At 57.1% G+C, this 461,373-nt stretch carries 416 protein-coding genes, 4 tRNA genes, 1 other RNA gene, 2 pseudogenes and 2 riboswitches (2 of these 425 only partly in view); of the genes and pseudogenes, 232 read left to right on the top strand and 191 right to left on the bottom strand.

All coding sequences use genetic code 11. The features are described 5' to 3' along the window. Nucleotides 1–751, top strand: the end of a protein-coding gene (locus TU76_RS04780; protein ID WP_019823928.1) for a PTS fructose-like transporter subunit IIB. It extends 989 nt beyond the left edge of the window; 751 of the gene's 1,740 nt are visible here — the last part of the coding sequence; its start codon lies beyond the left edge, outside the window; it ends in the stop codon at nt 749–751. A 138-nt stretch (nt 752–889) separates the two neighbouring features. Here TU76_RS04780 and TU76_RS04775 read toward each other — a convergent pair whose 3' ends face one another. Together TU76_RS04775 and TU76_RS04770 are read right to left on the bottom strand one after the other, a co-directional pair. Then, a complete protein-coding gene (locus TU76_RS04775; RefSeq protein ID WP_048351173.1) occupies nt 890–3,424 on the bottom strand; it encodes a PepSY domain-containing protein in 2,535 nt (844 codons plus the stop codon). A 114-nt stretch (nt 3,425–3,538) separates the two neighbouring features. Next, a complete protein-coding gene (locus TU76_RS04770) occupies nt 3,539–5,839 on the bottom strand; it encodes a TonB-dependent receptor (protein WP_048351172.1) in 2,301 nt (766 codons plus the stop codon). A gap of 217 nt (nt 5,840–6,056) precedes the next feature. Between TU76_RS04770 and TU76_RS04765 the strand changes: the two genes are divergently transcribed. The 4 genes from TU76_RS04765 (at nt 6,057) to TU76_RS04750 (ending at nt 9,957) form a co-directional block, all read left to right on the top strand. Next, a complete protein-coding gene (locus tag TU76_RS04765) occupies nt 6,057–6,737 on the top strand; it encodes a Fe2+-dependent dioxygenase (protein ID WP_019823925.1) in 681 nt (226 codons plus the stop codon). Between the two features lie 3 nt (nt 6,738–6,740). After that, nucleotides 6,741–7,502 carry a tetratricopeptide repeat protein gene (locus TU76_RS04760; protein WP_048351171.1) on the top strand — a complete coding sequence of 254 codons (762 nt, stop codon included), beginning with the start codon at nt 6,741–6,743 and terminating at the stop codon, nt 7,500–7,502. 329 nt (nt 7,503–7,831) lie between these two features. After that, nucleotides 7,832–8,926 carry an alpha-xenorhabdolysin family binary toxin subunit A gene (locus TU76_RS04755; protein WP_231984155.1) on the top strand — a complete coding sequence of 365 codons (1,095 nt, stop codon included), beginning with the start codon at nt 7,832–7,834 and terminating at the stop codon, nt 8,924–8,926. 17 nt (nt 8,927–8,943) lie between these two features. Further along, on the top strand, nt 8,944–9,957 hold the full coding sequence (locus TU76_RS04750) for an alpha-xenorhabdolysin family binary toxin subunit B (RefSeq protein ID WP_048351170.1): 1,014 nt from the start codon (nt 8,944–8,946) through the stop codon (nt 9,955–9,957). A gap of 44 nt (nt 9,958–10,001) precedes the next feature. Here TU76_RS04750 and TU76_RS04745 read toward each other — a convergent pair whose 3' ends face one another. The 5 genes from TU76_RS04745 to TU76_RS04725 form a co-directional block, all read right to left on the bottom strand. Then, complete coding sequence (locus TU76_RS04745; protein ID WP_019823918.1) at nt 10,002–11,165, bottom strand: type III PLP-dependent enzyme; 1,164 nt, start codon at nt 11,163–11,165, stop codon at nt 10,002–10,004. Between the two features lie 493 nt (nt 11,166–11,658). Next, nucleotides 11,659–12,816 carry an osmoprotectant ABC transporter ATP-binding protein OsmV gene (locus tag TU76_RS04740; protein ID WP_019823916.1) on the bottom strand — a complete coding sequence of 386 codons (1,158 nt, stop codon included), beginning with the start codon at nt 12,814–12,816 and terminating at the stop codon, nt 11,659–11,661. Further along, nucleotides 12,813–13,466: an ABC transporter permease gene (locus TU76_RS04735; RefSeq protein WP_019823915.1), complete on the bottom strand. Its 654-nt coding sequence runs from the start codon at nt 13,464–13,466 to the stop codon at nt 12,813–12,815. The genes TU76_RS04740 and TU76_RS04735 overlap by 4 nt, the downstream gene beginning before the upstream one ends. Nucleotides 13,467–13,475: 9 nt before the next feature. Beyond that, complete coding sequence (locus TU76_RS04730) at nt 13,476–14,369, bottom strand: glycine betaine ABC transporter substrate-binding protein (protein WP_019823912.1); 894 nt, start codon at nt 14,367–14,369, stop codon at nt 13,476–13,478. Nucleotides 14,370–14,394: 25 nt separating this feature from the next. After that, nucleotides 14,395–15,111 carry an ABC transporter permease gene (locus TU76_RS04725; RefSeq protein ID WP_019823910.1) on the bottom strand — a complete coding sequence of 239 codons (717 nt, stop codon included), beginning with the start codon at nt 15,109–15,111 and terminating at the stop codon, nt 14,395–14,397. Nucleotides 15,112–15,448: 337 nt separating this feature from the next. On the opposite strand from TU76_RS04725, the gene TU76_RS04720 reads away from it, so the two are divergent. The 5 genes from TU76_RS04720 to TU76_RS04705 all read left to right on the top strand — a co-directional run bounded on the left by TU76_RS04720 (nt 15,449) and on the right by TU76_RS04705 (nt 20,480). Then, nucleotides 15,449–17,032 (top strand): peptide chain release factor 3, encoded by a 1,584-nt coding sequence (locus TU76_RS04720; protein WP_019823908.1) that lies wholly within the window; start codon nt 15,449–15,451, stop codon nt 17,030–17,032. Nucleotides 17,033–17,392: 360 nt separating this feature from the next. Further along, the gene (locus tag TU76_RS24595) at nt 17,393–17,653 is read left to right on the top strand and encodes a hypothetical protein (RefSeq protein WP_082136499.1); all 261 of its coding nucleotides are present in this window, start codon (nt 17,393–17,395) and stop codon (nt 17,651–17,653) included. 57 nt (nt 17,654–17,710) lie between these two features. After that, nucleotides 17,711–19,642 (top strand): S-type pyocin domain-containing protein, encoded by a 1,932-nt coding sequence (locus TU76_RS04715; RefSeq protein WP_239660158.1) that lies wholly within the window; start codon nt 17,711–17,713, stop codon nt 19,640–19,642. Nucleotide 19,643: 1 nt separating this feature from the next. Beyond that, nucleotides 19,644–19,901: a bacteriocin immunity protein gene (locus TU76_RS04710; protein WP_046809757.1), complete on the top strand. Its 258-nt coding sequence runs from the start codon at nt 19,644–19,646 to the stop codon at nt 19,899–19,901. A gap of 276 nt (nt 19,902–20,177) precedes the next feature. Further along, nucleotides 20,178–20,480 (top strand): hypothetical protein, encoded by a 303-nt coding sequence (locus TU76_RS04705; RefSeq protein WP_048351169.1) that lies wholly within the window; start codon nt 20,178–20,180, stop codon nt 20,478–20,480. A 44-nt stretch (nt 20,481–20,524) separates the two neighbouring features. Here TU76_RS04705 and TU76_RS04700 read toward each other — a convergent pair whose 3' ends face one another. The 9 genes from TU76_RS04700 to TU76_RS04660 all read right to left on the bottom strand — a co-directional run bounded on the left by TU76_RS04700 (nt 20,525) and on the right by TU76_RS04660 (nt 32,447). After that, nucleotides 20,525–21,499: a peptide ABC transporter ATP-binding protein gene (locus TU76_RS04700; RefSeq protein ID WP_019823900.1), complete on the bottom strand. Its 975-nt coding sequence runs from the start codon at nt 21,497–21,499 to the stop codon at nt 20,525–20,527. Further along, nucleotides 21,499–22,467: an ABC transporter ATP-binding protein gene (locus TU76_RS04695; protein ID WP_048351168.1), complete on the bottom strand. Its 969-nt coding sequence runs from the start codon at nt 22,465–22,467 to the stop codon at nt 21,499–21,501. The genes TU76_RS04700 and TU76_RS04695 overlap by 1 nt, the downstream gene beginning before the upstream one ends. A 10-nt stretch (nt 22,468–22,477) precedes the next feature. Further along, on the bottom strand, nt 22,478–23,389 hold the full coding sequence (locus tag TU76_RS04690; RefSeq protein ID WP_019823896.1) for an ABC transporter permease subunit: 912 nt from the start codon (nt 23,387–23,389) through the stop codon (nt 22,478–22,480). A gap of 10 nt (nt 23,390–23,399) precedes the next feature. Then, nucleotides 23,400–24,410, bottom strand: a complete 1,011-nt coding sequence (locus tag TU76_RS04685; protein ID WP_019823894.1) for an ABC transporter permease subunit — start codon at nt 24,408–24,410, stop codon at nt 23,400–23,402. Between the two features lie 75 nt (nt 24,411–24,485). Continuing rightward, a complete protein-coding gene (locus TU76_RS04680) occupies nt 24,486–26,081 on the bottom strand; it encodes an ABC transporter substrate-binding protein (protein ID WP_048351167.1) in 1,596 nt (531 codons plus the stop codon). A gap of 88 nt (nt 26,082–26,169) precedes the next feature. Then, nucleotides 26,170–27,534 (bottom strand): OprD family porin, encoded by a 1,365-nt coding sequence (locus TU76_RS04675; protein ID WP_048351166.1) that lies wholly within the window; start codon nt 27,532–27,534, stop codon nt 26,170–26,172. A 256-nt stretch (nt 27,535–27,790) separates the two neighbouring features. Then, on the bottom strand, nt 27,791–29,389 hold the full coding sequence (locus TU76_RS04670) for an ABC transporter substrate-binding protein (RefSeq protein WP_019823888.1): 1,599 nt from the start codon (nt 29,387–29,389) through the stop codon (nt 27,791–27,793). Between the two features lie 299 nt (nt 29,390–29,688). Further along, a complete protein-coding gene (locus TU76_RS04665) occupies nt 29,689–31,314 on the bottom strand; it encodes an ABC transporter substrate-binding protein (RefSeq protein WP_048351165.1) in 1,626 nt (541 codons plus the stop codon). A 416-nt stretch (nt 31,315–31,730) separates the two neighbouring features. Then, nucleotides 31,731–32,447, bottom strand: coding sequence for an SIMPL domain-containing protein (locus tag TU76_RS04660; RefSeq protein ID WP_019823885.1), 717 nt, complete (start codon nt 32,445–32,447; stop codon nt 31,731–31,733). A 328-nt stretch (nt 32,448–32,775) separates the two neighbouring features. Here TU76_RS04660 and TU76_RS04655 point away from each other — a divergent pair, with 328 nt between their 5' ends. From TU76_RS04655 to TU76_RS04635, 5 genes are all read left to right on the top strand, one after another. Then, the gene (locus tag TU76_RS04655) at nt 32,776–34,038 is read left to right on the top strand and encodes an ATP-binding protein (RefSeq protein WP_019823884.1); all 1,263 of its coding nucleotides are present in this window, start codon (nt 32,776–32,778) and stop codon (nt 34,036–34,038) included. Continuing rightward, a complete protein-coding gene (locus TU76_RS04650) occupies nt 34,031–34,591 on the top strand; it encodes a response regulator transcription factor (protein WP_019823883.1) in 561 nt (186 codons plus the stop codon). Before TU76_RS04655 ends, TU76_RS04650 begins: the two co-directional genes overlap by 8 nt. A 100-nt stretch (nt 34,592–34,691) precedes the next feature. Continuing rightward, nucleotides 34,692–35,186, top strand: coding sequence for a hypothetical protein (locus TU76_RS04645; RefSeq protein ID WP_046809753.1), 495 nt, complete (start codon nt 34,692–34,694; stop codon nt 35,184–35,186). A gap of 50 nt (nt 35,187–35,236) precedes the next feature. Then, on the top strand, nt 35,237–35,524 hold the full coding sequence (locus TU76_RS04640; RefSeq protein ID WP_019823879.1) for a PA4642 family protein: 288 nt from the start codon (nt 35,237–35,239) through the stop codon (nt 35,522–35,524). 240 nt (nt 35,525–35,764) lie between these two features. Then, the gene (locus TU76_RS04635; protein ID WP_019823877.1) at nt 35,765–36,205 is read left to right on the top strand and encodes a hypothetical protein; all 441 of its coding nucleotides are present in this window, start codon (nt 35,765–35,767) and stop codon (nt 36,203–36,205) included. A gap of 86 nt (nt 36,206–36,291) precedes the next feature. On the opposite strand, the gene mqo is transcribed toward TU76_RS04635, so the two are convergent. Then, nucleotides 36,292–37,800, bottom strand: a complete 1,509-nt coding sequence (mqo, locus tag TU76_RS04630; protein WP_048351164.1) for a malate dehydrogenase (quinone) — start codon at nt 37,798–37,800, stop codon at nt 36,292–36,294. 693 nt (nt 37,801–38,493) lie between these two features. Further along, complete coding sequence (locus tag TU76_RS04625) at nt 38,494–38,727, bottom strand: hypothetical protein (protein WP_019823873.1); 234 nt, start codon at nt 38,725–38,727, stop codon at nt 38,494–38,496. 156 nt (nt 38,728–38,883) lie between these two features. Here TU76_RS04625 and TU76_RS04620 point away from each other — a divergent pair, with 156 nt between their 5' ends. Next, entirely contained in the window at nt 38,884–39,468 is a 585-nt protein-coding gene (locus TU76_RS04620) for a YajG family lipoprotein (RefSeq protein WP_048351163.1), read from the top strand. A 56-nt stretch (nt 39,469–39,524) separates the two neighbouring features. Here TU76_RS04620 and TU76_RS04615 read toward each other — a convergent pair whose 3' ends face one another. Together TU76_RS04615 and TU76_RS04610 are read right to left on the bottom strand one after the other, a co-directional pair. Beyond that, nucleotides 39,525–39,731 carry a hypothetical protein gene (locus tag TU76_RS04615; protein WP_019823869.1) on the bottom strand — a complete coding sequence of 69 codons (207 nt, stop codon included), beginning with the start codon at nt 39,729–39,731 and terminating at the stop codon, nt 39,525–39,527. 180 nt (nt 39,732–39,911) lie between these two features. Beyond that, nucleotides 39,912–41,078: a 1-acyl-sn-glycerol-3-phosphate acyltransferase gene (locus TU76_RS04610; RefSeq protein ID WP_037031942.1), complete on the bottom strand. Its 1,167-nt coding sequence runs from the start codon at nt 41,076–41,078 to the stop codon at nt 39,912–39,914. Nucleotides 41,079–41,182: 104 nt separating this feature from the next. On the opposite strand from TU76_RS04610, the gene TU76_RS04605 reads away from it, so the two are divergent. The 4 genes from TU76_RS04605 to TU76_RS04590 are packed head-to-tail and all read left to right on the top strand — an operon-like array spanning nt 41,183 to nt 43,169. Then, entirely contained in the window at nt 41,183–41,365 is a 183-nt protein-coding gene (locus TU76_RS04605; RefSeq protein ID WP_019823864.1) for a CPXCG motif-containing cysteine-rich protein, read from the top strand. Between the two features lie 12 nt (nt 41,366–41,377). Then, on the top strand, nt 41,378–41,638 hold the full coding sequence (locus tag TU76_RS04600) for a putative signal transducing protein (protein WP_037032031.1): 261 nt from the start codon (nt 41,378–41,380) through the stop codon (nt 41,636–41,638). Between the two features lie 51 nt (nt 41,639–41,689). Beyond that, nucleotides 41,690–42,316 carry an SOS response-associated peptidase gene (locus TU76_RS04595; protein WP_048351162.1) on the top strand — a complete coding sequence of 209 codons (627 nt, stop codon included), beginning with the start codon at nt 41,690–41,692 and terminating at the stop codon, nt 42,314–42,316. A gap of 34 nt (nt 42,317–42,350) precedes the next feature. Next, the gene (locus TU76_RS04590; protein ID WP_019823857.1) at nt 42,351–43,169 is read left to right on the top strand and encodes a M48 family metallopeptidase; all 819 of its coding nucleotides are present in this window, start codon (nt 42,351–42,353) and stop codon (nt 43,167–43,169) included. 105 nt (nt 43,170–43,274) lie between these two features. Here TU76_RS04590 and TU76_RS04585 read toward each other — a convergent pair whose 3' ends face one another. From TU76_RS04585 to TU76_RS04575, 3 genes are all read right to left on the bottom strand, one after another. Further along, nucleotides 43,275–43,859 (bottom strand): TMEM165/GDT1 family protein, encoded by a 585-nt coding sequence (locus TU76_RS04585; RefSeq protein WP_019823855.1) that lies wholly within the window; start codon nt 43,857–43,859, stop codon nt 43,275–43,277. Between the two features lie 90 nt (nt 43,860–43,949). Next, nucleotides 43,950–44,071, bottom strand: a riboswitch (yybP-ykoY riboswitch). Nucleotides 44,072–44,120: 49 nt separating this feature from the next. Next, nucleotides 44,121–45,119 (bottom strand): class I SAM-dependent methyltransferase, encoded by a 999-nt coding sequence (locus tag TU76_RS04580; RefSeq protein WP_019823853.1) that lies wholly within the window; start codon nt 45,117–45,119, stop codon nt 44,121–44,123. A 30-nt stretch (nt 45,120–45,149) separates the two neighbouring features. Further along, nucleotides 45,150–46,115 carry a 2-hydroxyacid dehydrogenase gene (locus TU76_RS04575; RefSeq protein WP_019823851.1) on the bottom strand — a complete coding sequence of 322 codons (966 nt, stop codon included), beginning with the start codon at nt 46,113–46,115 and terminating at the stop codon, nt 45,150–45,152. 80 nt (nt 46,116–46,195) lie between these two features. Here TU76_RS04575 and TU76_RS04570 point away from each other — a divergent pair, with 80 nt between their 5' ends. The 3 genes from TU76_RS04570 (at nt 46,196) to TU76_RS04560 (ending at nt 49,623) form a co-directional block, all read left to right on the top strand. Next, nucleotides 46,196–46,825: a LysE family translocator gene (locus TU76_RS04570; RefSeq protein ID WP_019823850.1), complete on the top strand. Its 630-nt coding sequence runs from the start codon at nt 46,196–46,198 to the stop codon at nt 46,823–46,825. A gap of 163 nt (nt 46,826–46,988) precedes the next feature. After that, nucleotides 46,989–48,746 carry a DUF1302 domain-containing protein gene (locus tag TU76_RS04565; protein ID WP_048351161.1) on the top strand — a complete coding sequence of 586 codons (1,758 nt, stop codon included), beginning with the start codon at nt 46,989–46,991 and terminating at the stop codon, nt 48,744–48,746. Nucleotides 48,747–48,900: 154 nt separating this feature from the next. Continuing rightward, nucleotides 48,901–49,623, top strand: a complete 723-nt coding sequence (locus tag TU76_RS04560; RefSeq protein WP_019823846.1) for a YiaD family glycine zipper/OmpA-like lipoprotein — start codon at nt 48,901–48,903, stop codon at nt 49,621–49,623. A 102-nt stretch (nt 49,624–49,725) separates the two neighbouring features. On the opposite strand, the gene TU76_RS04555 is transcribed toward TU76_RS04560, so the two are convergent. Next, a complete protein-coding gene (locus TU76_RS04555) occupies nt 49,726–50,160 on the bottom strand; it encodes a Z-ring associated ZapG family protein (protein ID WP_019823844.1) in 435 nt (144 codons plus the stop codon). 139 nt (nt 50,161–50,299) lie between these two features. Here TU76_RS04555 and TU76_RS04550 point away from each other — a divergent pair, with 139 nt between their 5' ends. The 3 genes from TU76_RS04550 to zapE all read left to right on the top strand — a co-directional run bounded on the left by TU76_RS04550 (nt 50,300) and on the right by zapE (nt 53,501). Then, a complete protein-coding gene (locus TU76_RS04550; RefSeq protein WP_019823843.1) occupies nt 50,300–50,935 on the top strand; it encodes an alpha/beta hydrolase in 636 nt (211 codons plus the stop codon). A 24-nt stretch (nt 50,936–50,959) separates the two neighbouring features. Next, nucleotides 50,960–52,315 carry a tryptophan--tRNA ligase gene (locus TU76_RS04545; protein ID WP_048351160.1) on the top strand — a complete coding sequence of 452 codons (1,356 nt, stop codon included), beginning with the start codon at nt 50,960–50,962 and terminating at the stop codon, nt 52,313–52,315. A 91-nt stretch (nt 52,316–52,406) separates the two neighbouring features. Next, nucleotides 52,407–53,501, top strand: coding sequence for a cell division protein ZapE (zapE, locus tag TU76_RS04540; RefSeq protein ID WP_048351159.1), 1,095 nt, complete (start codon nt 52,407–52,409; stop codon nt 53,499–53,501). A gap of 93 nt (nt 53,502–53,594) precedes the next feature. Here the strand turns inward: zapE and TU76_RS04535 are convergent, their stop codons facing one another. Next, on the bottom strand, nt 53,595–54,530 hold the full coding sequence (locus tag TU76_RS04535) for a GlxA family transcriptional regulator (protein WP_173667415.1): 936 nt from the start codon (nt 54,528–54,530) through the stop codon (nt 53,595–53,597). Nucleotides 54,531–54,855: 325 nt separating this feature from the next. Beyond that, nucleotides 54,856–55,896 (bottom strand): NADP(H)-dependent aldo-keto reductase, encoded by a 1,041-nt coding sequence (locus tag TU76_RS04530; protein WP_019823838.1) that lies wholly within the window; start codon nt 55,894–55,896, stop codon nt 54,856–54,858. 246 nt (nt 55,897–56,142) lie between these two features. Here TU76_RS04530 and rplM point away from each other — a divergent pair, with 246 nt between their 5' ends. The 7 genes from rplM (at nt 56,143) to TU76_RS04495 (ending at nt 61,049) form a co-directional block, all read left to right on the top strand. After that, the gene (gene rplM, locus TU76_RS04525) at nt 56,143–56,571 is read left to right on the top strand and encodes a 50S ribosomal protein L13 (RefSeq protein ID WP_007917032.1); all 429 of its coding nucleotides are present in this window, start codon (nt 56,143–56,145) and stop codon (nt 56,569–56,571) included. 14 nt (nt 56,572–56,585) lie between these two features. Beyond that, the gene (gene rpsI / locus TU76_RS04520; RefSeq protein ID WP_003216038.1) at nt 56,586–56,978 is read left to right on the top strand and encodes a 30S ribosomal protein S9; all 393 of its coding nucleotides are present in this window, start codon (nt 56,586–56,588) and stop codon (nt 56,976–56,978) included. Nucleotides 56,979–57,231: 253 nt separating this feature from the next. Next, nucleotides 57,232–57,825, top strand: a complete 594-nt coding sequence (gene petA, locus TU76_RS04515; protein WP_019823829.1) for a ubiquinol-cytochrome c reductase iron-sulfur subunit — start codon at nt 57,232–57,234, stop codon at nt 57,823–57,825. Further along, nucleotides 57,825–59,036 carry a cytochrome b gene (locus TU76_RS04510; RefSeq protein ID WP_019823828.1) on the top strand — a complete coding sequence of 404 codons (1,212 nt, stop codon included), beginning with the start codon at nt 57,825–57,827 and terminating at the stop codon, nt 59,034–59,036. The genes petA and TU76_RS04510 overlap by 1 nt, the downstream gene beginning before the upstream one ends. Further along, nucleotides 59,036–59,815, top strand: a complete 780-nt coding sequence (locus TU76_RS04505) for a cytochrome c1 (RefSeq protein ID WP_048351158.1) — start codon at nt 59,036–59,038, stop codon at nt 59,813–59,815. Before TU76_RS04510 ends, TU76_RS04505 begins: the two co-directional genes overlap by 1 nt. A 186-nt stretch (nt 59,816–60,001) precedes the next feature. Then, nucleotides 60,002–60,619 (top strand): glutathione S-transferase N-terminal domain-containing protein, encoded by a 618-nt coding sequence (locus TU76_RS04500; protein ID WP_048351157.1) that lies wholly within the window; start codon nt 60,002–60,004, stop codon nt 60,617–60,619. A gap of 16 nt (nt 60,620–60,635) precedes the next feature. Then, nucleotides 60,636–61,049, top strand: a complete 414-nt coding sequence (locus TU76_RS04495) for a ClpXP protease specificity-enhancing factor (protein ID WP_048351156.1) — start codon at nt 60,636–60,638, stop codon at nt 61,047–61,049. A 54-nt stretch (nt 61,050–61,103) separates the two neighbouring features. Here the strand turns inward: TU76_RS04495 and TU76_RS04490 are convergent, their stop codons facing one another. The 4 genes from TU76_RS04490 to TU76_RS04475 all read right to left on the bottom strand — a co-directional run bounded on the left by TU76_RS04490 (nt 61,104) and on the right by TU76_RS04475 (nt 64,548). Further along, nucleotides 61,104–61,685: a BON domain-containing protein gene (locus tag TU76_RS04490; RefSeq protein WP_019823820.1), complete on the bottom strand. Its 582-nt coding sequence runs from the start codon at nt 61,683–61,685 to the stop codon at nt 61,104–61,106. Further along, nucleotides 61,682–62,275: a phosphoheptose isomerase gene (locus tag TU76_RS04485; RefSeq protein WP_048351155.1), complete on the bottom strand. Its 594-nt coding sequence runs from the start codon at nt 62,273–62,275 to the stop codon at nt 61,682–61,684. Before TU76_RS04485 ends, TU76_RS04490 begins: the two co-directional genes overlap by 4 nt. Before the next feature lie 135 nt (nt 62,276–62,410). Further along, nucleotides 62,411–62,776, bottom strand: a complete 366-nt coding sequence (locus TU76_RS04480; protein ID WP_048351154.1) for a YraN family protein — start codon at nt 62,774–62,776, stop codon at nt 62,411–62,413. After that, a complete protein-coding gene (locus TU76_RS04475; RefSeq protein ID WP_048351153.1) occupies nt 62,776–64,548 on the bottom strand; it encodes a penicillin-binding protein activator in 1,773 nt (590 codons plus the stop codon). Before TU76_RS04475 ends, TU76_RS04480 begins: the two co-directional genes overlap by 1 nt. 235 nt (nt 64,549–64,783) lie before the next feature. Between TU76_RS04475 and rsmI the strand changes: the two genes are divergently transcribed. The 18 genes from rsmI to lpxC all read left to right on the top strand — a co-directional run bounded on the left by rsmI (nt 64,784) and on the right by lpxC (nt 84,308). Continuing rightward, a complete protein-coding gene (rsmI, locus tag TU76_RS04470; RefSeq protein WP_037032029.1) occupies nt 64,784–65,638 on the top strand; it encodes a 16S rRNA (cytidine(1402)-2'-O)-methyltransferase in 855 nt (284 codons plus the stop codon). A 140-nt stretch (nt 65,639–65,778) separates the two neighbouring features. Further along, nucleotides 65,779–66,132, top strand: an RNA gene (rnpB, locus tag TU76_RS24450) — RNase P RNA component class A. Nucleotides 66,133–66,487: 355 nt separating this feature from the next. After that, nucleotides 66,488–66,943: a division/cell wall cluster transcriptional repressor MraZ gene (gene mraZ / locus TU76_RS04465; protein WP_019408593.1), complete on the top strand. Its 456-nt coding sequence runs from the start codon at nt 66,488–66,490 to the stop codon at nt 66,941–66,943. Continuing rightward, the gene (gene rsmH / locus TU76_RS04460) at nt 66,940–67,887 is read left to right on the top strand and encodes a 16S rRNA (cytosine(1402)-N(4))-methyltransferase RsmH (protein ID WP_019823810.1); all 948 of its coding nucleotides are present in this window, start codon (nt 66,940–66,942) and stop codon (nt 67,885–67,887) included. Before mraZ ends, rsmH begins: the two co-directional genes overlap by 4 nt. Next, nucleotides 67,884–68,177: a cell division protein FtsL gene (gene ftsL, locus TU76_RS04455; RefSeq protein ID WP_019823808.1), complete on the top strand. Its 294-nt coding sequence runs from the start codon at nt 67,884–67,886 to the stop codon at nt 68,175–68,177. Before rsmH ends, ftsL begins: the two co-directional genes overlap by 4 nt. After that, nucleotides 68,174–69,916 (top strand): peptidoglycan D,D-transpeptidase FtsI family protein, encoded by a 1,743-nt coding sequence (locus tag TU76_RS04450; RefSeq protein ID WP_019823807.1) that lies wholly within the window; start codon nt 68,174–68,176, stop codon nt 69,914–69,916. Before ftsL ends, TU76_RS04450 begins: the two co-directional genes overlap by 4 nt. After that, entirely contained in the window at nt 69,916–71,379 is a 1,464-nt protein-coding gene (locus TU76_RS04445) for a UDP-N-acetylmuramoyl-L-alanyl-D-glutamate--2,6-diaminopimelate ligase (RefSeq protein ID WP_048351152.1), read from the top strand. The genes TU76_RS04450 and TU76_RS04445 overlap by 1 nt, the downstream gene beginning before the upstream one ends. Then, the gene (locus TU76_RS04440) at nt 71,372–72,739 is read left to right on the top strand and encodes a UDP-N-acetylmuramoyl-tripeptide--D-alanyl-D-alanine ligase (protein ID WP_048351151.1); all 1,368 of its coding nucleotides are present in this window, start codon (nt 71,372–71,374) and stop codon (nt 72,737–72,739) included. Before TU76_RS04445 ends, TU76_RS04440 begins: the two co-directional genes overlap by 8 nt. After that, nucleotides 72,739–73,821: a phospho-N-acetylmuramoyl-pentapeptide-transferase gene (gene mraY, locus TU76_RS04435; RefSeq protein ID WP_019823801.1), complete on the top strand. Its 1,083-nt coding sequence runs from the start codon at nt 72,739–72,741 to the stop codon at nt 73,819–73,821. The genes TU76_RS04440 and mraY overlap by 1 nt, the downstream gene beginning before the upstream one ends. A gap of 5 nt (nt 73,822–73,826) precedes the next feature. After that, nucleotides 73,827–75,173 (top strand): UDP-N-acetylmuramoyl-L-alanine--D-glutamate ligase, encoded by a 1,347-nt coding sequence (gene murD / locus TU76_RS04430; RefSeq protein WP_019823799.1) that lies wholly within the window; start codon nt 73,827–73,829, stop codon nt 75,171–75,173. After that, nucleotides 75,170–76,384 carry a putative lipid II flippase FtsW gene (ftsW, locus tag TU76_RS04425; protein WP_019823797.1) on the top strand — a complete coding sequence of 405 codons (1,215 nt, stop codon included), beginning with the start codon at nt 75,170–75,172 and terminating at the stop codon, nt 76,382–76,384. Before murD ends, ftsW begins: the two co-directional genes overlap by 4 nt. Next, the gene (gene murG / locus TU76_RS04420; RefSeq protein ID WP_019823794.1) at nt 76,374–77,444 is read left to right on the top strand and encodes an undecaprenyldiphospho-muramoylpentapeptide beta-N-acetylglucosaminyltransferase; all 1,071 of its coding nucleotides are present in this window, start codon (nt 76,374–76,376) and stop codon (nt 77,442–77,444) included. Before ftsW ends, murG begins: the two co-directional genes overlap by 11 nt. After that, nucleotides 77,437–78,897, top strand: coding sequence for a UDP-N-acetylmuramate--L-alanine ligase (gene murC / locus TU76_RS04415; RefSeq protein WP_019823792.1), 1,461 nt, complete (start codon nt 77,437–77,439; stop codon nt 78,895–78,897). The genes murG and murC overlap by 8 nt, the downstream gene beginning before the upstream one ends. Next, complete coding sequence (locus TU76_RS04410) at nt 78,894–79,850, top strand: D-alanine--D-alanine ligase (protein WP_046809740.1); 957 nt, start codon at nt 78,894–78,896, stop codon at nt 79,848–79,850. Before murC ends, TU76_RS04410 begins: the two co-directional genes overlap by 4 nt. 4 nt (nt 79,851–79,854) lie before the next feature. After that, nucleotides 79,855–80,721 carry a cell division protein FtsQ/DivIB gene (locus TU76_RS04405; protein WP_019823789.1) on the top strand — a complete coding sequence of 289 codons (867 nt, stop codon included), beginning with the start codon at nt 79,855–79,857 and terminating at the stop codon, nt 80,719–80,721. A 15-nt stretch (nt 80,722–80,736) separates the two neighbouring features. After that, nucleotides 80,737–81,996, top strand: a complete 1,260-nt coding sequence (ftsA, locus tag TU76_RS04400; protein WP_019823787.1) for a cell division protein FtsA — start codon at nt 80,737–80,739, stop codon at nt 81,994–81,996. Nucleotides 81,997–82,069: 73 nt separating this feature from the next. Continuing rightward, on the top strand, nt 82,070–83,284 hold the full coding sequence (gene ftsZ, locus TU76_RS04395) for a cell division protein FtsZ (protein WP_019823786.1): 1,215 nt from the start codon (nt 82,070–82,072) through the stop codon (nt 83,282–83,284). A 112-nt stretch (nt 83,285–83,396) separates the two neighbouring features. Next, entirely contained in the window at nt 83,397–84,308 is a 912-nt protein-coding gene (gene lpxC, locus TU76_RS04390; protein ID WP_019823785.1) for a UDP-3-O-acyl-N-acetylglucosamine deacetylase, read from the top strand. 78 nt (nt 84,309–84,386) lie between these two features. Here the strand turns inward: lpxC and TU76_RS04385 are convergent, their stop codons facing one another. The 8 genes from TU76_RS04385 to TU76_RS04350 all read right to left on the bottom strand — a co-directional run bounded on the left by TU76_RS04385 (nt 84,387) and on the right by TU76_RS04350 (nt 95,283). Beyond that, nucleotides 84,387–85,865 carry a sensor domain-containing diguanylate cyclase gene (locus TU76_RS04385; protein ID WP_088500087.1) on the bottom strand — a complete coding sequence of 493 codons (1,479 nt, stop codon included), beginning with the start codon at nt 85,863–85,865 and terminating at the stop codon, nt 84,387–84,389. Nucleotides 85,866–85,996: 131 nt separating this feature from the next. Next, nucleotides 85,997–87,316, bottom strand: coding sequence for an OprD family porin (locus TU76_RS04380; protein ID WP_048351149.1), 1,320 nt, complete (start codon nt 87,314–87,316; stop codon nt 85,997–85,999). A gap of 190 nt (nt 87,317–87,506) precedes the next feature. Further along, on the bottom strand, nt 87,507–87,713 hold the full coding sequence (locus TU76_RS04375) for a hypothetical protein (protein WP_235428601.1): 207 nt from the start codon (nt 87,711–87,713) through the stop codon (nt 87,507–87,509). 354 nt (nt 87,714–88,067) lie between these two features. Further along, nucleotides 88,068–88,727 carry a hypothetical protein gene (locus TU76_RS04370; protein WP_019823778.1) on the bottom strand — a complete coding sequence of 220 codons (660 nt, stop codon included), beginning with the start codon at nt 88,725–88,727 and terminating at the stop codon, nt 88,068–88,070. A gap of 254 nt (nt 88,728–88,981) precedes the next feature. Then, entirely contained in the window at nt 88,982–90,370 is a 1,389-nt protein-coding gene (locus tag TU76_RS04365; protein WP_019823775.1) for a heavy metal sensor histidine kinase, read from the bottom strand. Next, entirely contained in the window at nt 90,363–91,037 is a 675-nt protein-coding gene (locus tag TU76_RS04360) for a heavy metal response regulator transcription factor (protein ID WP_019823773.1), read from the bottom strand. Before TU76_RS04360 ends, TU76_RS04365 begins: the two co-directional genes overlap by 8 nt. An 8-nt stretch (nt 91,038–91,045) precedes the next feature. Next, on the bottom strand, nt 91,046–94,141 hold the full coding sequence (locus TU76_RS04355) for a multidrug efflux RND transporter permease subunit (protein ID WP_019823772.1): 3,096 nt from the start codon (nt 94,139–94,141) through the stop codon (nt 91,046–91,048). Beyond that, nucleotides 94,138–95,283, bottom strand: coding sequence for an efflux RND transporter periplasmic adaptor subunit (locus TU76_RS04350; protein ID WP_019823770.1), 1,146 nt, complete (start codon nt 95,281–95,283; stop codon nt 94,138–94,140). Before TU76_RS04350 ends, TU76_RS04355 begins: the two co-directional genes overlap by 4 nt. A 253-nt stretch (nt 95,284–95,536) precedes the next feature. On the opposite strand from TU76_RS04350, the gene TU76_RS04345 reads away from it, so the two are divergent. Continuing rightward, nucleotides 95,537–95,782, top strand: coding sequence for a hypothetical protein (locus TU76_RS04345; RefSeq protein WP_019823768.1), 246 nt, complete (start codon nt 95,537–95,539; stop codon nt 95,780–95,782). A gap of 1 nt (nt 95,783) precedes the next feature. Here the strand turns inward: TU76_RS04345 and TU76_RS04340 are convergent, their stop codons facing one another. The 3 genes from TU76_RS04340 to norR all read right to left on the bottom strand — a co-directional run bounded on the left by TU76_RS04340 (nt 95,784) and on the right by norR (nt 98,784). Continuing rightward, complete coding sequence (locus TU76_RS04340; RefSeq protein WP_048351148.1) at nt 95,784–96,257, bottom strand: GNAT family N-acetyltransferase; 474 nt, start codon at nt 96,255–96,257, stop codon at nt 95,784–95,786. Between the two features lie 5 nt (nt 96,258–96,262). Further along, a complete protein-coding gene (locus tag TU76_RS04335) occupies nt 96,263–97,162 on the bottom strand; it encodes a chemotaxis protein (protein WP_019823765.1) in 900 nt (299 codons plus the stop codon). A 77-nt stretch (nt 97,163–97,239) separates the two neighbouring features. Next, complete coding sequence (gene norR, locus TU76_RS04330) at nt 97,240–98,784, bottom strand: nitric oxide reductase transcriptional regulator NorR (RefSeq protein WP_048351147.1); 1,545 nt, start codon at nt 98,782–98,784, stop codon at nt 97,240–97,242. A gap of 153 nt (nt 98,785–98,937) precedes the next feature. On the opposite strand from norR, the gene hmpA reads away from it, so the two are divergent. The 14 genes and pseudogenes from hmpA (at nt 98,938) to TU76_RS04260 (ending at nt 112,529) form a co-directional block, all read left to right on the top strand. Continuing rightward, on the top strand, nt 98,938–100,110 hold the full coding sequence (gene hmpA / locus TU76_RS04325) for an NO-inducible flavohemoprotein (protein ID WP_019823762.1): 1,173 nt from the start codon (nt 98,938–98,940) through the stop codon (nt 100,108–100,110). A 117-nt stretch (nt 100,111–100,227) separates the two neighbouring features. Continuing rightward, the gene (locus tag TU76_RS04320) at nt 100,228–100,737 is read left to right on the top strand and encodes a disulfide bond formation protein B (protein ID WP_048351146.1); all 510 of its coding nucleotides are present in this window, start codon (nt 100,228–100,230) and stop codon (nt 100,735–100,737) included. 810 nt (nt 100,738–101,547) lie between these two features. Further along, the gene (gene cyoA / locus TU76_RS04310; protein WP_019823755.1) at nt 101,548–102,486 is read left to right on the top strand and encodes a ubiquinol oxidase subunit II; all 939 of its coding nucleotides are present in this window, start codon (nt 101,548–101,550) and stop codon (nt 102,484–102,486) included. Nucleotides 102,487–102,489: 3 nt separating this feature from the next. After that, nucleotides 102,490–104,514 carry a cytochrome o ubiquinol oxidase subunit I gene (cyoB, locus tag TU76_RS04305; protein ID WP_019823753.1) on the top strand — a complete coding sequence of 675 codons (2,025 nt, stop codon included), beginning with the start codon at nt 102,490–102,492 and terminating at the stop codon, nt 104,512–104,514. Nucleotides 104,515–104,517: 3 nt separating this feature from the next. Then, nucleotides 104,518–105,141, top strand: a complete 624-nt coding sequence (locus TU76_RS04300) for a cytochrome o ubiquinol oxidase subunit III (RefSeq protein ID WP_037031938.1) — start codon at nt 104,518–104,520, stop codon at nt 105,139–105,141. Beyond that, nucleotides 105,141–105,467, top strand: a complete 327-nt coding sequence (gene cyoD, locus TU76_RS04295; RefSeq protein ID WP_016779556.1) for a cytochrome o ubiquinol oxidase subunit IV — start codon at nt 105,141–105,143, stop codon at nt 105,465–105,467. Before TU76_RS04300 ends, cyoD begins: the two co-directional genes overlap by 1 nt. A gap of 11 nt (nt 105,468–105,478) precedes the next feature. Further along, nucleotides 105,479–106,366 carry a heme o synthase gene (gene cyoE / locus TU76_RS04290; RefSeq protein WP_048351145.1) on the top strand — a complete coding sequence of 296 codons (888 nt, stop codon included), beginning with the start codon at nt 105,479–105,481 and terminating at the stop codon, nt 106,364–106,366. A 118-nt stretch (nt 106,367–106,484) separates the two neighbouring features. Then, nucleotides 106,485–106,755 (top strand): annotated as a pseudogene (locus TU76_RS25570) (IS110 family transposase); the annotation flags it as partial. Nucleotides 106,756–107,188: 433 nt separating this feature from the next. Further along, complete coding sequence (locus tag TU76_RS04280) at nt 107,189–107,656, top strand: hypothetical protein (protein ID WP_019823747.1); 468 nt, start codon at nt 107,189–107,191, stop codon at nt 107,654–107,656. Between the two features lie 262 nt (nt 107,657–107,918). Further along, the gene (locus tag TU76_RS04275; RefSeq protein WP_048351144.1) at nt 107,919–108,617 is read left to right on the top strand and encodes an ABC transporter ATP-binding protein; all 699 of its coding nucleotides are present in this window, start codon (nt 107,919–107,921) and stop codon (nt 108,615–108,617) included. Beyond that, the gene (locus TU76_RS04270) at nt 108,614–109,810 is read left to right on the top strand and encodes an ABC transporter permease (RefSeq protein ID WP_403211834.1); all 1,197 of its coding nucleotides are present in this window, start codon (nt 108,614–108,616) and stop codon (nt 109,808–109,810) included. The genes TU76_RS04275 and TU76_RS04270 overlap by 4 nt, the downstream gene beginning before the upstream one ends. Further along, a complete protein-coding gene (locus TU76_RS04265; RefSeq protein WP_269457742.1) occupies nt 109,803–111,026 on the top strand; it encodes a TolC family protein in 1,224 nt (407 codons plus the stop codon). Before TU76_RS04270 ends, TU76_RS04265 begins: the two co-directional genes overlap by 8 nt. A 38-nt stretch (nt 111,027–111,064) precedes the next feature. Next, nucleotides 111,065–111,280 (top strand): hypothetical protein, encoded by a 216-nt coding sequence (locus TU76_RS25740; protein WP_269457743.1) that lies wholly within the window; start codon nt 111,065–111,067, stop codon nt 111,278–111,280. After that, the gene (locus TU76_RS04260; protein WP_019823740.1) at nt 111,267–112,529 is read left to right on the top strand and encodes an efflux RND transporter periplasmic adaptor subunit; all 1,263 of its coding nucleotides are present in this window, start codon (nt 111,267–111,269) and stop codon (nt 112,527–112,529) included. The genes TU76_RS25740 and TU76_RS04260 overlap by 14 nt, the downstream gene beginning before the upstream one ends. 53 nt (nt 112,530–112,582) lie before the next feature. Here the strand turns inward: TU76_RS04260 and TU76_RS04255 are convergent, their stop codons facing one another. Both TU76_RS04255 and kdgR read right to left on the bottom strand, forming a co-directional pair. Beyond that, nucleotides 112,583–113,392: a hypothetical protein gene (locus tag TU76_RS04255; RefSeq protein ID WP_048351143.1), complete on the bottom strand. Its 810-nt coding sequence runs from the start codon at nt 113,390–113,392 to the stop codon at nt 112,583–112,585. Between the two features lie 160 nt (nt 113,393–113,552). Next, a complete protein-coding gene (gene kdgR, locus TU76_RS04250) occupies nt 113,553–114,332 on the bottom strand; it encodes a DNA-binding transcriptional regulator KdgR (RefSeq protein WP_019823736.1) in 780 nt (259 codons plus the stop codon). 212 nt (nt 114,333–114,544) lie between these two features. On the opposite strand from kdgR, the gene TU76_RS04245 reads away from it, so the two are divergent. From TU76_RS04245 to uxuA, 6 genes are all read left to right on the top strand, one after another. Then, nucleotides 114,545–115,546: a sugar kinase gene (locus TU76_RS04245; RefSeq protein ID WP_048351142.1), complete on the top strand. Its 1,002-nt coding sequence runs from the start codon at nt 114,545–114,547 to the stop codon at nt 115,544–115,546. A 4-nt stretch (nt 115,547–115,550) separates the two neighbouring features. Continuing rightward, complete coding sequence (manD, locus tag TU76_RS04240) at nt 115,551–116,762, top strand: D-mannonate dehydratase ManD (RefSeq protein ID WP_019823733.1); 1,212 nt, start codon at nt 115,551–115,553, stop codon at nt 116,760–116,762. Between the two features lie 78 nt (nt 116,763–116,840). Beyond that, nucleotides 116,841–117,875, top strand: coding sequence for a Zn-dependent oxidoreductase (locus tag TU76_RS04235; protein WP_019823731.1), 1,035 nt, complete (start codon nt 116,841–116,843; stop codon nt 117,873–117,875). 207 nt (nt 117,876–118,082) lie between these two features. Then, a complete protein-coding gene (locus tag TU76_RS04230) occupies nt 118,083–119,363 on the top strand; it encodes an MFS transporter (protein ID WP_019823729.1) in 1,281 nt (426 codons plus the stop codon). An 11-nt stretch (nt 119,364–119,374) separates the two neighbouring features. After that, the gene (locus TU76_RS04225) at nt 119,375–120,832 is read left to right on the top strand and encodes a mannitol dehydrogenase family protein (RefSeq protein ID WP_048351141.1); all 1,458 of its coding nucleotides are present in this window, start codon (nt 119,375–119,377) and stop codon (nt 120,830–120,832) included. 17 nt (nt 120,833–120,849) lie between these two features. Next, a complete protein-coding gene (uxuA, locus tag TU76_RS04220; RefSeq protein WP_019823725.1) occupies nt 120,850–122,025 on the top strand; it encodes a mannonate dehydratase in 1,176 nt (391 codons plus the stop codon). Between the two features lie 157 nt (nt 122,026–122,182). Here the strand turns inward: uxuA and TU76_RS04215 are convergent, their stop codons facing one another. Continuing rightward, nucleotides 122,183–123,070: an SDR family oxidoreductase gene (locus TU76_RS04215; protein WP_019823723.1), complete on the bottom strand. Its 888-nt coding sequence runs from the start codon at nt 123,068–123,070 to the stop codon at nt 122,183–122,185. Between the two features lie 118 nt (nt 123,071–123,188). Here TU76_RS04215 and TU76_RS04210 point away from each other — a divergent pair, with 118 nt between their 5' ends. After that, complete coding sequence (locus TU76_RS04210) at nt 123,189–124,103, top strand: LysR family transcriptional regulator (protein WP_048351140.1); 915 nt, start codon at nt 123,189–123,191, stop codon at nt 124,101–124,103. Between the two features lie 51 nt (nt 124,104–124,154). Here the strand turns inward: TU76_RS04210 and TU76_RS04205 are convergent, their stop codons facing one another. Continuing rightward, a complete protein-coding gene (locus TU76_RS04205; protein ID WP_019823719.1) occupies nt 124,155–124,607 on the bottom strand; it encodes an Lrp/AsnC family transcriptional regulator in 453 nt (150 codons plus the stop codon). A 168-nt stretch (nt 124,608–124,775) separates the two neighbouring features. Between TU76_RS04205 and TU76_RS04200 the strand changes: the two genes are divergently transcribed. From TU76_RS04200 to TU76_RS04190, 3 genes are all read left to right on the top strand, one after another. Then, nucleotides 124,776–125,393, top strand: a complete 618-nt coding sequence (locus TU76_RS04200; RefSeq protein WP_019823718.1) for a LysE family translocator — start codon at nt 124,776–124,778, stop codon at nt 125,391–125,393. A gap of 29 nt (nt 125,394–125,422) precedes the next feature. Next, on the top strand, nt 125,423–125,983 hold the full coding sequence (locus TU76_RS04195) for a DUF924 family protein (RefSeq protein ID WP_019823716.1): 561 nt from the start codon (nt 125,423–125,425) through the stop codon (nt 125,981–125,983). A 105-nt stretch (nt 125,984–126,088) separates the two neighbouring features. Beyond that, nucleotides 126,089–126,478: a c-type cytochrome gene (locus tag TU76_RS04190; RefSeq protein ID WP_019823714.1), complete on the top strand. Its 390-nt coding sequence runs from the start codon at nt 126,089–126,091 to the stop codon at nt 126,476–126,478. Here TU76_RS04190 and TU76_RS04185 read toward each other — a convergent pair whose 3' ends face one another. Further along, nucleotides 126,479–126,808: a hypothetical protein gene (locus TU76_RS04185; RefSeq protein WP_019823712.1), complete on the bottom strand. Its 330-nt coding sequence runs from the start codon at nt 126,806–126,808 to the stop codon at nt 126,479–126,481. 145 nt (nt 126,809–126,953) lie between these two features. Between TU76_RS04185 and TU76_RS04180 the strand changes: the two genes are divergently transcribed. Then, nucleotides 126,954–127,325 (top strand): hypothetical protein, encoded by a 372-nt coding sequence (locus TU76_RS04180; protein WP_037031935.1) that lies wholly within the window; start codon nt 126,954–126,956, stop codon nt 127,323–127,325. 84 nt (nt 127,326–127,409) lie between these two features. Here TU76_RS04180 and TU76_RS04175 read toward each other — a convergent pair whose 3' ends face one another. From TU76_RS04175 to TU76_RS25830, 5 genes and pseudogenes are all read right to left on the bottom strand, one after another. Further along, nucleotides 127,410–128,006: a LysE family translocator gene (locus TU76_RS04175; protein ID WP_048351139.1), complete on the bottom strand. Its 597-nt coding sequence runs from the start codon at nt 128,004–128,006 to the stop codon at nt 127,410–127,412. Between the two features lie 51 nt (nt 128,007–128,057). Beyond that, a complete protein-coding gene (locus TU76_RS04170) occupies nt 128,058–128,894 on the bottom strand; it encodes an AraC family transcriptional regulator (protein ID WP_019823704.1) in 837 nt (278 codons plus the stop codon). Between the two features lie 382 nt (nt 128,895–129,276). Continuing rightward, the gene (locus TU76_RS25835; RefSeq protein WP_082136498.1) at nt 129,277–129,945 is read right to left on the bottom strand and encodes a class I SAM-dependent methyltransferase; all 669 of its coding nucleotides are present in this window, start codon (nt 129,943–129,945) and stop codon (nt 129,277–129,279) included. A gap of 14 nt (nt 129,946–129,959) precedes the next feature. After that, complete coding sequence (locus TU76_RS24445) at nt 129,960–130,625, bottom strand: hypothetical protein (protein WP_053070208.1); 666 nt, start codon at nt 130,623–130,625, stop codon at nt 129,960–129,962. Between the two features lie 1,104 nt (nt 130,626–131,729). Next, nucleotides 131,730–131,855: pseudogene (locus tag TU76_RS25830) on the bottom strand (IS3 family transposase); the annotation flags it as partial. 468 nt (nt 131,856–132,323) lie between these two features. Here TU76_RS25830 and TU76_RS04160 point away from each other — a divergent pair. The 4 genes from TU76_RS04160 to TU76_RS04145 are packed head-to-tail and all read left to right on the top strand — an operon-like array spanning nt 132,324 to nt 136,975. Further along, nucleotides 132,324–133,376, top strand: coding sequence for a DNA cytosine methyltransferase (locus TU76_RS04160; RefSeq protein ID WP_048351138.1), 1,053 nt, complete (start codon nt 132,324–132,326; stop codon nt 133,374–133,376). A 17-nt stretch (nt 133,377–133,393) separates the two neighbouring features. Further along, nucleotides 133,394–134,389 (top strand): HD domain-containing protein, encoded by a 996-nt coding sequence (locus tag TU76_RS25350; protein ID WP_048351137.1) that lies wholly within the window; start codon nt 133,394–133,396, stop codon nt 134,387–134,389. After that, nucleotides 134,386–136,095, top strand: coding sequence for an ORC-CDC6 family AAA ATPase (locus TU76_RS04150; RefSeq protein WP_048351136.1), 1,710 nt, complete (start codon nt 134,386–134,388; stop codon nt 136,093–136,095). The genes TU76_RS25350 and TU76_RS04150 overlap by 4 nt, the downstream gene beginning before the upstream one ends. Continuing rightward, nucleotides 136,088–136,975, top strand: a complete 888-nt coding sequence (locus TU76_RS04145; protein ID WP_048351135.1) for a hypothetical protein — start codon at nt 136,088–136,090, stop codon at nt 136,973–136,975. The genes TU76_RS04150 and TU76_RS04145 overlap by 8 nt, the downstream gene beginning before the upstream one ends. A gap of 945 nt (nt 136,976–137,920) precedes the next feature. On the opposite strand, the gene TU76_RS04140 is transcribed toward TU76_RS04145, so the two are convergent. The 9 genes from TU76_RS04140 to TU76_RS04105 form a co-directional block, all read right to left on the bottom strand. Continuing rightward, complete coding sequence (locus TU76_RS04140; RefSeq protein WP_048351134.1) at nt 137,921–138,109, bottom strand: hypothetical protein; 189 nt, start codon at nt 138,107–138,109, stop codon at nt 137,921–137,923. A gap of 62 nt (nt 138,110–138,171) precedes the next feature. Continuing rightward, nucleotides 138,172–139,152, bottom strand: coding sequence for a chromosome segregation protein SMC (locus tag TU76_RS04135; protein ID WP_403211856.1), 981 nt, complete (start codon nt 139,150–139,152; stop codon nt 138,172–138,174). A gap of 92 nt (nt 139,153–139,244) precedes the next feature. Next, entirely contained in the window at nt 139,245–142,127 is a 2,883-nt protein-coding gene (locus TU76_RS04130; protein WP_048351133.1) for a DUF927 domain-containing protein, read from the bottom strand. Further along, the gene (locus tag TU76_RS04125) at nt 142,124–142,408 is read right to left on the bottom strand and encodes a hypothetical protein (RefSeq protein WP_048351132.1); all 285 of its coding nucleotides are present in this window, start codon (nt 142,406–142,408) and stop codon (nt 142,124–142,126) included. Before TU76_RS04125 ends, TU76_RS04130 begins: the two co-directional genes overlap by 4 nt. A 531-nt stretch (nt 142,409–142,939) precedes the next feature. Next, the gene (locus TU76_RS04120) at nt 142,940–143,239 is read right to left on the bottom strand and encodes a hypothetical protein (protein ID WP_048351131.1); all 300 of its coding nucleotides are present in this window, start codon (nt 143,237–143,239) and stop codon (nt 142,940–142,942) included. A 2-nt stretch (nt 143,240–143,241) separates the two neighbouring features. Then, a complete protein-coding gene (locus TU76_RS24580) occupies nt 143,242–143,508 on the bottom strand; it encodes a helix-turn-helix transcriptional regulator (protein WP_048351130.1) in 267 nt (88 codons plus the stop codon). 77 nt (nt 143,509–143,585) lie between these two features. Continuing rightward, the gene (locus TU76_RS04115) at nt 143,586–144,512 is read right to left on the bottom strand and encodes a hypothetical protein (protein WP_048351129.1); all 927 of its coding nucleotides are present in this window, start codon (nt 144,510–144,512) and stop codon (nt 143,586–143,588) included. Between the two features lie 244 nt (nt 144,513–144,756). Then, nucleotides 144,757–145,998, bottom strand: coding sequence for a tyrosine-type recombinase/integrase (locus TU76_RS04110; RefSeq protein ID WP_048351128.1), 1,242 nt, complete (start codon nt 145,996–145,998; stop codon nt 144,757–144,759). Between the two features lie 164 nt (nt 145,999–146,162). Then, nucleotides 146,163–146,247 (bottom strand) — tRNA-Leu (locus TU76_RS04105). 106 nt (nt 146,248–146,353) lie between these two features. Between TU76_RS04105 and queA the strand changes: the two genes are divergently transcribed. From queA to TU76_RS04075, 6 genes are all read left to right on the top strand, one after another. Beyond that, nucleotides 146,354–147,415: a tRNA preQ1(34) S-adenosylmethionine ribosyltransferase-isomerase QueA gene (gene queA / locus TU76_RS04100; protein WP_019823702.1), complete on the top strand. Its 1,062-nt coding sequence runs from the start codon at nt 146,354–146,356 to the stop codon at nt 147,413–147,415. 11 nt (nt 147,416–147,426) lie between these two features. Beyond that, complete coding sequence (gene tgt, locus TU76_RS04095; protein ID WP_019823700.1) at nt 147,427–148,542, top strand: tRNA guanosine(34) transglycosylase Tgt; 1,116 nt, start codon at nt 147,427–147,429, stop codon at nt 148,540–148,542. A gap of 42 nt (nt 148,543–148,584) precedes the next feature. After that, on the top strand, nt 148,585–148,923 hold the full coding sequence (yajC, locus tag TU76_RS04090) for a preprotein translocase subunit YajC (protein WP_019823699.1): 339 nt from the start codon (nt 148,585–148,587) through the stop codon (nt 148,921–148,923). A gap of 66 nt (nt 148,924–148,989) precedes the next feature. Then, nucleotides 148,990–150,858: a protein translocase subunit SecD gene (gene secD / locus TU76_RS04085; RefSeq protein WP_019823697.1), complete on the top strand. Its 1,869-nt coding sequence runs from the start codon at nt 148,990–148,992 to the stop codon at nt 150,856–150,858. 9 nt (nt 150,859–150,867) lie between these two features. Beyond that, nucleotides 150,868–151,782, top strand: coding sequence for a protein translocase subunit SecF (gene secF / locus TU76_RS04080; protein WP_019823695.1), 915 nt, complete (start codon nt 150,868–150,870; stop codon nt 151,780–151,782). Between the two features lie 121 nt (nt 151,783–151,903). Next, nucleotides 151,904–152,431 (top strand): glycine zipper 2TM domain-containing protein, encoded by a 528-nt coding sequence (locus tag TU76_RS04075; protein WP_019823693.1) that lies wholly within the window; start codon nt 151,904–151,906, stop codon nt 152,429–152,431. Between the two features lie 120 nt (nt 152,432–152,551). On the opposite strand, the gene suhB is transcribed toward TU76_RS04075, so the two are convergent. Further along, nucleotides 152,552–153,367, bottom strand: coding sequence for a type III secretion system regulator SuhB (gene suhB / locus TU76_RS04070; RefSeq protein WP_019823692.1), 816 nt, complete (start codon nt 153,365–153,367; stop codon nt 152,552–152,554). Nucleotides 153,368–153,511: 144 nt separating this feature from the next. Between suhB and trmJ the strand changes: the two genes are divergently transcribed. The 21 genes from trmJ (at nt 153,512) to TU76_RS03965 (ending at nt 172,303) form a co-directional block, all read left to right on the top strand. Then, entirely contained in the window at nt 153,512–154,282 is a 771-nt protein-coding gene (gene trmJ / locus TU76_RS04065) for a tRNA (cytosine(32)/uridine(32)-2'-O)-methyltransferase TrmJ (protein ID WP_019823690.1), read from the top strand. Nucleotides 154,283–154,284: 2 nt separating this feature from the next. Continuing rightward, entirely contained in the window at nt 154,285–155,061 is a 777-nt protein-coding gene (gene cysE, locus TU76_RS04060) for a serine O-acetyltransferase (RefSeq protein ID WP_046809818.1), read from the top strand. Nucleotides 155,062–155,311: 250 nt separating this feature from the next. After that, a complete protein-coding gene (gene iscR / locus TU76_RS04055) occupies nt 155,312–155,803 on the top strand; it encodes a Fe-S cluster assembly transcriptional regulator IscR (RefSeq protein WP_019823686.1) in 492 nt (163 codons plus the stop codon). Between the two features lie 49 nt (nt 155,804–155,852). After that, nucleotides 155,853–157,067 carry an IscS subfamily cysteine desulfurase gene (locus tag TU76_RS04050; RefSeq protein WP_019823684.1) on the top strand — a complete coding sequence of 405 codons (1,215 nt, stop codon included), beginning with the start codon at nt 155,853–155,855 and terminating at the stop codon, nt 157,065–157,067. A 97-nt stretch (nt 157,068–157,164) separates the two neighbouring features. Next, on the top strand, nt 157,165–157,551 hold the full coding sequence (gene iscU, locus TU76_RS04045) for a Fe-S cluster assembly scaffold IscU (protein ID WP_003443374.1): 387 nt from the start codon (nt 157,165–157,167) through the stop codon (nt 157,549–157,551). A gap of 68 nt (nt 157,552–157,619) precedes the next feature. After that, nucleotides 157,620–157,943 (top strand): iron-sulfur cluster assembly protein IscA, encoded by a 324-nt coding sequence (iscA, locus tag TU76_RS04040; RefSeq protein WP_016779604.1) that lies wholly within the window; start codon nt 157,620–157,622, stop codon nt 157,941–157,943. An 8-nt stretch (nt 157,944–157,951) separates the two neighbouring features. Then, on the top strand, nt 157,952–158,473 hold the full coding sequence (hscB, locus tag TU76_RS04035; protein WP_046809958.1) for a co-chaperone HscB: 522 nt from the start codon (nt 157,952–157,954) through the stop codon (nt 158,471–158,473). Nucleotides 158,474–158,523: 50 nt separating this feature from the next. Next, nucleotides 158,524–160,386 (top strand): Fe-S protein assembly chaperone HscA, encoded by a 1,863-nt coding sequence (hscA, locus tag TU76_RS04030; RefSeq protein ID WP_019823676.1) that lies wholly within the window; start codon nt 158,524–158,526, stop codon nt 160,384–160,386. A 3-nt stretch (nt 160,387–160,389) separates the two neighbouring features. Further along, the gene (gene fdx, locus TU76_RS04025; protein ID WP_019823675.1) at nt 160,390–160,731 is read left to right on the top strand and encodes an ISC system 2Fe-2S type ferredoxin; all 342 of its coding nucleotides are present in this window, start codon (nt 160,390–160,392) and stop codon (nt 160,729–160,731) included. 12 nt (nt 160,732–160,743) lie between these two features. Next, entirely contained in the window at nt 160,744–160,944 is a 201-nt protein-coding gene (iscX, locus tag TU76_RS04020; protein WP_016779607.1) for a Fe-S cluster assembly protein IscX, read from the top strand. Between the two features lie 94 nt (nt 160,945–161,038). Next, nucleotides 161,039–161,464 carry a nucleoside-diphosphate kinase gene (gene ndk / locus TU76_RS04015; RefSeq protein WP_003443361.1) on the top strand — a complete coding sequence of 142 codons (426 nt, stop codon included), beginning with the start codon at nt 161,039–161,041 and terminating at the stop codon, nt 161,462–161,464. A gap of 28 nt (nt 161,465–161,492) precedes the next feature. Next, complete coding sequence (gene rlmN / locus TU76_RS04010) at nt 161,493–162,641, top strand: dual-specificity RNA methyltransferase RlmN (RefSeq protein ID WP_019823669.1); 1,149 nt, start codon at nt 161,493–161,495, stop codon at nt 162,639–162,641. Nucleotides 162,642–162,653: 12 nt separating this feature from the next. Beyond that, nucleotides 162,654–163,412, top strand: coding sequence for a type IV pilus biogenesis/stability protein PilW (pilW, locus tag TU76_RS04005; RefSeq protein WP_048351127.1), 759 nt, complete (start codon nt 162,654–162,656; stop codon nt 163,410–163,412). Beyond that, nucleotides 163,412–164,392, top strand: coding sequence for a RodZ domain-containing protein (locus TU76_RS04000; RefSeq protein WP_048351126.1), 981 nt, complete (start codon nt 163,412–163,414; stop codon nt 164,390–164,392). Before pilW ends, TU76_RS04000 begins: the two co-directional genes overlap by 1 nt. Nucleotides 164,393–164,395: 3 nt before the next feature. Further along, nucleotides 164,396–165,505, top strand: a complete 1,110-nt coding sequence (gene ispG / locus TU76_RS03995; RefSeq protein ID WP_048351125.1) for a flavodoxin-dependent (E)-4-hydroxy-3-methylbut-2-enyl-diphosphate synthase — start codon at nt 164,396–164,398, stop codon at nt 165,503–165,505. A 22-nt stretch (nt 165,506–165,527) separates the two neighbouring features. Next, a complete protein-coding gene (hisS, locus tag TU76_RS03990) occupies nt 165,528–166,817 on the top strand; it encodes a histidine--tRNA ligase (RefSeq protein WP_019823662.1) in 1,290 nt (429 codons plus the stop codon). 41 nt (nt 166,818–166,858) lie between these two features. Then, complete coding sequence (locus TU76_RS03985; protein ID WP_019823660.1) at nt 166,859–167,500, top strand: tetratricopeptide repeat protein; 642 nt, start codon at nt 166,859–166,861, stop codon at nt 167,498–167,500. Next, entirely contained in the window at nt 167,493–168,644 is a 1,152-nt protein-coding gene (gene bamB / locus TU76_RS03980) for an outer membrane protein assembly factor BamB (protein ID WP_019823658.1), read from the top strand. Before TU76_RS03985 ends, bamB begins: the two co-directional genes overlap by 8 nt. A gap of 138 nt (nt 168,645–168,782) precedes the next feature. After that, nucleotides 168,783–170,252, top strand: coding sequence for a ribosome biogenesis GTPase Der (gene der, locus TU76_RS03975; protein ID WP_019823656.1), 1,470 nt, complete (start codon nt 168,783–168,785; stop codon nt 170,250–170,252). A 123-nt stretch (nt 170,253–170,375) separates the two neighbouring features. After that, nucleotides 170,376–171,524 carry a pyridoxal phosphate-dependent aminotransferase gene (locus tag TU76_RS03970; RefSeq protein ID WP_048351124.1) on the top strand — a complete coding sequence of 383 codons (1,149 nt, stop codon included), beginning with the start codon at nt 170,376–170,378 and terminating at the stop codon, nt 171,522–171,524. Next, complete coding sequence (locus TU76_RS03965; RefSeq protein WP_048351123.1) at nt 171,512–172,303, top strand: amidohydrolase; 792 nt, start codon at nt 171,512–171,514, stop codon at nt 172,301–172,303. The genes TU76_RS03970 and TU76_RS03965 overlap by 13 nt, the downstream gene beginning before the upstream one ends. Nucleotides 172,304–172,462: 159 nt before the next feature. On the opposite strand, the gene leuA is transcribed toward TU76_RS03965, so the two are convergent. Next, nucleotides 172,463–174,142, bottom strand: coding sequence for a 2-isopropylmalate synthase (leuA, locus tag TU76_RS03960; RefSeq protein WP_048351122.1), 1,680 nt, complete (start codon nt 174,140–174,142; stop codon nt 172,463–172,465). Nucleotides 174,143–174,722: 580 nt separating this feature from the next. On the opposite strand from leuA, the gene TU76_RS03955 reads away from it, so the two are divergent. From TU76_RS03955 to TU76_RS03930, 6 genes are all read left to right on the top strand, one after another. Further along, nucleotides 174,723–175,484, top strand: coding sequence for a hypothetical protein (locus tag TU76_RS03955; protein WP_048351121.1), 762 nt, complete (start codon nt 174,723–174,725; stop codon nt 175,482–175,484). 62 nt (nt 175,485–175,546) lie between these two features. Beyond that, nucleotides 175,547–176,083 (top strand): CS1 type fimbrial major subunit, encoded by a 537-nt coding sequence (locus TU76_RS03950; protein ID WP_048351120.1) that lies wholly within the window; start codon nt 175,547–175,549, stop codon nt 176,081–176,083. Between the two features lie 147 nt (nt 176,084–176,230). Beyond that, nucleotides 176,231–178,738 carry a TcfC E-set like domain-containing protein gene (locus tag TU76_RS03945; RefSeq protein ID WP_048351119.1) on the top strand — a complete coding sequence of 836 codons (2,508 nt, stop codon included), beginning with the start codon at nt 176,231–176,233 and terminating at the stop codon, nt 178,736–178,738. Between the two features lie 97 nt (nt 178,739–178,835). After that, complete coding sequence (locus TU76_RS03940) at nt 178,836–180,110, top strand: hypothetical protein (protein WP_048654669.1); 1,275 nt, start codon at nt 178,836–178,838, stop codon at nt 180,108–180,110. Nucleotides 180,111–180,414: 304 nt separating this feature from the next. Next, nucleotides 180,415–181,233 (top strand): winged helix-turn-helix domain-containing protein, encoded by an 819-nt coding sequence (locus tag TU76_RS03935; protein WP_019823642.1) that lies wholly within the window; start codon nt 180,415–180,417, stop codon nt 181,231–181,233. Next, nucleotides 181,230–181,751, top strand: coding sequence for a hypothetical protein (locus TU76_RS03930; protein WP_048351117.1), 522 nt, complete (start codon nt 181,230–181,232; stop codon nt 181,749–181,751). Before TU76_RS03935 ends, TU76_RS03930 begins: the two co-directional genes overlap by 4 nt. Here the strand turns inward: TU76_RS03930 and TU76_RS03925 are convergent. Beyond that, complete coding sequence (locus tag TU76_RS03925; RefSeq protein ID WP_048351116.1) at nt 181,748–182,572, bottom strand: peptidoglycan DD-metalloendopeptidase family protein; 825 nt, start codon at nt 182,570–182,572, stop codon at nt 181,748–181,750. The genes TU76_RS03930 and TU76_RS03925 overlap by 4 nt on opposite strands. Nucleotides 182,573–182,575: 3 nt before the next feature. Next, complete coding sequence (gene xseA / locus TU76_RS03920) at nt 182,576–183,955, bottom strand: exodeoxyribonuclease VII large subunit (RefSeq protein WP_037032027.1); 1,380 nt, start codon at nt 183,953–183,955, stop codon at nt 182,576–182,578. Nucleotides 183,956–184,036: 81 nt separating this feature from the next. On the opposite strand from xseA, the gene TU76_RS03915 reads away from it, so the two are divergent. From TU76_RS03915 to guaA, 4 genes are all read left to right on the top strand, one after another. Then, nucleotides 184,037–184,783, top strand: a complete 747-nt coding sequence (locus TU76_RS03915; protein ID WP_046809949.1) for a sulfite exporter TauE/SafE family protein — start codon at nt 184,037–184,039, stop codon at nt 184,781–184,783. 158 nt (nt 184,784–184,941) lie between these two features. Beyond that, nucleotides 184,942–185,490, top strand: a complete 549-nt coding sequence (locus TU76_RS03910) for a hypothetical protein (protein WP_019823634.1) — start codon at nt 184,942–184,944, stop codon at nt 185,488–185,490. A 283-nt stretch (nt 185,491–185,773) separates the two neighbouring features. Then, nucleotides 185,774–187,243, top strand: a complete 1,470-nt coding sequence (gene guaB, locus TU76_RS03905; RefSeq protein WP_048351115.1) for an IMP dehydrogenase — start codon at nt 185,774–185,776, stop codon at nt 187,241–187,243. A gap of 103 nt (nt 187,244–187,346) precedes the next feature. Next, nucleotides 187,347–188,924 (top strand): glutamine-hydrolyzing GMP synthase, encoded by a 1,578-nt coding sequence (guaA, locus tag TU76_RS03900; RefSeq protein ID WP_019823631.1) that lies wholly within the window; start codon nt 187,347–187,349, stop codon nt 188,922–188,924. A gap of 391 nt (nt 188,925–189,315) precedes the next feature. On the opposite strand, the gene TU76_RS03895 is transcribed toward guaA, so the two are convergent. Genes TU76_RS03895 through TU76_RS03880 form a run of 4 tightly spaced genes read right to left on the bottom strand, consistent with a single transcriptional unit; the run spans nt 189,316 to nt 190,897 of the window. Further along, nucleotides 189,316–189,858, bottom strand: coding sequence for a hypothetical protein (locus TU76_RS03895; RefSeq protein ID WP_048351114.1), 543 nt, complete (start codon nt 189,856–189,858; stop codon nt 189,316–189,318). Between the two features lie 24 nt (nt 189,859–189,882). Continuing rightward, entirely contained in the window at nt 189,883–190,209 is a 327-nt protein-coding gene (locus tag TU76_RS03890) for a hypothetical protein (protein WP_048351113.1), read from the bottom strand. Nucleotides 190,210–190,233: 24 nt separating this feature from the next. Continuing rightward, nucleotides 190,234–190,545, bottom strand: coding sequence for a hypothetical protein (locus TU76_RS03885; RefSeq protein WP_088500086.1), 312 nt, complete (start codon nt 190,543–190,545; stop codon nt 190,234–190,236). Between the two features lie 40 nt (nt 190,546–190,585). Beyond that, nucleotides 190,586–190,897 carry a hypothetical protein gene (locus tag TU76_RS03880; protein WP_048351112.1) on the bottom strand — a complete coding sequence of 104 codons (312 nt, stop codon included), beginning with the start codon at nt 190,895–190,897 and terminating at the stop codon, nt 190,586–190,588. 125 nt (nt 190,898–191,022) lie between these two features. On the opposite strand from TU76_RS03880, the gene TU76_RS03875 reads away from it, so the two are divergent. After that, on the top strand, nt 191,023–191,580 hold the full coding sequence (locus TU76_RS03875) for a hypothetical protein (RefSeq protein WP_048351111.1): 558 nt from the start codon (nt 191,023–191,025) through the stop codon (nt 191,578–191,580). A 419-nt stretch (nt 191,581–191,999) separates the two neighbouring features. Next, nucleotides 192,000–192,656, top strand: coding sequence for a trypsin-like peptidase domain-containing protein (locus TU76_RS03870; RefSeq protein WP_048351110.1), 657 nt, complete (start codon nt 192,000–192,002; stop codon nt 192,654–192,656). 128 nt (nt 192,657–192,784) lie between these two features. Here TU76_RS03870 and treR read toward each other — a convergent pair whose 3' ends face one another. After that, nucleotides 192,785–193,489, bottom strand: a complete 705-nt coding sequence (gene treR / locus TU76_RS03865) for a trehalose operon repressor (RefSeq protein ID WP_019823622.1) — start codon at nt 193,487–193,489, stop codon at nt 192,785–192,787. Nucleotides 193,490–193,696: 207 nt separating this feature from the next. Between treR and treP the strand changes: the two genes are divergently transcribed. The 7 genes from treP to tadA all read left to right on the top strand — a co-directional run bounded on the left by treP (nt 193,697) and on the right by tadA (nt 203,111). Continuing rightward, nucleotides 193,697–195,139, top strand: coding sequence for a PTS system trehalose-specific EIIBC component (treP, locus tag TU76_RS03860; RefSeq protein WP_019823621.1), 1,443 nt, complete (start codon nt 193,697–193,699; stop codon nt 195,137–195,139). Nucleotides 195,140–195,240: 101 nt separating this feature from the next. After that, nucleotides 195,241–196,884, top strand: coding sequence for an alpha,alpha-phosphotrehalase (gene treC, locus TU76_RS03855; RefSeq protein ID WP_048351109.1), 1,644 nt, complete (start codon nt 195,241–195,243; stop codon nt 196,882–196,884). A 112-nt stretch (nt 196,885–196,996) separates the two neighbouring features. Then, nucleotides 196,997–198,220: a maltoporin gene (locus TU76_RS03850; protein ID WP_019823619.1), complete on the top strand. Its 1,224-nt coding sequence runs from the start codon at nt 196,997–196,999 to the stop codon at nt 198,218–198,220. Nucleotides 198,221–198,279: 59 nt separating this feature from the next. Next, complete coding sequence (gene ptsP / locus TU76_RS03845) at nt 198,280–200,811, top strand: phosphoenolpyruvate--protein phosphotransferase (protein WP_048351108.1); 2,532 nt, start codon at nt 198,280–198,282, stop codon at nt 200,809–200,811. A gap of 2 nt (nt 200,812–200,813) precedes the next feature. Further along, nucleotides 200,814–201,089 carry a PTS sugar transporter subunit IIB gene (locus tag TU76_RS03840; protein WP_048351107.1) on the top strand — a complete coding sequence of 92 codons (276 nt, stop codon included), beginning with the start codon at nt 200,814–200,816 and terminating at the stop codon, nt 201,087–201,089. Nucleotides 201,090–201,237: 148 nt separating this feature from the next. Then, complete coding sequence (locus TU76_RS03835) at nt 201,238–202,614, top strand: multicopper oxidase family protein (RefSeq protein WP_019823616.1); 1,377 nt, start codon at nt 201,238–201,240, stop codon at nt 202,612–202,614. Beyond that, nucleotides 202,614–203,111, top strand: a complete 498-nt coding sequence (tadA, locus tag TU76_RS03830; protein ID WP_019823615.1) for a tRNA adenosine(34) deaminase TadA — start codon at nt 202,614–202,616, stop codon at nt 203,109–203,111. Before TU76_RS03835 ends, tadA begins: the two co-directional genes overlap by 1 nt. Before the next feature lie 806 nt (nt 203,112–203,917). On the opposite strand, the gene cmoB is transcribed toward tadA, so the two are convergent. The 6 genes from cmoB to lon form a co-directional block, all read right to left on the bottom strand. Beyond that, nucleotides 203,918–204,874, bottom strand: a complete 957-nt coding sequence (cmoB, locus tag TU76_RS03825) for a tRNA 5-methoxyuridine(34)/uridine 5-oxyacetic acid(34) synthase CmoB (protein WP_019823614.1) — start codon at nt 204,872–204,874, stop codon at nt 203,918–203,920. Next, a complete protein-coding gene (gene cmoA / locus TU76_RS03820) occupies nt 204,871–205,614 on the bottom strand; it encodes a carboxy-S-adenosyl-L-methionine synthase CmoA (protein ID WP_019823612.1) in 744 nt (247 codons plus the stop codon). The genes cmoB and cmoA overlap by 4 nt, the downstream gene beginning before the upstream one ends. 84 nt (nt 205,615–205,698) lie before the next feature. Then, a complete protein-coding gene (locus TU76_RS03815; RefSeq protein WP_048351106.1) occupies nt 205,699–206,334 on the bottom strand; it encodes a lysoplasmalogenase in 636 nt (211 codons plus the stop codon). A 1-nt stretch (nt 206,335) separates the two neighbouring features. Continuing rightward, nucleotides 206,336–206,728, bottom strand: coding sequence for a protease inhibitor I42 family protein (locus TU76_RS03810; RefSeq protein WP_019823610.1), 393 nt, complete (start codon nt 206,726–206,728; stop codon nt 206,336–206,338). Between the two features lie 75 nt (nt 206,729–206,803). Next, nucleotides 206,804–207,298, bottom strand: a complete 495-nt coding sequence (locus TU76_RS03805) for a hypothetical protein (RefSeq protein ID WP_046810674.1) — start codon at nt 207,296–207,298, stop codon at nt 206,804–206,806. Between the two features lie 243 nt (nt 207,299–207,541). Continuing rightward, a complete protein-coding gene (lon, locus tag TU76_RS03800) occupies nt 207,542–209,971 on the bottom strand; it encodes an endopeptidase La (protein ID WP_019823608.1) in 2,430 nt (809 codons plus the stop codon). 1,109 nt (nt 209,972–211,080) lie between these two features. On the opposite strand from lon, the gene TU76_RS03795 reads away from it, so the two are divergent. Next, nucleotides 211,081–211,428, top strand: a complete 348-nt coding sequence (locus TU76_RS03795) for a DUF6124 family protein (protein WP_046810687.1) — start codon at nt 211,081–211,083, stop codon at nt 211,426–211,428. Nucleotides 211,429–211,566: 138 nt separating this feature from the next. Here TU76_RS03795 and TU76_RS03790 read toward each other — a convergent pair whose 3' ends face one another. From TU76_RS03790 to TU76_RS03780, 3 genes are all read right to left on the bottom strand, one after another. After that, nucleotides 211,567–213,981 (bottom strand): glucose/quinate/shikimate family membrane-bound PQQ-dependent dehydrogenase, encoded by a 2,415-nt coding sequence (locus TU76_RS03790; protein ID WP_019823603.1) that lies wholly within the window; start codon nt 213,979–213,981, stop codon nt 211,567–211,569. Nucleotides 213,982–214,111: 130 nt separating this feature from the next. After that, nucleotides 214,112–215,476: a carbohydrate porin gene (locus TU76_RS03785; protein WP_037031927.1), complete on the bottom strand. Its 1,365-nt coding sequence runs from the start codon at nt 215,474–215,476 to the stop codon at nt 214,112–214,114. 629 nt (nt 215,477–216,105) lie between these two features. Continuing rightward, entirely contained in the window at nt 216,106–218,142 is a 2,037-nt protein-coding gene (locus TU76_RS03780; RefSeq protein WP_048351105.1) for a TonB-dependent receptor, read from the bottom strand. Nucleotides 218,143–218,361: 219 nt separating this feature from the next. Between TU76_RS03780 and TU76_RS03775 the strand changes: the two genes are divergently transcribed. Then, nucleotides 218,362–218,592, top strand: a complete 231-nt coding sequence (locus tag TU76_RS03775) for a VF530 family protein (protein WP_019823597.1) — start codon at nt 218,362–218,364, stop codon at nt 218,590–218,592. Between the two features lie 7 nt (nt 218,593–218,599). After that, entirely contained in the window at nt 218,600–219,235 is a 636-nt protein-coding gene (locus TU76_RS03770; protein ID WP_048351104.1) for a Pr6Pr family membrane protein, read from the top strand. 116 nt (nt 219,236–219,351) lie between these two features. On the opposite strand, the gene TU76_RS03765 is transcribed toward TU76_RS03770, so the two are convergent. From TU76_RS03765 to TU76_RS03755, 3 genes are all read right to left on the bottom strand, one after another. Further along, nucleotides 219,352–220,137 carry a siderophore-interacting protein gene (locus TU76_RS03765; protein WP_019823594.1) on the bottom strand — a complete coding sequence of 262 codons (786 nt, stop codon included), beginning with the start codon at nt 220,135–220,137 and terminating at the stop codon, nt 219,352–219,354. Further along, nucleotides 220,134–220,712: a PadR family transcriptional regulator gene (locus tag TU76_RS03760; protein WP_019823592.1), complete on the bottom strand. Its 579-nt coding sequence runs from the start codon at nt 220,710–220,712 to the stop codon at nt 220,134–220,136. Before TU76_RS03760 ends, TU76_RS03765 begins: the two co-directional genes overlap by 4 nt. Before the next feature lie 349 nt (nt 220,713–221,061). Continuing rightward, nucleotides 221,062–224,172 (bottom strand): transglycosylase domain-containing protein, encoded by a 3,111-nt coding sequence (locus TU76_RS03755; protein WP_048351103.1) that lies wholly within the window; start codon nt 224,170–224,172, stop codon nt 221,062–221,064. Between the two features lie 373 nt (nt 224,173–224,545). On the opposite strand from TU76_RS03755, the gene TU76_RS03750 reads away from it, so the two are divergent. Next, nucleotides 224,546–225,958, top strand: coding sequence for an amino acid permease (locus TU76_RS03750; protein WP_048351102.1), 1,413 nt, complete (start codon nt 224,546–224,548; stop codon nt 225,956–225,958). A gap of 101 nt (nt 225,959–226,059) precedes the next feature. Here the strand turns inward: TU76_RS03750 and TU76_RS03745 are convergent, their stop codons facing one another. The 4 genes from TU76_RS03745 to TU76_RS03730 all read right to left on the bottom strand — a co-directional run bounded on the left by TU76_RS03745 (nt 226,060) and on the right by TU76_RS03730 (nt 234,465). After that, on the bottom strand, nt 226,060–227,160 hold the full coding sequence (locus TU76_RS03745; protein WP_173667419.1) for an OpgC family protein: 1,101 nt from the start codon (nt 227,158–227,160) through the stop codon (nt 226,060–226,062). A gap of 163 nt (nt 227,161–227,323) precedes the next feature. Further along, nucleotides 227,324–232,324 carry a dermonecrotic toxin domain-containing protein gene (locus tag TU76_RS03740; RefSeq protein WP_048351100.1) on the bottom strand — a complete coding sequence of 1,667 codons (5,001 nt, stop codon included), beginning with the start codon at nt 232,322–232,324 and terminating at the stop codon, nt 227,324–227,326. Between the two features lie 215 nt (nt 232,325–232,539). Further along, the gene (locus TU76_RS03735; protein WP_019823587.1) at nt 232,540–232,824 is read right to left on the bottom strand and encodes a putative quinol monooxygenase; all 285 of its coding nucleotides are present in this window, start codon (nt 232,822–232,824) and stop codon (nt 232,540–232,542) included. 21 nt (nt 232,825–232,845) lie between these two features. Next, nucleotides 232,846–234,465, bottom strand: a complete 1,620-nt coding sequence (locus tag TU76_RS03730) for an FMN-binding glutamate synthase family protein (RefSeq protein WP_019823586.1) — start codon at nt 234,463–234,465, stop codon at nt 232,846–232,848. 303 nt (nt 234,466–234,768) lie between these two features. Here TU76_RS03730 and TU76_RS03725 point away from each other — a divergent pair, with 303 nt between their 5' ends. From TU76_RS03725 to TU76_RS03715, 3 genes are read left to right on the top strand one after another with little or no spacing between them, the layout of a single operon-like run. After that, a complete protein-coding gene (locus TU76_RS03725) occupies nt 234,769–235,218 on the top strand; it encodes an NUDIX hydrolase (RefSeq protein ID WP_019823584.1) in 450 nt (149 codons plus the stop codon). Next, on the top strand, nt 235,215–235,853 hold the full coding sequence (locus tag TU76_RS03720; protein WP_046808780.1) for a LysE family translocator: 639 nt from the start codon (nt 235,215–235,217) through the stop codon (nt 235,851–235,853). The genes TU76_RS03725 and TU76_RS03720 overlap by 4 nt, the downstream gene beginning before the upstream one ends. 12 nt (nt 235,854–235,865) lie before the next feature. Beyond that, nucleotides 235,866–236,378 (top strand): GNAT family N-acetyltransferase, encoded by a 513-nt coding sequence (locus TU76_RS03715; protein ID WP_046808781.1) that lies wholly within the window; start codon nt 235,866–235,868, stop codon nt 236,376–236,378. A 62-nt stretch (nt 236,379–236,440) separates the two neighbouring features. On the opposite strand, the gene metR is transcribed toward TU76_RS03715, so the two are convergent. Next, nucleotides 236,441–237,358 (bottom strand): transcriptional regulator MetR, encoded by a 918-nt coding sequence (gene metR, locus TU76_RS03710; RefSeq protein ID WP_019823578.1) that lies wholly within the window; start codon nt 237,356–237,358, stop codon nt 236,441–236,443. Between the two features lie 107 nt (nt 237,359–237,465). Here metR and metE point away from each other — a divergent pair, with 107 nt between their 5' ends. The 3 genes from metE (at nt 237,466) to TU76_RS03695 (ending at nt 246,976) form a co-directional block, all read left to right on the top strand. Then, a complete protein-coding gene (gene metE / locus TU76_RS03705) occupies nt 237,466–239,784 on the top strand; it encodes a 5-methyltetrahydropteroyltriglutamate--homocysteine S-methyltransferase (protein WP_019823576.1) in 2,319 nt (772 codons plus the stop codon). A gap of 305 nt (nt 239,785–240,089) precedes the next feature. After that, the gene (locus tag TU76_RS03700; RefSeq protein WP_048351099.1) at nt 240,090–242,951 is read left to right on the top strand and encodes a Tc toxin subunit A; all 2,862 of its coding nucleotides are present in this window, start codon (nt 240,090–240,092) and stop codon (nt 242,949–242,951) included. Nucleotides 242,952–242,965: 14 nt separating this feature from the next. Next, the gene (locus tag TU76_RS03695) at nt 242,966–246,976 is read left to right on the top strand and encodes a Tc toxin subunit A-related protein (protein ID WP_048654668.1); all 4,011 of its coding nucleotides are present in this window, start codon (nt 242,966–242,968) and stop codon (nt 246,974–246,976) included. 69 nt (nt 246,977–247,045) lie between these two features. Here TU76_RS03695 and TU76_RS03690 read toward each other — a convergent pair whose 3' ends face one another. The 11 genes from TU76_RS03690 to TU76_RS03640 all read right to left on the bottom strand — a co-directional run bounded on the left by TU76_RS03690 (nt 247,046) and on the right by TU76_RS03640 (nt 259,489). Continuing rightward, nucleotides 247,046–247,372 (bottom strand): GlpM family protein, encoded by a 327-nt coding sequence (locus TU76_RS03690; RefSeq protein ID WP_193388247.1) that lies wholly within the window; start codon nt 247,370–247,372, stop codon nt 247,046–247,048. Between the two features lie 8 nt (nt 247,373–247,380). Next, nucleotides 247,381–248,706 (bottom strand): two-component response regulator AauR, encoded by a 1,326-nt coding sequence (gene aauR / locus TU76_RS03685; RefSeq protein WP_019823570.1) that lies wholly within the window; start codon nt 248,704–248,706, stop codon nt 247,381–247,383. Continuing rightward, nucleotides 248,703–250,607, bottom strand: a complete 1,905-nt coding sequence (gene aauS / locus TU76_RS03680; protein ID WP_048351097.1) for a two-component sensor histidine kinase AauS — start codon at nt 250,605–250,607, stop codon at nt 248,703–248,705. Before aauS ends, aauR begins: the two co-directional genes overlap by 4 nt. A 158-nt stretch (nt 250,608–250,765) precedes the next feature. Then, on the bottom strand, nt 250,766–251,500 hold the full coding sequence (locus TU76_RS03675; RefSeq protein WP_048351096.1) for an amino acid ABC transporter ATP-binding protein: 735 nt from the start codon (nt 251,498–251,500) through the stop codon (nt 250,766–250,768). After that, nucleotides 251,497–252,171 (bottom strand): amino acid ABC transporter permease, encoded by a 675-nt coding sequence (locus TU76_RS03670; RefSeq protein WP_019823564.1) that lies wholly within the window; start codon nt 252,169–252,171, stop codon nt 251,497–251,499. Before TU76_RS03670 ends, TU76_RS03675 begins: the two co-directional genes overlap by 4 nt. After that, nucleotides 252,171–252,917: an amino acid ABC transporter permease gene (locus TU76_RS03665; RefSeq protein WP_019823562.1), complete on the bottom strand. Its 747-nt coding sequence runs from the start codon at nt 252,915–252,917 to the stop codon at nt 252,171–252,173. The genes TU76_RS03670 and TU76_RS03665 overlap by 1 nt, the downstream gene beginning before the upstream one ends. 203 nt (nt 252,918–253,120) lie before the next feature. Then, nucleotides 253,121–254,050, bottom strand: coding sequence for a glutamate/aspartate ABC transporter substrate-binding protein (locus tag TU76_RS03660; RefSeq protein ID WP_019823560.1), 930 nt, complete (start codon nt 254,048–254,050; stop codon nt 253,121–253,123). A 385-nt stretch (nt 254,051–254,435) separates the two neighbouring features. After that, on the bottom strand, nt 254,436–255,974 hold the full coding sequence (glpD, locus tag TU76_RS03655) for a glycerol-3-phosphate dehydrogenase (RefSeq protein WP_048351095.1): 1,539 nt from the start codon (nt 255,972–255,974) through the stop codon (nt 254,436–254,438). Nucleotides 255,975–256,150: 176 nt separating this feature from the next. Continuing rightward, nucleotides 256,151–256,906 carry a DeoR family transcriptional regulator gene (locus tag TU76_RS03650; protein WP_019823558.1) on the bottom strand — a complete coding sequence of 252 codons (756 nt, stop codon included), beginning with the start codon at nt 256,904–256,906 and terminating at the stop codon, nt 256,151–256,153. Nucleotides 256,907–257,042: 136 nt separating this feature from the next. Continuing rightward, entirely contained in the window at nt 257,043–258,548 is a 1,506-nt protein-coding gene (gene glpK, locus TU76_RS03645; RefSeq protein ID WP_019823557.1) for a glycerol kinase GlpK, read from the bottom strand. A gap of 89 nt (nt 258,549–258,637) precedes the next feature. After that, nucleotides 258,638–259,489, bottom strand: coding sequence for an MIP/aquaporin family protein (locus tag TU76_RS03640; RefSeq protein WP_048351094.1), 852 nt, complete (start codon nt 259,487–259,489; stop codon nt 258,638–258,640). 369 nt (nt 259,490–259,858) lie between these two features. Here TU76_RS03640 and ybaK point away from each other — a divergent pair, with 369 nt between their 5' ends. Next, the gene (gene ybaK / locus TU76_RS03635) at nt 259,859–260,329 is read left to right on the top strand and encodes a Cys-tRNA(Pro) deacylase (RefSeq protein WP_019823553.1); all 471 of its coding nucleotides are present in this window, start codon (nt 259,859–259,861) and stop codon (nt 260,327–260,329) included. 32 nt (nt 260,330–260,361) lie between these two features. Here ybaK and TU76_RS03630 read toward each other — a convergent pair whose 3' ends face one another. Beyond that, nucleotides 260,362–261,471, bottom strand: a complete 1,110-nt coding sequence (locus tag TU76_RS03630; protein ID WP_048351093.1) for an ABC transporter ATP-binding protein — start codon at nt 261,469–261,471, stop codon at nt 260,362–260,364. Beyond that, the gene (gene argF / locus TU76_RS03625; protein WP_019823550.1) at nt 261,468–262,388 is read right to left on the bottom strand and encodes an ornithine carbamoyltransferase; all 921 of its coding nucleotides are present in this window, start codon (nt 262,386–262,388) and stop codon (nt 261,468–261,470) included. Before argF ends, TU76_RS03630 begins: the two co-directional genes overlap by 4 nt. A gap of 505 nt (nt 262,389–262,893) precedes the next feature. Here argF and grxD point away from each other — a divergent pair. Further along, the gene (gene grxD / locus TU76_RS03620) at nt 262,894–263,235 is read left to right on the top strand and encodes a Grx4 family monothiol glutaredoxin (RefSeq protein WP_016779691.1); all 342 of its coding nucleotides are present in this window, start codon (nt 262,894–262,896) and stop codon (nt 263,233–263,235) included. 90 nt (nt 263,236–263,325) lie between these two features. Here the strand turns inward: grxD and bfr are convergent, their stop codons facing one another. Together bfr and TU76_RS24565 are read right to left on the bottom strand one after the other, a co-directional pair. After that, a complete protein-coding gene (bfr, locus tag TU76_RS03615; protein ID WP_019823548.1) occupies nt 263,326–263,796 on the bottom strand; it encodes a bacterioferritin in 471 nt (156 codons plus the stop codon). Nucleotides 263,797–263,994: 198 nt separating this feature from the next. Continuing rightward, nucleotides 263,995–264,213 carry a bacterioferritin-associated ferredoxin gene (locus tag TU76_RS24565; protein WP_019823547.1) on the bottom strand — a complete coding sequence of 73 codons (219 nt, stop codon included), beginning with the start codon at nt 264,211–264,213 and terminating at the stop codon, nt 263,995–263,997. A 283-nt stretch (nt 264,214–264,496) separates the two neighbouring features. Between TU76_RS24565 and TU76_RS03610 the strand changes: the two genes are divergently transcribed. Further along, complete coding sequence (locus TU76_RS03610; protein WP_019823544.1) at nt 264,497–265,099, top strand: peroxiredoxin; 603 nt, start codon at nt 264,497–264,499, stop codon at nt 265,097–265,099. A 77-nt stretch (nt 265,100–265,176) separates the two neighbouring features. Here TU76_RS03610 and rnt read toward each other — a convergent pair whose 3' ends face one another. Continuing rightward, the gene (rnt, locus tag TU76_RS03605; protein ID WP_019823542.1) at nt 265,177–265,851 is read right to left on the bottom strand and encodes a ribonuclease T; all 675 of its coding nucleotides are present in this window, start codon (nt 265,849–265,851) and stop codon (nt 265,177–265,179) included. Further along, nucleotides 265,848–266,894 (bottom strand): dihydroorotase, encoded by a 1,047-nt coding sequence (gene pyrC, locus TU76_RS03600; RefSeq protein ID WP_019823540.1) that lies wholly within the window; start codon nt 266,892–266,894, stop codon nt 265,848–265,850. The genes rnt and pyrC overlap by 4 nt, the downstream gene beginning before the upstream one ends. Before the next feature lie 155 nt (nt 266,895–267,049). Between pyrC and TU76_RS03595 the strand changes: the two genes are divergently transcribed. Then, nucleotides 267,050–267,955 carry a flagellar protein MotY gene (locus tag TU76_RS03595; RefSeq protein ID WP_019823539.1) on the top strand — a complete coding sequence of 302 codons (906 nt, stop codon included), beginning with the start codon at nt 267,050–267,052 and terminating at the stop codon, nt 267,953–267,955. A gap of 127 nt (nt 267,956–268,082) precedes the next feature. Beyond that, nucleotides 268,083–269,300: an argininosuccinate synthase gene (locus tag TU76_RS03590; protein ID WP_019823538.1), complete on the top strand. Its 1,218-nt coding sequence runs from the start codon at nt 268,083–268,085 to the stop codon at nt 269,298–269,300. Between the two features lie 74 nt (nt 269,301–269,374). Here TU76_RS03590 and TU76_RS24440 read toward each other — a convergent pair whose 3' ends face one another. Next, nucleotides 269,375–270,133, bottom strand: coding sequence for a hypothetical protein (locus TU76_RS24440; RefSeq protein ID WP_053070207.1), 759 nt, complete (start codon nt 270,131–270,133; stop codon nt 269,375–269,377). Nucleotides 270,134–271,077: 944 nt separating this feature from the next. Here TU76_RS24440 and TU76_RS03580 point away from each other — a divergent pair. Next, on the top strand, nt 271,078–271,704 hold the full coding sequence (locus TU76_RS03580) for a response regulator transcription factor (protein ID WP_019823536.1): 627 nt from the start codon (nt 271,078–271,080) through the stop codon (nt 271,702–271,704). 84 nt (nt 271,705–271,788) lie between these two features. Here TU76_RS03580 and TU76_RS03575 read toward each other — a convergent pair whose 3' ends face one another. From TU76_RS03575 to metG, 4 genes are all read right to left on the bottom strand, one after another. After that, on the bottom strand, nt 271,789–271,971 hold the full coding sequence (locus TU76_RS03575) for a PA3496 family putative envelope integrity protein (protein WP_019823535.1): 183 nt from the start codon (nt 271,969–271,971) through the stop codon (nt 271,789–271,791). Between the two features lie 106 nt (nt 271,972–272,077). Beyond that, nucleotides 272,078–272,716, bottom strand: coding sequence for an endonuclease III (nth, locus tag TU76_RS03570; protein WP_019823533.1), 639 nt, complete (start codon nt 272,714–272,716; stop codon nt 272,078–272,080). Between the two features lie 67 nt (nt 272,717–272,783). Beyond that, nucleotides 272,784–273,776 (bottom strand): electron transport complex subunit RsxB, encoded by a 993-nt coding sequence (gene rsxB, locus TU76_RS03565; protein WP_048351092.1) that lies wholly within the window; start codon nt 273,774–273,776, stop codon nt 272,784–272,786. A 201-nt stretch (nt 273,777–273,977) separates the two neighbouring features. Next, nucleotides 273,978–276,029: a methionine--tRNA ligase gene (gene metG / locus TU76_RS03560; RefSeq protein ID WP_019823529.1), complete on the bottom strand. Its 2,052-nt coding sequence runs from the start codon at nt 276,027–276,029 to the stop codon at nt 273,978–273,980. A gap of 181 nt (nt 276,030–276,210) precedes the next feature. Between metG and apbC the strand changes: the two genes are divergently transcribed. Continuing rightward, nucleotides 276,211–277,305 (top strand): iron-sulfur cluster carrier protein ApbC, encoded by a 1,095-nt coding sequence (gene apbC / locus TU76_RS03555; RefSeq protein ID WP_046809586.1) that lies wholly within the window; start codon nt 276,211–276,213, stop codon nt 277,303–277,305. Nucleotides 277,306–277,545: 240 nt separating this feature from the next. On the opposite strand, the gene TU76_RS03550 is transcribed toward apbC, so the two are convergent. After that, nucleotides 277,546–277,755 (bottom strand): cold-shock protein, encoded by a 210-nt coding sequence (locus TU76_RS03550; RefSeq protein WP_002554837.1) that lies wholly within the window; start codon nt 277,753–277,755, stop codon nt 277,546–277,548. Nucleotides 277,756–278,107: 352 nt separating this feature from the next. Between TU76_RS03550 and dcd the strand changes: the two genes are divergently transcribed. Both dcd and TU76_RS03540 read left to right on the top strand, forming a co-directional pair. After that, nucleotides 278,108–278,674: a dCTP deaminase gene (dcd, locus tag TU76_RS03545; RefSeq protein WP_048351091.1), complete on the top strand. Its 567-nt coding sequence runs from the start codon at nt 278,108–278,110 to the stop codon at nt 278,672–278,674. A gap of 93 nt (nt 278,675–278,767) precedes the next feature. Then, nucleotides 278,768–278,974 carry a hypothetical protein gene (locus TU76_RS03540; RefSeq protein WP_019823521.1) on the top strand — a complete coding sequence of 69 codons (207 nt, stop codon included), beginning with the start codon at nt 278,768–278,770 and terminating at the stop codon, nt 278,972–278,974. Between the two features lie 27 nt (nt 278,975–279,001). Here TU76_RS03540 and TU76_RS03535 read toward each other — a convergent pair whose 3' ends face one another. The 7 genes from TU76_RS03535 to TU76_RS03505 form a co-directional block, all read right to left on the bottom strand. After that, nucleotides 279,002–280,123: a succinylglutamate desuccinylase/aspartoacylase family protein gene (locus tag TU76_RS03535; RefSeq protein ID WP_048351090.1), complete on the bottom strand. Its 1,122-nt coding sequence runs from the start codon at nt 280,121–280,123 to the stop codon at nt 279,002–279,004. Nucleotides 280,124–280,300: 177 nt separating this feature from the next. Next, nucleotides 280,301–282,763, bottom strand: coding sequence for a penicillin acylase family protein (locus TU76_RS03530; protein WP_048351089.1), 2,463 nt, complete (start codon nt 282,761–282,763; stop codon nt 280,301–280,303). Between the two features lie 220 nt (nt 282,764–282,983). Continuing rightward, entirely contained in the window at nt 282,984–283,625 is a 642-nt protein-coding gene (locus TU76_RS03525; RefSeq protein WP_019823516.1) for a glutathione S-transferase N-terminal domain-containing protein, read from the bottom strand. A 201-nt stretch (nt 283,626–283,826) separates the two neighbouring features. Continuing rightward, a complete protein-coding gene (locus TU76_RS24560; protein WP_019823514.1) occupies nt 283,827–284,036 on the bottom strand; it encodes an SEC-C metal-binding domain-containing protein in 210 nt (69 codons plus the stop codon). Nucleotides 284,037–284,043: 7 nt separating this feature from the next. Further along, a complete protein-coding gene (locus TU76_RS03515) occupies nt 284,044–284,529 on the bottom strand; it encodes an LEA/WHy family protein (protein WP_037031919.1) in 486 nt (161 codons plus the stop codon). 33 nt (nt 284,530–284,562) lie between these two features. Further along, on the bottom strand, nt 284,563–285,039 hold the full coding sequence (locus tag TU76_RS03510; protein WP_048351088.1) for a YchJ family protein: 477 nt from the start codon (nt 285,037–285,039) through the stop codon (nt 284,563–284,565). 4 nt (nt 285,040–285,043) lie between these two features. Then, the gene (locus TU76_RS03505) at nt 285,044–285,541 is read right to left on the bottom strand and encodes a DUF6231 family protein (RefSeq protein WP_019823508.1); all 498 of its coding nucleotides are present in this window, start codon (nt 285,539–285,541) and stop codon (nt 285,044–285,046) included. Between the two features lie 157 nt (nt 285,542–285,698). Between TU76_RS03505 and TU76_RS03500 the strand changes: the two genes are divergently transcribed. From TU76_RS03500 to TU76_RS03490, 3 genes are all read left to right on the top strand, one after another. Continuing rightward, nucleotides 285,699–286,403, top strand: coding sequence for a PA1041 family peptidoglycan-binding anchor lipoprotein (locus TU76_RS03500; protein WP_048351087.1), 705 nt, complete (start codon nt 285,699–285,701; stop codon nt 286,401–286,403). A gap of 138 nt (nt 286,404–286,541) precedes the next feature. Then, nucleotides 286,542–286,817 carry a DUF1145 domain-containing protein gene (locus TU76_RS03495; RefSeq protein ID WP_019823504.1) on the top strand — a complete coding sequence of 92 codons (276 nt, stop codon included), beginning with the start codon at nt 286,542–286,544 and terminating at the stop codon, nt 286,815–286,817. Next, nucleotides 286,810–287,568, top strand: a complete 759-nt coding sequence (locus tag TU76_RS03490; protein WP_019823502.1) for a hypothetical protein — start codon at nt 286,810–286,812, stop codon at nt 287,566–287,568. The genes TU76_RS03495 and TU76_RS03490 overlap by 8 nt, the downstream gene beginning before the upstream one ends. 121 nt (nt 287,569–287,689) lie before the next feature. Here TU76_RS03490 and TU76_RS03485 read toward each other — a convergent pair whose 3' ends face one another. Then, nucleotides 287,690–288,154 (bottom strand): CopD family protein, encoded by a 465-nt coding sequence (locus TU76_RS03485; RefSeq protein WP_019823500.1) that lies wholly within the window; start codon nt 288,152–288,154, stop codon nt 287,690–287,692. Nucleotides 288,155–288,252: 98 nt separating this feature from the next. Between TU76_RS03485 and dinG the strand changes: the two genes are divergently transcribed. The 6 genes from dinG to TU76_RS03455 all read left to right on the top strand — a co-directional run bounded on the left by dinG (nt 288,253) and on the right by TU76_RS03455 (nt 296,821). Next, nucleotides 288,253–290,397, top strand: a complete 2,145-nt coding sequence (gene dinG, locus TU76_RS03480; protein ID WP_019823498.1) for an ATP-dependent DNA helicase DinG — start codon at nt 288,253–288,255, stop codon at nt 290,395–290,397. A 95-nt stretch (nt 290,398–290,492) separates the two neighbouring features. Continuing rightward, entirely contained in the window at nt 290,493–292,844 is a 2,352-nt protein-coding gene (locus tag TU76_RS03475; protein WP_048351086.1) for a beta-galactosidase, read from the top strand. A gap of 234 nt (nt 292,845–293,078) precedes the next feature. Continuing rightward, the gene (locus tag TU76_RS03470; RefSeq protein WP_048351266.1) at nt 293,079–294,224 is read left to right on the top strand and encodes a serine hydrolase domain-containing protein; all 1,146 of its coding nucleotides are present in this window, start codon (nt 293,079–293,081) and stop codon (nt 294,222–294,224) included. A gap of 108 nt (nt 294,225–294,332) precedes the next feature. After that, entirely contained in the window at nt 294,333–295,493 is a 1,161-nt protein-coding gene (locus TU76_RS03465) for an OmpA family protein (protein WP_019823492.1), read from the top strand. A gap of 23 nt (nt 295,494–295,516) precedes the next feature. Beyond that, nucleotides 295,517–296,164, top strand: coding sequence for a pyridoxamine 5'-phosphate oxidase (gene pdxH / locus TU76_RS03460; RefSeq protein WP_048351085.1), 648 nt, complete (start codon nt 295,517–295,519; stop codon nt 296,162–296,164). Nucleotides 296,165–296,356: 192 nt separating this feature from the next. Further along, complete coding sequence (locus TU76_RS03455; RefSeq protein WP_019823488.1) at nt 296,357–296,821, top strand: outer membrane lipoprotein; 465 nt, start codon at nt 296,357–296,359, stop codon at nt 296,819–296,821. 75 nt (nt 296,822–296,896) lie between these two features. Here the strand turns inward: TU76_RS03455 and TU76_RS03450 are convergent, their stop codons facing one another. Together TU76_RS03450 and nhaA are read right to left on the bottom strand one after the other, a co-directional pair. Next, nucleotides 296,897–297,496: a hypothetical protein gene (locus TU76_RS03450; RefSeq protein WP_082136495.1), complete on the bottom strand. Its 600-nt coding sequence runs from the start codon at nt 297,494–297,496 to the stop codon at nt 296,897–296,899. Nucleotides 297,497–297,591: 95 nt separating this feature from the next. Next, nucleotides 297,592–298,773 (bottom strand): Na+/H+ antiporter NhaA, encoded by a 1,182-nt coding sequence (gene nhaA, locus TU76_RS03445; protein WP_048351084.1) that lies wholly within the window; start codon nt 298,771–298,773, stop codon nt 297,592–297,594. 250 nt (nt 298,774–299,023) lie between these two features. Between nhaA and TU76_RS03440 the strand changes: the two genes are divergently transcribed. Next, on the top strand, nt 299,024–300,118 hold the full coding sequence (locus TU76_RS03440; protein WP_046809845.1) for a PLP-dependent cysteine synthase family protein: 1,095 nt from the start codon (nt 299,024–299,026) through the stop codon (nt 300,116–300,118). Nucleotides 300,119–300,175: 57 nt separating this feature from the next. Here the strand turns inward: TU76_RS03440 and TU76_RS03435 are convergent, their stop codons facing one another. The 3 genes from TU76_RS03435 to TU76_RS03425 form a co-directional block, all read right to left on the bottom strand. Beyond that, nucleotides 300,176–301,786, bottom strand: a complete 1,611-nt coding sequence (locus tag TU76_RS03435) for an NAD(P)/FAD-dependent oxidoreductase (RefSeq protein WP_048351083.1) — start codon at nt 301,784–301,786, stop codon at nt 300,176–300,178. A 90-nt stretch (nt 301,787–301,876) separates the two neighbouring features. Next, the gene (locus tag TU76_RS03430; RefSeq protein WP_037032015.1) at nt 301,877–302,548 is read right to left on the bottom strand and encodes a COG3650 family protein; all 672 of its coding nucleotides are present in this window, start codon (nt 302,546–302,548) and stop codon (nt 301,877–301,879) included. A 170-nt stretch (nt 302,549–302,718) separates the two neighbouring features. After that, nucleotides 302,719–303,318, bottom strand: a complete 600-nt coding sequence (locus TU76_RS03425) for a short chain dehydrogenase (protein WP_048351082.1) — start codon at nt 303,316–303,318, stop codon at nt 302,719–302,721. Nucleotides 303,319–303,422: 104 nt separating this feature from the next. On the opposite strand from TU76_RS03425, the gene TU76_RS03420 reads away from it, so the two are divergent. Continuing rightward, entirely contained in the window at nt 303,423–304,331 is a 909-nt protein-coding gene (locus TU76_RS03420; RefSeq protein ID WP_019823474.1) for a LysR family transcriptional regulator, read from the top strand. Here TU76_RS03420 and TU76_RS03415 read toward each other — a convergent pair. From TU76_RS03415 to TU76_RS03375, 9 genes are all read right to left on the bottom strand, one after another. After that, nucleotides 304,328–304,819, bottom strand: coding sequence for a DoxX family protein (locus TU76_RS03415; protein WP_019823471.1), 492 nt, complete (start codon nt 304,817–304,819; stop codon nt 304,328–304,330). The two genes, TU76_RS03420 and TU76_RS03415, sit on opposite strands and share 4 nt — an antisense overlap. Further along, nucleotides 304,816–305,589, bottom strand: coding sequence for an HvfC/BufC N-terminal domain-containing protein (locus TU76_RS03410; protein ID WP_048351081.1), 774 nt, complete (start codon nt 305,587–305,589; stop codon nt 304,816–304,818). Before TU76_RS03410 ends, TU76_RS03415 begins: the two co-directional genes overlap by 4 nt. Then, on the bottom strand, nt 305,586–306,467 hold the full coding sequence (gene bufB / locus TU76_RS03405; RefSeq protein WP_048351080.1) for an MNIO family bufferin maturase: 882 nt from the start codon (nt 306,465–306,467) through the stop codon (nt 305,586–305,588). The genes TU76_RS03410 and bufB overlap by 4 nt, the downstream gene beginning before the upstream one ends. An 18-nt stretch (nt 306,468–306,485) precedes the next feature. Further along, a complete protein-coding gene (locus TU76_RS03400) occupies nt 306,486–306,788 on the bottom strand; it encodes a BufA1 family periplasmic bufferin-type metallophore (protein WP_048351079.1) in 303 nt (100 codons plus the stop codon). A 1,029-nt stretch (nt 306,789–307,817) separates the two neighbouring features. Beyond that, nucleotides 307,818–308,519, bottom strand: coding sequence for an ABC transporter ATP-binding protein (locus tag TU76_RS03395; RefSeq protein WP_019827885.1), 702 nt, complete (start codon nt 308,517–308,519; stop codon nt 307,818–307,820). Nucleotide 308,520: 1 nt separating this feature from the next. Continuing rightward, the gene (gene livG / locus TU76_RS03390; RefSeq protein WP_019827884.1) at nt 308,521–309,288 is read right to left on the bottom strand and encodes a high-affinity branched-chain amino acid ABC transporter ATP-binding protein LivG; all 768 of its coding nucleotides are present in this window, start codon (nt 309,286–309,288) and stop codon (nt 308,521–308,523) included. After that, nucleotides 309,285–310,541, bottom strand: a complete 1,257-nt coding sequence (locus TU76_RS03385; protein ID WP_019827883.1) for a high-affinity branched-chain amino acid ABC transporter permease LivM — start codon at nt 310,539–310,541, stop codon at nt 309,285–309,287. Before TU76_RS03385 ends, livG begins: the two co-directional genes overlap by 4 nt. Further along, nucleotides 310,538–311,461, bottom strand: coding sequence for a high-affinity branched-chain amino acid ABC transporter permease LivH (gene livH / locus TU76_RS03380; protein ID WP_016779736.1), 924 nt, complete (start codon nt 311,459–311,461; stop codon nt 310,538–310,540). Before livH ends, TU76_RS03385 begins: the two co-directional genes overlap by 4 nt. A gap of 249 nt (nt 311,462–311,710) precedes the next feature. Then, on the bottom strand, nt 311,711–312,838 hold the full coding sequence (locus tag TU76_RS03375; RefSeq protein WP_088500085.1) for a branched-chain amino acid ABC transporter substrate-binding protein: 1,128 nt from the start codon (nt 312,836–312,838) through the stop codon (nt 311,711–311,713). Between the two features lie 360 nt (nt 312,839–313,198). Between TU76_RS03375 and TU76_RS03370 the strand changes: the two genes are divergently transcribed. Next, nucleotides 313,199–313,504, top strand: coding sequence for a DUF2288 domain-containing protein (locus TU76_RS03370; RefSeq protein WP_019827881.1), 306 nt, complete (start codon nt 313,199–313,201; stop codon nt 313,502–313,504). Nucleotides 313,505–313,659: 155 nt separating this feature from the next. Here the strand turns inward: TU76_RS03370 and TU76_RS03365 are convergent, their stop codons facing one another. Together TU76_RS03365 and rapA are read right to left on the bottom strand one after the other, a co-directional pair. Then, on the bottom strand, nt 313,660–315,672 hold the full coding sequence (locus tag TU76_RS03365) for a bifunctional diguanylate cyclase/phosphodiesterase (RefSeq protein ID WP_048351078.1): 2,013 nt from the start codon (nt 315,670–315,672) through the stop codon (nt 313,660–313,662). 306 nt (nt 315,673–315,978) lie between these two features. Further along, nucleotides 315,979–318,825: an RNA polymerase-associated protein RapA gene (gene rapA / locus TU76_RS03355; RefSeq protein WP_019827879.1), complete on the bottom strand. Its 2,847-nt coding sequence runs from the start codon at nt 318,823–318,825 to the stop codon at nt 315,979–315,981. 174 nt (nt 318,826–318,999) lie between these two features. Between rapA and TU76_RS03350 the strand changes: the two genes are divergently transcribed. The 3 genes from TU76_RS03350 to ccoM all read left to right on the top strand — a co-directional run bounded on the left by TU76_RS03350 (nt 319,000) and on the right by ccoM (nt 319,816). After that, nucleotides 319,000–319,317 carry a hypothetical protein gene (locus TU76_RS03350; RefSeq protein WP_046809438.1) on the top strand — a complete coding sequence of 106 codons (318 nt, stop codon included), beginning with the start codon at nt 319,000–319,002 and terminating at the stop codon, nt 319,315–319,317. A 77-nt stretch (nt 319,318–319,394) separates the two neighbouring features. Further along, complete coding sequence (locus tag TU76_RS25375; protein WP_019827877.1) at nt 319,395–319,556, top strand: hypothetical protein; 162 nt, start codon at nt 319,395–319,397, stop codon at nt 319,554–319,556. 149 nt (nt 319,557–319,705) lie between these two features. Then, the gene (gene ccoM / locus TU76_RS25790) at nt 319,706–319,816 is read left to right on the top strand and encodes a cytochrome c oxidase subunit CcoM (RefSeq protein ID WP_016779744.1); all 111 of its coding nucleotides are present in this window, start codon (nt 319,706–319,708) and stop codon (nt 319,814–319,816) included. Between the two features lie 264 nt (nt 319,817–320,080). On the opposite strand, the gene TU76_RS03340 is transcribed toward ccoM, so the two are convergent. Then, nucleotides 320,081–321,553 carry an inorganic phosphate transporter gene (locus tag TU76_RS03340; RefSeq protein WP_019827876.1) on the bottom strand — a complete coding sequence of 491 codons (1,473 nt, stop codon included), beginning with the start codon at nt 321,551–321,553 and terminating at the stop codon, nt 320,081–320,083. 353 nt (nt 321,554–321,906) lie between these two features. Further along, nucleotides 321,907–322,107 carry a hypothetical protein gene (locus TU76_RS03335; protein WP_019827875.1) on the bottom strand — a complete coding sequence of 67 codons (201 nt, stop codon included), beginning with the start codon at nt 322,105–322,107 and terminating at the stop codon, nt 321,907–321,909. A 673-nt stretch (nt 322,108–322,780) separates the two neighbouring features. Between TU76_RS03335 and pcaR the strand changes: the two genes are divergently transcribed. From pcaR to pcaC, 9 genes are all read left to right on the top strand, one after another. Further along, nucleotides 322,781–323,623 carry a pca regulon transcriptional regulator PcaR gene (pcaR, locus tag TU76_RS03330; RefSeq protein WP_048351076.1) on the top strand — a complete coding sequence of 281 codons (843 nt, stop codon included), beginning with the start codon at nt 322,781–322,783 and terminating at the stop codon, nt 323,621–323,623. A gap of 298 nt (nt 323,624–323,921) precedes the next feature. Beyond that, nucleotides 323,922–325,268 (top strand): 4-hydroxybenzoate transporter PcaK, encoded by a 1,347-nt coding sequence (gene pcaK, locus TU76_RS03325; RefSeq protein ID WP_046809436.1) that lies wholly within the window; start codon nt 323,922–323,924, stop codon nt 325,266–325,268. A 156-nt stretch (nt 325,269–325,424) separates the two neighbouring features. After that, nucleotides 325,425–326,282 (top strand): CoA transferase subunit A, encoded by an 858-nt coding sequence (locus TU76_RS03320; protein WP_019827872.1) that lies wholly within the window; start codon nt 325,425–325,427, stop codon nt 326,280–326,282. Continuing rightward, nucleotides 326,279–327,061 carry a CoA-transferase subunit beta gene (locus TU76_RS03315; protein WP_173667421.1) on the top strand — a complete coding sequence of 261 codons (783 nt, stop codon included), beginning with the start codon at nt 326,279–326,281 and terminating at the stop codon, nt 327,059–327,061. Before TU76_RS03320 ends, TU76_RS03315 begins: the two co-directional genes overlap by 4 nt. Further along, on the top strand, nt 327,058–328,263 hold the full coding sequence (gene pcaF / locus TU76_RS03310; protein WP_173667389.1) for a 3-oxoadipyl-CoA thiolase: 1,206 nt from the start codon (nt 327,058–327,060) through the stop codon (nt 328,261–328,263). Before TU76_RS03315 ends, pcaF begins: the two co-directional genes overlap by 4 nt. A gap of 194 nt (nt 328,264–328,457) precedes the next feature. Continuing rightward, on the top strand, nt 328,458–329,750 hold the full coding sequence (locus TU76_RS03305; RefSeq protein WP_019827869.1) for an MFS family transporter: 1,293 nt from the start codon (nt 328,458–328,460) through the stop codon (nt 329,748–329,750). A 47-nt stretch (nt 329,751–329,797) separates the two neighbouring features. Beyond that, nucleotides 329,798–331,150 (top strand): 3-carboxy-cis,cis-muconate cycloisomerase, encoded by a 1,353-nt coding sequence (locus TU76_RS03300; protein ID WP_019827868.1) that lies wholly within the window; start codon nt 329,798–329,800, stop codon nt 331,148–331,150. A gap of 11 nt (nt 331,151–331,161) precedes the next feature. Then, complete coding sequence (pcaD, locus tag TU76_RS03295) at nt 331,162–331,953, top strand: 3-oxoadipate enol-lactonase (RefSeq protein ID WP_019827867.1); 792 nt, start codon at nt 331,162–331,164, stop codon at nt 331,951–331,953. Nucleotides 331,954–331,963: 10 nt separating this feature from the next. Continuing rightward, the gene (gene pcaC, locus TU76_RS03290; RefSeq protein ID WP_019827866.1) at nt 331,964–332,356 is read left to right on the top strand and encodes a 4-carboxymuconolactone decarboxylase; all 393 of its coding nucleotides are present in this window, start codon (nt 331,964–331,966) and stop codon (nt 332,354–332,356) included. 150 nt (nt 332,357–332,506) lie between these two features. On the opposite strand, the gene TU76_RS03285 is transcribed toward pcaC, so the two are convergent. From TU76_RS03285 to TU76_RS03275, 3 genes are read right to left on the bottom strand one after another with little or no spacing between them, the layout of a single operon-like run. Then, nucleotides 332,507–333,958 carry an AdeC/AdeK/OprM family multidrug efflux complex outer membrane factor gene (locus TU76_RS03285; RefSeq protein WP_019827865.1) on the bottom strand — a complete coding sequence of 484 codons (1,452 nt, stop codon included), beginning with the start codon at nt 333,956–333,958 and terminating at the stop codon, nt 332,507–332,509. Further along, nucleotides 333,955–337,110: an efflux RND transporter permease subunit gene (locus tag TU76_RS03280; protein ID WP_048351074.1), complete on the bottom strand. Its 3,156-nt coding sequence runs from the start codon at nt 337,108–337,110 to the stop codon at nt 333,955–333,957. The genes TU76_RS03285 and TU76_RS03280 overlap by 4 nt, the downstream gene beginning before the upstream one ends. Before the next feature lie 3 nt (nt 337,111–337,113). Then, the gene (locus TU76_RS03275; RefSeq protein WP_019827863.1) at nt 337,114–338,265 is read right to left on the bottom strand and encodes an efflux RND transporter periplasmic adaptor subunit; all 1,152 of its coding nucleotides are present in this window, start codon (nt 338,263–338,265) and stop codon (nt 337,114–337,116) included. A gap of 265 nt (nt 338,266–338,530) precedes the next feature. On the opposite strand from TU76_RS03275, the gene TU76_RS03270 reads away from it, so the two are divergent. The 3 genes from TU76_RS03270 to TU76_RS03260 all read left to right on the top strand — a co-directional run bounded on the left by TU76_RS03270 (nt 338,531) and on the right by TU76_RS03260 (nt 340,910). Further along, nucleotides 338,531–339,187 (top strand): TetR family transcriptional regulator, encoded by a 657-nt coding sequence (locus tag TU76_RS03270; protein WP_019827862.1) that lies wholly within the window; start codon nt 338,531–338,533, stop codon nt 339,185–339,187. 392 nt (nt 339,188–339,579) lie between these two features. Next, nucleotides 339,580–340,278, top strand: coding sequence for a CoA transferase subunit A (locus tag TU76_RS03265; protein ID WP_019827861.1), 699 nt, complete (start codon nt 339,580–339,582; stop codon nt 340,276–340,278). A gap of 2 nt (nt 340,279–340,280) precedes the next feature. Further along, on the top strand, nt 340,281–340,910 hold the full coding sequence (locus TU76_RS03260) for a CoA transferase subunit B (RefSeq protein ID WP_046809434.1): 630 nt from the start codon (nt 340,281–340,283) through the stop codon (nt 340,908–340,910). A 247-nt stretch (nt 340,911–341,157) separates the two neighbouring features. Here the strand turns inward: TU76_RS03260 and fdxA are convergent, their stop codons facing one another. After that, nucleotides 341,158–341,481, bottom strand: coding sequence for a ferredoxin FdxA (gene fdxA, locus TU76_RS03255; protein ID WP_003443045.1), 324 nt, complete (start codon nt 341,479–341,481; stop codon nt 341,158–341,160). Nucleotides 341,482–341,610: 129 nt separating this feature from the next. Beyond that, nucleotides 341,611–344,190, bottom strand: a complete 2,580-nt coding sequence (gene mutS, locus TU76_RS03250; protein WP_048351073.1) for a DNA mismatch repair protein MutS — start codon at nt 344,188–344,190, stop codon at nt 341,611–341,613. A 189-nt stretch (nt 344,191–344,379) separates the two neighbouring features. On the opposite strand from mutS, the gene TU76_RS03245 reads away from it, so the two are divergent. The 5 genes from TU76_RS03245 (at nt 344,380) to recX (ending at nt 347,956) form a co-directional block, all read left to right on the top strand. Then, the gene (locus TU76_RS03245; RefSeq protein WP_082113404.1) at nt 344,380–345,114 is read left to right on the top strand and encodes a LexA family transcriptional regulator; all 735 of its coding nucleotides are present in this window, start codon (nt 344,380–344,382) and stop codon (nt 345,112–345,114) included. A 276-nt stretch (nt 345,115–345,390) separates the two neighbouring features. Beyond that, a complete protein-coding gene (locus tag TU76_RS03240) occupies nt 345,391–345,735 on the top strand; it encodes a phage holin family protein (protein ID WP_019827857.1) in 345 nt (114 codons plus the stop codon). A 54-nt stretch (nt 345,736–345,789) separates the two neighbouring features. Continuing rightward, a complete protein-coding gene (locus TU76_RS03235) occupies nt 345,790–346,290 on the top strand; it encodes a CinA family protein (protein ID WP_046809433.1) in 501 nt (166 codons plus the stop codon). 83 nt (nt 346,291–346,373) lie between these two features. Continuing rightward, entirely contained in the window at nt 346,374–347,480 is a 1,107-nt protein-coding gene (gene recA / locus TU76_RS03230) for a recombinase RecA (RefSeq protein WP_019827855.1), read from the top strand. A gap of 8 nt (nt 347,481–347,488) precedes the next feature. Continuing rightward, nucleotides 347,489–347,956 (top strand): recombination regulator RecX, encoded by a 468-nt coding sequence (gene recX / locus TU76_RS03225; protein WP_048351072.1) that lies wholly within the window; start codon nt 347,489–347,491, stop codon nt 347,954–347,956. A gap of 70 nt (nt 347,957–348,026) precedes the next feature. Here the strand turns inward: recX and TU76_RS03220 are convergent, their stop codons facing one another. Together TU76_RS03220 and TU76_RS03215 are read right to left on the bottom strand one after the other, a co-directional pair. Then, nucleotides 348,027–349,142 (bottom strand): LOG family protein, encoded by a 1,116-nt coding sequence (locus TU76_RS03220; protein WP_048351071.1) that lies wholly within the window; start codon nt 349,140–349,142, stop codon nt 348,027–348,029. 230 nt (nt 349,143–349,372) lie between these two features. After that, nucleotides 349,373–349,783, bottom strand: coding sequence for a PA3611 family quorum-sensing-regulated virulence factor (locus TU76_RS03215; RefSeq protein ID WP_019827851.1), 411 nt, complete (start codon nt 349,781–349,783; stop codon nt 349,373–349,375). A 220-nt stretch (nt 349,784–350,003) separates the two neighbouring features. Here TU76_RS03215 and TU76_RS03210 point away from each other — a divergent pair, with 220 nt between their 5' ends. The 3 genes from TU76_RS03210 (at nt 350,004) to TU76_RS03200 (ending at nt 352,151) form a co-directional block, all read left to right on the top strand. Then, the gene (locus TU76_RS03210; RefSeq protein ID WP_019827850.1) at nt 350,004–350,759 is read left to right on the top strand and encodes a tRNA-uridine aminocarboxypropyltransferase; all 756 of its coding nucleotides are present in this window, start codon (nt 350,004–350,006) and stop codon (nt 350,757–350,759) included. Between the two features lie 303 nt (nt 350,760–351,062). Then, nucleotides 351,063–351,713 carry a response regulator transcription factor ErdR gene (erdR, locus tag TU76_RS03205; protein WP_019827849.1) on the top strand — a complete coding sequence of 217 codons (651 nt, stop codon included), beginning with the start codon at nt 351,063–351,065 and terminating at the stop codon, nt 351,711–351,713. A gap of 75 nt (nt 351,714–351,788) precedes the next feature. Further along, nucleotides 351,789–352,151: a diacylglycerol kinase gene (locus tag TU76_RS03200; RefSeq protein ID WP_019827848.1), complete on the top strand. Its 363-nt coding sequence runs from the start codon at nt 351,789–351,791 to the stop codon at nt 352,149–352,151. Here TU76_RS03200 and TU76_RS03195 read toward each other — a convergent pair. Then, nucleotides 352,148–353,074, bottom strand: coding sequence for a LysR family transcriptional regulator (locus TU76_RS03195; protein WP_019827847.1), 927 nt, complete (start codon nt 353,072–353,074; stop codon nt 352,148–352,150). The genes TU76_RS03200 and TU76_RS03195 overlap by 4 nt on opposite strands. 117 nt (nt 353,075–353,191) lie before the next feature. Between TU76_RS03195 and fpr the strand changes: the two genes are divergently transcribed. Then, a complete protein-coding gene (gene fpr / locus TU76_RS03190) occupies nt 353,192–353,971 on the top strand; it encodes a ferredoxin-NADP reductase (protein WP_019827846.1) in 780 nt (259 codons plus the stop codon). 119 nt (nt 353,972–354,090) lie between these two features. On the opposite strand, the gene tsaA is transcribed toward fpr, so the two are convergent. The 5 genes from tsaA to rimO form a co-directional block, all read right to left on the bottom strand. Further along, a complete protein-coding gene (tsaA, locus tag TU76_RS03185) occupies nt 354,091–354,786 on the bottom strand; it encodes a tRNA (N6-threonylcarbamoyladenosine(37)-N6)-methyltransferase TrmO (protein ID WP_046809431.1) in 696 nt (231 codons plus the stop codon). Nucleotides 354,787–354,920: 134 nt separating this feature from the next. Next, nucleotides 354,921–355,382, bottom strand: coding sequence for a YehS family protein (locus TU76_RS03180; protein WP_019827842.1), 462 nt, complete (start codon nt 355,380–355,382; stop codon nt 354,921–354,923). 70 nt (nt 355,383–355,452) lie between these two features. After that, nucleotides 355,453–356,163, bottom strand: coding sequence for an rRNA pseudouridine synthase (locus TU76_RS03175; protein WP_019827841.1), 711 nt, complete (start codon nt 356,161–356,163; stop codon nt 355,453–355,455). 71 nt (nt 356,164–356,234) lie between these two features. After that, nucleotides 356,235–356,699 (bottom strand): GNAT family N-acetyltransferase, encoded by a 465-nt coding sequence (locus TU76_RS03170; protein WP_019827839.1) that lies wholly within the window; start codon nt 356,697–356,699, stop codon nt 356,235–356,237. A gap of 104 nt (nt 356,700–356,803) precedes the next feature. Then, the gene (rimO, locus tag TU76_RS03165; RefSeq protein ID WP_019827838.1) at nt 356,804–358,141 is read right to left on the bottom strand and encodes a 30S ribosomal protein S12 methylthiotransferase RimO; all 1,338 of its coding nucleotides are present in this window, start codon (nt 358,139–358,141) and stop codon (nt 356,804–356,806) included. 353 nt (nt 358,142–358,494) lie between these two features. On the opposite strand from rimO, the gene TU76_RS03160 reads away from it, so the two are divergent. Then, nucleotides 358,495–360,396 carry a potassium transporter Kup gene (locus TU76_RS03160; RefSeq protein ID WP_019827837.1) on the top strand — a complete coding sequence of 634 codons (1,902 nt, stop codon included), beginning with the start codon at nt 358,495–358,497 and terminating at the stop codon, nt 360,394–360,396. Between the two features lie 167 nt (nt 360,397–360,563). Here TU76_RS03160 and TU76_RS03155 read toward each other — a convergent pair whose 3' ends face one another. From TU76_RS03155 to TU76_RS03135, 5 genes are all read right to left on the bottom strand, one after another. After that, a complete protein-coding gene (locus TU76_RS03155) occupies nt 360,564–361,844 on the bottom strand; it encodes a virulence factor family protein (protein WP_048351070.1) in 1,281 nt (426 codons plus the stop codon). After that, nucleotides 361,844–364,486 carry a bifunctional lysylphosphatidylglycerol flippase/synthetase MprF gene (mprF, locus tag TU76_RS03150; RefSeq protein ID WP_048351069.1) on the bottom strand — a complete coding sequence of 881 codons (2,643 nt, stop codon included), beginning with the start codon at nt 364,484–364,486 and terminating at the stop codon, nt 361,844–361,846. Before mprF ends, TU76_RS03155 begins: the two co-directional genes overlap by 1 nt. 259 nt (nt 364,487–364,745) lie before the next feature. Beyond that, nucleotides 364,746–364,822: transfer RNA gene (locus TU76_RS03145), tRNA-Met, on the bottom strand. Nucleotides 364,823–364,984: 162 nt separating this feature from the next. Further along, nucleotides 364,985–365,061, bottom strand: a tRNA-Met gene (locus tag TU76_RS03140). Between the two features lie 321 nt (nt 365,062–365,382). Further along, nucleotides 365,383–365,459: transfer RNA gene (locus TU76_RS03135), tRNA-Met, on the bottom strand. Between the two features lie 289 nt (nt 365,460–365,748). Between TU76_RS03135 and dinB the strand changes: the two genes are divergently transcribed. Continuing rightward, nucleotides 365,749–366,810 carry a DNA polymerase IV gene (gene dinB / locus TU76_RS03130; RefSeq protein ID WP_048351068.1) on the top strand — a complete coding sequence of 354 codons (1,062 nt, stop codon included), beginning with the start codon at nt 365,749–365,751 and terminating at the stop codon, nt 366,808–366,810. 116 nt (nt 366,811–366,926) lie between these two features. Here the strand turns inward: dinB and TU76_RS03125 are convergent, their stop codons facing one another. The 4 genes from TU76_RS03125 to TU76_RS03110 form a co-directional block, all read right to left on the bottom strand. Beyond that, nucleotides 366,927–367,880 (bottom strand): hypothetical protein, encoded by a 954-nt coding sequence (locus tag TU76_RS03125; protein ID WP_019827830.1) that lies wholly within the window; start codon nt 367,878–367,880, stop codon nt 366,927–366,929. 17 nt (nt 367,881–367,897) lie between these two features. Continuing rightward, the gene (locus TU76_RS03120) at nt 367,898–369,613 is read right to left on the bottom strand and encodes a proline--tRNA ligase (RefSeq protein ID WP_048351067.1); all 1,716 of its coding nucleotides are present in this window, start codon (nt 369,611–369,613) and stop codon (nt 367,898–367,900) included. Nucleotides 369,614–369,717: 104 nt separating this feature from the next. Continuing rightward, on the bottom strand, nt 369,718–371,262 hold the full coding sequence (locus tag TU76_RS03115; protein ID WP_019827826.1) for an AmpG family muropeptide MFS transporter: 1,545 nt from the start codon (nt 371,260–371,262) through the stop codon (nt 369,718–369,720). A gap of 42 nt (nt 371,263–371,304) precedes the next feature. Then, a complete protein-coding gene (locus TU76_RS03110; RefSeq protein WP_019827825.1) occupies nt 371,305–371,658 on the bottom strand; it encodes an MGMT family protein in 354 nt (117 codons plus the stop codon). 151 nt (nt 371,659–371,809) lie between these two features. On the opposite strand from TU76_RS03110, the gene TU76_RS03105 reads away from it, so the two are divergent. Continuing rightward, entirely contained in the window at nt 371,810–372,823 is a 1,014-nt protein-coding gene (locus TU76_RS03105; RefSeq protein ID WP_019827824.1) for a DUF481 domain-containing protein, read from the top strand. 67 nt (nt 372,824–372,890) lie between these two features. Here TU76_RS03105 and TU76_RS03100 read toward each other — a convergent pair whose 3' ends face one another. Next, complete coding sequence (locus tag TU76_RS03100; RefSeq protein ID WP_046808918.1) at nt 372,891–373,649, bottom strand: SDR family oxidoreductase; 759 nt, start codon at nt 373,647–373,649, stop codon at nt 372,891–372,893. A 53-nt stretch (nt 373,650–373,702) separates the two neighbouring features. On the opposite strand from TU76_RS03100, the gene TU76_RS03095 reads away from it, so the two are divergent. From TU76_RS03095 to groL, 4 genes are all read left to right on the top strand, one after another. Continuing rightward, the gene (locus tag TU76_RS03095; RefSeq protein ID WP_046808917.1) at nt 373,703–374,428 is read left to right on the top strand and encodes a HugZ family pyridoxamine 5'-phosphate oxidase; all 726 of its coding nucleotides are present in this window, start codon (nt 373,703–373,705) and stop codon (nt 374,426–374,428) included. Nucleotides 374,429–374,499: 71 nt separating this feature from the next. Then, nucleotides 374,500–374,973 carry an FxsA family protein gene (locus tag TU76_RS03090; protein WP_019827818.1) on the top strand — a complete coding sequence of 158 codons (474 nt, stop codon included), beginning with the start codon at nt 374,500–374,502 and terminating at the stop codon, nt 374,971–374,973. Nucleotides 374,974–375,215: 242 nt separating this feature from the next. Further along, the gene (locus TU76_RS03085; RefSeq protein ID WP_019827816.1) at nt 375,216–375,509 is read left to right on the top strand and encodes a co-chaperone GroES; all 294 of its coding nucleotides are present in this window, start codon (nt 375,216–375,218) and stop codon (nt 375,507–375,509) included. A gap of 49 nt (nt 375,510–375,558) precedes the next feature. Next, a complete protein-coding gene (groL, locus tag TU76_RS03080) occupies nt 375,559–377,202 on the top strand; it encodes a chaperonin GroEL (protein WP_019827814.1) in 1,644 nt (547 codons plus the stop codon). Nucleotides 377,203–377,460: 258 nt separating this feature from the next. Here groL and TU76_RS03075 read toward each other — a convergent pair whose 3' ends face one another. After that, nucleotides 377,461–379,383, bottom strand: coding sequence for an LTA synthase family protein (locus TU76_RS03075; RefSeq protein ID WP_048351066.1), 1,923 nt, complete (start codon nt 379,381–379,383; stop codon nt 377,461–377,463). Nucleotides 379,384–379,584: 201 nt separating this feature from the next. Here TU76_RS03075 and colR point away from each other — a divergent pair, with 201 nt between their 5' ends. The 5 genes from colR to TU76_RS25565 all read left to right on the top strand — a co-directional run bounded on the left by colR (nt 379,585) and on the right by TU76_RS25565 (nt 383,357). Continuing rightward, nucleotides 379,585–380,268: a two-component system response regulator ColR gene (colR, locus tag TU76_RS03070; protein WP_019827811.1), complete on the top strand. Its 684-nt coding sequence runs from the start codon at nt 379,585–379,587 to the stop codon at nt 380,266–380,268. Then, a complete protein-coding gene (locus TU76_RS03065) occupies nt 380,258–381,538 on the top strand; it encodes a sensor histidine kinase (protein ID WP_019827810.1) in 1,281 nt (426 codons plus the stop codon). The genes colR and TU76_RS03065 overlap by 11 nt, the downstream gene beginning before the upstream one ends. A 197-nt stretch (nt 381,539–381,735) precedes the next feature. After that, the gene (locus TU76_RS03060) at nt 381,736–382,416 is read left to right on the top strand and encodes a class I SAM-dependent methyltransferase (RefSeq protein ID WP_048351065.1); all 681 of its coding nucleotides are present in this window, start codon (nt 381,736–381,738) and stop codon (nt 382,414–382,416) included. A gap of 3 nt (nt 382,417–382,419) precedes the next feature. Continuing rightward, nucleotides 382,420–383,136, top strand: coding sequence for a lipopolysaccharide kinase InaA family protein (locus tag TU76_RS03055; RefSeq protein ID WP_019827807.1), 717 nt, complete (start codon nt 382,420–382,422; stop codon nt 383,134–383,136). Next, nucleotides 383,136–383,357 carry a hypothetical protein gene (locus TU76_RS25565; RefSeq protein WP_019827805.1) on the top strand — a complete coding sequence of 74 codons (222 nt, stop codon included), beginning with the start codon at nt 383,136–383,138 and terminating at the stop codon, nt 383,355–383,357. The genes TU76_RS03055 and TU76_RS25565 overlap by 1 nt, the downstream gene beginning before the upstream one ends. A 72-nt stretch (nt 383,358–383,429) precedes the next feature. Here the strand turns inward: TU76_RS25565 and TU76_RS03045 are convergent, their stop codons facing one another. The 7 genes from TU76_RS03045 to TU76_RS03015 form a co-directional block, all read right to left on the bottom strand. Beyond that, the gene (locus TU76_RS03045; protein WP_019827803.1) at nt 383,430–384,527 is read right to left on the bottom strand and encodes a DUF1513 domain-containing protein; all 1,098 of its coding nucleotides are present in this window, start codon (nt 384,525–384,527) and stop codon (nt 383,430–383,432) included. Nucleotides 384,528–384,540: 13 nt separating this feature from the next. Beyond that, nucleotides 384,541–385,605: an imelysin family protein gene (locus TU76_RS03040; RefSeq protein ID WP_048351064.1), complete on the bottom strand. Its 1,065-nt coding sequence runs from the start codon at nt 385,603–385,605 to the stop codon at nt 384,541–384,543. A gap of 26 nt (nt 385,606–385,631) precedes the next feature. Next, a complete protein-coding gene (locus TU76_RS03035; RefSeq protein WP_048351063.1) occupies nt 385,632–387,059 on the bottom strand; it encodes a di-heme oxidoreductase family protein in 1,428 nt (475 codons plus the stop codon). A 191-nt stretch (nt 387,060–387,250) separates the two neighbouring features. Further along, entirely contained in the window at nt 387,251–388,597 is a 1,347-nt protein-coding gene (locus tag TU76_RS03030; protein WP_019827798.1) for an imelysin family protein, read from the bottom strand. 161 nt (nt 388,598–388,758) lie between these two features. After that, nucleotides 388,759–390,810 carry a putative bifunctional diguanylate cyclase/phosphodiesterase gene (locus TU76_RS03025; RefSeq protein WP_019827797.1) on the bottom strand — a complete coding sequence of 684 codons (2,052 nt, stop codon included), beginning with the start codon at nt 390,808–390,810 and terminating at the stop codon, nt 388,759–388,761. Nucleotides 390,811–391,067: 257 nt separating this feature from the next. Then, complete coding sequence (locus TU76_RS03020; protein ID WP_019827796.1) at nt 391,068–391,664, bottom strand: superoxide dismutase; 597 nt, start codon at nt 391,662–391,664, stop codon at nt 391,068–391,070. Between the two features lie 216 nt (nt 391,665–391,880). Beyond that, entirely contained in the window at nt 391,881–392,483 is a 603-nt protein-coding gene (locus tag TU76_RS03015) for a LysE/ArgO family amino acid transporter (RefSeq protein ID WP_019827792.1), read from the bottom strand. A gap of 109 nt (nt 392,484–392,592) precedes the next feature. On the opposite strand from TU76_RS03015, the gene TU76_RS03010 reads away from it, so the two are divergent. The 3 genes from TU76_RS03010 (at nt 392,593) to TU76_RS03000 (ending at nt 395,661) form a co-directional block, all read left to right on the top strand. Then, nucleotides 392,593–393,507 (top strand): LysR family transcriptional regulator ArgP, encoded by a 915-nt coding sequence (locus TU76_RS03010; protein ID WP_019827791.1) that lies wholly within the window; start codon nt 392,593–392,595, stop codon nt 393,505–393,507. Between the two features lie 297 nt (nt 393,508–393,804). Next, nucleotides 393,805–394,803 (top strand): NAD-dependent epimerase/dehydratase family protein, encoded by a 999-nt coding sequence (locus tag TU76_RS03005; protein WP_048351062.1) that lies wholly within the window; start codon nt 393,805–393,807, stop codon nt 394,801–394,803. Between the two features lie 36 nt (nt 394,804–394,839). Continuing rightward, nucleotides 394,840–395,661, top strand: coding sequence for a hypothetical protein (locus TU76_RS03000; protein WP_019827789.1), 822 nt, complete (start codon nt 394,840–394,842; stop codon nt 395,659–395,661). Nucleotides 395,662–395,676: 15 nt separating this feature from the next. On the opposite strand, the gene TU76_RS02995 is transcribed toward TU76_RS03000, so the two are convergent. Beyond that, nucleotides 395,677–397,194, bottom strand: a complete 1,518-nt coding sequence (locus TU76_RS02995) for an MDR family MFS transporter (protein WP_048351061.1) — start codon at nt 397,192–397,194, stop codon at nt 395,677–395,679. Nucleotides 397,195–397,253: 59 nt separating this feature from the next. Continuing rightward, a complete protein-coding gene (gene pobA, locus TU76_RS02990) occupies nt 397,254–398,438 on the bottom strand; it encodes a 4-hydroxybenzoate 3-monooxygenase (protein ID WP_019827787.1) in 1,185 nt (394 codons plus the stop codon). Nucleotides 398,439–398,612: 174 nt separating this feature from the next. Between pobA and TU76_RS02985 the strand changes: the two genes are divergently transcribed. Further along, on the top strand, nt 398,613–399,494 hold the full coding sequence (locus TU76_RS02985) for a helix-turn-helix domain-containing protein (RefSeq protein ID WP_048351060.1): 882 nt from the start codon (nt 398,613–398,615) through the stop codon (nt 399,492–399,494). Between the two features lie 315 nt (nt 399,495–399,809). Here TU76_RS02985 and TU76_RS02980 read toward each other — a convergent pair whose 3' ends face one another. Continuing rightward, a complete protein-coding gene (locus tag TU76_RS02980; protein WP_048351059.1) occupies nt 399,810–400,715 on the bottom strand; it encodes a LysR family transcriptional regulator in 906 nt (301 codons plus the stop codon). 112 nt (nt 400,716–400,827) lie between these two features. Between TU76_RS02980 and TU76_RS02975 the strand changes: the two genes are divergently transcribed. Together TU76_RS02975 and TU76_RS02970 are read left to right on the top strand one after the other, a co-directional pair. Next, on the top strand, nt 400,828–401,709 hold the full coding sequence (locus tag TU76_RS02975; RefSeq protein ID WP_019827782.1) for an MBL fold metallo-hydrolase: 882 nt from the start codon (nt 400,828–400,830) through the stop codon (nt 401,707–401,709). A gap of 46 nt (nt 401,710–401,755) precedes the next feature. Further along, complete coding sequence (locus TU76_RS02970) at nt 401,756–402,370, top strand: NAD(P)-dependent oxidoreductase (protein ID WP_019827781.1); 615 nt, start codon at nt 401,756–401,758, stop codon at nt 402,368–402,370. A gap of 1 nt (nt 402,371) precedes the next feature. Here the strand turns inward: TU76_RS02970 and TU76_RS02965 are convergent, their stop codons facing one another. After that, nucleotides 402,372–403,262 carry a LysR substrate-binding domain-containing protein gene (locus TU76_RS02965; protein WP_046808906.1) on the bottom strand — a complete coding sequence of 297 codons (891 nt, stop codon included), beginning with the start codon at nt 403,260–403,262 and terminating at the stop codon, nt 402,372–402,374. Between the two features lie 112 nt (nt 403,263–403,374). Between TU76_RS02965 and TU76_RS02960 the strand changes: the two genes are divergently transcribed. Continuing rightward, nucleotides 403,375–405,006, top strand: coding sequence for a 5-guanidino-2-oxopentanoate decarboxylase (locus TU76_RS02960; RefSeq protein ID WP_048351058.1), 1,632 nt, complete (start codon nt 403,375–403,377; stop codon nt 405,004–405,006). Here the strand turns inward: TU76_RS02960 and TU76_RS02955 are convergent. After that, nucleotides 405,001–405,930: an AraC family transcriptional regulator gene (locus TU76_RS02955; protein ID WP_019827776.1), complete on the bottom strand. Its 930-nt coding sequence runs from the start codon at nt 405,928–405,930 to the stop codon at nt 405,001–405,003. The genes TU76_RS02960 and TU76_RS02955 overlap by 6 nt on opposite strands. Before the next feature lie 318 nt (nt 405,931–406,248). On the opposite strand from TU76_RS02955, the gene TU76_RS02950 reads away from it, so the two are divergent. Next, nucleotides 406,249–406,563, top strand: coding sequence for an antibiotic biosynthesis monooxygenase family protein (locus TU76_RS02950; protein ID WP_019827774.1), 315 nt, complete (start codon nt 406,249–406,251; stop codon nt 406,561–406,563). A 34-nt stretch (nt 406,564–406,597) separates the two neighbouring features. Next, nucleotides 406,598–406,831: a hypothetical protein gene (locus tag TU76_RS02945; protein ID WP_019827772.1), complete on the top strand. Its 234-nt coding sequence runs from the start codon at nt 406,598–406,600 to the stop codon at nt 406,829–406,831. Between the two features lie 53 nt (nt 406,832–406,884). Here TU76_RS02945 and TU76_RS02940 read toward each other — a convergent pair whose 3' ends face one another. From TU76_RS02940 to TU76_RS02915, 5 genes are all read right to left on the bottom strand, one after another. Beyond that, complete coding sequence (locus TU76_RS02940) at nt 406,885–407,505, bottom strand: flavin reductase family protein (protein ID WP_019827771.1); 621 nt, start codon at nt 407,503–407,505, stop codon at nt 406,885–406,887. Nucleotides 407,506–407,655: 150 nt separating this feature from the next. Then, on the bottom strand, nt 407,656–408,108 hold the full coding sequence (locus TU76_RS02935; RefSeq protein WP_048351057.1) for a hypothetical protein: 453 nt from the start codon (nt 408,106–408,108) through the stop codon (nt 407,656–407,658). A gap of 345 nt (nt 408,109–408,453) precedes the next feature. Next, complete coding sequence (locus tag TU76_RS02930; RefSeq protein ID WP_019827769.1) at nt 408,454–409,776, bottom strand: MFS transporter; 1,323 nt, start codon at nt 409,774–409,776, stop codon at nt 408,454–408,456. A 298-nt stretch (nt 409,777–410,074) separates the two neighbouring features. Then, nucleotides 410,075–411,409, bottom strand: coding sequence for a sigma-54-dependent transcriptional regulator (locus TU76_RS02920; RefSeq protein WP_019827768.1), 1,335 nt, complete (start codon nt 411,407–411,409; stop codon nt 410,075–410,077). A gap of 3 nt (nt 411,410–411,412) precedes the next feature. Further along, nucleotides 411,413–413,167, bottom strand: a complete 1,755-nt coding sequence (locus TU76_RS02915) for a sensor histidine kinase (RefSeq protein WP_048351055.1) — start codon at nt 413,165–413,167, stop codon at nt 411,413–411,415. A gap of 146 nt (nt 413,168–413,313) precedes the next feature. On the opposite strand from TU76_RS02915, the gene TU76_RS02910 reads away from it, so the two are divergent. Further along, complete coding sequence (locus TU76_RS02910) at nt 413,314–419,922, top strand: NEL-type E3 ubiquitin ligase domain-containing protein (protein ID WP_048351054.1); 6,609 nt, start codon at nt 413,314–413,316, stop codon at nt 419,920–419,922. An 11-nt stretch (nt 419,923–419,933) separates the two neighbouring features. Here the strand turns inward: TU76_RS02910 and TU76_RS02905 are convergent, their stop codons facing one another. After that, a complete protein-coding gene (locus TU76_RS02905) occupies nt 419,934–420,677 on the bottom strand; it encodes a 4'-phosphopantetheinyl transferase family protein (protein ID WP_019827762.1) in 744 nt (247 codons plus the stop codon). 135 nt (nt 420,678–420,812) lie between these two features. Here TU76_RS02905 and TU76_RS02900 point away from each other — a divergent pair, with 135 nt between their 5' ends. From TU76_RS02900 to TU76_RS02890, 3 genes are all read left to right on the top strand, one after another. Further along, nucleotides 420,813–421,490: a response regulator gene (locus TU76_RS02900; RefSeq protein ID WP_019827760.1), complete on the top strand. Its 678-nt coding sequence runs from the start codon at nt 420,813–420,815 to the stop codon at nt 421,488–421,490. Continuing rightward, the gene (locus TU76_RS02895) at nt 421,487–422,830 is read left to right on the top strand and encodes an ATP-binding protein (protein WP_019827759.1); all 1,344 of its coding nucleotides are present in this window, start codon (nt 421,487–421,489) and stop codon (nt 422,828–422,830) included. The genes TU76_RS02900 and TU76_RS02895 overlap by 4 nt, the downstream gene beginning before the upstream one ends. A gap of 347 nt (nt 422,831–423,177) precedes the next feature. Next, nucleotides 423,178–424,512: a dicarboxylate/amino acid:cation symporter gene (locus TU76_RS02890; RefSeq protein ID WP_019827758.1), complete on the top strand. Its 1,335-nt coding sequence runs from the start codon at nt 423,178–423,180 to the stop codon at nt 424,510–424,512. Nucleotides 424,513–424,561: 49 nt separating this feature from the next. Here the strand turns inward: TU76_RS02890 and TU76_RS02885 are convergent, their stop codons facing one another. Together TU76_RS02885 and TU76_RS02880 are read right to left on the bottom strand one after the other, a co-directional pair. Continuing rightward, nucleotides 424,562–425,056, bottom strand: a complete 495-nt coding sequence (locus tag TU76_RS02885) for a SprT family zinc-dependent metalloprotease (RefSeq protein ID WP_046808898.1) — start codon at nt 425,054–425,056, stop codon at nt 424,562–424,564. Nucleotides 425,057–425,223: 167 nt separating this feature from the next. Beyond that, entirely contained in the window at nt 425,224–425,826 is a 603-nt protein-coding gene (locus TU76_RS02880) for a Yip1 family protein (RefSeq protein WP_019827754.1), read from the bottom strand. 264 nt (nt 425,827–426,090) lie between these two features. Here TU76_RS02880 and ttcA point away from each other — a divergent pair, with 264 nt between their 5' ends. Both ttcA and TU76_RS02870 read left to right on the top strand, forming a co-directional pair. After that, the gene (ttcA, locus tag TU76_RS02875) at nt 426,091–426,915 is read left to right on the top strand and encodes a tRNA 2-thiocytidine(32) synthetase TtcA (RefSeq protein WP_019827753.1); all 825 of its coding nucleotides are present in this window, start codon (nt 426,091–426,093) and stop codon (nt 426,913–426,915) included. 19 nt (nt 426,916–426,934) lie between these two features. Further along, a complete protein-coding gene (locus TU76_RS02870) occupies nt 426,935–427,606 on the top strand; it encodes a DNA-3-methyladenine glycosylase I (protein WP_048351053.1) in 672 nt (223 codons plus the stop codon). 60 nt (nt 427,607–427,666) lie between these two features. Here the strand turns inward: TU76_RS02870 and TU76_RS02865 are convergent, their stop codons facing one another. From TU76_RS02865 to arsC, 3 genes are read right to left on the bottom strand one after another with little or no spacing between them, the layout of a single operon-like run. Then, nucleotides 427,667–428,080: a DUF2069 domain-containing protein gene (locus TU76_RS02865; RefSeq protein WP_019827750.1), complete on the bottom strand. Its 414-nt coding sequence runs from the start codon at nt 428,078–428,080 to the stop codon at nt 427,667–427,669. Continuing rightward, complete coding sequence (gene wrbA / locus TU76_RS02860) at nt 428,073–428,678, bottom strand: NAD(P)H:quinone oxidoreductase (protein WP_046808897.1); 606 nt, start codon at nt 428,676–428,678, stop codon at nt 428,073–428,075. Before wrbA ends, TU76_RS02865 begins: the two co-directional genes overlap by 8 nt. Then, nucleotides 428,675–429,028, bottom strand: coding sequence for an arsenate reductase (glutaredoxin) (gene arsC, locus TU76_RS02855; RefSeq protein ID WP_019827748.1), 354 nt, complete (start codon nt 429,026–429,028; stop codon nt 428,675–428,677). Before arsC ends, wrbA begins: the two co-directional genes overlap by 4 nt. A gap of 126 nt (nt 429,029–429,154) precedes the next feature. Between arsC and TU76_RS02850 the strand changes: the two genes are divergently transcribed. Then, nucleotides 429,155–429,616: a TlpA disulfide reductase family protein gene (locus tag TU76_RS02850; RefSeq protein WP_019827747.1), complete on the top strand. Its 462-nt coding sequence runs from the start codon at nt 429,155–429,157 to the stop codon at nt 429,614–429,616. Nucleotides 429,617–429,728: 112 nt separating this feature from the next. Here the strand turns inward: TU76_RS02850 and TU76_RS02845 are convergent, their stop codons facing one another. From TU76_RS02845 to TU76_RS02830, 4 genes are all read right to left on the bottom strand, one after another. After that, entirely contained in the window at nt 429,729–430,127 is a 399-nt protein-coding gene (locus TU76_RS02845; protein ID WP_019827745.1) for an META domain-containing protein, read from the bottom strand. After that, nucleotides 430,124–430,561 carry a hypothetical protein gene (locus TU76_RS02840; protein WP_019827744.1) on the bottom strand — a complete coding sequence of 146 codons (438 nt, stop codon included), beginning with the start codon at nt 430,559–430,561 and terminating at the stop codon, nt 430,124–430,126. The genes TU76_RS02845 and TU76_RS02840 overlap by 4 nt, the downstream gene beginning before the upstream one ends. Nucleotides 430,562–430,612: 51 nt before the next feature. After that, a complete protein-coding gene (locus TU76_RS02835; RefSeq protein WP_019827743.1) occupies nt 430,613–431,602 on the bottom strand; it encodes a 2-hydroxyacid dehydrogenase in 990 nt (329 codons plus the stop codon). A 62-nt stretch (nt 431,603–431,664) separates the two neighbouring features. Continuing rightward, nucleotides 431,665–434,430 carry a response regulator gene (locus tag TU76_RS02830; RefSeq protein WP_019827742.1) on the bottom strand — a complete coding sequence of 922 codons (2,766 nt, stop codon included), beginning with the start codon at nt 434,428–434,430 and terminating at the stop codon, nt 431,665–431,667. A gap of 204 nt (nt 434,431–434,634) precedes the next feature. Between TU76_RS02830 and TU76_RS02825 the strand changes: the two genes are divergently transcribed. The 7 genes from TU76_RS02825 to TU76_RS02795 all read left to right on the top strand — a co-directional run bounded on the left by TU76_RS02825 (nt 434,635) and on the right by TU76_RS02795 (nt 443,036). Further along, nucleotides 434,635–435,363 (top strand): response regulator transcription factor, encoded by a 729-nt coding sequence (locus TU76_RS02825; RefSeq protein WP_019827741.1) that lies wholly within the window; start codon nt 434,635–434,637, stop codon nt 435,361–435,363. Further along, nucleotides 435,353–436,705 carry a sensor histidine kinase gene (locus TU76_RS02820; protein ID WP_048351052.1) on the top strand — a complete coding sequence of 451 codons (1,353 nt, stop codon included), beginning with the start codon at nt 435,353–435,355 and terminating at the stop codon, nt 436,703–436,705. Before TU76_RS02825 ends, TU76_RS02820 begins: the two co-directional genes overlap by 11 nt. 174 nt (nt 436,706–436,879) lie before the next feature. Continuing rightward, nucleotides 436,880–437,782, top strand: coding sequence for a cysteine synthase CysM (gene cysM / locus TU76_RS02815; RefSeq protein ID WP_048351051.1), 903 nt, complete (start codon nt 436,880–436,882; stop codon nt 437,780–437,782). After that, nucleotides 437,782–439,134 carry a 23S rRNA (uracil(1939)-C(5))-methyltransferase RlmD gene (gene rlmD / locus TU76_RS02810; protein WP_019827738.1) on the top strand — a complete coding sequence of 451 codons (1,353 nt, stop codon included), beginning with the start codon at nt 437,782–437,784 and terminating at the stop codon, nt 439,132–439,134. Before cysM ends, rlmD begins: the two co-directional genes overlap by 1 nt. A gap of 119 nt (nt 439,135–439,253) precedes the next feature. Continuing rightward, a complete protein-coding gene (gene relA, locus TU76_RS02805) occupies nt 439,254–441,506 on the top strand; it encodes a GTP diphosphokinase (protein WP_019827736.1) in 2,253 nt (750 codons plus the stop codon). A 128-nt stretch (nt 441,507–441,634) separates the two neighbouring features. Further along, nucleotides 441,635–442,468: a nucleoside triphosphate pyrophosphohydrolase gene (gene mazG / locus TU76_RS02800; RefSeq protein ID WP_019827735.1), complete on the top strand. Its 834-nt coding sequence runs from the start codon at nt 441,635–441,637 to the stop codon at nt 442,466–442,468. A 22-nt stretch (nt 442,469–442,490) separates the two neighbouring features. After that, on the top strand, nt 442,491–443,036 hold the full coding sequence (locus TU76_RS02795) for a DUF2058 domain-containing protein (protein WP_019827734.1): 546 nt from the start codon (nt 442,491–442,493) through the stop codon (nt 443,034–443,036). Nucleotides 443,037–443,176: 140 nt separating this feature from the next. On the opposite strand, the gene TU76_RS02790 is transcribed toward TU76_RS02795, so the two are convergent. The 4 genes from TU76_RS02790 to purM all read right to left on the bottom strand — a co-directional run bounded on the left by TU76_RS02790 (nt 443,177) and on the right by purM (nt 446,042). Continuing rightward, a complete protein-coding gene (locus TU76_RS02790; protein ID WP_019827733.1) occupies nt 443,177–443,359 on the bottom strand; it encodes a hypothetical protein in 183 nt (60 codons plus the stop codon). A 252-nt stretch (nt 443,360–443,611) separates the two neighbouring features. Beyond that, the gene (locus tag TU76_RS02785; RefSeq protein WP_019827731.1) at nt 443,612–444,325 is read right to left on the bottom strand and encodes a DUF3108 domain-containing protein; all 714 of its coding nucleotides are present in this window, start codon (nt 444,323–444,325) and stop codon (nt 443,612–443,614) included. A gap of 8 nt (nt 444,326–444,333) precedes the next feature. Beyond that, complete coding sequence (gene purN / locus TU76_RS02780) at nt 444,334–444,984, bottom strand: phosphoribosylglycinamide formyltransferase (protein WP_048351050.1); 651 nt, start codon at nt 444,982–444,984, stop codon at nt 444,334–444,336. Continuing rightward, the gene (gene purM, locus TU76_RS02775; RefSeq protein WP_019827729.1) at nt 444,984–446,042 is read right to left on the bottom strand and encodes a phosphoribosylformylglycinamidine cyclo-ligase; all 1,059 of its coding nucleotides are present in this window, start codon (nt 446,040–446,042) and stop codon (nt 444,984–444,986) included. The genes purN and purM overlap by 1 nt, the downstream gene beginning before the upstream one ends. A gap of 382 nt (nt 446,043–446,424) precedes the next feature. Between purM and TU76_RS02770 the strand changes: the two genes are divergently transcribed. The 5 genes from TU76_RS02770 to TU76_RS02750 all read left to right on the top strand — a co-directional run bounded on the left by TU76_RS02770 (nt 446,425) and on the right by TU76_RS02750 (nt 451,035). Then, on the top strand, nt 446,425–447,459 hold the full coding sequence (locus TU76_RS02770; protein ID WP_048351049.1) for a DUF2066 domain-containing protein: 1,035 nt from the start codon (nt 446,425–446,427) through the stop codon (nt 447,457–447,459). A 35-nt stretch (nt 447,460–447,494) separates the two neighbouring features. Further along, nucleotides 447,495–448,568, top strand: coding sequence for an AI-2E family transporter (locus TU76_RS02765; protein WP_046808892.1), 1,074 nt, complete (start codon nt 447,495–447,497; stop codon nt 448,566–448,568). A gap of 226 nt (nt 448,569–448,794) precedes the next feature. Further along, nucleotides 448,795–449,499: a DnaA regulatory inactivator Hda gene (hda, locus tag TU76_RS02760; protein ID WP_019827725.1), complete on the top strand. Its 705-nt coding sequence runs from the start codon at nt 448,795–448,797 to the stop codon at nt 449,497–449,499. Between the two features lie 224 nt (nt 449,500–449,723). Then, nucleotides 449,724–450,350 (top strand): C40 family peptidase, encoded by a 627-nt coding sequence (locus tag TU76_RS02755; RefSeq protein WP_019827724.1) that lies wholly within the window; start codon nt 449,724–449,726, stop codon nt 450,348–450,350. 145 nt (nt 450,351–450,495) lie between these two features. Further along, the gene (locus TU76_RS02750; RefSeq protein ID WP_019827723.1) at nt 450,496–451,035 is read left to right on the top strand and encodes a C40 family peptidase; all 540 of its coding nucleotides are present in this window, start codon (nt 450,496–450,498) and stop codon (nt 451,033–451,035) included. Between the two features lie 111 nt (nt 451,036–451,146). Here TU76_RS02750 and TU76_RS02745 read toward each other — a convergent pair whose 3' ends face one another. Then, nucleotides 451,147–452,466 (bottom strand): PQQ-dependent sugar dehydrogenase, encoded by a 1,320-nt coding sequence (locus tag TU76_RS02745; RefSeq protein ID WP_048351048.1) that lies wholly within the window; start codon nt 452,464–452,466, stop codon nt 451,147–451,149. A gap of 127 nt (nt 452,467–452,593) precedes the next feature. Next, nucleotides 452,594–452,838, top strand: a riboswitch (cobalamin riboswitch). A gap of 82 nt (nt 452,839–452,920) precedes the next feature. Here TU76_RS02745 and cobO point away from each other — a divergent pair. The 10 genes from cobO to TU76_RS02695 all read left to right on the top strand — a co-directional run. After that, nucleotides 452,921–453,532 carry a cob(I)yrinic acid a,c-diamide adenosyltransferase gene (gene cobO, locus TU76_RS02740; protein ID WP_048351047.1) on the top strand — a complete coding sequence of 204 codons (612 nt, stop codon included), beginning with the start codon at nt 452,921–452,923 and terminating at the stop codon, nt 453,530–453,532. Between the two features lie 10 nt (nt 453,533–453,542). Beyond that, on the top strand, nt 453,543–454,856 hold the full coding sequence (locus TU76_RS02735; protein ID WP_019827719.1) for a cobyrinic acid a,c-diamide synthase CobB: 1,314 nt from the start codon (nt 453,543–453,545) through the stop codon (nt 454,854–454,856). Then, nucleotides 454,853–455,503 (top strand): 5,6-dimethylbenzimidazole synthase, encoded by a 651-nt coding sequence (gene bluB / locus TU76_RS02730; RefSeq protein WP_019827718.1) that lies wholly within the window; start codon nt 454,853–454,855, stop codon nt 455,501–455,503. Before TU76_RS02735 ends, bluB begins: the two co-directional genes overlap by 4 nt. Next, nucleotides 455,500–456,408 (top strand): adenosylcobinamide-phosphate synthase CbiB, encoded by a 909-nt coding sequence (cbiB, locus tag TU76_RS02725; protein WP_046808889.1) that lies wholly within the window; start codon nt 455,500–455,502, stop codon nt 456,406–456,408. Before bluB ends, cbiB begins: the two co-directional genes overlap by 4 nt. Further along, complete coding sequence (gene cobD, locus TU76_RS02720; RefSeq protein ID WP_019827714.1) at nt 456,401–457,393, top strand: threonine-phosphate decarboxylase CobD; 993 nt, start codon at nt 456,401–456,403, stop codon at nt 457,391–457,393. The genes cbiB and cobD overlap by 8 nt, the downstream gene beginning before the upstream one ends. Continuing rightward, the gene (locus TU76_RS02715; protein ID WP_048351046.1) at nt 457,390–458,841 is read left to right on the top strand and encodes a cobyric acid synthase; all 1,452 of its coding nucleotides are present in this window, start codon (nt 457,390–457,392) and stop codon (nt 458,839–458,841) included. Before cobD ends, TU76_RS02715 begins: the two co-directional genes overlap by 4 nt. An 84-nt stretch (nt 458,842–458,925) precedes the next feature. Then, complete coding sequence (gene cobU / locus TU76_RS02710; protein ID WP_019827710.1) at nt 458,926–459,447, top strand: bifunctional adenosylcobinamide kinase/adenosylcobinamide-phosphate guanylyltransferase; 522 nt, start codon at nt 458,926–458,928, stop codon at nt 459,445–459,447. Continuing rightward, nucleotides 459,444–460,499, top strand: a complete 1,056-nt coding sequence (gene cobT / locus TU76_RS02705; protein ID WP_048351045.1) for a nicotinate-nucleotide--dimethylbenzimidazole phosphoribosyltransferase — start codon at nt 459,444–459,446, stop codon at nt 460,497–460,499. Before cobU ends, cobT begins: the two co-directional genes overlap by 4 nt. Beyond that, nucleotides 460,496–461,074 carry an alpha-ribazole phosphatase family protein gene (cobC, locus tag TU76_RS02700; RefSeq protein ID WP_048351044.1) on the top strand — a complete coding sequence of 193 codons (579 nt, stop codon included), beginning with the start codon at nt 460,496–460,498 and terminating at the stop codon, nt 461,072–461,074. Before cobT ends, cobC begins: the two co-directional genes overlap by 4 nt. Then, nucleotides 461,074–461,373: the start of an adenosylcobinamide-GDP ribazoletransferase gene (locus TU76_RS02695; protein ID WP_048351043.1), read on the top strand. Its footprint extends 438 nt past the window's final position; the window shows 300 of its 738 coding nt (coding positions 1–300); the start codon lies at nt 461,074–461,076; its stop codon lies off the right edge, out of view. The genes cobC and TU76_RS02695 overlap by 1 nt, the downstream gene beginning before the upstream one ends.

The raw sequence follows: 461,373 nt of genomic DNA, 5'->3' as shown, positions 1-461,373 counted from the left end.
CGGCGGGATCATCGCCGGATTTATCGCGGGCTACTGCGCCAAGGCGATCAACCGCTACCTGCAATTGCCGCAAAGCCTTGAAGCGCTGAAGCCGATTCTGATCATCCCGTTGTTCGCCAGCCTGTTTACCGGCCTGGTGATGATCTACGTGGTGGGCAAGCCGGTTGCCGGGATGCTTGAGGGGCTGACCCACTTCCTCGACAGCATGGGCACCACCAACGCCATTCTATTGGGTGTGTTGCTGGGCGGGATGATGTGTGTCGATCTTGGCGGGCCTATCAACAAGGCGGCGTATGCGTTTTCGGTAGGGCTGCTGGCTTCCCAGAGTTATGCACCGATGGCAGCGACTATGGCCGCAGGTATGGTGCCGCCAATCGGCCTGGGTATCGCGACCTTCCTGGCGCGACGCAAATTCGCCCAGACCGAGCGTGAGGCTGGCAAAGCGGCGCTAGTGTTGGGGCTGTGTTTTATTTCTGAAGGTGCGATCCCGTTTGCGGCCAAAGATCCGCTGCGGGTCATCCCGGCGAGCATCCTGGGTGGCGCGTTGACGGGCGCATTGTCGATGTACTTCGGCTGCAAACTGATGGCACCGCACGGCGGCTTGTTCGTGTTGCTGATCCCGAATGCGATCAACCATGCGCTGCTGTACTTGCTGGCAATTGTGGCGGGTAGCCTGGTGACTGCAGTGGTGTATGCGGTGATCAAACGGCCGGAGCCAGTGGAAATGGCGCTGGAGACAGCCAAGGCGTAGTTGCCCGGTAGCCAATACCTTGTGGGAGCGGGCTTGCTCGCGATGCACTTGATGCAGTTGATCTGATTCACCGCATTGAGCCTTTCGCGAGCAAGCCCGCTCCCACAGGAGTCGGGCTAGTAACCCGAGAGAAAACCTCTAGTACACATCGCGGCGATAGCGCCCTTGCTCGATCAGCAACTCCACCGCTTCAGCCCCCAGCATATCGATCAGCGCCTGATCCACGCCCGCTGCCATCCCCTGCAAACTGCCGCAGATATAAATCGCGGCGCCGTCTGCCAGCCACTGGCGTACTTCATCGCCAGACTCACGCAAGCGATCCTGCACATAGACCTTCTGTGCCTGATCCCGGGAAAATGCCAGATCCAGTCGAGCCAGATCACCACTGGCCAACCAGCCTTGCAGTTCATCGCGGCAGTAAAAGTCGTGTTCGGCGTTACGCTCGCCAAAGAACAACCAATTGCGCTGCTGTCCTTGGGCGATCCGTGCCTTAAGCAAGCTGCGCAGCCCTGCCAGACCGGTGCCATTACCGAGCAGAATCAGCGGCACGGGTTCGGCGGGCAGATGAAAGCTGCTGTTGCGCCGCACACGCAGGTTGATCGCCGAGCCGATGGCGGCATGTTCCGTCAGCCAGCCCGAACCAATCCCCAGGCTGCCATCTGCATGCCGCTCCTGGCGCACGATCAATTGCAGTGAGCCATCCTCAGGGATTGAGGCAATGGAGTACTCGCGCATGTTCAGCGGGACTAATGCGTCGACCAGCGCCTGGGCGTGCATGCCCACCAGGTGAGCGCGGTTTTCCGGCAGTTGGCGGCCAGCCAGTGCCTGGGCCAGGGTTTCTTGCAGGCCGTCGAGTTGCACCGGGGAGTTGGCCGAAAGGCCCAGGCCGTCAAGGAAGTGCTCGACGGCCCATGTGGACTGCCTTGGCATGACTTCTACCAAATCACCGGCCTGCCAGGAGGCGTTCCCATCGGGTGGGGTGAGCGCCAACAGATAAACCCCCGAACCGCTGCTGCCGGGGTTGAGCAGTTCGCGCTGATCAAGGCTCCAGTTGTTGTAGCTCGGTGCCTGCCAGTTGGCGCTCGGCGCGCCGCCGGTGAGCTGGCTGAGCTGTTGCTGCCACTGATGAAGTGCCTCGGCATCACCGCTGTCGACCTGCACCGGGCTAAACAGCGCTTGGGCCCCACGCTCGCTCAGCCATTGCTGGACCCGGGTGGCAAAACCACAAAAGTTCGGGTATTGGCGGTCGCCCAGCGCGAGCACGGAATACTTGAGCGTGTTCAGCCCCAGAGGCTGGCCGAGGATTTTGCGTTCAAAACCACGGGCGCTGTCGGGCGCTTCGCCATCGCCAAAGGTGCTGACCACAAACAGGGCGTTGCTCGCCTGTTGCAAGTCGTCTTCGTTGAGCGCCCCCAAGGGCTGAACCCGCACCGGCAGACCGGCCGCCTGCAGTTGTCCGGCAGTCTGCCAGGCCAATTGCTCGGCAAAGCCGCTTTGGCTGGCAAAGCCGATCAGCCATGACGGCGCATCGTTGCTGACTGCGGCAAACCCCTGGCGTGCCTGTTTGATCTGGCGTTTTTTACGGCGACGGTCCAGGTACAACAACCAGCCGGTAATAAAGAACAGCGGCATGGTCAGGCTGGCGATGGTCACCAGGATGCGGCCGGTCAGGCCCCAGTAGCTGCCCACATGGAGCGCGTAGATGCTGCTGAGCAATTGCGCCTTGTAGCTTTTGTCTTCGAAGCGATCGTGTTTTTTCACCGCGCCGGTGGCGGGATCGACAGTGATCTGGTTAAACGCACGCTCGTGGGGCGAACTGTTGAGCAGGTAAAACACCGTTGCCGGCTGCCCTGCCACAGGGGGCATGCGCACGTTGTACAGGCTCAGGTCCGGCCCGGCGGCTTTTTGGATGCTGGCCCAGATGGCGTCGTAGTCGGCAACCGGAGCAGGTCCCGCAGGCCCTGGTTGGCCACGGCCGCCTTTGCGCTGCTGGCTGTTGGGTGAGTCGGAAAACAGCTTTTGCAGGCCCTTGTTGTACCACTCGTAGGACCATGACAAACCGGTCAGTGCGGCCAGCAGATAAAAGATCATGCACCAGGTACCAGCGACCGCGTGCAGGTCCCAGTTAAAGCTGCGGCCTTTTTTCGCCCAGTCCAGTGTCAGCCAGGCCCGCCAGTTCAGCGCCTTGCGCGGCCAGCGCAAGTAGAGGCCAGACAGGCAGAAGAAAATCAGCATCAAGGTGCAAGCGCCGGTGATCTGGCGACCGGTTTGGCCCATGGCCAGAAAGCGGTGCAGTTGCAGCATCAGGTCGAAAAAGCCCTGGCCGCTGGCCTCGCCCCGATAGGCGCCGGTGTAAGGGTCGACATAGCGCAGCTGCCCACGTCGCTCACCCGGTGGCGGGGTGAAGAAAATCCGCGCAGCCGTGCCGCTGTCCACACCCACCCACAGCATTGAAACTTGTTTGCCTTCAGTGGCCTCGACCCTGCGCACCAGCTCGGCGGGAGGCAGCACGCCGCTGTCGAGTTTCTCGACCTTGAGTACCGAAGGGTTGAGCAAGTTCAGCAACTCGTCCTGGAACGACACCGTGGCGCCGGTGATCCCCATCAGGGCCAGCACCAGCCCTGCGGTGATCCCGAAAAACCAGTGCAGCTGAAAAAGTGTTTTCTTAAACACGACGACCGCCTTGCTTGCTCAATTGAATGCTTCAGGATTTGTAGCCGCTGACGAGGCTACACACAAAAGCCCCGACCATCAGATGGGCGGGGCTCTGTACAACTCAGCTTCGGATTAGAAGTGGAAGCTGGTGGTCAACAAGGCTGTACGGCCCGCCGCCTGGCTGGCGAAGTGCGACGCATAGGCTTTGTCGTAGTAGGTCTTGTCGGTCAGGTTCTGCACGTTCAGTTGCAGGTCGATATTTTTGGTCAGCTTGTAGCTGGCCATCGCGTCGAAGCGGGTGTAAGCCGGGACGTAAACGGTGTTGGCGGTGTCGCCGAACACTTCATCCACATAGAACGCTCCGCCACCAACGGTCAGCTTTGGCATCACTTCATAAGTTGTCCACAGGCTGAAGCTGTTTTTCGGCGTGTTCGGCATTTCGTTGCCTTTGTCCGACAAGGCAGTGGTGTTGATGCTGCCGTTGCGGTTGCCTTTTTTACCTGGATCAACCAGCTCGCTTTTCAGGTAACTGTAGCCTGCAAACACCTGCCATTTTTCAGTGATCTTGCCGCTGGCCGACAACTCCAGACCGTCAACGCGGGACTCACCGGCGTTTTCGTAGGTGAAGGAGTCAGTCAGGACGCGAGTGTTTTTCTTCTCGGTACGAAATACCGCCGCCGTCAGCGACAGGCGATCCTGGAACACATCCCACTTGGTACCCAGCTCGTAGTTAACGGTTTCTTCCGGCTTCAGGTCGCTGGTAATAGTGCTGCCAGGAGCAATCAGGCCGTTGCCTTCAACGCCTTCACCCACAATGCCGCCCGGAGGCGAAGCAGAAGTCGCGTAGGAAACGTATACGCTGCCGTTATCCAGCGGCTTCCAGACCAGACCGGTCTGCCAGTTGAAGAAGTTGCTGTCGTTGGAGGCTTTAGTGCGGCCTGTTGCAGCGTTGGTGTTGGCGGTGGTACTGAACGAGTCATAACGCAGACCCGCGTTCAACAGCCATTTTGGATCAAGTTCGATCGTATCGAAAACGTAAGCGGCCTTGGTCACGCCAACGGTGTTGGTGCCGTAGTAGTTGCGATTTTCAGTACCGGTCCACACGTCGTTTGGATTCGGGTTGGACAGTGAGGTGCACTGGCCACCGCTGTTGCCGACTTTGTCCGGTGTGCAATTAGGATTGCTGTTCGGGGAGACGGTGTAGCTGCTGGCCCGGGTTTCTTCACGGGTGAATTCGACACCTGTGGAATAGGTGTTCTTGAAGCCCATGACCTGGAAGTTACCAAACAGATCGGTCTGGTTAGTGGTGGTTTCTGTGGTCGAAACACGAGTGTTGGCCCGACGCCACACGGTGCCAAACTGGTTAACGTTGTGCTGGCTGTCATCCGGCTGGGTCAGGATGTAATCCTGGCCAGTGTTGCCGTGACGGAAGGTGTTCTTCAGTGTCATCGCGTCGCTGAAGTCATGCTCGAACGAGATGGTGCTGATATCGACGCGGGTTTTGCGGAAGTCACGATCTTTCAAACCGTAAAAGTTGCGGCTGTCGCCACCATCGTCTGGCTTGTCGTGAGCATGAACAGCTGTTTTGGAGCTGTTGCTGTAGCCATATGGAATGCCCGAATCTGGCAGGTCGTTGCTTTCCAGGTGGTAGTAACTGACGTTCAGGCGGTTTTCTGTGCCCAGGCCGAAGGTCAGCGATGGCGCAACGCCCCAGCGGTCGTAGTTGACCGAGTCGCGGCCAGCGACATTTTGCTCGTGGCTCATCAGGTTCAGACGGAACGCTGCTGTGTCCAGAAACTGGCGGTTTACATCCACGGTATAGCGGCGGGTCTGGTCGGAGCCGTAGGTGAAGCCACCGTTGAGGAAGTCACCCATTTTAGGGGTCTTGCTCACCATGTTCAGGCTACCGCCTGCCGAGCCACGACCACCAAAGGAGGAGTTCGGGCCTTTGCTGACTTCGATCGACTCGATGTCGAAAATTTCGCGGGTCTGGCCGCCAGCGTCGCGCACGCCGTCCAGGTACATATCGGCCTGAGCGTCAAAACCACGAATGAATGGACGGTCGCCCTGTGGGTTGCCGCCTTCGCCTGCGCCGAAAGTGATGCCCGGCACGGTGCGCAATGCGTCTTGCAACGAGGTAGCTGCGGTGTCCTGCAGCACTTGCTGAGGGATAACAGTGACGGAACGCGGGGTATCGATCAGGGGAGCGGTGTACTTGGACGAGCTGGCTTTCTCAACCTGATAAGACTGCTCGGTCTGCTCGCCAGTAACGGTGGTCGCGCCAAGGGAAATACTGTTGCTCTGTGCCTTGCTCTCAGTGCTTTCAGCGGCCTGAGCCATATGGGCTGCAGAGGACGCGGTAATAGCAACACCGATGGCCGAAGCCAGCAAGCGTGGTGAGCTGACGGGTATTTTTAATTGTTGGCGCGACATTTTAAGATCCCTTCCCCCAGAATTTGAGCCGCGAAATATAGTGCAAACAATTCTGGCTATCAATTGAGAGGTATTACTATTTGCGCTAAATTTACAATCTTTACAATTTGCCTTTACGGTTTTTTCACACTCGTTCGTCTATGGGCGCACAGCAGCGTTTTACACATCCAATAAGAATCAATAACATTGCCATCCCTCTGATATCAGGTGTCGCGTCATGTTGCTGCATATTCCCGGCTTGTTCTCTCGCGAAGAGGTGCAGCGCATCCGTGAGGCGCTGCAGCAAACTGAATGGGCTGACGGCAAAATCACCGCCGGTTTTCAATCCGCGAAAGCCAAGCACAATCTGCAATTGCCCGACGACCATCCGCTCGCCAAGGAGATTGGCGCAGCGATGATGGACCGACTATGGAAAAACCCGCTGTTCATGTCGGCTGCGTTACCGCACAAGGTCTTTCCGCCGTTGGTGAACTGCTACACCGGGGGCGGCAGTTTTGATTTTCATATCGATAACGCCGTGCGTCAGCCCAAGGGCAGCCCCGAGCGGGTGCGTACCGATCTCTCGGCAACCCTGTTTTTCAGCAATCCCGAGGACTATGACGGCGGTGAGCTGGTGATTCAGGACACTTACGGTGTGCAGCAAGTCAAACTGCCCGCTGGTGATATGGTGCTGTACCCCGGCACCAGCTTGCACAAAGTCAATGCGGTTACCCGGGGAGCACGTTTTGCGTCGTTTTTCTGGACTCAAAGCCTGGTACGCGAAGACAGCCAGCGCACTTTGCTGTTTGAAATGGATGGCGCGATCCAGCAACTGACCCGCGATGTACCCGATCATCCATCCCTCATCCAGCTCACGGGCACCTATCACAACCTGTTGCGTCGCTGGGCCGAGGTCTAAGTCATGAGCTTTCAATTACGCCGCGAAGAAGTGCTCGACGGTGACCAGCTACGCGCCATGCTGGCTGAAAACCCGGCGAAAGCGGCCCAGGCCATTCTGATAGCGGCCAAGCAAGGCATCGTCGACGGCCAGGCCTTGCTGGGGCAGATCTTGCTCGATGGCCAGGGCATCGCGCGCGACCCGGTGCTGGCCAAACGCTGGTTTCAAATCGCAGCCAATAGCGGCCACCTGATGGCCCGCAACATGCTCGGCCGGTGCTGGGAACATGGCTGGGGCGGCCCAGTGGATTGCACGCTGGCCAGCCTGGAATATCGGCAAGCAGCAGAAGCTGGTCTGGATTGGGCGCTCTACAACTACGCCAACTTGCTGGCTACCGGTCGCGGTGTGGCGCAAGACCAGAGCACGGCGTTCAAGTTGTATGGGGCGGCAGCACAGGCGGGCCACGCCAAATCGATGAATCTTCTTGGGCGTTATCTAGAAGAGGGTGTGTATTGCCCTGCTGATAAAAAGGCAGCGTGCTTCTGGTACGAACGCTCAGCCATGGGCGGTGATTTTCGTGGCCAGTTCAGCCATGCCTCGGTACTGGCAGAGTCCGGAAACATTGACGAAGCGCTGGTCTGGTTTGAGCGTGCTTTGGCGGCAGGCAATCTGAACTTCTTGCGAGTCAGTTACCTGGCCCTGCTTGAGGCCCTAGAGCCTCGTGTCAGAGCACTGAGCGACCTGTGGCAAGCGCGTATAAATTCGCTCCTGAACAGTAACGACTGAGACTAATTACACCGCTGCGGGCAATACTCGTACGCGGTGTTTTAGCATGTCCGTGTGGGCGGTAGTTTGTTTGGGTACGTATTCTTTTATATTTTGTGTCGTTGTCTTACGTCTTGTCGAGTCGTGGTCCAGTTGATTAATAACCTTTGAAGATTGATTCTGTTTTAGCAGGATAATTATTTAAAGGGAATTAATATGCAAAGTGATAATCACGCGCGTGTTGAAAGTAGTGAAGAGGCCAGGCCGCTTGAAGAAATGACGTCGTTGGAGGCGGCCATTTATTTGCCGTCGCAGTATATCCAGGTGCTGGCGGGAGAAAAAATGCGGCGGTGTCAAAGGATGAGTTGGGGTTTATTATACGGCGCAGTGATATACACAGTGTCCGCGCCTATGTGCGTGAATCGCGAACGTTACCCGTCGATTACAACAAGATCGTTGCGTGGTTCGGGGCCAATACGCAAGGGGTGCCCGGGCTGGAACCTGCCAGCATTCAGTCGTTTCATCAGCGGGTCGTCCAGCACGCTGGAACTTGGTCGGCGCTGGAACGTGATACTAAAGAACTCAGCCGGCAACTTAACCGGTTCTCGGACAGTTTTATTACGACGGCCAACGGCATTATTGAACTGATCAATAAAATTGAGTTCGAGCGTTTCCTCACGGGTACGCTGAATGAGTTGACCGAGGCAGAAGAAGCCGAGTTGAAGTTGATTGTTCTGAACTCGACAGAGCTTACAGCGGTTCGTATTGTCAGGGAGTACGTGCTACTGATCAAAAAAGACACCGACGCCTATATCAAAAAAGCCACGGCCGTCGGTGCCTTGGCGGCCGAGTTTGAACGGGTGTTGTCAGACGAATTGATTCACGAAGTCAACAGCAAACTTGATGCGTACGCCAAGAGAGGCCACTCCAGAGAGCGCGAAGCGTTAGTGGCGCGTATAAAGCAACTGGACAGCGAAATCGAACAGTTGATCAAGGACTATAAGTCTCAGGTGTTGTATGGCCATTCAGGGATTTTCCTGGGGCCTATCGGATTGGCCATCACCGGTGGGATATTTGGTGTTAAAGCCGAAGCGACACGCGCCCGAAAAAACCAACTGATTGCCGAGCGTGAGATCGCAAGGTTAAGCAGCCAGGAGCAAGAGAGGCTGGCCACGGTGCTGGATGCCACTCAGCAGCGTTTTACCGATCTGCGCAGCCGTATGCTCGGTGCCGAGCAGGGGGCCAAGCAGTTGGCGCAAGTATGGAGCTACATCGCCAAATACCTCGACGAGGCCGCCTACCAGTTGGAGGGCGTGGATGATCTTGCCCGGTTGCACCGGTTCAAACTTGATTTTTCACAACTGTTGAATCCCTGGACGCGTGTTAAAGATTACAGCGTGCAGATATCCAATGCGTTTAATGAAATTATCGATGGGCGTCTTTGAGTAAAGGGACTGACTTCATGAATAGGGATATTGAACTGATGGTTTATGAAAATCCGGATATGCCGGGTGTGTTTGCCGGGCTGAGAAAATTCAATGCGGTGGCGGTTAATCGTGACTACGATTTTATTCCCTCTCTGCAAGAGCGTTTGAGTCTGGCGGCCAGAACGTTGAGTCAGGGGGTGCGCACGATTGTCGATCAAATACGTCATCTTGATGTGGTCGTTGAAAGTTCGGGGCTCGACGCACTGCTGGAGCAATGGGCTGCCATTCAGGCGCACACGCAATTAACTGCCGACATACACTCTGCTGCGATCACAACACTTAATGACACTTGTGCTCAGCGGATAAGCAGAATCGTAAGTGCTGTCGGCACAGCCAAAGAGCACGTGCTGCTGCGGATCGATGAGGGGCGAGGATTAAACTTGGATCACTACTCTGATCCCTTGCTGGCTTATGACGTGGCCCGACTCGAAGCGTTGGAGCAGCAGGCTCTCATACTGCAGATAGAAGAAGACAAACTGCGTGGGGACAAACAAGTCATAGACGCCGCAGTCACTCTTCTTCAAACCCGAACATGGCTGGATCATGTCAGGGACTTGCTGCCGAGCGCTGAACAGATTCAGGCGCTTGTAACTTCAGCGCTGGTAGGAAAGGCGGAGGCGGATGTGGTGGTGGCTGCCATTGAACGCGTTACGCTGTACCTGGGCTTTTTTGACGGCGGTTATCGTTTGTTTGCCCTGACCGAGGCACGCAATAAAATAACCGACAAGTTATCTGACGTGCGAATGCTGAAAAGCAAAAACATGACAGATGCACGAGGATTAAAAGAGCGTGCAGAAAAGATAAGACGCCACGCGGAGTTGGTTGAGGCCAGGACGTATTGGGTTGACAACATGAAGCGAGTTGCCCGGGGGCTTGGGGAGTTTATCGCCCGGGTGCATTCAACGGCTGAAGTGAATGAGCACTTGATACAGCAGGTATCGGCAGAGCTGGCAGGGTTTCAGCGTTTCTTGCGGCAGATCAGTCGCTAGGCGGTAATGACAGCCCCCCGACCACTAGGCCGGGGGGCTTTTTTTTACAGGTAGAAAGACTTCAGCGGCGGGAAGCCATTGAACTCAACGGCGCTGTAGCTGGTGGTGTAGGCACCGGTCGACAACCAGTACAGACGATCACCGATTGCCAGGTTCAATGGCAGGCCGTACTTGTAGTTTTCGTACATGATGTCGGCGCTATCGCAGGTTGGGCCGGCAATCACGACTTCTTCCATTTCGCCTTTCTTTTCAGTCCAGATCGGAAACTTGATGGCTTCGTCCATGGTTTCGATCAGGCCCGAGAATTTGCCCACGTCGGTGTAAACCCAGCGCTCCACGGCGGTGCGGGATTTACGCGCTACCAGTACCACTTCACTGACCAGAATGCCGGCGTTGGCAATCAGTGAACGGCCCGGCTCCAGAATGATTTCTGGCAGGTCGTCACCGAAGTCTTCCTTCAGGAAGCGAATGATTTCTTCTGCGTAGGTTTCCAGGCTGTTGGTGCGGGTGATGTAGTTGGCCGGGAAGCCGCCGCCCATGTTGATCAGCTTGAGAACGATGCCGTCTTCTTCTTTCAGGCGCTCGAAGATCACTTTGACCTTGGCAATGGCCGCATCCCACACGCTGATGTCGCGTTGCTGGGAGCCCACATGGAACGAGATGCCGTAAGGCACCAGGCCCAGGTCACGGGCCAGGATCAGCAAGTCCATGGCCATATCGGTCTGGCAGCCAAATTTTCGCGACAAAGGCCAGTCAGCCGTCGTCGAGCCTTCAGTCAGAATGCGTACGTAGATTTTCGAGCCCGGAGCGGCTTTGGCGATGTTGCGCAGGTCAGCTTCAGAGTCGGTGGAGAACAGGCGCACGCCTTTCTCGTAGAAATAGCGAATGTCTTTGGATTTTTTGATGGTGTTGCCGTAGCTGATGCGATCCGGGCCAACGCCTTGGGCCATCACTTTGTCCAGCTCGTAGATCGAAGCGATGTCGAAGTTCGAGCCCTTGTCGCGCAGCAGATCAATGATTTCGACGGCAGGGTTGGCTTTGACTGCGTAGTACACCTTGGCAAACTCGAAGCCTGCACGCAGGTCATCGTAAGCCTTGCTGATCATGGCAGTGTCGATCACCACGAACGGGGTTTCCTGGGTGTCAGCGAAGGCCTTCATTTTGTTGAAGGTATCGCGCGCGTAATAGTCTTCGACCTTGATCGACATGCTGAGGGACTCCTAGTGGCAAACGTCATAAATAAATGGGCGCAACTGAACATCCTCCGTATCCCCACTTTGGTTCGCCTACTTCCCAAGGCATGTCCGCCGAAAGCAAATAAGGTAAATGGACCTTGCTGTCTCGTCGTCAGTACTTGAGCCGGATGGATCGTTTCCAGCATGGATGTTCGGCGCGAACTTTAGGGCGTGAGTGCGTTGAGATCAACAAAAAATGTCGCGTTTTTGTACGCGTTCGTCGTGGGCACACTGACAGCTATTTAAGTAACCGACCTTTGTGACACTGGGGAGTTCGCACGCAGCGCTTTTACGGGGGCCGCAAGGGCGGGTAAACAGAGTGACTGAGTCGCCAGTGTCGCGAGCAAGCCCGCTCCCACAGGGGCTTTCGTCCTTGTGGGAGCGTGGCTTGCCCGCGGTGGCATCAGCGCGGTCAAGCAGAGTAATCGAGTCGCCAGTATCGCGAGCAAGCCCGCTCCAGCAGCTCTTAAGCCAGCGCGATATCGGCCGGGGATACAATGCTGGTCTTGGCACCACGGGAGCGGCCCGAGCTCAGGTAAGCTGCAATCGACTCTTGCGTCACTTCACCCTGGAACACACGCTCGGGGTCCATTACCGGCAACCACGAACGGTTGAACTCATACATGCGTGACAGCAGGATGCGCAAATGCTCATCCGATGCAGCAGTGGCGGTGAACTCGCGCAGGTACTGGCCGCACGTACCGGTCTGGCGGTGCAAGTCTCGACGACGCACATAGCCCAGGGCCTTGTTGTCGGCGCAGGTCACGACGACATAACGACGGTCGAGTTCGTCCATCAGTTCCAGTGCTTCAGCCACTGGCGTTTCAGGGCTGACCGACGGCGCGTTGTCCGCTGCGTCTTCTGCCTTGACCAGCAGCAGGCGCTTGAGCGTGCTGTCCTGGCCCACGAAGTTGCTGACAAAATCATCGGCCGGGTGGGCGAGCAGGGTGTCCGGATGATCCATCTGCAACAACTTGCCGCCACGGAAGATCGCAATTTTGTCGCCCAGCTTGATGGCTTCGTCGATGTCATGGCTGACCATGATTACGGTCTTGTTCAGTGCCCGCTGCATCTCGAAGAATTCGTTCTGGATCATCTCGCGGTTGATCGGGTCAACGGCGCCAAAGGGTTCGTCCATTAATAGCAGCGGTGCGTCAGCGGCCAAGGCGCGAATCACCCCGATCCGTTGCTGCTGACCGCCCGACAACTCTCGCGGATAACGGTTGAGATACTGCTTGGGTTCAAGCTTGATCATGCTCATCAGTTCGCGGGCACGGTCATGGCACTTTTGCTTGTCCCAGCCCAGCAGGCGCGGAACGACGGTGATGTTTTCCTCGATGGTCATGTTCGGGAACAGACCGATCTGCTGGATCACATAACCGATATTGCGGCGCAGGGTCACCGGATCGAGGTCGGTGGTGTCTTCGCCATTGATCAGGATCTTGCCGGACGTAGGCTTGATCAGGCGGTTGATCATTTTCAGCGTGGTGCTTTTACCGCAACCCGAAGGCCCGAGGAACACACAGATTTCGCCTTCGTTGACGGTCAGGCTTACCGAGTCCACGGCTTTTACGTCTTTGCCGTTGCTTTGGAACGTTTTGCTGAGGTTTTGAAGTTCGATCATTTGAGCAGTCCTTTTGGAGTCAGCGAGCGTTGCAGCCATTGCAGAAGCAGGTCAGCGATGATGGCCAGAATACTGACCAACACGGCGCCGACGATCAGCATCGACATGTCGCTACGGCTGATTGCAGCAAGAATAAGTACACCCAGACCGCCAGCACCGATGGTGGCGGCGATGGTCATGACACCGATGTTCATCACCACGGCGGTGCGCACGCCGGCGAGAATCACAGGTACCGCAATGGGCAGTTCAACCATGCGCAGGCGCTGGCCGAAGGTCATGCCGATGCCCCGTGCCGCTTCGCGAATACCCGGCTCAACACCGGTGAGGGCGAGGAAGGTGTTGCGCATGATGGGCAGCAGTGAATACAGGAACACGGCAGTGATGGCCGGCATCGGGCCCAGGCCCTGGCCGAACTTGGAGTAAAACGGCAGCAGCAGGCCAAACAGGGCAATGGATGGAATGGTCAGCAGCACCGTGGCGCTGGCTTGCAGGGGGCCGGCCAGTGTCGGGAAGCGTGTCATCAGCACACCCAACGGCACGCCGATCAGGATCGCCAGAATCACGGCGATGCCGACCAGGCTGATGTGTTGCAAGGTCAGATGCAGGACCAGCGACCAGTCCATATGGGAAAAGGCGTTTAAAAATTCCATGTCTTTTCCTTAGTTGAGTGGATGCTGGCGCAGGAAATCTGCGGCCACCGTGGAAGGGCTTTCGTGGTTCACGTCGACCCGCGCGTTGAGCTGGCGCATGGTTTCGTCGTCAAACAGTTCAGCCAGCGGCTTGAGCAGCGCTTCCAGATCCGGGTGGGCATCAAGGTAGGCTTTGCTCACGACGGGTGCGGCGGTGTAGTCCGGGAAGTAATGCAGGTCATCGTCCAGCAGCTTGAGGTTGAAGGCACTCAAGCGACCGTCAGTGGTGTACACCAGACCGGCAAACACCTGACCGTTTTTCAAGGCCGTGTAGACCAGGCCCGCGTCCATTTGACGAATGTTGCGGCGCGTCAGGTCCATGTCGTAGAGCTCGACCATGCCCAGCAAACCGTCAGAGCGGTTGGCGAACTCGGTATCCAGTGCCACCAGCTCGTTCTGGTTATCAGGTTCACGCAGCACTTTATTCAGATCGCTGATGCTGTTGACGTCAGGGAACTGCTTGGCCACGTTTTCTGGCAACGCCAGGGCATAGGTGTTGCTGAACTTGGACGGGTGCAGCCAGACCAGTCCCTTTTTCGCGTCGAGTTCTTTAACCCGGTCGAAGGATTGCTGGCTATCGAGTTTTTCAGTCACGTGGTTGTAAGCCACCAGTGACACCCCGGTGTACTCCCAGATCAAGTCCAGTTGCCCGGATTCCTGGGCACTGCGCGCCAGGCTACTGCCCAGTCCACCTGTCACTTGAGTGTTGTAGCCCTTGCTTTTGAGGTATTGCGCGGTGATTTCAGCGAGCAGGGTTTGCTCGGTAAACACCCGCGCCCCAATGCGAATCAAGGGTTTTTCAGCGGCTTGGACAATTCCTGCACACAGCAGGATGCAGCCTAATAAGAAGCTAATTTTTTTCATGGGTATTCCTTTGCTCAGCCAGACCTTAAACAGGTCGCAGACCGCGTTCCAACCACCGGCGGCTGATCAGTATCACCAGTCCGTCGAGCAGCAATGCCAGCAGCGCAGTACAGGCGGCGCCGAGGATCAGTTGCGGCTGATTGTTAAGGGCAATGCCGGGGAAAATCAGGCTGCCCAGGCTATTGGCGCCGATCAGGAACGCCAGGGGTGCCGTACCGACGTTGATCGCCAGTGCGACCCGTACACCGCCCATGATGATGGGCACGGCGTTGGGCAATTCGACTCTCCACAGCACTTGGCGCGGGGTCATGCCGATGCCGACGGCAGCTTCCTTGAGCGAACCCTGTACGTTTTTCAAGCCTTCATAGGTGTTGCGCACGATGGGCAGCAACGAGGCGAGAAACAGGGCGAAGATGGCAGGACCGCTACCAATCCCCAGAAAGCCCAGGGCAATGGCCAGTACGGCCAACGGAGGGACGGTGTTGCCGATGTTGAAGACTTGCATGAAGCGTTCCGCACGTCCGGCCATACTCGGTCGGCTGAGGAAAATGCCAGCGGGTATCCCTACCAGGAGGGCGGCGAGCATTGAAGCGAGTACCAGGTACAGATGGGCTTGCAGGTAGAACAACAAATCATCTTGATAGTGTTCGATAGTGCTGATGCCGATCCAGTGGACCAACAGGGCCAGGAGCGCGATAACAACCGCACCTCCAATAAGCCCTTTTCCATAGCGATTTGCCACAGACGGACTCCTTTTTTTCAGTCGGCGAACACATCGTCGCGTGGCATTACCATTCCTGGCTGCCGACAATGTGTTCGCGAAGAGCAACAGGTGGTGGCGAAAAGCGCCCTCATCACCTGTCATTAGCGCAGCCTCGTCAGGCTAACTTGCTGATATTTCAGCCCCTGACGGTTTGTCGTATCAGGAGAGTGGACGCCTCCACTGCTCAAAAGGTTCACATTATTTACGGCACATTGCCACCCTTGTCCGACGAGCCAAGGTACCAACGGTGGCTGTAACTACCGGTTTTAGGCTATAATCCGCGCCCTTTTTTGAATCAATCGTCAGGCGATTTCCCATGACCAACCAGGCCGCCGAAGTCGCGAAACGCCGCACTTTCGCCATTATTTCCCACCCCGATGCGGGTAAGACCACCATCACCGAAAAGCTCTTGCTGATGGGTAAGGCGATTGCTGTCGCCGGTACGGTGAAATCGCGAAAGTCCGACCGCCATGCCACCTCCGACTGGATGGAAATGGAGAAGCAACGGGGTATTTCGATTACCACGTCGGTCATGCAGTTCCCGTATCGCGACCACATGATCAACCTGCTCGACACCCCGGGCCACGAAGATTTCTCCGAAGACACCTACCGCACACTGACCGCGGTCGACTCGGCCCTGATGGTGCTCGATGGCGGTAAGGGCGTTGAGCCACGGACCATCGCCCTGATGGACGTCTGCCGTCTGCGTGACACGCCCATCGTCAGCTTTATCAACAAACTCGACCGCGACATTCGTGATCCGATCGAGCTGCTGGACGAGATCGAGGCAGTCTTGAAAATCAAGGCGGCGCCGATCACCTGGCCGATTGGTTGCTACCGTGACTTCAAGGGTGTTTACCACCTGGCAGACGACTACATCATCGTCTACACCGCCGGTCACGGTCATGAGCGCACCGAAACCAAAATCATCGAAAAACTCGATTCCGATGAAGCCCGCGCCCACTTGGGTGACGAGTACCAGCGCTTCGTCGATCAACTGGAACTGGTTCAGGGCGCCTGCCATGAATTCAACCAGCAGGAGTTCCTCGATGGCCAGCTGACGCCGGTGTTCTTCGGTACGGCATTGGGCAACTTTGGTGTCGACCACGTGCTCGATGCCGTCGTGAATTGGGCGCCCAAGCCATTGGCCCGCGTTGCCAACGAGCGCACGGTTGAGCCGGTAGAGGAGAAATTCACCGGTTTCGTGTTCAAGATCCAGGCAAACATGGACCCAAAACACCGCGACCGTATCGCCTTTATGCGCATTTGCTCGGGCAAGTACGAAAAGGGCATGAAAATGCGCCACGTGCGTACCGGCAAGGACGTACGAATCGGCGACGCGTTGACCTTCTTCTCCTCGGAGCGTGAACAGCTCGAAGAAGCGTTTGCGGGCGACATCATCGGTTTGCACAACCACGGCACCATCCAGATCGGTGACACCTTTACCGAAGGCGAGAGCCTGAGCTTTACCGGTATCCCGCACTTCGCCCCGGAATTGTTCCGTCGCGTTCGTCTGCGCGATCCGCTCAAGTCCAAGCAACTGCGTCAGGGTCTGCAGCAGTTGGCCGAAGAGGGCGCCACTCAGGTGTTCTTCCCGGAGCGCAGCAACGACATCATCCTGGGCGCTGTGGGTGTGTTGCAGTTCGATGTGGTCGCGAGCCGCTTGAAAGGCGAATACAAAGTGGAATGCTCCTACGAGCCGATCACCGTTTGGTCGGCACGCTGGATCGATTGCAGCGATAAGAAAAAGCTCGAAGAGTTCAAGATCAAGGCTGTGGAAAACCTGGCCATTGATGGCGGTGGTCACCTGACCTACCTGGCGCCGACACGCGTCAACCTGGCGTTGATGGAAGAGCGCTGGCCGGATGTGAAGTTCCGTGCGACCCGTGAGCACCACTAAGCGCTAAGGCGTCTGGTTGAAAAAAAGCGAAGCCCTTGGGCTTCGCTTTTTTTATGGCCGCGGCTCTGTAGATACGCTGTTTTAGGTCAAGCCCTTTTGTGGGAGCGAGCCTGCTCGCGAACGACCTTCGCGAGCAGGCTCGCTCCCACAATTGTCGTTTTCCAAGGCCCTGCGGTCCTTATCGCAGCCTGCGGCAGCGTCTACAAAGTTATAGGAAGTTTCTCTCGCTGTTTAAAGATGCCTGCTTTGGGATTGAGGTGTATCTCTTAAATTTGTGTGCAGAACACTCGTAAATACACTCATTGGTCTTATCAAGAGAGCGTGTTTTGTAAGTGTTTACAATGAGAGGAGTTCATATTAATGCCTAATGAAGTGGATAAATACTTGGGGCCTCACAGAAAAATTGGTCCCGGTTCATACGAATTGGCGCCCTATCCCATTGTGGGGAAATGGGAATCTGAAATTAAGTTTGGTGGTGGGTACAACACATGGGGATTGAACGAAGGGTCGCGTAGAGGAGAGGGAGGACCGAGCAATATCCGTGAAGTTGCAAAGCCCAATGTTGTAGCGGAACTCATGAATGAACAAATCCATAATCAGGCGGCCATTGATCACGACTAGGGTGCGCGATTCAATAGTCTCTTAGGTGATATTGCTCGGGAGCTGCAAGAAAAAAAATTGCTGGCCAGCGGTGCTCAGGCTCTGGGGGCTGCGGAGTCAGCGGTAACAGATCAACACGTTACCTTGGAACTTATTGAGTCCAAGAGGCAACAGTCCATAGCCCTTGCGCCTGAGATATACGGGCTTTATGGCCAAAGTCCTTATTTTTTAATGACATTGCTGTCGAGCAATAAAATAAACGATTTTTTTAACAGTAATAACGGCAACAACCCTCGTGAAGTGCTTATGGCGCTGTTCGCCCAGTTTGATCATGTTTATCAGTCGGCTATGGAGCTCAAAGCGCTTTCGCTTTCCACCACTTTTCTTGCGGGCAAGCTTGCTGATTTGGCGCTGCAAGTAGAGCACGTGCAGGGGGCTGCCAATGACGCAGTTGCTTATCAGCGAATGGACATCATCACCCGTGAACAGGATATTCATGCTCAGCAACTGCCGGAGTTTCTCCACATAGAGTTTGCCACTGCTGCGGGCTCTGTGAAGGGTATGACTGCTTCTGAAGCGTTGAACCATTTCACGCAGACGCTAGAGGGCATGGCCGCGTCTAAAATCGCCGAAATCAATCCTGTTTATGCGCCCCCGCCAATCAGCAGGGGCGGAATCACATTTCACTATCCTGCAGAGAACCCGAAAATCAAGGCCCCCTTGAGCAAGCCCGAGTTGGAGGCGCTCAACGAGTTGGTATCCTTGCAAACCCATACTAAGTTGGGGGTTAAGTGGCTGAGTTATCACGATGCTTTACTGAAGACGGAGTCAGCCAGGTATCTCACGTTAACCGCAAATGCTTTTGGCAGTTTGGCTGAGCGGGCAAGGCAGGCTGAACACACTATCCGTATAGCCAATACGTTTCGTGCCCCAGGCGCCTCGTCAGCGACAAGCCCCCTGTTTATGACTTCAGCGGGAACCGTCGCGGTTATTGATGCAGCGGCAGTTACCCTGCAAGCGGCTATCCGCTCTGCAGTTGCTGCGTTGGGAAGCTTGGCGGCGGGTACGGCTTCGGGGCTTTTGGTCGGTGTGTCTGCTTTGGTGTATTCGCCCAAGCTGGCTAATGGGGAGCTGCCTGAGCGTTATGCTTTTAGCATGCCGTTGTCGGACCTGGCTCCTGCGCTCGGTCAGGATTTATCGGCTGTCGCTGCCGCCAGTGGCACTGTTGATCTGCCTGTGCGTATCAGTTCAAAAACAGCTGCCGATGGGCAATCAGAAGTTTTCGTCGCTAAAACCGATGACGTAACTGTTCCGTCGAAAGTCAGGGTGGTGGTTGCCACGTTTAGCCCTGAGCAGAACGTATATAGCGTCACGACTGATGACGTGCCAGCGAGAACTTTGACATGGACACCTATCGTCGATCCGGGGAACAGCTCAACCACTTCCCCCGCTGAGCAACCTGCGCCAACGGTCTACACTGGCGCCACGGTAACGCCGGTTGTGGGCAGGATTGACGCTTTTCCAGGGCTTGCTGAAGCCGGCTTTGATGACTTCATCACGGTATTCCCGGCGGGCTCCGGTCTACCGCCGCTGTATGTGATGTTCAGAGACCCCCGGGAGGATGCCGGGGTGGCAACGGGTGTGGGGCAACCGGTGACTGGAATCTGGTTAGGGGATGCGGCGCAAGGTGAAGGGGCTCCCGTTCCGTCGCAGATTGCCGATCAGCTTCGAGGCAGGGAGTTTAAGAACTTCAGGGCGTTTCGAGAGGCGTTTTGGAGGGCTGCAGCCAATGATCCTGAACTTGCAAAGCAATTTATAAGCAACAATATTTCTGAAATGAAAAAAGGGCGCTCTCCATTTGTTCGAAAGGGAGATCGGGTTGGAGGAAAAATAAAATTCGAGCTTCACCACGTCACTCATGTGTCAAAAGGTGGTCAGGTGTTCGATATTGATAACGTACGGATTGTAACGCCAAAGCGACACGGCCAAATACACACGGAGGACAAGTGATATGAGCTTTAAAAAATTGGAAGATTACACAGAGGCGGAATTTTTGCTTTTTCTCAAAAAAATCTGCGATGCAGGTTTTCTAACTGAAAAAGAGCAAGTGGATGCTGTTTTAGAGTTTGAGTCTGTGACAGAACATCCAGATGGGTCCGATTTGATTTATTACGCGCCGTCTGATCAAGAAGCTACTCCAGAAGCAATTCTTGGCAAAATTAAAGAGTGGCGAGCCGCCAACGGTAAGCCCGGCTTCAAATCTGCTTAATTGCTCTTTATCAGGCTCAGCCATTCAGTATTCTTGAATGGCTGAGCTTTTTATTGGCTAAACCTCCGTGAGGATTAACTTGATTTGATGACCTAACGCTCACTTCCCAGGTAGTGAATACACGGCTACAAGGGGGAGAAGCCCCGCCACAAAGTATCGATAAACGCGGCTGCGTAACTCCGAATGGGTATATCGCAACCTGCGTGTTTCTGGAAAAGCTGAAGGGGGCGAACTAGGTTTAAAGGGTGTTTTTCCCACAACAGGATGGAAATCGCCATGAAGCTTTTTCAACGCATTGTGTTGTTGCTCAAAGTGCTGGTGTTGCTGGCGGTGAGTGCTTCTGCGGCATGGGCGAGCAATCCGCTGAGCAGTGCCGGGGCAGGATTTTCGGCAACAGGCGTGCCGGGGCCGACGATTCATGCGCTCTACAAATCGGACTCGGAGCCGGGTGATCAGGGGCAGGGCGGCAGTTCGGGGGATGACGACCAGACCGATGGTGACGGCGGCGCGGATGGCGGTAGCAGCGGTGATAACGGCGATGACGGTGAAGAGGGCGATGAAGGCGATAGCCAGGCGTAGTTTTTTGAACGGTGGGAGCGAGCAAGCCCGCTCCCACATAAGCGTCAGTCAGTTAGAAACTGCTCCGCGTGGTGGCAGGCGACCTGGCGGTTGTCGAGCAGGCGCAAGGCCGGTTCGTCAGTGCTGCACACCTGGGTCGCGTACGGGCAGCGCTTGTGGAAAGCACAGCCTGATGGCGGATTCAGCGGGTTGGGCAGTTCGCCAACAATCTTGATCTTCGGCTTGTCCGGATCCGGGTGGATGGTCGGGGTCGCCGAAAGCAATGCCTGGGTGTAGGGGTGCAACGGGCGGGTATAGATCTCTTCCTTGGGACCCATTTCTACCGGGCGACCCAGGTACATCACCAATACCGTGTCCGCCACATGCCGCACCACTGCCAGGTTGTGCGAGATGAACACATACGCAGTGTTGAATTCCTGCTGCAGGTCCATGAACAGGTTGAGCACTTGCGCCTGGATCGATACGTCCAGCGCAGACGTCGGTTCGTCCGCCACCAGCACTTTGGGTTGCAGCATCATGGCCCGTGCCAGGGCAATCCGCTGGCGCTGGCCACCCGAGAACATGTGCGGATAGCGATGGTAATGCTCAGGGCGCAAACCGACCTGCTTCATCATGGCCTGCACTTTTTCGCGACGTTCGCTGGCGCTCAGGTTGGTGTTGATCAGCAGCGGCTCAGCCAGTTGATCACCCACTTTTTGCCGCGGGTTGAGCGAGGCGTATGGGCTCTGGAACACCATCTGCACGTCTTTGCGCAGTTGCTTGCGCTCGGCCTTGTTGGCCCCCGTGACTTCTTGACCGGCAATTTTCAATGAGCCGGAGGATGGCTCTTCGATCAGGGTCAGGGCGCGGGCCAGGGTGGACTTGCCACAGCCAGATTCACCCACCACGGCCAGGGTTTTGCCGGCTTCAAGTTCAAACGACACACCGTTGAGTGCGCGCACCAGTGCATGGCCTTTGAACAGGCCGCGGGATACTTCGTAGTGACGGGTTAGGTCGCGGGCGGTAAGAACAACAGTCATTACGCCACCTCCTGATTCAAGGGGAAGAAGCAGCGCACCTGGCTGTGAGCCTTTTGCTCCAGCACAGGACGTTGTTGACGGCATTGTTCTTGTACGTAGGGGCAGCGCGGCGACAACAGGCAGCCTTGAGGCCGGTCGTAACGCCCCGGCACGATGCCGGGCAAGGTGGCCAGGCGTGCGGCGCCCATGCTGTGTTCCGGGATCGCGGCCAGCAGGGCTTCGCTGTACGGGTGCGCCGGTACGTCAAACAGCCCCGGCACGTTGCCGACTTCAACCGCTTGGCCGGCGTACATCACGCACACTCGCTGGGCGGTTTCGGCGACCACGGCCAGGTCGTGAGTGATCAGTACCAGGCCCATGTTTTGCTCGCGCTGCAGGTTGAGCAGCAACTCCATGATCTGGGCCTGGATGGTCACGTCAAGCGCGGTGGTCGGTTCGTCAGCGATCAGCAGTTTGGGTTCGCCTGCAATGGCCATGGCAATGGCCACGCGTTGGCTCATGCCGCCCGACAACTGGTGCGGGTAAGCGTCCATGCGGCTGGCGGCGCCAGGGATTTCGACTTTTTCCAGCAGCTCGATGGCCCGTTTGCGGGCTTCTTTTTTCGACATCTTCAGGTGCAGGCGCAGCACCTCTTCAATCTGGAAACCCACGGTGTAGCTGGGGTTCAGCGCGGGCATCGGGTCTTGAAAGACCATTGCCATGTCTTTACCGACGATTTGCCGGCGTTGACGGGCGCTGAGGGTCAGCATGTTCTTGCCGTCGAAGTTCAGCGCGTCGGCGGTCACGATGCCGGGGTGCTCGATCAGGCCCATCAGCGCCATCATGGTGACCGATTTGCCGGAACCCGATTCGCCAACAATGGCCAGAACTTCGCCTTTATCCACAGACAGACTCAGGCCATCAACCACCGGCACGGCCGTTGAGTCGCCAAAGCGGACGTTGAGATTCTTGATTTCTAACAGTGACATGGGAATCTCCTCAGGCGGCGTTCTTGAGTTTCGGGTCCAGCGCATCGCGCAGACCGTCGCCCATCAGGTTGATTGCCAGCACGCTGAGCAAAATGGTCAAGCCGGGCAGGCTTACGACCCACCACGCACGTTCGATGTAGTCACGGGCTGATGCCAGCATGGTGCCCCACTCAGGGGTTGGCGGTTGTACGCCAAGGCCCAGGAAACCCAATGCCGCAGCATCGAGAATCGCCGAGGAGAAGCTCAAGGTGGCCTGAACGATCAACGGTGCCATGCAGTTGGGCAGCACGGTGATGAACATCAGGCGTGGCAAGCTGGCGCCGGCCAGGCGGGCAGCGGTCACGTAGTCGCGGTTCAGTTCGCCCATGACGGCGGCACGGGTCAGTCGCACATAAGAGGGTAACGAAACCACGGCAATGGCGATGACGGTGTTGATCAGGCCAGGGCCGAGGATGGCAACAATCGCCACGGCCAGCAGCAAGGACGGCAGGGCCAGCATGATGTCCATCAACCGCATGATGCCAGGGCCGAGGATGCGCGGGAAAAATCCGGCAAACAGACCCAGGATCACGCCCGGGATCAGGGAGATCACCACGGACGACAAACCGATCAGCAGCGACAGGCGCGAACCTTCAATCAAACGTGACAGCAGGTCACGGCCCAGTTCGTCGGTCCCGAGCAGAAACTGCCACTGACCGCCTTCAAGCCAGACCGGTGGGGTCAGCAGGAAGTCGCGGTATTGCTCACTCGGGTTATGGGGGGCAACCCACGGCGCAAAGATCGCGCAGAACACGATGATGCTCATGAAGATCAGGCCCGCTACGGCGCCCTTGTTTCTGGAGAAGGCATGCCAGAATTCTTTGTAAGGCGATGGATAAAGCAGGCTTTGATCCAGTTCGGTAGTGCTTGGAGAAGTGCTCATGGTCAGGATCTCAGCGCTGGTGACGGATGCGTGGGTTGGCAAAGCCGTAGAGGATGTCCACTACGAAGTTGACCAGAATCACCAGGCAGGCGATTAGCAGGATGCCGTTTTGCACCACGGGATAGTCCCGGGCACCGATGGCTTCGATCAGCCATTTACCGATACCGGGCCACGAGAAGATGGTTTCGGTCAGCACGGCACCGGCCAGCAGGGTACCGACTTGCAGGCCGACCACGGTCAGTACCGGGATCAGGGCGTTGCGCAGGCCGTGCACGAACACCACGCGAGCCGGGGACAGGCCTTTGGCGCGGGCGGTGCGGATGTAGTCTTCGCGCAGCACTTCGAGCATCGATGAACGGGTCATCCGCGCGATTACAGCCAGCGGGATGGTGCCCAGCACAATGGCCGGCAGAATCATGTGGTGCAGTGCATCCCAGAAAGCTTCGGGCTGGTCGCTGAGCAGGGTGTCGATCAGCATGAAGCCGGTCTTGGGCTCTATGTCGTACAAGAGATCGATACGTCCGGACACGGGCGTCCACCCCAGGCCTACGGAGAAGAACATGATCAGGATCAGGCCCCACCAGAAGATCGGCATCGAATAACCCGCCAGGGAGATACCCATCACCCCATGGTCAAACAATGAGCCTCGCTTGAGTGCTGCGATAACCCCGGCCAGCAACCCAAGGATACCGGCGAACAGTAACGCGGCGGCGGCCAGCTCTAGAGTGGCGGGGAACAGTGCCGCGAACTCGCTCCACACGCTTTCGCGGGTGCGCAATGACTCGCCAAGATCACCATGGGCGAGCTTGGTGACGTAGTCGATGTACTGCTCATAAAGGGGCTTGTTCAGACCCAGGCGCTCCATGGCCTGAGCGTGCATTTCAGGGTCTACCCGACGCTCACCCATCATGACTTCGACCGGGTCACCCGGGATCATGCGAATGAGTGCAAAGGTGAGCAAGGTGATGCCGAAGAAGGTGGGTATCAACAACCCTACTCGGCGGGCAATAAAACTAAACATCGTGTGGTGTTCCTTATCAGCCGGTTAGGCAAGTCCGCCAGGGTTCAGGTAAACCCTGGCGGGTTTTTTATTGTTCTACTTCACCTGGGTTGTGGCGAAGTTGTTGTTGGTCAGTGGACTCAGCGTATAGCCCTCGACATTTTTGCGCATCGCAGTAAACAGCATAGGATGGGCCACGTTTATCCAGGGTTGATCCTGATTAAAAATCATCTGTGCCTGTTGATAGAGTTCTGCGCGTTGTGAGGGTTCAGTGATGCTGCGCGCCCGGGTGATCAAGGCTTCGAAATCCTTGTTGCACCAGCGTGCATAGTTTTCGCCGTTCTTGGCCGCCTCGCAGCTGAGCAGCGGGGTCAGGAAGTTATCCGGATCCCCGTTATCGCCCCCCCATCCGGTAGAGACCAGATCATGCTCGCCACTTTTGGCGCGCTTGAGCATTTCGCCCCATTCCATGACCCGGATATCCAGTTTTAGGCCGATCTTCTGCAGGTCCGACTGCAGCAACTGCGCGCCCAGCATCGGGTTAGGGTTGGTCGGGCCGCCACCGTTACGGGTAAACAGAGTCAGTACGGTGCCCTCGGGCACACCGGCTTCCTTGAGCAGCGCCCGCGCCTTGTCCAGGTCCCGGGGCGGGTTCTGGATGCGGGTGTTGTAGCCAAGCATGGTGGGCGGGTACGGGTTGATCGCTATCAGCGCATTGCCTTCGCCGTGCACGGTGTTGAGGTACGTCTGCTTGTCGAAGGCCATGTCGATGGCTTTGCGCACGCGTACATCGCCCAGGTACTTGTGGCTGGAGTTGATGGCGATATAGCTGGTCATGAGGGCCGCCAGTTCATCGACCTTGAGGTTAGGGTCTTTGCGGATGTTTTTGACGTCATCGGGTTTGGGGTACAGCGCGATCTGGCATTCGTTGGCCTTGAGTTTTTGCAGGCGTACGTTGCTGTCGGTGGTGATGGCGAAAATCAGCGCATCGCTCGGTGGCTTGCCGCGGAAGTAGTCCGGATTGGCCTTGAAGCGTACCTGGGCATCTTTGTTGTAGCGCACGAAGATAAACGGGCCGGTGCCGATGGGCTTGTTGTTCAGGTCTGCTGTTTTGCCTGACTTGAGCAACTGGTCGGCGTACTCAGCGGAGTAGATGGACGTGAAGGGCATCGCCACGTCACGCAAGAACGGCGCTTCAGGGTGGTTGAGGGTGATTTTTACCGTCAGATCGTCAATTTTCTCGACGCTTTTGAGCAGGTCTTTGAAGCCCATGCTTTCAAAGTAGGGATAACCGACCAGCGAAAGTGCGTGCCACGGGTGATTCGGGTCCAGCTGGCGCTGAAAACTCCAGACCACATCGTCGGCATTCAGGGTTCGCGTCGGTTTGAAATATTCGGTGGTGTGAAACTTAACGCCGGGGCGCAGGTAAAAGGTGTATTCAAGCCCGTCGGGGCTGATGTCCCAGCGTTCCGCCAGGGCTGGCTCCACATCCGTCGTGCCGGGTGCAAAGTCGGCCAGGCGGTTGAGTATGGTTTCAGCCGATGCATCGGCGGTGACGGCAGCGGTGAATTGGGCGATGTCGAACCCTTCAGGGCTGGCTTCAGTGCAGACCACCAGGTTCTTGGCGCACACACTGACCGTTGTGCTCAGCAGCGCCACGGCCAGGGCGGTGCGTAGTGGAAGTCTTTTCATATCAACCCTCTCCAGAATGGGGTAAGCCTGCGTAACGACTACGGCTGATTCGTCGAATCAGCCGCGATCTTTGGGTGTGTTATGGGCGTTACAGAATGTTGAATGGAATGGTGGTCACCAGGCGGAACTCGTTGATGTTGCCGTCAGACTGGTTTTTGCTGGCACGGTGCGTGGTGTAAGTGGCGCGAATCGCGGTGGCTTTCAGTGGGCCGCTCTGAACTGCATACGACGTGCCAATGCTGTATCCGGAGTGATCTTCGCCGTCCATGTTCTTCACGTCGTAAGCGGTGCCTTTGTAATTGGTACCGTCAATGTCCCAGCCACGAGCGTGGTAAGCGTTGAACTTCAGGCCCGGAATACCGTACTGCGCCATGTTGATGCTGTAGGCCAGTTGCAGCGACTTTTCGTTCGGGCCGTTGAAGTCCGAGAGCAGGGAGTTGGCCAGGTAGATACCGTTGGTTTCGTGCAGGTAATCGAAGTATTCGTCGCCGCTGACTTGCTGATACGACAGTGTCACGGTATGAGCCAGATGACTCAGGCCGAAGGCCAGGCTGAAGGTGTCGTTGTTAATGTTGCCCAGGGCCTTGCTGCCGGTGTCGAGGGTCTTGTAGTAGTTGAAGTTAGTGTTCAGGCCGAGCGTGGCGTTGTCGCCCATGTCGTGCACTGCACCGAAGTAGTACTGGTTCCAGAAGTCTTCAACGTGGGTCGCGTAAAGCGTGGTTTTCAGGCTTTTAAACGGCTGGTAGTTGAGGCCTGCAACGCTGGCGCGATCGGTTTCGACGCCGGTGGCGCCGTACTCGCTGCGGAACTTGCTCAGGCTTGCTTCTGTACGTGGGGATACGCGGTCAAAGGAGCCTGCATCGAAGGACAAGTTGTTGAACTCTTCGCTGTGCAAGCCCACCCCTTGAAAGCTTGAAGGCAGTGCACGGTTACCGATCACATCGATGGTCGGGCTGCTGAAGTTCTGTCGGCCTACGGTCAGCGTGGTGTTGGAGATGCGGGCGCTGAGATTGGCCAGGCCCAGCTTGCTCCACTGGCCGACCGCATCGCCATCGCTGTGGGTCAGGGTCCGGTTGTTGGGACCGGCAATGTCCTTGGCGTCACGGTCCAGTGCCACGGCGTTGTAAGCCGCTACCTGGGTGCTGAAACCGACAGTGCCTTCGGTGAAGCCCGAGGTGTAGTTGAGGATCGTGCCCTGTACCCAGTTGATCCGGCGCGGGGTGGATTCACGGGTGCCGTGGTTGTTGTAGCTGAAGCGATCATCGCGACGCTTGAGTTCATTGGCGTACCAGTTGCGGGTAGTGCCGCCCAGCGTCTGCTCTTCGACAAAACCCTTGGTTTCGCTTTGAGCGCTGGTTGCCTTCAGTTCGGTAGGCATGAACTCATCGGCATTTGCCATCGCGGCGAGGCTGCTGATGGACAAGGCTAGTAACGTGCTGCTGGTGACTTTCATGGTTGGGGCTCCTTTGGTTTCTTTTTTATTGCCGGTCTTTATTTGTTTTGACTCGGCTGTTGTGAAACGTCTTAAAGCATTGCAAACGTTTGCTTGGTACACGATTGGCGAAGCTAGAGCGGGCCACCGGTTAAGTGACCTGCTGATGCAACGGTGTTGTTTGTGGACTCTGGTGTGGGAGCGAGCCTGCTCGCGATGCTCTTGAAAACTTCGCGAGCAGGCTCGCTCCCACAGTGGCACTGTTCTATTGGTGTGTTTAGTCGTTGAGGCTGACGCCCGAGAAGGCGTTGCGCCCGAAGGGGCTGACCGTGAATCCTTCGACCTTGGCACTCAGTGGCTGGTTGACCGTGGAGTGCGCAATGGGAGTGATCGGCACCTGTTGCTTGAGCAACTGCTGGGCCTGTTTGTAGAGCACGGTGCGTTGATCGCGGTCGGTCACGATCTTGGCGTTCTTGACCAGCGTGTCGTACTCCTTGTTACACCACATGGAGTAGTTGTTACCGCCAATCGCGTCGCAGCTGTAGAGCGTGCCGAGCCAGTTGTCCGGGTCACCGTTGTCGCCAGTCCAGCCAATCAGGCTGATGTCATGCTCACCGTTTTTGGTGCGTTTGATGTACTCGCCCCATTCATAGCTGACGATCTTGACCTTGAGCCCGATCTTGGCCCAGTCCGACTGAAGCATCTCGGCCATGAGCTTGGCGTTCGGGTTGTAAGGGCGCTGTACGGGCATGGCCCACAGGGTGATTTCAGTGCCGTCCTTGACCCCGGCTGCCTTGAGCAGTTCTTTGGCTTTTTCGGGATTGTAGGCGGTGTCGGTGATGGTCTCGTCGTAGGACCACTGCGTTGGCGGCATGGCGTTGACCGCTTTCTGGCCAGCGCCCTGATAGACGGCCTTGAGGATCTCGTCCTTGTTGACGGCCATGTCCAGCGCCTGGCGAACCTGCAACTGATCAAGCGGTTTGTGCTGCACGTTGTAGGCGATATAGCCGAGGTTGAAGCCTGGCTTTTCGATGACCTGCAATTTCGGGTCGGCCTTGAGGCCGGCAACGTCGGCAGGCCGCGGGTTCAGCGAGACCTGGCACTCGTTTTTACGCAGCTTTTGCATGCGCGCCGAGGCGTCGACGCTGATTGAGAAGATCAGGTTGTCGAGCTTGACCTGGCTTGGGTCCCAGTAGTCCTTGTTGGCGGCGTAACGGATGTTGGAGTCTTTTTGATAGCGCTGGAACACGTATGGGCCGGTGCCGACGGGTTTCTGGTTGATATCGCTGGGCTTGCCGGTCTTGAGCAACTGATCGGCGTACTCGGCCGACAGGATGGCGGCGAAGCTCATGGCCAGGTTTTGAATAAAGGCGGCGTCGACCGAGTTGAGTTTCATGACCACGGTCTGCGGGTCGGTTTTTTCGACGCTGGCGATGTTCTTGTCCAGGCTCATCCCGGTGAAATACGGGAATTCGGTCGGGTAGGCCTTACGGAACGGGTGGTCGGGGTTGAGCATGCGGTTGAAGGTGAAGAGCACGTCATCGGCGTTGAAGTTGCGGGTAGGGGTGAACCACTTGGTTGTGTGGAACTTCACATCGTCGCGCAGGTGGAACGTCCAGGTCAGGCCGTCTTCAGACACATCCCAGCTTTTTGCCAGTGCCGGGCCTGCGGCGGTGCCGCCTTTTTCGAATTCGGCGAGGCGGTTGTAAATAGGTTCGGCCGCGTCGTTATCGGTAGCTGTGGTGTACTGCGCGGTATCAAAACCGGCCGGGCTGCCTTCGGAGCAAAACACCAGGCTGTTGGCAGCGTTTGCGATCGGGCTGCCGGCAAGTACGCCGGCGCTGAGTAACACAGATAAAACCAGAGGGTTGCGCATGGCGTTCCCTATCCTTTTCTTGTTTTTGAGTCCTGAGCGCGTGCCCTGGGTAAAGGCGTGCGGTTCAGGGCGTCGATTTCATCAGCTACGATGCCGCACCCGGCGCAATAGACTGTTTGGATGACGACGTTATGGCGTCGGTCCACAGCAGTAAATGCGTCAGGCCTGACAAACTTGTAGGAATTGTCTTGGCGTCCTATAGCCTCTGATGTAGTCAGAAGTGGCTTTAGGCTGTAGGTGATTTCCACCGTCCTGGTAGATGAGTGAATGCGACCTTGTAGCCGCATTCACCGGTCCTTTTATTTGCCGACGCTGACCCCGTAGAAGGAGTTCAGGCCAAACGGGCTGATCTTGAAATCCTCTACGTTCTTGCGCATGGGTTGATACACCGTCGAGTGTGCGATGGGTGTCATCGGAACCTGGCTTTTGAGTCGCTGCTGCGCCTGTTGATACAGTTTTGTGCGCTCAGCAACATCGGTGGTGGCCTTGGCGGCCTTCACCAGCTTGTCGAACTCGGGGTCACACCACTTGGAGAAGTTGTTGCCTTCCAGTGAGTCGCAGCCGAACAGGGTGCCGAGCCAGTTGTCCGGGTCACCGTTGTCGCCGCTCCAGCCAATCAGCATCGCGCCGTTCTCACCGCCCTTGGAACGCTTGATGTACTCGCCCCATTCGTAGCTCATGATCTTGGCCTTGAGGCCGATCTTGCTCCAGTCCGACTGGAGCATTTCAGCCATCAGCTTGGCATTGGGGTTGTACGGGCGCTGAACCGGCATGGCCCACAGGGTGATTTCGGTGCCTTCCTTGATCCCTGCTTCCTTGAGCAGTTCCTTGGCTTTTACCGGGTCGAACGGTGCGTCCTTGATGCTGGTGTCATAGGACCATTGGGTCGGCGGCATGGCGCCAACGGCCAGCTGGCCTGCGCCCTGATACACCGAGTCGATGATTTGCTGCTTGTTGACCGACATGTCCATTGCCTGACGGACCTTGAGCTGGGCCATCGGGTTGGGTTCGTTGCTGCCCTTGATCTTGTCCATCACGTTGTAGGCGATGTAACCCAGGTTGAAGCCTGCCTGGTGGGGCATCTTCAGGTTCGGGTCTTCGCCAAGGGCCTTGAGGTCAGCCGGGCGCGGGAAGAGGGTGACCTGGCACTCGTTCTTCTTGAGCTTCTGGATGCGCACCGACGGGTCGGTGGTGATGGCGAAGATCAGGTTGTCGATCTTGACGTCTTCAGGCTTCCAGTAGTCCTTGTTGCCGGTGTAACGGATGTTTGAGTCTTTCTGGTAGCTCTTGAATACAAACGGTCCGGTGCCGATCGGCTTCTGGTTGATATCGGCAGGCTTGCCTTCCTTGAGCAGTTTGTCGGCGTACTCGGCGGACTGGATGGAGGCGAAGCTCATGGCCAGGTTTTGGATAAACGCGGCATCGACCGTGTTCAGAGTGAAGCGAACGGTCTTGTCATCGATCTTTTCCACCTTGGCGATGTTTTTATCCATGCCCATGTCGGTGAAATAAGGGAATTCGGTGGGGTAGGCCTTACGGAACGGCTGGTTGATGTCGAGCATGCGGTTGAAGGTGAAGAGCACGTCGTCGGCATTGAAGTCGCGGGTTGGCTTGAAGTACGGCGTGGTGTGGAACTTGACGCCATCACGCAGATGGAAGGTCCACGTCAGGTTGTCGGGCGAGACATCCCAGCTGGTTGCCAGGCCCGGCTCAACCTTGGTGCCGCCACGTTCAAACTGGCTCAGGCGGTTGAACATGGTTTCGGCCGACGCATCGAAGTCAGTACCGGTGGTGTACTGGCCCGGGTCAAAACCCGCCGGGCTGCCTTCAGAACAGAACACCAGGTTGGTCGCTGCGTGGGCGAAAGGTGCGCTTGCCAGCAGGCTGGCGCCTACTAAAAACGGAATGACCGCGTGTTTGAACATGGTGGCCTCATGATTTTTGTCATTTTTGGTTTGAGGGCGACCTTGTGAGTCGACCCGGCGATACTTATGCACAGCCTATACCCAATGCAATATGTGTAGGCGGCTGAAGTTTGAAAATGTGGAACGATCGTACAAGAATGTCGCTTATCTATAAGTTATGACGCATTTGATCGTTTGCGTCCGGCTTTTAGACTCATTTTCTTACGTGCTTTGGAGCCTTAAGCGTTGCGCATGCACTGTTTTGGTACAGCGTTGTTACTTATCTAGACTCTCGCCTTGGAAAGATGTAAGCCGGTGCTGACAGCGCCTGTAGGCCTATGCCTTTTAATATTAGGACCGTCTGTAGGTGTTTTCCGAATGGCATAAAAAAACCCCTGAAACCTCAAGGCTTCAGGGGTTTGTAGGACGTTTAAGGCTTATTGCATCTGTACTTCAATCACGCCATCGGCGCTCATGCTGACTTCGCTGGTGCCGGCTTCGACTTCTGGCGTTGGTGCAGAGTCCATCGCAGGCGCTGCGGCTTTCATCATCATCTCGCTACGCATGTAAGGCTGCGGGTAACCATTGGTGTTGAGGTTCAGGTTGACGATTTTGTAACCCTTGCCGCCCAGTGCGTCGGTGGCCATTTGAGCGCGAGCCTTGAACGCGTCTACGGCATCCTTGAGGAGCGCGTCTTCGCTGGTTTTACGAGTGGCTTTGGCGACGGTGAATTGCATGCTGCCCATTTTCAGGGTTTGCATCAGATCACCGGTGAGCTTGGACAATGCAGCGAAATCGGTGCTTTCCAGGCGCAATTCGGCGCGCTCGCGCCAGCCGGTGATCTTCTGGGTTTTATTGTCGTAAATCGGGTAGCTGTTGCGGTTGCCTTGACGCAAGGTCACTTCCTTGACGGACTTGGCCTGGCCGATGGCCTTGTTCATGGAGGTGGTGATTTCTGCGGCCAGCTTGGCGGCATCAGTGTTTTGCGCTTCGGTGTACAGCGTCACGATCATCAAGTCGCGGGGGACTTCCTGGCTCGCTTCGGCGCGTAGGGAAATCTGGTTGTAATGAATGTCTTCGGCCAGAGCGGGCAGGCTGGCCAGTGCACCGATGCTCAGGGTCAAAAGGGCCGCGGTGCGTTGAATGTTGGACATGGAAGCTCCTTGAATGAGGACAATAATGGCTATATGACTCTAATTAGCGGCCATCAGTTCGCCCGATTACATTTTCGATACATTTGGCGGCTACTTCTTTGTCCACTGTGGGAGCGGGCTTGCTCGCGAAGCAGGCACCAGGGTCTGTCAGCCAGACCGCATCGAAGCCATCGCGAGCAAGCCCGCTCCCACACAGTTTGCCCAGATGCAGGCCATTAGCCGCTTTTTCACAAAAAACACTGTGGCTCTTTGCCGCACTTTTGCCTGTGGGGCCGCCCGCTTGGTTATACTCTCGGCGATCCGCCTGGAGCGCTCATCAGGAGAGCTCATGCTCGCCCCCGTTCAGTTATTGTCCGCGACTCGCCAGAATCTCTGGCGTCTTACGTTTATCCGCATGTTGGTACTGGCCGCGCAAGCAGGTTCGGTTGGCTTTGCCTACCTGTTCAACTTGCTGCCGTTGCCCTGGTTTCAGCTGAGTATCACCCTTGGGTTTTCAATGCTGTTGTGCGCGTTTACCGCCATCCGGTTGCGCACAACCTGGCCCGTGACTGAGCTTGAGTATGCGCTGCAACTGGCCTGTGACCTGTTTATCCACAGCGCCTTGTTGTACTTCTCGGGTGGCTCGGCCAATCCCTTTGTTTCGTATTACCTGGTGCCGCTGACCATCGCCGCGGTCACGTTGCCCTGGCGCTATTCGCTGGTGTTGACCGGCATCGCGCTGGCGCTCTATACCCTGTTGTTGATGCAGTTTTACCCCATAGACACCGTGCCGTTTTTCCGCGAAAAACTGCAGATCTACGGAATGTGGCTGAGTTTTGCCCTGTCAGCGGCAGTGATTACGTTTTTCGCTGCCAAGATGGGTGAAGAACTGCGCCGTCAGGAAGAACTGCGTGCGCTGCGTCGTGAAGAAGGCCTGCGCGACCAGCAATTGCTGGCGGTGGCAACGCAAGCGGCCGGTGCGGCCCATGAGTTGGGCACGCCGTTGTCGACCATGAGTGTGCTGCTTAAAGAGATGCGCCGCGATCACCAGGACCCTGAGCTGCAAGATGATCTGAGCGTGCTCCAGGATCAGGTCAAGTTGTGCAAGGAAACCCTGCAGCAGTTGGTGCGTGCCGCTGAGGCCAATCGTCGGTTGGCGATTGAGGTCCAGGACGTCACCCAGTGGCTGGATGAAGCCTTGAATCGCTGGCACTTGATGCGCCCTGAAGCCACTTACCGCTTTCAGTGCCTGGGCCACGGCCCTGTTCCGCGCCTGGCGCCGCCTCCGGACTTGACCCAGGCATTGCTCAATTTGCTCAACAATGCAGCCGATGCCTGCCCTGAAGGGCTGGAAGTCTGCCTGGACTGGGATGCAGTTGATCTGACCATCAGTATTCGTGACCACGGTCCGGGTGTACCGTTGGCCATCGCCGAGCAAATCGGCAAACCCTTTTTTACCACCAAGGGCAAAGGCTTCGGTCTGGGCCTATTCTTGAGCAAGGCCAGCGTGACCCGCGCTGGCGGCTCGGTAAAACTCTACAGTCATGAGGATGGCGGAACGCTCACAGAGCTGCGCCTGCCACGTGTCGCCCGAGGAAATGAAAATGAGTGAAGAAATTCAGGTCGAAGGCGAAGAGCTGCCGCATTTGTTGTTGGTAGATGACGACGCCACTTTTACCCGTGTAATGGCGCGTGCCATGAGCCGTCGCGGTTTTCGCGTAAGCACCGCGGGTTCTGCCGAAGAAGGGCTGATTCTGGCTCAACAGGATCTGCCCGATTATGCGGCGCTGGATCTGAAAATGGACGGTGACTCAGGCCTGGTCCTGCTGCCCAAGCTGCTTGAGCTCGATCCCGAGATGCGAGTGGTGATCCTCACCGGTTATTCGAGCATCGCCACCGCCGTCGAGGCGATCAAGCGCGGCGCCTGCAACTACCTGTGCAAGCCTGCGGATGCCGATGACGTGCTCGCCGCCTTGCTGTCCCAGCATGCCGACCTTGAAACCCTGGTGCCGGACAACCCGATGTCGGTTGACCGCTTGCAGTGGGAGCATATCCAGCGTGTGCTGGGTGAGCATGAAGGCAATATCTCGGCCACTGCCCGTGCCTTGGGCATGCACCGTCGTACCCTGCAGCGCAAATTGCAAAAGCGTCCGGTCCGGCGCTAAGCCATTTGTAGTGAATGAGGCTAGTGGGGATGTCATGCCTGGGCTGCGGGGCGTTCTGGCACCGTGCTAGAGTGCGGCACCCCGCTTTTTGGAACCCGACATGAGCCTTCTGATTCGTAGTGCTGCGTTGAGCCTGCTGCTGGCCAGCTTGCCTTTGGCGGCAGCCCCTGTTGCTACACCGCTGCTGCATGGGCAGTTTCTGCCTGCGGATGATCTGCAAGTGCGCAGCGAGGTGCCCGAGCAACAGCAATTGATGCTGGTGACATCCTATTCGGTGGTGGTGGGGAGCCAGCGTCAATCCAATCAGCAACCGATCCCGGTGACCTCGCCTTTATTGGTGCGCTTGAAAGGCAAGCCCATGAGCCAAGGTGCGACGGTGCGCCAGGTGCTGATTTCGTTTGATGGCGAAAGTAAAAGCCTGAAAAAGCCCGTGTTTGACAGTAAAACGCGGACTTTGAGCCTTTCGTATCCGCTGTCCCAATACCGCGTCGTGATTGATTTGTTGCGCAACGACACGGTCTATTGCCAGTTTTTGACCTATGCCAATGGCCATATCTGGGCCGACTTGCACACCGGTAGCGTGCGCGCACGTTGAGCCTTGGGTAAACTGCGGGCCCGTGAAGTATCAGCAGGCTGGAGCCGGACATGCGTAAAGACAAGAAGCAGTTGATTGGTGACGAGATCGGCGACGAGCAGATCAAGTTGTTCCTGGATTTCGAGCCCGTGGACGCAACCTCGCCCTCGCTGCACAAACTGATCAAAGCCTATCGTGGCCTGCGTATCGATGACTTTGGGCGCTTCCTGACGTTCTTCAAGGAAGCCGGTTTTGACCTGGATGGCAAAGACGAGCACGGCCAGACCTTTGTCGACATCATCAAGGATCAGCGCAACGCCGACGAGTACATCGAACTGATTGACCAGGCTCGCGGTTGATTAGCCTGTAGGAGCGGGCTTGCTCGTGATTCTGGCGCCTCGGTCTTCAAGTTGAACCGCGTCGATTTCATCGCAAGCTAGCTCGCTCCCATTTAAAGCACTAACCCTCTCCTGATTAAAGATTGATCCCACACCACGCATGGGTTTTGCGGCGGGGAGCTTTTGTGTGGGCGATCAATACTCAAGGCTCAACTGCTCACAAGGGCTATGGGCAGGCCGCTCAGGGAAGGGGGTCGAACAATGAATCATTTATTCACGTGTTTCAGTGCGCTGTTTTTTGCAATCGTCAGTGGCTGGGCATTGGCTGGCGATGAGGTGCTGGAGGTTGAGATCTTCAATGCCACGGCTCAGGCGATTGTTCCGGGCAAGGATTTTTCGTGGCTTGAAGCGCCCGACGCTACCGGCCATGATTTTGTAATCGAGCCGCACTCCAGCCTGGAGTTGCTGTACTACTTGCCCACGTCCCGTGGTGCGGATCTGTTCACCTATCAGCAAGGTGAGCAGGCGTGCCTGTTCGGCTTCGGCCATCTCACGCCGGGGGGTGGTAACCTCGACCGCTGGGCTCAGGCCAGGTCGATTGGGTCAGTCCCCATTAGCTGTGCCGCTGAGCTGATTGCAGTCCCCGACGACGATGAATATTCGCTCAACGGCGGCTCGCGGGTGTTATTCACCATGGGCTGATGCTGCGGGATGGAACCACAAAAAAGCCCCTCGGCCTGAAGCAGGACGAGGGGCTTTTTTTGACGCCTCAAGACGTCGGTGGTGCGTTACGCGATGCTGGTGTTGGCGCTCTGTGGCTCAACCAGTTCCAGCAACTCGGAGTTGCGGGTGCTGATTTCGCGGTACAGCTGGGCGTCGGTCTCGAGAACGTGTTCCCGTGCCGGGAAGATTTCCTTGAGTTTGGTCGCCCACTCGCCAGTGGCTTTCTGCGGGAAGCAACGCTCGATCAGGTCCAGCATGATCGAAACGGTGACCGAAGCGCCCGGAGAGGCACCCAGCAGGGCGGCCAACGAACCGTCCTTGGCCGCAACCAGTTCGGTACCGAACTGCAATACGCCGCCTTTTTTCGGGTCTTTCTTGATGATCTGAACCCGTTGACCGGCAATCTCAAGACGCCAGTCTTCGGCTTTGGCCTGCGGATAGAAACGACGCAGGGAGTCCAGGCGTTGTTCCATCGATTGGCGCACTTCGCTGACCAGGTACTTGGTCAGGTCCATGTTGTCGCGAGCAACGGCGAGCATTGGCCCGATATTACCCAGTCGGATCGACATCGGCAGGTCAAGGAACGAGCCGTGCTTGAGGAACTTGGTGGTGAAGCCGGCATAAGGTCCGAACAGCAGGGACTTTTTGCCATCGACCACACGGGTGTCCAGGTGCGGCACCGACATCGGTGGCGACCCGACTGCGGCCTGGCTGTAAACCTTGGCCTGGTGCAGCTTGACCACTTCAGGGTTGTCGCAACGCAGCCACTGGCCACTGACCGGGAAGCCGCCATAACCTTTGCTTTCTTCGATGCCCGAAGCTTGCAGCAGCGGCAAGGCCGCACCACCTGCACCCAGGAACACGAACTTGGCATCAACGTAGCGGGTATTGCCGCTGTTGGTGTCTTTGATGCTCACCGTCCAGCCGCTGCCATTGCGCTTGAGGCCCGTGACCTTTTTGCTGTACTTGATCTGGGTGTCTGCTGCGCTGGCCAAATGCTTGAGCAACTGCTGGGTCAGGGCGCCGAAGTTCACGTCAGTACCCTGCAGTACACGGGTGGCCGAGATCTGCTGGTCCGCAGGGCGGCCCGGCATCATCAGGGGCATCCACTCGGTCATTTTGGCTTTGTCTTCGGTGTATTCCATGTCTGAAAACGCATGGTGCTTGCTCAGCACTTCAAAACGTTTTTTCAGGAAGGACACGCCTTTTTCGCCTTCAACGTAGCTCAGGTGAGGTACCGGGCTGATGAAGGATTTGCACGAACCGAAAGTCCCTTTTTGTGCCAGATAGGCCCAAAACTGCTTCGACACCTCGAACTGGGCATTGATATGCACAGCTTTTTTGATGTCGATCGAACCATCAGCCGCCTGCGGCGTGTAGTTCAGCTCACAAAGGCCAGCGTGACCGGTACCTGCGTTGTTCCACGGGTTGGAACTCTCCGCAGCACCTGAGTCCATCTGCTCAACAACTTCCAGCTTGACGCCGGGGTCGAGCTCTTTGAGCAGTACGGCGAGGGTGGCACTCATGATGCCCGCTCCAACCAGTACTACGTCGACTGCTTCGTTATGCGCCATTAACGCGTCTCCAAAATCTACGGCACCAAATTGACGGCATAGCTGCCAGGTGTTCCGAGGCGGGTTCTGATTTGCCTCGGGTCACTCATGGCCGGGATCGCCATGTCCGATTCTTCGCAATTTCTTGCAACTTTAGCGGACGCCACCAACCGGGCCTTCAAGGTTCATATGAACGCATTTCAGTACTCGGGAGGCAATTCGACTTAAGGTCTAGAGCGTCCGTTTGTGCAACCAAATCCGTAAGCGGACAGGCTTCAGTCTTGTGCTGTGGAGCCGACTTCGATCCTGCTTGGTGGGGTAATTTCAGACGCTAATGGTGCATGTTCAGACGCAAAACTTTTCATTTGCTCGCCACACTCTTGTGAAGTTGTGAAACCCGTTTTTTTTCACGCTCTCTTGAAGACGTGAACCTCAAAAAAGGGCTACCGCACGCCGGGTACCGAACCCAGTGACCGAGCGTTATGGCAGCTCTGGCAGACCCTGTAAAAAGTGGGGATACGCAATAAAACGCAAGCGCACCTGCTTCACATGGTCTGTGTGGGCGGCTCTCTGTGGGCGGTGCGGGGGAGCTAATACAAGCGCATTAGCGATGCTGCGAGGCCCGATCAGGAGACGTCCTTATAATCGGGGGGAGATTGTAGCGAAGAAACGCGGGCAATTGATCCTGTTAAATGACTTTTATTGGTGCGTTGGTCAAAGTCCCAGCAGGGGTTGCACTGCTGAACGTGGTGCGGACGAGGCAATACGGGCGCTGGCGGGTAGTACCTGGTGCAACCAGTTGAGGCGGATTTCTTCGATTTCGACCCAGCTGTCGCCGACCGGCGGTTGTTTGCATTGCTTGAATGCCTGGCAGCGACCCGTCGGGTCGAGGCGGGCGAAGCAGCGGTTAGGGCGATTCAGGCCCAGCAACGATAAGAACCTGTTCATGGCAGCACCTGTTGAGTCAGTCAGTCAGACAATGCCCTGTTGACGTGACATCACGATGTAATGGCGATGACAGGGTGGTGACAGCATGCGGCTAGTTCGCAGGCGCACAGCACCCTATACTGACGGCCTGTTTTACCCAGTCCTGGAGAGATGAGCATGTTGCAACGCCTGTTGTTCGGTTTGATTACTGTGACCAGTTTGACTCTGGTCGGCTGCGCCCACAGCCCGCAACAACTCAGCCCGCAACCCAAGCTGACCACCCAGCTTGCGCCAGTGGGTCGTGGCCAGCCGGTAGTGGTGCGTGTGGTCGACGGTCGTCCTTCGCCAACCCTGGGCACCCGTGGTGGCATGTACCCCGAGACCAGTGCAATCAGCGTCAGCAGTGCCGACCTGATTCCCAAGCTACAAGCCCAGGCTGAAGCCGCCGTGCGTTTGCTGGGCTACACGCCTACATCCAATGCGATGAATGCCCCGACGTTGACCGTGACCCTGGCCGAACTGAAGTACCAGTCGCCCAAGGACACCATGTACGTGACCGAAGCGACCATTGGCGCAACCTTCCGCTCCGATGTGAAGAACGGTGGCCGTACTTACAGCGGTCGTTATGGCGCCTCCCTTGATCAGCGCTTCGGCATGGCGCCCAATCAGGAAACCAACACCAAGCTGGTGAGCGATGTGCTCAGTGACGCACTGACCCGTGTGTTCAAGGATCCCTCCATCGGTCGTTTGCTCGGCGAGTAAATGCTGCAAAACAAAAAGCCCGAACTCAGTGAGTTCGGGCTTTTTTGTGTCTGGCTTCAGGCCGCTTCGGCATACAGCTCAAGGCGGCTGACGCCGGTGAGCAAGTCCAGTTCAGGCAAATCGGCATGGGTATGGCCGCTCAAGGCGCAATAGACCAGCCAGTGGCGATCCTGAACGTTAAAGGCCAAGCCCTCGATCAGTGCCTGTTGTTCGTCGCTGGGAGCGATGAGGTAAAGGCGGTCCTGGTTTTCTGCGTGCAACATGACAAGCTCCGTGTCGGTGTCGAGGGGCCACAGAGTGGCCTCTCTTCATGACGATACGGTGACAGCAGAAATTAAGCATTGCTGTGGGAGCGAGCCTGGTCGCGATGCGGGCGGCTCAGTTTGTCGGTGCATCGAGTCGATGCAATCGCGACCAGGCTCGCTCCCACGGGTCTTATCGGGTTACAGGGGCAGCCCGGCCTTGACCCGATACTGATTACGTACCGGCATCGCATATTGCAGCACCAGGTACGGGCGGTGTTCGGCCGGGCAGGCGTCCAGGCGGCGTTGCCATTCCTGTTGTGCCTTGGCCAGTTCTTCGGCGCTGAATACCTCGGCAGCCGTTGGTACTTGCAACTCGGGCTCGGCATCAGCCCACTGCGCATACGCCAGGTAGTGCGCAGGGAACAGGCGGTAACCGCTGAGGATATGGCGATCCATTTCCGTGGCCAGCAATTTGCTGTCCTCGAAAAGCTCGGTAATGGGCGCGGCAAAGTTCACGTGTACGCGACCTTTGTAACCGGTAATGCCGTTGGCGATACTGGTGTCGTCTTCGCCCGGCGCCTTGCTGTATGTGCCCGTGGTTGCGCGGATATACAGCTCTCGAGCTTTGGCCTGATCGCAGGGGTCGTATTCGTAGCTGATCGAAACCGGGGTCAGGTTCAGAGACTGAATGACCTCGGCGAACGGCTCGCTTTTACGGCTCATGTGAAACATTTTCAGGATCGCCGAGTCGGTGCGGTCATCGCCGTCCTTGGCCCGGCCTTCAGCCTGGGCAATCCAGATTGACTGGCAGTCCGTGCGGATCGAGTGATTGATGTAAGCCGACAGCAGTTGATAAGCAGCAAGCTTTTCACGGCGCCCGGTGATCGAGCGGTGAACGATGAAGCTTTTGTTCAGGCGCATCAAATCGCTGACAAAGGGCTTTTGGAGCAGGTTGTCGCCAATGGCGATACGGGGTGTTGGCAGGCCCGCGTGATAAACCGCGTAGTTGACGAAAGCCGGGTCCATCACGATGTCGCGGTGGTTGGCCAAAAACAGATAGGCACTACCCGTCTTCAACTGTTCAACGCCGGTATAGGTCACACCATCAGTGGCATGCTCGATGGTGCGGTCGACGTAAACCTCGACCTTGTCTTGCAAAGTGGCGACGGAGGTCACGCTCGCGAACTCTTTACGCAGACGATGGGCTATAAGTGGTTTTAACAGCCAGCCGAAAGCGCCTGCCAGGCGCGGGAAGCGAAAGTGGGTCAGGATATCTAGAAACGCCTTGTCGCTGAGCAACCGGGCCAGCACTGCTGGGACTTCGGCGTCGTCGTAAGGTCGGATGGTATCGAATTCGCCCATCATGCTCTCTTGTTGGAAACGGCTAGGGTTGGTACGCAGGGCAGGGCAAAAAAATAGCCCTGCTAATAGACAGGCGATTATACGCACAAGTCACTCAGGAGACCGCGATGCTTGAAACTGAGCACTATGAATGCCCTTATTGTGGCGAGCAGGCAGAAGCTGTACTCGACCTATCCGGTGGCGATCAAAGCTACATTGAAGACTGCCCGGTGTGTTGCCGGCCCATTATGTTTCATCTACAGACCGACGGTCGGGAATGGATGCTCGATGTTCATACCGAAAATGAGTAGCGAGTGAAGCTCATGCAGCGCATCTACGAGCCGGAAAACCTGATGGAAGCCGAGCTGTTGCTGGGCATGCTTGCCAGTGAAGGGGTGGAAGCGCGGCTGGAGGGGCGCGACCTGATCGGGGCAACGGGCGAATTACCCGTGTTCGGTCTGCTGGGCTTGGCGGTTGCCAATGATCGCGCGCAATACGCGCGAGAGTTGATCGATGCGTACAATGCCGCGTCACCGGTGGCGGGTGATGAGCCCGAGAGTTTCCCCGATGTGCTGGATTGCTGAAGCCAGCGACGGTTTTTTCACTGCTTTATAGAAGAAGAGTTGTGCTGCCCCATGTGTGGACGTTTTGCCCTGTTTCGCTGGAATCCTGCGTTTGCAGCCTTGCCCGGTTTCCCCGCTGATCAGCAGGCCCAGTGGAATATTTCGCCCAATGACGCGGTGTTGATCCAACGGGTGGGTGCCGAGCCTGGCCAGCGCGAACTGGCACGGGCGCGCTGGGGGCTGACCCCGGCCTGGCTGACCGATCTGTCACGCACTCCTGCCCATGCCCGGGCTGAAACCGTGGCCGAGCAGCCTATGTTTCGCGACGCCTTGCGCCAGCGGCGCTGCCTGATCCCGGCCAACGGTTTTTACGAATGGCGCGGCACCACCCGCAAACGTCCCTATTGGCTGACACCGGGGGAGGGGGCTTCGCTGTTTTTTGCCGGTATCTGGGAGGCGTACCCGGTTGAGGGGCATGTGTGGTTGAGTACCGCGGTGATCACCCAGGCAGCGGCCAGTCAGCGTCGGCCGTTGATTCTGGATGAAGCGGGTCAGCAAGCCTGGCTTGATCCAGAAACGCCGCTTCATGTATTACAGGCGCTGCTTGCCAGCCCGCAGATGCCGTTGCGTGAACGACCGTTGGCCAATCTGGTCAATGATCCCAAACTCAATGCACCCGAGTGCCTGACGCCGGGTTGAGATACGATGCGCACCCTCTTTATGGAGATAGTTGATGGGTAAGTTAGCGGTAGTGTGCGCGATGGGCGCCGGGTTGTTGCTCGGCGGTTGCCAGGCGGTGAATACCACCAGTGGTGGGGCGGTCGGCGTTGAGCGCAAGCAGTATATGTTCAGCATGTTGTCGAGCCAGCAAGTTGACCAGATGTATGCGCAGTCGTACCAGCAGACAGTGAGCGAGGCGAGCACCAAGGGTGCACTGGACAAGACCAGTGCCAACGCCAAGCGCCTGCAGGCAATTGCCAACCGACTGATTGCCCAGGCCCCGGCCTTTCGCCCGGATTCCGCGCAATGGAACTGGGAAGTCAATCTGATCAAGAGTGATGAGCTCAACGCCAACTGCGGTCCTGGCGGCAAGATCATCTTTTACAGCGGGATCATCGATCAGCTCAAACTCAGTGATGATGAAATCGCCGCGATCATGGGCCATGAAATTGCCCACGCTTTGCGTGAGCACGGGCGTGAATCCATGTCCAAGGCTTACGGCATCGAAATCGCCAAGCAAGGCGCCGGTGCATTGTTGGGGTTGGGGCAAGACAGCCTTGGGCTGGCCGACACGGTGGTGAATTACAGCCTGACCTTGCCCAACAGTCGCAGCAATGAAAACGAAGCAGACTTGATCGGCCTGGAGCTGGCAGCGCGTGCGGGTTACAACCCGAATGCGGCCATTACCCTGTGGCAGAAAATGGCCCAGCAATCACAGGATGGACCGCCTGAATTCATGAGCACTCACCCGGCCTCCAGCAGTCGTATTACGGCGCTGCAAGCAGCCATCCCCAAGGTAATGCCGCTTTATCAGCAGGCCCCGAAATCGTAACCCCCTCGTGGGCGCGGGCTTGCTCGCGATTGGATCGCTGCGGTCTGACACTTAAACCGCGTTGCTGCCATCGCGAGCAAGACCGCTCCCACACTCAAAAGCGGGCTACACCCAGCCGCTGATCTGCATTGCCTTGTACACCGCCACGATGGCCAGTACGACGAACGCGGCAGCTGCCAGGCGTCGAATCAGGGTCAGCGGCAGTTTGTCAGCCGCAAAGTTACCCGCCAATACCACCGGTACGTTGGCAATCAGCATGCCCAGGGTGGTACCGATAATCACCAGCCACAGATCCGGGTATTGCGCAGCTAGCATCACGGTCGCGACTTGGGTCTTGTCGCCGATTTCGGCAATGAAAAACGTGATCAGAGTGGTAACGAAAGGTCCGTACTTGCGCGCGGTGCTGGCTTCGTCGTCATCCATCTTGTCGGGCACGAGGGTCCACAACGCAGTAGCGGTAAAGCTTGCAGCAAGGATCCAGTGCAGCATGGCGTCACTGAAGAAGGTGCTGAACCAGGCGCCTACGGCACCGGCCGCCGCATGGTTGGCCAGCGTCGCGACCACGATGCCGGCAATAATCGGCCAGGGTTTGCGAAAGCGTGCGGCGAGAATGAGGGCAAGCAGCTGCGTCTTGTCGCCGATTTCGGCTAAGGCAACAATTGCGGTAGGAACGAGTAAGGAGTCGAGCATCATCAGGTAGCTTCCAGGGGCGGGTCGACACGGCTATGACACGTACAGCCTTCCCGCCCCGGGTAAGGTGTTCGTGTCATAGGTCTTGTCAAACCCCGGTCCGTCTGTGCGGACACCTGGGTCGCATACGCCATGGTCTGTTGACCAAGTATGTTGACGTATGCCGGACGAGCGTGGCGCTCGTGGGAGACTACTCCCCTAGGACGGAGCGGATTCTGCCTAGGCAAATCCGATCCGGCAAGCCCTTATTTCACAATGTGTTCAACGGCGCTTGGCGCTGTAAATCCGGAAACCCTGACCTTCAGCCTTGACCGCGCAGGCACCGAAATGCTCTTCGATCAGCGGTTGGTAACGCAGGAAGCTGTTGGCAACAATCCGAAGTTCGCCGCCTGTTTTCAGATGTTTGACTGCTTTTTGCAGCAAGTTTTCAGTGGCGTGGTAATCGGTGTGCACCCCGACATGGAACGGCGGATTGCTCAGAATCGAGTTCAAGCCCATGGGCGCGGCATCGATGCCGTTGCCTGTAATCACTTCGCCTTCCAGGCCGTTGGCGGCAAGGGTCAGACGGCTGCTGGCCGTGGCGAAGGCATCCACGTCGAGCAAGGTGACAGTGTTATGCGGGTAGCGCCGTTTGACCGCAGCGCCGAGCACGCCTGCGCCACAGCCGAAGTCCAGCACGTGACCGCTGGGCAGTTTGTCCAGATGCTCAAGCAGCAAGGCGCTGCCGCGATCCAGGCGCCCGTGGCTGAACACGCCCGGCAGGCTGACGACCTTTAGCGGGCCTTCAGCCAGCGGCAGTTCGTAATGGTGCGCGAGGTCTTCAAGTACCGGCACGCTCGGAGCGTTATCCACAGTCACTTGCCACAACTGGCAGTGCCGCGCGCTGTCGAGCTTGCGCGGCTTGCCGAACGGGATCAGCTGTTTGGAGGCGCCTTCAATGCCGCCCTTTTTTTCGCCAACCAGAAACACATCGGCATTGGGTAAGCGAGCGGCCACGGCCTTGAGCACGTAGTCGCTCAGTTCCTTGGACTTGGGCAGAAACACCACGGCAGTGTCGAATGCCCGTTCGGGGATTTCGACACCAAACTGCACACGACCTTCAAAGCGGGCGTCGAGTACGGCCTGGTCGCCGGCGTGCCAGCACCAGCCGTGTGCATCGGGCAATTCGCCGAGTAGTTCGTCAGCCGGCAAGCCGACTAACAGCACCGAACCCTGAAAGTATTCAGGCTGACGAAGCAGTACTTCACTGCGCGGATCCATAATCTGCTCCTCAAAAAGGGGCGCAGTCTATCAACTGACGACCCGCAGCGCTGTACCGTTAAAGAACGCTTCGGCGTTTTGCGCCAGTTGGCCGACGATACGCTGCCGGGCCTCGCGGCTGCCCCACGCGCTGTGCGGGGTAATGATCAGGCGCGGGATGTCGGCTGCCAGCAGCACGTTGCCGTCGCGGGGAGGCTCGACGCTCAGCACGTCGGTCGCCGCGCCGCCCAGATGGCCGCTGCGCAGCGCGTCGGCCAGAGCCTGTTCGTCGATGATGCCACCGCGTGCGGTGTTGATCACAAAGGCCCCGGGCTTGAGCAGTGCCAGCTCCCGGGCGCCGATAAAATTGCGTGTGTGCTCGGTGAGCGGGCAGTGGAAGGTCAGGGCGTCGACCTGAGGCAGCAGCTCGTCCAGGGTCAGGCGGTCGGCGTGGGCCGGGCGGCCGGGGATCTGACCGATCAATACGCGCATGCCGAAGGCTTCGGCCAGTCTGGCCACTGCGCTGCCCAGTTCACCATGACCGAACAGACCCAAGGTCTTGCCTTCCAGCTCCACAATCGGAAAGTCCAGCAGGCAAAACTGTTTGGCTTCCTGCCACTGACCGTCGGTGACGGCTTTTTGATAGTCGATCAGGCGTGTGGCCATTGCCAGCAGCAGGGCAAGGGTGTGCTGTGCCACGGATGGCGTACCGTAGCCCTGGCAGTTGGCAACGGTGATCCCTTGAGCGCGGGCGGCCTCAAGGTCTACGTTGTTGGTGCCGGTGGCCGCCACCAGAATCAGCTTGAGGTCCGGGCAGGCGGCGAGAGTGTGGGCGTTGAGTTGGACTTTGTTGCTGATGGCTACACTGGCGCCTTGCAGGCGTTCGATCACATTCGCGGGGGTAGTGTCCGACCACACCTGCAGATCGCCGAAGCTGCGACGCAGCGGGCCCAGGTCGAGGTCGCCCAGATCCAGTGACGTGTAATCAAGGAATACGGCGCGCTGAGTGTTAGTCATCAACTGTACCTTTTGTGCTGTGAAATGAAGGCGTAATGTGGCGAGCCTAACAGAAGAAACAATTTGTAATGGAGCCGTACATGTACTGGACAGAATTTTTGACCGTTGCCCTGATTCACCTGCTGGCGGTGGCCAGCCCCGGGCCGGATTTTGCCGTGGTGGTACGCGAGAGCGTGACCCACGGTCGCCGCGCCGGTATTTTTACCGCCTTCGGTGTAGGCACGGCGATTTTCGTCCATGTCGGTTATTCGCTGTTAGGTATCGGGATTATTGTGTCGCAGTCGATTGTGCTGTTTAACGCGCTGAAGTGGCTGGCTGCGGCTTACCTGCTGTACATCGGCTTCAAGGCGCTGCGGGCCAAACCGGCCGATCCGGCCGCACTGGCCGCCGCGTTGCCGGTGGGTGAGCGTACGGCTCGCGGTGCGTTCACTTCGGGCTTTGTGACTAATGGCCTGAACCCCAAGGCGACACTGTTTTTCCTGTCGTTGTTCACCGTGGTGATCAACCCGCATACGCCGCTGTCGATCCAGGCTGGCTACGGCGTGTACCTGGCGGTCGCCACCGGGCTGTGGTTTTGCATGGTCGCCATGCTGTTCAGCCATCAGCGCGTACGCACCGGCTTTGCCCGCATGGGGCATTGGTTTGATCGCACCATGGGGGCGGTACTGGTGGCGCTGGGCATAAAGTTGGCGTTTACCGAGATGCATTGATCCCTATGCGTAGTCGCTGCCGCAGGCTGCGAGCTTTTGATCTGATAGCGATTAAAAGCTCGCAGCCTGCGGCAGCGACTACGGGAGTGGGAGTGTTCTTGTCAAAATCTGGATTTGCTTCATCCTTGCGGGCTTATTGCAGTGTGCCCACGGAGAAGTATCGATGTCCTCAGTCAACCGGTCCTGGCGCCGCGCCAAGCTGGCGCTGGCAGTCAGCCTCGCGTCGACGTCCGCCTGGGGCGTGAGCTTCAATGTCGGCCCGGTCGAGGGCCAGATCGATTCCGAGTTGTCCATCGGTGCCAGTTGGTCCACCGCCAAGGCCGACCGTAACTTGATTGGCGCCAACAATGGCGGCAAGGGGCAATCCGAAATCTCGGATGATGGCCGCCTCAACTTCAAGCGCGGCGAAACCTTCTCCAAGCTATTTACCGGCATGCACGCACTGGAGCTGAAGTACGGCGACAGCGGCCTGTATGTGCGCGGCAAGTATTGGTACGACTTTGAGCTGCAGGACGACAGCCGGCCCTTCAAACCCGTCAGCGACAGCGGGCGCAAAGCCAGTGCGCAATCGGCCGGGGCGCAACTGCTGGATGCCTTCGTGTACCACAACTATGAGATCGCCGATCAGCCCGGCGCGGCGCGCCTGGGCAAGCAAGTGGTCAGTTGGGGCGAGGGCGTGTTTATCGGCGGCGGGATCAATGCGATCAACCCCACTGACGTGTCGGCTTATCGGCGGCCGGGCACTGAATACAAAGACGGTCTGGTGCCGGTCAACCTGTTTTATATCTCGCAAAATCTGACTGACAATCTGTCGGCTGAAGCTTTTTATCAGCTGGATTGGGAGCAGTCGCAAGCAGATAACTGCGGGACGTTTTTCTCCCAATCCGATGTGATGGCTGACGGGTGCAGCGGCAATTACCGGGTGATGAGCAAACGCTCGGCGTTAGATGTGGCAGACCTTGCGGCGCTCACGGGTGCGGGTGTCGACGTAAACGGCGAGGGCGTGCTGGTGCGTCGTGGCGCTGATCGCAATGCGCGCAACGGTGGTCAGTTTGGCGTGGCCATGCATTATGTGTTTGAACCGCTGGACACCGAGTTTGGCGCCTACTTCATGAATTATCACAGCCGGGACCCGATCCTCAGTGCGGGCGCTGCGCCGCAGTCGGCCTACAACGCTGCGGCAGGTGCGGGCGGGCTGGGGTCGATGATCGTTGCCGGCAACTCCAGCTACTACGTCGAATACCCCGAAGACATCCACTTGTATGGCTTGAGCTTCGCTACCAGGTTATCCACAGGCACGGCCTGGAAAGGCGAGCTGAGCTATCGTCCCAATGCGCCGGTGCAACTCAACAGCAACGATTTGCTGTACGCCAACATCACGTTGCTGCCTGGACTTGCAAGCGCATCGCCATTGACCGTGACTCCCGGCGCGGATGTACAGGGCTATCGGCGTAAGGAAATCACCCAGTTCCAGACGTCCCTCAGCCATGTTTTCGACAACGCCATGGGTGCCAATCGCCTGACCGTGACCGGCGAGGTAGGGGTCACCTACGTGGGCGGGCTGGATAGCTCATCAGACTTGCGTTATGGCCGTGATCCGGTGTTCGGTTCAGACGGCCATGACGGCTTCACCACCGCCACTTCCTGGGGCTATCGTGGTCGGGCGGTGTGGGAGTACAACAGTGTTTTACCCGGTGTGAACCTGAAGCCCAATCTGGGCTGGTCCCATGACATCAGCGGCTATTCCCCTGGTCCCAATGCCAACTTCGAAGAGGGCCGCAAAGCCATCTCCGTTGGCCTGGACGGCGAATACCAAAACACCTACACCAGCAGTCTGTCGTACACCAACTTCTTTGGCGGGCGCTACAACACGCTCAGTGACCGCGACTTTGTGGCGCTGACGGTGGGGGTGAAGTTCTAAGTCGGAGTTTGTGAGGTGGCGATCGGGCGACTATGGTTTGCGTAGTGCAAATGTCAGCGACCAAAGGAATTTTTACAGCGGGTCGTGTTCTAACGCCCACAAAGGTCCAATGCCAACGGCCTTTGCCCCAGAAAGATTGATCAGGAGCTTCACCATGTTCATTTCGCGTCGTTTGATTGTTGCTGCAAGTGCGGTTGCCTTGCTGGCCGGCTGCGCTTCGCCTAACCCGTATAACAACCAGGGCCAGGCGTCTTCCGGGACGGGCATGAGTAAAACCGCCACCTACGGTGGTCTTGGGGCATTGGCTGGTGCTGTAGCCGGTGCTGCCATCGACCACAACAACCGTGGCAAGGGTGCGCTGATCGGCGCCGCTGTGGCGGGTCTGGGTGCTGCAGGTTATGGCTACTACGCTGACAAGCAAGAGGCGGCACTGCGTGCAAGCATGGCCAATACCGGCGTAGAGGTTCAGCGTCAGGGCGATAACATCACTCTGGTGATGCCGGGCAACATTACCTTTGCCACCAACTCCGCCAACATCGCCCCAAGTTTCTATCAGCCACTGAACAACCTGGCGAACTCGTTGAAGCAGTTCAACAACCAAAACCAGATTCAGATCGTGGGTTATACCGACAGCACCGGTAACTACAACTACAACATGCAGCTCTCGCAGCAGCGTGCGCAGAGCGTGGCGACCTACCTGACGTCCCAGGGTGTGAGCGGTCAGTACCTGTCAGTACGTGGCGCCGGCCCGGCCGACCCGATTGCCAGTAACGCAACAGCTGACGGTCGCGCGCAAAACCGCCGCGTTCAAGTCACGCTGGCGCCGATCCCTGGCATGCAATACCAGCAGCCAGGTCAGGTGCAGCAGTACCCGTAAAGGCAAGGCACTTCGTAGCAGCTGCTACGGGTTAGTCACCAGCCATACAAAAAAAGCCCCGCGATCCTTGCAGATCGCGGGGCTTTTTATTGGGCGTGACGTTTACTTTTTCAGGCCGTAATGCTCATCGAGCATACCCGGGCCATTGGGGCTCTTTGGGGCGTAATCCAATGGCGGCTCAGTACTGTGCGGCGGAGTGATGCGCTCGCGATGCGGTTGTGGCACATCGGAGTGCAGAGCAGCCAGCAGGCGTTGGCGAGTTTGCTCGTCCAGGGCCAAACGGTTGGCGCCCTCGGCGAGGTGTTCTTGCACGTCCTGATAGCTCTGAGTGAGCTTTTTGACCAGATTGGCGGTGGTGTTGAAGTGGGTCACCACTTCACTTTGGTAACTGTCAAAACGTTCCTGGATGTCGTCGAGCTGACGCTGCGTACGGTTAGGCACGGCATTTGGCAGTAGACGAGCAACCAGAAAACCAATGGCGACACCGGCAACCAGGGCGAGAGTCGGCAACAACCAAATCAAGAGCGAGTGTTCCACGAGTCCTTCCTCTATAAACGGCTTTGCTTTACGTTAACGGCTCGGACCTGCGCTGTATACCGCGATGCACTCGCAAATATGTCAGACAGAATCTATCAGCTAGACGAGTCGACCCAATTTGAGGTCACGGAGTTCCTTCTTGCTTACCCGCGAAACCCCCGTAGTAATTGATGGCCCGGTCGGCCAACTGGAAGCCTTGTACCTTGATTCTGCTGAGCCACAGGGCCTTGCGCTGCTGTGCCACCCCAATCCGGTGCAGGGCGGAACAATGATGAATAAAGTGGTTTCGACCCTGCAGCGCACTGCCCGCGATGCTGGCCTGATTACCTTGCGATTTAATTACCGTGGCGTCGGCACGAGCGCTGGCAGTCATGACATGGGCACCGGCGAAGTCGACGATGCACTGGCTGCGGCTCATTGGTTGCGCGCCAAACACCCTGAATTGCCAATCACCTTGCTCGGCTTTTCGTTTGGCGGCTTTGTTGCAGCCAGCCTGGGTGGCCGGCTTGAGGCCGAGGGCGAGCATTTGTCGAGGGTGATCATGGTCGCCCCGGCGGTGATGCGTCTGCGCGACGAAGATGCCTTGCCCCACAACTGCCCGCTAACGGTTATCCAGCCCGAAACCGATGAAGTGATCGATCCGCAGCTGGTCTATAACTGGTCAAACGACCTGTCGCGCCCCCATGAGCTGCTGAAAGTGGCAGAATGCGGACACTTTTTTCACGGCAAGCTGCCCGAGCTCAAAGAGTTGGTAGCGCCACGCCTTTCGAATTGATTGCAGCCTGATAAGCGATTACCCATGACCACTCGTACTCGTATCCTCACCGGTATCACCACCACCGGTACGCCGCACCTGGGCAACTACGCCGGGGCCATTCGCCCTGCGATCGTGGCCAGTCGCGACCCCAATGCCGACTCGTTCTACTTTCTGGCCGACTACCACGCCCTGATCAAATGCGATGACCCGCTGCGCATTCAGCGCTCGCGTCAGGAAATCGCGGCGACCTGGCTGGCGGCCGGTCTTGATGTAGATCGTGTGACGTTCTATCGCCAGTCAGATATCCCGGAAATCCCGGAACTGACCTGGTTGCTGACCTGTGTGGCGGCCAAGGGGCTGCTCAACCGGGCTCATGCCTACAAGGCTTCGGTCGACAAGAATCTGGAAAATGGCGAAGACCCGGATGCGGGCATCACCATGGGGCTGTACAGCTACCCGGTGTTGATGGCCGCAGACATCTTGATGTTCAACGCCAACAAGGTGCCGGTCGGTCGCGACCAGATCCAGCACGTTGAAATGGCCCGGGACATTGGCCAGCGTTTTAACCACTTGTTCGGCAATGGCAAAGAGTTTTTCGCCATGCCTGAAGCGCTGATCGAAGAAAGCGTGGCTACCTTGCCAGGCCTCGATGGTCGCAAGATGTCCAAAAGCTACGACAACACCATTCCGTTGTTCAGCAGCGCCAAAGACATGAAAAGCGCTATTTCGCGCATCGTCACTGATTCCCGTGCGCCGGGCGAGGCGAAAGATCCGGACAACTCGCACCTGTTCACCCTGTACCAGGCATTCTCCACGCCTGAGCAGGCGGCAGAGTTGCGCAGTGAGCTATTGCAGGGCCTTGGCTGGGGCGAGGCGAAAGAGCGTCTGTTCAAGCTGCTGGACGCCGAACTGGGTGAATCCCGCGAGCGTTATCACGACTTGATGTCACGACCTGCCGACATGGAAGACATTCTTCTGGCAGGCGCACAAAAAGCGCGTCAAACCGCGAGTCCATTCCTGGCGCAATTGCGTGAGGCGGTGGGTCTGCGATCGTTTGTCAGCGTGGCTCAAACCGCCGCTGCCAGCAAAAAGAAGGCCGCCAAGGGCCCTCGCTTTGTAAGTTTTCGCGACGAAGACGGCAGTTTCCGTTTCCGCCTGCTCGCCGCCGATGGCGAGCAACTGTTGTTGTCGCGCAATTTTGCCGATGGCAAAGCCGCGGGTCAGGTCACCAAGCAACTGCAATCCGGTGAGCCACTGGATGTGCGCAGTGACGAGCTGAGCTTCAGCGTCTGGCTGGGTGACGCCTGTGTGGCCGACAGCCCGGCGTTTGCCGACAGCGTGGCGCGTGATGCGGCTATCGAAGCACTGCGACTGGCGCTATTGCCCGCGCAAGACTGAGAAAGTGCGACGTTTCGTCTCAGGTTTGATTGCCATTCTTAAGGGCCGTCGCTACAGTGTCGGCCCGTTTTTGTTGCCTTGCTAACGAATTATGACGCCTCTAGAACGATATCAAGTTGATCTGAAACGCCCGGACTTCTTTCACGATGCCGCACAGGAAAACGCCGTGCGCCATCTGCAGCGCCTGTACGACGACCTGGTGGCTGCTTCGCAGAGCAAGCCGGGTCTGTTCGGCAAGCTGTTCGGCAAAAAAGAGCAGGCGCCGGTCAAAGGCCTCTATTTCTGGGGAGGCGTGGGCCGGGGCAAGACTTATCTGGTCGATACGTTCTTCGACGCGTTGCCGTTCAAGCAGAAGATGCGCACTCACTTCCACCGCTTCATGAAGCGCGTGCATGAAGAGATGCGTACCCTCAGTGGCGAAAAGAACCCGCTGACCATCATCGCCAAGCGCTTCTCTGATGAGGCGCGGGTGATTTGCTTTGATGAATTCTTTGTGTCGGACATTACCGATGCAATGATCCTCGGCACCTTGATGGAAGAGCTGTTCAAAAACGGCGTTACCCTGGTCGCGACGTCGAACATCGTGCCGGACGGTTTGTACAAGGACGGCTTGCAACGTGCGCGTTTCTTGCCTGCTATTGCACTGATCAAGCAGAACACCGAGATCGTCAACGTCGACAGCGGCGTCGACTACCGTCTGCGCCATCTGGAGCAGGCTGAGCTGTTCCACTTTCCGCTGGATGAAGCCTCCGAGAAGAGTTTGCGCGAAAGCTTTAAAGCGCTGACGCACAACTCTACCCGGGCGATTGAAGGCGATGACTTGATCATCGAAAACCGCACCATTCGCGCTCTTCGCACTTGTGATGACGTGGCCTGGTTCGATTTTCGCGAGTTGTGCGACGGCCCGCGTAGCCAGAATGACTACATTGAGCTGGGTAAAATCTTCAACGCTGTGATCATCAGCGGTGTAGAGCAGATGGACGTTAAAACCGACGATATCGCCCGACGCTTTATCAACATGGTCGATGAGTTTTATGACCGCAACGTAAAGCTGATCATCTCGGCTGAAGTTGAGCTCAAGGACTTGTACACCGGCGGGCGCCTGAACTTCGAGTTCCAGCGCACTCTCAGCCGTTTGCTGGAAATGCAGTCTCACGAATACCTGACCAGGGCGCACAAACCCTAGTCGAGAAAAAGGCCTGCATTGCAGGCCTTTTTTTTACCCTCCTGAATCTGGAGGGCGTCTTCAGCATCAGGCTGTCACAGTCATGGCCGGAATTTAAGCGACTTGTTTTACGCCCGCCTGCAGGAACTGCTGCCGATACTGGTTCGGTGACAGCTCGGTGTGCTGGCGAAACAGTCGCGCAAAGAAACTCGCGTCGTCATAGCCCACGTCGTAGCTGATGGTCTTGATGCTTTTGCGCGAGGCCGAGAGCAGTCCCTTTGCGGTTTCTATGCGCAGGCGTTGCAGGTAATGCAAGGGCTTGTCGCCCGTTGCGAGCTGAAAACGGCGCATGAAATTGCGGATACTCATGCCGTGATCGCGAGCGACGTCTTCAAAGCGAAACTTGTCGGCAAAGTGATCTTCGAGCCATTGCTGAATTTGCAGAATGATCACGTCCTGATGCAGTTTTTGGCCGCCAAAACCAATGCGCCCCGGGGTGTAGTTGCGCTGCACCTCGTAAAGAATGTCCCGGGCCACGGCCTGGGCAATATTGGCGCCGCAGAAACGCTCGATCATGTAGATATAGAGGTCGCAGGCAGAGGTCGGCCCGCCGGCGCAGTAGAGATTGTCTGCGTCAGTGAGGTGCTTGTCCTGATTGAGGTGAACCTCAGGGTAGCGCTGGGCAAACGTGTCGAAAAAGCGCCAGTACGTGGTTGCTTCCTTGCCATCCAGCAGCCCGGCTTCTGCGAGCCAGAATACCCCGGTGGCCTCCGCGCACAGGACTGCGCCGCGAGCATGCTGCTCGCGCAGCCACGGCAGGACTTGCGGGTAGCGCTGGCAGATTGTGTCGAAGTCTTCCCCGAAGGCCGGAAGGATGATGATGTCGGAGTCCTCCAGGCCGCCATCGACGGGGAGTACCACATTGCTGAAGCTGACTGCGGGTTGGCCGTCAGGGCTCACCAGTCGCGTTTCGAAGGTGGGGGTCAGGCCCCGGCCTAATTGCTTGCCATGACGCAGGCTGGCGAGATGAAAGAAGTCCTTGGCGTGCATCAGGGTCGAGGCGAATACCCGATCGATGGCCAGGATGCTGACGCGCCTCAGGGGCGTGGAGCGTTGAGTAGACATAGACATATTTTGATTATTCTTATAGGTGAAATTGGTCAACTTACGGCTGGATCGTCTTATTTTTTTCCCTGTGTGTCTAGGGGGAGGTTACGCCGCCCCTGTAGCAGCTGCCGCAGGCTGCGTCCGGCAGCGTAGCCGTCGTAAGGTCTGAGGTTGCGCACTGACAGTTAGTCGGCGCTCTCAGGTTTACGATTGCTTGGAAATCGGACGTCGCCTTCTGCAACTGCTACGAAAACGGTTTACAGCAGGATCAAGGCGCCGGGTTTGGCTGCTCCTTGTGAATCGCTTCGATGCCGGCCAGTACTTCATCCGATAATTTCAGGTCGTGGCTGGCGATATTGCTTTTGAGTTGCTCCATCGACGTCGCCCCAATGATGTTGCTGGTGACGAACGGTTGCTGGGTGACGTAAGCCAGTGCCATCTGGGCCGGGTCCAGGCCGTGTTCGCGGGCCAGGGCCACATAACGCTCGCTGGCAGCCACGGCCTGCGGGTTTGAATAGCGCGAGAAGCGGCTGTAGAGGCTCAGGCGGCCTTTAGGCGGCTGGGCACCGCCACTGTACTTGCCCGACAGCATGCCGAACGCCAGGGGCGAGTAGGCGAGCAGGCCGCATTGTTCGCGAATGGCAATTTCGGCCAGGCCCACTTCAAAGCTGCGGTTGAGCAAGTTGTAGGGGTTCTGGATCGATACGGCGCGTGGCCAGCCACGGCTTTCGGCCAACTGCAGAAACTTCATCGTGGCCCATGGCGTTTCGTTGGACAGGCCTATGTGGCGGATCTTGCCAGCCTTGACCTGTTCGTCGAGTGCCTCAAGAGTGTCTTCCAGGGGGGTGAAGTCCTCGTCGGCGTTGTGCTTGTAGCCCAGCTGACCGAAAAAGTTGGTACTGCGTTCAGGCCAGTGCAGTTGGTAGAGATCGATCCAGTCGGTTTGCAGGCGTTTGAGGCTGGCGTCCAGGGCTTGCACGATGTGAGTACGGTTGTGTTTCAGGTTGCCGTCGCGGATGTAGTCGATGCCGTTGCCGGGGCCAGCGATCTTGCTTGCCAGGATCCAGTCGGCACGATCGCCGCGTTCCTTGAACCAGTTGCCGATGTAGCGCTCGGTGCTGGCGTAGGTTTCGGCCTTTGGCGGCACCGGATACATCTCGGCGGTGTCGATAAAGTTGATGCCGGCATTTTTCGCGTATTCGATCTGCTCGAAGGCTTCAGCCTGGGTGTTCTGCTCGCCCCAGGTCATGGTCCCGAGGGCGATTTCGCTTACTTTCAGTTCGGTCCGGCCTAGCTTGCGGTAATCCATCGTGTGCTCCTTCGGGTAAACAAACATAAAAGCAGGTTGTAATTTTTTGCGCAATCTGGATAATTGCCGACCTCTTTCTGCAGTGGAAGTGATGCGCCGCCTGCCGAAGAATCTTGCCGTTGAACGGACGCGCTGACCCGAGCCCCCGATAGCGTCTGTATCCGGCTGCCTTTGACTTGTCAAAGTACGCACTATTCAGTAAGATCTGCCGTCTAATTTACAGGGCGGCCCCTGAGGCTATAAAGAATGAAAACTTTTACTGCTAAACCAGAAACAGTAAAGCGCGACTGGTTTGTCGTCGACGCTGCTGGTCAGACCCTGGGTCGTCTGGCCACCGAGATCGCGAGCCGTCTGCGTGGCAAGCACAAGCCGGAATACACTCCGCACGTTGACACCGGTGACTACATCGTTGTTATCAATGCTGAGCAGATCCGTGTTACTGGTGCTAAAACCACTGACAAGATGTACTACTCTCACTCCGGTTTCCCGGGCGGGATTAAGTCGATCAACTTCGAAAAGCTGATCGCCAAAGCTCCTGAGCGCGTGATCGAGACCGCGGTTAAAGGCATGCTGCCTAAAAACCCACTGGGTCGCGACATGTACCGTAAGCTGAAAGTCTATGCGGGCGCTGCTCACCCTCATACTGCTCAGCAGCCCCAAGAACTGAAGTTTTAACGGAATAGTTCATTATGTCGGCGACTCAAAACTACGGCACTGGCCGTCGTAAAACCGCAACCGCTCGCGTTTTCCTGCGTCCGGGTACCGGTAACATCTCGATCAACAACCGCACTCTGGAGAATTTCTTCGGTCGCGAAACTGCCCGCATGGTAGTTCGTCAGCCGTTGGAACTGACTGAGACTGTCGAGAAATTCGACATCTACGTCACCGTGATCGGTGGTGGTGTAAGTGGTCAAGCTGGCGCAATCCGCCACGGTATCACTCGCGCACTGATGCAGTACGACGAAACCCTGCGTGGCGCTCTGCGCAAAGCTGGCTTCGTAACTCGCGATGCTCGTGAAGTTGAACGTAAGAAAGTCGGTCTGCGTAAAGCGCGTAAGCGTCCGCAGTACTCGAAGCGTTAATTCGCAGCTTCGTTCAAAAAAGCCCAGTCTCCTTCGGAGCTGGGCTTTTTTTATGGGTGATGAATTATTGGTGTGACAACTTGCCACATCCAGCAAACGCCTATACTACAAGGCTTGTAGCCGCCCGAGAGCGGTAATTACCTTGTCAGAGTAGGGGCTTTTCATTACCATTCTGCAAAATTTTTATAAGTTCAGATGCAAATTTAGTAGATGCCTGATTTAACAGGCCACAAAGCTGATGGGAGAGGACTGAATGAGCAATGACGGCGTAAATGTCGGCCGGCGTCGCTTCCTCGTAGCAGCCACATCCGTGGTGGGTGCTGCAGGAGCGGTGGGGGCGGCGGTCCCGTTCGTGGGGTCGTGGTTTCCCAGTGCCAAGGCGAAAGCCGCTGGCGCACCGGTGAAAGTGAATATTGCAAAGGTCGAGCCAGGTCAGCAAATGATTGCTGAATGGCGTGGTCAGCCGGTATTCATCGTACGTCGCACCGAGGAAATCCTGGCAAATCTGAAGAAGATTGAAGGGCAGCTTGCTGACCCTGATTCCAAGCAATCTGATCAGCCTGCTTATGTGAATCCGGAGTTGCGGTCGATCAAGCCAGAGATTCTGTTGTTGATCGGTATTTGCACCCACTTGGGTTGCTCGCCTACGTTCCGTCCTGAGGTCGCGCCCGTTGATCTTGGCAAGGATTGGGTAGGTGGTTATTTCTGCCCTTGTCATGGTTCGCACTATGATCTGGCCGGCCGTGTTTACAAGTCGCAGCCAGCCCCGCTGAACCTGCCAGTACCGCCCTACTATTATGAGTCGGACAACATTGTTGTCGTTGGCCTCGATGGGGAGAACGCGTAATGAGCAAGTTCATGGATTGGGTAGACGCCCGCTTCCCTGCAACCAAAATGTGGGAAGATCACCTCAGCAAGTATTACGCCCCGAAGAACTTCAACTTCTTCTATTTCTTTGGCTCCCTCGCATTGCTCGTTCTGGTTAACCAGATCGTTACCGGCGTGTGGCTGACCATGAGTTACACGCCGTCGGCAGAAGAAGCTTTTGCTTCTGTCGAATACATCATGCGTGACGTCGAATACGGCTCCATCTTGCGTTACCTGCACTCTACGGGTGCATCGGCGTTCTTTGTTGTCGTCTATCTGCACATGTTCCGCGGCTTGCTCTACGGCTCCTACCAGAAGCCCCGTGAGCTGGTGTGGCTGTTCGGCATGATGATTTATCTGGCCCTGATGGCAGAAGCCTTCATGGGCTATTTGTTGCCTTGGGGTCAAATGTCCTACTGGGGCGCCCAGGTAATCATCTCGCTGTTTGGCGCGATTCCGGTTATCGGAAACGACCTGACCCAGTGGATCCGTGGTGACTACCTGATCTCCGGGATTACCCTGAACCGCTTCTTCGCCCTGCACGTAGTGGCCTTGCCGATCGTGATTCTGGGGTTGGTGGTGTTGCACATTCTGGCGCTGCACGAAGTCGGGTCCAACAACCCGGACGGCGTGGACATCAAGAAACACAAAGACGAAAACGGCATACCGCTGGACGGCATTCCCTTCCATCCGTACTACACCGTGAAAGATATCGTCGGCGTTGTGGTGTTCCTGTTTATCTTCTGCTCGATTGTGTTCTTCTTCCCGGAAATGGGTGGTTACTTCCTGGAAAAACCGAACTTTGAACAGGCCAACGCCTTTAAAACGCCGGAGCACATTGCACCTGTCTGGTACTTCACGCCGTTCTACGCGATCTTGCGTGCGATTCCGGACAAACTGCTTGGCGTAATTGCCATGGGTGCCGCGATTGCGATGTTGTTCGTGCTGCCCTGGCTTGACCGCAGTCCTGTGAAGTCCATGCGCTACAAAGGCTGGATGAGCAAGGTGTGGCTGTGGGTGTTCTGCATCTCCTTCGTGATTCTGGGTGTGTTGGGTGTATTGGCACCGACCCCGGGCCGCACGCTGCTGTCGCAGGTCTGTACGTTCCTGTACTTCGCCTACTTCATTCTGATGCCGTTCTACACCAGACTTGAGAAGACCAAACCGGTTCCGGAAAGGGTGACTGGCTGATGAAAAAGCTATTTGCTGTATTGATGCTCGCAGTTATGCCTGTGTTCTCCTTTGCGGCTGAACAAGGTGTGCAGCTCGACAAGGTCGACATCGATGTTTCTGACAAGGCTGCCATGCAGGATGGCGCGCGCACGTTCGCCAACTACTGCATGGGCTGTCACAGTGCCAAGTTCCAGCGTTACGAGCGCGTGGCAGACGACCTGGGTATTCCCCATGACGTCATGCTCGACAATCTGGTGTTCACCGGTGCCAAGATTGGCGACCACATGAACATCGGCATGCAGCCAGCTGATGCCAAGGCCTGGTTCGGTGCTGCACCGCCAGACCTGACTCTTGTTGCTCGTGTTCGTGGTACTGACTGGCTGTATAGCTACCTGCGCGCTTTCTACGAAGACCCGTCTCGCCCTTGGGGTGTGAACAACAAGGTTTTCCCGAACGTGGGTATGCCTAACGTTCTGGCGCCGCTGCAAGGGCGTCAGGTTGTGGGTTGCAAGCAAGTACAGATCGTCGAAGACGGCAAGAAGCAGTATGATCCGCTCACCGGCACGCCTTTGACGCATGAAGCGTGCGACCAGCTGACAGTGCTGCCTAAAACCGGCGCGCTGACTGAAGAGCAGTTCGATGAGAAGATCAAGAATCTTGTGACCTTCCTGTCCTACTCGGCCAATCCGGTGAAGCTGGAGCATCAGCGCATCGGTACTTACGTGCTGATCTACCTGGCTTTCCTCTTTGTATTCGCTTATCTGCTCAAGCGCGAATACTGGAAGGATGTGCACTGATATAGTTACACGCAATGCTGTTAATCGTGCGCGCCCGAGGGTGTCTCTGAAAAGGTAACAGTGCAGGACGGGTGGCAAGCGGGGTCTAGCGACTCTGTTTGCCCAGGTTCTGCGGTTATCAGAGGCGTTCCTTGGGCGCGTTCGTTTTTCTGCTCCCGATAATTTCAACAAGCGAGGAGGACCGCCATGGGCGTGACCAATCGGTTGGCCTGTTACTCCGACCCCGCCGACCACTATTCCCATCGAGTACGTATTGTGCTCGCAGAGAAAGGTGTCAGCGCCGAGATCATCAGTGTGGAGGCGGGCCGTCAGCCGCCGAAGCTGATCGAAGTGAACCCTTACGGCAGCCTGCCAACCCTGGTCGATCGTGACCTGGCGTTGTGGGAGTCGACTGTGGTGATGGAATATCTGGATGAGCGTTACCCGCATCCTCCGCTGTTACCGGTTTATCCGGTTGCGCGGGCCAATAGCCGTCTGCTGATTCATCGTATTCAGCGTGACTGGTGTGCTTTGGTTGACTTGATCCTTGATTCGCGGACCAAGGAGCCGGCACGTGTAGTGGCTCGTAAAGAGTTGCGCGAGAGCTTGACGGGTGTTTCTGCATTATTTGCCGACAAACCTTTTTTCCTCAGCGATGAGCAAAGTCTGGTCGACTGCTGCCTATTGCCGATACTCTGGCGCTTGCCTATTTTGGGTATTGAATTGCCGCGGCCAGCCAAGCCGCTGCTCGACTATATGGAGCGCCAATTTGCGCGTGAGGCTTTCCAGGCAAGTTTGTCTGGTGTCGAACGCGACATGCGCTAAAGCTTAGGAGCCCTCGATGAATTCAAGTCGACCTTATCTGGTGCGTGCGCTCTATGAGTGGATCGTTGATAACGACTGCACTCCGCACATGCTGGTTAACTCTGACTACCCGAAGGTGCAAGTGCCTGCGGGTTTTGCCAGTGACGGGCAGATTGTCCTGAATGTTTCGCCAACCGCCGTGCGTCAATTGCACATGGACAACGAAGCAGTAAGCTTTGAAGGGCGTTTTGGTGGTGTACCGCACACGTTGTACGTGCCTATCCCTGCAATCATGGGTGTTTACGCCCGCGAGAACGGCCAGGGTATGGTGTTCGACCTGGAAGAGCCTCTTGAGGCTGATGACGAGGTTGAGCCGGATGACGATGGGCCGCCACCAGGATCTGAGCCGCCTCGACCTACGGGTCGGCCAAGCCTGAAAGTGGTGAAGTAATAAAAAAGGCGACCTGAGAAGGTCGCCTTTTTTGTGTCTGGCAGTTGGGTGCTGTCAGTCGATGTACTCGAACAGTTTGACGATTTTTTGTACGCCAGAAACACTCTGCACCAGGCTGGTAGCGCGGGCTGCTTCCTGCTTGGTCACCAGGCCGAGCATGTAGACGATGCCGTTTTCCGTGACGATTTTGATCCGCGAGCCGGGAATCGCGTTGTCGGTCAGCATTTGGGTCTTGATCTTGGTGGTCAGCCAGGCGTCGTTGTTCCGCGCCAGGATCGAAGACGGTGCCATGACTTGCAACTCGTTGTTGACCTTCTTCACGCGTTGAACGGCGGCGGCAGCTTGCTCGGCCTGGGCCTTCAGGTCGGCGCGCGGGGTTTGGCCGGCCAGCAGCACGATGCCGTTGTAACTGGTGACAACGATATGCGAGCCGGTGTCCAGATCCGGATTGGCCTTGGCCACGTTCACGGCTACCTTGGTTTCAATCAGGGAGTCGTCGATTTTGCTGCCGAAGGTGCGGGTGCCGCGATCATCCTCAATAGGCTTGTCGCGGGTGGCGGTCAGTACCGAGCTGCAACCGGCAGTCAGACCAAGACACAGGGTCAGGGCTATCAGGCCAAGGCGATTAAAAGTCATTCTTCACTCCCGAACAGTTGGCTGTCGATCAGATCGCACAAGCAGTGGATCGCCAGCAGGTGGACTTCTTGAATTCGTGCGGTGACATTGGAAGGTACGCGAATCTCTACGTCCTCGGGCAGCAGTAGTGAGGCCATGCCGCCGCCATCACGGCCAGTCATTGCGACTACGACCATCTCGCGATCGTGGGCAGCTTGAATGGCCTGGATGATATTGGCCGAATTGCCGCTGGTTGAAATAGCCAGCAGCACATCGCCGGGTTGGCCGAGTGCGCGGATCTGCTTGGAGAAAATCTCGTTGAAGCTGTAATCGTTGGCGATCGAAGTGATCGTCGAAGTGTCGGTGGTCAGTGCAATCGCGGGCAGGCTGGGCCGCTCGCGTTCAAAGCGGTTGAGCAGCTCGGATGAAAAGTGCTGGGCGTCACCTGCCGACCCGCCATTGCCGCACGAAAGCATTTTGCCCTCGTTGAGCAGGGCATTGACCATCACCTGGCTGGCTAGCTCGATGTGAGGGGCAAGCACTTCCATCGCCTGCTGCTTGGTGTCGATGCTGGCTTGGAAAAGCTGGCGAATCCGGGATTGCATGTCCATCTATGTGACCTTAAGTAGGGCGGCTGGTCGGGCGTTATCCAGGTGTTCCTGAGTGACTTCCCGGCACAAGAATGTGCAGCCAGCAAAGCAAAGCAAAATCGTTCAAAAAAGGGTGCTGGAATCGGTCTGGCAGCGTTATTGGCTGTCAAAGGCATTCCGTAGCCAGTTCAATTGGGGTGTTGCGCTGTCCATTGTCACCACGTCAAATCGGCACGGGTGATTGGCCCAGCGTGTCTCCCGCTGCAAAAAATGCTGGGCGGCAAGTATCAGCTTTTGGCACTTGCGTGCGTCAATGCTGGCCAGAGCGCCACCCCATTGCGTGTGTTGTCGGTAACGAACTTCGACGAATACTACTGTATCGCCGTCAAGCATGACCAGATCCAGCTCGCCGCGCTTGCATGACCAGTTTTGCGCCAGCAGGCGCAAACCCTGTTGCTCAAGATGCCGCAGCGCCAAGCGCTCGGCATCCTTGCCAATGTGTTGGCTTGAGCGCTCGGGCATCAGTTTGGGGTAGCAGGCAGGCGTTGAGGCTGGCCATTGATGAACTCGGCCCATGGCAGCTGACGCTCGACACGCTGTGCCGGGCTCATGCTCAGGCTGCCGGAAAAGCCGTCGATCCGGCTGTCGGGCAGTGCCTTCAACTGACCCAGGCTCGGTGCCAGGCGATAGGCGTCGATACCCATAGCGTATAGGCGTCCCAGGCTACCGCCTGCTTGTGGCCATTGTGCGGTCACTTGTTGACGCAGCGGGTTGGACGGATCGAGCAGCCAGGGTGTTTCACAAAAGCGGATGCCGTTCATGTCGTTGTACTGGTTCTGGTCGCCACTGGCGCTGAATACGTGGGAGGTCGCGTAAACAGGGAGGTCACCAGCGTACTGATAGTTCAGGGTCGGTTTGATCTGCTGGGCTTGCTGAGGGGTGGCGGCCAGGAAGATAAATTCCATGTCCTGTCGGCGCGTAGGTTGTGCGGAGCCACCGCCTTTACGCAATTGCACCAGGTCTGCGACTTGCTGGGCCAGTGCTACGGGCTTATCGATATGTTCTATGCCAACGATGGTGCCGCCGTGGGCTTCCCACTCCTGGCGAAACGCCTTGAGTACACGGTCGCCCCATTCGCCGACTGGCACCATTGCGCCAGCGCGGGTCAGGCCATCGGCACGTGCACGTCGAGCTACTTCGCGGGCTTCATCTTCAGCTGCCAGGCCAAACTGGAACAGTTGTGCAGGACCTTGAGCGCCCTCGCTGTAGTTCAGGGCCAGTGTGGTGATCGGCAATTGCGGGCGAGCACTGAGTTGCTTGACCAGGTTTTTTTCCAGTGGTCCGACCACCAGTTGCACGCCGTCGGCTTGGGCCTGGCGATAGAAGTCGTCCAGCGAGGTCAGGCGCGAGCTGTTATAGAACTGAATGTTTGGCGGGTTCTGGCCTGCTTGTTGGGCCTGATAGTGAGCAGCCATGAAGCCATCACGCAGTGCTTTGCTCACAGAAGCCAGTTGGCCGTCCTGTGGCAGTAGTAATGCAATTTTGGTCAGGGGCTGGCTGGCCAGTTCCTTGAGCTTGATCAGTGGTGCCGGCAGTTGGATGGCAGCAGGGTGGGCAGGGTTTTGTGCGCGCCATTGATCGATAGCGTTTTGCTGATCCTGCAGGGTACTCGCGCTCTTGACGGCCAGGGCCAGAGACATCCAGCCGCTCAGTACATCGTTGCTCTGGGCGTGCAGTTGATCGACCGGCAAGGCGGCCACCAGTGCCCAAATGGCTTCGTTGTTGCTACTGGCGGCGTCGCCGGTCAGGTTCGGGCTCATGGCTGCGCGTTCACGGGCCGCTGCCAGCGTCTGGCCATCAGCTTCGAGGGCGAGGGCGTGGACGGTATGGGTACGCACCTGCAGGTCGGCTGGCAGTTGGCCGAGGATCGACGTGCTTGGGTGGTTCAAGGCCGCTAACGCTGCTTTGTGGTCATTGCGGCTCATCGCCAGCTCGGCTGCCAGGGTGTTGGCAAAAACTTGCTGGGCAGGTTTGAGTTGATCCAGTGCAACCAACCCCAGAATCTGTGCCGCGCGCGCCGTATTTTGCTGGCGCTGGGCAAGGTCGGCTGCCGACAGGCGCAGCAGGGCGGCCTTTTCCGGATTTGTGGTTTCGGATGCCTGCTGGAGCAATTGCTCAAGACTGGCGTCCGGGGTCCGTGGAAGTTCGCCAAGGCTGGACGAGGGCGAGCTAGCGCAAGCCGCCAACAGGGCAGCGAGGCAGAGGGCAGTGAACAGCCGCAGGCAAGCGATCATGTAGTGTTCCTGATACTCGATCAAATGAGTGGGGAAGTGTACCCAAGCACTGGCCGGGGCGCGATGTTAGAGGCAATAAAGCCTGAATTTAGATGCTATCTGTACGTTGTGGAGGTGAAAGTTTCCCCACTTGGCGGTTTGCGGCCTGCAGGGTGGGTGCGTTCATGAGGGCTCTACGCGCTACAATGGCGGCTTTAACTCTTATGAGGTGTGCGTTTTGACTGCTCCAGGTGATTTGAATTCCGTTCTTGGCTCACTTTATGTGGTGGCCACGCCCATCGGTAACCTGGACGACATCAGTGCGCGCGCGCTCAAGGTCTTGCGTGACGTGTCACTGATTGCGGCCGAAGACACGCGCCACTCCCTGCGCCTGCTGCAGCATTTTGGTATTTCAACGCCGCTGGGCGCCTGTCACGAACATAACGAGCGTGATGAAGGCAGCCGCTTTATTCAGCGTTTGCTGGCCGGTGAAGATGTCGCATTGATTTCTGATGCGGGTACGCCGCTGATCTCCGACCCGGGTTATCACTTGGTGCGTCAGGCGCGAGCGGCTGGCGTCAGGGTTGTGCCGGTGCCGGGTGCCTGCGCCTTGATCGCGGCCCTGTCTGCGGCGGGGCTGCCTTCTGATCGCTTTATTTTTGAAGGGTTCCTGCCTGCCAAGGCTGTCGGGCGTCGTTCGCGTCTGGAATTATTAAAAGAAGAGCCCCGCACGCTGATCTTTTACGAGGCGCCGCACCGGATTCTTGAGTGCCTGCAAGATCTTGAGCTGGTATTTGGGTCAGAGCGCCCGGCATTGCTGGCGCGCGAGCTGACCAAGACATTCGAAACACTCAAGGGTTTGCCCCTGTCCGAGTTGCGTGCATTTGTTGAAGGCGACAGTAATCAACAGCGCGGCGAATGTGTTGTGCTGGTTGCGGGCTGGACCGCGCCAGAAACAGATGAAGTGGTCAGTAGTGAGGCGATGCGTATTCTCGACTTGCTGCTTAAAGAAATGCCACTCAAGCGTGCGGCTGCACTTGCCGCTGAAATAACCGGTGAACGCAAAAACGTCTTGTACCAAGTTGCACTTGAAAAGCAGAAAGCAGAGTAACAATTGATATCAGGTGATGGCGTTTTGATGTCTTTGCATGTATTGCCCCGTGACTAAAGGCCGCAACTCAGGCAATTCAACCTGCCTTGCGGCGTTTAACGCTTGTTCTATACGCTCTGTACAGTTAATCTTCGCCCCGGAGAGTCGATTGGACAGTCGCTGCCTTCTATGAAAATTAGGGGGGGGAGGAAAGTCCGGGCTCCATAGGGCGAAGTGCCAGGTAATGCCTGGGAGGCGTGAGCCTACGGAAAGTGCCACAGAAAATAACCGCCTAAGCGCTTCGGCGCCGGTAAGGGTGAAAAGGTGCGGTAAGAGCGCACCGCACGACTGGCAACAGTTCGTGGCTAGGTAAACCCCACTTGGAGCAAGACCAAATAGGGTTCCAAGGCGTGGCCCGCGCTGGAACCGGGTAGGTTGCTAAAGATGTCCAGTGATGGCCATCGTAGACGAATGACTGTTCACGACAGAACCCGGCTTACAGATCGACTCTCCACCTTTTTTTCTTCTGCTTGCCCTGCAGGCAGAATGCTATATCAGACAGCGCTTAATCCCCCGCCGACATTTCCAAGATTAATTCCCGACGTAATGCCGAAAAGTTCTTACTCTTAACAAACTACTTTAAGTTTGAAGTCCAGGGCTTTGAATTCGCTGCGCCTTGCTCGTCAAAAAAACCTTCCGCTTACTGCTCTACGTCTATTTACCCTCCTAAATCTCAGTTATGTAAGGGTTTTCCTGTGGGTCGCTCCTTGACGGTGTGGTGGGCGCATTCCTATAGTGTGCATAAGTGGTGGAAAGTGGCATAAAGTGGGTTTTCTAGACGTAAAACGCTAATATTTGGAGATGCGACCAGTGTTTCGCGGAGCCAACGCAATCAGTCTCGATGCCAAGGGCCGTCTCGCAATGCCGAGCCGGTACCGTGACGAGCTGATTTCGCGAAGTTCCGGGCAGCTGATCGTGACCATCGATGCGGTAGATCCCTGCTTATGTGTGTACCCCCTTGATGAGTGGGAATTGATTGAAACCAAGCTACGGGCGTTGCCTTCGTTGCGTGAAGAAAACCGCCGCTTGCAACGTCTGTTGATTGGTAATGCCGTCGATCTTGAACTCGATGGCAGTGGTCGTTTTCTGGTGCCGCCGCGTTTGCGTGAATATGCCAAGTTGGATAAGCGCGCGATGTTGGTAGGCCAGCTAAACAAGTTTCAACTGTGGGACGAGGATGCCTGGGAAGCTGTTTCTGCCGCTGACCTTGCAGCCATTCAACAACCGGGCGCGATGCCTGACGAACTGCGTGATTTAATCCTGTGACTATAGATAGCGGCTTCAACCACATCACCGTACTGCTCGACGAAGCCGTAGAGGCTCTCGCCGTACGTCCTGATGGATGCTATCTGGATGGCACCTTCGGTCGCGGCGGACATAGCCGCCTGATACTCCAGAAGCTTGGCCCTGAGGGGCAATTGCTCGGGTTTGATAAAGATCCACAGGCGATTGCCACCGGGCAAGCGCTAGCGGCCGAAGACGGCCGCTTTGTTATTGTGCAGCGCAGTTTTGCTGAAATGGGATCCGAAATTGCCGATCGCGGTCTGGCCGGTAAGGTTGACGGTGTCCTGCTCGATTTGGGTGTGTCTTCACCGCAACTTGACGATCCGGAGCGCGGCTTCAGCTTCATGAATGACGGCCCTCTGGACATGCGCATGGATCCGGACCGCGGCATCAGTGCTGCCGAGTTCGTTAACACAGCATCCCAGGAAGAAATCGCCCGCGTCTTCAAGGAATATGGCGAAGAGCGCTTTTCCGGTCGCATGGCTCGCGCAGTTGTAGAGCGTCGAGATATCAAGCCGTTTGAGCGCACCGGCGATCTGGCTGAAGTGTTGAAAGTGGCCAATCCGGCCTGGGAAAAGGGCAAGCACCCTGCAACCCGTACTTTCCAGGGTTTGCGTATTCACGTGAACAACGAACTGGGCGACCTTGAAGCAGGTCTTGAGGCTGCACTGGAATCCCTGGCAATCGGCGGCCGTCTGGTGGTGATCAGCTTTCACTCCCTGGAAGACCGTATCGTCAAATTGTTCATGCGCAAACTGGTCAAGGGCGAACCCGACAACCTGCCGCGCGGCTTGCCCGTTCAGCACGTTGCTTTTGTTCCGAAAATCAAAATTCACGGCAAAGCCCAGACCGCGTCCGATGCCGAACTCAAAGCCAATCCACGCTCGCGCAGCGCTGTAATGCGCGTCGCGGAGAAGCTTCGTTGAACAAGCTCTTCGCCAAACCACTTCCCGGCGGAAGTTTTTTCATGCTGCTGCTGTTTATTGGCGTCCTGGTTTCGGCTGTGGGCGTTTCTTACAGCGCCCACTGGAACCGCCAGTTGCTCAACACCCTATACGGTGAACTGAGTGTGCGTGACAAGGCACAGGCGGAATGGGGGCGTTTGATTCTCGAGCAAAGCACCTGGACCGCCCATAGCCGTATCGAAACACTGGCCAGCGAACAACTGAAAATGCGCATTCCTGGCGCAGCAGAAGTTCGAATGGTGGCGCCATGATCAAACTCGAGGGCGCGCTCTATCCGTGGCGTTTTCGTGTGGTGCTGGCATTGCTGGCACTGCTGGTAGGCGCGATCGCGTGCCAGATCGTTTACCTGCAAGTGATCGACCATGACTTTCTCAAGGGGCAGGGCGATGCGCGCAGCTTGCGACATATCCCGATCCCTGCTCACCGTGGCCTGATTACCGATCGCAATGGTGAGCCGCTGGCCGTTAGTACGCCGGTGACCACCCTGTGGGCCAACGCCAAGGAAATGCAGGTTGCCAAAGACCGTTGGCCAGCCTTGGCGCACGCGCTCGGGCAAGACCCTAAAGTGCTGACGGCGCGTCTGGAACAGCAAGCCAATAAAGAATTTATCTACCTGGTCCGGGGCCTCACCCCTGAGCAGGGCCAGGTTGTGCTCGACCTCAAGGTGCCGGGCGTTTATGGCATTGAAGAGTTCCGCCGTTTTTACCCTGCCGGTGAAGTTACGGCCCACATGGTCGGCTTTACCGATATCGACGATAAAGGTCGTGAAGGCGTTGAGCTGGCCTATGACGAATGGCTGGCCGGAGTTCCGGGCAAGCGGCAGGTGATCAAGGACAGGCGCGGGCGTCTGATCAAAGATGTGCAAGTGACCAAAAACGCCAAGGCAGGTAAGACCTTGGCGTTGTCGATTGACCTGCGCCTGCAGTATCTGGCCAACCGCGAACTGCGCAATGCGCTGGTCGAGAACGGCGCCAAGGCCGGTAGCCTGGTGATCATGGATGTGAAGACCGGCGAGATTCTAGCGATGGTCAACCAGCCTACCTACAACCCCAACAACCGTCGCAACCTGCAACCGGCGATGATGCGTAACCGCGCCATGATCGACGTGTTCGAGCCGGGCTCGACGGTCAAGCCGATCTCCATGAGTGCTGCGCTGGAAACCGGGCGCTGGAAGCCTACTGATAAGGTTGAGGTTTATCCGGGCACCCTGCAGTTGGGCAAGTACACCATTCGTGACGTATCCCGTTCCGAAGGTCCGGTCCTCGACCTGACCGGCATTCTGATCAACTCCAGTAACGTGGGCATGAGCAAGGTTGCCTTCGATATCGGTGGCGAAGCGATCTTCCGCCAGATGGCCAAGATGGGCCTGGGGCAAGACACCGGCCTGGGCTTTCCGGGTGAGCGCGTCGGCAACCTGCCTAACTACCGCGAGTGGCGCAAGGCTGAAACCGCGACCCTCTCTTATGGCTACGGCGTGTCCGTAACGGCGATCCAGCTGGTCCATGCGTTCTCGGCATTGGCCAACAACGGCAAGCTTGCTCCGCTGACGCTGCTAAAAACCGACCGCCCGCCCGAGTCTGCGCAGGTCATGCCTGAGCAAGTCGCCAAAACGGTGCAGGGCATGCTCCAGGAAGTGATCGAAAACCCTCGCGGTGTATGGCGTGCCAAGGTGCCGGCGTATCACGTTGGCGGCAAGTCGGGTACAGCGCGTAAAACATCTTCGGGCGGCGTCAAAGGCTACGCAGTGAACTCTTATCGTTCCCTGTTCGCCGGCTTCGGCCCCATGAGCGACCCGCGTTACGCGATCGTTGTAGTGATCGATGAACCGAGCAAGGCGGGCTACTTCGGTGGTCTGGTTTCCGCTCCGGTATTCAGCAAAGTCATGTCCGGCACGCTGCGTCTGATGAACGTGACCCCGGATAACCTGCCGACGGCAGCGGAGCAACAAGCAGCCGCAGCCGCGGCAGCAGCCAAAGGAGGGCGCGGCTAATGTCCCTGAGCCTGAACAAGATTTTTCCTCATGCCGGCCACGATCTGCTTATTCGTGAGCTGACTCTGGACAGCCGCAATGTACGCGCAGGTGATCTGTTCCTTGCGGTGCCCGGCGGCAAGCTCGATGGTCGTGAGCACATCGCTGACGCGTTGAAGCGCGGCGCGGCTGCCGTAGCCTATGAAGTGCAGGGTGCAGACGTACTGCCCATCTCTTCTGTTCCCTTGATTCCGGTCAAAGGTCTGGCGGCTCAGCTGTCCGATATCGCCGGGCGCTTTTATGGTGAGCCGAGTCGTCATCTCAACCTGGTCGGCGTGACCGGTACCAACGGTAAAACCAGCGTCACTCAGTTGGTGGCGCAAGCGCTGGATCTGTTGGGGCAGCACTGCGGCATCGTCGGCACGCTGGGCACGGGCTTTTATGGCGCGCTGCAAAGCGGTCGCCACACCACGCCGGACCCGATTGCCGTACAAGCCATGTTGGCCGACCTGAAAAAGGCCGGTGCCAAGGCCGTCGCAATGGAAGTCTCTTCCCATGGCCTGGATCAGGGTCGTGTCAGCGCATTGGCGTTCGACGTTGCCGTGCTGACAAACCTGTCCCGTGACCACCTGGATTATCACGGCACTATGGAGGCTTATGCTGCCGCCAAGGCCAAGCTGTTTGCCTGGCCGGATCTGCGTTGCCGCGTACTGAACCTGGACGATGAGTTCGGTCGCCAACTGGCCGCTGAAAAGCATGGTTCGCGCCTGATTAGCTACAGCCTTGAGGACAGCAGTGCCACTCTGTACTGCCGTGATGCGACCTTTGATGATGACGGTGTCCGCGCCACCGTGGTGACGGCTCAAGGCGAGCACCTCCTGCGCAGTTCCTTGCTCGGGCGTTTCAATTTGAGCAACGTGTTGGCCGCTGTTGGCGCCTTGCTTGGGTTGGATTACGCACTGGACGAAATTCTGGCCGTGCTGCCGAAGCTGGAAGGTCCGGTCGGGCGCATGCAGCGTCTGGGTGGCGGCACCAAACCGTTGGTGGTGGTCGATTACGCCCACACCCCGGATGCGCTGGAAAAAGTATTGCTGGCGCTGCGTCCCCACGCCAAAGGCCAATTGCTGTGCCTGTTCGGCTGCGGCGGCGATCGAGATCGCGGCAAGCGGCCGTTGATGGCGCACGTGGTTGAGCGTTTGGCTGATGGTGTTCTGGTCACCGACGACAATCCGCGTACAGAAGCACCGACGCAAATCTTTGACGACATTCGTGCTGGTTTTGTAGCACCGCAGAACGTCACCTTTGTAGCCGGTCGCGGTGATGCAATCGCTCAAGTCATTGCCAACGCCCACGCTGAAGACGTGATCGTGCTGGCCGGTAAAGGTCATGAGGACTATCAGGAAATCAATGGCGAGCGTCATGATTTCTCTGATCTGGTCGAAGCCGAAAAAGCCCTGAGTATCTGGGAGGTGGCCAATGATTAAACCTCTGTTGCTGAGTGAAGTGGCTACTGTTCTGCAGGGGCGTCTGGTTGAAGCGGACTGCCGCTTCAGTGGTGTCAGCATCGACAGCCGGGCGATTACGAAAGGTCAGTTGTTTATTGCCCTGACCGGTCCGCGCTTTGATGGTCATGATTACCTGAATGAAGTAGCTGCCAAAGGCGCCGTTGCCGCCCTGGTCGAGCGCGAAGTACCTGAGTCAGCACTGCCTCAACTGGTGGTCAAAGACACGCGAGAAGCACTGGGTCAGTTGGGCGCGCTCAATCGTGCCGGCTATGACAAACCGGTCGCGGCCATTACCGGCTCCAGTGGCAAGACCACCGTCAAAGAAATGCTCGCCTGCATCCTGCGTACCCGTGGTCCGGTACTGGCGACCAAAGGCAACCTGAACAACGATCTGGGCGTGCCGCTGACGCTGCTCGAACTGAGCGCCGAACACACAGCAGCGGTCATTGAGTTGGGTGCTTCTCGTGTTGGCGAAATCGCCTACAGCGTGGCCTTGACCAAGCCTCATGTTGCCGTGCTCAACAATGCAGGCACAGCCCATGTGGGTGAGTTCGGCGGGCCGGAAAAAATCGTCGAGGCCAAAGGCGAGATTATTGAAGGGCTGGATGCCAATGGCATCGCCGTTCTGAATCTGGATGACAAGGCATTCGCCATCTGGAAGAACCGTGCAGCAGGGCGCAAAGTGCTGAGCTTTGCCCTGGAAAACCCCCAGGCCGACTTCCATGCCAGCGATCTGACCCGTGACGCACGGGGTTGCCCGGGCTTCACATTGCACAGCCCGCTGGGCGCCGAAACGGTTCAACTCAATCTGCTGGGCAACCATAACGTGGCCAACGCATTGGCGGCCGCAGCCGCAGCTCATGCCCTAGGTGTCTCGCTATTTGGCATCAAAACCGGCCTCGAAGCCGTGTTGCCAGTGAAAGGCCGGGCAGTTGCCCAATTGACTGCCGATGGCCTGCGAATTATTGATGATACTTACAACGCAAACCCCACCTCAATGTGCGCTGCCGTTGATATACTCGCCGCCTTTTCCGGCCGCACCGTCCTGGTGCTCGGAGATATTGGCGAACTGGGTGAGTGGGCGGAGCAAGGACATCGTGAAGTAGGCGCTTATGCCGCCGACAAAGTTTCAGCGCTCTATGCGGTGGGACCCATGATGGCTCATGCCGTCACAGCATTTGGACACCAGGCTCGTCACTTCGCCAATCAGGCTGACCTGATCAAGGCGCTTCGCGCTGAGCACGAAACAAACACCACTATTTTGATCAAGGGCTCGCGCAGCGCAGCGATGGAAAACGTCGTTGCGGCTTTGTGCGGTTCCAGCGGGGAGAAACATTAATGCTGCTGCTGCTAGCGGAGTATCTGCAACAGTTCTACAAAGGCTTCGCGGTCTTCCAGTACCTGTCCCTGCGCGGGATTTTCGGGGTGCTGACCGCGCTGACCTTGTCGCTGTGCCTGGGGCCGTGGATGATCCGCACCCTGCAAAACCGTCAGATCGGCCAATCGGTCCGTAACGACGGCCCGCAATCCCATTTGTCCAAATCCGGCACCCCAACTATGGGTGGCGCGTTGATTCTGTCGGCAATCACCATCAGTACCCTGTTGTGGGCTGACCTGAGCAACCGCTATGTGTGGGTTGTGATGATCGTGACCCTGCTGTTCGGCGCCATTGGCTGGGTCGACGACTATCGCAAGGTCATCGAGAAAAACTCCCGTGGCCTACCGAGCCGCTGGAAGTACTTCTGGCAGTCGGTGTTTGGTCTGGGCGCTGCGATCTTTCTGTATGCGACGGCGCCAAGCGCGGTCGAAACCACACTGATCCTGCCAATCCTCAAGGACGCCAGCATCCCGCTGGGTATCGGCTTTGTTGTACTGACCTACTTTGTGATCGTAGGGTCTAGCAACGCGGTCAACCTGACTGACGGCCTTGATGGTCTGGCGATCATGCCTACGGTGATGGTGGGCGGTGCGCTGGGTATCTTCTGCTACCTGTCGGGCAACGTTAAATTTGCCGACTACCTGCTGATCCCGTATGTCCCGGGCGCTGGTGAGTTAATCGTTTTCTGCGGCGCGCTGATTGGTGCCGGTCTCGGATTTTTGTGGTTCAACACCTACCCGGCACAAGTGTTCATGGGTGACGTCGGCGCGCTGGCGCTGGGCGCGGCCCTGGGCACTATCGCCGTGATCGTGCGTCAGGAAATCGTGCTGTTCATCATGGGCGGTGTGTTCGTGATGGAAACCCTGTCCGTGGTGATCCAGGTAGCGTCTTTCAAGTTGACCGGCAAGCGGGTGTTCCGCATGGCGCCGATTCATCACCACTTTGAACTTAAAGGCTGGCCCGAGCCTCGCGTGATCGTCCGTTTCTGGATTATCACCGTGATCCTCGTGTTGATCGGTCTTGCCACGCTGAAGCTGAGGTAGAACCTGTGTCTCTGATCGCTTCTGACCACTTCCGCATCGTTGTCGGCCTCGGCAAGAGCGGCATGTCCCTGGTGCGCTTTCTGGCGCAGCGGGGCGTGTCGTTTGCTGTGGCAGACACGCGGGAAAATCCACCGGAACTGGCCACGCTGCGCCGTGACTACCCGCAAGTGGAAGTGCGTTGTGGCGAACTGGATGTCGAATTCCTGTGCCGTGCCGACGAACTGTATGTGAGCCCCGGCCTGGCACTTGCGACTCCGGCCCTGCAGGCGGCGGCGGCCCGTGGCGTGAAACTGTCGGGCGATATCGACCTGTTCGCGCGTAACGCAAAGGCGCCCATCGTTGCAATCAGCGGCTCCAACGCCAAAAGCACTGTGACCACCCTGGTCGGTGAAATGGCGGCGGCAGCCGGCAAGCGCGTTGCGGTCGGTGGCAATCTCGGCACGCCTGCGCTGGATCTTCTGAACGATGACGTCGAGCTGTACGTGATGGAGCTGTCGAGCTTCCAGCTGGAAACCACCAACCAGCTGGGTGCTGAAGTGGCCACCGTGCTCAATGTCAGCGAAGACCATATGGATCGCTACAGCGGCCTGCCGGCGTATCACCTGGCCAAACACCGGATTTTCCGTGGTGCCAGGCAAGTCGTGGTCAATCGTCAGGATGCGCTGACGCGTCCGCTGATGAGTGAAGGTCAGCCGTGCTGGACCTTCGGCCTGGGTGCGCCGGATTTCAAGGCTTTTGGCCTGCGTGAAGAAAACGGCGAAAAATACCTCGCGTTCGAATTTCAAAACCTGATGCCCGTTCGCGAATTGAAGGTGCGTGGTGCTCACAACCAGGCCAATGCCCTCGCTGCATTGGCTCTGGGCCACGCAGTGGGCTTGCCGTTCGATGCCATGCTGCAAAGCCTGCGTCATTTCACCGGCCTTGAGCATCGCTGCCAATGGGTACGCGAGCTTGATGGCGTGAGCTACTACAACGACTCCAAAGCTACCAACGTCGGTGCGGCACTGGCTGCCATCGACGGCTTGGGCATGGACATGGACGGCAAGCTGATCCTGATCGCTGGCGGCGACGGCAAGGGGGCAGACTTCAGCGGCCTGCGTGACTCAGTCGCCAAGTACTGCCGCGCAGTTGTGCTGATGGGTCGTGATGCAGAGTTGATCGCAGAGGCGGTGGGCAATTCGGTGCCTTTAGTGCGCGTCAGTTCGCTGGACGAAGCAATCGAGCAAAGCCGTGCGTTGGCCCAGCCAGGCGATGCTGTGCTGCTGTCGCCCGCCTGCGCCAGTTTTGACATGTTCAAAAATTACGAAGACCGCGGCCAGTTGTTCGCCCGCGCCGTGGAGGTGCTGGCATGATTTTCGGCATCCTCAAACCTTACCCTTCGCCGCTGATCACGGGCCGTGGCATCGACCTCGACTTCCCGTTGCTGGCCGGTTGCCTCGCGTTGCTAGGCCTTGGGCTGGTGATGATTACTTCGGCATCGTCCGAAGTTGCCGCCTTGCAGTCAGGTAACACCCTGTACCACATGATCCGCCACCTGTTTTACATCGTCCTCGGCCTTGGCGCGTGCATCCTGACCTTGATGGTGCCGATCGCGACATGGCAACGCCTGGGCTGGTTGTTGCTGATCGGTGCGTTTGGTTTGTTGGTGATGGTGCTGATCCCGGGTATCGGGCGTGAAGTGAACGGTTCCATGCGCTGGATCGGCTTCAGCTTCTTTAACGTACAGCCTTCAGAAATCGCCAAGGTCTTCGTGGTGATCTACCTCGCGGGCTATCTGGTGCGCCAGCAGAAGGAAGTCCGTGAAAGCTGGATGGGCTTCTTCAAACCATTCATCGTTTTGCTGCCGATGGCGGGCCTGCTGCTGATGGAACCGGACTTCGGTGCCACCGTTGTCATGATGGGCGCGGCGGCTGCCATGTTGTTCCTGGGTGGTGTTGGCCTGTTCCGCTTCGCCCTGATGGTGGCACTGGCGGTGGGTGCAGTGTTTGTCCTGGTACAGGCCCAGCCTTACCGGATGGCGCGTTTGATCACCTTTACCGACCCGTGGTCCGACCAGTTCGGTTCCGGCTACCAACTGACCCAGGCCCTGATCGCGTTCGGTCGCGGAGAGTGGCTTGGCGTTGGTTTGGGTAACAGTGTGCAGAAGCAGTTCTACCTGCCTGAAGCGCACACCGACTTCGTGTTCTCGGTCTTGGCTGAAGAATTGGGCGTAGTCGGCTCGCTGTTGACCTTGGCCCTGTTCGTATTCGTTTGCGTGCGCGGCATGTACATAGGCATGTGGGCCGAGCGCGCCAAGCAGTATTTCTCGGCTTATATGGCCTACGGCTTGTCGTTCCTGTGGATCGGTCAGTTCCTGATCAATATCGGGGTAAACGTCGGTTTGCTGCCAACCAAGGGTCTGACCTTGCCATTCCTCAGTTATGGCGGCAGCTCGCTGGTGATTTGCTGTGTGTGCATGGGCTTGTTGCTGCGCATCGAGTGGGAGAGTCGTACCCACTTGGGCAGCGAAGAGACCGATTTCAAAGAAAGCGACTTCGATGAGGAGCCGACCCATGGGCGCTAATGTGCTGATCATGGCCGGCGGCACCGGCGGCCACGTGTTCCCGGCGCTGGCGTGTGCGCGCGAGTTCGAAGCACGTGGTTATACCGTGCACTGGCTCGGTACTCCCCGTGGCATCGAGAATGAACTGGTTGAGCCTGCGGGCTTCAAACTGCACCTGATCAATGTCGCGGGCTTGCGTGGCAAGAGCAAACTGTCGCTGTTAAAAGCACCGTTTGTGTTGCTCAAAGCGCTGTTTCAGGCACGCAAAATCATTCGCCAGCTCAAGCCGGTGTGTGTGCTGGGTTTTGGCGGCTATGTGACAGGGCCTGGTGGTTTGGCCGCGAAAACCTGTGGTGTGCCAGTGATCATTCACGAGCAGAACGCGGTAGCCGGTACGGCCAATCGTCTGCTGGTGCCGATGACCCGTCGTGTCTGCGAAGCCTTCCCTGAAACCTTCTCCGCCTCGGACAAACTGCGTACCACCGGCAACCCGGTACGTCCTGAACTGTTCACGCTTGCGCCACGGGCCGCACTGGAAGGGCGCAAGGCGCGCCTGCTGGTGCTGGGTGGCAGCCTGGGTGCCGAACCCCTGAACAAATTGTTGCCTGAAGCCTTGGCCAAAGTACCGGCTGACATTCGTCCTGAAGTGTTTCATCAGGCAGGCAAACAGCATGGCCAGATTACAGCCGAGCGCTATAACGCGGTCGGTGTCGAAGCTGACGTACAACCGTTTATCAAAGACATGGCCCACGCCTATGGCTGGGCCGACCTGGTGGTTTGTCGCGCAGGCGCGCTGACCGTCAGTGAACTGGCTGCGGCCGGTCTGCCTTCGCTGCTGGTGCCATTGCCCCACGCGATTGACGACCATCAGAGCCGTAACGCCGACTTTTTGGCACGCGAGGGCGCAGCCTTCCTGATGCCGCAAGCGACAACTGGCGCAGCCGAACTGGCTGCACGCCTGACAGAGGTTTTGATGCAACCGGAACGACTCAACAGCATGGCGGCCAATGCCCGCCGACTGGCCAAACCTGATGCGACCCGCAACGTTGTAGATATCTGCCTGGAGGTGGCCAATGGTTGAGAATCAAAAAGCTATGCCACAACCCGAGATGCGTCGTATCCGTCGTATCCACTTTGTCGGTATCGGCGGTGTGGGCATGTGCGGCATTGCCGAGGTGCTGCTGAACCTGGGCTATGAAGTGTCGGGTTCAGACTTGAATGCATCGCCTGTGACCGAGCGTCTTGAATCGTTCGGCGCACACATCTACATCGGCCATCGTGCCGAGAACGCTGCCACCGCCGATGTACTGGTGGTGTCGAGCGCGGTGAACACGTCGAACCCTGAAGTGGCGAGTGCACTGGAACGCCGCATTCCTGTAGTGCCGCGGGCCGAGATGCTGGCTGAGCTGATGCGCTATCGCCACGGCATTGCCGTCGCCGGGACCCACGGCAAGACCACCACCACCAGCCTGCTGGCCTCGGTGTTCGCGGCCGGTGGCCTGGACCCGACGTTCGTGATTGGTGGTCGACTGAATGCAGCCGGCACCAATGCACAACTGGGCACCAGCCGTTACCTGATTGCTGAAGCAGATGAGAGCGATGCCAGCTTCCTGCACTTGCAGCCGATGGTTGCTGTGGTCACCAACATCGACGCCGACCATATGGCGACCTACGAAGGCGACTTCAACAAACTGAAGAAAACCTTCGTCGAGTTCCTGCACAACCTGCCGTTCTACGGTTTGGCCGTGCTGTGCCTGGACGATCCTGTAGTGCGTGAAATCCTCCCGCTGGTCAAGCGTCCGACCGTAACGTACGGCTTCAGTGAAGCTGCGGACGTGCGTGCGATCAATGTTCGCCAGCAAGGCATGCAAACTTTCTTCACCGTGTTGCGCCCGGACCGCGAGCCGCTTGACGTGTCGGTGAACATGCCCGGCAACCACAACGTGCTTAACGCCCTGGCGACCATCTGCATTGCCTCCGATGAAGGCATCAGTGATGAGGCCATCGTTCAGGGGCTGTCGGGCTTTGAGGGTGTAGGTCGTCGCTTCCAGGTGTACGGCGAGCTGCCTGTTGAAGGCGGCAGTGTGATGCTGGTCGATGATTACGGCCACCACCCGACCGAAGTCGCAGCCGTGATCAAGGCCGTACGCGGCGGCTGGCCGGAACGTCGTCTTGTGATGGTTTATCAGCCGCACCGTTTCAGCCGTACCCGTGACCTGTATGACGATTTCGTCCAGGTGCTGGCCGATGCCAACGTGCTGCTGTTGATGGAAGTTTACCCGGCCGGTGAAGAGCCGATTCCGGGCGCTGACAGCCGTCAGCTGTGCCACAGCATCCGCCAGCGCGGTCAATTGGACCCGATCTACATCGAGCGCGGCGTTGAGCTGGCGCCGATCGTCAAGCCGCTGCTGCGCGCTGGCGACATTCTGTTGTGCCAAGGGGCGGGCGATATCGGCCGTCTGGCACCGCAACTTATTAAAAGCCCGCTGTTCGCCGGTGCTGTTGTTGCTACCAGTGAAGGAAAGTTGAAATGACTGCTGCCTACGCCAACCTGTTCTCGACCATTGCCCCTGCCGACTTCGGCCGTGTGGCCGTGCTGTTCGGCGGCAAAAGCGCTGAGCGTGAAGTCTCGTTGAAATCGGGCAATGCCGTACTGGGTGCGCTGCAAAGCGCCGGTGTGGATGCCTTCGGTATCGATGTGGGCGATGACTTCATCACCCGTATCACCCGCGAAAAGATCGACCGTGCGTTCATCATTCTTCACGGCCGTGGCGGTGAAGACGGCAGCATGCAAGGCCTGCTGGAGTGCCTGGGCATTCCTTACACCGGCAGTGGCATCCTCGCCTCAGCCCTGGCAATGGACAAGCTGCGCACCAAGCAGGTGTGGCACAGCCTGGGTATTCCAACCCCACGTCACGCCGTGTTGAGCAGCGAAGCCGATTGTATTTGTGCAGCCAAGGAACTGAGCTTCCCTTTGATCGTCAAACCGGCACATGAAGGTTCAAGTATCGGTATGGCCAAAGTGAATAATGTTGACGAGTTGATCGTCGCTTGGGCCGATGCCAGCAAGTACGACTCGCAAGTGTTGGTTGAGCAATGGATCAGTGGTCCCGAGTTCACCATCGCCACCCTGCGTGACCAGGTGTTGCCTCCGATTGCCCTGGGTACGCCGCATACCTTTTACGACTACGACGCCAAGTACGTGGCCAACGATACCCAGTATCGGATCCCGTGCGGCCTCGACAGTGCCAAGGAACAAGAGCTCATGGACCTCACGGCGAAAGCCTGCGAGGCGATCGGTATTGCCGGTTGGGGCCGCCTGGACGTTATGCAGGACACCGCTGGCCAGTTCTGGCTACTGGAAGTCAACACCGCGCCGGGCATGACCGATCACAGTCTGGTGCCGATGGCGGCCAAGGCTGCGGGTCTGGATTTCCAACAGTTGGTGCTGTCGATTCTGGCGGCAAGCTTAGAGGCGCGGGGTTAAGTCCATGCAAGGTGCATCGCTTCGTCATCAACCACCCGCTCCCGGCCGCAAGCCGGTGCCGCGTGGCGCCAGCCGGATGGTGGCGAAAGAGCCGATGTCGGTGCGTTTGCCAAAAGCCAATTTTGGCTTTTTGAAAGCCTTGTTCTGGCCGGTACTGCTGGTGGCGTTGGGTTATGGCACCTACGAAGGTGCACAACGCTTGATGCCGTATGCGGATCGGCCGATCACCAATGTCAACGTGCAGGGTGATTTGACTTACATCAGCCAGCAAGCCGTGCAGCAGCGCATCGCCCCTTATGTGGCGGCGAGTTTCTTCACGGTAGACCTGGCAGGCATGCGCACCGAACTTGAGCAAATGCCATGGATCGCACACGCCGAGGTTCGGCGTGTGTGGCCCGACCAGGTGGTGATTCGCCTTGAAGAGCAACTGCCGGTTGCCCGCTGGGGGGATGAAGCATTGCTGAACAATCAGGGCCAGGCATTCACGCCGCGTGAGCTGGCCAACTATGAGCATTTGCCGCAGTTGTTTGGTCCCCAACGGGCTCAGCAGCAAGTGATGCAGCAGTATCAGGTGTTGAGCCAGATGCTGCGTCCGATGGGCTTTTCAATTGCCCGGTTGGAATTGCGTGAGCGCGGTAGCTGGTTCCTGACCACCGGAGCCGGCAGTGCAGGACCTGGAATCGAGTTGCTGTTGGGGCGCGATCACCTGGTGGAAAAAATGCGTCGCTTCATAGCCATCTATGAAAAAACGCTGAAAGAACAGATTACAAACATAGCGCGCATCGATTTGCGTTATGCCAACGGATTGGCCGTCGGCTGGCGGGAACCTGTGGCACCCACGATAGCCCAACCCGCTGTCGCGAAGAATTAAGAAGAGGCAGGACCCATGGCAAACGTGCAAAGCGGAAAAATGATCGTCGGTCTCGATATCGGCACCTCCAAGGTGGTGGCGCTGGTGGGCGAGGTCGGTGAAGACGGCACGATCGAAATCGTCGGTATTGGCACGCATCCGTCCCGGGGCCTGAAGAAAGGCGTGGTGGTGAACATCGAGTCCACCGTGCAATCGATCCAGCGCGCCATCGAAGAAGCGCAGCTGATGGCCGGTTGCCGGATTCACTCGGCGTTTGTCGGCGTTGCCGGCAACCACATCCGCAGCCTGAACTCCCACGGCATCGTGGCGATTCGGGATCGCGAAGTCAGCTCGGCCGACCTTGAGCGTGTTCTCGACGCCGCACAAGCCGTCGCGATCCCGGCTGACCAGCGTGTACTGCATACCCTGGCGCAGGACTACGTGATCGATAACCAGGAGGGCGTTCGTGAGCCACTGGGCATGTCGGGCGTGCGTCTGGAAGCCAAGGTTCACGTAGTGACGTGCGCCGTGAATGCCGCACAGAACATCGAGAAATGCGTGCGCCGCTGTGGTCTTGAGGTGGACGACATCATCCTCGAGCAACTGGCGTCGGCTTACTCGGTGCTGACCGATGATGAAAAAGAATTGGGCGTTTGCCTGGTCGATATCGGCGGCGGCACCACTGACATCGCGATCTTCACCGAAGGCGCGATTCGCCACACGGCAGTGATCCCAATTGCGGGTGATCAGGTGACCAACGACATCGCGATGGCGCTGCGTACACCGACCCAATATGCCGAAGAAATCAAGATTCGCTACGCCTGTGCACTGGCCAAACTGGCTGGCGCCGGCGAAACCATCAAGGTGCCGAGCGTAGGCGATCGCCCACCGCGCGAGCTGTCGCGTCAGGCGTTGGCCGAAGTGGTCGAGCCGCGTTACGACGAACTGTTCACCCTGATTCAGGCTGAGCTGCGTCGCAGCGGCTACGAAGATTTGATCCCGGCGGGCATCGTGTTGACCGGTGGTACTTCAAAGATGGAAGGCGCGGTCGAACTGGCCGAAGAGATCTTCCACATGCCGGTCCGCCTGGGCGTGCCGCACAGCTTCAAGGGCTTGACCGACGTTGTGCGTAATCCGATTTACTCCACCGCTGTGGGCTTGTTGCTGTACGGGCTGCAAAAGCAGTCAGACGGTATTTCCATGTCGGGTATCAGCAACCGCGACAACTACAGCAGTGACGAACAAAAAGCCCCTGTGTTTGAGCGCCTGAAGCGCTGGGTGCAGGGCAACTTTTAAAGCTTGAGCTGTAAAAAGATTCAAAGCGGTAGAAGTAGGCGAAAAAAACTAGAGAACTGAAAGGAGAGGGACCATGTTCGAACTCGTAGACAACATCCCGCAAAGCCCGGTAATTAAAGTTATCGGTGTTGGTGGCGGCGGTGGCAATGCTGTTAACCACATGGTTAAGAGCAACATCGAAGGCGTGGAATTCATCTGCGCCAACACTGACGCGCAAGCGCTGAAAAGCATCGGTGCGCGCACGATCCTGCAATTGGGCACTGGTGTGACCAAGGGCCTGGGTGCCGGCGCAAATCCAGAGGTAGGCCGTCAGGCCGCTCTGGAAGACCGCGAGCGCATCGCTGAAGTGTTGCAGGGCACCAATATGGTGTTCATCACCACGGGCATGGGCGGTGGTACCGGTACCGGTGCTGCGCCGATCATTGCCGAAGTGGCCAAGGAAATGGGGATTCTCACCGTTGCGGTGGTGACTCGTCCGTTCCCGTTCGAAGGTCGCAAGCGCATGCAGATCGCTGACGAAGGTATTCGTCTGCTGTCCGAAAGCGTCGATTCGTTGATCACGATTCCGAACGAAAAACTGCTGACCATCCTCGGCAAGGACGCAAGCCTGCTGTCGGCTTTCGCCAAGGCCGATGACGTGCTGGCCGGTGCCGTGCGCGGTATTTCCGACATCATCAAGCGTCCGGGCATGATCAACGTCGACTTTGCCGACGTGCGTACCGTGATGAGCGAAATGGGCATGGCAATGATGGGCACTGGCTGCGCCAGCGGTCCGAACCGTGCACGTGAAGCGACCGAAGCGGCTATCCGCAACCCGTTGCTTGAAGACGTAAACCTGGAAGGCGCTCGCGGCATCCTGGTCAACATCACCGCCGGTCCTGACCTGTCCCTGGGTGAGTACTCCGACGTGGGTAGCATCATCGAAGCCTTTGCTTCCGAGCACGCGATGGTGAAGGTCGGTACCGTTATCGATCCGGACATGCGCGACGAACTGCATGTGACCGTGGTTGCTACCGGTCTGGGCGCAAAAATCGAGAAGCCGGTCAAGGTCATCGACAACAGCGTTCAAGCCTCGTACGCAGCTTCTGCGGCACACAACGCACCTGCTCGTCAGGAAGCGCGTACCGAGCGTCAGGAACAACCGGTGGTTAACTACCGTGATCTGGACCGCCCGACCGTGATGCGTAACCAGGCACAGCAAGGCGCGACGACCGCTGCCAAGCTCAATCCTCAAGACGATCTGGATTACCTGGACATCCCGGCTTTCCTTCGTCGACAGGCTGATTAATGAAATCAATCAGGGCTATTAAGGTGATTGGTATTCAGCAAAGGCTCGGTCTGCTATTATCCCCAGCCTTTGTTGATACCTATTCGCAATTTGCGCTGAAGCGGCCAATGCCATGATTAAGCAACGCACCCTGAAAAATATTATCCGTGCCACAGGTGTCGGCCTGCACTCCGGTGAGAAGGTCTACCTGACCCTCAAGCCTGCCCCTGTGGACACCGGCATCGTGTTTTGTCGTGCAGACCTTGACCCTGTTGTGCAGATCCCTGCCCGCGCGGAAAACGTCGGCGAGACAACGATGTCGACCACGTTGGTTAACGGCGATGTAAAAGTAGACACGGTAGAGCACTTGCTCTCGGCCATGGCTGGCCTGGGGATCGATAACGCCTACGTCGAACTCTCCGCGTCTGAAGTCCCGATTATGGACGGTAGCGCCGGACCTTTCGTGTTCCTGATTCAATCTGCCGGCCTGGAAGAACAGGACGCGCCGAAGAAGTTCATCCGTATCCTGCGTGAAGTGACAGTGGAAGACGGCGACAAGCGCGCCACTTTCGTCCCTTTCGAAGGGTTCAAGGTGAGCTTCGAGATCGATTTCGATCACCCGGTTTTCCGTAACCGTACCCAAAGTGCAACCGTAGACTTCTCAAGCACTTCGTTTGTTAAAGAAGTCAGCCGCGCACGTACTTTTGGTTTCATGAGTGATATCGAGTACCTGCGCAAGCACAATCTCGCACTCGGCGGTAGCGTAGAAAACGCGATCGTGGTCGACGCGGATGGAGTACTAAACGAAGACGGCCTTCGCTATGAAGACGAATTCGTGAAGCACAAGATCCTCGACGCAATTGGCGATCTTTACCTGTTGGGCAATAGCCTGATCGGTGAATTCAAAGGCTTCAAGTCTGGCCATGCACTGAACAACCAGCTGATTCGCAAGCTGCTTGAGCAGACCGATGCGTGGGAAGTCGTGACCTTTGAAGATGCCAGCACTGCACCGATCTCGTACATGCGTCCGGTTGCGGCAGTTTAAGTAAAACTTCTTTCTCTAGTTTTTGAAGGCCACCTCCGGGTGGTCTTTTTTTTGTTTGTGATTTAACCACGCCATGCTCTATTCCGTGGGTTTTGGTTTAAGTGCATTGAGCCCGGTTTCATTGATATCCATTACCCGGTTTCTACCGCGCTTCTTGGCTTGATAAAGCGCTTTATCGGCAGTGCTGATCAGTTCTTCCTGAACGTCGCCTGGTTTGGCATAGCGAGTACAGGCACCCAGACTGACAGTGAGCTTGTTCGTTGCGGTGTTGGCCGGTTGCATGTGTTCCACGGCGCTGCGAATTTTTTCAGCCAGCAGGCGAGTGCCCGCAGCGTCTGTCTCCGTCAGGACAACCGCAAACTCTTCTCCTCCATAGCGGGCCGCCAGATCAGCGGGGCGGCGCACATGGGCATTGATTGCCTGTGCGACCCGACGCAAGGCTTCATCGCCTGCCTGATGGCCGTAGCTGTCGTTGAAGGCCTTGAAGTGATCGATATCAATCATGATCAATGACAGGGGGGCGCCTGAGCGTTGAGCGCGTCGCCATTCCAGATCCAGTGTTTTATCCAGCATGCGTCGATTGGCCAGCCCGGTAAGCGGATCGGTGGAGGCTAGGGTTGCAAGCTCTCGTTCTGCGCGTTGACGCAGGCCTAGTTCGCGAACCAGTAGCCAGGTAAGCCAGAGTAAGCCCAGGCAGAGCAGCAGCGTTGCGCTACCGATCAACAAGGCTGTGTGCTGCCAATTACTGAAAATGTGCTCGGTTGACAAGGCCACCACGACCACCATGGGCAGCTCGCTGACTTGGGCGAAGTTGTAAAGACGCTCCAGGTTGTAGGCACCGGACATAGCGGTAAAGCTGCCATAACGCTCTGTGAGAAAACGCAAAAAGATCGGCGTTTGGCTGAGGTCCTGACCGGTGTAAAACTTGGTAGTCGCAGGAGACTGAATCAGCAGGATACCGTCCGTGCTGATGAGGCTGATGTTGCCTGTAGGTCCAAGGTCCAGCCCGCGGAACAGATTTTGAAAGTAGCTCAATTTCATCTGGGCAACGGCGACGCCGCCAAACGTGCCGTCCGGAGCCGTAATTCGGCGGCTCAAAATCAGGTTCCAGTCATTGGGTATCCCGCTGACGAGCAGGGGGCGACTGATGAAGAGTTCATCGCTTTTTGCTTTGAGGTGCGCCCTGAACCAAGGCTGCTGAAGAGCGTTGTCCAGCAAGGATACCGTCGGCCGAGAGCTGGCAATCAGTTTGCCTTCGGCATCGAGTACAAAGAACCCTGCGTTGGAAGGCGCTTCAATGGCTCTGTCGAAGAGCACCGACTTTTGAGTCTGTGGCGAAAGAGGGGCCAGTGCCTGGCTTTGCATCAGTTTGATCAGGTTGCTCAGGGAGGTGTCGTAGATCGAGAACGTGTTACGAATATCCCGGCTGATCAACTGCACAATGTTCAACGCCGCGCGTGCGGCGTCTTCTTCGGTATTGCGGAACTCCCTGACCAGCAAATAGCCAACGATGCTGAGGATGGCCAGCACCGAGAGGGCGCTGGCCCCGACCAGCATGCGTCGAGTGATGATGTGTGAACGCGGGGAGAATGGAATGGCCTTGCCCTCACAGATACGATTCGTGCCCTGCCATAAGGTGATTCCTTACAGAGATAAGGCCAGCTAAAAGCTGGCCTTATGGTCAAGGATTAAAACACATCAATAGGATAGTCGACGATTACCCGGTACTCATCGACATCGTTGTCGACGCTCTGGTAAGCCGTGTTACCGCGGTTGGTTGCCCAGCGCAGGCTTACTGCCAGATCCTTGGCCTTGCCTTCCTGAAGTACGTACTTGACCCCCAGATCGCGCTCCCAGTGATGGGCATTCTTGCCTGCGGGGTTGTACCAGTTGCTGTAGCCGATGCTGTTGGCGTCAGCCTTGGTCAAATCCAGCTCGCCGCGTGAGTAGGAAGCACTGGTCGTCAGACCTGGAATACCGAGCCCGGCAAAGTCATATTCGTATTGCAGCTTCCAGGAGCGTTCGTTGGGGCCGTTGAAGTCCGAATATTGCTGCGAGTTGTCGAGGTAAACGCTGTCACCCTGATAGAGGTAGTCAAAAGGCGTGTTGCCGTTGACCCGCTGGTAGACCGCCGTCACCTTGTGTCCGTCGACTCCGACCGCGAAGTGCAGGCTGAAAGTGTTGTTGTCGATATCCCCCAGCAGCGCCTTACCGGTGTCCTGGGTGTGATAGAAATGCAGGCCGGGATTAAGGCTGATGCTCTCGGTCAGCGCATAGGTGTAATCCAGGTCGTAGTAGTACTGGTTCCAGATATCCTGCAGCTGGGCCGCATATAAATTGCTGGTAATCCCAGGCACACCGCTCCAGGACGTACCGGCCCAGGTGATGTGCTTGCTGCTCTGATCGCCAAGGTCGCCGTAGGTGGTTGTCAGACGGCGCATGCCACTCTGGTTGTAGGGCTTTTCAAAGCTGACCTGGCCGCCTTCGAACATCCAGCCATCGAAGCTGTGATTGGTCAGGCTGACACCGCGAAAGGTCTGCGGCAGCATGCGAGTTTCGCCGCCGGCAATCACCGGGTTGGTCAAAAACAGATCGCCTGCCTTGAGTTCGGTATCAAATGCCCGAATTTTCAATGCCGCACCGGCAGACGAGAAGGATGTGGGGGCTTTGCCGTTACCATCACTGACCGGCAGGATGCTGCTGCCGTCCGTGCCGCCACCGCCGTCGAGCTTGAGCCCAAGCAGGGCGTAGGCATCAAGGCCGAAGCCGACCGTGCCCTGAGTGAAGCCCGACTCAAATTTACCGACGAAACCTTGGCCCCATTCCTTGCTGTCATCGGCATGGGGGCTGCGGATATCGTGGTTCATGTAGTAGTTGCGGGCGTTAATTTTGAGGCTTGAGCCTTCGATAAAGCCGTCTTTTGAGGCGTCGTCAGCGGCATGGGTGAAAGTGGGGATCGTTGCAGCCAGGGCAATGAATAACGGACTGAGTTTTAGTGAGTACTTCACCAGTGAGTTGCTCCTTGAGAGTGGCGGCAGTTGTTATTTTGATCAAAGAAACTGTGCTTGCTTGATCGCACTCCAGAGAGGCAGTGCTTTTTTTTAAACAAAAAAAAGCCGCTATCATAGCGGCTTTTGAAACAATCAGTCACATGCATGGCATATGGCTGACTGGGTCGGGAAGTTTGAAAGTGTTGGATCAACTGTCTTTTGCTTCATCCGAAACGCTGGCTTTGGCCTGCTTTTGCTGGGGCTTGGCGTCGTTTTGTTGACGTGCCGTCAGCTCTGCCTGGTTCTGCTCAAAAGAAGCTGCGCGTGCCGCATTTTGTGCGACGAATGCAGGGGATTCTTCCGCCATGGCCAAAGGCGACAACAACAAAGACGACAAAACGAAAACGCTAGCCATACCCATACTGCTGGACATTTCAAAGACCTTCTTGCTTAGCAAGTGCTGTGTGATGGCCTAAATCTATAGCGGTGCGAGGTGGCGAAAAAGCCATGTTTTGGACAAGGACTTTTGCGTTTCAAGTAACAAACCGGGAGATGAGCGAGCTAGACACATCAAGCCGCGAGAACTGAGCAGGGTGGCAATCCTTTTGACGTCAAAGGTTGCAGCCTTGCTCAGCTCCTGCGGGGATGGATGACACAGATGCACCGTCATTGCGTCACGCGCCGGGCAATGTGTACTGGGGCTCAATACGATGGTCAACGCGCGTTAAGATTGAATTACGCCTGAAAGAATGACGTGCTCAGGACGCAGTTACACGACTGTAAACTTGATCGTGGCTAGCGAAACCTCATGGTTCAGGCGCGAATCCCATAATGAGGCATAGACCGTATTGACTCCCGGAAAAGCCGGGTTGGCCCACGTGGTAACTTCAAAGTTAGGGAATGCTGCGCCCATACCAAGGCCAGGACCTCCGGGTCGCTCATACCGAACAGTGTAGAAGTGGGCTTCCTCAGGTCGAATACCTGTTGTTTTTACTTTAAGCGTTATTGAAGCCTCTTTTATATATTCGCTGTTGTGAGGAGGTGAAACAGTCTCGATTTTTGGGGTGGTTGGAATAATGGCTCTAACAGGAATTGTTTTGGAAGTTGTAAGGTTAAGGTAGGTGGCTTTCATGGTTAAAGAAAAGCTTTTTGTCACGGGCCCTGTGATAAGACAGTTTCGAGCGCTGGTATTGGTGATGTTGAAGTTCGGCATGTGCGGGCTGGTGCTCATGCTCCAGTAAACGACCCCCTCGTACACGGTGTTGCCGTTGGCATCCTGAACCAGTGAGGGCGTCCGGATAGTGCATCCTGTATTGATGGGGGTGTCAGTGTCGCCGCTACCGCCGATTAAAATCCGGGTCGCGGGTCCTGCTAACACGTGGGTATCATTGTTTTTGGTGAAGTCGTCACTGCTATTGAAGTCATTCATGAGAACTACCTGTTCAGGAAAGTTAAGTGTGTTGGGTAGCGGACTTAAATTAAGGGCAGTTGTGTTGGGTATTTATTACTTGTCGCAGGGGGAGTATGAGGAGGGGGGGTTAAGTCGTCTACTGTCATAATTAGCAGGTGTGATTATGATGCTGGGTATTTATTGTGCGTGAAAAGTTATGGTAGTTCTAAGGTGTATGTGTTTAATGTGTTTACGGAAGGGGTGTTATTGTTTGATGTTGTGTTTATAGGTGTTTACATCTGGGGCTCGGGGAGTGTCAGTCCAAATATATTTCTACCGTGTTGGCTGCGTACAAACACGTCGCCGCCGTGCATGTGTGCAATCGCTTTAACAATGGCCAGCCCCAATCCGTGATTGGCGCCACTGTTATAGCGGGCCGCATCAACGCGATAAAAGCGCTCGAACAGGCGAGGTAAATGTTCTTGGGCTATCGGCTCGCCAGGATTGCTGATACTGATGGTCACCTGATCCTCCGTACGACTGATCTGTACGTCAATCGATTGCCCGGCCTCGGTGTGCTGCACAGCATTGCTCAGCAAGTTGATCAGTGCCCTGCGCAGATGGGCTTTTTCGATATTGACCTGAGCATCGCCGCTCACCCTCACATCAACCTGCGCGTCCTCAAGAATGAACTCCAGATAATCCAGGGTCGTGGCCACTTCATCTGCCAGGGACGCCCGGGTCAGTTTGCTCGCCTTGCTCCCCTGATCGGCGCTGGCCAGAAACAGCATGTCATTGATGATACTGCGCAGGCGCTCCAGTTCTTCGAGGTTGGATTGCAACACCTCAAAGTAGTGCTCGGCCGAACGCCCCCGCGTCAGTGCAACCTGGGTTTGGCCAATCAGGTTGGTCAGGGGTGAGCGCAGTTCATGGGCCACGTCGGCATTGAACGACTCCAGCCGCGTATAGGCCAACTCGACGCGTTCGAGGGTTGCGTTGAAGGCGCTGACCAGTTGCTCCAGTTCCGGAGCCATGGGTGCGAGGTGCAAGCGTCCAGACAACCGTGGGGGAGCCAGTTTTTGCGCGGCCTCAGACAAAATGTTCAACGGCTTGAGGCCGATCCTTGCCACCCAATAGCCGAGCAGTGAGGCCAGCAGAACACCAATAGCCGCCAAGCTGATTAACGCGATCAGCAAGTGGTGCTGGGTCTGACGAAAGGTTTGCGTATCGATGGCTATTAAAAAGCGCATCGCCGGGCGTTGTTCCTTGGCCGGGATCTGGCTGATCAGCACGTTGAAAGGATAAGCCTGACCAGGCAGCTGCAGGTCCCGAACACCGGTCGGGCCTTGGGCGAACTCGCGTACGGCGGCTTCGGGGTTGCCGTATTCATAGAGCGGGTCCGAACTGATTGCCCAGAATCGGATGCGTTTGTCTTCTTCGCTGAGCAACTTAAGCTTGGCGCTGATTTTGGCCCAGTGTTCGGGCGTGCCGTAACGATTTACGGAAGACTCCAGCACGCTGTAACGCGCATCCAGTTCTGCTTCCGGCAGACGGCTAATACTTTTGTCGACCTGCTGATACAGCGCACCGCCGATCAGCACAAACACCAGCAGCGCCACGAGGGCAAACATTGCACTCAGGCGCAGGGCGATCGAATTCAGGGTGCTGAGTCGCTTAAACACCACGCCGCTCCAGCACGTAACCCATGCCGCGAATGGTGTGCAGCAGCTTGTGCTCGAAGGGGCCGTCGAGCTTGGCCCGCAAACGCTTAATGGCGACTTCGACCACGTTGGCGTCGCTGTCGAAGTTGATGTCCCAGACCATCTCGGCGATGGCCGTCTTGGAAAGAATCTCACCCTGGCGCCGCGCCAGTACGCTGAGCAGCGAAAACTCCTTGGCGGTCAGATCCAGTCGGGCTCCGGCGCGACTGGCCTTGCGGCTGATCAGGTCTATCCACAGGTCATCCACGGTCACCTGCACGGGTTCATGACCGCCGCTGCGACGGGTCAGGGCTTGCAGGCGGGCCACCAGCTCCAGAAACGAAAACGGCTTGCCCAGGTAATCGTCGGCACCTTCGCGCAGCCCGCGAATCCGGTCTTCGACCCGCTCGCGGGCGGTCAGCATGATCACTGGCGTTTGCTTGCGCGCCCGCAAGGCACGCAGCACGCCAAAACCGTCGAGGCCGGGCAGCATCACATCGAGCACGATCACCGCGTAGTCGCTCTCCATCGCCAGGTGCAGGCCTTCGATCCCGTCGCGGGCCACATCCACCGTGTACCCTTGCTCGGTCAGGCCGCGGTGCAGGTAGTCGGCGGTTTTTTCTTCGTCTTCGATAATCAGAACGCGCATGACCCGCCTCAGTGATTCGTCGCCAGCACACTGGCGGATTTGGAGCGATGGAACATCCGCTCAAGCCACAAGTATATGACCGGCGTGGTAAACAGGGTCAGTGCCTGGCTCACCAGTAGCCCGCCAACCACGGCGATCCCCAGTGGCTGGCGCAGTTCGGCACCGGTGCCGTAGCCGAGCATCAGCGGCAGGGCACCCAGCAAAGCGGCGAGGGTGGTCATGATGATGGGCCTGAACCGCGTAATGCACGCCTGGTAGATGGCCTCTTCGGGGCTCAAACCGCGGTTGCGCTGGGCGTCGAGGGCAAAGTCGATCATCAGGATGCCATTTTTCTTGACGATACCGATCAGCAGCACCAGCCCTATCAGCGCCATGATCGAAAAGTCCTGGCCGCATATCCACAGCATCAATAGCGCCCCGACCCCTGCCGATGGCAGGGTCGAAATGATTGTCAGCGGGTGCACAAAGCTCTCATAGAGCACCCCCAGAATGATGTAAACCGCGACCAGTGCCGCCAGGATTAGCCACGGCTGGCTGGACAGCGAGCTCTGAAACGCTTGCGCAGCCCCCTGGAAGTTGCCGCTGATGGTGCTCGGCATGCCGATTTCATTTTTAGCCTGATTAAGCATCAACACGGCATCGCCCAAGGCCACGCCGGGCGCGAGGTTGAATGACAGGTTGGCTGCCGGGAACATACCGTCATGGCTGATCGAGAGCGGCCCGCTGGTAGGTGCATCAACCTTTGCCAGGGCCGACAGCGGCACCATTTCCCCGGTCAACGGCGAGCGCAGGTAGAAGTAGTTCAGGCTCTCAGCTTTGCCACGCTGCTGCGCGTCCACCTCCAGAATCACGTTGTACTGGTTGGTTTCGGTCTGAAACTCATTGACCTGCCGCTGGCCAAACGCGTCGTACAGCGCCTCATCGACATCGGTGGCAGTGAGGCCGAAGCGGGCTGCCGCGTTCCGGTCGATACTGATATGGGTGATGCTGCCGCCCAGTTGCAGGTCGTTGGACACGTCGCGAAACGCCGGGTTGGCGCGCAGCTTTTCAGTCAGGCGCTGGGTCCAGGTGGTGAGCGTCGGGCCGTCGTTGCTTTTGAGCACGTATTGATACTGGCTGCGGCTTGGCCCCGAACTGAGGTTGATGTCCTGGCCTGCGCGCAGGTACAGCACGATGCCTGGTATCTTGGCCAGTTGCGGGCGAATCCGGTCGATAAATTCGCTGGCCGACACATCGCGGTTTTTCCGGTCTTTAAGGGCAATCCAGAAGCGGCCGTTGGCGATGGTCTGGTTGCTGCCGGTCACGCCCACGGAGTGGGAAAAAGCCTGGACCGCAGGGTCGTTACTGATGATGCTGGCCAGCGCCAGGTGCTTTTGGGTCATGTCCGGGAATGAAATGTCGGACGCCGCTTCGCTGGTGCCGAGCACGAAGCCGGTGTCCTGTACCGGGAAGAACCCTTTGGGGATTAGCACGTACCCGACGATGGCCATGGCCAGCGTCACGCCGAAAATCCCCAGCATCAACCGCTGGTGCGCCAGTGCGCGTTTCAAGCCTTTTTCGTACCACGCCAGCAAGCGCTCGCCAAAGCCCGGCCTGGCGTCTGGCGTGTGCACCGGTGAACGCATAAACAGCGCGGCCAGCGTCGGGGCGAGGGTCAGTGACACCACGACTGAAATCAGGATGGTCGAGGTTGCGGTCAGGGCGAACTCCTTGAACAGCCGTCCGACCACGCCGCCCATGAACAGCAGCGGAATGAACGCGGCCACCAGCGAGAAGCTGATGGAAACCACGGTAAAACCAATCTCGCTGGAACCCTTGATCGCGGCGTCGCGCATGCTTTCGCCGGCTTCGAGATGACGGTGAATGTTCTCCACCACCACAATCGCATCGTCGACCACAAACCCTACGGCCACCACAATCGCCACCAGCGTCAGGTTGTTGAGGCTGAAGCCCAGCACATACATCAGGGCAAAACTGGCAATCAGCGAAACCCCGAGGACCGCCGACACAATCAGCGTGGCGGACCATTGGCGCAAAAACAGCGCCATCACCGCGACTACCAGCAGCACGGCAATCAGCAAGGTGATTTCAACTTCATGCAAGGATGCGCGAATGGTTTTGGTGCGGTCACTGAGCACGGTCACTTCAACCGAGGCCGGCAACATGGCTTGCAATCCGGGCAGGGCGGCCTGAATTCGGTCCACGGTTTCAACGATGTTCGCCCCCGGCTGACGTGATATCACCAGGTTGAGCCCCGGCTGATGCCCGGACCAGGCTTGTACGTAATCGTTTTCTGCACCGTTGACCACCCGTGCTACGTCGCGCAGCTGCACGGGGGCGCCGTCCTTGTACGAGACGATCAGTTGGCCGTACTCATCCGCGTCAAACAACTGATCGTTGGTCGACAGGGTAGAAATGCTCGACGGGCCGTACAGCGCGCCCTTGGCTAGATTGAGGCTGGTTTGCTGGATGGCCAGGCGAATATCGGCCAGGGTCAGGCCAATGGCGGCCAGCTTGTCGGCGGAGGCCTGGACCCTGATCGCCGGGCGTTGCTGGCCGGTGATGTTGATCAGGCCCACGCCATCAATCTGGCTGATCTGCCGGGCCAACAGGGTTTCGACATAATCGCTGAGTTCGGTGCCGGGCATGTGCATTGAACTGATGCTCAGAATCAGCACCGGGCTGTCGGCCGGGTTGACCTTCTTCCAGGTCGGCAGGGTCGGCATATCCTTGGGTAACTTGCCGGAGGCGGTGTTGATCGCCGCCTGGACTTCTTGTGCCGCGGTGTCGATGCTTTTGCTCAGGGTGAATTGCAGGGTCAGGGTGGTCGAGCCCAGCGCACTACTGGAGGTCATTTGGGTCATGCCGGGGATGGCGCTGAACTGCACCTCCAGCGGGGTTGCCACCGATGAGGCCATGGTGTCCGGGCTGGCGCCCGGTAGCTGTGCCGACACTTGAATGGTCGGGAACTCGGCTTCGGGCAAGGGGGCGACAGGCAGGCGTGGAAAGGCGATCAGCCCCACGAGCACCAGGGCGAACGTCAGCAGCACCGTGGCGACGGGGTGATCGACGCACCAGGCGGACAGCGAGCGGCTGTTGGTCATGGCTGCACCTGAGCGGCCGTTGGCTCACTCAGTATTTCAATGCGCGAACCTGGCTTGAGCCGCGACTGACCATCGCTGACCAGCGTGTCGCCCGGGTTAACGCCGGTGATGATGCTCTGCTCGGTGTCTTGATAGACCAACTGCACGGGGACTGTCTCGACGGTGTCGACCAGCACCCGGTAAACAAAGTAGTTGTCCAGCCCGCGCTGCACCACCTGAGGCGGCACCACCAGCGCGTTCTTCGCCAGCCCTGACTGGATCTGGACATTGACCAGTTGGCCGGGCCACAGGGTTTGCTTGGGATTGTCGAAACGGGCTTTAACCTTGATCGTGCCAGTGGTTGCCGAGACCTGATTGTCGATCAGACTCAAGCGGCCTTCACCCAGAGGCATGCCGCTGCTGTCGGCGTTACCGATAAAAGCTTTGACCCGGGCCGGGTCTTTGGCCGTGAGCAAGTCGTGCAGCAGGGGGAGCTGATGTTGAGGCAGCGAAAACTCGACGGCGATGGGGTCGATCTGGGTGACGGAAAACAGCCCTTGGGTATCGCTGACCCGCAGGAAGTTGCCCGCATCCACCGTACGAATCCCTACACGGCCGGTGACCGGGGAGCGTATTTGCGTATACGACAACTGCACCTGCGCCGCGGTAATTGCCGCCTGATTGCCAAGCGCCGAGGCTTTGAGCTGATTGACCAGTGCTTGTTGTTGATCGAGGGTTTGTTTGGACACGCCGTTGTCCACGCTCAATACCTGGTAGCGCTTGAGATCGGCCAGTGCCACTTGCAGTTGTGCCTGATTCTGCCCCAGTTGGGCCTTGGCCTGGTCAAGGCTGGCCTTGATCGAGCGGTCATCCAGGGTCGCCAGGAGGTCGCCAGTCTTGACCTCCTGGCCTTCGGCGACCCGTATGTCGGTGAGGATGCCGTCGATTTGGGGACGGATCATCACGCTGTGCAGCGATAACACCGCGCCAATCCCGCTGACATAGCGCGCTACATCTTGCTGCAGTACTTGAACAACCCGGACTGGCACCGCCGCGCCACCCGTGGACTTGCTGGGTGCGGGGCGGTTGAGCCACAAGGCAGTACCACCGATCAGGGCAACGACGAGGGTGCCCAGCATGATTTTTTTAGTTGTGGTGGGCATGCCGGATAGACGCCATGTGCGTGGAGTGAGGGCTGATCAATCAGTTATAGCGTGTAGACCCGGTCAGTACGGTGACGGCTAACTGACATTGCTGACAGTTAGCACTGAGTAAAACATCCGGCAGGTCATTTTTGTGGGAGCGGGCAGATTGATGATTTTTACGACCAGTGAGTGCAACGCACAGGGGGCGCACAGGTATACTGCGCGGCATTGCGCCACTTGGCCTGACTTTTTACCGTATTTCGGAGCTTTCATGACTACCCCTACACAAACGACGGCTCCTGATGCCCCGGACACTGAACTGGTTGAAAATGAAACCACTCTGGAGACCCCGAAAAAACCGGTCATCCCAGCGTTCACTTTCCCTTTCAAGCCTTCCGAGTTTGCCAAGGCCAAGTCCCAGGGCAAGGCGTACTACCAGAAAAGCGGCCTCGGCGGCCACGACACAACCCCTGGCGCACCGCCACACGGCACCCGTAAAACCATGGGCAAGCGCTGATCTATAGCTCGATGCGCTGCACCTGAACCATCCCGGCCCGCTCGTACAAACGACGGGCCGTGGTGTTGCCCTCCATGACCTTCAGGTCAACGCAGGCCTCACCGCGTTGTGCGTACACCGCAAACACTCGCGCCAGCAACGCCTGGCCAATGCCTTGCCCTTGATGTCCGGCATGCACCACCAAATCCTTCAGATAAGCGCTGGTCCAGCCTTGCGCGACGCCCACCACCACGCCTGAACGCAGTGCGATCAAGCACAACTGCGGGTCGAATTCGGCGTCGTGCAGCAGGCTGTGGCGCCACTCCTCGAGCGAATCAACAGTGCCACTGCCATCGCTGTAACCCTGGCTGAGCAAGGTATGCACCGGTTGCATCAGCTCCTCGCTCAGGGCCACAACGCTTAAATCGGCAGGCCAGCAAGCGGCTGCCAACGGGCGAGTCAGGTCTTTGCGCAGTAACAGGCAGTACTCGCTCATGTGTCTCAGTAACCTTGCTCGGCAACCGTGCGAGCCGCCAGGATCAAGCACTGCGTCAGCTCGGGCGAAGAGAATTTGGTCAACACCGCATTGGCTCCGGCCAGGCGCGCTTTTTCGCTGTTCATCGAGCTGTTCAACGAGGTGTGCAGCAGCACGTACAGGTGCGCAAAGTCAGGGGTGTCACGCACGGTGCGGGTGAAGGCATAACCGTCCATTTCCGACATCTCGATATCGGACACCAGCACATTGATCTGGTCCGGTGTGCCTTGCAGTTCCAGCAGGCGCTCGATGGCTTCCTTGGCGCTGCGCGCCGTGTGGCAGTGCAGGCCCAGATTGCGCAGGGTAATGACCGATTGCTGCAACGCCACCTGGCTGTCGTCGACCACCAGTATTCGAGCGTTGGCCAGCAGCCTGGATTCTTCCCTGCTGAGGTTTTGCTCTGCGCCTTCGACTTTTGCCGGAGCGATACCGTGGATCACTTTTTCGATATCCAGCACCTGCACCAGCACGCCGTCGACCTGGGTTACGCCAGTGATATACGAGCGTTTGCCGGAGCCATAGGGCGGTGGGCGAATATCCGTACTCAGGCAGTGCACGATTTTGCTCACGGCCTGTACATGCAGGCCCTGCTTGGAGCGGCTGACATCGGTCACGATCAGGCAGCCGCCATCAGGATCGAGCAACGGCTGCTCGCCGATGGCCCGACTAAGGTCAATCACCGACAACGCCGTGCCACGCAACACCGCAATGCCTTTTACATTGGGGTGCGACTCGGGCATTTTGGTCAGCGGCGGACAGGGGATGATTTCACTGACCTTGAGCAGGTTGATCGCCAACAACTTGCCGCTGCGCAGAGTGAAGAGCAGAAGCGAAAGTGAATCTGCGCGGGCATTGTTCGATGACATAAAAACCTTCTGTGGTGGGAGCGATACAGCGTTATCGACCTTAACCGGGCGGGCTTTAATTTGTGGGAGCGGCAGGTTTACTTCAGGCCCAGTCGTTTGGCCATGCGCCCCAGGTTCGCCCGGTCCAGGCCCAATTCCCGCGCAGCGCTGGCCCAGTTGTGCTGATGGCGTTCAAGGCAGGCGCTGATCAGCTGGCGCTGGTAGTTATCAGTGGCCAGACGCAAATCGCCGATGGGCTGCTGTACATTCAGGGGCTCAATTGCCGCAGCGCTTGGGGGGGTGGTTGGCAAGTCCAGGTCTGCCGCCGTCAGGGTCAAAATGCGCGGTCGCGTGGTGCAACTGCCCAAGGCTTTAAGGGCGCTGCGGCCGATCAAATGCTCCAGTTCGCGCACGTTACCCGGCCAGGAATATTGCACCAGAGCGGCTTGCGCATCGGGACTCAGGCGTAAGCTGCCAAGGCCCATGCGCGAGCGGTTTTGCTCCAGAAAAAAACCGCTCAACAACAGCACATCACGCCCGCGTTCACGCAATGCCGGCACTCTGATCGGATACACACTCAACCGGTGATAAAAGTCTGCACGCAGGCGACCGCTGCGCACTTCTTCAGCCAGGTCGCGGTTGGTGGCCGCGATCAGCCGCACGTCGACCTGATGCTCCTGATCCGAGCCCAGGCGCTGTAACTGCCCGCTTTGCAGCACCCGCAGCAACTTGGCCTGCACGGTCAGGGACAGCTCGCCCACTTCATCCAGAAACAGGGTGCCACCGTTGGCCAGTTCGAATTTTCCGCGCCGGTCATTGGTTGCCCCGGTGAAGGCGCCGCGCACATGACCGAACAGCTCGCTTTCAACCAGGGTGTCGGGCAGGGCGGCGCAGTTCAGGCTGATCAGCGGTTTATCCGCCCGTGGCGAGGCCGCGTGAATGGCCTGTGCCACCAGTTCCTTGCCGACACCGGTCTCGCCGGTGATCAGTACTGTCAGATCACTGCCGCCCACCAAGGCGATTTCTTCAAGCAGGCGCTTGTGAATCTTGCTCTGACCGATCAGTTCTTTATTGGGTGAACCGTTGGCCTGTCGATAAAGCTCGGCTTTCTGCTGTTCGTCCTCCACCCGCAATGCCAGGCGTTCGATGCGTTGGGCCACGTTGACCGTAGCGGCGGCCAGGCTGGCAAAGGCCTGCAGGTCGTCCAGTTCGATCGGCTCAAAGCGTTTTGGGTCCAGGGCGTCGAGCGTCAGCAGCCCCCAGGGGCGCTCGTCGACAAACAGCGGGCAGCCCATGCAGTCGTGGACTTCCAGGTGCTCGGCGAGTCCGTCTACCAACCCGTCATACGGGTCTGGCAGCTCGCAATTGCTAGGGAATCGGGTAGGGCCGGGGCTCGCGAGCAGCGCTTCAAAGCGCGGGTGCTCGCTGACCTTGAAGCGTCGCCCGAGGGTATCGAGGCTCAAGCCATCGACCGCCAGCGGCACCAGCCATTCGCCGTCCAGCCGCAGCAGGGCGGCGGCATCGCAGGGGAGCAGGGCGCGCAAGGCGTGCAGCAAGCGTCGATAGCGCTCGCTCTCGGGCAGGTCGCGGGACAAGTCAGCCACAAGTGGCAACAGGGTGGTGAGTAGCAGTTTTGCAGTCATTTTGACCTCGTATAGTCTTTATGACTATAAATGAGTATGAGTCAAAATGACTATATATTCTTTAAAGTATTGATTTTAAAGGATTTAAATGTTGGCACGAAAGCTGATAGGTAAAGAGTAATTGTTAAAGCCTACGTGCCCAGGAGTTACCTTATGCTTACTGCTCAGGATCGTGCCATCGTTAAATCCACCGTACCCTTGCTGGAAAGCGGCGGTGAGGCGCTGATCACTCATTTCTATCGCATGATGTTGTCCGAATACCCGCAGGTGCGCTCGCTGTTCAACCAGGCCAACCAGGCCAGTGGTGATCAGCCCCGTGCACTGGCCAACGGTGTACTGATGTATGCGCGGCACATCGACCAGCTCGACCAGTTGGGCGATTTGGTTGCCAAGATCATCAACAAGCATGTTGCGCTGCAAATCCTGCCGGAGCATTACCCGATTGTCGGCAGTTGTTTGCTGCGGGCGATTGAGGAAGTGCTGGGCAGCGATATCGCTACCCCTCAAGTGTTGAGTGCCTGGGGTGCGGCCTATAACCAGCTGGCCGATATCCTGATCGGTGCCGAAGCCGCCATTTACGACGAAAAAGCAGCTGCCCCAGGCGGCTGGCGCGGCGGGCGAGCGTTCAAGCTGGCGGCCAAGATCCAGGAAAGCGCTGAGATCACCTCGTTTTACTTCCGTCCGGTCGATCAGCAGCCAATCCTTGATTTTGCTCCGGGTCAGTACATCGGCCTCAAGCTGATGATTGATGGTCAAGAAGTCCGTCGTAACTATTCACTTTCTGCGCTGGCTCAGGTCGGTCGTTACCGCATCAGCGTCAAGCGCGAGAGCGGCGGGGTTGTTTCCACTTTCCTGCACGACCGGATGAACGTGGGCGACACCCTGGAACTGTTCCCGCCAGCGGGCGACTTCACGCTGACCGACAGCGAAAAACCGCTGGTGCTGATCAGCGGTGGCGTGGGTATTACGCCGACCCTGGCAATGCTTGAGGCAGCGTTGGCGACACAGCGTGCGATTCACTTTATCCACTGTGCCCGCAATGCCGATGTGCACGCCTTCCGCACCTGGGTAGATGAACTGGCCGATCAGCACCCTCAATTGAAGCGTTTTTACTGCTACGACGAGCAGGGCGAATCTGCAAATCATGTAGGGCTTTTGACTGAGGAAGTGCTGGCGCAATGGTTACCGCAAGAGCGCGACCTGGATGCTTATTTCCTGGGGCCCAAAGGCTTCATGGGGGCGGTCAAACGTCACCTCAAAGCACTGGGTGTGCCTGAGAAGCAAAGCCGCTACGAGTTCTTCGGCCCGGCGGCAGAGCTGAAGTAACCTTAATCCCCCATTAATCCCCTTGCGAGACCTTCCCGGTAACGTTCAGATACATCCAGGCATCAGGTCTGGGTGTAAACTGCGCGGCTTACACACAATCAGGCTAAGGGACGCGGGATGACGAATGACATGTTGCAACTGGGCCGGGAGAAGCGCTTCCTGGTTCTGCTCGGGCTGATTTGCCTGGCGCTGATCGGCGGCGCCCTCTATATGCAGATCGTGCTTGGCGAGGCGCCTTGCCCGCTGTGTATCCTGCAGCGCTATGCCCTGCTGCTGATCGCGATCTTTGCCTTTATCGGCGCCGCGATGCCTACCCGGCGCAGCCTTACGGTGCTTGAAGTGCTGGTGGTGCTGAGCGCCATTGGTGGGATCGCCGCTGCCGGACGTCACGTCTACATCCTGGCCAACCCGGCAGTCAGCTGCGGTCTTGACGCGTTGCAGCCGATTGTCGATGGCTTGCCACTGGCGGCGATCTTCCCGCTGGGGTTTCAGGTGGACGGCTTTTGCTCAACCCCTTACCCCCCCGTGCTCGGCCTGTCGCTGGCGCAGTGGGCACTCGCGGCCTTTGTGATGACTGCCGTGCTGGTGCCTCTGGGCATTTACCGCAACCGTCAAAAAGCCAACTAAGCAAAGCGTTAAATTTGCCATGAGTCGCCTCGTTCTTCCTCTGGATGTGCGGGGCGTTTTTTTGTCCGCGCGCAAATGTAAAGAGGGTGTTAACCGGGGGTGGAAAAAGGGTGCGCAACACTGCGACATATTGTCACGGAGCGTTTGTCGCAGGGCGTGTCTTCATCTGACAGACGGTCTTTCAAACGTATGACTTCGTGTAACGGCTCTGAGACGTTTTGACGCTGATGACGGGGTTGAAAAGTACGTGGCGAGACTCAACGCAAATCGGCTGTAGCCCTTTTTATTTGGGCGTTCAGGAGGGGTAGGGGTGTGGTTGTCGTGCGCTAAAAAGGGGCGCTGAAATCGAGGGGTAATGGCGTGCTACAGCCACGAGCAAGGGGGGTGTCAAAGCGCGGGGCGTAATAATAGGTAGGGATTGTTACCTAGGCCGAGAAGAATTATTTCCGGATGAGACATGGTTTATAGAGAGCTACCTAACTACAATCGCCCGCACTGAACGTCCAGCCTGCTCATCCCTGAGCCCAAGCGGGAAGTTGAAGGCCGACTGGGTTGTTCAATACAGGCGTCCCATGCGACTCCCAGGTACTGGCAACCCTTCTAAGTTCCGCACCAAATGGAATTGGTCTGTGACAAGGCCATTGACCACGTATCGAATAAGAAATCACTGCTAACCCGGAATTTGCCCGTTCGCCTGATGGTGATAGAGCAGGCTTTTATTCAATTCCGGAAAAGAGCCAACCCTTGGCAGGGCGAAGTGTTGGCGAAAAAAACCAACTGCATTGTGCAAGCTGTTTTAGAGGTCGTGAGATGACTAAAAAAAGGTACCCCAGACTCCTTGGCTTATTGCCACTTTTCGGCATGTTGCTGCTGGGAGGTTGCAAGTGGACGCTGCTGGATCCAGTGGGGCAGGTCGGGGTCGAAGAGCGTAATCTGATCATCACCGCTACGTTGCTGATGCTTCTGGTCGTAGTGCCGGTCATCATTATGACCCTGGTCTTCGCGTGGAAATATCGTGCGTCGAACACCAGCGCTACCTACACGCCGAAGTGGTCGCACTCCACCAAGATCGAAGTTGTGATCTGGACCGTGCCGATTTTGATCATCATCGCCCTTGGCGTGATCACCTACAAATCGACCCACGCGCTGGACCCGTATCGTCCGCTCGAATCTGACGTCAAGCCGATTACCATCGAAGTGGTGGCTATGGACTGGAAGTGGCTGTTCATCTACCCGGAACAGGGTATCGCCACCGTCAACAAGATCGTGTTCCCGGCCAACACACCGGTCAATTTCCGTATCACTTCTGACACGGTCATGAACTCGTTCTTCATTCCGGGCCTGGGCGGTCAGATCTACGCCATGGCCGGTATGCAGACCAAGCTTCACCTGATTGCCAACCGCAACGCTGAAATGGAAGGCATCTCTGCCAACTACAGCGGCGCTGGTTTCACCGGCATGAAATTCAAAGCGATCGCGACTTCTCAGGCTGAATTCGATGCCTGGGTAAGTGAAGTCAAAGCATCACCTAAACAGCTTGAACAAGCTGAATACGAAGCCTTGAGCAAACCAAGCCAGAACAATCCCGTTGAGCTGTTCTCCTCGTACACACCGAACCTGTTTCAGAAAATCGTCGACAAGTACGAAGGTATGACTCCAGGCAAGCCGGTCAAGCACGAGAAGAAAGAAGTGGCCGGGATCGATGGGGTGGACACAAGTTCGCATTCAGCTGCCGGGGCAGAGGAGTAAACGATGTTTGGTAAATTAAGTTGGGAAGCGGTCCCGTTCCACGAGCCGATTGTCATGGTCACCATTGCCATGATCGCGCTCGGTGGTCTGGCGCTGTTTGCGGCAATCACCTACTTCAAGAAGTGGACTTACCTGTGGACCGAATGGCTAACGTCAGTCGACCACAAGAAAATCGGCGTGATGTACATCATCGTTGCCATGATCATGCTGCTGCGCGGCTTTGCCGATGCCGTCATGATGCGTACCCAGTTGGCCATGGCCACCGAGGGTTCGCCTGGCTACCTGCCGCCTGAGCACTATGACCAGATCTTCACCGCTCACGGTGTGATCATGATCATCTTCATGGCGATGCCATTCTTCACCGGCCTGATGAACCTTGCAGTGCCGCTGCAGATCGGCGCACGTGACGTTGCTTATCCGTTCCTGAACTCCCTGAGCTTCTGGCTGCTGGTGTCCGGCGTTGTGCTGGTCAACCTGTCCCTGGGCGTCGGCGAATTCGCCAAGACCGGCTGGGTTGCTTATCCGCCGCTGTCGGGCTTGCAGTACAGCCCTGGCGTGGGGATGGACTACTACATCTGGGCACTCCAGCTATCGGGGTTAGGTACGACGTTAACCGGGGTTAACTTCCTGGCGACCGTACTGAAGATGCGTGCTCCTGGCATGAAGCTGATGGACATGCCGATCTTCACCTGGACCTGCACCTGGGCAAACGTCCTGATCGTGGCTTCGTTCCCGATCCTGACCGCTACCCTGGCACTGCTGACACTTGACCGTTACATGGATTTCCACATTTTCACCAATGAACTTGGTGGCAATCCAATGATGTACGTCAACCTGTTCTGGGCGTGGGGTCACCCTGAGGTGTACATCCTCATTCTTCCGGCGTTCGGTATCTTCTCCGAAGTTATCTCCACGTTCACCGGCAAGCGTCTGTTCGGTCACCACTCGATGGTCTACGCCTCCGGCGCGATCTCGGTGCTGGGCTTCATGGTTTGGCTGCACCACTTCTTCACCATGGGTTCGGGTGCAAGCGTCAACGCCTTCTTCGGTCTGGCGACGATGCTGATTTCGATCCCGACGGGGGTCAAGCTATTCAACTGGCTGTTCACCATCTACCAGGGCCGTCTGCGCTTCACCAGCCAGGTTCTGTGGACCCTGGGCTTTATGGTGACCTTCGCTATCGGCGGCATGACCGGCGTACTGCTGGCCATCCCGGGTGCTGACTTCGTACTGCACAACAGCCTGTTCGTAATTGCTCACTTCCATAACGTGATCATCGGCGGCGCGGTATTCGGTTACATCGCAGGCTTCAGCTTCTACTTCCCTAAAGCGTTCGGCTTCAAACTGAACGAGAAGTGGGGCAAGGCAGCGTTCTGGTTCTGGTGCGTCGGCTTCTTCGTAGCCTTCATGCCGCTCTACGCGCTGGGCTTCATGGGTATGACCCGTCGTCTGAACGCCAGCACCAACCCTGAGTGGGTGCCTTACCTGTACGTTGCCCTGTTCGGCGCAGCACTGATTGCAATCGGTATTGCCTGCCAACTGATCCAGTTGTACGTCAGCGTACGTGACCGCAAGCTGCCAGAGAACGCCTGCGAGCACGGCGATCCGTGGAATGGCCACACCCTGGAATGGTCGACTTCGTCGCCACCTCCGTTCTACAACTTTGCTGTAGTGCCACGGGTCGACACCATCGACGCGTTCACCGAAGCCAAGGAAAACGGTACTGCGTACAAGGCCCCGGCCAAGTACTCGCCGATCCACATGCCTAACAACACCGCAACCGGTGTGTACATGGGTGCTTTGTTGACCGTGTTCGGTTTCGCAATGATCTGGCACATCTGGTGGTTGGCCATCGTTGGTCTGGTCGGCACTGTCGTGGTCTTCGTTGCCCACGCTGCCCGTGATGACCAAGGCTACATGGTGCCGGTTGAGACCATCGAGCGTATCGAGGCTGAGCAGCACAAGCGTCTGGTAGCCGCAAAAGCAATCCCGGCTTCCCGTGTTGAAACCAAGTTGGAACAGGCTTAAACCATGTCGAACTTAGCGACCACTGCTGGACACGCTCATGGTCACGACCATGAGCACGAGGAACACCACGACGCGGGCGAGACAACCATATTTGGTTTCTGGCTCTACCTGATGACCGACTGCATATTGTTCGCGTCGATCTTCGCGGTATATGCAGTTCTGGTTAACAACGTAGCGGGTGGCCCGTCGGGCCACGACATCTTCGAGCTGCCATACGTACTGGGTGAAACTGCCCTGTTGCTGTTCAGTTCGATCACCTACGGCTTCGCCATGCTGGCGTTGTTCAAGGGCAAAAAGCAGCAGGTGCTGTTCTGGCTGGGCATGACCTTCCTGCTCGGTGCAGGCTTCATCGCCATGGAAATCAACGAGTTCCACCTGTTGATCTCCGAAGGCTACGGCCCTAGCCGTTCGGGCTTCCTGTCCGGGTTCTTCACCCTGGTGGGTACCCACGGTCTGCACGTGACCAGCGGTCTGATCTGGATGGCGATCATGATGTATCAGGTGCAGAAAAACGGCCTGACTTCGACCAACAAGACCCGCCTGAGCTGCCTGAGCCTGTTCTGGCACTTCCTGGACGTGGTCTGGATCTGCGTATTCACCGTTGTTTACCTGATGGGGACTTTGTAATGGCTAACGCACATTCCGACGGCGCCAATCACGGTAGCGTGAAGTCCTATGCAATCGGCTTCATCCTGTCGGTGATCCTGACCGTTATTCCGTTTGGGCTGGTGATGTACCCATCGCTGCCTAAATTCACCACGCTGGCGATCGTGCTGTTGTTCGCCGTGGTGCAAGTTGTAGTTCACCTGGTGTACTTCCTGCACCTGGACCGCTCGCCTGCTCAACGCAACAACGTCACGGCGCTGGTATTCGCGGCCCTGGTTATTGTGCTGCTGGTGGGCTTGTCCCTGTGGATCATGTTCAGCATCCACACTGAAATGATGGCGAAGTGAGGTAAGACCCGATGTCCTTTAAGCACTTTATCCAAATCACCAAGCCGGGGATCATTTTCGGTAACGTGCTTTCTGTGGCAGGTGGGTTTTTCCTGGCCTCGAAGGGGCATTTCGATCTTGCCCTGTTCCTGGCCGCGGTAATCGGCACCTCCTTGGTGGTAGCGTCCGGTTGTGTGTTTAACAACTGCATCGACCGCGACATCGACATCAAGATGGACCGCACCAAGAACCGCGTACTGGTTCAAGGCCTGATCTCCCTCAAGGTGGCGCTGATTTACGCCACCTTGCTGGGGGTCGCCGGCCTTGCCCTGCTATATCGCGTAGCCAACCCGCTGGCGGCTCTGTTCGCGGCGATCGGCTTTGTGATCTACGTCGGTCTGTACAGCCTGTACTTCAAGCGCAAGTCGGTTCACGGCACGCTGATTGGCAGTCTGTCGGGTGCAATGCCACCGGTTATCGGCTACGTCGCAGTGAGCAACAGCTTCGACATGGCCGCACTGACCCTGCTGGTGATGTTCAGCCTGTGGCAGATGCCGCATTCCTACGCCATCGCGATCTTCCGCTTCAACGATTACCTGGCCGCATCGATTCCGGTGTTGCCCGTGAAGCGCGGGATCAAGGTTGCCAAGAAGCACATCCTGCTCTACATCCTCGCGTTCCTGATCGCGACCCTGATGCTCACCCTCGGCGGTTACGCCGGTATGAGCTACATGGCCGTGGCTGCCGCGATGGGCATGTACTGGCTGTACATGGCGTGGACGGGCTACAAGGCCGTCGACGACAAGGTCTGGGCACGCAAGCTGTTCGTGTTCTCGATCTTCACCATTACCGCACTGAGCGTCATGATGTCCCTGGATTTCAAAGCGCCCGCCGAGTTGCTGCTGACTTACGCGCACTAAGATAGCCAGACTGAAAAACCCCGCCTTCGAGAGGAGCGCCGGTTAATCAGGTGGTCACCCCCAACACCCTGTGAAGGCTTCGCTTTCACAGGGTGTTTTGTTTTCGGTGGCCATCATCATGAGCGAGTCCGCACTGATCGGTATCGATCTGGGCAAACATACTGTGCGCCTTCACGGCCAGGACAAGTCGGGCCGCGAGGTGTTTCGCAAAAAATGCTCCCGAGCGCAGATGATGCGGTTTTCGGCAACATGCCGCGCTGCGTCGTGGTGTTGAGGTCTCGCGTTCCTCGATGCTTTTAGTTGCGCCCCAAACCGAATCCCGGCAAACCCTCTCCGTGCTGCACCGTAGGCGCGAGTCGCTGGTGCACGAGCGTCCCCCAACGGCTAATCACTCCAATGTAGTGGCGTGAGCCTTGGCCAATAAGCTGGCGCGTATCGCCTGGGCGATAGCGGCCCAACCTACGCAATACGAAACGGGGGCAGTCCATTTTAAGCGGGCGCGATAGCCCTTAAATGCGCCAACGAAGCTCATCTCCCAAGTCGTTCAAAGCCCAGTTGTTCTGGTATAGGTTGCGCCGAAAAGACCCGCTGAAGCCTCGACGATCGTCGAGCTGTCATTTGGCGAGCAAACCACCACGGTGAAATAGCGGTCTTCCGATCCTGGGGGGGCGCCGCTTTGTCCGTGGACTTGCCGTGGTTTTTTGCCCTACATACCGGCCAGATTTTGCTTGCATATATCCATACGGTGAGATGATCAAATTGACGTTCTTAGTTTCAGTCTAGGAACTAAGTAAATTACAACTATAAATTAAGGTGCGCATGATGATTGATCGATCTTTTAGGTTGGCCCTGGTTGCTTGTACGCTTGCGAGCAGCGCTATGTTTGTAAGTGTTTCTGCGAGTGCTAATTCTAATTTGATAACCAAAGAATTTGCGGTTGGTTGTAACGGTGGTGATTTTGGTGGGCGTGCGACTGGTGTATATACTATAGACCCGAAAACACGTGCCATTTCGGCGCATATACAAAAGTACAAAATCTTCAGGTTTGACAATAAGAGTGCTGGTAATAAAGCCAATCTTAATATGGGTATGAGCCATTCGAATACTACCACGGCTATGAGTGTTTACTCGGCGGATAACTTGAGGCAGGACGACACTTGGCGTAGTGTGTCTTTGAGCAGGTGGTTGCATCAGGTTCCAGGCTATCCGGTTAGTGTTGGTGTTGAGTTTGTTTTTGATAAGTCTGGGAAGGACCCGAAGTGTAAGGCTTCTACAGTACTTGCTCAGTAAGTTGTTTATGTTTGTGCGGGCAGTGTTGATGGCTGTCTGCGGATAGTGTAGTGGCTGCGCGCTCTTGTCGGTGTAAAGTCACCCGCAGGTGCGCGCGGTTTGAAAAGTAAGATTCCTCGCTGTTCTTATGTGTGTCTAAAGAGATTGCTTGATGTTCAAAAGGTAGTGATTGCGTTCTCCTGTCATGCAGTTGTCGTATTCGCGTGCTCTCCCTCTCCTGGGCTAACAACGAGTCACTGTTTTTAAAGGGTTAAGGGTTGTCATGGATAATTTGATATGTATTTCTATGAAAGGTATCAGTAAAAGTTACCGTCATGACGCAAAGACCCTCCAGGTTTTAAAACATGTCAATTTTCAGGTGGGTGTGGGAGAAACATGCGCTATTGTTGGGCCGTCTGGCTCAGGTAAAAGTACGCTTCTAAGCATTATCGGTTTGCTGGATTTTCCTGATGAGGGCGACTATCTACTGATGGGGCATTCAGTTGCAAATGCTCAGAGTGATGAGCTGGCAATGCTTAGAAAGTCAGAAATAGGATTTGTTTTTCAGCATTATAATTTAATTGCCCGTTTGAGTGTTCTGGAGAATGTGGCCTTACCGCTCCGTTATAGGGGGGTTGATCGTGCGAGCGCTCTAGAACAAGCCATGCAGATGTTAGGCAGGGTTGGAATGGCGGATCGTGCCCGCTTCAAATCTGCCGATTTGTCAGGGGGGCAAAAGCAACGAGTGGCGATTGCACGCGCGCTCATAGGTCAACCCTCCTTGATTCTTGCCGATGAACCGACGGGTAGCCTGGACAGTGAAACTGCCCGTGAAATACTTGAGTTATTGTTGTCGATACAAAAAGAACAACGGGTCACGTTGTTGATTGTGACCCACGACAATCAAGTTGCGCATCTGATGCAAAAAAAAATCAGGGTGCGGGGTGGCAGGGTTGAGGAGATGGGAGCATCCGTCCTTTGAGTACGTTAATAATGCTCCCATTGAATCAGGCTATTGAAGATGCACTTGACAGTTTCCGTACATTGTCCAGACGTTCGGCCTTGGCGCTTCTGGGTATCGTAATAGGCAGCGCCTCCATTGTTGCGATCATCAATATCGGGCACAACGCGGGACTCGATGCTGCCTCTATATTTCAGGGTATGGGGACCGATACGTTAGTCGCACAGTTGCCGGATAAAGAGGATGCGCAGGTGTCGTTGCTCTCTATAGATGCTGCGAAAATCGAGGGGTTGGATCTCCCTGGGCTGCAGATAACACCGACAGTATTCGCCTCCATCAGCCTGGTGTTTAATAATCGTTCAGTCAATGCCCGCCTTGTCGGGACCGAGTCTTCTTTATTTAATGTGATCGCGCTGTCGTTACTTAAGGGGCGATTCCTGCATGAGTTTGATTTTGAAGAAAACGTTGTTGTTCTCGGTCATCAAGTAGCCGTCTCATTGAGTGAGGGAGGTTCTAGAATCCAAGTAGGTGATTGGCTTAATATCAATAACTACTTGTTTAAGGTTGTGGGTATTTTGAAATCGAAGACGAACTCGATGGTCAGTCCTGTTGTTGTCGACGATTCGGTCTTTATACCGTTGCATGCTATTTCCCGAGTAGAAAGCCAGACCGCGCTGCGTGATCTGATTGTCCGTGTTCCTCCCCCGCTCAATATTGAAATCGCTGCCCTGCGGTTACATGATCAGTTGGCCCGTACTTTTGAATTTCGTTCAGTTCAAATAATGGTTCCACAACAGATAATCGAGGGTATGAACCGCCAAAATAGAACGTTCCATTATCTGTTGATAGCACTCGGTGCTATTGCTCTGGTGGGCGGCGGTGTGGCGGTTATGAATGTTATGTATATGAACGTTTCCGAGCGACGTGTTGAAATCGGTTTGCGGATGGCTATTGGCGCTCGCCGCCAGGACATACGCAATCTGTTTCTAATCGAAGCGCTCGCGCTCAGTACGCTGGGTGCTGTGTTGGGTGCGGGCGTGGGTATAGCGCTGGCCTGGCTGTATGCCGTGATATCGGGGTGGGCATTTGAGTTGGCGATGCTGTCCATCCCGTTGGGCGTTTTAAGCACGTTACTGGTCGGCGTTTTCTTTGGGTTGAAACCTGCAATTGCGGCTTCGCGCCTTACGCCTGTAGAGGCGCTCCGTGATGATTAAATTAGCGGTTGTTACAAGCGCTGCGTGCTGTGTTTTGATCCTGTCGAAACAGCTGGCAGCCGCCCCTGCTCGAGTCGACGCCGGCGTGCCGCACCAGAGCGAGTTGCGCAGTGACTTGTTGAGTCAGCACTCCATCGATCTGTCCCTGGCTGAAGCTGTTTCGTTGGGCCTACGCCGCAACTACAGCATCCGCAGCCTCAAGCTCCAGCGTTTGCGGGAGAAGTTCGATTTGCTCGTGGCAGATGACCTGTTCAACCCAAAACTCAAGCTCAGTGGTACTCACCGGCTATCCAGGGGCAGCGTCGACAGCAGTCGCTCTACTGGCATTACGCCCAAGGTGAGCCTGCTGGGTGAGTATGGGACCAACATTGATCTGAGCTGGAACCAGCAGCTCAATGCCACGAAAAATTCGGGTGACATGAGCAGTGATGGCCTGGGGCTGACGTTGACTCAACCGTTGCTCAGGGGGGCAGGTAAAGAAGTCACGACGGCACCCTTGCGCCTGGCCAAATTGACCGAGCAAGTCAACCAGTTGAATGTGAAGGCGAGCGTATCCAAAACCGTGTACGACATCATCGCGGCCTACCGTACGCTGATGAAATCCCAGACTCAGGTAACGCTTGCTATGGAGGCGCTTGGTCGGGCCGTCTCGCTGCTCAATATCAACAAACAGCTGATTGGTGCGGGTCGAGTAGCGGAGTTTGACGTTGTCCAGATAGAGGCGGATATCGCGACACAGGAGTTGGCGGTAGAAGAGGCGAAAAATCAGTTGGCGGCGAGTCGATTAGTGATGCTCAAGCTGTTGGCACTCGATCTGGAGACGCCTGTGCGTGCCAGTGACACCCTGCAAGTGACTCGGCTTGATATTGATCAGGCGACTGCGCTGAAAGTGGCGCAGGCCAGGCAGCCGCAATACCTGGCGACGCTGTTACAGAGCGAACAGGCATCGATCAACCTGTTGGTCGCGCAAGACCGGGGGCGTTGGGATGTGTCGTTGGTGGCAGGCGTCAATCAGCAACGGGACAATCACAGCATCAATGGCTCCAATCGGACGTGGGACAGTTACACAGGTCTGAAGCTGGAGATTCCTATTGGAGATATCAGCATCCGCCAGGCCAAGGTCAATGCCCATACTCTGGTTGAGCAGCAGCAGTTGTATCAGGAGGAGGCGCTTATCGATTTGAAGCGTCAGATCACCGATTCCGTTGGGGCCTGAACACTCTTTGGCGTCAGCTTGAAATTTCCCAGCGGGTCATGGACCTGTCCAGGCGCAAGCTGTCCATCGAGAACGACAAGTTGAATGCTGGCCGATCCAGCAACTTTCAAATCATCAGTTTTGAAGCCGACTTACGTGCGGCTGAAGATGCCAATTTGAGCGCGAAGATTTCATATCTGGATGCCAGAGCCCAGCTGGATGTGCTGCTGGGCGTGATGCTGGAGAGCTGGGAGATATCACTTGAGAGTTTTTGATCGGTCCAATGCCCTGGCGGGGCGCTGGAAGTATTTTGCAGCTTTGGGCCTGCTGCTGACCTTGGCCTTGGTTTTGCTCCTGCCGGCGACCCCGGACGGCCCCGTTACCTGGGTGGCGGTCAGTAGTCAGAAGCTGGAGCATGAAATCGGCCTGGTCGGCAAAATCGAACCGGTTGAGACAACCATCATCACTGCTCCTTTTGAAGGTTTTGCCTTGGCCAATGAGTTGCGGCCCGGTATGCAGGTCGAACAGGGGCAGGCATTACTGTCGCTCGATACGGCGCTGCTAGAAATCAAGGTCAGGGATGCTCTGGCCAACAAACTGAAAATGCAGCAGGCCATTGAAGTCTACGAGGCATGGGCGACGGGGCAGCAGATGATGCGAGCCAGGCAAGCGCTCAGAGTGGCCGAACTGTATGCGGGCAGTCTTGAACTTGAGCTTTCTCAGGTCGAGGAGCTGTATCAAAAAGGTATTGTTCCGCGTAACGAGCGCGATGCCTTGAAGCAGCAACATAACCTGCAGTCGCTTGAGCTGACGGCTGCCAAAAGCGAGCTCAAGCATGTGCAGGCAGCCGGCAAGGGTGAGGCCAGAACCATTGCCGATATGGAGTACCAGAATGCATCCATCGCCCATCAACAGCTAAGCGCCTTGCTGGAGCACAAGACGCTCCATGCTCCGTTTTCGGGTGTTGTGTTGTCCCTTGGGGCGCCGCAGTCGACAGCGGGCGAAGCGGGGGGGCTGCACCGGGGCGTTCTTTTGGCTACAGGTCAGCAACTCATCAAGCTGGGCAACATGAAAGGTCTCAAGGTTGTTACCCAAGTGGCGGAGTCGGACGTGAACAAATTTGTCCTGAACCAGGACGTAGCTATAGCCGGCGATGGCTTTTCGGGGCGGCAACTCAGTGGTTACGTCAGCGCCATCAGTCAGTTGGCCGTTCAGGATGACAACGCTGGTAGTGCTGCCAGATTCCCGGTCACCATCACCGTAAATGCCCCCGAGGATGGCGACTTCAAAAATGTCCGGTTGGGCATGAGTGTGCACATGACCATCGTGACATACCGCAACGAGAACAGTTTCATCATCCCACACGCAGCCGTGGAACAGGCCGGTGATGCCATGTTCGTAGAGCACCGTGAAAACCTGGACGCGCCAGTGGTGCGGCGCGAGGTCACGATTGGCCAATCCACTGCCCAGGGGGTTGAGGTGTTCGGGCTGAACTCCGGGTTTGTGAGTGTGAGAAGCCTGTGAGAACACAGCGCTTCACACGGCCCCTTTTGGGAGCGGGCTTGCTCGCGATGGCATCACTCGGAATCTGACGTCGCAGGGGTCTTGAGTCCGGCTTTCCAGGGCGAGTACTCGATTCTATGGAATGCGCTGCCTATCCCTCTGGCGTTGGGTTCAAAGCCCGGCATGGTGCTCAGGTTCATTTGCTTGCAGCGCTGGACCAGGCTGGCAAGTAAGGTATCGTCCTGCTTGAACTCAGCGGGACGCAGGGCATGGGGATCCAGACTGGCCGCACATTCCAGCACCTTGCCTGTGCTGTCGCTCATCATCATGAGCGTGGCGACACCGATGCTGTCGATGGGCAGCGGGGCAAGCAAGTGCTTGAACAGAAAATCGTTTTGCGCCTTGTCCAGCAACGCTGCCGCGCGTTGTTCGCGGTCCTCGGCACTGAGCCCGGTGAGGGGATAAACCGCGACCGGAGCGACGACTTTAGCCGTCCTGGTCCTCGAATTGATCAGTGACGAAGGCAGTTCGGGGAACACCGCCGTCCAGCATATTGACACCAGATCGGTCGCCAGTGTGCGGTTGTAGGGGTAGATCCGGTTATCCAGCTTCGTGTTGGGTTGAGTGTCGCAACCAATGATGCGGTTCTTGTCATCAACGGTCATTACCAGGTTGAAGCTGCCATTGCGGCCCTGGGCGTTAGCCAGATCAGCCTCTCGGGCAAGCACCTTGCTGATCAGCTTTTCATAAACCCCGCGTTGCAGGGCCTGCTCCTTTTCCTGGGCAGGGGTGAGCCTGGACGGTTTGTCCGGCGCGCGGGTGCTGGATTGGCAGCCGGCCACCAGGAGGGCGGCAAGGACGAGGGAGAATGAGGGTTTTAACATGACGATCCTTGTGCGAGAGGCAGGCCGGGTAGAGTCCTTGCCGACTTTTAAACGGCGTGCAGTTTATCGCATTCAAGGAGCTTGTTGCAGTTGGGTTTTATTCGCGTTAGAGGCAAGTGCTGCACTTTCCTGCGCAGCGCAGCAGCCCCTTGCTTCACCCTTACGGATGCCAGCCCAACTGACTTGAAACCTGCTGCGAAGCCACCATCAGCTGTTTCACATAGTCCTGTTTCAGTTCTTCGCGAAAGCGAAAGCACGGGAACGACACGCTCATGCCGCCAATCACATGGCCGAAACGGTCGCGGATGGGGGCTGCGAGACAACGCATGTTGTCTTCGAATTCTTCATGGTCTTCGCCATAACCCTGCTCGCGAACCAGCGCCAGTTCCTGCAGGTAGGCGTCGATGCTGGTGAGGGTGTTGGCGGTGCGCCGCTCGAAGCTTTCTTCACGCAGGAGCGCAAGCAGTTCGTCTTCTTCCAGCCAGGCCAGCAGTACCTTGCCGATGCCGGTGCAGTACAACGGCGCCCGGCGCCCGATGCGCGAGTACATGCGCAAGTTGTATTTGGAGTCGATCTTGTGCACGTAGACGATGCTGCCTTCGTCGAGGATGCCCAGGTGCACGGTCTCGCCAGTCAGTTCGTTGATGCGGCGCATGCCAGGTTCGGCTTCGCGCACGATATCCAGATGGGGCAGGGCCTGGGCCCCCAGCTCGAACAGCCGCACGCTCAGGCGGTAGCGGTCTTCCGCATCCTGAACCACATAACCACGCGCCTTGAGTGACTGCAAAAAGCGATAGACCGTGCTCTTTGACATGTCCAGCTTCTGTGCAATTTCGGAAACGCCACTCTCTTCCGGGTGTTCGGCCAGGGCTTCAAGCACAGCCATGGTCCGGCCGACGGCAGAGACGAGTTCGTTGTTCTGGGTGGTGCTGTTGTCCATGAAGGCTCCAACGCAATTTAAAAAAACAAGGATATACCGTAGAGAATCGAAACGCTGTTTCATTTTTCTTGACGGTGTTCGGATTTTGATTAAACTCGGCCTCAAGCGAAAAAATGAAACGCCGTTCCAAAAATAATAATCAGCTCGATGCACTGTCACTCTCAGGTGCCTGTGTCGACGCAAAGCGACCCATAAAAACAAGGCGCGCAGAGATGACGGTAACCCTCGGGCATTGCCCACAGGCCAATTTGACCCAGCCCCTGCGGGTGGCACTGGTGGGCGAGTGCATGATCGAGATGCGCGGCCAGCCGGGTGCCGTGTTCAGTCAGACGTTCGGTGGGGACACGCTCAATGCGGGGGTCTACCTCTCTCGTCTGGGCAAGGGCAACGGGATTGTTGCCGACTATGTAACCGCCATCGGCGCGGACTCTTTTAGCGATGCCATGCGCCAGCTCTGGCGTGACGAAGGTGTCGGCGATCAGCATGTGCGGGTGATCAAGGACGCGCTGCCCGGTCTGTATTTCATCCAGACCGATGACCAGGGCGAACGCCGCTTCTCTTACTGGCGTGGCGAAGCTGCCGCACGGCGGGTTTTCGACGGGCCTGAAGCAAGCGCCGTTCTGCGCGCCTTGGCCGACTACGACTATGTGTACCTGAGCGGTATCAGCCTAGCGATCCTCACCACCGAAGGCCGTGAACGCCTGATGCAGGCTTTGAGCCTGGCCCGCGAGGGCGGCACGCGCATTGTCTTCGACAACAACTACCGACCCCACTTGTGGCCCGATGCGCCTTCAGCGCGCAAGGCTTACAGCGACATGCTGCGCCTGACGGACCTGGCCTTGATCACCTGGGATGACGATGCCGTGCTGTTCGGTTATGCCGATCAAGAAGAGCTGTTTCGCGCTTATGAGCAGTTCGGTGTGAGCGAAGTTGCCCTCAAGCGTGGCCCTGCCTCGTGCTTGATCCAGTGTTCGACAGGCCGTTTCGAGGTACCCGCTGAGCAGGTGCAGCACATTGTCGACACCACGGCAGCGGGCGACTCCTTCAGCGCGGCCTATCTAGCCTGCCGCTTGCAAGGTGGTACCCCGCAGCGCGCTGCACGCTGGGGCCACATGCTGGCTGCCGAGGTGGTTCAGCATCCCGGCGCGCTGATCCCCGGAGTCGCCATGCCAAGCCTGAACATGCCTGAATTCTCTTCTGTCGCCGAGGCCTGAACCCATGAAAATTGTTGAAGCACGCGTGATTGTTACCTGCCCGGGTCGCAACATGATCACCCTGAAAATTGTCACTGACTCCGGTGTCTACGGCATCGGCGATGCCACCTTGAATGGTCGCGAAATGGCGGTCGTTGCCTACCTCGAAGAACACGTGCTGCCAGCGCTGATCGGACGCGATGCCCAGCGCATCGAGGACATCTGGCAATACCTGTACCGCGGTGCCTACTGGCGCCGTGGCCCGGTGACCATGACCGCGATAGCCGCGGTGGACGTTGCGCTGTGGGACATCAAGGCCAAGGCCGCCAATATGCCTCTCTACCAGTTGCTCGGTGGCAAGAGTCGCGAGCGGGTGATGGTCTACGGACACGCTACAGGCAAGGACATCGAAGGGTGCCTGGCCGAAGTCGCCCGCCACGTGGAACTGGGTTACAAGGCGGTGCGCGTGCAGTGCGGGATTCCGGGCATTGCCACTACCTATGGTGTGGCCAAGCGCAGCGGTGAACGTTACGAACCGGCCGACAGCGACCTGCCCGCCGAACATGTATGGGACACCGCCAAGTACCTCAACCATGCCCCCAAGCTGTTCGCCGCCGTGCGCGAACGCTTTGGCGATGACTTGCATATCCTGCATGACGTTCACCACCGCCTCACGCCGATTGAAGCCGGGCGTCTGGGTAAAGCCGTGGAGCCGTTCAATCTGTTCTGGCTGGAAGACTGCACCCCGGCCGAGAACCAGGAAGCCTTTCGCCTGATCCGCCAGCACACCACCACCCCGCTGGCAGTAGGCGAGGTGTTCAACTCGATTCATGATTGCCGCGAGCTGATTCAAGAGCAGTTGATCGACTATATCCGCGCCACTCTGGTTCATGCGGGCGGCATCACGCATGTGCGGCGTATCGCCGATTTTGCAGCGCTCTACCAAGTGCGTACCGGCTTTCATGGCGCCACCGATCTGTCGCCGGTCACCATGGGTGCGGCGCTGCATTTCGATACCTGGGTGCCCAATTTCGGGATCCAGGAGCACATGCCCCACGACCCGCTGACTGACGAAGTATTCCCTCACGCCTACCGCTTTGAAGACGGTCATTTCACGCCCGGAGAAACCCCGGGGCATGGCGTGGATATCAACGAAGAACTGGCTGCCAAGTACCCCTACAAACGCGCCAGCCTGCCGGTCAATCGCCTTGAAGACGGCACGCTCTGGCACTGGTAGACACCGCTTAAAAGCTTTTTTGTACGACTGTGAATAACTATAAAAAACCGGGCGTCATGTCCTGGCAGGAGTTACCCGATGAAAGCGTTTCAAGTAAGAGCTCCCTTTGAATTCGGCCTGGCCCAGGTCGATGTCCCGCAACTGGCGCGCAACGAGGTCCGGGTTGAGGTGGCCTATGCGGGTATCTGTGGCTCGGACCTGCACATCATTCACGGGCAGAACGCCTTCGTGCGCTTTCCTCGGGTAACCGGCCATGAATTCTCCGGCGTTGTGAGCGAAGTGGGCGCGGACGTGGAGCAGATCACGGTCGGCGACCGCGTGTGTGTCGACCCGGTGATCAGCTGTGGCACCTGCTACCCCTGCCGGATCAACCGCCCCAACGTCTGCACCGGGCTGCAAGTGATTGGCGTACACCGCGACGGCGGTTTCAGTGAGCAGGTCTGTGTGCCGGCGAGCAATGTCCATCGTCTGCCTGACGCCATGTCGCTCAGCCATGCCGCGCTGGTGGAACCGTACTCCATCGCCCTCAACGTACTGGACCGCATGCAGCCCCACCCTGGCGACAGCCTGTTGATCTATGGCGCTGGCGTGATCGGCCTGACCCTGGTGCAAATGGCTCGGGCGCTGGGCCTGACCGACATTACCGTGACCGATGTAATTGACGAACGCCTGGATACTGCCCGCGCGTTGGGTGCCAGTCGCACCCTCAATGGCAAGGACGTGGACGTCGAGGCCACGATGCGTGAACTGACCCACGGTGAAGGCGTGCCGCTGATTGTCGATGCTGCCTGCATACCGGCACTGATGCCGCAAATGGTACGCATCGCCTCACCGGCGGGGCGTATCGGCCTGCTGGGTTTCAGCACCACGCCAACCGACTTGATTCAGCTGGAAATGATCAAGAAAGAACTGACGCTGGTAGGGTCCCGTCTTAACAACCGCAAGTTCGCCCGGGTGATTGAACTGATCGCCAGCGGCAAGTTGCAGGTTCAGGAAATGATCAGCCACCGCGTCCAGTTTGATGAGATGCCGCAAGCCATTGCGCTGATCGAAAACCACCCCGAGCAGACCCGCAAGGTGTTGGTGCAACTGAGCGCCAAGGATATTTCGTAGCCGTTGCCGCAGGCTACGTTCGGTTGCGCAGCAATCGTAAATCCAGAGTCCTTGGTTTGCCTGACACACCAGTGAACCTGACCTTGCGACAGCTTCGCTGCCGGACGCAGCTTGCGTCAGCTGCTACGAGTTTTGCGCACCGCAAAAAGTTACACGTGCCCCATGCCGGGCACCCTCACCGAATAAAACAACAAGCGGGAGGTTCCAATGTTTGGTCAAGGTCGTACGTTAGTCATCATCATGCTGTTCCTGGCAGGCGTTATTAACTACCTGGATCGCTCGGCATTGTCCGTAGCCGCCCCCTTCATCCAGAAAGACTACGGTCTGACCACGGGTGAAATGGGCATGATCTTCAGTAGTTTTTTTGTCGGCTATGCCGCATTCAACTTTATCGGCGGCTGGGCAGCTGACCGCTACGGCGCAAAAACCACGCTGCTGCTGGCCATGGTGCTGTGGTCGCTGTTCAGTGGTCTGACGGTATTGACCGTCGGCTTCATGTCGCTGGTGTTTATCCGCATTCTGTTCGGCATGGGTGAAGGCCCGTTGAGCGTGACCACCAGCAAGATGGTCAACAACTGGTACACGCCCAAGCAGCGAGCGCGGGCAATTGGTACCTCCATGTCGGGTACCCCCTTGGGTGGCGCAATTTCCGGACCGGTAGTGGGCTTTATCGCCATCAGCTACGGCTGGAAAGTGTCGTTCATCATCATCATGTTGGTGGGCCTGGTGTGGGCTGCCGTCTGGTACAAGTTCGTCAAGGACAAGCCTGAAGGCAAGATTGCCGAAGAGATTGCGCAAGGCGAAGGCAATAGCCAGCTGGCCTCGCAACCGGTTCATCCGCTGCGCTACTACCTCAAGCAGCCGACCGTGTTATTCACCTCGCTGGCGTTCTTTTCGTACAACTACACGCTGTTCTTCTTTCTGACCTGGTTCCCTAGCTACCTGACAATGGCCCATGGCCTGAACGTTAAAGAGATGAGTATCGCCACGGTTATTCCATGGTTGCTGGGCTTCCTGGGCCTGGCACTGGGCGGCTTCATTTCCGACTTCGTGTTCAAGAAGACCGGGCGGATGATGTTTTCGCGCAAAGTGGTACTGGTCACCTGCCTGTTGGCATGCGCGCTTTGCATCGGTTTTGCCGGGGTCGTCAAAACCCTGTATCCGGCAGTGGCGCTGGTGGCTCTGGCGGTGTTCTTTCTATACCTCACCGGCGCCATCTATTGGGCAATTATCCAGGACACGGTACCGGCCGCACGGGTGGGTGGTGTGAGTGGCTTCATGCACTTTCTGGCCAATACCTCGGGCATCATCGGCCCGACCCTGACCGGCTTTCTGGTGCAGTTTACCGGCTCGTTCACCAGCGCGTTCCTGTTGGCGGGGTTGCTGACCATCATCGGTGCGGTGTGTGTCGCACGCTATGTCAAACCGTTGCCAGTGGTCGATGAATCCGACAGCGCCCAGCCACGTTCGGCCCTGAGCCATTCCTGAGGAGAAGGTTGATGCCCGTCGTTCAGCGTGTCCCCTCGGTGGCAACTGCAGCCGAAATCGGAATCGTGCATTTGGGCCTGGGAGCGTTTCATCGCGCTCATCAGGCGGTTTATTTGCAGCGCCATCTCAATCGCCACGGTGAAAGCCCGTGGGGAGTGTACAGCGCCAACCTGCGTTCCAATCGCGCGCTGGTCGAGCAACTGCGCGAGCAGCAATGCCGCTATTCGGTGGCCGAGTACCGTGACCGTGAACAGGTAACGTTGCGCGACATCACCGTGTTGCGTGAGGCGCTGTACGCAGGTGATGGCGGTGAAGAGCTGCAACTGCTGTTGCAGCGCATGGCCGACCCGCGCACCCGGATCGTGACCCTGACGGTGACTGAAAAAGGCTATTACCTTAGCCCGACCACGGGGCAGTTGCGCCTGCAAGACCCGGCGATTGTCCATGATCTGGCAAACCCTCAGGCGCCGCGTACAGCACCCGGCATTGTGCTGGAGGCCTTGCGCCGCCGGTATGAGGCGGGCATTCCGGCGTTTACCGTGTTGTGCTGCGACAACATGCCCGACAACGGCCAGCGCACCCGTCAGGCAGTGAGTGGCCTGGCCGCAGCGCGAGACCCTGAGCTGGCGCAGTGGGTTGAGCAGCAGGTGGCGTTTCCAGGGTGCATGGTCGACCGCATCGTCCCGGCGATGGATGCGCAGGCGTTCACCCGGCTGGAGGAGCAACTCGACTGTCATGACCGTGCGGCAGTGGTGTGCGAAAGCTTCAGTCAGTGGGTGATCGAGGACCATTTCCCGCTCGGGCGCCCCGACTGGGAAGTGGAGGGTGTGCAGATGGTGGCGGACGTGCGTCCGTTCGAAACCATGAAGCTGCGCATGCTTAACGGCAGTCATTCACTGCTGGCGTACATCGGCTTGCTCGCGGGGCATGAAACGGTGTTCGACGCGATCAGCGACCCGGATCTGGCGCGTTGCATCCGCCATTACATGGCCCGGGAGGCTGCGCCAACACTGGATATGCCGCCTCAGATTGATGTGGCGGGCTATGCACGCGACCTGTGCGCGCGTTTTGCCAACGACAGCTTGCAGCATCGCCTGCGACAGATCGCCATGGACGGTTCACAAAAATTGCCGCAGCGCTGGTTGCAGGGTGCGCAACAACTGCTCGACGCGGGACGCAGTATTGACTGTGTCGCGTTGGGCATCGCGGCCTGGATTCACTACTGCACGCAGCCCTTGCCGGGTGCTGAACCCCATGGGGTCGACGATCCGCTGAGCGCCACTTTCGCCGATATTGCCGGTCGTTTTGAGGGGGCGCAGCGGGTCGACGCCTTTCTCGAACTGGATCAGGTATTCCCGATCGTGTTGTCAGCACAACCCGCCTTTCGCGATGCGGTTCAGCGTGCTTATAGCGCACTGGAACACACTGGCATGGGCGTTCATCTAAAAACTTTTGCAGCACACAACTAACAAAAAGGGAGATAGACATGGAACAGACTTGGCGTTGGTTTGGCCCCAAAGACCCGATTTCACTGGCTGATGTGCGCCAGACCGGGGCGACCGGGATTGTCACCGCGTTGCACGAAATCCCCAATGGCCAGGTGTGGCCGGTGGACGCGATTGCGGCACGCAAGCAGATGATTGAGGCGGCCGGTTTGACCTGGTCGGTGGTAGAAAGCATCCCGGTTCATGAAGACATCAAGCGCGGTTGCGGGCGCCGTGACGAGTACATCGCCAACTACCAGCAAAGTGTGCGCAACCTGGCGAGCTGTGGCATTGATATCGTTTGCTACAACTTCATGCCGGTGCTGGACTGGACCCGTACAGACCTGGCCTGGGAGATGGAAGATGGCGGCTGGGCACTGCGGTTTGATCAGACCGCATTTGCAGCCTTCGACCTGTTTATCCTTCAGCGTCCTGGCGCACAGGCCGAGTACAGCGCCGAAGATACCCTGCAAGCCAAGGCCTACTTCGACAACCTGACACCGGCCCAGAGCGAGAAGCTGGTCAACACGTTGATTGCCGGTCTGCCGGGTGCCGAAGAGCATTACACCCTTGAGGATTTTCGTGCCCTGCTGCGCACCTACGCCGACATCGACGAAGCGAAGTTGCGTGAGCATCTGGGGCACTTTTTACGTGAAGTGATCCCGGTCGCTGAAGAGTCGGGTGTGCGCATGGCAATCCATCCGGACGACCCTCCGCGGGCATTGCTGGGACTGCCGCGTATTCTGTCTACCGCCGCTGACGCGCAATGGTTGCTGGATGCCGCGCCAAGCCCGGCCAACGGCCTGACCTTCTGCACGGGCTCCTACGGTGTGCGTGAAGACAATGACCTGGTGGCAATGGCCAAGCAATTTGCGCCCTTCATTTACTTCACTCACTTGCGCTCGACCCGTCGCGAGGCGGATCCGCGCAGCTTCCACGAAGCGCACCACCTGGGGGGTGACGTAGACATGGTCGGAGTGATTGGTGCGCTGGTTGCAGAGGACCTGCGACGTGAACGCGAAGGCGGGCCGCGCTTGCCATTGCGTCCGGACCACGGCCATCAGTTGCTGGACGACCAGCACCGCAAGAGTAATCCGGGCTACTCCCTGATCGGTCGCCTCAAAGGGTTGGCCGAAATACGCGGTGTCGAGCTGGCGATGCGTCAACAGCTGGCGTGACCTCACTACCGTGGGAGCGAGCCTCAAGAACGGGAGAGCTTGCGTAAGCTTCCACGGTCGCGTGTACCGGTTCTGCGGCCGCTTCGTCGCAGTGGCGCACCATCCCGAACGCAGCCTCGTTCTATTCGTCAGCGGCAGCGGTGGAGGCGTTCGGGTATCAATACTCAAAAACCTTGCGGTGCTTCTGCACAAAATCTTCCCAGCGGACCGGCTGGCGGCCTGTTATTTCGAAGAAGTTGTCGAAGGTCTCATCAACCCCGGGAATCTGCCCTGCAGCCATGCGTGTGAAGTTGTCCTTTACACAGCTCATGTAAGCCATTTCTGCTCCGGCTGCGCGCATGTTGTCCAAAAATACCTGCGGTGACTGGGCGTTGTAGCTGAAGGGTTGGCCCAGCAGGCGGGTCATGATGGCTGCGATGTCGCCATAAGATTGCACGTCGTAGCCCAGTCGGTAGGTCTGGCCCGCATGTTTGCTCGGGTTAAGCAGTGCTTGTGCCGCTACTCGGGCAACGTCTTCGCCGTCTACCCAACTGAACGGTGTATCACCGGTGTATTGCTCGATGACCCCGGATTTTACGGCCTGGGTGCCATCGTAGCTGAGCAGGTTTTGCATAAAGCACTCAGGGCGCAAGTGGGTGAACGAGAAGCCCGACCACTCAATGTAGCGCTCCACAAACTGGTGCCAGGCCCAATGGCCGATGGTGGTGTCGTCACGTCCGCAGGCGCCCAGATGCACTATGTGCTGTACGCCGGATTTTTTCGCCTGGTCGAGAAACGCCTTGCTCTGGCGCAGCATGTCCACGGTGTAGCCGGTGACAAGCAGAGCGCGATCGATACCTTCCAGCGCCGGGGCCAGGGTCTCTTCTTTATCGAAGTCCAGGATGACGGTGCGAATGCCCTGGGCTTCAAAGGGCTGAGCCTTGGCCGGGGAGCGTACAGCTGCGACCAGCGTGATGGTGTCGTCAGCCATCAGGTTGCGCAGGGTATCGCCGCCGATCTGGCCGGTGGCGCCGGTGATTAAAACGGTGGGTTTGTGCGAGGTCATAAATACGCCTGATGCTTGAGTAAGGACTAGGTGCGAAAGCTTACTGGGGAAATGAAAGCGTATTTACGATACATTTTATCGAATCAGATGAACTGAATTCACCAATGGCGGGGCGTGCATGTTTTCTTCCGAGCGCTTGAAGGGTATCGATGTGTTTGTCTGCGTCGCGGACTCAGGCAGTTTCCGGGCGGCTTCCGAGCGCTTGAACCTGACCGCTTCGGCGATCAGCAAGGCCATTGCCCGGCTAGAAAACAGGCTTGGGGTCCGCTTGTTTGAGCGCTCCACCCGACGCCTGGCATTGACCGATGCCGGAACGGCCTTCTATCGAACCTGTACTGGGGTGTTGGCCGAGCTGGAAGAGGCCGAGCTCGCCATGCAGCCTGACAATGCCGAGCCCCAAGGCCGGATCCGCATCGACTTGCCTGCGGCCTTTGGACGTTTGCAGGCGTTGCCGGTGATTTTGCAGTTTGTTCAGAAGCATGCCCTGCTGCTGCCGCACATTTCGTTTTCGGACCGTTTTATCGATCCGATCGAAGAGGGAGTGGACATCGTCGTGCGGGTGGGTGGGCCTGATATCTGGCCTGTTGGGTTGGAGCATCGGTTTCTGGGCCGTGAGCGGCATGTGTTCTGCGCCGCGCCAGCCTATCTGGAAAGCTGCGGGACGCCCCAGACTGATCGCGATCTGGAGCATCATCAGTGCGTTGCCTACGGTCGGGCCGACGGCACGGTCAGCCCGTGGTGTTTTTCCGGCAGTCGACCGGGTGAGACCGAGCGTCGGGTGATGGCTGCCAAGTACATTGTGGGGGATGGTGAAGGGCAGGTGATGACGGTGCTGGCGGGGTGCGGCATTGCCCAGTTGCCCACTTGGCTGATCAAGCAGCATTTGGCCGATGGCTCTTTGATCGAAGTGCTGCCACACCTGGCAAGCGAAGGGTTGGCAATCAATCTGGTGTGGCCAAAAAGCCGTCAGGGCTTGCCCAAGGTCAGCGCGTTGTTGGATGCCCTCGCCGCCGGGTTGATACCGTTGGTGTAAGTGTGGATGTTTGGCCTGAATTGCCCTTTCGCACGCTGTGGGATGCCGTTGTTACAACGGCAGCATGCGGTCTTGAATGACCCGCTTCATCACCAGCGTGGAGGTGAGGCGCTGAACGTTGGGCAGCGAGGTCAGACGCTCATCATATAGCTGCTGGAAGGCCGGCAGGTCGGCTGCGACCACATGCAGCAGATAGTCCGGATCGCCGAACAAGCGTTGAGCATCGACGATTTGTGAGGTTTCGATCACGGCAGTTTCAAAGTCAGTAATCGCCTGGCGGGTCACTTCACGCAGGGTCACGAACACCATCGCGGAAAAATTCAGCCCTAACTCGCTGGGCGCCAACAGGGCCCGATAGCCCAGGATCACGCCTGAGTCTTCCAGTGCCCGCACCCGGCGATGACAGGGCGAGAGGCTAAGACCCACTCGTTCTGCCAGTTCCGTAACCGAAAGTCGGCCATCGGCTTGCAGCTGCGCAAGAATCTTTCTGTCAATTCGATCCATGTGGAAGAACCTTCCCTTGTCATGGCGGCTGGTTGGGATAAACGAAAGATAATCCTACCAGCATTTCCTTATTCTTCTTTTGCTCGCTGGCGCTTTTAACGGTGGCAGAGGCAGGGAGCTGCGGCGCCTTAATAACCAACGTGATTCCAGCGAAGAAAGGAAAGTCCTTTGACTCTGAGCGTCTTGGCCGCTTTTTGGGCGGTGTCTTTTTTGTTCATCATCACTCCCGGCGCAGATTGGGCTTACGCGATTTCTGCGGGCATGCGCGGGCGGCTGGTGACGCCTGCGGTGGCTGGCATGTTGTCCGGACACTTGCTGGCCACGGTGATTGTGGCGGCGGGTGTGGGCGGGCTGGTGGCGCGCAACCCGATGGTCCTCACCGCCCTGACGGTTGCCGGGGCCATGTATTTGCTCTGGCTGGGTGTGTGCATGCTCAGGGACCCTGCGACGCCTCAGTCCGGGGAGGGGCAGGTGTCTGATTCGTGGTCGCGCTGGGCGTGGAAGGGGTTGTGTGTGAGCGGCCTGAACCCCAAGGTGCTGCTGTTGTTTCTTGCCCTGTTGCCGCAATTCACTGACCCGCTTTCAACCTGGTCGATACCCACGCAGATCATTGCCCTGGGTGCACTGCATGCGGTCAGTTGTGCCGTGGTGTATCTCATGGTCGGGTTCAGTGCCCAGGCCGTGTTGCGGACCCGGCCTGGGGCTGCGAAAAACGTCAGCCGGTTGTCCGGCGCGGTGATGGTCTTGATTGCAGTGGTGCTGCTGGCGGAGCAGGCCTACAGTTGAAGCTTGGTCCACTACGTGAGGAAGAAGCCGTGGCAACGAGCAGCAGCGATCAGCAAGCAACGCCCCAAGCGGTCATTGAGTTCTGGAAACAGGCGGGGCCCAAGCATTGGTTCGCCAAGGATGAAGCGTTCGACACCGTTTTTCGCGAGACTTTCTACGTCGCCCACTTTCAGGCCGCCAGGCGCGAGCTAGAACACTGGATGGAGCAGCCCGAAGGTGCGCTGGCGTTGCTGTTGCTGCTTGATCAGTACCCACGCAATTCGTTTCGTGCAACGGCGCACATGTTTGCCACCGACCCGCTGGCACGCTTCTACGCACGTCAGATGATCGATGCCGGCATGGACCAGGAGATTGATGGGTCCTTGCGCATGTTTTGTTATTTGCCGTTTGAGCATTCGGAAAGCAGTGAAGATCAGGAGCTGTCACTGCAACTGCATCACGCGCTTGATCCAAGCGCTTCGGAATGGGCGCAAGAGCACGCCGATATCATCCGCAGATTTGGGCGCTTTCCCCATCGCAATGACGTTTTGGGACGCGAGACCACCGAGCAGGAGCGCAGGTTTTTGAACGATGGCGGGTTTGCGGGTTAAGTGCCGGGCATCCAGGGCCCTGAGGTGTGCGGCTAGGGAAAGGCTCGGCAAGCAGGCATAATCGGCGCCTGCGCCTGAACCCCCTTACTTGATTCGGAGTCACCCATGAAGCCCCAAGCCTTGCTGCCCTTGGCCCTGTTCCTCACTGCCGGATTGTTCAGCACCGGGGCCGCGGCGGCGGGTGATGCACAAGCGGGCGGCAAACTGTTCACCAAAACCTGTGGTGGTTGTCACAGCATCGGGGAAAACGCCCGGAACGGTTTTGGCCCGCACCTCAATGGCGTGATAGGTCGGCTGGCCGGGACCAGCGCCGACTACCAGTACTCCGACGCCATGAAGAACTCCGGCGTGGTGTGGACGCGGGAAAAACTCGCGGCGTATATCGAGGCACCCAAAAAGGTCGTGAGCGGTACGCGGATGATTTTCTGGGGGATCAGCGATCCTGAGAAAATCGAGAACCTGCTGGCCTACATCGAGACATTTCAGGGGCAGTGATTACTGCACGTCTTTCAAGTAGTCCTTGAGCGTCAGCAGCGCAGGGTGCATCTGTTCCAGGGTTTGGGCATTCGTGAATTCGCCGGACAGCCTCAGCAACTCTCGCCCCATGGGCGTCTGCGCACCGCCCAGGGCATCAAGCGCCAGATCCAGACATCGGCCGACTTTGAGCTGGATGGCGTTGATATCGCCGTTGCGCAGTTCAAAGGCAAAGACGTCGCGCTGGTAGTCGCTCATGGCCGGATCGTCACGCAATATAGGGCTTGAACCTTCGCACTCATACGCCAGTTTGAGTGAGTAAAGGGCGACTGCTTCCAGTGGCAATTGCATCGAAAAGTTCCTGTGCTGTGATGCCGGGCGGCGATCATCGCTGTTCTGCAGGTGAAAAAAAGGCTTTGAAATGGCCGGGGCGGGTTTCCAGTATTTATGACAGACCGATGGTACCCTCCGGATATTTCAGGGACGGAGCAAGATGATGCGAAAGATGGCATCAGCCGCAGTGGTTGCAACGGGTTTGCTCGCAGCGAGTGGAGCGTGGGCCTGGACAATGAAGGAGGGCACGATCCAGTTCAGTAACGGCGAAGTGTCTTATTGCCAGAGTTGGGCACTGGATGCGGTTTCCATCATGCTAGGTCGCCAGGAAAACAGGCCCCCTACGTTTGTTTACGATGAATACTATGAGCCTTCGGATGCAACCAGGCAGATGCGCGATGTGTTTGAGCGCGATGCCGAGACGTACCCGATAGAAGAGACAGAAGAAAAGAAATTGGCGGCCGCAGAGAAGTTCGGCAATAACGTCAAGGGTCGTTGCTTCAAGGCCTATATCGAGCGCGTTCCGCAATCCTGAGGGCAATGCTCCTCGGCGGTGCTGCAGGTATTGATATGCCCCGTTGGCCGGGTTAACACATGTTGGAGCCCGGCCACACACGACCTACACCAACACGGTCAGCCAGGCGGACACCAGCAGCAAAAAAGCCAGAGCATGGTTCATGCGTTTGAAGGCCTTGGGTGAGCCGAACGCCCGGGCACTGCCTACGCCGAGCAACGCCCATACGGTCATGCACGGCAAGGACACCAGCAGAAAGGCCAGCGACAACACCAGCAGCCGTACGGTCTTTTCGCTGTCACCGGTAAACACGCTCACCACCGCGACCGCCATCATCCAGACTTTGGGATTGACCAATTGCAGTGTGGCTGCACCGAACACACTGAGACCATCGTCCTGCGAGGCGGTCGGACCCAGGGACGGCGGCGCGCTTTTAAAAATCTGCCACGCCAGCCAACTCAACCAGAGCACCCCGGCCCAGGCCATTGCCTGCTGCACACGAGGAAACTGCAGCAGGGTTTCGCCCGCCCCGAGCCCGACGGCAAGCACAATCAGCGTCGCCGTCATGCATGCGCCAAAAATGATGGGCAGCGTGGCAACCAGTCCACGTCGCGAGCTGTGGCTCAACACCAGAATATTGGTGGGGCCCGGGGTTATCGAGGCCACGAACGCAAACAGCAAAAAGGGCAGCAACGATTCCATGGCTCAAACTCCTTGATCAAAAAGGAAGCCATGGTCGCGAGTCAGCAGCAATCAGTCTGGAAGGTTTGAGCAGCGCTTGCGGTAATCCGCTGGCGTGAGTTGGTAGGCGCGACGGAACCAGCGCCCCATATGGCTTTGATCGGCGAACCCGAGGGCGCTGGCCACCTGCACCGGCGACTCGCCCCGCGCCAGCAACTGCCGCGCCTTGGCCAGGCGCAGCTGAATCAAATAGGCATGAGGCGCCAGCCCAAAAGCGGCCTTGAAAGCGCGCGTCAGGCGAAAGCGATCCACCCCACAGGTTTGCGCCAGATCATCCAGCCCGATGTCCTCGCAGACATGGGCATGCAGATAGTCACGCGCCACTTGCGCCACCAATGGCTGGCGCGGATCAAAGGACTGCCGTTTGCGCCAATCAAGGTGGCAAGTGAGTGCCCCCAGCAAGGTATCGATAGTGGTTTGGCGCACAATGCGCAAGTCGCTTTCATGGAGCGCGTGGAACGCTCGTGAAATGGCAGTGGCCAGGCCCGGATCCTGACTCAGCGTATCGGCAAACCCCGGCTGACTGTTGGTTGGTGCGTGCTCGAACAAAGCGTGCAACTCCCGCTCAAGCCAGTGCGGGTCGAGGTAAAGCATGGAATAAGTAAAGCCTTCCTCGGTCGGCGCATGCCCGTCGTGGATCTCACCTGGCTCCAGCATGAAAACCTTGCCCGGCGTACTGAGATGGCGAGCGCGTCGGCAATTGAACTGCTGCACGCCCTGCTCGGTGACCCCCACCAGAAAACTGTCATGCCAGTGCGGATCGTAGGCATGCCCTTTAAAATGGGCACGAATCGATTCAATTCCGGTATCGGCATCCTGGGATAACTCAATCCAGTTGCGTTTATTCACGGAACGCTCCAGAGGGTGGTGATTCAGCTTTGAGCTGTGCGATCGACTAAATTACCGCGCTTTGGAAGACGGCGTTTAGAAGATTTGTGCGGGGTGAGGGTGAGCTAAAAGAGGAGGAGGGGATGAGAAGCGGAGGGCAAATGTCAGGCACAAAAAAACCGGCTCAGTGGCCGGTTTCTCTGTGCTGCAAGTCCTGGTAGAGACTTGCAGGTACTGCTATATGGTGCCCGAGGGAGACTCGTGTGTTCTACATAAACCGTGGCTTGTAGCGATATTCTGAATGATGGGATACATGTGGGGATACACGCTTTTAGACGCTTCAAAGCGTAATCCCAAACGATTATAAATCCAATATTCAGTTTCTTGCCGTGGATGCTTGTGTCTACGGTTCGCTGAAAAGGGCTTCCGACGGTGATCGAGCCTCCACAAAAGTGCTCTCCCCTACACACCAAGACTTAACAATTTCAAAGCCGTGTTCAAGAAGCAGGTCTTGTGTGACTGCCTTATTGAAAATCCCATAATAAGAAGTGGATTTTTTATTGCTGTATATATATCCATTCAAATGTTTTTGGCCAGATTCGAATTTTTTAAAGTATGAGCTTCGGTGTTGGTTGATAAATACAGCGATCCCATCAATGGAGAGTAGTTTTTTTATAGTTAATATTACGCTGTTGAGAGTGTCTTTGCATGGGATCGCAGAGAGAACGTTTGTGCATGTTATTAGGCTGTAGAGTTCTTGGTGATTCTGGATTGTTTCGAACGGTATCGTTTTGCAGTTTGGATAGTTTTTCGACACGAATTCAGTTACTGATGTTTGTTCGCCTCTTATTACTTGTCTTCGAGAAAGTTGGATTTGAGAGTCTACAAAAGTAACGGTCGTAGCTATTTTTGTTAGTGTGTCCGAGTATCTTAGTTTTCCACAACCAAAGTCCAGTGCTGAGTTAGTTTTGCCGCTATAAAGCAAGTAGTCATCTACTGGCTTGGATTTTTGCGTATGTGGCTTTGCGGCGTTCTCTGAACGAATGTGGTTGCCATTGACTAGATATCTCATGAGTTACATCCTTGTTATTTGAAGTATTTTTTAATGGCTTTTACAGGTATTTGGTTGGCTTGGTCTATGGATTTTTTAACAGTCACAAAATACCACTGTGCGAGCGTGACTACTGACAGTGCAGCTAGGTATAGCCACAGTCCAGTAAATGACTTGTCTCTGTCGATGAACTCAAGGGCGCAGATGGTGGTTAGAACAACGAAGATGTGCTCAAAAAAAATCCAGAAAAACATGGCGTATCGCCAGAAAAGCTGAACGTAATGCTGATCAATTTTCTTCGCTTCTGGATAGTACAGTTTGTTCATGGCTAACTTTATCTCGGCGCGGTTCAGCTGTTTGTTTATATTCGCACTTTTAAGCATTGGCGTTATTATAAAAAATTTGTCCCAGATGTACCTGGTGCCTAGCAGTGTTGAGATTTTATTATGGATCTCAAAGAAACTGCTTAAAAAAGTTGCTAGAAGTGCTGCAGCTAACGGTATTGCGCCGAATGAGACTACCCAATCCATGAGCTCCTTGTAGTCTTTCATTGGTGGTATTAGTGACTCTGGAATAATGATTTTTGGGATTATCTCAACGTAGCGAAGAACAAAGAAAAATATAAGTGTCGTGAAAAATGTTCCTTTGTTTAGCCCTTCAAGCATTTCGTTGTAGTTATTAGGTGATTTAATCGTCAGCATTAGTTGTTTCCGATCAATAGCTGGTGAAGGAAGTTTTTTTGTTAGCAGCTTTTAAAAGTCGATGCTGTTTCTGCTATTTTTATGGTCGATGCCTAATCAGGCATTGTTGGCACAATGCCACTGTAGCACGTGACGTCGTGCGCTTGCGTAATTACTCAGCGGATACAGCTTGAACCGTAGATGCTGCAATGTCATTTGGTAGTAGCTATGGAAGAAATTGATCTGAGTGGTGCGGGGACCCTGGAGGCAGCAACATCATACGGGGGCGGAAACCCGCGGTATATTTTTAGCAGCAGGGCACCCAGCTTATTGAAATTTCAATCGTTGAAATTGAAAGTTATTGAAGAAAAGAGGAGAGGGGGACTTGGCACACCGCAGGGCACCTGATTTGTTGCTGATAGTGAACACCTAGGTGAGTCAGCTGGGTCAACCGGTCAAGGTTGGTCAACAAACTTTGAAACCCAGCCACTAACGATTTCGTGCGGGTTTCCTGCCCCGTGCCTGCTTGAAATGCCCAGGGGCCCCAGCGGTTCCTGAGCCATAGTGCAAATGCACTGGTGAACCAGCAGTTCCCTCGGTTCACCTGTTCACTAAGCTGTGCACTTTTCTTCTAACACAATCACGCGGGTTTCCTGCCCCGTACCTCGCAATAAGCCCTAGGGGCCCTCCGGTACTTTTGACGCGTCGTTAAGGGCCTCTGCTCCTATCGCTGAAGGCACCACCGATTGGGGGGGCTAGGGGATATTCTCTGGAAAGCAATGTTACGAGTGTTACGAGTGTTACATATTTGTATATGTGGTTGATTTTAAAGGTTTTTTGTTAGTTACACTGCTCTGGCTCTCATTGATAGAGAAGTGTTACAAGGTCTGCTTGTGTTACATGTGATTTCCCCTAGGAGTTAGTCACAATTGACTCGCAAGCCTCTCTAGGCCAGAGGCAGCAACCTGTAGCAACTAGTTCCAGACACTACGTTACATTTTTTTCACCTGAGCGGAGTTAGCCCACCGCTGAGTGGATGAGGCCTTATGGTGTGCGGTGCATAAAATATGGACTGTTGTGCCGTTGGACCTGCGAAGCCGACATGTAACCCTTTGCAGGTTTCTACTCGGTTTTCAAGCTCCTAAAGATACGCTCCATCGGCGATTTTTCGTAGCAATTGTCCCGCCGACTCATGCTCTGGTGTATGCGATACCGTTGGAGACGCTAGCGAAACTGACGGCTGCCATAATCGCCCCCTAAAACAGTTGTCCTGAGGCTTCCCTCTTTGATCACAGACCATCCCTGAGCCTTTATCAGCAAGTCTGCGAACGGTTCTCTTGGTTACGCTCAGCCCATTACCCGGCGCGCATAGAGATCCATGGCCACGGCTAGGTAGCGTTTTTGTTGGTGTGAGAGCTAGGTTATTCTCGGATTAACACCAGTTCTGACCTCAGATCGCTAAAGGCTCTGCAATAAGACATCTGATGACGATGTGGTCGTGGCCAAAATGTAAGACTCAGGTTGCTGACTCCGCTGGCCAAGAGCGCTTGCGACCGCGGGGCACCAACTCTGCCTGCTAGGTCCGACTTCCTAAGCGTCGGTGATGCACCTGTCGTCTGGAGGTGTTTCTGTCCCTAACTGGCTTGAGATTGATCGGAAATAACTGCTTGTTGCAAAGAAATATGGTAGCGTCAACCAATTTTTTGAACGAGAAAATAAATGCAGGCCGTAGATATATTTTCCGGTGCCGGGGGCATGTCAGTAGGGGCAGCGCTTGCAGGTATAGATGTAAAGTACGCAATCGAAAATGATCCGCATGCGGCCGCTACTTATCGCTTGAACCACCCAGAAACAGTAGTTTTGAATCAAGACATTCGCAAAGTTGGCATTTCAGATTTGCCGGACCTAAGTGATGAGCCATTAATCCTTTTCGGGGGGCCTCCTTGCCAAGGTTTTTCAACGTCAAATCAGAAGACCAGGACTGCGAATAATGAGAATAACTGGTTGTTTTTAGAGTATATGCGATTTGTTAAAGCTCTGGAGCCAGAGTGGGTGGTGTTTGAGAACGTTAAGGGGCTTAAAGAGACCGAGGGCGGTGTTTTTTTAAGGAGTATTCAGGATTCGTTTAAAAAGTTAAATTATAAAACCTCTACGTTTATATTGAATGCAACAGAGTACGGCGTTCCTCAGAAGAGAGAGCGCTTATTCGTTATAGGATCAAAAAAGGGTAAGGTTCTCGATAAGCCGCTGATAAAACACAGTAAAGTCGTTACCGTAGATGAGGCTATAGGGGATCTTCCTTTTTTAGAGAATGGCGCTAGTATAAATATATTGCCGTATCGAACACATGCTCACTCGGAATTTTCTGAGCTAATGCGTGGCGGATTGAGTAGTTGTGCCAATCACTTGATAACAAGAAATGCACAACATATTTTGGCAAGATATCCTCATGTGCCGCAGGGAGGGAATTGGGAAAATATACCTGATGAACTAATGCTAAATTACGCTGATAAATCCAGGTGTCACACGGGGATTTATCACCGGCTTTATTCGGATAGACCTTCAATAGTAGTCGGGAACTTTCGAAAAAATATGCTGATCCATCCATGGCAGCATCGAGGCTTGTCGATTAGAGAGGCAGCAAGGCTTCAATCATTCCCTGACCACTATGAGTTTCAAGGGACTATCGGCTTTCAACAGCAACAAGTAGGTAATGCTGTGCCTCCCTTGCTGGCCCAAGCTGTTTTTCAACATATCACTATGTCAATTTGACCCTGGACGCTTAAAAAATGTGGGAATCATCCAAGATCGAAGATGAGCTCAAACTACGATTAGAGAGCCAAGGAAGCAATGGCGATGCGTTGTGGGGTAGGTATATTTCTGCACGGACGCTGCTAGTAGGGCAAATTCTTCCTTGGATAAGAACAAAAGAACCAAATCTTACGGATCATGGCCCGGACCATATTCGTAACGTCCTAGATAATGCTTACCATTTGCTTGGTGATGCTGAACGTCTAAATACTGAAGAACTTTATATTTTATGCCAGTCGATTTTATTTCATGATGTTGGGAATATCTTCGGCAGGAAAAAACATAATTTAAATATAAACTCGGTGTATGGAGAGGTGTTTAATAAGCTTTGGCTGAATCGACAGGAAATGGCCTTGGTCGTTTCGATTGGTCGCAGCCATAGTGGAAAAAGTACAGATGGCACGAATGATACACTAAGAGATTTAAAAGATGCTTTTATATTTGGTAGCAAAATAAGAGTCCAGAATTTAGCAGCAATTCTACGTTTTGCAGATGAACTCGCGGAAGGGCCACAACGAACCTCCTCGTATATGATTGAATCTGCAATGTTCTCCGATGATTCAATAATTCATCATCAGTATGCGGAAATTACTTCCGTGAGCATTGACTTGGGTGGTGGACGAGTGGCCCTGACATATCATGTGGATATTGAGAGGGTCGACTTTAAAGATTCGGATAGCTTAAAGCAGTTTTGTGACTTGATAAGGTATATATACTCGAGAATCCATAAACTTGATAGTGAGCGTAGATACTGTAAGCATTACAGCTGTTTTTTGGATTCGTTCAAGAAAACATCGATATTTATTACTTTCTGGAAGGGTATGGAAGCTCTTGAGTCTGTTGGGCCACCAATAGAATTGGACGATCTTTTTATTCCTGGTGTAGATTCAAAAGATGTAGAAAAAATTCACCCTGAATACGGTGTGGATATACTTGTTCCTAGGTTGCAGAAACTTAGCGAGGAAATGGGATGAGTGCGAATCCTTTTGATTTCGATGGGGCAAAAAACCTTCCGGATCGTTTGCTGCTTGATTGGTTTATAGATGATCATAATTACTCTCGCTTTCTGAAATCTTCACGAAATGTTTTGTTGTTAGGGCATCGTGGGTGCGGTAAAAGCATGACGCTGCTCTATTACTCCTTACCATTGGAGATAAAAAAACAGGATATCCCTCTTTGCGAGAAGGATTTGTCTCACGTAGGGGTGTATGTATCGTGCAGTACCCCCCTAGCACGACGCGTTGATCATGACTTCTTCGAAGATGAGAAGTTTTCTAGGGCAATTTCAGAGCACTATTTTGTTCTTTCTATTGCTGTGGCTATAGCGGAGCATTGTGAGGCTATTGTTGATCTTTTTGACTCTACAAGTCTTGAAGAGTTAAAAGAAGAGCTTTTCTATGTGTTCGATGATGAGCTTGCTGCAGACTCGACTATCTTTCGATGTATTAAAAGGGCCTTGAAGAAAGAGTTGAGAATGACGCAAGAGCAATTCTTGTCATTTGAGAATAGAAGTGATTTTACTTTCGCTAGAACATTTTATACATTGATTGTGCCATTTTTGGGGGCCTTGAGGACAACTTCAGTACTTAAGGAGACGCACTTTTCTTTAATGATTGATGATGCGCAAGACTTAAACGATGATCAGCGATTAATGCTGAATTCATGGTTGAGTTATAGAGACCACTCAGTATTTAGTTTTAAGGTGGCACTCGCTACCGTGGTGGATTTCGACAGGAAAACCTCAACTGGCGGTAGCATAATCGAAGGGCATGATTATATTGCGATAAACTTGGAGCAACCATTTCAGAATGAGAACTCTCAATTTGGGATGCTTGCTAGGAGTATAATAGAAAAAAGATTGAAGAATATTGGGATAAGTGCTACTCCAGAAGAGTTTTTTGAGGAGAGTCCTGAGTTTAAGGCCGAATTAGCGATCTGTTGGCGCGAGGTGGTGGATAAATACACCTCAGAACATCCCGAGGCGGGAAAAAAGCAAATTAATGACTATGCTTACAAGCAAGCTCGTGCCTTGTATTTCCGTAAGCGCTCTCCTAAAGCGAATCGTCCAATTTACTCTGGTTTGGATACTTTAATTCATTTGTCAAGTGGTGTCGTACGTAATCTATTATTGCCGTGCTACTGGATGTATGATGACGCAGTTTCCAAGTGTCCAGGCGAGCCGGTTAAGAAGATTTCGCCTGCGATTCAGGCTGATGTGATTATGAAAGAAAGTGAAAAGCTCTGGACTCGTGTGCGAGATGGACTAGATAGAGAGCTTGAGGATTGTTCTAAAGAGCAAGCTAAGTTTATTTTTAACCTAGTTAGCGCTTTGGGTGATTACTTTCGAGATAGATTATTCAATCACGCCTCAGAGCCAAGGATCATTACGTTTACTATTTCAGAGCGCACAACAGAATCTGACGATAAACTGATGCCAGTTTTAGGGCTTATGCGTAAGGCTCAGGTTATGTATAGGCGATCTGGCCCCTCGAAGGATGCAGGGCGCCAGGAAGACTACTATACTCTTAATAGGCTGTTTTGGCCTGCTAGGGGTTTAGACCCGCACGGACAGCATGGGCGAGCATCTATCAAAGCGTCTGCTCTGTTAAGCTCGATGTTAACAGGTAAGTTTCCGCCGGTGGCAGAGTCGGATACACAGAGAGGATTGTTTGATGAGTAGTAAAATTCTGATCACCTCACTAGGTTGGGAACCTCGATTTCTGGCAGGTATAGATGACATACTTAAGAGCTATGTTCCAGACAATGTTGTTATTTTTAAGCCATCTTCTTTTTTCTCTGAAATAACTGATCGTAGTAAAGCCTCTCTCTCATCAAAATTGAGAGGGCTTAAAACTGCACATGCTTATTATGAATTTGGTAGTGATAACCATGTTGGTATTTGGAATGTAGCGCTGGATGCTCTTGCAAGTATACCTAGTGATGCGGAAATTATTTTAGATATCACAACGATGCCTCGCTATCTGATTTGGGCTTGTTTGCATGGTTTGGAAAGGATTAAATCTAAGCTTACCTGTGTTTACTACCCGCCGGAGTCGTATGGTGAGTGGTTGTCTGCAGACACAGGTAAGCCGCAGATGGTTTTCAGACATAGTGGTATTGCATATCCAGATCTCCCAACATCACTTATATTGTTCTCAGGGTTTGATCTTAGTAGGGCGCAGCATTTTGTTGACTTTTTTGAACCTAGAAAAATCGTTCTAATTACCCAGAAAGGCGATCAGCTTGACAATAGTTCTAGGTGCGTAAGTCAGCTTAGTGGTGGGGCCGAAATACAAGTAGAAAAGCTTGATGCTTACTCTGACCCTGTGTCATTGAAAAACGATATGCAGAACCTGATTAATGTTGATCTTGAAGACTTTAATATAGTGGCTACCTCTGTCGGTCCGCGACCTTCAATAATAGCATTATATTTGCTAAATCGAGCCGAGTCGTCAGTTGGTTTGGTTCATGCAAATGCTCATCAGTATAATAAAGACTACTCTTTTGGAATTAATGTCTCTGCAAAATATGAGGCTGTAATAGATTTTAGTGTCGTATAAAATATACTGAACTTTTAGATTTGTCTGACAGTTACCGGGCTTGAGTCTGTAACTGTCAGATCAGAAAGAGGTTTGTGGCTATTTCGGTGTTGTTAGCTTTTTCTGTTATTGTTTAGTCGGCGTGCAACTGCAGCGCCCTTATCCATGTTGGGTGGGCTAATAGTTTTCGTATTTGATCTGTTGGCCAAGAATAATGTGTGAGTTTTTGATGTTCGGAGTTTTAATTCCGCTACATGCATTTGTGTTATGTTCTTCTTTGCTTGGGTTTTAGTTGTCTTTAGTTTTCAGAAATATGGCTTTTGTATAGGGGCTCTCCATGTTGTTCAGCGTGCGCTAGGAATTGATGTCTTCGTTGGATAAGGGGTAGTGAAGGTGGCCTTGCTGGAGATATAATTAAATACTTCCTGATAGCTCCGCTCAACACTGTCCATGGTGCCATGCGTAATATAATTCTATGGGCTAAGATAAGTGGGTGCATTGTTTTAAGCTCGCCAGAATGTGTCGAAGTTATAAAGATTAAATTTCATGAGATTTGACGAGCGTTTCATGCTGAGTAGCTTATTGCTGGCGAGCTCTGTCAGTGAGCAGGCAGATCAGTTAAGTGATGAAGTACGGATTGTTTCGATATTTTGTTGGCTGGGTTTTGATTTGGTTTCTCCCTCTATTTATCTGTAGCAGGGTTTCGATTCCGCCATCAGCCATCGGTCTTGGCTTTTAGTAGCGATAGATAGTGTCTAACGACATGGCGCAAATTTGCATGCCTGTGAGACTTTTTCTGAATACTCGGTTAAGTTCAACAAGCCTAGCTTGTGCCGAGCAATCAGTTGATTTAAAACACTTGTGCAGGGCTACTTCACTTAGTTCAGTGGCTGCTCGTGCAACCATCAAATCCGGCAGCCCCGTTTTTTCATGATGAGTGTCAGATCAGGTCAATACTTCTGCAGATCAACCCCGCTTTTTTAGCTGTTGTTCTATGATGCTTATCTCAGCATTGATTGCTGAAATCGTCATGGTTTCTATTTTTGTAGCTCCCCCTCTCCTTGGTTTAACGAGATTGATCAGCCCGTTTAGGTGGGCTTTTCTGGCTTTCAGGGTATCTGAATAACTGATTTTGCTTTGTGTTGTAGCGTTCATGGTTGAGCCTCTTGGGTGATCGAAACGGCCCTGCATCAGGCCGTTTCGGGAGAGATGAGGGGTTACATTGCAAGGACGTCCTGGACGGTGTATTTGTAAGAGCGTTCCGACAAATCACTACTGTCCCAGCTATAGAATCGTTCGCCTTCTTCAGGAAGCTGTAGCTTCCTTAGGCTGATTTGATCGCGATCTATCAGTCGATACGCAGCCCATAGTTTGCCCCCCATATCCAAAAGCTCCTTAGCTTTTTCGTTCCATTGTTCTTCCAGCACCGTATGAGCTAGGAGCAGGGCCTGCCTTTCAATCGCGTTATATTCCTTTTTTGCCTCTACGATGTGTTGATCGACGATGATCAGTTCCTGTTCCAGTGCGGCAATAATCAGATGTTGGCGACGATTGTGCTCGGCTGCAGTTGCGAGGTTTTTTGCATGCTTCTGCGCGTCCGCATCGGCTTTTTTTTCACCCTCGGTGTCGCCCCATGCCACGGCCTGAGCATAGGCGGTTGCTGCATCGGTTTCTGCTTGACGGGCTTTTGCCATGTCCTCGTTTGCATGCTGTTGAATTTGTTTCAAACGGGTACTGAGGCTGTCCCGTTTTTCATTTAGTTCTTGCTCGTCGGCTTTCCAGTTATCCATCGACTCGGTGTAGCCCGCCATCAAGGTTTTGTGATTAACGAGCTTCTCGCGCCGAGCAATCTGATTGCTAAAGATGCTGATATGAAGCTGTCGAGAGTCGTAAGGGATTTTCAGTTGGTTGTACTGTTTCCGGATTTCAATTTCGCGATCAGCATCCATGACCTCGTCACCCTCCAATAGCGCTTCCAGAGGAGACATCTCTGTATAGAGCTTTTCGGCTTCGCTTAGGTGATTGTCACGGTAGGCTTTCAGCTTTTCTATTTCTTCCAGCAGTATTTCTCTCTTATCGCATAGGCTAGTCGTTTCACAGTCGTCCGAAATTGACTTTGCAATATCCATGACCTCAATACCTTGCTGCTTGTTATTCGGTAGTCCACGTTGCTCTGCAGATGCTTGGAATTCGTTCATGTCTCTAGTTCCTTTCATATTCGATTTGGGATTGGATGAGCGGCTGGCGAGGCCGGGAATGAGCCGGCACTACCTCGATCAATGGGCAGCCGTCAGGCAGCCCTGGCCTCGCTCTCATCCGTCCCCGGAATCGTCTTTACTATGTAGCAGCGTTGCGGCCCTAGCCCGGGAAGTCGAACGAGGCTGGATGCCTTGCCATCGCTTCCCGGCTCGAGCACTCCACGACGCAGCAGCTCCTTGTTCACGGCATTAATGTTCATGCCTTTGAATACTTCGGAGCGCCAAGCCTCAGGCAACACGTAGTAGGTGTTGGTGGTGTGCAGCTCGTCACCCAAGCCGTGCTCCAACGATTTACGAAAGCCCAGCCGGTCGATGGTGCGCGGGCCGTGCTCGTCGATCTTGGCGGCGGCGGACTCCCAGCGGGTGAAGCGGCTTTCACCAAAGCGCTCGATGACTTGGCGCAGTCGAGCCACGATGGCATCGCCTTCATAGTTACCAGCGCCACCGCGTTCATTCAGCCATGCGTTGAGGCAGACACGGGCTGCTGTGGTTGCGGTGCCGTCTGGCCAGCCGGTGATGCCAAGTGCGGTAGCCAGCTCACCAGCTGCAGCCGCAAGACCAAAGCGCAGGGCAGCACGATGGGCTTGGCCGCTCGCTGAGGCAGGCAGGGAGTTGGCAATAAATCCTTCAAGGGTGCGGCGCAGGATGATCGCCCAACCGTGGGTTTTTCCGGGCTCACACAACGCTGATAGAAAGGCTATGAGCGGTGTGCCGTAGTACTTGGATACTCGGGCCTTGAGTGCGTCAGAGAGGGCGGCAGCGTCCTCGAAACCATTCAACACGTCGAACATGCCAAGCCCTTTACTGGCATCTGCAGGTACGGCGAGCATGCGGACTTCCATACCTGCTTTGAGCTCTTTGTTGGCCTCGGACATGTGTTGCGCCAAGGTTTTCTCGCCGGTGGAGAGAAACAGCAAACGCCACTCTTGAACCTGCCGGCCCGCTTGGCCACGATCGTTTGCGCGGGCTTTCCCGGTGCCGTTGCCGAGCATGTAAACGGTTTCGCCAATGATGCGCGGGTCGCACATGCCGATTTCGTCGAGTACCAGGAGGCCGTCCGAGTGCGCTGCTGCGATGGACTCCAGGGCATTATCGGTCGAGCGCCAAGACCGTACCAAGCGCGGCCCTCCGTAAACTGAAACCGCGACTTGCAGGTGGGTGGTTTTACCGCCTGAGCTATCGCCGTACAGGTGAAAACCGCCTGATTCATGGCCAAGCATGTGCAGCAGTGGCCCGGCAAACGCAACGCTGGCCACAAATGCCAAGCGATGATTACCAACGCACAAGGCACCGATTTGCTCTTGCCATTGCTCCAGGGTGCCAGCCTCGCTGATAGGCGGCAGTTGGGCACCTGCTTCATAGAAGTGCAGGTGTTCAGTGTGGGAACCGACTTGTTGCTCTGGTAGTAGAAAGGCGCTGTCATGCCAGCCCAGTCGTGTGACCAAGCGGGCGCGCTGTGCGCTGTCGAAACCTTGGAAGTAGCTCTGCAAGTCATTGCGTGCATTGCGGCTGGAGCGCGTGCCAGCAAGACGCAGGCCCATATCTACCAGCGGACCAAGAACGTCTTTTCCGAAATCGCCAGTCATGGTGCGCGCCGGAATGTTCCAGCGTTTTTTTGCGCCGTCAGGATCGTCAAACTCGACCAGCAAACCCCAGTTATGACCTTTGGCGTCACGGGTGCGAGCGAGGATTTCCAGTGGTGAGCACACAGGGCGCGACTCTCCATCTTCACTGGAGTAAAACACCCCTTCGTGAGTCAGGCGAAAGCCGCTGGGTAGAGTGTCTGTCTTGGGCTTAGCTGCGCGTTTGGCCGGTGCTTTTACCTTGGTCTCTGTGGCCGGAGCAGGGGCAACACCAAATAGTTCGCCAGTGCGCTCCAGTTCAGCAATGTGGCTCGATTTCCAGCCTTTGGCGAGTGCGTCCGCTGCATCGTCGCCTTGCTCCCACGTACCGCCCTTGGCGAAACCGGGTAGATCATTTTTGAGGGTGGGCTTGCGTTTGAAGTTTTCCAGCGCAATTACGCGAACTGACTCGGCGCCGATTGCTTCCAGCTTTTTAGCAACGGCATCCATGCAGGTTGTGCCGCTCTGGTCGTTATCGGGCCACAACACGACCTTGCGATTTTTGAGAGGGGACAGGTCGGCTTTGTGCCAGGCATTCGAGCCATTTGCCCAGCAGGTGGCAACGCAATCTGGAAAGAGTTCGGCGGCAGCATCTGCAGCCTTTTCACCTTCGCATAGGACCACTGTGGCATCTGCTTGCAAGCTCAGTTCGTGCAGTCGCAGCAATGGGCGTGGCTCGGGCAAGCCTTGCCACCGCCACTGGACGGTTTGATTATCGGAGCTCTGGCACCACGTCAGCGGTGCAAATACTTTCTTGGTTTTGCCGTCTTCGTTGATGCCAAGGTCAAAGCGATAAAGCGCCATAAGGGGCTGGCCCTGAGTATCGCGATAGATCCAGACTTTGGATGGCGCGCCGTGCTGCCGATGCTTGGCAGGGCACTTATTCATGGCCTCAACTGGGATCGGCTGAATTGCTTTCCACTCAGGTGTTGGGCTTTTAGTCGGTGCTGGTTTTGATGGCGAATCCTCAGCGTTAAGCCGAAGCAGATCCGCAAGTTTGTTGCAGGCCTCTACGTCCGTGCAGCCATCCAGGTAGCGCACCAAGTCAATCAAGTCTCCGCCTTTATCGCCGGTAGCAAAATCAGCCCACGTGCCTTTGCTCAGGTTGATTTTGAGAGAGCCGGGACGCTTGTCGGTGCGGGTTGGATTGGGTGCTGTGTATTCCTTGCCGCCGTCTACACGCTTGCCATTGGGCAGCCATTGAGTGAGTACGCGCTCAATGTTGCGCAGAGCTGCAGCTTTGACTTGGGCAAAAGTAGGGCGGCGTGAGTTACCTTTTGGGGTAGTATTCATTTTGCACCCCCAGCGGAATCACTCTGGTTCGATGCCGCATCAGCATGCATGGCCAGTGTTCTGATCAAGCCCAGCGTGCCACGAACATCCCAGAGCACGGAGGCGATGATGTGATTGGAAAGGCGAGGTGTATCACCTTCAAAGTGATCTTCCAGGAGGGTCAGCACTGACGAGGCGCGATCAATGGCGCAAGTGATGGCATCAATCGGGATGCCGGCTTCGGCCTCTTTGCTGACGCACAGGAGATCTTCGGGCAAGGTGAAAGTCAGAGGGCTTTTCATTGAGCACCCCCTGCGGATTCGAGGGCGCGTGCTTTGGACATATGAGCGTTGTAGCGGGCAAGACGTGTTGCGAGGCTTGAGTTTGCGTGTAAAGCGGCGAGAGCCATTGCTCGATGAGCAGCGGCGCGATTTTTGAACGGATTGAGGGCGTGCATCTGGTGAAGCTCCTGTATGTGAGGAGCTGCCACTAATCGTCGCCAAACAATTTAGGGTGGCAGCTGTGCGCAGGTTGGCGAACCGGGCATACAGGACCCCGGCAGACCCGAAGGTCTCCCACGCACAGCCGCCATAAAACAGACTAGCGGGCACAAAAAAAGCGCCTGCAATCGTAATGGGGGCGCCTGTGCGCCTGCATGAACTCGGGTCGCCAAACCCGGTCGCTGATTTTGCAGCGACGACAAAAGAGTACCGTCCCGATTTCAAAAGTGCAACCGTGCAGAGGTCTTGCGCATTTTTTTGAAGCGGCATAAATTGAGCAGGCATGTAGATACACCTCAACGCCTCCGGATCGCTCCCGGGGGCGTTTTCGTTTCAGGCATGGATTTCGTGGCGCAGGTGCAGAATGGGAGCGATGCTTTCACGGACCATTTGGCGAGCTTCGTGATAGGCGTAAAACTTCTCTTGCTCATCAAGGGCGACTGCGCCAAAGCGTTCTGTATGCAGGATCAGCACGCACCAAACACCGTCGGGCCAGCTCACTACTATCAATGCACGGCCCAGTGCTTCATGGCGTCGACGCAACCGTTCAAAACGAGTGATACGGGATGCCGAAAAGCCGATTTTTCGCAGCACTCGGAATGGCCAGATGGTTACTTTTAGAGGATGGCCCATATCTATGCGGCCTCACCGTCACGAGCAGCGATACGGGCGCGAGTCCAGCTCTGAACTTCCCCTAGTACCCAAGCAACTGGCGCGCCGCGGGCATTGCTGTTACTTAGTTTTACTGGAGTAGGGAAGCCGCTTTCGGGTTGCTGCATAAGCTTGTAGATGGTGGGGCGAGCAAGGCCTACGATGGCCATTACTTCGGTGATTCGGATCAAGGTTGTCCCTGGATCACGGAGAGAAAGGGCTTTTGATTTTGGAGTGAGATAGTCCGTCATAGCTGTGCCTAGCAAGTGAGAGTCAGCACAGGGTACGAACGCAACGGAAAGCAAACATGGTTTGCTTTCCTAGCTATTCATTTTAATTTAGGAAAGAAATTACCCTCGTCGACGTACTTTCGAATAGTCGGTTTAGATGCAATGCCATCCGCATGAAGGGCTTTCACGAGTTCTGTTTTTGTGCTTTGGGCATTGGCTTGAAGGTGCCGCTTGGCTGACTTTATGATCCTGTCCTTTAAATCCTGAGATTCTTGCTGTTTCACAGAGTCAGGAGATTTATTTCCTTTGCCAGCTGCACTTGACCGTAACGAGGCTTTGGAAGAGAACGCAGTGCTTACGATGTCGTGCAGTACGCTTGAAACATTGAATCCCTTAACCGAAACATCGATGTTTTCAATTTGCTGATAAAGGCCAGCCAATTGAAGGGCGTTTTCAGCATCCCCTTGTCTGATGGCGAATTGTTCCCGGGCATAGATTTCCTGGCCGCTGTTGAGATCTCTTTGTCTCTCAACTAGGTCCAGGTACTCCCGCGAAGGCATCATTTTCAATTGCTCAATTAGCTCTGCGTCGATCCCCTCGACGATGATTTCGAGGTTGAAAAGCCAGTTGGCCAAGATCTCCACTGCTTCCACGCTGTAGACCAGTGCCACGGTTGCAGTGAGCTGTGAATCAGTCGCAGGGTGATCAACGCCTATGACATTGCGAACAGCCCTTGGAAGGGAGGCTGCCTGCATAAAGCTGGCTTCTTGCACGATCAGGTCGCGAAGATGAAATACTGATTGGATCGTGGACTCGGCACATTCTGTATAGCTTCCTTCGTCGAGCCAGAACGAGGTGGCCATGTTGATTACATCAAATGCTTCATAGAAGTGGTCGTAGAATTGGGGGTAAAGCGCTAGCTTGTGCACAGCTGCTTCCGCTTCGTCCATATCCCAAAGTAAGTACTTCACGTTGTAGCCTGCAATCTCTAGATCATCAGTATCCACGCCAAATTCGAAATTCATTCAGATTGCCCCGAGCCCCATTTTTGAGCATGAAACCAGCGATAGAAGTGTCGGGGTGTGAGCACCTTCAGGTAGGTTTGTGAGCTGCTGCTGTTACACAGATTGGGCGCGTTACACGTTGCTGAGTTTGTGTGTGTAGAGAGTGTTACGAATGAAAAATCCTTTATTTTCATGCGCTTGGTTGTTTTCGTTACACGAGTTACACACGTAACACCGGATTTTATGGAAGGTAGGGATTGTATATTCATATCGCTTTCCCGAAGTCTGCGTGCACCACATTCCCAGCGCTTAGCTCTTCAAGGTGGTCGGCGTACCACTGCATCATTTTGATGCGGTTATCGAGATACTGGGCCTTGTTGTAAATCCCGGAGATGCCTTGTTCTTTGTGTGCCAGTTGAGCCTCCACATGCTCTTTTGGCCAGCCATGCTCCCTCAGGAGTGTGCTCGCGGTGTGTCGAGTGCCATGACCTACAAGACGACCTTTGTAGCCAATAGTGGAGAACACTTTGTTGATGGTGTTTTCGCTGATGGTCGGGTTCTTTGCGCCGACTCCGGGGAATAGCCACCGACTACGGCCGGTTAATGCCTGCAGCTCCTTCAGCGCCTCTATAGCCTGCTTGGGTAGAGGGCTTACAAAATCCCTACGCATCTTCATTTTCTCTGCCGGTGTGGTCCACAGGGCTTTCTCAAGGTCTATTTCTTTCCACTCAGCAAAGCGCACCATGCCCGGTCTTGAGGCTGTCCACAGGCAAAGCCATGCCGCTGTGCGAGCGGTGAGTCTGCTGGGGGTGTTTTTGAGTGCCTGAAGAAACTCACCCAGCTCGTGCTCGAGGAGGTGAGGGTGTTGCTGGGTCTTGGGAGCTTGCGCGGCAATATCCCGCAAGCGGCTCCCCGGATCGTTCTCTGTCAGTCCCAGGCCGATGGCCCGGCCAAAGATCTGATTGACCCAGGTGCGGCACTTCTCTGCAACGTTGTGGGCGTCACGGGCCTCAATGCTGGCCTGCAGGTCGGCGCAATCGGTGCGGGTGATGTCGTCGAGAGGTTTGTCGCCAAGTGCCGGGAGTATGTCTTTGTCGAGGTAGGTGCGGATCTTGTTGAGAGTGGAGGGTGCCAGGCCTTTTTCTTCTTTGGCCTTGAGCCATGCGTCAGCAGCTGCGCGAAAGGTGCGAGCTTTGGCAATGTCGATGGCAGCTTTGGCAGAACGTTTCTGTTCCAGAGGGTCGGCACCGCTACTCACTACTTTGCGTAGTTCAGCAGCTTTCTCTCGTGCCAAGGCACCACTGACCTCTGGATAACCCCCGAGCCCCATCCAGGCCCAATTGCCTGCCGGACGTTTGTAGCGCAGTTGCCAGGATTTGCCGCCGTCAGGCTTTACCCGGAAGTAGAGACCGCTTCCATCAAGCTCTCGATATTCTTTTGACTCTGCCTCCAGCCCGGCCAGCGTGGTATCGGCCAGGGGGCGGCGCTTGATGTCTGCGCGCTTCATCCTTGTATCCCAAAGTTCGGTATTTTTCTCAGGATACAAGTGGGGATACAGGGATACAACGGATAGGGATAGACAGGGGTAGATCGTCAGGCACAAAAAAACCGGCTCAGTGGCCGGTTTTCCTGTGCTGCGAGTCCTGTAAGAGACTTGCAGATACTGCTAGATGGTGCCCCGAGGGAGACTCGAACTCCCACTCCTTTCGAAAACGGATTTTGAATCCGCCGCGTCTACCAATTCCGCCATCAGGGCTCAATGGCGGCGAAGTATAGAGATGAGGTTTAGGTCGGTCAACAACTTATTGGTCTATTTTTACTAAGTCCGTTAAACTCCCCGGCCCTGCTAGACGAAACCTATCATGCGCGTTGCTGACTTTACTTTCGAACTCCCTGATTCGCTCATCGCACGCCATCCTTTGGCGGAGCGCCGCAACAGTCGCCTGCTGACCCTGGACGGGGAGAGCGGCGCACTGGCACATCGTCAATTCACTGATTTGCTTGAGCATTTACGCCCGGGCGACTTGATGGTGTTTAACAATACCCGGGTGATTCCGGCTCGCTTGTTTGGCCAAAAGGCCTCGGGCGGCAAGCTGGAAATTCTGGTTGAGCGAGTGCTCGACAGTCATCGGGTGCTGGCGCATGTGCGCTCCAGCAAGTCGCCAAAACCAGGGTCGAAAATCCTGATTGACGGTGGCGGCGAAGCCGAGATGCTGGCGCGCCACGATGCGTTGTTCGAGCTGGGCTTTACCGAAGAGGTTTTGCCCCTGCTGGACCGTGTCGGGCATATGCCATTGCCGCCTTATATCGATCGCCCGGACGAAGGCTCTGACCGCGAGCGGTATCAAACGGTCTACGCGCAGCGCCTGGGTGCTGTAGCCGCGCCAACCGCTGGCCTGCACTTTGATGAGCCGCTGATGCAGGCCATTGCGGCCAAGGGCGTTGAGACTGCATTTGTGACCTTGCACGTGGGCGCGGGTACGTTCCAGCCGGTACGGGTTGAGCGTCTTGAAGATCACCATATGCATACCGAGTGGCTCGAAGTGGGCCAGGATGTGGTCGATGCCGTGGCTGCATGCCGCGCACGCGGTGGTCGGGTAATTGCCGTGGGCACCACCAGCGTGCGTTCGCTGGAGAGTGCCGCGCGTGATGGCGTGCTCAAGCCTTTCAGTGGTGATACCGATATCTTTATTTTCCCGGGCCGACCGTTTCATGTGGTCGATGCGCTGGTGACCAATTTCCATTTGCCGGAATCCACGCTGCTGATGCTGGTTTCGGCGTTCGCCGGTTATCCCGAAACCATGGCGGCCTACAAGGCTGCGGTTGAGCATGGGTACCGCTTCTTTAGTTACGGTGATGCAATGTTCATCACCCGCAATCCTGCGCCGACGGCTCCTGCCCCGGCCCCTGAGGATCAAGCATGAGCAACTGTCGTATGTCTTTCGAGCTACTTGCCACTGATGGCAAGGCTCGTCGCGGTCGTTTGACCTTCCCCCGTGGTGTGGTTGAAACCCCGGCATTCATGCCGGTCGGTACTTACGGCACGGTCAAGGGCATGTTGCCGCGCGATATCGTCGATACCGGCGCGCAGATGATTCTGGGCAACACCTTTCACTTGTGGCTGCGTCCTGGCACTGAAGTGATCAAGAAGCACGGCGATCTGCACGACTTCATGAAATGGCAAGGTCCGATCCTGACTGACTCGGGTGGTTTCCAGGTGTTCAGCCTGGGCGCGATGCGCAAGATCAAGGAAGAGGGCGTTACCTTTGCTTCGCCGGTAGATGGCGCCAAGGTGTTCATGGGGCCGGAAGAGTCGATGCAGGTTCAGCGTGACCTGGGCTCCGACGTGGTCATGATTTTTGACGAGTGCACGCCGTACCCGGCGGATGAAGAGGTTGCCCGGGTTTCCATGGAGCTGTCGTTGCGCTGGGCGCAGCGCTCCAAGAATGCCCATGGCGACAACACGGCGGCACTGTTCGGTATCGTTCAGGGCGGCATGCATCAAAACTTGCGCGAGCGCTCGCTCGAAGGTCTGAACAAAATCGGTTTTGACGGCCTGGCCATCGGCGGTTTGTCGGTAGGCGAGCCGAAGCACGAAATGATCAAGGTGCTGGATTACCTGCCTGCGATGATGCCTGCTGACAAACCTCGTTACCTTATGGGGGTTGGCAAGCCGGAAGATCTCGTTGAGGGTGTGCGCCGCGGTGTGGACATGTTCGATTGCGTGATGCCAACCCGCAATGCCCGCAATGGGCATCTGTTTATTGATACCGGTGTCATCAAGATCCGCAATGCGTTCCATCGCCATGATGATTCGTCGCTGGATCCGACCTGTGATTGCTATACCTGCCAGAACTTCTCCCGCGCTTATCTGCATCATCTGGACAAGTGCGGCGAAATGCTGGGGAGCATGCTCAATACCATCCATAATTTGCGGCACTATCAGGTGCTCATGGCTGGTTTGCGCGAGGCTATTCAACAGGGTACATTGGCCACCTTTGTCGACGCCTTCTATGCCAAGCGCGGGCTTCCTGTGCCGCCTTTGGACTGAGTTTCGGACCCTTAAGAAACAATATTGCAACTGGAGTGCTTCATGAGCTTTTTCATCTCTCCCGCTTTCGCGGACGCTGCTGCACCTGCCGCTGCTGGCCCTATGGGTGGCGGTTTTGAATGGATTTTCCTGGTCGGCTTCCTGGTCATCTTCTACCTGATGATCTGGCGTCCACAGGCCAAGCGCGCCAAAGAGCAGAAAGCCCTTTTGGGTAACCTGCAAAAAGGCGACGAGATCGTGACGACTGGCGGCATCGCCGGCAAGATCGTCAAGGTTTCTGACGCTTTTGTTGTGATCGAAGTGTCTGACACTGTCGAGTTGAAAATTCAGAAAGGCTCTGTTGCAGCCACGTTGCCTAAAGGCACGCTGAAAGCGATCTAAGTTTCAACTTTTAACAATCGACGGGGCGCGCAAGGCGCCCCGCGTTTTAAGCGGGCGGCGTGATTGATGCTGAACAAATACCCTCTGTGGAAATACCTACTGATCCTGGCGGTGCTGGCGATCGGTTTTATTTATTCCGCTCCCAATCTGTACCCTGATGATCCGGCCATTCAAGTGTCTGGTGCGAGCACGGCCCTGCAGGTCACACAAGCTGATCTGGATCGCGCAAGCAAAGCGTTGACGGATGCAGGTATTGCCGTCAAAGGCGCCTCTCTGGCACAGAATGGCAAAGGTGGCTTGCTGCGCCTGGTCAAGAAAGACGACCAGCTGCCAGCCAAGGATGTGGTACGCAAGGCTCTGGGTGACGACTATGTCGTAGCGCTCAACCTGGCACAGACCACGCCGCAATGGTTGCGTAGTCTGGGTGCTCACCCAATGAAGCTGGGTCTGGACTTGTCGGGTGGTGTGCACTTCCTGTTGGAAGTGGACATGGACAAAGCGGTCGATGCACGCATGAAAGTGTACGAAGGCGATGTCAAAAGCTTGCTGCGCAAAGAGAAAGTGCGCTATCGCAGCCTGCCGCAACTCAACGGTGCCATTCAATTGGGCTTCACTGATGAAGCTACCCGTGAGCAAGCGCGTGGCCTGATTCGCAAGAGCTTCAATGACTTCGACATTACCGCTGCAGACCTTAACGGCCAGCCGGTTCTGCGTCTGGCGATGACCCCGGCCAAGCTGGCGGAAATCCGCGAATATTCCATCAAGCAAAACCTGACAACCGTCCGTAACCGGGTTAACGAGTTGGGTGTTGCCGAGCCTTTGGTTCAGCGTCAGGGTGCCAACCGCATCGTGGTTGAGCTGCCAGGCGTACAAGATACTGCCGAAGCCAAGCGTATCCTGGGTAAGACGGCCAACCTTGAGTTCCGTCTGGCTGCCGAGCCGGGTGCGTCCAAGGCCACGTCTGAAACCTTTGAGTTCCGTGAAGGCAATCGTCCGACCGCGCAAATCGAGCGTGGCCTGATCATCACCGGTGACCAGGTGACCGATGCTCAGGCAGGCTTTGACGAGCACGGCCGTCCGCAGGTGAACATCAAGCTTGATGGTCATGGCGGCGAGTTGATGAGCCGTTCGACGCGCAGCAACGTTGGCCGCAGCATGGCGGTAATCTTCATCGAGCAGAAGCCGGTGACGACTTACACCAAGAAAGTGGTTGATGGTGTCGAGAAGGACGTGCCGGTTCAGGCGTTCAAGGAAGAGAAAAAAATCATCAGTCTGGCGACCATCCAGTCGCCGCTGGGCAGTCAGTTCCGGATTACCGGCCTGAATGGCCAGGGTGAGGCTTCCGAGCTTGCATTGCTGTTGCGTGCCGGTGGTCTGGCGGCGCCAATGTACTTCGCTGAAGAGCGCACCATTGGTCCAAGCCTGGGTGCTGACAACATCACCAAGGGTATCGATGCATCGCTGTGGGGCATGCTGTTCGTGTCCATCTTCATCATCGCCATCTACCGCTTCTTTGGTGTGATCGCGACGGTGGCACTTGCGGGCAACATGGTCTTGCTGCTGGCCCTGATGTCGGTGCTGGGTGCAACCCTGACCCTGCCGGGTATTGCCGGTATCGTGTTGACGATGGGTATGGCGGTCGATGCCAACGTACTGATCTTCTCGCGTATACGTGAAGAGATTGCCAATGGCATGACCGTGCAACGGGCTATCAATGAAGGCTTCAGTCGTGCCTTTACGGCGATTGTCGACTCCAACCTGACAACCCTGTTGGTCGGCGGGATTCTGTTCGCCATGGGTACCGGGCCGGTCAAAGGCTTTGCGGTGACCATGTCTCTCGGGATCTTTACCTCGATGTTCACGGCCATTATGGTCACCCGCGCACTGGTTAACCTGGTGTATGGCGGTCGGGACTTCAAGAAGTTGTGGATTTAAGGGGCTGCCATGTTACGTACAATCAATTTCATGGGCGTTCGCAACGTTGCGTTCGGCGTCACTGTGCTGCTTACCGTGCTGGCCTTGTTCAGCATGTTCCACAAGGGCATGAACTACGGCCTGGACTTCACCGGCGGTACGCTTATCGAGCTGACCTACGAGAAGCCGGCTGATCTGACCAAGGTGCGTACGGAGCTGGCTTCGGCCGGTTTTCATGACGCTGTGGTACAGAGCTTTGGTGCGACCACCGACCTGTTGGTGCGCATGCCTGGCGACGATCCGTTGCTGGGTAACAAGGTAGCAGCTGCGCTGGGTCAGGCCGATACGGCTAATCCGGCGGTCATCAAGCGCGTTGAGTTCGTTGGGCCGCAAGTAGGTGAAGAGCTGCGTGACCAGGGCGGCCTCGGCATGCTGATGGCGCTTGGCGGCATCATGCTTTATCTCGCGTTCCGCTTTCAGTGGAAGTTCGCAGTCGGTGCGATTGTCTCTCTGGTTCACGACGTGATCGTGACCATGGGTATCCTGTCCTGGTTCCAGATCACCTTCGACCTGACGGTATTGGCGGCGGTGCTGGCGATCATCGGTTACTCGCTCAACGACACCATCGTGGTATTCGACCGGGTTCGCGAGAACTTCCGGGTGCTGCGCAAGGCCAGCCTGATCGATAACATCAACATTTCGACCACGCAAACCCTGTTGCGCACCATGGCGACCTCGATCTCCACCTTGTTGGCGATTGCGGCACTGTTGATCTTCGGTGGCGATAACTTGTGGGGCTTCTCGATTGCACTGTTCGTGGGTGTATTGGCGGGTACCTACTCGTCGATTTATATCGCGAACGTGGTGCTGATCTGGCTGAACCTCAGTGCGGAAGACTTGATCCCGCCGGTGGCGAGCGAGAAAGAGATCGACGATCGTCCATAACCTCTGGTTATAAGCAGGTTGTCACTTAAAAGGCGCGAGTATTGAACTCGCGCCTTTTTTTGTGCTCCAAGGCTAGGATTGATGTGGGATTGTCCCTACGTATGATGGTCTGGAGGTTCACGTGAACAAGTCATTGCTGGTAGGTGCTGTGCTGGGTGCTGTCGGTGTTACAGCCGGTGGTGCTTTTGCCACTTACAGCTTGGTTAAAGGCCCTGAGTCTGCGCAGGTGCTGGCCGTTGTGCCAGTCAACCAGCAGGTCAAAACGCCGCGTGAGGTGTGCAAGGATGTGACTGTGACGCGCCAGGCGCCGGTCAAGGATCAGCATCAGATCGTCGGCAGCGTGATCGGTGCTGTGGCGGGCGGTTTGCTGGGTAACCAGGTGGGTGGTGGTACCGGTAAGAAGATTGCTACGGTTGCTGGTGCGGTGGGTGGCGGTTACGCCGGCAATAAGGTTCAGGAAGGCATGCAGGAGCGTGATACCTACACCACGACCCAGACGCGCTGTAATACGGTCAATGACATCAGCAGCAAGGTTGTCGGGTATGACGTGCGTTATTCGCTCAACGGCAAAGAAGGCAAGGTGCGGATGGATCACGAGCCGGGCAATGAAATTGCGGTGGATAAAGAAGGTAAGCTGATTCTGAATTGATAGGTGTGGGGCTTGGGGGCACTACTCGTCAGCTGCAACGGTTTTTCAGTTGGTAGTGGCACTATTTTCAGGCCAAAAAAAAGCACCCCGAGGGGTGCTTTTTTTGTCTGCGGGTTTCGCTTAGCGTTTCAGCGAAGCCGGCAGGTGTGGCTGGATTGCAGTCAGAACAGCTTTGAAGCACTTGGTGTTACCGGCAACGATGTGACCTTTTTCAAGGAAATCGTGGCTGCCGGTGAAGTCGCTGACCAAGCCGCCTGCTTCTTGAATCAGCAATGCGCCTGCAGCCATGTCCCACTCGGACAGGCCCGACTCCCAGAATGCGTCAAAACGACCGGCTGCAACGTAAGCCAGGTCCAGGCTAGCTGCGCCTGCGCGGCGGATACCGGCAGTCTGGCCAACCAGGCTGCGGAACATGCCCAGGTAGTTTTCCAGGTTGTCCATTTGGTTGTCGCGGAACGGGAAGCCGGTACCCAGCAGGGCGCCTTCAAGGCTAGTGCGACCGCTTACGCGCAGACGGCGACCGTTGAGTTGGGCGCCGCGACCACGGCTGGCGGTGAATTCTTCCTGGCGAACCGGGTCGAGAACCACTGCGTGCTCAAGGCGACCACGGTATTTGCAGGCGATGCTGACGGCGAAGTGTGGAACGCCGCGCAGGAAGTTGGTGGTGCCATCCAGTGGGTCGATGATCCACAGGTAGTCTTCACCTTCACCGCTGCCTGGGTGCATACCGGTTTCTTCACCGAGGATGCCGTGCGTCGGGTAGGCCTTGCGCAGGGCGTCGATGATTTTCTGTTCAGCAGCACGATCGACTTCAGAGACGTAATCCTTGGCGTCTTTTTCGTCAACCTTGATGGTATCCAGGCGCTCGATGGAGCGGAAAATCAATTCACTGGCGCTGCGGGCGGCGCGCAGCGCGATATTCAGCATGGGCTGCATGGACGTTTCACCTAAGGTTGTTAAAGAAAGCCGAATATTCTATCAGAAAACTTTGTGAGATGAAGGTTTGCGTTAGCTTTCGTAGCTTATGGCGTTTTGCTTAGGTAAGATTTGCTCCCTTTTGTTGGCCTGTGAGCGCTTCCTTTGTTGCCTAATATTCGTGTCGTTCTGGTCAATACCAGCCATCCCGGGAACATCGGCGGTGCTGCGCGTGCCATGAAAAACATGGGGTTGTCGCGGCTGGTTCTGGTGGAGCCAAGGTTGTTTCCACACCATGAAGCCGATGCGCGGGCGTCAGGTGCGGGTGACATTCTCGAAAATGCTCAAGTAGTCGCGACCCTAGAGGATGCCTTGGTGGGCTGCAATCTGGTGCTGGGTACCAGTGCTCGTGATCGCCGTATCCCCTGGCCGCTGCTGGACCCGCGCGAGTGCGGGCAGAAAGTGGTCGAGGAGGCAGCTCAAGGTGCTGAAATCGCGTTGGTGTTTGGTCGTGAGGACTCCGGCCTGACCAATGAAGAGTTGCAACGCTGTCACTTTCACGTGCATATCCCTTCCGACCCTGAATTCAGCTCTCTGAATCTGGGTGCGGCTGTGCAGGTGCTGAGTTACGAAATTCGCATGGCCTGGCTCGCGAGCCAGGGGCAGCCGAGCAAGATCGAAAAAGAGGAAGTGGCGTCCACCAAAAGTGGCGAACTGGCGACCATGGACGAGCTGGAGCGCTTTTACGAGCACCTTGAGCAAACCCTGGTGGCCATTGAATTCATGGATCCGGAAAAGCCGCGCCACCTGATGGCTCGTCTGCGTCGACTCTACGGGCGCAGCGCTGTCAGTCGTGCGGAGATGAATATTTTGCGTGGCATTCTCACCGAAACCCAGAAAGCAGCCCGTGGCGAGCTGCTCAAGCGCAAGGATTAATGATGTTTGAGCGTCTGCGTGAAGATATCCAAAGTGTGTTTCATCGTGATCCCGCGGCGCGCAATGCTTTCGAGGTGTTGACGTGCTATCCGGGGATGCATGCGATCTGGATTCATCGTTTGTCGGCGCTGTTGTGGCATGCCGGCTGGAAGTGGCTGGCCCGCCTGGTGTCAAACTTCGGGCGATGGCTGACCGGAATTGAAATTCACCCGGGGGCGAAGGTCGGGCGTCGTTTTTTCATCGATCACGGGATGGGGATTGTGATTGGTGAAACCGCGGAAATAGGTGATGACGTGACCCTGTACCAGGGTGTGACGCTTGGCGGCACAAGCTGGAACAAGGGCAAGCGCCACCCGACGCTCGAAGATGGGGTTGTGGTCGGGGCGGGCGCCAAGGTGCTGGGTCCGTTCACGGTGGGAGCGGGGGCGAAAGTCGGCTCCAATGCGGTAGTGACCAAGGCGGTGCCGGCCGGCGCAACGGTTGTCGGTATTCCGGGTCGAATCATTTTCAAAAGTGACGATGAGACCGAAGCCAAGCGCAAAGCGATGGCCGAGAAGATCGGTTTTGATGCCTATGGCGTCAGTGAAGATATGCCGGATCCGGTGGCGCGCGCCATTGCTCAACTGCTGGATCACTTGCAGGCGGTCGACGGCAAGTTGGATGGTATGTGCGGTGCGCTCAAGGATCTGGGCAGTCCTTACTGTGCGAAAGATCTGCCTGAGCTGCGCGAAGAAGACTTTGCCTGTGTAAAAGACAAGGACGAAAGCAAGGCGGTCTAGGTTCTGGGTGCTGTGGGGGCGAGCCTGCTCGCGATGCTGGCGCTGCGATCTTTGGGGCGGTCGAGATGCGGCCATCGTGATCAGGCTCGCTCCCGCACTAGATGCTTCATGTGCCATTACGTCGCAGACCCTGCTACAATGCGCGCGCTCTTTTGCGGGTAATCCCGACTAAAGTACTAGGTCTAATAGTTGACTTAAATAGTCGGGAATAGCATACTCGCTTCCATTCCGAATTCCGTGGTACCTGTCCATGAGACTGACTACAAAAGGCCGTTACGCCGTAACTGCAATGCTCGATTTGGCGTTGCACGCACAGCACGGGCCGGTGTCCCTGGCCGATATTTCCGAGCGCCAAGGCATCTCTCTTTCCTACCTTGAGCAACTGTTTGCCAAATTGCGCCGCAGCAGCCTGGTTTCCAGCGTGCGTGGCCCGGGTGGCGGCTATCAGCTGTCACGCGAGATGCAAAGCATTCAGGTGGCTCAGGTTATTGATGCCGTGAACGAGTCAGTCGACGCAACGCGTTGCCAGGGTCTTGGCGACTGCCATGCCGGTGACACCTGCCTGACCCACCACCTGTGGTGTGACCTCAGCTTGCAAATACACGATTTTCTCAGCGGTATCAGCTTGGCTGATCTTGTCACTCGCCGTGAGGTACAAGAGGTAGCCCAGCGTCAGGATCAGCGCCGCTGTAATGGCAAGGCGCCGCACCTGGATAAGATCGAAGCGTCCGCCGTCGAGTGACTGCATAAAAACGACGGTGCGCCAGCCAGCCTGATTTAGGAGATAGTCCATGAAATTGCCAATTTACCTTGATTACTCAGCCACCACCCCGGTTGATCCGCGTGTTGCTCAAAAAATGAGCGATTGCTTGCTGGTTGACGGAAACTTCGGTAACCCGGCTTCGCGTTCCCACGTATTTGGCTGGAAAGCTGAAGAAGCGGTCGAGAACGGTCGTCGCCAGGTTGCTGATCTGGTCAATGCTGATCCGCGTGAAATTGTCTGGACCTCCGGTGCGACCGAGGCCAACAACCTGGCAATCAAGGGTGCTGCGCATTTCTATGCCACCAAAGGCAAGCACCTGATCACCGACAAGATTGAACACAAGGCCGTTCTCGACACCATGCGTCAGCTGGAGCGTGAAGGCTTTGAAGTGACCTACATCGAGCCGGGTACCGATGGTCTGGTCACTCCTGCCATGGTTGAAGCGGCCATGCGCGACGACACCATTCTGGTTTCGATCATGCACGTGAACAACGAGATCGGCACCATCAACGACATCGCTGCCATTGGTGAGCTGACTCGCTCGCGCGGCGTGTTGTTCCACGTTGATGCTGCACAGTCCACCGGCAAGGTTGAAATCGACCTGGCCAAGCTGAAAGTCGACATGATGTCGTTCTCGGCGCACAAAACTTACGGCCCTAAAGGCATTGGCGCGCTGTACGTAAGCCGCAAGCCTCGTGTGCGTATTGAAGCTGCCATGCACGGCGGCGGTCACGAGCGTGGCATGCGTTCGGGCACCTTGGCCACCCACCAGATCGTGGGCATGGGCGAAGCGTTCCAGATCGCCAAAGAAGAAATGGCGGCCGAAAACATCCGTATCAAGGCGTTGAGCGACCGTTTCTTCAAGCAGGTTGAACACCTTGAAGAACTGTACGTAAACGGCAGCATGGTCCACCGCGTCCCTCACAACCTGAACCTGAGCTTCAACTATGTTGAAGGCGAGTCGCTGATCATGGCGCTCAAGGATCTGGCTGTGTCGTCCGGTTCGGCCTGTACTTCCGCTTCCCTTGAGCCGTCCTACGTATTGCGTGCCCTGGGCCGCAATGACGAGTTGGCACACAGCTCGATACGTTTCACGTTCGGTCGTTTCACCACCGAAGAAGAAATCGATTACGCCGCGCAGAAGGTTTGCGAGGCTGTTACCAAGCTGCGCGCCCTGTCGCCGCTGTGGGACATGTACAAAGACGGCATCGACATTTCGAAAATCGAATGGGCGGCGCACTAACAATTTAAGTCGCCGTAAAGTAGACGCTGTAAGCGCAGCGAACAGCAGCATTTACAGCGTCTCAAGAGCGACTCTCTGATGAGTGAGGATTAGTACCATGGCTTACAGCGAAAAGGTCATTGACCACTACGAGAACCCGCGCAACGTCGGCAAGATGGACGCGGAAGACCCGGATGTTGGCACTGGCATGGTCGGCGCCCCGGCATGCGGCGACGTGATGCGTTTGCAGATCAAGGTTAACGAGCAGGGCATTATTGAAGATGCCAAGTTCAAGACCTATGGTTGTGGTTCGGCAATCGCTTCCAGCTCCCTGGCAACCGAGTGGATGAAAGGCAAGACTCTGGACGAAGCAGAGACCATCAAGAACACTCAGCTGGCCGAAGAACTGGCTTTGCCGCCGGTAAAAATTCACTGCTCCGTACTCGCTGAAGACGCCATCAAGGCCGCTGTTCGCGATTACAAGCAGAAGAAAGGTTTGATCTGATCCTCGCTGCGTGCGCCTGTTAAAGGCGCGGGCGAGGTGAAGAAACTGGCAAAAGGTAAGGAGTCACGATGGCTATCAGCATGACAGAAGCGGCAGCTCGACACATTCGCCGCTCCCTTGATGGGCGCGGCAAAGGTGAGGGGATTCGTCTGGGTGTTCGCACTACAGGCTGTTCCGGTCTTGCCTATGTGCTGGAGTTTGTCGACGAAGTGGGCGAAGAAGACCAGGTCTTCGAAACCCATGGCGAAAAAGTGATCATTGATCCGAAAAGCCTGACCTACCTCGACGGTACCGAGCTGGACTTCGTCAAGGAAGGCCTGAATGAGGGCTTCAAGTTCAATAACCCTAACGTGCGCGGTGAATGTGGCTGCGGCGAAAGCTTCAACATCTGAGGCTAGTCGTGGGTACTCCTTGTCATTTTGCTTTGTTTGAGCTGCAGCCGAGTTTCAATCTTGATCTCGATCAGCTGGCTGTGCGTTATCGAGAGTTGGCGCGCGGTGTTCACCCGGATCGATTTGCCGATGCTTCCGAGCGCGAGCAACGTCTGGCGCTGGAGCAGTCCGCCAGCCTCAATGAGGCTTACCAGACCCTGAAAAACCCTCCCAAGCGTGCGCGTTATCTGCTTGCGTTGCAGGGTGGTGAGTTGCCGCTGGAAGTCACAGTGCACGATCCCGAGTTTCTGATGCAGCAGATGCAGTGGCGCGAAGAGCTTGAAGATTTGCATGACAGCGCCGATATGGCCGGTATAGAAGCATTCAAGCGTCGACTGAAAGTCGCTCAGAGCGAATTGAACGACAGCTTCGCTGCTTGTTGGGACAACGCTGCGCAACGCGAACAGGCCGAACGCCTGATGCGGCGCATGCAGTTCCTCGACAAGCTCTCTTACGAAGTGCGCCAGTTAGAAGAGCGCCTCGACGATTAACCCCGTGCTTCCCTGGTTGCACGCCTGATTACAGATAAGTCCTGATTACGATGGCCCTACTGCAGATCGCCGAACCCGGCCAAAGTCCTCAACCGCACCAGCGACGTCTGGCTGTGGGGATTGACTTGGGCACTACCAATTCGTTGGTCGCTGCATTGCGCAGCGGTCTTTCCGAGCCTTTGGCTGACGCAAATGGCAGCGTTATTTTGCCGTCTGCCGTTCGCTATCACGCTGATCGCGTCGAGGTAGGTGAATCGGCGCGTCTGGCTGCTTCCAGCGATCCTTTCAACACCGTGCTGTCGGTCAAACGATTGATGGGTCGTGGTCTTTCCGACGTCAAGCAATTGGGTGAGCAACTGCCTTACCACTTTGTAGGTGGTGAGTCGCACATGCCGTTCATCGACACTGTGCAAGGCCCGAAAAGCCCGGTGGAAGTGTCTGCTGAAATCCTCAAAGTGCTGCGCGAGCGGGCCGAAAAGACCCTGGGTGGCGAGTTGGTAGGTGCGGTGATTACCGTTCCGGCCTATTTCGATGACGCTCAGCGTCAAGCCACTAAAGATGCTGCCAAACTGGCTGGCCTCAATGTGTTGCGTTTGCTCAATGAGCCAACCGCTGCTGCAGTGGCTTACGGTCTGGATCAGTCTGCAGAAGGCGTTGTGGCTATCTACGACCTGGGCGGGGGCACGTTCGATATTTCGATTTTGCGCCTGACCGGTGGTGTGTTTGAAGTATTGGCCACTGGCGGCGACAGCGCGCTGGGCGGCGATGACTTCGATCATGCGATTGCCAGCTGGATGATCGAACAGGCCGGCTTGTCTGCTGACCTCGATCCGGGCACGCAGCGCACCTTGTTGCAGGCAGCCTGTGCCGCCAAAGAAGCGCTGACCGATGCGTCCTCTGTAGCTGTTGCCTTCGGTGACTGGCATTCAGAGCTGACCCGCGAAGCCTTTGAAGCAATGATCGAGCCCATGGTTGCGCGCAGCCTGAAGGCTTGCCGCCGTGCGGTACGCGACGCCAATATCGAAGTTGAAGACGTTCAGGCAGTGGTCATGGTGGGTGGTTCTACCCGTGTGCCCCGTGTGCGCGAAGCCGTCGCCGAGATGTTTGGTCGCCAGCCCCTGACCGATATCGACCCTGATCAAGTGGTCGCCATTGGTGCAGCGATTCAGGCGGATACCTTGGCTGGGAACAAGCGTGACGGTGACGAATTGCTGCTGCTTGACGTGATTCCGTTGTCCCTGGGTCTTGAGACCATGGGTGGGCTGATGGAAAAGGTCATTCCGCGCAACACCACGATTCCGGTGGCCCGTGCTCAGGATTTCACCACCTACAAAGACGGCCAGACAGCCATGATGGTTCATGTGCTGCAGGGTGAGCGCGAACTGATCAGCGATTGCCGTTCTCTTGCGCGCTTTGAGCTGCGCGGTATTCCGCCGATGGTTGCCGGTGCTGCGAAAATTCGCGTGACCTTCCAGGTGGATGCCGATGGTTTGCTCAGTGTGACGGCTCGCGAACTGGGCTCAGGCGTTGAAGCCAATATTCAGGTCAAGCCCTCGTACGGCCTGACCGACGGCGAAATAGCCAAAATGCTCAAGGATTCGTTCCAGTACGCCGGCGATGACAAGGTTGCCCGCGTGTTGCGTGAGCAGCAGGTAGATGCCCAGCGCCTGATCGAGGCTGTGCAAGCGGCCCTTGAAGTCGACGGCGAGCGCTTGCTGGATGCTGAAGAACGCATGGTGATTGAGCTGCAAATGCAGGAACTGTCCGAATTGTTAAAAGGCACCGATGGTTACGCCATCGAGCAGCAGACCAAGCGTCTGTCGCAAGTGACTGATGCCTTTGCTGCTCGCCGCATGGACTTGACCGTCAAGGCCGCCCTGGCGGGTCGCAACCTGAATGAAATCGAGGAATAACTGATGCCGCAGATCATTTTTCTGCCACACGCCGAGCATTGCCCGGACGGTATGGTTGTAGAGGCTGAGACCGGCAAGACCCTTCTCGAAGTGGCCCACGAAAATCACATCGAAATCGAAAGTGCCTGCGGTGGCGTCTGCGCCTGCACCACGTGTCACTGCGTGATTCGCGAGGGTTTTGACTCGCTGAACGAAGCTGACGAACTGGAGGAAGACTATCTTGACAGGGCCTGGGGCCTGGAAGCCACTTCACGCCTGAGCTGTCAGGCTCGTGTCGGCACCGAAGACATCACTGTCGAGATTCCGAAGTATTCGCTCAACCATGCTGCCGAAGCGCCGCACTGATAAGGAGTTGTCATGAGCCTTAAATGGGTTGATGTGCAGGAAATCGCAATCCAGCTGGCTGAAGCTCACCCGGACGTCGATCCGCTTTCGGTGAATTTCGTCACGCTGCGTAATCTGGTCATGGCGCTCCCTGAGTTCGATGACATCCCTGATCGTGGCGGCGAGAAGGTTCTCGAAGCCATTCAGGGTTTGTGGATCGAAGAAGCCGACTAAGCTTGTAATCGACGTAATTATGAAATACCCAAGAACCCGCGTATAATTCGCGGGTTTAATTTTTCGCTTAAATCACTGTTTCTGGAGTTACACCATGGCTGTTCAACGCACTTTCTCCATCATCAAGCCTGACGCTGTTGCAAAAAACGTTATCGGCGAGATCACCACTCGTTTTGAAAAAGCCGGCCTGAAGGTTGTAGCTTCCAAACTGAAGCAACTGTCCAAAGCCGAAGCTGAAGGCTTCTACGCTGAGCACAGCGCTCGTGGCTTCTTCGGCGACCTGGTTGCTTTCATGATCTCCGGTCCTGTTGTTGTTCAGGTTCTGGAAGGCGAAAACGCTATCGCTCTGAACCGTGAGCTGATGGGCGCTACCAACCCTAAAGAAGCAGCTGCCGGCACTATCCGTGCTGATTTCGCTGAATCCATCGACGCTAACGCTGTTCACGGTTCCGACTCTGAAGCAGCTGCAGCTCGTGAAATCTCGTACTTTTTCGCAGCTACTGAAGTAACCACTCGCTAAGTATTGGCTTGTGAGTGAGGGTGAAGACATGATTGCAACGACTGGCAAAACCAACCTGCTGGGACTGACTCAGCCGGAAATGGAGAAATTCTTCGACTCAATCGGGGAGAAGCGTTTCCGTGCCGGTCAGGTCATGAAGTGGATTCACCACTTTGGCGTCGATGATTTCGACGCCATGACTAACGTCAGCAAGGCCTTGCGCGACAAGCTCAAGGCCATTGCTGAGGTTCGTGGACCTGAAGTCGTCAGCGAGGACATTTCTACCGACGGCACCCGTAAGTGGGTGGTACGTGTAGAGTCCGGCAGCTGCGTCGAGACCGTTTATATTCCCTCGGGCAAACGTGGCACATTGTGCGTTTCGTCCCAGGCTGGCTGTGCCCTGGACTGCAGTTTTTGCTCCACAGGCAAGCAAGGCTTCAATAGCAACCTCACCGCCGCCGAAGTCATTGGCCAGGTGTGGATTGCCAACAAATCCTTTGGCAGCGTCCCGGCAACCATCGACCGCGCCATCACCAACGTGGTGATGATGGGCATGGGTGAGCCGCTGCTGAACTTCGACAACGTCATCTCCGCCATGCATCTGATGATGGATGACCTGGGCTATGGCATCTCCAAGCGTCGGGTGACCCTGTCTACCTCGGGCGTGGTGCCGATGATCGATGAGCTGGCCAAGCACATCGACGTTTCCCTGGCATTGTCGCTGCACGCACCCAATGACGAATTGCGCAGTCAATTGGTGCCGATCAACAAGAAGTACCCGCTCCAGATGCTGCTTGAGTCTTGCCGTCGCTATATGTCGACCCTGGGCGAAAAGCGTGTGCTGACCGTTGAGTACACCCTGCTCAAGGATGTGAACGACCATGTTGATCACGCCCGCGAAATGATCGAGTTGCTCAAGGACACTCCGTGCAAGATCAACCTGATCCCGTTTAACCCGTTCCCGCATTCTGGCTATGAGCGTCCAAGCAACAATGCCATTCGCCGTTTCCAGGAGCTGCTGCAGCAAGCCGGTTACAACGTGACCGTTCGCACCACTCGCGGCGAAGACATCGACGCGGCGTGCGGGCAGCTGGTGGGGCAGGTCAATGACCGTACACGCCGTAGTTCGCGCCTTATCGCGGCTCGCGAACTCAACGCCGATGACGAATCAGCGCAAAGCGCTGCCTCTGCATCCTGAGAGAGGACATCCATGATCCTGCGCGCCGCGCTCTCCGTCGTGTTGGTCAGCTCTTTGGCTGGCTGCGTATCGTCGGGCGATTCAGTCTCGATGCAGGGCGACAAAGGGCGTAACGAGGCGCGTCAGGCCTATGTTCAGCTCGGGTTGGGGTATTTGCAGCAGGGAATGGTCGAGCAGGCTAAAATTCCTTTGCGCAAAGCCCTTGAGCTCGACGAGGCGGACCCGGACACCAACGCCGCGCTGGCATTGGTGTTTCAGTCCGAAATGGAGTACGAACTGGCAGAGAAGGCATTCAGAACCGCATTAAGCGGGCGGCCGGGCGATGCGCGAATCCTCAATAACTATGGCAGTTTCCTGTTCGAGCGTCAGCGTTATCAGGAAGCCAGTGCCCAATTTCAAAAAGCTGCGGCTGATAACCTCTATCCGGAGCGTTCCCGTATTTTTGAGAACCTGGGTATAACGTCGCTTGAGTTGGGGGAGCGCGAAAGAGGCCGTCAGGAGCTTGAAAAAGCCCTGCGTCTGAACCCTCGGCAACCGCGGGCGTTGCTCGAAATGGCTCAGATGTCATATCAAGACAAGCAATATGTATCAGCACGTGACTTTTACGAACGTTTTAGCCTGCTTAGCGGGCAAAATGCACGTAGTCTATTGCTCGGTGCGCGACTGGCGACTGTTTTCGACGACCGCACCCCAACTGCCAACCATGGCCAGCAACTAAAACGACTCTATCCCGGCACGCCGGAATATCAGCAATACCTGTCGGAGCAATGATGAAAGCGGCGCAACCCGAAGTTCTAGCAGCGACTCGTGTCAATCCCGGTGAGACTCTGCGTCAAGCCCGTGAAAACAATGGATGGACGCTGGCTGAAGTCGCCTTGAAACTCAATCTCACGGCCAGCTCATTGAGCAACCTTGAAACGGGGGCGTTCGACAAGCTGCCAGGGCATACCTTTGCTCGCGGCTACATCAGGACCTATGCCAAATTGCTGGGCATGGATCAGGCCAGCCTGGTGCGCGACTTTGACCTTTATACCGGCACTGACGCCAACGGCAGCAATGTACACAGCCTGGGCCGTATAGAAGAGCCGGTTCGGGTGTCCCATACGATTTTGCGTATCGTCAGCCTGTTGTTGCTGATTGCCGTGATCGGTGGTGGTTTCATCTGGTGGCAAGATCAAACGTCCATGCGTGCCAAGGACCTGATTGGCTTGACCCCGGAACACGTTGAAGTTGAAGGCGCAGACGGCACAACCCGCATCCATCCGCTTGACGAACCTGAAGACCAGGCTGTTGCCGAGGCCAAGGCCGAAGGCGAAACGCCGGTTGTAATTGAATCTGCTCCAGAGCAGGCAGCAAGTACTGCATTGGCACTGCCGGCGGCGTCACAAGTGCCTGCAGCGGCGCCAGATGCCACAACTCCGGCGTCTGCGCCTGCTGTTGTAGCGCCTGTAGTAGCCCCGGCTGTTGCGCCTGTCGCTACTCCAACGGCGGCTACTGCGCCGGTCGCGGGTGCTGGCAAAGTGGGCGTGCAATACTCCGCTGATTGCTGGACTCAGGTAACCGACGCCACGGGTAAAGTGCTGTTCGGTGGCCTGAAGCGCAAAGGCGAAAATCTAGAAGTGAGCGGCAAGCCTCCACTGACCCTGCGTCTGGGCTTTGCCCGTGGCGCACAGGTGACCTATAACGGTCAGGCTGTGGATGTGGCTCCTTTCACCAGTGGCGAGACTGCTCGCCTGAAGTTAGGTCAATAAGTCATGCACGGCGAATCACCAATCAAACGTCGCGAATCGCGCAAAATCTGGGTCGGTAATGTACCAGTAGGTGGCGACGCCCCTATCGCTGTACAGAGCATGACCAACAGTGACACCAATGATGTCGCTGCAACCGTTGCCCAAATCAACCGTCTGGAGGCTGCAGGCGTTGATATCGTACGGATTTCCGTACCGGACATGGACGCTGCTGAAGCGTTTGGCCGGATCAAGCAACTGGTCAAGGTGCCATTGGTTGCCGACATCCACTTCGATCACCGGATCGCCTTGCGCGTAGCGGAATTGGGCGTGGATTGCCTGCGAATCAACCCGGGCAACATCGGTCGTGAAGACCGTGTACGTGCGGTAGTTGATGCCGCACGGGATCGCGGTATTCCGATCCGCATCGGCGTTAACGCCGGATCGCTTGAAAAAGACCTGCAAAAGAAATACGGCGAACCGACACCAGCTGCTTTGGTCGAGTCGGCACTGCGTCACGTTGAGCACCTTGAGCGCCTGAATTTCAAGGACTTCAAGGTCAGCGTGAAGGCTTCCGACGTGTTTATGGCTGTTGAAGCCTACCGTCTGCTGGCCAAGGAAATCGTCCAGCCGCTGCACCTGGGGATCACCGAAGCCGGTGGTTTGCGTTCAGGCACAGTGAAATCTGCCGTGGGCCTAGGTATGCTGCTCGCCGAGGGAATTGGCGATACCATTCGCATCTCTTTGGCGGCAGACCCGGTTGAGGAAGTAAAAGTCGGCTACGACATCCTCAAGTCGCTGCATCTGCGCTCGCGTGGCATCAACTTTATCGCGTGCCCAAGCTGCTCTCGGCAGAACTTCGACGTGGTGAAAACCATGAACGAACTTGAAGTTCGTCTTGAAGACCTGCTGGTGCCGCTGGATGTTGCGGTGATCGGTTGTGTGGTCAACGGCCCTGGCGAAGCGAAGGAAGCCCATGTGGGGCTCACCGGTGGTACGCCAAACCTGATTTATATCGACGGCAAGCCGTCGCAGAAACTGACGAATGATAATCTGGTGGACCAGCTCGAAAGACTGATCCGGCAGAGGGCGGCCGAAAAGGTCGAAGCTGACGCTGCAGTTATCGCGCGCGGCTAACCAGACGAATAAAGGATTTATTGTGAGCAAGTCTTTGCAAGCCATTCGTGGCATGAACGACACTCTGCCGGAGCAGACGCCCCTGTGGCGCTACTTTGAAAGCAAGGTTTCGCGTTTGCTGGATAACTACGGTTACAAGCAAATTCGTATGCCGATCGTCGAATTCACCGAGTTGTTCAAACGCTCGATCGGTGAAGTGACCGACATCGTCGAAAAAGAGATGTACACCTTCGAAGACCGCAATGGCGATTCGCTGACCTTGCGCCCTGAAGGTACTGCTGCATGCGTGCGTGCTGTGCTTGAGCACGGCCTCACTGGCGGTGGTCAAGTGCAAAAGTTGTGGTACATCGGTCCGATGTTCCGCCACGAACGCCCGCAAAAAGGCCGTTATCGCCAGTTCCATCAGATCGGGGTCGAGGTGTTCAACCTTGATGGCCCGGACATCGATGCCGAACTGATCGTGTTGACCTGGCGTCTGTGGGGCGAGCTGGGTATCCGTGATGCGGTAAAGCTCGAACTCAATAGCCTGGGCACCAGTGAAGCCCGTGCACGCTACCGTGCTGCCCTTGTCGAATACTTGTCCTCGCGCCTGAGTGAACTTGACGAAGACAGCCAGCGTCGCTTGAAATCCAATCCGCTGCGCGTCCTTGACACCAAAAATGCCGATACCCAGGCGGTTTTGGTCGATGCGCCGAAGCTGGTTGATTACCTGGACGAAGAGTCCCGTGTGCATTTTGAGGGCCTCAAGGCGCGCCTCGATGCCGCAGGCATTCCTTACACGATCAATCCAAAACTGGTTCGTGGCCTGGACTACTACAGCAAAACCGTATTCGAATGGGTCACCGATAAATTGGGGGCTCAGGGCACCGTGTGTGCTGGCGGTCGTTATGACGGTCTGGTCGAGCAAATGGGCGGCAAGCCCACTTCAGGCGTTGGCTTTGCGATGGGCATTGAGCGCTTGATCCTGATGCTCGAAACCCTTGAGCAAATCCCGGAAGAAATCGCGCGTCAGGTCGATGTGTACCTGTGTGCTTTCGGTGAGGCGGCCGAATTGGCTGCTCTGGCTTTGAGCGAGCGTGTTCGCGATCAGCTACCGAACCTGCGCTTGCAGATCAATGCCGGTGCAGGCAGTTTCAAAAGCCAGTTCAAAAAGGCTGACAAGAGCGGCGCACTGTACGCGCTGATCCTGGGTGACGACGAATTGGCCCAGCAAGTGGTAGGTTTAAAACCCCTGCGTGGCCAGGGCGAACAACAAACGATTGCCTGGGATGCTCTTTCCGAGCACCTGGCCACCTGCGTCGTGCAGGGTTGAAGCTGTAAAACAGCCGATTTATCGAATTAAGGAGTGTTGGGGTGTCGAGTAACGATGATGATCAGCTGGGCGAGTTGAAAGACTGGTGGCAGCGCAACGGCAAACCCCTGGTCACTGGCGGCTTGCTGGCGCTGGTGGTGGTGTTCGGCTGGCAGGCTTGGCACAAATATCAGACGAATCAGTCGCAAGGTGCGTCGATTCTCTACCAACAATTGCTTGAAACCACACTCACGCCTGACGGCCAGCCCGATGTGGCCCGTGTGGCGGACTTGGCCAACAAGTTGAAAAGCGAATACGCAGGCTCTGCTTATGCGCAATTCGGCGGTCTGTTTGTGGCCAAGGTCGCAGTAGACAACGGCAAGCTCGATGACGCAGCCGCTGAGCTGAAAGCCATTGTAGACAAGCCGGCCAATGCCACCCTGGCTGAAGTGGCGCGTCAGCGTCTGGCTCAGGTGTTGGCAGCGCAGGGCAAGGTTGATGATGCACTGAAACTGCTTGAAGGTGATTCGGACAAGGCATTCTTGGCCAGCCGTGAAGAGCTCAAGGGCGACTTGCTGGTGCAGCAGGGCCGTGCCGACGACGCACGTACAGCTTACGAAAAAGCCAAGGCCGCCTTGTCGGACGAAGCAGCAGTAGGTGGCTTGCAAATCAAGCTCGATGACCTGGCCAAAGGGGATGCGTGACGTGATGCGTTGGAAACATGCGGCATTGCTGGCTCTGGTCGTTTTGGCCGCGGGTTGCAGCAGCAACAGCAAAAAAGAACTTCCACCTGCCGAGTTGACCGACTTCAAAGAAGAAGTCGTGCTGCAAAAGCAGTGGAGCCGCTCGATCGGTGACGGTCAGGGCAAAACCTACAACATGCTGGTTCCAGCGGTTGAAGGTAACAACATCTACGCCGCAGACGTAACTGGCGTTGTGATGTCTCTGGACCGCATGAACGGCGACGTTGAGTGGAAAAAAGACCTCGAACTGCCTGTTTCCGGTGCAGTTGGCCTGGGCTATGGCCTGGTCATGCTCGGCACCTTGCAAGGTGACGTGATTGCCCTGGATTCCAGCACCGGCGAAGAAAAGTGGCGCTCACGCGTCAACAGCGAAGTGCTTGCACCCCCGGCAACCAACGGCGATGTCGTAGTGGTACAGACTCAGGACGATCGCTTGATCGGTCTGGATGCTTCCACCGGCAATCAGCGTTGGACCTATGACAGCACGCCGGGTGTGCTGACCTTGCGTGGTACTGGCGCACCACTGGTGACCAATCATCTGGCAATCGCCGGTCTGTCGACTGGTAAAGTGGTTGCCCTTGATACGCGCAACGGCGTGCCTGTGTGGGAGCAACGTGTTGCCATCCCGCAAGGTCGCTCCGAGCTTGAACGCATTGTCGATATCGACGGTGGCCTGCTGATGTCTGGCGGTACACTGTATGTCGCCAGCTACCAGGGCCGCATGGCGGCGCTTGAAATGGAATCGGGTCGCGTGCTCTGGCAACGTGATGCTTCCAGCTATTCAGGTGTCGCTCAAGGCTTTGGCAGCGTCTACGTCAGCCTGGCGTCGGGCACTGTAGAAGGCGTTGACGAGCGTTCGACCACCTCACTGTGGAGCAACGATGCTCTGGCTCGCCGTCAATTGTCGGCGCCGGAAGTCTTCTCCAGCTACGTGGCTGTCGGTGACATGGAAGGCTATCTGCACCTGTTAAGCCAGGTCGATGGTCGTTTCGTAGGCCGTACCCGCGTCGACAGTGATGGCCTTCGGGCTCGTCCGCTGGTGGTCGGTGACATGATTTACGTGTTTGGTAACAGCGGCAAACTGGAAGCCCTGACCATTCGCTAAGGCGTCTATGCTTGAGGCTTCAGGGCCTCGAGCAGCCTTGCTCTGGCAAGGTTTGCGGCACATTTGTGCTGTTCCGAACTCTGGCCGCTGCCTTGCAGCGGCTTTTGTATTTTCTGAAATAACGAAGTGGAGAGCCGCATGGTTCCCGTAATCGCCCTGGTGGGCCGACCAAACGTCGGCAAGTCCACCTTGTTCAACCGCCTGACCAGGACTCGTGACGCCATCGTTGGCGACTTGTCCGGTCTGACCCGTGATCGCCAATACGGTGAGGCCAAGTGGCAAGGGCGTTCCTACATTCTGGTCGACACCGGCGGTATCTCCGGTGACGAGCACGGTATGGACGAAAAGATGGCCGAGCAGTCGCTGCTGGCTATCGAAGAAGCTGATGTCGTTCTGTTCCTGGTAGATGCAAAAGCGGGTTTCACAGCCGCTGACCAGATGATCGGCGAACACCTTCGCAAACGTAACAAGCGCTCCTACGTAGTGGCCAACAAGGTTGATAACATCGACCCGGACATGGCTCGCGCCGAGTTCGCACCACTGGGCATGGGCGACGCGATTCCAATCGCCGGTGCTCACGGCCGTGGTATCACACAAATGCTGGAAATTGCCCTGAGCAACTTCCCGCGTGACGAAGAAGAGCCAGAAGACGGTGAAGAAGAAGTCGTTCTCGAAGGCGAGGAAGCCAAGCGCATTCCTGGCCCAAGCGAGAAAGACGGCATCAAGATCGCCATCATCGGTCGCCCTAACGTTGGCAAGTCGACACTGGTCAACCGCATGCTCGGTGAAGACCGTGTCATCGTTTATGATCAGCCAGGCACTACCCGCGACAGCATCTACATCCCGTTTGAGCGTAACGACGAGAAGTACACGCTGATCGACACCGCAGGTGTGCGCAAGCGCGGCAAGATCCACGAAGAAGTTGAAAAATTCTCCGTGGTCAAAACCCTGCAAGCGATCAAAGACGCCAACGTGGTGATCTTTGTGATGGACGCCCGCGAAGGCGTGGTTGACCACGACCTTAACCTGTTGGGCTTTGCGCTGGAGGCCGGTCGGGCTCTGGTCATTGCGATCAACAAGTGGGACGGCATGACCCCGAGCGAGCGCGACTTCGTTAAAGTCGAGCTGACTCGTCGCCTGTTCTTCGTCGACTTTGCCGATATTCACTTTATCTCGGCACTGCACGGCACTGGCGTGGGCAACCTGTACCAATCGGTGCAGAACTCCTTCAAGTCAGCGGTTACCCGTTGGCCGACCAACCGTCTCACCCAGATTCTGGAAGATGCGGTCAGCGAGCACGCGCCACCGATGGTCAACAGCCGCCGGATCAAGCTGCGCTATGCCCACTTGGGTGGTGCCAACCCGCCGATTATCGTGATCCACGGTAACCAGGTTGAGAAGGTTCCGAAGTCTTACGTCCGTTATCTCGAAAACACCTACCGTCGTGTCTTGAAGTTGGTCGGTACGCCGATCCGCATCGAGTTCAAAGGTGGCGAGAACCCGTACGAAGGCAACAAGAACTCGCTGACCGACCGTCAGGTCAACAAGAAACGCCGCATGATGTCGCACCACAAGAAAGCCGAGAAAAACCGCAAAGACAAGCGCTGATAGCGCAAGGTTCGAGCGTAATGAGAAAGGGTCCGAAAGGGCCCTTTTTCGTGTCTGACGTTTGGGCTATTCTCGGTAGGTCCTGCGCCGTAGTCAGTGCCGGGAACTCAACAGGGAACGGCCATGATCACCAGCAAGTTGCCGAATGTAGGCACCACTATTTTCACGCGCATGTCGCAGCTCGCGACAGAAACCGGCGCACTCAACCTGTCTCAGGGGTTCCCCGACTTCGACGGCCCGCAGGCGTTGCGTGATGCTGTCGGCAAGCACATTGCCAGTGGTCACAATCAGTATTCACCCATGATCGGCTTGCCTGCTTTGCGTGAGCAGGTAGCGGCAAAAATCACCCGCAGTTATGGCGTCCAGGTAAATGCCGACACCGAGGTGACCATCACACCCGGTGCGACCCAGGCCATTTTCTGCGCGATCCAGGCCGTGATTCATGCCGGTGATGAAGTGATCGTCTTTGACCCGTGCTACGACAGCTATGAACCCTCGGTTGAGCTGGCTGGGGGCCGCTGCGTGCACGTGCAACTGGGGCTCGAAGACTTCTCGATAGACTGGCAAAAGCTTGAGGCGGCCCTGAGCCCGCGTACGCGCCTGATCATCCTGAACAGCCCGCACAATCCAAGCGGCGCCCTGATCAGTCGTGCCGAACTGGACCAGTTGGCCCGCCTGATTGCTGATCGCGATATCTACATCATCAGCGATGAGGTGTACGAGCATCTGGTGTTCGATGGCGTGCCCCACGTCAGTGTTTTGTCCCATCCCGAGTTGTACCATCGCGCATTCGTTGTCAGCTCATTCGGCAAGACTTACCACGTGACAGGCTGGAAAACAGGCTACGTCGTTGCGCCACCTGCCTTGACCGCCGAGTTGCGCAAGGTTCACCAGTACGTCAGCTTTTGCGGGGTGACGCCTTTGCAGTATGCGTTGGCAGACTTTATGGCGGCTCACCCCGAGCACGTTGAAGAGTTGCCAGGGTTTTATCAGGCAAAGCGTGACCTGTTTTGTGATTTGCTCAGCCCGTCGCGTTTTACCTTCAGGCCGGTGGCTGGCACGTACTTCCAGTTGGTGGATTACTCCCTTATTCGTCCGGACCTTAATGATGTCGACATGGCCATATGGCTGACCCGCGAACACGGGGTGGCGACTATCCCGGTGTCGGTGTTCTACCAGACCCCGCCCGAAGGGCAGCGGCTGGTTCGTCTATGTTTTGCAAAACGCGAGGAGACGCTGCGTGAAGCAGCAGAAAAACTATGCGTGATCTAAAGGATTTACCCGATTTAACCGTAGCGCTGGTGCAAACCACGCTGGCCTGGCATGACCGTCAGGCCAACTTCGATCATTTCGACGAACTGCTTGAGCAGGCCCGGGGCGCCGATTTAGTGGTGCTGCCCGAAATGTTTACCACCGGCTTCAGCATGGACTCCAAAACCCTGGCTGAGCTTGAAGGCGGTCCGAGCACCGAATGGCTGCGCAAACAGGCCAAAAGGCTTGATGCTGTGGTGACGGGGAGCGTTATTGTGCGCGCTGCAGATGGCAGTCACCGTAATCGCTTGCTGTGGGCACGGCCCGATGGCGAAGTGCTGCACTATGACAAACGCCACCTGTTTCGCATGGCCGGTGAGCATGAACATTTCACCCCGGGCGAGCGTCAGGTTCAGTTCGAAGTTAAAGGCTGGCGCATTCGTCCGTTGATTTGCTACGACCTGCGCTTCCCGGTGTGGAGTTGCGACCCCCATGACACTGACCTGTTGCTGTACACCGCCAGCTGGCCAGGTGCGCGCCGGCTGCACTGGAACCGTTTATTGCCTGCACGGGCCATCGAAAACCTCTGCTACGTCGCAGCGGTGAACCGGGTGGGCACGGACGGTAAAGGAATGGTCTACACGGGTGACAGTCACGTCTTCGACTTCCAGGGCGAGTCGCTGCTCAGTGCCGGTGAGGCTGACGGGGTTTTCACCATGAACCTGAGTGCGGCTGAATTGCGGGCTTACCGCGAGCGCTTCCCGGCCAATCTGGATGCCGATAACTTCGAGCTGCATTAAAACCTGTAGAGACTCTGCTACCACCCAAGACCCCCGCAGTGGGAGCGAGCCTGCTCGCGAATGATCTTCGCGAGCAGGCTCGCTCCCACGGTTGAAATATCCACCACAAAAAAGCCCCCAAGGCTCTCGCCTTGGGGGCTTTTGTGTTTCTGGCGATGCTTACGCCGCTTTAGCCTCGGTTTCGCTCAGCGAGCGGTTCAGGGCGCTGAACAGTGCCTTGAAGCTTGCCGTAGTGATGTTTTCATCAATACCCACACCGTGTACGGCACGTCCGCCGTTGACTCGCAGCTCAATGTAAGCCGCCGCCTTGGCGTTGGTGCCAGCACCGATTGCGTGTTCGTTGTAGTCCATTATTTCGGCGTTGACGGGCAGGCCGGCTACCAGCGCTTCCAGCGCGCCGTTGCCCTTGCCGCTCCAGCGCAGGTTGGTTTCGCCATCGCCTTTGGCTGACACTTCAACCTCGACGGCACTGTGACCGTTCTCTTCCTGTAAGCGGTGGCTGACCAGCGCGTAAGGGGTGTTGGCTTGAAGGTACTCAGTGCGCAGCAAGCTGTGGATCTGCTGAGCCGTCATTTCCAGACCCAGGCGATCAGTTTCGCGCTGAACGACCTGGCTGAACTCGATCTGCATCCGGCGTGGCAAGCTGATGCCGTATTCCTGCTCCAGCAGGTAAGCAATCCCGCCTTTGCCCGACTGGCTGTTAACCCGAATCACGGCTTCGTAGCTACGGCCGATATCAGCCGGGTCGATTGGCAAGTACGGGACTTCCCACAAGGCATCCGGTTTTTGTTGCGCGAAACCTTTACGGATGGCGTCCTGGTGCGAGCCGGAGAATGCAGTGTGGACCAGGTCGCCCACATACGGGTGACGAGGGTGAACCGGGATCTGGTTGCACTCTTCGACCACTTTGCGCACGCCGTCGATGTCAGAGAAGTCCAATTGTGGATCCAGGCCCTGGGTGTACATGTTCAAGGCCACAGTCACCAGATCGACGTTGCCAGTACGCTCACCGTTACCAAACAGGCAACCTTCAACGCGATCGGCACCTGCCATCAGGCCCAGTTCGGTTGCGGCAACACCGGTGCCACGGTCGTTGTGGGTGTGCAGGCTGATCAACACGCTGTCACGGCGATTGATATTGCGGCCGAACCACTCGATCTGGTCGGCGTAGATGTTCGGGGTCGCGCACTCAACAGTGGCAGGCAAGTTGAGGATCATCTTGTGCTCAGGCGTCGGGTTCCAGACCTCGATCACCGCGTCACAGACTTCCTTGGCGAACTCCAGCTCAGTGGCGCTGAACGTCTCTGGCGAGTACTCGAATGTCCAATGGGTTTCGGGTTGCTGAGCGGCATATTTGACGAACAGCTTGGCGGCGCTGACCGCGATTTCCTTGATGCCGTCCTTGTCCTGATTGAACACGATGCGCCGGAAAGCAGGGCAGGTTGCGTTGTACAGGTGAACGATGGCTTTTTTCGCTCCGCGCAGCGACTCAAAGGTGCGTGCAATCAAATCTTCCCGGCCTTGGGTCAGCACCTGAATGGTGGTGTCATCCGGGATGTGGCCGTCTTCGATCAGGGTGCGCACGAAGTCGAAGTCGGTCTGGGACGCAGCCGGGAACGACGCCTCGATTTCTTTAACGCCAACGCTGACCAGGGTCTTCCAGAAACGCAGCTTCTTCGTCGCATCCATCGGCTCGATCAGCGACTGGTTACCGTCGCGCAAATCGGAACTGCACCAGATAGGCGCGCTGGTGATGGTTTTCGAAGGCCAGGTACGGTCAGGCAAATCAATGACCGGGAAAGCGCGGTATTTGGAAGACGGGTTTTTGAGCATGGTCATCAGGCAATCCTTAATAGGCGAGCCGACTATTCAGATGCGGCCAGCCGGAAAAATACAAAGCAGAGGGCGAGGCACCGCAATTAGCTTTGCAGTCGTGCACTGACGAGGCAAAGGCTGCGATGTTGGCGAAGCAGAATGAGGGTATGTGATGTGTTCATGACCTCAACCCTAACCATTGGTGAGAAGGATGGCAAGCAGGCAAAAAACATTGAGATAACTGCTCGATTCTGGCAGTAATCCGAGTTTTTATAGCGATTTTTATCTTCGGTTGTCGTGTTTATTGCGCTGCTTGAGGGTTCGGCACACATCGTGTGCTGTTGGGTACAGGCAATCCAGGTCAGTACGGATTGAACCCGGGAAGTCTGCCCGCAGACAGCCCTATGATTTAGCGCCGAAAAGTTGTGACCACCCAGTCTCACAAACCGTGAAAACCCATGAAAAGCCTTGAGTTTCGGTGCTCAGGCATGAGCATTGATGAGGGTTTTCGCTTCATCACTGCAATCGCCGTAATACTTGATCCCACTTCCACAGCAGCTTCACAGGCTCTGTAGAAATCAGTGATCAGCAGCCGAGTATTACGATGCGAATTTATAGCTATCTCTTGTTGATGATGGGGTGCGGTTTGGGTTTGACTGCGCCAGCAGTCGCCTCGCCAGCCATCAATCCGGGGCCGATGTTCGGCTTTCTGGATGAAGGAAAAAGCGCCGTCCTCAAGCGTATTTACAACTCCGGAACCAGCACCGCATTCGTGAAGGTGGTGGTTCAGGAAATCATCTACGACGCCCAGGGCCAGCCTGTCGAGCAACCGCCCAAAACGCTCTCTGATGCACCGCTGGCCGAGCAGAACACGCTGCTGGCAAGCCCCGCCCGAATGATTATTCCAGCCAATGGCATGCAATCGACCCGTCTGTTGTTTATGGGCGGTCGTGACCATGAGCGGTATTACCGGGTTCGCTTTATCCCCGTGCTGCCGTCCAGTGCCGACACGTTTGACCAGAGTGCCGATGACCAGCAGACCTACAGCAAAGACCTGGCCGCGCAAGTCACCCTGTTGACGGGGTTCGGCACGCTGATGTTTGTCAGGCCGGACACCGTGAAGTTTGATACGAAACTTAAAGATGAAAAAGACACGTACAGCGTCCATAACGCAGGCAACAGTGTGATTGCCCTGGACTTTGTTAAAAGTTGCCATGTCGATAAAACATCCGAGTGTTCAACGATTGGTCAACACTATGTATTGCCCGGCAAAACCCACACGTTTACCAAAGAACAAAACAAACTTCATAGCTTTGTGCTTCAAGAAGGCAAGGCTGAGCGCAAGGTCTCGTTTACCCGCGCTTGACTGTTAATTGCACCTCAATGATGTATCACCCCCTGACTATAAACCTGAAGAAGGATATACCAATGCAACGCACTTTCATGGCTACTGTTAGCCCACTGGCCCTTGCCTTGTTGACCACCCTGGGCGCTGCGCAAGTCTCTGCGGCTGACCCCGTCGAAGTACAAGTTCAATTGATCGCCACTATTCCATCGACCTCGTTTTTTGTTGTACCCGCAGAAACCGGCTGGATCGGTGTGGCTCAACGGATGGAGTGGACGCCTAGTGCTCTGGCGGGGCGTGGCAAGTTGAGCACCCTGCGCAAAGCCTTTGACGTCAAGAACAGCTCGGGTGCCATTGCCGCACGCCTTACCGATGCAGGCGGCCCTTTTCTGTCCAGTGGCGCTCAAATGATTCCGCTTGTCGTTAAATTTAATGACTTGGAGCTGGGCACTGGCGATAGCCAAGAGTTTATCAACGCCACAGAAGCTGCTGCCGGTAAACGAGTGGACCTGACGATTGCCGCCGTCGATACAGGCATGGCCGGCGGTGATTTTGTACCGGGTGAATACAGCGGCATCGTCAACATGACCTTCGATGCCGTTGCGCCTGTCACGCGTTAAGCCGTCTTTAGTAATGCCTGAGTGGTAAGGCTCTCTTTCCTGGCGGTCGAACTTCGATCGATGTTCTCGGCCGCCCGGAAAGTGGAGCTTTATAGGTTTTACATAAACGATGTCAGTTCGTCTGGATAATAACTATTGAACTCTGTAATGGGTCGTGCCCTGATTGTGTGCTGGTCGATCATTGTATCGGCGGGCGTTAACGCTGACGTTAATCCACCGTCCAAGTTGGGTGTATTAAGTCAGGCAGAGGCTTTACCTGATGGTTTTCAGGAACACTTTTTTGATGTCCCGCTGGCCGTGCGAATTGATGTAAACACCCAGTTACTGGGCGATGCCCTGGTGGTCCTCGGTCGCGATGAAACCATTCGATTATTGAGCTTTACCGATACACAGCAAAGCGCATTGCCTGAGGCGCAGCGTGCCCAATGGCTGGAGCAGTTGGCCAGGCCTGTTGCGCTGGGCAGTTGCACGAGTAGTTGTGCAAACGGCCTGGTGGCCTTGCATTACAACCTGCAAGACTCACAGCTTTCGATTTTGACTGATGACGCTGAGTATCAAGGCGCTTCTGCTCAGTACAACAGCCTGCCCGAGGGCGGCAGTACCGGTCTGATTGTGCAAAATCAATTGAACATCGCCCGTGGTGGTGGCTCCGAAGCCAGCACGGCGGCGCGTTATAACGTCCAGGCCAGCAGCAGCCTCGGTAACTGGACACAGGTGGCCTCGGCCGAGCTGGCGCGCACTGGCGAACCCGACTCGCCCACCTATCACTCTCTTAACCAGCTCTACGGCCAGCGCGAGTTTGCGGGCAACTTTCTGCGAGTGGGGTATTTCACCCCGGATGCGCTCGGGGTGTATCGACGACCCCGCAACTTTGGCGCCAGCCCTGACACCACCCTCGGTGTCATGTACGGAACCAGCGACAGCCTGGCCTTCAACAGTACAAGCCCCAGTACCTATCCCGTGTATGTCACGCCTAGCCGTCAGGGCCTGGTCGAGGTGTATCGCGACGGCGTCCTGATTTACAGCCAGGCCGTTGCCAGTGGTTTGCAGACCCTGGACACCCGGCGTTTGCCCGGGGGCATTTACCCGGTGCAGGTGCGTTTGATCGAGGATGGCCAAGTCACTTCCACCACCGAAGAGGTGATCTACAAGCCCAATAACTGGCGCAATGCCGATCAACCCTGGCGCTACAGCGTGTTTGGCGGCAAGCGACGTCAACTGTTCAATAACTGGGGCGATGACGTTCAATATGATCAGGGTTTGACCTACGGGGTTTTACTCAATTACCTGGTACATCCCCGAGTCATTCTGGGGGCTGACGCTCAACGTGTTGCGCAAAAAATGCAATACGGCAGTTCAATCGACTGGAGCCTGTCAGACAAGATCAGTCTCTATAGCAACGTCTATCAAACGTCTGACTACGGTACAGGAATGGACGTTCAGGCCCGTTATCAGTATCAAAGCGGCAGTGCGATGTTTTCCCACTCGCGCTCCTGGCTTGATACCCGCAATGACATCGACTACCTGGACACCGTCGCGATTCGCCCCAAAAACCGCTACAACGGCCGTACGCAAAACACGGCGTTGTCGATTACCCAGCGCTTGAGCATGACCAGCAGCCTGACCGGCCGTGTCAGCCACAGTAGTGGCAATACCAACGGCACAGGCGTTGATCTGAGCTGGCTGCGTCGCAGTACGCTGTTTGGCAGCGATGTGAACTGGCAGGTGTCGCTGTTTGATCGCCCTGCGAGCATCAGCAGTGGGAGTCAGCGTAATCGCGGGGTTGACCTGAGCATCAACCTGGCGCTGGGCAAGCCGGGTGGCAGTCTGTCGGCCAGTATCGGCAGCCGCACCTCCCGTGATGGGGAGCGCGAGCTCAACGGTTCTTTGGGCTACAACAAGGTGCTGGACGGCGATTTTTTCAAAAGCTATTCCACCAGTCTAACGGCCGACAGTTACGGCGCGGGCCTGAGCGGTGCGACCCAATTTGAAACCCGAATGCTTAACGGCGACGCCTATGCACAGCGCTCGTCCTATAACGGTGAGGTCAGCGGTGGCTTGAACCTCAGCAGTACCGTGGCCGTCGGCGCAGGAGCTGTGGCAGCCAGCGGCAGTTTCTATGGGGGCGACGGAGCAATGATCGTCGACCTGGATTCGGACATCGACAACCTGGTATTGCGCGCCGACGACATGGGCGGCAGTTATGGCTCAGCGCTTAAGCCCGGCAGAAATATAATCCCGGTGGGGGCATATGAAAGCGGCACGGTGCACTTCGATTTTAGTGGCAGTGATGCCCACGCCGCCTCGATACAACCGCCACAGACGCGCTACCACCTTAATAAAGGCGCAGTGGCGTACCAGAAGGTTCGCGTGCTCAAAACCCTGTCTGTATTGGGGCGTATTGTCGATCCTCAGGGCCGTCCCATGGCGGGCGCACATATTCAAAATCATGCCAGCAGTGGTGTATCAGAGGCTGACGGGTTCTTTGTTCTGGAAATGAGCGAATCGTCACCCAGCCTCGAAATACATCATCGTGGGCAGCCAGCATGCAGTGTGCTTCTGGATCCGGCTAAACATAAGCGTGAAAACAATGTGCTGCTGGTGGCCGATATCGTCTGCAATCCAACATCAGTGCGCGTTGCCAAAGGGACTTGAGAATGTCAATAACGTGAAGGGGGATGCCCTGTTAAATGGCGCTGAATATCGGGCGCACCAGGGGGTGTCATTTATTATTTTTAATTGAGTAATCAAAATGCGGAAGTTATTTATAGTTAACCCTCATGTTGTCATGCGTTATGGGTTGGCATTGCTAGTGATGTGTTATGCACTGTCGACGTCGGCCTATGAAAAAACCATTGAGGCGGTGTATACCCCGGATCCGAATAATCCAACGAGCACGACCTTCGTCCTGTTGACCCCTGGCGAAGGCAAATGCTCTTTGTCGATGTACTGTAATGGGGCGCTGGGGCTTCAATTGCCGGTTGTTTTTGAGTCGGCAATGGGTATAGACGTAACTGCCAACGCCAGTGACCCAAGGCAAGGGGCGTACTTCAAGATTCCCCGGGCTTGGCGCAGCGTGATGCTGGTCAATAATGAAACGGGTTCTCAAGCCGAATTAAAAGTTCGGGCGGCGGCGGTAGGGGCTCGTTACGTTTTAATCCAGCCCGCCTATGAACTGTCTCCGGACGGGCCAACCGCACCCAACTATGGGCATGGGTTGCTCTGGCAAGGGGGCACGTGGCATGAGTCAGTTGCGCCGTGTTTTTCATCCCGGCTGTGGTATTTGGTCCCCAAGGTGCATGAGTTTTTTTGGCAGTACCGCACCAGTGATACCTGCACGAAAAAAGCGCTGTTCGATATACCAGGGCCTTTTATTTATAACAGGGTTGAAACCGCCTTCGAATTCGCAATGCCTAACCCGCTGGACATGGAGCCTGGCAACTATACGGCCAGTACCCTGTACAGCGTGGGGCCGGGGCAGGATTTCGACTTTGGCCAACTAATGCTGCCTTCAGACAGCCAGATCACCCTTGATTTCAGTTTTGTAGTGAACGGTGCGCTGAGCGTGGAATTTCCACCGGGCTCCCATCGCGCGGTATTGCAGCCCAGAGAAGGTTGGCAAGGCTGGCTCAACTCGGGGCGCAAACCACCCGCCTTGAGTGCGTTTCAGAACTTTAAAATATCGGCGTCAAGCCACTTCAAAATGTACCTGGACTGCCAATACTCGGTCGGTACGGACTGCGGTCTACACGCCGAGTCGGCCACGCAAAATGCCCAGGTGGCAGTGGATACAACGGTGAGCTTTGCGGCCGGTATCACGTTAAGTCCAGGCCGGCGTGCGGCGATTAAAGTGCCCTTGGCGCAGGGCATCCACAATGCGGTGAGTTTTGACATTGACGGGGCCCAAGTCTCTCGCGGCGCAAGCATGAACTATGCAATAAAACCTGAGGTGACGGCGCTCATGGTTGAAAATCCGGGCAGTACTTACAGTGGCGTGGTCACCATTGTCTTTGATATCAGTACTTGATAATGGGTATTCGAGGGCGATGGGTTGCACGGTGGACAGTGTATTAAGTGAGGTGTGTTGTTTAAGGCGAATCCTTGAAGTTTCCTACGTGTGTCTTTAATTAAAACGCTCGACTGACCGGTGTCGTGTCATTGTTTGTGGGGTGTGTTCATTCATCAATAGGGTGTTTATGTTTACTCATGTAGTGAAAGGGGGCGTGATCGTTCGCTGTGCTAAATGAATGATGTAGAGTGATATATAGTTCGGCATTTTAAATGGCGGAATATTACACTCCGCCCACTCATTTTATAAGGCATGTAATACCATGGCCCGTTACTTGATAGCTGGCGTAATGTTATTTGATGATGAGTTGTATGAAGTGTCTGGGCCGGGGGACGTTGTTCAGTCCGTGGTGTTGGGGGCGGCAGCCAGTCGTTGTTTTTCAACATTGCTTGAGGCCCAGGGCTCCATCGTGACGAAAAAGGAGTTGTTGCACGCGGGGTGGGAGCGGTACGGGCAGCAGGTGTGTGCCAATAGCGTCAACCAGTCCATTGCCCAGATCCGCCGCTGTTTATCCAGCGTGGGCCACTGTGATTACGTGGTCACGGTACCGCGTATTGGCTACAAGGTCAGCGATGCCTTGTCGATTGAGAAACTGGGTGACTGTACGCAACCTGCACCCGGGGATGACTTGAGCTGCGGGCACGATATCAAACCGGTAAGGCTCATGCAGGATGACCAGGTTGTCGGGCCGGCGAATAAAAAGCTCGGCACTAGCAAATCGCTGTTGCTGGGCGGGTTGTTGCTCTTCAACTCGCTCCTGGCCTTTGGCTGGCAATCGATGCAGTTGAGTACGCCCTTGTCTGCGGCCATCGAATTGAATTACTTGCCGGTACCTGCCGAGTCCGGCCTGCACCTGTTCTCTGCACCGGGGTTAAACGCAAGCCCTGAGCGAATCAATGCCCATCTGCTCAAGCTGAAGGAAAAACCGCCAGCATTCACGGCATTGGGGAGTTACGCGTATGTGTATTTGAATGGTGCATTAAGAGATGACGTTTATGGATATTTTTTATGCCGGGATCCGATAGAGGTCAGTGTCTCGGGGTGTATTTCTTATTTTGTCGTGGAGGGGGCCGAATCATGACCGCTGCAAAGTCCAGTGCGCCGGGCATGATGTTTATTGCGCTGATCCTGGTGCCCTGGCTGGTCGCGACGTGGTTCTACTCCGCTGATCGAGTGGTGTGGGAGTGTCATCTGGATTTTGAAATGCTGGTGACGTCGAGTGATCAAAGAGTGGAGCGCACACTGGGTTCCTACAGCCAGTTCTTTTATGGCAACAATCTGGGGTTCTCACGGATCAGTGGCCGCAAAGTGCACGCCTTGAAAAATCATCAAACCCAGGTGCACAACTTTTATCGCTTTATGGATTTCAAGTATGTGCAGGCAGGGCCTTACCTGAAAAACAAAATTACTAAGATCACGCGCAAGCAGGGGGACACGCTCAGTGATGATCAGGAGCTGGCATTTATGAGCGTGCCGGGGGAGGACGTTTATGATCAGGTGTTGAAGCTTGGCCCCAACACGTATTCGTTTGGCCGTCTCGGCATGCCACGCCAGATCTGCCAGGGCAGGCAAGGGTGGCTGATGCCGCGTTTACGTTAGGGCTGAAAAGCGCCGATAAAGATCGCAGGATCGACCCGGGCATCGTTCAAGCTGATGTTCCAGTGCATGTGCGGGCCTGTAGCCCGCCCGGTCGAGCCGACCTTGCCGACCACATCACCACGGGCCAGTTGCTGGCCAACCGTGGTGTCAATTTTCGACATATGGCAAAACATACTGATGAAGCCTTGGCCGTGATCCACGAACACCGTGTTGCCATTGAAAAAGTAGTTGCCGATCAGGATCACTTTGCCTGCGGCAGGAGTTTTGATCGGTGTGCCTGCTGGTACCGCAAAGTCGAGGCCCGCATGGGGATTACGCTCTTCACCATTGAAAAAGCGGCGCACGCCAAACTTGCTGGACAGCGGCCCGTTGACCGGTTTGTCCAGCAGCAGATTGCTCGGGGTGTTGGGGCTGAAAGTACGGTAAGCCTTGATCTGAATCGCCAGCTCGTTGTCGATTCGCTTAATGTCAGCAGGGTTGGGGTTGACCTGACGCTGATTCTTTAGCGTGATGCGCTGCTCGGGGTATTTCTTGTTGCCCACCGTGAAGGTCAGTTGGCGCGAGCCACTGCTGAGGGTCTGGGTGCCCGGTTTTACCGTCAACGGGATGCCGACAATCGCCCGCCAGGTGTCCTGCTCCTTGATCACCAGCACTGGTTTGCCTTCATAGGTTGCCTTGGGGGCTTGTGCGCCGGTGCCCAACTCAATCACGGCAACGCCGCCCGGCACCGGTTTATTCAATAAACGGGTGATGTAACTGTCAGCGGCGTGTGCGTTGTAGGTCAGGCACAGCAACAGGACGGCAGAAAGAAAACGTGACATCAGTTAATCCAGTAAAGAAAGGGTGACGGGCGTGAGGTGATTGTCCTCGACCCGGACTTGCAGCTCGCCTTCGCCCAACTTGGCCTTCAAACGCTGGCCGTTATGGGTTTGCCCGGCGCTGCGAACGGCGTTGCCGCGCTCATCCAGCAAGATGCTGTAGCCACGCCCCAGGGTCGCCAGCGGGCTGACCACGTGCAGGGTCTGCATGTGGCTCTGCAGTTGCAGACGACGACCTTTCAGACCTTCGCGCATGGCCCTTGGCAAGCGTTCGGCCAGACTGTCCAGGCGCTGGCGCAACATGGCCAGTTGACGACCCGGATGCTGGGCGGCCAGGCGGGTTTCGAGGCGGATCAGACGCTCACGGCGGGTATTAAGGCTGCGCTCGAACGCGCGGCGCATGCGCATGTCCAGATCATCCAGGCGCTGGGCTTGCTGGCGCAGACGTTCGCCGGGGTGGCGCAAGCGACGCGTCAGACCCTCCAGACGCAAGCGGTCGCGCATCAAGCGGTCGCGAATGCGCATCACCAGGCGCCGGTGCAGGCTGTCGATTCGATGTTGCAGGTCGCTCGAGTCCGGAGCCAGCAACTCGGCAGCAGCAGACGGCGTTGGCGCCCGTACGTCCGCTACAAAGTCGGCGATGGACACGTCGGTCTCGTGGCCTACAGCGCTGACGATGGGGGTTGCACAGGCGTCGATGGCACGGGCTACGGCTTCTTCGTTAAAACACCACAAGTCTTCCAGCGAACCACCGCCCCGGGCCAGGATCAATGCATCGAAGCCTCGGGCATCCGCCAATTTCAATGCCCGCACAATCTGCGCAGTGGCTTCGCGGCCTTGCACTGCGGTGGGGATCAGGGTCAGTTCGACGTGCGGCGCCCGGCGGCGGAACACGCTGATGATGTCGCGAATGACCGCCCCGGTGGGCGAGCTGACAATGCCGATGCGCTGCGGGTGAGCGGGCAGGGCCACCTTGCGTTCGGGGCTGAACAGGCCTTCGGCGCTGAGCTTTTCTTTCAGCGCATCGAAGGCCAGACGCAGCGCGCCATCACCCGCGGGCTCTACGGTGTCGAGGATCAGCTGATAGTCACCGCGGCCCTCAAACAACGACACCTTGCCGCGTACCTTGACCGCCAGACCGTCCTTCAAAGCCTGGCGCACCCGCGCAGCATTGTTGCGAAACAGCGCACAGCGCACTTGTGCGCCACTGTCCTTGAGGGTGAAGTAGACGTGGCCGGAGGCCGGGCGGGCGAGGTTGGAGATTTCGCCTTCTACCCAGATGTTGCTGAACACGTCTTCGAGCAAGACCCGCGCCCGGCCATTGAGCTGGCTGACGGTCAGGACTTCTCGGTCGAGGTTGAGTCTTGCAAAGGGGTCTTTAATCATGCGGGCCATCATAAGGGCGGATTGTTCTGTCTGCACCTGCCCGGTTAAAGTCCGCGCACAAAAATACAGGGAAGCAGAGCAATGGATTTGCCTTTCACAGGTAGCGAGTGGGTATTGCTGGAGCTGGCCATTGCGCTGGCGTATGTGGTGTTTGGCGTGGCCGGATTCGGTACCGCACTGGTTGCAGGTCCTCTGCTGATTCTGTGCCTGCCTTTGTCCAAAATCATCCCGCTGCTGGTCCTGCTGGATTTTGTCGCGGCGTTTGGTAACTGGCTGCCCTCGCGCCGGGATGTGGCGCGCCCCGAGCTGCTGCGACTGCTCCCTTGCATGGCCATGGGGTGTGTGATTGGCGTTGTGTTCTTGCTCAACCTCAAGTCCGACCTGTTATTGCTGCTGATGGGTATCTTCATCAGTGCCTATGCGGTGTACAGCCTGGCGGTGAAGGTGCGACCGACCGAAGTTGCACCCGTCTGGGCGATCCCGACCGGCGTCACGGGCGGGCTATTTGGCGCATTGTTCGGCAGCGGTGGTTTTTTGTATGCGCTGTATCTGAATGCACGCTTGCCCAAAGACGCGGCGCGGGCCACCCAAAGTGCGTTGATCAGTTGCAGTACCGTGGTGCGCTTGAGTTTGTTCGTGATTGCGGGTGTGTATGCCGATGGTGCACTGCTGTTGCTCGCCGTCTGTCTGTTACCGGCGATGGCGCTGGGGCTGTGGACAGGCCGTCGTCTGACCCGCAAATTGTCCCGCGAGGCCTTTGTGCGCCTGGTGACCTGGCTGGTGCTGGCCAGCGGGATTGCGCTGATAGCGCGTTACCTGAGTGCTTGACCTCGCGGTGAGAGGCTTTAAGCTGCGCGCCTGATCCAACTCTGTGGGAGCGGGCTTGCTCGCGATGCAGGCACTGCGGTGCGGCAGCCAGATCGCGAGCAAGCCCGCTCCCACAGTTTCAGTGTGTTGCCCTTATCCCACGTACACGTGCCGTATCCATGAACTCGCAAAGCATCATCGTTCCTAAAATCTCCACCTTGCCGGTTCATGAGCCGCGTGCCAGGGCCATCGTGCGCTGGCTGGTGCGCAAGAACATCATTGAAGAACAACTGACCACCTGTGGCCGCACGGGCAACGGTATGGCGTATGCCATCGCACCGGGAGCCCGGGAAGTGGTGCTGCACCCTGAGGCGCTGCCATTTGGTCAGCCGGTCAATGGTCTGGAGATCATCACCAAGCGCTGCATCTACACTCCGTCCAAGGGCTTTCTTGAAGAAGCCGGCTGCGCCGAGTGCCGCAAGGAAGTGGGGGAGGCGCTGTTCGACAGCCTGGAAGACTGGATGCCGGGGCGCACCGACAACTTCATCTGCCCGCTGTGCTCCCATGAAGACGACATCAACGGTTTTTTGTTTTTGCAGCCCTGCGGGTTTTCTAACCTGGGCTTCATTTTCAATAACTGGGCCGAGGCGGGCTTTAAGCAGAGCTTCCTCGACGAGTTCGCCGACTGGCTTGATCAGCCGGTGGCGTGGGTGCAGGTCGAGTTGTAACACGCAGATCCCGTAGCAGCTGCCGAAGGAACGAGGCTGCGTTCGATTGCGAAGCGATCGTAAACTCAGAACACGCGGTTCAGCTGAAAAACCGTGTGATCTGAATTTACGACGGCTACGCCGCCGGACGCAGCCTTCGGCAGCTGCTACGGTTCGATTTCTGCCTTCAAAGTCAGCTATTCATTGGCCCTTAGCGCAAAACTCTCTAAAGGTTTACGTTGAGAGACGCAGGTGTTTTGAGTACAATGGCGCGCTTCCATTTTCCCGCTCGGGAGCCCCAGCGATGCTGCGTATCAGCCAAGAAGCACTCACATTCGATGACATCCTTCTCGTCCCCGGTTATTCCGAGGTTCTCCCGAACGAAGTCAGTCTAAAGACTCGTTTGACCCGTGGCATTGAACTGAATATTCCGCTGGTTTCCGCCGCAATGGACACCGTGACTGAAGCCCGTCTGGCAATCGCCATGGCTCAGGAAGGCGGTATCGGCATCATCCACAAGAACATGACCATCGAGCAGCAAGCTCACGAAGTTCGCAAGGTCAAGCGTTTTGAAGCCGGTGTGGTCAAAGAGCCCATCACTATCGAGGCTGATGCCACGGTACGTGAACTGCTTGAACTGACCCACCAGCACAACATTTCCGGCGTTCCTGTACTGCACAATGGCGACCTGGTCGGCATCGTGACGTCCCGTGACGTGCGCTTCGAAAATCGTCTGGAAGCTACCGTTCGTGACGTGATGACGCCTAAAGAGCGTTTGGTCACGGTCAAGGAAGGCGCTGACAAGGAAGAAGCCCGCGAATTGCTGCACAAGCACCGCATCGAGCGCGTCCTGATCGTCGACGACAAATTTGCCCTCAAAGGCATGATGACCGTTAACGACATCGAAAAAGCCAAGGCTTACCCGCTGGCCAGCAAGGACGATCAAGGTCGTCTGCGTGTAGGCGCTGCGGTAGGCACTGGCAAGGACACTGCCGATCGCGTGGCTGCCCTCGTGGCTGCTGGCGTTGACGTGGTTGTTGTCGATACCGCTCACGGTCACTCCAAAGGCGTGATCGACCGCGTTCGTTGGGTCAAGCAGAACTTCCCTGACGTTCAGGTGATCGGCGGCAACATCGCCACCGGCGCTGCTGCCCTGGCCCTGGCTGAAGCTGGCGCTGACGCGGTTAAAGTCGGTATCGGCCCAGGCTCGATCTGCACCACTCGTATCGTTGCCGGTGTTGGCGTTCCGCAAATCAGCGCGATTGCCAATGTTGCCGCTGCCCTGGAAGGCACTGGCGTACCGTTGATCGCCGACGGCGGCATCCGTTTCTCGGGTGACCTGTCCAAGGCCATCGTTGCCGGTGCGTCCTGCGTGATGATGGGTTCGATGTTTGCCGGTACCGAAGAAGCACCGGGCGAGATCGAGTTGTACCAGGGCCGTTCGTACAAGGCCTACCGCGGCATGGGTTCGCTGGGTGCGATGTCGCAATCCCAGGGTTCCTCCGACCGCTACTTCCAGGACTCCTCTGCGGGTGCCGAGAAGCTGGTGCCGGAAGGCATCGAAGGTCGCGTGGCATACAAAGGCTCGCTGACTGCAATCGTGCACCAACTGATGGGCGGTCTGCGTTCTTCGATGGGTTACACCGGCTGTGCCGACATCGAGCAAATGCGTACCAAACCCGAGTTCGTGCGCATCACGGGCGCCGGCATGGCTGAATCCCACGTCCACGACGTGCAGATCACCAAGGAAGCTCCAAACTATCGCGTAGGTTGATAGTGGTCGCACCCGGGCTCACGCACGGGTGCGATACGAATTAAGTCACCGGGGCTGTTTGATTCAGCCCCGTGTCGTTTCTGAAATTAATCGAGATTTTGTCATGGCCCTCGACATTCACGCCCACCGCATTCTGATTCTGGACTTCGGTTCCCAGTACACCCAGCTGATCGCCCGCCGCGTGCGCGAAATCGGCGTTTACTGCGAACTGCACCCGTTCGACATGGATGACGCAGCGATCCGCGAATTCGCACCTAAAGGCATCATCCTTGCTGGTGGCCCGGAATCCGTGCACGAAGCGGGCAGCCCTCGCGCGCCTCAAGCTGTATTTGACCTGGGCGTACCGGTTTTCGGTATCTGCTACGGCATGCAGACCATGGCTGAACAGCTGGGCGGCAAGGTTGAAGGTTCCGAGCTGCGTGAGTTTGGTTATGCCCGCGTAGACGTGGTTGGCAAAAGCCGCCTGCTGGACGGCATTGAAGACCATATCGACGCTGACGGCCTGTTCGGTCTGGACGTGTGGATGAGCCACGGTGACAAGGTCACCAAAATGCCATCCGACTTCCACGTTCTGGCCAGCACTCCAAGCTGCCCGATTGCTGGCATGTTCAGCGACGAACGTGGCTACTACGGTGTGCAGTTCCACCCAGAAGTGACCCACACCAAGCAGGGCGGCCGCATCCTGTCGCGCTTTATCCTCGACATCTGCGGCTGCGAAGCCCTGTGGACGCCGTCGAAAATCGCCGAAGACGCAATCGCCAACATCCGTGCCCAGGTGGGTACTGACAACGTATTGCTGGGCCTGTCCGGCGGCGTTGACTCCTCGGTGGTTGCAGCGTTGCTGCACAAGGCAATCGGCGATCAGCTGACGTGCGTATTCGTGGACAACGGCCTGCTGCGCCTGCACGAAGGTGAGCAAGTGATGGCCATGTTCGCCGAGAACATGGGCGTTAAAGTGATCCGTGCCAACGCGGCCGATCAGTTCCTGAACAACCTGGCTGGCGAAAGCGATCCAGAGAAGAAGCGCAAGATCATCGGTCGTACTTTCATCGACGTGTTCGATGCCGAGTCCTGCAAGCTGGACAACATCAAGTACCTGGCCCAGGGCACCATCTACCCGGACGTGATCGAGTCGGCTGGCGCCAAGAGCGGCAAGGCTCACGTCATCAAGTCGCACCACAACGTGGGCGGCCTGCCGGACGAGATGAACCTCAAGCTGGTTGAGCCGTTGCGCGAACTGTTCAAGGACGAAGTCCGTCGTCTGGGCCTGGAACTGGGCCTGCCGTACGACATGGTCTACCGTCACCCGTTCCCGGGCCCGGGCCTGGGTGTACGTATCCTGGGTGAAGTGAAGAAGGAATACGCCGACATCCTGCGTCGTGCTGACCACATCTTCATCGAAGAACTGCGCAAGGCCGACTGGTACCACAAAGTCAGCCAGGCATTCGTGGTGTTCCAGCCGGTCAAGTCGGTTGGCGTTGTAGGCGATGGCCGTCGTTACGCCTGGGTTGTAGCCCTGCGTGCCGTAGAAACCATCGACTTCATGACCGCACGTTGGGCGCACCTGCCTTACGAGCTGCTTGAAACCGTCAGCGGCCGGATCATCAACGAAATCGAAGGCATCTCCCGCGTAACGTATGACGTGTCGAGCAAGCCGCCGGCAACGATTGAGTGGGAATGATTGGACGTCCGGCACTGACCGGCACCAAGCAGCAATAAATACCCTGAAGCCCGCGTAATTGCGGGCTTTTGGCTTTTGGGGGCTGGCAATCGGTTGGCGGACGGTTTACCGGCGATCTTCGCACACCGGTGACTCGCCAATGCGGTCGATATTGTCCCTGCGCTTGAACCCTGCGTCCTTCATGCAGTAGAGCCGCGTCAGCACAACATCCCTCGTACGTATGTGAGAGAGCTACATCAATACCGTGTCGCGGATAAGGAATGCGACAGGGTATCGAGAACGCTTAGCCGTGCAGTTATCAGCAATCACTGATTTTCCATCTCCCCTGGGGTGCAGGTGTGTGTTGAAGCTCTTCACGCGCAGCCGTCAACCAGTCCGCGCAGATTTCGGGCTAGAAGTTATCAATCGCGTTGCACATTGACACCTTCCCCGCTGGCTGCGGTTGGACCATGGCCCACTGCTTGCTGCCCGCCTCCAATTCATCCAGCTGGAACGAACAGTCCGCCGACATGGTGGCCTGCACCATGTAGTCCACGCCAGGCTGAGGTACGAAGGTCATGGTCTTGGCGCACTGCCGGGAATATTGCAGGCGCCCCAGATAATGGAGTGTGATCGGCTTGTTCGCCGGTACCACCAGCTCTGACGAAACCGAACCTGCCAACGAATAGATCGGTCCGGGAATGCCGAGGTTTTCGCCGTTGTGGTCGGGGAAGCCGGGTTTCGCCGACGCCATCACCCCCGCGCCGGGCACGTTCCAGTCGAGACAGTCACGCCCTGGCACGGCGCGCACCAGGCCGTCGGTGAGCAGGCGGATACGGGCAGTCTCGCCGCCCTGCGGGGGCACGTAGCCGGTGGACAGCGAACGCACGTTCGCCACTTGGCCGCAGCCGCCGAGCGTTAGCAGCACGGCGGGGATTACAAGCAACAGTCTCATCAAGTATCGACTCGCAGGGGGAAGTTAAGGCTGGCGGCAGTTCTGGTTGACCGACAGGTGTGGCGCCGGCTCATAGCTCACGCGCTGCAAACCATCGGCGTCCTGGAACAGGAAGTACTTGACGCGACAGTCCTTGAACATCGCTGAGTAACCCTCCGCCCGGAAGCCTTGGCCGTCGACCTGTTTGGTCACGGTATTGTTGCGGCTGACCACCGCGAGCACCTTCTGATAGCTGTCGCCCATGTCTACCCCAGGCTCGCCGGTGATCGCGGCCGAGGAGGCACAACCGCCGAGCGCTGTTGCCGCCAGGGCCAATGCGGTACCGAACAGTCCGTTGCGTAGATCGATCATTCCTTGTTTCCTTTTGGTAATGGGTTACCGGCGGCCTTCGCACACTGGTGATTCGCCAATGCGGCCTTGCTTGCACAGGTCGAGATTATCCCTGCGCTTGAACCCTGCGTCCTTCATGCAGTAGAACCGCGTCAGCACAACATCAATTGGCGACTTGTCGCCGACGCCATCGAGATTGGTATACCCGCAAGCCCGCATTGCGTCATCGACGCCCTGCTGGGAGACGCCCTTCTTTTTCCATTGGGTGTAGTCCCCTGGCGGCGGTTGAAAAGGGGTACAGCCCCCAACTACTACCAGAAGGCTCAGGCCCAACCACTGATTTCGAGTCAGCAACATCACATTCTCCATGTCCATGAGCGCCTCGGACTGTGCCCGATTACCGGCGCCCGTCACACACCGCAGATTCACCAATACGACCGAGCTTGCACATGTCCACGTTATCTTTGCGTTTGTAGCCTGCGTCTTTCATGCAATAGAAATTCGTTAACCTCACATCGATTGGCGACCTGTCTCCTGCGCCATCAACATTGGTATATCCGCACGCACGCATCGCAGCAATGATCCCGGTCTGCGATACGCCCTCCTTGTACCATTTTGTGTAATCCGGAGCCGGCGGTTGAAAGCCCCTTCCCGTGCAGCCAACCAGTAACACAGCGCAAAAACTCATTAACAGGCTCTTCGTGAGCATGGCGTTCCTCCTCATGGTTTTCATCGCCAGACAGCTCAACTCCCTGGTAGCGCAGGCAGCATACAGGGAACTTTCGTTCTGCAAATGCCTCTACACAGTCCTTCTTCAGGCTATTCAGGGATCGAATGAAAACTTCTTTGGCGTTTCCATTAGCAATCACTTTCGCTCTGGTCTTGACCGGCTGCAGCAGCCGCCAGGCGGGTGATCTTACTTCAGGACCGGTTGTTCCACTGGCCATGAATGACCATCAAGCCAGCGTGACTTTCCGGACTATAGGCGGCGAGGGTGATCGTCCTGTCAGTTACATGTACGGCGATGCCACTACTGGATTAGTGAGCGCGGGTGAGCGGGTTTATGACTCTGCTTACTTCAGGCGCGTACCGGCTTACCTGAAGAAAATCGCCGGTGGTACTGACAGCATCAGTAAGCTGGTCGAAGCGGATAAACCGGTATCCGTGAAAGGGGAGGTCAAGGACAAACCGTTTACCTTTAACGGTATTCCCATGCCTACGCCATTCGACAAGGAGCAGCCTGCTGCGCAGCAATTCACGCCGCACGCCAAGAAGAATTACCTGGTTGAAACCGTGATCGCCGACACGTGGGTCATGAACGTGTACGAAGTCTCGGCAACGGGTGAACGCAAAACCATTGGCGCTCCCAAAAAGGATGCCGGCACAAACTGACTGCGCAGGCATCCTGTAGAGGCAAAGGCTTATTTATAGGGTTTGACCGTTTAACCGGTTTGTTTTAAATAAGGCGGTCAACATTTTCGGGTGTTGACCGCCTTTTTGTGGGCTGTAACACGTTGCAATTACCCTGAATAATTGGATCCATGTTTACACTTCAGGCGCTCTTTAGGTCATAGAGGCTTCTGTTTAATTTTCTCGATTTAAGCACATTCCCGGCGCCAATTATTTGAACTCCCTAGTTGCTCAAAAAGCAATTGGGCTTAGTTCGATTGATTCATACGGGCTATTAAATTGTCAGCCATAAGTAATACAGCGACCCACTAAAACAAGTAGTTAGGAGCGCTATTCTCTGTGCTGTCAAAATACTGACAATCGCAGCCAGTTGCATTCTTCCTATAAGTCGGTGATTCATCATGATCAAGATCATGGCCTTCTTGTTAATAGGAGTTGTTACTGCAGGATGCAATGGATTCGTGAAGCCCGACTTGTCGGGGCCTGTTAATGACTCGTACTTTGCGGTCTTTTCAGGCTTTCCCATGCCGTTTATGTACATGGCCTCGGCCGTGCAATGGAATGAGGAATACGCCGTCACGACAGCGCACACTCCGTTTATCCCCAATGTTGCCTACCGTTGTAGCACCCATTGCGATTTGGTCTTTATCAAGCACAAAGCAAGCGGCCACTATCCATCCTGGCGGGCACCGCGTGTGGGTGAACGTATCACCGCGGTGGGGTTGAGCCCTTATCTGGTGACCACCACGGGCCAAGGCAAGGTGTATCAAACGCCCTTCCGCAATACCGAAGAACATAGCGGTGATCTTTATGCCATCCACGATGCCCCGCTGGTCAAGGGGATGTCGGGCGGGCCGGTCATCGGCAGTGACGGCAATATTGTCGGGATTAATGCCGGTTTTTACTCGACCACATTGAACGATGTGATCACTCAGTCCGGTTTGAAAGGGGCTGAGCGGGTCAGCATTTTTATCCCTTATTCGATCATTCGGCGCGAGTGGCTGATGCTGCAGGCGCAACTGGATGGCCCGCGTGGTTCGAAGTATGCAGCGAAGTGATTGTTGGCAAGATCAAGAGCCCCTCTCCCGGAGGGAAAGGGGACTAAAGGCAAAAACAGATCTGTGCAGCGCCACAAACCGGCGCCCTCTCCCTCTGGCAGAGGGCTGGGGTGAGGGTGCTTTTGACTCTAGCGCCTCGCCACATCCGAAAAGTAAAACTTGTCCAGGGTATGCCGCGACTCGGTGTACTCGAACTGGCGCCCATCCTGTAAAAATGTCTGGTTACTCACCACGATCACATGGCTCTGACCGTCCAGGTCCAGATGCTGTTGATCATCCTTGCTGCGCGGCACCGCTTCAATGGTGCGCTGGGCATAGCTGATCTGCAGGTTCAGGGTTTGCTCGATGTAGGCATAAATCGAGTGCTGGGCAATCTCTTGATTCAGCCCCGGAATCAGATCGCTCACAAAATGGTTGATGTCCAGAATCACCCGTTTGCCATCTATGCGGCGTACCCGTTTGATTCGGGTGATGAGGCTGCCTGCTTGCACATCGAACTTCTCGCACAACGCGCCCTCAAGGGCAAATTGCGTGAATTCCACCACGTCCGTGCTGACGTTATCGCCCAGCCGCGGGTAGGTTTCCTGGAAACTGACAATGCCACCCAACTGAAACTCGATCGGGCTGGATGACAGCACGAAGGTGCCTTTGCCATGGATCTTTTGCGCAAAGCCGCGCTCCTGAAGCTGTTCGATGGCCTTGCGCACGGTGCCACGGCTGGCCTCATAACTGGCCATCAACTCGGCTTCGGACGGCAGGCGGGCGCCTCGGGCCAGGCGTTCAGTGGTGATGCTGGCAAGCAGATCGGTGTAGATCTGATTGTATTTAGTCATGGCGAGGGCTCTATGCCGTTGGGGCTCAGGGCCCGAACCTTAAGGGCAGGGGATAGGCAGTGCAAGTACTGGCGCCAGGGCGACAGGTAAAAAAATTCAAACTCGTCTGTACCAGTTGTTGCTTTAACTCGTACAGACGAGTATTTTTCGTTTCTGCGTGCTGCCACAACGACGCTCCATAATAAAAATTCAAGCGGAAGACAACGCATGAGCCACGACTATTCCAAGATCGCCAGCGAACTGCTGCACAGCCTCGGTGGCGCTGACAACGTTGAGCAGGCCGCCCATTGCGTGACTCGCTTGCGTCTGGCGCTCAAGGACCCAAGCCGGGTCGACAGCGCAACCCTCAACCAGATCGATCTGGTGAAGGGCTCCTTCTTCACCGGCGGGCTGTATCAAGTCGTGATTGGCCCCGGCGAAGTTGAAAAGGTCTATGCCGCCTTGCGCGAGCAGACCGGCCTGGCCGCTGCCACCATTGCCGACGTCAAGCAAAAGGGCGCCGACAAGGCCAACGCCATGCAGCGTCTGGTGCGAGTGTTCTCCGATGTGTTTATGCCCATCCTGCCCGCGCTGATCATTGCCGGCCTGTTGATGGGTGTTAACAACCTGCTCGGCGCCAAAGGCATGTTCATAGCCGATAAAACCCTGCTCGATGCCTATCCGTCCCTGGACGGCGTGTGGAGCTTGATCAACCTGATGGCCAATACGTCTTTTGTGTTCCTGCCTGCGTTGGTGGGCTGGTCGGCGGCCAAGCGTTTTGGTGGCAGCGAAATTCTCGGCATCGTACTGGGCCTGATGCTGGTACACCCCGACCTGCTCAATGCCTGGAACTACGGCAAGGCCGTGGCCGGGCTTGACGGGCAAAGCCTGCCTTACTTCGACATCCTGGGCGTGTTCCAGATCGAGAAGGTGGGTTACCAGGGGCAAATCCTGCCGATCCTGATGGCCGCTTATGTCATGAGCGTGATCGAGAAATGGCTGCGGGCGCGGGTGCCCAATGCCATTCAATTGCTGGTTGTGCCCATCACCACCATCGTCATCACGGGTGTGCTGGCGCTGGCAATCATTGGCCCGGTGACGCGCCACCTCGGGATTCTGATTACCGAAGGCGTGGTCATGCTGTTTGACCTGGCGCCCGTGCTCGGCGGGATGATTTTCGGCCTGCTGTACGCACCGTTGGTGATCACCGGCATGCACCACATGTTCCTGGCCGTTGACCTGCAACTGATCGCCACCCAGGGCGGAACGTTTATCTGGCCGATGATCGTGATGTCCAATCTGGCCCAGGGCAGCGCCGCGCTCGGAGTGTTTTACATGAGCCGTAATGTGCGTGAACGCAGCATGGCCTCCACCTCTGCTGTTTCTGCGTATTTCGGGATCACTGAGCCCGCCATGTTCGGGATCAACCTGCGCTACAAATTTCCGTTCTACGCGGCCCTGATCGGCTCGGCGCTGGGCAGTATTTTCCTGTCGCTGAACAAGGTCCAGGCTTCGGCAATTGGCGTCGGCGGCTTGCCGGGCTTTATCTCGATCATCCCGCAGTACATCCCGATGTTTGTGATCGGCATGCTGGTGGCCATTGTCGTGCCGTTTGTCCTGACCTGCGCCCTGAGCCTGAAAATCATTCGTCCCGGTTATCGCGTCGCTTAAACCCCTATCCCGTAGTCGCTGCCGAAGGCTGCGAGCTGTCGACCGTTTACCGGCTCGCAGCCTTCGGCAGCGACTACAGAGCCCATTGAGCAGGATTCTTTATGCAAGACTGGCAGCGTTCGGTGATCTATCAGATCTACCCAAAAAGCTTTTACAGCCACGCGGGCAACGCGACCGGCGACTTGCTGGGGGTGGTCGACAAACTCGACTACCTCCAATGGTTGGGTGTTGACTACCTGTGGCTGACGCCTTTTCTGCGCTCGCCCCAGCGTGACAACGGCTATGACATCAGCGACTACTACGCCATCGATCCGAGCTACGGCACCATGGCTGATTGCGAGTTACTGATCAGCGAGGCCAGCGCCCGGGGCATCAAGCTGATGCTCGATATCGTGGTCAATCACACCTCCATCGAGCACGAGTGGTTTCAGCAGGCGCGCAGCAGCCTCGACAACCCGTACCGCGACTTTTACATCTGGCGTGATCAACCCAATAACTGGGAGTCCAAGTTCGGTGGTTCGGCCTGGGAATACGAGGCGCAAACCGGCCAGTACTTCCTGCATCTGTTTGACCATACCCAGGCTGACCTCAATTGGGATAACCCCAAGGTGCGAGCTGAAGTGTACAAACTGATGGGCTTTTGGCGGGACAAGGGCGTGGGCGGCTTTCGTCTGGACGTGATCAACCTGATCTCCAAACCGGCGCATTTCCCGGAAGACAGCAGCGACGGGCGCCGCTTCTACACCGACGGCCCCAGCGTGCACGAGTACCTGCAGGAGATGCACCGCGAAGTGTTCGAGGGTCACGATCTGGTCAGCGTCGGCGAGATGTCGTCCACCAGCCTTGAGCACTGCATCCGCTATTCACGCCCGGACAGCAAAGAACTGTCGATGACCTTCAACTTTCATCACCTGAAAGTCGATTACCCGAACATGCAGAAGTGGGTACGGGCTGATTTCGATTTTCAACAGCTCAAGGGCATCCTCTCGGACTGGCAAGTCGGCATGCAGGCGGGCGGGGGGTGGAATGCCTTGTTCTGGTGTAACCATGACCAGCCCCGTGTGGTCTCGCGTTTTGGCGATGACGGTGAGCACCGCGTGGTCTCGGCCAAGATGCTCGCCACTGCGCTGCACTTTCTTCAAGGCACGCCGTATGTGTATCAGGGCGAAGAGATTGGCATGACCAACCCGGGGTTCGAACATATTGAGCAGTACCGTGATGTCGAAACCCTGAACATCTACCGCCTCAAGCGTGAAGCAGGCGCGTCCCATGATGAATGCATGGCCGCGATCAAGCAGAAGTCGCGGGACAACAGCCGCACACCGATGCAATGGGATCACCAGGCGAATGCCGGTTTCAGCAGTGCCGAGCCGTGGATCGGTATCCCCGGCAACGCTCAACTCATCAACGTTGAAGATCAGCTCAATGATCCGGCCTCGGTGCTGCATCACTATCGGCACTTGATCGCCTTGCGCCGCGATGAGCCGCTGATTCAACACGGTGAGTATCGCCAGTTGTTGTCAGAGCACTCCCGGGTGTGGGCGTATTTGCGCCAGGGGGACGGTGAAAGCTTGCTGGTGATCAACAACTTCTACGGCGCCCCGTGTGACATCGAACTGCCAGAAGGGGTAATCGATACAGGCATGACGCAACGCCTGCTGATCAGTAACTACGACGATTGTCCGGTGCGTACGCACACTGTGCATGTGCGCCCGTACGAGTCCTTTGTCCTGCACCTGAAGTAACCCTCTGTGGGAGCGAGCCTGCTCGCGAACAAGGCTACCTGGCCTTCGCGAGCAGGCTCGCTCCCACAGAAGTCACTAGCGTTTTACCCATAACAATAAAAAAGGTCGTTCCATGAAATCTTCACTCAACCACAGCATTTGCATCGCCAGCCTGTGCCTGCTGGCACCGCTATCAGCCAGTGCCCTGGAATTTGCCGGATACCTGCGAAGTGGTGTGGGCAACTCACTCAATGGCGGCAAGCAATCGTGCTTCAAACTGCCCGGTGCCGAGGCCAAATACCGGCTGGGCAACGAATGTGAGCAGTACGCCGAGCTTGAACTGCGCCAGGACGTGTACAGCTTCGACGACGGCTCGGTACTGAGCGTCGATGGCATGGCTTCGTTGTACAACCAATACGACCGACAACTGACCTTTCAAGGCGACAACGGATCGGCTCGCCTGCCGCAGTTGTACGCGCAGTGGTCCAACCTGCCGAGCCTCAACGGTGGCTCGCTGTGGGCCGGGCGACGCTACTACAAGCGTAACGACATCCATATTTCCGACTTCTACTACTGGAACCAGAGCGCCACGGGTGCCGGGATCGAGGACGTGTTGATCGGGGGCCTCAGATACAGCTACGCCCTGTCGCGCAAAGACAACCTCTACCAGGAAAACTACGTGACCCGTCACGACTTCAACGTGGCCGGTTTCAATACCAATCCGGGCGGCGAACTGGAGTTTGGTCTCAGTTACCTGGACAAGCCCGAGCGTACTGATGCCCATAGCGGCTGGGCCATTACTGCGCAGCATGTGCAAAGTGAATTCCTGGGCGGCAAGAACAAACTTGCCGTGCAATATGGCGAAGGCTCCGGCACCGGGCTGGGTTACACCGGTGACTATCGTCTCGATAACAGCAGCAAGCGATACCGGATTGTCGAGTTTTTCGACTGGCAACTGACGCCGCGTTTCGGTGGACAGATCGAGGCGGTGTACCAGAAGGATTTTCGCCCTGACGGTGGCAATCAGGAGTGGCTATCCCTGGGCGTGCGCCCGGCCTACGCGATCACCGAACAGTTCAAATTGGTAACCGAACTGGGGCACGATCAAGTCAAGGCAGCGGACGGCACGCGCAAGCTGAGCAAGTTCACCTTCGCACCCACCTGGTCACCTAAGGGGCCGGGCTTTTGGACACGTCCTGAAGTGCGTTTGTACTACACCTATGCAAGCTGGAACGCTGCCGCACAACGCGCAGCCAATGAGTTGGACGCCGGTTCAGCCTTGTCCGATACCGGTTCATTCGGCACGGCACGGCATGGCTCAAACGCAGGCTTGCAAGTCGAGTACTGGTGGAAATAAGCGGGCTGTCGGAGCTCGTGCTCCATCGGCATTTAACCGAATCAACTGCAGGTGAAGTCATGGTCACATCCCAACAACTGGAATTGCTGGCGCCCCTGTCGGGTGTGCTGATGGCGCTGGAGAACGTGCCCGATCCGGTGTTTGCCAGCCGCCTGATTGGCGACGGTCTGTGTATCGATCCAACGTCGCAGGTGCTCTGCGCGCCGCTGGCCGGGGTGATCAGCAACCTGCAGCACACCGGGCACGCTGTGAGCATCACGGGCGACAACGGCGTTCAGGTATTGCTGCACATCGGGCTCGATACGGTGAGCCTGGGCGGTAAAGGTTTCACCCCGTTGGTTGAGGAGGGCCAGCAGGTGACGGCGGGGCAGGCGCTGATTGAGTTCGACGCGGACTTTATCGCGCTGCATGCCCGCAGCCTGTTGACCCTGATGCTGGTGGTGAGCGGCGAAAGCATTGCCCCGAGGGGCTTGGTGAGCGAGCTGGTTGAAAGCGGGGAGCCGGTGTTGTGCGTGCAGCTGGCTCAGGTTGAGGCTGAGGCAGTGACAGAAGATCTGGCCACGGCTGCACAACGTTCAGCGCCACAAGACTTGCCGAATGCCAACGGCCTGCATGCTCGCCCGGCAGCGGTCTTCGCCCAGGCCGCGAAAGGCTTTGCGTCAAGCATCCATCTGCATAAGCAGGACGAGAGCGCCAATGCCAAGTCGCTGATCGCGATCATGGCCTTGCAGACGGTTCATGGTGACAGTGTGTATCTCAGCGCTGCGGGTGCTGATGCCGATCAAGCCCTTAAGGTGTTGTCCGAACTGCTGGCGTCCGGTTGCGGCGAAACGGTTAGGGCCGTCACCGTCGAGCCATCGCCCGTTGTTACATCTGAACCGGTTGCAACCGATGTATTGCGCGGGGTGTGCGCATCACCGGGTTCGGCCTTCGGTCATGTAGTTCAGCTCAACGAACGCGCGCTGCACATCACGGAGTTTGCGTCCCATGCTCAGACCGAGAGCGACCATTTAAAGCAGGGCCTGGCCGATGCCAACGCTGCGCTGCAAATGCTGTGTGACAACGCGGCGGGCAAGGCTCAGGCCGAGATTTTCAAGGCCCATCAAGAGTTGCTTCAGGACCCGGGCTTGCTGGAGCAGGCCTATGCGCTGATCGAGCAGGGCAAGAGCGCAGCATTCGCCTGGCAAAGCGCTACGCAGGCCACCTCGACACTGTTCAAAAGTCTGGGCAGTCACTTGCTGGCCGAGCGTGCGCTGGATCTGGAGGACGTCGGCCAGCGGGTTCTCAAGTTGATGCTGGGCGTGCAGGACAGCGCGCTGGAGTTACCCGACCACGCCATTCTGATTGCCGAACAACTGACCCCATCACAGACCGCCTCGCTGGATACCCGCAAAGTGGCGGGTTTTGCCACCGTCGGTGGAGGCGCCACCAGCCATGTTGCGATTTTGGCCCGGGCACTGGGCTTGCCGGCGATGTGCGCAATGTCGCACCAGGTGCTGGCGCTGGCCAATGGTACGCCCGTCGTGCTCGATGCTGATCGGGCAGAGCTGCTCCTGAACCCGGCCCCTGAACGCATCCAGCAGCTCACTCTTCAGCGTGCCCGGCAGCACGAGCGCCAGCAGCGGGACCTGCAGCAGGCGGCTTTGGCGGCCTGCACCCTGGACGGGCGGCATGTTGAAGTCAGTGCCAATATCGCGTCCCTGGCTGAAGCCGAGCAAGCAGTGGCCCTCGGCGCGCAAGGCGTGGGCTTGTTGCGCTCCGAATTTTTGTATCTGGAGCGCAACAGCGCTCCAAGCCACGAGGAGCAGGTGTCCACCTACAGTGCTATCGCGCGTATCGTGGGGGCTGAGCACAACCTGGTGGTACGCACGCTGGATGTGGGGGGCGACAAACCTCTGGCTTACGTACCGATGGAGCACGAAGCCAATCCGTTCTTGGGCATGCGCGGGATTCGCCTGTGCCTGGAACGTCCTCAATTGCTGCGTGAGCAGTTCAGCGCGATTCTGGCCAGTGCCGACCTGACCCGCTTGCACATCATGCTGCCCATGGTTACCCAATTGTCTGAGTTGCGCCTGGCCCGCCAATTACTGGAAGAACAGGCCCAGGCGTTGGGGATCACCACACTGCCCAAGCTTGGGATCATGATCGAAGTGCCGGCGGCTGCCCTGATGGCGGATTTATTTGCGCCGCTGGTCGACTTTTTCTCCATCGGCACCAACGACCTGACCCAGTACACCTTGGCGATGGATCGTGATCATCCGCGTCTGGCCAGCCAGGCGGACAGCTTGCACCCGGCGGTATTGCGTCTGATCGCCACCACGGTCAAGGCCGCCCATGCTCATGGCAAATGGGTTGGCGTGTGCGGTGCGCTGGCCTCCGAGACGCTGGCGGTGCCGGTGTTGCTGGGGCTGGGGGTTGATGAATTGTCAGTAAGCGTGCCGTTGATACCGACGATCAAGGCCCGGGTCCGCGAGCTTGATTTTTCGGCGTGCCAGACCCTGGCGCAGCACGTACTGGGGCTCGAAAGTGCCGAGCAGGTGCGGGCTGCTTTGCAGCCGCTGGTGCAGCCCATGACCGCGTTGGAGTACTGAACATGTTCGATAAATTGCATAAGGCATTGTGGAAGGCACTGACCCCGGACCTGGTGGCGGATGAGCCCGCCAAAGCGGCAACGACACTGGACGACCCTGTATTGGCGGCCTTGGGGGGCGCCAGCAACGTCAAGTCCGAGCAGCGCGTGGCGTTGACCCGTATCCGCGTCGAGCTTGAGGATGTCACCCGCATGGACCCGCAGGCGCTACGCAAGGCGGGTGTGCCGGGCGTCATGACTCTGTCGGGTGGTGTGGTGCATTTGGTGGTGGGGTTGTAAACCCGGGGCCCGCTCCCACAGGGTGTGTGTTCGCCTGCCAACTGTGACCCTTCGCCACCCCGCCCTTACTGTTTCGCAATTGCAGGTGTATCGTATTCGCCTTTTGCGGGCGTCACGTCCGCGCTGGCTACGAGAGGTAGTTGAATCCATGTCCTTTACCCGTCGACAAATACTCGGTGGTTTGGCCGGCCTGGTAGTGGTGGGTGTTGGCGCAGGAGGCGCTTCGCGTTACTGGCTGGGCAAGGTGGCCGCAGAAAATGCAGGTCACGATTACGAGCTGATTTCCGCTCCACTGGATGTCGAACTGGTGCCGGGTCATCAGACCCAGGCCTGGGCCTTTGGCCCTTCGGCGCCTGGTACCGAGCTGCGTGTGCGTCAGGGGGAGTGGCTGCGGGTGCGCTTTATCAACCACCTGCCGGTCGCGACCACCATTCATTGGCATGGCATCCGCCTGCCGCTGGAAATGGACGGCGTACCCTATGTCTCGCAATTGCCGGTACTGCCCGGTGAATATTTCGATTACAAATTCCGCGTGCCGGATGCGGGCAGCTTTTGGTATCACCCGCACGTCAACAGCAGTGAAGAGCTGGGGCGTGGCCTGGTTGGGCCGCTGATCGTTGAAGAGCGCGAGCCTACCGGTTTTAAGCACGAACGTACCCTGAGCATCAAAAACTGGCATGTGGATGAAGAGGGTGGCTTCTTGCCGTTCAGCATCACCCGCGAAGCGGCGCGTGGCGGTACAGCCGGTCGACTGTCGACGATCAACGGCAGCCATGTGCCGACCATTGAGTTGCCAGCCGGGCAGATCACCCGGGTGCGGATCCTCAATCTCGACAACACGCTGACCTATCGCCTGAATATCCCCGGCGTGGAAGCCAGGATCTACGCGCTGGACGGCAACCCCATCGAGCCGAGGCCGTTGGGCAAGGATTACTGGCTGGGGCCGGGCATGCGCATTTGCCTGGCGATCAAGGCTCCGGCTGTGGGGGAGGAGCTGTCCTTGCGTGACGGTCCGGTACGCTTGGGCACCTTGCGCTCGGTAGCCAGCAATGATGCGCCGAGCGAATGGCCGCCTGCATTGCCTGCCAACCCGATTGCCGAGCCCGACGTTGCCAGCGCCGAGAAGATCAACTTCAACTTTGAGTGGGTCGGTTCGGTGTCCGAGGATCTTGGCCCTGATCAGCCGCCAAGCTTGTGGCAGATCAATGGCATTGCCTGGGACATCAAGGACAAGACCTGCGCTGACCGCCCCATTGCCAAGCTCAAATTGGGCCAGAGCTACATTTTTGAGCTCAAGAACATGACCCAGTACCAGCACCCGATCCATTTGCACGGCATGAGCTTCAAGGTGCTGGCGTCCAACCGCAAAAAGATCATTCCGTACTTCACCGACACTTACCTGTTGGGCAAAAACGAGCGTGCCCGGGTGGCGCTGGTGGCGGATAATCCCGGCGTGTGGATGTTCCACTGCCATGTGATTGACCACATGGAAACCGGCCTGATGGCCGCTATTGAGGTTTCCTGATGCGACAAGGGCGTCAACCCCAGATCATCGACCGCAGCCGCGATCAAGACTTTATGCGCGAAGCGCTGGCCCTGGCGGCTCAGGGTGCAGCGCTGGGTGAAGTGCCGGTGGGCGCGGTTGTGGTGCAGAACGGTGAGATCATCGGTCGCGGCTTCAATTGCCCGATCAGCGGCAGCGACCCTAGCGCCCATGCCGAGATGGTTGCCATCCGCGCGGCGGCGACAGCAGTCAGCAACTATCGGTTACCGGGCAGCACGCTCTACGTCACGTTGGAACCGTGCAGCATGTGCGCAGGGCTGATCGTTCATTCCCGGGTGGCGCGGGTGGTTTACGGCGCGCTGGAGCCCAAGGCCGGGATTGTGCAAAGTCAGGGTCAGTTTTTCACCCAGGGCTTTCTCAATCACCGTGTCCTGTTCGAAGGCGGGGTGCTGGCTGAAGAGTGCGGGGCGGTTCTGAGCGAGTTCTTCAAGGCCAGACGAGCCAAACCGACGTTGTAGCCGCTGCCGGGCAGCTACTTCAACTTCACCCGCAGAACTCGAGCCTTGCAGGGATTATTGTGGGAGCGAGCCTGCTCGCGATGCAGGCAACGCGGTTTATTCGAACGATCGCGGTGATCTCTTCGCGAGCGGGCTCGCTCCCACTTCAACTTTGGCGCCCTGAAGAGTTGAGCTTGCAGGGATTATTGTGGGAGCGAGCCTGCTCGCGATGCAGGCAACGCGGTTTATCCGAATGATCGCGGTGATCCCTTCGCGAGCAGGCTCGCTCCCACTCCAACTTCGGCGCCCTGAAGAGTTGAGCTTGCAGGGATTATTGTGGGAGCGAGCCTGCTCGCGATGCAGGCAACGCGGTTTATTCGAACGATCGCGGTGATCTCTTCGCGAGCGGGCTCGCTCCCACTTCAACTTTGGCGCCCTGAAGAGTCGAGCTTGCAGGGATTATTGTGGGAGCGAGCCTGCTCGCGATGCAGACGACGCGGTTTATTCGAACGATCGCGGTGATCGCTTCGCGAGCAGGCTCGCTCCCACTTCAACTTTGGCGCCCTGAAGAGTCGAGCTTGCAGGGATTATTGTGGGAGCGAGCCTGCTCGCGATGCAGGCAACGCGGTTTATTCGAACGATCGCGGTGATCTCTTCGCGAGCGGGCTCGCTCCCACTTCAACTTTGGCGCCCTGAAGAGTTGAGCTTGCAGGGATTATTGTGGGAGCGAGCCTGCTCGCGATGCAGGCAACGCGGTTTATTCGAACGATCGCGGTGCTGCCTTCGCGAGCGGGCTCGCTCCCACAGGAGGGGCTTATCGGTATTGCTTATTTCCTCGCCACAATCACCGCCCGCATCGGTGCCGGCAGGCCTTCGATGGTTTTGCTGTGGTCGTTGGGGTCAAGGTAGTCGCTCAGTGACTGGAATTTCATCCACTCGGTAGCGCGCTGTTCTTCGACCGTGGTGACGCTGACGTCCACACAGCGCACGTCGCTGAAACCCGCGCGGCGCAACCAGCGTTCAAGTGCCGGGATCGAAGGCAGAAACCACACGTTGCGCATCTGTGCGTAGCGGTCTTCCGGCACCAGCACCTGATTCACATCACCTTCAATCACCAGGGTTTCCAGCACCAGTTCGCCGCCTTTGACCAGGCAGTCTTTCAAGGCCAGCAAATGCTCGATGGGTGAGCGACGGTGGTAGAACACACCCATGGAAAACACGGTGTCGAAGCCTTCCAGGTTGGCCGGCAGGTCTTCGAACGGGAAGGGCAGGTGCCACGCGGCTTCTTGCTGCAAGAACCGTTGCACGGCCTGGAACTGGCAGAAGAACAGCCAGTTGGGGTCCACCCCGATCACGCTATGAGCACCGGCGCCAAGCATGCGCCACATGTAGTAACCATTGCCGCAGCCCACATCGAGGATGCGCTTGTGCTTAAGGTCGATGTGCGGTGCCACTCGTGACCATTTCCAGTCCGAGTGCCATTCGGTATCAACGTGCACCCCAAACAGGTCGAACGGGCCTTTGCGCCACGGCGACAGGCCCATGAGTGCCTTGCGCATCTGCACACGGGTGTCGTCGTCGCACTCGGTGTCCAGGGTCAGGCCATTGAGCAGATCGATTGTGCTCGGTTTGACGTTGGGCAACGCATCCAGCGCGCTTTGCCAGCGCTCCAGATCGCCGTGGCCTTTCTCCATTTTGACGTCGAGCTGGGCCTGCAGGGTGTTGGCCCATTCAGCCAGTGGAGTGCCGGCCAGACGCCGGGCTAGTGGGGACAGATCAATCATGGCAAGGCAATCAACGAGGCAAAGTTAAGACACTGGAACCACGGCACTACTTTCGAGAACCCGGCGGCCAGCAGGCGTTCGCGGTGTTCTTCGAGGCTGTCGGGCTTCATGACGTTTTCGATGGCGCTGCGCTTTTGCGCAATCTCCAGATCGCTGTAGCCATTGGCGCGTTTGAAGGCAACGTGCAGGTCGGTCAGCAGCGCGTGCTCTTGGGGATCACTGAAGCGCAGTTTTTCCGAGAGGATCAAGGCGCCGCCGGGCAGCAACGACTGTCGAATCCGCCCAAGCAGTGCCAGACGCTCATCCGGGGCGATAAATTGCAGGGTGAAGTTCAGCGCAACCACTGACGCGGGCTCAAACTCCAGGGCCAGTATGTCGCCCTCGATCACGTCAACCGGCAACAACTCCTGGAACATCGAGTTCTGCCCGTTGAGGTATTCGCGACAGCGCTCGACCATCGCCGCCGAGTTGTCTACTGCAATGACCTTGCACCCTTCAGTACGCACATGTCGGCGCAGCGCCTGGGTCACTGCACCCAGCGAGCTGCCCAAGTCGTACAGGACGCTGTTGGGCTGGGCAAACTGTGCCGCGAGTACGCCGAGGTTTTCGACAATGGTCGGGTAGCCGGGCACCGAGCGCTTGATCATGTCCGGGAACACCCGCACCACGTCTTCGTTGAAGGCGAAGTCCGGCACCTGGGCCAGGGGCTGGGCGAAAATACGGTCGGGTTCTTTGCTCACGGCGGTTCCGGCGATGGGAAATTTTAAAGGGGCGGCATTTTAGCCAAGTTAGCGCCGGGATGCGCGCTCTGTCTGATAAACCGTTCAGCGTCTGCTCTGAGAAAACACCGAGGCGCCAATACCCCATTGGCCGAGCCAGTAAGTGAGAATGATCAGGTAGGGCGCTGCGCTGAAAGGATGCACGAAACGGTCGATTCCGATCAGGCTGTCCGAGACCACGAACGCCACCGCGCCTGCGGCTGCCAGCCAGGCCGAACGCGTGGGTACGCAGGTGCCAAGGCGGGCGAGGGCACGCCACAACATGGCGCTGATGGCCAGGGCGTAGACGCTCACCGGGATCAGCAAGTCGCCAAGGCCGCTTGAGGCCATCACGCTCAATAAACTGCCGCCGGCAAGCAGCGACAGCCCCAAAGGCAGCCAGGCCGGGCGACGGCAATCCACCAGGTAGGCCTTGAGGTAGGCCAGATGGGCGAGCAGAAATGCGCCAAGGCCAAATACAAAAAGGTCTTTAGGCCATGCCAGCAGAATGTCACCCAACAGGGAAAACAGCAGGCCGATACTGATCCAGCGACGAAAGGGGCTGGCCGGGGCATCCTGGAGCCAGCCGAGCAGCATCAGCACGGGCACCGGTTTGCTCAGCAAGCACAGTAGCGTGGCCTGCGTGCTCAAACCGTAGAGGTAAGTGCCCGCGCCGATCACCGCCAGAATCAGCCACCCCATATCAATTCACCGTGATTGCGCAATCGAATACCTGTGCGGGCTCGGCTTCGGGTTCCCAAGGTTGCTGCGAGGTCAGGCGCAGACGCCCGCTGCCTGGGGCAAACACCTGGAAGCGCCAGGTCGATAGCCCGCCGCTGCCCAGTAACTGGCCATTGTCACTGCTGGTATAGACCTCCGGGCCCAGGCTACGCAGTACGCCGCCCGCGGAGTCCTGAATGGCCCAGCGGTAACCGGTGGTGGGATTGCTGGGTAGCGAGACAATCAGATGCTGCCCTACGTGCAGTTGCTGGGGGCAGTCACTTTGTTCTTCGACGGTTACGTTGTGTGCAGGCTGTTGAGCGCAGGCCGCCAGCAGGCTGAGGCCAAGCACAGGGATAAGGCGTGCATAAAGCATTGAAGGCTCCGGTCAGACAAACACAGTGGCTCAGCATAACCCATGATAGGGGCTGCGCCATTTGTCGGCTGCCGATCAGAGACTGGCGTGGGGCGGGCTGATGGTGAAATCGCCACACATTTCGAGGCTGTTGCCGTTGTGGTCCAGGCCTTCCATTGTGAACAGCCGTGCGCTGTAGCAACTCTCGACCACACTCAGGTGCAAGGACCCTACGTCAGCCTGGTTCAAGTGATAAACAGGGTGCCCATCGACCTCAATGCATTCGATGTAGGTCATCGATTTGATGGGGCCGTGCTCGTCTCTTTTGAACAGATAAATGCCTGACTGGATATTGATGTCCAGGGTCAGGGTAACAGCGCGATAGCGGGTTGAACCGAAGTCATCGAACTCGCCCGTGATGACAATTTTCTTTTGGCTGCTGGCAAATGTCATTTCCTGGGCAGAAAAAGTCGGACGGTCGAGCAGCTCAGCCTTGAGCTCACCTCGGGTTCTAGGATTGAAAACCTTTTGCCCTGGTTCTTTCAGCCTGAGGACATCCGGGTTCTCATACACGGGATGATGAAGTGGCATAGTCGATACCAGCATTATTTTTGTGAGATTGGGCTCTATTAACGATGGAAAATGTACAGGTGTCTACTGTCAGAAGTGACAGTAGACGTGTCTAGAATAGATCTCACCGACCTGTTGCAGGCAAAAAAATGTGGGAGCGGGCTTGCTCGCGATGGTCATAGCCCGGTTTGCCTGACAAACCGTGCTGCCTGCATCGCGAGCAAGCCCGCTCCCACCCAAGTCAGTCAGCTACAAAAACAGTCTTTAAAACAACACTTTGGCGACATCGGTAAAGCGTTTGGCGAAGTGCACGGTAATCCCTTCTTTCAAGTAATCAGGCAGTTCTTCGAAGTGACCGCGGTTCGGTTCGGGCAGGATCAGTTCGTTGATTTTTTGTCTGCGCGCCGCAATTACTTTTTCACGTACACCGCCGATCGGCAAAACATGCCCGGTCAGGGTCAACTCGCCGGTCATGGCGATGCCTTTTTTCGGTGGCTGATTGCGCGCCAGTGACAGCAGGGCGCTGGCCATGGTTACGCCTGCACTTGGGCCGTCTTTTGGCGTGGCGCCTTCAGGCACGTGCAAATGCACAAATGCCTCATCGAAAAACTTGGGGTCTCCGCCAAACTGTTTCAGGTTGGAGCTGATATAGCTGTAGGCGATTTCGGCAGACTCTTTCATTACCTCGCCCAATTGCCCGGTCAGCTTGAAGCCGCGATTGAGGGTGTGTATGCGTGTTGCCTCAATGGGCAATGTCGCGCCACCCATGCTGGTCCAGGCCAGGCCTGTGATCACGCCGGTACCGCTGATCACTTGCTCGTTACGGAACACCGGCATGCCCAGTGATGCTTCGAGGTCCTTGGGGCCGATCTTGATCACTGCGTTCGGATCTTCCAGCAACTTGACCACGGCCTTGCGCACCAGTTTGCCCAGTTGTTTTTCAAGCTGGCGCACCCCGGCTTCGCGGGCATAACCGTCGATCACTGCGCGCAGGGCGCTGTCGCTGATGCTCAGGCTGTTTTTGGACACGCCTGCCTTCTCCAGCTGTTTTGGCCACAGGTGGCGCTTAGCGATCGCGACCTTTTCTTCAGTGATGTAACCCGAGAGGCGAATGACTTCCATGCGGTCGAGCAAGGGGCCAGGGATCGAGTCCAGGGTGTTGGCAGTACAGACAAACAGCACCTTGGACAGGTCCAGACGCAGATCCAGGTAATGATCGAGGAAATCGACGTTCTGTTCAGGGTCCAGGGTTTCGAGCAAGGCAGACGCCGGGTCGCCCTGGAAGCTCTGCCCCATCTTGTCGATCTCGTCGAGCATGATGACCGGGTTCATTACCTCCACATCCTTGAGCGCCTGCACCAGCTTGCCCGGCTGGGCGCCAATGTAGGTGCGGCGATGGCCCTTGATCTCGGCCTCATCACGCATGCCGCCGACGCTGAAGCGGTAGAACGGTCGGCCCAGGGATTCTGCAATCGACTTGCCGACACTGGTTTTACCCACGCCCGGCGGGCCCACCAGCAACACAATCGAGCCGCTCACCGAGCCTTTGTAAGCGCCTACCGCGAGGAATTCGAGAATCCGGTTTTTAATGTCATCCAGGCCGGCATGGTGGGCATCAAGCACTTTGCGTGCGTGCTTGAGGTCGAGCTTGTCCTGGCCGAACACGCCCCACGGTACTGACGATGCCCAGTCCAGGTAGTTGCGGGTGACAGCGTATTCCGGCGACCCGGTTTCCAGGATCGACAGCTTGTTGAGTTCTTCATCGATGCGTTTTTGCGCCTGGGCTGGCAGTGTCTTGCCTTCAAGTCGCTGTTTGAATTGCTCGATATCGGCGCTGCGATCATCTTTGGTCAGCCCCAACTCCTGCTGGATCACCTTGAGCTGTTCTTTAAGGAAGAATTCGCGCTGATGTTCGCCGATCTTGAGGTTAACTTCGGCAGAAATCTCTTTTTGCAGCCGCGCGACTTCGACTTCCTTGCGCAGCATGGGCAGTACTTTCTCCATGCGTTTGAGCATGGGCACGCAATCGAGTACTTGCTGCAGCTCGTTGCCCGTGGCGGAGGTCAGTGCCGCAGCGAAGTCGGTGAGCGGCGACGGATCGTTGGGGCTGAAGCGGTTGAGGTAGTTTTTCAGCTCTTCGCTGTACAGCGGGTTGAGGGGCAACAGTTCTTTGATCGCATTGATCAGTGCCATGCCGTAAGCCTTGACCTCGTCGGAGGGGACTTTGGGCTGTTGCGGGTATTCGACCTCCACCAGATACGGCGGACGGTGATGTTTGAGCCATGTACTGATGCGCACGCGGGTCAGGCCCTGGGCCACGAATTGCAACTTGCCGTTTTCGCGGCTGGCGTGATGAACCTTCACCAGCGTCCCGTATTCCGGAAGGCTTTTGGTGTCGAAATGTCGAGGATCCTCAGGCGGCGTATCGACGAAAAACAGCGCCAGAGAATGATGAGGCGACTTGCTGACCAATTCGAGGGTTTCGGCCCAAGGCTCTTCATTAACGATGACCGGCAGAACTTGTGCCGGGAAGAACGGGCGATTGTGGATCGGGATGATGTACACCTTGTCCGGCAGGTTTTGCTCAGGCAACGCCAGCTCAGTCCCGCCAGAGTGGGGTTGGTGTTCGGATTCGGAGTGTTCTACATCGGTGTACTCAGTGGTGTTGTCCGGAAATTCTTGCTGGTCGCTCATGGGGCACCTGCGCAATTGGGTATGGGTGTTAGATGGGGCGCGGTGCAAGTGGTTTCAATGGTGAACAGATTTTCATGGTCAATTGGCTGTTTGATTGGCGGCCAGCTTGTGGGGTCGACAGAATCCTGTAGTTGCTGTCGTTAACGGGGCCGATGAGTACATATCCGGCATCTGTATTTATCTGGAATATTGGTTTCGCTCTTACAGCGAGTCCCTTTTTGAAGGACCAAAAAGGAACCAAAAAGTCCTCGCCCCAGCGTACGGCCCTCGCTTCGCTCAGGTGTCCCTCGTTCCGGTCCCGCTCCGTGGGCCCTCCGTGACGGGCCATCCATGGCCCAACACGGCTCTCCCGGCATCCATGCCGGTCAACCCGCTACGCAGAACCTCCTCTCGGCCTGCCGAAGGGGCGGGTAGATCAAAAGCCAGATCAAGACCCCGCCGAGGCGGCCGACCAGCCGACCTGTTTGTTGCATGCGTACTGCGCAATCCCTTGTAGATACTCTGTTCCAGGTCAAGCCCCAGTGGGAGCGAGCCTGCTCGCGAATGATCTTCGCGAGCAGGCTCGCTCCCACGCTTGAAGTATCTCGTAATGTTATTCGTATATCGAACTGATACCGGGGCGGCCGATCTGTTTGTTGCGTGTGTACTGCGCAATCCCTTGTAGCCGCTGAGGAGCGAAGCGAGGCTGCGACGGGTTGCGCAGCGACCCTGTTTGAAGGTCCTTCGGTCCTTATCGCAGCCTGCGGCAGCGGCTACACGTGGTGTTCAGGCCTTGGAAATCAGTCATTTCGTACGACGTTTCGCTTTCATTCCCGTGAAGCATCCTAGAAACTCTCGATCCCTTGTGCCGCTCAAACTCGGGGAATAGTCTCGGCCAATCGCTGCAAAATCAGCGGTCGGGTTTAGTCGCCCGGTCTGTATTCCGGCGCAAGGCGCCACCTCCGCAAGGCGCTTTTTTACGGCCTGCGTTTTATGGTGGCCGTGCGCAGGGCGCCCTTGTGGCGCGCCGGGTTCCGGATGCACCGGTCGACTAACCTGCGTACGGCTACCACCCACTCGTTTAGTCGCGACAGGTGTTAGCTCCCATTGTTTGTGTCCGGAGTTACGCCATGAAAAAAATCACCCCCGATCCCCCTGCTTTCCCCCTCGATGCTGCTGACAGTCACGACCCGTTGCTGGACCGTGCCGCCGTCGAACGTGCGCTCAGTTACTACCTGCAAAACCATAAGCCTCATCGCCCCATGGGCACGGCCATGCTGGCCATCCCGAACAGTGTCAATTCAGAAGCGGCTTTGGCCCAGGCGTCAGACTTGTTGCGCTGTGCGGGTGCCTGCGCGAATGAGGCGGGGAATGGCTTGAGCGGGCCTGCGCGCGATTGGGTGTTGTCGGTCATGCACTTGGTGGAGCTGGCCAAGGGGTATGTCGACAAGTCGCTGGACACGCTGGCAACGCACTAAAGCAGCACGCGCCTGATTGGCGACAGGCGCGTCATTTGGAAAGGCATCATTCTGGGAGAGCGTTTTTAAGTGAAAAACGCTCACAAAAAAAGGCGGCTATCGAGAGATAGCCGCCTTTCTCAAAACCCGCTGAAAAACTTACTCAGCCAGTTTAAACGCCATGACATAGTCACCTTTCTTGGTGCCCAGGCCGCCATGACCGCCCGCCATGACCAGCACGTATTGGGTGCCGTCCTTGCCGGTGTAGGTCATTGGTGTGGTCTGGCCGCCAGCAGGCAGACGACCTTCCCACAGCTGTTTGCCGTTGCTTACATCGTAAGCACGCAGGTACTGGTCAAGGGTACCGCTCAGGAAAGCAACGCCACCCGCGGTGGTGAATGTGCCACCCAGGCTTGGAACGCCCATCGACAGCGGGATCGGAACCGGCGAGCTGTCACGCACGGTGCCGTTCTTGTGTTTCCAGATCAGGTTGTTGTTGGTCAGGTCGACCGCAGCAACATAACCCCACGCCGGTGCCTGGCAAGGCAGGCCGAGTGGCGACAGCAGGGGCTCCAGGATCACGCCGTAAGGCGAACCTTTGTTCGGTTGAACGCCGGAAGTTTCGCCTTTGCGCGGGCCCATTGCAGCCACGTCGGCCTGCGGTACCAGCTTGGAGGTGAACGCCATGTAGCTCGGGTTCAGGAATGCGATCTGGCGAACCGGGTCAACCGAGATGCCGCCCCAGTCGAACACGCCGAAGTTGCCTGGATAAACAATCGAACCTTGCAGCGATGGCGGGGTGTACATGCCGTCGTAACGCAGGGATTTGAACTGGATCCGGCACAGCATCTGGTCAAACGGGGTCACACCCCACATGTCACGCTCGGTCAGGACCGGCGGGATCATGTTCAGGTCCGAACGAGGCTGAGTCGGTGCAGTGTGGTCGCCTTCAACAGCGCCGCCCGGGGCAGGGATTTCGTTGATCGGCACAATGGCTTCGCCAGTGCGACGGTCAAGAACGTAGATGCTGCCTTGCTTGGTGGAAGCCAGCAGAGCCGGTTTCACGCCATCAGCGGTTTTAAGGTCCATCAGAGTCGGTTGACCACCCACGTCCATGTCCCACAGGTCATGGTGAGTGAGCGGACGATACCAGCGGACTTTACCGGTGTTGATGTCCAGGGCAGTTATGCCAGCAGCATAGCGCTCGGAATCTTCGGTGCGGTCGCCGCCGTATTGGTCTGGCGTCTGGTTGCCCATCGGCAGGTACAGCATGCCGAGGTCTTCGTCGACAGCGAACATCGACCACATGTTAGGCGAGTTGCGGGTGTAGGTTTCGCCTTCAGCAATCGGTGTGGTTTTTTCCGGGTTGCCGCTGTCCCAGTTCCAGACCAGCTTGCCGGTACGTACGTCGTACGCACGGATTACGCCAGATGGCTCGTCAGTGGAGATGTTGTCGGTCACGTGGCCGCCAATCACAACCAGATCTTTGGTCACGGCAGGTGGCGAAGTGGAGTAGTAGCCACCGGGTGCAAAATTACCGATGTTGTGACGCAGATCGACCGAACCGTTCACACCGAAGTCTTCACACACTTTACCGGTGTCGGCATTCAGTGCGATCAGGCGGGTGTCCGCAGTTGGCAGGAACAGGCGACGTGGGCACGAGTTGCTCGAAGTAGCAGCAGGCTCGGCAGGGCTTTGCTCAGTGCTGACTTTGGCGTAGGCGTTTTCGTCGTGATAAGTCACGCCGCGGCAGGTCATGTGTGCCCAGCCTTTGAAGTTTTCAGCGTTCTGAGTGCTGATCTTCGGGTCGTAGCGCCAGATTTCCTTGCCGGTGTCCGGATCAAGGGCAATCACCTGGCTGTGCGGAGTACACACATACAGCATGCCGTTGACTTTCAGCGGGGTGTTCTCGGCAGTTGTTTCACCGGGATCGCCTTCACCTGGAATGTCACCGGTGCGGAACGTCCAGGCTGGAACTAGCTTGTGGGCATTTTGCGGGGTGATTTCTTTCAGCGGCGAGTAACGGTCACCATAGGCGGTACGACCGTAAGACTGCCAGTCACCATCCGGCATGGCCGGTGCAGTGTTGGTCATGCCTGGAACGGCTTCACGGTCCAGTTGACCTTTGACTTCACCGGGACTGGTGAACTGGCTGGCCAGTGCAGCCAGGCCTGCCAATACCACTGCAACGCTCAGCGCGCCGGTAGCAACAGGTGCGGACTGGCCGCGCAGTACCGGACGACGGAACCATGGCAGCAGCAGCACGATACCGATGGCGAACCATACGGCCAGACGTGGGACCAGTTGCCACCAGTCCAGGCCGACTTCCATCAGTGCCCATACGGTGCTGGCGAACAATACCAGCGCGTACAGGGTCAGTGCCGCACGGCGCCCGGCAATCAGCAGCGCGCCCGACAAGCCAAAACCGATACCGGCCAGCAGGTAGTACCACGACCCGCCCAGCGTGACCAGTTTGATACCCCCGGCCAACATGGCCAGGCCCATTAGCAGCAGCAAGATACCGAGAAGGCTCGGTAGCAGGCGGCTTCGACTGAAAGCACCATCAGTGCTCATAGTGTGGTTCTCCGTTACGTTAGAGGTGTTCCCGCGAGGGCGTGTCTTCAAGGGACGAACCGACGCGGGAGTGAATCAGCTAAATAGGTTGTTGATCGCAACCTTCAAGGTTGCCGTTGCAGTCCGCTCGTCAGAACGAACTTTGAATTTTCAGACCGCCAATCAGCGCGTCATCCAGCTGGCTGACGCCACCCGGGTGGCGGATGTATTGCAGGTTCGGTCGAACGGTCAGCCAGTTGGTCACGTGCACGCCGTAATACAGTTCGGCGCTGTACTCAGTGTCCTGAGGTGGCAGGTAGTCAGGGTTGTCGAAGTCGTAGATGGCGCGGGCCTGATTGGTGGCCTGGGCGTTCTTGCGATAAGCCGGGTTGACGTGAACCCGTGCCATGGCAAAGCCGATGTCATCTTTGGGCCGCGCATCGAATACGCCTTTGTAGACGACGCCCGCCTGAACATAGTTGTCCACGGCGTTGGTTTTCTTGTCGTGCAGGGTGGCATTGGCGAACACACTCAAGCCTCTCGACTGATCGCTGGCGCGGGTAGTGAGCTGCTGTTGCACACCCAGCCACATCCCATGTTTGCTCGAACTGCTGCGATACGCTTCACCCGTCAAGGCGGCTGGCTGGCCGTTGGAATCTTTGTAAGCATCTGTTGCTTTGGCATTACTGTAGTAGTAACCCGCTCGATATTCCCCTGGCAGGCCATTAATTTTTGGCGTCCACACCAGTTCAATCGGCAGCACTGCGCCTTGAGTACCACTCCCGCTGAGTTTGAATCCGTTGCCGCGATCCAGGTTCGACGGGTTTTGCTCATAGGCGCCGACCTGTGCGTACAGCTCCGGCGTCAGGTGATATTTGACCCGCAGTGCCCACTGGCTGACGGGCCAGTTGTACCAAATGCTGCCAGCCCAGTTACCCACCTGCGAGCCGCAGAACGCCAGGTTCTGGAAGTCGCACGGGAAGCTGTTGAAGTCTTCGCCCTGACCAAAGCGGCCGACCTTGATGTCGAGCTTCTGATCAAAGAACTTCTGCTGGTACCACATCTGCGTCAGGCGAGTGGTTTGACCGCGACCCCAGACCTCCTGGGCCGAGGTGAAACCGCCCACGCGTGGATCGTTGATGCGATCGTTGCTGATGTTGTTACCGCTGCGATGGGTAATCGTCAGTTGAAACTCGGCGTCGTCCCAGCCCAGGATCTTCTGCAGGTCCAGGTGCGTGCCCAGGCCGAACTGGTCGCTGTAACGCGCCGTGCGGTCATGATCGTAGCCGCCATGCAGGTTCGAGCCCACTTCGCCCACGTAGTCGAGAGAGAAGGCATAGCCCTGTTTTTCCAGTTCGCTGCGGGTGCCGCCCCAATCGCCGAGCATCCACTTGGAGTCGGAGTCAAAGGCGGGTGCTGCCTGCACGCAAGTAGCCAGGCCCAGAGCGGTGATACCGCCGATCAATGCCAGGGCTTTTTGCCCGGCAACAGGAAGCAGCGCGCTGTGTTTGCGCATATTCAGGAGTGTGGACATAAGTCGAGATGCGAGTCTTTATAGGTATGGCTGTGGCTGTGGGTAGCGCTGTCTTCAGAGGCAGGGCTTGCACTTCAGATTTAAGGGAGAATGAATCGTTTCAGCCCTTTATGTGGAAATGATAAGGCCCTGATACGTTTTGAAACAGCACTTTAAGTGACATGGATCATTTCGGATTTGGTAACAGTGTGCTGCGACGGTTCGTCTCAGAGGCTTTTTGCCTCACGTTCGGTGCTGTTGGCAGGTAATCCCGACCTGGGAGGGTGTTGAATAAATAGTGCCAGATGGCGGTTTTAACCTGGCCTCACAGGTCGTGCAGTGCCTGCAAACGCCGGGAGGGGAGGGCGAGAGCTGTGGGAGCGAGCCTGCTCGCGAAGACCATTCGCGAGCAGGCTCGCTCCCACAGTGGCAGTCGCTTTGCAGTCGCGACGAGGGCCCCCCGCACTCTTCACCCAGCACCTCGCCTGCGAACAGGACACGGTGATTGAGAACGCCCCGGGTAAAAAACTGCCCCTGACTGTGCACAATCCCGGTCTTGGGCTCATGCGGCGAAGCAGTAAGCAATGTTGGCAAGGCCAGTTTTTTTGGGGCGGGTTGTAGGAGCCCCTTGCTTAGAACGTGGTGCGCAGGCCGACCTCGATACCGCGCCCGGGGGCGGGTGCGATATCACGCAAAATCGAGCTGGCATAACGCACGGTCTGGTTGGTCAAGTTGTCGCCCTTGACGAATGCCAGCCACTGACTGCTGCCTACATCGAAGTGATACCCGGCGCTGGCGCCCAAGGTGGTGTAGCCGTCCGTGCCCGATTCATTGTCCGGTACGCGGCCCTGATTGCTGGCGTGCTCAATGTCTACTCGTGCTTGCCAGCGATCCAGCTCCCATAGCAGACCACTGCTCAACCGTAACGGGGCAATGCGGGGTAACGCTTCGCCGGTGTCGAGGTTGGTGGCCCGTGTGTAGTCACCTGACAGCTCAAGGGCAAATTTGCCGTAAGCGCTTTCTCCAAGCTTCCAGTGATCCTTGGCTTCGAAGCCAGTGAATCGTGCCCGCACCCCGGAATAGGTGTACTCCGGAATCCCGTCGGCGTCGGGTTCGCCTTCGTCGTTCAGTGTACGACCTGTGCCCAACAGGCCGATGTAATTGGAGAAGTGGCTGTAGAACACGCCAACGCTGCCTTTGTGGGTGCCATTGTCAAAACGCAGCGCCAGATCACTGGACACGGCTTTTTCTTTCGACAGGTTGGCGTTGCCCACTTCATAGGTGCCGGTGGCGACGTGAGCGCCATTGGCGTAAAGCTCGTAGAACGTGGGGGCGCGTTCGGTGTAGCCCAGGGTGGCGGCCAGCGACCAGATCGGAGTAAGGGTGAACACTGCGCCTGAAGACAGGCTGCCTGCGGTAAAACTTTTGGAGCTGTCGGCCGCAGAAAAGCGCTCATTACCCTTGGCATCCGGGTCGACCACGGTACGCTCCAGGCGCCCGCCGAGGCTGAGCTTTAGTCGTTCCGTGGCTTGCAGCTCTTCCAGAATAAATAATGCGCCGCTGTTGGTGTCGGTCTGCGGCACGAAGGCTTCTTCGCCCAGGGCAGAAAACTCATTGCGATTGACCTGCACGCCGACGACGCCTTCGAGTGGGCCAACCGGCACATGGCGCGCTTCGACACGAGCCTCGTAGCCCTTGTTTTTAAAGGTGGTTCCAACTTCGCCGCCTTCGATTTCGCGGTGTTCGTAATCGGTGTAGCCGGCATCCAGTTTCAGCGAGCTGAAAGGGCCCTGCAGGTTGCGTATCTCGGAGGCGAACGCGTAGTGATCCTGTTTCATGCGGATGCGTACGTCTTGTTCGGCCGGTGAGCCGTAATTGGCGTCATACGTGCTGTAGGACAGGCCTGCGTAACCGTCGTCCCACGTGTAGGAACCGCCCACTGCACCGCCGTCCTGGCGTCCGTTGCTGTTGCCTAAACGGCCTTTCTTTTCGACGCCATCTTCGCTTTCGGGTGCATGACGGCTACGGGCATAACCCGGGATTTTCAGGTCATTGAATTCGCGAGCGTTGGCATCCAGGTGCAGGGCGAAGGTGCCATCACCGGCTTCCAGTTTGCCGGCACTGCTGCGGGTAGTGGCTGCGCCGCCGTAGCGCAGTTCGCCGGCGCCGTGAATGCCTTCGATGGCTTCGGTAGGGATGCGGTTATCGAAGGTGTTGACCACGCCGCCGATGGCATTGCCGCCGTACAACAAGGCCGCCGGGCCGCGCACGATTTCGATGCGCTCAACGTTGACCGGGTCCAGCGGCACCGCGTGATCGTAAGACAGTGACGAGGCATCCAGGGCACCGACGCCGTTGCGCAGGATGCGGATACGGTCGCCATCCAGCCCGCGAATGATCGGACGGCTGGCGCCCGGGCCGAAGTAGGAAGAAGACACGCCGGGCTGTTTATTGAGGGTTTCGCCCAAGCTACCTTGCTGTTGCAGGGTCAGGTCATCGCCTTCAAGCACCGTTGTGGGTGAGGCCAGTTGGCTGTTACCCAGCGGGTTGCCAGTAATGACTTGCGGTTGCAGTTCGAGGGCATAGGCCGGGGAGGCGAGCAGCAATGCGGTCGCGAGCGGTGTCAGGTGAAGGCGTCGCAGTTGACGCGGGATGGCAGGGGAGGGCATTGCAAGTTCCTTGGCAAGGTGACGAAAGAAAGCGGCGCTGAGCGCTCTTTGAACTGAACGTTATAGTTACAATATAACATCACTTTAACGGTGTCCAAGCGGAACTTTCATTTGGGTGCCGGGTCACGGCTAGACTTGCTCCGTACCGAATGCACTTCCCCCTGAGCAGGTGCTCGGCTAAGGTGCGCGGCTTTCTCTCAATTGCTTTAAAGGCCCGGCATGACTGAATCCAACAACAACCCTTTGCACGGCGTGACGCTGGAACAGATCCTCACTGCGCTCGTGGCGCATTACGAGTGGGAAGGGCTGGCCGAGCGTATTGATATTCGTTGCTTCAAGAGCGACCCGAGCATCAAGTCGAGCCTGACGTTCTTGCGTAAAACACCGTGGGCGCGGGAAAAGGTCGAGAAGCTGTATGTGAAATATGCTCGTACCAAGCGCGAAATTTGATCGGCGCATGAGTGACGGGTCACGCAAGCTTTGCACCGTGATGGCAATCCTGGGCTGGAGCGGTCTGGCCATTCAGCTAGAGCTGGTGCTGTTCGCCCGCTGGATGAGCGGAGCGAACGTAGTGGGCGGGCTGGTGAGCTACTTCAGCTTTTTTACCATTTTGACCAACACCCTGGCCGCCTGCGTGTTGACCTGTGCAGCAGGCACTCGCACCTCAAAGGGCAGGACGTTTTTTTTGCAGTCGTGGGTCAGTAGCGGCATCGCGGTCAGCATTATCGTGGTGGGTGCGGCCTACAGCCTGTTGCTGCGCCAGCTCTGGCAGCCCGAAGGCTTGCAATGGCTGGCCAATGAAATATTGCATGACGTGATGCCGGTACTGTTTGCGTTGTACTGGTGGTTTTGCGTGCCGAAGGGAGGGTTGCGGGTCAGTCATATCGGGCTCTGGATGCTGTATCCGGTGCTGTACTTCACCTACATCCTGTTACGCGGACACCTGCTGGGTGTGTACCCGTATCCGTTTATCGATGTCGAGAAATTGGGCTACGGGCAAGCGTTTATCAATGCAGGCGGGATTCTGGCAGGATTTGTTGCGGTCGCGCTGGCGGTGGTGGCAGTGGACCGTTACAGGGGGCAACGGGCCTGATCCCGTCCTGGAATTTGTGGGAGCGGGCTTGCTCGCGATAGCATCAAGGCGCGTCAGACAAACCCCATTGCTAGCATCGCGAGCAAGCCCGCTCCCACCGGGTTTTGCCATGAGTCTTACTCTTCAGCACTACCTTCCAGGCGCCAATACCCCACGGCCTTGACGAACTCTTCATTCAAACCGTGGGTGTCGAGGAGTACCCGGCGAACCTTGCGCGACAGTGCGCTTTCGGTCGCAACCCAGGTGTAGAGCTCACCAGCAGGAATGCTTAGACCGGCCACCGTCTTGAGCAAATCGTGCTCTGGCGCATCGCGATGCACCCACATCACTTCAATCGATGCCGCACTTTGCAAAGACTGTTGCTCAAGGGCGTTTTCCACCTCGACCACCACTAACGCGCGGCGATTGGCCGGCAGTTCTTCCAGTCGACGGGCGATGGCCGGCAGTGCGGTTTCGTCACCGATCAGCAGGTAGCTGTCGAAAATGTCCGGCACTATCATCGAGCCTCTTGGGCCGCCGATGTGCAGGTGCTGTCCTGGCTCGGCTTGAGCCGCCCAGGTGGCAGCAGGGCCGTCACCATGAAGCACAAAGTCGATGTCCAGCTCAAAAGTCTTCACGTCATAGCGACGCGGAGTGTAGTCCCGCATCGCAGGCATGGCGCTGCCTTTCAGGCCGGCACTCAACTCCATATTTTCCAGCATCGCCCGTTCTTCGGCGGTTTGCGGGAAAAAAAGCTTTACGTGATCGTCGCTGCCCAGACTGATGAACCCCGCCAATTCAGGACCGCCCAGGGTAATGCGGCGCATGCGCGGGGTCAGGTCGACGACCCGCAACACTTCAAGTTTGCGACGTTTAATTTCATGCATGACCCGGTGAATGGTCTGGGGATTCGCGGCATTCATTCAGCGTTCTCCTGCGCAGGCTGGGCAGTAACAGGGCCATCGACGATGGCTTTGGCGGTGTTGTTGAGTAAATCGCGTACCCGCAGGATTTCTTCCGGGCTCCAGCGACCATGGTGCATCTGCAAGGCATGGCGCAGGTTGTGCACGGCCTCATGAATTTCAGCGGGACGATCATGGCCGCGCAAGGAGCGCTTGCTGACATCGATGCGCATGCGCACGCCATCCAGGGCAATGGCTTGGTCGCTCAGTGACTGGCGACCAAGGTCGGTCACGCAGTAGCGTTTTTTCCCGCCCTCAGCGTCGCCCTGAATCATTTCGCTTTCTTCCAGGAACGTCAGGGTGGGGTAAATCACGCCTGGGCTTGGGCTGTACGCACCGTCGAATAAGCCTTCGATCTGGCGGATAAGGTCGTAGCCGTGGCAAGGCTGTTCAGCGATCAGTGCCAGCAGCAGTAATTTCAAATCGCCTGGGGCGAATACACGGGGGCCGCGTCCTCCGCGCTCGCGGCCGGTACGCTTCTCAAAACCGTCTTGACCCGCGCCATGTTCGCGGTGGTGGGGATGATGTTCGCTCATTTTCTCTTCGCTCTCTCGTTAAGTTAGATACAACTTAAGATATATCTTAAGAAATGTAAAAAACCACTCGACGAACGGTAATTATTCTCAACTTCAGGAGGCTGCTGCTGTAGAAGAGACATTTCAACCGTGGGAGCCTGCTTGCGATTCAGGCGCTGCGGTGGGACCGAACAATCACTGTGCTGTTATCGCGAGCAGGCTCGCTCCCACAAGGGCGCAGCAACCATCAAGCTGGGTAAGCACAACAGCCCCCAGGAGCTCACACAATCTGGACTCCTCCTCAATTCACCGTGGGAGCGAGCCTGCTCGCGAAGATCACTCGCGAGCAGGCTCGCTCCCACAGAGGATTTTAATTGTGTGCGGTTTGTATTGGCGCTGGCGCCTGGCACAACGTATGGGTACCCGGTTGCAGGTAGGGCGTGAGGATCGGTGCCATGCCTTTGAGCACTTGTACCGGCAGTGCGGAGGTGAATTTGAAGGCCTCGGCCGAGCGACCCGGAACGAACGCGGTTAGGGTGCCGAAGTGATGCTCCCCGATATAAAACACGAACGTGGCGGTGCGGTTGATCGATTTGGAACTGAGAATTCGTCCACCCGCGCCCATGCTTTCGATGCGGTTATCGCCCGTGCCGGTTTTGCCGCCCATGGCCAGTGGTGAGCCATCGTCGAGTTTGAAACTACCCGAGACCCGGCGCGCAGTCCCGGCATCCACCACTTGCGACAGGGCTTCGCGCAGGGCCGTGGCCACTTCGCTGGGCATCACCCGTACACCTTTGTCGGGGTCGTTGACCAAGCGGGTTTCGTAGGGGGTATCTGCGGCGAAATTCAGGGTATCGATGCGCAACACCGGTAAACGGACGCCATCGTTAAGGATGATGCCCATGAGCTCGGAGAGCGCTGCCGGCCGATCACCGGAGCTGCCCAGTGCGGTGGCGAGCGAAGGCACCAGATGGTCGAACGGGTAGCCGACTTTTTGCCAGCGTTGATGGATGTCCAGAAACGCTTCGATTTCCAGCATGGTGCGGATGCGGCTGTCACGGGCGCTCTTGTGTCGGCTTTTAAACAGCCAACTGTAAACTTCCTGACGCTCATGTTCGCTGGCGCCTACTGCCTGCTGGAACGTGGCCTGCGGATTATTCAGCAAATACCCCAGCAACCACAGATCCAACGGATGGACTTTAGCGATGTAGCCTTGATCGGGCAGGTTGTAGGCCCCGGGGCCGTAGCTTTCATACAGCTTGGTCAGCCGCTCATCAGTGATTTTGTCGCTGCTCAAATGCGAGCGCACAAAGCGGTTAAAGGTGGTCTGGTCTGAGTTCGGGAACAGATAACGGTGCACTGCCGACATTCGGATGGCAGTGGGATGCATGCTGTCCAGGAAGGTGTCGAGGCGGGCCTTGGAGTCTTTGCCCCGGTATTTTTTCCAGAACTTGAGCATAAAAGTCGTGCCTTCCCGATCGGCGAAGCGGCTCAGATACTCCTGGCGAAGCGGGTTGCGGTCGTCCCGGAGCAGTTCGACGTTATTGCTGGGGGACTGAAAGCTGGTGTAGCGCACCACGTCGCGCATCAGGCGAACAAAAGGCAGGTTGATCGACTCACGTATTGAATCGCGCAGCGTTGCCGTGCGGTTGTTGTCCTGGCTGCGGAAGTTGTGGAAGCGATGCATGCCACCGCCGGTGAAGAAACCTTCGCCCGGGTTGGCGGAGTATTGCCGGTTGAGCGCGGCATCGAGCATGGGCGCAAGCGTTGCACCGGGATTCTCGATCAGGTAACCCAGCGCCCAGCGGGTCAGTGGATCTTGATCGGTTAGCGGGATTTTTTTCAGCGTGGCACTGGGCTGGCTGGCATAGCGATCATGTAGCTCGGCGATGATTTGCAGGTAGGTGGTCAGGACCCGCAGTTTGGCCGTTGAACCCAGCTCCAGCTTGCTCCCTTCATTGATGTCGAAGGGCTGGTCGGTGCTGTCGGTTTGCACCCGTGCCCGGGCACCGTCCGGTGTGAGTTCGAACAAGGTAAAGCTGTAGCGCACTTGCGCGGTACTGGTGGGGGTTAGCAGGTAGGGCCCCAGCAGGCCGATTTTTCCGGCAAAGGCGGGGTCTGCCAGTTGGCGCAGATACTCACTGACCTGGCGCTGCAAGTCGCCTTGCAGCGTACTGGTGGCAGACAGGTCAAGACGGTCCAGGTCATACAGTGGGCGCTTGAGCAGCACTGAAAGGCGGCTGCGGGCCACGCTGATGCCCTTGTTGGTTTCGTTCGGTTGCATCGTCGGCGCCAGGGCCCAATCGCGGTAGGTCACTTGACTGGCCAGCGCGGCGGCAGTGAGTGCCGGATCAATCACATTGTTTTGTGCCAGCAGGCGAAGATGGCTGTCGGTCAGTTGCGCCAGCTCGTCACGGCCTCGAGCCAGATAGTGCGAAGGTCTGCGCTGGGCGATCATCAAAGACAGCACTTCGCGCAATGCCAACCCTTTCTGCGCCAGGCTTTTCGGGTCAGTGGCGGTACTGGCCAGCATCTGGTTGACCTGATTGAAGTCTGCGCCGTACCACACCCGCAAACCTTCGGCCATGCCGTGGACTTCGCCGTGCCCGGGCACGGCCGACAGTGGCACGCTGTTGAGGTAGTCGCGCACCACCTTTTGCCGGGCCGGCAGCGTCTGCGGACCGTCCTGATAGGCTCGCACGCTGGCCGAGACCATCTGACGCAGTTTCTCGCTGCCCGACAACGTCAGTCCATCGGGTGAATGGCGATATTTTTCAAGCTGGGTGGCCAGGGTGCTGCCACCTGCGGACTGCCCCGGCAGATGGAGCATTTTGGCCACTTGCGAATAAGCGGCCATGGCAAATCGCGGCCAGTCCACGGCAGGGTTCGCTTGCGGCTGCGCAGGATCAAGCAGGTCGCGGTTTTCGATAAACAGCAAACTGTGAACCACCAGCGGGGGAATGCTCGCAAAGCTTGAGTACAACTGCTGCGGGTAGTTGTACTGATACAGGGCGCTACCCGCACAATCGGTGATCGAGAGTCCTGTCTGAATTTTTTCCGAATATGGTACGAAAAATCCTTTCTCGCTGTAGCCCAGTAACTCTGGCGAAAAGCGGCTTTGTTGAGTGATTACGTAGTCACGTTTTAGCAGGCGTGGAAGGAAGTCGCCTAATGCGCTGTAGCCTAAACGCTTGTCGAAAGGCCCATCCCCAGGATATTGAATCGCGTCGGACGGCCCCGCATGCATCGAATAGCTCAATGAGGCGGCAAAGCGGCTGAATTCACGGGCTTGCAGCTTGGAACTGCGCACCTCCTGTGCAATGGCAAATCCCAGTACAACCAGTCCTGCCAACACCACTAGGCCGAACACGAGCCATCCATAGCGCTTGGGTTCAGGCGAGGGTGGCGGGGGTGCAGCATTGTCCATTGCTGCTGATGGCACCGCCGTTTTTCTGGAGCTTGAGTTCCACAGTACGCCCATAGTCGACAGTTCCAGGTACGCATATTGGTTGCGCTTGGTTGAAGCGTAGACGCTGACGGATACGGGTGAAAAATTTGTAGGGTTAATCTGATAATCCTGTCGCCTAAGAGGAGAAGACTCGTGGTGAAACAAGCGTCCCACGTGACGCAAAGCGAAGGAATAGAGCCCTTGCTAGTGCTAAATACGTTCTGTGTAGGGGAATGACTGTGCACCAACCCTGTGCAATACTCGCCGCCGATCTCAGTAGGGCATTTCCCTTCTGGTCTAACGGCCTACAAAGCCCGGGCTGATCAGGAGGTTGGACAGGTGACCCGCCCGTCTTTTCGAGCGCTCTATTGATGCATATCCAATAACAATATGAGGTTGTATTTTTATGCCAGTCGGCAACCACTCGCCCCACGGTGAAACCGTTCAAGGCGGCCCGCTCAAACGCGAACTGGGCGAGCGCCACATTCGCTTGATGGCGCTTGGCGCCTGTATCGGCGTAGGCCTGTTTCTGGGCTCGGCCAAAGCCATTGAAATGGCCGGTCCGGCCATCATGCTGTCCTACATCATCGGTGGCCTGGCCATTCTGGTGATCATGCGTGCACTCGGCGAAATGGCCGTACACAACCCTGTGGCCGGCTCGTTCAGCCGCTACGCCCAAGACTACCTGGGCCCACTGGCGGGCTTTCTGACCGGCTGGAACTACTGGTTCCTGTGGCTGGTGACCTGTGTCGCTGAAATCACTGCCGTGGCGGTGTACATGGGCGTCTGGTTCCCCGATGTACCACGCTGGATCTGGGCCCTGGCGGCGCTGATCAGCATGGGCTCGATCAACCTGATCGCGGTGAAGGCGTTCGGTGAATTCGAGTTCTGGTTTGCCCTGATCAAGATCGTCACCATCATCGCGATGGTCTTCGGTGGTATTGGCATCATCGCGTTCGGCTTTGGCAACAACGGCGTTGCGCTGGGTATTTCGAACCTCTGGACCCACGGCGGCTTTTTGCCCAATGGCATCCAGGGTGTGTTGATGTCCCTGCAAATGGTGATGTTCGCTTACCTGGGCGTCGAGATGATCGGCCTGACTGCCGGTGAAGCCAAGAACCCGCAAAAAACCATCCCGAGTGCGATTGGCTCGGTGTTCTGGCGCATCCTGCTGTTCTACGTCGGTGCATTGTTCGTGATTCTGTCGATCTACCCGTGGAACGAAATCGGTACCTCGGGCAGCCCGTTTGTGATGACCTTTGAACGTTTGGGCATCAAGACGGCGGCAGGCATCATCAACTTCGTGGTGATTACCGCAGCACTGTCGTCATGCAACGGCGGCATTTTCAGTACCGGTCGCATGCTTTATAGCCTGGCGCAAAATGGTCAGGCGCCTGCCAACTTTGCCACCACCGCGAAAAACGGTGTGCCGCGTCAGGCATTGCTGCTGTCGATTGCCGTCCTGCTGCTGGGTGTAGGCCTTAACTACATGGCTCCCGAGAAAGTGTTTGTCTGGGTGACAGCCATTGCGACCTTTGGCGCGATCTGGACCTGGTTGATGATCCTGCTGGCGCAACTGCGCTTTCGCAAGAACTTGAGCCCGCAAGAAGCCGCTGCCCTGAAGTACCGCATGTGGCTCTACCCTTACAGCTCGTACGCGGCGTTGGGGTTCTTGCTGATGGTGGTCGGCCTGATGGCCTTTTTTGAAGAAACCCGAATCGCCTTGTTTGTAGGCCCGGGATTCCTGATCCTGCTGACTGTGCTGTTCTATGTGTTCAAGTTGCAGCCAACGCAGAGCTCACCGGCCAAGCTCAACTAAACGCCTGTGGGAGCGGGCTTGCTCGCGATGAGGACGCCGAGGTCTGTCAGACTGATTTCGGGATCCCATCGCAAGCAAGCCCGCTCCCACATCAGCAGTGACTATTTGCGCGACAGGCGCTTGTTCCAGTCCAGCCAGGCCGCCAGTACGGCCATCATCCCCACGCCCATCAGGGCGCTAAACACCTGCATCACAACCCCGTCACCGCCCAGTGCATTGAGCATGTCGGCCAGCGGTGCCAGGACCACGCCCAGGCAGAACACCTCCAGCGAATAACGGCCCATGCGGCAGGTCTGACGGGTAAACCAGTTGTTTAACCAGGCGCCTTGGGGAACCATTTTGGCCGCCACATAAGCCAGGGCCAAAAAATGCAGTAAGCGCACCGGTGAAAGGTTGGTCTTGCTGATCGGATAGAGATGCTCGCCCAGCCAGAGCGGCATGAGCGCGTCGTGAAACTGCGGCCACTTCCACGACAGCGCCAGCAAACCGGTGATCAACAGGTAGGCCACCGCCCCTAAAAACACAGGCTGACGGGATAAGGGCCGTGTTTCTGGCGCTTTGTCGCGCTGCCCGTTAATTGCCGCCGCACCCCCCAAAATAAACAGGAACTGCCAGGCCATCGGGTTGAAAAACCATACCCCGCCTTCCTGGGCCGCCAGGTTCCACACAGGAGCTAGCAGGTACAGCGCCAGAGACACGGCCACTACATAAACGGCTTTGCGCAGCAGCATCGGCAGCACCAGCGGCAATCCGAGCAGCAGCACGATATAGAGAGGGAGCGGGTCCATCAGGTTGGGTTTGAAACGCAGCAACAACTCGTCGGTCAGGGCCTGTTGCGGGTTACTCAAGAAGTACTGCAAACCCATCTCCTGCACCAGATCGCGGGTTTCGACGTGGTTGTTGGCATAAAACACAATGCCCATCAGCACCGCCAGCAGGAAGATATGAACCACGTACAGCACCCAGGCACGGCGCAGGATTTTCACGCTGGCGATCAGGAATCCATCGCGTTGAGCAATTTTTCCGTAGGCCAGCACTGCGGCATAACCGGCCAGAAATACAAAAATCTCAGCCGCATCACTAAGGCCGAAATTTCGCACCGTCAATTCAGCCAGCGGGTTGTGCGGGATGTGATCCCAGAAGATAAAAATCAGCGCCAGCCCGCGAAAGAAGTCGATGCGGTGGTCGCGTCCGTTAAGTATCACGGCGAGTACTCAGAAAAAAATGAATAAAAATGGGCGCAGTTCAGATTGCACGCCACCTGTTGGCGGCGCGCAGGGTGACGCTAATAGCGCTTAAATGCAAAGGCTGCGCATAGCCGCAATGTGTGTGACCAGGGAGCTGATATTACTCCTTGCAAATGGTCTATCGAGTTTTTGTATCAAGGATGTTCTGGGTAATGCGTTCCAGGGTTTTCTTCTTGTGCCGGTCGATGTTTTCAAGTTCGGCGTAATAGTCTGCTTCTGGCATGGGGGCACCCGTGAAAACTCGGGTTTGATCGATATTCAGGCGTTGCGCCAGTTGTTGAAGTTCCCGTTGCAGCAACCACCGTGCGTCAGTGTCATCGCTGCCCACGGTGTCCACCCACCGCTGCTGTTTCTCCTGAAGGGTTTCCAGATCCACGTAACGTTGCTCAAAAACAAGGTTGCCGGCTTTTATGTCCGCGCTGTATGCCGACTGGATGTGGTCACGCCAGATACCTTCCTCCAGCAGCTTTTTAGCCATGTATCCGTGTACGGTCTCCTTGTTGAGCACAATGTGATAAGCCTCCTCGATCTGCGCCGGGGATATTTTTGCAATCGCCCTGAATTGCATGTGCGACGGTTGCCATGGCAACTCAAGGCGCTGCGCCAGGTCCACTTGATAGATCAGCTTTACTTCCAGCTCGTCAGGTTCAAGCCTTGATATTTGCTCGGGTGACAACACGTGCTCGCTCACGGCTGACCGGTAAGCATGGTGTTGCAGGGCGACTTGAGTTTGGGCGATATCGTCCAGTTCAAGTAAACGCACTCGACCCTTCATGAGCGCGAGCAATCTGGTTTCTTTGTCACTGCCTTCGGCCAGTAATGCTTCGCGCAGCAAAAACTTGAACCCGAAGCGGCTGAAAATGGTCGAGGTACGATCAACGCATGTTTCGTTCTCAAGTGAGCTTGCGAACACTTCTTCTCGATACCCCGCGTCTTCTGCGGCGCATTCCAATACTTTCCAGACTTTCTCGGTCAACTGTTGGCGGTCGTGTTGAAAGTCAGCAGAAACCACGAGATCGCGAATGACCCTGAAGAAGTTTTCGGCGTTGGGCTCAGCTTCCAATGCCGTCCAGATAGCCGTTTTCAGGACCCGTTCGGACTCCGTCAGAGAGGGGTCGAGCCAGAGATTGACATGGTGGGTGGGTATGGGCGCGTGCACGCGTCGCTCCAGGGCCAGCCCCTGGCGGGTCCGGTGTGCGTTGATTGCATCCCAGGTCGAGTTATCAAAAGGATTATCGTGCAAGAAGGTGTTTCTTAGCCTTTGCACGGGTATCTGGAAATAACCTTGGGGCAGTGCCGTCAGGCTATTGTTGCGCAGATCCAGGTGCTTCAGAAACGGCAGGTGCTCAATGCCCTCCGGCCACTGTGTGAGCCCGGTGGCTCTCAAGTCCAGACGTGCCAGCTCGGTCATCTGTGTGAAATCAGGAAGGTTGCCGAGCGGGTTGCTGCTCAGGTTGAGCACCCTGAGTTTTTTCAGGGCTGACAATTTTTCTGCCGCTTCAGGCGTCAGCGTAATCCGGTTTTTCGACAGGTGAAGCTGTTTCAACTCCTGCAAGTTGAACAGTGATGCCGGGAGGGCCTCAAGGTGGGCCGATTCAAATTTCAGCTCCTGCAGATTCGGGAATTGGGCCAGGAACGGGTCAATGCTTTCGTGCAGATACATGTCGCTCATTTGCAGCGAAGTGACGTGACTGAAGTCGGCATTGAGGGCCGGTAACCTGGCCAGATTCAGGTTGGTGATATTGAGTCTGGCGCCAGGGAACTCGGTGCCCATGCCGGAGCTGCGCTGCCAGCATCTGATGATTTTGTTGGCGGCACGGGTCTTGTCGCGGATATGTACGGGACGGAGGTGGGACTCGTTGACCTGAACCATTTCCAGAGGTCCGTTTATCCACTCGGAAAGGGACTCTTTAAGCGCCTTGTACTCTTTGTTCAGGGCCTCCAGCCGGGCCAGCCCTGCGCGGCTGTAGAGGCTTTCAAGTTCCAGAAAGCGTTCTACAACCTCATTGGTATGCATGGGGAACATCTTGGATTTCAGATGCCTGACCCTTCTTGGACTGGCCCTGAAGCAGGTGAAAGGTGCACGGCCACAGCGTATGGCTTCTTGATCAATTACGGGGTACCGGATACGTCCTTTGGCCAACTGCAAGGGCGACTCCGTTTTAAGCGTCGTGGGTTTGAACCCCAGCACTTTACTCAGTGCCCGTCGATCCAACCCGGGGCGTTCGACCAGCGCCTCTTTCAGCGCCTGGCCTTGTCCTGTGTGGGGAAAGCCAAGCGCTGCGCGCTCTTGATCGGGCAGGGCGTGCAAGACCGAGGCGTAGATATCGTCCAGTCCATGCAACATGTGCTCGCTGGCGTTGTAGGTCAGGTAACGACTGCCGACTTTGACAAGGACTTTGCGAAGCGGTGCATTCCGAGGCCCAACCTCATCGAGCAAGGCACCTGACAACGTTTTGTCACGGACTTCGAGCCTGACCTCAGGCGACCAGCCAGGCATTTTTTCGAGGCTGTGCAGAATCAACTTTTGCGTATCGGGGTTGTTGTCGTAATCAAAGTAAAAGTCGTCACAGGCGTGGGCCAGCCGCACCTCTTCGACATACAGCCTGGCCTCTTCGGCCACGGGCAAAGGAATGCGCACGCCGTCTTCCAGCGCCCACCGCTCGGCAGAGGTGGTGGCGTCAACCAGCTCGGTGGCCACAGGCACGGGCAGCCCTGGCCAGGTGGTTATCAGTTTCATGACCAGAGGGTCTATGGAGCGGTTCGATCGGGCATACAGTGATCGAAACAGGTCATCACTCAGTTGCTCGGCCCGGTCAGCAATTTTTGTACTCAGTCGTTGGACCTTTTCTTCAATGCTGGCGGCAAGGCCATTACCTGTGAGGGCCCGCACCTCGTTGTCATCCAGTGACAGCAGTACGCTTTTCAACAGTTCACCACGGCGTATCTGACTGTCGAGTATTTGAATGACAGGCACTTTAGCGGGGCTCCCATTGCCATACTCAATGATGGTTTTGCCCTCGCTGTCCAGGCAACGCAAGGCTTTGGAGCGTGGCCATAAATCGACGTCAACCAGCACTTGAAGTTGCAGGAGCGGGTCGGCGGTGGTGTCGTGAGTCCGCATTTTCTGGATGAACTGCTCAAGGTGCTGTTTGAGTTTGAACCGTGTAATCCCGTCTTCAAGCAGGGCAGGCGGTGGCGCGAGGTCACGATAGGCCTGACGCAAAAGGGCGCTGTCGGTCTGGCTGGCGTGCATCAGGTACCGGGCCTGCTCGTCGCTCAGGTCGCTTAACGACGGATCAAGGCGGCGCACCAGCGTTGATTCGCTCCATTGAGAAAGCTCTTCTGCTTCATGGATCCAGGCCCCGTGACCGTTAGGGTCGATAGGCGGCGCATAGTGCTCGGGATCGGTGGGGTGTTGCAGACGCCAGGTGCCTTCGGCAGTTTTTTGCACCCGGTAGTTTTTGCCTTCCAGCGCCAGGTAAGATTTGCCCTCGTGGGTGTACAGCCCCTGGTTGTCGGGGCCTTCTGATGCACCTGGATCAATGTCGTGTTCAAAGGGGGTGAGGTCGGGCTTCCATAATTGTGTCTTGCCGCCAGGAAGCTCTATGACATCCATTTCTTCCACGAATGGAGACACTCGCACCGCAGCCGGCCTGGTAATTTCGGAGGCTACTTTGCCGGCGACGGCCACAAAGGCCAGATTCATCAGTACGTCTTTTGTATAGGACCAGGCGTGTTCTTTTTCATCCTGCTCCCAGGCTTCAATACCGTGATAGACCTCGGTCATCATTTGCGCGGCAAAAACCACCATCATCACTTCCCCAAGCCCCGGAACAAAAAGCGCTTCGACATTCAGAATATTCAGGGTGACGTCCAAGTAATGCTCGAGACGGTCAATCAACGTCAGGCGGTTTTTTTCGGCGGTGGGTACGGCCAAAAAACGGGCATCGTTAAACAGCTGCCCGGTTTTTTTTTGATAAAGATGCCGGAACAGATTGAGCGGTATCGGTTGATGCTGCATGTAAAGCGGATCGCGAGTTGAGTGCTGGAACCGGGCAGTCAGTCGTTTACTCAACTTCAACTTCTGGGATTGACTGGCCAGATGGACAAAGAATTGACGATAACTTTCAATTCCCATCTTTGACATCAGATCACTGTGCGCACTTCTGAGGTTGGGGTATTCCTTCAGGCCACTGACGGGGTCACCCGGTATATAGATGACACACCGGGAGTCCTGTTCAAGTGAGGGCGCGTGAAAAACAATAAGCGAGTGAAAGGCAATGTCATCGAGGCTCATTGACCCCACCGTGAGGGGGTTGCCATTGAACTGCACGCTGTCATGGCCCTTGCAGTAATCGATGAGTGTCCGGTGCGTGGTCGCAAGGATGTCTTTTTTCATGAGCGCAATATCAGCGTGAAGCATGAGTGTGTTGCGCTCGTGTTCGATAAAGCGTTGCTCCAGCAGATTTTTTTCAACGCTGCCTGGAGGGTTAAAAATACGCTGCAGATGCTGTTGGTAGCGGCCGCCGATATCAAGGTCGCGGCACAGTTTCGCAAAGGCTGTTGGTTCGATGGGAATGGAGTGTGGAGCCGGATCGCTGGAGTGTGTCGACTTGTAGTCCCATAGGTGGGAGCCCCAGGGAATACCGTGTGCTCTGGCCTGATTCCCCTCGAAGTTGTGCAAGGCTGCCTGCAACAGAGTATGTGTGTCGGTGCGTTCAATCTCATCGGTAAAACTATTGAGTGTGGTGAGGCTGATGACGTTTTTATTGACATCACAGGCCGTCCCAAACGCCTTGAGCAAGGCCTGTTCCAGAAGCGGCACTGCGAACCTATCGACCGTGCTGATCTGGTCCAGTGTGGAGTGCAGTGCTTGGAGTGATTGATGGTTAAGTGCCTGGGTGGCCTTGAGTGCCATGCGTTGTGAAAGGGGGGCGCCGGTGTACCACGTGGGCACGTCGAACGAGTGTTCATTCAGGCGTTTGATAAGGCGCTCGGGCAATAGCCCTAACGTATCGCTCGCCACGTTTTTTATAAAGTCGTGATGAATACCCAGCTCTTTTAAATCAAGAACCGGTGTGAAAGTGGTGGGGGGCGTTAAGTGGGAGGTGGGCATTAACTGACATCCTTGTAGTGACGAATAGACGGAGTCTAGGAAGGATGCAGGGCAGTAAAAAGTTTAAAGAATTGATGGCAGGGCGCCAAGTTAAGCGATTAATCAGGATCAAGTATTAATTATGTAGTGCTGTTGTTTGCCGGGTAAGTTATATGGCCCGGCCCTGTAAGTTATCAGCGACTGAAACCCACAGGGCGTGCTCAAGGTCGCGTTATCTAAAATTCATGCATCATTAAAAACGTGCAGGCTTTTGATTGATGAGCGTTGATCAATGGCACCAGCCGGCGGAAATGCTCACTTTGGCAATGGGCATCCAGAGCGGCCTGATCCGGCCATTGTTCGATAAAGACGAAATGGCCGGGGTCCTTGTGGTCCACGTACAGGTCATACGCGATGCACAGAGGTTCCTGACGGGTCTTCTCTACCAGTTCGGCGTACCACGGGCGAACGGTCTCCAGATGTTCAGGCTTGATGAAGTCTTCAGCGATCACTTTCAACATGGTGCTCTGTCCTTGTGGGCGTCAGGCCGCAGCGATGTCGTTTGGCTCGAAGCTATCGGCCCGTGCCATTTGCCACATGCGCGAATAGAACTCGCCATTAACCTCTCCTGTCAGCAGTTCGCCGGGCTTGAGGAACACATGCAGTTGCGAGAACAGCTTGATCTCGGTGGCTGACATGCGCCGCACCAAGTGCTTGGCATTGAGCTGGGCGGGGTGTTCCAGACCTGCTGCCGCGAGCATTTCGGCCAGGGCCTTGAGCGTGTTGCGGTGGAATTGAAAAACCCGCTGAGCCTTGTCCGGTACTACCAGGGCACGTTGGCGCAAGGTGTCCTGGGTCGCCACGCCAGTGGGGCACTTGTTGGTATGGCAGCTCTGCGACTGAATGCAGCCTACGGCGAACATGAAGCCTCGGGCCGAGTTTGCCCAGTCGGCACCAATGGCCAGCACGCTGGCGATATCGAAGGCGCTGACAATTTTGCCGCTGGCACCCAGCTTGATCTTGTCCCGCAGATTCAGGCCCACCAGCGTGTTGTGGACGAACAGCAAGCCTTCGCGCAGCGGAGCACCAATGTGGTCGGTGAACTCTACGGGGGCGGCGCCCGTACCGCCTTCCTTGCCATCGATAACGATAAAGTCCGGCAGGATTCCGGTTTCGAGCATGGCCTTGGCGATCCCCATGAACTCCCAGGGATGGCCCAGGCAAAACTTGAAGCCTACGGGTTTGCCGCCGGACAGCTCACGCAACTGCGCGATAAATTGCATCAGTTCGATCGGGGTCGAAAACGCGCTGTGGCGCGAAGGTGAGATGCAGTCTTCGCCCATGGGTACACCGCGTGTGTCGGCAATTTCCTGGGTCACTTTGTGTTTGGGCAAAATACCGCCATGGCCCGGTTTGGCGCCCTGGCTCATTTTAATTTCGATCATCCGAACTTGGGGGGTGCAGGCTTGGGCAGCAAAACGCTCAGGATCGAAACGCCCATCTGAGGTGCGACAGCCAAAGTATCCGCTGCCAAGTTCCCACGTCAGGTCACCACCGTTCTCACGGTGATAGGCACTGATGCTGCCTTCCCCCGTATCGTGGGCAAAGTTACCGAGCTTGGCACCCTGGTTCAGGGCCCGAATGGCGTTGGCACTCAGCGAGCCAAAGCTCATGGCCGAAATATTGAAGATCGACGCCGAGTACGGCTGGCTGCATTGCGGGCCGCCCACCACGATTCGAAAGCTGCCTGGATCGGTCAGCGGGGCCGGACGCATGGAGTGGCCGATAAACTCAAAGCCCGGCTGGTACACGTCAACCAATGTGCCGAAGGGTTTGTCGGCACTTTCATTTTTGGCGCGCGAATACACAAGCGAGCGTTGAGCACGTGAGAAGGGCAACGCGTCGCTGTCAGATTCCAGCAGGTATTGGCGAATTTCCGGGCGGATGGCTTCCACCAAATAGCGAATATTGCCCAGGATCGGGTAGTTGCGGCGTACGGCATGGGGGCTTTGCAGCAGGTCGAAAATCCCCAGCAGGCTTAACACCAGAGTGATGGCAGTAAAGGGCCATAACCACTCATGGTGCATAAACGGCAGGCTGGCGAGGGTGAACAAAACGCAACATGCAAAAAACGCATAACGGCTTAGCAGTGACAGGCTCATACGGTTTCCTGTTTCAGGCTGATCTGTTCCGTCAGGCAGTCGGCCTGAAGAGGTCGAGAACAGAAAAAGGACAATAGAACCCTCTCTTTGAGTTGGAGGTTTGCAGGGAGTGTTGGTCATGTAACACGCAAATGCCATCTCCTTGTCTGAATATTCATTGAACGGGATTTCCTTTGCGACAGCATCCCGACCAAAGTCGGGCGCTTCATACAGACGGCTCGGGTAAAAGTGCCATCTGTATATTTTCAGGCTCGCCGAGCCGTGTGATCCTGCGCGCACTTTTAGTCTTGCTGGCCGATAACCGTGACCTCTCCAGAACATTCCATCGCCGTAACGCCCAACATCATCCGTATAGCCGCTGCGATTTTGATCGGCCCCGATGGCCGAACCCTGCTGGTGCGTAAACGCGGCACCCAGGCCTTTATGCAGCCTGGGGGCAAAATCGAATCCGGTGAGCAACCGGTCAGTGCCCTGGCCCGAGAGCTGGAAGAAGAGCTGGCGTTGGTGATTGATCCGGCGAGCGCTACCTGGCTGGGGCATTTCGCAGCGCCTGCGGTCAATGAGCCAGGCTTTGAGGTGCAGGCCGAGTTGTTTCTGCTGCACATCAGTGGGCCCGTCACACCGGCCGCTGAAATTGAAGAAGTACAGTGGATCGATCCCGACGGGGATGGCGGCCTGGTGCTGGCGCCCTTGACCCGGGATCTGGTCTTGCCGTTTTATCGCCGTGCATTGCTGACAAGGACTGCCCCTTGATACCTGTTAATGATGTGCTGATTTTTGCGGCGGCCTGTCTGCTGATGGTCTTGACGCCGGGGCCGAACATGATCTATTTGATTTCCCGTTCGATCTGTCAGGGTCGAAAAGCCGGGGTCACGTCTTTGCTCGGCGTGGTGGCGGGCTTCTTTGTGCACATGTTTGCCGCCGCCGTGGGCCTTACTGCAGTGTTTTTGGCGGTGCCCATGGCCTATGAGACGCTGAAGTGGGCCGGTGCCCTGTACCTGTTATGGATGGCCTGGCAAGCGGTCAAACCCGGTGCCAGGTCTGCGTTTGAAGCGCAGGAGCTGGTGCCGGACTCATCGTCAAAACTGGTGTTGATGGGGTTTATGACCAGCGTCCTGAACCCAAAGGTGGCGATGTTTTATCTGTCGGTATTTCCGCAATTTATCAGCCCTGAACATGGCTCGATGTTTACCCAGAGCCTTGTGCTGGGCTTGACTCAAATCAGCGTCAGCTTCACGGTCAACCTGCTGATTGCGCTGTTTGCCAGCGGTATTGCCGTATGGTTTGTGCGCAACCCGCTGTGGCTGGCGGTGCAGCGTTATGTCATGGGCTGTGTGCTGGCTGCACTCGCGGTGAGGCTGATGCTGGAACAACGTAAAACCGTATGACCTGGATCTGTGATGGCTATAGAACTGCTTGAACCTTCAAACGCCAAGGCGTATCGCCAATTGATGCTTGAAGCTTATGCGCTGCACCCGCAGGCGTTTGTGTCTACCATTGCCCGCCGTGAGAAATTGCCGCTGAGCTGGTGGGAATCACAACTTGATGATGACTTGAACGCTCTGTTTGGTGCCTTTGTCGATTCCAGACTGGTGGGGATCGCAGGTCTGGCTTTCGAGCCTTGGGACGATGCCCGGCACAAGGCCACGTTATTTGGACTGTATGTTTCCCAGGCCTTTCGCGCACAAGGGCTGGGCGAAGACCTGGTACAGGCAGTGCTGTCATTGGCCGGGCAAGAGCCTGAAATCAAAGTGATTGAACTGACCGTTAGCGCCGACAGCTCTGCTGCGCTGGCGTTGTACAAACGCTGCGGATTTGAGCAGTCAGGGTTGGAAGAGTATGGGATTCGAGTGGGTGAGGCGTATTACGACCGGGTGCATATGCGCCGGTTGGTGAACGTCGAAGACATCTGATTTGGTTTTTTGGACGCGGCGGTGCGACTTGCTCGCGATAAAACCGCCGCGCTCTGGCCGGGTTAACGCACCGCGCTCACACCATCCAGCGTCGAGAACGATGTGTCCTTGGCCGTCAGCAAAAAGTCGCGCATGTACGGTGCATCCAGCATGTCGGCGCGGATCGCGGCGTACAACGTCGCAAACAACCCTTTCTCGCCCAGGCGTTTGGCCTTCACATACCCCCGAGAGCTGTATTCATGCAGCGCCCAGTGCGGCATACCACAGACACCTCGTCCACTGGCTACCAGCTGCATCATCATGACGGTCAGCTCCGAGGTGCGAACCTGTGCCGGTTCAACATCGGCCGGTTCCAGAAAGCGGGTAAAGATGTCGAGCCGATCGCGCTCCACCGGGTAGGTGATCAAAATTTCGCTGCTCAGATCGTCCGGCACGATAAACGGCTTGCTGGCCAGGGGGTGCTGGTTGGCCACGGCCAACATGGCTTCGTAGGTAAACAGCGGGACATAGGTCAGGCCGGCGATTTCTTGTGGGTCAGAAGTCACTACCAAATCCAGATCACCCCGGGCCAGTGCTGGCAACGGGGCAAAGGCAAAGCCGGATGCCAGATCCAGTTCGACCTCGGGCCACGCATCACGGAACTGATCGATAGTGGGCATCAGCCATTGGAAGCAGCTATGGCATTCAATCGCCATGTGCAGGCGCCCGGCTGTACCGCCGACCAAACGGGCGATATCACGCTCTGCGCCGCGCAGTAGCGGCAGCATGGCATCGGCCAGCTGCAGCAGGCGCAAGCCGCCGCTGGTGAAGCGGACCGGTTTGGTTTTGCGCACAAACAGGGGCATACCCATGCGCTCTTCAAGCTCTTTGAACTGGTGAGATAAAGCGGACTGAGTCAGGTGCAGGCGTTCTGCCGCTTCGACCAGGCTGTCTGACTCGCGTAACGCGTGCAGGGTTTTGAGGTGACGAATTTCCAGCACAATGGCTCCATGAGTAAATTTGATGATCAACACGAAAACGTTGAGTTTGTCTCATGTTGGGGCGGGTGTCGATAATAGTGCCATTACTTACACGAAGGAATGCCGTCATGGCCCTGGCCCACACTCTTGGTTTCCCCCGCATTGGCGCAGACCGCGAGCTGAAAAAAGCACTCGAAGCCTACTGGAAAGGCGATATCGATCAGGCCGCACTGCAAAGCGTTGGTCGCCAATTGCGAGCCGATCACTGGCAACTGCAAAAGGATGCAGGCATCGATTTGCTGCCTGTGGGTGACTTCGCCTGGTACGACCAGGTCCTGACCCATTCGCTGACCTTCGGTGTCATCCCGCAGCGTTTTGCCAGCACCCTGGACGAGCAGCACCGCCCGACGCTGGATACTCTGTTTGGCATGGCTCGCGGTGCTAGCCAGAGCTGCTGCGGCGGTGAGCACACTAAAGGCCAGTACGCTCAGGAACTGACTAAATGGTTTGATACCAACTATCACTACCTGGTGCCGGAATTCAGTCAGGACCAGCGCTTTGAGCTGAGCTGGAACCAACTGTTTGAAGAGACCGCCGAAGCACTGGCCCTGGGGCATACGGTCAAGCCCGTCATTATCGGCCCGCTGACCTACCTGTGGCTGGGCAAAGCCAAGGGCAACGAGTTCAACAAGCTCGACCTGCTGGAAAACCTGCTGCCGGTGTACGCGCAAATTCTTTCCAGCCTGGCCGAGCAGGGCGTGGAGTGGGTGCAGATCGACGAGCCGATCTTGTCCATCGACCTGCCGCAGGAATGGAAAAACGCCTTTGAACGGGCTTATCACATTCTTCAGTACTCGCCACTGAAGAAGCTGGTCGCCACCTATTTCAGCGGCCTGGAAGACAACCTAGGATTGGCCGTTAGCCTGCCGGTAGAAGGGTTGCACGTGGATCTGGTGCGCGCTCCCGACCAGTTGCATGCCATCCTGGATCGCTTGCCGACCTACAAAGTGCTGTCCCTGGGCCTGGTCAACGGTCGCAACGTTTGGCGCTGTGACCTGGAGAACGCCCTGGCCCAATTGCAAGAAGCTGAAGAGCGTTTTGGTGACAACCTGTGGGTGGCCGGTTCTTGCTCGCTGCTGCATAGCCCGGTAGATCTGGATCGCGAAACCAAACTGGATGCAGAGCTCAAGAGCTGGCTGGCCTTTGCCAAGCAAAAGTGCGCCGAAATCGCCGTGCTGCGCGATGCCCTGAATATCCCGCAAGACCCGAAGGTGCAAGAAGCCCTGGCCCAGAGCCGGCGCGTGCAACAAAGCCGGGCTAACTCGCCACGGATTCACAAGGCGGCAGTACAGGCTCGCATCGACGCGATTACCGATGCTGACAGTCAGCGTCAGTCGCCCTTCGCCACCCGTATTGAAGTGCAGCGCGCGCGGTTGAATTTACCTGCTTTTCCGACCACTACCATTGGCTCGTTCCCACAGACTGCTTCTATTCGTCTGGCGCGTCAGTCTTATAAGCAGGGCAAGCTGTCGATCAGTGAATACACCGACGCCATGCACAGCGAAATTCGCAACGCCGTGCAAACCCAGGAGAGTTTGGGGCTGGACGTGTTGGTGCATGGTGAAGCCGAGCGTAACGACATGGTGGAATACTTCGCCGAGCAGTTGGACGGTTACGTGTTCACCCAATACGGCTGGGTACAGAGCTATGGTTCACGCTGCGTCAAACCGGCAATTATCTTCGGTGATCTGAGCCGCCCGAAAGCCATGACCGTTGAGTGGATCACCTACGCTCAGGGCCTGACCCACAAGGTAATGAAGGGCATGCTGACTGGCCCGGTGACCATGTTGATGTGGTCATTCCCCCGCGAAGACGTGTCGCGCAAAGTCCAGGCGCAGCAGTTGGCACTGGCGATTCGCGATGAAGTGGTCGACCTGGAAAAATCCGGAATCAAGATCGTACAAATTGACGAGGCCGCATTCCGCGAAGGCTTGCCGTTACGCCGCGCACAATGGCAGGAGTACCTGGACTGGGCAGTCGAAGCGTTCCGTCTGTGCGCCTCAGGCGTGGGTGATGAAACCCAGATCCACACCCATATGTGCTACAGCGAATTCAATGACGTGATCAAGTCGATCGCCGAGATGGACGCCGACGTGATCACCATTGAAACCTCCCGTTCGGACATGCAATTGCTGGATGCCTTTGAAGCGTTCGACTACCCGAACGACATCGGCCCGGGTGTGTATGACATTCACTCGCCACGGGTGCCGGACACGGCTGAAATGGTCAAGTTGTTGAGCAAGGCAGCCCAGCGTATTCCAGCCGAGCGACTGTGGGTCAACCCGGATTGTGGTCTTAAGACCCGCGCCTGGGCCGAAACAGAAGCTGCACTGATCAACATGGTTGCAGCAGCACGGCAGTTGAGAGCGAGCGCGGTTCCAAGCTAAAAGAGCGAAAGCTACAAGAGCTACAAGCCACACGCGGTAAGACTTGGTCTTGCAGCGTGTGGCTTTTTTACTTTTAGCGTCTCAGGTCATCCCAAGAAGCATCGTCTTAGTGGCTAGGTAGTTTCTGATCAGTGGGCGTTGTCTCTGTCATTTCTTACAGTAGGCAACCCCCCCATCCAAGCGCGTAATCACTCTCAAGGGAGTCAGTCACTGACTCAAAGTCCTCGGTTTTCTGGCCACTGCCGTGGTGGATGTCTGGGGGTATTTCCTGTCAATGCGGGTGTAAACAGCTTGAGGTTATGGTCATGGCGAGCAAAGAAACTTCCGGACAATCTGAAACCACGCAAGCCACTGCCAGTTCGAGCGATGACCTGACGTCCTCTCTCACCGAAGAAGGCGAGCCGCCGATTGAAGTGATACCTGTAGGTGATGATCCGCCCATTGACGATAAGCCAGTGATCGGCGACGAACCACCGGTGGACCAAGAGTCCGAAGGGTATACCGCTGAGCGCGAAGCCTTGCGCGTACTTCACGAACGGATCACCGAGTTAGGTTTTGATTCCGTGTTCGAGCTGATGCGCGAGGGGCCCGCGCTGGTGCGGGCAAAAATCCTTAGCCGAACGCCGCAAGTCATGGACCCAGTGCAGGTGGATGAGCTGTTTGACCAGGCTCAGGCCCGCGCCGCCGGACTGACTCGGCTCTATGCCCAGTTGTGCGCGCGAAGCAACCCGGCGTTGCAGGCACTCACCAAACTGGAGCCGCCCGAAGACCCCAACGGGATACATCGCTCGATCGGCGGTAGCGGCAATTATGAGGCCTGGTTCAAGCAAACCAGCGCCACCGGGTTCGCCCATCCGGACTCGGTGGGTTCGTTGTTTTCCCCGGCCAGCTATCTGACGGATCTGTATCGCGCGGCCAAGCCCTTGCATCCGTCTACTAGCGGTCTGCAATTGAACCTGCGGCGCCCTGATCTGGCCCCGCTGCTGCTGAGCGACGCCAACCTGAACGAAGAAATCAGCACGCTGGCATTGACCCTGGAGGTGCTGGAAGCCGGGGTTACCGGAAATGTTGACGAGTTGCTGCGTACCTCGGTTTACCCAATGAACCTGCCTTATAACCATGCCAGCGAACAGATCCTGCAGGGGATGGCCGCCCGCAAAAGTAGCCCGGCTGAACTCTGGTCGGTGCTGGGGGATTTCGAAGGCCAGGCGCTGCGCCACGATGCCAATCTGAGCAGTTGGGCCACCAGGATGCCGGCGAACTATGCGCGGGATACGCTGGGGATGTCGCCCGAATTGCTCATCATACTGACTCAACCTTCCATGGCCGGTAACTACAACAATTTCGGGCCGTACTATGGTTTAGCACCCAACACGTTCATGTTTACCGAACAGGATTTGGGTAACGCTCTTAAGCTACCCACAGACACCATTTTGGCAGCGCTGGGAGCCGGGCCTTTCTATGATGCTTCAGACCGGTCTTCGACTTTACCGAGCATCGTCTCATCCCAGTTTTATGGTGCCTGCTACATAAACGGCTGGACCGGCAGTGGTGACACCCTCAAACCGCTTTACTGGTACATAGGTGCCGCACTGGGGCATCCGGTACCTAGCCCTGTGAATGACTCTACAGGAAGTAAGATGTTCAACCGCAGCAATGGTGCCTGGGAACGTTTAAACCGTGTCATACGTTTGCAGCGACATGTAAAGCAGCTGTCCTTCGAGGAACTGGACTGGCTGATCAGTCAGGCCTGCGCCGATATCAGCGTTTACCCCCTGACGCAGCAGTTGCAGGCACTGGCCGTCTATTTGCCGCTGCGCCAACGCTATGGCATGTCGGTCGACAGTTTTGCCGCCTGCCTCGGTTCACTCAACACCTTCCATAGTGCCGGCAAGCCTTCGTTTTACACCACGTTGTTTGGTGACAAAGACTTGATTGGTATGGCCAATATCGACTTTCAGCAAGCCACCCAGAACCCGCCTTCCCTGAGCGCACGGGCCCGACTGTGCCAAGGGCTGAAGATCGACGATGCCACGTTGATCGTGCTGGCCCAGTTTCTACCGACCATGGACACTAACAAGGTGCTGCCGGTGCTGGGACTGGAGCAGATTTCGGCGCTTTACCGGCTGGTGGCGATACCTCGGGTATTTGGCCTGAGCGTGGTTGAGGCTTTGCACTTCTGGGATGTGTTGGCCGACCCCGATGCCATTGTCCGGGCACTGGCCCAGCCACACCCCAACCAGGTCGCCCTCGGCGTGCTGATACGCACCGGCTATCTGGTGGACTGGATGCGCAACGCCAAGCTCGAGCCCCAGCAGCTCATGGCTCTGACCAGCCGTCGCTATCCGGTGCAGGCCACCCCCGAGCTACAGGTCTTTATCGAAAATATCTACAGCACCCTGAGCGGACGGGCAGTGGTCGAAGCCGCCTTGCAGGCGACAGAAGACGCGGTGCTGCGCACCCAACTGGCGCGTCATATCGGTGCCGAGTTCAACCTTAAGCCCAACATTGCCACGGCCGCCCTGGTCTGGGTCGACGCTGTGGCCGAAGAAATGACATCGACCCTGCAAGGCTACAACCTGCTGAGTTTCTGGGCTGACATCGAGCGTGTCGGCCTGGGGGTGGCCACGCTGGATGAACTGCCCCAAGCCGTGCAATACGCCTACCTGATGCGCCAGTTCGCCCAGGCCTGCCATTGGGCCCAGCTGGGCGAGCAGGACCTGGACGTGCTGCTGCCTGCAGGCGTGGGCAAACCTTCAGCGCTGACGGGCGAATTGAATGCCCCAGCCTTGACCCTGGAGCTGTTGCTGCTGTTGTCACGCTATCGTAAATGGCAACAGGTGTTGGTCGTCGAGGTGGCCGAGGCTCGAACATTCCTTCTGCGCGCGGCAGCGCAGGATCCAGCGCTGACACTGGAAGTGGCCGCGCAACAGCTCAGCGACCTGCACGGCTGGGACCTGACGCAAACCCTTGTGTTGATGAACGCCAGCGTGCCACGCAGTTTTGCGGCACTGCTGCCCCTGCTGCACACCATGCAATTAAGCCAGCGCCTTGGCGTGTCCCCGACGGACATGTCGTGGGTCGCCAAGTTGACTGGAACCGCCGTTGTTGATCAGGCCACGCTCACCGTGATCGCCGCCAAAATCATTGGCGCCGCACACGCCTAACCGGGAGAACCGCTATGAACGAGAAATTATTGGCCGGTCTTAACGAATCCCGGCGTGATGCTTTGGTGCCTTATTACCTTAAGCATGTAATCCCCCTTCGAGGTCTGGGCGCACTGGCGGCCAAGATCACGACTGCCGAGGATCTTTATGAATACCTGCTGCTCGATCCGAATGTGTCCGGGCAGATCAAAACCAGCCGCATTGCCGAAGCCGTGGCCAGTGCCCAGTTGTACTTGCACCGCTGCCGCGAACAGCTGGAACCGAATCTGGATCTGCCCGCGATGCAACAAGCCTCCAACGAGACCGGTTTTTTCAGTCGCTGGAACGCCTATAACAAACGTTATGCCTCCTGGGCTGGCTTGCAACGGCTGATGTATTACCCGGCCAGTTATATCGACCCTGAGTTGCGGTACAGCAAGACTCAATTATTTGAAGAACTGGAAACCGCCATCAACCAGGGGCGAATCACCGACGAGCGCGTGGAGCAGGCCTTCACCCAGTATGTGAGTGGCCTGCGCAAAGTGCTGGATATTCGTTATGACAGTGGTTATCAGGTCGAACCCGCAAGCAGTAAGGGGGAGGCGTATTTCCTGGGCAGTATTCCCGGTACACCCGGTGAATATTATTGGCGCCGTGTGGACAAGACCGATCATGGCACCAATGCCAAAGTGCGCAATATTGCGTCGTGGAGCCAATGGCTCAAGATTGATGCGCCGCTGCAGCCGATGCCTAACACCGTGCCGTCGATTGTGTACTTCGCCAATCGCTTGCATGTCGTGTGCGTGCATGAATATTCCGCCGGCGGCACGGCAACTGATAACGACGGGGTCACTGAAGCTCACGCAACGATGGTGCAGGAACTGCAGATTGCTACCCTCAAGCCCTCCGGGCAATGGAGCCTGCGCGCCTGGCCTTTAACCAATAATCCCTCTAAGGTTTTTGCGGCTGAATTACGGCGTGCTGCCCCTACGACGATTGAGCCGGAGTTGGGTGTGTTTGTTGAAACCCCTACGGGGATTAGTTTGTATCGCTTCAGCAAACTTTTACAGATGATCGATTCATCCGGGACCGCGCTGGCATTAAACTTTGTATATAAGAATGTTCTTTTTGGCGATTATTATGATATTCCCGTACGCCAGCCATTGAATTTTACTCCAGGCATTCCGGCTGCTGTTTTGTCTGCAACGAGTACGTATGTATATGACGTCTCGAATACATTCGATTCTTGGTATTTTGGGGGTGTAAAACTCACCAGTGCGGGGGGGGAATTAAGAATCGCGATAGATGCAAGAACTAGCCATAGAAATAAGATATTTAATGTTCGAATTTTAAAAGCAGGCGTGGTTTTTTATTCCCAGTCTTGTGCCATGGCTGAAGTAATGAATACATATGTCATGAACACTGCTTTATTGTTTGCGGATTTTGTAAGGGATCACTCATATGTTCTAGAAATTGCTCTTACAACGTATCACGCGATTATACCTGTGGAGAGGAGCGCTCCTGGCCAACCGGCCATAATAATCAACGATAACTCCTTGGCCCATTTATGGATTCCTACCGCCTTCGATAGCGCCGGCCGTACCCAAATGCTCTACACGAAGCCTGGCAACCATAAAGAATGGGTGCTCACCACACTGGCCGGACCTTTGCTGGAACAAAAAATGCTGGTGGGGGTAGATGCCCTGCTGTCGTGGGATGTGCAGCAGATGTTTATCGATCCGGCTGGGTACGAAGGCGCAACAATCAATCGCAAAATCAGTTTCGAGGGTGGGGTGGGTCTGTACACCTGGGAGCTGTTCTTCCACGCACCCTTCTTGATTGCCAATCGTCTGCTGGCTGAACAGCGCTTCGATGAGGCCGATCGCTGGTTCAGACGCCTGTTCGATCCGGCGGGTTATCGAAACGCTGCTGGCGTATTGCAAATGATCAGCGGTAAGCCGCGCTACTGCAATGTACGGCCGCTGCAAGAGGATTTGACGTGGGGCCCTTCTTCTCCGGTCGATACTGATGACCCGGACGTTATCGCCACTGCCGACCCCATGAACTACAAGCTGGCTGTGTTTTTGCGCGAGCTGGAGCTGTTGGCGGCACGTGGGGACCAGTTGTATCGCCAGCAAACCCGTGACAGTTTGAGCGAGGCCAAAATGTGGTACGTGCATGCCCTGCAATTGCTGGGTAAGCGTCCGGAACTGCCCTTGGCGCTGGCGTGGAATGCGCCGACGCTTGAGGCTGCCAGTAGCGCATCCAACCTGCGGCTACTGGAGCTGGAACAATGGGTGGAGGAGGAATCAGCGCTGCTGCCACCCGCTTCAACACGGCAGATCATGGTGGCTAATGGGCCGTTCCGGCCGCCGGTGGACAGTGCGGTGCTGGCTTACTGGGATCGTTTTGAGGGGCGGCTTTATAACCTGCGTCGTCATCTGTCCATCGACGGTCAGCCGTTGGCGTTGGAGTTGTTCGAGACCCCCGTGGATCCCAAAGCGCTGCAGCTGGCTCGTTTGGCTGGCGATGGCGCGGGTGGCATGCAGGCCGGGGGCGCCCCGGTTCTGTGGCCGCAACGCTTTATGGTGTTGCTGGAGCGTGCGCGCAATGCTGTGCAGCAGGTGATCCAGTTCGGCGCCAATCTGCAAGGCGTGCTGGAGCGACGCGATGCGGATGCATTAAACGTGTTGCAACAAACCCAGCAAGGCGGCTTGCTGGCCCTGATGGGCGAAGCCCATGGGGCCAATTTGGCCGCGTTGCGACACACACTGTCGGGCCTGCAAGGCACCCAGGCCGCGACCCTGGCGCGCCAGCAACATTACGACGTGCTGTTTTCGGAGAATATTTCCGCCAGTGAGCAGCGTGCGATGGACCTGCGCAGTGAGGCGGTGTTTCTTGAAACCACCTCTGGGGTGCTACGCCTCACCGCAGGTGGGCTTAATCTGCTGCCCAATGTCGCGGGCATGGCAGTCGGATGGGGTGAGGTCGGTGGCCTGGTCGATGCCTTTAGTGATGTGTTACGCCTGACGTCAAATGCGAAGCAGGGCGAAGCCGTCAAGCTGGACAGCTCCGAGCAGTACCGTCGCCGGCTTCAAGAGTGGGACTTGCAGCGTGATCAGGCACGGCGTGAGGGCGAGTTGATCACGACCCAGATCGCGGCGCTCAACGAACAAATCGCGATGGCTGAAAAACAACGCCAACAAACTGAAATGGAACAGGCCTACAACGATGCGGTGCTCGAAGTGCTGAACACCCGCTTCACCGGTCAGGCACTGTTCAATTGGCAGGCTGCGCGTATGTCCACTTTGTACTATCAACTCTACGATACGGTGTCTTCGCTGTGTACACAGGCCCAGAGCAGCTTGCGCTGGGAAACCCAGGACAATCGAAACTACCTGCGCCCAGGCAACTGGAGTGATCTGTATCAGGGGCTGCTGGCCGGCGAAAGCCAGTTATTGAGCTTGCAGCAAATGGAGGCGGCTTACTTGAGTTGGGATCAGCGTGCTTTGCAGGTGCGCAAAACAGCTTCGTTGCGCACCCTTGACCCGCAACTGATCGACACCATTCGCCAACTGGTGACGCCCGATAGCCTGGCTGTCGTGGACCGCATAAAAACCGAACTGCCCGTCGAGGCCGTTGTGGACAGCGACAACAATCTGGTCGTGACCTTCAAGCTGCAGAGCCTGAGGATTCTGGACGACTATCCAGCGAGCCTTAACCTTGGGAGCCGCCGTTTGATCAAGAGCCTGAGCATTTCGTTGCCGGCGCTGTTGGGGCCTTACGAAAACGTGCAGGCGGTGTTGCGCTACAACAGCGCGCATCAGTTGGCCAGTGGCTGCAGCGCAGTGGCGTTGTCCCATGGTCTGGATGACAGCGGGCAGTTCATGCTGGACTTCAACGATGGTCAGTACCTGCCCTTTGAAGGGTTGCCAGTCGACCAAGGAGAGTTTTCACTGGTGTTCCCACATGCCCGAGGCGGCCAGCAGGCAATGTTGCTCAGTTTGAACGACATTATTCTGCATGTGAGTTACACGATCCGTTGAGCGTACGCAGTGTGGAGCAGTGTAGAGACTCTGTGTGGGAGCGAGCAGGCTCGTTCCCACATGGGGCAGTCAGTGCAAGCGCACCCATACACTGACCAGTACCGTGGCGGCCATCAGCCAGGCCACTGCGGCCAGTGCCAATGAGGCCTCAAGCCGCATGCGGTCCACCAGCACATAGAGGGTTGCCAGGTAGACGAAGTAAGGAATGATCGACCACATGCCAAAGACAATGGTGGTTTTAAGGTCGTCCACCGAGCGGCCTTTACCGACGATGTAATGCGCAATCAGGGCAAAGGTCGGGAACAACGGGACCAAACCCGCGATGTAGTAATTTTTGGTCTTGGCCAGCATCGCGAGAATGTTCACGACGCCAGCGCCCAAAGCCGCTTTGAGAATCAAATCCATCAGTGAGCGATCCCGTATTTTTTGACTTTGTCGAACAGGGTGGTCTTGGCCATGCCCAGCTCCAGGCTGGCTTGGGTCAGGTTGCCGCCGCTGCGTTGCAACGCGTCATTGAGCAGGTTGCGCTCGAACGCCTCAACCGCCTCGGAAAACCCCAGCCCCTGTGCCGCGCTGCCTCCGGACTTTTTAAAGGCCGGCAGGCCCAGGGCGAAACGCTCGGCCACGTTGCGCAGTTCACGCACGTTGCCCGGCCAGTCATGGCTCATCAGGCTGGACACGGTCTGGTTGTCCAGTTCAGGGGCGGCTCGGTCGAAACGCAGGGACGATTGCTGCAAGAAGTACTCGAACAACTGCAGGATATCTTCGCGGCGCTCGCGCAGGGGCGGCAGTTCAAGGGTGACGACGTTCAGGCGGTAATACAGGTCGCTACGGAACTGGCTGGCCTTGCTCAGTTGATCGAGGTCGGACTTGGTGGCCGCGATTACACGGCAATCCACGTCGATGCTCTGGTTGGAGCCCAGGCGCTCCAGGGTGCGTTCCTGCAATACCCGCAGCAGCTTGATTTGCAGGTTGATCGGCATGCTCTCGACTTCGTCGAGAAACAGTGTGCCGCCATCGGCGTGTTCGATTTTGCCAATGCGGCGTTTGCCTGCACCGGTGAAGGCGTTGGCTTCGTGGCCGAAAATCTCGCTTTCAAACAGGTTTTCCGGCAAACCGCCGCAGTTAAGTGCCACAAACTGCTGGGGATGGCGTCGGCTGAAGTCGTGCAGACATCGGGCGACCAACTCTTTGCCTGTGCCCGTTTCGCCTTCAATCAATACGTTCGCTGAGGTATCGGCGACGTTGGCAATCAATTCACGCAACTGCTGCATGGCAGGTGAGCGCCCGATGATCCGCCCTTCGAGGGAGTCGCGTTCGGCCAGCTGGCGACGCAGCGACCAGACTTCCCGGGCCAGGCTACGTTGTTCCAGCGCACGGCGGGCCACATCCACCAGCCGCTCGGGGGAAAAGGGTTTTTCCATAAAGTCATAGGCGCCGTCGCGCATGGCGCCCACCGCCATGGAAATATCGCCATGGCCTGTGATGAGTACCACCGGCAGGCTGCGGTCGCGGGCCTTGAGACGCTTGAGCAATTCCAGGCCATCGATCCCGGGCAAGCGAATGTCACTGATGACGATGCCGGGGAAGTTGTCGCCTACCAACGCCAGCGCCTGCTCGGCACTGCTGACGCCTTCGCTGCGAATGTCTTCGAGTGCCAGTGCCTGTTGGCATCCGAGCAGGACGTGGGGATCGTCTTCAACGATCAGGACGGTCAGGTCGTTATTCATATCGGCTCGGCCTTGGCGGGTTGCACCAGCGGTAAAAGAAGGACAAATGCGACACCACCACTGACCGGGAACTCGACGCTGAGGTTGCCGCCAGCGGCTGCGGCCAGGCTGGCTGACAGGGTCAAGCCCAGGCCCAGGCCCTGTTCGCCGGGTTTGGTGGTGAAGAACGGTTCGAAGAGATGTTTGCGGGCTTCGGGGTCGATCCCGGGGCCGTTATCGCGGACTCGAAGGCGATATTTGCTGTCATTGAACTCGCCCTCCAGCCAAAGCTGTGGCGATGCTGTGTGACCCTGCATGGCGTCCAGTGCGTTACCGATCAGGTTGACCAGAATTTGTTCCAGTCGGGTCTGGTCAATCTTCAGTGCCACATCATTGAGCTCTCGATGAAGCTGCACGCCGGATTCTTCCATGCGGCTGGCGAGCAGCTGCAGGGCCGCGTCGACAGCCTTGCCCAGGCTGGCCTGGCCCTGGTCATCGCCACGGCGTGCAAACGAACGCAGGTTGGCGGTGATGCGGCCCATGCGATCGACCAGGTTGTTGATGGTGCTCAAATTGTCGGCGGCGACCTTGAGGTCTCCGCGCTCAAGAAAGCGCACGGTATTGCCTGACAGTGTGCGCAATGCTGCAAGGGGCTGATTCAGTTCATGGGCAATGCTGGTGGACATCTGCCCGATGGCCGCCAGTTTACCTGCCTGTACCAGTTCATCCTGGGCCCGGCGCAAGGTGTCTTCAGCCTGGCGTCGTTCTCGGATCTGGCCTTTGAGCCGTTCGTTGCTGGCCCGCAAGTGGGTGGTGCGCTCGGTAATCTTGCGTTCCAGCTGGTTGTTGGCTTCTTGCAGGGCTTCGCGAGCCGCCAGCCGGGTGGCTATCACTTTGCGCCGTTCATTCCAGGCAATCAGTAGAAACGCCAGCAAGGCAAAGGCAACAGCAACCAACGTCCCCTGATTAGCGGCTTCACGGCGCAGATCTTGTAATGGCGAGAGCAGGGTGATGTCCCAGGGCGTGTCATTAAGCTTGCGGGTTTGCGCCAGATAGCTGACTTCCTGTTGGTCGGTAACGACCTGATTGTTATTGGCAAAGGTGACTTTTTCTACCCCGGTCGCCAGGTTTTCGCGCTCCAGAGGTTCCAGTTCATTAAGCGGCCACCAGTAGTATTGAAGGCTGCGTGCCAGTCGCTCCTTGGTTTCGGGGCTGAGCGGGCGGATTGATTTAAGGCGTCTGGTAGGATCGCTGGACAGAATGATGATGCCGTTCTCGTCGCTCACATAGGCTTCGAGGCGAGCGCGTTGCCAGCGTTCTTCAAGGGCTTCGAGGCGGACCTTGATCACGGCGACGCCAATGATCTTGCCTTGTTCTTCGAGGCCGTGAGCCAGGTAGTAGCCCGGTTCACCCGAGGTGCTGCCAATCCCGTAGAAACGCCCCGGCTGGCCGCGCACAGCGTCCTGGAAGTAGGCGCGAAATGACAGGTCTTCACCCAGATAGCTGTCGGTATCACGCCAGTTACTGGTAGCCATCACGCGGCCAGTAGTGTCGAGCACATAGATCGCCCGGCTGCGGCTGCGGCGGTTAAGGCCTTCAAGGTACTGATTGACGGTGACCCGGTTCTGCACGCTCGGATCAGCCAGCAAGCGGGAAACACTGGATTCCAGTTCCAGCAGGCTGGGCAGGTAGGTGTATTTGCCCAGTTCGCTTTCAACGGTACGGGCGTGGAGCTCAAGCTGGCGTTCGCCGGTTTCGCTCAGCGTGCGAATACCGAAGTGTTCACTGATGCGATAGCCCGCGTAACCCAGGCCGATCGTCATCAGGATGATCAGCAACGGCAGCAGGAAATGGCGGAGTAGACGAGGTTTCACGGCAAGTGAGGGCGGAGCACCGCGATAAAGAGTGGGGTCGCATTTCATCACAGATGCCTTGGGTCAACCACTGCGCAAAGGGGGTTGCGAGACCCGTAGTCGCTGCCGCAGGCTGCGAAGAATACCCTGTGGTATCCAGAAAACGGGGGCTGTGGCCCCCTTCGCAGCCTTCGGCAGCGACTACAGGTATTTGGTTTGCACCAAATTTAGTGCTGCAGGATCTTGGCGAGGAAGTGCTGGGCACGCTCGGAGCGGGCAGATACATCGCCGAAGAACTCTTCTTTTTCGCAGTCTTCGACGATTTTGCCTTGGTCCATAAAGATCACACGGTCGGCTACCTTGCGTGCAAAACCCATTTCGTGGGTTACACACATCATGGTCATGCCTTCGTTGGCCAGTTGCACCATCACGTCGAGTACTTCGTTAACCATTTCCGGGTCGAGCGCCGAGGTCGGTTCGTCAAACAGCATGACGATCGGATCCATGGCCAAGGCTCGGGCAATGGCCACACGCTGTTGCTGACCACCGGACAACTGGCCTGGGTGTTTATGGGCATGGGCCGACAGACCGACTCGCTCCAGCAGTTCGAGGCCTTTTTTAGTGGCTTCGGCCTTGCTGCGACCCAGCACCTTGACCTGAGCAATGGTCAGGTTTTCGGTGATGGTCATGTGCGGGAACAGTTCGAAATGCTGGAACACCATGCCAACCCGCGAACGCAGTTTTGGCAGGTTGGTCTTCGGGTCGGCAATGGATGTGCCGTCAACGCTAATGTCGCCTTTCTGGAACGGTTCAAGGGCATTGACGCATTTGATCAGGGTCGACTTGCCCGAGCCGGACGGGCCGCATACCACGACCACTTCGCCCTTTTTGACTTCGGTACTGCAATCGGTCAGTACCTGGAAGTCCCCGTACCACTTGTTGATGTTCTTGATCGAGATCATACGGCAAACCTTTTTTGCAGACGCTTGACCAGCAGCGAGGCGGAAAAGCTGATGATGAAATACACCAGACCGGCGAAGATCAGGAACTCATTGGAGCGGCCGATAATGTCGCCACTGGAGCGCGAGGCATTGAGGAAGTCCACCAGGCCGACGGTATAGACCAGTGAGGTGTCCTGGAACAGGATAATGCTCTGTTGCAGCAGCAATGGAGTCATTTTGCGAAAGGCCTGTGGCAGGATGATCAGGCGCATGGCCTGGCCGTAACTCATGCCCAGTGCTTTGGCTGCACCCATCTGGCCTTTGGGAATGGCCTGTACGCCAGCTCGCACGATTTCGCAGAAGTAGGCAGCTTCGAACATGACGAAGGCCACCAGGCACGACTCAAAAGCGCCGATCGGGGTGTCTTTGCCAGTGATCCAGCGCAGCACGAAAGGCACGGCCAGATAGAACCAGGTGATCACCAGCAGTAGCGGGATCGAGCGGAAGTAGTTCACGTAAGCGCCGGCCAGGTTGGCCATCCACTTGCTTGACGACAAACGCATCAATGCCAGTACTGTGCCCAGGGCCACACCACCGACGACGCCCATGACCATGAGCTTCAAGGTCATGATCATGCCGTTCCACAGGCCTGGCAGGGCAGGGACGATGCCGCTGAAGTCGAAGAAGTCCATTATTTACCCCCCAGAGACATCAGGCCGGGCACCGCTACTTTCTTCTCGATCATGCGCATCAGCAACATCAGGCTCATGTTCAGGGTGAAGTAGATCAAGGTTGCCAGGGTGAAGGCTTCAAACAGGTTGGCGGAAAATTCGGCGGTCTGTTTGGTTTGTGCCAGCAGTTCCATCAAGCCGATCAACGAGGCCACGGAGGAGTTCTTGAACACGTTCAGGAACTCGGAGGTGAGCGGTGGAATGATGATCCGGTAGGCTTGCGGCAGCAGCACGTTCCAGTAGATTTGCGACATGCTGAAGCCCATGGCCCGAGCGGCAGCTTCCTGGCCTCGGGGCAGCGCCTCGATACCGGTACGCACCTGCTCGCAAACCCGTGCGGCGGTAAACAGGCCCAGGCACACGACAACGCTCAGGTAGGCCGAGGTAGTCGGGTTGAGGTCTTGTTTGTACCACTCCTGCAAATCAGGTGGCAGCAGATCGGGTACCAGGAAGTACCAGATAAACAGTTGCACCAGCAGTGGAACGTTGCGGAAGATTTCCACGTAAACGGTGGCGATGCCCGCGATGAAACGGTTCGGCAGTGTGCGCATGACGCCCAGCAGCGAACCCAGGATCAAGGCGACAATCCAGGCGACGACAGCGATTGCGATGGTCCAGCCCAATCCGGAAATAAACCAGTCGAGATACGTCTCGCTGCCTACGCCGGTGGACTTGAAGAATACGGTCCAGTCCCAGTTGTAATTCATGCAGGGTCTCCCCTCAGATGGGTCTATAAACAAGCACTTGCTTCAGGGAATCCGTTCTCACCCGACAGTGTCGTCGGGCACACAAAACCCGCTCGATAACTAGCGGTTCGAGTGTTCTCTAATGCAATAAGAAGCTTAGTACAAAGGTGCTCGGCAACTCCCGAGCGTGACGAGTCACGCCCGGGAGTATCAACGTCCAGAAATCAGGATTTCTTTTCTTCTGCTGGTTTGTCGTCTGCCGCTTTGTCGGTCGGATTGGCGATCAGCGCCTTGAGCTCATCGCTCATCGGGAACATCAGGTTCAGGCCTTTTGGAGGAATAGGCGACTGGAACCAGGTGTTGTAGGTGTCGTTGATCTTGCCCGACTTGTAGTAGGCGACGATGGCGTCATCCACTGCTTTCTTGAATTCTGGATCGCCTTTACGAACCATGCAGCCGTAGATTTCGTACGACTGTGGAGTACCGGTAACGGCCCAGTCGGTTGGCTTCTTGGCCTTGGCCATTTCACCGGCCAGCAGGGCGTCGTCCATCATGAAAGCAACAGCGCGGCCCGACTCAAGCATGTTGAACGCTTCGCCGTGGTCTTTTGCCGAGATCACGTTCATGCCCATCTGCTTGTCGGCGTTCATCGCCTTGAGGATGCGCTCTGAGGTGGTGCCCGCGGTGGTTACGACGTTCTTGCCTTTCAGGTCAGCGAAGTCCTTGTAAGGCGAGTCCTTTTTGGACAGCAGGCGGGTACCGATCTCGAAGATGCCGACCGAGAAGTCGACTTGCTGCTGGCGCTCCACGTTGTTGGTAGTGGAACCGCATTCAACGTCAACGGTGCCGTTCTGTACCAGCGGGATACGGGTCTGGGAGGTAACCAGGTTGTACTTGATCTTGAGGTCCGGCATGTCGAGCTGTTTTTTCAGCCCATCAACGATTGCCAGCTGTACATCGTGGGAGTAGCCAACCGGCTTGCCGGAAGCGTCCGCGATGTAGGAGAACGGAATGGAGGAGTCACGATGCCCAAGGGTGATGGTGCCGGATTCTTTGATTTTCTTCAGTGTGCCGGTCAATTCGGCTGCAAAAACTGGAGTGCTAATCAGAGCTGCAGCAATTGCTGCGCCCAAAAGTTGCGGAACGATGCGCATCGGTGTTTCCTCGACATTGTTTTTTTTATTGAGCCCATTTGTGGGCCCTTTTGTACTTCGAATGTCTCAACAGACTAAACGCTCTGTTAAAGCATTCGGTCCAGAGTGTAGAGCATGAGTCGTGCCAGACATTGAATTTATGACTAACACACTGATTTATATGGATTTAAATCGTTTTGAAGAAGGGTCTTAAATGCAGGTGTGCCCGGAAAGCCGAATCATGCAGGGGCAGGTGTTCGGAAAACCGAATGAAAGACGGGCTGGTCACTCGTGATACGTGGCTCGGGATTTGTAGCAGGTCGAGCCGAATGCACTGCTGGCAACTTGAATTGTAGAGCCGCCGCTCCCTCAGGAAATGTGAAACCTGCGGGAGCGGGAGAGGGGCTTAAGCTGCTTCTACCTTGCGGTGTTTCAGGTTAAGGGTGGCCATGTACTGGGCCAGATGTGCCTGTTCTTCAGCAGTGGTGAACAGGCCCAGTTTGGTCCGGCGCCACAGAATGTCCTGTGCATCCAGTGCCCATTCCTGATTGCACAGGTAATCGACTTCACGGCTGTAGAGACCGCTGCCGATATGCTCGCCCATATCGCTCAGGCCTTGTACGCCATCCAGCAAGCGCCATGAACGGTTGCCATAGGTGATTGCCCAACGCTTGGCAATCGCTGCATCCAGCCAGCTGTGCTTGCTGATGAGGGCTGCGCTGAGGGCAGTGGGGGTGGTCATGTCTTCACCGCCCGGTAATGTCGCGCTGGCGGTCCAGCTCGGTTTGATCTGGGTGAAATACGGGGTCAGCTGGGCCATGGCCGATTCGGCCAACTTGCGGTAAGTGGTCAGCTTGCCCCCGAACACGGACAGCAGCGGGGCCTCGCCCGGTACGCCGGACAACGCCAGGGTGTAATCCCGCGTCACGGCCGAAGGGTTGTCGGACTCGTCGTTACACAGCGGACGCACGCCTGAATAAGTGCGCAGGATGTCGCTGCGGCTTACTTGCTGTTTGAAGTGGGCGTTGACCACATTCAGCAGGTAGTCGGTTTCCTCTTCGGTGATGCTCACTTTGGCCGGATCACCTGTGTATTCACGGTCGGTCGTACCGATGATGGTGAACTGATCCATGTACGGGATGGTGAACACAATCCGTTGGTCTTCGTTTTGCAGGATGAACGCATTAGGCGCGTCGTAAAGCTTGGGCACTATGAGGTGGCTGCCCTGGATCAGGCGAATGCCGTAAGGCGAGTCCAGCTTCAAGTCATCCTTGATGAATTTAGCGACCCAAGGGCCTGCAGCATTGACCAGGGCTTTGCTTCGAATGGAAAACAGGCTGCCATCAGCGCGTTCCAGATTCAGTTCCCACAGCCCTTTATTACGACGCGCGCCGACACAACGAGTCTGAGTGTGAACATGTGCGCCTTTTTCCCGCGCAGCCATAGCGTTAAGTACGACCAGGCGAGCGTCATCGACCCAGCAGTCGGAGTATTCAAAACCTTTGGTGATTTCTGCTTTCAGTGGGCTGTCCGCACCAAACTTGAGACTGGTGGAGCCTGCAAGTTTTTCGCGCTTGCCCAAGTGGTCATACAGGAACAACCCGGCACGGATCATCCACGCCGGGCGCAGGTGCGGGCGGTGGGGCAATACAAAACGCATCGGTTTGACGATGTGCGGAGCTTTGGACAACAACACTTCGCGCTCAGCCAGAGCTTCTCGTACCAGACGGAACTCGTAATGTTCGAGGTAGCGCAAACCGCCGTGGATCAGCTTGCTGCTGGCTGACGAGGTGTGGCTGGCCAGATCGTCTTTTTCGCAAAGAAACACAGATAAGCCGCGACCGGCTGCGTCTGCCGCAATCCCGACGCCATTGATTCCGCCGCCAATCACAGCAACGTCGTAAACCTCAGCGAGGGGGGTGGCAGGCAAGGTGGTCAGGGACATAAATGGGCCTCGCGTTCTTTACGCATATTTGAATGTGAACATTAATGTTCATTTTCGAAAATATTAGCGGATAAAGACGTACGAGGCCAGCGCCTTTCGATTGAAAAAACTCATCGAAGGGGGTCTAAAAGAAAAATATCGAACATTTAGAGTCGGGAGTTGAACCTGTGGGCTGGTTACACGACTTCCAGGCGAATCTTGTTTTGAGCAAGGAGTTGCGCGAGTTCGGGCACAGGTGGCTGATCGGTGACCAGGCAATCAATCAGGGTTATCGGGCCCAGGCGTACCATCGCATTTCGGCCGAACTTGCTGGAGTCGGCAGCCAGGATGGTTTGCCTGGCGTTGGCAATAATTGCCTGAGATACGCGCACTTCCTGATAGTCGAAGTCAAGCAGGCTGCCGTCTGAGTCGATGCCGCTAATGCCTACCAGTGCAAAGTCGAACTTGAACTGGTTGATGAAGTCGACACTGGCCTGGCCCACGATACCGCCATCACGGCGTACGTTGCCGCCTGCGATCAGGACTTCAAAGTCATCCTTGGCGCTCAGGATCGAAGCCACGTGCAGGTTATTGGTGATGATTTTGAGGTGGTTGTGATTGAGTAGCGCCCGTGCAATCGACTCGGTTGTGGTGCCGATGTTGATGAAAATCGAGGCGTGATCAGGGATCTGGGCAGCGATGGCTTCGCCAATACGGCGCTTTTCGTCGCGCATCTGATCTGCGCGCATGGCGTAGGCAGTGTTTTCAACGCTGGAGTCATAGGCGGCTCCACCGTGGTAACGGCGTAGCAGATCGGCTTCTGCCAGTTGATTGATGTCACGGCGAATGGTCTGCGGTGTGACGACGAACAACTGAGCCATTTCCTCGATGCTGACATAACCGCGCTCGCGTACGAGTTCGAGGATCTGCTGCTGGCGTGGAGGCAGATTCATGGAGTTTCCTTTGGGCGGCGAAGCAAATTCGCCCATGATGCCGCAGGAAAGCGCCGCCTGCTACTCGCAGGTGTCATCAAGTCTTGAAGCAACTGCGGGCGCCAGTGGCGCCCGCAGTTTTTATTGCCTTGGAGGATTAGTTGCTTTCTTCGTGGGGTTCCCAGTCGCGAGTACGGCTCACGGCTTTTTTCCAGCCGGCATAGAGCTTCTCTTTGCTGGCTTCGTCCAGCGCAGGTTCGAATTCGCGCTCGATCACGGCCTTGCCGCGCAACTCATCCAGGCTGCCCCAGAAGCCGCAGGCCAGACCGGCCAGGTAGGCCGCGCCCAATGCGGTAGTTTCGCGCATTTGCGGGCGTTCAACCTGAGTGCCGAGAATGTCTGCCTGAAATTGCATCAGGAAGTTGTTGGCTACGGCACCACCGTCTACGCGCAGGGCCTTGAGGCGTTCGCCGGAGTCCTGCTGCATGGCGTCCAGCACGTCGCGTGTCTGGTAGGCAATCGACTCAAGCGCTGCACGAATGATGTGGTCAACGCGTACGCCGCGAGTCAGGCCGAACAGAGCTCCACGGGCATACGGGTCCCAGTAAGGGGCGCCGAGGCCGGTGAACGCCGGCACCAGGTACACACCGTTGCTGTCTTTGACCTTGCCGGCGAAATATTCGGTGTCATGGGCGTCGTTAATGATCTTCAGCTCATCGCGCAGCCATTGAACCGTGGAGCCACCGTTGAACACGGCGCCTTCGAGTGCGTAGGCAACTTCGCCCCGAGGGCCGCATGCAATGGTGGTCAACATGCCGTGGGTCGATTTGACGGCTTTGGACCCGGTGTTCATTAGCAGGAAGCAACCAGTGCCATAGGTGTTCTTGGCCTGGCCGGGTTCGACACACATTTGACCAAACAGCGCTGCTTGCTGGTCGCCTGCAATGCCGCCAATGGCGATACCGCTTTTGGTGCGGCCGTAGATTTCTGAAGACGACTTCACTTCAGGCAGCATTTCGCGCGGGATATCCAGCACTTCCAGCATCTTGGCATCCCACTCCAGGGTGTGGATGTTGAAGAGCATGGTGCGTGAGGCATTGGTGTAGTCGGTGACGTGGGTTTTGCCGCCGGTAAATTTCCAGATCAGCCAGCTGTCGACGGTGCCGAACAGTAGTTCGCCATTGCGTGCACGCTCACGGCTGCCTTCAACGTTATCCAGGATCCATTTCAGTTTGGTGCCCGAGAAGTACGGGTCGGTCACCAGGCCTGTGGTGTCGCTGATGTACTGCTCGTGACCTTCGCGCTTGAGCTGCTCGCAGATTTCAGTGCTGCGGCGGCACTGCCAGACGATGGCGTTGTAGATAGGGCGACCGCTGACTTTGTCCCATACAACGGTGGTTTCACGCTGGTTGGTGATGCCGATGGCGGCTACCTGGTCGTGATGCAAGCCGGCTTGGGCCAAGGCTTCGACCATCACGGCGCTTTGGGTGGCGAAAATTTCCATTGGGTCATGTTCAACCCAGCCCGGTTGCGGGTAGTGCTGTTGAAACTCACGTTGCGCGGTGCACACCACGTTGGCGTCACGATCGAAGATGATCGCTCGCGAACTGGTTGTGCCTTGGTCTAGCGCAATGATGTAGTTCTTATTCTGGATGTCGGTCATTTGAAATTGCCTTGCAGAATGAGGGAGGTTGGGGGCGCGAGACAGGTAACGGGCAGTTGGTCTCGTGCGCCCCGTTTCATAAGTCGATATCAGGAAGCTTGGGTTTTCACTTGCGCAGCAGCCTGGGTATCGGCGGCTACAGGGGCAGCGTCAGGCAGATGGCGAGCAATTAACCCGCGATAAATGGCCGCGCCCAGGCAAGCGCCCACGATCGGTGCAAATATTGGAATCAGGAAATAAGGGATGTCGCGTCCGCCAGTGAACGAAATTTCACCCCAGCCCGCAAAGAAAGTCATCAGTTTAGGCCCGAAATCACGCGCGGGGTTCATCGCAAAACCGGTCAGCGGCCCCATCGAGCTTCCGATGACGGCAATCAGCAGGCCGATCAGCAGGGGAGCCAATGCACCGCGTGGCAAGCCGTTCTTGTCGTCGGTCAGGGCCATGATCACGCCCATCAGGATGGCAGTAATCACCATTTCAACGAGAAAGGCTTGCAGAATTGTGAGCGAAGGGTGCGGGTAGGTCGAGAAGACCGATGCAAGCTCAAGGCTGGCCTGGCTGCCACGAACCATTTGATGCGCTTGTTCGTAATCGAAAAACAGGTTGCTGTAGAGCGTGTAAACCAACGCTGCAGCGCAAAAGGCTCCTGCGACTTGGGCAAGGATATAAAAAGGCAGTTTGCGTTTTTCGAAATCGGTGAACAGGCACAGCGCGATGCTGACGGCCGGGTTGAGGTGCGCGCCGGAAACGCCTGCTGTCAGGTAAATCGCCATGCTGACGCCGATGCCCCAGATGATGCTGATTTCCCATAAGCCAAAACTGGCGCCCGCGACCTTGAGAGCCGCAACACAACCGGTACCGAAGAAGATGAGTAGTGCGGTGCCGAGAAACTCGGCCATGCACTGACCTGAAAGTGTGGGGTGCTGAGATGCAGTCGACATGTGAAACCTCATTATTGTTGTTTTTTGACGTCGTCAATCAGGGTGGCAGTGCGCCTGAGCCTGGACCGGTAAGTACGTATTTCAGATTTGTGCGGTCAGGCAAAGTCGTATGAGTATATTCAGATTCGAAAAAATATAGACAAGAAACACTGCTGTCAAAGGTCGAAAGTGAACGGGTATTCATATTCTGACTTTAGAGGAGGGGTTTGGTATTGGTTTTTCTGTAAGAAAACACTACAAATTGGTAGGTGGAAGTGTAACGTTTCAGCTAAAAATTCAACGCAAAGCCCCGTGTCAGCGCCTTTTTGAGGGCCAATAGCCTAAAATCTGCCATCGGATTTCACTGCCTCATTCAAGACTGGAGCTGTCATGACGCCTGCGCTGGATCTGCTGAAAAAAGTTCGTGCCGAACATAGGGTGCATAGCTATGAGCATGACCCCAAAGCGGCCTCCTACGGGTTAGAGGCCGCAGAAAAGCTTGGCCTGGAGCCTGCTCAAGTGTTCAAGACGTTGTTGGCTAGCAGTGAAAAAGGCGAGTTATTGGTCGCCGTTGTACCGGTCGTCGGAAGCCTTGATTTAAAAGCGCTTGCGCACGCTGCTGGGGTGAAGAAAGTCGAAATGGCGGACCCTGCGGCGGCTCAGCGGTCAACAGGATATCTGTTGGGAGGGATCAGCCCGTTGGGGCAGAAGAAGCGACTACGCACCTTTATCGATAAAAGTGCTGAAGGATTTGCGACTGTATTTGTCAGTGCTGGACGACGCGGACTTGAAGTGGAGCTGGCGCCTGGGGTGCTGGCAGAGCATACGCAGGCGCAGTTTGCAGCGGTAGGGCGGGTTTAAACGAATTGTCGCACCGCCCCTCCTGCAAGGGATTACTGGGCGGAACTGTAGCGCCTTACACCTGATTCGGAAGGCGGGATTTGTGCAGCGATGCTGCCGCTGGTTTGGAACATCACCAGGTGTTCCGCGGCAACCCGAATGCCCACTTGAGCACCTGGCAGGTGGTCGGCGTGGCTCGGAAAAATCGACTCCAGCTGGCTGCCAGTAGGCAGTTGCAGGCGGTACAGGGTCGAGGCACCAAGGAAAGTCTTGCCGATAATCCGGGCTTTCAAATCGCTGTCCGGTGCATAGACGATATCGTCCGGACGCAGTAATACATCAACTGCGCCGCCCGTTGGCCACGTGTAAGCACGGTTGCCGCGCAAAACGCCCAGTTCGGTTTGTACCGATTCCGGGCTGAGTAACTGGCCCCGAATGAAGTAGCCCTGACCGATAAAGCTCGCCACAAACGGTGTCTGTGGCTCGTGATAGAGGTTGTAGGGCGTATCCCACTGTTCAAGGCGCCCTTCCTTGAAGACCCCGACATGGTCGCTCACAGCGAAAGCTTCTTCCTGGTCGTGTGTCACCAAAATCGCACTGGTGCCACGGGCTTTCAGGATGTCTCTCACTTCATGGCTGAGCTTGCGTCGCAACTCGCCGTCGAGGTTGGAAAACGGCTCATCCAGCAAGAGTAATTGCGGCTCGGGCGCCAGTGCGCGTGCAAGTGCGACACGTTGCTGCTGACCGCCGGAAAGCTCGTGAGGGAAGCGCTTGCCGAGATTCTTGAGATTGACCAGTTCAAGTAGCTCTTCGGTCACGCGCTCTTTGTTTGGATGCTTGCGAATCCCGAACGCTATGTTGTCGGCCACGCTCAGGTGCGGAAAGAGAGCGTAGTCCTGAAATACCATACCGATACGACGTTTCTCTGGGGCCAAGGTAAATCCGGCACTGGAGATGACTTCACCCGCCAGCCGGATTTCACCTTGATGTACCGGCTCAAAACCGGCAATCGCGCGCAGAGTGGTGGTTTTGCCACAGCCCGAGGAGCCCAGCAAGCAGCCAATATCGCCGGCATTGAGGTGCAGGTTGAGGTTTTGTACGACGCTCTGGCCCTGATACCCACAGGCCAGATCGCTAAGGTTGAGCAATAACGGCTGACTCATGCGGGTTGATACGCCGGTTGGACAAGGAATTCGAGAAGCGCCTTTTGCGCATGCAGGCGGTTTTCAGCTTGATCCCACGCCACGGAGCGCGGGTCATCCAGCAAATCGAGGCTGATTTCTTCGCCGCGGTGGGCTGGAAGACAGTGCATGAACAGCACGTCGTCGGCAGCGAGGTCGAGCAGGGCACGATTGACCTGGTACGGGGCAAACAACTGCAGACGCTTGGCGGTTTCTTCTTCCTGGCCCATGGAGGTCCACACATCAGTGCTGACCAAGTGGGCGCCAATTACGGCATCACGCGGGTCGCGAACGATCGTGACGCGATCACCGGCTTGAGCCACAAACTGGGGATTGGGCTCATAGCCTTCAGGGCAGGCAACGCGTAGCTGGAAGTCAAACTGGATAGCCGCTTCTATATAGCTGTTGCACATGTTGTTGCCGTCTCCGATCCAGGCCACGGTTTTACCCTTGATCGATCCGCGATGTTCCTGGAAGGTTTGCATGTCAGCCAGCAACTGGCACGGGTGCAGATCGTCTGACAGACCGTTGATGACCGGTACGCGGGAATTGGCCGAAAACTCGGTAAGGGTACTGTGGGCGAAGGTACGAATCATGACGGCGTCTAGCATGCGCGACATCACTATGGCGCAGTCGCCAATCGGCTCGCCACGACCCAATTGGGTATCACGTGGCGACAGAAAAATGGCCTGACCACCCAGCTGGATCATGCCGGCTTCAAATGACAGGCGGGTACGGGTCGATGATTTCTCGAAAATCATGCCCAGAACGCGACCTTTCAGAGGTTCGAAGAGAACGCCGCGTTGACGCAGGTCCTTCAGCTCGATACCGCGACGAATCACGCTGACTAGCTCTTCGGGCGTGCAATCCATCAGGGAGAGAAAGTGCCTTGCGCTCATCATTAACTACCTTTTTTGCAACGACCGCAGATGCTCAAAGCCGGGGTTTTCGGAAAAACGGGCGAGACCTGCGGCGAAAGCCGCACGGGGCGACGAAATAGGGGAAGGCGCGATCTTATAAGGAAATGTCGCGTCTTGCCAATAAGGGTCACGTGTATAGAGGTTTGAGCGAGTCTTGCGCTGCATGAGCCGCTCAGGTGGTTTGCCTCACCTCAGCTGCCCATTTGTACACTGCCGTGGCGTCGCTTGGCAATTGCACGGTCTTTTGGTGTGTTGCGGTCGCCGTATTTGTACTCGCTGTCGAGGCGCTGACACAGTGATGGCGCGGGCAATCCAGATGGGTTTCATGTGTTCGCAGCCTTCGTTGCCGGCAGCGGCTACGGGGCCTGCGAAGGGAAGGGGGGCGACTATTGTCTGTCGGGGAGACCGAGCGTGACGCTCGGCTTTCCGTTACAATGCGCCACCGTGCCGACATCTGAGTCGGAAAGTTCAGCCGAGGTGCTCCATGGATATCATCGAAACTATTAAAGACCAGATTGCTAACAACACCATTCTGCTCTACATGAAAGGCTCCCCGAATGCCCCACAGTGTGGCTTTTCGGCCAAAGCTGCTCAGGCAGTCATGGGCTGTGGCGAGAAGTTCGCTTACGTGGACATCCTTCAGAACCCGGAAATCCGCGCCAATCTGCCGAAGTACGCTAACTGGCCAACTTTCCCGCAACTGTGGGTCGGTGGTGAGTTGGTAGGCGGTAGCGACATCATGGCTGAAATGGCCGCTGATGGTTCTTTGCAGGCTTTGATTAAAGAAGCTGTCGAGAAAGCTGCTGCAAACAAGACTGAAGCTTGATGTCAGTCGCGTAGTTACAGTTGTTAAGTAACGCGCATAAAAAAGCCCCGCCCCGTGATAAACAGGGCGGGGCTTTTTAGTGGGCGTTAGTTACTCGCCCATTTGCGATTGCAGGTAATTCTCAATACCGATTTTATCGATCAGGCCCAACTGAGTTTCCAGCCAGTCGATATGCTCTTCTTCAGATTCCAGAATATCTTCCAGCATTTCGCGGCTGCCAAAGTCACCCACAACTTCGCAGTGGGCGATAGCGGCTTTGAGATCGGCGTGGCCGGTCTTCTCAATACGCAGGTCACACTCAAGCATTTCCTTGGTGTGCTCGCCGATATGCAGCTTGCCCAGGTCCTGAACGTTTGGCAGGCCTTCAAGGAACAGAATGCGCTTGATCAGCTTGTCCGCGTGTTTCATCTCGTCGATGGACTCGTGGTACTCATGCGCACCCAACTTTTCCAGGCCCCAATCCTGATACATGCGTGCGTGCAGGAAGTATTGATTGATTGCGACCAGTTCGTTGCCGAGAATTTTGTTGAGGTGCTGAATGACTGAAATGTCGCCTTTCATGGCTGGGGCCTGCCTTAATTAACTGTATATAAGGCAGAGTTTGATCCGCACGTTGCAGGCTGTCAAACCTAAGTATTTGAATAATAAATGAAAATTAATCGGAATAAGAATGTTTGTGTTCCGCGTCTTGGGGCTAACCACTTGAATTCTGGACATAAAAAAACCGGACACTAAGCCCGGTTCTTTGAAATATGTTAATTAAGCGGCTGAAAATTCTGCCGGAAAACTCATTACCGCCTGACTGGTTTGCAGCGAAGCCAAGGTTTCGCGAACCACTTGCTTGGCTAAGCATGCACATTTACCGCATTGGCTAGCGACGCCTGTTGCTTCGCGCACTTCACGGTAGCTGCAGCAACCGTCGTAGATTGCGTCGCGAATTTTTCCATCGGTGACGCCAGTGCAAAGGCAAACGTACATAAATAAGAACCATCGCTGGTTGGGATTCAATGACAGGGATCTTAATGTTAACGAGAATGATTGTCAAAGTGCCTTGAGTCTCAATTGAGGTCTGCCTGCGTTGTGCTGACGAACGGTCTCGATGGTTCTGTGTTTGGCGCCTGAAAAAGGGTTAAGGCCCGCCCTGACGAGCGGTGTATGATGACCGGTCATTTTCACGCAGGAACTGGTCAGCTGAATGCCATCAACCAATGGCAGCCCCGACCGGATCCTGTTCTTCACGCAGCACACCAGGAGATATCCAATGAGCGTACTCGTAGGCAAACAAGCCCCTGACTTCACCGTCGCAGCCGTACTTGGCAATGGCGAAATCGTTGACAGCTTCACGCTGTCCTCCGCCATCAAAGGCAAATATGGCCTGGTGTTCTTCTACCCGCTGGACTTCACTTTCGTTTGCCCGTCCGAGCTGATTGCACTGGACCACCGCATCCCTGACTTCCAGGCGCGTAACGTTGAAGTGGTTGCCGTGTCGATCGACTCCCATTTCACCCACAACGCATGGCGCAACACCCCAGTGAACAATGGCGGTATCGGCCAGGTGAAATACACCATGGCTGCCGACATCAATCATGCAATCTGCAAAGCTTACGACGTTGAAACCGAAGGCGGCGTAGCGCTGCGCGGCGCGTTCCTGATCGACGACAAAGGCGTTGTTCGCTCCCAGATCGTTAACGACCTGCCACTGGGCCGTAACATGGAGGAGCTGCTTCGTCTGGTAGACGCTCTGCAATTCCACGAAGAGCACGGCGAAGTTTGCCCTGCCAACTGGAAAAAAGGCGACAAAGGCATGACAGCATCGACTGCTGGTGTCGCTGCGTACCTGACCGAGAATGCTGACCAGCTGTAAGCGTCAGATTCAGGCATAAAAAAACCGGACCCAGTGTCCGGTTTTTTTATGCTGCGATGAAAGCCTGAACGACAGGATCAGTCGTTGAAGTCTTTCCAGCCGCCCATTTGTTTCCAGCGGTTGACGATGCCACAGAACAGCTCAGCGGTTTTCTCGGTGTCATAACGAGCCGAGTGTGCTTCACGCCCATCAAAATCGATGTCGGCGGTCTGACAGGCTTTGGCCAGTACCGTCTGGCCATAAGCCAGACCTGCCAGGGTCGCTGTGTCAAAGCTTGAGAAGGGGTGAAACGGATTGCGTTTCATGTCCAGGCGCGCTACTGCGGCGTTGAGGAAGCCCAAATCAAAGCTGCTGTTATGTCCCACCAGGATGGCACGCTTGCAGCCGTTGGCTTTCAGGGCCTTTCGCACACCACGGAAGATGTCGGTCAGGGCCGTTTCTTCACTGACCGCCATGCGCAGTGGGTGATCGAGCTTGATGCCTGTGAACTCCAGCGCTGCAGCTTCGATGTTGGCGCCTTCAAACGGTTCCACACGGTGGAAATAGGTGTGCTCCGGGAACACAAAGCCTCTTTCATCCATGCCGATCGTGACTGCTGCGATTTCCAGCAAGGCATCAGTAGCGCTATTAAAGCCACCGGTTTCAACATCGATTACGACCGGCAGATAGCCGCGAAAACGCTCGGCCATCGGGTGGCGCGATCCGCCGCCATGGCCGCCTTCGTGTTCGTCATCATAATGGTCGTCACTCACAGCTGTTCCTCCAGCAGGCGCCAGCGCAGTGTTTCACCGGCGCGCAGCGGAATTACGGTCAACTCGCCGAAAGGCAGGCTGGTTGGGGCGGTCCACTCCTGGCGAACCAGGGTGATGTGTTCGGTGCTGGCAGGCAGACCGTAGAAGCGAGGGCCGTTCAGGCTGGCAAAGGCTTCCAGCTTGTCCAGCGCATTACGCTGCTCGAAGGCTTCGGCGTACATCTCGATGGCTGCATACGCGGTATAGCAACCGGCACAACCGCAGGCAGCTTCTTTGGCGTGCTGGGCATGGGGAGCAGAGTCAGTGCCCAGGAAGAACTTCTCGCTGCCACTGGTGGCCGCATCCAGCAGGGCTTCCTGATGGGTGTTGCGCTTGAGGATCGGCAGGCAATAGAAGTGCGGGCGAATACCGCCAACCAGCATGTGATTGCGGTTGTACAGCAGGTGATGCGCCGTAATTGTCGCGCCGACGTTGGCCGAAGCCTCGTTGACGAACTGCACCGCCTCAGCTGTGGTGATGTGCTCAAACACGACTTTTAGCGTCGGGAAGCGATCTACAACGCGGCGCATATGCTCGTCGATGAAGATTTTTTCGCGGTCAAAGACGTCCACGCCAGCGCGGGTGACTTCACCGTGAATCAGTAAAGGCATGCCAACTTCAGCCATGACTTCAAGGACCGGGAAGATCGCATCGATACTGGTGACACCAGAGTCGGAGTTGGTCGTTGCCCCAGCCGGATACAGCTTGGCTGCATGGACGAATCCGCTGGCCTTGGCCGTACGAATGTCTTCTGGCTGGGTTCGGTCAGTGAGGTACAGCACCATCAGCGGCTCGAAACGGCTTCCGGCCGGGCGAGCAGCCAAAATGCGCTGGCGATAGGCATCGGCTTCGGCGGCATTACGCACCGGAGGTACCAGGTTGGGCATGATGATGGCGCGGCCAAAAGTGCGCGCAACATCCGCGACAGTGTGAGGCAACACAGCACCATCGCGAAGATGTATATGCCAGTCGTCGGGACGCAGCAGGGTCAGGCGGTCAGACATTGGGAATTCCAGGCGGGTCAAACTGATGTGAATGCTACCGGAAAAGACACTCACAGGCACTCGCTATCAAGTTTTGTGATTGCTGACCGATATCTCATGGGTATGCCGTAAATCTGTGGCCTGTTTTTTTGCAGTACAAGCCTGTGGAGCCTCCCGTGCGCCAGTGTTATCTCATCCTGCTCTGCATGTTTGCCAGCCTGCCTGCCATGGCTCTGACTTTTCAGACTCGGCTGGAGAATATCGAGTGGAAAGTAGAAGGTGACAAGTTCGAGTGCCGGCTGATCCAGCCCATTACTGATTTCGGCTCCGGGGCCTTTGTACGTCGGGCAGGAGAGCAGGCAGTCTTTCGTCTCAATGCCTACAACTCAATGCTGGGCGAAGGCTCTGCAACACTGCTTGCCGCCGCTGCGCCATGGCAGCCGGGCAGGGGGGACATTGATCTGGGGTCAGTGCGCATTGGTCGTGGCCAGGTGCTTTTCAACAGTTCTCAAGCCCAGGCCGGACGCCTGTTTCGCGGTCTGCTGGAAGGGCGCAGCCCGCTGGTCAGGCACTTTTCCCGTGAGGGTAATGTCTCTGAAGTGCGTTTGCTACCGGTCAGGTTTCGTCAGGCATACGGTGACTACGAGGCTTGCACCGCAAAGTTGTTACCGAAAAACTTTGATCAGGTCAGACAAAGCCGCATTGGTTTTCCTGGTGGCGGTACCGAACTGGACGCGACCGCACGGGTCAACTTGCACGTCATGGTGGAGTACTTGAAGGCGGATCCAACCGTCAATCACGTCATCCTGGACGGCTACTCCGATAACATGGGTAACAGATTGACCAATCGTGAGTTATCACGGCGCCGGGCATTAGCCGTCATGGATTACTTCAAGGAAAGCGGACTTCAGGAGTCGCAGATCACGGTACGTTTTCATGGTGAGCAATACCCGTTGGTGCCGAACACGAACCACGCTAATCGTGCGAAAAATCGTCGGGTTAGTGTCCGTTTGGAGCGGTATCCGGAGTCAGAAAAAGCTGCTCCTTCAGTTGGAGTCTCCAATCCCGCTGCAATTTCTTGAAGTGCCCCTCTCGTCGCCCCTTTGACATAATCTGTCGCTTTGTCGTCTTAAGCTGTCGCGCCTCTGTAAATTAATAGATATGGGCGGTAGACTGTTCGGCTTTTCGAACAACCCGTGGAGTGATGGCATGGCGGACGTAAACAAGGTCGTTCTGGCTTATTCGGGCGGCCTGGACACTTCGGTGATCCTGAAGTGGCTGCAGGATACTTATAACTGTGAAGTCGTAACCTTCACCGCTGACCTGGGTCAGGGCGAAGAAGTCGAACCGGCACGTGCCAAGGCGCAAGCCATGGGCGTTAAGGAAATCTACATTGATGACCTGCGTGAAGAGTTTGTTCGAGACTTCGTTTTCCCGATGTTCCGCGCCAACACTGTTTACGAAGGCGAGTACCTGCTGGGTACTTCCATTGCTCGTCCGCTGATCGCCAAGCGCCTGATTGAAATTGCCAACGAAACAGGCGCAGACGCCATTTCCCACGGTGCAACGGGTAAAGGTAACGATCAGGTTCGTTTCGAACTGGGGGCCTATGCCCTGAAGCCAGGAGTGAAAGTGATTGCTCCTTGGCGTGAGTGGGACTTGCTCTCCCGTGAAAAGCTGATGGATTACGCTGAAAAGCACAATATTCCGATCGAGCGTCATGGCAAGAAGAAGTCTCCGTACTCGATGGATGCCAACTTGCTGCACATCTCTTACGAGGGCGGTGTGCTGGAAGATACCTGGACCGAGCACGAAGAAGACATGTGGCGTTGGACCAAGTCGCCAGAAGATGCGCCTAACACGCCGACCTTTCTGGAACTGACTTACCGCAATGGCGATATCGTTGCCCTGGACGGCGTCGAAATGACCCCGGCCACCGTGTTGGCAACCCTTAACCGTATCGGCGGCGAGAACGGCATCGGTCGTCTCGATATCGTTGAGAACCGTTATGTAGGGATGAAGTCCCGTGGCTGCTACGAAACACCGGGCGGCACCATCATGCTGCGGGCTCACCGTGCCATTGAGTCGATCACTCTGGACCGTGAAGTCGCTCACCTGAAAGACGAGTTGATGCCCAAGTACGCCAGCCTGATCTACACCGGCTACTGGTGGAGCCCTGAGCGTTTGATGCTGCAACAAATGATTGATGCATCTCAGGCTCACGTGAACGGTGTGGTTCGCCTGAAACTGTACAAAGGCAACGTGATCGTTACCGGTCGCAAGTCTGACGATTCATTGTTTGATGCCAACATTGCCACTTTTGAAGAAGATGGCGGTGCTTACAACCAGGAAGACGCTGCAGGGTTTATCAAGTTGAATGCATTGCGCATGCGCATTGCTGCAAACAAAGGCCGTAAGTTGTTCTGATGCGTGCCCTATAAAAAAGCCCCGGCCATTTGGTCGGGGCTTTTTTTTGTCTCTGGGCTGCAGGTCACGTGTCATCAGGGAGAAACGAATATGTCGAGCTTGCGTGTGTCGATGGTGTAGGTGATCAAGGTTGTATGATCGGTGGGTGTAGCGTTGTGAGTACTGAAGATGGTGTGCATTAATTCGCCTGGCGTGATGCCAGGCGGCGTGTTTTTCAGTAATAAAAATACGTCATTCTTGTGGGTGTTACTTTTGCACTTGCGTGGGGATTTGCAGTAGCGGTGGCGTCTGTCTTTCGGGATGTTTTTAAATGAGCGTAGGGACAGCGAATGATTCAGATCAATAAGGTGGAAATTTTTTAACTTTGTACCTTCAAAAAGTACAAGTTTGTCGGTAGAGAACAGGGTGGGTGCGTTATTCGGTCCTGAGGGTTTTGCGGAGGCGGAATCGTATGTTCTGTGGCCTTGAGGCAAAAAAGTAAAATAGTGAGGCGTGAACGAACTGAACTTTATGCCCAGTTGATAAGCTGGCTTGGAAAGTAGTGTGTCTGTGCTGAAGTCAGTGTAGGTGCGAGGGGTATAAGCAGCTGTTGTTAAAGGCAAGGCGGCCTTGGATAAGTTTGCTGGGGTGTAGAGTGTTTTGTTGTTGAAGTTAAGTGTCAGGAAGAATAGCGTCACCAAAAGTACAGGGAATATTATTAAAAACCAAACGTACTCTTTCTGGTGTTCACTGTCGATGTAAGGCAGTGATACCGCCGCGGAAGCTTCTGTCAGCATTGAGAAAACTGCAATGATAGTAAGTGGGTTATTGATTTTTAGATGGTTTTTTATCATGGGGTAACCTTTTTACGGGTGGTTCGGCAATGGCCGGGCGCACCGTGTTGGGGGTGTCAGCACTCTGGGAGTTGGTGCGTTTTCATTTTATGGACGGGTTACTATGAATTTAGACGTGGGATATTGAAGCTGCAAACTCAATACGGGTTTTGAGGTGGCACCTTGAATGGGGATCTTTCGGTTTTTTTGCAGGTTTCGATTGTTCGTAGGAATACTGCCGCTATCTATGTTGAATTTCATAGGGGCTAATAACTAATTGATGTAATGGTGCGTAAGTTTTTGTCTTTAGTTTGGGTAAGTTATGGTGCGCAAGCATGGAATGCTATTTGTTGGCGGGTTTCTATCAGTTTTTCTGTACTCTGATTTGATGGTAAACAGGCCGGGTTGGGAATTCTTTTGATATGGATTTATTTTTGGGGGTTTTCTGAATGATCTGTAGTCCTATTCTGTAAGTACAAATTTCTAATTTTTTTCATTAAAAAAATAGTAGATTCCACTGGATGTGTATAAGTCGGTGAGTCTGCAGTGTCTTGTGGTTTTCTAATGTGTATGTGCGTTTTTTGAGTAGAAGGAAGGGTGCGTAAGATACTGTAGCGGAATCGTTTGTAAATTTTAAGTTTGCTTTGGGGTGTGTGCTGTAGTGGAGTGCCGATTCTGGTTCGGCATGAGGTGTGTTGCATGTAGGGAGTTGTTCTGATGGCAAGCGGGGATATATCTTAAATAAGAGGATGGTCGTTCTAGATGATGTATTTGTATGTTGGTGTGCTGAGGTGGTAAGTAAGAATTCTTTGATGTTGGCAGGCTATTTCTGTAGGTCAAATCTTCAATATTTGTAGGAAATGTCTTTGGTTGTGGATGCGTGAGGGGGCGCTATGCCCAGTTTGTTATGACTAGGCTATGGTGCTGGTTCTAAAAATTCGAACAGCGATAAATTGGAATTGCCCATGAATAAAGTGCTGATCGTGGATGATCATCCTGTCATTCGTCTTGCTGTGCGTATGCTCATGGAACGACATGGCTATGAAGTCATCGCAGAGACGGATAATGGTGTGGATGCTTTGCAACTTGCGCGTGAACATGCGCCTGATATTGTGATTCTGGATATAGGAATACCGAAACTTGATGGGCTGGAAGTTATTGCGCGGCTGTCCACTCCGGCGGTGCTAATTAAGGTGCTGGTGCTGACCTCGCAAGCTCCTGGCCATTTTTCAATGCGTTGCATGCAGGCAGGAGCCGCAGGTTATGTTTGTAAACAGCAGGATTTAACCGAGTTGTTAAGTGCAATCAAGGCTGTGCTGTCGGGTTACAGCTATTTCCCTAATCAGGCGCTGCACTCAGTGCGTTCAAGTCTGGGGAATGCGAGTGAAGCTGATATGGTCAATCGCCTTTCAGGGCGAGAAATGATGGTGCTGCAGCAGTTGGCGCGGGGAAGAAGCAATAAGGAGATAGCCGATGGCATGTTCCTTAGCAACAAAACGGTGAGTACCTACAAAACCCGCCTGCTCTTGAAACTCAATGCTCGGTCGCTCGTAGACCTGATCGAGCTGGCCCAACGTAATGGCTTGGTGTGAGGAGGAGGAAATAGGGACGTGACTCAAAAGCCCCTCCAGGAAAAGCCTCCGCTAAAGGAGGCTTTTAAGATTGGGTGACGGAAATTAAAGATCGTATCCATAATCTTCGAGCTCTTTTCTGAGCCTTTTTTCTTCCAGGAGCGCGTCAATGGTACGGCGTTTGGCCAAATTGGTTTTAGCTACCTCAACAACAGGCTCCACCACATCGTCTGGATCGACGACTGCAAAATCTTCTTCTACTTCCAGTTCTTCTTTGCCAGTGCTCATTCAGTTCACTCCAGGCCAAGACAGTCAATGGCGCCCCTTATAGCGATAATCGCCGCTCGGGTAAAAAAGATTTTCTCAATCGATCAGTCCATAAAATCTCTATTACTCAATCATCAGAGGTTTTTTGCTTGAATTCGCACAGGTCTTCAATGCGACAGCTTCCACACCGCGGCTTGCGCGCCTGGCACACATAACGTCCATGCAGGATGAGCCAATGGTGGGCGTCCAGCAGATACGGCTTGGGCACGTGCTTCATTAAATTCTTTTCGACCTCGACCACGTTTTTGCCTGGTGCAATTCCGGTTCGATTACTGACCCTGAAAATATGGGTGTCTACGGCCATGGTCAGTTGTCTGAAGGCGGTGTTGAGCACAACATTTGCAGTTTTTCGACCTACTCCGGGTAGCGCCTCAAGCTCTTCTCGCGTCTGCGGAACCTGGCTGCCATGGCGCTCAATCAATAGACGACAGGTTTCAATCACGTTTTTGGCCTTGCTGTTATACAGGCCAATGGTCTTGATGTACTGCGACAGACCTTCTACTCCGAGAGCGTAGATGGCTTCTGGTGTGTTGGCGACCGGAAACAATTTGGCCATCGCCTTGTTCACGCTCACATCAGTGGCCTGAGCGGACAGGATCACGGCAATCAACAGTTCGAAAGCAGATGAATAGGCCAGTTCGGTTTTTGGCTCAGGATTGTCTTCGTGAAACCGGCGGAATATTTCAAGGCGCTTTGCGGCGTTCATGGGTAATACACTTCCTGGATGGCTGTCCGTTAAGTGAAGAGGCGCTTGTTTGGGATGCGAGAATTTGTCAGGCCTGGGTTGGGTCTAGCGCGTTGAGTGTTACCTCTGCCTGAGTGACAGCATCGGTCAAAAGGTTCAACTGCGTGTCGGATTGCTCCTGGGTTATGGCCTTTTTAAGCTCTGCGCGACGCATGGCCAGCTGGATTTTTGCGCGTTTGAGTTCTGCGGTGTTCGCAGTAGGTGCAGAAACAGAAACCTCGCTGGCAGGCTCCAGTTGAGCCAGTGCGTGTTCGGCTGATTCAAACTGCTGTTGCAGGGCCAGAAGTTGGGATTGCTGCTGCGCCGTTGGAGGATGGCCGAATGCCCTGAGTGATTTGTTCAGTTGAGCGCGCGCCATGGCGAGTGTGACTTTGGCTTTTTTAAGCGCTGCGTCATTAAGGCTGGACAGTTCTGCTCCCAGGCTAACCGGTCGAGCGCCACTGTCAGCTATTGCAGGCGCGCGTTGGGCGCGCGCGGAGCGTTCTGCCTGCCTGTGTTCCTCTTCAAGGCGCAGGCGCTCGTCACGTATTTCATAGCGTCTGCGTGCATGATCACGCTTTTGGTTGCGGGCGATGTACTGCTCCGCATCGTGAGCGAGACCGCCGACAATGGGGGTTCCATTTACGGGCAGGGGGCGCATTTCTATGCAATCGACCGGGCAGGGTGCAACACAAAGGTCGCAGCCGGTGCATTCGTCGACAATGACGGTGTGCATGAGCTTGGCTGCGCCGAGAATGGCATCAACTGGGCAGGCCTGAATGCATTTGGTACAGCCAATGCATTCGGCTTCCCGAATAAAGGCCACTTGTGGCGGCGCAGTACCACGCTTTAGGTCCAGCTCCAGGACTGGAATGCTGAGCAGGTCGGCAAGTGCGGCAATGGTTTCGGTTCCCCCGGGAGGGCACTTATTGATCGCCTCGCCTTGTGCGATGCCTTTCGCATAGGGTTTGCAGCCTGGGTGGCCGCACTTTCCGCATTGAGTTTGCGGTAATAAAGCATCAATACGTTGAATCAGGCTCATGGTGTGAAGTCCAGCTACAGCGGGTCGCATCTGGGCGACACTCAACATGCGCAGAGATAAATAAGGGCGTGGGTCAAGCGTGCGCGCATGATCGGTCGGCCCAAGGGAATGCGGCTGATTATCCGACATGACGGGGAGTGCGGCTACTGATGAACAGCGTCTGGCGGCTTGCTGGCCGCCAGACGTTGCAAAGGGGCGGTGTTACTTGATGCGTTGACCTGGCTTGGCGCCGCTATCCGGGCTCAACAGGTAAATTTCTTCACCGCCAGGGCCAGCAGCCATCACCATGCCTTCGGACATGCCGAAGCGCATTTTGCGTGGTTTCAGGTTGGCAATCATCATGGTCAGGCGACCTTCGAGCTCAGCCGGATTCGGGTAGGCACTTTTGATCCCCGAGAACACGTTGCGTTGCTCGTCACCAATATCCAGTGTCAAGCGCAGCAGCTTGTCGGCACCTTCAACGGCTTCTGCCTTGAGGATCAGCGCAACGCGCAAGTCCACTGCGGCGAAGGTATCGAATTCGATTTCTGCTGCCAGCGGTTCCTTGACCAGTTCACCGTTGCCCTGTGGGGCAGCGGTGCCGGTGTCGGTCTGGCTTGCGATCAAGTCTTCTTTCGAGGCGTCTGTCATGGCTTGAACCTTGACCGGGTCGATACGGGTCATCAGTGGCTTGAATGCGTTTAGCTGATGATTGGCCAGCAACACGTTGTGATCGCTCCAGATCAAGGGCTCGACATTGAGGAACGCCTCAGCATCGGCTGCAAGCACGGGCAGTACCGGCTTGAGGAAGATGACCAGTTGACGGAACAGATTGATGCCCAGTGCGCAGACGGCCTGTACTTCATCCTGCTTGCCTTCAACCTTGGCCATAGCCCAAGGTGCCTTGTCGGCGATCCAGGCGTTGGCGCGGTCTGCAAGACCCATGATTTCACGCATTGCGCGCGCAAAGTCACGGGCTTCATAAGCCTCAGCAATGCTTGGGGCTGCAGCCAGGAAGGCTTCTGTCAGCTCGGGGGCTGCGTTGCCCTCGACCATGACTCCCGCGTTGCCCTTGTGGATGAAGCCTGCACAGCGGCTGGCAATGTTGACAACTTTGCCGACCAGGTCCGAGTTGACCTTCTGTACGAAGTCTTCCAGGTTCAGGTCCAGGTCATCGACGCCGCGGCCCAGTTTGGAGGCGTAGTAGTAGCGCAGGTATTCCGGTGCCAGATGGTCCAGATAGGTGCGGGCCTTGATAAAGGTGCCGCGCGACTTGGACATTTTCTGGCCGTTGACGGTCAGGTAGCCGTGAACATTGATGGCGGTAGGTTTTCGATAACCTGCGCCTTCGAGCATTGCTGGCCAGAACAGGGCGTGGAAGTTGACGATGTCCTTGCCGATAAAGTGATACAGCTCGGCGGTGGAGTCCTTTGCCCAGTACGCATCGAAGTCCAGTTCCGGACGGCGTGCGCAGAGGTTCTTGAAGCTGGCCATGTAGCCGATTGGGGCATCCAGCCATACATAGAAGTATTTGCCGGGTGCGTCCGGGATCTCGAAGCCGAAGTACGGCGCATCGCGGGAGATGTCCCACTGTTGCAGGCCGGCATCCAGCCACTCGGCGATCTTGTTGGCCACGGCATCTTGCAATGCACCACTACGGGTCCAGCTTTTGAGCATGGCGTCGAAGTCGGGCAGCTTGAAGAAAAAGTGTTCGGAGTCCTTCAGTACCGGAGTGGCGCCAGAGATTGCCGATTTCGGGTTTTTCAGGTCAGTGGGGGCGTAGGTTGCGCCGCACTTTTCACAGTTGTCGCCGTACTGATCATCCGTGCCGCATTTAGGGCAGGTGCCCTTGATGAAGCGATCGGCCAGGAACATTTTCTTTTCCGGGTCGAAGTACTGGGTGATCGAGCGGGTAGCGATATGCCCGGCTTCGCGTAACTTGAGGTAGATCGCACTCGACAGCTCACGGTTTTCTTCGGCGTGGGTCGAATGGAAGTTGTCGAAGTCGACGAGGAATTCGGCAAAGTCGGCGCTGTGTTCAGCCTGGACGTTGGCGATCAGTTGCTCGGGTGTGATGCCTTCTTTCTCGGCGCGCAACATGATGGCCGAGCCGTGGGCGTCGTCTGCGCAGACATAAGTGCATTGATTGCCGCGAAGTTTCTGGAAGCGCACCCACATATCGGTCTGGATGTACTCAAGCATATGGCCAAGGTGAATTGAACCATTGGCATAGGGCAGGGCGCTGGTGACGAGGATCTTGCGTGGCTCGGACATGGGGCTCGGCTACTTGATGAGACGGTGGTCGGCCACTATAAAGCGCCGAGCAATATATTTCACCCCGTGACGGTGTATCTGATCGTTTACGCTGATTTTGACTGTTTCGAAAGCCTGCTTGCGCAGGTCTATTACAGGTACGATAGCGACCTGTTTTACTCAGTCTTTACGGGAGTTGCTCATGAGCGCAGTCAATCGCGCAGCGGTGGAGGCCGTCCTTCGCCAATACACCGACCCTTATTTGAATCAGGACCCGGTCAGTGCCGGATGCGTTCGCAATATCGAGATTCAGGGCGAACGCGTCAGTGTTCAGCTTGAGTTGGGTTATGCCGCGGGCCTGTTCAAGAGCGGTTGGGCGCAAGTGTTGCAAACGGCTATCGAGAACATGGATGGCGTGAGCTCGGCCAAGGTCGAGATCAGTTGTGTGATTGCGTCGCATAAGGCGCAGGCACAAATACCGGGCCTGGCCAATGTGAAAAACATTGTGGCCGTTGCTTCTGGAAAGGGTGGGGTTGGTAAATCCACTACCGCAGCCAACCTGGCGTTGGCGCTGGCTCGTGAAGGTGCGCGGGTCGGGATTCTGGATGCGGACATTTACGGCCCGAGCCAGGGCGTGATGTTCGGCATTGCGGAAGGGACGCGGCCAAAGATTCGCGATCAGAAATGGTTTGTACCCATTGAGGCTCACGGTGTTGAAGTCATGTCGATGGCGTTTCTTACCGACGACAACACTCCAATGGTCTGGCGCGGCCCGATGGTGTCGGGAGCCCTGTTGCAGTTGGTAACGCAGACCGCTTGGAATGACCTGGATTACCTGGTCATCGATATGCCGCCGGGTACCGGGGATATCCAGCTGACCCTGGCGCAAAAAGTCCCTGTGACCGGTTCTGTGATAGTGACAACCCCGCAAGATCTGGCTTTGCTGGACGCGCGCAAGGGTGTCGAGATGTTCCGCAAGGTGAACATTCCGGTGCTGGGCGTGGTGGAAAACATGGCGGTACACATTTGCTCGAACTGTGGTCACGCTGAGCATTTGTTCGGTGAGGGTGGTGGCGAGAAGCTGGCGACGCAATACGGTGTTGAAGTGTTGGCTTCATTACCGCTGTCGATGGAAATCCGCGAGCAGGCCGATAACGGCAAGCCAACCGCGGTTGCTGATCCCAATAGCCCGATTGCATTGATCTACCAGGAACTGGCACGTCAGGTGGGTGCGCGTATTGTCTTGCACGAAGCGGCTTCGCAGGCCATGCCGACCATTACTACCAGCGACGATTGATTCTTGAGAGTCAATTTAAGCAAGGCCTCGTAGCAGCTGACGAGCTCTGCGAGGCTGCGTCCGGCTGCGAAGCAGTCGTAAACCCGGTGTGCGCAATCTCGCAGAAACATCGAAGCTGAATGGTTCTGCGAGCGCTTCGCACTCGGACGTAGCCTCGTACTGCTCGTCAACTGCTACAAATGTTCAGGCATAAAAAAACCCCGCTTTTAAGGGCGGGGTTTTTTACTGGATCAGCACAAGTTAGATAACTTGAACTTCCTCAGCTTGCATGCCTTTCTGACCGCGGGTAGCGATGAAAGAAACCTGTTGGCCTTCTTTCAGGCTTTTGAAGCCGTCGGATTGGATTGCTTTGAAGTGAACAAACAGGTCGTCACCGGATTGTGGAGTGATGAAGCCGAAGCCTTTTTCATCGTTGAACCACTTAACGGTACCAGTTTGGCGATTAGACATGGTGTAACTCCTTGAACAAAGATAACTGCGACGCAGGAAAAGCCCTGGCCGAGACTGAGTGCAAAGAGCAGGAAAAATTCTTGGAGATGGTTGGATCGAAATTCAACATATCGTGTAGAGATTCTCAGTGACACAAGCAGCACAGTGGCGCCACCTTAACGCTTTTTTCCGAACGTGCAAAGGGTCTTTGCGAAGGTTTCTCTAAAAACGTGACTGACGGTTGCCCTCACAGCCTGTATTCACGGCATCTACAGCTATTTTCGATATTTTTGCCCCAGACTTTTGAACCGGGCCCTAGGGGGCGGTAAGATGCCCGACAGAATTTTCTACCTCGCTATTCAGGACACCCGCCATGAGCATCAAACCAGACAAGTGGATTCGCCGCATGGCGCAAGAGCACGGCATGATCGAACCTTTCGTCGAGCGTCAGGTGCGTGAAGAAGGCGAGAACCGTCTGATTTCGTACGGTGTATCGAGCTACGGCTACGACGTTCGTTGCGCAAACGAGTTCAAGGTGTTCACCAACATCAACTCGGCGACCGTTGATCCGAAGAACTTCGACGCGGGCAGCTTTGTTGATGTCACCAGCGACGTTTGCATCATTCCGCCCAACTCCTTCGCTCTGGCGCGCACTGTTGAATACTTTCGTATCCCGCGAAATGTGCTGACCATCTGCCTGGGTAAAAGCACCTACGCGCGATGCGGCATCATCGTTAACGTGACGCCGCTCGAGCCTGAGTGGGAAGGCCATGTAACGCTGGAGTTCTCTAACACCACCACATTGCCTGCCAAGATCTACGCCAACGAAGGCGTGGCACAAATGCTGTTCTTCGAATCCGACGAAGAGTGCGAAGTGTCGTACAAGGACCGTGGCGGCAACTATCAGGGGCAGCGCGGCGTGACTTTGCCACGTACCTGACGAACAGAGGGAATTCTTGAGCGATAAAGCACTCTATTGAGTGTATTTCCGGTTACGCATCCAGCGAGCCGGATCATCGCTCAGGAGTGCCTCATGAAGATTGATCCGACTATCCGCGCCCAACTGGCAAGCCTTGAGCCCAATCAGGTCGGGGTGCTGGCGTGGTCTCTGCTTGCCTTTCCCCAGTTACATGCAGGTGGCATCCCCGGCCAGCCTGACCCTGACTCCCCGCAACCGATCGAGCCCGAGCCGGGCGTGCCTACGTTGCCCGACGAGCCTCCGCCTGCCCCGATTGCCTGAATATTGAGCTGCCTTAAGCCGATCGGCTCAAGGTGAAAGCAAATAGCCGCTGCGATAAGCATCGCGGCCTGCCACGTGGGCAATGACCATGCCCGCCGTGGCCATTCGCCGAAGAGACCGTGCGTAGAGCAAACCCGGGTGGGTGCAGTAGACCGGTGTAAGCCGGTCGCTGATCGGATCAATGATTTCGGCAATCAACTGTCCAGCGCTCAGGCAGTCGCCAGGTTTGGCAATGAATACCAGCAAGCCGCCCACAGGCGTCGTTACGGGCTCCACACCGCCCAAGGGTGTCGCGGGGTAGAGGAGGGGTGGTAAAGGTCCAGGCTCGCCTCCTATCGCGCCAAAATCAATCATGTAATCAATCAGCGCCTGGCAGTCGTGCTCGGCATGCTGGTGGCTGACGTCACCCAGGCCACGCAACTCAAGGGTGACGGAAATGCTGCCCTGAGGGATGGGGAAGCAATGTTCGAAACGCTTTTGTAACTGCCACCACAGCAGGGTGAAGCACTCATCGAACGACAACCCGCCGGAGTCTGTTGCCAGCAAGCTGGCTTGAGCGCCGAGATAACGCGCCAGCGGTTCCACCTGCAGCCAGGCCTCAGGTGTGGTGTACAGATGGGGGACTGCCTCGTAGTCACAGTGCAGATCCAGCACTACATCAGCATCGCAGGCCAGCGTTTGCAGAATCAGGCGTTGCGAGTGCAACTGCGTTGATGGCACTTGCGCTGCCAGCACTTTGCGCACGTGACGACGAATCAGTTGCAGGTTAAATGCGGGATCGTTGCTCAACTGACCTTCAAGCTCGTCACCGATTTGCTCACTGAGATCGAGGAAGTTTCGGTTGAAGTTTTGCCCGCTTTGCAACTCGTAACGACCCAGCGGGATATCCATCAGTACCTGGTCCAGACCGGCCGGATTGGCCACCGGTACCAGCACGATCTCACTGCGCAATCGTCCTGCTGCTTCCAGTTCGGCCAAGCGCTGCTTCAGGTGCCAGGCAACCAGCATGCCCGGCAATTCATCTGCATGCAGTGAGGCCTGAATATAGATCTTGCCCCGGGGCTGGGAGGGGCCGTAATGAAAACTGTGGATATGCCGTTCTGTCCCTGGAACTGGCGCCAGCAATGAGTGAATTTGATGTCGCTGCATGGTGACGTCCTTGTAAGCCGGGTTGAGAAGGCCCGCAGTAGCGTTGTGCCCAATCAGAACAATGCAAGCACATTAACGGTGGCATACACATTTTATTTGCGAAGGTGCCATCAGCCACCAGCCCTCTCCAGATGTGTGCGGGAGAGGGCTGTTGACGACTTTTTCAGTACGGGCCAGTTATTTGCCCGGAACCAGGGTAAGGCGGGTTTTACCGTAGGTTTTGTCGAAGTTTTGCGGTTGCATGGGGAAGCCGATGTACTGGCCCTTGAGCCACGGGTCTATGCCGTCCGTGTAGTGCGCACTGTCCGGGTTGCTGGATTGGCCCGTGCTGTTTTGCCCCATCATCGGTTCAGCTTGCCCGAAATCGACGATCATGCGCATTGCAGGGATCAGCGTCACGTCGAAGTTTGATCCGGCGACGTTGTAAGCCGCAGTGTTGAGCGTGGTGTGATCGCCCCCGGCCATGATCGGACCGCGTACCGTCTGGCCGTTGGCATTGCGCCACAGATATTGATGCAGCTTGCCCCACTGCCAGGCCTTGTGGTCGTTGCCCATCAGGCGGTCACCGGTGCTGATGGCGCCCGCCAGACTCCGGGCCAGAATGGCTGGTTTGTCTTCTTTTTGCGGGGTACGAATATCGTCCCAGAAGGGGCTGTCCTCACGGCCCAGCAAGTGGTCTGCCACCGCCGAGTAAGACAGGTTGCTGTTACCAATAAATGCCTTCCAGCCAGCACTGCCCTCCGGGCCCAACTCATCAAGGAAGAGCTGTCGGGTGCTTTCCTGCAAAAACAGCTCATACAGCGCCGCATCGGACGAGGTCGGGCTGAGTTTTGCGTCAAAAGCCATCAGTCGGGCGAGGGCTTCACGGGCCTTGGCTTGATCCCCCACGGGCAACCCTGCGATCGCCTGCTTGAGTGGCTGCGCCATGCCGGGGGCGACCAGCATGGTTTTCAGTTTGGCCGCGAACAGCGTGGTTTGGTCGTACTGCATCGCGATCATACTGCGAGCATCCTGCTTGCCGCTGCCTGCCAGTTGCGCAAGGCGCTCACTGCGCTCAGGTGAGAGCCACGAATTGGACAGTTGCATGCCGTAGCCATAGGCGGCTGTTCGCTGGTTCGCCGTCCCCAGCCAGCCCTGAGCCGGGTCCTGGTCGTAGGGGTGCAGCATCGGGTCGGCGTAGCCCTCCCAGTCGTAACGGCTATCCCAGCCCGGTGACGGAAAGAGGCCCAGGCCCTCCCTGCGGTTGGGGTAGAGGCCGGTCACTTGCCAGCCAATATGACTGGCATCGGCATACAGCAAATTCAGCGCCACAGCGCGGATCTCGCGGCTGGCATCCGACGCTTTTTCGCTGTTTTGGGCGCGGGACAGGTCGAAAAACGCGTCCAGGGTCTTGTCACCCTTCAGGTCCGGGGTTTGCAGGGCAAGGCCAAGGCTGCTGTTCAGCGCCGTGGGGGTGCCTACGGCGCTGTTTAACAGCGGCCCGTGTCGTGTTTCGTAAATGACCTCACGCACCGGGCGTTGACCTTTGACGAAAAACGTTTCGTTGCGCACGGTCGCCGGCAGCCATTTGCCGTCGGCCAGGTAGTACAGGCTGTTACCTTGGCGTTTGAGCTTCTCCAGGAACACGTCCTGGTTATCGCCCATTGCCGTGCTCATGCCCCATGCCACTTTGCCATTGAACCCGGCAAACAGCGTCGGCAAGCCCGCGATGGTTGCACCTGCAGCCTGATATTTAGGTGCACGGATCTGCACGTAGCTCCACGCCGAAGGGACGCCGATGGGCTGGTGAATATCGTTGGCCAGCAGGCTTTTGCCGCTGCGACTGCGCTGTGGGCCAATCGCCCAGTCACTCGAGGCCGTAACCCCGGGCAGGCTCAGTTGCGTGACCTGCTCCAAAGCCTGGGTCAAGCCGCTCAAGCCTTGCAACTGGCTACCAAGGGCAAGGCCTTTGAGCTTGTCTGCTTCGCTGGTGGGCAGGGCTTCGTTGGGGTAGGTTGGCGTCAGCCAAGGGAGCTTGTCCGTGCCGACTTTTTGCGCCAGTACCAGGGAGTTGAGTTCTTCTTGCAGATTGACCGACATCCCGAAGTTCAGCAGGCTGAAAATCAGCGCCGAGTCCTCAGGCTTCCAGTATTCGACTTTATAGCTGGCTTGCGCCAGATCGGCCGGGAGCTTGTCGCGATAGCGGAACAAATAGGCGTTGACCCCGCGGGCATATACCTCGAAGAACTTCTTAAGGCGCGGAGAGGCGCTTTTATAGAGTTCGTCAGCATTCTTTTTCAGATTAACGGTGCGCATCAATCGGTCGGTTTCCAGCGCATCTGAGCCGTTCAGTTCGGCCAGGCGACCTTGTGCCAGCAAGCGCAAGCGCACCATCTGACTGATACGGTCACCGGCGTGCACATAACCCAGGGTGAACAGGGCGTCATGAAAGCTGCTGCTTTCGATCAGCGGCATGCCCTGACTATTGCGACGCACCGATACATTCTGCGCAAGCCCCTTGAGGGGGTGCATGCCAGAGGTTGGCACCAGGCTTTCAGTGGTCTGATTGTTTATCTGGCAACCGGTCAAGCCCAGCAGGCTGACCACTGCCGCGGCAACGCCGAACCGGGGAAGAAAGTGAGTAAGGGCTGGCGAGGCCATGGCGAAGCTCCTGCGGGGGGTATGTCATCGAAAGGCGCTACGTTAGTGAGGCCGATGACACCGCGCAAGCGCTATCTTGGGGTGTTGTGGCGCCTCGCACTGCGCAACAACTGCAGGCGCCGGGGAAGGCTGCGATCAGGTCCGAAGGCCCTTTAGATTCATGGCGCCGCTGCGCGGCCCGTTGCAGCCTGCGGCAGCGGCTCCACAAAGTCTGATTGGGCTACTTCTGCGGGTTGATCTTATCCACCAGCGCGTAAGCCCGCTCAGTGGCCGGGCGGGCCTTGACGCGCTGGAACCACACCTTCAGGGCCGGGAAATCGTCAAGGTTCTGGCCTTGCCATTCATGAGGCACGATCCACGGGTAAATCGCCATGTCGGCAATGCTGTATTCGGCCCCGGCCACAAAGTCCCGGCCTTCCAGTTGTTTATTCAATACACGGTACAGACGGGCCGTTTCATCGGTGTAACGCTTTATCGCATAGGGGATTTTTTCAGGTGCGAAGCGATTGAAGTGATGATTTTGCCCGGCCATGGGGCCCAGACCGCCCATTTGCCAGAACAGCCATTGCAGGGCCATCTGCCGACCGCGCAGATCTTTGGGCAGGAATTGCCCGGTTTTTTCCGCGAGGTACAACAAAATGGCGCCGGACTCGAATAGCGAAAGCGGTTCGCCACCGTCTGCCGGGGTCTGATCGACAATGGCCGGGATGCGATTGTTCGGGGCTATCTTCAGGAAGTCCGGAGCAAACTGTTCGTTTTTGCCGATGTTGATCGGATGAACCTTGTAGGGCAGGCCAGCTTCTTCAAGAAACAACGAGACTTTGTGGCCGTTGGGAGTGGTCCAGTAATAAAGATCGATCATGAAGGGCTCCAGAAGGGAATATTCACGCAGCAACAGACGGCCATCGGTGGTAGTCGTTGGCTGTGGACTGTCAGTTTTACTCTCTAAGCCTCGTAGGATGAAAGCGTGTGGTGGCTTCTTGAGTTGATTTTTCATAAAGCAAAAACACAAACGCCGCACATGCCCAAGGCAGGTGCGGCGTTTGCAGAGCGTCCCGAGGGATCAGGCGCCGTGGCACTTCTTGAATTTTTTGCTGCTGCCGCACGGGCAAGGGTCGTTGCGGCCAACGTCTTTCAGTTCGTTGCGCACAGGCTCTTGAGGGGCATGGCCGCAATGCGGGCCATGGACATGACCATTGTCATGATCATGGGTGTGGCCATGATCATGATCGTGGTTGCAGTCGGGGCCATGAACGTGGGGTTGCTGGGTCATTGCTCAATCACTCTGGAATAAAATCACCGGGGATTATCTCGCCTTTACGCGTCACGTGCACGTCGTAACCGTAGAACAGGCCGGTTTCGAGTGTGCCCTCAAACCGGTAGGGGATGGGCTGATCGGGTGTTTCGAGCAATTTGACCAGTGGCCGCACTTGTGGCCAGAGGTTGGTGCGAACAGGGATCACGAAATCTGCCTGGCTGTTGGGCTCCACGCTGAACCAGTGTTCACGTTCACCTTCAGTGAGCTTTATGGTGCCCAGATAGACGGTATAGCTCAGGCCCCGCACGGTGAGTGTGGATTCATTCGGGTTATCGACGATGAAGTGCAGCTTGAAGCGTTGCTCCAGCAATTTGGCCTGAACCAGTTCAACCCTTACAAGACGTATGTCCGGGTCCTTGTCTCCCGAATCAAACCAGGAGACGCACCCCGACAGCATCAGGACCATCGCCAGGGCCGTTGCTTTTATTATTTGAGCCCGAGCATCCATTCCTTACCCCTCAGAGCGCCGCATCAGCTCAGCCTATTGACTGAAAAAGCCGGCACAGCATTTTTTGAATTTAAGGCCGCTGGTGCATGGGCATGCATCGTTGCGCCCAACCTTTAGCGGTACCGTGGGGTCGATGAAATACCAACGGCCTGAGCTTTGCACAAATGACGAGCGCTCGCGGTGGCTGTGTTCACCGTTGGCGTCATGCCAGCGTGCAGTAAAGGTCACAAATGCGTGCTCTGGCTGACCGCCGAACACCTCGCTGCCTTCAATCGTCAGGCCCAGCCAGGTACTTTGCGCGCTCCAGTCGGCAATGGACAGGCGGTCGAGCCCGGCCTGCTGTACGGGCAAGGTGGTCGCCACCAGATAATCGATCAGTCCCAGCACATAGGCGCTGTAGCGCGAGCGCATCAAGGTTTCGGCGCTTGGGGCCGGGTGCCCTTCGTGATAGTGCCCGCAGCAGGCGTCCAGAAGATTGCTGCTGCCACAGGGGCAAATGGATGTACTCATCGGATTACCACCAATACTTGCCAAAATTTTCCGGGTTCGCCCAAAACCTGGCATTGAGCCAGTCGGGTACTTGTTTGTACTCGCGCAAATCGTAAGTGAATAGGGTCAATACCTGTTCGTCACGCTGAAAACGCTCATTACTTTGTAGTGCAAGCGCGAAAAAGTCGGTTTCTTTCCAGTCGCAGGCCGCCAGGTCCGCCAGCACCGCAATACGGCTGGCATTGAGGTTGCGAATCCCGCCCAGCAGCTCCAGGCCCGTGCGTTTGGGCAGGTGCTCCAGGCAATCGATCACCAGGGCGAGGTCAAAACGTTGCGCGGCAAGCTCCTGCGCCAATGGGCCAGGAGCCGCGTGAGCGACCAGCGCCTCGGGGTGCGCAGCCTGGAAAGCGGCCAGCGCCGGGAAGCTGCTGGCACCGACCACCAGCAAGCGTTGTGGCGCATAACGATCAAGCAGTGCTGCCAGCGCTTGCTGGGGCGTGCGTGTTGAAATACCGAGCGTCATCAAAAGTCCTCACTTAGAGCGTCCAAGACTAGCCTGCGCAAGCCTCGCGGCCTAGTGGGCAGTGTCGCGTGCTATCACCTTGCTGGCGCATACCCCAACCGAGGTCTTTACTTTCCGATGCATCGGCCAGACGCCGACCCTCAGGAGTGATCCCCTTATGAGCATCATCAGAACAGCATTACCTCTGGTTGTTCTTACAAGTGTTTTAACGGGCTGTGCCGGATTGCAGAAAACGGATTGGCCTACCTGTGCCGCAGTCGGCGGTGTGGGCGGGGCGGCGTTGGGCGCGATAAAAAGTTCGGCCTGGGCTGGGGGTGGCGCCGTGTTCGGTGCGGGCATGGCTGCCGCGTATTGCTGGGTCCATGGCGATGGCGATGGCGATGGCGATGCGGATGGCGATGGTGTGCTCGATAGCCTCGACAAATGCCCCGACACACCCATGGGCGTGAAAGTCGATGCAGTGGGTTGTCCAATAGTGGCCGTCGTTGTGGTGCAAGAAGTGGTCGTGGTTCAGGAAGAAGCCATTGTGGTGCGTGATGTGAATTTCGAATTCAACTCCGCCAAATTGACTGCGTCTGACAAGGACAAGCTCAATGTCATTGCCGCGCGCCTGAAAAAAGACGCGGCCAATGCGCAGCTCAAGGTCACCGGTTACACCGACAGCGTGGGCAACGAAGCCTATAACCTGAAACTGTCCAAACAGCGTGCGCAGTCAGTGGTCGAGTACCTGATCGAAAGCGGCGTTCCGCGCAGTCAGTTCGTTTCTGTGGCAGGTGCCGGTGAATCGAACCCGGTCGCCAGTAATCAGACCCCTGAGGGTCGGGCCCAAAATAGACGTACCGAAATTCTAATCGTCCGCTGAGCAGGCGCCGGGCATTGAGGTTCGCCGCAGATTTGATCCCGGGGTCAAATCTGCGGCGAAACTTTTTGTAAAGGTCTCTGGCGCCGTGCTCCTGCAAGCCGTTAATGTGCGTCCAAAGAAAAAACTGAAGGCGGATGTATGAAGGTGCTTTGGGGGCTGGGTAAGGCATTGATGCTGGTGTTTTGGGGCGTGGTACTGATCAATCTGTCCGCCCCCTTGATCTACCCGTTCGATAGGTTGATGAACGTCGCAGGCAGTCTGTTGCTGCTGACGCACGTGCTTGAAGTACTGCTGTTCAATGGTCGCCTGCAAGACCGCCCGCACCCCTGGCGTGATCGCCTGCTGATTCTTGTGCTTGGAATTTTCCACGCCTACACCCTTGTACCTTCTGAGCGAGAGCCCCGTCATGCGTAAGTTATGTTTGCTGGCTGTCCTGTGCAGCCCTTTTGCCCACGCTGATGTGGTGCTGGTAGAAGCCAACTCGCTGATGCGCTTGCCCGCCAATGCCAGTGTGTTGCACCTGGAAAAACTCGACGTTGCTGATTACGGCACGCTATTGATTCCGGCCGGTGTGACTCAGGTCAACATCGATCAACTGCAATTGGGCCGTGAGGCGCGTATCACCATCGTGCCGGCCGAACGCGGTATCGAGATGCGGGTTGCCCATGCCGAACTGAGCGAAGGTAGCCAGATCAATGCCCGTGGCGCTCCGGGCACCTTTGAAAAACCAGCCCGGCCAGCCCGGGACCTGAGCTTGCGCATTGAGTCACTGCAAGCGCCACAACTGTCCATCGATGCTCGTGGCGGAACTGGCGCCCCGGGTTTTGTCGGGCTTGATGGCGGCAATGGTGAGGAACCTGGCTGCACCTGGGGCGCGGCAGGCGCCGGGTCCAATGGCGATAACGGTGGCGATGGCCAGCCGGGTGCAGCAGGGGGGCAGGTACGAATCGAGCTGCCTCGCGACTACCCTGGCGAGCAGGTCAATGTGCGTGTTGACGGTGGTGCGGGTGGCAAACCCGGTGAGGCCGGACGTCCGGGCTCAGGCGGGAAATCCAAGGGCTGCATCGTTTACCGCACCGATGGTGGCAAATCGGGCCGTCCCGGCCTGGCCGGGCAGCCGGGTGAAGTGGGTACATCGGGCGCGGTGACCATTCAGCGGTTGTAATCCGGGCAATTGCGGGAGTGGGCTTGATCGCGATGGCCTCAGCGCTGTGTGGCTGATACAGCGCGTCGATTGCAATCGCGAGCAAGCCCGTTCCCGCAAAAAACGAAGGTAACAACCCTGCTCAGAAAGTCGGCCGGGCCGCCGCAATGGCGACCAGCACCAGGCCAACAATCAAGTTGCAGCCCACCAACCGACGGATCCGGCCCATCACTGCTGCACCTTCAGCCCACGCCTGAGCCTCTACGGCCTTGCGCAGCTCGGGCAATTGCAGCGACTGAATCCGGATAAACAGCGCCACCATCACGATGTACAGCCCCATCATGATCTGCACGTAGCGCGGCGCCGTTTCAAAACCGTTGAAGCGCATCTGCAGCAGGCCGACACCGCTTATCGGCAAAATGACCACAGCGATCCACACCCAGACAAAAAAACGTTGAAACACTTCAACCCACAGCTTTAACCGCGCCGGGCCTTCAAGGGCTGCGATAGCCGCCGGGCGCAGAATCATCCAGGCGAAAAACATGCCACCCACCCAGATCAGGGCGGCCACTACATGCAGGCTGTAAGCGAGGGCAAAGGCGGTCATTGGGGTACTCCGTTCGGCGCGGGATGAATTAGCGGGGTATGATAGCGGCCATTCGAACCACTGAAAATTTATCCAGCGTTTCTTGCGCCCGAAGAATCATGATTAGTACCGAACTCAAAACCCAGATCCAGGGCGCATATTCGCGTTTTCTCGAATCCAAAAGTCTTAAGCCCCGTTACGGTCAGCGTTTGATGATCGCTGAAGTGGCCAAGGTGCTGGGCGATATCGACACCGACGAAGAAAACCACCGCAGTGGCGCCCCGGCTGTGGTCGCCGTTGAGGCAGGTACTGGCACCGGTAAAACCGTAGCTTATTGCCTGGCGGCCATTCCAGTGGCCAAGGCGGCAGGCAAGCGGCTGGTAGTCGCCACGGCAACCGTCGCGCTGCAAGAGCAGATCGTCTACAAGGACCTTCCGGACCTGATGCGCAACAGCGGCCTGAACTTCACCTTCGCGCTGGCCAAGGGGCGTGGGCGCTATATGTGTCTGTCCAAACTCGACATGCTGCTGCAAGAGGGCCACGCGCAAACCGCGACGGCGCAGCTGTTTGAGGAAGAAGGCTTCAAGATCGAAGTCGATGAGGCCAGCCAGAAGCTGTTCACCAGCATGATCGAAAAATTGGCCGGCAATAAATGGGACGGCGATCGCGACAGTTGGCCCCAGGCACTTGAAGACCAGGATTGGGCGCGCCTGACGACCGATCACAGCCAGTGCACCAACCGTCATTGCCCCAACTTCGGCCAGTGCGCCTTTTACAAGGCCCGCGAAGGCATGAGTAAGGTAGACGTCATTGTCACTAACCACGACATGGTGCTGGCAGACCTCGCGCTGGGTGGCGGAGCGGTATTGCCGGACCCGCGTGACACGGTCTACGTGTTCGATGAAGGCCATCACCTGCCAGACAAGGCTATCGGCCATTTCGCCCATTACACCCGTTTGCGTTCGACGGCGGACTGGCTGGAGCAAACCTCCAAAAACTTGACCAAACTGCTTGCCCAGCACCCGTTGCCGGGCGACTTGGGGCGTCTGCTGGAACAAGTGCCGGAATTGGCCAAAGAGATCAAGGCCCAGCAACAGTTCATGTTCGCAGCGTGTGAGCAAATTGCAGACTTTAAAGTCGGTGATGAGCCAGAAGGTCGTGAGCGACCGCGCCATCGCTTCATCGGCGGCCTGATCCCCGATCACATGCGTGAAATGGGTATCGAACTGAAAAAAGGCTTCTCGCGTCTGACGGACCTGTTCACCCGCCTGACCGAAATTCTCAAGGACGGCATGGACGGTGAGGTCAATATCGGCATCACCAGCAACCAGGCTGAAGAGTGGTACCCGCTGTTTGGCAGTTTGCTGTCCCGTGCTCAAGGCAACTGGGAACTGTGGACTGCATTTACCGTAGAAGACCCTGAGGACAACCCGCCAATGGCGCGCTGGCTGACCCTGGCTGAAAGCGGTTCGCTGTTTGATATCGAGGTCAACGCAAGCCCTATCCTTGCTGCCGAGATGTTGCGCCGCAACCTGTGGAACGTGGCGTATGGCGTGCTTGTGACCTCGGCCACCCTGACTGCGCTGGGTACGTTCGATCGTTTCCGCATGCGTGCAGGTCTGCCGAAAACAGCCGTCACGGCAGTGGTGCCAAGCCCTTTCCATCACGCTGATGCGGGCGTGTTGCGGGTGCCGGACCTCAAGGCTGATCCGCGCGACGCTACGGCCCACACGGCGGCGATCATTCGTGAGTTGCCTGCACTGGTCGAAGGCTCGCGGGGCACCTTGGTGCTGTTTTCATCGCGCAAGCAAATGCAGGACGTGTTCGACGGTCTGGAGCGCGATTGGCGCAAGCAAGTGTTTATCCAGGGCAACCTGTCCAAGCAGGAAACCCTCAATAAACACAAGGCCCGGGTTGATGGCGGAGACTCCAGCGTGCTGTTCGGCCTGGCCAGTTTTGCCGAAGGTGTCGACTTGCCTGGCGCTTACTGTGAACACGTAGTGATCGCCAAAATCCCGTTCTCGGTGCCCGATGATCCGGTCGAGGCTGCGCTGGCGGAGTGGATCGAAGCCCGGGGCGGTAATCCCTTCATGGAGATCTCCGTTCCCGACGCTTCGCTCAAGCTGGTGCAGGCTTGCGGGCGGCTGCTGCGTACCGAACAGGATCGCGGCACCATCACGTTGCTGGATCGGCGCCTGGTTACCCAGCGCTACGGCAAAGCGATTCTTAATGCATTGCCGCCTTTCAGGCGCGAAATTTCTTAAGCGCGAGTCGGCGTTATCGCCGACTTTGCTGTCTATGCTTTGACTTTCACCACCTCACAGGTCCGTTTTCGGCCGTTTGGGAGAACCAGATCCATATGATTCGCCGTTCGCTGTCTGCTGTTTTTGCGTTGCTGGTCACGACCCCGCTGTTGGCGGCGCCTGCTGGTCAACAAACCTTGTTCAATTTCGTTCGCCCGGCCGATGTGGTGCAGGTGGCGACCACGGATGCGAGCTTGCCGCAATACAATGCGGAGCAAACGGCTGAAGGCGAAGTGCTGCGCCGTGTGGTCTTTAACCCTGGCGCAGCGCCAAGCCTGCGTTTAACACCGCAAACCGGGGTTTGGGACTGGTCGCAGTCGGGGATGATGACCCTGCGCATCCAGAACGCAATGAATTGGGCGCTGACTCTGGACGTGACCGTTCAAAGCAATAATGGCCAAACCCTGACCAGCCGTATTGATCTGCCAGCAGGTCCTGCGCAGACCCTGTTGTTGCCGTTAAAAGCCAACTCGCCCCGCAGCCAGGGCATGCGAGCCGGTCCGCCGATGCCGATGACAGTCGATGGCCAGCGAATCCTGCTGGCCGGCAGTCAGGGTGAAATCGATTTGAGCCAAGTGGTCTCGGTGAGCCTGTCGATTCCGCAACCGACCGCAGCGCAGAGCATTCTGCTGGAGCGCTTCGGGGTGCAGGACGGCGAGGGCGTGATCAAGGCCGTCTATGGTTCGATTGTCGATGGCTACGGCCAGTCGACCCGCGCCAAATGGCCGGAACGAGTCACTAACGACGAGCAGCTCAAGGCGGCAGCGGCCAAGGAACAGCAACAACTCAAGGGCTGGCTAGCCGGTCGTACTGACCAGGACAAATATGGCGGTTGGCTCAAGGGCACAGGGTTTGAGGCGACCGGTTTTTTCCGTACCGAGAAACGCAATGGCCGCTGGAACCTGATCACTCCTGAAGGTCACCCGTTTTATTCCCTTGGCCTCAACGCCGTGACCGCCAACGACAGCCAGACCTACGTCGCAGGTCGCGAGTGGATGTTCACCGACTTGCCCAAGGACGGTGCTCCCCTGGCCAACTATTACGGTGTTGCGGACAACAACAGCGGCAATGCGTCTACGCAGGGCCGGGGTTTCAATGCTGGCCGCTGGTACAACTTCTATGGCGCCAACCTGCAGCGCCTCTACGCCCAGCCGTGCGCAGTGGAAAAAACAGAACCGGGCAGCGATCCTGTCATCCCGTGTGCGCCGCAAACCTTCGATGCCAAGCGCTGGCAAACCCATACTCTTGATCGACTCCAAGCCTGGGGCTTCAACACCATCGGCAACTGGAGTGACCCCGAGCTGGGCCTCAACGATCGCGTGCCTTACACCTTGCCGCTGTCGATTGTCGGCGACTACACCAGTATCAGCACTGGGACCGACTGGTGGGGCGGCATGCCCGACCCGTTTGACCCGCGTTTTGCCATGGCCACCGAGCGCGCCGTGGCCATTGCTGCCCGTGACCACCGTGACGACCCGTGGTTGATCGGCTACTTCGCCGACAACGAACTGGCGTGGGCAGGCCCGGGTGATGATCCGAAATCCCGTTATGCATTGGCCCTCGGCACGCTGCGCATGACCACCGACGTACCGGCCAAACGCGCATTCCTCAAGCAGTTGCGGGACAAATACCGCAATCAGCAGGGCCTGTCCAAGGCCTGGGGTATCGACATTCCGGCGTGGGAATTAATGGAAGACCCGGGCTTCGAGGCGCCTTTGCCCAACGCCGAGCACCCGGAAATCGAAGCTGATTACCAGTACTTCCAGAAGGTCTTCGCCGACACCTACTTCAAGACTATTGCGGACTCGCTTAAATGGCATGCCCCCAATCACTTGTTGCTGGGCGGGCGCTTCGCTGTCAGTACGCCTGAGGCCGTGGCCTCCTGCGCCAAGTACTGCGATGTGTTGAGTTTCAACCTCTACACTCTGCAACCGCAGGACGGCTACGACTTTGCCAAACTGCGGGAACTGGACAAGCCGGTGATGATTACCGAGTTCAACTTTGGCTCCCGTGACCGTGGCCCGTTCTGGGGCGGTGTAACCGAAGTGGCCAACGAGGAAGCCCGTGGCCCGGCTTACAGCAAATTCCTCAAGCAGGCCGTGGCGGAGCCCTCGATTGTCGGGGTGCATTGGTTCCAGTACCTGGACCAGCCTGTAACCGGTCGCCTGCTGGATGGTGAAAACGGCCACTTCGGCATGATTGGCATCACTGACTTGCCGTTTACCGGTTTTGTCGACAGCGTACGCAAGTCAAACCTGCAGGCCCTCGACCAGTTGGGTCAAGAGGCCGCCAAAGCCCGGGCTGAAGAAGAAAAAGCAGCCAAAGCGCCTGTGCATGCAAGTGATGACGGCAGCGGCGGGCACTCGGGCGCAGGTCATGCGGGCGGTCACTCGGGTAAAGGCCACTGATTTTCAACCTGATTGCATGTTTGCGTGGGGAGCTGGCTTGCCAGCTCTCGCAGGTTTCAGGCAAATGTATGTGGCTCTGTTTTCACAAAAAAACGACTCCAGTACTGATACTTTGCGCACCGCCTCATCAGCGCACAAAAATTGTGCGCTCAGAGCGCCTTGCTCTGTTTCAAAATCTTACTGGTGCTGGAACAATGCACGCCTTGTAGAGCCATGCTGATCCAGGAGGTACGGGTGCAGATTCAGGGTTTTCACGACCTTAAGTTCGAAGCAGTACGCGAGGCGTTTGCTGATCTTTTCAATGATCCGCAAGAGCGCGGTGCGGCACTGTGCATCCAGATTGGTGGCGAAACGGTACTCGACGTGTGGGCCGGTACGGCTGACAAGGACGCAGAGCAACCGTGGCACACAGACACCATTGCTAACCTGTTTTCTTGCACCAAAACCTTTACGGCGGTCACCGCCCTGCAACTGGTGGAAGAGGGCAAGTTGGAACTCGATGTTCCTGTTGCCCGTTACTGGCCTGAGTTTGCAGCAGCGGGCAAAGAGTCCATCACGTTGCGCCAGTTGCTGAGCCATCGTGCCGGTTTGCCGGCGTTGCGTGAGTTGATGCCGCCAACCGCCTTGTACGAATGGCAAACCATGGTCGATGCGCTGGCCGCTGAAGCACCCTGGTGGACGCCAGGCGAAGGCCATGGCTATGCGGCGATCACCTACGGCTGGCTGGTTGGCGAATTGATTCGCCGCGCCGACGGTCGCAGTGCGGGCCAGTCCATCATGGCGCGTACGGCCAGGCCGCTTGGGCTGGACTTTCATGTCGGGCTGGCCGATGAAGAGTTTTACCGGGTGGCCCATATCGCTCGCAGCAAGGGCGCAATGGGGGATGCGGCAGCGCAGCGTCTGTTGAAGGCGATGATGAACGAGCCCACCTCCATGAGCACGCGTGCATTCACCAATCCGCCGTCGATCATGACCAGCACCAACAAGCCAGAATGGCGTCGGATGGAACAACCAGCGGCCAATGGGCACGGTAATGCCCGTAGCCTGGCGGGGTTCTACAGCGGTTTGCTCGATGGCAGCCTGCTTGAAGCCGAAATGTTTGAGCAGCTGACCTGCGAGCACAGTCTGGGTGAGGATAAAACCTTGCGCACGCAGACCCGCCTCGGGCTGGGTTGTATGCTGGATCAGCCGACCGTGCCTAACGCGACCTACGGTTTAGGCCCCAAAGCCTTTGGCCATCCAGGTGCTGGCGGGTCGATTGGCTTTGCCGACCCAGAGTGTGAAGTGGCCTTTGGTTTTGTGACTAACACACTGGGGCCGTATGTATTGATGGACCCAAGGGCTCAAAAGTTGGTCAAAGTCCTGGCAACGTGTATCTAACAGGGTATTTGTAAGCCGTAGGTCGGAACCCTGTAGCTTTTATGTGTGCAACGTTTTTTTATGTAGGCTTAGTGCCTCTTTATTCTTAATTCATTGTGTGGATATTCAATGTCATCTAATAAGACCCTCGCTTTGGCTCTCTGCCTGGCCATTACTGGTTGCGCACAAACTCCACAGAATGACGCTGAAGGCGGCCACAAATGGTGGCAGTTGGGCTCGTCCGATCAGGCGTCGACTCCTGCTGATAAAAACGCCAGTGCCGCGGCCAAACCGGTAGATGCCAAAGTAACGCCGCCCGTGGCCAAGACTGCAGCGTCAGATGCCAAAGCCCCGGCACCGGCTGCCAAAACCCCAGCTCCAGCCCCGGTAGTTGCCAAAGAAAGTGGCTCCAGCTGGTGGCCATTCGGTTCTGACTCAGCCAAGAAAGATGCCCCGGTAGAAAAAGAAAAAGTTGCCGCCGTAGTTGCTCCCGCTGGCGCGGCAACCTCTACCAAGAATTGGTGGTGGCCTTTTGGTGGCGATGACAAAGCCTCTAAAACTTCTCCAGTTGGCGTGATTCCGATGCCAGACCCGAAAATCACTCAAGCCTGGCTGGATGAGTACGAACCGCGCCTGCGTGTGGCAATCAAGGACACCAACCTGAAACTGGAACGTCGCGAAAACCTGCTGATCATCGTGGCTTCGGCTGACAGTTCGTTCAAGGCAACCCGTCCTGACTTGCTGATGCCGTCGATGCTTGGTCCGTTCACCCGCGTGGCCAAAGTCGTTGAAGGCGATCCAAAAACTGCCGTGCTGGTGCTGGGTCATGCCGACTCTACAGGCGCCATGGCTGCCAATACTCGCCTGAGCCTGGATCGCGCCAAGTCGGTAGCCGCGATCTTCCGCATGAGCGGTTTGCAAGGTAACCGCCTCACCTTGCGTGGCATGGGTTCTGTGATGCCTCGCGCAGCCAACGACAGCAACGAAGGTCGTGCGTTGAACCGTCGGGTAGAAATCCTGATGACTCCGCAAGCCACCATGGTTGCGTTGGTCAGCAAGTACAGCCAGCCGGCGTTGTCGCCAGCTGAACTGGTGGCTGTGCAGCCTGCAGTTCCACCTTCTGTCGCTAAGAAGAATGCAGCGGCCCCGGCCAAAAAAGGCGTTGTCGCCAAAAAGGCAGCCCCGGCCAAAAAAGCAGCAAAGCCTGCGCCTGCAAAGAAGCCCGTCGTGGCTAAAGCCAAAGCTGCTGCTGACAAGAAAGTTGCCGCCAACGATCAAACCAAGAACTGATTGATTCAGGGAAGGATTGCGGCATGACTCAAGCATTGGCAGATATGCGACGTGATTACACCCGTGACGGGCTGACCGAGGCTCAAGCCCCGGCCGAGCCTTTCGCGCTGTTTCATCAGTGGTTCAACGACGCGGTCAAGACCGAACAGCCACCGGTGGAGGCGAACGCCATGACCCTGGCCACGGTCGACCCCGAGGGGCGTCCGCACTGTCGCGTGCTTTTGCTCAAAGGTCTGGATGAACAGGGTTTTACCTTTTTCACCAATTACACCAGCGCCAAAGGCCAGCAACTGACCGAGCGCCCGTTCGCGGCCATGACTTTTTTCTGGCCAACCCTGGAACGTCAGGTGCGCATCGAAGGGCAAGTGGTCAAGGTCACGCCGCAAGAGTCCGATGCCTATTATCAGGTTCGTCCTTTAGGCAGCCGGATCGGTGCCTGGGCCTCTCCGCAAAGCCAGGTGATCGCTGATCGTGACGAATTGCTAGGGTTGCTCAAGGCTACCGAAGCGCGCTTCAGCGACACTCAGCCCCATTGCCCCGAGCACTGGGGCGGCTACCGGTTATTGCCCCAGCGCATTGAGTTTTGGCAGGGGCGGCCAAGCCGTCTGCACGATCGCCTGAACTATCGGCGTGAAGGGGGGGAGTGGACTCGAGAGCGCCTGGCGCCTTGAAGAGGTTCCATGCGAGGGTGGCGCGCAGTGCAAAAAGATTATTTCGCGCTACTCTTTGCTGAAGTTTTAAATGGCAAAGCAGTTCTGTTTTTACTGTACAGACGCTGAATAAAGCCTTTTTATCCGCGCTGTACCGTGACAGGTCACCGGCAGCGGAGTTTAATGAATCCCTGATCTTTTGGAGTTGATCCTATGCGTAAGTCTGTTCTGTTGGTTGCCGCTTTTTCTACCATGACTGTCCTGTTGGGCGGCTGCACCTCCAACCTGACCGGCGATAGCTACTCGCGTGACGAAGCTCGACGCGTACAGACCGTTCGTATGGGCACCATCGTTGCCTTGCGCCCTGTACAAATCGAGGGCACCAAGACTCCGATCGGCGCTGCGACCGGCGCTATCGTGGGTGGTGTCGGCGGTAGCGCCATCGGCGGTGGCCGTGGCAGCATCGTGACAGCCGTCATCGGCGCAGTAGCCGGTGGCCTGCTGGGTTCTGCGGCCGAATCGGGCCTGACCAAAACTCAGGGTGTAGAAATCACCGTACGTGAAGACGACGGCAGCACCCGTGCCTACGTGCAGCAGGTTGAGCCGAACCAGGTGTTCCGCACCGGCGAGCGCGTGCGCATCATGACGGTTGATGGCACCAGCCGCGTTACCCAGTAAATCTGGCAATAGCGCTAAAACAAAACCCCGACCAGTGCGAACTGGGCGGGGTTTTTTTATGTCGGCCAATACTGCTCAGGACGAGTGCCTGAACGCCTGGTCGGCGCCTGACAGCGTTATGGCTATGTGATCCAGCAAGCGCTCTGCCGTGTACTTGGGCATCGAGTTGAACACCAGCACCACTGCCAGGCCCATCACCAGCGCAGGCCGAGGTATTTTGCCCAGGGTGTTTTTCTTCAGGCTGAACAGAAACACACAGGCGGCAACCGAGCCTATCAGGGCGCCTGCGATAGCTTCCGGCAATGGGTGAATGGTATGGGCGACATAGTGGATAGCGAACCACCAGGTGGCCACTAACCCTGCTCCTAACACTGGCCAGCGCAAGCGATGATCGAGCTGCTGGCACAGCAGATTCAGCATCACGGTGAAGACCAGGCAGGCATTCATGGCGTGTCCGCTGAAGACCGCAATGCCCAGGTCGTGAAGGCCAATGCCCCAGCCCTTGAACAGGATTTTGCTCGCGCCCACGACGAGGTAGGCAGACACCAGCACGGCCACCCATACAAAAGCGATTCTCTTAGACGCGCCCACCCATAGCCAGGCAGCAATGACCAACGCTGCCGGGAACATGACGGTGATGCCCGCGTACTGCACAATTTGAAATTTGTCTTCCACGCTTCCCTCTCTGGCGGTTCACACATGACAAGGGCAACGCAGATGACCTGCGTTGCCCTTGTCATGAGCCAGCCCGCTCCCGCATTAAGGCAGGGTCACGCCATAGGTTGTTTACGGCTAAAGAACAGTGTGACGGCATAGCCGATCAGCGCAGCCAGGATAGAGCCGGTCAGGATACCCATGCGGTCCATGCCCACGTATTCGCTGCTGCCTGCCACGAACGCCAGTGAACCCACGAACAGGCTCATGGTGAAGCCGATGCCGCACAGAATGGCGACGCCAAACACCTGGCCCCAGTTTGCGCCTGCCGGCAGTGCGGCCATGCCGGTCTTGATAGCGATCCAGGTCAAGCCGAAGACTCCCACGGTTTTACCGATCAGCAAGCCCGCAGCAATGCCCATTGGCACGTGGCTGACAAAACTGTGCATGCTGACACCCGCCAGCGATACGCCCGCATTGGCAAATGCAAACAATGGCAGGATCGCGTAAGCCACCCACGGATGCAGTGCATGCTCGATGGTCATCAAGGGCGACGGTTCGGAGTTTTTGGTCCGCAGCGGGATACAGAACGCCAGCGTTACGCCCGCCAACGTGGCATGCACACCGCTTTTGAGTACGCACACCCAGAGGATCAGGCCGATGATCATGTAAGGCGCAACCTTGATCACCCCCATGCGGTTCATCGCAATCAGGGCGACCAGGCACGCGGCCGCCAGCATCAGCGATACGCCGGACAGTTCGCTGGAGTAGAACACCGCGATCACAATGATCGCCCCCAGGTCATCGATGATCGCCAGGGTCATCAGGAACAGCTTGAGAGACACGGGAACACGCTTGCCAAGCAACGCCAGCACGCCGAGGGCGAAGGCAATGTCAGTGGCCATGGGGATCGCCCAGCCGTCGAGCGCGTCGGGGTAGTCCTTGTTGATGTACCAGTAAATCAGCGCCGGCACGACCATCCCGCCGATGGCGGCGGCACCGGGCAGCACCACTTGCGAGGGCTTGGACAGCTGGCCTTCGAGCAGTTCGCGCTTGACCTCAAGGCCGATCAACAGGAAGAACAGGGCCATCAGGCCATCGTTGATCCACAGTAGTGAAGGCTTGGCGATTTGCAGGGCGCCGATTTGTACCGCTACCGGCACGTCCAGAAAGGCCGTGTAGTAATGGGAAAGCGGTGAGTTATTGATGATCAAAGCCAGAGCGGCCGCGGCAATCAACAGCAGACCGCTGGCAGCTTCCAACTGAAAGAAACGAGTGAAAGTGCTACGCAGAGGCAAGGTCGCTCTCCATCGATTAAGTAAAAGGTGCGACACCCTAACCTGTGGGGTTAGGGGTTAAAACAAAAACTATATTCTTTTTTGTTATAAGCAGCGGTTTGATCTCTCATCGCCAAAGAGCCTAGCAGTTGTGTGTCAAATTGAGTCTGTTCTGTGCCTGTGGTGGCTTTGCAAAATGGCTTAGGATTAGGTGTTATAGACCGCACGCCATGCTGTGCTTTCCCTTCTTGCTACCAAGAGCCACCCCCCCATGAACCAAGACCGCCAGTGGGCCCGCGAAGCCATTCGCACGATTGAGGCAGACTTTCAGCGCTGCGCTGACACCCATCTGATTCCGGTGTCGCTGCCGGGGTTGCCGGGTGTCGAGTTGTACTTCAAGGACGAATCAAGTCATCCCACGGGCAGCCTCAAGCATCGTCTGGCGCGTTCGCTGTTTTTGTATGCCTTGTGCAATGGCTGGCTAAAGTCCGGTTCACCGGTGATCGAAGCGTCCAGCGGTTCGACGGCTGTGTCCGAAGCCTATTTCGCCCGATTGCTGGGTCTACCTTTTATTGCCGTAATGCCTGCCAGCACTTCACCCGCCAAGATCGAGCAAATAGCCTTTTATGGCGGCCAAAGTCATTTGGTCCAAGACCCCACCCAGATCCACACCGAATCCGAGCGCCTGGCCCGTGAAACCGGTGGCCATTTCATGGACCAGTTCACCTATGCCGAACGGGCTACGGACTGGCGGGCGAACAACAACATCGCCGAGTCGATCTTCCAGCAATTGCGTTTTGAGCGTCACCCGGAACCGAGCTGGCTGATTTCAAGTCCTGGCACGGGCGGTACAACCGCAACTTTGGGGCGTTATGTTCGCTATCGCCAGCACAACACCCGTGTGCTGTGTGCAGATGCCGAGCAATCGGTGTTCTTTGATTTTTACCTGAGTGGTGACGCCAGTTTGCGACTGGACTGCGGCTCGCGCATTGAAGGTATCGGCAGGCCCCGGGTAGAGGCCTCATTTTTGCCGAAGGTGATCGACGCAATGGTCAAGGTACCGGACGCCCTGTCGCTGGCGGCCATGCATTACCTGGCGCAGAGCATGGGGCGGCGGGTCGGTGGGTCCAGCGGGACTAACCTGATCGGCGCATTGATTGCGGCGCAACACATGGTTGCCAATGGCGAGTCGGGTTCGATCGTGGCGATTTTGTGTGATGGCGGAGAGCGGTATGCCACGACCTACTACGATGCGCAGTGGCTCAAGGCTCAGGGGTATGAGCTGGAGGGCTTGATTGCAGCGGTCAAGGCCTGCGTGGAGCAGGGCGTGGCATTGCCCGAAGGGGTGTTGCGGGAGGGGATTTAAAGCGCCAGCAAGCTGGCGCCCACAGGTCGATCCCTGTGGGCGCCAGCCGTCACGGATTTACGCGTCGATACCCAGAATGTCGCGGGCAACGGCTTCGGCAATCCGAATCCCGTCAACACCGGCCGACAGGATACCGCCAGCGTAACCTGCGCCTTCGCCAGCCGGGAACAAGCCCTTGACGTTGAGACTCTGCATCGACGCATCACGGGTCATGCGCAGAGGCGACGAGGTGCGGGTTTCGATACCGGTCAAGATCGCGTCATGCATCGAGAAGCCTTTGATCTGCTTCTCGAATGCCGGCAAGGCTTCACGGATGGCTTCAATGGCGTAGTCCGGCAAGGCCAGCGCCAAATCACCCAGGGACACGCCCGGCTTGTAGGACGGTTCAACGCTGCCCAGCTCGGTGGACGGTTTGCCCGCAATAAAGTCGCCAACCAGCTGCGCCGGTGCCTCGTAATTGCTGCCACCCAACACGTAGGCGTGGGCTTCCAGGCGCTCTTGCAGCTCGATACCGGCCAATGGCCCACCCGGGTAGTCTTCAGGGGTGATGCCGACCACGATGCCCGAGTTGGCATTGCGTTCGTTTCGCGAGTACTGGCTCATGCCGTTGGTCACGACACGCCCTGGTTCGCTGGTCGCGGCAACCACGGTACCGCCCGGGCACATGCAGAAGCTGTAGACCGAACGGCCGTTTTTGGCGTGGTGCACCAGTTTGTAATCGGCGGCGCCCAGTTTAGGGTGGCCGGCGTACTTGCCCAGCCGCGCACTGTCGATCAACGATTGCGGGTGTTCGATCCGGAAACCTACCGAGAACGGTTTGGCTTCCATGTAGACGCCGCGACCGTGGAGCATACGGAACGTGTCACGGGCGCTGTGGCCCAGGGCCAGGATCACGTGGCGCGAGTTTAGTTGCTCGCCGTTGGCCAGTACCACGCCGGTCAATTGACCATCGTCGATCAGCACGTCAGTCACGCGCTCTTGAAAACGCACTTCGCCGCCCAGCGCGATGATCTGCTGGCGCATGTTTTCGACCACGCCGGTCAGACGGAACGTACCGATATGCGGCTTGCTGACGTAGAGGATTTCGTCCGGCGCACCGGCTTTGACAAACTCGTGCAGCACTTTACGGCCGTGGTGCTTGGGATCCTTGATCTGGCTGTAAAGCTTGCCGTCCGAGAACGTGCCTGCGCCGCCTTCGCCAAACTGTACGTTGGACTCGGGGTTGAGTACGTTTTTACGCCACAGGCCCCAGGTGTCCTTGGTGCGCTGGCGAACTTCGGTGCCGCGCTCAAGAATGATCGGCTTGAAGCCCATTTGTGCCAGCAGCAGGCCGGCGAAAATACCGCACGGACCAAAGCCCACCACAATCGGGCGCTGGCTTAAATCTTGTGGGGCCTGGCCGACGACTTTGTAGCTGACGTCTGGTGCTGGATTGACGTTACGGTCGTCCGCGAACTTGACCAGCAGCGGCGCTTCATCGCGCACGTTCAGGTCGATGGTGTAGATAAAGCACAATTCGGACGATTTTTTACGCGCATCGTAGCTGCGCTTGAACAAGGTGAAATCGACCAGGTCATCACTTTCGATGCCCAGGCGCTGCAGGATGGCAGGGCGCAGGTCTTCTTCGGGATGATCGATCGGCAGCTTGAGTTCGGTAATTCGTAACATGACAGTGTCCAGTATCGGGGGGCCAGGTAAACCCTGGCAGAACCGCCAATTGTAAGCTGCTTCGGGGCAATATGCGGCAACAGTTGTCGGTTAGTCGTTGCGTGCGCCACCAAAATAGCCGCAGCCGCGCTGGACCTGGCCGTTGATACGCAGCTCGGCGCCCAGGTGTTGCACGCTGCCGTCAACACTGTCGGTGCAACGCTGTGGGGCAACCCATAGCTCTATGCGTTGATTGTTGGCTTCAGTGGACAGGGAAAAACGGCCATCACCGATCTGTTCTTCAACATAAGGCAGAGCCAGATCTGGCTGGCCTTCGCGTTTAAGTACCATGCCCTTGCCCCCGGCTTGTACCTCCCATGCCGGGCCATTGCCGTTGGCGTGTACGGTCAGTTGCTTGAAGTTTGGGTCCTGGCAGGCGCTGCTGCTGCGTTCAAGACGATAGAGCTGTTGCACCTGGACTTCACCGTCCGCACCGGGGGTTTTGCTGGCGACAAAACTGCCGCGAATATCGGCGAACAACTTGCCCGGTTTATTGGGCATATAAGAAGCGTCCTGCACCAGAGTGGTGTCGGCGCTGTCGCGCACCTCATAGCGCTGCTGGCCGACGCACGGTTGGAACACCAGATGATCACCGGATGAAACCAGCTCACCTTGCAGGCGGGTCAGGCCAGCGGTGGTGTCAGCTGGCTTGCTGTTGAGCAGTTGGCAGCCCGCAAACAGGGGCAGCAGGGCAAACAAAACCAAGGGACGAACAGCACGCATCATTGGGACTCCTGACTAGAGCCGCCACGTTACTCAGGCTGGCGGTGCATCACAAGAGGTTCACCTTCTGTAGTCGCTGCCGCAGGCTGCGATTGGAGCTGTGGGTTCTTCAAGAAAAAGGCTTGCTTCGCAACCCTTCGCAGCCTGCGGAAGCGACTACAGAGCTCGGCTCAACCCACTATGTAGGTTTGCCCGGTTTGCAGGCCTTCGACACTTTTTGCGTAGGCCAATGCCACATCCGCGCCTGCTACAGGTTTGAAACCACGGAAGTACGGCGCGTACTTGCCCATCGCCTCTTCCAGTACCGTAGGGCTCACCGAGTTAACCCGCAGCCCGCGCGACAGCTCAATGGCCGCTGCTTTTACAAAGCCGTCGAGTGCTGCGTTGACCAGTGCCGCCGAACTGCCCGTGCGAATCGGCTCGCGATTGATGACACCGCTGGTGAAGGTGAACGAGGCGCCATCGTTGGCAAACTCGCGACCAATCAGCAGCAGGTTGACTTGCCCCATCAACTTGTCCTGCAGGCCCAGGGCGAAGTCGCTTTCGCTCATGTCTTCCAGTGCGGCGAACTTAACGTTGCCAGCGGCACAGACCAGCGCGTCGAAGCGTCCGGTCTGTTCGAACAGCTTGCGAATCGAGGTGCTGTCGCTGATATCGACCTGAAAATCGCCACTTTTGCGGCCAATACGTACGATCTCGTGGCGCGATGACAGCTCGCGATCAATGGCTGAACCGATGGTGCCGTTAGCGCCGATCAACAGGATTTTCATACTGTGTTCCTTCATGGATGAGGTGAGTGCTTAGTCTAGTGCTGGTTTTTTAGCGGGATAAGCGCACTAATTGGCAACCTTTGGTTTTCATATGGAAACAATCCATGAGCGAAATGGATGACTTAGCGGCATTCGCGGTGTTGATCGACGCGGGCAGTTTTACCTTGGCCGCCCAGCAATTGGGCTGCAGCAAGGGGCAACTGTCCAAGCGCATCAGCCAGCTGGAGGCACAGTTTTCGGTGGTGTTACTGCACCGCACCACCCGGCGTTTGAGCCTGACGGCTGCAGGTGCTGCGTTACTGCCCCAAGCCCAGGCACTGGTCGTGCAAGTGGAGCGGGCGCGTCAGGCATTGGCCCGCCTCAAGGACGATATGGCGGGCCCGGTGCGTATGACCGTGCCCGTATCCTTGGGCGAAACCTTTTTTGATTCACTGCTGCTGGAATTCTCCCGCGAATACCCCCAGGTGCAGATCGAACTGGAGCTCAACAACAGTTATCGAGATATGGCGCGGGAGGGGTTTGACCTGGCGATCCGCTCGCAGGTCGCCAGCAACGAGCGGCTGGTCGCCAAGCTTGTACTCAACTGGCACGAGATCACCTGTGCCAGCCCGAGCTACCTTGAGCAACACGGCGAACCAGCTACGCCGCAGCAACTGGTCGAGCATAGCTGCCTGTTGAACAGTCACTACAGCGGTCGTGAAGAGTGGCAGTACCACCTCCAGCATGAACTGCACCGTGTTCGGGTCTCGGGGCCATTTGCCAGCAATCACTACAGTCTGCTGAAAAAAGCCGCGGTGATCGGTGCAGGTATCGCACGTTTGCCGTCGTACATGCTCAATGCCGAACTGGCCGATGGACGATTGCGCGCTTTGTTGCGTGACTATCAAACCCGCAGTAACCCCATGTATCTGGTTCATCCGTATCAGGGCGGTTTACCCAAGCGGACGCAGGTTTTGGCGGATTACCTTGTGGGCTGGTTCCAGCGCAGTGGTGAGGCAATTGATTTGCTTTAACGAAAATGTCTGGCGATCAGATGATCAATCGACAACGCTCCCGGGCCTTTGGCCATTAGGTACAACAGAATCGCGATCCATGTACCGTGAGTGGGGTAGGCGTCCGGGTACACGAATAACTGAATGGTCAGCGTCATCCCCAGCAGTGCCAGCGCTGAAAAACGTGTGGCAAGCCCTAGCAGGATCAGCAGCGGGAAGAAGTGTTCAATGAAAGTTGCTGCGTACGCGGCTATTTCTGGGGGCAGCAGCGGGACTTTGTATTCCGTGCTGAACAAGTACACCGCTGAGTCGGCCAAGCGTGGCATACCGAGTTGAAAGGTGCCATTTACCAGATCTATAGCCAGGCCCTCGACTTTAGTCTGGCCCGACTTCCAGAACACTGCAGCGATAGAAAACCGAGCGACAAAGGCTATCAGCGTGTGGGGGATGCGTTGCATCAGTCCGATTAAACGGCGTATCTGGCATGTGGGCGTTGCATTGGGGTTCATGGCGATACCTCAGCGGTGGGGTTTAGGCCGGTGATGGCGTCATGGCTGATCAGCAGCGCCAGGGCCTGGCCCAGATCAAAATCAGGGTCGGCTTCCAGGGCCTGGCAAGCGGCCAGCTCCAGGGCCCGGCCTTCCTTGAGCCCGTCCACGAACGCTGCACACCCGCAGCCAACTGCGAACACTTCCACCCGTAATCCGTTGCGTAGCACCACGGCGCTTTGTAGCTGGTACGGGTCAATGCCATGGATTTGGCCCTGGTGTTGATGTGCGGTCCATAGAGCGGCTATGGCGTAGGTCGAGTGCAGGCTTGCGACGCCAGGATGCAGTTGCAGGCACAACTGGCCCAGGCTGTCGGGATTGTTGAGCGCGTGGATCAATAAGTGCGGGTCCACCGCGCAGGCGTCTGCGGCGTGAAAGGCCTGGACGCACAAAAGCTCCAGGCGTGCGACATCCGCCAAGTAAGGCACGCTGCTGGCGGATGCGAAACCCTCGACAAAATCTGCGAACTGGACGCCATAGGTGCTCATTACAGGGCTTTTTGGCGGGAACTCTTGAATAAATGCCCGCGCCATGGCCTGAAAAAAAACGTCGCCAACCAGCTGCCAAACGACCGGGTAGCTCGTGGCTAGTGCGTTGATCAGGCCACTGTGGACATTGTTGCGATAAACCGCAAAACGACGCTCAATGTCGCCGTTATGGCAGGAAATACCTTGCGGGTAAGGCGTATCAGGATCGAGCAGCACTGCGCTGAAAGCATCTTGCATATTCATGGTCGCACCTGTGTGCTGCTCAGGTAGCGCTCGGCAAGTCGTGCTTCCTTGACCAGTTCGGCAAGTGCAGGCAGGTGGTTGTCGCGCTCGATCAGGGTGGCCATTGGGCCAGTTCGTTCCAGTGTTCGTTGGTACAGCGTCCACACGGCCTGATCGACGGGTGATCCGTGATTGTCGATAAGCAGGCGCTCGCCAAGGCTATCGGTCTCTTCGGCAAAACCTGCCAGGTGAATCTCGCCAACAGCCCGTAGCGGCAAAGCATCGAGGTAGGCAAGGGGATCACGGGCGTGGTTGATGCAGGACACGTACAGGTTGTTAACGTCCAGCAAGAGGCCACAACCACTGCGGGTGATGACTTCGCGGATGAAGTCGGCCTCGTCGAAATGGGCCTCGTCGAACTCAATATAGGTTGCGGGATTTTCCAGCAGGATTTGGCGCTGCAACAGATTCTGGACCTGATCAATGTGCGCGCATACCCGTGTCAACGTGGCGGTGTCATAACGTAAAGGCAGCAGGTCATTCAAAAAATACGGCCCGTGGGAAGACCATGCCAGATGTTCGGAAAACATCAGGGGCCGGTAGCGGTCGAGCAATGTGCTTACGCGTTGCAAATGCTCGGGATTGAGCGGGCTTTGGCCCCCGATCGACAGGCCGACGCCGTGTATCGACAGGGGATACTGTTCGCAAATCAGGCTCAGGTAGTGGTGGAACGGGCCTCCGGCGACCATGTAGTTTTCGGCGTGTACTTCAAAGAACCCGACGTCAGGCCGGGTGGCGAGTACATCCTGGAAATGTTCGGCCTTGAGCCCCAGCCCCGCACGCGGTGGGAGCTGGGGCGCACGAGGCGCGATGAGCGAAGCAAGCGGGCTATGCATCATCAGCACTCAGTGTACGAATCAGGATTTGGCTTTGTAGGCAGCCATTTGGCCAAAGCCTGAGGGTGAAGTGCTGCTGGAGGTTTTTTCGCAGGTGCCTTTTGGTACGAGTTTCCAGGCATCGGCCTGATTATCTACCTTGGCGGTTCCTGCACAGGTAGTGCCTGCCCCTGCGGCGCAATCGTTATGGCCTTTCATGGCAACCCCGAAGCACTTCTCCATATCGCCAGCAGCCTGAGCGGGCAGGGCGGCGATACTCAGGGCGGAACCCAGAGCAAGCGCCAGTGCAGCGGCGGACAGGGTGCGGGTAGTTTTGTTGTTCATGGTGATTCTCCAGATCCCGGTAGCGATTGCTGCCGGCTTACCAAACTAGAGAAGCGAGATCGAAGGTTGTTACAGCCAATTTAAAATATTTTATGCAGCCGCTGATTCGACAGCGGCTTGTATGTTGGCGCTAAACCGTTTTTCGTAGGGGTCTGTGACGTCTGCGATGCATTTTGCTTTTGCTGGAGCCACACGAATGTCCAGACGACGCGAATGCCCATGACAGTGCCGGAGTGAGGGAACCACCGAGCCTGGGCGAGGCGGCCGAATGGTAGGGCAAGCCTTTTTGGTTACTTTTTCGGCGTTTGGAAAAAGTGACCCGCCGTAAGGGCGGAACCCGTAGAAAGTCGTGACACATCGAATGGATATGTACTCGGCATCGCTGCGGGCGCATCGCAAAACAACTGGCACACGGGGTACATATCCGGCATTCGCGGTTAACTGAAATGATGGTTTCGCTTTTACAGCGAGGCACTTTTGTCAAACAGCCACAAAAGTACCCAAAAAGGCCTTGCCCCAGCGTACGGCCCTCGCTGCGCTCAGGTGTCCCTCACTCCGGTCCCGCTCCGTGGGCACGCCGTGACGGGCCATCCATGGCCCAACACGGCTCTCCCGGCATCCATGCCGGTCGACCCACTACGCAGAACCTGCGCTCGGCCTCCCGAAGGGCAGGCAGATCAAAAACCAGTGCAAAAACAAGATCAACGGCCCGCCGAGGCGGCCTACAGGCCGACCTGTTTAGCGAAGCACATTTCTCTAAACAGGCCGGTTGGCAACAGAGTATCTACAGGGTTTGGCTGTCCCGCTTCGTAGCAGTTGACGAGTAGAACGAGGCTACGTTCGGCGTGATGCGGCACTCCGGCGTAGCCGTCGCAAAATCAAACATTGCGGTGTGCCAGTCGACCCTGGAACTCATGTTTACGACGACTGCGTCGCCGGACGCAGCAACGTTCCTTCGCCAGCTGCAGAAAACTCAGTAGGGGACTATAAAAAACGGCCCCGAAGGGCCGTTTTGTGTCGCAGGCAGGTTTAGCCGCCCAAGTACGCGTCACGCACTTTTGGATCGCTGAGCAATTGCTCGCCAGTGCCTTGCATGACCACCCGGCCGTTTTCCAGCACGTAGGCGCGGTCAGCGATTTTTAGCGCCTGGTTTGCGTTTTGCTCCACCAGAAACACCGTTACGCCTTCATCTCGCAGTTGTTCGATGATGTCGAAAATCTGCTGAATGATGATCGGTGCCAAACCCAGTGATGGTTCATCCAGCAACAACAGCTTGGGCTTGCTCATCAATGCGCGGCCAATGGCGAGCATTTGCTGCTCACCACCGGACATGGTGCCGCCCCGTTGTGTGAAACGTTCTTTCAGGCGCGGGAACAAGTGCAGAACCTTGTCCATTTGCTCTTCGTATTCCTGCTTCTCGGTAAAGAATCCGCCCATGGCGAGGTTCTCTTCCACAGTCAGACGAGCAAACACCCGGCGCCCCTCAGGCACAACGGCGATGCTTTTGCGCATGATCTGCGCCGAGCTCAGCCCCACCAGTTCCTCACCCAGATAACGAATACTGCCGCTGTGGGCTTGCGGCGAGCCGCACAAGGTCATCATCAGGGTTGATTTGCCAGCCCCGTTGGCGCCGATCAGGGTGACGATCTCGCCCTGACGTACTTCAACGTTGACGCTGTGCAGGGCCTGGATCTTGCCGTAAAAGGTCGAAACGTTTTCGAATTGCAGCATTTTACGCTTCCCCCAAATAGGCTTTGATCACTTCAGGGTTGTCGCGGATCTGTTCCGGCGTCCCGTCAGCCAAAGGCGTGCCCTGGTTGATCACCACGATATGGTCCGAAATGCTCATGACCAATTTCATGTCATGCTCAATCAACAACACGGTCGCGTTGTGCTCATTGCGCAAAACGCTGATCAGCGCCTTGAGATCTTCGGTTTCCTTGGGGTTAAGGCCTGCCGCGGGTTCGTCGAGCATCAGGATGCGCGGGCGCGTCATCATGCAGCGTGCGATTTCCAGGCGTCGTTGCTGGCCGTACGCCAGAGTCCCCGCCGGGCGGTTGGCGAACTCGGTCAGGTTGACCTTGTCCAGCCAGTACGCGGCGTAGTCCAGGGCCTCACGTTCGCTTTTGCGAAATGACGGGGTTTTGAACAGGCCTGCCAGGAAGTTGGTGTTGAGGTGGCGGTGCTGGGCAATCAGCAGGTTCTCAACGGCTGTCATGTCTTTGAACAGGCGCACGTTCTGGAAGGTGCGGACCACGCCTTTTCGCGCAATCTCATGGCCCGGCAAGCCTTCAATCGCTTCACCGTCCAGAAGGATGCTGCCCGCAGACGGTTTATAAAAACCGGTCAGGCAGTTGAAGACGGTGGTCTTGCCGGCGCCGTTAGGGCCGATCATCGACACAACCTGTTTTTCCTTGACGGTCAGGGCCACGCCATTCACCGCCAACAAGCCGCCAAAGCGCATGCTAAGGCCGCTGACTTTCAGTAACTCGCGGCTCATTTTCGCAGCTCCAGGTGAGGACGTTGCATTGGCAGCAGACCTTGCGGACGCCAGATCATCATCAGCACCATCAGTGCTCCGAACAGCAGCATCCGGTATTCGCTGAATTCACGCATCATTTCCGGAAGCAGGATCATCACCACGGCTGCCAGGATGACACCCAGCTGCGAGCCCATGCCGCCCAGTACCACGATGGCCAGAATGATCGCCGACTCAAGGAAGGTGAACGATTCTGGAGTCACCAAGCCCTGACGAGCAGCAAAGAAGCTGCCAGCAAAACCTGCAAAGGTAGCGCCCAGAGTGAAAGCTGACAGCTTGATCACGGTCGGATTCAAACCGAGGGCCCGGCAGGCAATTTCGTCTTCACGCAGTGCTTCCCACGCGCGACCGATGGGCATGCGCAGCAGGCGGTTGATGACGAACAACACCAGTAGCACCAGCACCAGCGCGATCAGGTACAGGAAAATGACCTTGTTGATCGAGTTGTAGGCGATGCCAAAGTACTCGTGAAAGGTTTGCATGCCTTCGGCAGCGGTTCTGTCGAAGCTCAGACCGAACAGCGTTGGTTTCGGGATGTTGCTGATACCGTTTGGCCCGCCGGTGATATCGGTCAGGTTACGCAGGAACAAGCGGATGATTTCGCCGAAGCCCAAGGTCACGATGGCCAGATAGTCACCGCGTAAACGCAGGACCGGGAAGCCCAGCAAGAATCCGAAGGTTGCTGCCATCAAGCCAGCCAGCGGCAAGCAGATCCAGAAGCTCAGGCCGAAGTAATGCGCGAGCAATGCGTAGGTGTAGGCACCCACGGCATAGAACCCGACATACCCCAGGTCAAGCAGGCCGGCCAGCCCGACCACAATGTTCAGGCCCAGGCCGAGCATCACGTAGATCAGGATCAGCGTGGCAATGTCCACGGCACCACGGGAGCCATAGAACGGCCAGATCAGGGCAACCACCACCAAACCGAGAATGATCCAGCGCTGGGTGCTGGGCAGGGTCAGGAAGTTGGTGGCCTTGGCAGGCACTTTTGGAAGGCTGGGGGAGCTTTTCCAGGCCGAGGTCAGTTGCTGGTTGAAAAACACGCGCACAAACATCAGCAAGGAGCAGATCGCGATCACGCTCAGGGTAAAGGTGCTGGTGTTGTGAACTTCGATGTTGATCCCGACGATAGTCAGTTTCAGACCGAGTACCGGGTAGGCGACGGCCCAGACCAACAGGGCGCTGAAGAGCGCCGACTTAAGATTCCTAGTCATACTTTTTCAATCTCCGGACGCCCCAAAATGCCGGTCGGACGGAACAGCAGCACCAGCACCAGCAAGCCAAAAGCCACTACGTCTTTGTACTGGTCGCCGAAGATATCGGCACCAAAGGCTTCAGCCACACCAAGTACCAGGCCACCGAGCATCGCGCCAGGAATACTGCCAATACCGCCCAATACCGCAGCGGTGAAGGCTTTAAGGCCTACCAGGAAACCTGCGTTAGGGTTGATCACACCGTATTGAACGCTGATCAACACCGCCGCTACGGCTGCCAGGGCTGCACCGATCACGAAGGTCAACGCAATCACGTTGTTGGTATTGATACCCAACAGGTTGGCCATTTTCATGTCTTCGGCGCAGGCGCGGCAGGCGCGACCCATGCGTGAGCGAGAGATGAACAGGGTCAGGCCTAGCATTGCGAGGAAGGTGACGACGAAGACCACGATTTGCATGTAGGAGACGATAACTTCACTAGCGCCTCCAGGGCCAAAGGTGAAGCCGCCTGGAATCAGGTTAGGGATCGATTTGTCTTTTGAGTCCTGTGCCAGTAGTACGGTGTTTTGCAGGAAGATCGACATACCGATGGCGGAAATCAATGGGATCAGGCGATTACTGCCACGCAATGGACGGTAGGCAACCCGTTCGATGCTGTAGCCGTAGGCGCTGGTGACCACAATGCTGGCAATAAACGCGGCAGTCAGCAGAAGTGGCACGCTGTCCAGACCCATCATGGTCAGACCGGCGATGGCGATAAACGCAATATAGGAACCAATCATGTACACCTCGCCGTGGGCGAAGTTGATCATTCCAATAATGCCGTAAACCATCGTGTAGCCGATGGCGATCAGGGCATAAGTGCTGCCAACGTTGAGGCCGTTAACCAGCATTTGGAAGAAGTGATAGATGTCAGGCATTACAAAGCTCCTAAAAACCTGAGACGCATTTCACTGGTGGAGTCATTTTCCGGCCCGGGCTATATGGGTCTTCACCCACTTGGAGCACAGGTCTTCTGCCAGCGAACCGCTGGTGACGGTTTTAAAGATTTTCAGGTGGGCAGACTTTCGGATCACGAAAGCGCAGCCCCATTTCCACGAACCAAAGACCCGTAAAACAAAACCCACCGCTTGTGCAGTGGGCTTTGTTGTCAGGTCGGGAACCGACCCTTACTGAGGGCTTACTTCAGTTTTAGGTTTGCCGAAGTGCCATTCGTAAACCACGAATTTGAAATCTTCCACGTCGCCTTTGGAGTCAAACTTAAGGTTGCCGGTAGGGGTTTTGTAGGTGCCTTTGTGGATCGCTTCAGCGACTTTGGTCGGGTCATCGCTTTTGGCTTGCTCGATACCGCCGGCAATCACTTCAACCGCTGCGTAAGCCGGGAACACGAACGGGCCGGTAGGGTCTTGCTTCTTGGCAGCAAAGGCATCAACCAGAGCTTTGTTGGCTGGATCGGCGTCGAATGCTTTTGGCAGGGTAACCAGCAGGCCTTCGGAAGCGCCCTGGGCGATTTGCGAGATGGACTCGTTGCCCACGCCTTCAGGGCCCATGAACTTGGCGTTCAGGCCTTTTTCTTTAGCCTGGCGAAGGATCAGACCCAGCTCAGGGTGGTAGCCGCCGTAGTAAACGAAGTCGACGTTGGCTTGCTTGAGCTTGGCAATAACCGAGGAGTAGTCTTTTTCGCCAGCGTTGACGCCTTCAAAGACAGCGACCTTGACGCCTTTGTCTTCCAGGGTCTTTTTAACGGCGGTGGCGATGCCTTCACCGTATTGCTGTTTGTCGTGCAATACCGCGACGACTTTCGGCTTAACGTGATCCGCGATGTAGTTACCGGCAGCAGGGCCTTGGGCGCTGTCCAGGCCGATGGTGCGGAAGATCATTTTGTAACCGCGAGCGGTGATTTCCGGGCCGGTGGCGGCCGGGGTAATCATGATGATGCCTTCGTCTTCGTAAATGTCCGAAGCTGGCTGAGTGGAGCTGGAGCACAGGTGACCGACTACAAATTTGATGCCGTCATTGACGACTTTGTTGGCAACGGCAACCGCTTGTTTCGGGTCGCAGGCGTCATCGTAGTCAACCGCTTCAAGCTTTTTGCCATCAACACCGCCCTTGGCGTTGATTTGTTCGATGGCCATTTTTGCGCCAGCAAACTGCATGTCGCCGTACTGCGTCAGAGGCCCGGTTTTAGGGCCGGCGATACCGATCTTGATGGTGTCTGCGGCAAATGAATGGCTGGCGAACCCGGCCAAAACCATAGCGGCAAACAGTTTAGTAATCTGCTTCGTAGCCATCTTTATTGGTGCTCCACTCTTCTGTTGTAATTTTTATAGTCCTGGAAGCCAAGGCAGCCGGACCGGGTCTTCTTTTAGCGAAATGCCCGGCCAATCCCCCCTGCAACTGTACCGGTACAGTGTAGAGCGCCGGTTTAGCGCTTGAATAGCGGGCTGCCGGGGGAATAAACAGGAAATGTCGCTTAAACGTAAGAAAGAGACAGAATAGCGGCGGATTAGGCTGTTGATAGTTATCAGAATGTTGCCAGATCAACGTGGCGGTCCTTTGCCTTCTACTCTTTCTCCGTTCCTTTGCTTGAAAAACCGGGTTTTTCTACCGGGTGTGCGGCGTTATCATGGCGCCGATTTTTTTTCCCGGTGAAACCCATGAATCAAGAACCTAGCACCCTCTATGCCAAGCTGCTTGGCGAGACCTCAACTATTGAATGGAAAGCCTTGCAGCCCTTCTTCGCCAAAGGTGATTTGCTGTGGGTTGAACCAGAGCTGGACTTGATCGAAGCGGCGCAGGCCGTGACTCAGGATGATGCAGAGAAAGTCGCGGCCTGGATGGCGTCCGGGGTGCTTGGCAGGATGACGGAGGCACAGGCGCTAGACGTTCTTGAGCGGGACCCGCAGCTCTGGGCTGTAGTGGTTTCGCCGTGGGTGATGGTCCAGGAAAGGGCGCAAAAATAACTGCGCGCACCAAACAGGAGCATTTAGTTGCACTGATTTGACGAGCGCGGAGTGTGTAGCTGAGTAACCCGGCTGCAGGTAGTGGCAATTTGCCGTAGAGAAACGCCACAGTTGGTACTGTGGCGTTTTTTTATGCGTGGATGGCAGCTGTGCCGCTACTGGCGGGTGAGCACAAACGTGGTGTGATCCGCAGCAGGCACCGGCCGTTTGTCGAGCTGTTCGAGAATCTCTTGCAGCGCCTCGAAGGGAACGGGGCGACTGAGCAGATAGCCCTGGATAAAGTCGCAACCAAACTGGTTGAGGAATTCGAATTGCTGGGTGGTCTCTACACCTTCAGTGACTACTTGCAAGTGCAGGGTGTGGGCCATGAGGATAATGGCCTGGACGATCTCCATGTCCTGACTGGAGGTCGGTATGTCCTGGATAAAGGAGCGGTCTATTTTCAAGGTATTGAGCGGTAGACGTTTCAAGTAGGCCAAAGATGAATAGCCGGTACCGAAATCGTCAATGGACAGCGACACGCCAAGTGCCCGGATCTGACGTAACAACTGCGAGGTGCTGCTCAAGTTGCACATCAGGGCGTTTTCGGTGACTTCCAGTTCCAGTCGATGCGCAGCGATGCCCGAGGTGCGCAGAGCGCTTTCGATTTCGTCGGCCAGCTCCACCCGCACCAGATTGCGCGCCGAGCAATTCACGGCAATCCCCAGATGCTGCCATCCCTGCCGGGAAAGGGCTGCGAGGTCATGACAGGCTTTGCGCAACACCCAATGGTCCAGCTCGGCAATCAGCCCGTTAGCCTCGGCGATGCTGATAAAGCGGTCCGGGCCAAGCAAACCGTGTTCGGGATGCTGCCAGCGCACCAGAGCTTCGAGTTTGGCGACGCGGCCGTTCTTTAAGTCAAAGATGGGCTGGTAATGCAGGAACAGTCCTTTGTCTTCATTGAGCGCGTTGCGCAGCTCTTCTTCTATCTGCAATTCAAGGGATGCACGGGTTTTAAGGTTTGGGCTAAAAAAGGTCAGATTGTTACGCCCGTTGCCCTTTGACTGGTAAAGCGCCAGGTCGGCATGTTTGAGCAACTCAGCGCTGGTGATACCGTCTTGCGGAAACACACTGATGCCAATGCTGGTGGTCATTACCATCTGTCTTCCAGACAGCTCGATGGGCTCTTTCAATTTGAGCATGATGCGATGGCCCATGCTTTGCGCTTCATCGTGGTGGCTAAGGTTGATCAAGATACAGAACTCGTCACCGCCGAAACGCGCAACGACATCATCGTGGCTGCGAGTGGCATGTTTGATGCGGGCCGCGATCACCTTGAGCAGTTCATCGCCCGCGTCGTGGCCCAGGCTGTCATTGATGCGTTTGAAGTGGTCAATGTCGAGAAACATCACGGCCAACTTGCTGTTTCTGGCGGTGCAATCAATGAGCTTTTCTGCGAATAACTGGTTGAAACCCCGTCGATTGATCAAGTTAGTCAGAGGGTCGTAATGAGCTACCTGCTGCAATGAGGCGCGCGCCTGGTCGAGTTGGCTGAGCAAGGCGTTTACCCGTCTCAGGTCGTGCTCCTTGAGTTGCAGCTTTTTGTCGACGATCGCGGCACTGATGCAACTACCAATCAACAACAGCGCAATCAGGGCGACCACTAGAGCCAGTTGCCAGTTCTTGCTGTCGGCATCTGACTGGCTCGCCGGTGTATCGCCGAATGCCGACATGCTGAAGAAGCAAGCGCAGAGCAGAATCCCGGCCGCAGCCATGCACAGGCCATATTTGAACAGTTGATGCAGCAAACCAGTGCTTGAGCGCCAAGTAGTGATGTGATTGAACACTTGCACAATCACCAACGCTGCGATCAAGGCGGTCAGCAGTGAGCCAACGCCCACCGCCAGGCTGTAACGAGATTCTAGGGGGGATTCAAACGCCAGCAGGCAGATGGTGTACATGGCCCAGATACCGGTCGCCAAGCAGCTGACACTGATCCATCGCCAAACGTTTTTAGCGGCTGCTTTTTCTGCATTGGCGCAGCGGTCGAGCAGGTTAAGCGTGGCCAGGCACGCAGTACAGGCAACCAGCCAGGCGAGAAAGACCAGATAGGGGCTGTAGCCGCCGATCAACAGCAGTTGCGCGTTATCTGAAGGCTCACCCAGAAGTTGCAACCCTAGCCTTTCCATTGCACGCCTCGGCAATCCAGATGTGCTAGTCGAAAGTTGCTAGCTTGGGATCAAGTATAGAAGCTGGATTGAGGCAGGCAGGGGTAGTGGCAAAATGATAGTGATCATTTTGTTATTAAAAAGGGGATTTATAGCTTTGAATCACTCCGTAGCAGCTGATGAGCGGAGCGAGGCTGCGTCCGGCGGCAAAGCCGTCGTAAATACTGAGCATGGGTTCTTTCAGGAAGATCTCATACTCAGGATTTACGATCGCTTCGCAATCGGACGCAGCCTCGCTACGCTCGTCAGCTGCTACGCAAGCTTTTGTTAACCCGCTACCAGCACGCGAATGGCTTCAAGGCGCAAGGCTGCTTTTTCAAGCATGGCCAGGCTTTGTTCACGCTGCTTGCGCAAGGCAACCAGTTCGCTGTCCCGAACGCTTGGGTTGACCGCTTGCAGGGCGGTCAGACGTGCCAGTTCTTCTTCGGTGTCGGCGGCCAGACGGCGCTGCGCTTCGGCCACGCGCTCAGCATGGCGGGGTGCAATCTTGGCTTCACCGGCATTGATCTTAGGCGTCAGCTGATCGCGCTGGGCCTGAACGAACTTGTTGGCGCTTGCACGGGGCACGCTTTCCAGTTGCTCATTCAGGGTGTCGAAAGCCACGCGGGACGACAGGTCGTTACCGTTGGCATCGAGCAGGCAGCGCAGGGCGGCAGGGGGCAGGTAGCGACCCAGTTGCAGTGAACGCGGGGCTACCACTTCACTGACGTAAATCAGCTCGAGTAACACGGTGCCAGGCTTGAGCGCCTTGTTCTTGATCAGGGCGACGGCGGTGTTGCCCATCGAGCCTGACAGCACGAGGTCCATGCCGCCTTGCACCATCGGGTGTTCCCAGGTGATGAACTGCATGTCTTCGCGTGACAGGGCCTGGTTGCGGTCGTAGGTGATGGTCACACCCTCGTCGTCGCCCAGCGGGAAGCTGGCGTCGAGCATTTTTTCGCTTGGCTTCAGGATCAGCGCGTTCTCGGAATGGTCTTCGCTGTCGATGCCAAAGGCGTTAAACAGGGTTTCCATGTAGATCGGTAGGGTGAACTGATCGTCTTGCTCAAGGATCGCTTCAACCAGCGCTTCGCCTTCGCCCGAGCCGCCGGAGTTAAGCTCCAGCAAGCGATCGCGGCCAGTGTGCAGTTCTTGCTCAAGACGCTCGCGCTCAAGGCGCGCTTCGTCGATCAGTGCCTGCCACTCGTGATCGTCCGCAGCTTCAAGCAACGGCAACAGGCGTGGGCCGAACTGGTGTTGCAGGGCGTTGCCGGTCGGGCAGGTATTGAGGAAGGCATTTAGCGCTTCGTGGTACCACTGGAACAGACGCTGTTGCGGGCTGGTTTCAAGGTACGGCACGTGCAGTTCGATGATGTGCTTCTGGCCGATACGGTCCAGACGGCCGATACGCTGCTCCAGCAAGTCCGGGTGGGATGGCAGGTCGAACAGTACCAAATGGTGGGCAAACTGGAAGTTACGGCCTTCGCTGCCGATTTCGGAACAGATCAGCACTTGCGCGCCAAACTCTTCATCTGCGAAGTAGGCCGCTGCGCGGTCACGCTCAAGAATGTTCATGCCTTCGTGGAAGACCGTTGCAGGAATGCCGGAACGCACGCGCAGGGCGTCTTCCAGATCCATAGCGGTTTCGGCGTGGGCGCAAATGACCAGTACTTTGGTGCGCTTGAGCATTTTCAGGGTGTCGGTCAGCCACTCAACCCGAGGGTCAAAGCGCCACCAGCGTTCTTCATCACTGGCATCAGGCTGGGACTGGAAGCTGACTTCCGGGTACAGCTCGGCGTGTTCGCCCAGCGGCAGCTCAAGGTATTCGGCCGGGCACGGCAGCGGGTACGCGTGCAGCTTGCGCTCCGGGAAGCCCTGGATCGCAGCGCGGGTGTTACGGAACAGGACGCGACCGGTGCCGTGGCGATCAAGCAGCTCGCGGACCAGACGGGCGCTGGCCTCTGCATCGCCATCATTGACGGCGGCCAGCAGGGTATCGCCTTCGGCACCGAGGAAGCCGTGGATGGTTTGATGAGCTTCGGGTGACAGGCTGCCTTTATCCAGCAACTCCTGAACGGCTTGAGCCACCGGGCGATAGTTTTCGCTTTCGGCGCGGAACGCGGCCAGATCGTGGAAACGGTTAGGGTCCAGCAGGCGCAAGCGCGCAAAGTGGCTGTCCTGACCCAGTTGCTCTGGCGTTGCGGTAAGCAGCAGTACGCCCGGGATTACGCCGGCGAGCTGTTCAACCAGGCCGTACTCGGGGCTGACGTTGTCTTCATGCCACACCAAATGGTGCGCTTCGTCGACCACCAGCAGGTCCCAGTCGGCATCAAACAGCGCAGCCTGCGCCTTGGGGTCGTCAACCAGCCATTCCAGGGCAACCAGTGCCAGTTGGCAGTCTTCGAACGGGTTGCTGGCATCGCTTTCGATAAAGCGTTCTTCATCGAACAGCGCCACTTCGAGGTTGAAGCGACGACGCATCTCGACCAGCCATTGGTGCTGCAGGTTTTCCGGGACTACGATCAATACGCGGTTGGCGCGGCCACTGAGCAGTTGGCGGTGAATGACCAGGCCGGCTTCAATGGTTTTGCCCAAGCCTACTTCGTCGGCCAGCAAAACCCGTGGAGCAATACGGTCTGCCACTTCGCGGGCAATATGCAGTTGGTGTGCAATAGGTTGCGCACGCACCCCACCCAGGCCCCACAGCGGCGACTGCAGCTGACGGCTGGTGTGTTCAAGGGTGTGGTAGCGCAGCGAGAACCAGGACAGCGGATCGATTTGACCGGCAAACAAACGGTCGCTGGCCAGACGGAACTGGATAAAGTTCGACAGTTGGGTTTCTGGCAGGGTCACGGCTTCGTTTTGCTCGTTGAGGCCGTGGTAGACCATCAGGCCGTCGACGTCCTCGACTTCGCGCACGGTCATCTTCCAGCCTTCGAAGTGGATGATGGTGTCACCTGGCGAGAACCGAACACGCGTGAGCGGTGCGTTGCGCAGCGAATATTGGCGGGTTTCGCCAGTGGCCGGATAGAGCACGGTCAACAAGCGACCGTCCTGTGCCAGAACGGTGCCTAAACCTAGCTCTGCTTCGCTGTCACTAATCCAGCGTTGCCCCGGTTGATACTGCTGCGCCATGCTGCCTGACTCCCGCTTTGAAAAAGCCGAGTATATTAACGGATCAGTGGCCCCAGTCCAAAGGACTCTCATAAAAAGCTGCCCGGCATAAAAGAAGCCAATGCAGTTATCGACGAACGGCCCACCGCTACAGGTTGCCGTCGCCGACAGCCAGAAGACAGGAGAACAATAACTATGTTGCCGTCAATCTTGCCGCTGGGTGCTGTACCCGTGACCTCCGCACAGGACCCCGTGCGTCCTCGACCCGACATTCCGCCCGTGGCGCCGGCCCAAGCCAGTTCCAGTGAATGTGCCATTGATCTGAAGAACAACGATGCCGATCAGACCACCCTGCTGTTGCGCGAAGAGCAGCAGCGTCAACATGACAAACGTCGTCGTGAAGCCCGGGAGCAGGAAGGGGGAACGCAAGCAAGGGCCGAAGACGGTGTGCCGGTTGCGCCCGTGGTTGATGGCCTGCAGCGCCAGGGGGTGTGGGTCGATATCAAGGTGTAGGTTTTTTTTCTGGTCAGCGCGTAGCTCGCATCGCATTATTGGCGCACTGAAACACACTGACAGTGGTCTGATTGTTTATGAGCCAAGACACCAAGCTGGTCGATCTGGGCGCCGAGCGCGCCAAACGAGTACACGACCTCAATGAAAAACGCTTGATCGAAGTGCGCAACGCATTTGAACAGGCAATGCCGTTGGCAAAAGCTGCGAAAAAGCCGAAGAAAAAACCGAAAAAGCGCTGAAGTGCCTGTTTTCGATGATCTGCGTCAAATAATCCCCTCAACTGAGCACTGGCCGTGGATCACTATTGATCCCGGTCAAGTTGTGCGCCTATGCAAGTGATTAATCTAGCTTCAACAGACACACAATCAGACTTGCGCAGGAGGCCGTCATGTTTCTCGATAATGTGGTTATCGCCGGAGTTCTTACGGTCGGCCTCATGGTGTTGTTTTTCGCAGGTCTGGGCATTTTTATCTGGAAAGACTCCCAGAAGCGCAAATAGCGCCGAGTCTTTTTAGTGAATGAGCACGCAAGGCATTTTGGGCGACTTCGGTCGCCTATTTTTTTGCCTGTGTGTTTTGTCTACAGCATTTCACCCCTCTGAGGGAGCGAGGCTGCTCGCGAAGACCTCCAGAAGATCGCGATTTTTCCAGTCAATGCACGCTGATGCTCATATCCTTCGCGAGCAGTCTCGCTCCCACAAATTGTTGCGGCATAAAAAAAGGTACGGCCCGTGAGGGACGTACCTTTTTTGTTCGTCGCTGAATCAGGCGAGAGCTTTGGACGCCAGCCAGAACAGTGTCGCAGACAGTGCGATGGTGGCCGGTAAGGTCAGCACCCACGCCATCAGGATGGTCTTGATCGTGCCACCTTGCAGGCCGCTTTTGTTGGCGACCATGGTGCCCGCCACGCCCGACGACAGAATGTGCGTGGTCGATACGGGCAGGGAGAAGATGTTGGCCATACCGATTGCGAAGGCTGTGGTGATCTGAGCCGCCATACCCTGGGCATAGGTCATGCCTTGCTTGCCGATCTTCTCACCGATGGTTTTAACCACGCGTTTCCAGCCAACCATTGTGCCCAGGCCCAAGGCCAGTGCGACGGCCAGAATCACCCAGAACGGGGCGTATTCAGTGGTGGCGGTCAGGTCTTTGCGCAGTTTTTCGAGGTCCGCTTTTTCGCGGGAATCAAGCACTGGCAATTTGCTGACTTTCTTCGCCGTGTCATCCAGGCAAAGCAGGTAGCGACGGATCTCGATACGTTTTTCAGCTGGAATCGAGTGGTAGTCTGCTACGCCTTTAAGCGAGCCAAGCAGCGCCTCGATGGTCGGTTCGGTTTGCTGCGGGTTGCAGCTGAACTGATCCGGCAAGTCGCCTTTTACGCTTTTGCCCAGCGCCAGGAACTCGGTCAGCGACGCATTGTTGCGCTGATAGAACTGGCTCAGGTGCAGGGTGGCGTCACGGGTTCGTTCGATCTGGTAAGTGGTGCTGTTCAGATCCAGAACGAACGCGCTTGGCACGATGCCGATCAGTACCAGCATGATCAGGCCGATGCCTTTCTGGCCATCGTTGGAGCCGTGAACAAAGCTGACGGCCATGGCCGAGATCACCAGAACGAGACGGTTCCAGAACGGCGGATGCTTTTTGTCGTCCAGCTTGCGGCGTTGCTCCGGAGTCTTGTGCATCTTGGATGCAGGACGCCACCACTTCAGGGCGATCAACACCAGGCCAGCAACCAGGAAGCCGGCCATTGGCGAGAACACCAGCGAGGCGCCAATATCGATCGCCTTCTGCCAGTTAACCCCGTCGCTTACCGGAATGCCGCTGATCAGGGCATTGGCCAGACCTACGCCCAGGATCGAACCGATCAGGGTGTGGGAGCTTGACGCGGGAATCCCGAAATACCATGTTCCGAGGTTCCAGGTGATGGCCGCTGCAAGCAAGGAGAACACCATGGCCAGGCCATGTCCGGTGTTCACATTGACCAGCAGCTCTACCGGTAGCAGGTGGACGATGGCATAAGCCACGCCGACCCCGCCCAGCAGAACGCCGAGGAAGTTGAACACACCGGAAAAGAACACCGCCAGATGAGGCGGCATGGCTTTGGTGTAGATGACTGTCGCAACCGCGTTCGCGGTGTCATGAAAGCCGTTGATGAACTCAAACGCGAGAACAAAGGCTAGGGCGAAGAAGAGGCTGATAAGAACCCAGGCGTCCAATCCGCTTAATAGATCGATCATGAAGGTTTTCTGACACGGTCATAAAGGGGGGCGGATTATGCCAGAAAACCCCGGTAATCAATGCACTAGCTGCCCGTTGGTAACATCTATAAATGAAAAAACTCGTAAGGGGCTTCTATAAATAGGCGTAGGAAATTCCCTTCAAACCACTGATACCAAAGGCTATAGGGGGTTTCGAAGGGCACGCTCAAGCGCTTGCGCTGGTCTGATCCGACTACATGAAATTTATCAAATCAGAGGTTGCTGCGGGATCGGTTTGGGCTCTTACATTGCCAGCAGCCACATCCGTTCATGCAAATGGCGGGTGCGCAAGGGGCAGCAAGCCGTTGTCTGTACAGATTTTCAGACGCTGGTCAGGGCTCTTCGGCTTTGAGTTCTTTTTCGATTTTCTGGATTTCTTGGGTGAAAGCCTGGTCGAGCAGACTGGCACGTTTGCGCCAAGGTTTACGCCCGGGCTCTGACTGAGCGGCGTAGGTCGTCACTTCGCCACCATAAACATCCTTGAAACGTTGTTCCTGACGCTCAAGTTCTGCGCGCAGTTCGTCTTTCGTCACTGTCTTACCTAATTGAGTTGAGATTAAACCTGGTGAATCACCGTGCAGGGAGGTTGATTCATATGACGAATGATAGGCGATAAGGCAATTGCCTATTTATAACGTCACGCTTAAATAAACCACGCGATGCACTCGGGCACGTCATCAACTAACACATGAACGTCGCCGTTGGTAAGTGTTCACCCCGCAGGGAAACAACACACGATGCACATTACGGTAGCGCCATGAGTCTCTATTGAACTCAACGAGTTGGTTGGATCCAATCTTTCGCACAGGCTTGAGCTTGTGCGCTCAAAAACGTTCGGCCCTAAAGTGCTATTACTATCGCCGAATAACTTTACGTCCGTCAACTTCCCAGTGAGTGCAGTGTTATAAATGGGTGTGAATTATCGAACAGTCCGGTCGTGTCACTCTATTAATGCGCTCCCTGGTAGTTGGACAATCAAGTTATTTAACCCTCTGGCTGAACTTAACCTGACTCGATATAAAATAGACGTTTTCTATCATTGCTCCGTATGTTTGCGCGGGGCTAATGACTTCAATTAATGCCGGGAGAACGTATGACAGGCTAACCAGGGGCTGTCGCAGAGGGTTGAGATTGCGATTATCGGCCAACGGTTCGATAATCGCCCGGCGTGCCATAACTATAAATAGCTGAAGCTGGGGGTTGGGAATGAATGATCAACTGCGCAATGGCGTAGCCAGTATCGCGCCACCGATTGTGGCGTCACCGGCCAAGCGTATACAGGCATTTACCGGCGACCCTGACTTTATGTCGTCGCTGGCCCGAGGCCTGGCGGTCGTGCAGGCGTTTCAGGAGCGCAAACGGCATCTGACCATTGCGCAGATCAGCCATCGCACTGAAATCCCGCGGGCCGCAGTGCGCCGCTGCCTGTACACCCTGATCAAGCTCGGTTATGCGACCACCGATGGCCGAACCTATTCCTTGCTGCCTAAAGTGCTGACCCTGGGCCATGCCTATCTGTCGTCGACGCCGCTGGCGGTAACGGCCCAACCGTATCTGGACCGCATGAGCGAACAATTGCACGAGGCGTGCAACATGGCGACCCTCGAAGGCGATGACATCCTCTACATCGCCCGCTCGGCAACGACCCAGCGCCTGATCTCGGTAGATCTGTCGGTAGGTGGCCGTCTGCCTGCCTATTGCACCTCGATGGGACGCATCCTGCTGGCAGCGCTGGATGATGTGACGTTGCACGAATATCTGGCCCACGGTGAGTTCCAGGCTAAAACCAGCCGTACCCTGCACACACCCGAGGCCTTGCTTGAATGTTTGCAGCAAGTGCGGGAGCAAGGCTGGTGTGTGGTCGATCAAGAACTGGAGCAAGGCCTGCGCTCGATTGCCGTGCCGGTGTATGACGCTTCCGGGCAAGTGCTGGCAGCCTTGAACGTCAGCACTCACGCGGGTCGGGTTACTCGCACCGAGCTTGAACAGCGCTTTTTACCGATCATGCTCAACGCAAGCCGTGAACTGAGTACCCAGTTGTTCAGTTGATGCAGCAGCTACTAAGCGTTCGATAAACGCACACTTAAGCGTTTATCGAATTGCGTGCTGGCAGTGCGCTGCTTAATGTCGCCTCAGCGCCCCGTTCGAAGTCCGCTGCGCGTTCTTCGGCACCTGGCCAAAATAATAATGAAGAGGCTACACGCCATGAGCACCCCAATCTGTCCGTCATTGACGCAGTCACTGCACAGTCGCCCGAAGATTCGTTGATCCCCCGATAGTTTTTAGTGTGAGCCGCCAGCCTCTGGCCGGTTTTTGTTCGCCCTGGTTTTTACTCGGTATAAAAATAATGAATTCACCCCAGTCTCCCGTCGGCAACTGCCTTGATGTGCAGTCCTTCATCAATGCTCAACCCTTGTCACGCTACCAGTGGCGCGTGGTGATCCTGTGTTTTCTGATTGTTTTCCTCGATGGCCTGGACACCGCTGCAATGGGCTTTATTGCACCGGCGCTGTCTCAGGACTGGGGCATAGATCGCGCCAGCCTGGGGCCGGTCATGAGTGCCGCCCTGATCGGCATGGTGTTTGGTGCGTTGGGTTCGGGGCCGCTGGCGGACCGTTTTGGTCGCAAAGTGGTGCTGGTGGTCGCGGTACTGGTTTTTGGCGGGTTCAGCCTGGCGTCGGCCTACAGCACCAACGTTGATCAATTACTGGTGTTGCGCTTTTTGACCGGTTTGGGACTGGGGGCCGGGATGCCCAATGCCACCACGTTGCTGTCGGAGTACACCCCTGAACGCCACAAGTCCTTGCTGGTGACCGGCATGTTCTGCGGCTTCAACCTGGGCATGGCCGCAGGCGGGTTTGTCTCGGCCAAGCTGATCCCTATGTATGGGTGGCACAGCCTGCTGCTGATCGGCGGGGTGTTGCCGCTGATCCTGACCCTGGTTTTAGTGGTGTGGTTGCCTGAATCGGCGCGTTTTCTGGTCGTACGCAATCGCAGTATTGAGCTCGTGCGCAAAGCCTTGGCCCCGATCAATCCGGCAGTTGTGGCTCAAGCTGCAAGCTTCAGTGTGCCGGAGCAAAAGACCGTCAAGGCCCGCAACGTGTTTGCGGTGATTTTTTCCGGCACCTACAGCACGGGCACCTTGTTGCTGTGGCTCACCTATTTCATGGGGCTGGTGATTGTGTATCTGCTCACCAGCTGGCTACCGACGTTGATGCGTGACAGTGGCGCAAGCATGGAGCAGGCGGCATTCATTGGCGCTCTATTCCAGTTCGGCGGGGTGCTGAGTGCGGTGGGTGTGGGATGGGCGATGGACCGATTCAATCCGCACAAGGTGATCGGCATTTTCTACCTGCTGGCCGGGGTGTTTGCCTACGCTGTGGGCCAGAGCCTGGGCAACATCACCCTGCTCGCCACCCTGGTGCTGGTGGCCGGTATGTGTGTGAACGGTGCGCAATCGGCGATGCCTTCTTTGGCTGCACGTTTCTACCCGACCCAAGGCCGCGCCACGGGGGTGTCCTGGATGCTTGGCATTGGTCGCTTCGGTGCAATTCTGGGTGCATGGATGGGCGCGACGCTGCTGGGACTGGGCTGGAACTTCGAGCAAGTGCTGACCGCGCTGGTGATTCCTGCCGCTCTGGCAACCGCTGCGGTTTTGATCAAGGGCATGGTCAGCCATGCGGACGCAACCTGATCGTTGTCGTGCTAACTATGTGTTCGATTAACGAACACATAGTCGATTATCGGATTGTTTGAGCGAAAGCTGCGGCTTAACCTGCTGAGCATCCGGTGTCGCTCTGGCGCACCTTCTTCAATCGCAGTGGCTTACAAAAAACGGGAGCTACCCCAGATGGCAGACATCATTTCGTTACACGACGCGGTGAAACAATTTGTGAGCGATGGCGACACCGTTGCCCTCGAAGGTTTCACTCACCTGATTCCGACTGCAGCGGGTCATGAAATCATTCGTCAGGGCAAGAAAGATCTGACCCTAGTACGGATGACACCTGACCTGGTCTACGACCAGTTGATCGGTGCCGGTTGTGCACGAAAATTGATTTTCTCCTGGGGGGGCAATCCGGGTGTTGGCTCGTTGCATCGTCTGCGCGATGCCGTTGAGAAGCAGTGGCCGCAACCGCTGGAAATTGAAGAACACAGCCATGCCGACCTGGCCAACGCCTACGTGGCGGGTGCCTCGGGCCTGCCATTCGCCGTGCTGCGTGCCTACGCAGGCTCTGACCTGCCCAAGGTCAACCCGCTGATCAAGACGGTCACTTGCCCGTTCACGGGTGAAGTGTTGGCCGCCGTGCCGGCGGTGCGTCCGGACGTGACGGTGATTCATGCGCAAAAGGCTGACCGCAAAGGCAACGTGCTGCTGTGGGGCATTTTGGGGGTGCAGAAAGAGGCGGCGTTGGCGGCCAAGCGCTGCATCGTCACGGTTGAAGAAATCGTCGACGACCTGCAAGCCCCTATGAACGCCTGTGTACTGCCCACCTGGGCACTTAGCGCGGTATGCCATGTGCCGGGCGGCGCGCATCCTTCCTACGCCCACGGCTACACCGAGCGCGATAACGTCTTCTATCAGGCGTGGGACCCGATTGCTCGCGACCGTGAGACGTTCACTGCCTGGATCAACGAATACATCCATGGCACTGCAAATTTCAGTGAGTTCCAGGCCAAGCTGGCCCGTGCTCTGGAGGCAAAATAATGACTTACTCCACCAATGAAATGATGACCGTTGCCGCCGCTCGCCGTTTGAAAAACGGCTCGGTGTGTTTTGTCGGGATCGGCCTGCCTTCCAAAGCGGCCAACCTGGCGCGCCTGACTTCATCGCCCGATGTCGTGCTGATTTACGAGTCTGGCCCGATTGGCGCCAAGCCCAATGTACTGCCGCTGTCGATTGGCGACGGTGAGCTGGCTGAAACCGCTGACACCGTGGTGTCCACCAGCGAAATCTTCCGTTACTGGCTGCAAGGCGGCCGGGTCGATGTGGGCTTTCTGGGCGCTGCCCAGGTCGACCGCTTCGGCAATATCAACACCACAGTGGTCGGCGACTATCACCAGCCAAAAGTGCGCCTGCCAGGTGCAGGTGGTGCGCCGGAAATCGCCGGGTCGGCGAAAAGCGTGCTGATTATCCTCAAGCAGTCCGCCCGCTCATTTGTCGACAAACTGGACTTCATTACCTCGGTAGGTCACGGCGAAGGCGGCGACTCCCGCAAACGTCTGGGCCTGCCAGGCGCGGGCCCGGTCGGGATCATTACTGACCTGTGCACCATGGAACCTGAAGCGCAGACCAACGAATTCGTGGTCACTGCGTTGCACCCGGGGGTGACCCGCGAGCAAGTGATCGCGGCCACCGGCTGGGCCATTCGCTTTGCCGACAACGTGCAGCAGACGGCGGCCCCGACCGATGTTGAGCTGACGGCCTTGCGCGATCTGGAAGCGCGCACTGCACTGGCCCACGGCCAGGCACCGGGAGAAGCGTGATGCGTGAAGTCTTTATTTGCGATGCGATTCGTACACCCATTGGCCGTTTTGGCGGTGGTCTGGCAACGGTTCGTGCGGATGACCTGGCTGCAGCACCAATCAAGGCACTGATCGAGCGCAACCCTAGCGTGAAATGGGACGAAGTCGACGAAGTGTTTTTCGGCTGTGCCAACCAGGCCGGTGAAGACAATCGCAACGTAGCCCGCATGGCCGCGTTGCTGGCCGGGCTGGCGCCAACCATTCCCGGCGTGACGCTCAACCGTCTGTGTGCCTCGGGCATGGATGCCATCGGTACGGCGTTCCGCGCCATTGCCAGTGGCGAGATGGAGTTGGCGATTGCCGGGGGCGTTGAGTCCATGTCACGAGCGCCGTTTGTGATGGGCAAGGCCGATGCGGCGTTCTCACGCAACATGAAGCTGGAAGACACCACCATCGGCTGGCGTTTTATCAACCCGCTGATGAAAGCCCAGTACGGTGTCGATCCGATGCCACAGACGGCGGACAACGTGGCCGACGAGTACAACATTTCTCGCGCCGATCAGGACGCTTTCGCCCTGCGCAGCCAGCAACGTACTGCGGCTGCCCAGGCTGCAGGTTACTTCGCCGAAGAAATCGTGCCGGTTCGTATCGCCCATAAAAAGGGCGAAACCATCGTTGAGCACGATGAACATCCCCGTGCGGACACCAGCCTCGAAACACTGGGCAAACTCAAGCCGGTCAACGGCCCGGACAAGACCGTTACCGCAGGTAATGCCTCGGGGGTCAATGACGGGGCGGCGGCGCTGATTCTGGCGTCGGCCGAGGCGGTCAAGCGTCATGGCCTGACCCCTCGTGCTCGAGTCCTGGGCATGGCCAGCGCCGGTGTGGCGCCGCGTGTCATGGGCATCGGCCCGGTGCCTGCGGTACGCAAGCTGGTTGAGCGCCTGGGTCTGGCGGTCAGCGATTTTGATGTGATCGAACTCAACGAAGCGTTCGCCAGCCAAGGCCTGGCCGTATTGCGGGAGTTGGGCCTGGCAGATGACGCGCCGCAGGTTAACCCCAACGGTGGTGCCATTGCGCTGGGCCACCCGCTGGGCATGAGCGGGGCACGAATTGTGATGACCGCCCTGCATCAGTTGGAAAAAACCGGCGGCAAGAAAGGCCTGGCCACCATGTGCGTGGGTGTTGGGCAAGGTCTGGCATTGGCGATAGAGCGGGTCTGATAGCGCTCAATACTGACTCTGTGGGAGCGAGCCTGCTCGCGAAGACTCCTGGTTTACTGGATAACCGCGTTGCTCTTGAGACCTTCGCGAGCAGGCTCGCTCCCACGGTCTCAGTCGTTCGGCTTATTGCGGTTACGGCGCTATATGTTGCAAGGTGTGTCTGATTGCAACTAAAACCTGATGAGTACATAAACATGACAACAGAAACTCACTACACAGGAGAGGAGCGTAAAAAAAGGATCTTTGCGATTGTCGGTGCGTCCTCCGGCAACCTTGTCGAATGGTTCGACTTTTACGTTTACGCCTTTTGTGCGATTTACTTTGCGCCTGCTTTTTTCCCCTCCGATGACCCTACGGTGCAGTTGCTCAACACCGCCGGTGTGTTCGCGGCCGGCTTTCTGATGCGCCCCATTGGTGGCTGGCTGTTTGGCCGGGTCGCCGACAAGCATGGGCGAAAGAATTCAATGATGATCTCGGTGCTGATGATGTGCGCCGGCTCGCTGGTCATCGCCTGTTTGCCTACCTACGCCTCGATTGGTGCCTGGGCTCCGGCCCTGCTGTTGATGGCGCGACTGTTTCAGGGACTGTCAGTGGGGGGCGAATACGGCACCACGGCGACCTATATGAGTGAAGTGGCGCTCAAGGGGCAGCGCGGCTTCTTTGCCTCTTTCCAGTATGTGACGCTGATCGGCGGGCAACTGTTGGCTGTGTTGGTGGTGGTGATTCTTCAACAGTTCCTGTCAGAAGATGAACTGCGAGCCTGGGGCTGGCGCGTACCGTTCGTGATCGGTGCCATTGCTGCGCTGATTTCGTTGATGCTGCGTCGCACCCTGAAAGAAACCACCAGTGCCGAAACCCGTCAGGACAAGGACGCCGGCAGCGTGAGGGCATTGTTCCGTGACCATAAGGCAGCGTTTATTACCGTGTTGGGTTACACCGCAGGCGGCTCGCTGATTTTCTACACCTTTACCACCTATATGCAGAAGTACCTGGTGAATACGGCCGGTATGCATGCCAAAACCGCCAGTTACATCATGACCGGTGCGCTCTTTCTATATATGTGCATGCAGCCGCTGTTCGGCATGCTGGCGGACAAGATCGGTCGACGTAACAACATGCTCTGGTTTGGTGCGCTGGGTACGCTGTGCACGGTGCCGATCCTGCTGACCCTGAAAACCATCAGCAGTCCGTTCCTGGCCTTTGTGTTGATTACGTTGGCGCTGGCGATTGTCAGCTTCTACACCTCAATCAGCGGGCTGGTTAAAGCCGAGATGTTCCCGCCGCAGGTGCGTGCGCTGGGCGTGGGGCTGGCGTATGCCGTCGCCAATGCGATCTTTGGTGGTTCGGCGGAGTATGTGGCGCTAGGGCTCAAGTCGATGGGTATGGAAAACAGCTTCTACTGGTATGTGACGGTCATGATGGCCATTGCCTTCCTGTTCAGCTTCCGCTTGCCCAAGCAGCCCAAGTACCTGCACCACGATCTGTGATGTAACCGCGCGCGCCATCGGTGGCGCGCGCCTTCTAAGGAAGGTTTATGAGTCATCAGCTTTTCGATGCGTACTTTACGGCCAAGGCCATGGGCGAGGTCTTTAGCGACCATGGCCGGGTGCAGGCCATGCTTGACGTCGAAGCGGCTCTGGCCCGGGCGCAGGCCGGGGTTGGGGTGATTCCTCACTCTGCGGTCGCGCCTATTCAGGCGGCGTGTCGAGCTGAACTCTACGATTTCGAAGCGTTGGGCCTGGCAATCGTCAGTGCCGGTAATTCGGCGATTCCGCTGGTCAAAGCCTTGGGCAAACAGATTGCCAGCACCGCGCCCGAAGCCGAGCGTTACGTACACCTGGGCGCAACCAGTCAGGATGTGATGGACAGCGGTGTTGTGCTGCAATTGCGGACCGCTCTGGGGCTGATCGAGCGTGACTTGACGCAATTGGCGGACATCCTCGCCGACCAGGCTCAGCGCTATGCCACTACGCCTTTGGCCGGACGCACCTGGTTGCAGCAGGCCACGCCGGTCACGTTGGGGATGAAGATTGCCAGTTGGCTGGGTGCCGTCACCCGTAACCGCCAGCGCCTTAACGAACTGAAGCCGCGTTTGCTGTGCCTGCAGTTTGGTGGTGCTTCGGGCACCCTGGCGGCCTTGGGCGATCAGGCGATGCCGGTGGCACAGGCGCTGGCCAATGAGTTGGGCCTGAATCTGCCTGAACAACCGTGGCATACCCAGCGTGATCGTCTGGTGGAGTTCGGCGCGGCTCTTGGATTGATCGCCGGGGGGCTTGGCAAAATCGGTCGCGATATCAGCCTGCTGATGCAGACCGAGGCCGCCGAAGTATTTGAGCCGTCAGCTCCGGGCAAGGGCGGTTCTTCGACCATGCCGCACAAGCGCAACCCTGTGGGCTGCGCAGTGTTGATCAGTGCCGCGACACGGGTGCCAGGCTTACTGAGCATCCTGTTCAGCGCCATGCCCCAGGAGCACGAACGCAGCCTGGGCCTGTGGCATGCCGAGTGGGAAACCTTGCCCCAGATTTGCTGTGTCGTGTCCGGTGCGCTGGTTCAGGCACTGAACATTGCCCAAGGGCTGGAAGTGGACAGCGAGCGCATGACACGCAATCTTGACCTGACCCACGGGCTGGTGCTGGCCGAAGCGGTGAGCATCGTCCTGGCCCAGCGAGTAGGGCGCGAAACGGCGCACCATCTACTGGAGCAGTGCTGCAAACGTGCGGTGGCTGAACAGCGCCATTTGCGTGCGGTCTTGGGCGATGAGCCTGAAATCACTGCACATCTGAATGCAGACGAGCTGGATCGCTTGCTTGATCCGGCCCATTACCTTGGCCAGGCGACGACGTGGGTCGAGCGTGCGCGGGCTGAACATTTTGCGTTGGTCCTCTAAAGGAGAAGCTCGTGGGACGTGTACAACTCGCTGAAGGTGAACTCAATTACCGGCTGGAGGGCCCGCAAGGTGCGCCGGTGCTGGTGTTGTCCAACTCTCTGGGGACTGATCTGGGGATGTGGGATACGCAGATTCCGGCATTCGCCGAGCATTTCCAGGTGTTGCGTTACGACACCCGTGGTCATGGCCAGTCCCTGGTAACCGAGGGCCCGTACAGCATCGAGCAACTGGGCGGTGATGTGTTGACGCTGCTGGATGCCCTGAATATCGAGCGGGCGCATTTTTGCGGGCTGTCGATGGGCGGCTTGATTGGCCAGTGGCTGGGCATCAATGCCGGTGCTCGCTTGCACAAGCTGGTGGTGTGCAACACCGCGGCCAAAATTGGCGAGCCTTCGGTATGGGACCCGCGAATTGAAATGGTATTGCGAGACGGCGCGCAGGCGATGGCCGGGCTGCGTGATGCATCGATTGCACGCTGGTTTACCCCTGATTTTGCCCAGGCCAATCCCGGGCAGGCCAAGCGTATAACCGACATGCTCGCCGCGACTTCGCCACAGGGTTACGCAGCCAACTGTGCTGCTGTGCGCGATGCAGACTTTCGCGATCAGCTGGGCGCCATAGAAGTGCCCATGCTGGTGATTGCGGGCACTGAAGATGCGGTCACGCCGCCTTCGGGCAGCCATTTCATTCAGGAACAGGTGCGAGGCGCGCAGTACGCCGAATTTTATGCCGCGCACCTGTCCAACGTGCAGGCGGGCGATGCGTTCAGCCAGCGCGTGCTGCAATTTTTGTCAGCGGTCTGAGGGATTTTTTGTGGACGAAAAACAACGTTACGACGAAGGCATGCAAGTACGCCGTGCAGTGCTGGGTGATGCCCATGTCGATCGCAGCCTCAACGCCCTGACCGAATTCAACAGCGAGTTCCAGGAAATGATCACCCGCCATGCCTGGGGTGATATCTGGACCCGCCCCGGTTTGCCACGCCATACCCGCAGCCTGATCACCATAGCCATGCTGATCGGCATGAACCGCAATGAAGAGCTCAAACTGCACCTGCGAGCGGCAGCAAACAACGGGGTGACCCGTGCCGAGATCAAGGAAGTGATTATGCAGAGCGCCATTTACTGCGGCATCCCGGCAGCCAATGCCACGTTCCACCTGGCAGAGTCGGTGTGGGATGAATTGGGGGTTGAGTCGCGGGTTTAATAGATACATGTGGGAGCGGGCTTGCTCGCGATGCAGGCTACACGGTTTGCCAGGCAAACCGAGGTGATGCCATCGCGAGCAAGCTCGCTCCCTCAGGGTCATAAACAACAAACCCGCCAAAAGGCGGGTTTGTTGTTTAACCGATACGCATCACGCCTTCGGTGGTTGATCCGAAACAGGGCGGTCTTGCCCGGTTTGTTCGAACCAGCCGCCACCCAATGCTTTGTACAGCGTGACTTCACTGGTCAGCTGCGAAAGACGATCGGTGATCAGTGATTGCTGCGCGCTGAACAACGAGCGCTGGGCATCAAGGAAGGTCAGGTTGCTGTCGATGCCAATCCGATAACGACGTTCGGCTAACCGGTAGTAATCCTGGTTGGCGTTGACGAAATCGGTTTGTGCCTGCAACTGCTGGTTGTAGGTCTGACGCGCAGCCAGGCCGTCAGATACTTCCTGGAAAGCGGTCTGAATCGTTTTCTCGTACTGAGAAACGGTGATTTCTTTCTGGATTTTCGAGTAGTCCAGGCTGGCGCGCAAAGCCCCTGCGTTAAAGATCGGCAGGTTGATCTGCGGCGAAAACAGCCAGGTACCCGAACCGCCCTTGAACAGCCCCGACAGGTCAGGGCTCAAGGTCCCTGCATTGGCCGTGAGGCTGATGCTGGGGAAGAACGCTGCACGTGCCGCGCCGATGTTGGCGTTGGCGGCCAACAGCTTGTGTTCGGCCTCCAGGATGTCCGGACGACGTTGCAGCAGGTCCGATGGCAAGCCAGCAGGTACTTCGCTCAACAGGTCGGCTGCCAGCGGTTTGGCCGCAGGCAGGTTGTCCGGGATGGTGGTACCCAGCAGCAGTGCCAGGCTGTTCTGATCCTGAGCCACCTGACGGGTGTACCTGGCCAGCTGGACCTTGGCGTTTTCCACCGACGTACGTGACTGGCTCAGATCCAGTGCCGAGGCCACACCCACTTCATTGCTGCGCAACGTGAGCTTGTAGCTCTCATCGAACGTCTTGAGGGTGTCTTCGGTCAGTTTCAGCAGCTCTTTGTCAGCCTGCCAGGTCAGGTAGGCATTGGCGACACTGGCCACCAGACTGATCTGGGTGGAACGTCGGGCTTCTTCGGTTGCAAAGTAGTTCTGCAGTGCCTGATCGCTAAGACTGCGAACCCGGCCGAACAAGTCCAGTTCGTAGGCGCTGACCCCAAGGGTTGCCGAATAAGAGCTGGTGATACCCGATTCGCCGGTTTGCGACATGCGTGCCGGAGTGCGCTGACGGCTGCCGCTGCCCGTGGCCGAGACGGCCGGGAACAGGTCAGCACGCTGGATGCGGTACTGCGCGGCATAAGCGTCAATGTTCAGCGCCGCGACTCGCAGGTCACGGTTGTTCACCAAAGCCGTCTGAATAAGCTGCTGCAGCGCCGGGTCATGGAAAAATTGACGCCAGCCTTGTTCTGCAGCGGCCTTGTTGGCCGCCTCGGTTGGCGAGTAGGCCGGGCCTTGCGGGTATTGCGCCGCTACCGGCGCTTCAGGGCGCTGGTAGTCGGGGATCAGCGAGCAGCCGCCCAGCGTAAACGCTGCGACAGCTACTGCGAGAAGCGACTTGCTCATTGGCCAGCCTCTTGGTTTGGAGTTTTAGTCAGATCCACTTTCGTCTTCGACTCTTTTTTGCTGCCAATGGACGATACGGCCACAAAGAACAGCGGTACCCAGAACACGGCCAGTACGGTTGCGGTGATCATGCCACCGATAACACCCGTACCAATAGCGTGCTGGCTGCCCGAGCCTGCGCCCGAGGAAATGGCCAACGGGATCACACCCAGTACAAACGCCAGCGAGGTCATGATGATCGGACGCAGACGCATGCGGCACGCCTCGATCGCAGCCTCCGACAATGTTCGTCCCTGTTCATGCAGTTCCTTGGCGAACTCGACGATCAGAATGGCGTTTTTCGATGCCAGACCGATGGTCGTAAGCAAGCCCACCTGGAAGTACACGTCGTTGGACAACCCCCGCAGGCTGGTTGCCATAAGTGCACCGATAATACCCAGTGGTACCACGAGCATGACTGCAATCGGGATCGACCAGCTTTCGTACAGTGCGGCAAGACACAGGAAGACCATCAGCAAGGAAATAGCGTACAGAGCAGGTGCTTGCGAACCTGATAGACGTTCCTCGAATGACAGCCCCGTCCAGGAAATACCAACACCCGCCGGCAGCTTTTTCGCCAGGGCTTCGACTTCGGCCATGGCTTGACCACTGCTGTAGCCCGGAGCCGGAGAACCGAGGATTTCCATCGCTTCTACGCCGTTATAACGCGACAGCTTCGGAGGACCGTAGATCCATTTGCCTTTGGCGAATGCCGAGAACGGCACCATGGTTCCTTCACCGTTACGCACGAACCACTTCTTCAGGTCTTCCGGGTTCATCCGCGAGTCAGCGGCGCCTTGGAGGAACACCTTCTTCACACGGCCGTGGTCGATGAAGTCGTTGACGTAGCTGGCACCCAGGCCGATCGACAGGGTGTTGTTGATGTCGCTCAGCTCAACGCCCAGGGCACGAGCTGCTTCGTCGTCGATTTCCAGTTGGTACTGCGGCTCATCGTTCAAGCCGTTTGGACGTACGCCGGCCAGAATCTTGCTTTGTGCAGCCATACCCAGGGACTGGTTACGGGCAGCCATCAGCTTCTCGTGACCGATACCGGAGCGGTCTTGCAGGTAAACGTCAAAACCAGTGGCGTTACCCAATTCCATCACTGCCGGCGGAGCAAACGCGAACACCATTGCATCACGGAAGGTGGAGAAGTGCGCCTGAGCACGGGCAGCCAGTGCAAACACACTGTTGTCCGCATCTCGCTCGCCCCAAGGCTTGAGCATGATGAACGCAAGGCCCGAGCTTTGACCGCGACCGGCGAAGTTAAAGCCGTTTACGGTAAACACAGAAGACACCGCTCCCGACTCTTCTTTCAACAGGTACTCGCGCATCCTGTCGATTACATCCTGAGTGCGTTCAGCAGTGGTGCCTGCGGGGGTTTGTACCTGTGCAAACAGTACGCCCTGGTCTTCTTCCGGAAGGAAGGAAGTAGGGATACGGGTAAACAGGAACACCATACCGACCACGATCAGTACGTACGCCAGCAGGTACGGAGCCTTGTGGCGAAGGATGCTGCCGACACCTTTTTCGTAGCGCTTGACGCCACTGTCGAAGGTGCGGTTGAACCAGCCGAAGAATCCGCGCTTGTTCTCGCCGTGATCACCCTTCTGGATAGGCTTGAGCATGGTGGCGCACAGCGCCGGGGTGAAGATCAATGCAACCAGTACCGACAGGGCCATCGCCGAAACGATCGTGATCGAGAACTGTTTGTAAATCACACCGGTAGAACCGCTGAAGAAGGCCATTGGCAGCAGTACCGCCGACAGCACAAGGGCGATACCTACCAGAGCACCCTGGATCTGCTCCATGGATTTCTTGGTGGCTTCCTTGGGCGGCAGGCCTTCTTCGGCCATTACCCGCTCGACGTTTTCCACCACCACAATCGCATCATCCACCAGCAAGCCGATGGCCAGAACCATGCCGAACATGGTCAGGGTGTTGATGCTGAAACCGGCAGCGGCCAGGATGCCGAATGTACCGAGCAATACAACCGGTACCGTCATCGTGGTGATGATGGTGGCGCGGAAGTTTTGCAGGAACAGGAACATCACCAGGAACACCAGTACGACGGCTTCAACCAGGGTTTCAACGACGCCCTTGATCGATGCCGATACCACTGGCGTGGTGTCATACGGGTAAACGACTTTCATGCCTTGCGGGAAGAAAGGTTCCAGGTCGCCGATGGTCTTGTGCAGTGCTTTTGCCGTGTCCAGGGCGTTGGAGCCTGGCGCCAGCTTGATTGCCAGACCCGAAGACGGCTTGCCGTTGAACTGTGCGCTGATGCTGTAGTTCTCGCCGCCCAGTCCAACCTCTGCCACATCGCTCAGGCGAACCTGGGACCCGTCGGTGTTGACCTTGAGCAGGATCTTTTTGAACTGCTCGGCGGTTTGCAGACGGGTTTTACCGATGATGGTTGCGTTCAACTCCTGACCTTTGACGGCAGGCAGGCCACCCAGTTGCCCGGAGGACACCTGTACGTTCTGTGCGCTGATGGCCGACTTAACGTCCACCGGGGTCAGGTTGTACTTGTTCAGCTTGGCCGGGTCGAGCCAGATACGCATGGCGTACTGGGCACCGAACACCTGGAAGTCACCCACACCTTCGGTACGGGAAATCGGGTCCTGCATGTTGGAGACGATGTAGTTCGACAAATCGTCCTTGTTCATGCTGCCGTCTTCAGACACCACACCGATTACCATCAGGAAGTTTTTCACTGCCTTGGTAACGCGGATACCTTGCTGCTGAACCTCTTGAGGCAGCAGTGGGGTCGCCAGGTTGAGCTTGTTCTGTACTTGAACCTGAGCGGTGTCGGGGTCTGTACCTTGCTCGAACGTAGCGGTGATGCTCATGCTGCCGTCGGAGTTGCTTTCAGACGAAACATAACGCAGGTGGTCAATACCGTTGAGCTGCTGCTCGATCACCTGAACCACGGTGTCCTGCACGGTTTGCGCCGAAGCGCCCGGGTAGGTCACGGAGATAGAGATGGCCGGTGGCGCGATGCTCGGGTATTGGTTGATCGGAAGCTTGAGGATCGATAGAGCCCCGACCAGCATGATCACCAGGGCAATTACCCAAGCGAAAATCGGACGGTCGATAAAAAATTTCGACATGGTTTACTCCCCTTTACTGCCTGCAGCTTTTTCTGTTGCCGGGGCAGATGCCGGGGTTTCGCCTTGTGGCTTGTCCATGATCTTGACTTCAATGCCAGGCTTGATGAACTGCAGGCCGTCAGTGATCAAACGGTCGCCCGGGTTCAGGCCTTTCTCTACCAGCCAGTCGCTGCCGACTGTGCGCGAAGCTTGCAGAACGCGCATTTCAACCTTGTTGTCCGGCCCCACGATCAATGCCGTTGGCTGGCCCTTGAGGTTGTGCGTCACGCCGATCTGAGGAGCCAGGATCGCATTGCTGTCGATGCCTGCTTCCAGTTGTGCGTGGACAAACATGCCCGGCAGAAGGATTTCGTCAGGGTTCGGGAACACTGCGCGCAAGGTGACGGAGCCAGTGGTTTCATCGACCGATACTTCGGAGAACTCAAGACGGCCTTCTTGCGCATATTCGCTGCCATCCGGCAGGGTCAGCTTGACCTTGGCGGCGTTTTCACCGGCTTTCTTCAGGCGGCCGCTGGCCAGATCGCGGCGCAGTTCGAGCATTTCGACTGAAGATTGCGTTACGTCAACGTAGATTGGGTCCAGTTGGGTGATCACGGCCAATGCGTTGGCCTGGCCACTGGTCACTAATGCACCTTCAGTGTAGAGCGAGCGACCAATTCGGCCGGTCAACGGTGCCAGAACCTTGGTGTAACGCAGGTTGACCTGGGCGGTATTTAGCGTGGCTTCGGCTTCGAGGCGTGCGGCTTCGGCGTTGTCGTATTCCTGACGGCTTACGGCCTGCTCTGCGACCAATTGCTTGTAGCGGTCAGCCAGCGATTTGGCCGATTGTAGAGTGGCGCGGGCGCTCAGTACGGCGCTTTCATAGATGGCTGGATCGATTTGATACAGCTGCTGGCCGATTTTTACATCGCTGCCTTCTTTAAAGAAGCGCTTGAGGATGATGCCATTCACCTGAGGGCGAACTTCTGCCGAGCGATAGGACGCGGTGCGGCCCGGCAGGTCGGTGGTCAAGGTAAAAGGCTGGGTTTTCAGCGTCACGACGCCGACCTGAGGGATTTGCGGGGCAGGTGCTGCCTCTTCCTTTTTGCATCCGCTGAGTAGCGAAGCTAGGGCGATGGCAGCAACCAGAGCGGTAACAGCTGGCTTGAATTGCATGAAAATCCTCGGGTCAGGCACGCGAAAGCGCACAAGAATAGTGGAAGGGTAAAGAAAGCTGTTCCGGGTGGATAAGTAGCTTGCTAAGGAATATACTTACATTCGTGTCTGTTTGTAAATAGCGGGAGCGTGTCTCGCCTAGTACTACAGGGCCATTTTTAAAGCATGTAGTAGACCGGGATAAGGCACAACAAACGCCACCCGATGTTGGTCCGGACGAGTGATCGTAGCGGTCCGGATCCTCCTGATTGAGGTTTTTATTGCCATGGTGCGTCGTACCAAAGAAGAAGCTCTTGAGACCCGGAGCAAAATCCTCGAAGCGGCCGAGCAGGCCTTTTATGAACGGGGTGTTGCGCGCACGACGCTGGCAGATATTGCCGCGTTGGCAGGCGTCACCCGAGGTGCAATTTACTGGCACTTCAACAACAAGGCCGAGCTGGTTCAAGCGATGCTCGACAGCTTGCATGAGCCGTTGGATGAAATGGCCAAAGCCAGTGAAAGCGAGAACGAGGTTGATCCGCTTGGCTGCATGCGCCAACTGTTGATTCATTTGTTTCGCCAAGTTGCCACTGATCCAAAAACCCGGCGTATCAATGAAATTTTGTTTCATAAGTGCGAATTCACTGACGAAATGTGTGATTTACGGGCTCAGCGCCAGGTTGCGATGGTCGATTGCAACAGCAGGATCGAGCTTGCCCTGAGCAATGCCCTTCACCGTCAACAACTCCCTGCAAATCTGGATGTACGCCGTGCTGCTATCTGTTTGCATGCATATATCGACGGAATTCTCGGACAATGGCTGCTGGTTCCCAACAGTTTCGAGCTTTATAAAGAAGCTGAGTCCTGGGTCGATACTGGGCTGGATATGTTGCGTTTCAGCCCGACACTGCGAATCTGCGGCGATATCCGAAAGGGAGTTTAGTAGGCTCAAGCCATATGGCGAGTGAAGATTTTGCCCTTCGGGCCATTTGATGGCAGAAGGCATTTATATACGTCTAGCTCGCGGGTTTAAAGTTAGCGAGCTAAGTATTTTGTAGTTAAATTGTTATCGTTAAGTGAAACACCCTACAGCCTTCAGTAAATAGACCTAAGTCAAACAGGTCTCGTGGTGTTTGGGCGGCCACATCTTTCTTGGTTTTTTCTCTCAATCACCCTTCCTGCGTCTGCTTCCCCTACACTTGGGCGACGCTTTGGCTACATGCCAAAGCAGCCAAAATCGGGGAGCGGGCGACTGCCAACGTGTTTGTCCTCTCTCGACTAAAGCAAACAGACCGCGATGGTGGTGTGTGTCGTGGGGAATTCGAGGAATAACAAGTGAACAAGATTTACTCGAGTGCTGAATCCGCTTTGCAGGGGCTGGTCGAAGACGGCATGACCCTGGCTGTGGGCGGTTTTGGGTTGTGCGGGATTCCAGAGGCGTTGATTGCTGCCTTGCGCGACACCGGCAAGCGCGAGCTGACGGTGATCAGCAACAACGCCGGGGTTGACGGTTTCGGGTTGGGGCAACTGCTGACGACGCGTCAGATCCGCAAAATGATTTCTTCCTATGTGGGTGAGAACAAAGAGTTCGAACGCCAGTACCTGGCCGGCGAGCTTGAGCTGGAGTTCACCCCTCAAGGTACCCTCGCGGAAAAACTGCGGGCGGGCGGGGCGGGTATCCCGGCGTTCTTCACCAAGACCGGGTACGGCACGCTGGTGGCTGAAGGTAAGGAAACCCGTGAGTTTGATGGCGAGTGGTACGTCATGGAGCGTTCGTTGCGCGCCGATGTAGCCTTGGTCAAGGCCTGGAAAGCCGACAAGTCCGGCAATCTGCTGTTCAACAAAACTGCACGTAACTTCAACCCGTTGGCAGCAATGGCGGCCAAGGTGTGCGTGGTAGAAGTGGAAGAAATCGTTGAAATTGGCGAGATCGAGCCTGATCAGGTTCATTTGCCCGGAATTTACGTGCAGCGGCTGGTGCTCAACGCCACCCCGGAAAAACGTATTGAACATCGCACTGTGCGGAGCGCCTGATCATGGCCTGGACTCGTGAAGAAATGGCGCAGCGCGCCTCCCAAGAACTGCAGGATGGCTTTTACGTCAATTTAGGCATCGGTTTGCCTACGCTGGTGGCCAACTATATTCCCGAGGGGATGGACGTGTGGCTGCAAAGCGAGAACGGCCTGCTGGGTATTGGCCCGTTTCCTGCTGACGATGAAGTCGACGCTGACCTGATCAATGCGGGCAAGCAAACCATTACGACCTTGCCGGGCAGCAGCTTCTTTAACAGCGCTGACTCGTTCGCGATGATTCGCGGAGGTCATATCAATCTGTCGATTCTGGGGGCAATGCAAGTCTCCGAGAAGGGCGACCTGGCTAACTGGATGATCCCCGGCAAGATGGTCAAAGGGATGGGCGGCGCGATGGACCTGGTGGCCGGGGTCAAGCGCGTGGTGGTGCTGATGGAGCACACCGCCAAAGGCGGCACCCATAAGCTGCTTAAGCAGTGTGATTTGCCACTGACCGGCGTGGGGGTGGTTGATCGGATCATCACCGATCTGGCGGTGCTGGACGTTACTGAGCAGGGGCTCAAGCTGGTTGAGCTGGCAGCGGGCGTCAGTCTTGATGAGCTGAAAGCGGCCACCGGTTGCGAAATCAACGGTTAGGAGCCAAGAACCCTGTAGCAGCTGCCGTAGGAACGAGGCTGCGTTCGGCGACGAAGTCGTCGTAAATCCGCAGAGCGCGGTGTACCTGACGCGCCAAGGTTAAAGGGTTTTACGACTGCTTCGCAGTCGGACGCAGCCTCGTTCCTTCGGCAGTTGCTACGAAGACAAGTGCCTTCTAGTTTTAAAGTGTTTTCGCTGAGTCAAATACGCAAAAAGCCCCTCGCGGGGCTTTTTACTTAAGCGTGAATCAGCGTTCCAGATCTTTGATCTTGCCTTTCACACCATCAAACTCTTCCGCGTCCGGCAGAGCGTCTTTCTTTTCAGTGATGTTGGGCCAGATTTCAGCCAGTTCAACATTCAACTGAATGAACTCTTGCATGTCAGCAGGGACTTCATCTTCAGAGAAGATCGCCTGTGCAGGGCATTCAGGCTCACAAAGCGCGCAGTCAATGCACTCATCCGGGTGAATCACCAGGAAGTTCGGGCCTTCGTAAAAGCAGTCCACCGGACAGACTTCTACGCAGTCGGTGTACTTGCACTTGATGCAGTTGTCGGTGACGACGAAGGTCATTTCTAATTCTCTCCTCAGGCGGCGGCAGCGAAGCCCTTCCAGAACGGGTTCGCCGGGTTCGGGAGTGATATCTACAGACCAGGCTAAAAGGTCAGTAGCATCCCAAACCGCGCGCGATTCTAGCAGCTTTTAAAGGCGTGTCTTTAATGTGTAGAGCAAATCAAGTGCTTTACGTGGCGTTAAGTTGTCCAGATCCAGCTTGGAAAGGTCGTCCAGCACCGGGTGAGGCAGGCTGGCAAACATGTCACTTTGCTGGGGGGCTGACTTTTTACCGGGTGTCGGACGCGGTACTTCGTGGGGCAGACTGGTGGTCTCCAGACGGCTCAAATGCTCGCGGGCACGGGTGATCACATTGGCTGGAACCCCCGCCAGTTGTGCCACTGCCAAGCCATAGCTCTGGCTAGCAGGCCCAGGCAAAACATGGTGCAAGAACACAATACGTTCATTATGTTCTGTCGCGCTCAGATGCACGTTGGCGACCAGCGGTTGGTTCTCCGGCAGTACCGTCAATTCGAAGTAATGCGTCGCGAACAAGGTGTAGGCGCGTAATTGGGCGAGGCGTTCTGCCGCAGCCCATGCCAGCGATAACCCGTCAAAGGTGCTGGTGCCACGACCCACTTCATCCATCAGCACCAGGCTGCGATCGGTGGCATTGTGCAAAATGTTGGCGGTTTCGCTCATCTCGACCATAAAGGTCGAACGGCCGCCCGCAAGGTCATCGCTGGAGCCGATCCGGGTGAAGATGCGGTCAACCAGCGACAATTCGCAACTGGCTGCCGGAACAAAGCTGCCGATGTGGGCCATCAGGACGATCAATGCGGTCTGGCGCATGTAGGTCGATTTACCGCCCATGTTCGGGCCGGTGATCACCAGCATGCGCGTGTCATCATCCAGCGCCAGATCGTTAGCCACAAAAGGCGTGGTCAGTACTTGCTCGACCACCGGGTGGCGGCCCTGGCTGATGCGCATGCACGGCTCGTCCACGAAACGTGGGCAGTTCAAGTCCAGGTTCAGTGCTCGCTCGGCCAGGTTGCTCAGTACATCCAGCTCGGCCAGTGCGGCGGCGGTGTCTTGCAGTGGCGCAAGGTGGCCGATCATTTCTTCGAGCAGTGCTTCGTAGAGCATCTTCTCGCGGGCCAGGGCACGGCTTTTGGCTGACAGGGCCTTGTCCTCGAAAGCCTTGAGCTCCGGGGTGATAAAGCGTTCGGCGCCCTTGAGCGTTTGGCGGCGGATATAGTCAGCCGGTGCCTGCTCGGCTTGTTTGCTTGGCAGCTCGATAAAGTAGCCGTGTACCCGGTTGTAACCGACTTTGAGGTTGGCGAGGCCGGTGCGGGCTTTTTCTCGCGCTTCAAGATCAATCAGGAATTGGCCGGCGTTTTCGCTCAGCGACTGCAGCTCATCGAGCTCGGCGTCGTAACCGGTTTTTAATACCCCGCCGTCGCGGATCACCGCTGGCGGATTGTCGTTGATGGCTTTTTCCAGCAGGGCTCCCAGTTCGGGATAAGTGCTGGTGGTCGTGGCCAGTTGTTGCAGATGCGGCGCTTCGAGTCCGACCATTGCATCTTGCAGTTCAGGCAGCGCGTTCAAGGCATCGCGCAGGCGTGCCAGGTCGCGGGGGCGAGCATTGCGCAGGCCGATACGGGCCAGAATACGCTCCAGGTCGCCGATTTCCTTGAGCTGTGGCTGCAGCTTTTCGAAGCGATAGCCGTCCAGCAAGCAGGTGATCGATGACTGGCGAGCCAGCAGCACGTTGAGGTCGCGCAACGGACGGTTCAGCCAGCGGGTCAGCAAGCGGCTGCCCATCGAGGTCTGGCAGCGGTCGACCACCGACTGCAAGGTGTTGTCGCGTCCGCCCGCGAGGTTGGTGTCCAGCTCCAGATTGCGTCGGCTGGCGCCGTCCAGGACGACGGTGTCGTCCAGGCGCTCATGACGCAGGCTGCGCAAATGGGGCAGGGCGGTGCGCTGGGTTTCTTTGGCGTAGCTGAGCAGGCAGCCGGCGGCGCCAATGGCCAGGGTCAGGTTTTCGCAGCCAAAGCCTTTAAGGTCTTGGGTCGAAAACTGCTGGCACAGACTTTTCAGGGCCGAGTCGCGTTCAAAATCCCAAGGCGCGCGGCGACGAACCCCACGGCGCTTTTCGGCTGGCAGGCCTTGTGGCCAGTCATCCGGGATCATCAGCTCGACCGGATTGATACGCTCAAGCTCCGCCAGCAAGTTTTCCCAGCCCTTGATCTCCAGCACCGAGAAGTTGCCGCTGGTAATGTCCAGAACGGCAAGGCCAAACAAGCGCTCATCGCCGAGTACGGCGGCAATCAGGTTGTCGCGGCGTTCATCCATCAGCGCCTCATCACTCACCGTTCCCGGCGTGATGATGCGCACGACCTGGCGGTCAACCGGGCCTTTGCTGGTGGCCGGGTCGCCGACCTGTTCGCAGATCACCACCGACTCGCCAAGCTTTACCAGCTTGGCCAGATAACCTTCAGCTGCATGGTAAGGAATCCCGCACATCGGGATCGCCTGGCCGGCAGACTGACCACGTGCCGTGAGTGTGATATCCAGCAATTTGGCGGCTTTCTTCGCATCTTCGTAGAAGATTTCGTAGAAGTCGCCCATGCGATAGAACATCAGCTGATCAGGGTGCTGATTCTTCAGGCGCCAGTACTGCTGCATCATCGGCGTGTGGCTGGACAGGTCGGAAGTATTTTTACTCATCAGGGCTTAGGCGGATTCGTTCAGAAGTGGGGGGAAGGCAGGCCCGTGGCCTGAGGGTTTCGCAATGGGCGCAAGGTTAACATGTCAGCACCCTGCATCTACAGGCGTGCGCCGGGTGAGCTGACACGTTGCTATAAATAGAAGAAATAGCATTTGCCAACACTAAACACGGTCAGCACTATTGCCATCATGCCTAAACGAACTGTTTCAACTGTCCTTAAAGAGCTGCTCGCCCGGCACGGAATCAGCGCGATGGCGCTGCACCGTAGCACTGGGGTGCCGCAGCCCACGTTGTCACGTATTTTGAGCGGCAAAATTATCGATCCTTCCGATAGACATATCTCCAAAATCGCCGAGTACTTCCACATCAGTACCGATCGTCTGCGTGGTCGGGATGACCTCTGTACGTTTGCCGCGTCAGAAGCCGGCTTGCATCACCCTGACCTGCGAGATATTTGCCTGTGGGACGACGATACCCCGGTGGCGGACGATGAAGTGTCCATTCCGTTTTTGCGCCAGGTCGAACTGGCAGCGGGCTCCGGGCGTTTTGCCATTGAAGAGAGCGAGCGCGCCAGGCTGCGTTTCGGCAAACGCAGCCTGCGTCATAACGGTGTGGAATTCGATCAGGCCAAATGCGTGACCGTGCGCGGTGACAGCATGCTGCCAGTTCTGCGCGATGGCGCTACGGTAGGGGTCAATGCTGGCAAGCGCACGCTGGAGGAGGTCATTGATGGCGATCTCTATGCGGTCAATCACAATGGTCAGTTGCGGGTCAAACAACTCTATCGCCTGGCGGGAGGGATCCGTTTGCGCAGCTTCAATCGTGATGAATTCCCCGACGAAGACTATGCCTACAGCGAGCTGGAGGATGAACAGCTTGTGATCCTAGGCCATGTGTTTTGGTGGGGCATGTACGCGCGCTAACCCTCACATTTAAGAAAAAACCCACAAGTCAGTGGGTTTTTTTTCGGTCATCAAAAAGACCATTCACACCGTGATTGTTGGCTTTGCCCGGCTTGCTGAAATCATCCGAATAAATATATGCATTGGTGCATTGACTGTATATCCATACATGAATAGTCTTTGCTGCATGGCGGTCCACGAAGTAACTCAAGCAGGGATGTGGCGTAACAGAGGGCGCCCGCTATACAGCCCGGGCCATAAATTGGCGCTTATCAATAAGGACACAGGAGTGATGACATGATTAATGAACCGCAGGTTTTGCTGGAAATGCCGGTTTTACTGGTCATCCTTCTTGCCTTGGTAGGCGGTGTTTTTGGTGAGATGTGGCGGGCGGACAAGGACGGAGCAAGTGGATGGTTGCTGATGCGGCGCCTGGCGCTGCGTTCGGGGGCATGCATGGTGTGCGGTGTGTCGACCTTCATGCTGCTGTACTCGGCAGGGATGTCGATTTTGGCGGCCGGTGCATTGGGTTGCCTGACCGCGCTGGCCGGCGCGGATGCGGCCATCAGTCTGTATCAGCGCTGGGCCGCCAAGCGGCTTGGAGTCGATGGTTCGGTTGGCGACTCGCGGATCGAGCCATAACAGACCCTTATTTGGTGTAGGTTATGGCGCTGACGCGCCCATCAGGAGAGGATCGTGGACCAAATATCTCAATTAGCGACTGAACTTGGGCTGCTGTTACAGGCTCTTAATGCCCAGGTGACGACCGCCGAATCCTGCACTGGCGGCGGTATCGCTGAGGCCATTACCCGCATTGCCGGTAGCTCCGCCTGGTTTGAGGCGGGATTCGTGACCTACTCCAACCAGCAAAAAACCAGGCAACTGAATGTTCCCGAGCCCTTGTTCGTTCAAGTGGGCGCGGTCAGTCGCGAGGTGGTTGAGGCGATGGTGCGTGGTGCGCAAGCGCAAAGCGGGGCTCGATTTGCTGTCGCGGTGAGTGGTGTGGCCGGCCCTGGCGGGGGGTCCCCCGAGAAGCCGGTCGGCACCGTCTGGCTGGCGTGGGGCGATGGCGATCATGTGACGACCGAGCGCAGACACTTCCCGGGTAACCGCGATGAGGTACGCCAGCAAACGGTGATTGCCGCCCTGGAAGGCTTAATACGCCGAACGGTACGAGAAATAAAAAATGAGGGGTAGGCGATCGTTTAACCCTGTGGAATAATACTGGCTACTTATACAGTTATCGGCCGTCGGGCCTTATTGATTACGAGAGGACTTTAATGGACGACAACAAGAAGAAAGCCTTGGCTGCGGCCTTGGGTCAGATCGAACGTCAATTCGGCAAGGGTGCCGTGATGCTGATGGGCGACCAGGAGCGTCAGGCAGTTCCGGCGATCTCCACGGGCTCCCTGGGTCTGGACATCGCGCTGGGCATTGGCGGCCTGCCAAAAGGCCGTATTGTTGAAATCTACGGTCCAGAATCTTCGGGTAAAACCACGCTTACCCTGTCTGTGATTGCACAGGCGCAAAAGGCCGGTGCAACCTGCGCGTTCGTCGATGCCGAACACGCCCTTGATCCTGAGTACGCGGCCAAGCTGGGCGTGAACGTTGATGACCTGCTGGTTTCCCAGCCTGATACCGGCGAGCAGGCACTGGAAATCACCGACATGCTGGTGCGTTCCAATGCGGTTGACGTGATCATCATCGACTCCGTTGCTGCACTTACGCCAAAAGCTGAAATCGAAGGCGACATGGGCGATACCCACGTTGGCCTGCAAGCACGTCTGATGTCTCAGGCGCTGCGTAAAATCACCGGTAACATCAAGAACGCCAACTGCCTGGTTATCTTCATCAACCAGATCCGCATGAAAATCGGCGTGATGTTCGGCAGCCCGGAAACCACTACCGGTGGTAACGCGCTGAAGTTCTACGCTTCGGTACGTCTGGATATCCGCCGCACCGGCGCCGTGAAAGAAGGCGACGTGGTGGTGGGCAGCGAAACCCGCGTCAAAGTGGTCAAGAATAAGGTGGCACCCCCGTTCCGTCAGGCCGAGTTCCAGATCTTGTACGGCAAGGGCATCTACCTTAACGGTGAGATGATTGACCTGGGCGTGTTGCATGGTTTCGTTGAAAAAGCCGGCGCCTGGTACAGCTACAACGGCAGCAAGATCGGTCAGGGCAAGGCCAACTCCGCCAAGTTCCTGGACGACAATCCTGATGTCAAGGATGCGCTGGAGAAGCAACTGCGTGAGAAGTTGCTGGGTCCAAAGACCGACGCTGAACTGGCGGAAATCAAAGTCATGCCGAAACTGAGCAAGGCTGCCAAAGAAGCTGCGGCACTGGCTGAAGCCGAAGAGATGGAAAACGCTACCGACAGCGATAACTGATAGACATCATGATCGCCGTTCTGGATACCCCCGTCGCAGTGCGACGGACTGCAATGGACCTGCTCGCGCGACGCGAGCACGGTCGAGTCGAGCTGACGCGCAAATTGCGTCAGCGCGGGGCTTGCCCCGACATGATTGACGCCGCCCTTGACCGTCTGACGGAAGAGGGGCTGTTGTCCGAATCTCGTTATCTCGAGAGCTATATCAACTACCGTGCCGGTTCAGGTTATGGCCCTTTGCGAATTCGCGAAGAGCTTAGCCAGCGTGGCCTGGTGCGTGGGGATATCGAGGAGGCGCTGCGAGAGTGTGGTTTCAACTGGCAAGAGCAGCTGGAAGATACCTGGCGCCGCAAGTTTTCCGGTCAGTTGCCTGCAGATGCAAAAGAACGTGCCCGCCAAGGGCGCTTCTTGAGCTATCGAGGGTATCCACTTGAAATGATCGGCCGCTTGTTGAGCGGCCGAGAGTTTGAAGACTGACAGCCGCTGTGGGAACGAGCCTGCTCGCGAAGTTCGTTCGCGGGCAGGCTCGCTCCCACAGGGTGTATTTTCAGTCCGCTACGGATGCGTGCTGTGAGGACGTAGTCGAACTGTCAACTGTCTCCCAGTTTTGCGGTTGGTTAATAAAGTTGACCAGCTCGCGTAACCGCCCCTGATTACGGCCACTGAATGCAAAGCTCAAGCAGGTCAGGTGGTTGAGTTTGGGGTCGTCGTGCTCAAAACCGCAGTACCCCTGTTGCTGGAAACCACTGCTAAGGCAGATATCAGCAAATTGATGCTGGATCTCCTTTAAGGCCAAGACACTGACAGGCCGCTTCATGCGGATCACAAAAGTTTTATTCAACCAGCGACTGGAGTGGAAGTTGCTGTAGAACTGGTTGATTTCATCCAGGGCTTCTTCGGCGCTATGAACCAGGCGCATCAACTTCAAGTCGTTGGGAAGAATGTATTGGTTGGCTTCCAGCTGGTCATGAATGAAGTCCAGGGCTCCTTGCCAAAACTTCCCGCCTGGCACATCCAGTAAAACCACCGGTACCAACGGGGTCTTGCCTGTCTGCATCAGTGTCAGTACTTCCAACACCTCATCCAGTGTGCCAAAGCCTCCCGGGCACATCACCAGGGCATCTGCCTCTTTGGTGAAGAACAGTTTGCGGGTAAAGAAAAAGTGGAAGGCCAGCACATTCTCGGTGCCGTTGATGGTGGGGTTGGCTCGTTGTTCAAACGGCAAAGTGATGTTGAAGCCCAGGCTATGGCTCAGGCCTGCACCTTCATGGGCAGCAGCCATAATGCCAGCGCCGCCGCCAGTAATGACCATGATGTCGGACTTGGCCAGCACACTGCCCATTTCCCGGGCCAGCGCATAGAGCGGGTGTTCGATTGGAGTTCTTGCCGAGCCAAAGACCGTGACTTTGCGTCGTCCCTTGAACTGTTCCAGTGTTCTAAAGGTTTTTTCGAGTTCGCGGATGGCTTGCAGGGTGATTTTGGTGTTCCAGCGATCAAAGTCGTCGTGGGCCATGCGCAACACGGTCAGCAACATCTCGCGATACAACGCCCGGTTCGGACTATTAGGCGCAACGCGCTGCAGCTGTTCATCGACTTCATGAGCAAGATCCAGCCCCTGTTCCTGGAAGTGAAGCGTCAGGGTGTCATTGGATTGATCAGGCATGTATTTCTCCTTCTACACAACATCCTTGAAGGCGCCGCAGGTGGGCAGCCGCAGAGACACAGAGTGTCAACCATGATGGTTCGATGATGGTCCCGGGATGTCTTGGCTGGCAATAGCTAATTGCCTGACCTACATGGAGTTTGGTGCGAGGAGGTCATGCGGGGGAACGTAGTGTCGAGGCCTGTGGCAGGCTCATGCGCCGTACCGGGAGGTACGGCGTGTCAGCGAGGTTACTTTTTGCGCTGGCAGTTTTCAGCCCGGAAATCCTGGATCAGGACCGGACTATTGGTTTTGTATTCCTTGAAGCTGTAGCGCAGCGTCGCACCTTGAGCCATCAGGGTGCGGAAACCTGCGTTGCTGCAAACACTGCGACCCAGTTGCGGGACTGTTTCTTCAGGATTGGAGCGCATCTGGGCGGACAATGTAGGACTGGCCTCCAGATTGTTGATCAAAACAGTACCGTCTACCGTAAAGCCTTTGTCCAACAGGTCCGCATTGATAGCCCGTGGTTTGCCTTCATTGCTTTTCGCGGCAACCTTGAGCAGGGTTTTGTTCAACTCAAAATCCTTGAGAGAAGCCGCTTGTGCAGCCAGAGGCAGTGCAAGCATAAGAGCGACGGTCGGAATGATATGGCGCAGCATGAAACTCTCCTGATTTCAGTGACCCAGGGTTAGACCGGCCACATATCTGTGCGTTCAGTGGCGCGGGAGTATAGGTCAGCATGAGTTGGCAGGAAATGCCAAAGGTCATGGATTCGCGCCCTCTTACTGCGCCTCTGTTAAACTTGCCGCCTTTCTCTTGTGAATCCGTTCGTGTGCCAATTCTGGCAAATGGATGGTTGGCGCCTTTAAGTAAAAAACCATGACCCTGACGACCTTTCCCCCGAATTCTGTCGCCCGTTTACGAGACGAGCGTGAAGAGGAGAGCACCAAGCCTTACCTGGCGCGTGGCTCACGTGCCCCGCGTTGCCATACTTGTCGCGTGATTGAAAGCCACTGCCTGTGCAGTTGGCGGCCAAAGGTCAGCACGCGCTCGGGTGTGTGTTTGGTCATGACTAAAAAAGAAGTGTTCAAACCCAGCAATACAGGTTGGCTGATTGCCGACGTAGTAAGCGATAACTTTGCCTTTATCTGGTCACGAACCGAAACCGACGAAGCGCTGCTGGCGCTGCTGTCTGACCCGCAGTGGCAGCCGTATCTGGTATTTCCCGGGGAATATGTCGCACCTGAGCGGGTTACGCACACCGTGGACATCGACAGCAGCAAGCGGCCGCTGTTTATCTTGCTCGACGCCACCTGGACCGAGGCGCGCAAGATTTTTCGCAAAAGCCCGTATTTCGATGCCTTGCCGATTTTGAGCCTGCTGCCCGAAAGGCTTTCGCGCTACCGCCTGCGCCGCTCCACACGCAGCGAGCACCTGTGCACCGCAGAAGTCGCCAGTTTATGCCTTGAGCTGGCGGGCGATACCGAGGCCTCAAATGCGCTGGACGCCTATTTTGATGTGTTCAGCCAGCATTACCTGGATGCAAAAAACCAGCTGCCGATGAATGAATCCAGCGTCGCGCACCAGGAACTGGGCGTTTTTGTAAAAGACCTTCCCCAGAATCGGGCTCAATAGACTAAAGAAGTAGCGCTACAATTTTCGAACAGATGTAAGCGAGCGCTATTGTTCGTATTTAAATGATGGCGCTGTGATAGCTTCCGCGTGGACCCAAGCGTCAGGTTTTCAACTTGACCACCCCCGCTTCGCTGGGCATGCTTGGCGCCGATTCGGCTTCAGTAGCTGCTAAAACACTTATATTTGCCGACGTTTAGCGTAAATCGCGCCGTTTGACCCAAAGTCTTTGAGCTATTGCTCGAGTTGCCTTAGCGAGTGCTGGAATTCATCAGGGCTCGCCTGAAAAACAGGATCATTTAAAAAATGGCCACATACGAAATCCTGATTGCCGACGACCATCCGCTGTTTCGCAGTGCCTTGCACCAGGCTGTAAGCATTGGACTGGGCTCTGATGTTCGCTTGGTTGAGGTTGCCAGTATTGCTGAGCTTGAAACACAGCTGGCGATAAAGGCAGATTGGGATCTGGTACTGCTCGACTTGAACATGCCGGGTGCTTACGGTTTCTCCGGGCTTGTGTTGTTGCGTGGTCAGTACCCGCAGATTCCGGTAGTGATGGTGTCAGCCCAGGAAGAAGCGTCAATCATGGTGCGGTCGCGCGAGTTTGGCGCCAGTGGCTTCATTCCAAAGTCCAGCTCGCTGGATGAGATTCAAAAGGCTGTACGCGCAGTACTCGATGGTGATGTGAGCTGGCCGCCACAGGCGTTTGAAGAAGTTCAGGTTTCGGCTGAGGCCAAGGCTGCCAGCGAAGGCCTGGCCAGCCTGACTCCCCAGCAGTTCCGAGTGTTGACCATGGTCTGCGAAGGTCTGTTGAACAAACAGATCGCCTATGAACTTAGCGTTTCCGAAGCAACCATCAAGGCCCACGTCACCGCAATTTTCCGCAAGCTGGGGGTTCGCACTCGCACCCAGGCCGCGCTACTCTTGCAGCAACTTGAATCAATTTCGAGTCATTAAGTAGCCTGTGTTCACGCTTTTTTGACGAAGCGTGAATTAGCGTCCCTTTCTCATTTTTTGCGCAGTTACCTACCTATGTCGCCTTTCAAGGGTAAAACCGGATTTAAACGGATTTTGAATGCCAGCGGTTACTCGCTGGACGGTATGCGCGCAGCCTTTACTGGCGAGGCGGCTTTTCGCCAGTTAGTACTGCTGAACGTGATATTGATCCCGCTGAGCTTCATGCTGAATGTGAGCCGGGTAGAGCGGGCCTTGCTGATCGCGGTATGCCTGTTGGCCTTGATTGTCGAATTGTTGAACTCGGCAATCGAGGCGGTGGTTGACCGCATCTCCCTCGACTTGCACCCATTGTCGAAAAACGCCAAAGACATGGGTAGCGCCGCCCAGTTTGTGGTGCTGACCATGATTGCCGTGGTGTGGGCAGTCATTCTGCTTTAAGCGATCGTCGGCAATACGATCTCGTCGCTGCGCTGAACCCCTGCGGTGAAGGCGCGGCACAGTTCCAGAAACTCGCGCATGGCAGACGTCTGATACTTCTTTTTGTGCCAGATAAAGAAAAACTGCCGGGCCAGATCCAGGTCGGGTGTTTCCACGGCGACCAGGCTGCCGCGTCGAAAGGCGTCGCGCAATGCCAGGCGAGAGATGCATCCAATGCCCAGCCCCGACTCCACGGCCCGTTTGATTGCTTCAGTGTGCTCCAGCTCCAGGCGAATATTGAGTGCAGTTTGGTGATGGCGCATGGCCTGATCGAACGTCAGGCGGGTGCCAGAGCCTTGCTCGCGCAAGATCCACGCCTCGCGGGTCAACTCTTCCAGTGTGGCGTGACCACGCACCGCCAGCGGATGCTGCGGGGCGCAGAAAACTACGAGCTCATCTTCTACCCAGCTCTGCACTTCGATGTCCGGATGAGCGCAATCGCCTTCGATCAGACCCAGGTCAATTTCGTAATGGGCAACTTGTTGCACGATATGAGCTGTGTTTTGCACCACCAGCTTGACCTGACTTTCAGGGTGCGCCTGCATGAAGCTGCCTATCAGCAGGGTCGCCAGGTAATTGCCGATGGTCAATGTTGCGCCCACGGTCAATGAGCCAAAGCCGGATTTGCCGTTGAGCAGATCTTCGATTTCCTTGGCTTGATCCAGGAGAGCGACTGCCTGTGGCAACAGTTGGCGACCAAGGGCGTTAAGGCTTAAGCGCTTGCCCGCACGATCGAACAGTTGGCAACTGGTTTGGCGCTCGAGTTCGGTAATCGAGGTACTGGCAGCCGATTGTGAAAGGGCCAACAAACCAGCAGCGCGAGACACGCTCTCTTGTTGGGCGACGGTAACGAACACCTGGAGTTGTCTGAGAGTAAATCGCATATCGATATAACCGATAACCCTTATCTTAATAATTCAGTTAACAGATATTGTCGCCGCCATTAGAATGCTGTGCAATCGCGCCCATAGTCAGCGCAGGCGAAATTAGGAGCCCCGTACATGAGCAACATGAACCACGAACGTGTCCTCAGTGTTCATCACTGGAATGACACCCTGTTCAGCTTCAAGTGCACCCGCGACCCGGGTCTGCGCTTCGAGAACGGTCAGTTCGTGATGATCGGCCTGCAACAACCCAACGGCCGTCCGCTTATGCGTGCCTACTCGATCGCCAGCCCGAACTGGGAAGAGCATCTGGAGTTCTTCAGCATCAAGGTGCCGGATGGCCCGCTGACCTCCCAGTTGCAGCACTTGAAGGAAGGCGACGAGATCATCATCAGCAAAAAGCCTACGGGTACGCTGGTACTGGACGACTTGAAGCCGGGTAAACATCTGTATCTGCTCAGCACCGGCACTGGCTTGGCGCCATTTATGAGCGTCATCCAGGACCCGGAAACTTACGAGCGTTTCGAAAAAGTGATCCTGTGCCACGGCGTGCGTTACGTCAATGAAGTCGCCTACCGCGAGTTCATCACCGAGCACCTGCCACAGAACGAGTTCTTCGGCGAAGCGCTGCGTGAAAAGCTGATCTACTACCCAACCGTGACCCGTGAGCCCTTCGAGAACGAAGGTCGCCTGACCGATCTGATGCGCAGCGGCAAGTTGTTCAGCGATATCGGTCTGCCACCGATCAACCCTCAGGACGACCGCGCCATGTTGTGCGGCAGCCCGAGCATGCTCGACGAAACCAGCGAAGTGCTGAACAGCTTCGGTCTGAAAGTCTCGCCGCGTATGCGTGAGCCGGGTGACTACCTGATCGAGCGCGCCTTCGTAGAGAAGTAACAAACGCAGATCTAAAAATGTGGGAGCGAGCCTGCTCGCGATTACGACCTGTCAGTCACCCATCCGGTGAGTGGCACTTCACAATCGCGAGCAGGCTCGCTCCCACATTGCGTTTCAGGTCACTGCTTGGGAATGACTTCAAGCACACAGATCAGGCCGGGCTCGGGGTAATGCCAGCGTACGTCCAGATCCCAAAACTGCGCGCCGTACTCTCGTTCGGGTGCCGGCGTCTGGTAGGCCGGGCGGGGGTCTTGCGCCAGGCATTGCTCGATCAGCGCCACCAGTGGCTCCTGAAGGCGCAGAGCCTGCGCATGGGCCTGTTGCAGGGCCGTATCGGCCCACACCACGGGAATCAACGCCGGTGCCGCGCTGGCCATGCCATTGCTGGCATCGGTGATGATGTCTGCGTAAGGCACGTAGGGTTTGATATCGAGAATTGGCGTGCCGTCGAGCAGGTCGATTCCGGAAATCCACAGGCGATTGGCTTCAACCTTGTCCAGTTTGACCACGGACTGGCCGATGCCATTCGGGCGATGGGTTGCACGGGTTGCAAACACTCCCATCGACTTGTTGCCGCCAAGGCGTGGCGGACGCACCTTGAGGCGGGGTTTGTCTTCGAGCGCCTGATGGAAAACGAACAGCAACCAGACATGGCTGACCTGCTCCAGCCCTTGCACCGCATCGCCCTGATCGAACGGCGCGACCAGCTCCAGTACGCCACGGGCGGCCGGGGCCAGTTGCGGCTGACGGGGGATGGCGAATTTTTCCTTGAAGCAGGAGCGCACAAATCCGATGGGGGAGACGGTATAGGTCATGGAGGATGTCGGGCTGGTGGGTCAGGTCAGGTTCTTGTGGGAGCGGGCTTGCTCGCGATAGCAACGCCCCAGTGGTTCAGATGGACCGAGGCGTCTGAATCGCGAGCAAGCCCGCTCCCACAGGAGGTGTGTTTTCAGTCGCGAACGCGCAGGGTCAGGCCTTTCAGGAAGTTGCGCAGTAACTGGTCGCCACACGTGCGGTAGTTGGTGTGACCGAACTTGCGGAACAGGGCGCTCAGCTCAGGCTTGGACACCGGAAAACCGGCCGCCTTGAGGATGGCGTGCATGTCGTCTTCCTTGAGTTCGAAGGCCACGCGCAGCTTTTTAAGGATGATGTTGTTGGTCACTGGCAGTTCGACAGGCATCGGCGCACGGCTTTCGTCCTTGCCACGCTTGAAGATCACCAGGCCATCAAGAAAGTGCGCCATCACGTCGTCAGGGCAACGAACAAAACCTTCTTCTTCGTCTTTCTTCAGGTAGGTCAGTACGTCTTCCTTGGTCACGTCCAGGCCGCCAAGCTTGATGATTTCGACAACCTTGTTGTCGCTGATGTCGAGCATGTAGCGCACGCTACGCAGTACGTCGTTATGAATCATGTGGGTAATCCTGATATTCAGCAGTGAGCACCGCAGGCATTGCTGCGGTGTCGAAATGTTCTGTGTAGGGTTAGAACTTTTCTTTGGCGCTCATGTAGCGCCATTGGCCGACAGGCAATTTGCCCATCGACACGCCGCCAATACGAATCCGGCGGATCGAGATGACCGTCAGGCCGACGGCCTGGCAGAACAGTGCAATGACACCTGGCTGCGGATTTTTCATCGCAAAGCGCAGGCGGTTTTCACTCTGCCAGCTGGCCTTGACCGCAGGCAGCTCGCGACCTTTGTAGGTCATGCCGTGATTGAGGCGGTTCAAACCGTGGGGAGCCATCTCGCCAGAGACTTCAACCACGTACTCCTGCTCGATCTTGTTAGCATCGGCCGTCAGCTTGCGCACGATCTTCCAGTCTTGGGTAAACACCAGCAGGCCGCTGGCGTTGGCTTGCAGCTCGTTGCCAACGCTCAGGCGCAGGAAATGGCCTTTTAGCGGGCGCTTGCCGAAGCGGTGCTCTTCGCTCAGCGTTTCCGGGCCGATCAACGCCATGGCGCTATCGGTGTCCAGGCCCGCCGGGGCGTTCAGCAAGATGGTCACAGGCTCTGGTGCAGTAGCCTTGGCCTCTGGGTCCAGCTCGACTTTTTGGTTGTCGACTTTGAATTGCGGCTCGTCGATGACTTCGCCATCTACCGTGACCCAGCCACCTTCAATGAACAGTTCGGCCTCACGGCGGGAGCAGCCGACGAGTTCGATGAGGCGTTTGGAGAGACGTATCGGTTCAGACATGACAGGGGCCGTATAGGAATTGGGCGGCTATTGTACCCGCCTGGCGCCGGTTAAGCCCGGCAACATTTGCCTTATGAGCGTGCTGGGCGTTTATACCGCAGGTGCAGCAATGGATAAGGCTGGCCAAGGCCATCATTTTCGCAGCGTCCGATGACCTCAAACCCTTGTTTGAGGTAGAACCCGATGGCTTGCGGGTTTTGCTCATTGACGTCGAGTCGTTCGGCATTCAGTTCGTTGATGGCGAACATCAACAGGCACTTGCCTATGCCTTGCCCCCGATGGTCAGGATGGATAAACAGCATTTCCACCTTACCCGTCGCCACGCCGGCAAAGCCGGTAATGCGCTTGCTGACGGGATCCTTGCAGCAGATCAGCATCACCGCATCCAGGTATTGATCATTGACCAGGCCTCGTAACAGTTGGATATAGCTGTCAGGCAAAAAGTCATGTGTGGCCCGTACCGATGCTTCCCACACGTCGGTCAGTTCTTTGAAGTCAGTAAGGCGTGGCGTATGGATGACCCATTTTTGTTGCATCAAGCATGTCTCCTGACACAGATATGGAAAGCAATGGCTCAACAATAGACGTAAAAAAAGCCCTGTCGCGAGAGCGGCAGGGCTTTTTGAGAGGCAGTCGCGATTTAGATCACTTCAGCCCACAAGTCATACTCATCGGCGTCGGTGACGCGGCACATGATCTTGTCGCCCGGCTTGATGTCTTTGTCGGTGGCGATAAACACGTTGCCGTCGATTTCCGGAGCGTCGAAGAAGCAGCGGCCAACAGCGCCTTGCTCATCAACTTCGTCGATCAGGACTTCGATGTCCTTGCCGATTTTCATCTGCAGGCGTGCGGCGCTGATGGCCTGTTGATGGGCCATGAAGCGGTCCCAGCGATCCTGCTTGACGTCATCCGGGACGATGGCCGCGTCCAGCAGGTTGGCGGGTGCACCTTCTACCGGCGAATACTGGAAGCAACCCACGCGATCCAGTTGCGCTTCGGTCAGCCAGTCGAGCAGGTACTGGAAGTCTTCTTCGGTTTCGCCCGGGAAGCCGACGATGAAGGTTGAACGGATGATCAGATCCGGGCAGATCACGCGCCAGTTTTTGATGCGGGCCAGGGTCTTGTCTTCAAATGCCGGGCGTTTCATGGCCTTGAGCACTTTGGGGCTTGCGTGCTGGAACGGGATGTCCAGGTACGGCAGGATCTTGCCGGCGGCCATCAGCGGGATCAGTTCGTCAACGTGCGGGTACGGGTAAACGTAGTGCAGGCGTACCCAGACGCCCAGCGAGCTGAGCGCTTCACAGAGTTCGGTCATGCGGGTCTTGACCGGCGCACCGTTCCAGAAGCCGGTACGGTACTTAACGTCAACACCGTAGGCACTGGTGTCCTGAGAAATCACCAGCAGCTCTTTTACGCCAGCCTTGACCAGACGTTGGGCTTCGTCGAGGACGTCACCGACCGGGCGGCTGACCAGTTTGCCGCGCATCGACGGGATGATGCAGAAGCTGCAGCTGTGGTTGCAGCCTTCGGAAATCTTAAGGTAGGCGTAATGACGCGGAGTCAGCTTGATGCCTTGAGGCGGCACCAGGTCGATCAGCGGGTTGTGATCCTGGCGCGGCGGCACTACCTGGTGCACGGCGTTGACCACTTGCTCGTACTGCTGCGGGCCGGTAACGGCGAGCACGCTTGGGTGTACGTTGCGGATAGCGCCCTCTTCGACACCCATGCAGCCGGTCACGATGACTTTGCCGTTTTCCTTGATGGCTTCACCAATCACTTCCAGGGATTCAGCTTTTGCGCTGTCGATGAAGCCACAGGTGTTGACCACCACGACGTCAGCGTCCTGGTAGGTGGAGACGACATCGTAGCCTTCCATACGCAGCTGCGTAAGGATGCGCTCGGAGTCGACCAGCGCTTTCGGGCAACCCAGGGAGACAAAGCCAACCTTCGGGTTGGCAGGCTTGGTAACGGTGGACATGGCGAACCTCGGTATGTAGTGACGTTACATGCCCGTAAAGGCTGCACGACGAACGGGCGCTTTGGATCGGCTTGCCTCCATTGAGGTCCTCAATGTAGTGCAGCAGACCCTTGTGCGCCTCTGATCAAAAAAAGTGCGCAATTTTAGCTATGGTCAACGCACTTGACCAGCGTTATGCGGGGATTTGCGACGAGTGCTGCGCTATGCTGCGCGCCGTTGCGAAAGCAGGGTTTTTAACTCGCGTGATTTTGTAGGCAGGAGCCGTAGATAACAGTCAGGAAATCAGCGCATGCTGCTGATCAAATGTAGCGCAAACCATTAAGAAACGCGGTCCATGGTCGTAGGGGTGGTTGATGGGGCAGGCAAGTAGTCAGGCGGCAGAAGACGGTCATTCAAAGGCCAAACCCATCGGGATGCTGGTTGCAGCGGTCGGTGTGGTCTATGGCGATATTGGTACCAGCCCCCTGTACACCCTTAAAGAGGTGTTTTCGGGCGGGTATGGCGTGCAAGTCAACCATGATGGCGTCTTCGGTATTTTGGCGCTGATCCTGTGGTCGCTGATCTGGGTGGTTTCGATCAAGTACGTGCTGTTCATTCTACGGGCCGACAACGAAGGAGAGGGCGGCATCATGGCCCTGACCGCGCTGGCGCGACGTGCTGCTTCGCCCTATCCCAGGTTGCGTTCGGTTTTGGTGATACTCGGGTTGATCGGTGCTTCGCTGTTTTACGGTGACAGCATGATCACCCCGGCGATCTCGGTGTTATCCGCCGTTGAAGGGCTTGAGCTGGCGTTCAGCGGGCTGGAACGCTGGGTCGTACCGCTGGCCCTGATCGTGCTGGTGGCCCTGTTTTTGATCCAGCGCCGAGGAACAGCCACTCTGGGCAAGCTGTTCGGTCCTATCATGGTGCTGTGGTTTGTCGTGTTGGGCGGGCTGGGTATCCATGGCATCGTTCAGCATCCTGAAGTACTCAATGCGCTGAATCCGGTCTGGGGCGTGCGTTTCTTCGTCTCGCACCCGGGCATGGGTGTGGCCATTCTGGGTGCTGTGGTGCTGGCACTGACCGGGGCTGAAGCGTTGTATGCCGATATGGGGCACTTTGGGCGAAAGCCGATTGCCCGTGCCTGGTTCATATTGGTATTGCCCGCGCTGGTGCTCAATTACTTCGGGCAGGGCGCCTTGCTCCTGGAAAACCCCGAGGCAGCTCGTAACCCGTTCTATCTGCTGGCGCCGGCCTGGGCGTTGATTCCTCTGGTGGGTCTGGCCACGCTGGCCACCGTGATTGCCTCCCAGGCGGTGATTTCCGGGGCCTTCTCCTTGACCCATCAGGCGATTCAACTGGGTTACATCCCGCGCATGCACATCCAGCACACCTCCAGTGCCGAGCAGGGTCAGATATACATCGGTGCGGTTAACTGGTCGCTGATGGTCGGGGTGATTTTACTGGTGCTGGGCTTTGAGTCCTCGGGCGCACTGGCCTCGGCCTACGGGGTGGCCGTGACCGGCACTATGCTGATCACCAGTATTTTGGTGTCGGCGGTGATGCTGTTGCTGTGGAAATGGCCGCCGATTCTGGCTGTGCCTGTGCTGATTGGTTTTCTGTTGGTGGACGGTCTGTTCTTTGCTGCCAACGTGCCGAAAATTGTGCAGGGCGGTGCCTTTCCGGTATTGGCAGGGATTGTGCTGTTTGTCCTGATGACCACCTGGCGGCGCGGCAAGCAACTGCTGGTGGACCGCCTTGACGAAAGTGCGCTGCCACTGCCGCTGTTTATCAGCAGCATCCGGGTTCAGCCGCCGCATCGGGTTCAAGGTACAGCGGTGTTTCTAACGGCGCGTCCGGACGCGGTGCCTCACGCACTGTTGCACAACCTGCTGCACAACCAGGTACTGCACGAGCAAGTGGTCTTGCTGACGGTGGTCAACGAAGATTCGCCCCGGGTGCCTGCATCGCGTCGTTTCGAGGTGGATTCGTATGGAGATGGCTTCTTTCGGGTGATCCTGCACTTTGGTTTCATGGACGAGCCGGATGTGCCTGAGGCGTTGAAACTGTGCCATCTCGATGAGCTGGATTTCAGCCCCATGCGTACCACGTACTTCCTTAGCCGGGAGACGGTGATTGCGTCCAAGCTGGTAGGCATGGCGCGTTGGCGCGAAGGGTTGTTCGCGTTCATGCTCAAGAACGCCAACAGCAACTTGCGCTTCTTCAAGCTGCCGCTTAATCGGGTGATCGAGCTGGGGACCCAGGTCGAGATGTAGTCGCGTTCAGGTCGCCAATAAAAAGCCCCGGCTCGTGAGAGTCGGGGCTTTTTTGTGCAGGAGGGAGGCGCTTTTGTGGGGGCGGGCTTGCTCGCGATACAGGCGCCGCGGTTTGCCTGATAAACCGCAGCGCACCCATCGCGAGCAAGCCCGCTCCCACGGGTGACTTACTCGGCAGTAGCTTGATGCTTCTTGATCAGGTCCACCAGGCGCTGAGCCAGGGCCGGGTAGTTTTCATCGAAGTGGTGCCCGCCGGGCAGCTTCAGGCTTTCGCCCACGGCTGTCTTGGCGGTACAGCCGCTTTCATCGACTTCTTCTGCGCCATAGATGCACACCACCTTGCTGGCAGGCAGTTTGGACATCTCCTCGCCGGTATCGGCTTCTGCACCCGCTTTGCCGAGCCAGCCATCGACATGGATCTCGAAGCTGCCGCTGCGGGCAAATGCCAGGAGCATGATTGAGTCGACGCGCTTTTGTTCGGCTTCAGGCAGGCGATTGTAGGTGGCAGGCAATACGTCCGCACCAAACGAGTAGCCCACCAGCACAAAGCGCTGGGTGCCCCACTTTTGACGGTAGTGCTGCATCAGTTCGGTCAGGTCGGTGGCGCTTTGTTCGGGGGTTTTATGCTGCCAGTAGTAGCGCAGCATATCGATGCCGACCACCGGGTAGCCGATCTTGGCCATCTCACCGGCCACGTCGCGGTCCAGGTCACGCCAGCCACCATCACCAGACAGGAACAGGGTGACGGTGCTGTTTTGCTGGCCTGCGGGCACTTCGACCACCGGCATGCTCAACCCGCCGTTTTCATCGCCCACCAGTATTTTGCGCAGTTCGTTGCTCAGTACTTGGGGGTAATGAATGTCGTAGTCGCTGATGCTGGTCTGGGCGTTAGGTTGATCACGTACGAACGCAGCGCTCGGGTCGTCAGGGTTGTCGTTCCAGGCCACCAGCCAGTTGCCGTGGGCAGTGGTTTTCGGAACGGGCAGGGCACAGCCCGGCTCTTCGAGCTTGAAGCCCACCGACACGGCTTGTGCCTTGTCGTTTGTTTGCTCGGCCAGCCAGCGCCAGGCCAGGGTTGCCCCCGGACCGATGCCGCTGACCAGCGTCGCAGGACCCTTGAGTTGTTGCAGAGCGCTTTGCAGGGCTTGCTGCTGCAGGGTGCAATCCTCCTTGGGCAGTATCACTTGCACCAGCTGCGCTTTGCCGCCACGGCTCAAGGCCAGTAGCTGCTTGTCGTTGAGCGCTTCTTCGGCCGGGGTGGCGATCACCACCCGGGCCTGGGCTTTTTGGCCGGGAGTGACTCTGGTCAGGGTCGAGCCATCGGTTTGGCTCAGGTGTTCAATTGTTGGCTCAGGCGCGGGGCGATTCCAGAACCAATAGCCGCCTGCTGCCAGTGCGACCAAAACTATCAAGGCAAGCAACAAAAACCGCCAGGAACGATGTTTCATTAACGTTTCACCAATCCAGTCAAGCCGCCTGCAATCAGGGCGGCGGTATCAGCCAGGGCTACGAGCGGATCAAGTCCGGCGGGCACGGCCATATAACGAGGTTCCCAGTCGGGCTGGAATTTATCTTTAAAGCGGCGCAAACCCTGGAAGTTGTACAGGTGCTCGCCGCGCTGGAACAGCATCGACCCTAAACGCTGGGTCAACGGTGCGCCGCGACGGGGTTGCAGGCCGGACAGAGGTACCATTCCCAGGCTAAAACGTGCGTATCCATGCTTTTTATAATGCTGAATCAAACCCACCATCATGAATTCCATGGTCAGTTTTGGCGCTTGCGGGTGGGCGCGCATCAAGTCGAGGCTCGACAGTTCGTGGCTGTGGGTCTCAAGCAGGTTGGCGAAGGCCACCGGTTTGCCTTCGAAGCGAATGATCGCCACGCGGAAGTGTTTGATGTAGTCCTCGCTGAAACGACCCAGCGAGAAGCCTTTTTCACGCACGTTTTTACCGGTAAGCCAGGCATCCGAAATGACCTTTAGCTCGTCCATCGGGGCTTCACCCGGTTCGTGGATCTCCAGTGACAAACCGTCACGGGTGCCGCGGTTCCAGGTGTAGCGCAGGTCTTTCATCTCCTTGCCCTTGGCTTCGAGATCAAAGCTGTGCAAGTCCACTCGGGCTTCTTCGCCAAGCTTGATCGCGGTCAGGCCAATGTCCATGTAGAACGGCAAGTTCTCGGCACGAACCTGATAGAACACGGGGCGGGCGTGGACGGTGTCGCACAGGTCACGAAACTGCCAGATCAACTCGGCCCGCTGCTGGGGTGGACCGATCGGGTCGTAGAGTGCCACCAGGCTGCGCCCGCGCCGGGCGTACATCAGGAAGGCGTTCTCGTCCGGATGAAACAGCAGGGCCTTGTCACCTGTGAGCGCCAGGCCGCCGTCGGGCTGATCGGAGGCCAGGATGATTTTCCCGGCTCTTTGCAGCTCGGTGGCATCGGGTAAATGGATCACCGGACGTGCGGTTCGCAGCAGCCAGGTCAGCGACACGATCACCAGCAGCACGGCAGCGCCCAGCAATGAACGCAGGCCCCGTGGGGCGTCCGAGTCGAGGGTGAACTGCCACCACAGTTGATGGCTGTAAGGGACGTCTTGATAGGCAAACAGCAATAACCAGATCGAGGCGCCCAGCACGCAGACACTGGCCACCAGATAGAGCGGCGAAAACGGCAACTCGGTCAGACGGCTAGGGCGGTAGAACGAGCGGCGGAACAGGCCCAGCAGGCTGGCGGTCATGACCAGGACAGTTGCTTCCTCCCAGTCAAAGCCTTTAAGCAGGGAAAGCACGGCGCCAACCAGCAGCAGAATCGTGGTTAGCATCCAGGCAGCAGACAGGCGTCGGCGCAGGCCTTGTGCGAGCAATAAGCACAGCACGCCGATCAGGCTGGCGCCAAAGTGCGATGCGTCAATCAGGCGATGGGGGATCAGAAAACCAATGTGCTCGAGGCGCGTGTCAATCTCAGGGGTGGCCCCGGAAAACAGCAGGACCACGCCGGACATAAACACCAGTATCGCCAGAACCGGAGCGGCCAGCCCGGAGGCAACCCGCAGGCTTTGTCGCGTGTGAATCAGGCGCTGGGCTTCGTTGATCAACAGCATCAGGCAGGCAATCAGCAGCGGCACAATCACATAAATCATGCGATACAGCAGCAGGGCAGCAGCCAAGGGGGCTGCGCCGAGCTTGTCGGCAAAGGCGGCCAGCAAGATGGCTTCAAAAACCCCTACGCCGCCGGGCACATGGCTGAGTACGCCCGCAGCCAGTGCCAACAGATAAACCAGCATAAAGGCGCCCAAGGGCGGTGCTTCGGGCAACAGCAAATACAGCACGGTGGCCGCAGCCGCGACGTCCAGGGCTGTAATGACCAATTGCAGGAAGGTCAGGCGCGGACTTGGCAGGCGTAACGTACGACGCCCGGCCTTTACCAGCAGGTTGTCCGGTATGGGTTGTTCAGGCAGGCGTCGACGATAGATGCCCAGCGCCAGTAACCCGAACAGCGCCAGAACCGCAAAAGCAATCGCGCCCAATAGATAAGCGGGGATATGCAGGGCAGCGGAGGCGGCAGGTAAATTACTCAACGTGGCCAGCGCTGCCAGCGGTGGCAGTGCACAACCCAGTGACAGGCTGGCGAACAACGTCATATGGGCAACTTCTGATGCGCCTACGCCATGTCGTGCATACAGGCGATATCGCACCGAGCCGCCGGAGAGCAGCGACAGGCCGATAGCATTGCCGATGGCAAAGGCGGTGAAGCCGCCCAGCGCCAGGGTTTTGGGTGGCAGCTTGACCCCGGCATACCGGCTGGCGGACCACTCATACCCAAGCAGGATCACAAAGCCCACGGCAGTCGCGGCCAATGCGCCGAAGAGGGCTGGCTTGGGGACTTCCAGGATCGAGTCTTGCAGGGCGTACAGGTCAAGTTCGCTGAGCAGGTGGCGACACGCAATCAGTGCTATCGCAAACAGCAGCAGCGTAAGTGCCAGGCCAATGGGTTGACGATACTTGCTCAGCAAATCCAGCCAGCGCAATCGAGTTGCGGCAATGGGGTGGGCTGCTGTGACGGCTTCTTTAGGTTCTGGCGAGTTATCGGGCATCAATCACCTCGTGGATCGTGCGCGATAGGATGGCGGCATAGGCTCAAGTTACCAATCCTTTTGGTGAAAATATTTCTAAATGTGTGCAATCGTTTGCCTGAGGTTCAGGTTTGGCCCTGACAAAAAGGGTAATTGTTGCCAGAGAGCATAGACGACGGGGCTTTCGGAAATATGACGCTCGGGGTCGATAAGCGCTTGGCGCAGACTTTTCGAGCGCGCACAAAAAAGGCCACTCTTTCGAGTAGCCTTTTTTGATGTTTGGTTGCGGGAGCCGGATTTGAACCGACGACCTTCGGGTTATGAGCCCGACGAGCTACCAGACTGCTCCATCCCGCGTCTGTGTGGGCGCATTCTACAGAGGAACGCGCAGGTGTCAACCTAAAATGTCGTAAGCGGTTGAAATAACCGGTTTTAATTCCTTTGGTGCCTGAATGTCAGGAGGAGGGGAAAACACTCAGGCACAAAAAAGGCCACTCTTTCGAGTAGCCTTTTAATGTTTGGTTGCGGGAGCCGGATTTGAACCGACGACCTTCGGGTTATGAGCCCGACGAGCTACCAGACTGCTCCATCCCGCGTCTGTGGAGCGCACTCTACAGTGATGCGGGAGCGAGTCAACCTTTAATGTATAAATGACCCGAATAAGATCAAAACAGGCCTTTTTTTGGGTTGGGGCAGTTCGGTCTGTAGCAGCTGCCGAGGAACGAAGGCTGCTTTAGGCGGCGAAGCCGTCGCAAGTCAGGCGCCTTGGTGTGTCAGGTTTGTTGGGTGCTCAGGTTTTACGACAGCTTCGCTGCCGAATGCAGCCTCATTCTTTCGGCAGCGGCTACAAGTAAGTCGAGCTACAAAACAGGCGCGCACAAAAAAGGCCACTCTTTCGAGTAGCCTTTTTCGATGTTTGGTTGCGGGAGCCGGATTTGAACCGACGACCTTCGGGTTATGAGCCCGACGAGCTACCAGACTGCTCCATCCCGCGTCTGTGGGGTGGATTCTACAGCGATACGCGGGGCTGTCAAACGTTAATTTAGAAAAAAGCGTTCTGCTTCAACTGCTTAGATAGAAAAAGCAGTTGTAAAAGTGGCTGCAGGCCATGTTCTATAAGGGGTGTGGCTCTATTGGTAGGTTGGATTCGATTGAAAAAAACAATTCAGCATCAAAAATGCCCACGCCTGTCGGGCAAAAACCAGAGTACTGGTGCTATATACAGTTCGCAGTGACATACTGGCGATCCGCATTGCCTACTCCCTTGAAGAACGTCGCCTTACATGACGCAGCGCAAAATCATCCACGTCGATTGTGACTGTTTCTATGCCGCTATTGAGATGCGCGATGACCCGAGCCTGGCAAACAAGCCGATGGCAGTCGGCGGCTCCGCCGACCGGCGAGGGGTGATTTCGACCTGTAACTATGAAGCGCGGGCTTATGGTGTGCGTTCGGCGATGGCGTCCCGGCATGCGCTCAAGCTGTGCCCGGACCTGATCATCGTTAACGGCAGGATGGACGCCTATAAAGAAGCGTCGAAAGAAATCCACGGCATCCTGCGCGATTACACCGACTTGATAGAGCCGCTGTCATTGGATGAGGCGTATCTGGACGTATCTGAAAGCCCGCATTTTTCGGGCAGTGCCACGCGCATTGCCCAGGAGATTCGGCGCAGGGTCTCCAATCAGCTGCACATCACCGTATCGGCGGGCGTGGCCCCTAACAAGTTTCTGGCCAAGATCGCCAGTGACTGGAAGAAACCCAATGGATTGTTCGTCATTACTCCGGATCAAGTCGAAGACTTCGTGTCCGCGTTGCCCGTCAACAAGTTGCACGGAGTGGGCAAAGTGACTGCGGACAGGCTCGGGCGATTGGGAATTGAGACCTGCCTACAGTTGCGTGACTGGAAAAAACTGGCACTTGTGCGTGAGTTCGGCAGTTTTGGTGAGCGTCTATGGGGTTTGGCTCGAGGGATTGATGACCGTTTGGTGCAGAGTGACAGTCGACGTCAGTCTGTTAGCGTGGAAAACACCTACGATACCGACTTGCCGGATCTGGCCAGTTGCCTTGAAAAAGTCCCTGAATTGCTTGAGACGCTGACTCGCCGCATTGCGCGTATAGACAGCAGTTATCGGCCAGGCAAGCCGTTCGTCAAAGTGAAATTCCACGACTTTACCCAGACCACGCTGGAGCAGTCCGGTGCCGGGCGTGATCTTGAGAGTTATGAGGGGTTGTTGAGCCAGGCGTTTGCCCGCGGCGCCAAACCCGTTCGATTGCTCGGGCTTGGCGTACGTTTGCAGGATTTGAACAGCGGGTTTGAACAGTTGGAGCTGTTCAAGGGGTAAACCAAGCGCTGTTGCCGCTGGCGAGGTAACGAGGCTGCGATGGGGTAGCAGCAGCCCCAAAATGAAGCTGTTGCAGCCCTTATCGCAGCCTGCGGCAGCGGCTACAACGATGTGCGTCAGCTAACGCCTGGATCTGCCACCAGTCGTCCGGCATTCTTGGTCAGGGAATGAAGGAACTCGCGTTGCAGCTCGGGATCGTTGCGGGTGAGTTCGATCAGGCTTTGTTCCAGTTCGCTGGCTTCTTCTTCCAGTCCCAGTTCCGACAAGCGCTTGACTCGATGTACCCATTGGTTGACGTCGTCACCCTCCAGGTCGTCGTAGATCAGGTTGTGGGCTTCGAGCAACTTGCCGCGCAGGTTACTGCTGATCGACAGGGTTGTGTTCGAATGGGTTTCGTCCTGAGCGTCTTCAACCATGATGGTCAGTTTGCCGATGTGATTGAGGTCTTGCTCGGCAAAAGGACTGTCCAGCAGGTTGAGGCGCAGTACGCCGTGGCGATCAGTGGTCAGCTCATGCGTCTGTTTACCAGCCTTGACCACAACCGGGCGTTCGGCCCAAGGCAAGCTTGAATACTCCAGGCGCTTGTCGCGCTGAATATCATCAATACCTGCCAGGTTCTGTTCGGCGCGGCCATGGGACTGCACGTTCATCGCTGGGTTTACACCGGCAAAGCCGTAGTTGATCCAGTCTTTGGTCACGCTGTCAGGAAGCTGCCCGAACATGAACACGTTAAGCACATTGGCACCCACCCCCGCGACGATAGCCACCGCACCCAGCGGAATCTCATAGACTTCGCGCCAGGGTTGGTAAGGGGTGTAACGGTCGTAATGCCGTGTGACATCGAACTCGGTGACCTCGAAGGTCTTTTGTTCATTGATGCGTACACGACGTTGCGGCAACTCAAGCACTGCTGGCGAGCCAACATCGATCAGAAGGCTATGGGCGAGGAGTTTTCGCTCGATGCGTTCCTCGTGCTCGCTGCGTTGCGACATGTGGTTGGCACAGCCGCTCAGCAGCAAGGCGCCGCTCATGGCGGCACCTGCGAGGGTTAAGGTACTTCGCTTGAACATGACGCCTCTATCTGGTTTCAGCGAGCGATACGGGCTTGAAGGAAGGCAAGCACATCAGCAACGGGCAGGGCTTGTGGCTCTGCTTCGGTGCGGCTCTTGTATTCCAGATTGCCTTCTGCAAGGCCACGGTCACTGACTACGATCCGGTGAGGGATGCCGATCAGTTCCATGTCGGCGAACTTGATACCTGGGCTGGTTTTCTTGTCGCGATCGTCCAGCAACACTTCAAAGCCTGCGGCCGTCAGTTCGGCGTAGAGCTTGTCGGTGGCTTCACGTACGGCTTCGGTTTCGTAGCGCAGAGGTACAAGTGCCACCTGGAACGGAGCCAGAGCGTCACTCCAGATAATGCCGCGCTCGTCGTTGTTCTGCTCGATGGCTGCTGCCACGACGCGGGAAACACCGATGCCGTAGCAACCCATTGCCAGCGTTACCGGCTTGCCGTTTTCGCCCAGCACCTGGCACTTCATCGCTTCGCTGTATTTGGTGCCCAGCTGGAAGATGTGACCCACTTCGATACCACGCTTGATTTCCAGCGTGCCCTTGCCATCCGGGCTTGGGTCGCCAGCGACTACGTTGCGCAAGTCGGCAATGGCAGGAACCGGTAGATCGCGCTCCCAGTTCACGCCGAAGTAGTGCTTGTCATCGATGTTGGCACCCACGCCGAAGTCGCTCATCAATTCGACCGAACGGTCGATGATGCACGGCAGTGGCAGGTTCAGCGGGCCCAGGGAGCCCGCGCCGGCGCCTATGGCGTCACGCAGTTCTGCATCCGAAGCCATGACCAGCGGACTTGCTACCAATGGGTGGTTGCCGGCCTTGATTTCGTTGAGTTCGTGATCACCGCGAATAACCAGTGCGATCAGCTTGCCTTCTTCGGCGGCGTGAACGATCAGGGTCTTGACGGTTTTTTCGATGGGCAGGTCATAGCCTTCGACCAGTTGGGCGATGGTTTTGGCATCTGGCGTGTCGACCAGGCGTAGTTCCTGGGTGGCCGCAGGGCGCGACGTTTCGACAGGGACGGCTTCGGCTTTTTCGATGTTGGCTGCGTAGTCGGAACCATTGCTGAACACGATGTCGTCTTCGCCAGACTCTGCCAGAACGTGGAACTCGTGGGAGCCGGCACCGCCGATGGAGCCGTTGTCCGCTTCAACCGGGCGGAAGTTCAGGCCCAGACGGGTGAATATCTTGCAGTAGGCTTCGTGCATGCGATCATAAGTGACCTGCAGCGAAGCGTTGTCGACGTGGAACGAATAGGCGTCCTTCATGATGAACTCGCGGCCGCGCATCAAACCAAAGCGCGGGCGTGTTTCGTCACGGAATTTGGTCTGGATCTGATACAGATTGATCGGCAACTGCTTGTAGCTGTTCAGCTCGTTGCGGCACAGATCGGTGATGACTTCTTCGTGGGTCGGGCCTACGCAGAACTCGCGACCGTGGCGATCTTTCAGGCGCAGCAGTTCGGCGCCGTACTCTTCCCAGCGACCGGACTCTTGCCACAGCTCAGCCGGCTGGATGCTCGGCATCAGCACTTCCAGAGCGCCAGCAGCGTTCATTTCTTCGCGAACAATGGCTTCAGCCTTGCGCATGATCCGCAGGCCCATGGGCAGCCAGGTGTACAGGCCGGAAGCAAGTTTGCGAATCATGCCGGCGCGCAGCATCAGCTGGTGGCTGATAACGACCGCATCGGAAGGCGTTTCTTTCTGTGTGGCGAGCAAATATTGGCTGGTGCGCATGGTTAGTCGTTGCCGTTGCTGATGACTAGAAATGACTGGGCATTGTACGGGCGAGACGTGGCTGCGTACAGGGTGGGAGGGGGGAGGTGGGCTCCCCCTGGGTTTTACGGAGTTTTTTCGAGGTTTACTGGCGGGTTGAGGCGTGCCCGGCGGCTTTCCTGAAACCAGTGCAGGCTGATCAGCAGCAAAGTGGGGATGCCCATCAGAGCCGTAATTATAAAGAAGTTGTGGTAGCCGAACTTCTCGACCAGCACCCCTGAATAGCCGCCCATCAAACGTGGCAGCAACAGCATGATGGAACTGAGCAGAGCGTACTGGGTAGCGGAAAACTTGAGGTTGGTCAGGCTGGACAGGTAGGCAACGAACGCAGAGGTGGCGAGGCCGGAGCTGAAGTTGTCGAGTGAAATAGTGACAATCAGCATGTCTAGGTTCGGGCCCATGTCCGCCAGCAACATAAACAGCAGGTTGGTACTTGCCGATGCCGCCCCGCCAATCAGCAGGATCGGCAAAATGCCGAAGCGCACGATGAGCAAGCCGCCCATGCCGGCGCCGACAAGGGTCATGATCAAGCCGAAGATCTTGCTGACACCGGCGATCTGATCCTTGGTGAAACCCTGGTCGATGTAGAACACGTTGGCCATGACACCCATGACCGTGTCAGACATGCGATAGGTGGCAATCAGGCCAAGCAGTAGAAGGGCTTGCCAGCGATAACGCAGGATAAAGTCATTAACCGGTGTCAGTACTGGGGCCAGCCCGCGTCGCCCAATGGTCGACAGGCACAACACCGTAAGCAGGGTGTACAGGATGGCCCGCAGAAAGGCCCGATCCTCCAGCACCAGTGTCATTGGGCTGACGCCTTCAAACAGCACACCTGCAAAATCGGTGTTGTAGAGCTGGGTGAACATGGCCGGAACTGAAACCAGCAATACGATCAGTACAAATACAGACGCCAATTGGTGACCAAAGCTGTAGCGACCGGCCGACAGTTGGGTACGCAGCGGTACCGGCGGCTCACGCATGAACAAGGTGGTCAGCAGCGCAGGCACCATCAGCAGGCCGAACAGCACATAGGTGCCGGTCCAGGCCGAGTGCTTATAGTTAAAGCCTGTCGAGCCGAAGCCTTCGGCAAAAAACAGGGCACCCGCGGTGGCCAGCAGGGCAGCCACGCGATACCCGGACATATAACTGGCCGCAAGCGCGGCCTGGCGATTGTCTTCTGCAATTTCCAGGCGATAGGCATCGACAGCAATGTCCTGGGTCGCCGAAGCGAAAGACACAACAACCGCAATGGCAATCAGCCAGGAAAGGTGTTTTTGCGGGTCGCAAAAGCCCATGCCGATCAGGCCCAGGATCACCAGCGACTGCGACAGCACCAGCCATGAACGACGCCTGCCCAGTTTTCCGAGCAGCGGTAAACGCCATTGGTCCAGGAGCGGGGACCACACCCATTTAAAGGCGTAGGCCAACCCGATCAAGCTCGCATAGCCAATGGTTTCACGAGCCACACCGGCTTCGCGCAGCCACACGGAGAGCGTTGAAAAAACCAGCATGTACGGTAAACCGGCGGCAAAGCCGAGCAGTAACAGCACAAGGGTTGAGGGGCTGGAATAGGCAGCTAGCGCTTCGCGCCAGGTTTTACGGGGCATGGACTGGAGTCTGCCTCTGGTTGCGGAAACAAAGGGCGCACTCTAACCGCAGTGCTCTATCGGGCGCCAGCCATGACGTCGCATATCCACACGATTATTCATGATGCTCAAGCCTTCGGCCCGTAAGCGTGCGCGCTGTTCGTCACCGGACGGGCTGCCTGCCGGTAAGCTGATACGTCCACCCGCGGCGAGAACCCTGTGCCAGGGCAGGCGCGTGCCTTCGGGGAGTTGGCTGAGCGTTCGCCCGACCCAGCGTGCAGCCCGGCCCAGTCCGGCAAATTCGGCAAGCTGGCCGTAGGACACCACGTAACCTTCGGGCACCATCATTAACGTTGAATACAGTGCAGTACGGCGAATGTCGGCTGGGGTTTGAGGGGCGTCGATAGGTGTGCTCACGGCGGACTTCTGGTCATAGGGTGGGGGGCTTGTTCTGTTAACTGAACTATAGAAGGAACTCCAGCACAATGAGCCGGTCTTTCTTTCTCAAGGGCGTGTCCATGGGGATAATGCCGGCATCCTTTCGCAATCCTGAGTTTCGCATTTGCTTATGCTGTCCAAAACCCTGTTGTGCCTTGCTGTCCTGAGTGTTTCCGCGCCCGTGCTTGCCGATACGGTGTGGTTGAAAAATGGCGACCGTCTGACCGGCAAGATCAAAGTATTCGATGGTGGCAAGTTACTGATCCAGACCGAATACGCCGGTGCCGTCCCCATTGACTGGAAACAGGTCAAAACCCTTGAAAGCGATCAGGAGTTGTTGGTCAAGCAGGATGCCTACACCGGAGAAAAAGCCAAGTCATTGCAGGCAGCCGAAGATGGCAGCGTGACCTTGGCCAATGGTGAAGCGCCGAAAACCGTAGAACTGGCCAGCATCCAGCAAATCCTCAAGCCCAAGCCGGTGATCGAAGACCTGGTCTGGAAGGGCAATGTCGATGTTGCGCTGGACTACAAGCGGGCCGACAAGGATACCGACGATTACGACATCGATTTCAAAACCACCGCTCGTCATGGGGCCTGGCGTCATAACGCCGAAGGCGAATACAACCGCGAGTTTCAGAACGATGTAGTAACCACGGACAACTGGACCGCCGAATACGCACTTGACCACTTCATCGATGACAAGTGGTATTGGCAAGGTCGACTGGCCTATAACCGTGACAAAGTCGAAGACGTTTCCCGCCAGCGCACCATCGGTACGGGGCCGGGCTACCAGTTTTGGGATGACGAACTGGGTGCATTCTCCCTGGGTTCGCTGATCAACCGCACGGACTATGAGTATTCAGACGGCAAGAAAGATAACTTCTACTCGCTGGCCATGAAGTGGGATTACAACCGCTATTTGATGGGCAAGACTGTTTCGATCTTCACCAACGGTGAGTTGGGCAAGTCACTGGAGAGTACGTCGGACTACAGCCTCGATTCCGAAATCGGCTTGCGTTACAAGGTGACGGAATGGGCATCGCTCAATCTCAAGGCCGAGAAAGACCTGATTGGTGGTTCAAGCGGCTCTGATAACTCCCTCAACAAGACTCGCTACACCATGGGGTTTGGCGTGACCTGGTAATAGCTCATACATCTGTAGCCGCTGCGCCGCCCATCGCAGCCTGCGGCAGCGGCTACAGTGTTTGGGCCTAGATCCGCAAGCCGCCATCAAGCTCCAAAATCCGCCCGGTGTAGTAGTCGTTCTCAAAAATGTAGGCCGCGGAATGGGCGATTTCTTCAACTTTGCCCATGCGCTTCAACGGGATGCCGGAAGTCATCTTTTCGAGGGCTTCGGGTTTCATGCCCAGGGTCATTTCGGTTTCGATAAAACCCGGGGCAATCCCGGCCACTCGAATGCCGTAGCGTGACAACTCTTTGGCCCAGGTCACCGTGGCTGCGGCAACGCCGGCCTTGGCTGCCGAGTAGTTGGTCTGGCCGACGTTACCTGCGCGCGAGATCGACGAAATGTTGATAATCGCGCCCTGACTGTTGAGCTCGATCATTTTCGCCGCGACCTCACGGGTGCACAGGAAAACGCCGGTCAGGTTGACGTCGATTACCGCCTGCCATTGCGCCAGGCTCATCTTGGTCATCACCCCGTCCTTGACCTTGAGCAGCAGCCCGTCACGCAAAATACCGGCGTTGTTTACGAGACCGTTAATCGCACCAAAATCTTCTGCAATCTGGGCAACGGTTTGCGTAACCTGTTCTTCGTCAGCAACGTTACACAGGTAGGCTCGGGCTTCGACACCGTGCGCCTGACAGGCTGCGACTGCCAATTCGAGCTTTTCCGGATTGAGGTCGACCAGTGCCAGCCTGGCGCCCTTGGCAGCCAGATACTCAGCCATGGCACGACCCAGCCCTTGGCAGCCGCCAGTGATAATGATTACTTTGTCTTTAAGTTGCATGAGTGCCCTGATCTCGACCGTTATCGACGGATTTTTTATTAAGGAGTCATAAGTTGAGCGTTGAAGCTGCCAAGCATGCCCGAGAATTACTGCTCAAGGAATACCGTGGCGCCCTGTCGACCCAGTCCAAGGCCATGCCGGGTTTTCCGTTTGGCTCCGTGGTGCCTTACTGCCTGGATGACCAGGGGCGGCCGCTGATTTTGATCAGCCGTATTGCCCAGCACACCCATAATCTGCGCAAGGATCCCAAGTGCTCCTTGATGGTCGGCGAGCGTGGGGCTGAAGATGTCCAGGCCGTTGGGCGCCTGACGTACCTGGCCGAAGCCGAGCAGTTGACCGAGGCTGCAGCCATTACAGCTGCCGCTGAGCGTTACTACCGCTACTTCCCTGAAGCCAGGGGCTATGACACTGCCCATGATTTCGATTTTTGGGTGCTTAACCCGGTCAGGCACCGTTATATAGGTGGCTTCGGGGCGATTCACTGGCTGGATCAAGTCACGCTGGCCAATCCCTTTGCCGGGCAGGTCGAGGTGCGCATGGTGGACCACATGAACAGCGACCACGCCAACGCCATCGAGCATTACGTCACATTGACCGGGCTACCGCATACAGCGCCAGCTACGCTGGTGGGTATCGACAGCGAAGGCATGCATTTGCGTATAGGTGAAGGCCTGCATTGGTTGGGCTTTCCCGAGCCATGCAATACTTCGACACAGGTGCGCGAAGCATTGGTTTTATTGGCACGTGCAAGCGAGTGGCCGAAAAAACAGACGGCATAGCCTTGAATTTGGCGAGGCGCGCCGTCATCTATATTGGGTTGGAAGATATTCTTCCGGAGAGGAATCATTTGATGCGCGCTTTTCTATTGCTCTTTCTGTTGTTTCCAGTGCTAGAGCTGTACGTCTTTTTCAAGGTCAGCACCGCTATCGGGTTTTTCCCTGCGTTGCTGCTGATCATTGCCGGCTCGATGCTGGGTGTTCTGGTGGTTCGTGTTGCAGGTCTGGCCACGGCGCTTCGAGCGCGTGAAAGCCTCAATCGCGGCGAACTGCCTGCTCAGCAAATGCTTGAAGGCCTGATGCTGGCCTTGGGTGGCGGTCTTCTGGTGCTTCCGGGCTTTATTAGCGATGCAGCCGGTCTGCTGTTGCTATTTCCGCCGGTTCGTCGTTTTCTGGTCAACCGTCTGCGCAAGCGTGCAGAAGAACAAGCCATTCGCCAGCGTGCGTTTGCGGATGATTTCGAGGCCGCAGCCCGTCCACGCTCCCAGCAGCCTTTGGGGCGTGAGCCCAATGTGATCGAAGGCGAGTTCGAACACCGCGACAAATAAGGCATTGGCGTTATCAACACGGCACCTTGGGTGCCGTGTTTGTTTTTGGGCCAGGCAACAGTTTAAAAATTTCATGGGTGTGCCCTTGTAATAAGTGGATGCGCCCTTATGTAACGGACACCGCAGGGTTTTACTGGCAACAGCACAACCCCTTCAGCGAATCGCACCCGGCATTTCCGGACTTGCAAACCCCGCCGGTATTGACACCGGCCGATGAACACCACAATTAGGAGAGATCGACAATGAAGCTTCGTCCTCTGCATGACCGCGTCGTAATCCGTCGCAGCGAAGAAGAAAAGAAAACCGCTGGCGGTATCGTTCTGCCGGGTTCTGCTGCCGAAAAAGCCAACAGCGGTGAGATTCTCGCTGTCGGTACTGGCCGAGTTCTGGACAACGGTGAAGTACGTGCGCTGGCCGTGAAAGTGGGTGACAAGGTTGTGTTCGGCCCTTACTCCGGCAGCAACACTGTGAAAGTCGACGGCGAAGACCTGCTGGTTATGGCTGAGAACGAGATTCTCGCTGTAATCGAAGGCTGATCTCCCGCTCCTTTTCCCGTTACTACAAAGTATTTAAGGAAGAACGAACATGGCTGCTAAAGAAGTTAAATTCGGCGACTCCGCCCGTAAAAAAATGCTGGCCGGTGTTAACGTCCTGGCTGACGCAGTAAAAGCGACCCTGGGCCCTAAAGGCCGTAACGTGATCATCGAGAAGAGCTTCGGCGCTCCGACCATCACCAAGGACGGCGTCTCCGTTGCTAAAGAAATTGAGCTGAAAGATCGCTTCGAAAACATGGGCGCGCAGCTGGTTAAAGACGTTGCCTCCCGTGCCAACGATGACGCTGGTGACGGTACTACCACTGCAACCGTTCTGGCTCAATCGATCGTCAACGAAGGCCTGAAAGCCGTCGCTGCCGGCATGAACCCGATGGACCTGAAGCGCGGTATCGACAAAGCGACCATCGCCATTGTCAAAGAGCTGAAATCCCTGGCCAAGCCATGCGCTGACAGCAAGGCAATCGCTCAGGTAGGTACCATCTCTGCCAACTCCGACAGCTCCATCGGCGACATCATTGCCGAAGCCATGGAAAAAGTCGGTAAAGAAGGCGTGATCACCGTTGAAGAAGGCTCGGGCCTGGAAAACGAACTGTCGGTTGTTGAAGGCATGCAGTTTGACCGTGGCTACCTGTCCCCGTACTTCGTCAACAAACCAGAAACCATGACTGCCGAACTCGACGGTCCGCTGATCCTTCTGGTCGACAAAAAGATTTCCAACATCCGTGAACTGCTGCCAGTTCTGGAAGCTGTTGCCAAGGCCGGTCGCCCACTGCTGATCGTATCCGAAGACGTTGAAGGCGAAGCCCTGGCGACTCTGGTTGTGAACAACATGCGCGGTATCGTGAAAGTCGTTGCTGTTAAAGCACCTGGTTTTGGCGATCGTCGCAAGGCAATGCTGCAGGACATCGCTGTTCTGACTGGCGGTACCGTTATCTCCGAAGAGATCGGTCTGAGCCTGGAAAGCGCTACCCTGGAACACCTGGGTAATGCCAAACGCGTCACCGTAACCAAAGAAAACACCACCGTTATCGACGGTGCTGGCGTTGAAGCTGACATCCAGGCTCGTGTGACTCAGATCCGTGCCCAGGTAGCTGATACCACTTCGGACTACGACCGTGAAAAACTGCAAGAGCGTCTGGCCAAGCTTTCTGGCGGCGTTGCAGTGATCAAGGTGGGTGCTGGTTCCGAAGTAGAAATGAAAGAGAAGAAAGCCCGCGTTGAAGACGCCCTGCACGCAACCCGTGCAGCCGTTGAAGAAGGCGTGGTACCTGGCGGTGGCGTGGCACTGGTTCGCGCTCTGCAAGCAATCGCTGATCTGAAAGGCGACAACGCTGATCAGAACGTGGGTATCGCATTGCTGCGTCGTGCTGTTGAAGCACCTCTGCGCCAGATCGTTGCCAACTCCGGCGACGAGCCAAGCGTAGTTGTCGACAAAGTGAAGCAGGGTTCGGGTAACTACGGTTACAACGCAGCCACTGGCGAATACGGCGACATGATCGAAATGGGTATCCTTGACCCGGCTAAAGTGACTCGTTCGGCTCTGCAAGCGGCTTCGTCGATTGCCAGCCTGATGATCACCACTGAGGCGATGATCGCTGAGATCCAGGACGACAAGGCAGCTGGCGGCGGTATGCCAGACATGGGCGGCATGGGTGGTATGGGCGGCATGATGTAAGCCAGCCTTACCCCGATACGCAAAAGCCCCGCCTGAGTAATCAGGCGGGGCTTTTTTGTGCGGGCTAACCGCGTTTGGCTATTTGTCTCAACGGCTACGAAATGCCTTCACCGTGTGGCCGCTGCCGAGCGGGGAGAGGCTGCGATCGGCGGCGTAGCCGTCGTGAAATCACGGATCACGGGTATTCAATCAAATCACCTTGGCTGATTCAGCGATCGCTTCGCAATCGATCTCAGCCTTCGGCAGGCGGCTACAGCATTATTGCGCCGGCTTCCAGCCCAGCAATTGCTTTTTATAGTCATGACTGGCGGCCTGGTAGTAAGTGATCGCCCGCTCAATCAACGGATCGGTCGCCGTTACGCGGGACTCAATACTGGTTGTCAGCGCTTCGTCGTGGCGGCGCAGCCCCTCACGCGGGCTGAGAATGGCCAGGTCTTTACCGTCAAACAAACCCAGGTGCTGATAGTTGCCCACGACCACGCGCGGCGGTAGCGGATTGTCCTGCAGCAGGTTGCGACCAAAGAAGGTCGACTGGTAATCCAGGTTCAGCAAACCGAGCAAGGTTGGCGCCAGATCGATCTGGCTGGCCAGTTGCGAGTTCTCCCGCGCTTCGATCAGTTTGGGCGCATAGATAAACAGCGGGATCTGATAGTTGGTGATCGGCAAGTCTTCCTTACCGGCACTACCCGCCGTGTGATCGGCCACGAACACAAAGATCGTGTTGTCGAACCAGGGTTTTTTTCGCGCATGCTCAAGGAACTGGCCGATGGCGTAGTCGGTGTACTTCACTGCGCCGTCACGGCCATTGCCCGACTTGATGTCGATCCGGCCTTCAGGGTAGGTGTAGGGGCGGTGGTTCGAGGTGGTCATCAGTTGCAGTAAAAACGGTTTTTGTTGCGCGTAATTGATATCGGCCAGCTTCAGCGTTTCACGGTACAGATCTTCGTCGGCCATGCCCCACGCGTTTTTGAAATGGATATCGGCTTCATTCACGCTGCTTTGGTCAACGACGCGGTAACCGTTGCCGCTGAAAAAGGCGTTCATGTTGTCAAAGTAACCGCGTCCGCCATAGACGAACACGCTGTCATAACCCACGGCGTTCAGCTGCTGGCCCAGGCTGGCAAAGCCGCTTTCACGGCCGATGCGCTTGACGATGGAGCGCCCCGGCGTCGGCGGAATGGCCAGGGTTATGGCTTCCAGGCCACGGTCGGTACGGGTCCCGGTGGCATAAAAGTTATTGAAGTACAGGCTCTCCTTGCGCAGTTGATCCAGGTGTGGCGTGAGATTGCGGCCATCACCGTTGCTGCCCAAATATTTGGCGCTGAAGCTTTCAATTGTCACCAGCACAATGTTGGGCTGACGCGAAGTTCCAGGGTTGTCGATATTGCGACGAATATCCAGCGGGTCCTGGCCTACAAAAGTCGCGTTGGGCTCAGTCAACTCCTTGCGCAATTGTTTGGCCACCACGTCGGTCGGCAGGCTGGTGTAGAACTGCTGGTAATCCAGCTCGTTATTACGGAACGCGGCAAAGAACTGATACGGGCCGTTGCTTGCCAGTTCATGCTGATAGGCATTGCCTCCTTGACCACGAGGCCCGTCCTGATCGAGCAGTTGCAGGCTCAGGCCGGCTACCAGCAACAGGCCGGCAAAGGTGGCGATACGTGTGCCAAAGGTCGGCAAAGGAGCATTCATGGCAGCGTTGAACGGTTTGCGCAGAACAAGGCTCAACACAATGGCACTGAGGGCTATGCCGCCGAGCAGTATGCCAATGGGGTAGGATTCCAGTACGTTATTTAGTACTTCATCGGAGTAGACCAAGTAGTCCACGGCGATAAAGTTAAAGCGCACGCCGAATTCATCCCAGAATAGCCACTCGGCGACGCCCGTGAACAACATGGCAAACAGACTGAGGGTCAACAGGCCCTGCAAAAACCACTGATGACCACGACGACGCCACAGGCCGGGCGGACACAGGAGCAGGTACAGGCCCAGCGGCAGGGCTGCATAGGCCAGAAAACCGAGGTCGTACAGCAAGCCAATGCCAAACACCGGTAGCCAGTTGTGACCCGCCTCACCCAGATGGGTGACCAGCAGAACGCCCCGGGTAATGAGAAAGGTCGCCAGCCAACAGCCAGTCAACAGCAGGAGATAGCGCATTGGCGCAGTGTGCAGCAGACGCATCGTTGTTTTCCTTGAGCGCGAGTGTGCGCGAGTGTGCGGGTGCCTCTGTATTGACTGTGTGAACCGAGAGTAAAAAAAGTGTCATTTTGGCAAGAGCTGCAACTAAATCGTTGATGCGCCCTGCGGTGCTGGCCCTGTACGGTTCTTGGCCTTAAGCTGCGCGGGCCAAGACGGCTGTAACTGTGAGCGGAGAGAGGACCCATGCGAATTCTATTGGTTGAAGACAACCGCGATATCCTCGCCAACCTGGCGGATTATTTGGGGCTCAAGGGCTATACCGTTGACTGCGCACAGGATGGTTTGTCAGGTCTGCACCTGGCGGCCACCGAGCACTACGACCTGATTGTGCTCGACATCATGTTGCCCGGTATCGACGGCTATACCTTGTGCAAACGCCTGCGTGAAGACGCCCGTCGAGATACGCCGGTGATCATGCTGACTGCCCGCGACCAACTGGACGATCGCCTGCAAGGTTTCAAGTCCGGCGCTGATGACTACCTGCTCAAGCCGTTTGCCCTCTCGGAACTGGCGGCGCGGATCGAGGCCGTGTTGCGTCGCGCACAAGGCGGAGGCCGACGCGAGTTGCAGGTTGCCGAGCTGCGTTACGACCTAGATACCCTCGAAGTTACCCGCGAAGGGCGTTTGCTCAAGCTCAACCCGGTGGGCCTCAAGCTGCTCGCGGTATTGATGCAAAAAAGCCCGCACGTACTGCGCCGCGAAGTTCTGGAAGAGGCCCTTTGGGGCGACGATTGCCCGGACAGCGACAGCCTGCGCAGCCATGTGCACCAACTACGTCAGGTGATCGACAAACCGTTCGACAAGCCTCTGTTGCAAACCGTACATGGTGTTGGCTACCGCCTCGCCGAGCTTCGCGATGGAGTTTAAGCAAAGCCTTTCCCAGCGGATCATCATTGCCTTTGCCCTGATGAGCGCGTTAGTGGCCGGTACATTCGCCGTGGGCATTATTGCCACCGTGCACCTGGTCGAAGAAAAGCTCATCTCGGCAGGCCTGGGCGGTGATTTGCAACGTCTGTTGCTGATGGACAACGGTGCCGACTGGAACCATCGGCCCAAGCCCAGCCAGTTGTTTTACTTCAGCGGCGGGCGAGGTGACTTTGCCCTGCCCAAGGACCTGCGCCACCTGGATCCGGGTTTTCATGAAGTGTTTCGTGACCAGCTGTCGTATCACGCGATGGTTGAAGTGGTCGATGGACGGCGTTATGTCCTGCTGCAAGACCAGAGCGATTTTGAAGAGCGTGAGCGCGTGCTGTTTGCCGTGGTCGTGGTCGGTTTTGTACTGGCCCTGGCTTTGGCCGTCTTTTTAGGCTGGACCCTGGCTCGTCGCGTAATGGCTCCCGTGGTGCGTCTGGCGCGTCAAGTTCGTCATCGCGATCAGTTGCTGGGGCTGGCACCGCCCCTGGCGCCGGACTACGCGGCCGATGAAGTGGGTGAGCTGGCAGTGGCGTTCGACGCCACGTTGGGCCGTTTACGCGACACCCTGACCCGCGAACGGCTGTTTACCAGTGATGTAAGCCACGAGTTGCGAACGCCGTTGATGGTGCTTGCCAGTTCCTGCGAGCTCCTGCTGGAAAACCCATCGCTTGATCAGCGCAGCCGTTCACAGGTCGAGCGCATTTCCCGCGCTTGTGAAGAGATGCGTGAACTGGTGCAAACCTTCCTGATGTTGGCCCGTGCGCAGCATGAAGATGCCAGCATGTCGCCTACGGTCACCCTTACCACTGTGGCCGAAGGCCTGATCAGCCTGTGGCGTGAGCCCATTGAAAACAAAGGCCTTGAGCTGATTTATGAGCCGGGTAGCCCGCTGGATACCCGCTATAACGCGACCTTCCTGCACGCGGTCATGGGCAACTTGCTTCGCAATGCGTTGCACTACACCGACAAGGGCTTTATCCGACTGACCCTTGAGCCCAGCGGCTTTGTGGTGGAAGACAGCGGCGTCGGCATCCCGGAAGAAAAACGCCAGGCTATGTTCCAACCCTTCGTTCGCGGCAGTGAAAAACGGGGTGAAGGGCTGGGCCTGGGGTTGTCGCTGGTGCAGCGAATCTGTGAAAGCCAGGGTTGGCGCGTGACCCTCACCACCATGGAGCCCAATGGTTGTCGTTTTCGCGTAGAGCTTGGTCCGACCGACGTGTGAAGCTCCTCCCGCGGCCTGCCTTCAGCAGGCCGCTTTATATGAAAGTTGATCCGTAAGTGGCCCTGCGCCAGCATTTCCGCGATGTAAAACCCTGCAACATTTGTGTAGGACGCATAGACGGAATTTTCACCTGTTGATGACCTGACGCTTACGTTCTCCTGACTAAGGTGGCGGTTATATGCTTCAGGAGCACCGTCATGAATCCCATCATCAAACTCAAGTTCTCAGAAAAGTACGACCAGCAGCACGCTACCCAGTACCTGGCCAAACACCAGGACGGGCTGGCTCGCCGCCTCTCGCACAAGCGCGACGAGCAACTGGCGCGCCGCGCGTTGCAGTTGGCCGGTGAGCCTCAGGTGGTTCTGGATTTACCATGTGGTGCAGGGCGTTTTTGGCCGTTATTGGCGCAAATGCCAAACCGCGAAATCATTGGCGCCGACAATTCTGCGTCCATGTTGGAGGTGGCGGCGCTGGCGCAACCGGCCGAAGTGGTGAAACGGGTACGGCGCTTGCAGACCTCAGCATTTGAAATAGATATGCCCGATAACTCCGTTGACAGTGTTTTTTGCATGCGCCTCCTGCACCACATTGGTGATGCAAGTCACCGGATGGCTCTACTGCGGGAGCTTCATCGCGTCAGCCGGGACAGTTTGATCATCTCCCTCTGGGTAGATGGCAATTTTAAAGCCTGGAAACGCAAGCGTCTTGAGCGTGAACGTATTGTAGAAAGAGAGCAAATAGGTTACCAAAACCGCTTCGTGTTACCAGCTGTTACAGTGGAGTCGGAGTTTAAAAAGGCTGGTTTCGTCATTCAGGATCATTTGGACTTTATTCCGCTTTACGCGATGTGGCGGGTTTACGTACTAAGAAAGAGATAACTCATGACCGTTGATTTTGTACAGCAATCCCCCTCTGCGACTGAAGACCGATTTGAATTTTACTGGAATCAAAAAGGTGAATGGGTTGAAGAGCCCAATCAGCGTCGTGGTGGAGAGAGTGGTGTACAACGCATTCACGATGCCAACGAGCGTTTGCTCTATGCAAAGCGTCAAGTGGGGCATACCTACCGCAGCTGGCGCTACCCATTGGGTCGCCCGACGGTGTTGCGTGAGCGCGATGCATTGGTTGCGATGAACCGGTTATCGGTTGGCGTGCCAGAGCTGGTGTACTGCGGGGCCCGGCAAGGGGCAGACAAGCAATGGCGAGCACTGCTGGTGACCGTCGCCCTGGACGGCTTTGTTGAAATCGACAACTGGTATGCCGCTGGCGAACGTGAGCGTTGGGGTGAGGCGGTGCATGACCGTGTACTCGAGGCGATTGGCCAAACCCTTGCGCGCATGCACCTGGGGCGCTGGCAACATGGCTGTCTGTACGCCAAGCATGTGTTTGTCCGCGTTGCAGGGCAGGGTGAGAACGTAGACGTAAACGTGGCTTTGCTGGACCTTGAAAAAAGCCGGCAACGCCTGACGACCCATAAAGCAGCCTCGCACGACCTGAAGCAGCTACGCCGCCATTCGTCGTGGAACGCCACGGAATGGGACAGACTGATCTACTTTTATAAGACGGTGTTTGGCAGCGCCATCAAAGGTTTACGGTGATGAAGCGAGAAATAGCACGAAGTTTGTTTCTGCTGGGAGCTCTGGTCATTGCTGGTGTGGCTCTGGCCGCGTGGGAACAGCCTGTGACTCAAGTGTTAAGTGGGCCCCCGGCTGGGGCTCATTGCCCACTGCCGCGGGTAGTGAAAGTGGCAGTAGCGACAAAGCCCGATCACGACCTGCTGTTGTTCATGTTTGGAATGAGCCAAGGGATGAAGAAGTAGGACGGCGGGTAAAAATCCCTGTAGCAGCTGCCGAAGGAACGAGGCTGCTGCTACACAGATTTTTATCATCTGCTACATCACATGCAGATGGTTATCCCATAGCCCCGACGGTAGATCCAATGGCTTGGCGTTCAGATCGCTCTGACGGCAGTCATAGAATCGGCAACGGCCCTGGCCGGACGTAACCACAAACCCATCCTTTACCGCACCCACCCCTGCACAATCCGGCAATGGCGCATCCAGGCGCAAAGCCCCGCTGTCCAGATCCCACACAAAGAATCGATTGCCCCGTGGAGCGGTCAGCGCGACAAGCCTTAACTCACTGTGTACCGCGACACTGGCCGTGTAATGACCCATGGCACGCAGTTGTGGCTCGGCCACCGGGAAGGGCTCAAATGGCTGGCCAGGTCGCTTGATGGCCAACAATTCGGAAAGCTCATGGGCGTCACCCATGAATTGCTGACAGGCCAGGATCGTGCCATCGCTGGCGATACCCAAGTGGCGAACGCTGTTCATTTGCTGGCTCAGGGTTTCCTTGCTGAGCAAGGTGCCATCGCGTTGCATCAGTACCAGGCTGGGCTCCATCGCATTCAGGTTCATCTCGACCCGGCTTTCGGCCTCTGTCCGAATGCCGCCGTTAGCTACCACCAGGGTTTCGCCATCAGGCATCCACGAGACTTGATGCGGGCCTACGCCGTGGGTAGGGATTTCGCCACTGTGGATCAGGCGCTCGCCTTCAAAGCGGTAAACCCCCAACAAGCCACGGCCCGGGTCAGTGGTGTCGTTTTCGGTGGTGTATAGCCACTCGCCATCTTTATGGATGACTGCGTGACCATAAAAATGGCGGTTGGGCAGGGAGGTCAGTGTTTGCAGCAACTGCCCGTCTGCAAGGTTGATCAGGTAGCTTTCGGTACCGGGACGCCGAGCTACAAACAGTGCAATGGGTAGCGTGGGGTGGTTGATGATGTCGTGGCAGCGCTGGCCTACCTGCGTGCTGAATACCCGAGTGCCATCCAGGCGATAACCGACAGCAAAGTGATTGCCGTCCACATCGTCACGGGCACTCAACAGCAGTGGGCTACGGTCTTTTTGCTTGAACAGTGACCAACCACCCAACGTGACGGCGCTGAGCAGTAAACCGCCGAGCTTGAGAGCTTGCCTGCGCATCATCGAACCCCCTTCATCAATCGCCGTCGTTGGCGTTAAAGCCCAGCTGGACGCCCAGCGCTTTGGCCAGTTCGCCTTCATGCAGACGGTGAACGACGTTCAGGCTGTCGTAGATAGCGTTCAACTGGGTGCGGCCGGCGTCGTCTGCCAGCAGCTCATTAAGTGTGCGTTGGTTGTCATTGAACAGCTTGAGCGAAGCTGCATAGGCCGCATCGATCTTGTCAGCCAATGGTTTTTGCTCGGCAGGCAACAGGCTGCGCAATCCTTTGTTATCGACACCTGCCCATACGCTCTGAGCAGCAGAAAGGCTGGCAGCCAGGCTTTTGAGCGACGACTCGCTGCGCCATGCATCAGCCTGGAATGGCTGGGGGATGCCCTTGCTCTGACGGCCCATGGGGGTGCCGAGTTTTTTCTTCAGGGTGTCGAGTGCCGTGACCTGCACGCGCAGCACGTCAGCGATGGCTTCGTGGGAGTCGGCATAACGCTGGTTCGGGAACTTGCTCATCTGCGCGAGCATGCCGTCTGTGCTGTTCCAGCTGGCCAGGATTTCTTCAGCCAGTTGCTTCTGACGTTCGCCGATGGCGGTCAGCAGCGGGCAGTAACGGGCTTTTTGCGAATCGTCAGCGAGGTTGATGTTGCTGTCGAACAGAATGTATTCGTAAGCAGACAGACCTTGCACCACAACGCTGGATTTGGTCAGGGCGGCTGCATCGATCTGTGGCTGGGCAACCACCAGTTGCTCAACCTGACGGCCGACCAGGTTCTTCTTGTCTGGCCAGAACTGTACCTGCCACGAGCGATTGCCTTCGGCCAATGGCCCGATCAGCAGCGGTTGCAGCTCGGCCCAGGCTTTTTGCGCGTGCAGGAAGTCAGCTCTGGCAGTCTCCAGGTTTTCCTTGCCTTGGCAGTACGCCAGAGCGCTGACGGCCAATTGGCGGTCGGCTTCAACCCAGCGGCTGTAGGTCGGCAAGATCACTTGCTTGGCGATGGCTGCCGAGGTGACGGCCTGCGGGTCTTGTGGCGAGCATGCGGCCAGGGCGATAGCCGCGAGGCTGGTGAACAACAGCTTGGGTCGAAACATGTCGGGGTCCCCGATCTTGTAAAGCGTTAAAGAGAGTTCAGGAACGCCAGCAACGCAGCGCGCTGCTCGGCATTAAAGCGTAAAACCTGCTGCTTGGCCGGTTCGGCTTCGCCACCATGCCAGAGCACGGCTTCAAGCAAATTGCGAGCACGTCCATCGTGCAAAAACTGAGTGTGACCGCTCACTTCCTGAGTCAAGCCGATGCCCCACAGCGGTGGCGTGCGCCAGTCTCGGCCGGTGGCAGCGAACTCGGTACGGTTGTCGGCAAGGCCAGGGCCCATATCGTGGAGCAACAAGTCGCTGTACGGGCGAATGACCTGATTGGCCAGTTCGGGCTCGGCGGCATTGGCGGATGTAGTGAACGCAGGCGTATGACATGAGGCGCAGCCTGCCTGGTGGAACAGGTTTTTACCGGCCAGCACCTGGGGGGCGCCGACATCACGTCGGGCAGGTCCGGCCAGGTTGCGGGTGTAGAACTCCACCAGGCGCAGAATGTTGTCGCTGACCTCGGGTTCGCCATCAGGGCCGTTGCCGTTGGGCGCTTCGAGGCAGGCAGTTTGAGCCTTGGTGCAATCATCGAAGGGTCTCAGGGAGGTAGTGAGCCCCATATCACCAGAAAAGGCGTGAACATTTTGTTGATTGAGATTGGGTTGGCCGGCTTTCCAGCCAAATCGACCCAAAACCGTCTTTTGCTGGGCGTCATCCCACACCCAGTTGGGACGTCCGGCGATGCCGTCACGGTTTTTGCCCTGAGCATCGGCATTGGCCAGAATCGCCTCGTTCGGGATGGCTTCGAGCAGTCCCAGGCCAATCATCGGCGGCGCGATACGAGCCGAAAAACGTGTGTCGGGGTGCATCGGGCCATAACCCAGCTGGGTGATTTGTAGCGTGGGTTTGCGCAATTCGACTTCAGTGCCGTCTTTGAATCGTACGGTCACGGGTTCGTAGTCGACCCGTACCTTGCCCTCGGGGGCAACGCCAGGTACGGACATGTCCTGCAACTGGCCGCCATAGACTGGCTCGGGCACGATGCCGGCTTGTTCTATCAGCGTGGTGTAAGCGGGGTCGTTGGGGATCGATAACCGAACCAGCATCGACACGGAGTTCTTGGCGTCGGGAGCTGGCGGATGGCCACGGCCGTCCTTGATATGGCAGTTCTGACAGCCATTGGTATTGAACAGCGGGCCCAGGCCATCGCGCGCGGTGGTGGTGGACGGGGCAATGACCCACGGGCTGCGAAAGAAACTGTTACCGACGCTGAAGTCCAGTCGCCGGGTGGGCGAAAGGTTGGCTGAGGGCATGGAAAACGCATTTTTATCGGTTTTGCGCACTGTTGTAGCCCCGCCGGAGCGGGCTTCGCCGGGCTCGGGTTTGGTGAAACGCGGGGCATCATCACAACCGCCAAGGCTCATGGCCAACAGCAGCAGGGACAGGCGAAGAGGCAACGAAGGCATCAAACGTCCAGATCAGTGAGCTAAATCGAGGGCGCAAAGTTTATCAGGGAAGGTGAATTGAAATAAGAGGGATTAGCGTTTGCTGTGACTTGTGGCAGCAGATCTGTGGGGAATCATATGGGAGTGGGCAGGGTGGGCCCACAAAAAAGGCGACCCGAAGGCCGCCTTATTGTTCATTCAAACGCTACAGATCAAAATTCGTGATCGGCGGTGTCCGGGTTCAGATCGCTGATGCCCAGCTTGCCAGCGGCTTGCTCGATGGCACCGGTCTGCTTGACCAGAGCGGCGATGGCATCACGTACTACCTGATTGCCTGCAGCGTTATCTGCTGCGATCAACTGATCGTAGTGCTCGCCCTTGTTGGCGCGGTCAACCATGACCTGGATCTTGGCTTCTGTGTCGGCCAGATCGGATTTCAGGGTGGCGTCTGCAGCCGGATCAATCACGACCACCAACGACGACAGGCTAGGACCGGTCATTTTGGTGCCATCAGCACGCAGGTACTCGCCCAGGTACACGTTACGAATGCCCTTGGCATCGTAGAAGTGCGAGTAGTGGGTGTTGTCGCTGAAGCAGTCCTGCTCGTCTTCAGGCGAGTTGGCTTCCAGTGACACTTTCATGCGCTCGCCGGCCAGTTCGCCCAGCGACAGGCTGCCCATGCCGAACAGCATTTTGCGCAGGCCGTTTTGTACCGGCTCGGCTTCAAGCGTCGCGCGGTAGTTGTCGGCCACGTTTGGTGCCCAGTTGCCGACCATTTCGTCGAGGTCGTTAACCAGCAGTTGGGTCACGGCTTTCAAGTAAGCGCGACGGCGATCGTTGTGACCTCCGGTAGCACCTTCGCCTTCCAGGTAATCAGAAGCAGGACGGTTGCCAGCTCCAGGGCCTGTACCGTTGAGGTCCTGGCCCCACAGCAGGAATTCGATGGCGTGATAACCGGTAGCCACGTTGGCTTCGGAACCGCCCAGCTCGTTCAGGCTGGCCAGAGTTTCCGGAGTGATTTCGGTGACGTCGACCTTGTCTTCGCCGATCTGAATCTGGGTGTTGGCGATGATGTTGGCGTTGGCACCCGGGTTGCCCAGTGCGCCTGCATAGTTGGCGTCAACGTAGTCGATCAGGCCTTCGTCCAGCGGCCAGGCGTTAACTTGGCCTTCCCAGTCATCAATGATGGTGTTGCCGAAGCGGAATACTTCGCTCTGCAGGTAAGGTACGCGGGCTTCAACCCAGGCAGCGCGAGCGGCTTTCAGGGTGTCGTCGTTCGGCTTGGCCAGGAACGCATCGATAGCGGTTTGCAGCTTTAAAGCAGTGCTTTGAGCATCGCTGTAAACGGCGTGAACCATGTCGGCGTAATGCGCAACGACGGCCTTGGCGGCAGCTTCGTCGACTTTTGCCGCGGTGATGTCAGTGGCTGGCGTCGCAGTGCTGGTGGCGGCTGCTGGAGCAGGAGTTGCAGCGGTTTTTTCCTTGTCCTTGTCGCCACAACCGGCGAGTGAGATAGCAATGGCCAGCAGACTGGCGGTTGCCAGAGGCATACGAATCATGGCGAAAATCCTGCTTCGAGAGGTGGGACAAGCGTGCGGCTGCACGCGAAACTGCCACATAATGCGAAAGATATGCATTTTGTGTAAAGAGTTACTGTTGGAAATATTTCTTATTTACCACCGGCCTGTACTGGATCTTTCCCGAATCTCGAAATATGGATTTACATATTGACGGTCTCGTCACGTTTGGCCTGCTTGAGATAAGCGACCAACTCCCGCGAGCCAAGGGGTTTGCTGTACAGATAGCCCTGGCCCTCATGGCAGCCCTCGCCAATGACGTAGGCTTCCTGATCAACGGTTTCAACACCTTCGGCAATAACCTGCATGCCCAGACTTTTGCCCAGCTGGATGATGGCGCGCACGATAGTGGCGTCGTCGCCGTCGTCAATCAGGTCCTGAACAAAGCTTTTATCGATCTTGATTTTGTCCAACGGCAAGCTTTTGAGGTAACTCAATGACGAATAGCCGGTACCGAAATCATCAATCGCAATCAACGCGCCGGAGCGGCGAAGGCTCAGCAAGTGCTGGGCGGCGGTGCTGATGTCTTTCATCAGGCTGGTTTCGGTGACTTCCAGTTCCAGGCTGCGCGGCGGCAAGCGGTAACGCTGCAGCAGGTTGTTAACCACACGCGGCAGTTCGACGTGGTGCAACTGCACCGTGGACAGATTGACCGCCATGCGCAGCTCACTGAAGCCTTGATCATGCCATTCGCGCAACTGGCGGCAGGCTTCGTCCATTGCCCATTCGCCAATGGCAATGATGCTGCCGTTTTTCTCGGCCAGCGGGATAAACAGATCGGGCGGGACCATGCCGTGGACCGGGTGCTGCCAGCGCAACAGGGCTTCGACACCGACCACGCGATGGTCGCTGTAACGGATCTGGGGCTGATAGACGAGGTAGAGCTGATTGCATAGCAGGGCATCACGCAGGTCTTTTTCCAGCTCTCGCATCCGCCGCATTTCGCGGTCCACGCTGGCGATATAAAACTGATAACGGCTGCGCGAGTAACTCTTGGCCAGGGTCATGGTTTGCTCGGCTTTTTGCAGCAACTGCTCGGTGGTGTCTCCATCCTCGGGAAACAGCGTGATGCCGATAGTGGCGCGCAAGCGGATGTTTTGCTGGTCAAGGCAAAACGGTGATTCCAGGTCATCCAGAATGCTCTGGGCCAGCTCGGCAGCTTCGTAGGGCTGATCGATCTGGGCCTGAATCAGCGCAAACTGATCGCCACCCAGGCGCCCCAACGCGCCGAGGCTTCCGCTGTGGGCGCGTAAGCGATCGGCCAGAGCCTGCAGCAACTGGTCGCCGGTCTGATAGCCAAACTGCTCGTTGATGCCTTTAAAGTCGTCCAGCCCCACGCAGAGCACCGCCACGCGGCGCTGCAAGCGGCCAGCATCGGTAAGGATCTTGTCCAGTTGACCCTGCAGTTGCTGGCGATTGGGCAGGCCGGTCAGGAAGTCATACTGAGCCATGCGCAGCAAGGAGCTTTCTGCCTCGTGACGCAAACGGTTATTGCGTTCAATCGAAGCGAGCAACTGATTGGAAGTATTGACCCATACGCCCAGCTCGTTGTGCTCGTGACCTTTGAGCAGAGGGATTACATGCTCGCTGGGACGGTCCGGGTTAATGCTGGTCAAGTGCCCGATGACTTTGGACAGCGGCTTGGTCAGCAACCATTGATACACCGAGTACAGCACCAGCCCCATGAGCAGGGCGCGCAACAGTCCCGAGAGCAGCATGACGGCTGAGTCGGCCAATAAACCTTCACCGTAGCTGGCGGTGTCGAGGGTAATGCTCAGGTCGCCGTAGTACTCGCTGTACGGACCCTTGCCCACCAAAGGAATGCTGTAAGTGTGCTCTTTACCCAAGATCAGATCGGTCACCCAGCGGCTCGATGAGTCTTGCAGCGGCCGTGATTTTTCGGCGAGGGCGGGTTCATTGGGATGGCCGATAGAAGCCTTGCGCACGGCCCCATCCTGGAACATGCCTTCGATGACCTGCAAGGCCATTTCACGGTCCAGGCTATACAGCGCCTGGGTCGAAGGGTCGCGAAACATGTCGAGGATACGTTCGGCATCTAGTGTGACAGCCTGCCGGACTCTGTAGGCGTCAAAGACAATTTGCGCGCAGCTCAGTACCCCTCCTACGACGACTGCCGACAGCAGTGCGATGCGGAGCAACTTCAGTGACAAGCTGTTCTTGAATTGCAGCTTCAAAGCACTTTTCCCTGTTCCTTGCCGATGTTGCCTGTGGCCTTGTAGATGGACGATTTATTACAGGTGTAGAAGCAATAAATACGCAGTGCTCACGATCGCTACTGTGTCGGTATTTTCACTTCGAACTTGAGGTGCTCATTTAAAAAATACAACGCTTTCATACTAGCTGGCCCGAACTCGGCGGGCGGCTCTTTTGGAACTTTAAATCGGACCAAAAAAAACCCGGCAATGCCGGGTTTTTTTACCTGGAGTCAGGCTTAGGCAGTGAAGGCTTTACCTTCGAACTGCTCAGCAACAAACTTCCAGTTAACGAGGTTCCAGAACGCTTCAACATACTTCGGACGTACGTTGCGGTAGTCGATGTAGTAAGCGTGTTCCCAAACGTCGCAGGTCAGCAGCGGGGTGTCGCCGCTGGTCAGCGGGTTGCCGGCGCCGATGGTGCTGGCCAGGGCCAGGGAACCGTCTGCTTTCTTCACCAGCCAGCCCCAGCCGGAGCCGAAGGTGCCGATGGAGGTTTTGCTGAATTCTTCCTTGAACTTGTCGAACGAGCCAAAGGCAGCGTTGATGGCATCAGCCAGCGCGCCGGTTGGTTCGCCGCCGGCGTTTGGCGCCAGGCAGTTCCAGTAGAACGTGTGGTTCCAGACCTGAGCGGCGTTGTTGAAGATACCGCCCGAAGAGGTTTTAACGATCTCTTCCAGTGTTTTGCCTTCGAACTCGGTGCCTGGCACCAGGTTGTTCAGGTTCACGACGTAGGTGTTGTGGTGCTTGTCGTGGTGAAACTCCAGGGTTTCTTTGGAGATGTGCGGCTGCAGGGCATCGTGTGCGTACGGCAGCGGCGGCAATTCGAAAGCCATGATGATTCTCCTAATCAGGTCAGTTGCGATGAGCGCAAGGCCGATCACGGGCGGCCAAACACGCGCCGATGAGTTTTTACTCTTTGCGGCGCAGGGGCTGGATCATAGCACCGGGGTGAAGGCATAACCACGCGACAACTGTGTGGGATAGACGTTTCAGCACTTCTGGCGATTTTTTTGTGACCTGCGCAAGCCCGGCTCCCGCAGGTTCTTGTCTTAGCCCGAAACGATCAATTGCACCGCCACGGCATACATCATCACCGCCACCAGCAGGTCCAGTACGCGCCAGGTATTTGGCCGTGCCAGCCACGGCGCAAGCCATGCGGCGCCCAGAGCCAAGGTGAAAAACCACATCAGCGAAGCACTGGCCGCGCCCACCACATAGGCACCGGGCACACTCTGCTGTGCGCCGAGTGAGCCAATCAGCAAAACGGTATCGAGGTAGACGTGAGGATTGAGCAGTGTGACAGCCAGTGCGCTGAGCATCACCGCCTTGAGTGAGCGGGCGGTCTGGCCGGCGGACTGTTCAAGGCTGGATTTGGAGAACGCACGACGCAATGCTTGCGTGCCGTACCACAGCAAAAACACCGCGCCACCCCATCGTGCAACGCCGAGCAACACCGGGTTTTGCGCCAGAAGGGTCGCCAGACCAAAGACCCCGGCCGCCACCAGCAAGGCATCGCACACAACACAAAACGCCGCCACGGGCAGATGGTGTTCACGACGCAGGCTTTGTGCGAGCACGAAGGCATTTTGGGTGCCAATGGCCATGATCAGGCCGAACGCGACCAACAGGCCATTGAGGTAGCTTTGCCACATAAGGATTACTCGTCGAATTGCAGGCGGGGGGAAGGTTGCTGCTGGCTATTGTCCGGCCCTTGGATGTATAAGAAAAACCAATATTGCTGATCGCTCATTAGGAAAACTGATGTTCGACTATAAATTGCTCTCGGCCCTGGCCGCGGTAGTAGAACAAGCCGGATTTGAACGGGCCGCGCAGGTACTGGGTTTGTCACAATCGGCCATTTCCCAGCGCATCAAGTTGCTGGAAGCGCGCATCGGTCAGCCGGTGCTGATCCGCGCCACGCCGCCGACTCCGACCGAGATTGGCCGGCGCTTGCTCAACCATGTGCAGCAAGTACGCTTGCTGGAGCGTGACCTGCAAAGTGCCGTGCCGGCGCTGGACGATGAAGGCTTGCCCGAACGCCTGCGCATCGCCTTGAATGCCGACAGCCTGGCCACCTGGTGGGCACCGGCGGTGGGTGATTTTTGTGCCGAGCAGCACCTCTTGCTGGACCTGGTGGTTGAGGATCAGACCGTTGGCCTCAAACGCATGCGCGCCGGTGAAGTGGCTGCCTGCCTGTGTGCCAGTGAACGGCCGGTGGCCGGAGCCCGCAGCGTACTGCTGGGGGCCATGCGCTATCGGGCATTGGCGAGCCCGGCTTTTATTGCACGGCATTTTCCTGATGGCGTGAGTGCAGCGTTGCTGTCAAAAACCCCCGCGCTGGTGTTCGGCCCGGATGACTTTCTGCAGCATCGTTACCTGGCCGCACTGGGCGTAGACGGTGGATTTGAGCACCATTTGTGCCCGTCCTCCGAAGGATTTATCCGCCTGGCCGAGGCAGGTCTGGGGTGGGGGCTGGTGCCTGAGCTGCAGGTACGCGAACAGCTTGAACGTGGAATGCTGGTAGAGCTTTTGCCAGATAAACCCATCGACGTGCCACTGTACTGGCATCATTGGCGTAATGGCGGACAACTGCTGAGTCAACTGACTGAACATTTATCTCGTTCGGCGTCCCGCTGGTTAGGGCCTGTTGACGTTTCATTGCGGCCGCGACGCTAGTCCACGTGGTGCAGGGCAAGGCGCGAGTAGCGTAGTTTGGTTGTTCCAAATAAGCTGCGAGCAACGCTGCCCTGCGCCACGTGGAGTAGCGTCCCTTCGGGTCGCGTGTCAAATTTCGCCAGGCTGCGTTGCAGGGCTTGAGAAGGGAACAACCATTCTCGGCGCCCTGCGCCTTGCCTGGCAAAATTTTACCCAGCGACGCGGTTCGCAATGAAACGTCAACAGGCCCTATGCCTTTGGCCTGATAACCGGCGTTTAAAGAGCAAGCAGCAAGAATTACAGCATTTGGAGTGATTGATGAAGATTCTGGTCACCGGCGCGAGCGGCTTTATCGGCGGGCGCTTTGCGCGTTTTGCCCTGGAGCAGGGCTTTGACGTACGGGTCAGCGGGCGACGGGCTGAGGGTGTTGAACACCTGGTGCGGCGTGGGGCTGAATTTATCCCGGGTGATTTGACCGATGGCTTGCTGGTGCGTGACCTGTGCGTCGATGTCGACGCTGTGGTGCATTGTGCGGACCATATGGGCGCTTGGGGGCGTTATCAGGACTTCCACCGCGACAACGTGCTGGTGACCGAGAACGTAGTCGAGGCCTGCTTGAAGCAGCGGGTGCGGCGCTTGGTGCATTTATCCTCTGCGTCCCTGTACTTCGATGGCCGTTCCCGCACCGACCTCACTGAAGAGCAGTTGCCCCGGCGTTTTCGGCACCCTTATGCCGCGACCAAAAATCTGGCGGAGCAAAAGGTATTTGGTGCCCAGGAGTTCGGTCTTGAAGTGATTGCCCTGCGGCCGCGCTTTGTCACGGGGGCAGGGGATATGAGCCTGTTCCCGCGCTTGTTGAAGCTGCAACGTAAAGGTCGCCTGGCCATCGTGGGCAACGGACTGAACAAGGTCGACTTCACCAGTGTGCAAAACCTCAACGAGGCGTTGATGAGCAGTTTGCTGAACACGGGATCGGCATTGGGCAGGGCTTACAACATCAGTAACGGCACGCCAATTCCGTTTTGGGATGTGGTCAATTATGTGATGCGCCAGATGAACGTGCCGCAAGTCACCCGTTATCGCGGCTACGGCCTGGCCTACAGTCTGGGAGCCCTTAACGAAGTCGGCTGCAAGCTGTGGCCGGGTCAGCCCGCACCATCACGTTCGCGTTTGGGCGTGCAGATCATGGACAAAGACTTTACCCTCGACATCAGCCGTGCCCGGCATTACCTCGACTACGACCCCAAGGTCAGTCTGTGGGCCGCACTGGATGAGTTCTGCGGCTGGTGGAAAGCTCAGGAATCGCCGTACCGATAAATGCTTGTAACTGAGCGCTATTTTTGAAGGTTTACCATGCGTAACGATGCCCGCGACGACTTTGAACATGTCCCGACCTTGCGCGCTGAAGCCCATGATCATGATGAGCTGGCGCCCACTGACGGTGCTCGTGAGCGCACCACGGTTTATTCACGAAATACCCCGGTGATCAAGGTCAAGGGCCCGAGTACCGGGCCTCTGTGGACGTTGATCTGTGCCTTGCTGTTTGCCGTGGGCGGGCTTGCCTGGTGGAGCTTTCAGCAGATCTCACTGATGGAGCAGCAACTGGTGGCGACCCAGGAAAGTTTTGCCCGCATCAGTGAAGATGCGGCGGGGCGGTTACAGGCGATTTCCGGCAAGGTGGTGGCCAGCGAGTCGAGCATCAACAATGGCAGTGAAGCCTTGAAGTTGCAGATCAAGCAGCTTGAAGAGCAGCTCCTTGAGCAGAGCAAGCGTCAGCAGGGCGTTGTGGCGGGCCAGCAGGGCGAGCTGGATCAGCGCTTTGAGCAGATCAATGCGGCGATGGTGCTTCAGGTGACGGCGCAGAAAGAAACCCAGGCCAGGCTCGAAGCCGAGTTGAAAGGTTTAGGTACTGAATTGTCGACGCTTAAAGCAAGTGTCGCGCAACAGGCTGTGGACGTGGCAGCCCTGAAAAAACAAGGCAACCCGAGCGCTGCGGTAGAGCGCCTTGAACAAGACATGATCGTGCTCAAAAGTGAGCTGGAAAACCGACCAGCACCTGCCCAGGGCGCCAATGCCGCTGAGTTTGATGTGTTCCGTGCCCAGATGACGCGCAACATCAACACCTTGCAAAGCCAGATTCAGAACTTGCAGAAGCAGATCAGCGCGCGGCCGTAAGTCTCCACACGCCCCCTACAGCGCCTTGTCTTCACGCCCGCGCAGTATCTGATTGGGCATCGCCAGCGCCGCTGTCAGCCCCAGCAGTGAAACCGCTGCGCTGATGGTCAGCAGGTGGCGGAAGGTCACCAGCAGTTCTGCTCGCAGGTCATCCAGGGCCGGGCCTTGTACGGCGTTCAAGCCGTCCAGCAACACATTGCCCGAGCTGCCTTCTCCCAGTAGTGGCTGGCCCCCAGCAGGTGCCAGCAGTGAGTCATGCAGCAACGCCAGCAGCAGGGCCGACATCAAGGCTACCCCCATCGCACCGCCCAGCGCGCGAAACAGGTTGGTGGTGCTGGTCGCCACGCCAATGTCGTGTTGTTGCACCGAGTTCTGCGCCCCCACCAGCGAGGTCGGAAATTGCATGCCACCAGCGATCCCGCTCAAAAGCATGAACACGCCACTCAACAACTCGGCGCTCGGCGGGCTGAAAGCCATCCCGAGGATGGACAGGGGCATCAGCACCGCACCGCTTAAAATCATCGGTTTGTAACGCCCGGTTACCGAGGTCATGCGCCCGGCAAAATACGCTCCCATCGGCAAACCTATGGCCAGAGGCAGCAGGTGCAGGGCCGCGCTGTCGGCACCCGCGCCGGTGATGCTCTGATAACGCAACGGCATCAGCACAATCAGGGAAATGGCCTGGAAACTGGTGAAAAACACTGTGCACCAGCACAGCACTGCATTGCGATTGGCAAACAGGTGCATGGGCAACAAAGGTTCTGTCGTGCGGCGTTCGTGCCACACAAACAGTCCCAGCGCGATCAGCGCAACGGCCAGAAACCCGGCGACCTGATCATCGCGCCAGCTGTGTCCCTGGCCGATAAACGTGATGCTCAGCAACAGTGACGTCAGGCCTACGATCATCAGCATCGTGCCCAGGTAGTCAATAATCGGTTTGCGTTGCGGGACAGGCAACCCAACCAGCGTGCGATGGGAGATCCACAAGGCCGCAAGCCCCAGTGGCAAATTGATTAAAAATACCCAGCGCCATGACAGATACTCGGTCATGTAGCCGCCCAGCACGGGGCCGGCAACGCTGGCCAGCGCATACATGCTGCTGAAATAACCCTGATAGCGTCCGCGTTCGCGAGGGGGCACGATATCGCCAATGATCGCCTGGCTCACCGAGATCATCCCGCCAGCACCAATGCCCTGAATGATCCGCGCCAGTACCAGTTGCTCCATGTTCTGCGCGAGCCCGCAAAACAGCGAGGCCAGGGTAAACAGCCCCATGCCAAACAGCATCAGGCGCCTGCGGCCGTACAAGTCACCGAGTTTGCCGTAGATCGGCACGGCCACGGTCATGGCCACCATATAGCCCGAGATCACCCACGCGAGTTGGCTGACATCCTTGAATTGGGCGGAAATGGCGGGCATGGAGACGGCGACAATGGTTTGATCCAGCGCCCCCAGGAAAATCGCCAGCATCAGGGCGATCAGAATGCTGCGAATGGCGGGCTTTGTCTGAGGGGGAGGATTCAGGCTGGTCACGAAAACACCTTTGGGCGGCAAACCTGTGGCGGAGTGCCGCTAGTCTACTCGATAGCCTGCTATTCGATAGCCTCGTAAGGGAGTCCCACGTAATTTTCTGCAATGGTGGTACGCCCCGCCTCGGAGTCGACGAAATACGCCAGTTCACTGTCAGCAATACGCTGGCTAAATCCGTCGTTGTCGGGAAAACGGTGCAGCATTGACGTCATCCACCACGAGAACCGTTCAGCCTTCCAGATGCGCCGCAGGCACACCTCGGAATAGCGTTCCAGCAGATCGGTACGACCCTCGCCGTAGACCTTGAGCAAGATATTGAACAGTGTGCTGACATCGCTGGCTGCCAGGTTCAAACCTTTGGCCCCGGTCGGCGGCACGATATGCGCGGCGTCGCCCACCAGAAACAGGCGCCCGAACTGCATCGGCTCGACCACAAAACTGCGTAGAGGCGCGATGCTTTTTTCGATGGAAGGCCCGGTGATCAAACGCTCAGCCAGCGCCTTGGGCAGGCGGGTTTTCAGTTCGTCCCAAAACCGCTGATCAGACCAGTCCTCGACCTTTTCCTGTACCGGGACCTGCAGGTAATAACGGCTTCGGGTAGCCGAGCGCTGGCTGCACAGGGCAAAGCCACGCTCGTGTTTGGCATAGACCAGTTCGTCGTTGACCGGCGGTGTATCGGCCAGTACGCCGAGCCAGCCGAAGGGATAAACACGTTCGAAGATATTCAGGGCATCACTGGGAATCGACTGACGCGCCACGCCGTGAAAACCATCGCAGCCGGCAATGTAATCGCAGTCCAGGCGCCAGCTTTCGCCATCTTTGTCGAACGTGACGTAAGGCGCATCGGTTTTCATTCCGTGGGGCTGAACGTTGCTGGCGCTGTACAGGGTCTGTGCCCCGGCTTCTTCGCGCGCGGCCATCAGATCGCGTGTCACTTCGGTCTGGCCGTAGACCATCACCGTTCTGCCGCCGGTCAGACCCTTGAGGTCGATATGCACCTGGCGGTCATCCAGAGCCAGTTCAAAACCATCATGGACAAGCCCTTCAGCGTCCATACGCTGACTTACCCCAGCCTGGCGCAGCAGATCGACCATGCCTTGCTCCAGTACCCCGGCGCGAATCCGCCCCAGGACGTATTCACCGGTCTGGCGCTCGATGATGACGTTGTCGATTCCGGCGTTATGCAACAGTTGACCCAGCAGCAGGCCCGAAGGTCCAGCGCCGATAATAGCGACTTGAGTTCTCATTATTGTTCTCTCGAGCAGCCTCGACCCTGTGGGACGAGAGGGTTCTTATTCATTTGTGCCTGTATTTTTCGCTTGCGAGAGAAGCAATAGAAGGTGATAACCACGTCATTACCGGTACTTTTCGCTAATCGGTGCGATTATCGGCTTTCAGAAAGAACTTCAGACCTGGCGCCCATGAATCCTTCAATTCCGGTGTTCAAACTCTACGGCGAGCAGCAAGACTGGCTTGGCCCCGACCTGTTGCACTGCGAAACCATCTCGCTGCGCAGCCGCGTCCACGACTGGGAAATCCGCCCTCATCGGCATGCCGATCTGTGCCAGTTACTCTATGTACACACGGGTCGTGCGCAGGTTGAGGTCGAAGGTCAGCGTCATATCCTGGAGCAATCGGCCATTCAGATAATCCCGCCACTGTCCGTGCACGGGTTTCAGTTTTCGCCGAACGTCGAAGGGTTTGTACTGACGTTGGCGGCTCCGTTGGTGGCTCAACTGCAAGCGCAACTGGGAGGCTCAGTCAGCTTGTTGCAACGAGTCGCCAGTTACCCGGCAGGCAAGGATCGTGATTACCTCAATAATCTGTTCAGCGAACTGCAAAGCGAGTACGTCGGCGCACAGCCCGCCCGCGACATGCTTTTGCAATCGCTGATCAGCGTGCTGCTGGTGTGGGTCGCCCGTCAGGTGATTCAGCGCCGTGAAGCCCAGCAGCTGCCATCACGGGGGCGTGAGTACCTGAGCGTGTTCAACCAACGGGTCGAGGCACTGTTTCGCGAGCAACCGAGTGTTGAGCAACTGGCGCATCAGGTGGGTATTTCTGTGGCGCACTTGAACAGCATCTGTCGCGAACTGGCGGGGCAGTCGGCATTGCAGATCATCCATCAACGCATTTTATTGGAAGCCAAGCGGCATTTGATTTACACGCCAATGACCATCAGCGAGGTGGCTGACAGTCTGGGGTTTGTTGATCCGGCCTATTTTGCGCGGTTTTTCCGGCGTCTGAGCGGAACTTCCCCTAGTGCCTTTCGAACAGGTCGGGCTGACGGCATCAGCCCGACCTGATGCTCCGGGGCTTCCTTACCTCAGAGCGCTGAACAGAGCATTGCAGTGCGCGCCATTGCAACTGGCGATCAATCCGGATGCTTGCCGGGTTTGCTCAGCGCGGTAACAAGCGCCTGCAAACAGTACAGCGGCAGCAAAAACGACAAACACGGTCATACATCTTGTTTTTGTTTTAGTAGTCATGGCATTGGCTCCCTGACGTCATAGCTTTGAGGCTAGTTCAGACCTAGGTTCTTGCCATGTCAGTTGTACGAGTGGTTCTCCTCGGCTTCATCCCTCAAATGGACTAGGCGACTGATGTTTGCACTCCCGCAGCTACAGATCCCGGTCCCACGCGGGTTCGTCGCTAAAACGTTCAGCGAGAAAGTCGAGCATGCTGCGCAATGTGGCCGGCATGTGTTTGCGCGAGGCATACACCGCGTAAATGTTCATCAGGCGCGGTTCTGCGTCAGGCAGCAAGCGCACCAGTTCACCCCGTTGCACATACACCCCGGCCTGGTAGCTGGGCAGCAACGAAATCCCTGCACCAGACAGTGTGGCGCTCAATAAAGTGCTGGCTTCGTTGGCGCTGATATTGCCTTGTACGGGTACTGAGACCTCCTCACCGAGGCAGGTAAAATGCCACAGGCTTTTGCCGTAATAAGTATGGGTCAGGCAGTTATGCCGGCTTAGCTCGTCGACCAGCTGCGGCGCCGGGTGTTCGCGTAAATACGCCGGGGATGCACAGAGCACCGAACGACAAACGGTCAGCTTGCGGGCGATCAGGCTCGGGTCCAGATCATTGCTGGTGCGAATTGCCAGGTCGATGCGCTCGTCCACCAGGTTTACGGTGCGGTCGAGCATTTGCAGGTCAATGCTGACCTGCGGATAAAGCCGCACATAGTCAGTCACTGCCGCCGCCAGTTGCGCCTGTCCGAACGACGTACTGACGCTGATGCGCAGCAGCCCTCGGGGGGCGTCGGTGGGTACATCCACCGCGGCCTGCATGTCATCAGCCAGCTCCAGCAGTTGTCGGCAGCGGGGCAGGGTCTCATTGCCCGCAGCGGTCAGGCTCAACTTGCGCGTGGTGCGGTGCATCAAGCGTGCACCTACCCATTCTTCCAGCTCCGCCAGATAGCGCGACACCACCGGGCGTGACAGATCCAGGTGATCGGCCGCCGCCGACTGGCTGCCGAGGTCGACGACAGTCACAAACACCCGCATTGCAATAAGACGATCCATGATCTGCCCGATATCTGAAACAAACTATGTTCAAGCATCGCATTTTTAGTTAGCGATCGTGCAACTAAGCTCTGTCCATTGCCGACCTTGGCCACTGACTCAGGAATTACCCATGACTGGATTTTCGACCCTTCGCCGTTTTGTCCTCAGCGCTGTCGTGCTGGGCTTTGCAGCCCATGCCGCGGCTCAGGCTCCGTTGACCCTGGACGTCTACAACCCTGGAGAGGCGGCGATTTTTCCGGTGTCTTCGGTGCTGATCAGCGGTGACAAAGACGCCATTCTGGTTGACGCCCAGTTCGGCAAGGCCCAGGCACAGCAGGTGGTCGACAAGGTTCGCGCCAGCGGCAAAAACCTCACCACCATCTACATCAGCCACGGCGACCCTGATTACTACTTTGGCCTTGAAACCCTGACCCAGGCATTTCCCGACGCCAAGGTCGTGGCCTCGGCGCCGACCGTTGCACATATCAACGAAACCAAAGACGCTAAGCTGGCGTTCTGGGGCCCGAAAATGGGCACCGATGTACCGGGCAACGTGATCGTGCCGCAGGTCCTCAAGGGCAATACTCTGGACCTAGAAGGGCGTGAACTGGACGTGGTTGGCCTCACCGGGCGCCAGCCAGATCGCACTTTCGTATGGATTCCATCGCTTAAAGCCGTGGTTGGTGGCGTTGTAGTGGCCGACAACCTCCACGTGTGGATGGCCGACACCCAGACCCCGCAATCGCACAAGCAGTGGTTGGCCACCCTCAAGCGTATCGACAGCCTGCAGCCGAAAATCGTGGTGCCGGGTCATTATCTGGGCGAAAGCGATCGTTCGTTGAAGGCCGTGCATTTCACCCGTGACTACATCAAGGCGTTTGACGAAGAGACTCTTAAGGCCAAGAACTCGGGCGAGTTGATTGCGGCAATGAAAAAACGCTTCCCGGATCTGGGCGAAGAATCGTCGCTGGAACTCAGTGCCAAAGTGGCCAAAGGCGAAATGAAGTGGTGAAACTGCTTGCGTGTCCAACGGTAAAACCTACTCACTGGAGAGCGTCATGAGCAAAATTGCAATTATTGGAGCGACGGGGCGTGCCGGCAGCCAACTGTTGGAAGAGGCCCTGCGTCGCGGTCACAGCGTGACGGCCATTGCCCGCAACGCTACCAAATTGGGTGAGCGCGCCGGTGTCGCTACCCAAAATGTCGACCTCAACAACGCCCAGGCCCTGCAAGACGCAGTGGCGGGGCATGACGTGGTGCTCAGCGCAGCGCATTTTTCGACTCAGCCAGCTTCGGTGATTATCGAGCCGGTGAAAAAAGCCGGCGTCAAACGCCTGCTGTTTGTGGGCGGGGCGGGCTCCTTGCTGTTGCCAGATGGCAGCAAAGTCATCGACAGCCCTGGCTTTCCCGAGGAGTACCGTCCTGAAGCCTCGGCGGGCTGTGTTTACCTCGACACCCTGCGTGCCGAAAAAGATCTGGACTGGAGCTTCCTGTCACCGTCTGCCGAGTTTGTCGATGGTGAACGCACAGGCAAGTTCCGCTTGGGTGCAGACCACCTGCTGATCAGCGCTGAAGGCAAAAGCTGGATCAGCTTTGCTGACTTCGCCATCGCCATGCTGGATGAAGTCGAACAACCCAAGCATTCCCGCCAGCGGTTTACGGTGGGGTATTGATCTACGGCTGATCAGCATCCCCTGCCTGTTTCACCAGCCAATCCAGCAATTCGCGCAACGGCGCGGACGGTTCGTTGCGCGATGAACACACCAGCCGGTAGACGGCGCCGGTCCGTACTTTGAAGTCAAAGGGCATGGCCAGTCGGCCAGCCTTCAGATCATCCCCGATCAGTGACCAGTCTCCGATGGCGACTCCGTTGCCTTGAGCGGCAACGGTCATGGCCAGGTCCAGGGTGTCGAAGTACTGGCTCTTGCGAATCATCGACACATCTCCCCCCGCCGCAGCCAGCCAGTTGATCCAGTCCTGTTGATCGCGACTGGGGTGCAGCAGGGTGTGTTGTGCAAGGTCGTTCAGGTGGTTGATGGCGTTACTGCCGTCCAGCAGGTGCGGGGCGCAGACCGGGGTCAACTGTTCGTCAAACAGGTGCCGGCCTTCGCGCTTTGGCCCTGGCTGCGGGCTGTAGACCACGGCGGCGTCGAAAGCCTCGCGCCGAAAATCCACACCGTGTTGCACGCTGCTGGTCAGTTCTACCGGCACGTCCGGACGCAGTTTTTGCCACTGGAGCAACTTGGGCAGCAGCCAGCGCAGCATGCAGGTAGGCGCCTTGATTTGCAGTGGGGTACGACGAATGCTGGCGTGCTCGACCGCCTCGCCGATCATGTCGAAGACCTGCTCAATGCGGGGGTAAAACGCCTGGCCTTGCTCGGTCAGACTCAGGCCGCGAGCCTGGCGATGGAACAGCGCATACCCCAGATGCTCCTCAAGCCCGGCAATTTGCCGACTCACCGCCCCCTGGGTGATGTGCAACTGCTCACCGGCACGGGTGAAGTTGCAACATTGAGCCGTGATCAGAAAAGTATGCAGCGCAGGCAGTGGCGGTAGGCGTTTCATCAGTGGTCAGCCATGAGTCAAGGACATGGCTAGTATGAGCACGTTTGCGTTGTGCGCACCACAGCCGACCGCTTCAATGGTTCATTCCCGAACAAGAAGAGGAGCAGGACACATGGCGACGTGCGGCGAAGTATTGGTCAAGTTGCTGGAAGCGTATGGGGTCGAGCAGGTGTTCGGCATCCCCGGTGTACACACCGTTGAGCTGTATCGCGGGTTGGCAGGTTCCAGGATCAACCATGTAACCCCGCGTCACGAGCAAGGCGCAGGGTTTATGGCTGATGGCTATGCCCGCACCAGCGGTAAGCCGGGCGTGTGCTTCATCATCACCGGCCCCGGCATGACCAATATCACCACTGCGATGGGCCAGGCGTACGCGGACTCGATTCCGATGCTGGTGATTTCCAGTGTGCAGTCGCGCAGCCAATTGGGTGGTGGGCGTGGCAAGTTGCATGAGTTGCCGAATCAGGGGGCCTTGGTCGCTGGTGTGGCGGCGTTTTCCCACACCCTGATGTCGGCGGCGGAGTTGCCGGGCGTGCTGGCGCGTGCATTTGCGCTGTTTCAGGCCGGGCGGCCACGGCCCGTACACATCGAGATCCCCTTGGACGTGCTGGTGGAAAACGCCGATGCACTGCTTGCCAGTCTCCCCGTCAGTATTGCCCGGCCGGGGGCCTCACCGGCTGCCATCGAACAGATGAGCCAGCGGTTGGCCCACGCTAAACGGCCGTTGATTCTGGCGGGTGGTGGCGCGATAGAGGCGGCACCCGCGTTGCAGAAGCTGGCTGAGCGACTGTGCGCGCCAGTGGCTCTGACTATAAATGCCAAGGGCATGCTGCCTTCTGATCACCCGCTGTTGATTGGCTCGACCCAATCGCTGGTTGCGACGCGGGCCCTGGTGGCCGAAGCCGACGTAGTGCTGGCCATTGGCACCGAGCTGGCCGAAACCGATTACGACGTGACCTTTGCTGGCGGCTTTGAGATCCCCGGTGCCTTGTTGCGCATCGATATCGACCCGGATCAGACCGTGCGCAACTACCCGCCGACCCTCGCTCTGGTGGCGGATGCGAGCCTGGCAGCCCAAGCTTTGCTGTCGAGCCTTGCCCAAGTGCCGTCCCGGGAGACGGGCTGGGGCACAGAGCGGGTCAGTCGCCTGAAGGCCCGGCTGGAAACTGAATGGGATGCGCCGACCCGGGCGCAAACCCATTTTTTGCAGGCGGTGTTTGATGTGCTGCCAGATGCGGTGTGCGTAGGCGATTCGACCCAGCCGGTGTACACCGGCAACCTGACTTTCAACCCCGGGCAGCCGCGTCGCTGGTTTAACTCATCAACCGGCTACGGCACCCTCGGCTATGCACTGCCAGCGGCAATCGGGGCCTGGCTGGGGCGCCGGGCAGAGGGGAGCGGGGGTGGCCCGGTGCTGTGTCTGATCGGGGACGGGGGGTTGCAATTCACCCTGGCTGAACTGGCCAGTGCGGTTGAAGCTCGCACACCGATCATCGTGTTGCTGTGGAATAACCAGGGTTACGGCGAAATCAAAAAGTACATGCTTAATCGCGCCATCGAGCCGGTGGGTGTCGACATTTATACCCCGGACTTTATCGGTGTAGCCAAGGCGTTGGGGTGCACCGCGCAGGCGGTGGATGGCGAGGCGCAATTGCGCGCTGCCCTGGCCAGTGCCGCCGACCGCAAGGGGCCCAGCGTGATTGAAATCGATGAGCTGCGCTGGCAGCAATCCCTCGGGCTATAGGCTCATTCGCAGGCGCGCCAGATCCCGCACCGGTGGCGCGCCAAACTGACGGCTGTACTCGCGGCTGAATTGCGAGGGGCTCTCGTAGCCCACGCGATAGCCGGCGGCCGATGCATCCAGGCCCTCGCTGAGCATCAGCCGTCGCGCTTCGTTGAGGCGCAATTGCTTTTGGTACTGCAGTGGACTCATGGCGGTCATGGCCTTGAACCGATGGTGCAATGTCGACACGCTAAGATTGGCCTCCCGCGCGAGGCTATCGATGCGCAGCGGTTGTTCGAAGTTGCCGTTAAGCCAGGAAATCGCCCGGCTGACGCGATGGTTTTGACTGTTCTCGCTGGCGATTTCATACAGTCTGTGGCCAAGAGGGCTACGCAATAGTCGGTACAAAATCTCCCGGCGAATCAGTGGCGCCAGCATTGCGATATCTTTGGGTGTGTCGAGCAAGCGTGTCAGGCGCAGCAACGCGTCGAGCATTGGCTGGTCAATGGGCTCGACGTACAACCCGCGCCCGGTTGGTCTCGATGGCACGCCCATGGGCCCCGCATCGCTGATCAGCGTGGTGATCTCTGCCGGGTCAATATCCAGACGCAAGGCCAGCACCGGCCGCTCGGAGGATATCTCCAGCACCCGGCCGCTAATCGGCATCGACACAGAAACCACCAGGTAATTGAGCGGGTCGTAGGCGAAGTACTCATCCGCCAGGCGCACCTCTTTACGGCCTTGAGCCATGATGCATAGCGCTGGTTTTGGCAGGCTGGGGGCAAAATCGCTGGGTTGGCTGTATCGGGACACAAACAGCGCCTCGACGCCCGTGTTGAACGAGCCGTCTTCAGGGGTGTGGCGCAAAATCAGGTCAGCCAGTTCCGCTCGCTGAGTTTCAAGCGCGGGGTCGAGCGCCGGGCGCGGCGGTTCCAGCAGTGACATAGGTTGCATCCTCATTAAAGCAACAGGGCAGGCACAGCTTAAGTTTGTGCAAGGCCAAGGGGTAGCTGATTTCTGTCGTTGTCTTGCCTGATCCTGTCATTACTCTGCATCAAGCACCTGTCAAACCCGTTGCAGACGCTCAACCTTGCTCGAAAGGCCTATGACGAAGCAGGTGGTTCACTTGTGTAATCAGGAGGGTAGCAGGCGAGGTTTTGCAGAATCGTGCAAGCCAGGGGCAGGAATCGACTAACGGTCACGGGTGCTGGCCTTTAAGCTTTGAACCTCTCCCTAACACCACTTTCCTTTGTGGAGGCCAGCATGCCCCAGTCCAATGCCGTCAGTCACATGACCCTGGTTCGCGCCCGCGCAGGGTGCTCGGTTCAGGTCGAGGCGTGCCTGAGCCAACTGATCGAACCGACGCTCAAGACGCCCGGTTGCCTGCACTTTGTCTTGCAGCATTGTCAGACCGACCCGCTACTGTGGCAGGTCGCGGGTTATTGGCAGGATGAACCCTCGATGCAGGCGTATTTCAACTCATCGCTCATGGATGTTTACGGCGTGCTGGTTCACCAGCAAGTGGTAGATAGTCTTGATTTTCAGACCTTCAACGATGCGAACGGGCTGAACAGGTAGAATGCCGGTTTTTCCATTGGCCGGGAGTTGAAGCATGGCGCGTAAAGAGTTTGCACAGTTTGAAGCGGTATCAGCCGTGGTTCCGGTTGAACCCGGGATTTACCATGCCGCGATTGCAGTCAAAGCCTTGTACGAAGGTGGAGCGCCGCGCTTTCACAAAGTACTGATCGAGCAAACCTTCAAAACAGCCACGGCCGCCGATGCCGCTGCTGCTGAGCAACTTGAAGCCCTGCAAGGCGTCACCGAAGACGCCGAGCTGGTTTGGTAGTTGTAGGGTCTGTTGACGTTTGGGTGTGGCTCACAACTAAGCGTCAACAGGCCTTAACGCGGGCGATGCATTTTGAACAGTGCTTCGGGGCCCAGCTGGAAGTAATCCGCCGGGCCGCCACCGCGTAAGATCGGTTCGGCGGCTGCGGTGTCGTAAATCCCGTCTTTAAGCAGGTGTCTGGCGATATGTACGGCCACCACCTCGCCCAGAATCAGCCAGCTTGGCACCAACGCCTTGTCTGCACGTTGCAGCTGGATGATTTGCGTGACCTTGCATTCAAACGATACCGGCGTTTCGGCCACTCTCGGCACACTGATCACCCGCGAGGGTGCCGTCGTCAGGCCTGCCAACTCGAACTCATTCACCTCGGGGCCGACCATGGCGCAGCTTTGGTTCATCGCTTCGGCCAAGGGGCGTGTGGCCAGGTTCCAGACGAATTCGCCGGTTTGCTCGATGTTATTGAGGCTGTCTTTGCGGCCCACACTGCAAAACCCGATGATCGGCGGGATGTAGTTAAAGGCATTGAAAAAGCTGTAGGGCGCAAGGTTCAGTCGGCCTTGGGTATCCTGAGACGAAATCCAGCCAATCGGACGCGGACCGACGATGGCGTTGAACGGATCGTGGGGCAGGCCGTGGCCTTGGGAGGGTTCATAAAAATGAATATCGTCATGCATGGGAGTAGTCCGCAAACGGCTGATATAGAGCCCCTATAGTGCAAGGCATTGGGGGTGATTACAAAAGCGGCTACGGGTTCGCGCAATTTCCGTTCCCCCAAAAACGACTAAGCCCGGCCAGGGCCGGGCTGAAGTGCCTCCCTTCAGGTGTTAGCTGAAAAGGGCGCCATTGGTGCGATCGTAACCATCCGAGGCAAAGGTATCCGAATGGGTACGGCTGAAGCCGTCTTCTGCGAAGGTGGCCGAGTTAGTTTTGTCGAAGCCGTCTTCAGCGAAGGTAGCCGAGTTGGTTTTGTCGAAACCGTCTTCGGCGAAGGTGGCTGAGTTGGTTTTATCGAAGCCGTCTTCAGCGAAGGTAGCCGAGTTGGTTTTGTCGAAACCGTCTTCAGCGAAGGTAGCCGAGTTGGTTTTATCGAAGCCGTCTTCAGCAAAAGTGGCCGAGCCTGTGCGGTCAAAACCGTCAGCGGCAATTGCGGCGGAGCCTGTGCGGCTGAAACCATCTTCAGCAAAGCTCGACGAGTGAGTACGGTCGAAACCATCAGCGGCAAAAGCGTTGAAGGCCAGGGCGGAGAAGGCTGCTGCAATGATCAATTTGGTTTTCATGTTTAAGTTCCTTGTTTCGTGTCTGGGATGTTCAGTGGCTATGGGTTTAATGCTACGCCGATTAATTTGATTAAAAAGCGCAAAAAATAGCGTTAAACAATCGATTATTTCGATCCATTGGCCCGCGCAAAAATTGCGTCACGCGTGTCTGCTCTTCCATTGGGTGGCTGATCGCTACAGCCAGCGTTTGATTTCTTGCTGAGATTGATAGTGCACTAACAGAATTAACTGACTATTAAGTCAGATTAATCTGGTGCTCTGAAAGAAGGGGGCTTCGAAGGGGGTAGTGCGGGAGGGTGTGGCGGGTACAACCAGCCCCGTGCGGGGCTGGTTGGGGGCGAGGGGTTAGTCTGTTTCGATCCGCGAATGCTTGCGGGTGTCTTTCATGGTGGCGTACACCGCCAACGAGCAGGCGATGCAGGCCGTCACATACCAGTAGTAACCGGTCTCCATACCTGCACTCTTGAACCACAGGGCAATGTATTCAGCCGTACCGCCGAAGATCGAAACGGTCAGCGCGTAAGGCAAGCCTACGCCCAATGCGCGGATCTCTGTCGGGAACAGTTCAGCCTTCACCACAGCGTTGATTGAGGTGTAGCCGCTGACAATAATCAGTGCTGCCATGATCAGGAAGAACGCGCCCCACCAGGTGGTGATGGTGTGCAAGGTGGTGAGGATCGGGACAGTGAACAGGGTGCCCAGAACGCCGAAGGCGATCAGGATTGGGCGACGCCCGATCTTGTCAGACAGTGCACCTACCAGCGGCTGGATACACATGAACAGGAACAGTGTGGCGGCCGAAATGGTGGTGGAGTCCGAGATGCTCATGCCCACCGTATTCACCAGGTATTTCTGCATGTACGTGGTGTAGGTGTAGAACGCCAGCGTACCGCCCATGGTCAGGCCGACGACGGTCATCAGCTCTTTAGGGTGGCGCATCAAGGTGCGCATGGCGCTTTCTTTAGGCTTGACCTTGGCCTTTTTGAACGACTCGGTTTCTTCCATGCCGCGACGCAAATACAGCGCGACCACGGCGCACAGGGCACCGATTACAAACGGAACGCGCCAGCCCCAGCTGTACAGCTGTTCTTCGGTCAGGGTTTGTTGCAGAACGATCAATACGCCCAGAGCGATGAGCTGACCCGAGATCAGGGTCACGTACTGGAAGCTCGAGAAAAAACCGCGACGTTCCTTGGTTGCCATCTCGCTCAGGTAAGTGGCCGAGGTGCCGTACTCGCCACCCACGGACAAGCCTTGCAGCAGGCGGGCGAAGACCAGCAGGACGGGCGCCCACACGCCAATGGTTTCATAACCTGGCGACAGGGCGATGACCAGCGAGCCGAAGCACATCAGTAGCACGGAGGCCATCAGTGCGGCTTTACGGCCCTTGCGGTCAGCGTACAGGCCCATTAGCCAGCCACCGATCGGGCGCATCAAAAAGCCCACGGCGAAAATGGCGGCGGTGTTGAGCAGTTGTGCGGTGGTGTCGCCTTTCGGGAAGAAGGCCTTGGCGAAGTACAGCGAGAACGCGGCGTAGACGTACCAGTCGTACCACTCGACCATGTTGCCGACGGAGCCACTGAAAATTGATTTGATACGGCTGGAGGTGGTCTTTTCTTTAGGGGCCGCAGACACGGACCCGGCAGGCAGAGTGCTGGAGTTATCCATTGAATGGATCCTTCTTTCATTGTTTTTTTATAGCGCGTCAAAACGCGAGCTTGCAGGGCTATAGCAGGAGTTGTGCCAAGGCTGGAGAGCCCGGTTTACAAGGGGAGGAGGCTGGGAATGAGCGGAAATCCGCTGGTTTGCGGGTGCGTCATAGGCAGGAATCCGCCTATCTGACAAGCGTTGCAGGCCCTGACTCTTGTGGGAGCGGGCTTGCTCGCGATGGCATCACCCCGGTTTACCTGAACAACCGCGCCGTCCGAATCGCGAGCAAGCCCGCTCCCACAGAGGCAGGAATCGCTTAACTGCTCCCCAAAAATGCCTCGCGCACCAGCCCATGACGCTGCATTTTTTCATTCAGGGTACGGCGCGGCAGTTGCAGTTCATTGAGCACCGCCTTGATGTCGCCTTTATGCCGGGTCAGCGCGGCACGCAGGCATTGCGCCTCAAAGGCTTCCTGTTGCGCCACCAGCGATTGCCCAGCGCCGGGGTCGTCCAGTTGTGGTTCGCTCAAGCCCAGTACGTCCCGTTCGGCAACGTTGGCCAGCTCGCGCACGTTGCCCGGCCAGTCGTGGCTCAGCAGATGAGACAGTTGTGGCCCGCTCAGCGGCTGTGCGTTGCGCCCCAGGCGTTCACCGGCATTGCGTGAAAAGGCGTCGTACAGCAAAGGAATATCTTCCCGCCGCTCGCGCAGGGGGGCCAGGCGCAGTTCCGCCACGGTCAGGCGGTAGGCCAGGTCTTCGCGAAAACGCCCGGCCCGGGCTTCATCGAGCAAGTCGGGTTTGGTGGCGGCAATCACCCGCAGGTTCACGCTGATGCTCTGGTTGGAGCCCAGGCGCTCCAGCTTTTGTTCCTGCAGCACTCTAAGCAATTTGGCTTGCTGGGCGAGTGGCATGCTTTCGATTTCATCCAGAAACAAGGTCCCGCCATCGGCGTACTCAAGCTTGCCGATACGCTTGCCCATGGCCCCGGTAAATGCACCGCTTTCGTGGCCGAACAGCTCGGCTTCAAATAACTGCTCCGGGATCGCTGCGCAGTTCAGTGCCACGAAAGGTTTGTCGGCGCGCGGGCCAAAATCATGCAGGCAGCGGGCGACCAGTTCCTTGCCGCTGCCGGTCTCGCCCCGGATCAATACATTGACCGGTAATGGCGCCAGTTCCAGCACCTGGCGGCGCAAGGTCTGCAAGCTTCGCGACACACCCAGCAAGCGCCCGTCGATCAGCTCGCGCAGATCGGCCTGTTCGTGCAAACGGCGGTTTTCCAGTACCAGTTGGCGTTTTTCCAGGGCTCGGCGCAGGCTGCTGAGCAGTGCTTCGGGGCTGAAGGGTTTTTCAAGAAAGTCGTAGGCGCCATCCCGCATGGCTTCGACGGCCATCGGCACATCACCGTGACCTGTCAGCAAAATCACCGGCAGATCCGCATCCAGTTGTTGCAGGCGGGTCAGCAAGGCCAGGCCGCCCATGCCCGGCATACGCACATCACTGACAATCACCCCGGCAAAATGCGCGGGCAATTGACTCAGGCAGTCTTCGGCGCAGCTGAACAACTGCACCTCAAAGCCGCTCAGGCTTAGCCATTGCTCCACGGCATTACGAATACTGGCCTCATCATCGACCACGATCACCGAGTTGAGCATGTTTCACATTTCCTGTGCGATGGGCAGCGTCAGCGTGAATTGCGCGCCATCGGCCTGATTGCAGGCGGTCAAGCGACCGCCGATTTCGTGAACAATGGCGTAAGACACCGCCAGGCCCAAGCCTAATCCGTCACCCACAGGTTTGGTGGTGAAGAACGGATCAAAGATTTTACCCAGATGTTCTTCCTTGATGCCGCCCGCGCTGTCGCTCACCGTCAAGTGCCAGAGTTGTTGATTGGCCTCGATGCGGATTTCCAGACGCTTGCGCGGTTTGTCGCGCAGGGCGTCAAGGGCGTTGCGCAGCAGATTGATCAAGACTTGCTCCAGACGGATCGCATCGCCGCGTACCCAGGCCGGGCGAACCAGATTGATAGTCAGGTCGACCGTTTCTTCCTGCAGGCGTGGTTCCAGCAGTTGCAGGGCCTGATCGACAACACGTGCCAGATCCAGACGTTCGCGTAAACCGCTGGGGCTTTGGCGAGCGTAGGTTTTTAGGTGGCCAGTGAGTGCGGCCATGCGCGTCAGCATCTGCTCCAGCGGGTCCAGGGCTTTGTAAGCGTCGTCGATACGGCCGTGATCGAGCAACAGGCGCAAGGTTGCCAGTTGCATGCGCTGGGCAGTCAGGGGTTGGTTGATCTCGTGAGCCAGCGCCGCCGACATTTGCCCCAGTGCCGCGAGCTTGGCTGACTGCACCAGGCCATCTTGAGCGGTGCGCAAGTCCCGGGTGCGGGCCTCGACCAGTTGCTCAAGTTCTTCGCGATTGCGCTGGCGCATGCGCGCCAGGCGCCAGCGCTGGAATAGAAACAACCCCAAAAATACCAGCGTCAACCACAGCCCAATCGCCGCCAGTGCGGCATTGCGGCTGTCTTCAGTAGACGCCAGCGGGCGGCGCAACAGGTGTAGCGTCCAGCCTTCGGCATTGAGGGGTAAGGTGCCCCACAGGTAATCCGCCGGGCCATCGGGGCCGTCGACGCGGCTCAGGTAGCTGTTTTCATCAAAGCTTTGTAGCGTGCGGGTTTTTATGAGCGTCAGCGGTTGGTTGTGGTACTGGCGGGTGGTGGAAATTTCGCTTCGATCGCTGTCATTCAAAGGGAGGAGCATGCGATAGCGCCAGTTGGGCTGGTTGGCAATAAATACAATGCCCCGCGCATCGCTGACGAGCAGCGTGTCTTTGCCCTGGCTCCATTCGCGTTCCAGTTGCGGGAACTCCAGCTTGACCACCATCGCGCCCAAAAACTGGCCTTCGGGGCCGAGTACCGCGCTGGATAAAAAGTAGCCCGGGATACCGCTGGTCACGCCCACCGCATAGAAACTGCCGGCACCCTGGCTACGGGTCTGCTTGAAGTACGGCCTGAAGCCATAGTTGTGGCCAACGTAACTGTTGGAGGTATTCCAGTTACTGGCGGCGACGGCCAGCCCGGTGCTGTCGAGCAACTCCAGGGTGGAGGATTGCGCTGCGCCGTTGATGCGTTCCAGTTTCAGGTTGAGCTCGGCTTGTACCTGAGGGGTGACGGGGCTGCTCAGGGCGTTCACCAGTTCGGAGTCCAGCGCCAGCACGGCGGGCAGTGCGCGATAGCGTTCGATTAACGTGTGCAGTGAGTTGGCATACAGATTGAGCTGCTCAGGCCCGCGTTTGGCGCTTTCTTCCAGCGCATGGCGATCGGCCTGAAGCATCGCCCAGCTCCCCGCAACGACGGCTCCTGCCAAAATCAACACGCAATACAGCGCCAATCGCAGATGGCGAGAAGTCATGGCCATGTTTACAGGCTGCTCTATAAAGGACAAAAACCCTAGCATGGTGCCACTGGGGGCCCATAAAGCCCATGTGATTCGGGTATTTATCTACAGCATGCCGAGGTTTGCCCATGGCTATGTTGGGGCTATTACTCAACGGAATCATGAAGATGACAACCCTGTCCCCCCCAGTGAGCGGTAGAGCACCTGTACTCCTGAGCAAAACCCAATGGGCGCAAAATGAAGCGCTGTCTTTTATCGCCTCCATCGTGCAGTCCAACTTTGCCCTTCTTGATGATGAGCAGAAAAACAGCTATCCCCAACTCCATCGCAAGGCCCAGGCAGACCTCGAAGCGGTCGAAACGGAGATCAAACGGATCAAGGACACCTTCAAATCCAGCCAGATCGCCGCGCTCAAACGAGAACTGAAAACCCTGACGGGCGTTGATATCAACCCCGAGCAAGCCCGCATCTACACGCGCTATCGTGAAAATATCCACGAAGACTTCAATGAATACCTCTCACGCATCAGTGGCGACAAACCTGCACGCGAACCCCGGTTCACCTTCAGCCCCCCTCGCACGACTCGCGCGCTGGATGAATCAAGATTTATCGAACGCGTTCACTCGGTCACGCTGTGGGACGCCGCTTGCGAGAACTTCAGCTATCGAACCGATTCCAGGCTGCTCAAGCCCTACAGCTATGAGCAGGCCAGTCACATCGATTATGCCGAGGGCTTGAATGGCCAAGCGGCAGGGCCGTTTATCGCGATCGCGCGCAGACTGGATTTTGGCGTGCAGTTGAACCGCTTGCTGGAGCAGGCAGCCGGGCCGGCTGGGTCCTTGATGCGGCTGGCAGTAGACGCAGCCAAATCCAGCATTGAATTCGAGTTGCTGGAGGCATTGCGAAATAACACCGTCTCGAAAGTTCAGCGCAGGGACCATGAGTTATTGCTCGGCATGTTGAAGGGGGACTCGTCACCCCACCTATGGCCCGTCTCGATGGGGCTTGCCAGGAAGCACAGGTTTATCCACCCGCCTGTGGACACGGGTGCCGACGGCAGGCTGCTGTTCGGTTCGCAAAGTGGCTATGACTTCATCGGAAAAGGCAGCGTGGCGCTGCCGCTTTTCATCATCAAGGTGCCCGAAGTCATGGGTGTCTTCAGCTACTTTCCTAATCGGCTGGGGGGTGCAGTTTTATGGCATACGAACGTAGGTGCCGTGTTCCAGCAGTTCGTGCAACAACTCAAGCAGGATCACAGCAAGGGGCAGCTGGGCTGGTTTGTCAGGCAACTGGCGCTCAAAGACCTGGGGTTCTTTAACAAACTGTTGGGGGCTGAGCCAAGGCCCGAAGGGCTGTCGTGGCTGGCGGGGGTGTTGTATGACAGTTTTCGCAGCACGTTCCCCGAACCTGACCTGGACAGTTTGCAACTGTCTGTCGAAATGTCTGCGGCTGGATCGCCACTGATGGCGTACGCAATGGCCGAGCGGCACATGCAGCGCTACCGCTCCAACCTGAACATGCTGGCCACCCCCAAGTCCGAACAGGACTGGCAGGCGTTCAAGGAGGCATTGACCGATATCGGCAGTGAGGTGTTGAGCCTGCTCACCACGCCCATGCCCGGAGGCGTGTTGGGGCTCAATAAAATCATGCAGGGTGCCATCTTCGGATCGCTGGCCTACAGCGTTGTGCAGGGGGTCAAAGAAGCCGGAAAAGGGGAGGCCAGCACCTTCGCCGGGGCATTGGCGGACTCGATGGATATGCTCATCAGCGGGCGGTTGATCGGCGTTGCAAGCAAGGCTCATCGACAACGCATGAACGCACTCTGGAACCGTGTGGGGCAGCCGATCAAGGTCATTCACCAGGACGGCAGGACCGAGTTGTGGGATCGGCAGTTGAGTCCCTATTCGCAAGTGGATGCCACCCTGCTGGACACGTTGACGCTCAACCATGAAGGTATTTATCCGCACATGGGCAAGGCGTATGCCAAGGTCCAGGAGGGCGACAAGACCCTGGCCATCGAAGTCATCCTTGACCCCGTCCACAAGCATTACGTGCTCAAGGCCGTTGATGCTCAGGTGTACCGGCCGCCTGTGGTATTCGATACCGTGACCAAGGTCTGGCGTCTGGCGCTCGATGATGTTCAGAGCCTGAGCGACGTTCAGTTGTTGCAGCGCATGCTGGTGGTCGATACCCAGAGCGCTGCGCGTGGGGATATCGAGAGGATGCTGAGCATTACCGCGACTTCTCGTCAGCAGTTGCAGGACACCTGGCAAGGCCAGCCCATACCGGGCCCGCTGGCCGACGGGGTACGTCGGCTAATGGCTGATCGACTCATCGAGCACATCGTTACCGACTTGCCACTGCGCGTGGCATTACCGGTCAGCGCCCACCGCGCGGTACTGAGTGTCTTGACCCAATTGGACCACTGGCCGGTGGAGGCAGTGCTGGATGTACTCAATCCACAAGGGACGGTGATTGAATCCTATGGCAAGGATTACCGCCCTGGTACGCCGTTGAATCGTATTCAGGTCAAGCGTCTGGATCATGGTGCCTATGCGGCCAAGGACGATCTCGGCCAAGGCAGTAGGCAGGTGCATCAATTGCTCGCCTTGGTACTCGACCAATTACCCGAGACATCAATGCTGGGGCGCGAAGACAGTCCTGGTCGTGACAGGGCCACGCGGATTACAGCCATTGGCGAGCAAGTTTGCGATCTGGCCCGAGAGGACAAAACGCTTTTATTCAAGGCCCTCACTGGGCTCGAAGGGCATGCGCGCAACGACCCGATTGCCAGCGCAGATGCAGGCCGCAAGTACTTGCCGCTGGTGTGCCCGCCGATCTCGGAAAGCACTACGCCACTGCTCGCCAAACTTCATGAGCTAAACCCCTCGTTGTCTATCGAGAGTCTGGAGTCACTGCTGGTTGCGCATCCATTCAATACGTACCAGGTGAGCCGTGCCCTTGAGCACAACGCCCAGCCCCTACCGTTTGCCAGCGCGGTGGATCAACTGGAGATAAAACTGCGTGTCGATCAGGCTCTGGATGGTATTTATCACCCCCGTGCCCATACCCGGGATATGGATAGCTGGGCGCGGGAGTTTGCGCGCGGTGCCCTGCACGACAAGCTCAATCGCAGGCTGGTGGTCACCGATGCTGCGAGCGTTTATACAGCCACTGGAGCTGACGACACCAGTGTCGTGCTGCGCCATCACGGCAATGGCTCGTACGCAGCGTTTGATTACCGTCGTCAAGAGAGCATCACGTTCAGCTCAACCCCTGACAGTTTTTATCTGGCGCTGGGTTGGTTGCTCAAACCTCAAGAACGCTCACAGCTGGGCATGCAGGGCATCAGCATCACGGGTCTGCGCAAGGCCTTGGGCGATGCAATGCTGGCCAGCCGTCAGGCAGATGGGCGCGTCAGCCTTTGGGACAAATCCACGGCCCAATACCAGAGGGCGGTGGCGTTACCCCTTGATCAGCCGCCGGGGGAGCTGGGGCTTTACGAGATAGAGGGTAAACACCATCTGTCGCTTTACGGCGTGGTGTATCAGGTTGAACTCGATGCCAAGCTGCACAAATGGCGACTCAAGCATCCGGATAAAGTCGGAGTCAATACGCCGCTGCTGGAGCACAACGGCGATGGCGCATGGCGACTGAAAAGCGAGAATCCGCTGCACTGGTCCAGGCTCCAGCTCTTGCGAAGACTGCGCGCCGAGCCTCAGTCCGTGAGCGATGAGACAGCGCAGGCAATCATGGCCGTGAGCAACACCGATGAAGGGGTGTTGCGCCAGGTACACATGAACAACCTGACCCCGCCACCCTTGCTGATCGACACCTGGAAACGCTTCGGGATTGAACGGGACATCCGCGGTTTTGTGAAGAAAATGCAGGCAGCTCACACCCTGCCTGATGCCCGTACCGACCTGCAGCTGTTATTGATGCAAAGTATGCCCGGCTGGCCACGGGACAAAGTACTGCAAGTGGTGGACGCGCAAGGCAATACCCTGCAGCAGTACGGCACTGATCTTGGGAGTCACGTGCCACGCATCAGAATCTTGCGCGATGACACCCACAACGGAAGCTTTTTGCGTGCCTTGCTTTCGCAGATGAATGAGGGCGATACCCGGGTTTTACTGGGGGATTACACGCCGGTGATCGAAGCACGAATGCTGGTATTGGCTAAAAAAATCGCCGCTCATGCCCTGGAGCGCGAAGTTGATGTGTTCAACACGCTGTACCAGAGCCTGGAGCAGAGCACTGATGCCCATGTAGTTGTGGTTCAAAACAAATACCCGCAGCTCCCCAAAAGCGTCATCAACAATCTGCTCAGGCACACCACAGGCCGCGAAAAAGCTCACTTCCTTGATCAAGGGCTAATCCCGCCACGGCTGGCCGAGCAAATTACCTGGACCTCCAGAGAGGTACGCCTGGCCCGGGCTTATGAGGGCTTGTTCATGGAGGCTACGGCAACTCCCGACAGCGAAAGGCTCATGTTGCATATGCTTGAGTCCCTGTCGGGCTGGCCCGCAAATGTGAGAATCGAGGTGCGCCGCAATGACGTGAACGGTCAGTTGCTCGACAGCATTGGATCAGCCGGTGGGCGCTCACCCCGCAGGCTGGTCAGGCGTGACGGTCGCTACCGGGCTTATGATCAGGATGGCCAGGCACTCAATGCCCCATCAACGACGGATAACAATCTGCTCGCGTCGATCTTGCATGTGTTGAACGAGGCCGAGCGTGGGGGCATCGCGATCAAGGATGTAAACGATACCCGGGTCCTGGCCAAAAAAATCAGCGACCTGGCCATCGCCCACAGAAGCCAGGTCAAGACCCTGTTGGGGCTGGAGCCGCCTAACCACCGGATTGAGCCGCCGATGAAAGTCGATACCTCGTTTGTCGCCTATCCCTTCTTTCTCAATCAAGGGCAGTCAAACCATCCTCTGGACCTGGTCCGTCAGGTGAGAAGCCTGTACCCGCGGATGAATTACGTCGAAAACCTGCGTTTTCTGGACGCGCTGGGCGGCACCGATGCGAGCAGGCGGGCAGAGGTCGAGCGGTTGCGGGTGGAACTTGAGACGCTGCTAGGGCAATTGGCGAGTTGGGAGCGCATCCAGCTTTACCCTACGGCGGGAACCCATGTTGCGATGGCACTTCCCGGGGAGCGGCGTAGGGTGTGTGAGCTGATCGAACGCGCCTGGCGCAGAGATACAGAGACTGTTTCGGCGCAAGCAAGCCTTGATGGCGGCTACTTACTGGTGTTCAACGGTATTCAGGCTGGCGACCTGCCGGCGCTGACAGGAGATTTCAGCCATATCAGGGGGCTGCACATGGATAACATGAACCTGCACCGAGGATCGAATGAGTTTTTGAGCAGTTTCAGCCAGTTGCATGTGCTGACGATGTTTGACAATCGATTGAGAAGCCTGCCACCTGCGATTGCCAACATGCCCCGGCTGACGACGCTCAACCTGTCCTACAACAACATTGTGCTGAGCCCTGAAAGTGCGCAACAGCTGGCGGGTTGCACAGCGCTTCAAGCGCTTCGCCTTGATAACAACTCGTTAGGCATCACGCCGGACGTAAGCCGGATGACGGCGTTACGCTATTTGAACTTATCACATACCGGAATTACGAGCTGGCCTGCAGGGTTGCAGGGGCTGACGCACCTTGAAGAAGTCAATCTGCGGCATAACAATATTGTCACTATCGAGCAGACGCTGTTTGAGGCCCCCGGTGCCAACGCGGTCAACAGCGTGACCCGGATTCACGGTAACCCTATATCCGCCGAGAGCCGTGACCGATTGATCGACTACTGGGGCAGAACCGGCATCCATATGGGCTACATCCCGGCGGTTGACCATGCCCATGCCTTTCACGAGGCCCGCTACCCGATAGGTGATATCAGTCCGTGGTTATCCTCGGGCCTGAGTGCTGTGCAACGGCAGCAAAAACTCCAGCAATGGGCCTTGCTCAAGGGGTTTGAGGGCAAGGCAAACGACTTGCTCAAATTGCTGTCGGGTCTGGCGCAGGCTCAAGCGGATATGTCGGCTCATAGCCGGTTGGCGCTGCACGACCGTGTGTGGACATTGATCGATCGCCTGCTGGCGGACACAGCCTTGCGCGACCTGCTGTTTCAGGGCGTTCACTATGATGCAACGTGCCGGGACGGTGTCATGGTGCTCCTCGACAACCTGGAGGTGCAGGTGCTCATTCATCAGGCTGAAAACCTGATCGGTGCGAACGTGCGCGAGACACAGCATTTAAATCTGGCCAAGGGGTTGTTTCGTCTCAGGCAAGTCGACCAGATCGCAGACGCCGTTATCGCCGAGCGCTTAAGGCTGGGAGGCCATCCCGATGTGGCTGAAATACAGCTGTTTTACCGAATCCAACTGGCCGAAGCCCTAGGCTTGCCGATTCAGACCCGGTCGATGTTTTCTGCGCCGATAGCAGGTATTTCTGCGGCGCAAATCACCGAGGCCAAAGACAGCATTCTGGCCATGGACGCTGGCCCCGCGCTCAAACACTCGATCATGCAGGAGGTTTTGTGGCGCAACTTTCTTCACGCCAAGCATACCGCCCGTTTCGAGGCCATCGAGGAGCAATACCAGAAGGACTACACAAAGCTCTCAGAGGACAGCGAACTGTCTGACGACTTGCAGTTACTCCGGGGGGCAGAACTGACCGATAGCAGAGATCAGAAGCTCAATCTATTGGTTGAAGAACTGACAGACGCGGCACTCCAGGGCGCTGATCAAACCCCTGGCGGGCCTCTGTAACCCGTTGGGGATCAGGGAGCCGCAGGCGTCTGAGCCTTGATCGCCACCACACTCAATACTTGATTTTCAAGCAGGCAAAACTGCGCATCCAGCTCGCGGCCGTGTTGCCATTCAGGCGACAGGTCGGTGAGCAGGCGCAGGCGCACATGGCCGTCCGTTGTCCAGTCGAGCACTTCGGCGTGTTCAAAATAAAAGCGTTTGTGCACCAAGGGAAACAGGGCCTTGAACAGGCTTTCCTTGACCGAGAAGGTCAGGGTGACCAGTAGCGCTATCTGCTCTTCAGGCCCGGCAGCCATGCGTTGCAATTCATCGGGGGTGAGGATTTCATTGGCCAGGCGCTTGGCGCGCTCGGTGCTGAGCAGATTCTCCAGATCCATGCCCAGCCCTTGCCATTCACTTTTCAGTGCCACCAGCGCTGCAGCGCGCCCATTGCTGTGGGTGATGGTGCCGCTGATATGAGCTGGCCATACGGGGGCGCGGTCTTTACCCATGGTGGGAACGTTACAGGTGCCGTCCAGTTGCAGCAGGGCGGCGCGGGCGCACAGGCGGCCGGCCAAAAATTCGGCTTGGCGTTTGGCCACTGAGCGTTGAATACTCGCAGGCATCTCAATGGCGCTTTGGGCAAAATCATCCACTGCAAGCTGTGCGGGGATAAAGTCGGTGCTGAACCACACACTGGCGGGCAGTTGTTGCGGCAGGGGCCAGTCAGTACGCAACGGCGTGCAGCAGGCAGGCAGGGCGGGGAGTCGGTTCATGGCGGGCATTGTGCAGGGGCTTGGCCCGGCTGTGCAATTGTTCAGAGTCTGTTCAGGGCGCACGACTTACTGTGTGTGGCTAGGCTATAGGGGACACACGTCCTTCGAGACGCGGATTTTGCTTGGGAGAGCGCGATGAAATTGTTGGTGGTTGAAGATGAGGCGTTGCTGCGCCATCACTTGCAAACCCGACTGAGCGAAAACGGCCATGTGGTCGAGGCCGTCGCCAATGCCGAAGAGGCGTTGTATCAGAGCGAACAGTTCAACCATGACTTGGCCATGATTGATCTGGGTTTGCCGGGAATGAGCGGGCTGGAACTGATTCGTCAGTTGCGCGCGCGGGGCAAGACGTTTCCGATCCTGATTCTGACGGCTCGTGGCAACTGGCAGGACAAGGTCGAAGGGCTGGCTGCCGGCGCCGACGATTATGTGGTCAAGCCGTTTCAGTTCGAAGAGCTGGAGGCGCGGCTCAATGCGTTGCTGCGCCGTTCCTGTGGTTTTACCCAGTCGACGATCGTGGCGGGAGCACTGGTGCTGGACATCAATCGCAAGCAAGCGCTGCTCGATGATGAGCCGCTGGCGTTGACAGCGTATGAGTACCGTATTCTTGAGTACCTGATGCGCCATCACCAGCAAGTGGTTGCCAAGGACCGCTTGATGGAACAGTTGTACCCGGATGACGAGGAGCGTGATCCGAATGTGATCGAGGTGCTGGTAGGGCGCCTGCGTCGCAAGCTTGAGGGGGCAAATGGCTTTAAACCGATCGATACCGTGCGTGGGCTGGGTTACCTGTTCACTGAGCGCTGTCGATGATTCGTTCGCTTCGCGTTCGATTGATGTTAGCGGCCACGTTGTTGGCCGTGCTGTTTATGCTGGCGCTGTTACCGGCCATGCAGGGGGCGTTCAGTCTGGCCCTCAAGGACGCCATCGAGCAGCGCCTGGCGTCTGATGTCACCACGTTGATTTCGGCGGCCAAGGTCGAAAAAAACCATCTCAAAATGCCCGTCCTGTTACCGGACGAGCAGTTTGACCTGCCGGACAGTCGCGTTCTCGGCTATGTCTTTGACCGCGAGGGCCATCTGGTGTGGCGCTCGCGGGCTACGCAAGAAGAAACCATTAACTACAAACCGCGCTATGACGGGCGTGGCAACGAATTTGCGAGTATTCGCGAAGACAACGGCGAAGAGTTTTTTGTCTACGACGTCGAGGTGAAGTTGCTCGGCGGCAAGAATGCGGCCTTCAGCTTTGTTGCCTTGCAACCGATGCGTGAATACAACCTGACGTTGGCAGGCTTGCGCGAAAACCTTTACCTGGGGTTTGGCGCGGCGTTGATTGTGCTGCTGGCATTGCTATGGATTGGTCTGACGTGGGGGTTACGCGCCTTGCGACGTTTGAGTCAGGAACTGGATGAAATTGAAACCGGCGAGCGGGAAAGCCTCAGCGAGCAGCACCCTCGGGAGTTGCTGCGTCTGACCGGCTCGTTGAACCGTTTGCTGCAAAGCGAGCGCGAGCAGCGTACGCGTTATCGCGATTCACTTGATGACCTGGCCCACAGCCTGAAAACCCCCTTGGCGGTGTTGCAGGGTGTGAGTGAAAGCATGGCCCAGCGCCCTGCAGAGCGCGAGCAGGCCTGGGTGCTGCAAAGCCAGATTGAGCGCATGAACCAGCAAATTGGCTATCAGTTGCAGCGTGCCAGTTTGCGCAAAAGCGGCCTGGTCCGCCATCAGGTCGAACTGCTGCCGGTGGTGCGCAGCCTGTGTGACACGCTAGACAAGGTGTACCGGGATAAAGGGGTGAAGGTCAGCTACGACATTCCGGAGTTGAGCCATGTACCGATCGAGCAGAACGCCTTGCTGGAATTGCTCGGCAACCTGTTGGAAAACGCCTACCGGTTGTGTCTGAGTCAGGTACGCATCAGCCTGCATCGCAATGTGCATGGCATTGAGGTCTGCGTTGAAGACGATGGCCCGGGCGTGCCGGCCGATCAACGCGCAAGAATTCTGCAACGCGGGGAGCGCCTGGACCGTCAGCATCCGGGGCAGGGCATTGGCCTGGCAGTGGTCAAGGACATCATCGAAAGCTATGACGCCACCCTGACGCTGGACGACTCGTCACTGGGCGGGGCCGCCTTCCGGATTCACTTCCCGGCGTAGTGAGCGACGAACCCCTCTAGCAGCAGCCTCGTTCCTTCGGCAGCTGCTACAGGAGTCCGTGGGATTCAGGCGGATATCCGCCATCTTGTCCGTCTCAACAGGCCCGATGGGCGGAATCCCGCCAAGTCCTGTCCTTGAAAATCAAACTGAAATTTCCTGCAGGTGCTGGTGCCATGGGCCTTTGAGAGGGTTTTGCCCAATGTGGCCCACGGCTTGCAATAAGTGCGAGAGGTCTGCCGGTAGAGCAGCTCCAACAACAAATCCCTCCAAGAAGGAGGGTTCGCGCTTTGGGTATCGCCAGTCTCAGACGGAATGATGACTGAGTGATGCACTTGAGGAACTTTGCAATGACGACTCGTCAGCCACTGTACAAATCCCTGTATGTGCAAGTGATCTTAGCTATCGCTATCGGCATCTTGTTGGGCCATTTCTACCCTGAAACCGGTGTTGCCCTTAAACCGCTGGGTGATGGTTTTATCAAACTGATCAAGATGGTCATCGCGCCCATTATTTTCTGTACGGTGGTGAGCGGTATTGCCGGCATGCAGAGCATGAAGTCGGTCGGCAAGACCGGTGGCTATGCGTTGCTCTACTTTGAAGTGGTATCGACCATTGCCCTGCTGATTGGCCTGATTGTGGTCAACGTGGTTCAGCCTGGCGCGGGTATGCACATTGACGTGTCGACCCTGGATGCCAGCAAAATTGCCGGTTACGTGTCGGCAGGCGCAGACCAGAGCATCGTAGGCTTTATCCTCAACGTGATCCCGTCGACCATTGTTGGCGCCTTCGCCAATGGCGACATCCTGCAAGTGCTGATGTTCTCGGTGATCTTCGGTTTCGCCCTGCATCGCCTGGGTGCTTACGGCAAACCGGTACTGGACTTCATCGATCGCTTCGCCCACGTGATGTTCAACATCATCAACATGATCATGAAGCTGGCGCCCATTGGTGCACTGGGTGCGATGGCCTTCACCATCGGCGCTTACGGCGTAGGCTCGCTGGTTCAGTTGGGCCAGTTGATGATCTGCTTCTACATCACCTGCGTGTTGTTCGTGCTGATCGTGCTGGGCGGTATTGCCCGCGCTCATGGCTTCAGCGTTTTGAAGCTGATCCGCTACATCCGTGAAGAGCTGCTGATCGTACTGGGTACGTCCTCGTCGGAATCGGCCCTGCCACGCATGCTGGTGAAAATGGAGCGTCTGGGCGCGCAGAAGTCGGTGGTGGGTCTGGTGATCCCGACCGGCTACTCGTTCAACCTCGACGGCACTTCGATCTACCTGACCATGGCTGCTGTGTTTATCGCTCAGGCGACAGACACTCATATGGACATCACACACCAGATCACGCTGCTGCTGGTGTTGTTGCTGTCGTCTAAAGGTGCTGCAGGCGTAACCGGTAGTGGTTTTATCGTACTGGCGGCAACCCTGTCGGCTGTAGGTCACTTGCCGGTTGCTGGTCTGGCGCTGATTCTGGGTATCGACCGCTTCATGTCCGAAGCCCGTGCCCTGACCAACCTGATCGGTAACGCGGTGGCAACCTTGGTTGTGGCCAAGTGGGTGAAAGAGCTGGACACTGACAAGTTGCAAGCAGAGCTGAACTCTGGTGGTCGCCCGCTGGACGACACGCGTCCGCAAGATGACCTGGGTGTGGCTGAAGGCCCGGCCCCGGTGTTGCTCAAGTAAGCTTGAGTGAATAAAAAACCCATCTTCGGATGGGTTTTTTTATGCCTGCCTATTCGACCCGGGTTTGGCCGCTGAAGACCAACGTCTGGCGGCAGCGTCTGCACAGGTAACTGCGCCCCTGGTTGACCAGGGCATGACGCTGGGCCGAGAACGCAAAGTCGCTCTGCGGACAAGGGCAGCGGTAGATGTAGCGCGTGGCGCTACGGCGCTTGATGGCGTAGGTATGGCAGCGATTGGGCGGCAGTTCGTACACCCCGCGCATGATCAACTGCCATTCCTCACCATGGGGTGCGATGCGGTCGCCAAACAGTTGGTGGGCAATCAGGTGGGCGACTTCGTGGGGGACAGTCTGCTTGAGAAAGTCTTCACTGTTTTCGCGGTACAGCTGCGGATTGAAGCGCAGCAGGTTTTCGTGCAGATGGGCGACACCTGCTTTTTGCCCGCGCAGCTTGAAGCTGACGACGGGGCGTTTAAAAGGGCGTTTGAAAAATACTTCGGCCTGTTGGAAGCAGTCTTCTACGCGGGTATTGAGGGACTCGGGCATTCGGTTCGGTTCTCCAGAGCTGGCGATTATGCCGCAAGCGGTGGGGGTTCCGAACCTGTTGGCGCCCAATGGTCTATACCAGCCTGTGGGAGCGAGCCTGCTCGCGAAAGCTCAAGTGCATCAGGCCTTCGCGAGCAGGCTCGCTCCCACAGGTTTTAGGGGGACGTTTAGTTGGTATACACCGGCCCTACGCCCAGCCCCCAGACAATCACGGTAAACGCCATGATCGCCACCAGTACCACCAGGCCGACCGCCAGTACCGAACTTGAAAATAGAAAGCCTTCGTCGGGGTCAATGTTCATGAAGGTCGGCAGCCCCACGTAGAGCAAATACACGGTGTAGCAAATGGCTGCGGTGCCCACCATCATGCCCAGCCACATATGGGGATACAGCGCCGCCAGCCCGCCGATAAACAACGGTGTCGCCGTGTAGGTGGCAAAGGCCACGCAACGCGGCAGGCTGGGTTGTGCATCGTAAGTGCGGGCCATCCAGTGAACAAACGCGCCCATCACACCCACGCCCGCAAGCATTGCGACGTAGGACATCAGAGTCATCCATAACGCGCTGTCTAAGGTGAGCATGACCGGCGCCCGAGCTCCGATCACCCAGCCCACCTGAGTGGTACCAATAAATGCGGAAATGGCCGGGATCGCAGCCAGAATCAATGTATGAGTGAGGTACATATGGCCGATGCTTTCTTCTGCATCGCCACGGATTTCGCGCCACTCTTTATCGGGGTGGGTGAAAAGGCCCACAACGTGATGGATCATGGCTGTCGCTCCTGTATGAGACGCATCGCCCCCAGTGGGACGCGTGCCGGTCGCGCAGCCAATACGTTTCAATGCGGTGGGCGTGCGGCCTTAGATCAAGTATAGGGAACCTGCCGACCCATATAACCGGCCCTTTAGAGCATATTGTGCTGTCAGACGCAGGCTTATCGCATTGACGTCTTTAGGGGGCAAAGGGGTGCGTCGTTTGAGGTTTTTTCGGTAAAATCCCCGACTTTTCGTCTTAACTCGCGGATTTCAAGCGCTATGGGCACTCATTCGGTCTCTCAAATCAAACTCCAGAAACGCCTGCGTCGCTTGACCGGTGAGGCTGTGGCCGACTTCAAAATGATTGAACACGGCGATAAGGTGATGGTTTGCCTGTCGGGTGGCAAAGACAGCTACACCTTGCTCGATGTGCTGCTGCACCTGCAAAAAGTCGCGCCCATCCAGTTCGAAATCGTGGCCGTGAACATGGACCAGAAGCAGCCGGGCTTCCCCGAAGACGTACTCCCGACCTACCTCAAGTCATTGGGCGTGGAGTACCACATCGTTGAAAAAGATACCTACTCGCTGGTCAAGGAACTGATCCCCGAAGGCAAGACCACCTGTTCACTGTGTTCGCGCTTGCGCCGGGGCACCTTGTACACCTTTGCCGACAAGATCGGCGCGACCAAGATGGCCTTGGGGCATCATCGCGATGACATCGTTGAAACCTTCTTTCTCAACATGTTCTTCAACGGAACCCTCAAGGCGATGCCGCCCAAGCTGCGCTCCGATGACGGGCGCAATGTGGTGATCCGGCCTCTGGCGTACTGCAACGAGAAGGACATTCAGGCCTACTCGGACCTGCGGCAGTTCCCGATCATTCCATGCAACCTGTGTGGCTCGCAGGAGAACCTGCAGCGCCAGGTCGTCAAGGACATGCTTCAGGACTGGGACCGCAAGACGCCAGGGCGCACCGAGAGTATCTTTCGCAGTTTGCAGAACGTTATCCCGTCGCAATTGGCGGACCGTAACCTGTATGACTTTGCCAGCCTGAAGATCGACGACACTGCTGCGTCGCGGTTCGTTAACCTGCTTAACCTGTAAATTGCCGAGAGGAGAGGGCATGCGCGACTACAAATGGCTGCACGAATATTGTTTGAACCGTTTTGGTTCGTCAGCCGCACTGGAAGCTCAATTGCCCGTCCCGAGAAGCCCGGAACAATTGCGCCGGATCAGCGATGATCGCTACCTTTCGACCCTGGCTCTGCGTGTTTTTCGTGCCGGGCTCAAGCACAGCGTGGTGGATGCCAAGTGGCCGGTGTTTGAGGAAGTGTTCTTCGGATTTGAACCGGAGAAAGTGGTGCTGATGGGCGCCGAGCATCTGGAGCGGCTGATGCAGGATGCGCGGATCATTCGCCATCTGGGCAAGCTTAAAAGCGTACCGCGCAATGCGCAGATGGTGCTCGATATCGCTCACGAACACGGCAGTTTTGGCGCGTTTATCGCGGATTGGCCGGTGACCGATATCGTCGGGTTGTGGAAATACCTGGCCAAGCACGGGCATCAGTTGGGCGGATTATCGGCTCCACGCTTTTTACGTATGGTCGGCAAGGACACCTTTGTGCCCAGCGATGACGTGGTAGCTGCTTTGAACGCGCAAAAGCTGGTGGACAAAGCACCTACCAGCCTGCGGGACCTGGCGATTGTGCAAAACGCATTTAACCAGTGGCACGCCGAAAGTGGCCGGCCGATGTGCCAGCTGTCACAGATGCTGGCGTTTACGGTGAATCATTAAGCAGGTTTTGCGAGCGGCATAAAACCTGTGGGAGCGAGGCTTGCCCGCTCCCACACGCTCTTACGCGCCTTCACCCGCCAATCGCCGATCCAGCTGGTAACGCCAGCGCACAAACAGCATGGCGCTGATGAATACGGCCACACTGGCGGCGATTTCCAGCAGGCCGAACACTTGGCGATTCGGATCGAACGCTGCCAATGCCCCCTTGATCAAGTACAGGTTGACCACGTAGCAGGTGAACGAGTGCCCGCGCGGGCTGCCTTTGAGCATTCCTGGGACCAGAAACATCAACGGCACCAGCTCGATCAGCAGAATCACCCACGGGCGTGCGCCATGCAGGTCAGCAAAGATCAGGTAGTAAACGCACAGCAGGCCGATCAGGCCAAAAAAACACACCAGGCTCAGTACGCGCATCAGCCGCACCCGCGGCTCCAGCCATTCGATGGGAGGCAGCACTTTTGGCTTTTTAGCCACGGGTAGTCTCCAGTTTCAGGGCGATGGTGGCCAAGCGTTGACCCAAGGCCCGGCACAGGGTGACTTCGTGTTCGTCCAGCCCGCGCTTGCCGTCGGCGCCCGCGTGATGGCTCGGGCCATACGGAGTTCCGCCGGCCGTGGTGTGCAGCAAGGACGACTCGCTGTAAGGCAGGCCGGTGACCAGCATGCCGTGGTGCATCAGCGGCAAGAGCATCGACAGCAGAGTGCTTTCCTGGCCACCGTGCAGGCTGGCGGTTGATGTGAAAACACCAGCCGGTTTGCCGACCAGTGCGCCCGTCAGCCAGAGATTGCTGGTGCCATCCAGAAAATATTTCAGCGCAGCAGCCATGTTGCCGAAGCGGGTAGGGCTGCCCAGGGCCAGACCCGAGCAGTTTTTCAGGTCGTCGAGGCTGGCGTAAAGGGCGCCTTCTTCCGGAATGCCGGGGGCCACGGCTTCGCACTCGGTGGAGATGGCGGGCACCGTACGCAAGCGTGCCTCAAGGCCGCCTTGCTCGATGCCGCGGGCGATTTGCCGGGCCATCTCGCTGGTCGAACCATTACGGCTGTAATAAAGAACCAGAATATAGGGCGCGCTCACGGCAGGATCTCCAGGACTTTTTCAGGTGGACGGCCAATCACCGCTTTGTTGCCCACGACCAGGATCGGCCGTTCGATCAGCTTGGGATGCGCAGCCATCGCGTCGATCAGTTGCGCCTCGCTGAGGCTTGCATCCGCCAGGTTGAGGGCCTTGAACTCGTCTTCGCCGGTGCGCAACAGTTGGCGTGCGCTGATCTTCAGCTTGGCCAGCAGGTCGCGCAGTTGGGAGGCGTCCAGGGGCGTGTCGAGGTAGCGTACTACGGTGGGAGTCAGGCCCCGGGCTTCGAGGAGTTCGAGCGCACCGCGGGATTTCGAGCAGCGCGGGTTGTGATAAAGCGTCAGATCGGTCATGTGCGGGTCGCATCTTGCGTAAGGTGGCGGCTATTCTACCCGCCTGACGGGCGCGCCTGAACCGTATGCGGTAAATGGCCGCTCGCTGATGGCTTTTTGTATGTATTCACCAAGAAGGATCAACACATGTTAAAGCGACTCATGGCAGTAGCTGCCGTCTCTGCCACGTTATTGTTGGCCGGCTGCGGAAATGATTATGGGGTCGATCAGCACGGACAGAAGATCGCATCGGAGCGTCTGGACAAACAATGGAAGGTCATCAATTACTGGGCTGAATGGTGCGGGCCATGCCGGATCGAGATTCCTGAACTCAACTCCCTGGAAAAACAGCTGCAGGGGCAGTCCGTGGGGGTGTTCGGGGTCAACTTCGATGGTCTGCAGGGCAAGGAACTGAGCGAAGCGAGTACCGCGCTGGGCATCACGTTTACCGTGCTGGCGCAGGATCCGGCTGAAGTCTTCGATCTGCCACGTAGCGAGGCATTGCCAGTGACCTACATCATCGATGACAAAGGCAAGGTGCGTGCGACGTTGATGGGCGAGCAGACGGCGGCCGGCGTGTTGGCCAAGATCAAGGAATTGCGCGGCTAAGCGAGGCCAGCTTCTGTGGGAGCTGGCCTGCCAGCGAAAACATCAGCACGGTGAGTCAGGCAGGCCGGGTTGTTTGCATCGCCAGCAGGCTGGCTCCCACAGGTTTTTAGTCCTATTCAGGCCACAGCCGTAGCGGCTTGCCTTCAGCTGGCCAGAACCGCACTTGTTCAATCGGCGAGATGTCCCAGCTCTGTACGGTTTGCAGGGCCTCGAAGAATCGGTGCTCCTGCTCCATCAGTGCCGGGGCACAGGCTTTGCGGGTGCTGCCCACGCCACCAAAGGTCAGCGTGTTGCCGTCCAGGGTGTACGGCGCGAACCAGTGATTACAACCGCCACTGCCATAGGCCCGGCCAGCATCGTCCAGGGTCACGGTCAGGTGGCTGTTGTCGATCAGCGGCCGTTCGCCGATCCACTCCAGTACATAGGTGTGGTTCTGCTGCAACTTGACCGGATCACCTGCGCAGCCGACCAGGCTTGCGCCGAGCAAGGCGAGCAGGGTCAGGTGTTTCATGGCGCAACCTTTTGGCATTGAGGGCACACGTGTTTGCTGCCTTCAGTGCTCCAGCCCAGCTCTGCGATACGTGCCGAGGCTGCAGGTTTTTGCGCCTTGGTGCCGAGTTTGGCGTCGACCGCGAACTCGAACTTCAACTCTTTGGCGCATGTGTCGCAGTTGACCTGCCATTCATGAATCGCCAGCTCGCCGAAAACCGGCCCTTTGGTGACGGCAACCCACTGGCCGCGCGGATTGATCAGGTGACGGACCTTGTCGACGGTCAGGCGCATGGACAAGTCCTTGCTGCCTTTGAGGGTCACAATCAGTACGTCGCCGGTTTGAATCGAGCCACCGTTGCCGGTGACCTGATACAGACCTGGCGCCAGGGCGCGGCATTCAATCAGGGTGTGCTGCGGGTTAAGCAGGCTGTAGCGAAAATCGTGTTCGACCATGGGTCCTCCAAATAAGTCGCTATGCTAGCACGCAGGCATCAAAGCCCAAGATCAACCTTCGATCAGGTTTTGCGGTGTACCGTTTTTCCAGGCCGCGATGTTGCTCAATGTCGTGGAGGCAATCGCACTCAGGGCCTCACGGGTCAGAAAGGCCTGATGGGCGGTGATGATCACATTGGGAAAGGTCAGCAGCCGCGCCAGCACATCATCTTGCAGGGGCAGGTCGGAGCGGTCTTCGAAGAACAGTTGGGCCTCCTCCTCATAGACATCCAGCCCCAGGTAACCCAACTGGCCATTTTTCAGCGCTTCGATCAGCGCCGGCGTATCGACCAATGCGCCGCGTCCGGTGTTGATCAGCATGGCGCCATGTTTGAGGGTGGCCAGGCTGGTGCTGTTGATCAGGTGTTTGTTGTCTGAAGTCAGCGGGCAGTGCAGGGAAATGATGTGCGACTCGGCCAGCAGTTCGGGCAGGCTTACATACTTCGCGCCCAGAGCCAGCAGCTCGGCGTTTGGGTACGGGTCAAAGCACAGCAGCTTGCAGCCGAAACCGGCCATGATTTTGCCGAACGTAGCGCCGATCTGACCGGTGCCGACCACGCCCACGGTTTTTCCCACCAGATCGAAGCCGGTCAGCCCGTGCAGGGTGAAGTCGCCTTCGCGGGTGCGGTTGTAGGCCCGGTGCAAGCGCCGGTTAAGCGCCAGGATCAAGGCCACGGCATGTTCGGCCACGGCGTGCGGGGAGTAGGCTGGTACGCGCACCACGCTCAAGCCCAAGCGTTTGGCAGCCGGCAGATCAACGTGGTTATAGCCGGCCGAGCGCAGGGCAATAAGCCGCGTGCGGCCTGCGGCCAGTTGCTCCAGCACCGGGGCGCTCAGGTCGTCATTGATAAACGGGCAGACCACCTCGTAGTCATGGGCCAGCGCTGCAGTGTCGAGGGTCAGGCGCGCCGGCTGGAAGTGCAGTTCATTGCCGTCAGGTTGCTCGGCTGCGGTGAAACTGTCGCTGTCGTAGGTCTGGCTGCTGAAAAGAATCGTGCGCATGGGTCTTCCTTGGTGGGTGGGCCTGAACTGTGTAGCTCGTCAGCGGCTACAGCTTCTCGGTTTTATGCGCGACTGCGCGCCTCTTTGGCCAGGCGGATGATGGCCCTGTCCAGTTCTTCGAGGGCAGCGCCGGCATTGGGACTTGTTTGCTTGAGCAGGGTTTCGCTGCGCTGGCAGGCGGCTCGCAATTGCGGAACACCGCAGTAGCGCGTGGCACCGTGCAAACGGTGGACCCGTTCGATCAGCGCATTGTTGTCCTTGGCGGTGCGGGCCTGCTGGATGGCCTCGCGGTCAGCTTCCAGTGAGGCCAGCAACATGGCCAGCATGTCGATGGCCAGGTCAGCTTTGCCGGCCGCCAGCCGCAGGCCTTCCTCGTGATCGAGTACCGGTAACTGGGCGTTGTGGCGGATGGGTTCGTGGTGGTTGTCGCTGATTTGATTGCGCAAGGCCAGCCCTGTCCATTTCAACACCACCTGCGCCAATTGACGCTCGCTGATGGGCTTGGTCAGGTAATCGTCCATGCCGCTTTGCAGCAGGGCACGTTTTTCGTTGGCCATTGCGTGGGCTGTCAGCGCGACAATCGGCAGCGGCGTGCAGTGGCGCTCGCTTTCCCATTGGCGCAGGACTTCGGTGGTTTCCCGTCCGTCCATGCCGGGCATCTGCACATCCATCAGCACCAGATCAAAGTCTTCGGTCTTGACCGCTTCGATGGCGGCATAGCCGCTGTCCACGGCAGTCACTTTGGCGCCCATGCCTTCGAGCAGGGTTTGCACCAGCAACAGATTGGCCGGGTTGTCATCGACACACAGCAGTCTCGGTGCGCGACTGGCCAGTGGCTCACCGGGCTCGGCACGGGGTTGCTTCGGGCTGATCAGGTCGGCCAGGGCACGGCGCAGTTTACGGGTACAGGCGGGTTTGGCCTGAAGCTGGCCGTGGGGGTTAGTCACCACGGTATTAAACAGCCCCTGCTCGGTGGTCGGGCACAGCACCAGCACTTTGCAACCCATGTGTTCCAGGTCCCAGATGTGCTGGTTAAGACGCTCGGGCGGCGTGTCATTGGCCGTGACCCCGAGTACCGCCAGATCTATAGCCTGCGAAGTCTGATGGGCGCCGGTCACGCAATTGGTGAGATTTTCAAGGGTGGTACACGGCGTGACTTCCAGGCCGCAGTCTTCCAGTTGATGGTGCAGGGCCTGACGAGCCAGGTCATGCTTCTCCAGGATCGCCACGCGCCGGCCCAGCAATGGCGCAGAGGGCAGGTCCTCGACGTCATCGCGGGCCTTGGGCAGTTTGACGCTGATCCAGAACACCGAGCCTTCGCCGGGGGTGCTTTCTACGCCGATTTCGCCACCCATTTGCTCTACCAGTCGCTTGGAAATCACCAGCCCAAGCCCGGTGCCGCCAGGTTGGCGCGACAGTGAGTTGTCAGCCTGGCTGAAGGCCTGGAACAGCGCCCGGATATCCTGGGCGGTCAGGCCTATGCCGGTGTCCTGCACGCTGATGCGCAGTTGTACGCTGCCATCGGTTTCGTTTTCGTCCTGGTCTTCAAGCATGGCGCGCACGGCAATGGTGCCTTCGCGAGTGAACTTGATGGCGTTGTTGACCAGGTTGGTGAGGATTTGCTTGAGTCGCAGCGGGTCGCCAATCAGCGACAGCGGTGTGTCTCGGTACACCAGACTGACCAGCTCCAGTCCTTTGTCATGGGCCGAGGGCCCTAGGATGGTCAGGGTGTCTTGCAACAAATCGCGCAGATTGAACGGGATAGTGTCGAGTACCAGCTTGCCGGCTTCGATTTTCGAAAAGTCGAGAATCTCATTGATGATTCCGAGCAAGTTGTCGGCTGATTTTTCGATGGTGTTCAGGTAGTCGAACTGACGTGGGGTCAGCTCGCTTTTCTGAAGCAAGTGGGTAAAACCAAGAATGCCATTGAGCGGGGTGCGGATCTCGTGGCTCATATTGGCCAGAAACTCTGACTTTATCCGGCTGGCTTCCAGGGCTTCCTTGCGGGCCAGGTCGAGCTCCAGGTTCTGGATCTCAATGGTTTCGAGGTTTTGGCGCACATCTTCAGTGGCTTGGTCGACGCTGTGTTGCAGTTCTTCCTGGGCATTGTGCAGGGTTTCGGCCATGCGGTTGATGCCCGAGGCCAGCTCGTCCAGCTCGTGGCTACCCAATGGCGGCAAACGGGTTTCAAGGTGCCCGTCCTTGAGCTGCGCCACGGCTTGCTTGATTTGGCCCAACGGGGCATTGATCGTTCGGCTCATGCGCAGTGCCAGCAAGGTGGTCAGCACCAGTCCGGTCACTATCAGCAGCAAACTGGCAAACAGGTTGCGGTAGCTGCGCAGCAGCATGCCGTTGTGGGAGAGCTCGAGCTCGACCCAGCCCAGCAGGCGGTGGGCCTCGTTGGGGATCACGTCACCGGCCAGATTGCGATGGCGGCCAAACACCGGCAGTAAATAGCGGGTGGCGTCGTTATCCGTCCGTTGCTGCAGTTGGGTGCTGCTGCCCAGAGGGGCCTGATTGAGCATGATCGGCCCGGCATGGGCGAGGGGTTCGTGGTTGGCGTTGAGGAACGCAACGGCCCGTACATCCTGTTGCTCAAGGGATTCGGTGGCGATACGTGCCAGGAGTGCGGTGTCATGCCGGCCCATGGCAGGGGCCACCAGAGGGGCAAGTTGTTCGGCGATCATTTCTCCGCGCTGTAACAACTGCGATTGCAGCTCTGATTGCTGCAGCCAGGTGAAGTAGCCGCCCAGTACGGTTGCCATCAAGCTGACGGGCAATAACGTAAGCAGCAATACGCGGCCTTTGATACCGAGGTTTTTAAGCACGCAACTCTCCAGCCCTGCATTCTTTTTAAGAGTGACCTGTGCATCCCGCTCAGGCCAGAACGCAGTGTAGCCACATGGTGCCTGGCAAATCTTTGAAAATTTGCCCTCAATTCCGATTGTCGGACCCGCTATAAAGCCCATGCCGGTTGCCCGTAGTGGCTCAATCTTGAATAATCGCCGATTGAGAATTACTTGCAGACGTTAATGAATCCCGTAGCTGTTAGCCCTTCGCGCCTTCTGACCATTGAAGACGATCCCATTCTGGGCGCCTATCTGCACGAGCAGTTGCTGCGCTGCGGGTTTGACGTTATCTGGTGTCAGAACGGCCAGGAGGGGTTGGCCCGTGCCCGGCAAGAGCACTTTGATGTGGTGCTGATGGACATCCTGCTGCCCGGTATGAATGGTTTGCAGGTGCTCACGCAATTGCGCCAGACCCACGCCTTGCCGGTGATCCTGATGTCCGCCCTGGGCGCTGAGGCTGACCGTATCAGCGGGTTTCAGCTGGGGGCAGACGACTACTTGCCCAAGCCGTTCAGCATGGCCGAGCTGCGGGTACGGATCCAGGCCATCTTGCGCCGCGTCGCCCTGGACCGTATGCCTGAAACCCGCCTGACACAGGATCCGCCACCGGCCGAGAGCGGCTTGCTGTTCGACGAAGACACCTGCGACGTACGCCACGGCGAGCAGTGGGCCGGGTTAACCCGCAGCGAGTTCCGTTTGCTCGATACCTTGCAGCGCAATGCCGACGAGGTCTTGAGCAAGGCATTTCTCTATCAACAAGTGCTGCAGCGCGGTTATGCGGCCCATGACCGAAGCCTGGACATGCACATCAGCCAGATCCGGCGAAAACTCAAAACGGTCGGCTACCATCAGCGCGAAGTGCGCACGGTGTGGGGCAAGGGTTATGTCTTGAGCGCCAGCGATGCCTTGTAAAGTGCCGGGCAAGAACTCTGTCTTCTGGAAGCTGGCCTGTTTGCTGGTGGTGTTCTGTTTGCTGATGATCTGGCTCAGTTGGTCTTGGGGCCGCTACATGGACAAGCGCACCGGCTTTCTTTCCGAACAGGCCCACAACACGCTGGTGCGCTACGCCGGTGAGGCCGAGCGCGCCTGGGAGACCGCCCAGCAAACCGGTGTCGACCAGTGGCTGCAGACGATGGGCAGCAGGGAGCCCGGCTGGGTCGGGGTTATTGGTCAGGATTTGCAATCGCTGAGCAGCTATCCGCTCAATGACCACGAAGCTCAGCGCCTGACCTTTTTACGCGGCCTTGACTGGCCGATCAGCCATGTCAAGACGGCACGCCCGTGGATCAAGGTGCCCTTTCCCAAGGACCCTTCAGCGGGCAGCCTGGTGATCGAGTTGCCGCAACGCTTTATGCCGGGCCGCTCCCAGGTGATCTGGCGCATTGTCACCAACGGCGTGATTCCGGGTTTGTTGACGTTGTTGCTGTGCGTGGGCCTTTACCGCGTGCTGATCGTGCCGCTGAATCATTTGCGTGAGCAGGCCAACGCATGGCGTGCAGATCAGTTGGGTGCCCGGCTGTCTAGCCAGACCACGGCGCGTCAGGATGAGCTGGGTGAACTGGCCCGCGCCTTCGATCAAATGTCCGAGCGCCTGCAAAGCACCGTCTCGCAACAGCAGCAGTTGCTCCGGGACTTGTCCCATGAACTGCGTACGCCCTTGAGCCGCTTGCGGGTGGCGTGTGAGAGCGAGCAGGGGGTTGAGGCCTTGCGCGAGCGCTTGAGCCGAGAAGTCGACGGCATGCAGCGGCTGGTTGAAGACACCCTGCAACTGGCCTGGCTGGATGCCGAGCGCGGGCCCTTGCCGGTGGAAGATATTCAGGTTCAAGCGTTGTGGGAGATGTTGACTGAAAACGCCCGCTTTGAAAGCGGCTGGCCACAATCGCGGTTGCCCTGCCTTGTGGATGAACACTGTCGGGTGCGCGGGCACCTCAACAGCCTGGCCCAGGCCCTGGAAAACATCCTGCGTAATGCCATTCGGCATTCACCGATTGACGGTATTGTCAGCTTGAGCGGCCAGCGTGAAGGCGACGAATGGCACTTATGGATGGACGATCAGGGCGGCGGCGTGGCGCCTCAAGAGCTGGAACGGATATTCGCGCCTTTTACCCGCCTGGATGGCTCTCGGCCAGGGGACGGCGGTTTCGGTCTGGGCCTGAGCATTGCGCGCAATGCCTTGCGGTTGCAGGGCGGCAGCTTGTGGGCAGAGAATCATGGGGGCGGGTTACGAGTGCATGTTCGTTTACCAGCCAAATAGCTTGCGCTTGCACCACGTAGCAGCTGACGAGCAGCGCGAGGCTGATACGGGTTCGAGTGTGCCTCAAAGCCTGGCTTATAGCCTTTAGCCATAAGCACCGCACTTTGCGTGATATGGGCTGTCGGCGTTTGTCGGTATGATGTGCGGCCCCGCGGTCTGGATTGCGAATACGCCATGACATTGCAGTACCCAACTATCGCCGATTGCGTCGGCAACACTCCTCTGGTGCGCTTGCAGCGCCTGGCTGGAAACACCACCAACACCTTGTTGCTCAAGCTCGAAGGGAACAACCCAGCAGGCTCGGTCAAGGACCGTCCGGCTCTGTCGATGATTGCACGCGCTGAAGGGCGCGGGCAGATCCAGGCCGGCGATACCCTGATCGAAGCCACCTCGGGCAATACCGGGATTGCACTGGCCATGGCTGCTGCGATCAAGGGCTACAAGATGATCCTGATCATGCCTGACAACTCCAGCGCCGAGCGCAAGGCGGCCATGACCGCCTACGGCGCCGAGCTGATCCTGGTCAGCCAGGAGGAGGGTATGGAAGGTGCCCGCGATCTGGCCGACAAGATGCAGGCCCAGGGCCTGGGCAAGGTCCTCGACCAGTTCGCCAACGGTGACAATCCCCAAGCGCACTACACGGGCACCGGCCCCGAGATCTGGCGTCAGACCAACGGTACGGTCACCCACTTCATCAGTTCGATGGGCACCACCGGTACCATCATGGGTGTGTCGCGCTACCTCAAGGAGCAGAACCCGGGCGTGCAGATCGTCGGCTTGCAGCCGATGGAAGGCGCCGCCATTCCAGGTATCCGCCGCTGGCCGACCGAGTACCTGCCGAAAATTTATCAGGCTGACCGCGTTGACCGCATCGTCGACATGGCTCAGCGCGAAGCCGAAGACGTAACCCGTCGTCTGGCCCGTGAAGAAGGCATTTTTTGTGGCGTGTCCTCGGGCGGGGCGGTGGCAGCCATGCTGCGTCTGAACCAGGAAGTCGAAAACGCGGTGATGGTCGCGATCATTTGCGACCGGGGCGATCGTTACTTGTCGACTGGCATTTACGATGAGCCTAATTGATGGCTAAGCAAGAAAGAGGTCTGCGCTTCCAGCCTGCTGGCGGGACCAAGGCCCCGCAAGTGCCTGCGGGCAAGAAACAGCGTTTGAACATCGAGCGCCTGGCCAACGACGGACGGGGTATTGCCTTTATCGAAGGGCGTACCTGGTTTGTGTCGGGCGCCCTGGCCGGTGAAGAGGTCGAAGCCCGGGTGCTGGGGGCTCACGGCAAGATCGTTGAAGCCCGCACCGAGCGTGTTTTCAAGGCCAGCGACATCCGTCGTGTGGCGCCTTGTGCCCACGCGGGAAAATGCGGCGGTTGCAGCGTGCAGCATTTGCCCCATGAAGAGCAGCTTGCACTGAAACAGCGCATGTTGACCGAGCAACTGTCCCGTGTGGCAGGTGTCGAACCTGAAGAGTGGGCGACTCCGCTCACAGGTCCTGAGTTTGGCTATCGGCGCCGTGCACGCATCGCCGTGCGCTGGGATGCGCGGGCCAAGCGTCTGGACGTCGGTTTTCGGGCGGCCGGTAGTCAGGATATCGTCGCCATTGATCACTGTTTGGTTCTGGTACAGGCATTGCAACCTATCATGTCGGGGCTGCCCGCTATGTTGCGCCAGTTGAGCAATCCCAAGGCCCTTGGCCACGTCGAGTTGTTCAGCGGTTCGGCGATTGCGGTTTTGCTGCGGCACATGGCGCCGCTCAATGATGCGGACATGAACGTCCTGCAGGATTTTTGCCTTACCCATAACGCCCAATTGTGGCTGCAGGGTGAAGGCGAGCCACAACCGGTCGATTTGACCCAGTCTCTGGGCTACCGTTTGGAACAGTGGGGGCTGGAGCTGGCGTATCGCCCTGGTGATTTCGTCCAGGTCAATGCTGGCGTCAATGAAGCGATGGTGGCTCAAGCAATTAAGTGGCTTGCTCCACAAGCTGACGAACGGATTCTTGACTTGTTCTGTGGGCTGGGTAACTTCGCGTTACCACTTGCGCGTCAGGTACGCGAGGTGGTTGCCGTTGAAGGTGTTGCGACCATGGTCGAACGCGCAGCGCAAAATGCGGTCAGTAACAACCTGCACAACGTGGCCTTCTTTCAGGCTGACTTGTCGCAGCCGCTGGTGGATGCAGTCTGGGCCAAAGACGGTTTTTGTGCCGTACTGCTCGATCCGCCTCGCGATGGCGCTTATGAAGTGGTGCGCAAGCTGTCAGGCCTTGGCGCCAAGCGTTTGGTGTATGTGTCGTGTAACCCGGCCACGCTGGCACGGGACACGGTTGAGTTGATGAAGCAGGGTTACCGGTTAAAACGTGCCGCAATCCTCGATATGTTTCCGCAAACAGCGCATGTCGAGGCGATGGCGTTATTTGAAGCAGACTAGGACGGTCTGTCTATTTCGACGGGCCCGCAACCCGCGCAGTGACGCCCTGTAGCGCGCGGTTGGGATTAGGGCCTGTGATTTCGGCGCATTGAATCTGCGCTGTAGGGAAGGTAAGCAAGATGGTACAGGTCAGAGCACACCAGCCGATCAACACCGACGGCAGTCTCAACCTCGAGGCATGGCTCGATCATGCGGTGAGTGTCGATGTGGCGCTTGACCGTGAAGCCTTGAAAGAAGCGTGCGAGTTTGCGCGCGAGGCCGAGCAGCAAGCCAACGCGGCAAAAAACCTGTGGGCCGAGGGCACATCGAGCTTTCGCACCGGCCTTGAAATCGCCGAGATCTTGGCCGATCTAAAACTGGATCAAGACTCTCTGGTTGCCGCCATCCTCTATCGCTGCGTGCGCGAAGGGCAGGTCTTGTTGCCTGCCGTCAGCCAGCGCTTCGGGCCGGTGGTTGCCAAGCTGATTGATGGCGTGCTGCGCATGGCGGCCATCAGCGCCAGCCTCAGTCCCCGTCAGTCCATGGTTCTGGGTACCCAGGGCCAGGTCGAAAACCTGCGCAAGATGCTGGTCGCGATGGTTGATGACGTGCGCGTTGCACTGATCAAACTGGCCGAGCGGACCTGCGCGATTCGTGCGGTTAAAAATGCCCCGGACGAGAAGCGCAACCGCGTCGCCCGTGAGGTGTTCGATATTTATGCGCCATTGGCGCACCGCCTGGGTATCGGTCATATCAAGTGGGAGCTGGAGGACTTGTCCTTCCGCTACCTGGAGCCCGAGCAGTACAAACAGATTGCAACCTTGCTGCACGAGCGCCGCCTTGATCGCGAGCGTTTTATCAGTGATGTGATGAACCAGTTGCGTACCGAGCTGGTGGCCACCGGAGTTGATGCAGACATCAGCGGCCGGGCCAAACACATCTATTCCATCTGGCGAAAAATGCAGCGTAAGGGCCTGGCTTTCAGCCAGATCTACGACGTGCGTGCGGTACGGGTGTTGGTCCCGGAAATGCGCGACTGCTACACCGCGCTGGGGATCGTCCATACCCTGTGGCGGCACATTCCCAAAGAGTTCGACGATTACATCGCCAACCCTAAAGAGAACGGCTACCGCTCGCTGCACACCGCCGTGATCGGGCCTGAAGGCAAGGTGCTGGAGGTGCAGATCCGCACCCACGCCATGCACGAAGAGGCCGAGCTGGGGGTGTGTGCGCACTGGCGCTACAAGGGCACGGACGTCAAGGCCGGTTCCAACCAGTACGAAGAGAAAATCTCGTGGCTGCGCCAGGTGCTGGAATGGCACGAAGAACTCGGCGATATCGGTGGTCTGGCCGATCAACTGCGGGTCGATATCGAACCGGACCGGGTGTACATCTTTACTCCGGACGGTCATGCCATCGACCTGCCCAAGGGCGCAACACCGCTGGACTTTGCGTATCGGGTACACACCGAAATCGGCCATAACTGCCGCGGTGCCAAGATCAACGGGCGCATCGTGCCGCTCAACTACAGCCTGCAAACCGGTGAGCAGGTCGAGATCATCACCAGCAAGCACGGCACGCCGAGCCGCGACTGGCTGAACCCGAACCTGGGCTACATCACCACGTCGCGGGCGCGGGCCAAGATCGTTCACTGGTTCAAGCTGCAGGCGCGTGACCAGAACGTCGCGGCTGGCAAAACCATGCTTGAGCGTGAGCTGAGTCGTTTGGGCCTGCCGGCGGTGGACTTCGAGAAGCTCGCCGACAAAGCCAACATGAGAACCGCCGAGGATATGTACGCGGCGCTCGGGGCCGGTGACTTGCGCCTGGCGCAGTTGATCAATCTGGCGCAGCAGCAGGTCGAGCCGGAGCGCGGCAGCGAACAGATGGAGCTGATTCCGCGCAAGGCTACGGGCTACAAGCCGGGCAAGCGCGGGGACATCCAGATCGAAGGCGTCGGCAACCTGCTTACCCAGATGGCCGGGTGCTGCCAACCGCTGCCGGGTGATGCGATTGTCGGTTACATCACCCAGGGGCGTGGCGTGAGCATTCACCGTCAGGACTGTGCCTCGGTGTTGCAACTGGGCAGTCGTGAGCCTGAGCGGATCATCCAGGTCAACTGGGGGCCGATCCCGGTGTCCACGTACCCGGTCGATATCGAAATTCGTGCCTACGACCGTTCGGGTTTGCTGCGTGACGTATCTCAGGTGCTGCTCAACGAGCGGATCAACGTGCTGGCGGTCAATACCCGCTCGAACAAGGAAAACAACACAGCGTTGATGACCTTGACCATCGAGATCCCGGGTCTGGACGCGCTGGGGCGTTTGCTGGGGCGTATTTCGCAACTGCCGAACATCATCGAAACCCGTCGGATCGGGCGCAGCGAAGCAAGATAACCTGTAGTCGCTGACGAGGTATGAGACTGCGATAAGGGCCGAACGACCTTCGCTTTGTAAAGCGGGGTCGCTATGCAACCCATCGCAGCCTGCGGCAGCGACTACAGGTTTGGGCCAAAGGATTACAGATGTACAACCTTGACGACCTGCTACACCTCATGGCCCGTCTGCGTGACCCGCAGTACGGCTGCCCGTGGGATATCAAGCAAACCTGGGCCACCATCGTGCCTTACACCCTTGAGGAAGCTTACGAAGTTGCCGATGCCATTGAGCAAGGCGACTTTGAACACCTGCAAGGCGAACTGGGCGATTTGCTGTTTCAGGTGGTGTATTACAGCCAGCTGGCCCGTGAAGAAGGCCGATTTGAGTTTGCCGGAGTGATCGACAGCATCACCCGCAAGCTGATCCGCCGACATCCCCATGTGTTCCCCACTGGCGATCTGTACGCGCCGCTGGATGTGCCACGCCTGAGTGAAGAGCAGGTCAAGCAGCGCTGGGATGAAATTAAGGCGCAAGAGCGGGCAGAGAAGTCCAGGGTCCCCGAGCAGCTCTCCTTGCTGGATGACGTACCGGTGGCGCTGCCAGCGCTGTCCCGTGCGGCCAAATTGCAAAAGCGTGCGGCCCAGGTCGGTTTTGACTGGCCGGCGGCATTGCCGGTGCTGGACAAGGTCCGTGAAGAGCTGGACGAGGTGCTGGAAGCCATGGCCGATAACGACACGGCGGCAATCCATGACGAGATTGGCGACCTGCTGTTTTCGGTGGTCAACCTGGCCCGCCATCTCAAAGTTGACCCTGAAACGGCCCTGCGTGGCGCCAATGCAAAATTTGATCGACGTTTCCGGTTTATTGAGCAGGCATTGCGCGATACCCTGCGTCCCATTGAAAGTTGCACCCTTGAAGACCTGGACGCCCTGTGGGGCGAAGCCAAGCGCCAGGAAAAGAATTTGCCCAGCTGCGGCTGAGTTTGCCTAAGTGAGTAAGTAGATGAGCATTTCCCTACGCGACCAGTTGCTCAAAGCCGGACTGGTCAACGAGAAGCAGGCCAAGCAGGCCGGCAAAGAAAAGCAGAAGCAACAGCGCCTGGCCCACAAGGGTCAGATCGAACTGGACGACACCCAGCAGCGTCTGGCTGCTGAAGCGAAGGCCGAGAAGGTCAAGCGCGATCAGGAGCTGAACCGTCAGCAACAGGAGAAAGTCGAGCAGAAGGCCCGCGCCGCCCAGATCAAGCAATTGATCGAAGTCTCGCGTCTGCCGAAGCTGACGACCGAGGACTACTACAACTTCGTCGATGACAAAAAGGTCAAGCGCCTGTCGGTCAACACCCTGATGCGCAACAAGCTGGCCAATGGTTCGCTGGCGATCGTGCAGCACCAGGGCGGCTACGAAGTCATCCCTCGCGAGGCGGCGCTTAAGATCCAGGAGCGCGACCCGCGCCGGATTGTGCAATTGAACATCCTGGTCGAGCCGAAAACACCGGAAGAAGATGATCCGTACGCGGCTTATCAGATCCCTGATGATCTGATGTGGTAACACTCACAACCCGTGGGAGCGAGCCTGCTCGCGAACGCTTTCCCGAGCAGGCTCGCTCCCACAGAGTTTTGCGTAGCGCATAACAAAACAAACCCCGCTTCGGCGGGGTTTGTGTTTTTCAAGTCTGTAGTTACTGTCGTTCAGGCCTGGCGTTTTTGCGCTTCCAGCTTTTCCAGCTCAGCCTTGTAGCTGTGAGCGTCGCTTTCGCGGTGGAACATGCCGACCAATACGTCTTCTTGATGAACATCCCACAGGTGTACACCGTGGGCTACCAGTTGGTGGAACATACGTGAATCGTCGCGCTCAGTTACTTTGATAGTCATCTGCTTGCTCCAAATTCTGATGAGGTTCTGCGGCAAGTCGTCGCAGGGCTTCTTTATAGAATCTGTTAGCTTCCTAAGTAAATAGCTGATTGTCGCGCTGTCATGTTGTAAAAAAGCGCATAACCCTGGAGCCCTTGTAATACGGGGTGTTTACGGTTTCGCTCATAAGTTTTATGAATAAAGTTTCATGTTCATGTCGTTCAGCGGGCCAAAAAAAACCTCGCCGAAGCGAGGTTTTCTGAGGCTTGCGGTTTAGTTGCCTTTGACCGTTTTGCCATTCACCGTGCCGTCCAGCAGCATGATGTTGTATTCCTTGCCGTCTTTTTCGACCTGACGCAGCTTGACCAGCAGCGAATCCCAGTTTTTGGCGAACCACATTTCTGTGATGCGCTTGTTCTGTGTTGGATCGCGTACGCGCTCAACCTTGATTGCGTCTACCTTGCCCGCCTTGGTTTCGACCACTTCAGGGCCGATCACGCGGAAGTCATAGGTGTCGACGTCGTTACCATCAACCACTTGGTAACTCATGGATTTTTTACCCGCTTCTACATCACGTTGAAGCGCGAGCTGGTAGGTGGACTTGTCGAGCATGCCGGTAAGCAGCGGCACTTTGACTGCGTCGCCCTGGTCGGTGCCGGTGACCATTTTGGTCGCCCAGTCGAAGTCCAGATCGATCTTTTTCGCTTTACCCAGGCCCCCACGTTCGAAGTGGTAGGTCAGCGGGATCAGCGTATTTTTCTCAATCTTGAGGGTGCTTTCTTCGTTAAGGCTGGCCACCAGCATCGACGCCTTGAAGTTCAAGGTCCAGATGCCGTTGTCACTCTTGGTCAGGCTGCGCTCGGCGGAACCGCTCATGGGCAACTGTTTCCAGTCAGCGGTGTAGCTGGCCTTGAAAGGCTGAAGTTCGGCTGCATGCACTGCTGGAATAGCCAGCAGGCTGAAGGCGAGAAGCAGGGCACGACGCATAAGTTCTCCTAGGTTCGTATCAAGTGGCCGCTGGCCGCAAGTAATTGACCGTCCAATAATGCGCCTTGCTCGTCAAGTGACAAGCGACCTTCGGCAAACCAGCGCACTGCAAGCGGATATATCCGGTGTTCCTGGGCGTGGACCCGTTGCGCCAGAGCATGCGCAGAGTCATTGGACTCTACCGGTATCACTGCCTGTACGACCAGAGGTCCGCCGTCGAGTTCCTCGGTCACAAAGTGAACACTGCAGCCGTGTTCGCGATCGCCCGCTTCCAGCGCGCGCTGATGCGTATGCAAGCCTTTGTATTTAGGCAGCAGCGAAGGGTGGATGTTGAGCAGGCGACCCTGATAGTGACGCACAAAATCTGCGCTGAGAATGCGCATGAATCCGGCCAGAACCACCAGTTGCGGTTTGAATTCGTCGATGATCTTGATCAATGCAGCATCGAAGGCCTCGCGGCCCTCGAATGCTTTGTGATCCAGTACGCGGGTATCGATACCCGCGTCTTTGGCGCGTTGCAAGCCGTAGGCATCTGCGCGGTTGGAGATGACCGCACGGATTCTTGCCGGGCTGTCCTTGATGTCATTGCTGTCGATCAAGGCTTGCAAGTTGCTACCGGTGCCGGAAAGCAGCACCACTACATCACAGGTATCAGGCATTAGTGCGCCTTGAGGTTTTGCAGCTCAACTTGTGGTGCGCCTTCGGCGGCCGTTGCGATCTGGCCGATAACCCAAGGTTGCTCGCCTGCTTCACGCAGTACGTTCAGCGCAGTTTCAACGTCAGCCTGTGCCACGCAGATCACCATGCCAACGCCGCAGTTCAGCACGCGGTGCATTTCGTTTTCGTCCACGTTGCCTTTTTCTTGCAGCCAGTCGAATACGGCAGGGCGCTGCCAGCTGGCAACGTCCACAACCGCCTGGGCGCCTTTTGGCAGAACGCGCGGGATGTTGTCGAGCAGGCCACCACCGGTGATGTGGGCCATGGCTTTAACAACGCCGGTTTCTTTGATCAGCTTGAGCAGCGGCTTGACGTAGATGCGGGTCGGCGCCATCAGCAGGTCGGTCAGCGGCTTGCCGTCGAGCTGGATGTTTTCGATGTCGGCACCGGATACTTCGATGATCTTGCGGATCAGCGAGTAACCGTTGGAGTGCGGGCCCGAAGACGGCAGGGCGAGCAGGGCGTCGCCGGCAGCAACCTTGGAGCCGTCGATGATTTCGGATTTCTCTACAACGCCCACGCAGAAGCCGGCCAGGTCGTAGTCTTCGCCTTCGTACATGCCAGGCATTTCAGCGGTTTCGCCGCCTACCAGCGAGCAGCCGGACAGTTCGCAGCCAGCGCCGATACCGGTAACCACTTGGGTCGCGGTTTCTACGTTGAGCTTGCCGGTAGCGTAGTAGTCGAGGAAGAACAGAGGCTCGGCGCCGCATACGATCAGGTCGTTAACGCACATGGCAACCAGGTCGATACCGATGCTGTCGTGTTTGTTCAGGTTCAGTGCCAGGCGCAGCTTGGTGCCAACGCCGTCAGTGCCGGAAACCAGAACAGGCTGCTTGTAGCCAGCCGGGATTTCGCAGAGGGCGCCAAAACCGCCGAGGCCGCCCATCACTTCCGGGCGTGCAGTGCGCTTGGCCACGCTCTTGATGCGTTCGACCAATGCTTCACCGGCGTCGATGTCTACACCGGCGTCTTTGTAGCTCAGGGATGGTTGCTTGCTCATAATCCAGGCCTTTAGGGGGGATTCGGGGGTATCGACCGAGTTCAGGGGGCAAGCTTGCAAGTGCTCGTCAAGTGCATCAGAGCATTTACAGGGTGCCCGGCTGTTGGCGGTCTGCGAAGGCGCGCGATTTTATCAGGCTTGAAGGGCAGCGGCCATCCTCGGGCCGACAGGCAGGGTTATATCTGTCGAAAAAAACCTTTTTTAGTCGTACTTGGGTCTGTGTGCGGGCCTGTATAAGGTATAGCGAATTACTTTTGAGTTTTTATGACCGAATGAAAACTGCGATACGGGCGTGAATGATTTGGCAGCAGCCGTGTCAGAAGTCTGTTCGAGTGTTTTTATGGCGTCCTTTTAGGCTGCTTTTTGTGATCGGGAATCTTTCATGCGTCTGAGCCAATTTTTAGCCGTGGGCTGTTTGTCCTTTTTTAGCCTGGCAAGTCATGCCGAAATCCTGACCGACCTTTATCAAGTGCGTGAGCCGGTGGCCAGCCAGTCACCCGATGAACGCACCCAGGCCACGCAAAAGGCACTGGAAACCCTGGTGCTGCGTTTGACGGGTGATGCCAAGGCGGTTCAAAACCCCGGGCTTGAGGCGATTCGCAAGGACCCGCAGCAGATCATCAGTCGGTATGGTTATGACGCTGGCCCGCCAGAAAGCCTGCAGGTGGATTTCGACCCGGTGAGTACTGATCGGGCGTTGCGCCAGGCCGGTTTGTCGCTGTGGGGCAGTAATCGTCCCGCCTTGCTCGGCTGGTGGTTGAACGATTCGGTCGATGGGTCGAGCCTGGTCGGGGACGGTCAATCTGTGGCTGAACCCTTGCGCCGTGCAGCGCAGCACCGCGGGTTGCCATTGCGCTTGCCGCTGGCAGATCTCAGTGAACAGCTGGTGGGTACGGCTGAAAACCTTGAGGGCAGTAATCCCGCACCGTTGAAGGAGGCTTCAGAGCGCTACGGCGCGGATGCCTTGCTGGCTGTACATGCCCGTGAAGACGATGGGCAGTGGAGTGCCAAGTGGCGTTTGTGGGTAGGCGACCAGCAGGAGCAGGGCAGTGCGCAGGCACCGGATCAGGCGGCACTGGCCGATGCCGTGATGCTTGCGGTGAGCCAGCGTCTGGCCCCGCGTTATGCGGTCAAGCCCGGGGTCTCCACGGAGCAATTGCTTGAAGTGCAAGGCATGACGCTGCCGCGCTATGCGCAACTGTGGCATCTGCTCGAGCCTTTCGGCGCGCAACTAAAGAGTGTCGACGGTGATCGTATTGTGTATCTGGTAAATGGCAGTGCCGAGCAGTTGCGTTCGCAACTTGGACTGGCGCAGCTACAGGAAGTACCGGCAGAGCAGGTGCCTGCTGCGGCGGGCGCAGGGCAAGCGGCCGGTGCTGCTTCTACACCAACGGCGCAGCTTCGGTTTCGCTGGTAGGTTGTTGTCTTCTTTATATAGGGATGGGGTGGCTCATGGCTGATTCGCGACAGTGGGTGTGGTGGGGCGTAGGGTTGGGCTTGGCCCTGTTTTTATATTTTTTGCATCCGATACTCACGCCTTTTCTGGTCGCAATCGTCCTGGCCTATATGTTCGACCCTGTGGTTGATCGGCTGGAAAAAGCCGGGCTTTCAAGAACCTGGGGCACGGTCGCGGTCTTTGCACTGTTCACGGTCATCATGATGACGTTGATATTGGTGTTGGTGCCGTTGCTGGCCAAGCAGCTCTTGAAGCTTTATCAGTTGGCACCCCTGGTACTCGACTGGATGCAGCACACGGCGATGCCGTGGGTGCAGGCCAAGCTTGGTTTGAGCGACAGCTTTTGGAAGTTCGACAAGATCAAGGCCGCAATCACTGAGCACATGGGGCAGGCCACCGACATTGTCGGCATAGTTTTGTCCCAGGCCACGGCTTCAAGTCTGGCCTTGATCGGCTTCCTGGCCAACCTGGTGCTGATTCCAGTCGTAGCGTTTTACCTGCTGCGAGACTGGAACATCATGCTGGCCAAGATTCGCAACTTGTTGCCGCGTGCACGGGCCGATCAAATTGTGTCTCTGGCCAAGGAGTGTCACGACGTGCTCGGCGCTTTTGTGAAAGGCCAGTTGCTGGTGATGCTGGCGTTGGGGGTGATTTACTCGGCCGGTCTGATGCTGGTCGGGCTTGAGCTGGGGCTGTTGATCGGCTTGATGGCAGGGCTGGCGGCTATCGTGCCGTATATGGGCTTTATCGTCGGTATTGGTGCCGCCCTGATCGCCGGACTGTTCCAGTTTGGCGGGGACCTGTACCCGATGCTCGGAATCGTGGCTGTGTTTATGGTCGGTCAGGCGCTGGAGGGTACGGTACTTACACCCTTGCTGGTGGGTGACAAGATCGGTATGCATCCGGTGGCCGTGATCTTCGCGATTCTTGCGGGTGGCGAGCTGTTTGGTTTTACCGGAGTGTTGCTGGCATTGCCGGTAGCGGCGGTGATCATGGTGCTGGTGCGTCATGTGCAGGAGTTGTACAAGGACTCTCATGCCTATAAAGGCAGTGAAGACCCGGAGCTGTAACGGCAAGGTGCTATGAAGGGCGGGCTCACCGGGTAGGTGATCCCGCCTTTTTCATGTGCGCTCGAAGCGCCTGAAATGTCAGAAAAAGATCAAACAATCCAAGACCTTAACGCAAACCTTTGATTTTGCTCGTGGTCTGTTACATTGTGTGCCCGGTTACACGGGTATAAACTTTTAATACTTTACACAGAGGCCACTAACAGTTCGCTTGAACTGTTCAGTCAGCATGAAACCGATTCAGCTGCCCCTAGGTGTGCGTCTGCGTGATGACGCAACCTTCATAAATTACTATCCAGGCGCCAATGCCGCTGCACTCGGCTATGTCGAGCGACTGTGCGAAGCCGACGCCGGCTGGACAGAAAGCCTGATCTATCTCTGGGGCAAGCAGGGTGTAGGCCGCACGCACTTGCTACAGGCCGCCTGCCTGCGCTTTGAGCAAATGGGTGAGCCGGCGGTGTACTTGCCTCTGGCCGAGTTGCTGGATCGCGGTATTGAAATCCTCGATAACCTTGAGCAGTACGAACTGGTCTGCCTGGATGATCTTCAGGCGGTGGCCGGGCGTGCTGACTGGGAAGAGGCGCTGTTTCACCTGTTCAATCGCCTGCGCGACAGCGGGCGCCGTCTACTGATTGCGGCGTCTACCTCGCCACGCGAGCTGCCAATCAAACTGGCTGACCTCAAGTCCCGCCTGACCCTTGCGCTGGTGTTTCAGATGCGCCCCTTGTCTGATGAAGACAAGCTGCGTGCCTTGCAGTTGCGCGCATCACGTCGCGGTCTGCATCTGACCGACGAAGTCGGACATTTCATCCTCACGCGAGGCACTCGCAGCATGAGTGCTTTGTTCGATCTGCTCGAACGGCTCGATCAAGCGTCCCTGCAGGCACAGCGCAAGCTGACGATTCCTTTCCTGAAAGAAACCCTGGGCTGGTAGCTCACCCCTTTAAAACTGCGGTCTTCAGCCGTTTTTGACGTTTTTCAGGCGTCAGAAAACCCGCGCGGCTCAAGAGCTGTGGGCGCAAAATCTGTCGTCAGGGGTGTAAAGCCTTAGATGTCACGATAAAACCAACAAGTCACATTTAGATCGATTGAATTTGCAAATGAGGATCATAGAAGGCATAGTCGCGGCTACTTTTCTTACAAGCCACGGTCGTGCCCATGCTAAAGCGCTTCGCACCCCTCGTGCCTCTCGCACTCGTTACCCTGTTGTTTGGCTGCGCTGCCCACACGCCAGTGTCGCAGCAAGTTGTCGATCAACAGGTTCAAAAGCCATCGTCGGTATCGCAATCTTCCGCTCTTTATCAGGAAGAACTGGCCACCGAAAAAGAACTGGCTGAGTTTTCCGCCAACAGCAAGCCTTACCAATTGCCCGCCTTGGCTGACAGCATCCTTGAGCGCGGCATGTCCCTGATCGGTACGCGTTACCGTTTTGGCGGCACCTCTGAGGCAGGTTTCGATTGCAGCGGCTTTATCGGTTACCTTTTCAAGGAAGAAGCTGGCATGCAGTTGCCGCGCTCAACCCGTGAAATGATCAACGTAAAAGCACCGCTGGTCGCACGAAACAACCTTAAACCTGGTGACTTGCTGTTCTTCAGCACCAATGGTCGTGGCCGTGTCAGTCATGCCGGTATTTACCTGGGGGATGACCAGTTTATTCACTCCAGCAGCCGCCGCAGCGGTGGTGTACGGATTGATAACCTGGGTGACAGCTACTGGAGCAAGACCTTTATTGAGGCCAAGCGCGCCCTGGCGATGGCACCGGCGAGCGTAGTAGCCCGCAAGTAAAGTTAATGTCTTACTTGAAGTTTGGCTGCTAAGGGCTAGAATTCAGTCGCATTGTTAAATTCTTGAAGCCGCGAAGGTGTCCCCTCTCGCGGCTTCAGGTTTCGCGGCCAGAGTTGCCGTATCCAGAATCAGGAACATTCTGTTTATGTCGACCATGGCCCGTGTTGCCCTCTTGACCTTAGCAGCACTGCTTAGTGCTTGCGCCAGCCCCCCGCCACCTGCCCCGGTGGTCAAAAAGCCTGTTGTGTTTGCCAACCCTTATGAAGAAACCTCGCCGGTAGCCGCCGACGTGCTGTTTCGCGCCTTGGGTCTGGTGGGCACGCCTTATCGCTGGGGTGGTAATACTCCGGATTCCGGCTTCGATTGCAGTGGTCTGATCAAGTACGTGTACAACGACGCGGCGGGCATTTCATTGCCGCGCACCACCCGCGAAATGATCGTGATGCAGGCGCAAAGTGTCGGTCAGGACAAATTGCAAACCGGTGACTTGCTGTTTTTTGCCACCAATGGCGGTTCTCAGGTCAGCCATGCCGGGATCTACGTAGGCGAAGGCCGTTTTGTGCACGCACCGGCCACAGGCGGTACGGTCAAGCTGGACAGTCTCAACAAAGCCTACTGGCAGAAAGCCTATCTGAATGCCAAGCGCGTGTTGCCGACCGAGCAGCATCTGGCGCGTCTGCCGTAAACCCGAACCTGCATCACGCTGGGTGGGAGCGGGCTTGCTCGCGATGGATACAACGCGGTGTAACTGCCACGCCGCGGTGATCCAATCGCGAGTAAGCCCGCTCCCACTGTTTCATTTGCTGGTAGGCTTTGCCGACACCCGCCAAACCTTGTTGCCGACATCATCGGCCACCAGCAAATCCCCTTGCTTATCGATGACCACGCCTACCGGCCGGCCCATGGCTTTTTCGTCCGCGTTGAGAAAACCGCTCAGTACATCAACTGGCATGCCTGTGGGCTTTCCGTCAGCAAAAGGTACAAAAATCACTTTGTAACCACTGTGCGGCTTGCGGTTCCAGGAGCCGTGCTGGCCAATAAACGCGCCTTGGGTGAAGTCGGGCAGTTTGCTGCCTTCGGCAAAACTCAGCCCCAGGGATGCAGTGTGCGGGCCGACGGCATAGTCCGGTGCAATGGCTTTGGCGACCAGTTCCGGATTTTGCGGGTTGACCCGTACATCCACGTGCTGGCCGTAATAGCTGTAGGGCCAGCCATAGAAACCACCATCCTTGACTGAGGTGATGTAATCGGGGACCAGATCGCTGCCGATTTCGTCACGTTCGTTAACTGCTGTCCAGAGTGTGCCGGTTTTGGGCTCCCAGTCCATGCCGTTGGGGTTGCGCAGGCCAGAAGCGAAAATCCGGTGATTGCCGGTAGCGCGATCAACCTCCCAGATCGCGGCGCGGCCTTCTTCCTTGTCCATGCCGTTCTCGCCCACGTTGCTGTTGGAGCCAACGGTGACATACAGCTTGGTGCCATCAGGGCTGGCGATGACGTTTTTAGTCCAGTGATGGTTCAGCGGGCCGCCTGGCAAATCGAGGACCTTGACCGGCTTCGCCTTGATGCTGTTTTCGCCCGCCTGATAGGGGAAGCGCAGCAGCTTGTCGGCGTCGGCGACATACAGATCGTTGCCTACGAGGGTCATGCCAAAGGGGGAGTTCAGATTGTCGAGAAAAACCGTGCGAGTTTCAGCCACTCCGTCGTGGTCTGCATCGCGCAACAAGGTGATCCTGTTCGCGCTCGGCACACCGGCGCCTGCGCGGCTCATGACTTTGTCCGCGATCCAGCCCTTGATACCCTTGCTGTCATCCGGCTTGGGCGGTGCATTGGTTTCCGCGACCAGCACATCGCCGTTGGGCAATACGTAGAGCCAGCGCGGATGGTCCAGGCCTTCGGCGAAAGCGGCGACCTTCAAACCTTGGGCGGCAATCGGTGTGGAGCCCTCAGCCCAACCGACCGCCGGGGCGATATTGACGGTGGGTATAAGCGTCTTGTTCGGTTCAGGCAGCTTCGGCGACGGGCCGGTGCCATCACTCACTTGCAGGGTCGAAGTCTCGCCGCAGGCAGCCAATCCTGCCGCAAGTACGATGACAATAGCGTGCTGGCGCTTGAGCATGAAGAACTCCATTAAGTTTGGTCTTGTAGGTCATAGAGAAGCGTAGCCCCTCAAAGGTTCAGCCCGCAGCTTTGTATAAACCCTTTTGGTGCCACCTTTAATTGACGCTCCACCCCCAACCCTCTAACCTTCGCGGCTTGTTTCAGGTGCTCGGCAACGTAAGGTTGGCCGAGTGAAACAGGGAAGCCGGTGAGGGCGTGTTTGACCCACACAACCGCCATGATCCCGGCGCTGCCCCCGCAACGGTAAATGAGTCAATGCCACGCTGAGTGCCACTGTGTTTCTTCACGGGAAGGCGCGTGGTCAGGGTGTGTCCCGCAGGGGGCTAAACCGCTTATGAGCCCGGAGACCGGCCTGATCCATCCAGCATCCTCGCGGCGGGCGAGGACGTGCCGATTATTTGACTATCCCCCCGCCTCCCGTTTGCATCATTGAGCCCCAACGGAGAGCTGCCATGAACGAATCCCCCGAACGCGACGAACGTCATCAGGCGCGCATGCTGCGCAAAAAAGCCGTCATGGATGAGCGCATTGCCAGCTCGCCCAATGAGTGCGGGCTACTGCTGGTGTTGACCGGCAATGGTAAAGGCAAAAGCAGTTCCGCTTTTGGCATGCTGGCCCGGGCCATGGGCCACGGCATGCAGTGCGGCGTGGTGCAGTTCATCAAGGGACGCAACAGCACCGGCGAAGAGATCTTCTTTCGCCGCTTCCCCGAGCAGGTGCGCTACCACGTGATGGGCGAAGGCTTTACCTGGGAAACCCAGGATCGCCAACGCGATATCGCCGCTGCCGAAGCCGCGTGGGAAGTGTCCCGAGAAATGCTGCGTGACCCGTCCATCGGGCTGGTGGTACTGGATGAGCTGAACATCGCACTCAAGCATGGCTACCTGGACCTTGAGCAGATCCTCGCCGACCTGCAGGCCCGTCCTTTGATGCAGCATGTACTGGTCACCGGACGTGGCGCCAAACCTGAACTGATAGACCTGGCCGATACCGTGACCGAAATGGGTGTGGTCAAACACGCCTTTCAGGCCGGGATCAAAGCCCAGAAAGGCATCGAATTGTGAGTGTTCCAGCATGAGAGAGTCGCGTCATTGCCCGGCGGTGTTGATCGCCGCGCCGGCTTCCGGTCAGGGCAAGACCACCGTAACCGCTGCCTTGGCCCGATTGCATCGCAATCAGGGGCGCAAAGTGCGGGTGTTTAAATGTGGCCCTGATTTTCTCGACCCGATGATTCTGGAGCGTGCCAGCGGTGCGCCGGTGTATCAGGTGGATTTGTGGATGGTGGGTGCGGATGAAAGTCGCCGCCTGCTGTGGGAGGCCGCCGGTGAAGCAGACCTGATCCTGATCGAAGGCGTCATGGGGTTGTTCGACGGTACGCCGTCCAGCGCCGATCTGGCGCGGCATTTTGGCGTCCCGGTATTGGGTGTGATTGATGGCACTGCAATGGCCCAGACGTTCGGTGCCCTGGCCTTGGGACTGGCGCGCTACCAGCCGGATCTGCCGTTCGCCGGGGTGCTGGCCAACCGGGTCGGCACGGTGCGTCATGCCCAGTTGCTCGAAGGCAGCCTGACCGAAGGCTTGCGCTGGTACGGGGCGTTGTCCCGTGAGACCGGTATCGAGTTGCCGAGTCGGCATTTGGGGCTGGTGCAGGCCAGTGAGCTCAACGACCTGGATGCGCGTCTCGACGCGGCAGCCAATGCTTTGGCCAGTACCTGTGAGGTAGCGCTGCCACCCGCCGTTGAATTTGCCGCGCCTGAGCCCGTGACGGTCGAGCCATTGTTGGCTGGGGTTCGAATTGCTGTAGCCCGGGATGAAGCCTTTGCCTTCACCTATGGAGCGAGTCTGGACCTGTTGCGGACGATGGGAGCCGAGCTGGTGTTTTTTTCGCCGATTCGCGATACCTGCCTGCCCGAGGCCGACAGTCTTTATTTACCGGGTGGTTATCCGGAATTGCATCACCTTGAGCTGTCGCGCAATGCACCGATGCTTGAGGCGATCCGCACCCATCACGCCGCAGGTAAACCGCTGCTGGCCGAATGTGGTGGCATGCTTTATCTGCTCGATGCCTTGACCGATGTTGACGGTCAGCGTGCCGAGCTGGTGGGTTTGCTGACGGGGGAGGCGACGATGCAAAAGCGTCTGGCGGCGTTGGCATTGCAATCGGTGGACATGCCCGAAGGGCTGCTGCGTGGTCACACTTACCATCACTCGCTGACCAGCACTGAGCTTGAACCTGTTGCCCGTGGCCTGAGCCCCAATGGCGGGCGCGGTGCCGAAGCGGTGTATCGCGAAGGGCGGATGACCGCCTCTTACGTGCACTTCTACTTTCCGTCCAATCCTCAAGCCATTGCTGCGCTGTTTGCGCCGTGTACTGTGAAGGCGTCATGACCGACAACGCCTTTAGCCCTGAAGAGCGCGCAGCCGTGTACCGCGCCATTGCCGAGCGCCGCGACATGCGGCACTTCAGTGGTGGCAGCGTGGCACCCGAACTGTTATCGCGTTTGCTTGAAGCGGCGCACCAGGCTCCGAGCGTGGGACTGATGCAGCCGTGGCGGTTTATCCGCATTACTGACCGGGCACTGCGGGGCAAGATCCAGGGATTGGTCGAAGCTGAGCGGGTACGTACCGCCGAGGCGTTGGGTCAGCGCTCCGATGAGTTCATGACGCTCAAGGTCGAAGGTATACAGGACTGCGCCGAGGTGCTGGTGGCGGCATTGATGGATGACCGTGAAAAGCATATTTTTGGCCGACGCACCCTGCCGGAAATGGACATGGCGTCGTTGTCGTGTGCGATTCAAAACCTGTGGTTGGCGGCGCGTGTCGAAGGCTTGGGCATGGGCTGGGTGTCGTTGTTCGAGCCTGAAGCCCTGGCCGATTTACTGGGTTTACCTGCGGGAGCCAAACCTCTGGCCGTGTTGTGTCTGGGCCCGGTCGAGGCCTTTTATCCGGCACCCATGCTGGTGCTGGAAGGGTGGGCGCAAGCGCGTCCGCTGAGTGAACTGGTGTATGAGAATTATTGGGGAGTGAGTCCATGAGTGTGGCGTTGCTGTGCGTCGCCGGTGTGGCGCTTGATGCGCTGTTTGGCGAGCCCAAGCGCTGGCATCCGCTGGTCGCGTTTGGCCGTATGGCCGAGCGTATCGAGCAGCGGTTCAATTCTGGCGGACGTGGCTGGCGCAGTCATGGGGTGACGGCCTGGGTGCTGGCGGTGCTGCCGTTGACGATCCTTGCAACGGCTCTTTCATGGCTGCCGTATATCGGCTGGCTGGTGGAAATTCTGGCACTGTATTGCGCGTTGGGCATGCGCAGCCTTGGCGAGCACGTTCAGCCGGTTGCCGAGGCCTTGCGCGCCAATGACCTGGACGAGGCGCGGACCCGGGTCGGTTATCTGGTCAGTCGCCAAACCAGCGAGCTGGATTCGACTGAAGTTGCCCGCGCTGCCACTGAGTCTGTGCTCGAAAATGGCAGTGATGCGGTCTTCGCCACTATTTTCTGGTTTGTCGTGGCGGGAGCGCCGGGTGTGGTGCTCTATCGTTTAAGTAATACGCTGGACGCGATGTGGGGTTATCGCAACGAGCGCTTTGAGCGTTTTGGTTGGGCTGCTGCCCGTATCGACGATGTTCTTAACTATATTCCTGCAAGGTTGGTGGCGTTGACTTACGCCGTGCTGGGTAAAACCCGACTGGCCTTGAAGTGCTGGCGCAAGCAGGCACCTCAGTGGGACAGCCCCAATGCAGGCCCGGTAATGGCCGCAGGCGCAGGTGCCCTGGGTGTTGAGCTGGGTGGCCCGGCGATTTATCACGGCGAACTGCATGAGCGCCCGCAGTTGGGCGAAGGCGTGCCAGCGGATGCCGACTCGATTGGTCGTGGTTGGCAGTTGGTGCAACGTGGCGTATGGCTGTGGCTATTGGTTCTGTGTGCGTGGAGTGAATTCTATGCTTGAGCACGGCGGACGTTTACGCAGGGCGGCGCAGCATTACGGTATTGCCGAGGCTGACTGGCTGGATTTGTCCACTGGACTGGCGCCCTGGCCCTTTGATATTCCCCCTGTACCCGAGCGTGCCTGGGCGCGTTTGCCTGAAACCGACGATGGTCTTGAGCAAGCCGCCTGTGCCTATTACGGCGCGTTGAGTGTCTTGCCGGTGCCGGGCTCGCAGTGCGCGATCCAGCTGCTGCCGCGCCTGCGTCGCAGTGGAAAGGTGGGTGTGCTGTCGCCGTGTTACGCCGAACATGCACATGCCTGGAGGCACAGCGGGCATATCGTGCGTGAAATCATGGAACAGGAAGTCGATTTCTACCTCGACACGCTGGACGTGCTGGTGGTGGTCAATCCCAACAACCCTACCGGGTTGAAGCTGTCGCCGGAGCGTTTGCTGGAATGGCATGCGCGGCTGGTGCAGCGCGGTGGCTGGCTGGTGGTGGACGAAGCCTTTATGGACAACACCCCAGAACTTAGCCTGGCCGAGCACACACAGCGTACCGGGCTGATCGTGTTGCGTTCTTTCGGCAAGTTTTTTGGTCTGGCCGGGGTACGGTTGGGTTTTGTGCTGGCCGAGCAAAAATTACTCAAGTTGCTGGCCGAGCAAGTTGGGCCCTGGGCCGTTAGCGGTCCCACGCGCATCGTCGGTCAGGCCTGCCTGCTCGACACCGACGGCCATGCTCGCCAGCGCGAGCGCAGTGAGCTGGCCAGCGGGCGGCTTGAGCGATTGCTGGGGTTGCATGATTTGCCGCCGTACGGCGGCTGTGCATTGTTCCAGTGGTTAATCACGCCTCACGCCGATCGCCTGTACGAATTTATGGCGCACCGCGGCATTTTGCTGCGCCTGTTTGCCCACAACAGCAGCGTACGTTTTGGCCTGCCTGCCGATGAGGCTGACTGGGTGCGCCTGGAGCAGGCATTGGCAGCGTATACCAAGGAAACCACATGAGTACGTTGATGGTGCAAGGCACCACATCCGATGCCGGCAAGAGCACGCTGGTGACGGCCCTGTGCCGCTGGCTGACCCGCCAGGGCGTCGCTGTGGTGCCGTTCAAACCGCAAAACATGGCGCTCAACAGCGCAGTGACCGCCGAGGGTGGCGAGATCGGTCGTGCCCAGGCAGTGCAGGCCCAGGCGGCTGGATTGGCGCCGCACACGGACATGAATCCGGTGCTGCTCAAGCCCAATAGCGACACCGGTGCCCAAGTGATTATTCACGGGCGTGCCGTCACCAGCATGAATGCGGTGGCGTATCACGACTACAAGGCCATTGCCATGCAAGCGGTATTGGCCTCGCATCAGCGTTTGAGTGCCGCATATCCGGTGGTCATGGTCGAGGGCGCGGGTTCGCCGGCCGAGATCAATTTGCGGGCCGGTGATATCGCAAACATGGGCTTTGCCGAAGCGGTTGATTGCCCGGTGGTGTTGATTGCCGATATCAATCGCGGCGGGGTGTTTGCCCATCTGGTCGGCACTCTGGAGTTGCTGTCCGAGACCGAACAGGCACGGGTCAAGGGGTTCATCATCAACCGTTTTCGTGGCGATATCGCGTTGCTCCAGCCCGGCCTCGACTGGCTGGAACAACGCACCGGCAAACCGGTGATCGGCGTGTTGCCCTATGTGATGGACCTGCATCTTGAGGCCGAAGACGGCATTGATCAGCGCCAGACTGACAAGGTCGAACAGGTGCTCAACGTGGTGGTGCCGGTATTGCCGCGTATCAGCAATCACACCGACTTCGATCCGTTGCGCCTGCACCCGCAAGTAAACCTGCAGTTTGTGGGGCCGGGGCAACCGATCCCGCCCGCAGACTTGATCATCCTGCCTGGCTCCAAGAGCGTGCGCAGCGATCTGGTGTACTTGCGCGCCAATGGCTGGGATGCGGCCATCAGCCGTCATTTGCGTTACGGCGGAAAACTGCTTGGAATTTGCGGCGGTTTACAGATGCTCGGTGAGCAGGTCCACGACCCGCTGGGCCTTGAAGGGCCAGCCGGTTCAAGTGCCGGGTTGGGCTTGCTGGCGTTTAGCACCGAGCTTGCAGCCGAGAAGCAGTTGCGCAATGTGCGCGGGCATTTGACTCTTGAGAACGCACTCGTCAGCGGCTATGAAATCCACGCCGGCGTGACCACGGGCGTAGCGCTGGAGCTGCCAGTGGTGCACCTGGATGACGGGCGCTGTGATGGCGCGCAAAGTGCGGACGGGCAAATCCTCGGCACTTATCTGCATGGTGTGTTCGAGTCGCCTGCGGCTTGCAGTGCGTTGCTGCGTTGGGCCGGTTTGCAGGATGTGCAAGAAGTGGACTACCACGCCCTGCGCGAGCGAGATATCGAACGGCTGGCGGATCTGGTGGAAAACCATCTGGATACCGCGTACTTGCGAGCGTTGTGCAGAATTTAAATCTGTGGGAGCGAGCCTGCTCGCGAAGCCGCATTGGAGTTTTCGCGAGCAGGCTCGCTCCCACAGTTCCAGAGGTTTATTGACATGCTGCAACTGATTTTGGGTGGTGCCCGCTCGGGTAAAAGCCGTCTGGCTGAAAAGCTGGCGACCGAGTCCGGCTGTGCCGTCACCTACATAGCCACCAGTCAGCCGCTGGACGGTGAGATGAACGAGCGCGTGCGCCATCATCGCGAACGTCGTCCCGGGCATTGGGCGCTCATCGAGGAGCCGATTGAGCTGGCCCGGGTGCTGCGTGACAACGCTCGCGCCGATGCTTGTTTGCTGGTGGATTGCCTGACGCTGTGGCTGACCAATCTGCTGATGCTCGAAGACCCGCAGCGCTTGAATGCCGAGCGTGACGCGCTGTTGGAATGCCTGGCTGATCTGCCGGGCGAAATTGTGTTTGTCAGCAACGAAACCGGAATGGGTGTCGTGCCGCTGGGCGAATTGACTCGCCGCTATGTCGATGAAGCCGGTTGGTTGCATCAAGCCCTGGCCGAACGCTGTCAGCGAGTCGTGCTGACAGTGGCGGGCCTGCCCCTGACGTTGAAAGGAACTGCATTATGAGCACCCCTTGGTGGCTGAACCCCTGCAAGCCCGTTGACCGTGACATGCAAGCGGCCGCGGCCGAGCGTCAGCAGCAACTGACCAAGCCCGCAGGCTCCCTGGGTCAGCTTGAGGCGTTGGCGGTGCAACTGGCTGGTTTGCAAGGGCGACTCAAGCCCCGTGTCGATCAGGTATGGATCGGGATTTTTGCAGGTGATCACGGCGTAGTCGTTGAAGGTGTGTCGGCCTATCCGCAAGCGGTCACCGGGCAAATGCTGCACAACTTTGTCAGTGGTGGTGCGGCAATCAGTGTGCTGGCCCGCCAATTGGGCGCGCAACTGGATGTGGTGGACCTGGGTACGGTGACGCCGATGCTTGATCTGCCGGGTGTGCGTCACTTGCAGTTGGGCGCGGGTACGGCCAATTTTGCGACGGGTCCTGCGATGTCCGACGCTCAGGGTTTGAAAGCTCTGCACGCTGGGCGCGACAGTATTTTGCGGGCACAGGCTGCAGGCAGCGAGGTGTTTATCGGCGGTGAAATGGGGATCGGCAATACCGCGTCTGCCAGTGCCGTGGCCAGTGCGCTGCTTGATTGCCCGGCCTCACTGTTGACCGGGCCAGGCACGGGGCTGGATGCAGCCGGTGTAAGCCACAAGGCGCGGGTGATTGACCGTGCGCTGGCGTTGCATGCCGGTCACCTCGACGATCCGCTGCAGACTCTGTTTCGCTTGGGGGGCTTTGAAATTGCTGCCTTGGTCGGCGCCTATGTGGCCTGTGCCCAGGAAGGCATCGTGGCGGTGGTCGATGGATTTATCTGCACCGTCGCGGCCATGGTCGCCGTGCGCTTGAATCCGCTGTGTCGCGATTGGTTGATCTTCAGTCATCGAGGGGCTGAGCAGGGGCATCGCCATGTGCTGGAAAGCTTGCAGGCTGAGCCGTTGCTTGATCTGGGCTTGCGTCTGGGCGAGGGCAGCGGTGCTGCGTTGGTGGTGCCGTTGATGCGTTTGGCGTGCGACCTGCACGGGCAGATGGCGACCTTTGCCGAAGCCGCCGTGGCAGATCGTCCGGCATGACCGTGCAGCTGGATTTGCTGCGTCATGGCGAGACCGAGCTGGGTGGCGGTTTGCGCGGCAGCCTTGACGACGCCTTGACGACATTGGGCTGGACGCAAATGCGAGATGCCGTGACAGGCCAAGGACCGTGGGATCGAATCGTGAGCTCGCCGTTGCAACGCTGCGCATTGTTTGCCCGGGAACTGAGCGAGCGGCTCGATCTGCCTGTGTCGTTCGACAAGGATCTGCAAGAACTTCATTTTGGTGCTTGGGAAGGGCAGAGCGCTGCGGCGCTGATGGAAGCCGATGAGCAAGCCTTGGGCTTGTTCTGGGCCGACCCTTATGCCTTTACCCCGCCCGACGGCGAGCCAGTGCTTGAGTTCTCGGCGCGGGTGCTATCGGCCGTCAGCCGTTTGCAGCGGGATTTTGCAGGCCAGCGGGTGCTGGTGGTATGCCATGGCGGGGTGATGAAGTTGTTGTTGGCCCAGGCTCGCGGTATGCCTCGCGAGCAGTTGCTGCAAGTACCGGTAATCCACGGCGCGCTGTTCGGGTTGCAGGTCGGCCCCGATGGAGAGCTCGCCGAGGTCGATCAGTGATGTTGCCGTTCTGGATTGCCTTGCAGTTTTTGAGCAGCTTGCCAATTCGCCTGCCGGGTATGCCCCAGCCTCAGGAAATGGGGCGTTCACTGCTGTTTTATCCGCTGGTGGGCTTGCTGTTCGGTTTGCTGTTGTGGGGCCTCAATGCACTGCTGACAGATGCGCCGCTGATGTTGCACGCCGCTTTACTGTTGACGGCTTGGGTGTTGCTCAGCGGCGGGCTGCATCTGGATGGCCTGGCTGACAGTGCCGATGCCTGGCTGGGTGGCTTTGGCGATCGCGACCGCACGCTGACCATC

It is taken from the genome of Pseudomonas psychrophila (assembly GCF_001043005.1).
In the GTDB taxonomy this organism is placed as follows: Bacteria; Pseudomonadota; Gammaproteobacteria; order Pseudomonadales; family Pseudomonadaceae; genus Aquipseudomonas; species Aquipseudomonas psychrophila.
The sequence above is the reverse complement of the archived record's forward strand: the minus strand, read 5'-3'. Positions and strand labels throughout refer to the sequence as shown.

Coding starts and splice junctions, on each gene's coding strand:
- kdgR (WP_019823736.1), bottom strand. CDS start 114,332: ATGGACAACAGCACCACCCAGAACAACGAACTCGTCTCTGCCGTCGGC.
- TU76_RS04135 (WP_403211856.1), bottom strand. CDS start 139,152: ATGAACGAATTCCAAGCATCTGCAGAGCAACGTGGACTACCGAATAAC.
- TU76_RS02970 (WP_019827781.1), top strand. CDS start 401,756: ATGAGCAAAATTGCAATTATTGGAGCGACGGGGCGTGCCGGCAGCCAA.
- cobT (WP_048351045.1), top strand. CDS start 459,444: ATGAGCACCCCTTGGTGGCTGAACCCCTGCAAGCCCGTTGACCGTGAC.
- colR (WP_019827811.1), top strand. CDS start 379,585: ATGCGAATTCTATTGGTTGAAGACAACCGCGATATCCTCGCCAACCTG.
- der (WP_019823656.1), top strand. CDS start 168,783: ATGGTTCCCGTAATCGCCCTGGTGGGCCGACCAAACGTCGGCAAGTCC.
- mraY (WP_019823801.1), top strand. CDS start 72,739: ATGCTGCTGCTGCTAGCGGAGTATCTGCAACAGTTCTACAAAGGCTTC.
- TU76_RS03525 (WP_019823516.1), bottom strand. CDS start 283,625: ATGATCGATCTTTATTACTGGACCACTCCCAACGGCCACAAAGTCTCG.
- TU76_RS25835 (WP_082136498.1), bottom strand. CDS start 129,945: ATGAGATATCTAGTCAATGGCAACCACATTCGTTCAGAGAACGCCGCA.
- TU76_RS03715 (WP_046808781.1), top strand. CDS start 235,866: ATGGCTATAGAACTGCTTGAACCTTCAAACGCCAAGGCGTATCGCCAA.
- TU76_RS03000 (WP_019827789.1), top strand. CDS start 394,840: ATGCGTAACGATGCCCGCGACGACTTTGAACATGTCCCGACCTTGCGC.
- TU76_RS04685 (WP_019823894.1), bottom strand. CDS start 24,410: ATGTTTAGTTTTATTGCCCGCCGAGTAGGGTTGTTGATACCCACCTTC.
- TU76_RS03340 (WP_019827876.1), bottom strand. CDS start 321,553: ATGATCGATCTATTAAGCGGATTGGACGCCTGGGTTCTTATCAGCCTC.
- TU76_RS04635 (WP_019823877.1), top strand. CDS start 35,765: ATGAATCATTTATTCACGTGTTTCAGTGCGCTGTTTTTTGCAATCGTC.
- TU76_RS04565 (WP_048351161.1), top strand. CDS start 46,989: ATGTCCTCAGTCAACCGGTCCTGGCGCCGCGCCAAGCTGGCGCTGGCA.
- TU76_RS04370 (WP_019823778.1), bottom strand. CDS start 88,727: ATGAATGACTTCAATAGCAGTGACGACTTCACCAAAAACAATGATACC.
- TU76_RS04610 (WP_037031942.1), bottom strand. CDS start 41,078: ATGATGGGCGAATTCGATACCATCCGACCTTACGACGACGCCGAAGTC.
- TU76_RS04655 (WP_019823884.1), top strand. CDS start 32,776: ATGCTCGCCCCCGTTCAGTTATTGTCCGCGACTCGCCAGAATCTCTGG.
- TU76_RS04580 (WP_019823853.1), bottom strand. CDS start 45,119: ATGGATCCGCGCAGTGAAGTACTGCTTCGTCAGCCTGAATACTTTCAG.
- TU76_RS04625 (WP_019823873.1), bottom strand. CDS start 38,727: ATGAACAGGTTCTTATCGTTGCTGGGCCTGAATCGCCCTAACCGCTGC.
- norR (WP_048351147.1), bottom strand. CDS start 98,784: ATGACTGCAAAACTGCTACTCACCACCCTGTTGCCACTTGTGGCTGAC.
- TU76_RS04110 (WP_048351128.1), bottom strand. CDS start 145,998: ATGAAGCGCGCAGACATCAAGCGCCGCCCCCTGGCCGATACCACGCTG.
- hscA (WP_019823676.1), top strand. CDS start 158,524: ATGGCCCTACTGCAGATCGCCGAACCCGGCCAAAGTCCTCAACCGCAC.
- TU76_RS04150 (WP_048351136.1), top strand. CDS start 134,386: ATGAGTGCGAATCCTTTTGATTTCGATGGGGCAAAAAACCTTCCGGAT.
- TU76_RS03105 (WP_019827824.1), top strand. CDS start 371,810: ATGCTGTCCAAAACCCTGTTGTGCCTTGCTGTCCTGAGTGTTTCCGCG.
- TU76_RS25565 (WP_019827805.1), top strand. CDS start 383,136: ATGAAGCGAGAAATAGCACGAAGTTTGTTTCTGCTGGGAGCTCTGGTC.
- TU76_RS03305 (WP_019827869.1), top strand. CDS start 328,458: ATGACAACAGAAACTCACTACACAGGAGAGGAGCGTAAAAAAAGGATC.
- TU76_RS04600 (WP_037032031.1), top strand. CDS start 41,378: ATGCAGCGCATCTACGAGCCGGAAAACCTGATGGAAGCCGAGCTGTTG.
- TU76_RS24560 (WP_019823514.1), bottom strand. CDS start 284,036: ATGACCCAGCAACCCCACGTTCATGGCCCCGACTGCAACCACGATCAT.
- arsC (WP_019827748.1), bottom strand. CDS start 429,028: ATGACCGATCTGACGCTTTATCACAACCCGCGCTGCTCGAAATCCCGC.
- cmoB (WP_019823614.1), bottom strand. CDS start 204,874: ATGATTGATCTGTCCCCACTAGCCCGGCGTCTGGCCGGCACTCCACTG.
- TU76_RS04735 (WP_019823915.1), bottom strand. CDS start 13,466: ATGGAATTTTTAAACGCCTTTTCCCATATGGACTGGTCGCTGGTCCTG.
- TU76_RS03260 (WP_046809434.1), top strand. CDS start 340,281: ATGGCCTGGACTCGTGAAGAAATGGCGCAGCGCGCCTCCCAAGAACTG.
- TU76_RS04485 (WP_048351155.1), bottom strand. CDS start 62,275: ATGGACATGCAATCCCGGATTCGCCAGCTTTTCCAAGCCAGCATCGAC.
- treP (WP_019823621.1), top strand. CDS start 193,697: ATGAGCCACGACTATTCCAAGATCGCCAGCGAACTGCTGCACAGCCTC.
- TU76_RS04665 (WP_048351165.1), bottom strand. CDS start 31,314: ATGTTCAAACACGCGGTCATTCCGTTTTTAGTAGGCGCCAGCCTGCTG.
- TU76_RS04670 (WP_019823888.1), bottom strand. CDS start 29,389: ATGCGCAACCCTCTGGTTTTATCTGTGTTACTCAGCGCCGGCGTACTT.
- TU76_RS03880 (WP_048351112.1), bottom strand. CDS start 190,897: ATGCTCACGAAGAGCCTGTTAATGAGTTTTTGCGCTGTGTTACTGGTT.
- TU76_RS03910 (WP_019823634.1), top strand. CDS start 184,942: ATGAACTCGCAAAGCATCATCGTTCCTAAAATCTCCACCTTGCCGGTT.
- rplM (WP_007917032.1), top strand. CDS start 56,143: ATGAAAACTTTTACTGCTAAACCAGAAACAGTAAAGCGCGACTGGTTT.
- treR (WP_019823622.1), bottom strand. CDS start 193,489: ATGACTAAATACAATCAGATCTACACCGATCTGCTTGCCAGCATCACC.
- TU76_RS03670 (WP_019823564.1), bottom strand. CDS start 252,171: ATGGACTTCTTCGACTTCAGCGGCATCGTCCCTGCCCTGCCAGGCCTG.
- TU76_RS02785 (WP_019827731.1), bottom strand. CDS start 444,325: ATGCGTCGTGCCCTGCTTCTCGCCTTCAGCCTGCTGGCTATTCCAGCA.
- TU76_RS03930 (WP_048351117.1), top strand. CDS start 181,230: ATGACCGCTGCAAAGTCCAGTGCGCCGGGCATGATGTTTATTGCGCTG.
- queA (WP_019823702.1), top strand. CDS start 146,354: ATGCGCGTTGCTGACTTTACTTTCGAACTCCCTGATTCGCTCATCGCA.
- TU76_RS04500 (WP_048351157.1), top strand. CDS start 60,002: ATGGGCGTGACCAATCGGTTGGCCTGTTACTCCGACCCCGCCGACCAC.
- hda (WP_019827725.1), top strand. CDS start 448,795: ATGAAACCGATTCAGCTGCCCCTAGGTGTGCGTCTGCGTGATGACGCA.
- TU76_RS03015 (WP_019827792.1), bottom strand. CDS start 392,483: ATGTGGCAAAGCTACCTCAATGGCCTGTTGGTCGCGTTCGGCCTGATC.
- TU76_RS03700 (WP_048351099.1), top strand. CDS start 240,090: ATGGCGAGCAAAGAAACTTCCGGACAATCTGAAACCACGCAAGCCACT.
- TU76_RS02885 (WP_046808898.1), bottom strand. CDS start 425,056: ATGCCCGAGTCCCTCAATACCCGCGTAGAAGACTGCTTCCAACAGGCC.
- TU76_RS03795 (WP_046810687.1), top strand. CDS start 211,081: ATGAAAAAAATCACCCCCGATCCCCCTGCTTTCCCCCTCGATGCTGCT.
- TU76_RS03740 (WP_048351100.1), bottom strand. CDS start 232,324: ATGCCCACCTCCCACTTAACGCCCCCCACCACTTTCACACCGGTTCTT.
- TU76_RS03285 (WP_019827865.1), bottom strand. CDS start 333,958: ATGAGCAAGTCGCTTCTCGCAGTAGCTGTCGCAGCGTTTACGCTGGGC.
- TU76_RS03890 (WP_048351113.1), bottom strand. CDS start 190,209: ATGATCGATCTACGCAACGGACTGTTCGGTACCGCATTGGCCCTGGCG.
- TU76_RS04140 (WP_048351134.1), bottom strand. CDS start 138,109: ATGAACGCTACAACACAAAGCAAAATCAGTTATTCAGATACCCTGAAA.
- tsaA (WP_046809431.1), bottom strand. CDS start 354,786: ATGACCTATACCGTCTCCCCCATCGGATTTGTGCGCTCCTGCTTCAAG.
- TU76_RS02920 (WP_019827768.1), bottom strand. CDS start 411,409: ATGCTCAACTCGGTGATCGTGGTCGATGATGAGGCCAGTATTCGTAAT.
- TU76_RS04335 (WP_019823765.1), bottom strand. CDS start 97,162: ATGTCATCGAACAATGCCCGCGCAGATTCACTTTCGCTTCTGCTCTTC.
- TU76_RS02750 (WP_019827723.1), top strand. CDS start 450,496: ATGTCGACCATGGCCCGTGTTGCCCTCTTGACCTTAGCAGCACTGCTT.
- TU76_RS04620 (WP_048351163.1), top strand. CDS start 38,884: ATGTTGCAACGCCTGTTGTTCGGTTTGATTACTGTGACCAGTTTGACT.
- TU76_RS03590 (WP_019823538.1), top strand. CDS start 268,083: ATGGCGGACGTAAACAAGGTCGTTCTGGCTTATTCGGGCGGCCTGGAC.
- ttcA (WP_019827753.1), top strand. CDS start 426,091: ATGGGCACTCATTCGGTCTCTCAAATCAAACTCCAGAAACGCCTGCGT.
- ndk (WP_003443361.1), top strand. CDS start 161,039: ATGGCTGTTCAACGCACTTTCTCCATCATCAAGCCTGACGCTGTTGCA.
- TU76_RS04720 (WP_019823908.1), top strand. CDS start 15,449: ATGACCAACCAGGCCGCCGAAGTCGCGAAACGCCGCACTTTCGCCATT.
- TU76_RS02900 (WP_019827760.1), top strand. CDS start 420,813: ATGAAATTGTTGGTGGTTGAAGATGAGGCGTTGCTGCGCCATCACTTG.
- TU76_RS04750 (WP_048351170.1), top strand. CDS start 8,944: ATGAATAGGGATATTGAACTGATGGTTTATGAAAATCCGGATATGCCG.
- TU76_RS04000 (WP_048351126.1), top strand. CDS start 163,412: ATGAAAGCGGCGCAACCCGAAGTTCTAGCAGCGACTCGTGTCAATCCC.
- bfr (WP_019823548.1), bottom strand. CDS start 263,796: ATGAAAGGCGACATTTCAGTCATTCAGCACCTCAACAAAATTCTCGGC.
- TU76_RS04115 (WP_048351129.1), bottom strand. CDS start 144,512: ATGAATTTCGAATTTGGCGTGGATACTGATGATCTAGAGATTGCAGGC.
- TU76_RS03060 (WP_048351065.1), top strand. CDS start 381,736: ATGAATCCCATCATCAAACTCAAGTTCTCAGAAAAGTACGACCAGCAG.
- TU76_RS25350 (WP_048351137.1), top strand. CDS start 133,394: ATGTGGGAATCATCCAAGATCGAAGATGAGCTCAAACTACGATTAGAG.
- ccoM (WP_016779744.1), top strand. CDS start 319,706: ATGTTTCTCGATAATGTGGTTATCGCCGGAGTTCTTACGGTCGGCCTC.
- cobO (WP_048351047.1), top strand. CDS start 452,921: ATGAACGAATCCCCCGAACGCGACGAACGTCATCAGGCGCGCATGCTG.
- TU76_RS03730 (WP_019823586.1), bottom strand. CDS start 234,465: ATGAGCCTGTCACTGCTAAGCCGTTATGCGTTTTTTGCATGTTGCGTT.
- groL (WP_019827814.1), top strand. CDS start 375,559: ATGGCTGCTAAAGAAGTTAAATTCGGCGACTCCGCCCGTAAAAAAATG.
- mprF (WP_048351069.1), bottom strand. CDS start 364,486: ATGCCCGATAACTCGCCAGAACCTAAAGAAGCCGTCACAGCAGCCCAC.
- TU76_RS04280 (WP_019823747.1), top strand. CDS start 107,189: ATGATTGATCGATCTTTTAGGTTGGCCCTGGTTGCTTGTACGCTTGCG.
- dcd (WP_048351091.1), top strand. CDS start 278,108: ATGAGCATCAAACCAGACAAGTGGATTCGCCGCATGGCGCAAGAGCAC.
- rapA (WP_019827879.1), bottom strand. CDS start 318,825: ATGGCGCAGCAGTATCAACCGGGGCAACGCTGGATTAGTGACAGCGAA.
- TU76_RS04675 (WP_048351166.1), bottom strand. CDS start 27,534: ATGAAAGTCACCAGCAGCACGTTACTAGCCTTGTCCATCAGCAGCCTC.
- TU76_RS03805 (WP_046810674.1), bottom strand. CDS start 207,298: ATGCCACTTCATCATCCCGTGTATGAGAACCCGGATGTCCTCAGGCTG.
- TU76_RS03075 (WP_048351066.1), bottom strand. CDS start 379,383: ATGCGTCTGCTGCACACTGCGCCAATGCGCTATCTCCTGCTGTTGACT.
- TU76_RS04585 (WP_019823855.1), bottom strand. CDS start 43,859: ATGCTCGACTCCTTACTCGTTCCTACCGCAATTGTTGCCTTAGCCGAA.
- suhB (WP_019823692.1), bottom strand. CDS start 153,367: ATGCAGCCCATGCTGAATATCGCGCTGCGCGCCGCCCGCAGCGCCAGT.
- TU76_RS04680 (WP_048351167.1), bottom strand. CDS start 26,081: ATGAAAAGACTTCCACTACGCACCGCCCTGGCCGTGGCGCTGCTGAGC.
- TU76_RS03575 (WP_019823535.1), bottom strand. CDS start 271,971: ATGAGCACTGGCAAAGAAGAACTGGAAGTAGAAGAAGATTTTGCAGTC.
- TU76_RS04300 (WP_037031938.1), top strand. CDS start 104,518: ATGTCGAACTTAGCGACCACTGCTGGACACGCTCATGGTCACGACCAT.
- TU76_RS03275 (WP_019827863.1), bottom strand. CDS start 338,265: ATGCAATTCAAGCCAGCTGTTACCGCTCTGGTTGCTGCCATCGCCCTA.
- TU76_RS03020 (WP_019827796.1), bottom strand. CDS start 391,664: ATGGCTTTCGAATTGCCGCCGCTGCCGTACGCACACGATGCCCTGCAG.
- TU76_RS04730 (WP_019823912.1), bottom strand. CDS start 14,369: ATGAAAAAAATTAGCTTCTTATTAGGCTGCATCCTGCTGTGTGCAGGA.
- TU76_RS04410 (WP_046809740.1), top strand. CDS start 78,894: ATGACTGCTGCCTACGCCAACCTGTTCTCGACCATTGCCCCTGCCGAC.
- TU76_RS04450 (WP_019823807.1), top strand. CDS start 68,174: ATGATCAAACTCGAGGGCGCGCTCTATCCGTGGCGTTTTCGTGTGGTG.
- cyoA (WP_019823755.1), top strand. CDS start 101,548: ATGACTAAAAAAAGGTACCCCAGACTCCTTGGCTTATTGCCACTTTTC.
- TU76_RS04645 (WP_046809753.1), top strand. CDS start 34,692: ATGAGCCTTCTGATTCGTAGTGCTGCGTTGAGCCTGCTGCTGGCCAGC.
- TU76_RS24580 (WP_048351130.1), bottom strand. CDS start 143,508: ATGACGGACTATCTCACTCCAAAATCAAAAGCCCTTTCTCTCCGTGAT.
- lpxC (WP_019823785.1), top strand. CDS start 83,397: ATGATTAAGCAACGCACCCTGAAAAATATTATCCGTGCCACAGGTGTC.
- TU76_RS02770 (WP_048351049.1), top strand. CDS start 446,425: ATGCGTCTGAGCCAATTTTTAGCCGTGGGCTGTTTGTCCTTTTTTAGC.
- TU76_RS04185 (WP_019823712.1), bottom strand. CDS start 126,808: ATGCAATTGCCACTGGAAGCAGTCGCCCTTTACTCACTCAAACTGGCG.
- TU76_RS04120 (WP_048351131.1), bottom strand. CDS start 143,239: ATGGGCCATCCTCTAAAAGTAACCATCTGGCCATTCCGAGTGCTGCGA.
- dinG (WP_019823498.1), top strand. CDS start 288,253: ATGATTAGTACCGAACTCAAAACCCAGATCCAGGGCGCATATTCGCGT.
- cobD (WP_019827714.1), top strand. CDS start 456,401: ATGCTTGAGCACGGCGGACGTTTACGCAGGGCGGCGCAGCATTACGGT.
- TU76_RS03735 (WP_019823587.1), bottom strand. CDS start 232,824: ATGTTGAAAGTGATCGCTGAAGACTTCATCAAGCCTGAACATCTGGAG.
- TU76_RS04385 (WP_088500087.1), bottom strand. CDS start 85,865: ATGCTGGTCGGGGCCAGCGCCCTCTCGGTGCTGGCCATCCTCAGCATC.
- TU76_RS03970 (WP_048351124.1), top strand. CDS start 170,376: ATGATCACCAGCAAGTTGCCGAATGTAGGCACCACTATTTTCACGCGC.
- TU76_RS03500 (WP_048351087.1), top strand. CDS start 285,699: ATGAGCATCATCAGAACAGCATTACCTCTGGTTGTTCTTACAAGTGTT.
- TU76_RS03640 (WP_048351094.1), bottom strand. CDS start 259,489: ATGTCGACTGCATCTCAGCACCCCACACTTTCAGGTCAGTGCATGGCC.
- TU76_RS04575 (WP_019823851.1), bottom strand. CDS start 46,115: ATGACTAACACTCAGCGCGCCGTATTCCTTGATTACACGTCACTGGAT.
- TU76_RS03005 (WP_048351062.1), top strand. CDS start 393,805: ATGAAGATTCTGGTCACCGGCGCGAGCGGCTTTATCGGCGGGCGCTTT.
- pyrC (WP_019823540.1), bottom strand. CDS start 266,894: ATGTCTGACCGCCTGACCCTGCTGCGTCCCGACGACTGGCATATACAT.
- TU76_RS03840 (WP_048351107.1), top strand. CDS start 200,814: ATGTTCGATAAATTGCATAAGGCATTGTGGAAGGCACTGACCCCGGAC.
- TU76_RS04535 (WP_173667415.1), bottom strand. CDS start 54,530: ATGCACGCCAAGGACTTCTTTCATCTCGCCAGCCTGCGTCATGGCAAG.
- treC (WP_048351109.1), top strand. CDS start 195,241: ATGCAAGACTGGCAGCGTTCGGTGATCTATCAGATCTACCCAAAAAGC.
- purM (WP_019827729.1), bottom strand. CDS start 446,042: ATGAGCAAGCAACCATCCCTGAGCTACAAAGACGCCGGTGTAGACATC.
- tgt (WP_019823700.1), top strand. CDS start 147,427: ATGTCTTTCGAGCTACTTGCCACTGATGGCAAGGCTCGTCGCGGTCGT.
- TU76_RS04375 (WP_235428601.1), bottom strand. CDS start 87,713: ATGGCTAGCGTTTTCGTTTTGTCGTCTTTGTTGTTGTCGCCTTTGGCC.
- TU76_RS04405 (WP_019823789.1), top strand. CDS start 79,855: ATGCAAGGTGCATCGCTTCGTCATCAACCACCCGCTCCCGGCCGCAAG.
- TU76_RS03430 (WP_037032015.1), bottom strand. CDS start 302,548: ATGCGTGCTGTTCGTCCCTTGGTTTTGTTTGCCCTGCTGCCCCTGTTT.
- TU76_RS02845 (WP_019827745.1), bottom strand. CDS start 430,127: ATGAAACACCTGACCCTGCTCGCCTTGCTCGGCGCAAGCCTGGTCGGC.
- manD (WP_019823733.1), top strand. CDS start 115,551: ATGAAAATTGTTGAAGCACGCGTGATTGTTACCTGCCCGGGTCGCAAC.
- TU76_RS03170 (WP_019827839.1), bottom strand. CDS start 356,699: ATGCAACAAAAATGGGTCATCCATACGCCACGCCTTACTGACTTCAAA.
- pcaR (WP_048351076.1), top strand. CDS start 322,781: ATGAATGATCAACTGCGCAATGGCGTAGCCAGTATCGCGCCACCGATT.
- TU76_RS04650 (WP_019823883.1), top strand. CDS start 34,031: ATGAGTGAAGAAATTCAGGTCGAAGGCGAAGAGCTGCCGCATTTGTTG.
- iscX (WP_016779607.1), top strand. CDS start 160,744: ATGAGCCTTAAATGGGTTGATGTGCAGGAAATCGCAATCCAGCTGGCT.
- TU76_RS03090 (WP_019827818.1), top strand. CDS start 374,500: ATGCGCGCTTTTCTATTGCTCTTTCTGTTGTTTCCAGTGCTAGAGCTG.
- TU76_RS04480 (WP_048351154.1), bottom strand. CDS start 62,776: ATGCCCGAGCGCTCAAGCCAACACATTGGCAAGGATGCCGAGCGCTTG.
- TU76_RS02915 (WP_048351055.1), bottom strand. CDS start 413,167: ATGGCCATGACTTCTCGCCATCTGCGATTGGCGCTGTATTGCGTGTTG.
- TU76_RS03485 (WP_019823500.1), bottom strand. CDS start 288,154: ATGACCGCCTTTGCCCTCGCTTACAGCCTGCATGTAGTGGCCGCCCTG.
- TU76_RS02835 (WP_019827743.1), bottom strand. CDS start 431,602: ATGCGCACGATTCTTTTCAGCAGCCAGACCTACGACAGCGACAGTTTC.
- TU76_RS02945 (WP_019827772.1), top strand. CDS start 406,598: ATGGCGCGTAAAGAGTTTGCACAGTTTGAAGCGGTATCAGCCGTGGTT.
- TU76_RS02795 (WP_019827734.1), top strand. CDS start 442,491: ATGAGCATTTCCCTACGCGACCAGTTGCTCAAAGCCGGACTGGTCAAC.
- rlmD (WP_019827738.1), top strand. CDS start 437,782: ATGGCTAAGCAAGAAAGAGGTCTGCGCTTCCAGCCTGCTGGCGGGACC.
- metG (WP_019823529.1), bottom strand. CDS start 276,029: ATGTCCGAGCCACGCAAGATCCTCGTCACCAGCGCCCTGCCCTATGCC.
- iscA (WP_016779604.1), top strand. CDS start 157,620: ATGGCTATCAGCATGACAGAAGCGGCAGCTCGACACATTCGCCGCTCC.
- TU76_RS04215 (WP_019823723.1), bottom strand. CDS start 123,070: ATGACCTCGCACAAACCCACCGTTTTAATCACCGGCGCCACCGGCCAG.
- TU76_RS02960 (WP_048351058.1), top strand. CDS start 403,375: ATGGCGACGTGCGGCGAAGTATTGGTCAAGTTGCTGGAAGCGTATGGG.
- grxD (WP_016779691.1), top strand. CDS start 262,894: ATGGATATCATCGAAACTATTAAAGACCAGATTGCTAACAACACCATT.
- TU76_RS03475 (WP_048351086.1), top strand. CDS start 290,493: ATGATTCGCCGTTCGCTGTCTGCTGTTTTTGCGTTGCTGGTCACGACC.
- cyoD (WP_016779556.1), top strand. CDS start 105,141: ATGGCTAACGCACATTCCGACGGCGCCAATCACGGTAGCGTGAAGTCC.
- TU76_RS03875 (WP_048351111.1), top strand. CDS start 191,023: ATGAAAACTTCTTTGGCGTTTCCATTAGCAATCACTTTCGCTCTGGTC.
- bamB (WP_019823658.1), top strand. CDS start 167,493: ATGCGTGACGTGATGCGTTGGAAACATGCGGCATTGCTGGCTCTGGTC.
- TU76_RS02895 (WP_019827759.1), top strand. CDS start 421,487: ATGATTCGTTCGCTTCGCGTTCGATTGATGTTAGCGGCCACGTTGTTG.
- TU76_RS04560 (WP_019823846.1), top strand. CDS start 48,901: ATGTTCATTTCGCGTCGTTTGATTGTTGCTGCAAGTGCGGTTGCCTTG.
- TU76_RS03180 (WP_019827842.1), bottom strand. CDS start 355,382: ATGATTCATAACGACGTACTGCGTAGCGTGCGCTACATGCTCGACATC.
- recA (WP_019827855.1), top strand. CDS start 346,374: ATGGACGACAACAAGAAGAAAGCCTTGGCTGCGGCCTTGGGTCAGATC.
- TU76_RS04690 (WP_019823896.1), bottom strand. CDS start 23,389: ATGAGCACTTCTCCAAGCACTACCGAACTGGATCAAAGCCTGCTTTAT.
- TU76_RS04700 (WP_019823900.1), bottom strand. CDS start 21,499: ATGACTGTTGTTCTTACCGCCCGCGACCTAACCCGTCACTACGAAGTA.
- TU76_RS04660 (WP_019823885.1), bottom strand. CDS start 32,447: ATGTCCAACATTCAACGCACCGCGGCCCTTTTGACCCTGAGCATCGGT.
- TU76_RS02880 (WP_019827754.1), bottom strand. CDS start 425,826: ATGATCCATCACGTTGTGGGCCTTTTCACCCACCCCGATAAAGAGTGG.
- TU76_RS03420 (WP_019823474.1), top strand. CDS start 303,423: ATGAGCGAAATGGATGACTTAGCGGCATTCGCGGTGTTGATCGACGCG.
- TU76_RS03160 (WP_019827837.1), top strand. CDS start 358,495: ATGGGGCAGGCAAGTAGTCAGGCGGCAGAAGACGGTCATTCAAAGGCC.
- TU76_RS03535 (WP_048351090.1), bottom strand. CDS start 280,123: ATGCAGCGACATCAAATTCACTCATTGCTGGCGCCAGTTCCAGGGACA.
- TU76_RS04765 (WP_019823925.1), top strand. CDS start 6,057: ATGTTGCTGCATATTCCCGGCTTGTTCTCTCGCGAAGAGGTGCAGCGC.
- secF (WP_019823695.1), top strand. CDS start 150,868: ATGTTACGTACAATCAATTTCATGGGCGTTCGCAACGTTGCGTTCGGC.
- TU76_RS02910 (WP_048351054.1), top strand. CDS start 413,314: ATGACAACCCTGTCCCCCCCAGTGAGCGGTAGAGCACCTGTACTCCTG.
- TU76_RS04180 (WP_037031935.1), top strand. CDS start 126,954: ATGCGAAAGATGGCATCAGCCGCAGTGGTTGCAACGGGTTTGCTCGCA.
- cysM (WP_048351051.1), top strand. CDS start 436,880: ATGACATTGCAGTACCCAACTATCGCCGATTGCGTCGGCAACACTCCT.
- TU76_RS03200 (WP_019827848.1), top strand. CDS start 351,789: ATGTCGCCTTTCAAGGGTAAAACCGGATTTAAACGGATTTTGAATGCC.
- cobC (WP_048351044.1), top strand. CDS start 460,496: ATGACCGTGCAGCTGGATTTGCTGCGTCATGGCGAGACCGAGCTGGGT.
- TU76_RS02850 (WP_019827747.1), top strand. CDS start 429,155: ATGTTAAAGCGACTCATGGCAGTAGCTGCCGTCTCTGCCACGTTATTG.
- TU76_RS25740 (WP_269457743.1), top strand. CDS start 111,065: ATGGACCTGTCCAGGCGCAAGCTGTCCATCGAGAACGACAAGTTGAAT.
- TU76_RS03955 (WP_048351121.1), top strand. CDS start 174,723: ATGCGAATTTATAGCTATCTCTTGTTGATGATGGGGTGCGGTTTGGGT.
- TU76_RS03210 (WP_019827850.1), top strand. CDS start 350,004: ATGACCCTGACGACCTTTCCCCCGAATTCTGTCGCCCGTTTACGAGAC.
- TU76_RS04590 (WP_019823857.1), top strand. CDS start 42,351: ATGGGTAAGTTAGCGGTAGTGTGCGCGATGGGCGCCGGGTTGTTGCTC.
- TU76_RS03810 (WP_019823610.1), bottom strand. CDS start 206,728: ATGCTTTATGCACGCCTTATCCCTGTGCTTGGCCTCAGCCTGCTGGCG.
- TU76_RS03505 (WP_019823508.1), bottom strand. CDS start 285,541: ATGACGCTCGGTATTTCAACACGCACGCCCCAGCAAGCGCTGGCAGCA.
- recX (WP_048351072.1), top strand. CDS start 347,489: ATGATCGCCGTTCTGGATACCCCCGTCGCAGTGCGACGGACTGCAATG.
- TU76_RS03040 (WP_048351064.1), bottom strand. CDS start 385,605: ATGTTTCGACCCAAGCTGTTGTTCACCAGCCTCGCGGCTATCGCCCTG.
- cyoB (WP_019823753.1), top strand. CDS start 102,490: ATGTTTGGTAAATTAAGTTGGGAAGCGGTCCCGTTCCACGAGCCGATT.
- TU76_RS03465 (WP_019823492.1), top strand. CDS start 294,333: ATGTCATCTAATAAGACCCTCGCTTTGGCTCTCTGCCTGGCCATTACT.
- TU76_RS03650 (WP_019823558.1), bottom strand. CDS start 256,906: ATGAATCTGCCTCCACGCCAGCAGCAGATCCTCGAACTCGTACGCGAG.
- TU76_RS03220 (WP_048351071.1), bottom strand. CDS start 349,142: ATGCCTGATCAATCCAATGACACCCTGACGCTTCACTTCCAGGAACAG.
- TU76_RS03760 (WP_019823592.1), bottom strand. CDS start 220,712: ATGAGCGAACATCATCCCCACCACCGCGAACATGGCGCGGGTCAAGAC.
- relA (WP_019827736.1), top strand. CDS start 439,254: ATGGTACAGGTCAGAGCACACCAGCCGATCAACACCGACGGCAGTCTC.
- TU76_RS25375 (WP_019827877.1), top strand. CDS start 319,395: ATGAGCCAAGACACCAAGCTGGTCGATCTGGGCGCCGAGCGCGCCAAA.
- TU76_RS04265 (WP_269457742.1), top strand. CDS start 109,803: ATGATTAAATTAGCGGTTGTTACAAGCGCTGCGTGCTGTGTTTTGATC.
- ftsZ (WP_019823786.1), top strand. CDS start 82,070: ATGTTCGAACTCGTAGACAACATCCCGCAAAGCCCGGTAATTAAAGTT.
- TU76_RS03550 (WP_002554837.1), bottom strand. CDS start 277,755: ATGTCTAATCGCCAAACTGGTACCGTTAAGTGGTTCAACGATGAAAAA.
- TU76_RS04640 (WP_019823879.1), top strand. CDS start 35,237: ATGCGTAAAGACAAGAAGCAGTTGATTGGTGACGAGATCGGCGACGAG.
- TU76_RS03195 (WP_019827847.1), bottom strand. CDS start 353,074: ATGCGATTTACTCTCAGACAACTCCAGGTGTTCGTTACCGTCGCCCAA.
- TU76_RS03395 (WP_019827885.1), bottom strand. CDS start 308,519: ATGCTGCAATTCGAAAACGTTTCGACCTTTTACGGCAAGATCCAGGCC.
- TU76_RS04495 (WP_048351156.1), top strand. CDS start 60,636: ATGAATTCAAGTCGACCTTATCTGGTGCGTGCGCTCTATGAGTGGATC.
- TU76_RS03100 (WP_046808918.1), bottom strand. CDS start 373,649: ATGCAACTTAAAGACAAAGTAATCATTATCACTGGCGGCTGCCAAGGG.
- cysE (WP_046809818.1), top strand. CDS start 154,285: ATGTTTGAGCGTCTGCGTGAAGATATCCAAAGTGTGTTTCATCGTGAT.
- yajC (WP_019823699.1), top strand. CDS start 148,585: ATGAGCTTTTTCATCTCTCCCGCTTTCGCGGACGCTGCTGCACCTGCC.
- TU76_RS04530 (WP_019823838.1), bottom strand. CDS start 55,896: ATGGATTACCGCAAGCTAGGCCGGACCGAACTGAAAGTAAGCGAAATC.
- TU76_RS03510 (WP_048351088.1), bottom strand. CDS start 285,039: ATGAGTACATCCATTTGCCCCTGTGGCAGCAGCAATCTTCTGGACGCC.
- TU76_RS02870 (WP_048351053.1), top strand. CDS start 426,935: ATGCGCGACTACAAATGGCTGCACGAATATTGTTTGAACCGTTTTGGT.
- TU76_RS04505 (WP_048351158.1), top strand. CDS start 59,036: ATGAAAAAGCTATTTGCTGTATTGATGCTCGCAGTTATGCCTGTGTTC.
- TU76_RS02930 (WP_019827769.1), bottom strand. CDS start 409,776: ATGGATAACTCCAGCACTCTGCCTGCCGGGTCCGTGTCTGCGGCCCCT.
- TU76_RS03400 (WP_048351079.1), bottom strand. CDS start 306,788: ATGAACAACAAAACTACCCGCACCCTGTCCGCCGCTGCACTGGCGCTT.
- TU76_RS04570 (WP_019823850.1), top strand. CDS start 46,196: ATGTACTGGACAGAATTTTTGACCGTTGCCCTGATTCACCTGCTGGCG.
- TU76_RS03215 (WP_019827851.1), bottom strand. CDS start 349,783: ATGCTGCGCCATATCATTCCGACCGTCGCTCTTATGCTTGCACTGCCT.
- TU76_RS03175 (WP_019827841.1), bottom strand. CDS start 356,163: ATGTCTGAACCGATACGTCTCTCCAAACGCCTCATCGAACTCGTCGGC.
- TU76_RS04345 (WP_019823768.1), top strand. CDS start 95,537: ATGACTACCCCTACACAAACGACGGCTCCTGATGCCCCGGACACTGAA.
- TU76_RS02890 (WP_019827758.1), top strand. CDS start 423,178: ATGACGACTCGTCAGCCACTGTACAAATCCCTGTATGTGCAAGTGATC.
- TU76_RS03030 (WP_019827798.1), bottom strand. CDS start 388,597: ATGATTCGTATGCCTCTGGCAACCGCCAGTCTGCTGGCCATTGCTATC.
- TU76_RS03870 (WP_048351110.1), top strand. CDS start 192,000: ATGATCAAGATCATGGCCTTCTTGTTAATAGGAGTTGTTACTGCAGGA.
- TU76_RS04595 (WP_048351162.1), top strand. CDS start 41,690: ATGTGTGGACGTTTTGCCCTGTTTCGCTGGAATCCTGCGTTTGCAGCC.
- TU76_RS03125 (WP_019827830.1), bottom strand. CDS start 367,880: ATGTTCAAGCGAAGTACCTTAACCCTCGCAGGTGCCGCCATGAGCGGC.
- TU76_RS03780 (WP_048351105.1), bottom strand. CDS start 218,142: ATGCCCTCCCCTGCCATCCCGCGTCAACTGCGACGCCTTCACCTGACA.
- TU76_RS24445 (WP_053070208.1), bottom strand. CDS start 130,625: ATGCTGACGATTAAATCACCTAATAACTACAACGAAATGCTTGAAGGG.
- TU76_RS03770 (WP_048351104.1), top strand. CDS start 218,600: ATGAGTGACGGGTCACGCAAGCTTTGCACCGTGATGGCAATCCTGGGC.
- mutS (WP_048351073.1), bottom strand. CDS start 344,190: ATGAGTAAAAATACTTCCGACCTGTCCAGCCACACGCCGATGATGCAG.
- TU76_RS04190 (WP_019823714.1), top strand. CDS start 126,089: ATGAAGCCCCAAGCCTTGCTGCCCTTGGCCCTGTTCCTCACTGCCGGA.
- aauR (WP_019823570.1), bottom strand. CDS start 248,706: ATGAATAACGACCTGACCGTCCTGATCGTTGAAGACGATCCCCACGTC.
- bufB (WP_048351080.1), bottom strand. CDS start 306,467: ATGATGCATAGCCCGCTTGCTTCGCTCATCGCGCCTCGTGCGCCCCAG.
- secD (WP_019823697.1), top strand. CDS start 148,990: ATGCTGAACAAATACCCTCTGTGGAAATACCTACTGATCCTGGCGGTG.
- TU76_RS02980 (WP_048351059.1), bottom strand. CDS start 400,715: ATGGATCGTCTTATTGCAATGCGGGTGTTTGTGACTGTCGTCGACCTC.
- TU76_RS02820 (WP_048351052.1), top strand. CDS start 435,353: ATGCCTTGTAAAGTGCCGGGCAAGAACTCTGTCTTCTGGAAGCTGGCC.
- TU76_RS03885 (WP_088500086.1), bottom strand. CDS start 190,545: ATGTTGCTGACTCGAAATCAGTGGTTGGGCCTGAGCCTTCTGGTAGTA.
- TU76_RS03750 (WP_048351102.1), top strand. CDS start 224,546: ATGCCAGTCGGCAACCACTCGCCCCACGGTGAAACCGTTCAAGGCGGC.
- TU76_RS04225 (WP_048351141.1), top strand. CDS start 119,375: ATGCCCGTCGTTCAGCGTGTCCCCTCGGTGGCAACTGCAGCCGAAATC.
- TU76_RS03270 (WP_019827862.1), top strand. CDS start 338,531: ATGGTGCGTCGTACCAAAGAAGAAGCTCTTGAGACCCGGAGCAAAATC.
- TU76_RS04340 (WP_048351148.1), bottom strand. CDS start 96,257: ATGAGCGAGTACTGCCTGTTACTGCGCAAAGACCTGACTCGCCCGTTG.
- TU76_RS03155 (WP_048351070.1), bottom strand. CDS start 361,844: ATGAAACATCGTTCCTGGCGGTTTTTGTTGCTTGCCTTGATAGTTTTG.
- cbiB (WP_046808889.1), top strand. CDS start 455,500: ATGAGTGTGGCGTTGCTGTGCGTCGCCGGTGTGGCGCTTGATGCGCTG.
- tadA (WP_019823615.1), top strand. CDS start 202,614: ATGCGACAAGGGCGTCAACCCCAGATCATCGACCGCAGCCGCGATCAA.
- TU76_RS04770 (WP_048351172.1), bottom strand. CDS start 5,839: ATGTCGCGCCAACAATTAAAAATACCCGTCAGCTCACCACGCTTGCTG.
- fdxA (WP_003443045.1), bottom strand. CDS start 341,481: ATGACCTTCGTCGTCACCGACAACTGCATCAAGTGCAAGTACACCGAC.
- TU76_RS04355 (WP_019823772.1), bottom strand. CDS start 94,141: ATGACCAACAGCCGCTCGCTGTCCGCCTGGTGCGTCGATCACCCCGTC.
- pilW (WP_048351127.1), top strand. CDS start 162,654: ATGATCCTGCGCGCCGCGCTCTCCGTCGTGTTGGTCAGCTCTTTGGCT.
- rlmN (WP_019823669.1), top strand. CDS start 161,493: ATGATTGCAACGACTGGCAAAACCAACCTGCTGGGACTGACTCAGCCG.
- metE (WP_019823576.1), top strand. CDS start 237,466: ATGGCCCTGGCCCACACTCTTGGTTTCCCCCGCATTGGCGCAGACCGC.
- TU76_RS03835 (WP_019823616.1), top strand. CDS start 201,238: ATGTCCTTTACCCGTCGACAAATACTCGGTGGTTTGGCCGGCCTGGTA.
- TU76_RS03965 (WP_048351123.1), top strand. CDS start 171,512: ATGCGTGATCTAAAGGATTTACCCGATTTAACCGTAGCGCTGGTGCAA.
- TU76_RS04175 (WP_048351139.1), bottom strand. CDS start 128,006: ATGGAATCGTTGCTGCCCTTTTTGCTGTTTGCGTTCGTGGCCTCGATA.
- TU76_RS03815 (WP_048351106.1), bottom strand. CDS start 206,334: ATGGGGTGGCTGATTCTGGCGGTGATCGGCGCGGGCACTTACCTCTAC.
- nth (WP_019823533.1), bottom strand. CDS start 272,716: ATGAACGCCGCAAAGCGCCTTGAAATATTCCGCCGGTTTCACGAAGAC.
- TU76_RS03320 (WP_019827872.1), top strand. CDS start 325,425: ATGGCAGACATCATTTCGTTACACGACGCGGTGAAACAATTTGTGAGC.
- dinB (WP_048351068.1), top strand. CDS start 365,749: ATGACGCAGCGCAAAATCATCCACGTCGATTGTGACTGTTTCTATGCC.
- xseA (WP_037032027.1), bottom strand. CDS start 183,955: ATGATTAAAGACCCCTTTGCAAGACTCAACCTCGACCGAGAAGTCCTG.
- TU76_RS02825 (WP_019827741.1), top strand. CDS start 434,635: ATGAATCCCGTAGCTGTTAGCCCTTCGCGCCTTCTGACCATTGAAGAC.
- cobU (WP_019827710.1), top strand. CDS start 458,926: ATGCTGCAACTGATTTTGGGTGGTGCCCGCTCGGGTAAAAGCCGTCTG.
- rimO (WP_019827838.1), bottom strand. CDS start 358,141: ATGTCCACCGTTACCAAGCCTGCCAACCCGAAGGTTGGCTTTGTCTCC.
- TU76_RS02745 (WP_048351048.1), bottom strand. CDS start 452,466: ATGCTCAAGCGCCAGCACGCTATTGTCATCGTACTTGCGGCAGGATTG.
- TU76_RS03630 (WP_048351093.1), bottom strand. CDS start 261,471: ATGAGTCAGCCGTTATTGCTCAACCTTAGCGATCTGGCCTGTGGGTAT.
- TU76_RS03850 (WP_019823619.1), top strand. CDS start 196,997: ATGAAATCTTCACTCAACCACAGCATTTGCATCGCCAGCCTGTGCCTG.
- ispG (WP_048351125.1), top strand. CDS start 164,396: ATGCACGGCGAATCACCAATCAAACGTCGCGAATCGCGCAAAATCTGG.
- guaA (WP_019823631.1), top strand. CDS start 187,347: ATGGCCCTCGACATTCACGCCCACCGCATTCTGATTCTGGACTTCGGT.
- TU76_RS04705 (WP_048351169.1), top strand. CDS start 20,178: ATGAAGCTTTTTCAACGCATTGTGTTGTTGCTCAAAGTGCTGGTGTTG.
- livG (WP_019827884.1), bottom strand. CDS start 309,288: ATGAGCCGCGAGTTACTGAAAGTCAGCGGCCTTAGCATGCGCTTTGGC.
- ftsW (WP_019823797.1), top strand. CDS start 75,170: ATGATTTTCGGCATCCTCAAACCTTACCCTTCGCCGCTGATCACGGGC.
- TU76_RS24440 (WP_053070207.1), bottom strand. CDS start 270,133: ATGATAAAAAACCATCTAAAAATCAATAACCCACTTACTATCATTGCA.
- apbC (WP_046809586.1), top strand. CDS start 276,211: ATGAGCGCAGTCAATCGCGCAGCGGTGGAGGCCGTCCTTCGCCAATAC.
- TU76_RS04205 (WP_019823719.1), bottom strand. CDS start 124,607: ATGGATCGAATTGACAGAAAGATTCTTGCGCAGCTGCAAGCCGATGGC.
- TU76_RS04160 (WP_048351138.1), top strand. CDS start 132,324: ATGCAGGCCGTAGATATATTTTCCGGTGCCGGGGGCATGTCAGTAGGG.
- TU76_RS04710 (WP_046809757.1), top strand. CDS start 19,644: ATGAGCTTTAAAAAATTGGAAGATTACACAGAGGCGGAATTTTTGCTT.
- iscU (WP_003443374.1), top strand. CDS start 157,165: ATGGCTTACAGCGAAAAGGTCATTGACCACTACGAGAACCCGCGCAAC.
- TU76_RS04475 (WP_048351153.1), bottom strand. CDS start 64,548: ATGATCGCTTGCCTGCGGCTGTTCACTGCCCTCTGCCTCGCTGCCCTG.
- TU76_RS03300 (WP_019827868.1), top strand. CDS start 329,798: ATGAGTCATCAGCTTTTCGATGCGTACTTTACGGCCAAGGCCATGGGC.
- pdxH (WP_048351085.1), top strand. CDS start 295,517: ATGACTCAAGCATTGGCAGATATGCGACGTGATTACACCCGTGACGGG.
- murG (WP_019823794.1), top strand. CDS start 76,374: ATGGGCGCTAATGTGCTGATCATGGCCGGCGGCACCGGCGGCCACGTG.
- TU76_RS03085 (WP_019827816.1), top strand. CDS start 375,216: ATGAAGCTTCGTCCTCTGCATGACCGCGTCGTAATCCGTCGCAGCGAA.
- TU76_RS03240 (WP_019827857.1), top strand. CDS start 345,391: ATGATTAATGAACCGCAGGTTTTGCTGGAAATGCCGGTTTTACTGGTC.
- TU76_RS04320 (WP_048351146.1), top strand. CDS start 100,228: ATGACGAATGACATGTTGCAACTGGGCCGGGAGAAGCGCTTCCTGGTT.
- TU76_RS04230 (WP_019823729.1), top strand. CDS start 118,083: ATGTTTGGTCAAGGTCGTACGTTAGTCATCATCATGCTGTTCCTGGCA.
- TU76_RS02755 (WP_019827724.1), top strand. CDS start 449,724: ATGCTAAAGCGCTTCGCACCCCTCGTGCCTCTCGCACTCGTTACCCTG.
- TU76_RS03925 (WP_048351116.1), bottom strand. CDS start 182,572: ATGTCACGTTTTCTTTCTGCCGTCCTGTTGCTGTGCCTGACCTACAAC.
- iscR (WP_019823686.1), top strand. CDS start 155,312: ATGAGACTGACTACAAAAGGCCGTTACGCCGTAACTGCAATGCTCGAT.
- TU76_RS02840 (WP_019827744.1), bottom strand. CDS start 430,561: ATGGTCGAACACGATTTTCGCTACAGCCTGCTTAACCCGCAGCACACC.
- TU76_RS03695 (WP_048654668.1), top strand. CDS start 242,966: ATGAACGAGAAATTATTGGCCGGTCTTAACGAATCCCGGCGTGATGCT.
- TU76_RS04445 (WP_048351152.1), top strand. CDS start 69,916: ATGTCCCTGAGCCTGAACAAGATTTTTCCTCATGCCGGCCACGATCTG.
- fpr (WP_019827846.1), top strand. CDS start 353,192: ATGAGCAACATGAACCACGAACGTGTCCTCAGTGTTCATCACTGGAAT.
- TU76_RS03755 (WP_048351103.1), bottom strand. CDS start 224,172: ATGGGCGTACTGTGGAACTCAAGCTCCAGAAAAACGGCGGTGCCATCA.
- glpK (WP_019823557.1), bottom strand. CDS start 258,548: ATGACCGACATCCAGAATAAGAACTACATCATTGCGCTAGACCAAGGC.
- TU76_RS03580 (WP_019823536.1), top strand. CDS start 271,078: ATGAATAAAGTGCTGATCGTGGATGATCATCCTGTCATTCGTCTTGCT.
- TU76_RS03055 (WP_019827807.1), top strand. CDS start 382,420: ATGACCGTTGATTTTGTACAGCAATCCCCCTCTGCGACTGAAGACCGA.
- TU76_RS02905 (WP_019827762.1), bottom strand. CDS start 420,677: ATGAACCGACTCCCCGCCCTGCCTGCCTGCTGCACGCCGTTGCGTACT.
- TU76_RS04740 (WP_019823916.1), bottom strand. CDS start 12,816: ATGATCGAACTTCAAAACCTCAGCAAAACGTTCCAAAGCAACGGCAAA.
- murC (WP_019823792.1), top strand. CDS start 77,437: ATGGTTGAGAATCAAAAAGCTATGCCACAACCCGAGATGCGTCGTATC.
- TU76_RS04510 (WP_019823828.1), top strand. CDS start 57,825: ATGAGCAAGTTCATGGATTGGGTAGACGCCCGCTTCCCTGCAACCAAA.
- TU76_RS02735 (WP_019827719.1), top strand. CDS start 453,543: ATGAGAGAGTCGCGTCATTGCCCGGCGGTGTTGATCGCCGCGCCGGCT.
- livH (WP_016779736.1), bottom strand. CDS start 311,461: ATGCCTGACATCTATCACTTCTTCCAAATGCTGGTTAACGGCCTCAAC.
- hmpA (WP_019823762.1), top strand. CDS start 98,938: ATGCTTACTGCTCAGGATCGTGCCATCGTTAAATCCACCGTACCCTTG.
- TU76_RS03280 (WP_048351074.1), bottom strand. CDS start 337,110: ATGTCGAAATTTTTTATCGACCGTCCGATTTTCGCTTGGGTAATTGCC.
- TU76_RS03350 (WP_046809438.1), top strand. CDS start 319,000: ATGTTGCCGTCAATCTTGCCGCTGGGTGCTGTACCCGTGACCTCCGCA.
- ptsP (WP_048351108.1), top strand. CDS start 198,280: ATGGTCACATCCCAACAACTGGAATTGCTGGCGCCCCTGTCGGGTGTG.
- uxuA (WP_019823725.1), top strand. CDS start 120,850: ATGGAACAGACTTGGCGTTGGTTTGGCCCCAAAGACCCGATTTCACTG.
- glpD (WP_048351095.1), bottom strand. CDS start 255,974: ATGTCCCTGACCACCTTGCCTGCCACCCCCCTCGCTGAGGTTTACGAC.
- TU76_RS03495 (WP_019823504.1), top strand. CDS start 286,542: ATGAAGGTGCTTTGGGGGCTGGGTAAGGCATTGATGCTGGTGTTTTGG.
- TU76_RS04360 (WP_019823773.1), bottom strand. CDS start 91,037: ATGCGCGTTCTGATTATCGAAGACGAAGAAAAAACCGCCGACTACCTG.
- TU76_RS04210 (WP_048351140.1), top strand. CDS start 123,189: ATGTTTTCTTCCGAGCGCTTGAAGGGTATCGATGTGTTTGTCTGCGTC.
- TU76_RS03365 (WP_048351078.1), bottom strand. CDS start 315,672: ATGGAAAGGCTAGGGTTGCAACTTCTGGGTGAGCCTTCAGATAACGCG.
- fdx (WP_019823675.1), top strand. CDS start 160,390: ATGCCGCAGATCATTTTTCTGCCACACGCCGAGCATTGCCCGGACGGT.
- TU76_RS03440 (WP_046809845.1), top strand. CDS start 299,024: ATGAACCAAGACCGCCAGTGGGCCCGCGAAGCCATTCGCACGATTGAG.
- TU76_RS03515 (WP_037031919.1), bottom strand. CDS start 284,529: ATGGATGCTCGGGCTCAAATAATAAAAGCAACGGCCCTGGCGATGGTC.
- TU76_RS04490 (WP_019823820.1), bottom strand. CDS start 61,685: ATGACTTTTAATCGCCTTGGCCTGATAGCCCTGACCCTGTGTCTTGGT.
- TU76_RS03915 (WP_046809949.1), top strand. CDS start 184,037: ATGGATTTGCCTTTCACAGGTAGCGAGTGGGTATTGCTGGAGCTGGCC.
- TU76_RS02955 (WP_019827776.1), bottom strand. CDS start 405,930: ATGTCACTGCTGGAACCGCCGCGCCCGGCGCTCGACCCCGCGCTTGAA.
- TU76_RS03765 (WP_019823594.1), bottom strand. CDS start 220,137: ATGAATGCCGCGAATCCCCAGACCATTCACCGGGTCATGCATGAAATT.
- TU76_RS03425 (WP_048351082.1), bottom strand. CDS start 303,318: ATGAAAATCCTGTTGATCGGCGCTAACGGCACCATCGGTTCAGCCATT.
- TU76_RS04350 (WP_019823770.1), bottom strand. CDS start 95,283: ATGCCCACCACAACTAAAAAAATCATGCTGGGCACCCTCGTCGTTGCC.
- TU76_RS04615 (WP_019823869.1), bottom strand. CDS start 39,731: ATGTTGCACGCAGAAAACCAGGACCGCCTTTACCTCATCGCTCCCAGC.
- TU76_RS02985 (WP_048351060.1), top strand. CDS start 398,613: ATGAATCCTTCAATTCCGGTGTTCAAACTCTACGGCGAGCAGCAAGAC.
- TU76_RS03610 (WP_019823544.1), top strand. CDS start 264,497: ATGAGCGTACTCGTAGGCAAACAAGCCCCTGACTTCACCGTCGCAGCC.
- TU76_RS04275 (WP_048351144.1), top strand. CDS start 107,919: ATGGATAATTTGATATGTATTTCTATGAAAGGTATCAGTAAAAGTTAC.
- guaB (WP_048351115.1), top strand. CDS start 185,774: ATGCTGCGTATCAGCCAAGAAGCACTCACATTCGATGACATCCTTCTC.
- TU76_RS03935 (WP_019823642.1), top strand. CDS start 180,415: ATGGCCCGTTACTTGATAGCTGGCGTAATGTTATTTGATGATGAGTTG.
- TU76_RS03895 (WP_048351114.1), bottom strand. CDS start 189,858: ATGAGACTGTTGCTTGTAATCCCCGCCGTGCTGCTAACGCTCGGCGGC.
- TU76_RS03010 (WP_019827791.1), top strand. CDS start 392,593: ATGTTCGACTATAAATTGCTCTCGGCCCTGGCCGCGGTAGTAGAACAA.
- TU76_RS24595 (WP_082136499.1), top strand. CDS start 17,393: ATGCCTAATGAAGTGGATAAATACTTGGGGCCTCACAGAAAAATTGGT.
- TU76_RS24565 (WP_019823547.1), bottom strand. CDS start 264,213: ATGTACGTTTGCCTTTGCACTGGCGTCACCGATGGAAAAATTCGCGAC.
- TU76_RS02965 (WP_046808906.1), bottom strand. CDS start 403,262: ATGAAACGCCTACCGCCACTGCCTGCGCTGCATACTTTTCTGATCACG.
- TU76_RS04245 (WP_048351142.1), top strand. CDS start 114,545: ATGACGGTAACCCTCGGGCATTGCCCACAGGCCAATTTGACCCAGCCC.
- TU76_RS02940 (WP_019827771.1), bottom strand. CDS start 407,505: ATGCATGACGATATTCATTTTTATGAACCCTCCCAAGGCCACGGCCTG.
- rpsI (WP_003216038.1), top strand. CDS start 56,586: ATGTCGGCGACTCAAAACTACGGCACTGGCCGTCGTAAAACCGCAACC.
- TU76_RS02765 (WP_046808892.1), top strand. CDS start 447,495: ATGGCTGATTCGCGACAGTGGGTGTGGTGGGGCGTAGGGTTGGGCTTG.
- aauS (WP_048351097.1), bottom strand. CDS start 250,607: ATGAAATGCGACCCCACTCTTTATCGCGGTGCTCCGCCCTCACTTGCC.
- TU76_RS03660 (WP_019823560.1), bottom strand. CDS start 254,050: ATGCGCATCGTTCCGCAACTTTTGGGCGCAGCAATTGCTGCAGCTCTG.
- TU76_RS04695 (WP_048351168.1), bottom strand. CDS start 22,467: ATGTCACTGTTAGAAATCAAGAATCTCAACGTCCGCTTTGGCGACTCA.
- leuA (WP_048351122.1), bottom strand. CDS start 174,142: ATGACCATGCTCAAAAACCCGTCTTCCAAATACCGCGCTTTCCCGGTC.
- TU76_RS02950 (WP_019827774.1), top strand. CDS start 406,249: ATGCCCCAGTCCAATGCCGTCAGTCACATGACCCTGGTTCGCGCCCGC.
- TU76_RS04050 (WP_019823684.1), top strand. CDS start 155,853: ATGAAATTGCCAATTTACCTTGATTACTCAGCCACCACCCCGGTTGAT.
- TU76_RS03045 (WP_019827803.1), bottom strand. CDS start 384,527: ATGATGCGCAGGCAAGCTCTCAAGCTCGGCGGTTTACTGCTCAGCGCC.
- TU76_RS04760 (WP_048351171.1), top strand. CDS start 6,741: ATGAGCTTTCAATTACGCCGCGAAGAAGTGCTCGACGGTGACCAGCTA.
- TU76_RS03490 (WP_019823502.1), top strand. CDS start 286,810: ATGCGTAAGTTATGTTTGCTGGCTGTCCTGTGCAGCCCTTTTGCCCAC.
- lon (WP_019823608.1), bottom strand. CDS start 209,971: ATGAGCGACCAGCAAGAATTTCCGGACAACACCACTGAGTACACCGAT.
- TU76_RS02715 (WP_048351046.1), top strand. CDS start 457,390: ATGAGTACGTTGATGGTGCAAGGCACCACATCCGATGCCGGCAAGAGC.
- TU76_RS03455 (WP_019823488.1), top strand. CDS start 296,357: ATGCGTAAGTCTGTTCTGTTGGTTGCCGCTTTTTCTACCATGACTGTC.
- TU76_RS03665 (WP_019823562.1), bottom strand. CDS start 252,917: ATGAATTACAACTGGGACTGGACCGTATTCTTCAAGTCCACCGGCGTA.
- bluB (WP_019827718.1), top strand. CDS start 454,853: ATGACCGACAACGCCTTTAGCCCTGAAGAGCGCGCAGCCGTGTACCGC.
- purN (WP_048351050.1), bottom strand. CDS start 444,984: ATGCCTGATACCTGTGATGTAGTGGTGCTGCTTTCCGGCACCGGTAGC.
- TU76_RS03035 (WP_048351063.1), bottom strand. CDS start 387,059: ATGCCTTCGTTGCCTCTTCGCCTGTCCCTGCTGCTGTTGGCCATGAGC.
- TU76_RS03410 (WP_048351081.1), bottom strand. CDS start 305,589: ATGAATATGCAAGATGCTTTCAGCGCAGTGCTGCTCGATCCTGATACG.
- TU76_RS03940 (WP_048654669.1), top strand. CDS start 178,836: ATGCGGAAGTTATTTATAGTTAACCCTCATGTTGTCATGCGTTATGGG.
- TU76_RS04255 (WP_048351143.1), bottom strand. CDS start 113,392: ATGTTAAAACCCTCATTCTCCCTCGTCCTTGCCGCCCTCCTGGTGGCC.
- TU76_RS03435 (WP_048351083.1), bottom strand. CDS start 301,786: ATGTTACGAATTACCGAACTCAAGCTGCCGATCGATCATCCCGAAGAA.
- TU76_RS02935 (WP_048351057.1), bottom strand. CDS start 408,108: ATGAAAACCAAATTGATCATTGCAGCAGCCTTCTCCGCCCTGGCCTTC.
- TU76_RS04125 (WP_048351132.1), bottom strand. CDS start 142,408: ATGAAAAGCCCTCTGACTTTCACCTTGCCCGAAGATCTCCTGTGCGTC.
- pcaK (WP_046809436.1), top strand. CDS start 323,922: ATGAATTCACCCCAGTCTCCCGTCGGCAACTGCCTTGATGTGCAGTCC.
- TU76_RS03540 (WP_019823521.1), top strand. CDS start 278,768: ATGAAGATTGATCCGACTATCCGCGCCCAACTGGCAAGCCTTGAGCCC.
- TU76_RS04605 (WP_019823864.1), top strand. CDS start 41,183: ATGCTTGAAACTGAGCACTATGAATGCCCTTATTGTGGCGAGCAGGCA.
- zapE (WP_048351159.1), top strand. CDS start 52,407: ATGACGCCTCTAGAACGATATCAAGTTGATCTGAAACGCCCGGACTTC.
- TU76_RS03415 (WP_019823471.1), bottom strand. CDS start 304,819: ATGAACCCCAATGCAACGCCCACATGCCAGATACGCCGTTTAATCGGA.
- TU76_RS03385 (WP_019827883.1), bottom strand. CDS start 310,541: ATGACTAGGAATCTTAAGTCGGCGCTCTTCAGCGCCCTGTTGGTCTGG.
- TU76_RS03790 (WP_019823603.1), bottom strand. CDS start 213,981: ATGAGCACTGATGGTGCTTTCAGTCGAAGCCGCCTGCTACCGAGCCTT.
- TU76_RS03945 (WP_048351119.1), top strand. CDS start 176,231: ATGGGTCGTGCCCTGATTGTGTGCTGGTCGATCATTGTATCGGCGGGC.
- TU76_RS03950 (WP_048351120.1), top strand. CDS start 175,547: ATGCAACGCACTTTCATGGCTACTGTTAGCCCACTGGCCCTTGCCTTG.
- TU76_RS03785 (WP_037031927.1), bottom strand. CDS start 215,476: ATGCGCAAACACAGCGCGCTGCTTCCTGTTGCCGGGCAAAAAGCCCTG.
- TU76_RS03245 (WP_082113404.1), top strand. CDS start 344,380: ATGCCTAAACGAACTGTTTCAACTGTCCTTAAAGAGCTGCTCGCCCGG.
- ybaK (WP_019823553.1), top strand. CDS start 259,859: ATGACGCCTGCGCTGGATCTGCTGAAAAAAGTTCGTGCCGAACATAGG.
- TU76_RS02790 (WP_019827733.1), bottom strand. CDS start 443,359: ATGACTATCAAAGTAACTGAGCGCGACGATTCACGTATGTTCCACCAA.
- TU76_RS03775 (WP_019823597.1), top strand. CDS start 218,362: ATGACTGAATCCAACAACAACCCTTTGCACGGCGTGACGCTGGAACAG.
- TU76_RS04440 (WP_048351151.1), top strand. CDS start 71,372: ATGATTAAACCTCTGTTGCTGAGTGAAGTGGCTACTGTTCTGCAGGGG.
- rsxB (WP_048351092.1), bottom strand. CDS start 273,776: ATGAGCCTGATTCAACGTATTGATGCTTTATTACCGCAAACTCAATGC.
- TU76_RS04745 (WP_019823918.1), bottom strand. CDS start 11,165: ATGTCGATCAAGGTCGAAGACTATTACGCGCGCGATACCTTCAACAAA.
- TU76_RS03675 (WP_048351096.1), bottom strand. CDS start 251,500: ATGATCTCGATCAAGAACATCAACAAGTGGTACGGGGACTTCCAGGTA.
- TU76_RS04145 (WP_048351135.1), top strand. CDS start 136,088: ATGAGTAGTAAAATTCTGATCACCTCACTAGGTTGGGAACCTCGATTT.
- TU76_RS03370 (WP_019827881.1), top strand. CDS start 313,199: ATGAATCAAGAACCTAGCACCCTCTATGCCAAGCTGCTTGGCGAGACC.
- cyoE (WP_048351145.1), top strand. CDS start 105,479: ATGTCCTTTAAGCACTTTATCCAAATCACCAAGCCGGGGATCATTTTC.
- erdR (WP_019827849.1), top strand. CDS start 351,063: ATGGCCACATACGAAATCCTGATTGCCGACGACCATCCGCTGTTTCGC.
- petA (WP_019823829.1), top strand. CDS start 57,232: ATGAGCAATGACGGCGTAAATGTCGGCCGGCGTCGCTTCCTCGTAGCA.
- TU76_RS04545 (WP_048351160.1), top strand. CDS start 50,960: ATGACCACTCGTACTCGTATCCTCACCGGTATCACCACCACCGGTACG.
- TU76_RS04130 (WP_048351133.1), bottom strand. CDS start 142,127: ATGAATACTACCCCAAAAGGTAACTCACGCCGCCCTACTTTTGCCCAA.
- mqo (WP_048351164.1), bottom strand. CDS start 37,800: ATGGCGCATAACGAAGCAGTCGACGTAGTACTGGTTGGAGCGGGCATC.
- TU76_RS03115 (WP_019827826.1), bottom strand. CDS start 371,262: ATGCCCCGTAAAACCTGGCGCGAAGCGCTAGCTGCCTATTCCAGCCCC.
- TU76_RS04235 (WP_019823731.1), top strand. CDS start 116,841: ATGAAAGCGTTTCAAGTAAGAGCTCCCTTTGAATTCGGCCTGGCCCAG.
- mazG (WP_019827735.1), top strand. CDS start 441,635: ATGTACAACCTTGACGACCTGCTACACCTCATGGCCCGTCTGCGTGAC.
- TU76_RS03065 (WP_019827810.1), top strand. CDS start 380,258: ATGGAGTTTAAGCAAAGCCTTTCCCAGCGGATCATCATTGCCTTTGCC.
- TU76_RS03530 (WP_048351089.1), bottom strand. CDS start 282,763: ATGGCCTCGCCAGCCCTTACTCACTTTCTTCCCCGGTTCGGCGTTGCC.
- argF (WP_019823550.1), bottom strand. CDS start 262,388: ATGAGCGCAAGGCACTTTCTCTCCCTGATGGATTGCACGCCCGAAGAG.
- pobA (WP_019827787.1), bottom strand. CDS start 398,438: ATGAGAACTCAAGTCGCTATTATCGGCGCTGGACCTTCGGGCCTGCTG.
- ftsA (WP_019823787.1), top strand. CDS start 80,737: ATGGCAAACGTGCAAAGCGGAAAAATGATCGTCGGTCTCGATATCGGC.
- TU76_RS03120 (WP_048351067.1), bottom strand. CDS start 369,613: ATGCGCACCAGCCAATATTTGCTCGCCACACAGAAAGAAACGCCTTCC.
- TU76_RS02975 (WP_019827782.1), top strand. CDS start 400,828: ATGACTGGATTTTCGACCCTTCGCCGTTTTGTCCTCAGCGCTGTCGTG.